General features: G+C 48.7%; 398 protein-coding genes, 4 tRNA genes, 3 rRNA genes, 19 pseudogenes and 3 riboswitches (1 of these 427 cut by a window edge). Of the genes and pseudogenes, 187 read left to right on the top strand and 237 right to left on the bottom strand.

Features of this window, described 5'->3' with window-relative positions:
- Positions 1-284 precede the first annotated feature (284 nt).
- Positions 285-599, bottom strand: a complete 315-nt coding sequence (gene yqfB, locus EA26_RS10765; protein ID WP_039427378.1) for a N(4)-acetylcytidine aminohydrolase — start codon at positions 597-599, stop codon at positions 285-287.
- Positions 600-727: 128 nt separating this feature from the next.
- Here yqfB and EA26_RS10760 point away from each other — a divergent pair, with 128 nt between their 5' ends.
- Entirely contained in the window at positions 728-1,369 is a 642-nt protein-coding gene (locus EA26_RS10760) for an START domain-containing protein (RefSeq protein ID WP_039429011.1), read from the top strand.
- Positions 1,370-1,380: 11 nt separating this feature from the next.
- Here EA26_RS10760 and EA26_RS10755 read toward each other — a convergent pair whose 3' ends face one another.
- The 4 genes and pseudogenes from EA26_RS10755 to EA26_RS10740 all read right to left on the bottom strand — a co-directional run bounded on the left by EA26_RS10755 (position 1,381) and on the right by EA26_RS10740 (position 6,454).
- On the bottom strand, positions 1,381-1,767 hold the full coding sequence (locus EA26_RS10755) for an MAPEG family protein (protein WP_039427377.1): 387 nt from the start codon (positions 1,765-1,767) through the stop codon (positions 1,381-1,383).
- A gap of 124 nt (positions 1,768-1,891) precedes the next feature.
- Positions 1,892-3,565 carry a pyridoxal phosphate-dependent decarboxylase family protein gene (locus EA26_RS10750; RefSeq protein ID WP_039427375.1) on the bottom strand — a complete coding sequence of 558 codons (1,674 nt, stop codon included), beginning with the start codon at positions 3,563-3,565 and terminating at the stop codon, positions 1,892-1,894.
- 50 nt (positions 3,566-3,615) lie between these two features.
- A pseudogene (locus EA26_RS10745) lies at positions 3,616-5,542 on the bottom strand (methyl-accepting chemotaxis protein).
- A 189-nt stretch (positions 5,543-5,731) separates the two neighbouring features.
- Positions 5,732-6,454 (bottom strand): sulfite exporter TauE/SafE family protein, encoded by a 723-nt coding sequence (locus EA26_RS10740; RefSeq protein ID WP_039427374.1) that lies wholly within the window; start codon positions 6,452-6,454, stop codon positions 5,732-5,734.
- Positions 6,455-6,577: 123 nt separating this feature from the next.
- Between EA26_RS10740 and EA26_RS10735 the strand changes: the two genes are divergently transcribed.
- Both EA26_RS10735 and dcuC read left to right on the top strand, forming a co-directional pair.
- Positions 6,578-7,438, top strand: coding sequence for a substrate-binding periplasmic protein (locus tag EA26_RS10735; RefSeq protein WP_160173456.1), 861 nt, complete (start codon positions 6,578-6,580; stop codon positions 7,436-7,438).
- 250 nt (positions 7,439-7,688) lie between these two features.
- Positions 7,689-9,056 carry an anaerobic C4-dicarboxylate transporter DcuC gene (gene dcuC / locus EA26_RS10730; protein WP_039427371.1) on the top strand — a complete coding sequence of 456 codons (1,368 nt, stop codon included), beginning with the start codon at positions 7,689-7,691 and terminating at the stop codon, positions 9,054-9,056.
- Between the two features lie 70 nt (positions 9,057-9,126).
- Here the strand turns inward: dcuC and EA26_RS20455 are convergent, their stop codons facing one another.
- Complete coding sequence (locus tag EA26_RS20455) at positions 9,127-9,483, bottom strand: hypothetical protein (protein WP_039436959.1); 357 nt, start codon at positions 9,481-9,483, stop codon at positions 9,127-9,129.
- A 577-nt stretch (positions 9,484-10,060) separates the two neighbouring features.
- Here EA26_RS20455 and EA26_RS10725 point away from each other — a divergent pair.
- Both EA26_RS10725 and EA26_RS10720 read left to right on the top strand, forming a co-directional pair.
- Positions 10,061-11,296 (top strand): L-lactate MFS transporter, encoded by a 1,236-nt coding sequence (locus EA26_RS10725; RefSeq protein ID WP_039427370.1) that lies wholly within the window; start codon positions 10,061-10,063, stop codon positions 11,294-11,296.
- 66 nt (positions 11,297-11,362) lie between these two features.
- Positions 11,363-12,973, top strand: a complete 1,611-nt coding sequence (locus tag EA26_RS10720) for a VRR-NUC domain-containing protein (RefSeq protein WP_039427369.1) — start codon at positions 11,363-11,365, stop codon at positions 12,971-12,973.
- Positions 12,974-13,025: 52 nt separating this feature from the next.
- Here the strand turns inward: EA26_RS10720 and EA26_RS10715 are convergent.
- Both EA26_RS10715 and EA26_RS10710 read right to left on the bottom strand, forming a co-directional pair.
- Positions 13,026-14,843, bottom strand: a pseudogene (locus EA26_RS10715) (SUMF1/EgtB/PvdO family nonheme iron enzyme).
- Between the two features lie 79 nt (positions 14,844-14,922).
- Entirely contained in the window at positions 14,923-16,020 is a 1,098-nt protein-coding gene (locus tag EA26_RS10710; protein ID WP_039427368.1) for a PEGA domain-containing protein, read from the bottom strand.
- 562 nt (positions 16,021-16,582) lie between these two features.
- Between EA26_RS10710 and EA26_RS10705 the strand changes: the two genes are divergently transcribed.
- Together EA26_RS10705 and EA26_RS10700 are read left to right on the top strand one after the other, a co-directional pair.
- Positions 16,583-18,937 carry a fatty acid cis/trans isomerase gene (locus EA26_RS10705; RefSeq protein WP_039427367.1) on the top strand — a complete coding sequence of 785 codons (2,355 nt, stop codon included), beginning with the start codon at positions 16,583-16,585 and terminating at the stop codon, positions 18,935-18,937.
- A gap of 24 nt (positions 18,938-18,961) precedes the next feature.
- Positions 18,962-19,150 (top strand): hypothetical protein, encoded by a 189-nt coding sequence (locus tag EA26_RS10700; RefSeq protein ID WP_039427366.1) that lies wholly within the window; start codon positions 18,962-18,964, stop codon positions 19,148-19,150.
- 49 nt (positions 19,151-19,199) lie between these two features.
- Here the strand turns inward: EA26_RS10700 and torS are convergent, their stop codons facing one another.
- Positions 19,200-22,100: a TMAO reductase system sensor histidine kinase/response regulator TorS gene (torS, locus tag EA26_RS10695; protein ID WP_039427365.1), complete on the bottom strand. Its 2,901-nt coding sequence runs from the start codon at positions 22,098-22,100 to the stop codon at positions 19,200-19,202.
- A 135-nt stretch (positions 22,101-22,235) separates the two neighbouring features.
- Between torS and torT the strand changes: the two genes are divergently transcribed.
- The 3 genes from torT (at position 22,236) to EA26_RS10680 (ending at position 24,394) form a co-directional block, all read left to right on the top strand.
- Positions 22,236-23,210 (top strand): TMAO reductase system periplasmic protein TorT, encoded by a 975-nt coding sequence (gene torT, locus EA26_RS10690; RefSeq protein WP_226978333.1) that lies wholly within the window; start codon positions 22,236-22,238, stop codon positions 23,208-23,210.
- Positions 23,211-23,262: 52 nt separating this feature from the next.
- Entirely contained in the window at positions 23,263-23,718 is a 456-nt protein-coding gene (locus tag EA26_RS10685) for a methylglyoxal synthase (protein ID WP_039427363.1), read from the top strand.
- Between the two features lie 220 nt (positions 23,719-23,938).
- Positions 23,939-24,394, top strand: coding sequence for a methylglyoxal synthase (locus EA26_RS10680; protein ID WP_039427362.1), 456 nt, complete (start codon positions 23,939-23,941; stop codon positions 24,392-24,394).
- 9 nt (positions 24,395-24,403) lie between these two features.
- Here the strand turns inward: EA26_RS10680 and helD are convergent, their stop codons facing one another.
- Positions 24,404-26,473, bottom strand: a complete 2,070-nt coding sequence (gene helD / locus EA26_RS10675; protein WP_039427361.1) for a DNA helicase IV — start codon at positions 26,471-26,473, stop codon at positions 24,404-24,406.
- Between the two features lie 215 nt (positions 26,474-26,688).
- Between helD and yccS the strand changes: the two genes are divergently transcribed.
- The 4 genes from yccS (at position 26,689) to EA26_RS10655 (ending at position 30,435) form a co-directional block, all read left to right on the top strand.
- Positions 26,689-28,845, top strand: a complete 2,157-nt coding sequence (yccS, locus tag EA26_RS10670; protein ID WP_152593679.1) for a YccS family putative transporter — start codon at positions 26,689-26,691, stop codon at positions 28,843-28,845.
- A 155-nt stretch (positions 28,846-29,000) separates the two neighbouring features.
- Positions 29,001-29,162, top strand: a complete 162-nt coding sequence (locus EA26_RS21975) for a hypothetical protein (protein WP_167772725.1) — start codon at positions 29,001-29,003, stop codon at positions 29,160-29,162.
- A 94-nt stretch (positions 29,163-29,256) separates the two neighbouring features.
- Positions 29,257-29,571 (top strand): hypothetical protein, encoded by a 315-nt coding sequence (locus tag EA26_RS10665; RefSeq protein ID WP_039427360.1) that lies wholly within the window; start codon positions 29,257-29,259, stop codon positions 29,569-29,571.
- A 615-nt stretch (positions 29,572-30,186) separates the two neighbouring features.
- Complete coding sequence (locus tag EA26_RS10655) at positions 30,187-30,435, top strand: YgjV family protein (protein ID WP_039427357.1); 249 nt, start codon at positions 30,187-30,189, stop codon at positions 30,433-30,435.
- Between the two features lie 104 nt (positions 30,436-30,539).
- Here the strand turns inward: EA26_RS10655 and EA26_RS10650 are convergent, their stop codons facing one another.
- Together EA26_RS10650 and EA26_RS10645 are read right to left on the bottom strand one after the other, a co-directional pair.
- The gene (locus EA26_RS10650; RefSeq protein WP_039427356.1) at positions 30,540-30,830 is read right to left on the bottom strand and encodes a DUF2218 domain-containing protein; all 291 of its coding nucleotides are present in this window, start codon (positions 30,828-30,830) and stop codon (positions 30,540-30,542) included.
- Between the two features lie 59 nt (positions 30,831-30,889).
- Positions 30,890-32,893 (bottom strand): TonB-dependent siderophore receptor, encoded by a 2,004-nt coding sequence (locus tag EA26_RS10645; protein ID WP_039427354.1) that lies wholly within the window; start codon positions 32,891-32,893, stop codon positions 30,890-30,892.
- A 128-nt stretch (positions 32,894-33,021) separates the two neighbouring features.
- On the opposite strand from EA26_RS10645, the gene EA26_RS10640 reads away from it, so the two are divergent.
- Together EA26_RS10640 and cueR are read left to right on the top strand one after the other, a co-directional pair.
- Complete coding sequence (locus EA26_RS10640) at positions 33,022-34,026, top strand: helix-turn-helix domain-containing protein (protein ID WP_052079267.1); 1,005 nt, start codon at positions 33,022-33,024, stop codon at positions 34,024-34,026.
- A 7-nt stretch (positions 34,027-34,033) separates the two neighbouring features.
- Positions 34,034-34,420, top strand: a complete 387-nt coding sequence (gene cueR / locus EA26_RS10635) for a Cu(I)-responsive transcriptional regulator (protein WP_039427353.1) — start codon at positions 34,034-34,036, stop codon at positions 34,418-34,420.
- Between the two features lie 52 nt (positions 34,421-34,472).
- Here the strand turns inward: cueR and vctC are convergent, their stop codons facing one another.
- The 6 genes from vctC to EA26_RS10605 all read right to left on the bottom strand — a co-directional run bounded on the left by vctC (position 34,473) and on the right by EA26_RS10605 (position 40,345).
- Positions 34,473-35,228, bottom strand: a complete 756-nt coding sequence (gene vctC / locus EA26_RS10630; protein WP_039427351.1) for an iron chelate ABC transporter ATP-binding protein VctC — start codon at positions 35,226-35,228, stop codon at positions 34,473-34,475.
- An 8-nt stretch (positions 35,229-35,236) separates the two neighbouring features.
- A complete protein-coding gene (locus tag EA26_RS10625; protein ID WP_039427350.1) occupies positions 35,237-36,187 on the bottom strand; it encodes an iron chelate uptake ABC transporter family permease subunit in 951 nt (316 codons plus the stop codon).
- A complete protein-coding gene (gene vctD, locus EA26_RS10620) occupies positions 36,180-37,115 on the bottom strand; it encodes an iron chelate uptake ABC transporter permease subunit VctD (protein ID WP_039427349.1) in 936 nt (311 codons plus the stop codon). Before vctD ends, EA26_RS10625 begins: the two co-directional genes overlap by 8 nt.
- A 22-nt stretch (positions 37,116-37,137) precedes the next feature.
- Positions 37,138-38,046, bottom strand: coding sequence for a siderophore ABC transporter substrate-binding protein (locus EA26_RS10615; protein WP_039427348.1), 909 nt, complete (start codon positions 38,044-38,046; stop codon positions 37,138-37,140).
- A 193-nt stretch (positions 38,047-38,239) separates the two neighbouring features.
- Positions 38,240-38,626, bottom strand: a complete 387-nt coding sequence (locus EA26_RS10610) for a hypothetical protein (protein WP_152593678.1) — start codon at positions 38,624-38,626, stop codon at positions 38,240-38,242.
- Between the two features lie 595 nt (positions 38,627-39,221).
- Positions 39,222-40,345, bottom strand: a protein-coding gene (locus tag EA26_RS10605) for an IS3-like element ISVpa4 family transposase (protein WP_100269006.1) whose coding sequence is annotated in 2 segments (ribosomal slippage) — positions 39,222-40,093 and positions 40,093-40,345 — 1,125 coding nt in all. Because the reading frame shifts where the segments join, the coding sequence is not laid out codon by codon here.
- Between the two features lie 245 nt (positions 40,346-40,590).
- Between EA26_RS10605 and EA26_RS10595 the strand changes: the two genes are divergently transcribed.
- The 7 genes from EA26_RS10595 to EA26_RS10565 all read left to right on the top strand — a co-directional run bounded on the left by EA26_RS10595 (position 40,591) and on the right by EA26_RS10565 (position 47,374).
- Positions 40,591-42,081 carry a SulP family inorganic anion transporter gene (locus tag EA26_RS10595; protein ID WP_039427345.1) on the top strand — a complete coding sequence of 497 codons (1,491 nt, stop codon included), beginning with the start codon at positions 40,591-40,593 and terminating at the stop codon, positions 42,079-42,081.
- A gap of 10 nt (positions 42,082-42,091) precedes the next feature.
- Positions 42,092-42,940 (top strand): universal stress protein, encoded by an 849-nt coding sequence (locus EA26_RS10590; protein WP_039427344.1) that lies wholly within the window; start codon positions 42,092-42,094, stop codon positions 42,938-42,940.
- A 162-nt stretch (positions 42,941-43,102) separates the two neighbouring features.
- Positions 43,103-44,479: an ATP-dependent RNA helicase DbpA gene (gene dbpA / locus EA26_RS10585; protein WP_039427343.1), complete on the top strand. Its 1,377-nt coding sequence runs from the start codon at positions 43,103-43,105 to the stop codon at positions 44,477-44,479.
- Positions 44,480-44,624: 145 nt separating this feature from the next.
- Positions 44,625-45,215 carry a TetR/AcrR family transcriptional regulator gene (locus EA26_RS10580; protein WP_039427342.1) on the top strand — a complete coding sequence of 197 codons (591 nt, stop codon included), beginning with the start codon at positions 44,625-44,627 and terminating at the stop codon, positions 45,213-45,215.
- Between the two features lie 84 nt (positions 45,216-45,299).
- The gene (gene curA / locus EA26_RS10575; RefSeq protein WP_039427341.1) at positions 45,300-46,331 is read left to right on the top strand and encodes an NADPH-dependent curcumin/dihydrocurcumin reductase; all 1,032 of its coding nucleotides are present in this window, start codon (positions 45,300-45,302) and stop codon (positions 46,329-46,331) included.
- 9 nt (positions 46,332-46,340) lie between these two features.
- Entirely contained in the window at positions 46,341-46,958 is a 618-nt protein-coding gene (locus EA26_RS10570; protein WP_039427340.1) for a glutathione S-transferase family protein, read from the top strand.
- Between the two features lie 155 nt (positions 46,959-47,113).
- Positions 47,114-47,374 carry a DUF3012 domain-containing protein gene (locus EA26_RS10565; RefSeq protein ID WP_039427339.1) on the top strand — a complete coding sequence of 87 codons (261 nt, stop codon included), beginning with the start codon at positions 47,114-47,116 and terminating at the stop codon, positions 47,372-47,374.
- 46 nt (positions 47,375-47,420) lie between these two features.
- Here EA26_RS10565 and EA26_RS10560 read toward each other — a convergent pair whose 3' ends face one another.
- Both EA26_RS10560 and EA26_RS10555 read right to left on the bottom strand, forming a co-directional pair.
- The gene (locus EA26_RS10560) at positions 47,421-48,200 is read right to left on the bottom strand and encodes an ABC transporter ATP-binding protein (protein ID WP_039427337.1); all 780 of its coding nucleotides are present in this window, start codon (positions 48,198-48,200) and stop codon (positions 47,421-47,423) included.
- A gap of 1 nt (position 48,201) precedes the next feature.
- Positions 48,202-49,254 carry a FecCD family ABC transporter permease gene (locus EA26_RS10555; protein ID WP_039427336.1) on the bottom strand — a complete coding sequence of 351 codons (1,053 nt, stop codon included), beginning with the start codon at positions 49,252-49,254 and terminating at the stop codon, positions 48,202-48,204.
- Between the two features lie 369 nt (positions 49,255-49,623).
- Between EA26_RS10555 and EA26_RS10550 the strand changes: the two genes are divergently transcribed.
- Positions 49,624-50,709 carry an ABC transporter substrate-binding protein gene (locus EA26_RS10550; RefSeq protein ID WP_039427335.1) on the top strand — a complete coding sequence of 362 codons (1,086 nt, stop codon included), beginning with the start codon at positions 49,624-49,626 and terminating at the stop codon, positions 50,707-50,709.
- 121 nt (positions 50,710-50,830) lie between these two features.
- Here EA26_RS10550 and EA26_RS10545 read toward each other — a convergent pair whose 3' ends face one another.
- The 4 genes from EA26_RS10545 to EA26_RS20100 all read right to left on the bottom strand — a co-directional run bounded on the left by EA26_RS10545 (position 50,831) and on the right by EA26_RS20100 (position 56,215).
- The gene (locus EA26_RS10545) at positions 50,831-52,819 is read right to left on the bottom strand and encodes a methyl-accepting chemotaxis protein (protein ID WP_052079719.1); all 1,989 of its coding nucleotides are present in this window, start codon (positions 52,817-52,819) and stop codon (positions 50,831-50,833) included.
- 82 nt (positions 52,820-52,901) lie between these two features.
- Complete coding sequence (locus tag EA26_RS10540; protein ID WP_039427334.1) at positions 52,902-54,092, bottom strand: carbohydrate porin; 1,191 nt, start codon at positions 54,090-54,092, stop codon at positions 52,902-52,904.
- 168 nt (positions 54,093-54,260) lie between these two features.
- Positions 54,261-55,481 carry a putative glycoside hydrolase gene (locus EA26_RS10535; RefSeq protein ID WP_039427332.1) on the bottom strand — a complete coding sequence of 407 codons (1,221 nt, stop codon included), beginning with the start codon at positions 55,479-55,481 and terminating at the stop codon, positions 54,261-54,263.
- Positions 55,482-55,522: 41 nt separating this feature from the next.
- Positions 55,523-56,215: a family 16 glycosylhydrolase gene (locus EA26_RS20100; RefSeq protein ID WP_052079717.1), complete on the bottom strand. Its 693-nt coding sequence runs from the start codon at positions 56,213-56,215 to the stop codon at positions 55,523-55,525.
- A gap of 406 nt (positions 56,216-56,621) precedes the next feature.
- Here EA26_RS20100 and EA26_RS10525 point away from each other — a divergent pair, with 406 nt between their 5' ends.
- Positions 56,622-58,952, top strand: coding sequence for a glycoside hydrolase family 9 protein (locus tag EA26_RS10525; RefSeq protein ID WP_039427331.1), 2,331 nt, complete (start codon positions 56,622-56,624; stop codon positions 58,950-58,952).
- A gap of 90 nt (positions 58,953-59,042) precedes the next feature.
- Here EA26_RS10525 and EA26_RS10520 read toward each other — a convergent pair whose 3' ends face one another.
- Together EA26_RS10520 and EA26_RS10515 are read right to left on the bottom strand one after the other, a co-directional pair.
- Entirely contained in the window at positions 59,043-60,062 is a 1,020-nt protein-coding gene (locus EA26_RS10520; RefSeq protein WP_039427329.1) for a LacI family DNA-binding transcriptional regulator, read from the bottom strand.
- Positions 60,063-60,179: 117 nt separating this feature from the next.
- Positions 60,180-63,260 (bottom strand): GH116 family glycosyl hydrolase, encoded by a 3,081-nt coding sequence (locus EA26_RS10515; protein ID WP_039427328.1) that lies wholly within the window; start codon positions 63,258-63,260, stop codon positions 60,180-60,182.
- Between the two features lie 67 nt (positions 63,261-63,327).
- Between EA26_RS10515 and EA26_RS10510 the strand changes: the two genes are divergently transcribed.
- Positions 63,328-64,275: an aldose 1-epimerase gene (locus tag EA26_RS10510; RefSeq protein ID WP_039427326.1), complete on the top strand. Its 948-nt coding sequence runs from the start codon at positions 63,328-63,330 to the stop codon at positions 64,273-64,275.
- 41 nt (positions 64,276-64,316) lie between these two features.
- Here the strand turns inward: EA26_RS10510 and EA26_RS10505 are convergent, their stop codons facing one another.
- The 9 genes from EA26_RS10505 to EA26_RS10465 form a co-directional block, all read right to left on the bottom strand.
- On the bottom strand, positions 64,317-66,728 hold the full coding sequence (locus EA26_RS10505; protein ID WP_039427324.1) for a glycoside hydrolase family 94 protein: 2,412 nt from the start codon (positions 66,726-66,728) through the stop codon (positions 64,317-64,319).
- A gap of 78 nt (positions 66,729-66,806) precedes the next feature.
- Positions 66,807-67,898, bottom strand: coding sequence for an ABC transporter ATP-binding protein (locus tag EA26_RS10500; protein ID WP_039427323.1), 1,092 nt, complete (start codon positions 67,896-67,898; stop codon positions 66,807-66,809).
- Positions 67,898-69,247 carry a GH1 family beta-glucosidase gene (locus tag EA26_RS10495; RefSeq protein ID WP_039427322.1) on the bottom strand — a complete coding sequence of 450 codons (1,350 nt, stop codon included), beginning with the start codon at positions 69,245-69,247 and terminating at the stop codon, positions 67,898-67,900. The genes EA26_RS10500 and EA26_RS10495 overlap by 1 nt, the downstream gene beginning before the upstream one ends.
- 18 nt (positions 69,248-69,265) lie before the next feature.
- Positions 69,266-70,156: a carbohydrate ABC transporter permease gene (locus EA26_RS10490; protein WP_039427320.1), complete on the bottom strand. Its 891-nt coding sequence runs from the start codon at positions 70,154-70,156 to the stop codon at positions 69,266-69,268.
- A gap of 1 nt (position 70,157) precedes the next feature.
- The gene (locus tag EA26_RS10485) at positions 70,158-71,147 is read right to left on the bottom strand and encodes a carbohydrate ABC transporter permease (protein WP_039427319.1); all 990 of its coding nucleotides are present in this window, start codon (positions 71,145-71,147) and stop codon (positions 70,158-70,160) included.
- 62 nt (positions 71,148-71,209) lie between these two features.
- Positions 71,210-72,454, bottom strand: coding sequence for an ABC transporter substrate-binding protein (locus EA26_RS10480; RefSeq protein WP_039427318.1), 1,245 nt, complete (start codon positions 72,452-72,454; stop codon positions 71,210-71,212).
- Between the two features lie 15 nt (positions 72,455-72,469).
- A complete protein-coding gene (locus EA26_RS10475) occupies positions 72,470-73,477 on the bottom strand; it encodes a LacI family DNA-binding transcriptional regulator (RefSeq protein WP_039428999.1) in 1,008 nt (335 codons plus the stop codon).
- Between the two features lie 451 nt (positions 73,478-73,928).
- Positions 73,929-76,379, bottom strand: coding sequence for a YbcC family protein (locus EA26_RS10470; RefSeq protein WP_039427317.1), 2,451 nt, complete (start codon positions 76,377-76,379; stop codon positions 73,929-73,931).
- On the bottom strand, positions 76,376-77,911 hold the full coding sequence (locus EA26_RS10465; RefSeq protein ID WP_039427316.1) for an NADH-quinone oxidoreductase subunit L: 1,536 nt from the start codon (positions 77,909-77,911) through the stop codon (positions 76,376-76,378). The genes EA26_RS10470 and EA26_RS10465 overlap by 4 nt, the downstream gene beginning before the upstream one ends.
- Before the next feature lie 112 nt (positions 77,912-78,023).
- Here EA26_RS10465 and EA26_RS10460 point away from each other — a divergent pair, with 112 nt between their 5' ends.
- Complete coding sequence (locus EA26_RS10460) at positions 78,024-78,902, top strand: LysR family transcriptional regulator (RefSeq protein WP_039427314.1); 879 nt, start codon at positions 78,024-78,026, stop codon at positions 78,900-78,902.
- 50 nt (positions 78,903-78,952) lie between these two features.
- On the opposite strand, the gene EA26_RS10455 is transcribed toward EA26_RS10460, so the two are convergent.
- On the bottom strand, positions 78,953-80,293 hold the full coding sequence (locus tag EA26_RS10455; RefSeq protein WP_039427313.1) for an MATE family efflux transporter: 1,341 nt from the start codon (positions 80,291-80,293) through the stop codon (positions 78,953-78,955).
- Positions 80,294-80,876: 583 nt separating this feature from the next.
- Here EA26_RS10455 and EA26_RS21375 point away from each other — a divergent pair.
- The 3 genes from EA26_RS21375 (at position 80,877) to EA26_RS10440 (ending at position 82,770) form a co-directional block, all read left to right on the top strand.
- Positions 80,877-81,113 (top strand): hypothetical protein, encoded by a 237-nt coding sequence (locus tag EA26_RS21375; RefSeq protein WP_039427311.1) that lies wholly within the window; start codon positions 80,877-80,879, stop codon positions 81,111-81,113.
- Between the two features lie 125 nt (positions 81,114-81,238).
- Positions 81,239-81,724, top strand: a complete 486-nt coding sequence (locus EA26_RS10445) for a VOC family protein (protein WP_039427310.1) — start codon at positions 81,239-81,241, stop codon at positions 81,722-81,724.
- A gap of 158 nt (positions 81,725-81,882) precedes the next feature.
- Positions 81,883-82,770, top strand: coding sequence for a LysR family transcriptional regulator (locus EA26_RS10440; RefSeq protein WP_039427308.1), 888 nt, complete (start codon positions 81,883-81,885; stop codon positions 82,768-82,770).
- Between the two features lie 94 nt (positions 82,771-82,864).
- Here EA26_RS10440 and EA26_RS10435 read toward each other — a convergent pair.
- The 4 genes from EA26_RS10435 to EA26_RS10425 all read right to left on the bottom strand — a co-directional run bounded on the left by EA26_RS10435 (position 82,865) and on the right by EA26_RS10425 (position 86,148).
- Positions 82,865-82,939 (bottom strand) — tRNA-Gly (locus tag EA26_RS10435).
- Positions 82,940-83,037: 98 nt separating this feature from the next.
- Positions 83,038-83,439, bottom strand: coding sequence for a GGDEF domain-containing protein (locus EA26_RS22210; protein ID WP_235425321.1), 402 nt, complete (start codon positions 83,437-83,439; stop codon positions 83,038-83,040).
- Positions 83,440-83,471: 32 nt separating this feature from the next.
- Positions 83,472-84,053, bottom strand: a complete 582-nt coding sequence (locus EA26_RS22205) for a transporter substrate-binding domain-containing protein (protein WP_052079714.1) — start codon at positions 84,051-84,053, stop codon at positions 83,472-83,474.
- Positions 84,054-84,150: 97 nt separating this feature from the next.
- Positions 84,151-86,148: a HAMP domain-containing methyl-accepting chemotaxis protein gene (locus tag EA26_RS10425; protein ID WP_039427307.1), complete on the bottom strand. Its 1,998-nt coding sequence runs from the start codon at positions 86,146-86,148 to the stop codon at positions 84,151-84,153.
- A 496-nt stretch (positions 86,149-86,644) separates the two neighbouring features.
- Here EA26_RS10425 and EA26_RS10420 point away from each other — a divergent pair.
- Positions 86,645-87,112: pseudogene (locus EA26_RS10420) on the top strand (ISAs1 family transposase); the annotation flags it as partial.
- A gap of 58 nt (positions 87,113-87,170) precedes the next feature.
- Here the strand turns inward: EA26_RS10420 and EA26_RS10415 are convergent.
- Positions 87,171-88,294, bottom strand: a protein-coding gene (locus EA26_RS10415; RefSeq protein WP_100269006.1) for an IS3-like element ISVpa4 family transposase whose coding sequence is annotated in 2 segments (ribosomal slippage) — positions 87,171-88,042 and positions 88,042-88,294 — 1,125 coding nt in all. Because the reading frame shifts where the segments join, the coding sequence is not laid out codon by codon here.
- 80 nt (positions 88,295-88,374) lie between these two features.
- On the opposite strand from EA26_RS10415, the pseudogene EA26_RS10405 reads away from it, so the two are divergent.
- A pseudogene (locus EA26_RS10405) lies at positions 88,375-89,274 on the top strand (threonine/serine exporter family protein); the annotation flags it as partial.
- Here the strand turns inward: EA26_RS10405 and EA26_RS10400 are convergent.
- Entirely contained in the window at positions 89,271-89,528 is a 258-nt protein-coding gene (locus EA26_RS10400; protein ID WP_052079254.1) for an alternative ribosome-rescue factor A, read from the bottom strand. The pseudogene EA26_RS10405 and the gene EA26_RS10400 sit on opposite strands and share 4 nt — an antisense overlap.
- Before the next feature lie 387 nt (positions 89,529-89,915).
- Here EA26_RS10400 and EA26_RS10395 point away from each other — a divergent pair, with 387 nt between their 5' ends.
- From EA26_RS10395 to EA26_RS10380, 4 genes are all read left to right on the top strand, one after another.
- On the top strand, positions 89,916-90,125 hold the full coding sequence (locus EA26_RS10395; RefSeq protein ID WP_039427306.1) for a cold-shock protein: 210 nt from the start codon (positions 89,916-89,918) through the stop codon (positions 90,123-90,125).
- Between the two features lie 67 nt (positions 90,126-90,192).
- Entirely contained in the window at positions 90,193-90,732 is a 540-nt protein-coding gene (locus tag EA26_RS10390) for a YaeQ family protein (protein WP_039427304.1), read from the top strand.
- Positions 90,725-91,261, top strand: coding sequence for a hypothetical protein (locus tag EA26_RS10385; RefSeq protein ID WP_039427303.1), 537 nt, complete (start codon positions 90,725-90,727; stop codon positions 91,259-91,261). Before EA26_RS10390 ends, EA26_RS10385 begins: the two co-directional genes overlap by 8 nt.
- 73 nt (positions 91,262-91,334) lie before the next feature.
- Positions 91,335-91,694: a glutaredoxin family protein gene (locus EA26_RS10380; protein WP_039427302.1), complete on the top strand. Its 360-nt coding sequence runs from the start codon at positions 91,335-91,337 to the stop codon at positions 91,692-91,694.
- Between the two features lie 55 nt (positions 91,695-91,749).
- Here the strand turns inward: EA26_RS10380 and EA26_RS10375 are convergent, their stop codons facing one another.
- The gene (locus EA26_RS10375) at positions 91,750-92,352 is read right to left on the bottom strand and encodes an OmpA family protein (RefSeq protein ID WP_039427301.1); all 603 of its coding nucleotides are present in this window, start codon (positions 92,350-92,352) and stop codon (positions 91,750-91,752) included.
- Positions 92,353-92,635: 283 nt separating this feature from the next.
- On the opposite strand from EA26_RS10375, the gene EA26_RS10370 reads away from it, so the two are divergent.
- Positions 92,636-93,262: a thioredoxin domain-containing protein gene (locus EA26_RS10370; RefSeq protein ID WP_039427300.1), complete on the top strand. Its 627-nt coding sequence runs from the start codon at positions 92,636-92,638 to the stop codon at positions 93,260-93,262.
- A gap of 17 nt (positions 93,263-93,279) precedes the next feature.
- A complete protein-coding gene (bamJ, locus tag EA26_RS10365; RefSeq protein ID WP_039427298.1) occupies positions 93,280-93,753 on the top strand; it encodes a BamJ family beta-barrel-assembly machinery protein in 474 nt (157 codons plus the stop codon).
- A gap of 56 nt (positions 93,754-93,809) precedes the next feature.
- Here bamJ and EA26_RS10360 read toward each other — a convergent pair whose 3' ends face one another.
- Complete coding sequence (locus EA26_RS10360; RefSeq protein WP_039427297.1) at positions 93,810-94,430, bottom strand: beta-phosphoglucomutase family hydrolase; 621 nt, start codon at positions 94,428-94,430, stop codon at positions 93,810-93,812.
- Positions 94,431-94,496: 66 nt separating this feature from the next.
- Here EA26_RS10360 and arfB point away from each other — a divergent pair, with 66 nt between their 5' ends.
- From arfB to EA26_RS10345, 4 genes are all read left to right on the top strand, one after another.
- Positions 94,497-94,916 carry an alternative ribosome rescue aminoacyl-tRNA hydrolase ArfB gene (gene arfB, locus EA26_RS10355; protein WP_039427296.1) on the top strand — a complete coding sequence of 140 codons (420 nt, stop codon included), beginning with the start codon at positions 94,497-94,499 and terminating at the stop codon, positions 94,914-94,916.
- 134 nt (positions 94,917-95,050) lie between these two features.
- Complete coding sequence (locus tag EA26_RS22200; protein WP_226978369.1) at positions 95,051-95,248, top strand: hypothetical protein; 198 nt, start codon at positions 95,051-95,053, stop codon at positions 95,246-95,248.
- Positions 95,249-95,251: 3 nt separating this feature from the next.
- Positions 95,252-96,820, top strand: coding sequence for a methyl-accepting chemotaxis protein (locus tag EA26_RS10350; protein ID WP_226978368.1), 1,569 nt, complete (start codon positions 95,252-95,254; stop codon positions 96,818-96,820).
- A gap of 130 nt (positions 96,821-96,950) precedes the next feature.
- Positions 96,951-97,409, top strand: coding sequence for a dCMP deaminase family protein (locus EA26_RS10345; protein WP_039427294.1), 459 nt, complete (start codon positions 96,951-96,953; stop codon positions 97,407-97,409).
- 72 nt (positions 97,410-97,481) lie between these two features.
- Here EA26_RS10345 and pepT read toward each other — a convergent pair whose 3' ends face one another.
- From pepT to EA26_RS10330, 3 genes are all read right to left on the bottom strand, one after another.
- Positions 97,482-98,711: a peptidase T gene (pepT, locus tag EA26_RS10340; protein ID WP_039427293.1), complete on the bottom strand. Its 1,230-nt coding sequence runs from the start codon at positions 98,709-98,711 to the stop codon at positions 97,482-97,484.
- 226 nt (positions 98,712-98,937) lie between these two features.
- Positions 98,938-99,825 (bottom strand): DUF6279 family lipoprotein, encoded by an 888-nt coding sequence (locus EA26_RS10335; RefSeq protein WP_152593677.1) that lies wholly within the window; start codon positions 99,823-99,825, stop codon positions 98,938-98,940.
- Between the two features lie 130 nt (positions 99,826-99,955).
- Complete coding sequence (locus EA26_RS10330; RefSeq protein WP_039427291.1) at positions 99,956-100,864, bottom strand: aldo/keto reductase; 909 nt, start codon at positions 100,862-100,864, stop codon at positions 99,956-99,958.
- 96 nt (positions 100,865-100,960) lie between these two features.
- Here EA26_RS10330 and EA26_RS10325 point away from each other — a divergent pair, with 96 nt between their 5' ends.
- Complete coding sequence (locus tag EA26_RS10325; RefSeq protein ID WP_039427289.1) at positions 100,961-101,371, top strand: helix-turn-helix domain-containing protein; 411 nt, start codon at positions 100,961-100,963, stop codon at positions 101,369-101,371.
- Here EA26_RS10325 and EA26_RS10320 read toward each other — a convergent pair.
- Positions 101,337-101,912, bottom strand: coding sequence for a hypothetical protein (locus EA26_RS10320; protein ID WP_039427288.1), 576 nt, complete (start codon positions 101,910-101,912; stop codon positions 101,337-101,339). The genes EA26_RS10325 and EA26_RS10320 overlap by 35 nt on opposite strands.
- 454 nt (positions 101,913-102,366) lie before the next feature.
- On the opposite strand from EA26_RS10320, the gene clcA reads away from it, so the two are divergent.
- Positions 102,367-103,770 carry a H(+)/Cl(-) exchange transporter ClcA gene (clcA, locus tag EA26_RS10315; protein WP_039427287.1) on the top strand — a complete coding sequence of 468 codons (1,404 nt, stop codon included), beginning with the start codon at positions 102,367-102,369 and terminating at the stop codon, positions 103,768-103,770.
- A gap of 248 nt (positions 103,771-104,018) precedes the next feature.
- Positions 104,019-104,918: pseudogene (locus tag EA26_RS10305) on the top strand (TDT family transporter); the annotation flags it as partial.
- On the opposite strand, the pseudogene EA26_RS22585 reads toward EA26_RS10305, so the two are convergent.
- Both EA26_RS22585 and folE read right to left on the bottom strand, forming a co-directional pair.
- Positions 104,889-104,987, bottom strand: a pseudogene (locus EA26_RS22585) (hypothetical protein); the annotation flags it as partial. The pseudogenes EA26_RS10305 and EA26_RS22585 overlap by 30 nt on opposite strands.
- Before the next feature lie 59 nt (positions 104,988-105,046).
- A complete protein-coding gene (gene folE, locus EA26_RS10300) occupies positions 105,047-105,700 on the bottom strand; it encodes a GTP cyclohydrolase I FolE (protein WP_039427283.1) in 654 nt (217 codons plus the stop codon).
- A gap of 174 nt (positions 105,701-105,874) precedes the next feature.
- On the opposite strand from folE, the gene moeA reads away from it, so the two are divergent.
- From moeA to EA26_RS10280, 4 genes are all read left to right on the top strand, one after another.
- Positions 105,875-107,110, top strand: a complete 1,236-nt coding sequence (gene moeA / locus EA26_RS10295; RefSeq protein WP_039427282.1) for a molybdopterin molybdotransferase MoeA — start codon at positions 105,875-105,877, stop codon at positions 107,108-107,110.
- 9 nt (positions 107,111-107,119) lie between these two features.
- Complete coding sequence (gene moeB, locus EA26_RS10290) at positions 107,120-107,875, top strand: molybdopterin-synthase adenylyltransferase MoeB (protein WP_039427281.1); 756 nt, start codon at positions 107,120-107,122, stop codon at positions 107,873-107,875.
- A gap of 74 nt (positions 107,876-107,949) precedes the next feature.
- Positions 107,950-108,780 carry a sulfurtransferase gene (locus EA26_RS10285; RefSeq protein WP_039427279.1) on the top strand — a complete coding sequence of 277 codons (831 nt, stop codon included), beginning with the start codon at positions 107,950-107,952 and terminating at the stop codon, positions 108,778-108,780.
- Positions 108,781-108,809: 29 nt separating this feature from the next.
- Positions 108,810-111,095, top strand: a complete 2,286-nt coding sequence (locus EA26_RS10280; RefSeq protein WP_039427278.1) for a bifunctional diguanylate cyclase/phosphodiesterase — start codon at positions 108,810-108,812, stop codon at positions 111,093-111,095.
- A gap of 16 nt (positions 111,096-111,111) precedes the next feature.
- Here EA26_RS10280 and EA26_RS10275 read toward each other — a convergent pair whose 3' ends face one another.
- Together EA26_RS10275 and EA26_RS10270 are read right to left on the bottom strand one after the other, a co-directional pair.
- The gene (locus EA26_RS10275; RefSeq protein WP_039427277.1) at positions 111,112-112,410 is read right to left on the bottom strand and encodes a glycoside hydrolase family 18 protein; all 1,299 of its coding nucleotides are present in this window, start codon (positions 112,408-112,410) and stop codon (positions 111,112-111,114) included.
- Positions 112,411-112,555: 145 nt separating this feature from the next.
- Positions 112,556-113,548: a sugar-binding transcriptional regulator gene (locus tag EA26_RS10270; protein ID WP_039427275.1), complete on the bottom strand. Its 993-nt coding sequence runs from the start codon at positions 113,546-113,548 to the stop codon at positions 112,556-112,558.
- A 461-nt stretch (positions 113,549-114,009) separates the two neighbouring features.
- Here EA26_RS10270 and tal point away from each other — a divergent pair, with 461 nt between their 5' ends.
- The 3 genes from tal (at position 114,010) to EA26_RS10255 (ending at position 119,216) form a co-directional block, all read left to right on the top strand.
- Positions 114,010-114,960 carry a transaldolase gene (tal, locus tag EA26_RS10265; protein WP_039427274.1) on the top strand — a complete coding sequence of 317 codons (951 nt, stop codon included), beginning with the start codon at positions 114,010-114,012 and terminating at the stop codon, positions 114,958-114,960.
- An 81-nt stretch (positions 114,961-115,041) separates the two neighbouring features.
- A complete protein-coding gene (tkt, locus tag EA26_RS10260; protein ID WP_039427273.1) occupies positions 115,042-117,048 on the top strand; it encodes a transketolase in 2,007 nt (668 codons plus the stop codon).
- Positions 117,049-117,305: 257 nt separating this feature from the next.
- Positions 117,306-119,216: a putative bifunctional diguanylate cyclase/phosphodiesterase gene (locus EA26_RS10255; RefSeq protein WP_160173455.1), complete on the top strand. Its 1,911-nt coding sequence runs from the start codon at positions 117,306-117,308 to the stop codon at positions 119,214-119,216.
- A gap of 96 nt (positions 119,217-119,312) precedes the next feature.
- Here EA26_RS10255 and EA26_RS10250 read toward each other — a convergent pair whose 3' ends face one another.
- Together EA26_RS10250 and EA26_RS10245 are read right to left on the bottom strand one after the other, a co-directional pair.
- Positions 119,313-120,875, bottom strand: coding sequence for a methyl-accepting chemotaxis protein (locus tag EA26_RS10250; RefSeq protein WP_039427271.1), 1,563 nt, complete (start codon positions 120,873-120,875; stop codon positions 119,313-119,315).
- A 279-nt stretch (positions 120,876-121,154) separates the two neighbouring features.
- Positions 121,155-121,832 (bottom strand): MaoC family dehydratase, encoded by a 678-nt coding sequence (locus EA26_RS10245; protein ID WP_039427270.1) that lies wholly within the window; start codon positions 121,830-121,832, stop codon positions 121,155-121,157.
- A gap of 466 nt (positions 121,833-122,298) precedes the next feature.
- On the opposite strand from EA26_RS10245, the gene EA26_RS10240 reads away from it, so the two are divergent.
- From EA26_RS10240 to EA26_RS10215, 6 genes and pseudogenes are all read left to right on the top strand, one after another.
- Positions 122,299-126,396, top strand: coding sequence for a response regulator (locus EA26_RS10240; RefSeq protein WP_039427269.1), 4,098 nt, complete (start codon positions 122,299-122,301; stop codon positions 126,394-126,396).
- Position 126,397: 1 nt separating this feature from the next.
- On the top strand, positions 126,398-127,237 hold the full coding sequence (locus tag EA26_RS10235; RefSeq protein WP_039427268.1) for a CheR family methyltransferase: 840 nt from the start codon (positions 126,398-126,400) through the stop codon (positions 127,235-127,237).
- 3 nt (positions 127,238-127,240) lie between these two features.
- Entirely contained in the window at positions 127,241-127,822 is a 582-nt protein-coding gene (locus EA26_RS10230; RefSeq protein ID WP_039427266.1) for a chemotaxis protein CheB, read from the top strand.
- A gap of 2 nt (positions 127,823-127,824) precedes the next feature.
- Complete coding sequence (locus EA26_RS10225; RefSeq protein ID WP_039427264.1) at positions 127,825-128,835, top strand: GGDEF domain-containing response regulator; 1,011 nt, start codon at positions 127,825-127,827, stop codon at positions 128,833-128,835.
- Between the two features lie 225 nt (positions 128,836-129,060).
- Positions 129,061-129,796: pseudogene (locus EA26_RS10220) on the top strand (IclR family transcriptional regulator).
- Positions 129,797-129,803: 7 nt separating this feature from the next.
- Positions 129,804-130,640, top strand: a complete 837-nt coding sequence (locus EA26_RS10215) for an arginase (protein ID WP_039427263.1) — start codon at positions 129,804-129,806, stop codon at positions 130,638-130,640.
- A gap of 41 nt (positions 130,641-130,681) precedes the next feature.
- On the opposite strand, the gene EA26_RS10210 is transcribed toward EA26_RS10215, so the two are convergent.
- Positions 130,682-131,965: a DEAD/DEAH box helicase gene (locus tag EA26_RS10210; protein WP_039427261.1), complete on the bottom strand. Its 1,284-nt coding sequence runs from the start codon at positions 131,963-131,965 to the stop codon at positions 130,682-130,684.
- A gap of 127 nt (positions 131,966-132,092) precedes the next feature.
- A complete protein-coding gene (locus tag EA26_RS10205) occupies positions 132,093-133,082 on the bottom strand; it encodes a CobW family GTP-binding protein (protein WP_039427260.1) in 990 nt (329 codons plus the stop codon).
- Between the two features lie 147 nt (positions 133,083-133,229).
- Between EA26_RS10205 and EA26_RS10200 the strand changes: the two genes are divergently transcribed.
- Positions 133,230-133,895 carry a tRNA (adenine(22)-N(1))-methyltransferase gene (locus EA26_RS10200; RefSeq protein ID WP_039427259.1) on the top strand — a complete coding sequence of 222 codons (666 nt, stop codon included), beginning with the start codon at positions 133,230-133,232 and terminating at the stop codon, positions 133,893-133,895.
- 130 nt (positions 133,896-134,025) lie between these two features.
- Here EA26_RS10200 and EA26_RS10195 read toward each other — a convergent pair whose 3' ends face one another.
- Both EA26_RS10195 and grxB read right to left on the bottom strand, forming a co-directional pair.
- Positions 134,026-135,120, bottom strand: coding sequence for an alkene reductase (locus EA26_RS10195; RefSeq protein WP_039427258.1), 1,095 nt, complete (start codon positions 135,118-135,120; stop codon positions 134,026-134,028).
- A gap of 10 nt (positions 135,121-135,130) precedes the next feature.
- The gene (gene grxB / locus EA26_RS10190) at positions 135,131-135,748 is read right to left on the bottom strand and encodes a glutaredoxin 2 (protein WP_039427256.1); all 618 of its coding nucleotides are present in this window, start codon (positions 135,746-135,748) and stop codon (positions 135,131-135,133) included.
- Positions 135,749-135,920: 172 nt separating this feature from the next.
- On the opposite strand from grxB, the gene EA26_RS10185 reads away from it, so the two are divergent.
- On the top strand, positions 135,921-136,853 hold the full coding sequence (locus EA26_RS10185; protein ID WP_039427255.1) for a LysR family transcriptional regulator: 933 nt from the start codon (positions 135,921-135,923) through the stop codon (positions 136,851-136,853).
- A 2-nt stretch (positions 136,854-136,855) separates the two neighbouring features.
- On the opposite strand, the gene EA26_RS10180 is transcribed toward EA26_RS10185, so the two are convergent.
- Together EA26_RS10180 and EA26_RS10175 are read right to left on the bottom strand one after the other, a co-directional pair.
- Positions 136,856-137,740: an SDR family oxidoreductase gene (locus tag EA26_RS10180; RefSeq protein WP_039427253.1), complete on the bottom strand. Its 885-nt coding sequence runs from the start codon at positions 137,738-137,740 to the stop codon at positions 136,856-136,858.
- Positions 137,741-137,896: 156 nt separating this feature from the next.
- Entirely contained in the window at positions 137,897-138,124 is a 228-nt protein-coding gene (locus EA26_RS10175; protein ID WP_039428984.1) for a DUF3820 family protein, read from the bottom strand.
- A 75-nt stretch (positions 138,125-138,199) separates the two neighbouring features.
- On the opposite strand from EA26_RS10175, the gene EA26_RS10170 reads away from it, so the two are divergent.
- On the top strand, positions 138,200-138,508 hold the full coding sequence (locus tag EA26_RS10170; protein WP_039427252.1) for a cysteine-rich CWC family protein: 309 nt from the start codon (positions 138,200-138,202) through the stop codon (positions 138,506-138,508).
- Between the two features lie 44 nt (positions 138,509-138,552).
- On the opposite strand, the gene EA26_RS10165 is transcribed toward EA26_RS10170, so the two are convergent.
- The 6 genes from EA26_RS10165 to EA26_RS10140 form a co-directional block, all read right to left on the bottom strand.
- Positions 138,553-139,656: an insulinase family protein gene (locus EA26_RS10165; RefSeq protein WP_052079708.1), complete on the bottom strand. Its 1,104-nt coding sequence runs from the start codon at positions 139,654-139,656 to the stop codon at positions 138,553-138,555.
- A gap of 243 nt (positions 139,657-139,899) precedes the next feature.
- Positions 139,900-140,412, bottom strand: coding sequence for a hypothetical protein (locus EA26_RS10160; protein WP_039427250.1), 513 nt, complete (start codon positions 140,410-140,412; stop codon positions 139,900-139,902).
- 2 nt (positions 140,413-140,414) lie between these two features.
- A complete protein-coding gene (locus tag EA26_RS10155; protein ID WP_039427249.1) occupies positions 140,415-141,347 on the bottom strand; it encodes an SRPBCC family protein in 933 nt (310 codons plus the stop codon).
- Between the two features lie 168 nt (positions 141,348-141,515).
- Complete coding sequence (gene yegD, locus EA26_RS10150) at positions 141,516-142,868, bottom strand: molecular chaperone (protein ID WP_039427248.1); 1,353 nt, start codon at positions 142,866-142,868, stop codon at positions 141,516-141,518.
- Between the two features lie 83 nt (positions 142,869-142,951).
- Positions 142,952-143,596, bottom strand: a complete 645-nt coding sequence (locus EA26_RS10145) for a hypothetical protein (RefSeq protein ID WP_039427246.1) — start codon at positions 143,594-143,596, stop codon at positions 142,952-142,954.
- A complete protein-coding gene (locus EA26_RS10140; protein WP_039427245.1) occupies positions 143,593-144,567 on the bottom strand; it encodes an ABC transporter substrate-binding protein in 975 nt (324 codons plus the stop codon). Before EA26_RS10140 ends, EA26_RS10145 begins: the two co-directional genes overlap by 4 nt.
- A 138-nt stretch (positions 144,568-144,705) precedes the next feature.
- Here EA26_RS10140 and EA26_RS10135 point away from each other — a divergent pair, with 138 nt between their 5' ends.
- A complete protein-coding gene (locus EA26_RS10135) occupies positions 144,706-146,643 on the top strand; it encodes a PAS domain-containing sensor histidine kinase (RefSeq protein WP_039427243.1) in 1,938 nt (645 codons plus the stop codon).
- A gap of 29 nt (positions 146,644-146,672) precedes the next feature.
- On the opposite strand, the gene EA26_RS10130 is transcribed toward EA26_RS10135, so the two are convergent.
- Both EA26_RS10130 and EA26_RS10125 read right to left on the bottom strand, forming a co-directional pair.
- Positions 146,673-148,220 (bottom strand): DUF3369 domain-containing protein, encoded by a 1,548-nt coding sequence (locus EA26_RS10130; RefSeq protein ID WP_039427242.1) that lies wholly within the window; start codon positions 148,218-148,220, stop codon positions 146,673-146,675.
- Positions 148,221-148,319: 99 nt separating this feature from the next.
- Positions 148,320-148,634: a DOPA 4,5-dioxygenase family protein gene (locus EA26_RS10125; RefSeq protein WP_039427240.1), complete on the bottom strand. Its 315-nt coding sequence runs from the start codon at positions 148,632-148,634 to the stop codon at positions 148,320-148,322.
- Positions 148,635-148,785: 151 nt separating this feature from the next.
- A riboswitch (purine riboswitch) is annotated at positions 148,786-148,885 on the top strand.
- A gap of 26 nt (positions 148,886-148,911) precedes the next feature.
- Between EA26_RS10125 and add the strand changes: the two genes are divergently transcribed.
- The 4 genes from add to EA26_RS10105 all read left to right on the top strand — a co-directional run bounded on the left by add (position 148,912) and on the right by EA26_RS10105 (position 153,599).
- Positions 148,912-149,916 (top strand): adenosine deaminase, encoded by a 1,005-nt coding sequence (add, locus tag EA26_RS10120; protein WP_039427239.1) that lies wholly within the window; start codon positions 148,912-148,914, stop codon positions 149,914-149,916.
- Between the two features lie 473 nt (positions 149,917-150,389).
- Entirely contained in the window at positions 150,390-151,484 is a 1,095-nt protein-coding gene (gene pdhA, locus EA26_RS10115; protein WP_039427237.1) for a pyruvate dehydrogenase (acetyl-transferring) E1 component subunit alpha, read from the top strand.
- Complete coding sequence (locus EA26_RS10110) at positions 151,477-152,460, top strand: alpha-ketoacid dehydrogenase subunit beta (protein WP_039427236.1); 984 nt, start codon at positions 151,477-151,479, stop codon at positions 152,458-152,460. The genes pdhA and EA26_RS10110 overlap by 8 nt, the downstream gene beginning before the upstream one ends.
- The gene (locus tag EA26_RS10105) at positions 152,457-153,599 is read left to right on the top strand and encodes a dihydrolipoamide acetyltransferase family protein (protein WP_039427234.1); all 1,143 of its coding nucleotides are present in this window, start codon (positions 152,457-152,459) and stop codon (positions 153,597-153,599) included. The genes EA26_RS10110 and EA26_RS10105 overlap by 4 nt, the downstream gene beginning before the upstream one ends.
- 100 nt (positions 153,600-153,699) lie before the next feature.
- Here the strand turns inward: EA26_RS10105 and EA26_RS10100 are convergent, their stop codons facing one another.
- Together EA26_RS10100 and EA26_RS10095 are read right to left on the bottom strand one after the other, a co-directional pair.
- The gene (locus EA26_RS10100; protein ID WP_039427233.1) at positions 153,700-154,644 is read right to left on the bottom strand and encodes an electron transfer flavoprotein subunit alpha/FixB family protein; all 945 of its coding nucleotides are present in this window, start codon (positions 154,642-154,644) and stop codon (positions 153,700-153,702) included.
- A 23-nt stretch (positions 154,645-154,667) separates the two neighbouring features.
- The gene (locus EA26_RS10095) at positions 154,668-155,420 is read right to left on the bottom strand and encodes an electron transfer flavoprotein subunit beta/FixA family protein (RefSeq protein ID WP_039427232.1); all 753 of its coding nucleotides are present in this window, start codon (positions 155,418-155,420) and stop codon (positions 154,668-154,670) included.
- A 233-nt stretch (positions 155,421-155,653) separates the two neighbouring features.
- On the opposite strand from EA26_RS10095, the gene EA26_RS10090 reads away from it, so the two are divergent.
- Entirely contained in the window at positions 155,654-157,321 is a 1,668-nt protein-coding gene (locus EA26_RS10090) for an electron transfer flavoprotein-ubiquinone oxidoreductase (protein ID WP_039427230.1), read from the top strand.
- Positions 157,322-157,340: 19 nt separating this feature from the next.
- On the opposite strand, the gene EA26_RS10085 is transcribed toward EA26_RS10090, so the two are convergent.
- Complete coding sequence (locus tag EA26_RS10085; protein ID WP_039427229.1) at positions 157,341-157,568, bottom strand: hypothetical protein; 228 nt, start codon at positions 157,566-157,568, stop codon at positions 157,341-157,343.
- Positions 157,569-157,582: 14 nt separating this feature from the next.
- Here EA26_RS10085 and EA26_RS10080 point away from each other — a divergent pair, with 14 nt between their 5' ends.
- Positions 157,583-158,305 carry a glutamine amidotransferase gene (locus EA26_RS10080; protein ID WP_039427228.1) on the top strand — a complete coding sequence of 241 codons (723 nt, stop codon included), beginning with the start codon at positions 157,583-157,585 and terminating at the stop codon, positions 158,303-158,305.
- A gap of 159 nt (positions 158,306-158,464) precedes the next feature.
- On the opposite strand, the gene EA26_RS10075 is transcribed toward EA26_RS10080, so the two are convergent.
- The 3 genes from EA26_RS10075 to EA26_RS10065 form a co-directional block, all read right to left on the bottom strand.
- Complete coding sequence (locus EA26_RS10075; RefSeq protein ID WP_039427226.1) at positions 158,465-158,779, bottom strand: DMT family transporter; 315 nt, start codon at positions 158,777-158,779, stop codon at positions 158,465-158,467.
- 145 nt (positions 158,780-158,924) lie between these two features.
- The gene (locus EA26_RS10070) at positions 158,925-160,439 is read right to left on the bottom strand and encodes a cryptochrome/deoxyribodipyrimidine photo-lyase family protein (RefSeq protein ID WP_039427225.1); all 1,515 of its coding nucleotides are present in this window, start codon (positions 160,437-160,439) and stop codon (positions 158,925-158,927) included.
- Positions 160,440-160,529: 90 nt separating this feature from the next.
- On the bottom strand, positions 160,530-161,936 hold the full coding sequence (locus EA26_RS10065) for an MDR family MFS transporter (RefSeq protein ID WP_039427223.1): 1,407 nt from the start codon (positions 161,934-161,936) through the stop codon (positions 160,530-160,532).
- A gap of 86 nt (positions 161,937-162,022) precedes the next feature.
- Here EA26_RS10065 and EA26_RS10060 point away from each other — a divergent pair, with 86 nt between their 5' ends.
- Positions 162,023-162,973: a LysR family transcriptional regulator gene (locus tag EA26_RS10060; RefSeq protein WP_039427222.1), complete on the top strand. Its 951-nt coding sequence runs from the start codon at positions 162,023-162,025 to the stop codon at positions 162,971-162,973.
- Here EA26_RS10060 and EA26_RS20440 read toward each other — a convergent pair.
- Complete coding sequence (locus EA26_RS20440; protein WP_001889657.1) at positions 162,951-163,130, bottom strand: DUF2256 domain-containing protein; 180 nt, start codon at positions 163,128-163,130, stop codon at positions 162,951-162,953. The two genes, EA26_RS10060 and EA26_RS20440, sit on opposite strands and share 23 nt — an antisense overlap.
- A 154-nt stretch (positions 163,131-163,284) precedes the next feature.
- Here EA26_RS20440 and EA26_RS10055 point away from each other — a divergent pair, with 154 nt between their 5' ends.
- On the top strand, positions 163,285-163,566 hold the full coding sequence (locus EA26_RS10055; protein WP_039427220.1) for a PepSY domain-containing protein: 282 nt from the start codon (positions 163,285-163,287) through the stop codon (positions 163,564-163,566).
- Positions 163,559-164,059: a cytochrome b/b6 domain-containing protein gene (locus EA26_RS10050; protein ID WP_039427218.1), complete on the top strand. Its 501-nt coding sequence runs from the start codon at positions 163,559-163,561 to the stop codon at positions 164,057-164,059. Before EA26_RS10055 ends, EA26_RS10050 begins: the two co-directional genes overlap by 8 nt.
- Before the next feature lie 83 nt (positions 164,060-164,142).
- Here EA26_RS10050 and EA26_RS10045 read toward each other — a convergent pair whose 3' ends face one another.
- The 7 genes from EA26_RS10045 to EA26_RS10015 form a co-directional block, all read right to left on the bottom strand.
- Entirely contained in the window at positions 164,143-164,901 is a 759-nt protein-coding gene (locus EA26_RS10045) for an SDR family oxidoreductase (RefSeq protein ID WP_039427217.1), read from the bottom strand.
- Positions 164,902-164,930: 29 nt separating this feature from the next.
- The gene (mmsB, locus tag EA26_RS10040; RefSeq protein ID WP_039427215.1) at positions 164,931-165,836 is read right to left on the bottom strand and encodes a 3-hydroxyisobutyrate dehydrogenase; all 906 of its coding nucleotides are present in this window, start codon (positions 165,834-165,836) and stop codon (positions 164,931-164,933) included.
- Between the two features lie 40 nt (positions 165,837-165,876).
- A complete protein-coding gene (locus EA26_RS10035) occupies positions 165,877-167,010 on the bottom strand; it encodes an enoyl-CoA hydratase/isomerase family protein (protein WP_039427213.1) in 1,134 nt (377 codons plus the stop codon).
- A 36-nt stretch (positions 167,011-167,046) separates the two neighbouring features.
- Complete coding sequence (locus EA26_RS10030) at positions 167,047-167,871, bottom strand: enoyl-CoA hydratase (RefSeq protein ID WP_052079706.1); 825 nt, start codon at positions 167,869-167,871, stop codon at positions 167,047-167,049.
- A gap of 36 nt (positions 167,872-167,907) precedes the next feature.
- Positions 167,908-169,062: an acyl-CoA dehydrogenase family protein gene (locus EA26_RS10025; protein WP_039427212.1), complete on the bottom strand. Its 1,155-nt coding sequence runs from the start codon at positions 169,060-169,062 to the stop codon at positions 167,908-167,910.
- Positions 169,063-169,091: 29 nt separating this feature from the next.
- Positions 169,092-170,585: a CoA-acylating methylmalonate-semialdehyde dehydrogenase gene (locus tag EA26_RS10020; RefSeq protein ID WP_039427211.1), complete on the bottom strand. Its 1,494-nt coding sequence runs from the start codon at positions 170,583-170,585 to the stop codon at positions 169,092-169,094.
- 89 nt (positions 170,586-170,674) lie between these two features.
- Positions 170,675-171,889, bottom strand: coding sequence for a thiolase family protein (locus EA26_RS10015; protein ID WP_039428977.1), 1,215 nt, complete (start codon positions 171,887-171,889; stop codon positions 170,675-170,677).
- Between the two features lie 290 nt (positions 171,890-172,179).
- On the opposite strand from EA26_RS10015, the gene EA26_RS10010 reads away from it, so the two are divergent.
- From EA26_RS10010 to EA26_RS09990, 5 genes are all read left to right on the top strand, one after another.
- Positions 172,180-172,551 (top strand): MerR family transcriptional regulator, encoded by a 372-nt coding sequence (locus EA26_RS10010; protein ID WP_039427209.1) that lies wholly within the window; start codon positions 172,180-172,182, stop codon positions 172,549-172,551.
- Between the two features lie 62 nt (positions 172,552-172,613).
- On the top strand, positions 172,614-173,783 hold the full coding sequence (locus EA26_RS10005; RefSeq protein WP_039427207.1) for an isovaleryl-CoA dehydrogenase: 1,170 nt from the start codon (positions 172,614-172,616) through the stop codon (positions 173,781-173,783).
- Between the two features lie 14 nt (positions 173,784-173,797).
- On the top strand, positions 173,798-175,399 hold the full coding sequence (locus tag EA26_RS10000) for a carboxyl transferase domain-containing protein (RefSeq protein WP_039427206.1): 1,602 nt from the start codon (positions 173,798-173,800) through the stop codon (positions 175,397-175,399).
- Positions 175,400-175,431: 32 nt separating this feature from the next.
- Complete coding sequence (locus tag EA26_RS09995; protein ID WP_039427205.1) at positions 175,432-176,259, top strand: enoyl-CoA hydratase-related protein; 828 nt, start codon at positions 175,432-175,434, stop codon at positions 176,257-176,259.
- Positions 176,260-176,267: 8 nt separating this feature from the next.
- On the top strand, positions 176,268-177,200 hold the full coding sequence (locus tag EA26_RS09990; RefSeq protein ID WP_039427203.1) for a hydroxymethylglutaryl-CoA lyase: 933 nt from the start codon (positions 176,268-176,270) through the stop codon (positions 177,198-177,200).
- A 6-nt stretch (positions 177,201-177,206) separates the two neighbouring features.
- On the opposite strand, the gene EA26_RS09985 is transcribed toward EA26_RS09990, so the two are convergent.
- Positions 177,207-177,989 carry a hypothetical protein gene (locus EA26_RS09985; protein ID WP_039427201.1) on the bottom strand — a complete coding sequence of 261 codons (783 nt, stop codon included), beginning with the start codon at positions 177,987-177,989 and terminating at the stop codon, positions 177,207-177,209.
- Positions 177,990-178,226: 237 nt separating this feature from the next.
- Between EA26_RS09985 and ahpC the strand changes: the two genes are divergently transcribed.
- Both ahpC and ahpF read left to right on the top strand, forming a co-directional pair.
- Positions 178,227-178,784 (top strand): alkyl hydroperoxide reductase subunit C, encoded by a 558-nt coding sequence (gene ahpC, locus EA26_RS09980; protein WP_039427200.1) that lies wholly within the window; start codon positions 178,227-178,229, stop codon positions 178,782-178,784.
- Positions 178,785-178,943: 159 nt separating this feature from the next.
- Positions 178,944-180,512 (top strand): alkyl hydroperoxide reductase subunit F, encoded by a 1,569-nt coding sequence (ahpF, locus tag EA26_RS09975; protein ID WP_039427199.1) that lies wholly within the window; start codon positions 178,944-178,946, stop codon positions 180,510-180,512.
- Between the two features lie 92 nt (positions 180,513-180,604).
- On the opposite strand, the gene arsJ is transcribed toward ahpF, so the two are convergent.
- Genes arsJ through EA26_RS09955 form a run of 4 tightly spaced genes read right to left on the bottom strand, consistent with a single transcriptional unit; the run spans position 180,605 to position 183,738 of the window.
- Complete coding sequence (gene arsJ, locus EA26_RS09970) at positions 180,605-181,831, bottom strand: organoarsenical effux MFS transporter ArsJ (RefSeq protein ID WP_039428975.1); 1,227 nt, start codon at positions 181,829-181,831, stop codon at positions 180,605-180,607.
- A gap of 43 nt (positions 181,832-181,874) precedes the next feature.
- Positions 181,875-182,369, bottom strand: a complete 495-nt coding sequence (locus EA26_RS09965; RefSeq protein ID WP_039427198.1) for a cyclin-dependent kinase inhibitor 3 family protein — start codon at positions 182,367-182,369, stop codon at positions 181,875-181,877.
- Positions 182,370-182,380: 11 nt separating this feature from the next.
- Positions 182,381-183,382 (bottom strand): ArsJ-associated glyceraldehyde-3-phosphate dehydrogenase, encoded by a 1,002-nt coding sequence (locus EA26_RS09960; protein ID WP_039427196.1) that lies wholly within the window; start codon positions 183,380-183,382, stop codon positions 182,381-182,383.
- Positions 183,383-183,396: 14 nt separating this feature from the next.
- A complete protein-coding gene (locus EA26_RS09955; RefSeq protein WP_039427195.1) occupies positions 183,397-183,738 on the bottom strand; it encodes a metalloregulator ArsR/SmtB family transcription factor in 342 nt (113 codons plus the stop codon).
- 238 nt (positions 183,739-183,976) lie between these two features.
- On the opposite strand from EA26_RS09955, the gene EA26_RS09950 reads away from it, so the two are divergent.
- Both EA26_RS09950 and EA26_RS09945 read left to right on the top strand, forming a co-directional pair.
- Positions 183,977-184,510, top strand: a complete 534-nt coding sequence (locus EA26_RS09950) for a cytochrome b (RefSeq protein WP_039428973.1) — start codon at positions 183,977-183,979, stop codon at positions 184,508-184,510.
- 216 nt (positions 184,511-184,726) lie between these two features.
- Complete coding sequence (locus EA26_RS09945) at positions 184,727-187,216, top strand: leucine-rich repeat domain-containing protein (protein ID WP_152593673.1); 2,490 nt, start codon at positions 184,727-184,729, stop codon at positions 187,214-187,216.
- A 116-nt stretch (positions 187,217-187,332) separates the two neighbouring features.
- Here the strand turns inward: EA26_RS09945 and EA26_RS09940 are convergent, their stop codons facing one another.
- The 4 genes from EA26_RS09940 to ectA form a co-directional block, all read right to left on the bottom strand.
- Positions 187,333-188,760 (bottom strand): aspartate kinase, encoded by a 1,428-nt coding sequence (locus EA26_RS09940; protein WP_039427194.1) that lies wholly within the window; start codon positions 188,758-188,760, stop codon positions 187,333-187,335.
- 78 nt (positions 188,761-188,838) lie between these two features.
- Positions 188,839-189,225 (bottom strand): ectoine synthase, encoded by a 387-nt coding sequence (locus EA26_RS09935; RefSeq protein WP_039427192.1) that lies wholly within the window; start codon positions 189,223-189,225, stop codon positions 188,839-188,841.
- Positions 189,226-189,238: 13 nt separating this feature from the next.
- Entirely contained in the window at positions 189,239-190,504 is a 1,266-nt protein-coding gene (ectB, locus tag EA26_RS09930) for a diaminobutyrate--2-oxoglutarate transaminase (protein ID WP_039427191.1), read from the bottom strand.
- Between the two features lie 24 nt (positions 190,505-190,528).
- Positions 190,529-191,071, bottom strand: a complete 543-nt coding sequence (gene ectA, locus EA26_RS09925) for a diaminobutyrate acetyltransferase (RefSeq protein WP_081946421.1) — start codon at positions 191,069-191,071, stop codon at positions 190,529-190,531.
- A gap of 421 nt (positions 191,072-191,492) precedes the next feature.
- On the opposite strand from ectA, the pseudogene EA26_RS09920 reads away from it, so the two are divergent.
- Positions 191,493-192,336 (top strand): annotated as a pseudogene (locus tag EA26_RS09920) (tetratricopeptide repeat protein).
- A 48-nt stretch (positions 192,337-192,384) separates the two neighbouring features.
- On the opposite strand, the gene cyoE reads toward EA26_RS09920, so the two are convergent.
- Genes cyoE through cyoA form a run of 5 tightly spaced genes read right to left on the bottom strand, consistent with a single transcriptional unit; the run spans position 192,385 to position 197,089 of the window.
- A complete protein-coding gene (cyoE, locus tag EA26_RS09915) occupies positions 192,385-193,251 on the bottom strand; it encodes a heme o synthase (RefSeq protein WP_039427190.1) in 867 nt (288 codons plus the stop codon).
- 1 nt (position 193,252) lies between these two features.
- Positions 193,253-193,573 (bottom strand): cytochrome o ubiquinol oxidase subunit IV, encoded by a 321-nt coding sequence (gene cyoD / locus EA26_RS09910; protein ID WP_039427189.1) that lies wholly within the window; start codon positions 193,571-193,573, stop codon positions 193,253-193,255.
- Positions 193,573-194,163 carry a cytochrome o ubiquinol oxidase subunit III gene (gene cyoC, locus EA26_RS09905; protein WP_039427187.1) on the bottom strand — a complete coding sequence of 197 codons (591 nt, stop codon included), beginning with the start codon at positions 194,161-194,163 and terminating at the stop codon, positions 193,573-193,575. Before cyoC ends, cyoD begins: the two co-directional genes overlap by 1 nt.
- Positions 194,153-196,186 carry a cytochrome o ubiquinol oxidase subunit I gene (gene cyoB / locus EA26_RS09900; protein ID WP_039427185.1) on the bottom strand — a complete coding sequence of 678 codons (2,034 nt, stop codon included), beginning with the start codon at positions 196,184-196,186 and terminating at the stop codon, positions 194,153-194,155. The genes cyoC and cyoB overlap by 11 nt, the downstream gene beginning before the upstream one ends.
- Before the next feature lie 3 nt (positions 196,187-196,189).
- Positions 196,190-197,089: a ubiquinol oxidase subunit II gene (gene cyoA, locus EA26_RS09895; RefSeq protein ID WP_081947062.1), complete on the bottom strand. Its 900-nt coding sequence runs from the start codon at positions 197,087-197,089 to the stop codon at positions 196,190-196,192.
- Positions 197,090-197,852: 763 nt separating this feature from the next.
- Here cyoA and EA26_RS09885 point away from each other — a divergent pair.
- Positions 197,853-199,208, top strand: coding sequence for a sensor domain-containing diguanylate cyclase (locus EA26_RS09885; protein WP_052079702.1), 1,356 nt, complete (start codon positions 197,853-197,855; stop codon positions 199,206-199,208).
- Between the two features lie 96 nt (positions 199,209-199,304).
- Positions 199,305-200,039 carry a substrate-binding periplasmic protein gene (locus tag EA26_RS09880; protein WP_039427181.1) on the top strand — a complete coding sequence of 245 codons (735 nt, stop codon included), beginning with the start codon at positions 199,305-199,307 and terminating at the stop codon, positions 200,037-200,039.
- Between the two features lie 90 nt (positions 200,040-200,129).
- On the opposite strand, the gene EA26_RS09875 is transcribed toward EA26_RS09880, so the two are convergent.
- On the bottom strand, positions 200,130-201,047 hold the full coding sequence (locus tag EA26_RS09875; RefSeq protein WP_039427179.1) for an EamA family transporter: 918 nt from the start codon (positions 201,045-201,047) through the stop codon (positions 200,130-200,132).
- 273 nt (positions 201,048-201,320) lie between these two features.
- Between EA26_RS09875 and rnk the strand changes: the two genes are divergently transcribed.
- A complete protein-coding gene (gene rnk, locus EA26_RS09870) occupies positions 201,321-201,728 on the top strand; it encodes a nucleoside diphosphate kinase regulator (RefSeq protein WP_039427177.1) in 408 nt (135 codons plus the stop codon).
- Between the two features lie 147 nt (positions 201,729-201,875).
- Here the strand turns inward: rnk and EA26_RS09865 are convergent, their stop codons facing one another.
- A complete protein-coding gene (locus EA26_RS09865; protein ID WP_235425320.1) occupies positions 201,876-203,081 on the bottom strand; it encodes a methyl-accepting chemotaxis protein in 1,206 nt (401 codons plus the stop codon).
- A 476-nt stretch (positions 203,082-203,557) separates the two neighbouring features.
- Between EA26_RS09865 and EA26_RS09860 the strand changes: the two genes are divergently transcribed.
- Together EA26_RS09860 and EA26_RS09855 are read left to right on the top strand one after the other, a co-directional pair.
- Positions 203,558-204,397 (top strand): substrate-binding periplasmic protein, encoded by an 840-nt coding sequence (locus EA26_RS09860; RefSeq protein ID WP_052079699.1) that lies wholly within the window; start codon positions 203,558-203,560, stop codon positions 204,395-204,397.
- A gap of 112 nt (positions 204,398-204,509) precedes the next feature.
- On the top strand, positions 204,510-205,031 hold the full coding sequence (locus EA26_RS09855) for an RNA methyltransferase (protein WP_039427176.1): 522 nt from the start codon (positions 204,510-204,512) through the stop codon (positions 205,029-205,031).
- A 15-nt stretch (positions 205,032-205,046) separates the two neighbouring features.
- Here EA26_RS09855 and EA26_RS09850 read toward each other — a convergent pair whose 3' ends face one another.
- The gene (locus EA26_RS09850; RefSeq protein WP_039427175.1) at positions 205,047-205,553 is read right to left on the bottom strand and encodes a hypothetical protein; all 507 of its coding nucleotides are present in this window, start codon (positions 205,551-205,553) and stop codon (positions 205,047-205,049) included.
- A 451-nt stretch (positions 205,554-206,004) separates the two neighbouring features.
- On the opposite strand from EA26_RS09850, the gene EA26_RS20085 reads away from it, so the two are divergent.
- Genes EA26_RS20085 through EA26_RS09835 form a run of 3 tightly spaced genes read left to right on the top strand, consistent with a single transcriptional unit; the run spans position 206,005 to position 210,168 of the window.
- Positions 206,005-206,583, top strand: a complete 579-nt coding sequence (locus EA26_RS20085; RefSeq protein WP_052079697.1) for a GIY-YIG nuclease family protein — start codon at positions 206,005-206,007, stop codon at positions 206,581-206,583.
- A gap of 58 nt (positions 206,584-206,641) precedes the next feature.
- Entirely contained in the window at positions 206,642-208,795 is a 2,154-nt protein-coding gene (locus tag EA26_RS09840; protein ID WP_039427173.1) for an ATP-binding protein, read from the top strand.
- Positions 208,796-208,797: 2 nt separating this feature from the next.
- The gene (locus EA26_RS09835; RefSeq protein ID WP_039427171.1) at positions 208,798-210,168 is read left to right on the top strand and encodes a hypothetical protein; all 1,371 of its coding nucleotides are present in this window, start codon (positions 208,798-208,800) and stop codon (positions 210,166-210,168) included.
- Here the strand turns inward: EA26_RS09835 and EA26_RS09830 are convergent.
- Positions 210,152-211,687, bottom strand: coding sequence for a DNA cytosine methyltransferase (locus EA26_RS09830; protein ID WP_039427170.1), 1,536 nt, complete (start codon positions 211,685-211,687; stop codon positions 210,152-210,154). The genes EA26_RS09835 and EA26_RS09830 overlap by 17 nt on opposite strands.
- Positions 211,688-211,896: 209 nt before the next feature.
- Here EA26_RS09830 and EA26_RS22195 point away from each other — a divergent pair.
- Positions 211,897-212,048 (top strand): annotated as a pseudogene (locus EA26_RS22195) (site-specific integrase); the annotation flags it as partial.
- A 115-nt stretch (positions 212,049-212,163) separates the two neighbouring features.
- Here EA26_RS22195 and EA26_RS09825 read toward each other — a convergent pair.
- Positions 212,164-213,210, bottom strand: a complete 1,047-nt coding sequence (locus EA26_RS09825; RefSeq protein ID WP_039427169.1) for a GMP reductase — start codon at positions 213,208-213,210, stop codon at positions 212,164-212,166.
- A gap of 490 nt (positions 213,211-213,700) precedes the next feature.
- Between EA26_RS09825 and EA26_RS09820 the strand changes: the two genes are divergently transcribed.
- Complete coding sequence (locus tag EA26_RS09820) at positions 213,701-214,255, top strand: outer membrane protein (RefSeq protein ID WP_039427167.1); 555 nt, start codon at positions 213,701-213,703, stop codon at positions 214,253-214,255.
- Positions 214,256-214,286: 31 nt separating this feature from the next.
- Here the strand turns inward: EA26_RS09820 and EA26_RS09815 are convergent, their stop codons facing one another.
- The 6 genes from EA26_RS09815 to narQ all read right to left on the bottom strand — a co-directional run bounded on the left by EA26_RS09815 (position 214,287) and on the right by narQ (position 220,217).
- Entirely contained in the window at positions 214,287-215,768 is a 1,482-nt protein-coding gene (locus EA26_RS09815) for a bifunctional ADP-dependent NAD(P)H-hydrate dehydratase/NAD(P)H-hydrate epimerase (RefSeq protein ID WP_039427166.1), read from the bottom strand.
- 85 nt (positions 215,769-215,853) lie between these two features.
- On the bottom strand, positions 215,854-216,297 hold the full coding sequence (locus tag EA26_RS09810) for a PAS domain-containing protein (protein WP_039427165.1): 444 nt from the start codon (positions 216,295-216,297) through the stop codon (positions 215,854-215,856).
- Complete coding sequence (locus EA26_RS09805; RefSeq protein ID WP_039427163.1) at positions 216,297-217,301, bottom strand: response regulator; 1,005 nt, start codon at positions 217,299-217,301, stop codon at positions 216,297-216,299. The genes EA26_RS09810 and EA26_RS09805 overlap by 1 nt, the downstream gene beginning before the upstream one ends.
- Positions 217,302-217,550: 249 nt before the next feature.
- Positions 217,551-217,796: a membrane protein gene (locus EA26_RS09800; RefSeq protein ID WP_039427162.1), complete on the bottom strand. Its 246-nt coding sequence runs from the start codon at positions 217,794-217,796 to the stop codon at positions 217,551-217,553.
- Positions 217,797-217,872: 76 nt separating this feature from the next.
- On the bottom strand, positions 217,873-218,505 hold the full coding sequence (locus tag EA26_RS09795) for a response regulator (RefSeq protein WP_039427161.1): 633 nt from the start codon (positions 218,503-218,505) through the stop codon (positions 217,873-217,875).
- Positions 218,502-220,217, bottom strand: a complete 1,716-nt coding sequence (gene narQ, locus EA26_RS09790; protein ID WP_039428957.1) for a nitrate/nitrite two-component system sensor histidine kinase NarQ — start codon at positions 220,215-220,217, stop codon at positions 218,502-218,504. The genes EA26_RS09795 and narQ overlap by 4 nt, the downstream gene beginning before the upstream one ends.
- Positions 220,218-220,471: 254 nt before the next feature.
- Here narQ and napF point away from each other — a divergent pair, with 254 nt between their 5' ends.
- The 6 genes from napF to EA26_RS20435 all read left to right on the top strand — a co-directional run bounded on the left by napF (position 220,472) and on the right by EA26_RS20435 (position 225,059).
- On the top strand, positions 220,472-220,954 hold the full coding sequence (gene napF / locus EA26_RS09785; protein WP_039427159.1) for a ferredoxin-type protein NapF: 483 nt from the start codon (positions 220,472-220,474) through the stop codon (positions 220,952-220,954).
- A 14-nt stretch (positions 220,955-220,968) separates the two neighbouring features.
- Entirely contained in the window at positions 220,969-221,274 is a 306-nt protein-coding gene (locus tag EA26_RS09780) for a chaperone NapD (protein ID WP_039427157.1), read from the top strand.
- Positions 221,271-223,760 (top strand): periplasmic nitrate reductase subunit alpha, encoded by a 2,490-nt coding sequence (gene napA, locus EA26_RS09775; protein ID WP_039427156.1) that lies wholly within the window; start codon positions 221,271-221,273, stop codon positions 223,758-223,760. Before EA26_RS09780 ends, napA begins: the two co-directional genes overlap by 4 nt.
- 73 nt (positions 223,761-223,833) lie before the next feature.
- The gene (locus tag EA26_RS09770; protein WP_039427155.1) at positions 223,834-224,307 is read left to right on the top strand and encodes a nitrate reductase cytochrome c-type subunit; all 474 of its coding nucleotides are present in this window, start codon (positions 223,834-223,836) and stop codon (positions 224,305-224,307) included.
- A gap of 30 nt (positions 224,308-224,337) precedes the next feature.
- Positions 224,338-224,913 carry a NapC/NirT family cytochrome c gene (locus EA26_RS09765; RefSeq protein ID WP_039427153.1) on the top strand — a complete coding sequence of 192 codons (576 nt, stop codon included), beginning with the start codon at positions 224,338-224,340 and terminating at the stop codon, positions 224,911-224,913.
- A gap of 11 nt (positions 224,914-224,924) precedes the next feature.
- A complete protein-coding gene (locus EA26_RS20435) occupies positions 224,925-225,059 on the top strand; it encodes a TIGR02808 family protein (protein WP_081946416.1) in 135 nt (44 codons plus the stop codon).
- A gap of 64 nt (positions 225,060-225,123) precedes the next feature.
- Here EA26_RS20435 and EA26_RS09760 read toward each other — a convergent pair whose 3' ends face one another.
- The 3 genes from EA26_RS09760 to EA26_RS09750 form a co-directional block, all read right to left on the bottom strand.
- The gene (locus tag EA26_RS09760; protein ID WP_226978317.1) at positions 225,124-226,752 is read right to left on the bottom strand and encodes an ABC transporter substrate-binding protein; all 1,629 of its coding nucleotides are present in this window, start codon (positions 226,750-226,752) and stop codon (positions 225,124-225,126) included.
- Positions 226,753-226,867: 115 nt separating this feature from the next.
- Positions 226,868-227,422 (bottom strand): outer membrane beta-barrel protein, encoded by a 555-nt coding sequence (locus EA26_RS09755; RefSeq protein ID WP_039427150.1) that lies wholly within the window; start codon positions 227,420-227,422, stop codon positions 226,868-226,870.
- The gene (locus EA26_RS09750; RefSeq protein ID WP_039423633.1) at positions 227,423-228,547 is read right to left on the bottom strand and encodes an IS630 family transposase; all 1,125 of its coding nucleotides are present in this window, start codon (positions 228,545-228,547) and stop codon (positions 227,423-227,425) included.
- A 73-nt stretch (positions 228,548-228,620) separates the two neighbouring features.
- Between EA26_RS09750 and EA26_RS09745 the strand changes: the two genes are divergently transcribed.
- Entirely contained in the window at positions 228,621-228,860 is a 240-nt protein-coding gene (locus EA26_RS09745; protein WP_020432846.1) for a LexA family protein, read from the top strand.
- Positions 228,861-229,179: 319 nt separating this feature from the next.
- Here the strand turns inward: EA26_RS09745 and phaC are convergent, their stop codons facing one another.
- The 9 genes from phaC to EA26_RS09695 all read right to left on the bottom strand — a co-directional run bounded on the left by phaC (position 229,180) and on the right by EA26_RS09695 (position 239,039).
- Positions 229,180-230,952, bottom strand: coding sequence for a class I poly(R)-hydroxyalkanoic acid synthase (gene phaC / locus EA26_RS09740; RefSeq protein WP_039427149.1), 1,773 nt, complete (start codon positions 230,950-230,952; stop codon positions 229,180-229,182).
- Positions 230,953-231,013: 61 nt separating this feature from the next.
- Complete coding sequence (locus EA26_RS09735) at positions 231,014-231,361, bottom strand: phasin family protein (RefSeq protein ID WP_039427146.1); 348 nt, start codon at positions 231,359-231,361, stop codon at positions 231,014-231,016.
- Between the two features lie 39 nt (positions 231,362-231,400).
- Positions 231,401-232,609 carry an acetyl-CoA C-acetyltransferase gene (locus EA26_RS09730; RefSeq protein ID WP_039427144.1) on the bottom strand — a complete coding sequence of 403 codons (1,209 nt, stop codon included), beginning with the start codon at positions 232,607-232,609 and terminating at the stop codon, positions 231,401-231,403.
- 12 nt (positions 232,610-232,621) lie between these two features.
- Complete coding sequence (locus EA26_RS09725; RefSeq protein ID WP_039427143.1) at positions 232,622-233,362, bottom strand: SDR family oxidoreductase; 741 nt, start codon at positions 233,360-233,362, stop codon at positions 232,622-232,624.
- 558 nt (positions 233,363-233,920) lie between these two features.
- Entirely contained in the window at positions 233,921-234,823 is a 903-nt protein-coding gene (gene secF / locus EA26_RS09720; RefSeq protein ID WP_039427142.1) for a protein translocase subunit SecF, read from the bottom strand.
- A gap of 2 nt (positions 234,824-234,825) precedes the next feature.
- On the bottom strand, positions 234,826-236,655 hold the full coding sequence (gene secD, locus EA26_RS09715) for a protein translocase subunit SecD (RefSeq protein WP_039427140.1): 1,830 nt from the start codon (positions 236,653-236,655) through the stop codon (positions 234,826-234,828).
- 71 nt (positions 236,656-236,726) lie between these two features.
- Positions 236,727-237,242 carry a hypothetical protein gene (locus tag EA26_RS09710; protein WP_052079238.1) on the bottom strand — a complete coding sequence of 172 codons (516 nt, stop codon included), beginning with the start codon at positions 237,240-237,242 and terminating at the stop codon, positions 236,727-236,729.
- Positions 237,243-237,310: 68 nt separating this feature from the next.
- Positions 237,311-237,973, bottom strand: coding sequence for an SH3 domain-containing protein (locus EA26_RS09705; RefSeq protein WP_039428952.1), 663 nt, complete (start codon positions 237,971-237,973; stop codon positions 237,311-237,313).
- 610 nt (positions 237,974-238,583) lie between these two features.
- Positions 238,584-239,039 carry an Lrp/AsnC family transcriptional regulator gene (locus EA26_RS09695; RefSeq protein ID WP_039427136.1) on the bottom strand — a complete coding sequence of 152 codons (456 nt, stop codon included), beginning with the start codon at positions 239,037-239,039 and terminating at the stop codon, positions 238,584-238,586.
- Between the two features lie 140 nt (positions 239,040-239,179).
- Here EA26_RS09695 and EA26_RS09690 point away from each other — a divergent pair, with 140 nt between their 5' ends.
- Positions 239,180-240,118: a DMT family transporter gene (locus EA26_RS09690; RefSeq protein WP_039427134.1), complete on the top strand. Its 939-nt coding sequence runs from the start codon at positions 239,180-239,182 to the stop codon at positions 240,116-240,118.
- A gap of 139 nt (positions 240,119-240,257) precedes the next feature.
- Positions 240,258-240,920, top strand: coding sequence for a flagellar brake protein (locus EA26_RS09685; protein WP_039427133.1), 663 nt, complete (start codon positions 240,258-240,260; stop codon positions 240,918-240,920).
- A 34-nt stretch (positions 240,921-240,954) separates the two neighbouring features.
- On the opposite strand, the gene luxQ is transcribed toward EA26_RS09685, so the two are convergent.
- The 6 genes from luxQ to EA26_RS09655 all read right to left on the bottom strand — a co-directional run bounded on the left by luxQ (position 240,955) and on the right by EA26_RS09655 (position 247,337).
- The gene (luxQ, locus tag EA26_RS09680; RefSeq protein WP_039427132.1) at positions 240,955-243,522 is read right to left on the bottom strand and encodes a quorum-sensing autoinducer 2 sensor kinase/phosphatase LuxQ; all 2,568 of its coding nucleotides are present in this window, start codon (positions 243,520-243,522) and stop codon (positions 240,955-240,957) included.
- 3 nt (positions 243,523-243,525) lie between these two features.
- Positions 243,526-244,623 carry an autoinducer 2-binding periplasmic protein LuxP gene (locus EA26_RS09675; RefSeq protein ID WP_039427130.1) on the bottom strand — a complete coding sequence of 366 codons (1,098 nt, stop codon included), beginning with the start codon at positions 244,621-244,623 and terminating at the stop codon, positions 243,526-243,528.
- Between the two features lie 222 nt (positions 244,624-244,845).
- On the bottom strand, positions 244,846-246,006 hold the full coding sequence (locus EA26_RS09670; RefSeq protein ID WP_039427128.1) for a conjugal transfer protein TraF: 1,161 nt from the start codon (positions 246,004-246,006) through the stop codon (positions 244,846-244,848).
- Positions 246,007-246,078: 72 nt separating this feature from the next.
- Positions 246,079-246,375 carry a GIY-YIG nuclease family protein gene (locus tag EA26_RS09665; RefSeq protein WP_039427126.1) on the bottom strand — a complete coding sequence of 99 codons (297 nt, stop codon included), beginning with the start codon at positions 246,373-246,375 and terminating at the stop codon, positions 246,079-246,081.
- On the bottom strand, positions 246,375-247,034 hold the full coding sequence (locus tag EA26_RS09660; RefSeq protein WP_039427124.1) for a YceH family protein: 660 nt from the start codon (positions 247,032-247,034) through the stop codon (positions 246,375-246,377). Before EA26_RS09660 ends, EA26_RS09665 begins: the two co-directional genes overlap by 1 nt.
- Positions 247,035-247,133: 99 nt before the next feature.
- Entirely contained in the window at positions 247,134-247,337 is a 204-nt protein-coding gene (locus tag EA26_RS09655) for a hypothetical protein (RefSeq protein ID WP_039427123.1), read from the bottom strand.
- A 272-nt stretch (positions 247,338-247,609) separates the two neighbouring features.
- Between EA26_RS09655 and EA26_RS09650 the strand changes: the two genes are divergently transcribed.
- Positions 247,610-247,927, top strand: a complete 318-nt coding sequence (locus EA26_RS09650; RefSeq protein WP_039427122.1) for a DUF496 family protein — start codon at positions 247,610-247,612, stop codon at positions 247,925-247,927.
- A gap of 168 nt (positions 247,928-248,095) precedes the next feature.
- On the top strand, positions 248,096-249,436 hold the full coding sequence (locus EA26_RS09645) for an MATE family efflux transporter (protein ID WP_039427120.1): 1,341 nt from the start codon (positions 248,096-248,098) through the stop codon (positions 249,434-249,436).
- A gap of 48 nt (positions 249,437-249,484) precedes the next feature.
- Here EA26_RS09645 and EA26_RS22655 read toward each other — a convergent pair.
- A pseudogene (locus EA26_RS22655) lies at positions 249,485-250,709 on the bottom strand (ATP-binding protein); the annotation flags it as partial.
- A gap of 1,415 nt (positions 250,710-252,124) precedes the next feature.
- On the opposite strand from EA26_RS22655, the gene EA26_RS09630 reads away from it, so the two are divergent.
- Together EA26_RS09630 and EA26_RS09625 are read left to right on the top strand one after the other, a co-directional pair.
- Positions 252,125-253,561, top strand: a complete 1,437-nt coding sequence (locus EA26_RS09630) for a glyceraldehyde-3-phosphate dehydrogenase (RefSeq protein ID WP_039427116.1) — start codon at positions 252,125-252,127, stop codon at positions 253,559-253,561.
- 335 nt (positions 253,562-253,896) lie between these two features.
- Entirely contained in the window at positions 253,897-254,103 is a 207-nt protein-coding gene (locus EA26_RS09625; RefSeq protein ID WP_039427114.1) for a hypothetical protein, read from the top strand.
- Between the two features lie 6 nt (positions 254,104-254,109).
- On the opposite strand, the gene EA26_RS09620 is transcribed toward EA26_RS09625, so the two are convergent.
- On the bottom strand, positions 254,110-254,982 hold the full coding sequence (locus EA26_RS09620; RefSeq protein WP_039427112.1) for a LysR family transcriptional regulator: 873 nt from the start codon (positions 254,980-254,982) through the stop codon (positions 254,110-254,112).
- A 103-nt stretch (positions 254,983-255,085) separates the two neighbouring features.
- Here EA26_RS09620 and EA26_RS09615 point away from each other — a divergent pair, with 103 nt between their 5' ends.
- Both EA26_RS09615 and EA26_RS09610 read left to right on the top strand, forming a co-directional pair.
- On the top strand, positions 255,086-256,342 hold the full coding sequence (locus tag EA26_RS09615; RefSeq protein ID WP_039427110.1) for an adenylosuccinate synthetase: 1,257 nt from the start codon (positions 255,086-255,088) through the stop codon (positions 256,340-256,342).
- A 159-nt stretch (positions 256,343-256,501) separates the two neighbouring features.
- The gene (locus tag EA26_RS09610) at positions 256,502-256,975 is read left to right on the top strand and encodes a peroxiredoxin (RefSeq protein ID WP_039427108.1); all 474 of its coding nucleotides are present in this window, start codon (positions 256,502-256,504) and stop codon (positions 256,973-256,975) included.
- 98 nt (positions 256,976-257,073) lie between these two features.
- Here the strand turns inward: EA26_RS09610 and EA26_RS09605 are convergent, their stop codons facing one another.
- From EA26_RS09605 to EA26_RS09595, 3 genes are all read right to left on the bottom strand, one after another.
- The gene (locus EA26_RS09605) at positions 257,074-257,688 is read right to left on the bottom strand and encodes a LysE family translocator (RefSeq protein WP_039427106.1); all 615 of its coding nucleotides are present in this window, start codon (positions 257,686-257,688) and stop codon (positions 257,074-257,076) included.
- Between the two features lie 51 nt (positions 257,689-257,739).
- Positions 257,740-258,687 carry a LysR family transcriptional regulator gene (locus EA26_RS09600; protein WP_039427105.1) on the bottom strand — a complete coding sequence of 316 codons (948 nt, stop codon included), beginning with the start codon at positions 258,685-258,687 and terminating at the stop codon, positions 257,740-257,742.
- A 103-nt stretch (positions 258,688-258,790) separates the two neighbouring features.
- Entirely contained in the window at positions 258,791-259,243 is a 453-nt protein-coding gene (locus tag EA26_RS09595) for an Lrp/AsnC family transcriptional regulator (RefSeq protein WP_039427104.1), read from the bottom strand.
- Between the two features lie 238 nt (positions 259,244-259,481).
- Between EA26_RS09595 and yjeH the strand changes: the two genes are divergently transcribed.
- Positions 259,482-260,732 carry an L-methionine/branched-chain amino acid transporter gene (gene yjeH / locus EA26_RS09590; RefSeq protein ID WP_039427102.1) on the top strand — a complete coding sequence of 417 codons (1,251 nt, stop codon included), beginning with the start codon at positions 259,482-259,484 and terminating at the stop codon, positions 260,730-260,732.
- On the opposite strand, the gene EA26_RS09585 is transcribed toward yjeH, so the two are convergent.
- Together EA26_RS09585 and pdxR are read right to left on the bottom strand one after the other, a co-directional pair.
- Positions 260,729-261,490: a class II glutamine amidotransferase gene (locus tag EA26_RS09585; RefSeq protein WP_039427100.1), complete on the bottom strand. Its 762-nt coding sequence runs from the start codon at positions 261,488-261,490 to the stop codon at positions 260,729-260,731. The two genes, yjeH and EA26_RS09585, sit on opposite strands and share 4 nt — an antisense overlap.
- 12 nt (positions 261,491-261,502) lie before the next feature.
- The gene (gene pdxR, locus EA26_RS09580; RefSeq protein ID WP_039427098.1) at positions 261,503-262,978 is read right to left on the bottom strand and encodes a MocR-like pyridoxine biosynthesis transcription factor PdxR; all 1,476 of its coding nucleotides are present in this window, start codon (positions 262,976-262,978) and stop codon (positions 261,503-261,505) included.
- A 113-nt stretch (positions 262,979-263,091) separates the two neighbouring features.
- Here pdxR and EA26_RS09575 point away from each other — a divergent pair, with 113 nt between their 5' ends.
- Positions 263,092-263,763 (top strand): pyridoxamine 5'-phosphate oxidase family protein, encoded by a 672-nt coding sequence (locus EA26_RS09575; RefSeq protein ID WP_039427096.1) that lies wholly within the window; start codon positions 263,092-263,094, stop codon positions 263,761-263,763.
- Here EA26_RS09575 and EA26_RS20425 read toward each other — a convergent pair.
- Complete coding sequence (locus EA26_RS20425; RefSeq protein ID WP_265183019.1) at positions 263,755-263,985, bottom strand: helix-turn-helix domain-containing protein; 231 nt, start codon at positions 263,983-263,985, stop codon at positions 263,755-263,757. The two genes, EA26_RS09575 and EA26_RS20425, sit on opposite strands and share 9 nt — an antisense overlap.
- A gap of 164 nt (positions 263,986-264,149) precedes the next feature.
- Between EA26_RS20425 and EA26_RS09570 the strand changes: the two genes are divergently transcribed.
- The gene (locus EA26_RS09570) at positions 264,150-265,496 is read left to right on the top strand and encodes a magnesium transporter (RefSeq protein WP_039427094.1); all 1,347 of its coding nucleotides are present in this window, start codon (positions 264,150-264,152) and stop codon (positions 265,494-265,496) included.
- Positions 265,497-265,945: 449 nt separating this feature from the next.
- Entirely contained in the window at positions 265,946-266,848 is a 903-nt protein-coding gene (locus tag EA26_RS09565; protein ID WP_039427093.1) for an AraC family transcriptional regulator, read from the top strand.
- A gap of 325 nt (positions 266,849-267,173) precedes the next feature.
- Here EA26_RS09565 and EA26_RS09560 read toward each other — a convergent pair whose 3' ends face one another.
- The gene (locus tag EA26_RS09560) at positions 267,174-267,521 is read right to left on the bottom strand and encodes a hypothetical protein (RefSeq protein ID WP_039427092.1); all 348 of its coding nucleotides are present in this window, start codon (positions 267,519-267,521) and stop codon (positions 267,174-267,176) included.
- Positions 267,522-267,793: 272 nt separating this feature from the next.
- Here EA26_RS09560 and EA26_RS09555 point away from each other — a divergent pair, with 272 nt between their 5' ends.
- Positions 267,794-268,882 carry a mechanosensitive ion channel family protein gene (locus tag EA26_RS09555; RefSeq protein WP_039428949.1) on the top strand — a complete coding sequence of 363 codons (1,089 nt, stop codon included), beginning with the start codon at positions 267,794-267,796 and terminating at the stop codon, positions 268,880-268,882.
- Positions 268,883-268,915: 33 nt separating this feature from the next.
- On the opposite strand, the gene EA26_RS09550 is transcribed toward EA26_RS09555, so the two are convergent.
- The 8 genes from EA26_RS09550 to EA26_RS09515 form a co-directional block, all read right to left on the bottom strand.
- The gene (locus EA26_RS09550; RefSeq protein WP_039427090.1) at positions 268,916-269,635 is read right to left on the bottom strand and encodes a carbonic anhydrase; all 720 of its coding nucleotides are present in this window, start codon (positions 269,633-269,635) and stop codon (positions 268,916-268,918) included.
- A 169-nt stretch (positions 269,636-269,804) separates the two neighbouring features.
- A complete protein-coding gene (locus EA26_RS09545) occupies positions 269,805-270,722 on the bottom strand; it encodes a ParB/Srx family N-terminal domain-containing protein (RefSeq protein ID WP_039427088.1) in 918 nt (305 codons plus the stop codon).
- A gap of 245 nt (positions 270,723-270,967) precedes the next feature.
- A tRNA-Ser gene (locus EA26_RS09540) sits at positions 270,968-271,058 on the bottom strand.
- A gap of 102 nt (positions 271,059-271,160) precedes the next feature.
- A 5S ribosomal RNA gene (rrf, locus tag EA26_RS09535) occupies positions 271,161-271,276 on the bottom strand.
- A gap of 113 nt (positions 271,277-271,389) precedes the next feature.
- Positions 271,390-274,276 (bottom strand): 23S ribosomal RNA (locus EA26_RS09530).
- 290 nt (positions 274,277-274,566) lie between these two features.
- Positions 274,567-274,642 (bottom strand) — tRNA-Glu (locus tag EA26_RS09525).
- A gap of 67 nt (positions 274,643-274,709) precedes the next feature.
- A 16S ribosomal RNA gene (locus tag EA26_RS09520) occupies positions 274,710-276,268 on the bottom strand.
- The 16S, 23S and 5S rRNA genes sit together here with 2 tRNA genes alongside, the layout of an rRNA operon.
- Positions 276,269-276,714: 446 nt before the next feature.
- Positions 276,715-277,239 carry a DUF3087 domain-containing protein gene (locus EA26_RS09515; RefSeq protein ID WP_039427086.1) on the bottom strand — a complete coding sequence of 175 codons (525 nt, stop codon included), beginning with the start codon at positions 277,237-277,239 and terminating at the stop codon, positions 276,715-276,717.
- A gap of 197 nt (positions 277,240-277,436) precedes the next feature.
- Here EA26_RS09515 and trmY point away from each other — a divergent pair, with 197 nt between their 5' ends.
- From trmY to EA26_RS09500, 3 genes are all read left to right on the top strand, one after another.
- Entirely contained in the window at positions 277,437-278,039 is a 603-nt protein-coding gene (gene trmY, locus EA26_RS09510; RefSeq protein WP_039427085.1) for a tRNA (pseudouridine(54)-N(1))-methyltransferase TrmY, read from the top strand.
- A gap of 37 nt (positions 278,040-278,076) precedes the next feature.
- Positions 278,077-278,174: riboswitch (TPP riboswitch) on the top strand.
- A 94-nt stretch (positions 278,175-278,268) separates the two neighbouring features.
- A complete protein-coding gene (gene thiD, locus EA26_RS09505; RefSeq protein ID WP_039427083.1) occupies positions 278,269-279,108 on the top strand; it encodes a bifunctional hydroxymethylpyrimidine kinase/phosphomethylpyrimidine kinase in 840 nt (279 codons plus the stop codon).
- Between the two features lie 122 nt (positions 279,109-279,230).
- Complete coding sequence (locus EA26_RS09500; protein ID WP_039427082.1) at positions 279,231-279,968, top strand: phosphatase PAP2 family protein; 738 nt, start codon at positions 279,231-279,233, stop codon at positions 279,966-279,968.
- A gap of 351 nt (positions 279,969-280,319) precedes the next feature.
- Here EA26_RS09500 and EA26_RS09495 read toward each other — a convergent pair whose 3' ends face one another.
- From EA26_RS09495 to EA26_RS09475, 5 genes are all read right to left on the bottom strand, one after another.
- Positions 280,320-280,763 carry a TetR/AcrR family transcriptional regulator gene (locus EA26_RS09495; RefSeq protein ID WP_039427081.1) on the bottom strand — a complete coding sequence of 148 codons (444 nt, stop codon included), beginning with the start codon at positions 280,761-280,763 and terminating at the stop codon, positions 280,320-280,322.
- A 280-nt stretch (positions 280,764-281,043) separates the two neighbouring features.
- Positions 281,044-281,334 carry a hypothetical protein gene (locus tag EA26_RS09490; RefSeq protein WP_039427080.1) on the bottom strand — a complete coding sequence of 97 codons (291 nt, stop codon included), beginning with the start codon at positions 281,332-281,334 and terminating at the stop codon, positions 281,044-281,046.
- 221 nt (positions 281,335-281,555) lie between these two features.
- Positions 281,556-282,356 (bottom strand): Cof-type HAD-IIB family hydrolase, encoded by an 801-nt coding sequence (locus tag EA26_RS09485; RefSeq protein WP_039427079.1) that lies wholly within the window; start codon positions 282,354-282,356, stop codon positions 281,556-281,558.
- 114 nt (positions 282,357-282,470) lie between these two features.
- On the bottom strand, positions 282,471-283,010 hold the full coding sequence (locus EA26_RS09480) for an isochorismatase family protein (RefSeq protein WP_039427078.1): 540 nt from the start codon (positions 283,008-283,010) through the stop codon (positions 282,471-282,473).
- A gap of 45 nt (positions 283,011-283,055) precedes the next feature.
- On the bottom strand, positions 283,056-284,804 hold the full coding sequence (locus EA26_RS09475; RefSeq protein WP_039427076.1) for an SgrR family transcriptional regulator: 1,749 nt from the start codon (positions 284,802-284,804) through the stop codon (positions 283,056-283,058).
- A gap of 245 nt (positions 284,805-285,049) precedes the next feature.
- On the opposite strand from EA26_RS09475, the gene EA26_RS22460 reads away from it, so the two are divergent.
- Both EA26_RS22460 and ribB read left to right on the top strand, forming a co-directional pair.
- Entirely contained in the window at positions 285,050-285,172 is a 123-nt protein-coding gene (locus tag EA26_RS22460; protein WP_264299488.1) for a hypothetical protein, read from the top strand.
- 198 nt (positions 285,173-285,370) lie between these two features.
- A riboswitch (FMN riboswitch) is annotated at positions 285,371-285,510 on the top strand.
- A 100-nt stretch (positions 285,511-285,610) separates the two neighbouring features.
- A complete protein-coding gene (ribB, locus tag EA26_RS09470; protein ID WP_039427074.1) occupies positions 285,611-286,267 on the top strand; it encodes a 3,4-dihydroxy-2-butanone-4-phosphate synthase in 657 nt (218 codons plus the stop codon).
- Positions 286,268-286,324: 57 nt separating this feature from the next.
- Here ribB and EA26_RS09465 read toward each other — a convergent pair whose 3' ends face one another.
- Positions 286,325-288,211, bottom strand: a complete 1,887-nt coding sequence (locus tag EA26_RS09465; protein ID WP_039427072.1) for a PLP-dependent aminotransferase family protein — start codon at positions 288,209-288,211, stop codon at positions 286,325-286,327.
- 250 nt (positions 288,212-288,461) lie between these two features.
- Here EA26_RS09465 and EA26_RS09460 point away from each other — a divergent pair, with 250 nt between their 5' ends.
- On the top strand, positions 288,462-288,758 hold the full coding sequence (locus EA26_RS09460; RefSeq protein WP_039427071.1) for an isoamylase early set domain-containing protein: 297 nt from the start codon (positions 288,462-288,464) through the stop codon (positions 288,756-288,758).
- Between the two features lie 35 nt (positions 288,759-288,793).
- Here EA26_RS09460 and EA26_RS09455 read toward each other — a convergent pair whose 3' ends face one another.
- Positions 288,794-289,738 carry a LysR family transcriptional regulator gene (locus tag EA26_RS09455; protein ID WP_052079693.1) on the bottom strand — a complete coding sequence of 315 codons (945 nt, stop codon included), beginning with the start codon at positions 289,736-289,738 and terminating at the stop codon, positions 288,794-288,796.
- 124 nt (positions 289,739-289,862) lie between these two features.
- Here EA26_RS09455 and EA26_RS09450 point away from each other — a divergent pair, with 124 nt between their 5' ends.
- From EA26_RS09450 to EA26_RS09420, 7 genes are all read left to right on the top strand, one after another.
- Positions 289,863-290,498, top strand: coding sequence for an NAD(P)-dependent oxidoreductase (locus EA26_RS09450; RefSeq protein ID WP_039427070.1), 636 nt, complete (start codon positions 289,863-289,865; stop codon positions 290,496-290,498).
- Between the two features lie 247 nt (positions 290,499-290,745).
- Positions 290,746-291,444 carry a response regulator gene (locus EA26_RS09445; protein ID WP_039427068.1) on the top strand — a complete coding sequence of 233 codons (699 nt, stop codon included), beginning with the start codon at positions 290,746-290,748 and terminating at the stop codon, positions 291,442-291,444.
- Positions 291,445-291,453: 9 nt separating this feature from the next.
- Positions 291,454-292,761 carry an ATP-binding protein gene (locus EA26_RS09440; protein ID WP_052079143.1) on the top strand — a complete coding sequence of 436 codons (1,308 nt, stop codon included), beginning with the start codon at positions 291,454-291,456 and terminating at the stop codon, positions 292,759-292,761.
- A 298-nt stretch (positions 292,762-293,059) separates the two neighbouring features.
- A complete protein-coding gene (locus EA26_RS09435; protein WP_039427066.1) occupies positions 293,060-293,419 on the top strand; it encodes a diacylglycerol kinase in 360 nt (119 codons plus the stop codon).
- Positions 293,416-295,071 (top strand): phosphoethanolamine transferase, encoded by a 1,656-nt coding sequence (locus EA26_RS09430; protein WP_404976603.1) that lies wholly within the window; start codon positions 293,416-293,418, stop codon positions 295,069-295,071. Before EA26_RS09435 ends, EA26_RS09430 begins: the two co-directional genes overlap by 4 nt.
- Before the next feature lie 335 nt (positions 295,072-295,406).
- Positions 295,407-297,446, top strand: coding sequence for an alpha-amylase family glycosyl hydrolase (locus tag EA26_RS09425; protein WP_039427065.1), 2,040 nt, complete (start codon positions 295,407-295,409; stop codon positions 297,444-297,446).
- Between the two features lie 258 nt (positions 297,447-297,704).
- Entirely contained in the window at positions 297,705-299,345 is a 1,641-nt protein-coding gene (locus tag EA26_RS09420) for an endonuclease (RefSeq protein WP_039427064.1), read from the top strand.
- 44 nt (positions 299,346-299,389) lie between these two features.
- On the opposite strand, the pseudogene EA26_RS09415 reads toward EA26_RS09420, so the two are convergent.
- Positions 299,390-300,172, bottom strand: a pseudogene (locus EA26_RS09415) (substrate-binding periplasmic protein).
- Between the two features lie 102 nt (positions 300,173-300,274).
- Entirely contained in the window at positions 300,275-301,189 is a 915-nt protein-coding gene (locus EA26_RS09410; protein ID WP_039427063.1) for a DMT family transporter, read from the bottom strand.
- An 87-nt stretch (positions 301,190-301,276) separates the two neighbouring features.
- Here EA26_RS09410 and EA26_RS09405 point away from each other — a divergent pair, with 87 nt between their 5' ends.
- From EA26_RS09405 to EA26_RS09395, 3 genes are all read left to right on the top strand, one after another.
- Positions 301,277-302,728, top strand: a complete 1,452-nt coding sequence (locus tag EA26_RS09405; RefSeq protein ID WP_039427062.1) for an aminotransferase-like domain-containing protein — start codon at positions 301,277-301,279, stop codon at positions 302,726-302,728.
- Between the two features lie 119 nt (positions 302,729-302,847).
- Positions 302,848-304,695, top strand: coding sequence for a M3 family metallopeptidase (locus tag EA26_RS09400; RefSeq protein ID WP_039427061.1), 1,848 nt, complete (start codon positions 302,848-302,850; stop codon positions 304,693-304,695).
- A 325-nt stretch (positions 304,696-305,020) separates the two neighbouring features.
- On the top strand, positions 305,021-306,763 hold the full coding sequence (locus tag EA26_RS09395) for a hypothetical protein (RefSeq protein WP_039427060.1): 1,743 nt from the start codon (positions 305,021-305,023) through the stop codon (positions 306,761-306,763).
- 103 nt (positions 306,764-306,866) lie between these two features.
- Here EA26_RS09395 and EA26_RS09390 read toward each other — a convergent pair whose 3' ends face one another.
- Positions 306,867-307,076 carry a hypothetical protein gene (locus EA26_RS09390; protein ID WP_039427058.1) on the bottom strand — a complete coding sequence of 70 codons (210 nt, stop codon included), beginning with the start codon at positions 307,074-307,076 and terminating at the stop codon, positions 306,867-306,869.
- 143 nt (positions 307,077-307,219) lie between these two features.
- Positions 307,220-308,353, bottom strand: a complete 1,134-nt coding sequence (gene rlmC / locus EA26_RS09385; protein WP_039428939.1) for a 23S rRNA (uracil(747)-C(5))-methyltransferase RlmC — start codon at positions 308,351-308,353, stop codon at positions 307,220-307,222.
- A 164-nt stretch (positions 308,354-308,517) separates the two neighbouring features.
- Between rlmC and nfsA the strand changes: the two genes are divergently transcribed.
- The gene (gene nfsA / locus EA26_RS09380) at positions 308,518-309,240 is read left to right on the top strand and encodes an oxygen-insensitive NADPH nitroreductase (RefSeq protein WP_039427056.1); all 723 of its coding nucleotides are present in this window, start codon (positions 308,518-308,520) and stop codon (positions 309,238-309,240) included.
- Between the two features lie 434 nt (positions 309,241-309,674).
- Positions 309,675-310,979 (top strand): dicarboxylate/amino acid:cation symporter, encoded by a 1,305-nt coding sequence (locus tag EA26_RS09375; protein WP_039427055.1) that lies wholly within the window; start codon positions 309,675-309,677, stop codon positions 310,977-310,979.
- A 62-nt stretch (positions 310,980-311,041) separates the two neighbouring features.
- On the opposite strand, the gene EA26_RS09370 is transcribed toward EA26_RS09375, so the two are convergent.
- On the bottom strand, positions 311,042-311,950 hold the full coding sequence (locus tag EA26_RS09370) for a LysR family transcriptional regulator (RefSeq protein WP_039427052.1): 909 nt from the start codon (positions 311,948-311,950) through the stop codon (positions 311,042-311,044).
- An 87-nt stretch (positions 311,951-312,037) separates the two neighbouring features.
- On the opposite strand from EA26_RS09370, the gene EA26_RS09365 reads away from it, so the two are divergent.
- Positions 312,038-312,943 carry a DMT family transporter gene (locus EA26_RS09365; RefSeq protein ID WP_039427051.1) on the top strand — a complete coding sequence of 302 codons (906 nt, stop codon included), beginning with the start codon at positions 312,038-312,040 and terminating at the stop codon, positions 312,941-312,943.
- A 102-nt stretch (positions 312,944-313,045) separates the two neighbouring features.
- Here the strand turns inward: EA26_RS09365 and EA26_RS09360 are convergent, their stop codons facing one another.
- From EA26_RS09360 to EA26_RS09350, 3 genes are all read right to left on the bottom strand, one after another.
- Entirely contained in the window at positions 313,046-314,209 is a 1,164-nt protein-coding gene (locus tag EA26_RS09360) for a lipase family protein (protein ID WP_039427050.1), read from the bottom strand.
- On the bottom strand, positions 314,206-314,739 hold the full coding sequence (locus EA26_RS09355) for a DUF6795 domain-containing protein (RefSeq protein WP_226973739.1): 534 nt from the start codon (positions 314,737-314,739) through the stop codon (positions 314,206-314,208). Before EA26_RS09355 ends, EA26_RS09360 begins: the two co-directional genes overlap by 4 nt.
- Positions 314,740-314,949: 210 nt before the next feature.
- Positions 314,950-315,480, bottom strand: coding sequence for a cysteine hydrolase family protein (locus EA26_RS09350; protein ID WP_039427046.1), 531 nt, complete (start codon positions 315,478-315,480; stop codon positions 314,950-314,952).
- A 121-nt stretch (positions 315,481-315,601) separates the two neighbouring features.
- On the opposite strand from EA26_RS09350, the gene EA26_RS09345 reads away from it, so the two are divergent.
- Positions 315,602-316,516, top strand: coding sequence for a GlxA family transcriptional regulator (locus tag EA26_RS09345; RefSeq protein ID WP_039427044.1), 915 nt, complete (start codon positions 315,602-315,604; stop codon positions 316,514-316,516).
- Positions 316,517-316,557: 41 nt separating this feature from the next.
- Here EA26_RS09345 and EA26_RS09340 read toward each other — a convergent pair whose 3' ends face one another.
- From EA26_RS09340 to EA26_RS21365, 3 genes and pseudogenes are all read right to left on the bottom strand, one after another.
- Positions 316,558-317,601, bottom strand: a complete 1,044-nt coding sequence (locus tag EA26_RS09340; protein ID WP_039427042.1) for a methionine synthase — start codon at positions 317,599-317,601, stop codon at positions 316,558-316,560.
- A gap of 29 nt (positions 317,602-317,630) precedes the next feature.
- Complete coding sequence (locus EA26_RS09335) at positions 317,631-318,593, bottom strand: DUF1852 domain-containing protein (protein ID WP_039427041.1); 963 nt, start codon at positions 318,591-318,593, stop codon at positions 317,631-317,633.
- Positions 318,594-318,895: 302 nt separating this feature from the next.
- Positions 318,896-319,012: pseudogene (locus EA26_RS21365) on the bottom strand (Crp/Fnr family transcriptional regulator); the annotation flags it as partial.
- Positions 319,013-319,339: 327 nt separating this feature from the next.
- Between EA26_RS21365 and EA26_RS09325 the strand changes: the two are divergent.
- The 3 genes from EA26_RS09325 to EA26_RS09310 all read left to right on the top strand — a co-directional run bounded on the left by EA26_RS09325 (position 319,340) and on the right by EA26_RS09310 (position 321,952).
- Positions 319,340-319,756, top strand: a complete 417-nt coding sequence (locus tag EA26_RS09325; RefSeq protein ID WP_039427036.1) for a GFA family protein — start codon at positions 319,340-319,342, stop codon at positions 319,754-319,756.
- 22 nt (positions 319,757-319,778) lie between these two features.
- A complete protein-coding gene (locus tag EA26_RS09320) occupies positions 319,779-320,189 on the top strand; it encodes a GNAT family N-acetyltransferase (protein ID WP_039427035.1) in 411 nt (136 codons plus the stop codon).
- Between the two features lie 228 nt (positions 320,190-320,417).
- A protein-coding gene (locus tag EA26_RS09310) for an IS3 family transposase (RefSeq protein WP_404975831.1) occupies positions 320,418-321,952 on the top strand; the annotation gives its coding sequence in 2 pieces (ribosomal slippage) (positions 320,418-320,871 and positions 320,871-321,952; 1,536 coding nt in all).
- A gap of 53 nt (positions 321,953-322,005) precedes the next feature.
- Here EA26_RS09310 and EA26_RS09305 read toward each other — a convergent pair.
- The 6 genes and pseudogenes from EA26_RS09305 to murQ form a co-directional block, all read right to left on the bottom strand.
- Entirely contained in the window at positions 322,006-322,218 is a 213-nt protein-coding gene (locus EA26_RS09305) for a hypothetical protein (protein ID WP_039427034.1), read from the bottom strand.
- 144 nt (positions 322,219-322,362) lie between these two features.
- The gene (locus EA26_RS09300) at positions 322,363-322,740 is read right to left on the bottom strand and encodes a SirB2 family protein (protein ID WP_226978373.1); all 378 of its coding nucleotides are present in this window, start codon (positions 322,738-322,740) and stop codon (positions 322,363-322,365) included.
- 740 nt (positions 322,741-323,480) lie between these two features.
- Positions 323,481-324,041, bottom strand: a pseudogene (locus EA26_RS09295) (PPC domain-containing protein); the annotation flags it as partial.
- A gap of 169 nt (positions 324,042-324,210) precedes the next feature.
- Positions 324,211-324,570: pseudogene (gene murP / locus EA26_RS22650) on the bottom strand (PTS N-acetylmuramic acid transporter subunit IIBC); the annotation flags it as partial.
- A 96-nt stretch (positions 324,571-324,666) separates the two neighbouring features.
- A pseudogene (locus EA26_RS22645) lies at positions 324,667-324,759 on the bottom strand (PTS transporter subunit EIIB); the annotation flags it as partial.
- 46 nt (positions 324,760-324,805) lie between these two features.
- Entirely contained in the window at positions 324,806-325,708 is a 903-nt protein-coding gene (murQ, locus tag EA26_RS09285; protein ID WP_039427027.1) for an N-acetylmuramic acid 6-phosphate etherase, read from the bottom strand.
- Between the two features lie 246 nt (positions 325,709-325,954).
- Here murQ and EA26_RS09280 point away from each other — a divergent pair, with 246 nt between their 5' ends.
- Positions 325,955-326,803 (top strand): SIS domain-containing protein, encoded by an 849-nt coding sequence (locus tag EA26_RS09280; protein ID WP_039427026.1) that lies wholly within the window; start codon positions 325,955-325,957, stop codon positions 326,801-326,803.
- Positions 326,804-326,835: 32 nt separating this feature from the next.
- Here EA26_RS09280 and EA26_RS09275 read toward each other — a convergent pair whose 3' ends face one another.
- The 5 genes and pseudogenes from EA26_RS09275 to EA26_RS09255 all read right to left on the bottom strand — a co-directional run bounded on the left by EA26_RS09275 (position 326,836) and on the right by EA26_RS09255 (position 331,054).
- A complete protein-coding gene (locus EA26_RS09275) occupies positions 326,836-327,045 on the bottom strand; it encodes a hypothetical protein (RefSeq protein WP_039427023.1) in 210 nt (69 codons plus the stop codon).
- A gap of 72 nt (positions 327,046-327,117) precedes the next feature.
- A pseudogene (groL, locus tag EA26_RS09270) lies at positions 327,118-328,691 on the bottom strand (chaperonin GroEL).
- Between the two features lie 31 nt (positions 328,692-328,722).
- Complete coding sequence (locus EA26_RS09265; RefSeq protein WP_039427021.1) at positions 328,723-329,013, bottom strand: co-chaperone GroES; 291 nt, start codon at positions 329,011-329,013, stop codon at positions 328,723-328,725.
- Between the two features lie 259 nt (positions 329,014-329,272).
- Positions 329,273-330,295 (bottom strand): tryptophan--tRNA ligase, encoded by a 1,023-nt coding sequence (trpS, locus tag EA26_RS09260; RefSeq protein ID WP_039427018.1) that lies wholly within the window; start codon positions 330,293-330,295, stop codon positions 329,273-329,275.
- 264 nt (positions 330,296-330,559) lie between these two features.
- On the bottom strand, positions 330,560-331,054 hold the full coding sequence (locus tag EA26_RS09255; protein ID WP_039427016.1) for a DUF2938 domain-containing protein: 495 nt from the start codon (positions 331,052-331,054) through the stop codon (positions 330,560-330,562).
- 92 nt (positions 331,055-331,146) lie between these two features.
- Between EA26_RS09255 and EA26_RS09250 the strand changes: the two genes are divergently transcribed.
- A complete protein-coding gene (locus EA26_RS09250; protein ID WP_039428935.1) occupies positions 331,147-331,551 on the top strand; it encodes a helix-turn-helix domain-containing protein in 405 nt (134 codons plus the stop codon).
- A 57-nt stretch (positions 331,552-331,608) separates the two neighbouring features.
- Here the strand turns inward: EA26_RS09250 and EA26_RS09245 are convergent, their stop codons facing one another.
- Positions 331,609-333,177 carry a methyl-accepting chemotaxis protein gene (locus EA26_RS09245; RefSeq protein ID WP_039427015.1) on the bottom strand — a complete coding sequence of 523 codons (1,569 nt, stop codon included), beginning with the start codon at positions 333,175-333,177 and terminating at the stop codon, positions 331,609-331,611.
- 385 nt (positions 333,178-333,562) lie between these two features.
- On the opposite strand from EA26_RS09245, the gene EA26_RS09240 reads away from it, so the two are divergent.
- Positions 333,563-334,024 (top strand): carboxymuconolactone decarboxylase family protein, encoded by a 462-nt coding sequence (locus EA26_RS09240; protein WP_039427013.1) that lies wholly within the window; start codon positions 333,563-333,565, stop codon positions 334,022-334,024.
- Positions 334,025-334,085: 61 nt separating this feature from the next.
- Positions 334,086-334,787, top strand: a complete 702-nt coding sequence (locus tag EA26_RS09235) for an AraC family transcriptional regulator (RefSeq protein ID WP_235425329.1) — start codon at positions 334,086-334,088, stop codon at positions 334,785-334,787.
- A 63-nt stretch (positions 334,788-334,850) separates the two neighbouring features.
- Here the strand turns inward: EA26_RS09235 and EA26_RS09230 are convergent, their stop codons facing one another.
- From EA26_RS09230 to EA26_RS21875, 3 genes are all read right to left on the bottom strand, one after another.
- Positions 334,851-335,054 carry a hypothetical protein gene (locus EA26_RS09230; RefSeq protein WP_039427011.1) on the bottom strand — a complete coding sequence of 68 codons (204 nt, stop codon included), beginning with the start codon at positions 335,052-335,054 and terminating at the stop codon, positions 334,851-334,853.
- Between the two features lie 457 nt (positions 335,055-335,511).
- Positions 335,512-335,724: a transcription antiterminator/RNA stability regulator CspE gene (cspE, locus tag EA26_RS09225; protein WP_039427009.1), complete on the bottom strand. Its 213-nt coding sequence runs from the start codon at positions 335,722-335,724 to the stop codon at positions 335,512-335,514.
- A gap of 288 nt (positions 335,725-336,012) precedes the next feature.
- Entirely contained in the window at positions 336,013-336,213 is a 201-nt protein-coding gene (locus EA26_RS21875) for a hypothetical protein (RefSeq protein ID WP_052079687.1), read from the bottom strand.
- A 10-nt stretch (positions 336,214-336,223) separates the two neighbouring features.
- Here EA26_RS21875 and EA26_RS09215 point away from each other — a divergent pair, with 10 nt between their 5' ends.
- The 3 genes from EA26_RS09215 to EA26_RS21355 all read left to right on the top strand — a co-directional run bounded on the left by EA26_RS09215 (position 336,224) and on the right by EA26_RS21355 (position 337,433).
- Complete coding sequence (locus EA26_RS09215) at positions 336,224-336,727, top strand: hypothetical protein (RefSeq protein ID WP_052079685.1); 504 nt, start codon at positions 336,224-336,226, stop codon at positions 336,725-336,727.
- Positions 336,728-336,822: 95 nt separating this feature from the next.
- Positions 336,823-336,951, top strand: a complete 129-nt coding sequence (locus EA26_RS22455; RefSeq protein ID WP_264299421.1) for a hypothetical protein — start codon at positions 336,823-336,825, stop codon at positions 336,949-336,951.
- Positions 336,952-337,199: 248 nt separating this feature from the next.
- Complete coding sequence (locus EA26_RS21355) at positions 337,200-337,433, top strand: hypothetical protein (RefSeq protein WP_152593672.1); 234 nt, start codon at positions 337,200-337,202, stop codon at positions 337,431-337,433.
- On the opposite strand, the gene EA26_RS09210 is transcribed toward EA26_RS21355, so the two are convergent.
- Complete coding sequence (locus EA26_RS09210) at positions 337,416-338,543, bottom strand: ISAs1 family transposase (protein ID WP_039426512.1); 1,128 nt, start codon at positions 338,541-338,543, stop codon at positions 337,416-337,418. The genes EA26_RS21355 and EA26_RS09210 overlap by 18 nt on opposite strands.
- 161 nt (positions 338,544-338,704) lie before the next feature.
- Between EA26_RS09210 and EA26_RS09205 the strand changes: the two genes are divergently transcribed.
- The gene (locus EA26_RS09205; RefSeq protein ID WP_039427003.1) at positions 338,705-339,496 is read left to right on the top strand and encodes a hypothetical protein; all 792 of its coding nucleotides are present in this window, start codon (positions 338,705-338,707) and stop codon (positions 339,494-339,496) included.
- Between the two features lie 88 nt (positions 339,497-339,584).
- Here EA26_RS09205 and EA26_RS22580 read toward each other — a convergent pair whose 3' ends face one another.
- The 4 genes from EA26_RS22580 to ltrA (EA26_RS09190) form a co-directional block, all read right to left on the bottom strand.
- Positions 339,585-339,842 (bottom strand): group II intron maturase-specific domain-containing protein, encoded by a 258-nt coding sequence (locus EA26_RS22580; protein WP_081947058.1) that lies wholly within the window; start codon positions 339,840-339,842, stop codon positions 339,585-339,587.
- A complete protein-coding gene (ltrA, locus tag EA26_RS09200; protein ID WP_052079683.1) occupies positions 339,839-340,879 on the bottom strand; it encodes a group II intron reverse transcriptase/maturase in 1,041 nt (346 codons plus the stop codon). Before ltrA (EA26_RS09200) ends, EA26_RS22580 begins: the two co-directional genes overlap by 4 nt.
- A 613-nt stretch (positions 340,880-341,492) precedes the next feature.
- A complete protein-coding gene (locus tag EA26_RS09195; protein WP_039427000.1) occupies positions 341,493-343,103 on the bottom strand; it encodes an IS1634 family transposase in 1,611 nt (536 codons plus the stop codon).
- A gap of 134 nt (positions 343,104-343,237) precedes the next feature.
- Positions 343,238-344,725, bottom strand: coding sequence for a group II intron reverse transcriptase/maturase (gene ltrA / locus EA26_RS09190; protein ID WP_052079615.1), 1,488 nt, complete (start codon positions 344,723-344,725; stop codon positions 343,238-343,240).
- Positions 344,726-345,201: 476 nt separating this feature from the next.
- Here ltrA (EA26_RS09190) and tnpA point away from each other — a divergent pair, with 476 nt between their 5' ends.
- The 4 genes and pseudogenes from tnpA to EA26_RS09165 all read left to right on the top strand — a co-directional run bounded on the left by tnpA (position 345,202) and on the right by EA26_RS09165 (position 348,311).
- On the top strand, positions 345,202-345,522 hold the full coding sequence (gene tnpA, locus EA26_RS09185; protein ID WP_039423672.1) for an IS66 family insertion sequence element accessory protein TnpA: 321 nt from the start codon (positions 345,202-345,204) through the stop codon (positions 345,520-345,522).
- Complete coding sequence (tnpB, locus tag EA26_RS09180; protein ID WP_039423669.1) at positions 345,519-345,872, top strand: IS66 family insertion sequence element accessory protein TnpB; 354 nt, start codon at positions 345,519-345,521, stop codon at positions 345,870-345,872. The genes tnpA and tnpB overlap by 4 nt, the downstream gene beginning before the upstream one ends.
- 59 nt (positions 345,873-345,931) lie before the next feature.
- Positions 345,932-347,110 (top strand): annotated as a pseudogene (gene tnpC, locus EA26_RS09175) (IS66 family transposase); the annotation flags it as partial.
- Positions 347,111-347,187: 77 nt separating this feature from the next.
- A protein-coding gene (locus EA26_RS09165; protein WP_100269006.1) for an IS3-like element ISVpa4 family transposase occupies positions 347,188-348,311 on the top strand; the annotation gives its coding sequence in 2 pieces (ribosomal slippage) (positions 347,188-347,440 and positions 347,440-348,311; 1,125 coding nt in all).
- A 485-nt stretch (positions 348,312-348,796) separates the two neighbouring features.
- Here EA26_RS09165 and tdh read toward each other — a convergent pair.
- The 3 genes from tdh to EA26_RS09150 form a co-directional block, all read right to left on the bottom strand.
- A complete protein-coding gene (tdh, locus tag EA26_RS09160) occupies positions 348,797-349,828 on the bottom strand; it encodes an L-threonine 3-dehydrogenase (protein ID WP_039426995.1) in 1,032 nt (343 codons plus the stop codon).
- Between the two features lie 41 nt (positions 349,829-349,869).
- Entirely contained in the window at positions 349,870-351,063 is a 1,194-nt protein-coding gene (locus EA26_RS09155; RefSeq protein ID WP_039426993.1) for a glycine C-acetyltransferase, read from the bottom strand.
- A 233-nt stretch (positions 351,064-351,296) separates the two neighbouring features.
- Positions 351,297-352,550, bottom strand: coding sequence for an SGNH/GDSL hydrolase family protein (locus tag EA26_RS09150; RefSeq protein WP_039426991.1), 1,254 nt, complete (start codon positions 352,548-352,550; stop codon positions 351,297-351,299).
- 440 nt (positions 352,551-352,990) lie between these two features.
- On the opposite strand from EA26_RS09150, the gene EA26_RS09145 reads away from it, so the two are divergent.
- Positions 352,991-355,363, top strand: a complete 2,373-nt coding sequence (locus tag EA26_RS09145; RefSeq protein WP_039426989.1) for a S8 family serine peptidase — start codon at positions 352,991-352,993, stop codon at positions 355,361-355,363.
- A gap of 9 nt (positions 355,364-355,372) precedes the next feature.
- On the top strand, positions 355,373-355,720 hold the full coding sequence (locus EA26_RS09140; RefSeq protein WP_039426986.1) for a hypothetical protein: 348 nt from the start codon (positions 355,373-355,375) through the stop codon (positions 355,718-355,720).
- Between the two features lie 29 nt (positions 355,721-355,749).
- On the opposite strand, the gene EA26_RS09135 is transcribed toward EA26_RS09140, so the two are convergent.
- Positions 355,750-356,994 carry an MDR family MFS transporter gene (locus tag EA26_RS09135; protein WP_039426983.1) on the bottom strand — a complete coding sequence of 415 codons (1,245 nt, stop codon included), beginning with the start codon at positions 356,992-356,994 and terminating at the stop codon, positions 355,750-355,752.
- 286 nt (positions 356,995-357,280) lie between these two features.
- Between EA26_RS09135 and EA26_RS09130 the strand changes: the two genes are divergently transcribed.
- Positions 357,281-358,192 carry a LysR family transcriptional regulator gene (locus tag EA26_RS09130; RefSeq protein ID WP_039426980.1) on the top strand — a complete coding sequence of 304 codons (912 nt, stop codon included), beginning with the start codon at positions 357,281-357,283 and terminating at the stop codon, positions 358,190-358,192.
- 54 nt (positions 358,193-358,246) lie between these two features.
- Here EA26_RS09130 and EA26_RS20410 read toward each other — a convergent pair whose 3' ends face one another.
- The 4 genes from EA26_RS20410 to EA26_RS09115 all read right to left on the bottom strand — a co-directional run bounded on the left by EA26_RS20410 (position 358,247) and on the right by EA26_RS09115 (position 360,519).
- On the bottom strand, positions 358,247-358,606 hold the full coding sequence (locus EA26_RS20410) for a hypothetical protein (protein WP_081946337.1): 360 nt from the start codon (positions 358,604-358,606) through the stop codon (positions 358,247-358,249).
- Between the two features lie 172 nt (positions 358,607-358,778).
- Positions 358,779-359,177, bottom strand: coding sequence for a cytochrome b562 (locus EA26_RS09125; RefSeq protein WP_039426977.1), 399 nt, complete (start codon positions 359,175-359,177; stop codon positions 358,779-358,781).
- An 82-nt stretch (positions 359,178-359,259) separates the two neighbouring features.
- A complete protein-coding gene (locus EA26_RS09120; RefSeq protein WP_039426974.1) occupies positions 359,260-360,009 on the bottom strand; it encodes a phosphatase in 750 nt (249 codons plus the stop codon).
- A 69-nt stretch (positions 360,010-360,078) separates the two neighbouring features.
- Complete coding sequence (locus tag EA26_RS09115; protein WP_039426971.1) at positions 360,079-360,519, bottom strand: SRPBCC family protein; 441 nt, start codon at positions 360,517-360,519, stop codon at positions 360,079-360,081.
- A gap of 218 nt (positions 360,520-360,737) precedes the next feature.
- On the opposite strand from EA26_RS09115, the gene EA26_RS09110 reads away from it, so the two are divergent.
- Positions 360,738-363,617: an HD domain-containing phosphohydrolase gene (locus tag EA26_RS09110; RefSeq protein ID WP_039426969.1), complete on the top strand. Its 2,880-nt coding sequence runs from the start codon at positions 360,738-360,740 to the stop codon at positions 363,615-363,617.
- Between the two features lie 120 nt (positions 363,618-363,737).
- Entirely contained in the window at positions 363,738-364,061 is a 324-nt protein-coding gene (locus EA26_RS09105; RefSeq protein WP_039428925.1) for a heavy metal-binding domain-containing protein, read from the top strand.
- 282 nt (positions 364,062-364,343) lie between these two features.
- Here EA26_RS09105 and EA26_RS09100 read toward each other — a convergent pair whose 3' ends face one another.
- From EA26_RS09100 to EA26_RS09075, 6 genes are all read right to left on the bottom strand, one after another.
- Entirely contained in the window at positions 364,344-365,531 is a 1,188-nt protein-coding gene (locus EA26_RS09100) for a DUF3103 domain-containing protein (RefSeq protein WP_039426966.1), read from the bottom strand.
- 323 nt (positions 365,532-365,854) lie between these two features.
- Positions 365,855-366,298 (bottom strand): GNAT family N-acetyltransferase, encoded by a 444-nt coding sequence (locus EA26_RS09095; RefSeq protein ID WP_039426960.1) that lies wholly within the window; start codon positions 366,296-366,298, stop codon positions 365,855-365,857.
- A gap of 213 nt (positions 366,299-366,511) precedes the next feature.
- Complete coding sequence (locus EA26_RS09090) at positions 366,512-367,546, bottom strand: ABC transporter substrate-binding protein (protein WP_039426959.1); 1,035 nt, start codon at positions 367,544-367,546, stop codon at positions 366,512-366,514.
- 363 nt (positions 367,547-367,909) lie between these two features.
- Positions 367,910-368,863: a lactate/malate family dehydrogenase gene (locus tag EA26_RS09085; RefSeq protein WP_039426956.1), complete on the bottom strand. Its 954-nt coding sequence runs from the start codon at positions 368,861-368,863 to the stop codon at positions 367,910-367,912.
- Positions 368,864-369,016: 153 nt separating this feature from the next.
- A complete protein-coding gene (locus EA26_RS09080) occupies positions 369,017-369,913 on the bottom strand; it encodes a DMT family transporter (RefSeq protein WP_039426953.1) in 897 nt (298 codons plus the stop codon).
- A gap of 174 nt (positions 369,914-370,087) precedes the next feature.
- Positions 370,088-370,546, bottom strand: a complete 459-nt coding sequence (locus EA26_RS09075; RefSeq protein ID WP_039426951.1) for a L,D-transpeptidase family protein — start codon at positions 370,544-370,546, stop codon at positions 370,088-370,090.
- Between the two features lie 179 nt (positions 370,547-370,725).
- Here EA26_RS09075 and EA26_RS09070 point away from each other — a divergent pair, with 179 nt between their 5' ends.
- On the top strand, positions 370,726-371,724 hold the full coding sequence (locus EA26_RS09070; protein ID WP_039426948.1) for a 2-hydroxyacid dehydrogenase: 999 nt from the start codon (positions 370,726-370,728) through the stop codon (positions 371,722-371,724).
- 80 nt (positions 371,725-371,804) lie between these two features.
- Positions 371,805-372,161, top strand: coding sequence for a YibL family ribosome-associated protein (locus EA26_RS09065; protein ID WP_039426946.1), 357 nt, complete (start codon positions 371,805-371,807; stop codon positions 372,159-372,161).
- 87 nt (positions 372,162-372,248) lie between these two features.
- Here the strand turns inward: EA26_RS09065 and EA26_RS09060 are convergent, their stop codons facing one another.
- A complete protein-coding gene (locus EA26_RS09060; protein WP_039426943.1) occupies positions 372,249-373,457 on the bottom strand; it encodes a NupC/NupG family nucleoside CNT transporter in 1,209 nt (402 codons plus the stop codon).
- Positions 373,458-374,006: 549 nt separating this feature from the next.
- On the opposite strand from EA26_RS09060, the gene EA26_RS09050 reads away from it, so the two are divergent.
- The 5 genes from EA26_RS09050 to EA26_RS09030 all read left to right on the top strand — a co-directional run bounded on the left by EA26_RS09050 (position 374,007) and on the right by EA26_RS09030 (position 377,130).
- A tRNA-Leu gene (locus EA26_RS09050) sits at positions 374,007-374,090 on the top strand.
- A 26-nt stretch (positions 374,091-374,116) separates the two neighbouring features.
- The gene (locus tag EA26_RS09045; RefSeq protein WP_039426937.1) at positions 374,117-374,728 is read left to right on the top strand and encodes a DUF2913 family protein; all 612 of its coding nucleotides are present in this window, start codon (positions 374,117-374,119) and stop codon (positions 374,726-374,728) included.
- Between the two features lie 736 nt (positions 374,729-375,464).
- On the top strand, positions 375,465-376,043 hold the full coding sequence (locus tag EA26_RS22185; protein ID WP_052079154.1) for a chemotaxis protein CheB: 579 nt from the start codon (positions 375,465-375,467) through the stop codon (positions 376,041-376,043).
- Positions 376,033-376,365 (top strand): CheB methylesterase domain-containing protein, encoded by a 333-nt coding sequence (locus EA26_RS22180; RefSeq protein WP_052079155.1) that lies wholly within the window; start codon positions 376,033-376,035, stop codon positions 376,363-376,365. Before EA26_RS22185 ends, EA26_RS22180 begins: the two co-directional genes overlap by 11 nt.
- A 225-nt stretch (positions 376,366-376,590) precedes the next feature.
- Positions 376,591-377,130: a GNAT family N-acetyltransferase gene (locus EA26_RS09030; protein ID WP_039426932.1), complete on the top strand. Its 540-nt coding sequence runs from the start codon at positions 376,591-376,593 to the stop codon at positions 377,128-377,130.
- Between the two features lie 42 nt (positions 377,131-377,172).
- Here EA26_RS09030 and EA26_RS09025 read toward each other — a convergent pair whose 3' ends face one another.
- Positions 377,173-378,048, bottom strand: coding sequence for an NAD(P)-dependent oxidoreductase (locus EA26_RS09025; protein WP_039426929.1), 876 nt, complete (start codon positions 378,046-378,048; stop codon positions 377,173-377,175).
- Between the two features lie 164 nt (positions 378,049-378,212).
- Here EA26_RS09025 and EA26_RS09020 point away from each other — a divergent pair, with 164 nt between their 5' ends.
- Positions 378,213-378,863 carry an HAD family hydrolase gene (locus tag EA26_RS09020; RefSeq protein WP_039426926.1) on the top strand — a complete coding sequence of 217 codons (651 nt, stop codon included), beginning with the start codon at positions 378,213-378,215 and terminating at the stop codon, positions 378,861-378,863.
- A gap of 69 nt (positions 378,864-378,932) precedes the next feature.
- On the opposite strand, the gene EA26_RS09015 is transcribed toward EA26_RS09020, so the two are convergent.
- The 6 genes from EA26_RS09015 to EA26_RS08990 form a co-directional block, all read right to left on the bottom strand.
- Entirely contained in the window at positions 378,933-379,295 is a 363-nt protein-coding gene (locus tag EA26_RS09015) for a RidA family protein (RefSeq protein WP_039426923.1), read from the bottom strand.
- A gap of 75 nt (positions 379,296-379,370) precedes the next feature.
- On the bottom strand, positions 379,371-380,408 hold the full coding sequence (locus tag EA26_RS09010; protein ID WP_039426920.1) for a lactonase family protein: 1,038 nt from the start codon (positions 380,406-380,408) through the stop codon (positions 379,371-379,373).
- A 79-nt stretch (positions 380,409-380,487) separates the two neighbouring features.
- On the bottom strand, positions 380,488-382,887 hold the full coding sequence (locus EA26_RS09005; protein ID WP_039426917.1) for a beta-N-acetylhexosaminidase: 2,400 nt from the start codon (positions 382,885-382,887) through the stop codon (positions 380,488-380,490).
- 43 nt (positions 382,888-382,930) lie between these two features.
- On the bottom strand, positions 382,931-383,887 hold the full coding sequence (locus tag EA26_RS09000) for a sugar kinase (RefSeq protein WP_039426913.1): 957 nt from the start codon (positions 383,885-383,887) through the stop codon (positions 382,931-382,933).
- Positions 383,884-384,276: a RidA family protein gene (locus tag EA26_RS08995; protein ID WP_039426911.1), complete on the bottom strand. Its 393-nt coding sequence runs from the start codon at positions 384,274-384,276 to the stop codon at positions 383,884-383,886. Before EA26_RS08995 ends, EA26_RS09000 begins: the two co-directional genes overlap by 4 nt.
- 48 nt (positions 384,277-384,324) lie before the next feature.
- Positions 384,325-385,779, bottom strand: a complete 1,455-nt coding sequence (locus EA26_RS08990) for an N-acyl-D-amino-acid deacylase family protein (protein WP_039426908.1) — start codon at positions 385,777-385,779, stop codon at positions 384,325-384,327.
- 178 nt (positions 385,780-385,957) lie between these two features.
- Between EA26_RS08990 and EA26_RS08985 the strand changes: the two genes are divergently transcribed.
- From EA26_RS08985 to EA26_RS08955, 7 genes are all read left to right on the top strand, one after another.
- Positions 385,958-387,223, top strand: coding sequence for an amino acid deaminase (locus tag EA26_RS08985; protein ID WP_039426905.1), 1,266 nt, complete (start codon positions 385,958-385,960; stop codon positions 387,221-387,223).
- 33 nt (positions 387,224-387,256) lie between these two features.
- Complete coding sequence (locus EA26_RS08980) at positions 387,257-388,120, top strand: MurR/RpiR family transcriptional regulator (protein ID WP_039426902.1); 864 nt, start codon at positions 387,257-387,259, stop codon at positions 388,118-388,120.
- A 292-nt stretch (positions 388,121-388,412) separates the two neighbouring features.
- Positions 388,413-389,360 (top strand): HlyD family secretion protein, encoded by a 948-nt coding sequence (locus tag EA26_RS08975; protein WP_039426899.1) that lies wholly within the window; start codon positions 388,413-388,415, stop codon positions 389,358-389,360.
- Positions 389,361-389,362: 2 nt separating this feature from the next.
- On the top strand, positions 389,363-390,304 hold the full coding sequence (locus tag EA26_RS08970; protein ID WP_039426897.1) for an ABC transporter ATP-binding protein: 942 nt from the start codon (positions 389,363-389,365) through the stop codon (positions 390,302-390,304).
- Positions 390,301-391,398 carry an ABC transporter permease gene (locus tag EA26_RS08965; protein ID WP_039426894.1) on the top strand — a complete coding sequence of 366 codons (1,098 nt, stop codon included), beginning with the start codon at positions 390,301-390,303 and terminating at the stop codon, positions 391,396-391,398. The genes EA26_RS08970 and EA26_RS08965 overlap by 4 nt, the downstream gene beginning before the upstream one ends.
- A gap of 165 nt (positions 391,399-391,563) precedes the next feature.
- Positions 391,564-392,652: an AarF/UbiB family protein gene (locus EA26_RS08960; protein ID WP_039426892.1), complete on the top strand. Its 1,089-nt coding sequence runs from the start codon at positions 391,564-391,566 to the stop codon at positions 392,650-392,652.
- Between the two features lie 123 nt (positions 392,653-392,775).
- Positions 392,776-393,702 carry a Gfo/Idh/MocA family protein gene (locus EA26_RS08955; protein WP_039426889.1) on the top strand — a complete coding sequence of 309 codons (927 nt, stop codon included), beginning with the start codon at positions 392,776-392,778 and terminating at the stop codon, positions 393,700-393,702.
- 8 nt (positions 393,703-393,710) lie between these two features.
- Here EA26_RS08955 and EA26_RS08950 read toward each other — a convergent pair whose 3' ends face one another.
- Positions 393,711-394,346 (bottom strand): TetR/AcrR family transcriptional regulator, encoded by a 636-nt coding sequence (locus tag EA26_RS08950; protein ID WP_039426888.1) that lies wholly within the window; start codon positions 394,344-394,346, stop codon positions 393,711-393,713.
- A 192-nt stretch (positions 394,347-394,538) separates the two neighbouring features.
- Here EA26_RS08950 and EA26_RS08945 point away from each other — a divergent pair, with 192 nt between their 5' ends.
- The gene (locus tag EA26_RS08945; RefSeq protein ID WP_039428923.1) at positions 394,539-395,564 is read left to right on the top strand and encodes an MBL fold metallo-hydrolase; all 1,026 of its coding nucleotides are present in this window, start codon (positions 394,539-394,541) and stop codon (positions 395,562-395,564) included.
- Positions 395,565-395,622: 58 nt separating this feature from the next.
- Here the strand turns inward: EA26_RS08945 and EA26_RS08940 are convergent, their stop codons facing one another.
- Positions 395,623-396,042, bottom strand: a complete 420-nt coding sequence (locus tag EA26_RS08940; RefSeq protein WP_039426886.1) for a VOC family protein — start codon at positions 396,040-396,042, stop codon at positions 395,623-395,625.
- Between the two features lie 12 nt (positions 396,043-396,054).
- Positions 396,055-396,384, bottom strand: coding sequence for a DUF6614 family protein (locus EA26_RS08935; RefSeq protein WP_039426884.1), 330 nt, complete (start codon positions 396,382-396,384; stop codon positions 396,055-396,057).
- Positions 396,385-396,835: 451 nt separating this feature from the next.
- On the opposite strand from EA26_RS08935, the gene EA26_RS08930 reads away from it, so the two are divergent.
- From EA26_RS08930 to EA26_RS08920, 3 genes are all read left to right on the top strand, one after another.
- Positions 396,836-398,305 carry a DEAD/DEAH box helicase gene (locus EA26_RS08930; protein WP_039426882.1) on the top strand — a complete coding sequence of 490 codons (1,470 nt, stop codon included), beginning with the start codon at positions 396,836-396,838 and terminating at the stop codon, positions 398,303-398,305.
- A gap of 225 nt (positions 398,306-398,530) precedes the next feature.
- Entirely contained in the window at positions 398,531-400,045 is a 1,515-nt protein-coding gene (locus tag EA26_RS08925; RefSeq protein WP_039426881.1) for a M28 family metallopeptidase, read from the top strand.
- 141 nt (positions 400,046-400,186) lie between these two features.
- Positions 400,187-400,636 (top strand): GNAT family N-acetyltransferase, encoded by a 450-nt coding sequence (locus EA26_RS08920; protein WP_039428921.1) that lies wholly within the window; start codon positions 400,187-400,189, stop codon positions 400,634-400,636.
- A gap of 139 nt (positions 400,637-400,775) precedes the next feature.
- Here EA26_RS08920 and EA26_RS08915 read toward each other — a convergent pair whose 3' ends face one another.
- Both EA26_RS08915 and exaC read right to left on the bottom strand, forming a co-directional pair.
- Positions 400,776-402,899, bottom strand: a complete 2,124-nt coding sequence (locus EA26_RS08915) for a methyl-accepting chemotaxis protein (RefSeq protein WP_039426878.1) — start codon at positions 402,897-402,899, stop codon at positions 400,776-400,778.
- A 328-nt stretch (positions 402,900-403,227) separates the two neighbouring features.
- On the bottom strand, positions 403,228-404,748 hold the full coding sequence (gene exaC, locus EA26_RS08910) for an acetaldehyde dehydrogenase ExaC (RefSeq protein ID WP_039426875.1): 1,521 nt from the start codon (positions 404,746-404,748) through the stop codon (positions 403,228-403,230).
- A 235-nt stretch (positions 404,749-404,983) separates the two neighbouring features.
- On the opposite strand from exaC, the gene EA26_RS08905 reads away from it, so the two are divergent.
- Complete coding sequence (locus EA26_RS08905; RefSeq protein ID WP_039426873.1) at positions 404,984-406,744, top strand: sigma-54-dependent Fis family transcriptional regulator; 1,761 nt, start codon at positions 404,984-404,986, stop codon at positions 406,742-406,744.
- A 60-nt stretch (positions 406,745-406,804) separates the two neighbouring features.
- On the opposite strand, the gene EA26_RS08900 is transcribed toward EA26_RS08905, so the two are convergent.
- A complete protein-coding gene (locus tag EA26_RS08900) occupies positions 406,805-408,820 on the bottom strand; it encodes a sensor domain-containing diguanylate cyclase (RefSeq protein WP_039426871.1) in 2,016 nt (671 codons plus the stop codon).
- Positions 408,821-409,059: 239 nt separating this feature from the next.
- Entirely contained in the window at positions 409,060-409,713 is a 654-nt protein-coding gene (locus EA26_RS08895; protein ID WP_193153806.1) for a glutathione S-transferase family protein, read from the bottom strand.
- 110 nt (positions 409,714-409,823) lie between these two features.
- Between EA26_RS08895 and EA26_RS08890 the strand changes: the two genes are divergently transcribed.
- The 4 genes from EA26_RS08890 (at position 409,824) to tyrS (ending at position 413,363) form a co-directional block, all read left to right on the top strand.
- Complete coding sequence (locus EA26_RS08890; RefSeq protein WP_039426864.1) at positions 409,824-410,657, top strand: LysR family transcriptional regulator; 834 nt, start codon at positions 409,824-409,826, stop codon at positions 410,655-410,657.
- Positions 410,658-410,708: 51 nt separating this feature from the next.
- Entirely contained in the window at positions 410,709-411,083 is a 375-nt protein-coding gene (locus tag EA26_RS08885) for a rhodanese-like domain-containing protein (RefSeq protein ID WP_039426862.1), read from the top strand.
- 88 nt (positions 411,084-411,171) lie between these two features.
- Positions 411,172-412,014: a helix-turn-helix transcriptional regulator gene (locus EA26_RS08880; RefSeq protein WP_039426861.1), complete on the top strand. Its 843-nt coding sequence runs from the start codon at positions 411,172-411,174 to the stop codon at positions 412,012-412,014.
- 86 nt (positions 412,015-412,100) lie between these two features.
- Positions 412,101-413,363 carry a tyrosine--tRNA ligase gene (gene tyrS / locus EA26_RS08875; RefSeq protein WP_039426857.1) on the top strand — a complete coding sequence of 421 codons (1,263 nt, stop codon included), beginning with the start codon at positions 412,101-412,103 and terminating at the stop codon, positions 413,361-413,363.
- Between the two features lie 74 nt (positions 413,364-413,437).
- On the opposite strand, the gene EA26_RS08870 is transcribed toward tyrS, so the two are convergent.
- The 5 genes from EA26_RS08870 to EA26_RS08850 all read right to left on the bottom strand — a co-directional run bounded on the left by EA26_RS08870 (position 413,438) and on the right by EA26_RS08850 (position 418,970).
- A complete protein-coding gene (locus EA26_RS08870; protein ID WP_039426856.1) occupies positions 413,438-413,908 on the bottom strand; it encodes a heme-degrading domain-containing protein in 471 nt (156 codons plus the stop codon).
- A complete protein-coding gene (locus tag EA26_RS08865) occupies positions 413,905-414,945 on the bottom strand; it encodes an oxidoreductase (RefSeq protein ID WP_039426854.1) in 1,041 nt (346 codons plus the stop codon). The genes EA26_RS08870 and EA26_RS08865 overlap by 4 nt, the downstream gene beginning before the upstream one ends.
- Position 414,946: 1 nt before the next feature.
- A complete protein-coding gene (locus EA26_RS08860; protein ID WP_039426853.1) occupies positions 414,947-415,714 on the bottom strand; it encodes a DeoR/GlpR family DNA-binding transcription regulator in 768 nt (255 codons plus the stop codon).
- A 213-nt stretch (positions 415,715-415,927) separates the two neighbouring features.
- A complete protein-coding gene (locus EA26_RS08855; RefSeq protein WP_039426852.1) occupies positions 415,928-417,991 on the bottom strand; it encodes an alpha-amylase in 2,064 nt (687 codons plus the stop codon).
- Between the two features lie 145 nt (positions 417,992-418,136).
- Positions 418,137-418,970 (bottom strand): pyridoxamine 5'-phosphate oxidase family protein, encoded by an 834-nt coding sequence (locus EA26_RS08850; RefSeq protein WP_039426849.1) that lies wholly within the window; start codon positions 418,968-418,970, stop codon positions 418,137-418,139.
- Between the two features lie 296 nt (positions 418,971-419,266).
- On the opposite strand from EA26_RS08850, the gene EA26_RS08845 reads away from it, so the two are divergent.
- On the top strand, positions 419,267-419,716 hold the full coding sequence (locus tag EA26_RS08845) for a DoxX family protein (protein WP_039426847.1): 450 nt from the start codon (positions 419,267-419,269) through the stop codon (positions 419,714-419,716).
- A gap of 29 nt (positions 419,717-419,745) precedes the next feature.
- Positions 419,746-420,441, top strand: coding sequence for a pirin family protein (locus tag EA26_RS08840; protein ID WP_039426845.1), 696 nt, complete (start codon positions 419,746-419,748; stop codon positions 420,439-420,441).
- 127 nt (positions 420,442-420,568) lie between these two features.
- Here the strand turns inward: EA26_RS08840 and EA26_RS08835 are convergent, their stop codons facing one another.
- Together EA26_RS08835 and EA26_RS08830 are read right to left on the bottom strand one after the other, a co-directional pair.
- On the bottom strand, positions 420,569-421,735 hold the full coding sequence (locus EA26_RS08835; protein ID WP_039426842.1) for an AAA family ATPase: 1,167 nt from the start codon (positions 421,733-421,735) through the stop codon (positions 420,569-420,571).
- A gap of 111 nt (positions 421,736-421,846) precedes the next feature.
- Positions 421,847-422,740, bottom strand: coding sequence for an EamA family transporter (locus EA26_RS08830; protein ID WP_039426839.1), 894 nt, complete (start codon positions 422,738-422,740; stop codon positions 421,847-421,849).
- 112 nt (positions 422,741-422,852) lie between these two features.
- On the opposite strand from EA26_RS08830, the gene EA26_RS08825 reads away from it, so the two are divergent.
- Both EA26_RS08825 and EA26_RS08820 read left to right on the top strand, forming a co-directional pair.
- Complete coding sequence (locus tag EA26_RS08825) at positions 422,853-424,244, top strand: aminotransferase-like domain-containing protein (protein ID WP_039426836.1); 1,392 nt, start codon at positions 422,853-422,855, stop codon at positions 424,242-424,244.
- Between the two features lie 90 nt (positions 424,245-424,334).
- Positions 424,335-424,730, top strand: coding sequence for an ACT domain-containing protein (locus EA26_RS08820; RefSeq protein WP_039426833.1), 396 nt, complete (start codon positions 424,335-424,337; stop codon positions 424,728-424,730).
- Between the two features lie 33 nt (positions 424,731-424,763).
- Here the strand turns inward: EA26_RS08820 and EA26_RS08815 are convergent, their stop codons facing one another.
- The 3 genes from EA26_RS08815 to EA26_RS08805 all read right to left on the bottom strand — a co-directional run bounded on the left by EA26_RS08815 (position 424,764) and on the right by EA26_RS08805 (position 431,461).
- Positions 424,764-425,771, bottom strand: coding sequence for an HD domain-containing phosphohydrolase (locus tag EA26_RS08815; RefSeq protein WP_039426832.1), 1,008 nt, complete (start codon positions 425,769-425,771; stop codon positions 424,764-424,766).
- A gap of 9 nt (positions 425,772-425,780) precedes the next feature.
- Complete coding sequence (locus EA26_RS08810) at positions 425,781-429,131, bottom strand: PAS domain S-box protein (protein ID WP_039426829.1); 3,351 nt, start codon at positions 429,129-429,131, stop codon at positions 425,781-425,783.
- A gap of 143 nt (positions 429,132-429,274) precedes the next feature.
- The gene (locus EA26_RS08805) at positions 429,275-431,461 is read right to left on the bottom strand and encodes an esterase-like activity of phytase family protein (RefSeq protein ID WP_039426826.1); all 2,187 of its coding nucleotides are present in this window, start codon (positions 431,459-431,461) and stop codon (positions 429,275-429,277) included.
- A gap of 322 nt (positions 431,462-431,783) precedes the next feature.
- Between EA26_RS08805 and EA26_RS08800 the strand changes: the two genes are divergently transcribed.
- Positions 431,784-432,464, top strand: coding sequence for a substrate-binding periplasmic protein (locus EA26_RS08800; RefSeq protein WP_404976189.1), 681 nt, complete (start codon positions 431,784-431,786; stop codon positions 432,462-432,464).
- Positions 432,465-432,539: 75 nt separating this feature from the next.
- On the opposite strand, the gene EA26_RS20065 is transcribed toward EA26_RS08800, so the two are convergent.
- The 3 genes from EA26_RS20065 to EA26_RS08785 form a co-directional block, all read right to left on the bottom strand.
- On the bottom strand, positions 432,540-433,400 hold the full coding sequence (locus EA26_RS20065; protein WP_052079678.1) for an HvfC/BufC N-terminal domain-containing protein: 861 nt from the start codon (positions 433,398-433,400) through the stop codon (positions 432,540-432,542).
- Complete coding sequence (gene bufB, locus EA26_RS08790; protein ID WP_200877690.1) at positions 433,397-434,422, bottom strand: MNIO family bufferin maturase; 1,026 nt, start codon at positions 434,420-434,422, stop codon at positions 433,397-433,399. Before bufB ends, EA26_RS20065 begins: the two co-directional genes overlap by 4 nt.
- Before the next feature lie 97 nt (positions 434,423-434,519).
- Positions 434,520-436,595, bottom strand: coding sequence for a ferritin-like domain-containing protein (locus EA26_RS08785; RefSeq protein WP_052079674.1), 2,076 nt, complete (start codon positions 436,593-436,595; stop codon positions 434,520-434,522).
- A gap of 230 nt (positions 436,596-436,825) precedes the next feature.
- Between EA26_RS08785 and EA26_RS08780 the strand changes: the two genes are divergently transcribed.
- Positions 436,826-438,523, top strand: a complete 1,698-nt coding sequence (locus EA26_RS08780) for an RluA family pseudouridine synthase (RefSeq protein ID WP_039426822.1) — start codon at positions 436,826-436,828, stop codon at positions 438,521-438,523.
- 67 nt (positions 438,524-438,590) lie between these two features.
- Here EA26_RS08780 and EA26_RS08775 read toward each other — a convergent pair whose 3' ends face one another.
- The 8 genes and pseudogenes from EA26_RS08775 to EA26_RS08745 all read right to left on the bottom strand — a co-directional run bounded on the left by EA26_RS08775 (position 438,591) and on the right by EA26_RS08745 (position 444,518).
- A complete protein-coding gene (locus EA26_RS08775) occupies positions 438,591-439,418 on the bottom strand; it encodes an AraC family transcriptional regulator (protein WP_039426821.1) in 828 nt (275 codons plus the stop codon).
- A gap of 4 nt (positions 439,419-439,422) precedes the next feature.
- On the bottom strand, positions 439,423-440,016 hold the full coding sequence (locus tag EA26_RS08770; protein WP_039426818.1) for a LysE family translocator: 594 nt from the start codon (positions 440,014-440,016) through the stop codon (positions 439,423-439,425).
- 89 nt (positions 440,017-440,105) lie between these two features.
- A pseudogene (locus tag EA26_RS22175) lies at positions 440,106-440,288 on the bottom strand (type II toxin-antitoxin system RelE/ParE family toxin); the annotation flags it as partial.
- 110 nt (positions 440,289-440,398) lie between these two features.
- Positions 440,399-441,739, bottom strand: a complete 1,341-nt coding sequence (locus EA26_RS08765; RefSeq protein WP_193244138.1) for an ATP-binding protein — start codon at positions 441,737-441,739, stop codon at positions 440,399-440,401.
- A 58-nt stretch (positions 441,740-441,797) separates the two neighbouring features.
- Entirely contained in the window at positions 441,798-442,457 is a 660-nt protein-coding gene (locus tag EA26_RS08760) for a response regulator (RefSeq protein WP_039426815.1), read from the bottom strand.
- A 165-nt stretch (positions 442,458-442,622) separates the two neighbouring features.
- Positions 442,623-442,982 (bottom strand): hypothetical protein, encoded by a 360-nt coding sequence (locus EA26_RS08755; RefSeq protein WP_039426813.1) that lies wholly within the window; start codon positions 442,980-442,982, stop codon positions 442,623-442,625.
- Between the two features lie 58 nt (positions 442,983-443,040).
- Entirely contained in the window at positions 443,041-443,667 is a 627-nt protein-coding gene (locus tag EA26_RS08750) for a DsbA family protein (protein ID WP_039426810.1), read from the bottom strand.
- On the bottom strand, positions 443,661-444,518 hold the full coding sequence (locus EA26_RS08745; RefSeq protein ID WP_039426808.1) for an MBL fold metallo-hydrolase: 858 nt from the start codon (positions 444,516-444,518) through the stop codon (positions 443,661-443,663). The genes EA26_RS08750 and EA26_RS08745 overlap by 7 nt, the downstream gene beginning before the upstream one ends.
- A 142-nt stretch (positions 444,519-444,660) precedes the next feature.
- Here EA26_RS08745 and EA26_RS08740 point away from each other — a divergent pair.
- Positions 444,661-445,562, top strand: a pseudogene (locus EA26_RS08740) (LysR family transcriptional regulator).
- Positions 445,563-445,649: 87 nt separating this feature from the next.
- On the top strand, positions 445,650-446,849 hold the full coding sequence (locus EA26_RS08735) for a DEAD/DEAH box helicase (protein ID WP_039426806.1): 1,200 nt from the start codon (positions 445,650-445,652) through the stop codon (positions 446,847-446,849).
- A gap of 69 nt (positions 446,850-446,918) precedes the next feature.
- Here EA26_RS08735 and EA26_RS08730 read toward each other — a convergent pair whose 3' ends face one another.
- A complete protein-coding gene (locus EA26_RS08730) occupies positions 446,919-447,104 on the bottom strand; it encodes a hypothetical protein (protein ID WP_039426805.1) in 186 nt (61 codons plus the stop codon).
- A gap of 88 nt (positions 447,105-447,192) precedes the next feature.
- On the opposite strand from EA26_RS08730, the gene EA26_RS08725 reads away from it, so the two are divergent.
- A complete protein-coding gene (locus tag EA26_RS08725) occupies positions 447,193-448,029 on the top strand; it encodes an alpha/beta fold hydrolase (protein ID WP_039426804.1) in 837 nt (278 codons plus the stop codon).
- A gap of 98 nt (positions 448,030-448,127) precedes the next feature.
- Here the strand turns inward: EA26_RS08725 and EA26_RS08720 are convergent, their stop codons facing one another.
- The 3 genes from EA26_RS08720 to EA26_RS08710 all read right to left on the bottom strand — a co-directional run bounded on the left by EA26_RS08720 (position 448,128) and on the right by EA26_RS08710 (position 454,086).
- A complete protein-coding gene (locus tag EA26_RS08720) occupies positions 448,128-449,012 on the bottom strand; it encodes a hypothetical protein (protein WP_039426801.1) in 885 nt (294 codons plus the stop codon).
- Positions 449,013-449,658: 646 nt separating this feature from the next.
- The gene (locus EA26_RS08715; protein WP_039426798.1) at positions 449,659-453,117 is read right to left on the bottom strand and encodes an ATP-binding protein; all 3,459 of its coding nucleotides are present in this window, start codon (positions 453,115-453,117) and stop codon (positions 449,659-449,661) included.
- 12 nt (positions 453,118-453,129) lie between these two features.
- On the bottom strand, positions 453,130-454,086 hold the full coding sequence (locus EA26_RS08710; protein WP_052079672.1) for a diguanylate cyclase: 957 nt from the start codon (positions 454,084-454,086) through the stop codon (positions 453,130-453,132).
- Positions 454,087-454,274: 188 nt separating this feature from the next.
- Here EA26_RS08710 and EA26_RS08705 point away from each other — a divergent pair, with 188 nt between their 5' ends.
- Positions 454,275-456,752, top strand: a complete 2,478-nt coding sequence (locus EA26_RS08705; protein WP_039426795.1) for an EAL domain-containing protein — start codon at positions 454,275-454,277, stop codon at positions 456,750-456,752.
- Positions 456,753-456,798: 46 nt separating this feature from the next.
- Here the strand turns inward: EA26_RS08705 and EA26_RS08700 are convergent, their stop codons facing one another.
- Positions 456,799-457,209, bottom strand: coding sequence for a hypothetical protein (locus EA26_RS08700; protein WP_226978313.1), 411 nt, complete (start codon positions 457,207-457,209; stop codon positions 456,799-456,801).
- 212 nt (positions 457,210-457,421) lie between these two features.
- Here EA26_RS08700 and EA26_RS08695 point away from each other — a divergent pair, with 212 nt between their 5' ends.
- Complete coding sequence (locus EA26_RS08695; protein ID WP_039426789.1) at positions 457,422-457,670, top strand: DUF3297 family protein; 249 nt, start codon at positions 457,422-457,424, stop codon at positions 457,668-457,670.
- A 180-nt stretch (positions 457,671-457,850) separates the two neighbouring features.
- Positions 457,851-458,108: a DUF2999 family protein gene (locus EA26_RS08690; protein ID WP_039426786.1), complete on the top strand. Its 258-nt coding sequence runs from the start codon at positions 457,851-457,853 to the stop codon at positions 458,106-458,108.
- A 125-nt stretch (positions 458,109-458,233) separates the two neighbouring features.
- Here the strand turns inward: EA26_RS08690 and EA26_RS08685 are convergent, their stop codons facing one another.
- Positions 458,234-459,601: an ABC transporter substrate-binding protein gene (locus tag EA26_RS08685; RefSeq protein ID WP_052079669.1), complete on the bottom strand. Its 1,368-nt coding sequence runs from the start codon at positions 459,599-459,601 to the stop codon at positions 458,234-458,236.
- An 8-nt stretch (positions 459,602-459,609) separates the two neighbouring features.
- Positions 459,610-461,373, bottom strand: the 3' portion of a protein-coding gene (locus tag EA26_RS08680) for a methyl-accepting chemotaxis protein (protein ID WP_039426783.1). The gene runs 213 nt beyond the window's last position; the window shows 1,764 of its 1,977 coding nt (coding positions 214-1,977); its start codon lies off the right edge, out of view; it ends in the stop codon at positions 459,610-459,612.

The raw sequence follows: 461,373 nt of genomic DNA, 5'->3' as shown, positions 1-461,373 counted from the left end.
AGCGAGTTGTTTAACAGGCAAAAAAATAGCCAATCACAATGAGGTGATTGGCTGTATATACTTGTGAACAATATCGGTTCACTAACAACGTCAGTTGGCTAGGTGACCCTCGGCTTAAAAGGGTCATTCTACTTAATGCAGTTAGTGTGCCAACTTTGAAATACTCGCTTACCCAATGTTTGTGAACATTTTTTATGCAAATGCAGACAAACTGAGCTCATATAATCATCACTAAAGCTTCTAGGATATTGCAATTTGCAAAACAAAATTTTTATTTTGCACTTTTAGACTAACTTATATGCAATTACATACAAACTTTCCAAGCCGGGATAGATTTCTGCGATCACCTCTTTTAACACGGGTAGCGTCATATTTTCTTGGCTAGCATGGTGGTCATTCAGTTCAGACAGCGAAATCGGCTCGATCGAAAGAATCTCAATACGACAAAACAGTCTATCATCCTCAAAAGTCGCCACGTCAACTTGGCTACCGGGAACGTAGTGACTCTCCGCCTCATCTCTAATGGTGATGGTCTTCTTCCCTGATAAGATGTCGCTTTCAAAGCATTCAAAGAACGTAATTTTATTGGGTGTGTTCATGGGTTACCTCCAATCACATTTTACCTTACTTATGATCATGCTTATGTGCAGCAAAACGATTGGCTAGTAATATGTCACTTGCTATCTTTAAGCACAACGTATTTAAGAAACCTTCAGCCCAACAAAGTATGAATATTCACCTAACTTTCACGTGCATTTGCTTCACACTTATCAGCATCCCAATCCTCGCTTCTCCTGAGCGAGGATGGACATTCGATTCTGCCGACAATGGTATTACCATCCATTTCCGAGAACACAGCGATGACTTGGTTGAGGTAAAAGCGCAGATGTTCACCCCAACGACATATGGTGGCTTTCTTCGTCTATTGCAAGATACCGATAAGGTCCCAGAGTGGGTTGATAACGTAAGCGGCAGCGTGGTGGTCAAGCAGATCAGCCCAAGCGAGAATATTGTCTATACGCAGTTCTCCGCACCTTGGCCAGCCAAAGATCGGGATATGCTTACTTACTCAAAGTTTCGTATTGATGCCGAAGGGTTTCGCTTAGAAATTAGCGATGCGCCGCAAGCCATCTTGCCACCACAAGCTGACTATATTCGTATCACATCCGTTCACGCAGTTTGGCAACTGAAAAAATTGACCGATGGCAATACGCATATTGAATACACGGTTTTTGCTGATCCTGCCGGCGCCCTCCCCAATTGGCTGATCAATAAACTTGCCAAAGAGAGCGCACGCACGACTTTTGAGAATCTCAGAGCCCAGCTACCGCACTTTCAAACAGACGAGCACCCCGAGGTTAATGAGTAATCTTTGGTTGACTACCATAAGCGCTCATATGGCAAATAGATCAGGTTTGTTATCGCCAGAGCTAAAATCACGCCAAAGGTCAACATCATTCCTCTGACACGCCAAGGCAGAGTGTCAGATAAAATCGCTCGGGCATGGGCAATACGTCCGACCACAAACAAGACGCCAAGCGCGTGAATCCATACCAACTGCGCGCCATTATACTCGGCCAATGCCATCAAAATTAGCGTGATTGGAATGTATTCCACCGCATTGCTTTGCGCACTTCGGGCAATAATGAGTGCTGGGTGGCCACCATCGGCATATTTGATTTGTCCCGCTTTGCGCTGAGCAATCACCTTAGTCGAGAGCCAAATCATGATGAGTGATAAAATCGCGGCGTAAAGTGCAGTTACCATGCAATATTTCCTTATGTGGTTTGGCACTTCCACCGATTGAAAGCGCCAAACCATTCTTAAGCAGATTCAGCATAAAAATCAACACCGATTCGATAACGGTTTAATATTACCCGCTACTTAACGCTTAACTAAACAGACCGTGTACAAAAGCTTCAATGTCGCTGCGCCGAGTGTTGGGATTGAGAAAAACGGCCTTCTCACCGGGCAGAAATAGACAACGGCCCTGTTCGTCGTAATTGGTTCTCGCCATCGATGTAATCCAGTTGGTTTTCAGTTCACGCCTTTGACGTGAGAGAAAGTGATTACGATGAAAGGTTGCACTGGAAACAATGTTTTCCATATACGCCTTCTGCTTGATCAAACGGCGTTCGCGGTAAAACTGCGCCCGAGCGCTCTCTTTCAGCTGTGGATTGTAAAGACGAAATGTGACACACGGCCCTTGGTTCTCCCCCGATACGACATAGCAGTTCGGCCATTGTGACAGCAAACAGCGCATATAATTGGCATTTTGTAGCCCATGTGCCACCAGCGTTTGGTAACCTTCAAACCCCATACTTGCCAAGGCGGAATAGGCGGAAAACACGCCCACCGCACTGCGCGAGCACTCGATGGTCGCCTGTAGATGAGTGTTATCTCGCTGCTGAGGCTCAAAATAAGAGAAGTAGTTCGGATCTTGTTTCAAAAACTCCATATCTTGGCGTTTTTTAACCAACAATAAGCTCGACGTGTAAGGCACATAGCCCCATTTTTGAAAATCAATGCTGATCGAATCAGCGAATCGCAATCCGTTAATCAATGACGCATGGCCTTCGATGCCATCCAAGGTTGCTGAATTGATGCCAAGTGGATTCTGTGCGAAATCGTAATCACGGAAAAAGAGCAGGCTCCAACCCACTGCCGCATCGACATGAATATGAGGTCGATAAGACAGCGCATATTGACGACAGATCCGCTCACGAGTCAAATAGACTTCTGCCACATCATCAATGGCAAAGGTATCGGTTGTACCAAAAGTCAGTAGAATCGTGGGAATGGCCTTCCCTTCCTGTAAACATTTATCCAGTTGCTTGGCCAAATCCTGAACATCGATTTGGTTATTTTCCCGCAAACGCACTCGAATCAATTGCTCTTCAATATTTACGCCAAGCAAGGAGAGATTAGTCATATTTGAGTAGTGTCCCGCTTGGGAGTTGATAAACGCAAATTGCTTGTCACGAAATCCATGCATGACTGACTCCGGGAAGCATTTACGCAGCCCAAGTAAATAACCATAAAGATTGCAAAACGTTCCTCCTTGAGTAAACAAACCAGTAGCATCTGCCGTATTGTATCCGACCAAATTGGCCATTTGCCGGACGACTACTTTTTCCAGTTCGGTCGCGTTACCAGCGTACTCACTGTAAACCAAGTTAGGATTCGCAATCGTTGCCAACATCGCTCCGTGAATCGCGGGATCACAAGGAGTGGAAATAACGTTTTCCACTGAGGCTGGATCATCCCAATTTTTGGTCGTTGCCGCCGCGTAAAGTGCTAGAGGATCAAAACGAACCAAGGGGTTCACCTGATGAGGAATGACACTCTCACTACTAATTCGGTGACGTAAAGCCAAGTTGTAAGGCGTGAACAAGTTCTTTTTGCTATTAACTAGCTCTTTGATTTCCTTGATTTTATACAATGGCCAAAGGTTGGGGTCGCGGGCAAAAAACTGCCTTAATACACTTTGGTGCCGTTCTGCAAAACGTGCAGACAGGCGATTATGTTTTTCGTCCAACCAAGAATGGGACGTGACTTTATCCATCAGCTTTTCCTCACTTCGAAAGCGTTAAACGGGCCAAACGGCCCGTTCGTTTATTGCAGCTTAAAGTTGGAAACCAGCTTATCGAGTTCATGGTTGGAGTCGGCTAACAGCTCGGTGGCGTTGACCGTCTGGCGACCACTGGCCACCAGCGTATCGACGATGTCGCGGATCGCCAGCATGTTGCGGCTCAACTCGGCAGCCACCGTGCTTTGCTCTTCCGTCGCCGAGGCAATTTGCGTGCTGACATCGTCGATTTCTTTGACCGAATTGCTCATCACATTCAAGCTATTTGAGACTTCTGAGGTTTTATCAGCGGTAGACTGACACTGCTCTTTGGTCTTTTCCATCGAATCGACAACACTGCTAGTACCATCAAGCAATTTCGCCAACATATCTGAAATTTCCGTGGTGCTGTTTTGCGTCCTTGCCGCCAGAGCGCGCACTTCGTCCGCCACCACCGCAAATCCACGACCTTGCTCTCCAGCGCGAGCCGCTTCAATCGCCGCATTCAGTGCCAGCAAATTAGTTTGTTCGGAGATTTCGCCGATCACGTTCAACACTTCACTGATCTTGTTGGCGTCTTTGTTCATGCTGACAATGTGTTTAGACATATCCTCCACATCGCTGACCAAAGCACTCACGGTTTGCACCGCGTTGTTGACAATCACCAGAGATTGCTCGGCTTCTTTGCTCGCACCATCGGTGATGCGGTTAGACTGAATGACATTTTCCGCCACCGAACGAGCACTTTCACTCATCTCGGTAATCGCCGTTACCACTTGATCCGTTTCCGCTGAATGGGTAAGCAAAATTTTCTCGTTGTCTTTCGCTGTCTGGTTCAACTGAACAATGCTGGAAGAGATCGTCTGACTCGCCGCGGAGACTTGCAGCATCATGGACTGCAAACTTTGCACAAAGCGGTTGAACCCTTCACCAATTTGGGCAAGATCGTCGCTTCCTTCAACCGCAAGGCGGGCGGTTAAATCCCCAGAACCTTTTGACAAGTCAAGCACCACTTTTTTAAGTTTCAACAGCGGCTTATACGCTTGCTCTAAGGTAAAGATAATCACGATGGCACTCACTAACAGTAGGATGATCCCCGTTACGAGTGCTTCGCGCTGCGCGTCTCTCACCCCCGCTAGTGCGGTGTCTTGATCAACGAACACCATCAGCGTCCAGTATTTATCCGCCGTCAAATTGACTCGTTGAAAGTAGCCATCAAATTCAATACCGAGATAGGGAAACTGCAAGTGCCCACGGCTTTGTGAGTAAAATGCGGCTCCATTTCCGCAAATACAGGGCTAACTTGTGAAGGTGTACGCCCAATATCACTGGGATCGTCACTGGCAAAGAAGACCGCATTTTGATCCGTCAACGTAGCAGCACCGCCCGCAAAGCGCATGTTGCTTACCATAGCAATAATGTCTGCCAGTGGAATATCGCCAAGCAAAACCCCTTGGAAAACCCCTTTGTCATACAGAGGCATCACCGCGCTGATCACTTTCTCGCCCGTTACTTTATCGGTATAGATTTCCGTCAATCGGACTTGGTCGCCGCTTTTCGCCAGTGAGTACCAGTCGCGACTGACAAAGTCTTGCTGGCCTGTCGTAACGCCATTGCCCTGAGGTAAAGACATGTATGAGCGACCATCATCATAAGCGATGACAACATTGGAAATGCCAGCACTTTCTGCAAGTAGCCGAGCTTGATTGACATTTTGCTCGTCACTTAAGCTTTTCTTGAAATGCTTTGCGCCCATAAATGCTTTGCGCCCATTTCTATCGCACGTAGCTTAGTCTTAACCGCCTGTTGCAGTTCGTCTACGTGGTAATTGAGTTTGTTCTGTGTTTCGCTAACAAGCGAAGAAACCATTTTTTCTTTAAGAGAAAAGATGTTGAGCGTACCGAGCACGGCCAAAGAGACGGCAACCAGTAGCGCAACACTCACGTAAATTCGAGATTTAAAACCTAAATTCATAGCGCCCCCCTGCTGAACAATCAGCAAAGAAAAGTGAAATTCGGGCGTGATCGGTTTTAAAAAGAGCGCGTCATACGACGCAAATTATGCCAAAAACACACCCAGCCAACGCTATAAAGATAGTTATAGATAGTGATAATATGAAAATTATTTTATAAAAAATTAATGCATATTTTTGTATTCTCAGCTCTAAGACAAGTCCATTCCTTGCCAAAGTGCTCCCAACCCACTGACAAAACAGAGCAAGAGTGCAACATAGCGGATCTTCTCTTTTGCCAATGAGTGAGTACTCCATAGAGCAAGACGATAGCCAAACCATGCAGCGGGTATTAGCGGCAAGGTAATTTTCAAGTGATACAGAGTAAAAAATCCCGCTGGGATCTGAATTGTGAGCGAGATAAGCGAGCTAAACACAAAGAAAGCAGACAAATTACCACGTAGTTGGTTGGCCTCTTGATGCTGTAGGAGCAAAGCCATTGGCGGCCCCCCTATACCAGAACTGGTGCCAAATAAGCCTGAAAAAAAACCAGCTACGCTCATTCTTAGCGGTGTTGGCTCTACTCGATAAGGCAATAAGCTCACCGCGACTGCAAACAGCACCAACAAGCCAATCCATAAAGCAAGTACATCAGTGGAAACCAAAACCAATAGAAAACCGCCAGCAACAGAGCCCGGAATACGGCCAATTAGGGCCATTTTCAGCCCGCCAATTTCAACGCTGCTCTTGTGTTTTAGCGCATTGAGGATGGAAATAAACAGAGCCACTAGACAGATTGGGGCAGGAACATATTCGGGAGCGATAATGATAAGTAGCGGCGCAGAAACAATAGCAAGACCAAAGCCAATCGCGGTCTGCACAAATGATCCGACGAAGATCAACAATACCGCCAACAACATCACTTGATCTGGCATAACGATTCCTATTTTTAATGAGACTTTTTATCGATTGTAATGTACACACATCCTCGGCTGAGCTCAAGAGAGGCATATCCCCGGGTATTCTTTACTACAAGAGCAAACGGCCCGAATGAGGATTTGTCACTCATTCTATCTCTTGGGTATATACTTAGCGCAAGTAAGTCATTAGAAGGGATTCGTTATGCAGAAAAGGAATGGTCCATCGCTTTGCCGTTTTGCCGTTTTGCTTTTTTTCTTACTCTTCTATGGCCATTTTTTAGCTTTGCAAATAATGAGACCATCACACGTTCTCTTAAGATATGCGGTGATGGCGTTGACTGGCCACCATACACTTACCTTATGGATGGCAAGGCGGCAGGATATGACGCAGACACGATCGCGGCCCTTTTTAGCCCTTTGGGCATAAAATACCAAATTGAGTTAACGTCTTGGACACGCTGTCTTAAAGCGACCAAAGAAGGCACCGTTGACATCGCTTTAAGCGCTTCGTACAACGCCATTCGAGCCCGGTATTATCACTACACACACGCTTATTATGCTATTACTCCCGTGTATATTTTCGCCCCGCAAAACCACGCCAAAGAACCGGAGATTATCCAAGCTAAAGACATCGACAAATTTCAGACCTGTGGCACCTATGGGTACAGCTATTCCACTTTCGGCATTGATACCGGCCTTATCAAACAAGTTGATGTGTCTCTTCACAAAGCTTTGCAAGCGCTACAACAAAAAGATTGCGATTTGGTGCTGATCTGGAAAGAAGTGTTGGCGGGCTTTAAACATGTCTGGGATATAGATTATCTCAACGATCGCTTTCAAACACGCGACGTACCCGGCGTTACACCTACTCCTATGCACTTTTTAGTGTCTAAGAAGCTTTCCGATGGAGAGATGATCAGAGACTTAATCAATCGACGACTGTATGAGCTTGATACGAACGGAAAGCTTGAACAACTGCGCCAAAAACATCGTTTCTAGTTTTTCCTAACGCAGAGCAACGCCACACCTCCCAAAACAATGACGCGCACTTCCATTGCTTACTAGTGCATAGCACTGCTCTATAAGATATAAATCAAAACATATGACTAGATAAATTTATCATCATAAAATTTGCCCCAGGTCATTCAAACCTCAAGTCGCTCTCGTGCTACAGAGTACTTTTCTGTACATTTCCCAACATAAACTGCAACACTTCCTTTCTATTTTTTATTATTTCGTGGAGATTTCTATGTTGGAACTCTTAATAGGCACTATGGTGACCATCGCCGTCGGTTACTTTATCGTCAAAGGCTACCGAGCATCCGGCGTCCTTTTGACAGCCGGTATTTTGCTACTGATCCTCACCGGCATTTTGGGCCACAAAGTACTCCCAGGCAAAATCGCCTCAACGGGGAACATGCTGACCGACGCTCTGGAATACGTTAAGTTCATGCTGCAAAACCGCGGTGGCGGCCTAGGCATGCAGATCATGCTGCTGTGTGGTTTTGCGTCTTACATGACGCATATTGGTGCAAACAACGTCGTGGTGAAGCAGTTTTCCAAACCACTTTCCGTGATCAAATCCCCTTACGTTCTTTTGGTTGCCGCCTACATTGTCGCGTGTTTGATGTCACTTGCGGTAAGTTCCGCAACGGGTCTGGGTGTGTTACTGATGGCGACTCTTTTCCCGATGATGACCGCAATGGGCATCTCTCGCCCTGCCGCGGCCGCCGTCTGCGCTTCACCAGCTGCTATCATTCTTTCTCCAACCTCAGGCGACGTGGTGATCGCCGCTGAAAAATCAGGCCTAGCGCTAGACGTTTTTGCCGTACAAACCGTTCTGCCAGTCTCAATCTGCGCCATCATTGTTATGGCTATTGCCACTTTCTTCTGGAACAAGTATCTGGATAAGAAAGACAACACACCAATGGAAAAAATTGATGTGTCAGATATTCAAGCTGACGCGCCCGCGTTCTATGCCCTGCTGCCTTTCTTACCGATCATCGGCGTATTTCTGTTTAACGGCCGTACCATTGAAGGACTTGAGCTGGACATCTACACCATCGTGGTGCTGTCGATTTTCATCGGTGCTTTGGTCCATTACGTGGTCAACAAGTTTGATGGCAAAAAGGCGCTAGAAGATATGGACGCGTGCTATGACGGCATGGCTGACGCGTTTAAAGGTGTGGTGATGCTTTTGGTCGCCGCTGGGGTGTTCGCCCAAGGTTTGATGTCCATCGGTGCGATTGACAATCTGCTCCATCTTGCAGAAACCGCAGGCGCAGGTGGTATTGCACTAATGTTCATCCTCACCGCATTAACCGTCGCTGCCGCCATTGCTACTGGCTCTGGCAATGCCCCTTTTTATGCATTCGTTGAACTTGCGCCATCATTGGCGGCCAAAATGGGCATCAACCCGGCGTTCTTGATCATCCCAATGCTTCAAGCCTCTAACTTGGGACGTACCATTTCACCAGTGTCTGGTGTCGTTGTTGCCACTTCTGGCATGGCGCACCTCAGCCCATTTGAAGTAGTAAAACGCACCTCTGTGCCCGTCTTAGCTGGCCTTATCACTGTGATTCTCGGAACCATGGTGCTGGTGCCAATGAGTGCCTAATGCACACTGTAAAAACCAATAAAAACGCCAGCGTGAATGCTGGCGTTCTTTTATCTAACTCATCACCCAGTTAAACCGCTGATGGTCTTCCTGGCGCTTTAGTTCTTTTCTGACGGTAACTGAACCACAGATAAGTAGTGACAATAGAGAAGAACAGATAGGAGAGCGAAAAAATAAATGGCGAGCTAATTATGTCTTGTGATATCCCCCAGCTTACTCCTGCAACCGTCACGACAATTTTCGACAACATGCCGCACAAAAGCAAAAAGACCGCCAGATGCGGGAAGCGCGAGCTTCTAAACGCGAACCAGTAGCAACTACCCACCGCTAAAGACGCAATGTACAGACCCAATAAGAAAGAGTGGATGTGATCAGCTGAAGCGTAACCGGCAGTCAAAGAAAACAGTAAAATTAGGAAAATCTTCATAAACACCTCGCTATAAACAGCTTAAAAAGCATCCTTTCATATTTGAAATCTCAGTTCTCTCTATATTTTGCCAAAGCAAAATAAGAGATCAAGAGGGGGATTCTGAGCAAAGTGTGTACAAAGGTTACTTACGGTGTTTGATTTTACAAGCAGTTAACAAGATGATTTTGCAAAATCCTTTCCCTCTCTTGCTCGGCACAAAAGTCGCGATTTTTGCAAGGTTTTGTTACGTATATTTAACATTGGAAATTATTTTTCTTTTTTCTCTACATGTGAAGTAAGTACCATATTAATTGGAATAGAGCACTCACGCCTTGCAGCAAAGGCCCCCTTCTCTCATGCGCTTACAGATCGAAAACATTTTTTCATCATTAACATAAACTCTGTAACAACACTTTTTTAACTTATAAAAATAATTTTATCTGTCAGCCTGAAAAGGGATTCCAATCACATTTGGATTGGTTATAATCCGCGCTCTTTGCGCGATGAGTTGAAAAACGCAAACTTATTTTTAACTTAAGCACCCTTTCATTTGTCCCCTCTTAGCGTTAGCTCGGAGGCAACACAGAGAACAAACATGAGCAAGATGGATAAAGCTAAGCGTATTCTGCTAGCGGGATTCTGTATCAACCTTTGTCTCGGCATCTTGTATGCCTGGAGCGTCTTCAACAAAGCCCTTGTCACCGATTTTGGTTGGAGCGCCGCAGACGCGTCTTCTCCTTATGCAATTGCAACCATCACCTTCTCTGTTTGTCTTTTGGTTGCTGGCATTCTGCAAGATCGCATGGGCCCACGTAAGATACTGATTTTAGGTACAACTTTGACCGGCCTTGGCATGATTGCTTCCGGTTTTGCTTCTTCCGTTTTGATGCTCAACATCACCTTTGGCATCATTACCGGTGCGGGTATCGGTTTTGGCTACGCGTGCCTTTCTCCATCGGCGATGAAATGGTTCCATGCATCGAAGAAAGGTCTGGTGAATGGCCTTATCGCGGCCGGTTTCGGTCTGGCAGCGATTTATCTAGCGCCGCTGACTTCTTACCTGATTGGCCAGCTCGGTATTCAAACCAGCTTTATGATTTTGGGAGCTGGCGTCTTAGCTATTGCGGTACCACTTGCCTGTACTATCAACAACCCACCAAGCGGTTATGTCCCTGAAGAACCCAAAGTAAAGCAAGGCCAAGCGCCAAAAACGGTGAAAACAGCGGCCAATATCAGTTGGAAAGGCATGCTTAAAACGCCACAGTTTTACGCTCTTTGGATCATGTATGCATTTGCGGCGTCTGTCGGTTTGATGATCATCGGTAACATCACCAATATCGCCAGTGTGCAAGCCAATCTGCCTAATGCCGTTTACCTTGCTTCGATTCTGGCGATTTTCAACTCAGGTGGTCGAGTGGCTGCGGGGATCTTATCCGACAAAATTGGTGGTGTTCGCACCCTATTACTCGCGTTTGTGCTGCAAGGCATCAACATGGTGCTCTTCGCTACGTTCGACTCAGAGCTCACACTGATCATCGGCACAGCCATTGCCGCGGTAGGCTATGGCACTTTGCTTGCTGTGTTCCCTTCCATCACGGCTGAGTATTATGGCCTGAAAAACTACGGCACCAACTATGGCGTGCTTTACACCTCGTGGGGCATTGGCGGCGCTATCGGCGCAGCGGTTGTCGGCTACTCAATGACTCATGGCGGCGGTTATGGCTTGGCTTACACTATTTCTTCCGTGATGATGGCCGTATGTATTGTTCTGGCTTTCATTACCAAGCCAGTGAGCGAAGCAAAAGCGGCAGAGTTACAGGCCAGCGCATAATTGCCCATTGATTGAATGCAGAAAAGGCTTACCCTATAAGGTAAGCCTTTTTTATTTAAATGAGTTATGGATAGCAGCATCGAACTTGCCCCAGATTACTATCTGGGAAACTTTTGTAAATTGACTCACCACGCCATTCACTGGTATTCCGATTTACTCACCAAAGAGGAGTTAGATTGGCATACGCGATTTGAGCAACTCAGCAAACCCGCTCAATGTCTACTTGTTCGTCTATACAGTCGCAAAGGCTGTTGGTTTCGTAGCGATAAACTGAACTACGCAGAAATTCCCGACCTTGCGCAAGCTTTAGATGAACTAAACCAAGCCACATTTATCGAGTTAAACCCCAAAGTTAGCCATCAAGAACTGGCTACCCACTTATTGACCAAACCGGAACTGTTCACTCTCTACCCTGCACTGCCACGAGCTTTGAGTAAACAAGCACTCGTGGAAAAGCTGGAAGATGGTGAGTTTCATGCGTTTAACTTACTGAGTTTTTCTATCATTAAACTCAATGCCGCTCAGATGATTGATGTTTTGCTTACGCTTTTCTTCGCCAACTTCCATCAAGATCTGACCCAATTTGTGCTGGATGATTTGGGATTGCATCAATTTGAACAGTATCAGCTCAGTGAACAGCGACGTTTTTTCGAACATCGAGAGCAAATCGATCGCTTAATTGAGCTTAACCAACTCGCCAATCTCTACTGGCAGAGCGATCGTAAACAGAAAACCAATCTGGATTTTTTGCTGGCAGCACTACCAGAGCCTGTTCAACATCACTACGTAGAGCGAAAACGGCAACACTTACTCAACGACATTGCCCGGGATTACGAGCGCTTGGGTGAACTTGATCTCGCGTTGTCACTGTTTAAGCAATCCTTATTACCACCAAGTAGAGAACGCCAGGCGAGGATTTACGACAAGCAAGAACAGAATGAGGCATTTAGTGACATTGTCACCAAGATGCTAGAGCAGCCCATTGATATCTCTGAGCTGGAAATTGCTGAAAAGTTAATGCAGCGAGTAAAACGTAAACAAGGTTTAAAAATCGCTAGGAAGGTGAAACCTACGTTTCAAGAACATCGCCTGGAACTAAACCTATCCCAGCAGCGGGTAGAATTGGCGGTCAAAAGTTATTTTGAAGATCAAGGTTGGACGGTATTTTACACGGAAAATGCTCTGCTTAACGGTCTGCTCGGTTTGACACTGTGGCCTGCGATTTTCGCCCCTATTGAGGGCGCATTTATCAATCCCTATCAACATCGCCCGCTGGATCTCTACCACGCTGATTTTGTCCGCAAGCGCCAAGTTCTGATTGATAAGGTGCTCGAACAGATAAAAAATGGCGATTTTTCGGCTCTTTTTACCACTTATGAGCACAAAGTGGGGATCGCTAATCCACTAGTCAACTGGAGTGTGTTCAGTCACGAGCTTCTACAACAGGCAACACAGAGCATTCCAGCAGCAATGCTGTACGAGCTTTTTTGTGTTCAACTGAGTGACTTAAAACTGTATCGCAATGGCATGCCCGACTTAGTGGCATTTAAAGATGGGCAGTTCGAGTGGATTGAAGTCAAAGGACCTGGGGATAAACTGCAAGACAATCAGTGGCGATGGATAAACGAGTTTCAACGTTTAAACGTGCCCTTTTCTGTTTGCTATGTGAATCAATAAAATATGTGAATAAAAAAGAAGCCCTGCTCAATTAGCAAGGCTTCTGTTGCTTTTAAAGCTGTCTCACCACTCGGAATCCAGCAAAGTTAGCGGCCGAAGAAGGAGCGATAAACAACTGAGATTCGGCTTTGGCCTTTTCTGGAGAGAAGCTCCACGCTCCGCCTTTCAAGAGTCCTTTCGTATCGGACGTCCATTCCCAAACGTTGCCAACCACATCGTAAAGACCAAAAGCGTTTGGCGCGAAGCTTTTCACTGGTGACGAACTATTGTTAGACCAAGGCGTGCCACCCCAACCAGTATTTGCTTGACCAACACCAAATGCTTCACCCCACCAGTACGCTTTTTCTGAACCTGCACGGGCGGCGATTTCCCATTCATCTTCGCTCGGTAAACGGTAGAAATAGCCGGTTTTATCCGACAACCAATTAACGTACGCTTGGGCATCATTTTGGCTCACACACACCACCGGAGAGTTATCCTGCTGACTAAAACCCGGGTCACGCCAATATTTATTGGCGACAGGAGTAATCGCAGCTTGCTCAATTCGCGTACAAACTTTTTGTAGCTCTGCATCGGTTTGGTAGTTGGTTTGATCTACAAAAGCGCGAAATTGCGCCACCGTGACTGGCGTTGTGCTGATCGAGAAACCTCGTGAGAGCTTGACTTGTTTGCCTGCTCGCTCACCGATCATATAAGTGCCCTGTGTCACCACCACCATCTCAGGTGCAGCCGAGTGCTTACCGATATTATCCGCAAAGGTTTCTCCCGGCTTCGCCACGTTTTGCTTTGCTACTAACTCAGCGCGCAATGTTTGATCGCCATTAATCACCACCAACTGATCAAAAGCAACATAGCCTTCTTTCTCGATTTGAATATGATGTTGGCCAACAGGCAGCATCACTTCAGCTGGCGTCGAACCGTAACGTACACCATCGATGATCAATTGATCATCGTATTGATTTGAGCGAATCACCACTGAATGCCAGGCGGTTTCCTTGATATTTTCTGGTTCAGACGCTTGGCTGGGCGCAAAACAGTATTTGGAGTCAATATCGAGCAGTTTGCACGGCGCATTTTCCGCTGGTCTGGCGTTTAACGTTACCTTAAGCACCGAACTATACTGGTTTTCACCAAGGAATTCTGCTTTCGACACCTGCTGTTGCAACACATGAATGTTCAACGTGGCTTGCGCTTGATTCTGTTTGGCCAACTTAGATTCCGTTGTTCCTTCAAGTAGCGCACTTTGATACTGTCTGACCGCTTTTTGGAGCGCTAATGTGTTGGTTTGCTTAGCACATTGTTCCAGCGTCATATCAGTTTTACAGCTGTTGACGTAAGCCACAGTCTGCTCGCCTTTTTGGCTAATTTCACTGCGAATGGTTGCAACACGAGCGCGCTGGCGATCTTCTTTCAAATTGGCAATTTTTTGCTCGATAGCGAGTTTTTCCGCTTTAAGTGCTTGTAGCTCGGCGGCAAAAGTCTCTTCCTGCTGCTGAGAGTCCAACCGCTACTGCTGGTTCTGTTTCACCTTGGCCCAAGCGGCTTGATACGCATTTTGCGACGGAGCCAGATCAAAATCCGGTTCATCACTAACTCGTGCATAATCTTTGGCAAGTTGCGCTTTCGCATTTTGCAAACGTGAGCTTAGCTCTTTGCCCTGCGCTTCGAGTCGGCTCGTTTGTTCTTGCTGATTATTCAGCTCATTTTGCTTAGAAAATATCTTCTTCTCTGCTTCATTAAGCAGCGTGTTTTGTGAGAACAGCGCATCTTCCACGGCAATAACAGAAACGGTTTCTTTCTGAGCCATTGCAGGAGTGCCAAAGACCACGGGAATGATCGCCAGAGTCAGTGCAGATAAAACTAAACGCATGATAAATACTTCAATAAGACCACAACAAAACGCTATTCCACCAGAAACAGCCGTGCAACAAAAAAAGCAAAAGCAGGGGTTAACCCTGCTTATCTTCTACCAGCTTAACCCAAACCGTATCGGTTCCACCAATATAGATTTCGCGGTTATAGGTTTGGTATCCAGGTTTAGATACGGTGAAGCGATGTTTACCTTTAGGTAGCAATAACTCGACAGGTGTACTGCCGTAACTTACCCCGTTGATGGTCACCGCATCATTATACTGATCGGAGCGAACCGTCACCGTTACCCAGTCTTTCTTCTCTTGTTTGGTAGAGGTGCTACTGTTTGATAAGCAGTAACGGCTCGACACTGCCAATAACTGACAAGCAGCGGATGGATCTGGCTTGGCCTGCAACTGCGCCTGAATGTGCGTGGTGTAAGCACCATTGCCGGAAAAACCACTTTCTATTGTTTGACTTTCCTGCACATGAATATTCAGTTGTACACCTTGCAGGTTCTGTTTGGCTAACGCTGACTCAGTTAAGCGGTCTAAAAGTTTGTCTTTAAACGTGTTTACCGCTTTCTGTTTAGTCAGATACTTACTTTGGCCGATACACTCACCAATCGTCATGGTTGAAGAACAGGTTGCGGTGTAGCGCGTTTCCAGCACTGAACTTTCACGCAATTCGGCCTCCAGACGTTTAACGCGGGCTTCAACTCTGGCTTCCTGCAAATTGGTGTATTCGCTATTTAAACGAGCAAGTTTTTGCTTTTGTTGAGAAAGGCGTGATTCGCTCTCAACAATGTTCTGCTCACTTTTTAACTTCTCAGATTGGTTCTGTTTCACCGCTTCCCAAGATTCTTGATATTTCTTTTGGAAAGAGACCAAATCTGTATCAGGGTCTTCAAGCAGGCGAGCATACTGTTTGTCTAGGGCCGCTTTGGCGCGATTGCGCTTCGCTTCTAGCTCTTCCCCTTCTCTTTGAATGCGAACATTGTCATTCTTCAGCCCCTTTAGTTGGCTGCTCTCGACAGCGTATTGCTCTTCAAGAGCTTTGATTTCCTGCTGTTTGATATCCAGTTTTTCATCAACCGCTGAAACAGGATCGGCCTGAATCACATCTTCTGCCATCGCCGAAGATGTCCAGGAAAAACTTAGCGCAAGCAAAAGCGCTGGGATTGGACGTTTGATCATAGTTCCCTGCTCAAATAACGTTACATTCTGTACGCACAAAACGAGGAGATTACCCCTCGTTAAACTAAAACACCTCAACTCGTACACAGACCCGCATCTGCATGGAGAAGAGATCCAGGCGACCTAATTTTTTATTTGAAACGGTCATCTGAAAAATCATTGTATATCAATCCTGTTGAGAATATTGTTTCCAAAGTCCTAACTGAATCACACTTTTGAGCTAATTGCATAATTTTCGCCCATTTTTCTCTACTAGTTCGACACACAGAGGGCGTACCCACTTGTTTACAATAAGAAAACAAGTGAATAGTAAATAAGTTAACTTGCTCGAACTTAAGTAAAAAGTCTCATAGCTGCCGGGATTTAACCGCAATTTTTATCTCAGTCGATGACTAAAATGAACCTGACTAACCCCTGCTGTTGAGCTGATTATTAAAATCCAATATGTCTTCTGTTTTGTCAATCCATCCCTCAACGTGATGTGATTATCCATGGGTTTAATTTGTTGTCAGGCGCGGCATCTGCTTTAATTGTGGTTATGTGATTTTTCCAGAATAAACAAATGAAATTACGGACATTTCTCCTACTATTTTTCACCACCCTGTTTGCAGGTTGTGCCACTTATGCTGGTCTTAACTATGACCAGTTATTTGGCAAAGCCGAGGTCAGAGAGCGCATCTCCCCGAACGCCTCCGTGCCAGCCGATTTTTTCCTCCAGCAAGTCAAACCGATCTTGGATAATCGCTGCGTCGTTTGTCACGCCTGCTACGATGCCCCTTGTCAGCTAAAACTTTCTTCTGTTGAAGGCATCGATAGAGGGGCTAGCAAGGCACTGGTTTATCAAGGAACTCGATTAACTGCCTCGGCGCCGACTCGCTTATTTGAGGATGCCGAAACCACGCAGCAGTGGCGCGAAGCCAGCTTCCATCCGGTGTTGAATGAACGTGAGCAAACGGGCGTCGCCAACCTTGAAGCGGGCTTGGTTGCCCGTCTATTGCAGCAAAAAGAACGCCACCCTTTGCCGCAGCAAGACCAGTTAACCGGGTTTGATTTTTCGATTGATCGAGAACAAACCTGCCCGACGATCGAAGAATACGCTCAGTACGAAAGAGATCACCCCACTTGGGGGATGCCCTTTGGCATGCCAAACCTGTCAGCGGATGAGTACCAGACTTTGATGGTATGGCTTGAAAATGGCGCCATCATGAACGAACCGCTCCCTCTTAGTAACGCGCAGGCTGGCGAGATCACGCGTTATGAGCAGTTGCTCAACCAAAATTCACCTAAGAATCAACTCGCCGCACGATACATTTACGAACATCTGTTTCTCTCGCACCTCTATTTCTCTGAGCTTGAGGGCGCGCCACGTTTCTTTACCTTAGTGCGTTCGTCCACCCCTCCCGGAGAGCCAGTGAAACGCATCGCGACACGACGTCCATACGACGATCCTGGCGTAGAGCGCGTCTACTATCGCATCATCCCAGAGCAAGGGTCGATTGTAGATAAAACCCACATGCCATTTGCGTTAAACAGCAAGCGAATTTCAGACTGGAAAGCGTGGTTTATTGACGCCGATTACCACGTCGCACAATTGCCTAGCTATGATCCCGATGTGGCCGCCAATCCCATGACCGCATTTATCGATCTGCCGGTAAAATCGCGCTTTAAGTTCATGTTAGACAACGCGCAAAATACCATTATGGCCTACATCAAAGGCCCTGTGTGCCGTGGTCAGTTAGCCCTGAATGTCATCAATGACCGCTTTTGGGTATTCTTCCTCGATCCTGATAAAGCGGACATGCCACAAGTTAATGAGTTCTATCGCTCGCAGGCAGACAACCTAAAACTGCCCGCAGAGCTAGAAAGTAATGCGCTTCCCGTAACGAACTGGGTCAAGTACTCGGTGCAGCAAGCTCGTTATTTAGAAGCAAAATCAGAGTTCATCAATCATTGGTTCAAAAATGGCACTCACTTGACCACCGATATCATTTGGGACGGCAATGGAGAAAACGCCAACGCTGCTTTAACGGTATTTCGCCATTTCGACAGTGCATCCGTGGTACAGGGATTAGTCGGTGAAAAGCCGAAAACTGCTTGGGTGCTCGATTACGCGCTACTGGAGCGCATCCACTACCTTTTAGTCGCAGGGTTCGATGTGTATGGCAACTTCGGTCACCAACTGATAACTCGAATGTTTATGGACTTCTTGCGTTTGGAAGGCGAAAGCAACTTTATTGCTTTGTTACCTGCACAGATGCGTCACGTTGAGCACTCAAGTTGGTATCAACAACAAAGCCCACAACTGAGTGATTTCCTACAACGAAACATCACGCCTTTCAACCAACCGACGAGCGTGGTCTACCATACCGACGATCCTAAGTCCGAACTGTGCGATATTTTGCGCCATCAAGTGAGTGCGGTACTCAATGACCGCTATGAGATCGTTGATACTGGGCTTAGCAAGAGTAACGAAGCTTTACTGAACTCGCTCAATCAGGTCAAAGGCGAAGCGCTAGGGCCAGCTGCACAAATCAGTATGTTGATGGTGACATCGCACTCAGGCAAAGAGCAACTGTTTACCTTGCTGAAAAATAACGCTCACGTGAACATCTCTAGCTTATTTAGCGAAGATAAAAACCGCGATCCTGCGAATGACGATCTCACTATCGTGCGTGGCGTGCTAGGCAGTTATCCTGCGGCGTTTTTTGTCATCAATGAAGCACAGGTCATCGATTTCGTTCAATCATTGAAATCGATACGCAGCGAAGAGGATTACCTTAAGTTATTGGATAAATTCGCTATTCGCCGTAGTTCGACGCAATTTTGGCCGACCAGTGACAAAGTGCATCAATGGTATCGCAACGATCAACCGATCGAATTTGGTTTACTCGACTATAATCGTTTTGAAAACCGATGAAGCAATCGAGTCAGGGAGGTTCCCATGAGTATCCGGGATCGTATCGAAGCTCTGGAACAGCGAATTTACGTCGCCTGTTCCGAAGGAGATTATGAAACCGTCAATATGCTGGAAAACCAGTTGGATGCATTACGGGGCCGCATCGAACACCCATTCGACGACGACCCAAATGCGCTGGAAAGTAGCGTAAACCGTGATGACGATTGGCGTTAAACTCTGCCCGATAACGCTAAAAACCTCCGCTTTGTGCGGAGGTTTTTTTTTAAAGGCCAAGCTGTGCTTTTAGCGCCCTTATGCTGTCAGTAAGCACTGTGTCCAATGTCTGCTGCTCTGTTCGGTAGGCTTGCAAAGGCGAAATATCAGTTTCAATTTGTTGGCAAAGCATCATCAGGCTGGTGAGACCTAAACTGCCTGCGCTGCCTTTGAGCTTGTGGGCTAAATTCTTTATCTGTTCGCCATCGCCTGCGACAGATGCCTGTGCCATTTGAGCCGCGATTTCTTGGCTACTTTGGGTAAATAGGGTGACAATTTGCACCATCTTTTCTTGGCCAAGAATATGCAGATCCGCGTTAAGCAGCTCGACGTTCAGCAATTCACTTTCTCTATCAAGCAAAGAGATTACATCGCTAGCTGACTGGTTTTTCGGCTCATTGGGCTGGCAAAGCCAATGTTGTACTTCTTCAGCCAACGCTTCTTTTTGCAACGGTTTTGCCAGATAGCCATCAAAGCCAGCCGCGAGATACTGCGCGACTTCCTCATCAAAAACATGCGCAGAAACGGCCACCATCGGCGTGTTGCAATTCAAGCCGCCTTCTTGTCTTTTGAGGCGCAGCATTAGATCACAGCCGTTGCAATCTGGGAGGTTAATGTCAATCAGGGCAAGATCAAAAGCGTGCTGCAGCGCAAGCTCTTCTGCCTCTGATCCATTTTCCGCCACCAGCACCTGATGGCCCAAACTGTGCAGAAAACCCTCCGCTACCAAGCGATTCACAGGATTGTCTTCAACCAGAAGAATTGTCGCCGAAACATTGCTCGCGCATGGCTGGGCACGAGTTTCACTTTCTTCCGGCACCTCTGTGCTTTCGAGCGGCACACTGAACCAGAATCGACTGCCAACGTTTAGCTGAGATTCCACCCCGATCTCGCCACCCATTGCTTCGACCAATCGCTTACTGATCGCCAGTCCTAATCCGGTTCCGCCTGCATGAGCAAGCCCTTCCCCAACCTGCGTAAAAGCATCAAACAGTTTCGCTAGTGCCGCTGGAGCGATCCCAATACCGCTATCGCTTACTTCAAACAGCACTCGCGTTTCATCTTCAGGATCACGGCAGACGTAAATATCCACTTCACCGTCGGTGGTAAATTTGATCGCATTGCCCACTAAGTTATTTAACACTTGCCCCAAGCGGGTCGCATCACCGATCCAGTGCCGCCCTAAATCAGATTCAAGGTGGTAATCAAACGCCAGTTGCTTCTCTTTCGCCCGGCTTTTCATCAATTGAAAACTATCTTGCACCAGTTGCGGCAAATCGAAAGGCGCAAGACGGATTTGTAAATGCCCCGCCTCAATTTTCGAATAGTCGAGCACGTCATTGAGAATGGTGAGCAAATTATGCCCACTACGGTCAATGATATCTGCGTAATACCGCTGAGTAGCATTGAGCCCCGAATCGATGAGCAGTCGCGTTGTGCCTAACACGCCGTTCATCGGTGTACGTATCTCATGGCTCATGGTGGCCAAAAAAGCCGACTTAGCGCGATTTGCCTGTTCGGCTTCTATCCGTGCTTTCGCGTGATTGAGTACCTCACTATTGAGTTTTTCATTGGTGAGCTGCAACTGACTGGTGCGCTCCGCAACCACTTTTTCGAGATGCTCTTTGTGCTCTTGCAGTTCGCGCTTGGCCTGCGCTTCACCTTGCGCCACGATTTTCAATGCTTGGGCGGTATCACGCGCTTTGATGATCGCGCGTCCCATTTGCGCCAATTCATCCTGCCCTTGAACTTGCAGTGAGACATTCAGATCCCCTTGAGCGACGGCAAGCAGCGCAGCAGAGTACTCGGTTAAACGTTTGACGACTGACACATACACCACACGCCACACGATCAACACAACAATCGCGAAACCCAACAACGAAATGAGCGTCAGTAAAGTACGGGCAAAATCCAACGTTTGCGTGAGTGCTTGCGCCGCTTCGCTTGTGGCCTGATTGGACACATCGACCAAGTGACTAACGGTACCGTTTAGCTGGGTAAACAGATCCACCGTTGCTAGCATCAGTACTTGAGACTGCTGATTGTTTTCCTCTTGCTGGGAAAGGAGAGAAAAGACATGTTTCCGCTTGGCAAGTTGCTGTAATAGCTGCGCCATCTGCGCTAAACGTGTGGGGTCTTCCACCGCCGAGACTCGTCTCTGCATCAGCTTGAGATTGGCGGCAAACTCACGGCTCACCTCATCAATACGCTGTGCGTTGCTCAAGGTGCGCGCTTCTTCAATCTGATTGAGCATGCGAAACGCCAATAAATGCAACTCATGCAGACGCTCGCTAAGATCGAGATCCACCTCAACAAACGCATCCAGCGCTTGGATGATTGCTTCACGCTCCCCCACAGAGAGCAGAGCGTACAGATGGGTAATGTTGGCCACGGCCGTCGTACTGGTATTGAGCACTTGCGTGCGCGTCAGTTGCTCCAGCTCGTTACTGAGTAGACGCATTTGTGCGGTTTGCGCTGCGATCTCCGAGGCCAGTTTGAGCCTTGTCTCAACCGAGAGTCCGAGCTGCGCCAAGTTATCAATAACCTGCTGCACGTTCACTTCCAGACGCAAAAGCAGGTCAGGGTCAAACGAGCCACTACTGCCGAGCGTCTTGATATGTGAAAACAACTTATCTAACTGGGTAAACACGACTTTGCCTGCCGCTTGACGCTCGGGCTCATTTTTGGCGTTCGACAAGGTTTGTACCGAGGCAATAATGCGTGAGCTGAGTTCGGAGACTTGACGCGCCTCTATCATTGCAGGAATCGCGGTATCGACAACATTACGCTCAGTTTTCGCCACCAAAGAGAACCCCAATACGCCAATCAATGCAGAGATCATCACTAACATCGCCAAAGCAATAAACGAGAGCAGCAATTTGCGGCCAATGCTGGCTGTGGCAAGTAACATACTTAAGAGACCTATAGCTGAATCGACTGGGTAAGCGCTAAAGAATACGCTATATTCTGCAAAGTTACCGCAATCCACTGACATTGACCTTGCTGCATGTTAAAAACCAACCCACTTTGTTCGACATTAAGCTCTATGGGCTTACTTTTCTTCGCCACTCTCACTTCCTCCACTGCCATTGCCAGCGAGAAGCTATGCGCCATCTATCCGCACCTGAAAGATTCCTATTGGCTATCGGTTAACTACGGCATGGTTTTGGCGGCGCAAAGACTGAATGTAGAGCTGCGCGTTTTGGAAGCCGGCGGCTACCCAAATGTCACTAAACAGCAGCAACAACTTCAGCAGTGTCGTCAATGGGGCGCACAGGCTATTTTACTCGGCACGGTCGACTCGCACGCATTCTACGATGATTTGCAACGCTGGAGTGGCGAGGTGCCTGTTTTCGCCACCGTCAATCAACTGGTGCTCGATGAGCATCAGCGACCCCAGCTAAAAGGCAGCGTTGGTGTTGATTGGTATTGGATGGGATATCAGGCTGGGCGCTATTTGGCAACAAAACATCCTGCCGGCAGTGGCGTAGTTCAAGCCGCGCTGCTACTTGGTCCAAGCAACCGCGGCGGAACCAAACCCGTCGAGCAAGGCTTCAACGCCGCTGTTCAAGACAGTGATGTTAAGGTGATGGTTCATCTTTCTGCCGACAATGACAAAGAATTACAGCGTAACTTAGTGCAACAAGTGATTGAGACACAAACGGTTGATTACATAGTCGGTAGCGCAGTTGCGATTGAAGCGGCCATCAGTGAACTGCGCAGCAGCGGGAAGTCACAACAGATAGGACTGGTGTCGACTTATTTGAGTCACGGCGTCTATCGCGGCTTACTGCGCCACAAAGTGGAGTTCGCCCCGACCGACCAAATGGTCAAACAAGGTCGCTTATCCGTTGAACAAGCGGTGCAATTTTTGCGCAGCGCCCCTTATAAGCAAACGTTAAGCCCTGATATTCAACCGTTAACACCCGACACGCTTGAGGTCTCAACTATTGAAGACTCTTTATCACCATCCGCATACAGGCCGACTTTTCACGTTAAAGCAGTTGAATCCCAACCTTAAGTTATGCTTAATAAGGACAAACCGAATAGGGTAATTCAAACGGAAAACTTTGATGCAAAAAACGACTCGTACCATGCCTGCGCACAAACATATCGCATTGGTTGCGCATGATAACTGCAAACCAGAGCTGCTGCGCTGGGTAAAAGAAAACAAAGAAAAGCTGCAACGCCACTTTCTTTATGCCACTGGAACCACAGGTTTTATGCTGAGCAAAGAGACAGGATTGGCGATCAAGAGCATGATCAGTGGACCTATGGGCGGCGACCAACAACTTGGCGCGCTGATTTCTGAAGGGAAAATTGACGTGCTAATATTCTTCTGGGACCCGCTTAACGCCGTCCCCCATGATCCCGATGTAAAAGCGCTACTGCGCATTGCCAGCGTGTGGAACATTCCCGTCGCAACTAATCGTGCAACGGCCAAGTTTCTCTTCGCTTCGCCTTTGCTAGAGCAAGAAGTGGATATTGAGATCCCTGATTATCAGGCTTACCTTGCCGAACGAACCTGAGCAAAGAGACTGTCACTCCAAGCTGCCGCAACGGCAGCTTTTTTGTTTGTCCCTTGATAGATTGGAGCACTAGGTCAACATATTGACCAAATAAACGTACTTACATCAAACATATTCAATAAACTGTTTTCATTTGGTTAACAAGTCTATCAATGAGGCTTTATGATGAGCATTAAGCGATTATTTTCATATTATCGCTTTGGCTAGGAAAGGACCAATAATGAAAAAGATAACCAGAACACTTCCATCAAAGAAACGTATTGCGCTTGTCGCTCATGATGGAATGAAGCACGACCTGCTAATCTGGGTTCAGCGAAATCTCAGTGCATTGCAAAATCATCAACTTGTTGCCACCTCAACCACCGCGCAATATTTATCGATGAACACACCACTACACCTTGAGAGATTAAGCAGTGGCCCGATGGGCGGCGACCAACAAATCGGCGCGAGAATTACCGAAGGAGAGATTGACGTCTTAGTGTTCTTCTGGGATCCGCTCGACGCGCATCCGCATCAATTTGACGTCATTGCCCTACTCAGATTGGCAACGGTATGGAACATTCCAGTGGCCACTAATCCGTCATCGGCCGATCTCCTGTTTGGCAACCATCAACTTGGCGAAGTGATGCCCATCACCATTCCAGACACGCCAACCTGTGTCTATCAACAAAGGTAAGTGCAAAAATCAGGACTGTTTGACCACAGGGTAAGCCTCCTCGACCAGTTCCTGAACAAAGCCCGAACCTGAACCATTGTGTGTAATCCACACTTTCTCCCGAGCGCGGGTCAACGCGACATAGAACAACCTGCGCTCGTCAGCATAGGCAAAATCATCACTAGACAGCGTAAGCGCATTGTTGAGGTGCAACTGCTTTTTCTTGGCTGGAAATTGCCCTTCATCGACGCACAGTATTATCACGTAGTCTGCCTCTTTGCCTTTGCTGGCATGACAGGTCATAAAACGAATATCAAGCTGCGTGAAGCGCTTAATCCAATCGTCACACAGATCGGGCTTGTGGTAATGGTTACGCCCAAGCAACAAAACCGATTTGTTGCCTTTACTTTGACGATTCAACTGATCAAGGATCTTTTCTACTGAGTTACTTGGCGCCGTATAAACGGCTTTCTGCTTTTGTTGCTTAAAGCTGTTCAACTGCTTTTTCAGTTGGACAGGATTTTGCTGAATAAAACGGTTAGCCACTTCGCCAATCATATTGTTGAATCGATAAGTGGTGTCGAGCTGGTGCACTGTCGAGTGAGTAAAGCGCGCTTGAAAACCCGTTGTCAGGTCCACACTCGCGCCAGCAAATTGATAGATGGCCTGCCAGTCGTCCCCGACCGCAAACAAGGATGCTCCCGGCTGTTTATTGGTTCGTTGACTCAACGCCTCCACCAGAGCAAGACGATCTGGCGAGATATCTTGATACTCATCCACCATAATAAAGCGCCAAGGAGAAACAAATTTTCCTTGTTCCACATAGCGGGTTGCGCGGCTGATCATGGTCGGAAAATCGATTTGGTTGCTCTCTTTAAGCATTTTCTGCCAAGCAGTGTAACAGGGCCAGCACAGCGCCAACTCACTGTTTAAGCGCGTATAGTCTGCCAGCTCCACCAACCGCTCTTGTACCTCTTTTTTGCCAATACCGAGCGCGGCAAGTTGTGAAACTTGATTTTCCAACCATGAGAGCAACTTAGGGTTTTCAGCATGACTCCCCAGCTCATCATCACCAGTTAAATAAGCGATAGGCCATTTCGAGAGATGTTTCTGCCAACGTTTGAAGTTGGTCGGCGTCATCCAGTGCTTCTTCAACCAGTCGACACACCAAGCCATGCGCAATTTGTCATCCAACGCCATCGGGGAGATTTCCACTGGCGTCTCTTCAACTTGATTGACAATCGACAGCCCCAGTTGATGAAAGGTTGATACGTTGGTTTTCTCCGCTGCCAAGCCGATTTTATCCCGCAGGCGTTGGCGCAGCTCGTCTGCCGCCTCACGGCCAAAAGCCAGCATCAAGATCTCTTCATCCCTCGCCTGATGACTTTGCAATAAATACGCAACCCGAGCGGTCAACACGCTGGTCTTGCCCGACCCCGCTCCCGCGAGCACTAGGTTGTGATCATCGTTAAGCAAGACTGCATACTGCTGTGAGATGTTTAATGGCGAGGATTCAATTTGATTGAACAGCACTTCCCAGTTGGGTCTCTCACGCTCAAGCCATGCTTGATTGCGTTCGAACAATTTTTCAGAGCCGTGACGCAGCCACTGTTCTAGCCGAGCGACGCGTTCAGGAAGACGCAATTTCGCTTCCTCAAGCGACATTTTCATTTCTGTCAGTTGCTCGGTAACCTGATTTGCCCATGCCTCTAATGCCGAATGAGGCAGATAAGCCGGAAGATGTTCAAGCCGGTGTAACTCGTCTTCCCAGTGCGGCAGATACTGGCTCAACTGGCGACATTGCTGATTATGCCACTCTTGATAACAATTCACCGCTTGACGCGCAAAAAGCCGACACTCTGGCCAAGGCAAGCCTTGCACCAGCCAGCTCTGTTGACGACCATCCACTTCGTGGGCAAAAAATTGCAACGCTCCCCAAAATAGGCCACGTTGAACCCTTACCTGACCGTTCCATACGGTGAAAGGAATATGTTCCTCACTGCCAACCGACGCGAGCAGCAGATGGTTATCGCTCAATTCAACATGATGATACTCATTCTGGATAAAAAACTGCGCTGTCTGATTGGCGGTTAGTAACATGGACAAATTGCTCTCGGTCTCATTTTTGCTTTGCTCGGGTTATACCATGATGACACTAGAAAATGTAGCCAATCATCCCCACACTGGCAGCCAAAGCACTGATTGGTGGATTCTCCAGCAACTGCAACTTTTTCTGTGTCTAAGTCATAATTCGTGACCTTTGTTCTGTTACACTGACAACCACTTCGTTTTAGTCAATGATGCACAGGATACGTGTGAAATTCAGATCCCGGCTTCGCCATTTTTGGGCAAACAAAACCATTAATTACAGTGTGCTGATCCTACTGACGCTGCTGGGGGTGGTGATTCCCGCTTGGTATTATCAACAACATACCTTGATAACCCCGTTAATTCTTGGCGTTATTGCTGCTGCGCTGGCAGAAAGCGATGACAGCTTTAGCGGGCGGATCAAAGCTCTCATCCTCACCTTTGTCTGTTTTGCCATCGCGGCCTTTTCCATCGAACTGCTTTTTGCCACTCCTTGGCTGTTCGCTATCGGGCTGTTTATCTCTACCTTTGCTTTCATCATGCTTGGTGTGCTGGGGCCCAAATACGCCAGCATCGCTTTTGGTTCACTCCTGCTGGCGATTTACACCATGCTGGGCGCGCATGAGAGCACCAATATCTGGTTTCAACCCCTGTTATTGCTGTCAGGAGCCGCTTGGTACTACCTGATGTCGATGATTTGGCAGATCCTCTGGCCAATGCAGCCCGTGCAGCAGAGTTTGGCTATGGTCTTTAGCCAACTCGCCAATTATCTGGATGCCAAGGCCAAGCTGTTTCATCCGGTCACTAATCTCACTCCGCAGCCGATGCGAATTGAAGCGGCGAGACTCAATGCCCTGACAGTAACTGCGTTGAATAACTGCAAAACCACTCTGCTTAGCCGTTCAAAACGCGGACACATTGACGGGCCGAGCGATCGCTTCCTTAACATCTACTTTATTGCTCAGGATATCCACGAGCGGGTAAGTTCAAGCCACTATCGCTATCAAGATCTGGCGCTGCAGTTTGAGCGCTCTGACGTTCTCTTCCGCTTCAAATATCTACTCGAAAGCCAAGCCAATGCATGCCGAGAGATCGCCGAATCGCTGCGCCTTGGCAACGAATACTCTCACAGCCAGGTGTCGATTTTAGCCTTGGCTGAATTGCAAAACGCATTAGGCTATTTACAAGAGCAGAAAAATCCTGCTTGGAACAGGTTACTGGCCCAACTTAACTATCTGTTTAATAACTTGGCGACAGTGGAAAAGCAGTTCAACAACATCAATAACCCCGACGCAGAAAGACCAGAAGAAGGGGTATTAGATGACACCAATCCGCACACGCTCAAAGCCATGTGGCAACGGATTCAGGCCAACATGCACCGCGATTCGATGCTGTTTCGCCACGCCATTCGCATGGCAATTGCTCTGACTGCGGGCTACGGCATCATCCAAGGAATGGGGATTGAGCGCGGCTACTGGATTTTGCTGACCACCTTATTTGTCTGCCAGCCCAACTACAGTGCCACTAAACAGAAGCTGACAGCTCGTGTAGCAGGCACGTTTGCTGGTTTGCTCATTGGCGTACCCCTGCTTACTTTTTTCCCTTCGCAAGAGAGCCAACTGGTATTTATCGTGGTATCTGGAGTGCTGTTTTTTGCATTTCGCATCAACAACTATGGGTTTGCCACCGGTTTTATCACCCTATTGGTTCTTTTTTGCTTCAACCAACTCGGCGAGGGTTATGCCGTGGTTCTGCCACGTCTTGTTGATACCTTGATTGGTTGCGCACTTGCGGTTGCGGCAGTGGTTTGGATCCTACCCGATTGGCAGTCACGTCGCTTACACAAAGTAATGGCGGATGCTGTGGAAGCAAATAAGCAGTATCTGCTGCAGATTATTGGTCAATACCGAATAGGCAAAAAAGATAGCTTGGCCTATCGAATAGCAAGACGCAACGCGCACAACAGCGATGCCAACTTATCTTCAGCAATCAGTAATATGCTGGTCGAGCCGGGCAAGTACCAAACGTCGGTCGATGAGAGTTTTCGTTTTCTCACCCTTAATCACGCCATGCTTAACTACATTTCAGCGTTGGGAGCACATCGCACGCGTTTAGATGATGAAACCACACATCAACTGGTTTTAGATGCGCATCGTGTCATTCATCAACATTTGGATGCACTGCAAGCACAACTTTACCACCATAGCGAATCTTGCGAATTAGACATCAATAATGAAGCAGAGCTCGATAGACGTCTGAGCGAATGGCGTGAGGATGATGAGAGCAGTGCGCGTATGGTTTTGCAGCAACTTCATCTTATTTATCGAATGATGTCAGAGCTGCACTCTTTGGCGAATAAATTTGCCGTCCGAGTCGATAAGTGAGGCGAAAATCAAGGCAAAAAATTTCACTCTCGCCTAAACGCTTTCTGACATTTTTCGGACAATAAAACATCGTTCAATAATTATAGTGCTATTCATACCTTTAGCTTAAACCGCAATTACCCGAAAAGGACGTTGAAAAACGGAGGGTTAACAACATGAGTAGCACTGATTTTGAAAAACTTCGCGATGCGTTGAAAAAACTGTCTCCTTTGCAACTGAAACGCTTGCAAGGAGAGATTCAGCAGGCATTAGTAAAACGCAATGCTGATATTCTAAGCCGAGAAGAGCGTGATGCGCTGGCTAGGCTTTTTGCATAAAGAGACCTACGCTAAAGAGACCAAAGCATAGTTGCCAGATTTGTCAAATCGCACTACCCTTGTACTAACAGGTTGGTTTTTATTCAGGTGCATAATGGCGATTTCAGGGATTCACTCAGGATATCAAATGATTCAGCAATCCAACCGGATGGCTGAAGATGCTGCTGTTGATCTCAACAAAAATAGCCTACCTTCTTCTGCTTCCTCTTCTTCGGATCCCCTTGCTTTCAACCGGGTGGATACAGAAAGCAAACCCGCCGAGAGAAAAATAGAAAGAGCAAATTTTTCTGCTGATCACACGGATGCGTTGATGAAGCTCAACCAAGCTGCACGTTATAATCGTATCGGCGCGACGGTTATCGAACGCAACAACGACGTCATCGGCTCTTTGCTTGATATCCAAGTTTAGTATTTTTTATTCCACTCCCCCCATCAGATACTCCACAAAACGCAAGCAAACAGCATAGGTACAAAGGTGTATAGCTGTTGTGTACCCCTCCATTTTCGTTGCAGTGAAATCAGCATAGGACTGGTGAAGAACATGAAAAGTAGATAGAAGATTGCGTAGCGCTCTCCCAGCCAAAACAGAAAGAAAACGTTAAGCAAAAAATGGATCAATATATTCTTCTTACTAATCTTGAGCTTCAAAGCCAATAAGATCGAAAATAAAGCAGCTATCAGCAAAAACATAACACACCAAATGAGAATAATTATCGTTATATGAATTATACGCTCCACTTGTACTCTGTCTAGCTATCGATTTAATAGGCGTCGGCTTATACATTCCCTCAAATTATGACCAAACGGATTTAACCCTGTTATTGAGTATCTTCTTTCTAAACGTTTGCGTAATCGCTAACCTTCTCTTAACCTTGATTTGAGGCTTTCATCACGGAATTTCCATTGATATAGTCAATGTAGACAAAACAAGATTAGACCATTCGAGGCACGGAGCTTCCTCACTTATCTCAAGAAGAGAAGAATTGGTACCGACATATTCGGCAAGATTTAAGAGGGTCAAATTATGGAAATGAATATGGTTGAAATTCTAGGCTACGCGGCTTCAATCATGGTGGCGATTTCGCTAACGATGAAAGACATTGTGCGTCTTCGCGTACTTAACTTTATCGGCTGTGGACTGTTTACTGCCTACGGTCTGATGATCGATGCATGGCCAGTGGTTGTCACCAACGGCTTTATTGCATGTGTCAACGTGTACTTCCTTGCGAAGATGCAACAGGAAAAAAAAACTCTGACGCCTGAGAAAGCCTAACTGCCACGGCAAGCGAATTAGAAAAGCCCCTGACACAAGTTCAGGGGCTTTTGTTTCCAGCCATGGTTGTTAGTGATATCGCTATTGTTGGATAACTGGTTAATTTAGCAATCTTGCCAGATAAGCTCTATCTCTTCGCGGCGAGAAAACATCTGTACGTGCGAGGCGATCGTCGCTTTTTGCCTCTCCAGTTTTTCTTCATCTTCCGCACAACAAATAATGGTTAAGCTCGATGTCCCTTCATCCACTTGCATCAACGAGGTCCCTACAGGGAAATTCACTTCACCTTGACATTCATCCCATTGGGCGGGGACTTTTCGCGCAAAATGACGACAAAGAGTCACCAGATATTTGCCCGCGTGCTTAGAGAAAATACGCGTTTGTTGTTTTAGCATGCTTTGCTCACTGGCTGGGACAAAACGAATTGTCCCAGCTGCGTTGGTTATTTAGGTTGTTAGAATTGGTAGGCCGCAGAAAGTTTGATGTTTCGGCCCGGTTCGTAGTCGTCTAAGGTAAATCCTCTGGCAACCCCAGAGCGAGACGCGTGCGAGGTGTAGGTCTCATCAAACAAATTGTCGATACCAAAGGTCACGGTCAAACCATCGACTTTCTGTGGGATCCACTGCGCGTAGAGATTGTGAGTGTTGTACCCCTCTTTCACTGGTGCGCCAGCCAAGACATTATCTTCCTCAAGTACCAACATTGAGCTCCAACCCAATAGCACATCCCATGACGCTGCATAGTAATCTAGGTTAAGTGCGATACTATCACCCACATCCATACTGCGGCCATTTGCCGCCGCAACCGCACCGCCAGTCTGCTTATTTTTGATGTCCGATTTAGCGTAGGAAAGCTTACCGTTGAAAGCGTCATAACCGTATGAAACGGCCGCTTCGAATCCTTTGATCTCCACATCAGCCATGTTGTAGTAAAGATATGACGTTGTCGCCTCATCGTATGCTTCGGCTATATAGTCATCAATATCGGTTTTAAACAGCGTCAGATTGGCGCCAAACGCGTGTTTATCGACACGCTGACTAAATTTCACACCACCTTGCGTGTTTTGCCCGGTTTCCGCTTTAATATCATCGGCGAGGTAAGCAACGTCTTGATAGGCAACAAAGGTTTCCATCAGTTCAGGGCCTTTGAACAAGGAGCGAGTGCTGGCAAATACGCTCCAAGCGTCGCTTGCTTGCCACTCGGTGGCTAGAGCCCAAGTCACATCATCAAACTTATGAGTTCCCGTTGTTGCTTCACGTTTATAGTCGTCTGAGCGCAGACCTGCAGTGATGGAGAAACGTTCCGTCAACCAAACTTGATCCTCCACAAACAGGGCAAAGGACTTGGCACTTTCTTTCATAAATCGCTTTTCGCCATAAGACGATGACGAGGTTTTATCCATGTAGTCAAAGCCGTATGTCAGCGCATTTCTGCGCCCAGCTAGGTCAAAATTCGACACAAACTTCGCATTTAAGCCATCGTTTTGGTTTTCCGCCGAGTTTTTGCTGACTCGGTTACCTGGCCATCTTGGGGCCATACCGGATTCGTCACGTTTGATCTTGGTTTTAGTGGTGTAGAGCGTCACTTTGCCTTGATGTTTGTCACCGCGCAGTTCATAACCCAACGTCACCGTATCACGGTTGTACTCCGTCGGGATCAACTTATCCTGAGACAAGCCTTGGTTTGCACCGCCCGACATATCAGGTCTTGGGCTGTAGTCGCCCTCATCACGATACAAATCGTAGCTCAGTTCCAAGCGATGCAGATTGCTGATCTCATAGCCTAACTTACCGAGAATATTGTAAACATCACCCGCGCTGCCAAACGTGGTGTCGCCATTTCCGTCTTTGAAATCATCTCGGGTCACATAATTGGCATAGAGCATGTAATCAAGCGGCTCACCAAGCAGGCCGTAAAGTGTCACTGATCTCTGCTGGCTGTCATTGCTGGCATAGCCGCCATACACACGAACGCCAAACGACTCGTCATAGCGCAGCAAATCGCGAGCATCTTTGGTTTCAAAATAGACTGAGCCACCTAGCCCGTTTTGGGCAACAGAGTTGTTCCCCACTTGAATCTCCGCCGCTTTTAAGATGTCTGGGTTGAGCGTTAAGTTACCAACGTGGTGAAACATGTTGGCATGTTGTGACGCACCGTCCAAACGAATATCCAGATCCGTTTCCCCAAGACCACGAATTGTGATGCGCTGGTTCACGGAGTGCGTTCCACCAACATCCACGCCCGGGATCTCGCGCAGCAGATCCGACATATGATCCGCTTGCTTTAGTGAGATGTCGTCCGACACCATCGATTCTGTGTTGCTGGAAACGTGCGTTCCCCAAACGACAACGCGTTCATCACTTGCATTTTCTTGAGCAAAACTGTGCCCTGACATAATCAGACCGATTGCCAGACAAAGAGCAGAAGGTCGAAATTGACGATTATGACGTTTTTCCATTTAAAAGATTCCAATTTAAAATAGTGTGATAATGATAATAATTCGCAGTTATGATAAGTTTCATTTCTATGAACAGGAAGCGGATTTGCTTATGCAAAATCGCCTTTGAGTTATGAGGAAAGGTCAAAATGGCGCGAGTGGTAAGAAATCGAGAAAGAAGAAGAAAAATTGCCCTAACCGAGCAAATTGGAGAACCAGGTCAACAACAAATTATTACCAAGGGGAACTCTGCCAATACGGTACTGGTTGAAGGCCAGTTTCTCAACTACCGCTATGCAGATGCGATCGCCTTGCAAGGCAGTATCAGCACCGAACTCAAAGAGAGCGAAATCGTCTCAACCGCGCAGCCGTGCCTGAACTTGGTGTTTTTGCTCAGCGGCAAAGTAAAATTTGGTTTTGATAACCGCGAGTTTGAGCTCTGTGCTGCTGAACAGCCAAAAGCGATAGTGATCAATCTAGCCCAACCGACCACGTTCAGACGCACTCTGCTCGCCAACAATCAGATCAAAAAGCTCAATATTGCTATTCATCCCGATTGGTTAAAGCACCGTTTAAGCGGCGACGAACCGATTGCTCACTTTCTTTCGCATCATTTGGCCTGCTGCGAACTGCCTTTTGCAGAAAACATGGCAAAAGCCATCAGCACCATCCTCGCCATGTCGGTCTGCGGCTCTTTACAGCAAAAGCTACAACTGGAGTGCCAGTCTCATTTGTTGATCGCACAGTGCTTAAATTTACTGAATGAGCAAAACTTCGAGCGCCCTACTTCAGAGCCACATCATGACTATCACAAAATCGAACAGATCCTCTCTTACATTGATGCAAATTTGCACCAGCCGCTCGACCTGACTCACTTGGCCAAGCGCTTTTCCATGAGCGTGTCCAATTTACAACGCCACTTTAAACAGGCGCTCAACTTGACCATCAGCGGCTATATTCGTCATCGCCGTTTGAACATTGCCAAAATTCAGCTTGAACGTGGATTGATCAGCGTCACCGAAGCAGCGTATGAGGCGGGCTACCATCATCCATCCAATTTCACCAATGCCTTTAAGCGTACATTCGGCATCACTCCCAATGAGATTGCACAAAAGCCACTACTCAGTACAATCAAGGGAAACAGCGCAGCCTGAGGTAACGATGAATATTGGTGCAATTGCAAAGTTAACCGGATTATCAAGCAAATCGATCCGCATGTATGAAGAGAAGGGGCTGATATCGCCGCCGCTGCGCAGCGATTCAGGCTATCGCGAATATGGGGCAAAACACATTCAGGAACTCAACCTCATTTCTCGTGCTAAACAGGCAGGGTTTTCGCTGCAAGAGTGCAAGGAGTTTGTGCAATTGGCCGAGAATCCTGAGCGAAAGAGCAGCGAAGTCAAAGCAAGAACCAAAGAAAAACTGGCTGAAGTGGAACAGAAAATCGCCCATTTACAGGAAATCAAGCAGCAACTGGAAAGTTGGATCACCGCTTGTCCAGGAAATACCGACAGCCACTGCCCGATTTTAGACGATTTGACGCGCTAAGCTAGGCGTTCAATTCGAGTGGGTTCAAACGCGTTGAACCCACGGACAGAGATCAGTAGTAGGTGCACATCCGTTTGCCTTGCTGCTCAATGACGTGAAAGGGCGTTTCGTAAATCTGTTCGAGAACCTGCGCTTGGATCACCTCATCAACCGGACCATTTGCCACAATCTTGCCCTGTTTGAGCGCGATGATGTTGTCTGAATAACAGGAAGCAAAGTTAATATCATGGATAACCACCACCACCGCTTTGTTCATCTCTCTAGCTAACTGACCAATCGTTCGCATGATTTGCAGCGAATGCCGAATATCGAGGTTGTTGAGTGGCTCATCGAGAAACACATAGTCGGTATCTTGCGCAATTACCATGGCGATAAACGCGAGCTGACGCTGGCCACCGCTGAGCTCATCCAAATACTTGTGCTGGATCTCTTGCAAATCAAGGTAGGCTATTGCTTGATCGATCTCCTGTTCATCTTGGGCGGTTAAACGCCCGCCACAGTGGGGAAAACGGCCAAAGGCGACCATTTCGCGAATGGTAAAACGCATGGTAATGCTGTTGGCCTGACGTAACACCGCCAATTTTTTCGCCAGCGCTTTGGTGTCCCAGTCACTCAACTCTTTGCAATCAATGAACACTGAACCGCCATCGCGCTGTGTCAGCCTAGAAGCCATTGAAAGCAATGTACTTTTACCTGCGCCATTCGGGCCAATAATCGAGGTAACTTTGCCTTTTTCAAACTGCGCACTGGCCTTATCCACAACGGTTTGTTTACCAAAATGTTTGGTGATTTTTTCTAAAGTAATCATAAGCTTTCTTAAACAATACGGTTACGCAGCAGCATGGAAATAAAGTACACGCCACCGATAAAATTGATGATCACGCTCAAGGTGGTTTGAAACGCCAGTACATTCTCCACCATCCATTGACCAACGAGCAGCGCACACACCGCGAATAGCGCGCACCCTGGAAGCAAAATCGTATGGCGATAGGTACGGAAAATCTCCCTCGCTAAGTTCGTCACCAACAAACCAAAGAACATGATTGGACCAACCAGCGCAGTGGAGATAGCAACCAACAGCGCACTGTAGAGCAGCACGCGCTTGGTTACACGGTCTACATCAATGCCTAGACTCACCGCGTTGTCTCTATCGAGCCAAAAGACATCTAACACGCGGCTCATTCTCAACAGCAAGAAGGTCGCAAGCAACAACATCGGCGTGACAAACAATACCAAACCACCATCAACATGGTTAAAGCTGGCAAACATGCTTGCTTGCACAGTGGCAAAATCGTTCGGGTCCATGATCATCATGAAAAAGGCGGCCACGTTAAAAAACAGCTGTCCAAGGATTAAGCCGACCAGCAATAACGTGATCAAGTTGCGTTCACCGCGTTGAAAATAAAAGCCAAACAAAGCGATGGAAAACAGCACCATCACCACGGCGGACAGCGTGAAGTTCAAATACACATTGAGAACGAGATGGCTAACGGTGCCAAAACCGACCACAATCAGCGTTTGAGTGAGCAAATACAGATTATCGAAGCCTAAAATGCTCGGCGTTAAGATGCGGTTGTGTGTGACGGTTTGAAATACCAAGGAAGCTTGCGCAACCGCAATCCCCGCTAAGATCATCGCCAGCACTTTAGGGAAACGGCGTGAAAGGAAATAGTGATAATTATCCACCGTTAACCCTTTACCAAGAAACAGCACAGCGAAAACCAGTGCGATGAATAGCATCACCAAAAGCTTACTGCGATCAGACACGCTGCTTACCTCCGAGTAACAGATAAATAAACACACCGCCACCAAGAATGGCAATCACCATCGAAATTGGTATTTCATATGGGAAGATAATCAGACGTCCAAGAATATCGCAGCACAAGACGATCAAAGCGCCATACAAGGCGGTAAGCGGAATGTTGCGGCGCAGATTGTCGCCATAAAAATGGCTGACTAGATTTGGTACGATCAAGCCCAAAAACGGCAGCTGTCCGACAATCATCACCACGCTTGCGGTCATCACCGACACCAACAGCACACCAATCACCACCACTTGCTGATAGTTGAGTCCAAGATTGATGGCAAACTCTTTTCCAAGGCCAACGGCAGAAATACGCGTGGCATAGAGATAACTGAAAATGGCAACAGGCACAGCGATATACAGCAACTCGTAGTCGCCCTGTAACAGGTTGGCAAAGTTTGCGACCGACCAACCAGAGAGATTCTGCATCGCGTCATATTTGTAGGCGATAAAGTGGGCTGCCGATTCCATGACGTTACCGAAAATGATGCCCACCAGCGGGACGAACACGGCGTTCTTAAACTGAATGTGCTGGATGACAGAAACAAACATCAAGGTGCCAACCATGGCGCTACCAAACACCATCAGCCAACTGTTGCCATGGCCAAAAAGAACCAAACTGAGCACATATCCGAACATAGTGCATTCAATCGTGCCAGAGGTGGATGGCGCAGCAAAACGGTTTTGACTTATCTGCTGCATGATTAGGCCAGCGATGCTCAGCCCTGCACCAGAAAGCAGAATGGCGAGCAAACGAGGGATTCGACTGGTAAACAATAAGTTGAGGGCTTCTTCATCGCCAGCGAGCAGCTTTTGGAGTGAGACATCGCCCACTCCAACAAACATTGACGCTAAGGCGCAAAAAAACACAACAAGCAATAACTTTTTCAAAGTTAACCTCTGCCTGTGTGGATTAAAGATTCACGGATTTCTTGATGTCAGCGATCATTTGTTCGGTCGCCGTCACACCAGCAATCGAAAGGTACCAGGCATCGAGATCCAAATAGGTCATACGTTTGTCCTGAAACGCTTTAGTCGACTTGATGAGGGCGTTGTTAAACTCCTGAGCTGTTTTGCTTTCACCTTTGTTGACTAACTTGTCGCGGTCAATGATGAACAGCGTGCTCGGGTTCGCTTTACTGATAAATTCATAGGAAACCAGATCACCGTGACTGCCCGTTTTTAGCCCCGCCACCGTCTCTTTGAAACCAAAATCTTTGTAAATCGCTTCAAAGCGTGACTCAGAACCGAATGCCGTGATATTGCCACCAGAGCTCATCACCGTCAGTGCATCGCTCTGATGCTGCTCGTTATAGGCATGCAGCGCTTTAAACTGCTGGTCAAGTTGCTCAATTTTTTGCTCAACTTTATCGCTAATAGCAAATACTTGGCCGAGATTACGCCACTGCTGCTGCGTACTTTTCCAGTAACCTTGTTGTTGGTCGACTGCAAATACCACCGTAGGCGCAATTTCCGACAACTCTTTGTACTTAGTCGCCGCGCGAGGTCCAACAATAATCAGATCCGGCTTTTGCATGTAGATGGTTTCAAAATCCGGTTCAAAAAAACTGCCTGCAGAAACAAATTTCGCTTGCTGATATTTACTCAAGTAATTCGGAATGACCGACGCTTTCGCCACGGCAATTGGTTCAATGCCGAAGTAGTCGACCGCGTCCAATGCACCGTTGCCGATCACCACAACCCGCTGTGGCACTTTGGACAAAGTAGTTTTGCCCATTTGATGTTCAATGGTAACTTCATTTGCTAAAGCCGTTGTAGAAAAGAGCCCAGTGACTAAAACCATACCTAAGTAGTTTTTCATATCATAAACCTTAATGAGACCGATTATCATGCGCGTTGGCAATATACAGATTGTCACACGGATATTCAACTCATCTCTTGCCATTCAGGAAAACGGTGCGGTTTCCTACTCTGCAAAGTAAACAAAAGGAGCGACTGTCGCGCAGCTACGCTCCTTGATTGTACCTTGATGTTGCTATTCGCCTTTTTGTCGTTTAGCTATAGGGAATTAAGGTGTAACGTAAACATTGTGGTATCAGTACTGTCAACCAATAAACCAACCCCGCAGAGATCCAAAAGATATTGATCCAACTTAGACGAGAGTTCGAGATGCCTTTGGTATCGCCCATAATGTCATTGATCATCTTCTGCAAAAGATAGAGTGCCCGACAGGCAAACGGCAGGCTTATCACACTAAGATAAAATGAAGAAGGTAGCCCGATACTTTGCTGAGAGAGTCGATCGCCGATTCGCCCGAGCAACACAAAAGCGATGTATTGGCTGGCTAGCCACCCCATCTCTTTGAGGTAGTTTACTCTCAGTTCCGGCTCAAGAGATGCCACCATACGCTTGATCAGCGAGGGAAAAAACAGAATATCCAAAAGTGCACGTGGAAATAACCATATGCTTACCTGATTATTTTTTTTAAACCCCCACCAATTCTTGTAACACCAATAAAAGCCATAAAGACCAAATGTCGCAAGATAGAGTGTGATAAACTTCCCCTTAGAGACTATGTAAAAAGAGCGAATAAACGATTGTTGATGATTTGTTGTAGACATTTTATATTTCATAGTGATTATAGTTATATTAGGCTCAATATTTCCTCAACTATTATAAGCAATGCAATTACATTACAACCGCCCATAAAATGTTAAGTTTCATGAAGATAACTTCATAACTTTCATTATATCCACTCTTATGATCAAGTCAGCAATATAATTGTCATTCGTCAATTAATTAGTATAGTTTATGTAATATCAACACATCTTGCAGTAGAGTCACCTTATATAATAAGAAAAGTTAACATTATTTTCTAATTGTTTTATCCGTAATAGATATGACATTATCCCCATATCGTAAACGGTAAAAATCCGTAATAACAAAATAGCGCATTAATTAAACTTCATCGCTGACTCCAGAAGTGGACCCCGCTGGTTGGACACATAAGCTCATTTGTTAAGTGGTTGACCCAGCTCATGCTGCGTATCTTTGCCTACCGAAGTAGGCCTCATCAGGAGTGAGGTTATTCAGTCCTTGATGGTTACGCTCTTCATTATAAAACACCATGTAGTTGCCGATTTCAAGCTCGGCTTCACGGGGCGTGGTATAAGCCTTTAAGTAAACCTCCTCATATTTCAGGCTTCGCCATAATCGCTCAATGAAAACATTGTCAACCCAGCGGCCTTTCCCGTCCATGCTTATACGTATGTCATGTTCAATTAACTTCTGTGTGAACTCTGTGCTGGTAAACTGGCTGCCTTGATCTGAGTTAAAGATATCAGGTGGCCCATAATGCTTCAGCGCTTCCTCAAGCGCTTCGATACAAAAACTCGTGTCCATGGTGTTGGATAGTCGCCAAGCCAGCACTTTGCGGCTATACCAGTCGATAATCGCAACGAGGTACAGGAACCCCTTCGCCATCGGGATGTACGTGATATCAATCGCCCAAGCTTGGTTTGGGTAAGTGACTTCGATATCACGCAACAGGTAGGGATACACCTTGTGTGCTTTGTTAGCCAGCGTCGTTTTGGGCTTGGGATAAATCGCCCCAATCCCCATATCGCGCATGAGTCGAACAACACGCTTACGATTAACGCTATGGCCCTTTTTAGCCAGCTCAGTTCGAATGCGCCGACTGCCCATAAACGGATACTGCAGATGAATTTCGTCAATCATACGTCGTAACGTGATCTCCTCAGCAGAGAGTCCGATGGGCTGATAGTAAGCGGTAGAGCGAGCAATATTGAGCAGCTCACATTGGCGCTTTATCGGCAATGGGGTGGATTTAACCAGCGAACTCTTTCGCTGGGCTCGGTCTAACGACCGAGCACTTTGGCCAAAAAATCATTTTCCATGGTCAATTGACCGATCTTGGCGTGAAGTTTGTCCACATCTTCGGAACTCTCTTTTCCTGAGTGATTTTCGGTGGCAAAAATCATGGCTGCGTTTTCAAGCAGCTCCTTTTTCCATGTTGAGATCTGGTTAGCGTGCAGGTTATATTTCTGAGCTAGCTCAGCGACGGTTTTATCGCCTTTAGCGGCATCGAGAGCCACCTTAGCTTTAAACTCAGGAGAGTGGTTTCTACGTTTTCTAGTCATAATCTGTCCCTGTATTGTTGGGTACTATCAAAACAGATCGACCACTTAAAGTCATGTCCGAAAATTGGGGGCCACTTCTTCCATTCTGACATTGGGTTGACCTATGGGTGAGCAATGATTAAGATCACACTTTTAACAAAGTGCAGCAAAAGAGAAGCCGTAAACTCAGCGATCAACTCTGCTTTATCCTTTTTGCAAAGACTTTGTTCCCCACTTTTTATTGCAACCTTTTATAGAGAATGAACATGTTACATACCATCAAGCGCGATTGGTTTTCCAATGTGCGAGGAGATTTGCTGGCAGGCCTCGTGGTGGCCCTAGCACTCGTGCCGGAAGCCATTGCGTTTTCGATCATTGCAGGCGTCGACCCGAAAGTCGGCCTTTATGCCTCTTTTAGTATTGCGGTGATCATCGCGTTTGTTGGCGGACGTCCGGGTATGATCTCAGCGGCGACCGGAGCCATGGCACTCGTTATGGTGACCTTAGTCAAAGAACACGGCTTGCAATATTTGCTCGCAGCCACCGTCTTGACGGGAGTGATTCAGATCATCGCTGGCTACCTGCGACTGGGTGATCTGATGCGTTTTGTTTCCCGTTCCGTCGTCACGGGTTTTGTTAACGCGCTGGCTATTTTGATTTTTATGGCGCAATTGCCGGAATTGACCAACGTCACTTGGCACGTTTACGCCATGACCGCCGCTGGCCTCGGAATTATTTATCTGTTCCCGTACGTGCCTTATGTCGGCAAACTGCTCCCTTCGCCTTTGGTATGCATCATCTCCTTAACGGCAGTGGCCATCACGTTTGGTATTGATGTGCGCACCGTTGGCGATATGGGTGAACTGCCCGACACCCTGCCGATTTTCCTTTGGCCAGATGTGCCGATGACACTCGAAACGCTGATGATCATTTTGCCTTATTCCTTTGCATTGGCGATTGTTGGCCTGCTTGAATCGATGATGACCGCAACGATTGTCGATGACTTGACCGACACCAGCAGCGACAAGAACCGCGAGTGCAAGGGCCAAGGTATCGCCAACATTGCAACCGGTTTTATCGGCGGTATGGGCGGCTGTGCCATGATCGGCCAATCCATTATTAACGTGAAATCGGGGGGCCGTGGCCGTCTGTCGACCTTCTGCGCGGGCCTGTTCCTCATCATCTTTGTGGTGTTTTTGAGTGATTGGCTCAAACAGATCCCAATGGCTGCGCTGGTTGCCGTGATGATCATGGTTTCGATTGGTACCTTCTCATGGAGCTCAGTCAAAGAGCTGAAAACCCACCCGCTGTCGACCAATATTGTGATGATCGCTACCGTCGCTGTCGTAGTCGTGACTCACAACCTAGCCATCGGTGTGTTTGTCGGCGTACTACTAGCCTCTCTGTTCTTTGCCAATAAAATTGGCCGTTTCATGGTGGTGAAAAGCCAACTGGCTGAAAATGGCGAAGAACGTACTTATCAGATTGTTGGACAAGTCTTTTTTGCCTCTTCAGATCAATTTTTGCAATCGTTCGACTTCAAAGAGGCTCTGGAGCGTGTCACTATCGATCTCTCTGCGGCGCATTTCTGGGACATTACGTCGGTTTCGTCTTTAGATCGCGTGGTGATTAAGTTCCGCCGCGAAGGCACCCAAGTGAATCTCATCGGCATGAACGAAGCCACCGCGACCATCGTGGATAAATTTGGCATTCACGATAAACCAGAAGAAGTAGAAAAACTCATGGGCGGACATTAAGGAGCACATCATGACCCATATTATCGCCTGTATCGATGGTTCAACTTACTCGCAGTCTGTCGCTGAGCTCGGCGCTTGGACGGCGAAAAGCCTTAACGCCCCGCTCACCCTGCTGCATGTGCTCGACAAATCAGAGCAAGAAACGACGAGTGAGCTGTCGGGCAACATCGGCCTTGGCAGCCGTGAGTACCTGCTGCAAGAGCTGATGGAACTGGATGAAAAGCGCGCCAAAGTCGCCCTACAGCATGGCAAAGCGCTGCTAAATGATCTGCAAGAGCAACTGCACAGCTCGGGTTTGCACGATGTGACTAAGCTGCAAAAACATGGTCGTTTGTTGGAAACCTTATTGGATTTGGAAGCTGAGACTCGCGTTTTGGTGGTGGGCAAGTCAGGCGATTTGCATAAAAACGACACCTTAGCGATCGGTTCACAACTCGAAAGCGTGGTTCGTTCAATCAAAGCTCATATCCTAGTGGCAACAGGCCAGTTTGTGCAGCCAACCAGCTACTTGCTGGCGTTTGACGGCAGCGAAGTCAGCCAGAAATTAGTCGAAAAGGCGCTTAAGACTCCGCTCCTTGCAGGAATGGCTTGCCACTTGATCATGGTGGAAGATGCCAACGATAAAGCGCAAGCGTTTAACCAAGCCGCGGCGACATTGCGTGAAAGCGGCATTGAGGTCACGCAAGCCACTTTGCAAGGCGACGTTCATCGCGCCATCTTAGATTATCAGCAACAGCATCAACTGGGCATGATTGTGATGGGCGCATACGGCCACTCTAAATTGCGCCAGTTTTTCTTAGGCAGCAATACCACTCGGCTGCTGGCCGAATCTCACGTGCCAATGTTACTGATTCGTTGATGCTCCAAAGCCTTGTCCTCTGACAGGGCTTTGTTCTTTTTCTCGTACGCTTTTCTCCAAATAACTAAAATGCGTTCTGTAACGCGTTTTTTGTTTTTATTTCATCAGAACTCGGTATAGTACGCGCCCCAAGACGCACTTTTTCCACGCGAGGTTTGCAACGTGACGACTCCTTTTTCTACCTTACCGCTCAAAGATGAACTGCTAGTAACGCTCGATTCTTTAGGCTACACCGAGATGACGCCAATTCAAGCGCAAAGCCTGCCGTCGGTCTTGGCGGGAGAAGATGTGATCGGTCAGGGCAAAACTGGCTCGGGCAAAACCGCAACATTTGCCTTGGGCTTATTGAGCAACCTCAATGTGCAGCGCTTTCGCGTGCAATCCTTGGTACTGTGCCCAACACGAGAACTCGCCGACCAAGTCGCCAGTGAAATTCGCACGCTGGCGCGTGGCATTCACAACATTAAAGTGCTAACACTGTGCGGTGGTATGCCAATGGGGCCGCAAATCGGTTCACTCGAACATGGTGCCCATATTCTGGTTGGCACACCGGGACGCATTTTGGATCACATGTCCAAAGGACGCATCAACTTAGACGAGCTCAATACGCTGGTATTGGACGAAGCTGACCGCATGCTGGAAATGGGCTTCCAAGATGCCATCGACGCCATCATAGATGCCGCGCCCAGCCAGCGCCAAACCTTGCTGTTCAGCGCCACTTTCCCGAGCGAGATCGAAACCATCGCCGCCAAAGTGATGAAACAGCCGAAATGGGTCAAAGTCGAATCGACTCATCAGCAATCAACCATCGAGCAACGTTTCTATCAACTAGAAAGCACAGAAGAGCGTGACGATGCACTGGAAGCATTGCTTCTCACCCATCGTCCAGAATCTTGTGTGGTCTTTTGCAACACCAAGAAAGAAGTGCAAAACGTGACGGATGAGTTGCACAATCGCAAATTCAGCGTGATCGAGCTACACGGTGATATGGAGCAGCGCGAACGCGAACGTGCACTAACCATGTTCGCCAATAAGAGCATTTCAATTCTGGTCGCTACCGATGTGGCGGCGCGTGGACTGGACGTTGATAACCTCGATGCGGTGATCAACTTCGAGCTGTCACGCGATCCAGAAGTGCATGTGCACCGTATCGGCCGTACAGGTCGCGCCGGTTCGAAAGGGATTGCCATCAGCTTTTACAGTGAGAAAGAGCTGTATCGCATTGAACGCATTGAAGAATATATGGGTATTGACGTGCACCCGGCTAAGTTGCCGCAACCTGAAAATCACAAACCCTATTATCCAGCGATGCGCACCATTCAGATCCTTGGTGGCAAAAAAGAGAAAGTACGCGCTGGGGATATTCTCGGTTCATTGACCAAAGAAGCGGGCATCGATGGAAAATTGATCGGAAAGATCAATATCCTGCCGATGGTCTCTTATGTGGCGGTCGACAATTCTGTGGTTAAGCAGGCCGAACAACAACTGCAAAATGGCAAAATGAAAGGGCGTAATTTTAAAGCCCGCATCATGAAGTAGTGGTCTGAACGACTTCTTGCGCCATGTCTTGATTTTCATCACCGCCGAACCTTTCGGCGGTGTTTGTTTTTTGCTTGTGGCTTTGGCCTTTTTTGTTTAAACGCCAAATTAGACGACTGGTCTAATTTCATCTATAGTGCTCAACATGAACAGTAAAACTTCCGATACTCGCCAGCAAATCCTCAATGTTGGCTACCAACTCGTCGTTAACCAAGGCTTCACCGCCGTTGGCCTTTCCCTGTTGCTCAAAGAAGCGGGCGTACCCAAAGGCTCGTTTTATCACTATTTCAAATCGAAAGAACAGTTTGGTCAGGCTCTAATTGAAAGCTACTTCCAACATTATCTTGCGCAGTTAGAAGCAATTGTCGGCAACCGCGCGCAATCAGGCTACCAGAGTTTGCTTGATTACTTTTCTCGCTGGTTAACGGTTGAACAAGGGGTTTGCAACGCCAACCGTTGTCTGGTGGTAAAACTCAGTGCAGAAGTGTCCGATCTCTCAGACAGCATGCGCCATGCGTTGTCTGTTGGCGCACAGCGTGTGATCGCCACCTTGGCCGAGGCCATCCAGCGTGGTATCGAGGATGGCTCCATTGAGGTTGCGGATGCCACAGCCACCGCGCAGCAGCTCTATCAGCAATGGCTTGGAGCAAGCTTGCTCAATAAATTAATGCAAGATCAACACCATTTAGAACACTGTTTGGCCTCCACCAAACAGATACTGCGCGTTCAGGCGTAACCAATCCGTATTAACCCGTCCCACTGTGGACGGGATTTTTTGCAACCAACACTAGACGACTGGTCTAATAAAAAAGGAAAAGACATGGCTCTCTCTACAAATCGTCAAATCGTCCTCGCTTCACGCCCAGTGGGCGCACCGAGCGCGGAAAACTTTCGCTTAGTTCAAAGTAATATCCCCTCGCCCGCGGTCGGAGAAATCTTGCTTCGATCGGTTTATCTGTCTCTTGATCCTTACATGCGCGGCCGCATGAGCGACGCTAAGTCGTACGCCGAGCCAGTGGCGATTGATCAAGTGATGGTCGGTGGTACCGTCTGCCAAGTCGAGGCCTCACAGCATCCAGAATTTGAAGTCGGTGAATGGGTGTTGGCGTACACCGGTTGGCAAGATTACGCCCTTTCCAACGGTGAAGGCTTAATTAAACTCGGCAAAACACCAGCCCATCCCTCTTACGCGCTGGGCGTTATGGGTATGCCGGGCTTTACTGCCTACATGGGTTTATTAGATATCGGCCTGCCCAAAGCGGGCGACACACTGGTGGTGGCTGCTGCAACAGGCGCGGTTGGCTCTATGGTTGGGCAGATTGGCAAACTCAAAGGCTGCCGCGTGATTGGTATTGCAGGCGGCGAGGAGAAATGCCAGTTTGCCAAGCAAACCTTAGGGTTTGACGAGTGTTTGGACCACAAAGCCGCAGATTTTGCCGAGCAGCTCGCTCGCGTGTGTGATAAAGGCATTGATATCTATTTTGAAAATGTCGGCGGTAAAGTGTTTGATGCCGTCTTGCCGCTGCTCAATAGCGGTGCGCGCGTGCCTCTGTGTGGACTCATTTCACAATATAATGCAACCTCACTGCCTGAAGGCCCGGATCGCATGTCGATGTTGATGGCGCAACTACTGATCAAGCGCATAAAGATGCAAGGCTTTATCATTTTTGATGATTACGCCCATCGCTACGGCGAATTTGCTGCGGATATGTCACGGTGGTTGGCCGAAGGTAAGATTCATTATCGTGAGCATTTAGTGCAAGGTTTAGAAAATGCCGCCGACGCCTTTATTGGCCTGCTTGAAGGGAAGAACTTCGGCAAGCTGGTTGTGCAAACCAATCAACCACGCTAGGAGACGATGATGATCACCTTGCATCACCTGAATAAATCCCGCTCTAAACGTATTATTTGGCTGCTGGAAGAGCTGGGCGTTGAGTATCAAATCGTCCCGTATCAACGTGATAGTGTCACTTTTTTAGCACCGCCCGAGCTGAAAGCGATCCACCCACTGGGTAAATCGCCGGTGCTTGAAGAGGATGGTCAAGTGATCGCCGAGTCCGGCGCCATCACAGAATATCTGATTGGTAAACACGCCGCCGAGCGTTTAGCACCAGCCAAAGAGAGCAAGGAATACATTGAGTATCTGCAATGGTTACACTTTGCCGAAAGCTCCGGTATGTTGCCCTTGCTACTGAAAGTGTTTCTCCTCAAGGACGGGGCAGAAACCAAGTTCTTAGCACCGTATGCAGACAGTGAGATCAGCAAGATACTGAGCTACGTAGAGCAAAGCCTCCAAGGCAAAACCTACCTTGTGGCCGAGAAGCTGACTGGCGCCGACATCATGATGTCGTTCATTGTTGAGATCACCGCACAGTTTGGTTTGCTGACGCACTACCCGAATCTGGCGCGCTACAGCGAAACGCTCGCCGCCCATCCTTGCTTTCAAAAAGCGCAAGCGCTTGAGCTGCAATACCAGTAGCCAAGCACATACTGCCTTTGCCAGCTGCACTACGGCTGGCTTTTTTATGCCTCTCGCTCAAGCAGAGCAACGGATCTTTTCGCGTTGATTTAACACAGTTCTCAAAGCATTCGGTATAGTAGCGTCGGTAAATATGAACTCCAGAAGAGGAAGCAATGAAAACAACACTATTGGCCCTTTTAAGCCTACTAACCCTTTCTGCCTGTACGGAAGTCGGTAGCAAAAGTTGGTGTGATGAGATGCGCGAAAAACCCAAAAGCGAGTGGAATACGCAAAACACCTTGGATTTCGCCAAGCACTGCTTACTCAACAATGAGGTTGGCAGCCAAAGCTGGTGCGAAGATATGGACGAAAAATCCAAAGGTGACTGGACAGCGAAAGAAGCGACCTCTTACGCCAAGTATTGTGTGCTCTAAGATTATCGCGCTCAGCACCATCTCGGCACTGAGCGCTCAGCCACCGTCAATGTGCAGTCTCGGCTGGTCGCCGTGTGCGGATAAATGGAACACCTTGTTCATCAAAGAGAACATCCGATTCAACCTGATACAACTGATGGATAAGTTCAGATGTTAACAGCTTGCTCGGGTGGCCTTGAGCGACCAACTCACCTTGCTTCATCACCAATAAGTTGTCTGCATACTGTGCTGCCAAGTTTAAATCATGTAATACCATGATACTGATGTAGTTTTTAAGTTTTGTCTGCTTGACCAAATGTTGAAGTAAAACATGCTGGTGATGCAGGTCTAAAGCGCTAACAGGTTCATCGAGCATAACAATTTCGGGCTGACGCATTAACGCCTGGGCAAACAGCACCATCTGACACTGTCCTCCACTCAAGGTTCTTACATCTCGGTGAGCTAAATGCTCAATGCCTAAACTGCCCAAAATGGCAATGCCATCATGAAGCATAGCATCATCAATACGCATGCTTAACGCATCAAGACGTCCTAACAAGATCACTTCAATGACCGTTAAATTGACATCCAGATGAATATCTTGTGGCATGTAACCAAATCGAGCGCGCCAACTGCTAAGTTGCTTCTTGCATAACGAATGCTGATTAAAGAGGATTTCGCCTTGATCTACGTTGACATCACCAAAGAGTGTTTTTAGCAAGGTACTTTTTCCCGTGCCATTCGGGCCGAGTATCGCCGTCACTTGACCCGGTTTGAGAGTGAAACTGACTTCTTTTGCTAACGTTAACTCGCCAAAGCGCACGTGGAGATTCTTGACTTCAATCATCTTAGCGCTGCCTCCCAATGATCAACCAGAAAAAGAAAGGAACACCAATAATCGCCGTAACTATGCCGATCGGAAAAAGTGCACCCGGGACGATGACTTTGGACAATACCGACGCGCTTGAGAGTAGAAATGCCCCTACGAGAAAGGAGAGCGGCAGATAGAAACGTTGGTCCTCTCCAACCAATATTTTGGCGATATTCGGCGCAACAATTCCGACAAAACCAATAATACCAACAAAACTTGTTACAGTAGCGGTCATGACAGCGACGATGAAAAGCGTTTTTAGGCGTAAGTGAGTGATATTCACGCCTAAACTTTTGGCTCGTTCTTCACCTAAACGAAGCGCCGTCAGCTTCCATGCATCCTTTAGCAATATTAAAAAGCTTATGCTGACGACCAAAGCCGTGATGGTCAAATTTTGCCAAGTTGCTTTGGATAAGCTGCCAAATAGCCAAAATAAAATTTGCTGACTTAACTCTGGCGAAGAGATGAACTGTACCAGCGAAAGCAATGACTGAAATAAAAACAGTAAAGCTATTCCCGCTAATATCAACTGTCCAGTCCCTACATGGCGAACGGAGGCTAAAGCAAAAAGAAAACAAGCCGAAATCATACAAAAAATAAAAGCCCCAAGCGGCACCGCAAAATGGCTATTGATGCCTAATGGCCCCAAATAGAGCACTAATGCCGCTCCAAAACCAGCAGCTGCGGCCATCCCTAAGGTATAAGGACTAGCCATAGAGTTGTTCAGCAGCGTCTGCATCTCTGCCCCACCCACACCAAGCGAACCACCAACAAAAATGGCCATGAGGGCGATGGGCAAACGCAAGTTTTTTACAATAACTTGCGTAGAAGGTTCGACTTGGAATGGCAGCCCAACCCACTCTAAAAGCGTATGTAACACTGAAGTGACATCAATAAGCGAAGGGCCTGTCATCAAATCAAGCACAAAAGAGCTCAACAGTAAGAGACCAAAGGCGATCAGCATAACGCTGCGACGGCGCTCGCTTTTACGTTGTGCCAGTACGATTTGCTGGACCATTTCTAAAGACATGTTTACAACCTACCAATCCAAACAAACCGCGCTTTACTCAAAAGAAGCGGGGCAAAACACTGTCACGTAGCTCATTTTTCACGCCCCAATCGGCCATTAGGGCTGAACGGATGCCGAGTTGACGGACCAAGAAGAGATTGTGGCTTTTACTTTCACTTACCATTTATTCAATAACTTATTGGTTTGAAAAACATCCAATCAAACTTATCTGTGCCGAGAAAATTGTAACATCAGGTTTATCAATAATCATTAAAAACGTGAATCAAAATGAGAATGGTTTGCATATTAATTGAACATATTCCTATAATGCCAAGCCTTCACCACAGGCCTGTTAAAAAAAAACGAACTAATAAATGAATAGGATTGTATATGCATCAAAAACTATTGATGATCGCTTCGCTTGTGTTTAGCTCCGCAGCGTTCTCTGCTGTGACCACTGTGACTGATATTCTGGGGCGCGAAGTCACTTTCGACGCGCCAGCGCAACGCGTGATCGTTGGATTTTACCCTGAGGATTACATGGCGATTGGTACAGAAGCGGCATTTGATAAGGTCGTTGGAATGTCAAAGTACATTTGGCAAGCTCGGCCAACAAATTGGGAGATGTACGTTAAACACCGCCCTTCTTTAGACAAAATTCCTGAGATTGGCCGAGTAGACACCAACGCCTTTTCACTAGAAAAAGTGATCAGTTTAAGCCCTGATTTGATTATGCTCGCTGATTGGCAATATAAGGCACTCTCTAACGAAGTGACTCGATTGGAAGAAATGGGGATTCCAGTGCTTGTGGTTGACTATAATGCTCAGACCATTGAGCGACATGTAAAAAGTACCCAATTAATTGGTGTTATTACTGGGCAAACAGAAAGAGCCGAAAAAATTGCTCAAGACTATGCGCAAAATGCAGCCATGATCACTGAGCGCCTAGAGAAAGCCAACCTGCCAAAACCCAAGATCTACACAGAGTTCGGCGCAAGCGGCATCAATGACATCGGCTATACATTCGGTAAGAACATGTGGGGAGCTATCGCAACCACTGCGGGGGGAGACAACATCGCCACCCCTTATGTTGAATGGTGGGGCCAAATGAACCCGGAACAAATAATTGCCAGCAATCCAGACGTCATCGTCATCACTGGTTACGAATCTGGAAGCTCTGATAGTTCAATGATTATTGGTCAAGGCGTTGCTGAAGAAAAAGCGCAAGCAGCGTTGCAAGGCTTCAAACAACGTCTTGGCTGGTCCACGCTCTCTGCGGTGAAAAACAACCGCATGTATGCCGCTTATCACGGTGCCTGTCGCACCATCATGGATGGCGCCATGATTCAATTTTATACCAAGGCGCTCTATCCAGAGCTGTTTGCCGATCTCAATCCTAGCCGGGCTTATCACGAGTTTTACCAGAAGTATCTTCCCGTCTTGCCGGAGGGAACCTTTGTCACTCAGCTTCGCTAACTTGCCATGTCTCGATAAAGCGAAGCTTTCCGGATAGAAAATATTCTTTTCACCTCATACTGCATCCATGCCGTATGAGGTTTTTCTCTTTTGAGCTCACTCAGATACGGCTAGAGAAAAACTATAATGAAAAACTGGAGGTTAATTTTGATTGGCCATCAGCCATAGCTTCCAGATTAACTGCCGATTCAGCCAATTTTCTTGAGAACTGAGCGTTTTTACTGGACAAGCTTTGTATACTTTCAATATTACCTGCGACAAGAGAAGTTAATTGATTATGAACATCGGTTTTGATAACAACCTGATGACTATTGGCTTCTACAACGCCCAACATGTGATGGATCTTTGATAACACATTCCCTACCTCTAACGTTTGATTTTTACAGCTCTCCATTGCAGCATTAGAGTGATTAATAAGTGCCACCGCTTGTTGGGATTTAGATTGAAACTGCCTAACTATCTTTTGAATGTAGTTTGCTGACTCTGCAGACTGAGAAGCCAACAAGCGAACTTCATCTGCAACAACAGAAAAGCCTCTTCCTTGTTCACCAGCACGAGCTGCTTCAATCGCTGCATTTAGTGCAAGCAAGTTCGTTTGTTCTGAGATACTGGTTATCGAATGCAAAATGGTTTCTATATTTCGGCTTTCAGAATCAAGTTGAACAATAGTCTCGATAAATAAGAGCATATTGTCAGATAACTCCTGCAAAAATTGGAGATTTTTCGCCATCGTGTCCTGACCAGAATGCGAACTCTCAACGGCATCTTGAATGGTTAACAGAGTTTGCCTAGCGAAAGTGGTAATCTCTTCTACAGAGTGTTCAATTTCTGTCATTACATCCGCGACGACTTGCGTCTGCTTTGTTTGCTCCAGCACGGAATAATTCAGTGATTTACTGATGTCTTGATTTTCAACCGATGCGAGATTCAAATCGTTTGCTGATTCTCGTATCTGGGCAATCATAATAGCGAGATGATCGATAACAGAATTAATTTTATTAGATATGGCACCAAATTCATCGTTCTGTGAGTAACTTACCCGAACTGATAGATCTTTTTCTTCTATGTTACTAAGTGTGGAGTTAACGGCTTTACTGGCTTTGGATATCATACGAGCAATGCTTACACCAATTAAAGTAGAAATAACCACAGAAAAGATCGTAATAAGTATGATATAAGTAAGCGAATATTGATAACTACTGAGTGACTTATCATAATGAACGCGTGAAAGATCTTGGGAATATTCCAAAAGAGAATTGATGATAGTAACTTGCTTATCAAGCATTACTTCTATCATATTTCTCGATTCAAAAAGATCTTCACTCTGCCTGACTAACCTCATGTGCTCTTTGACAACACCAGTATCATCAAAAAGTTGCTCTTCAAGTGTTGATAATAGCTTTTCATTATCCTTATAGTGTGAAATTTCACCTAACTTTAACTTATCAATCGCTTCAGCTAATAGCCTTTTTCTATTATTTAATCTATGCTCGATCGAACTGAACTCTAGCGAATCACGTAAATAAAAAAGGTAATCAACCTCACTGGATATAAATCTGACTTGATGAAGTAAGCCAGATATGGACTCTTTGACATTTATTTTTGAAGATGAATTATAACTTTCATTTAAATTGTTATAAAGCTCTGACAAAAAAACTCTGAAATCTATCTGTTGAGCAATATTATCATTTTTATCTGTCAGATATATTTTAAACGAACTTAGTAAAGCTCGCAGTTTGTCAATCAATAGTTCGCTGTAAATAACACCTTCTTCTATTCTATCTCTGAACTGTTCATCATCTGAGGATAATGTTTCTACCTTTTTCAATTGATCTCTATAGTAATCTATTTTTCCCTCAATTTTAGATTCAAACTCGGGAAGTTCATCAACATATTGTGAAGAAAAGAAAGGGGTAAGTGCACGATTAATGTCTAGCAGTTTGATATTTAAATTTGACGATTCCATCATAAGTGGAGTTGACGTCCTAGTTAGAAATTCAAAGTTGGAAATTAGTCTCTCATTACTGACTATAGAAATAGCAGAAGACACTATCATAAATAGTATAATAAAGAAGAATCCAGCATAAATTTTTGAAACAAGAGAAGACATCATTCGCAACCTAAACGTTTTATAATGGGTATTCTAGATACCCATTATTTTTGAGAAAAATCACTGATTGGTTAAAAGCCTCTTACCACCAAGCTTCGAACATTGCACCAAAAGTCGCGGTATCTAAATTGCTTGATTTCATTTGGCCTGTCGATGAGTCAAAGCCGATGTACTCATTGTCTGCTTTGCCGATTGTCGCATAGAAACGCAACATAGGACGTGCACCAGTCTTTGAGCTAATAGCAATATTCTGTGAAAGTGTTACTTTCCAAGAGCTATTTTTTGCATCAACATGCTTGTAATCAACTAAACTGAAGCCAGTATCCAACCATGTTGAGTTCATATTATCCCAAGCATAAGTGGGGCGAACAATTACGTTGTAGTTTACTCTGTCATTAAAGTCAGCGACGTCTAGGGACTGATAGGCTGCCAAGTATTGAACACCAAAGTCATTGGAGATTTCCTGCTCACCGTTAAAGCTGAATAATAATGCTTTCTGGTCTTCGGTCATATCGAAAACACTGTCTTTGGCATTGTCAGAATAACGTACAATCAACTTGTGCTTTCCGGCAGAAATCTCCCCACCTACTTGGTAAGAATCAATATCGTAATAAGGTTGTTCCTTCGCTTTTTCCGAAGCAAAACCGTAGTTTGCGTACAGAGCAAGATCCGCTAGACCAAATATTTTCATATCATGCAGTTTCGTGGTGAGTGCATATTTTCCGCTATCACCAACCATGTCGCCTTCTACCTGACCGACAATACTCATATCGAGCTTCACTCCGGCTAAGTTTAGGTTGTAGAAGCCTCCACCCTGTCCGTCGTGCATCATCCAAAAATAATCGTTAAGATCGGTCTGCGCTCGTTGATGAAAATCGCGGCCAGCCCACACTCTTAACTCCGGCTGTGAAGAGACGAAGTTGGTAACACTAGCGTAGGTTTTCTTGAGTTTAACCCCACCCGTAGTGGCCCATGAAGAGTCAGAGTAGTGATCGAACATTACAACAATATCCCATCTCGCGCCTTGTTCTCCGGTGAATGTTCTGCTTAGGCTAAACTCGCCGCCGTTGTTTTCATTCCCGAGCCTGCCTGTTGCATTGCCATTCAATGCCCCGGCTGTGTTCACAGTTTTTTCATCGCTACCTTGAAATGCTGCACCATAGCGGGCGTAGCCAGAAAAATTAAACCCCTCGACATCGGCAGCATAAATAGACGCTGAAAAAAGAGGAAGAGTCACAGCAATACAAGTAGGAAGGAATTTCATTGCTTTCATTTCATTATCCTTAATATTTTACTTAAACTAATCGCGCAAATTTTTACCTTTATTAGGTAATAAGATATTTTGAATTCTGGGTATAGTTAGATAACAATGCTATTTAATACATTGTTTTATCCATAGATAGATAAATAAACCAATCTGCAATAAATAACTCCGACAGAGTTATTTTATTTCTTCACAAGCCCGAGAGGCGTCAAAATCACTAGGGATTTTCTTTATGGCAACATTAGTAAAACTAAAGTCTAACCCATTCATACTATCCCAAACACCCGATAGGTATATGGCTTTATTAACAGAAGATAGATTCTCAATCGGTATTAATGATGAAATCGGAAAATGGCATCGATGCCATGCCGAGCCCTCTGGGATAAGAGATTTGTCGATAGTCATAAATCGGCCAAAATCGACACTACTGCCATCTATACGAAGTTGGATGTTATCTGAGTCACCGTAGCTTGAGATATTTAGATCAATGGCTAAGAGATTCTCTGAATAGTTCGATAGGTCGCTATTTGCATCATCTTTACCTAAGAAAACGCCTCCATTTTGCGAAAATGCAGCATGAACAATCTGATTGGTGTTTTCTACATTTGCTCCGAAACTGTTTACGGGATACATTTCGCTCAAATCTTGTGCCCCGTTCTTATTTCCGAAGTAATACAAAGCAACTTCATCTGTTTGTAAACTCGGAATAACCTCAGCAGGAGTATCACTATCTTTAGCAACGTCACACGAAACAGGATCAATGGTCGGTTTTTCCTCTTTCAACTTATAGATTATGTCAGTAATTTCATAATCAAATTTCTCTTTCACATCGAGGTGAAAAGGCGTAGCGACGCTTTTTAGATCTATCTCTGTCGCTCCATCGACTGGTTTCATGCAGTTTACCGGAATGGTTACGCTTGCCCACTTGCCTGACTCCGTAAGAATATTTGACAGTTGCAAGCTACTTCTATTGGGCCATTCATTATCGATTGAGACTGAAAATGACGACGGAAACGCACTTTTCGGGCGGATTTTAAACGCTATGTAACCTGAACTGTATTTCTCCAAATTAAGTGGGCTGTCTGATTTGATCATATACATGCCACTGCCATTTCCGGAAACTTGGACATCAGCGGTGTCTCTTTCACCATTGTTGTTAATCAGCACAGCACCGATACTGTTCATTGAAACCTGTGCACCATTGACCTGTGTAAGATTCCAATTATCTTTTTCAGATTGTATCCAGGAAGTAAAGCTCACATTTGCTTGCGTTCCCAATAAGATCAGTTCTTCACTTTGTTTTACTTCTAGACTTTTAATTTCTTTATCAAAGTCACAACCAACCATTGAGGTAGACAAAATAGATAAAATAATAACTTTGCCATTACATGATTTCATAATTTCTACTCTATAAAAAATATAATTTAAAACAACTTGAATTATTCCCAGGGTGTAACCTTAACATTGCGATACTTTGCATAAACTGGAAGCCAATTATAAGAGCTAGGTGGAAAATGACGATTGGCACTGATCCAGTTGTTTATAAATAGCTGCATATAACTGCTCACCTTGGCATTTGCACGCCGAACTTGAATCCAGCTATTGCTATTTCGGTTGAAAACTTCCCAAGTCACACCATATTCATCAATTGAAAATGCGTATTTCTCCATATTCCAAATAGATAGTCCATAACGTCCTAAATCAATATCAACAGGAGATTGCTGCCCCTTAATCCATATATTGGTATGCAATAGGTTGGTTCCTCCCATCAGTTCGATATCAACTTCGTAATGGCTTTCCCTTCCTGATTCGCCAACATACGTGAAGAACGAACTGATCGTTCCTGGAACTGAACCCGCTTGCATTTCAACTTCATAACGACCCTTGCGCATATATGCGTATGTACGCATCTCTGCACAGGTTTTAAACCCGTTGTCGTGTTTCGCATGAAGTATGAGAAGATCGTTTTCCTTCCAGATATTTCCAGAGCTCCAAGTACAGTCGAATTCGCTTCCTTGGTTCTTCCAACCATCAGAAACAGACCACTGAAAACCACTCCAGTCCATTGCAAACGCACTGTTAAAAAAAGCAGTGCTGGTCAAAACAGTAAAAATAAACAGTCTAATCAGCATAATCCTCGTCTCCAATAATTTTAAGTTAAAGCATTTTTATCACTACCACTCTTTGAAATGATTTCTTGTATTACAGTGTTTTCAACTTTAGTGGTTATGAATTTTTTTTGTCTAGATTTGAGACTGGTATTTGTCAGGCACAATAATATCTTTGATCTCAAGTTTGGTCTTGATCACGTTCAACCGATATCCATGAAAAACTTTCTTGGAGTGATTTGAAATAAATCGATGTGCTTTCATCAGAGGTATTAAAAAGATAGCAACACTCACATATTATTGATTATACGATTGAGTTCTCATCGAAAAGGTTGTTATAAGATAGATACCAAATTGCTCTGTCTACTTGTTTATTTATATAAGCACGGCGCTTTTTGCTTTCTATCTTCTTAATTTTAAAGAGGTTAAAATGATTAAAAAACGGTTACTTGTGCTAAATTTATTTAGCTGCAGTTTAATTGCGCTTACAGGTTGTACTGCCGAAACATCCACATCTAGTTTTAATAACACAAAGACTATCAACCTTCTGGCCAACAGCGATTTCTCTCAAGGCGTTGACGGATGGTGGGCGGCGGGAGGCTCGCTAAAAGCGGTAGATAATATCGGTTGCATATCTTTCACAGAGAGTGGAAGTAACCCGTGGGATGTTATTTTAGGTCAATCTGGTCTAGCTCTTAAACAAGGTGAAAATTACACCCTCCGCTTCGATGCCATGGCACAAAAGGCCATTAATGTAAAAACCATTGTCCAACATGATGGCGCGCCCTACACCAGCTATCTTGTCCAAGACATTCCACTTGCCAACGAGTTCAAATCGTTTCATTTTTCTTTTAAACCTTCGGATAACGATGACAAAGTGCAACTGCATTTTCAGATCGGTACTCAGGCACCAACCACCGTTTGCGTTAAGCAGCTTTCGCTAACTGGCCCTGTTTACGAAAAGAAAGTCGATCTGGCCAAAGTGCGAGTGAATCAAGTTGGCTATTTTACCAGCGCGCAAAAGTATGCAACGGTAGCTACCGAAGAAAAGTCCCCCTTAACGTGGGCACTATTGGATGCGAAAAAAGCGGTGATTGCCGAAGGAAAAACGCTACCATTTGGACTCAATAGTGCTTCTGGTGAGCAGGTTCAGCTTGTTGATTTCAGCCATGTCAAATCCTCGGCAAAAGGCGTAGTACTCGAAGTCAACGGTGAGCGAAGCCACCCATTTGATCTTGATGACAGTATTTACCGTGACATGAAGTACGATGCGCTTTCCTTCTTTTATCAGCAGCGAAGCGGCATTGATATTGAGGAGCAATATGTACAACGTGCCGACTTAGCTCGACCAGCAGGTCACAAACCGGAAATTGCCACGTGTTTCAACAAAAAAGATGCAAAAGGCAATAACTGGCCCGGTTGCGATCTATCGCTCGATGTTTCAGGGGGTTGGTACGATGCTGGCGACCATGGAAAGTATGTGGTTAACGGCGGAATTTCGCTCTGGACTCTGATGAATTTTTACGAAAGAGAGAAACTTGCCAAGAAAAATGGCCAAAGCGCGTTCGCTGATGGCAAAGTCAAGATTCCAGAGAACAGCAATCAATTCAATGATCTGTTGGATGAGTCTCGTTGGATGATGGATTTTATGCTTGCCATGCAAGTGCAAGACAATCGTCAAATTTGGGTACCGGTCGGCGATCAATCTGAGCAGCTAACCAACCTTAAACTCACAGCCATAAATGCGAATGGCATGGTTTTCCATAAGATAGCAGATGATTCTTGGACTGGAATGCCTTTGCCTCCTCACAAAGATCCCAAAGAGCGTTATTTGAGTTATCCAACGACTGCAGCGACGCTGAACCTAGCAGCAACAGCGGCACAATGTGCACGTGTATGGCGAGATCTGGATGATAAATACGCGGAGCGTTGCCTGTCGGCCGCCGAAAAAGCCTGGCAAGCCGCCAAAGTGAACAGCCATGTTTATGCATATGACAACTTTGTCGGTTCTGGCCCCTACGATGATACCAAGGTAGACGATGAGTTCTATTGGGCAGCGGCAGAGCTTTTTGCCACCACAGGTAAGACGGAATATAAAGAAGCCATTCAGCGTTCTCCGTACTACTTAACCACTCCGACTGGAGATAGTGAGGCGACCGGAGATCTATATTGGCAAGGGGTGAGCGGTGCTGGGACTCTCACACTGGCTATTGTTCCGAATCGCCTCTCAGATGACGCAGTGCGTAAAGCACGTGCGAACATCGTTGCAACAGCAGATGCTTATCAGCAGGCGATAGCGAAAGAAGGCTATCGTATCCCCTATCAAGCAAGCGAGTATCCATGGGGTTCAAACTCTAACCTGATGAACAGAAGCATTTTCTTAGGTATTGCCTATGACTTCACCAAGGATACAAAGTACGCCCAAGCGATAATGGATGCAATGGATTACATTCTCGGTCGAAACCCGCTCGATCAATCTTATGTCTCGGGTTACGGAAGCCGTCAATTGATGAATCCACACCACCGTTTTTGGGCGCATGCGGCTGACTCTTCTTCACCTATGGTTCCACCAGGTGTGATGTCTGGTGGACCAAACTCGATCAGCTTCAGTGATCCTGTTGCCTCGTCAATGAAAGGAAAATGCATAGGACAAACATGCTGGAAAGATGATATTGGCGCCTGGACTTTAAATGAAATCACAATTAACTGGAATGCCCCTTTTTTCTGGGCAGTGAGTTTCCTTGATGAATATATTCAATAAAGCAATATCATTTTAAATGGCAGACAAGTAGTTGAGAAAATATTCTCGGCTACTTGTTTTTCTATAGGCTGTTTTGTATGGATAAGCTTTTTATCGGTAGCGAGATTTTGTTGATTCTCGCGCAATTAAACTAATAGGCGGCAAGCGGATAGTTTCCGATTCACCACTAAGCAAATTCAATGCACACTTCGCACTAAGCGCTCCAATTTCCTCAAGAGGCTGACGCAGAGTGGTTAAAGAAGGAGTAAAGTACGGTGACGTGGGTAAATCATCAAACCCAATCACAGAAACGTCTTCTGGCACCTTGAATCCATTGTCGTACAATGCTTTTATCGCACCATAAGCACTTAGATCATTTGCAGCGAATATAGCAGAAAAATAGACCTTCGATTTGATCAACTCGACCGTTTTTTCGTAACCACTCTTAATACTAAAGTCACCCTCAAGTATTAGCTTTTCTTTGATATGGATTCCTGCTTCGTTTAGCGCTCGAACATAACCATTATATCGATATATGGCATCATCATGATTTGGCAAACCTTTTATATGAGCTATATTTACATGACCGAGCTGTATTAAATGCAGTGTCGCTAAATATCCACCTAGATTATTATCTAGTGATATTGAACGTATCTTATCTGCAACAATGTTGTAACCTACAGCAACAACGGGAATCGTTTCAGAAATTTTTACTATTAATTTTTTATCAACATTTCCAGAAATAATAATAATCGCATCAACATCACTCTTCATTAAATATTCGAGTGAATACGCCACCAAGCTTTCCTGCCAACTGTTGACTGAAATTAGCAAAGAGTAGCCATGTTTCGCTAGAAGCTTTTCCATGTCAATGAGAATGCTACTCGTATACGGACTATCAGGATTCTGCACGAGGACACCAATCGTCATTGAGCGTGTTTTGACCAACTTATCCGCATACTTTGGCGGCTTATAGCCCAGTTCTCTTATCGCCTGCTCAATTTTTTCTGTTTTATCATTCGACACATAAGAGGTTCGATTGAAATAGCGTGACACTGTACTTTGAGAAACGTTGGCAAGCCTCGCCACCTCATAAGCCGTCGGCATTTTTACTTTATCTGTTCTTTTCATAAAACCACTGAAGCTCACAACCAAGTTAGTATCTTTTTTTTAACATACCACTCTACACTCGCCCAAAACAACAAAAAAGAGGTTAATCATAAAAATCAACCCCTTGTAGTATTGAACTTAACAATATAGATAGGAAAAAATCATGCCCGGCCTAAAATATCGACCCGCAGTGTACTTCATGCCGCAACTGAGCAACCAATGATATAGCCGTTCCAGCGTTTCCTCATCCACACCTAAAATCGCGAGATTCTGCAAAAACGCCGCTTTGCTCGACAGCAAATCATGGCTGACCCGCAGATCTGGCCGAAGTGCCCGATAGGAGATTAAGTGATCTAACCAGTGTGCCGCTACCTCTTTACTCAATAAAAACTGTTTTTGTAACTGCTCACTCGTGACTTGGAACGAGCAGTTAAAGCCTTCAGGAGCGGCAAATGGAATTTTCGCCGAACGGTAAAGGGTGTGATACACGGTATCTAATAGTCTCTCCGCATACTGTTTCTTTCCTGCATACTTAAGCGCCGTGGCCACACTAAACTGGATCCCGCCCCAAACATCTTGAGCTTGAAAAGCATCATGCGGAGAACCATCAGAAAGTGTCATGTTTGCCACCCCCAAGTTAGGGCTATTGCGAAGGAAATTACGTTCATAGATAAATTCCAACGTTCTTTCGATTCGGTCCGCGTGAAATAGACCATCTAGGCCAACAAGTTTCAAATAGGTATCGGCAACCAAAGCATCACCAAAACTGTTGTCTGAGTCCAGAATCATCACTTGATACTGTCGCGTAAACGCCAACGGAGCCGTTGCAAGAAGATTCTGCTTCTTGCGTAATCTTTGCTCAATTCTCGGTACATCACTTTGTTCATCGACTCGATCAAGATAGGTATTCAGTATCGACTTGTCGGTGACTAAATCCCCTGTCAGTACTATCCCTAACTCTTCCAGTGGCTGATAATCTTTTCCGGTTAAATGCTTAGTTTGAATAGGCGTGGCATAAAAATGGTAGTAACCATTTTTTTCATCCCATAAGCTACTTTCAATCGTACTCAATGCGCGCTGAGATTGCTGCTTGTACTCTTCTGCTAAACTAGGTTCTTGCATAATATGCGCAAGCTCTCCCGCCGCTTTGAGGCCAGCAGCCCATAAACTCGCACAATAGATCGAGATGCCATGAGAGGAAAGATTATCGAAGGTGTCATCCGTACCATGAACCAAAGGTAGCGAATCGCCCTCTTCTATAAGGCTCGATAAATAGTGGATGCTCTCTTTGACCGCGAGCCAACAATACTCCACAAGTTGTTTATTTTTGGTTTGTTGATAGTGGCGGTACACCATCAAAATAAATTTAGGCGCTAGATCTTTCCATTCTTTTACATTATGCCAACTGTACGCATCTGGCTTAATATCAAACGGGCTACCTAGATCATGAATAACGGCACCATACAATGCCCGTGGGCCTTCATATTTTGCGTCATTCAGCTCAGCAAACGGCTTGTCTTCGTATTCCCAATATCTCCGTTTCGTGTCGTCGGTTGATAATATCGCGTCAGCAAAAGCTTGCATCACGCTACCATCAAGTTCAGGGAGCAGATACAAAATTGAAAATGAGCCGTAGAAATAGACATCTAATGAGTTGAAAAATGGGTAATCCACACACTCCTTGACCAGAAATCTATTTTCGCAATCCCACACGGTTGACTCGGAGAGAAATGACAAGGTATTCATCGCCATGGTTGAATAACGCTTTGCCGTCTCTTTATCCTGCATGTTCTGATTGGCTAGAGATAAAAAATCATTTTGCTGCTTAACAATTTTTTCTTCTATTTTGTCAAGCTGTGACAGCACCTCTTTTATCATCCAAGTGGCTCTTTGATGTTTAGGAAAGAAATTGGTGTATGCTTTCTCTGTTCTCAAATCATCAAGCCATATCTTGCTATGATCCATCACCTGTAAATAGCGCAGGTCTACCGTTTCACCCGGCTGCAGTTCCACTTGCACACATACCAAGGCAGTCACACTCTCGCGTCCACTATAAATACCGCGATCAAAATGGCTACTAGTGCGTCCTGTTTTTAATGCATTTATAAGCTGGGTTTCGACTTTACTACTGTAGACAGAGGGCTTTACCGTTACCGTTATCTTCCCGGACTCAAGATCGGCTTTTCTAGCGACAACGCCATACTGTACTTCTCCTTCTATATCCGATGAGTAAGGTGAATCGCTGCGTAAACTGGCGCCAATAAACTCGACATCGTCATCCTCAATGTTGCTCTGGCTATGCTTATGTGAAATCGCATTTCTGATCAGATAACATGCCGAATCCTGCACGCCGTGACGGGCTTTTTCATAGGTAGAACCGAGCAAGTTTTCCAGTGGTTGTGCCAGCGTGATCAATTTGGTGCAATCTGATAGGTTGGTGAGTTCAAATTGATTCCAGTGCAGCGGTAATGAGCACAATTTCTGCTCATTTTTCACTATCGGTGAAACCACTTTGCGGGTCACTTTGAGCGTGTCGATGCCTGCATACTGATACTGAGCAATCGGGTACAAGGCTTGGTAGTGAATATTTTCGCTATTCATTGAGCGAACTTGATCGACACTTTTACCGGTAAGAGAGAGACAATCAGCCGAAGCGTTGATGAGCAAACCGTCAAAAAAATCCATCGCAACCAAAAGTTGTGTCATCAGCGAGGTGGCATCTTGCTCAATGTGCTTTTGGGTTTTTTCAGTAAACTCCACCTTCCAACGCAAAAAATTGGACTGATTGTCACTGTAGAAATTCGAACTAATTAGGCTCTTTTTTATTGTTTCGATGGCACGTTCTTCACTCACACAGTCGAGCTTTTGGCCATTAAATAGTGCTGGATAGAAATGCAAAAATCGCTTTAACTCTTCGAGATCTCTTATTGCTATATTTTCGATATTTATCGGTTCCATTACTGAAATGTAAAAATCATTAAAGTTAATGGAACATTCCGAACAGTCAACATAAACACCAGGAATAAAGCTAAAGTTTGGTGTTTCACCTTTGGGGGTAAGGGTAAACGTCGAGCCGATTCCCCCTACTGCCATTCCCGTATTTTCCGGTGTTGTAGATACCGGAGTATACCAAGGTTGAATAAATTCAACTGCGTCACCTTTCGCACACAAATCACGTGCTATTCCATGATAAGTTGTGTATGGAATTTTATTCTTCATAGTTTAAATCCAATATTGAATATTTCATTTCAACTGTTAATATCAATAAAAAATGGAGATATTAACAATGTTCAAAATTAGTAAAGAAAAATTCGGCATGTTCGATAGCATAGTAATTAACAATCCAGAGATAGGTATTGAAATTGAGTTAATTACAGAATTTGGTGCTGTTATAAATAAATTTATATTCAACCACAGCCCCTTCTCTTTTATATCAGGTTATCAAACCAGTGATGAGCTTATAAATGAACATCCCTATTTTTCACGTAGTGCAAAACTCTTTCCTTTTCCAAATCGCCTTAAACATGGTCGTTATTGCTACAAAGGCCATCATTATCAGTTGCCAGCTAATTTTCCTTGGTCGGAACATGCGGTTCACGGACTACTCTATAACCAGCCGTTTCAACTCATTCACAACCAAGCAAGTGAACTATCAGCCGAAGTGGGTCTGCGCTTTACAACCTCCTGTTTGCATCCCGGCTATCCATTTGCTTTTCAAATCGATATTCGATTTTCAATCACCATCGACGGTTTGTTGAGTTGCACCACCACAGTGAAAAACCAAGGAGTCACAGCCATGCCTTTTGGTGATGCTTGGCACCCCTATTTCTCTTTAGGAGCCCCACTTTCAAAATGTTCTTTGACTATGCCTTTTTGTCACGAGCTTGAGCATATTGATTACATGCCAACTGGTCTCACTTATCCAAACGAACAATTCTTACAGGCAACCTCTCTGGATGGCGTTACGCTAAACCATTGTTTTTATTTCGATAATAGTAACCCTATTCAACTGTCCTTACAGCGACAAGACCACGTTGCCTCACTGAATTACCAACAAGATCCCAGCTACCCATATCTTCAGCTTTACACGCCTAACTCCGAAGCATCTATTGCCATTGAACCCATGAGTTGCCCAGCAGATGCCTTCAACCACCATATTGGCTTACTGGAGTTGGCCCCTAAACAGCGCCAGACCTTTCGCTGGCAATGTCAAGCAAATTACCAACCGCGATAACAAGTTGGGAACAAAGGGCATGCAGCATGCCCTTTGGTTTATTAACCCAATCGCACCTCGACCATATGTTCACCCGAGTTGAAAATCGGCGCCTTATTTCCAAGCACTAGCTCGCCGTCGACACGCATTTCGATCACACCTTTACTCACATTCTGAGGATTGCTGACATGAATATGGTAAGTCGCACCGCGAAACTGCCGAGTGAGTTTGAACTCTGGCCAATGACGCGGGATACAGGGATCAATGAGTAATCCATCCATTTCAGGACGAACACCTAATATCCACTGAGTACCAGCTACATACGTCCATGACGAGGTCCCCGATAACCAGGCGTTCCGTGCTAGGCCAAACTGCGGGTGCTCATCGCCAAGGATGTTTTGCGGATAGCAGTAGGGCTCCGACTCGAACTGATCAAGCTGGTTATTTTTCGAAGCAGGGTTAATTTGCCGATAGTATTCGTAGGCACGATCTCCGTTGCCCATCTTCGCTTCAGCAATCATTACCCAAGGATTGGAATGAAGAAAAATGCCGCCATTCTCCTTTGCACCGGGTGGATAGGTGGAAACGCCGCCAAGCTCCGGGTCGAAGCCGTTGTAACCTGGAGTAGATAGCTTAATGCCGTTCACCGTATTCAACTTGTAATATACGGAGTTCAAAGCTTGGGTTGCGCGCTCTTGGGGCGCAAAACCTGAAATAACAGGCCAGCTTTGACCATTGGTATAAATCTGTCCCTGCTGATTTCGCTTTGAGCCGATTGGCTTACCTCGTTCGTCGAAGTAGCGGACATACCATTCGCCATCCCAGCCAAACGAGTTGACGATGCTCTTCATCTGCTCATAGTGTGAGTGGTACTGCTCTGTCAATACTTGCTCGCCTCGTACCTTACAAAGGTCCAACATGTCGAGTAGCGCCTTGCCATACATGTTCGCAACCATCAACGATTCTGCCCCACGCGGCAGATTGACCGTATCGTTCCAATCGGCAAAACCCAGCAGAGGGAGGCCATGCTGCCCAGTGTTGCTTTGGGTAAAGTGAATTGCCCGGCACAAATGCTCCCACACTGGCGCCACTTCCAGCGGATTGCCGCGCTTATCTTTCTGGTAAAAGGGAATGACCTTATCTAGGAAGTCGATATCTCCCGTCTCTTTCACATACTGAGTCACCGCATAGATTATCCAGAGATGATCATCCCCATAATAGTCCGGGCGATCTTCCTCTTCCCTTGAGTCGCCTGCGTTGGCTTCCATCGTCGAAGGGAAAAACTGGTGCATCGCAGAGCCATTGGTATTCTGCACCGAAAGCAAGCGTTCGATGAATTCACGCGCTTCATCGGGCATATGTGCGATAACACCGAGGATATCCTGCGATGAATCACGAAAACCGATTCCACGAGCGCCATATCCTAACTGGTATAGCGATAGGTAACGCGACCAGTTTTTCGTGGTATGGCACTGACGAGGATTGTGCACGTTGAGCATGGAGTTCATAGCCGGATCAGGCGTTTCAACTTGGATGGTGGCCAGATAGCGTTGCCAGAAGCGCGCAAGCTCAGCAAAGGCGAAATCAACCTGCTGGTGATCTCGATACTTTTCCACCATCGCTTTCGCCGCATCCAAACTCGCCATTTGCGTCAATTGCACCACGGTTCGTTCTGTCTGGTTTGGCGCTAACCAGCCGAGTCTTAAGTTGAGAGCGCCGATATTGTCCCCTCGCAAGCACTCATCGTTGCCCAGCTCTTGTTGCTTGAGGGCTTCCGGTTCCGCCCAACTTCCATAGCCCATGTTCCCGATGAATTTCTGCCGATCACCAGAGAATGACGTGGCAGGACGATCAGCCGTCATAATGTTGACAGCGGCGTCTTTTTTCATGAAAGCATATTGCTCTAGCACTGTGTGACCGCTCGCTTGTTGATGCGCTTTTACCATCATGGTTTGAGGAACCCAATCGGCATTAAGCAGCTGTTTCAATGCATCGAAGTGAGAAAACTCAAAGACAGGAACAACATCAAGGTGCAACTCGCTATCCGAGATATTAGTAATTTTAATATCTTGCAGTAATACTTGATCGTCTTTCGGCACAAAAAAGGTGCATTCACAGCGGACGCCATAAGCTTGAGAAATAATTGTGGTGTAAGACAAACCAGTATGATTCTCGAAATGTTCCAGTGGTTTCAGCGCCGGCGTATAAAAAGGGGAGAAAATCACCTCATGCCCTTCTTTATTGCGCACTTTCAGATATATGGTTGAGCCTTTAAAGTCGGAGTTTGGTAGTTGAGCAATATATTTGGTGATGCGATTGAGCGCAGGATCGCCTTTACACAGCAAAACACCACCATTGCTATCCACCAGCCCTCCAAAATTTAAGGTGCCAACATAATTGCACCATTTAATAGGTGTACAAGGCGTTGTTGCCACATATTCTTTATTTTCATCATCAAAATACCCGAATTTCATCGTCACTATCCCTATCTCCTTCACAATGTGAAGGAGTTAAATTGAATGGTTTATAACTGTCTGCTGTATATATTCTAATTAACTGGCTAGTGAATTTTCACTCAACGCGTCAAACAGATGGATTGCATCGAGATCTAAGTACAAGGTTAATTCACTTGTTGTCACCTCGGCGGCTTGCGTTTCAACAATCAAAGATTGTTTAGCTATTTCTGTTTTCAATAAGATACTGGCTCCCAGCAACTCTTTATCTTTAATTTTTACTGAAAATGGTAATACACGCTCATGATCAATATGTTCAGCACGCAAATGAATATCCGTTGGACGAATACCAAGGTGCAACGCAAGATTCTTTGATGCCAACGCTTTAAATCGTTCAGGAAGCGGAATATGTGTTTCCCCAAGTTCGATATAAAATGCGTTGTCTTTACTGATCAATTTGGCATCAAGCATATTCATGGATGGACTACCAATGAACTGCGCCACAAACTTATTAGCTGGGCGCTGAAAAACATCCGTTGGCGTTCCTACCTGAGCCACATAGCCATCTTTGAGTATCACAATGCGATCCGCCAGCGTCATCGCTTCAATTTGATCATGCGTAACGTAAATTGTGGTCGTTTTCAGTTCACGGTGAAGCTGTTTGATCTCTTCGCGCATAACGCCACGCAATTTGGCATCCAGGTTTGAGAGCGGTTCATCGAATAGAAAGACTTTAGGCGTTCGCACCATGGCTCGTCCCATGGCAACACGTTGGCGTTGTCCACCGGAAAGTTCTTTTGGCTTTCTGTCAAGCAGAGGCTCAAGCTCCAACATTTTCGCCGCTTTACGTACTTCAGCATCAATATCCACTTTCGACATGCCTTTCAGCTTCAGTGCAAAGGCAATATTTTCGTAAACAGTCATATGTGGATACAGCGCATAGCTTTGAAAAACCATCGCTAAATCGCGATCTTTTGCGTCGACTTTATTCATCAGCTTATCGCCGACATAAATCTCCCCCGAGGTAATGGTTTCTAAACCAGCCAGCATGCGCAGCGTGGTCGATTTGCCACAACCCGATGGGCCTAAGAAAACCACAAACTCACCGTCATTTACGGTAAAGTCGAAATGCTTAACCACATCAACATCACCAAAGGATTTTTTAATATTTTTGAATTCAACTTTAGCCATTATTGGGTCTCCTTGGCACGCTCTAATAACATGTTTTTATAAGCAATCGCGCTCTGTTTTAATGTTCTTTTCTGAGTTGGATAATCAACGTATACCATGCCAAAGCGCTGTGAGTAGCCAAACGCCCATTCAAAGTTGTCCATCAAGCTCCAGGCGAAATAACCATCGACCTGTACACCTGCGTTAATTGCCTCATCTAACGCCTTTAGATGTTGTTGAAAATAGCGCACACGCTGTTCATCGTTTACTTCACCGTTGAGATAGTGATCGTCACCCGCCGCGCCGTTTTCAGTGATGTAAATAGGCGGAAGATTGGCATAACGCTCTTTTAAACTGAGCAGCAAGTCGGTTAATCCTTGCGGATAGATCTCCCAGCCGATATAGGTGTGTTCACTCTCTGACTGCGTCACCGTCTCAATATCACCACTTTCGTTATAACGTACAACGTTTCTGGTGTAGTAGTTGATTCCGATATAGTCGACTGGTGCTGAAATGATCTCAAGATCTCCTGCGAGTACCATCGGCATGTTCATCAAATGGCGTTCGGTGACAAGCGCTGGATACTCCCCTTTTAAAACGGGATCGATAAACCAGTGATAGTTTTCTGCTTCACTGTATTTTGCCGCTCCAATGTCTTTCTCCGAATGCGCATAGGCAGGTGAGGCATTGAATACCACTCCGTGTTTTGCCTCCGGTGCATTGCGGCGCAGAACCGGCATTGCTAGCCCATGGGCAAGCATAAGGTGATGGGACGCCAGAAAGCCTTCACGTTCCCCCAAAATGCCAGGCGCATGTACTCCCCAGCGGTAGCCTAAAAATGCGGCAACAAATGGCTCATTTAGTGTGGTGTACACATCTATCTTATTGCCAAAATGACGGCTCACTACCTCGGCATAATCAGCAAACTTGTAAGCCGTTTCTCGGTTGAGCCATCCCCCTTTATCTTGTAGATACTGAGGTAGATCCCAGTGATAGAGGGTGACAAACACCTTCATGCCATGAGCGTGACATTCATCGATAATCTGCTCATAGAATTTGAGTCCTTGCTGATTCACCACCCCATCTTGCGGGAGGATGCGCGGCCAGGCGATGGAAAGGCGGTAAGCATCAACACCCAGACTGCTGATCATTTCAACGTCTTGCTGCCACAGGTGGTAATGGTTGCAAGCGATGTCTCCATTTTCACCTTTATCCACTTTGCCCTCTTTTTGACAAAAGGTATCCCATATAGACGGTGTACGTCCCCCTTCTGCAACTCCACCTTCTATTTGATAAGACGAGGTGGCGACACCAAATATAAAATCGCTGCTACGCAATCGCGAGGAATGAGGAAGCTCATATTTATTCATTGTCATAACCTTATAAATCTAACCTTTTACTGCACCAGACGTTAACCCACTGATCATCTGCTTTGAGGCAAATAAATAGGTAACCACTAAGGGCAAAATAGAAATTGTAGTACCGAACATCACCGCTCCCCACGGGGTGTTTGGGATCCCTTGAACACTTCTTAACGCTTGGGTAATCACGTAGTTTTCTGGTGTGGTGAGCACAACAAGTGGCTGCATGAACATGTTCCAGAAAAAGACAAACTGGACGATGGCCAATGTGGCAAGAGCCGGCTTCATCAATGGCAACACCACACTCCAATAGGTTCTAAACTCACCGGCACCGTCTAACTTAGCGGCTTCCAACAACTCCTTAGGAATCGATGCCACCACATGTTGACGCACGAGGAATATTCCAAAAGGTGTGGTGGTAAATGGCAGCCACACCGCCACATGGTTATCCATCAAGCCGATAAATTTCACGATCATGAAGTAAGGGATTAGGCTCAGAACAGGTGGAATCATCATCGAGCCTACCAACATTCCAAATAGAATATTTCGCCCTTTAAACTTGAATACAGCGAATGCATATCCCCCCATACTGCAAAACAGTAGCGAGATGGTTGTACCGATGAAGGCGACATACACGGAGTTAAACATCGCCTGCCAAAAAGGCATGATCTCTTTCAATTTGGCATAGTTGATAGCGAGACTGTCACCAATGGCGAAACTAATGCCTGTTCCAAAAATCTCTGTACGATCCCGAGTGGAAAGCAAGGCTGACCAAACAAATGGGAAAACGGTCACGATGGCGGAGATAATCAGGATGATGGCCAGCAGTATCATCATCATTTTGGTGACCATTTCGACCGCGTTGTCTCTTGATTTATTTACACCAATTGAAACTGCCTTAACCGATTGTGTAGACATCTTAATGCTCCCCTAAGCCTTTTTTACCAAAAAAGAAGAATTGAACTAAGGTACATGTTGCGATAAGGGCAAACAGGAGCCATGAAATGGCCGATGCCGTCCCCATCTCTAACCATTCCCAACCCACTTTGTACAAGTACATAGAAATGGTTAAGCCGGCTTGTCCAGTACCACCGCCACCGCGAGTAAGTACAAACGGTTCTTCAAACAGTTGTAAGTTGCCGATGATGGTCATCGTGACGGCGAAGAAGATGAATGGGCGGATCATCGGCAATGAAATGTTCCAAAACCGACGAAACGCATTGGCACCATCCATTCTCGCCGCTTCCAAAATTTCCTTCGGAATGGTCATTAAACCCGTGGTGTAGAGCACGATGTTAAAACCGGTGTACTTCCAGAAAACCATAATCGCAATCGACGGCTTAATCATGGTGGCATCATCTAGCCAGCGGATAGGCTGAAAATCATTTACCCAGGAAAATGCCCACCCCAGTAAAGGGCTTTCCGCGAGAGCAATCAAAGTCTGGTTTATGATCCCGGAACTGGGCGAGTACATGTTAAAAAAGATCAGTGAAGCCGCGACCGTCGACGTGATATACGGCAGAAAGTAAGCCGAAGTTAGCCAGTGACGTAAGCGCCCCCCTAATGAAACGAGAATGTACGCGACTGGGATGGCGATAAGATGCTGCGCCACGCCAGAGGTAATCGCCAGCCAAAAGGTGTTTTCGAGTGAACGCCAAAGCCACGGATCGGTGAGTGCGACATGGTAATTTTCCAAGCCGACAAAGCTCATCGCTCCCAAGCCTTCCACCGGATTCCAAGAGTGAAAAGAGAGATAAATCGAAAACAGGAGTGGAAAAACCCCAAAAATAGAGAAAATAAGAAGAAACGGCAGAAGAAAAGCATAGGGTGTAAGCGCTTTCAAATTTAGATATGAAAAAATGCGCGCAGCCAATCCTGTTCCCATGACATTGCTTGTTGCTGATTTCATAGTAACGACCTCTTACAAAAGGAGACGCGAGATCACGTCTCCTAATTGAATATGTACTTTTGTTATAGATTGCGAGTTCGACGCTTGATGAGACGCTCTGCTTCTTTAAGCGCAGTTTTGATCTCTTTTCCTTCATCAAGCACTTCCATCAGCGCGTTTTCCAAAACGATGGAGCGAGCGACGTGATCCCCTTTTGCTGGCTGAACAGGTTTAATGTTTTTCGCAACATCGGCAAAAAGAAGCCGCGCTTTTTGTCCGCCTAAAAATGGAACTTCTTGTTGAAACAACTCATCGTCATAAGTGGTGACATTGGCAGGAAAGGCAGCGATCGTTTCAAAGTGCTTTAACTGAACATCACGATCTGTCGTCATGTATTCGATAAGTTTCCACGCTTCATCCTGATGCTTCGACTGCTTAGGAATAGAAAGGAAAGAGCCACCCCAGCTACCGTAGATGCCATCCGGCAGATGTGATACCGCCCATTTACCCGCTGTATCTGGTGCAATCCAGTTATTCAAGTGACCAAGTAACCAAGCTCCTGATAACTGGGTGGCAAAGGTCGCGTTACGAAAACCTTCATACCATTCGTTAGACCAAGCGAGAATTCGACCATCTAGCCCCTTATCACGAATTTTCTTCGCCACCTCAAATGCATGTACAAAACGCTCAGAGGTCACCACTGGATTGCCCTCTTTGTCAAAATACAATCCTTCACCTTCAGGCACTGTGGTAAAGATGATCGCTTGAGCCACATCGGCGGCTGATGGGATCAACTGAATGTTGAGTTTTTTGAGCTTTTCGCCTGCCGCAATGTAGCTGTCCCAATCCTGGATGGCCTGGTTGATATCGATACCTGCTTTCTCGAACAGGTCAGTACGGTAGTACATAACACCTGGTCCGAGATCAACAGGCATACCGTAGACATCGCCGTCTGCGCCTTTTCCTTGAGCCCACGCATACGGGGCAAAACGGTCTTCAAACTTGTTTGCGCCATACTGTTGCGATAGGTTCACTAAACCACCAGAGGCGACAAACGGACCAATTTTTTCCACATCGACAACAATCACATCACCAGCGCCAGACCCAGTGGCTAAGTTAGTGGTCAACTTAGTATGGTGATCACCGTGGTTGTTCATAAGGTAGTCAACTTTAATACCTGTTTTTTTCTCAAAATCAGGTAGCAGCACCTTTAGACTACTATCAAAATCTGGGAATCCGTCGAAGCGGATATTGTTTTCAGCGGCAGCAGATGTGTTAGCAAGTCCTAATAGAACCGCGCTTGTTAGCGCTAAGGTCTTAAAGTTCATGGTCTGTCCTTAGGGTTAGATAGAGTTGAGTAAGTTCTTAACGGAACTTCTTGTCACTAATGACGGCGACAAGATGAAGTTCACGTCGTTCTTCTGGTTATTAAGTTTTTTAATGGTTAACTGCACAGCTTCTGTGCTCATTTCCTCAATCGGAAAATGGATAGTGGTGAGGCGAGGTGTGAGGTAACGAGCAAAGAGAACGTTATCAAACCCCACCAATGATATTTCCTCAGGTACTGAGATCCCTTTATTTTTTAAAACCTCCAGTGCCCCAACCGCCATATGGTCGTTAGAGGCAAATACGGCGGTAAACTTCACATCGCGGTTTAGCAGTTGCTGCATCGCAAGCATTCCCGTCTCTTCGGTAAATCCAGCCGCACAAACCAGTGCTTCGTTGTACTCAAGCCCCGCTTCTTCTAGTGCTAGGCGATACCCCCGTAACCGCCCACTGGCATCTGATTTATCTAGAGGTCCGGTAATACAAGCAATGTTCTGGTGTCCCATATGCAGCAAGTATTGCGTCGCCAGTTTTCCACCAGCCTCATTATCGATATCGATACAGCTGGCCGACATATCAGCGATCACTCGGTTTATGACGACGAGAGGAATACCCTGTTGTTCCAGACTGAGTAAATAATCATCACAGAGATACTGAGTATGGAGAATCAGCGCATCCACTTGACGTCCCAAGAGGAACTCTACCGACTCACGTTGACCTTGTTCAGTATTCGATCCTGCCGTAACCACAGCGTGATAGCCTAAACGCCGCAGTTTGCTTTCAATGCAATTCAACAAACCCGAGTAAAAGGAACTGCCCAGCTCAGGCACCACAATACCAACGCTTCCAGTTCGACTCGACGCTAACGCTTTGGCGATTGAGTTCGGGCGATAGCCTAACTCTTTTATCGCCATCTCTACTTTCACTTTCTTGTCATAACTCACTGGAGTTGTACCATTGATAACCCGCGAGACTGTCGCTTGGGACACCCCTGCGCGCTCAGATACATGCTTTATCGTGATCACCGAGAACCCATCCTTGAAATCGCTTACAAATCGATTATTCAGGATCCATGACTGTGAGATCGTGAGCTTCATCACGAGAAACTGGGCGCTGTTTCAGTGGGTCAGTAATAATTGGAAGTTCTTTAAGTTTTATATCACACCGTGAAATTCTTTCATGAGTTGTCTCTTTTCTCGCTTTAGAGAGACTTGTGCGCTTTGTCTGCTTGTCACACGGTAAGACAATCGGTGTTTTCGAAGGACCAAGAGAGGATAGTTAACCGCAAGTTTATGCGTTTAACTTGATATCGCGGCGCAGGAAAAGGGGGCCACTTGCACCGAAGAGGAGTTTGCTCTGCTTGACAAGGCGCAAGGCGAGCTTGAAGCGGCCTAACTGAGTTTTTCCTCAAGCCAGAGCGAAAAGAGAGCGCGATTCTCACTCTCGCGATGAGAGTGAGAATCGTCGAAGCGTAGTCTAGTTAAGACTGCGCCGCTGCCATCTTCCCTGATCGAAAAAGGGCAAACCTTCTTGCTCAAAACACGCCAGATAGAGCCACTGGTTTTCCACCAGTTGTCTGACAATCGCATGTTGCTTGATGACCGATTCAATCGCTTTTTCCGGCGCATCGATCACCACCGTCAATCTCAACGGCTCATGCCGCCACCGCGAACCGTCATGCAGCGACTGAATAGAGAGACCGATGCGCAAATCACCACCATTGCCTTCAAACACACCCAAACGGCCACCCACCACATTGTGCAGTGTTTTGTTGCCCGAGCCGTAACGACGCGGGTCAACCGTGGACGCGTAATATTGCATATTGATCCAGTTGGTCACCACCATAGGCGCAGTCATGATTTGCGCCAGCAAAGTGGCATCGGGGTCGGCTTCACTGCAATACTCGTGCAAAAACGTGCGGCCATGCAATGGGATGCCGCGCGTGCGCTCTCTGGGCGCGATGATAAACGCGGCATTATTCGCCAGCCCCCATTCCGGGCGGGTTTGCGCCCAATCAACGCTGCGACGTTCCATCTCTTTGGCTACCTTGCTGGGCTGATTGGAATCCGCTTCGAGTCCGATTTGTGGCGCGCGCTCTGCCCTTGCACTGTTTGAGGCAGCATCCAGCGTCGCTTGCAAGTCGCTCAGCTGTTTTCTCGTCGGCTCGTATAGGCTATCGATATCAAACAAGCGCAGAGCCTCTGTAGTGGTATTGTGCAACGCTGCGACAAAATGTGTGCTGTCTGGTATCAACACACCGCGCTGACTCAAGCCTTCACGCACCGCTTGTTGATTGAGTATCTGCGCCAACGCGCGGGCGTTGACTTCACCAGTTTGGCCGCAGCAGGCACCGCAATCCAAGCCAGCGCGCTGCGGGTTGTTAGCGGTTTCACTGCCATGCCCAACTAACAGTACGATCGGCGCTAAGTACTCAGTCAAGCCCATCCCTTTCAAGGCACTTTCTGCCAGCGTAACTTGTTGCTCTGTATCAGCAAGCAAAGTCGGGCGCAGTTGTTTTGTGTTGGCAAGGGAGAGCCCCGGCATAGCCGCGTTTTTGCGCTTCGCTGTCAAAGGCAGCGCCCGTTTAACCAGTTTTCCCACATACCCCAAACCTAACGCTTCCACCAGCGTAAAGGTCGAGGCAGGCATACGATGAAACATCGACCAGCCCGTCTCCCGCTCTAGCGCTTGCTCCCTCTGCTTGGCGATCTTGGCGTCTTGCTCCGCACAGCCTGAGCTGTCACACACGGCAACACTCGGTGCTAACAGGCCCGGCAATTGCGGACGTTTGATTTGCGTGCCAAGCGGAGCGTAGCTGATGAGGAGGCCAAAAAAGCCAGCAAAACTCAAGGTGGCAATCTGATCCGACTGCGCTTCAAGGTGCCGACGAATCACCTCCGAGCGCACATCGATACAAAATGCCGCTTGCACGCTGGGCTGCGATGACACTTTTGTCACTGGAAGCGCCAACTGTTGGCACAACTGACGCTGATAGCTCAGCTCATGGGCACGCTGCCAAATCAGCCGCGCCTCGCTCTTGTGCGGATCATACTGCTGAAAGTGTTGCTGCCATTGCTGCTGCCAGCGCTGCCATACCGAACCAGAATGGCGCGCTTTGTCGTCCACCAAGCACTCCCAACTCAAGCGGATCGCCAGTAAATCAACCAGTGTGTTGTCCTCTTGCTGCGACAAGTTAGCCTGCCATTTGAGATAAGCGCACCACGCTCCCCAACCGCTGACACGATACATCACCGCTTGCAGATAATCGTGCCATTGCTCGGGCGCAATATTCAATTGGGTTAACGCTTGGCGAATTTGTTGTTGTGCGTCTTGCGCCATTTGATTGGCGAGCGCCGGAATGTGCGGCGCTTTCATCAATAGCGCGACACTGTGATCATGGCGCAGCGTCTCGCGCCAACTTTGATAAAGGCCAATGTCGCTGTGAGGATGCCAGTCAGCTTGATCTTGGTCGAAATAGGCAGCGCAAAACTGCGCGATCTGATGGGTGACGGTGTCACACCACGCCGGCTCTTTAAGCAAGTTTCGCTGGCCATCTAAGGTATCGCACAGCAAAGGAGCTGGCGAAGAAAATTCATCGTTGCCATGGAAGGCCGCTAGCGCGCGCTCCCTATTCCATTCTTGGGCAAAACAGGGCGATGCCAACGCGTGGGTAAGATCTTGCGCGCTAATCGCACCGCTCTCCCAAAGTTGACGATAGTAGGCCAGCGGCATTGCCAACGGCGAACCAGCCAGTTTCGCAAGGTGGTGAGCCACTTGGTTGAAGGGCTTGTCAACCCAAGACCAATAAGGGTTGACCGCAATCATTCGATCCAATGGCCAGTTTGGCGCGATACTGTTGCAGGCGGACGAAATCGCCGAGTGCAGCAGCGCGGTAAAGTCATGTTCATCACGAAGCTGGGCGGTCATATCAGTTCTCCATACGTTGTTTTTTGAGCTTTCACCTGCGTTTGCGCCTGTTCATGGCTGAAAGTGACTGGCCAGACTTTAAAGGTGAAGCGAGTGAAGAGTTCATCCAAATAAAATCCGTTGTAAGCCCACGGATAAAGGCGTTTGACCAGAGCATGATGCGCGTAATGGCGTATTGCCACCTGACCTGCGTAGAACAAGCAGAATACGGCGCAGACAAAGGCCAACAGCATCGGCTGGGTTTGAGCGTGGCTAGGGGCGATGTGGGCAAAGGCGCTGTGCCACAGCAGATAAAGGTGCAAGACGAAACTGCTTTGCAACACTCCCAATGTGATGGCAGGCAGCGATGTCGATGCGCGACGCCAAAACAGCGGCGAAAGGCCAACGATAAGAATCACGCTCACCGCCACAGGCAGGGAAACACTTGGCCACCAAAGTTGCCAAATAAACAAGGTGCCAGTAACCAAGACGGCGGAGAACAGCACTGCACTTATCATCCCTTGGATGGTCTGTGCCTGCGGCTGATAATCTTGACGTACAGTTTGCTCGACCGCGTCGCCCGCAGAGAGGAAGCTGTAGGCTTTATACAGCGAGTGGGCGAGCAAATGCAGCAGTGCCAACTCGTACAATCCAAGGCCAATTTCCATCAGCATAAAGCCCATTTGCGCGCAGGTTGACCATGCGAGGCGAACTTTAATGCTGATGCGCGTCATCATCACCCATCCGGCTAACAGCGCCGTCAAACTGCCGACCACCACCAGCAGGGTTTGCGCAGCGGGGGCCAAACTGATTAACGCCGCCAGCGATATCAAGACAAATCCCCCCATGTTGACCACCCCGGCGTGCAACAGTGCAGAGACCGGCGTCGGCGCTTCCATCACCTGAATTAACCAGCCATGCAGCGGCAATTGGGCGGTTTTTAAAATCGCGGCCAAAGCAAACAGCAGCGCGGCCAAGTTCAATGAAAGAGGAAGATGTTGCCACTGCGCCAGTTGTTGGCTGATGGCGGAAAGAGAGAATGTGCCCAAAGCATGGTAAAGCAAGCCAAGCGCGCCAAGCAGACAGAGATCAGCCAGTCGGCTAACGATAAACTTTTTGTGCGCGACGATTTTGGCCGCTTTGCGATCGCGATAGTGCGTGAGCAAAAAGTGCAAACCGAAACTGGTCGCGCTCCACGCGCCTGCCATCAGTAGCAAGTTGTCGCTCGTCACTAACACGGCAACCGCAAACAGGGTAAACAGCATGGCCCGAACAAACCGCGGTTGCCCTTTGTCGCCGTCAAGGTAGCGTGAAGCGTAACCAACAATCACCCAACCAAGCAGGGCGACTAAGATCACCATCAGCAGATTGAGCAGAGGCAGCGTCACATTGACCTGCGACACGACTAAAATGGGTAAACAAAACGCCACAAGTAGCGCGACTAAGGTGGTGATTCGTGCAATCAGCCAATGATGCTTTTTGCTCATCAGACTAAGCAAAAAGCCACTCCCGTAAACGGCGGCAAACAGTGAACCGCCCAATGTGAACAGCATAAACACTCCTGCTGGAAAAAATAAACGCTTAGGAGAGGTATGTTGCAGCGAGCGAATTGAGATGTAAAATAGATAGATATGCACAAACCATTCTTTAATTGTGAACGATAAAATGCGAACGCTGAATTTTCATCATCTGCACTACTTTTGGACAGTCGCCAAAGAGGGGCATTTAACCCGCGCGGCACAAAAGCTCAACGTTTCCCAATCCGCCTTGTCTTCTCAGATCAAACAGTTAGAAGGCCAACTGGGGCACGATCTGTTTCATCGCCAAGGGCGTGCGCTGCTGCTCACCGATGTGGGCCACTTGGTGCTTGAGTATGCCGAGAGTATTTTTAACTTAGGCAGTGAACTGCTTTCCGTGATGGAAAGTGGTGAGCAGCATCGAGTGCAGCAACTGCGTGTTGGCGCCGTCGCGACGCTATCTCGTAACTTTCAGGAAAACTTTCTGCGCCCGGTGATTGGGCAAAATAACGTCACGCTGGCGCTCAAGTCGTCAAATTTCGACGATTTGCTGGAGCAGCTTCGTGTGCATAAATTGGATTTGGTTCTGTCTAATCGCCCGGTTCCCTTGGACTCCACTACCCCTTGGCGCTGCAAACGAATCGCCCAGCAAGGTGTCTGCCTTGTCGGCCCCAATACCAGCGCGTTGAACGCCCTGCGTTTCCCACAAGATTTGGGCAAAACCAAAGTGATCTTGCCCGGCCCAGAGAGCGAGATCCGCACTCAATTTGATCTCTATTGCGAACAACACGCACTCACTGTCAGCCCTTATGCCGAGGTTGATGACATGGCCATGCTGCGACTTCTGGCGCGGGACTCAGGAGCCGTCGCCGTGATCCCAGAAGTGGTAGTACAAGATGAGATTCAAGCGGGTCTTTTGAAAAACTACGCAACGTTAGAGACCGTCACGGAAAGCTTTTACGCGATTACCGCGAAAAGGCACGTTGAACTCCCCATCTTAAAGACACTTTTTAACCTTCTGGGATGAGCGGTGCCAGTTAACCACAGCGCATCTCGCCCATCGACATCGCTCTGGCGTCAGACCAGTTTGTATTTCAGCCAAACCTGCGAGCGCCAACGGACCGCCATAATGATGCCGCGAAACCATTCGTCGAGGGCTATCGCCATCCATGCGCCAAACACGCCATAGCCCCAATGAATGCCAAGTAAATAGGAGAAGACCACACCCAAACCCCACATGCTAAAAATACCCATCTGCACTGGGAACTTGATGTCCCCCGCCCCTTTCAGCGCCGAGATGAAAATCAGGTTAAATACTCGCCCTGCTTCCAATAAAATGGAGCCCATCATCAGCGACCCTGCCAGCGCGAGAATTTCCGGTTGCTGAGTAAACAGCGTTAAGATCGCATCGCGCATAAAGTAGATGGTGCTCGCCACCGTGACCGAAGAAGCAAAGCCAACCAAGAAATAGAGTTGTACCCGCTTAGTGATGCTCTCTGCCCAACCTTTGCCGATGTAGTAACCGGTTTGAATTTGCGTCGCTTGGCCAATCGCTAAGGCAAACGCAAAAGAAAAGCGCGCGATATTTTGCGCATAGGTAAACGCCGCCAGAGACGAGGTACCCATCTGCACCACAAAATAGACGATGGTGATTTGCGCCATATTGTATGAAAGCACTTCGCCTGCGTTCATGCCGCCGATTTTGAGAATTTTCTTGTAGACCACTTTTGGCACTTGCGCGAGCGAACGCATCGGTAAGACGATGGTGCTGCGCCATAGCAGCACGCCCAAAATCGTCGTGCCGATCACTTGGCTGATCACCGTAGCAATCGCTACCCCTTGCACGCCATACACGGGCAAACCAAACGGCTGATAGAGCGCAATGTAGTTGCCGATGATGTTGAGCACACCGCTGATGAGGTTAACCGTCATGGGCGAGCGCGAATAACCGTGGCTGCGCAAAATAGTGGTAAACACAATACCAATGGTGACGTTAAAGGTCATCGCACCACTGATGAGCAGATACTCTTGAGCGTACTGTTCCACCTGCGCTTCTAAGCCGTAGTAAGGCAGCAAATGCATCGCGCCAAGCACCGCCAACACGCTAAGCATCACGCCAATAACGCTGGAAAGCGCGATACTCGCTACCCCAACATGAGAGGAATCTTGTTCTCGCCCTGCGCCATTGTACTGAGCAATGAGAATCCCGGTACCGCTGCTGACAAAAGTCGAGACAATGATGAGGAAAAACGTTAGCTGGGTGATCACCCCCACCGCCGACACCGCTTTGTCTGAATAACCAGAGAGCATGAACACATCACTGGTGCCGAGCGCTGTCCGTAGCAAAATTTCCACGAGTATCGGCCAAGCGAGCGTTACGATAGACATGCGCTGATTGATATTTTGCGGTTTCGTCATTTTGTTGGCCTTGAATATGAAATAAACAAAACTGCACCACAGATGTTTGTGGTGCAGCAGAATTTTTGATACGCATGAGTGCCTGATTGTATCGAAATTTGCTTCAAAGACACACTAGTTATGAGGTTAAATCCTTGCTCTTCAAAATGTTCGCCGCTGCCGCACCTTTGGGCTGCACATGCCTTCACCGGGTAAGAGAATGGCCAGTTGTTCTACTGTGCGTTGGGCAACAAACGCTTCTAGGCTCGCATGACCTTGGGCGACATCAGCCAATTCAATACCGTGAGCGCATAGGTTGGCGGTAAGTTAGTTTGAATTCACTGTGCCAGATCCACCGTACACTGTGGCATAAACTGATAGCGAGTTTGATAGACGCCACTGGCAGGCACAAGGCGGTCAAACTCACGTCGTGTGGGCACGCAGGCTTAACTTACAGTTTCAAGTGATGTGCTTTGCTGAACCCATGGCGTCGATTTTCTTTACTTGCCGCACACTGTCGCCAAGGTAAATGGTATTACCATGCTTCAAGCAAATAACTGTTTGGGTAACCACTCGTACCGCTATCGTCATTGAGCCCAGTCTGATGCTCTTCTACCCTTTGCCTATCGTCTTTTATCTGCATCTGCGCCAAACCAAACTGCAAAAAGACCTCGATCAAGGGCTACAAACGCTCGAGCAACGCGGAGTGTTAGAGCACATCTACCGAAAGCATTACGGCGCTGCGGTTCAGCATCTTTCGCCAAAAGCACGAAAAGTATTTCACTTAGTTAACTCTCAGTTACCAGAAGAGTGGCATGATTTCACGCCACTTTATCTTTGAGCGGTTGAAATGATAATTTTTCATTATTATTTTCAGAATATTTGATAATTTAACATTTCAGTCATGCTCACATAGACTTTCTCTATCGGTCGTAACCATTAAGAAAATAGCATTTGGAGAAAGTCATGAAAATGAATCACGTCGGCATCATGCTAGGCGATATGAACCAAGCGGTGGAGTTCTATACTCAAGCTTTGGGGCTAAAAATAGTCATGAACAATACAAAAGTGATTGAAGAGCGAGAAACAGCGATCGGTCGTATGTGTATCGCGGTTTTTGGTGAGGGTTTTAAAGGCTTTAACATTGCGCACCTCATCACGACAGATGGTATTGGTGTCGAACTGTTTGAAATGAGAGAACGCCAAGAGCGCCATAACGTAGACTTCTCTCGGCTAGGTATTTTCCATTTCTGCCTGCAAACCGACGATTTTTCAGGTGTGATGGAGAAAGTGATAAAATTTGGCGGGAAAGTACGTATGGACGTGATGCGTTACCATCCAGAAGACGATGCAAGGCCCGCTAAGATGGTCTATTTGGAAGACCCGTTTGGTAATCTCTTTGAGCTTTATTCCCACTCTTATGAAGAAACCTACGCTTCCGATTACGAGTAGCCCACCAAGTACACTTGGCATTACCACTTCAGAGGATTAGCCATTAGCTAATCCTTACTTGTTTCTGCACAGTGCTTCTTTTATGTTGCTTTTTTATGCAGAGCCTTAAAACAAATATGACACCCCCATCCAATTTTGGTTGTATGAAGGACACGTCTATGCTCAATCCAATCTGGCTGAACACGTTCAAAACCTTAGTTGATGTGGGGCACTTTACTCACACGGCAGAAAAACTGCATATGACCCAGCCCGGTGTCAGCCAGCACATTCGAAAACTTGAAGAGCTCTGCGGTCATGCGCTCATAAAGCGAATCAATAAAACCTTTGAACTCACAGAGCAAGGAAAATTGGTCTATGAGTACGCCGCAAAGAGCGCCGACGCTGAAGCACGTTTGTTTGCTAGCCTAGAGTTTGATAATCCATTTGCTGGTGTGTGTAAGTTGTCCTGTTCAGGTTCACTGGCATTGAAACTCTATCCACAGTTGCTGTCGTTGCAACAAGCGCACCTTGATTTAAAGATCCATCTTGAAGCCGCCCCCAACCAGAAAATCTTCAATGATCTACAGACAGATATGATTGACTTAGGGATTGTCACCCAAAAGCCCGACGAAAGGCTATTTCAAAGCACTGTTCTCGGCAGCGAGACTTTATGTTTGGTCTTACCAAAGCTTTATAAAGAGAGTGAAATTAACACCGACTTGCTATGCGATATTGGGGTGATTGATCATCCTGATGCCCAACATTACTTATCCATTTATTTCAATGCGTGTGAGCTAGAGTCGCTGTCGAAGATCAACCTAGATAAGCTGCCAAAATCGGGCTACGTCAACCAACTGAGCCAAATCTTACTCCCGGTTTCTCGAGGTTTGGGATTTACTGTTCTGCCAAAAAGTGCCATCACAAACTTTGTCGATAGCGAAAGCCTATTCGTTGTCCGCCCAAAAACGGAAGTGAGAGAAACCTTATATTTGGTGCAAAAAAGAAACCGCGACCTAGCGCAACGCTACCATACCGTGAACAGCTATTTAGCGCGTATCTTCTCTTAGTGTGGTACACAGACAAACCAAGGAAACAGCACAAGCATAGATTCGAACGAGATGTTCAACAAAAGTTAGCTTTGGGTAAAACAAGAAGGAAACTTGGAGCGGGCAGCGGGAATCGAACCCGCATCATCAGCTTGGAAGGCTGAGGTAATAGCCATTATACGATGCCCGCGCATCGTGAGGACGGGAGTTACTATGCCACATCTAATAAAAAAGAAAAGCCCTTTTTAGTTCAAACGGTTAAATCATGCTCAAACGCATTTCAAGTGCTCAGATATTACGCTCTTGTAGTTCAATCTGAGCGACTGTGGCACAATGCTTTCCTCGCCTTTTTGCTTGATACATCAGTTTATCGGCCGCATTTAAGTCCACTTTCTGACGAACGTAAGGGTAATACGCACAGCCAAGGCTGATCGTCACCTTGTTGGGCATTTGGATAAAAGTGATTTCAGACACCACGTGGCACAGTTGGTGTGACAACGATTCAGCCTCTACATACGATACGCCGCACAATACAATCGCAAATTCTTCGCCACCGATTCTGGCATATAGCGCGTTGTCCGGTAGCTCATGTTCCACACATCTTGCGACTCGCTGAATCACCACATCGCCTGTAGCGTGACCAAACTCATCGTTAATTTTCTTGAAATCATCAATGTCAAACATCAGCACCGCAACGGAAGTATTCTTTGCGGGTAACGCCTCTAACTGCTCGATAAAAAAGCGTCGATGTCGTGGCGAAAAGCCGCTTCTATCATCAAACGATTATTTGGGTACTTGACCAACTTCGCCGCCGGGTAGGTTTTCGCCATAAAATATTCTTCATAACCACCCTCAACCACACCAATCCCTTCGGCATCCTGACCCGTCAGCATCTCGTTAAGATCAGAGGTGATGATTCTTTGGCTGAGATACAACTGAGTGTTGATGGTCATGATCGCATCGGCAAAATCGAAAAAGGTATCGCGCTTATCTGACCACAACAATCCAGCATGGACATCGGCTCTTCCTTGCCGAACCGCGAGAATAGAGTCATTCCAATCCGACAAGACAAACTCGATCTCTACCCCGTTTTTCTCGCCGTAACGTTGCCAGAGATCGATCAAAATACCGCGCTTGGAGCCATCTTCAGCCACATAAGAGAACGGCTTCCAAGAGGTCGAATTCGCTACTCTGAGCTTCTTTTTTACTGAATCTTCCTCAGCAGCAAACGTGTTAAAGCACAACACCACTTGAGCAAATAAGACAAATTTCAATAAAACACGTATCAAAAACGTGACATGCATTGAGCAAGTCCTTCATCGTTTAAATATTTTTGGAATTTAACGCTAAGTGTCGTTCAATTTTTTGCTTTTTCAACAACAAAACTTAGGCAAAAGGTCATTAAACTTTGAATTGTGAAACCTCTCGATTTAATTCATTCACTTTCTCTTTGGCCTGTTTTGCACAAAGGTTGGAGGCGTCGCTATTTTCTGCTACACCAGACACCGACTCCTGCACACCAGTCATCAACTGAGTAATGGATTGGGTCGCATCCGATTGTGTTTGCGCAGCATTCGCCAGTTCACTAAAGTGCTGATTGAGCTTATTAATTTGTCCAATACTCTCTTTCAATTCTGCCACCGCTTGTTCAATATGCTCTTCACCGCTGACTGCCAGCGACTGACTGGCTTCAATTTCCCTCACGACTAAGCTCGTGGAACTTTGAATTGCATTAACAATGGTATTAATCTCGCTGGTCGATTCCGTAGTCCGACTAGCAAGCAAACGCACTTCGTCAGCCACCACCGCGAATCCTCGCCCATACTCTCCAGCGCGAGCCGCTTCAATCGCGGCATTAAGCGCCAGCAAATTGGTTTGCTCGGCTAGCCCTTCAATTACCTCTGTCACTTTGCCGATTTGCTCGCTCGCTTGGCTTAACTCTGCCACCATTTTTGCGGCGCTTTGAATAGTTTGATTGAGTGCTTGCATCGTCTGCTGATTTCGATCTAAGGCTTGATGTCCCTGAGAAATCTTCTCTTTTGAATGCGCCAGACTTTGCGCCGACGATTCTACTTGAAGCAAAGTATTGGTTGCGGCATCAGCCACACCATTAACTTCATGTCCCACTTCAACCATATCCGATTGCTGTCTTTTTATTTGCAGGAGGGTTCTCTCACTCGAATGCAATAACTCACTCATACTAGCGTCGACCGAAGCGGCTTTGTCTGTCACGCCTTGGACAATTGAAGACAAAGAGTGATTCATTCGGTTTACCGAATCGGTGAGTTTTGCCAATTCGTCCGTTCCTTCGACGGTCAGAGGCGCTTGCGAGATGTCACCCGAAGCGATACGGCTGGCGCGCTCTGATACCAGCACGACACGCCGAGCAATGTTCCGACCTAAGTATCCCGACAATACAACAGCAGCGAGTACAGTCAGAACGACGGCAATCACCAGCGAAATCACCACCTGTTGAATCGACTGACTGATACCCACTCCGCTGCGATCGGCTTTTTGCTGTTGACTCAGCACCACTTGCTCTAACAGTTGATTGAGTTTGTTCGTTGTTGGCACCAGCTCTGAGGCCATGATCTGATTGCTTTGGTTCCAATTAGGAGCATTGCGCAGGGCAATAACTTGCTCAGCGAGCGGGAAGTAGAGTTGTTGCATCTCCTTAAACAGTGACCATAAATCGCGATCACTTTCCGACATCAGCTCACTTTTTCCCTCAATTTCGGCGACGGATTGATTGTGAAACGTAATAAAATCTTGATATTTCTCTAGGTGCTCTGGCTTTCCGTATTGCAGATAATCGCGCATTGCGGAGAGCGCATTAGCGAGTGAGGTGTAGCTGTTCGCATACACTTTGAACAGCCGCTTGCGCTCACCGCCTTCTCGGTTGCCCGCTTCATCGTTGATCAGGCCTTGGATCTGGTCTAAAGCCACTTCGGCGATTGGCGCGGCTTCGTTGAGGAATAAGCTGTGCGCTGGCAAGTTTTCATCAGTGTGACTCAACTCAACCACACGATTAACCAAAGTGACCACCGTTTGCCACTGCTGCGACAACGCCTCAAAGTCTTCGGGCGCGATAAGAGACTGCAAGCGTGGTAGCGCTTCTTCCGTGCGAGACAGGACACTGTTCAAGGCTTGATGGAGAGTTTCTCGCTTATTTTCGTCCCCACCCAACAACATATATGCGCGTAGAGTAGAGATAACTTCTTGAATGGACTGCTGAATCGCTCGGCTGCTATCGACGGTCGGCAAATCGCGCACTAGTAACGACGTTGCATGCTGCTCCACTACATTGGTAGTGCGATAAGTAAAAACCGACGAAGCAATAAACAGCACAGCAAGTAACATAAAACTCAGCTGCAACTTCCCTGATATTGAAAAACTCATCCAACAACTCCTGAGTACACTAAGATATCCCTCTAACAATTTTGACACACTTAGCATACATGTCACTAACTTATCTCAACAGCAGCTTAAAAACTCGCCACTTTCCCTAAATCAGTAGATAACACGTCATTTGCTCAGCCAAATAAAGCCAATATTCAGGAGGCATGGAGCACTTTCAAGCAACCATGGCTGCATTTTTATTCGTTAAAAAATCCCTTGTTTCACACATATGTGACGCTAGCGATAAAATTGTTAAAAAATATCTATTGGCTATCTCGCTAATTTTCAAACGCTCTGATAACTTTACGCCACTTTAAAATTGGCTCAGATTGTCACCATGCCGTCGCACTACCGAATCAAAAAAATCGTAGAAATTGGCGATACCCAAGGGCGGGATCGAACTTTAACCACTGAAAATAAAAGACTTTATGTTATTGGGAACTTTTCAAGGTAATCACGATCTGATCATGAAGTTAAAAATATGAGAAACTCGTACATGATTATCATTGAGCAGCTAAAAAAAGTGAAAGATACCCGTTCGCATATCAACCAAGTGTATCCTGTTATGGAAGTGGCTTTCTTGGTCATAACCGCCATGATTTGTGGTCAAAATAAGTGGACTGATATTAAGGATTTCGGCGAAGGAAATATCGAGTGGTTGCGTGAGTATCTCCCCTACGACAATGGTCTCCCCACTCGGCATAATATTGCCGCGATAATGAGAACTGTTGTACCAGAGACGCTCTTGGAAGCGATGGTAGGCTGGGTCAATTTGCACAGAGAAAAGCATGCTCAGCCTATAATCAGCGTTGATGGGAAGGTTCTAAAAGGAGCGAAAGCAAGCAAACAAGAACACCCTCTCTATATGGTTTCGGCATTTGACGTAGATGAAGGTTTGACTCTCACACATCAACCTTGTGACGGTAAAGGTATGGAGCTAATAGCGATAAAAAACATGCTCGACGAGAAGTGGACCCCGCTGGTTGGACACATAAGCTCATTTGTTAAGTGGTTGACCCAGCTCATGCTGCGTATCTTTGCCTACCGAAGTAGGCCTCATCAGGAGTGAGGTTATTCAGTCCTTGATGGTTACGCTCTTCATTATAAAACACCATGTAGTTGCCGATTTCAAGCTCGGCTTCACGGGGCGTGGTATAAGCCTTTAAGTAAACCTCCTCATATTTCAGGCTTCGCCATAATCGCTCAATGAAAACATTGTCAACCCAGCGGCCTTTCCCGTCCATGCTTATACGTATGTCATGTTCAATTAACTTCTGTGTGAACTCTGTGCTGGTAAACTGGCTGCCTTGATCTGAGTTAAAGATATCAGGTGGCCCATAATGCTTCAGCGCTTCCTCAAGCGCTTCGATACAAAAACTCGTGTCCATGGTGTTGGATAGTCGCCAAGCCAGCACTTTGCGGCTATACCAGTCGATAATCGCAACGAGGTACAGGAACCCCTTCGCCATCGGGATGTACGTGATATCAATCGCCCAAGCTTGGTTTGGGTAAGTGACTTCGATATCACGCAACAGGTAGGGATACACCTTGTGTGCTTTGTTAGCCAGCGTCGTTTTGGGCTTGGGATAAATCGCCCCAATCCCCATATCGCGCATGAGTCGAACAACACGCTTACGATTAACGCTATGGCCCTTTTTAGCCAGCTCAGTTCGAATGCGCCGACTGCCCATAAACGGATACTGCAGATGAATTTCGTCAATCATACGTCGTAACGTGATCTCCTCAGCAGAGAGTCCGATGGGCTGATAGTAAGCGGTAGAGCGAGCAATATTGAGCAGCTCACATTGGCGCTTTATCGGCAATGGGGTGGATTTAACCAGCGAACTCTTTCGCTGGGCTCGGTCTAACGACCGAGCACTTTGGCCAAAAAATCATTTTCCATGGTCAATTGACCGATCTTGGCGTGAAGTTTGTCCACATCTTCGGAACTCTCTTTTCCTGAGTGATTTTCGGTGGCAAAAATCATGGCTGCGTTTTCAAGCAGCTCCTTTTTCCATGTTGAGATCTGGTTAGCGTGCAGGTTATATTTCTGAGCTAGCTCAGCGACGGTTTTATCGCCTTTAGCGGCATCGAGAGCCACCTTAGCTTTAAACTCAGGAGAGTGGTTTCTACGTTTTCTAGTCATAATCTGTCCCTGTATTGTTGGGTACTATCAAAACAGATCGACCACTTAAAGTCATGTCCGAAAATTGGGGGCCACTTCTCAGTGAACCGGTCCCCGAACCCGTTGGCTATTCCAAATGGGTGATTGCCATGGCCAACATGGGCATTCCGCCTGCGTATCTGATGTTGGTCGGCAGCACTTTAGAAGCCGTCGGCTTCGCCTTTTTACTTGGACTGATGATTTGGCTCTGCCAACAAGTTTTTCATTCACGCCGTGCTATTGCGGTGGAGTTCTTCTCTGCCTTGGTGACAGGCATTTTCGTCGCGTTTCTTGCCAACACAGGATTACCCATCCCCGTCTGGGCACTGTGTATTGCCGCGGTCATTTTGTTTGTACCGGGGCTTTCCATCGCCAACTCATTGGAATGTCTCGCCTTTAACGATCTGATTTCCGGTACCAGCCTCTTTGGTCAGAGCGTGTTGACGTTGATAAAACTCTTTGTGGGCATCGTTATGGGGCTCAATATCGGCGAAGCGATCTGGGGGCAAGCAACCTCCATTTCATACACCAATCAGGTGCCGATCTGGATGCACATTTTCGGCTTGTTCTTACTTTCCGTTTCATTAGGTATTTTGTTTAATGCCAGGCCCTTGGACATTGTTCTCGGCTTGCCTGTGGCAATGCTTGGCATGTGGGGGCCGCTATATTTGGGCTTTGAGAGTGGCTGGGTGGTTGGCACTTGGATCACAACGGTACTGATCACCTTGTACGGCACGTGGCTAGCGAAAAAAATGGAGCTGACGGGCTCAATATATATTGTGCAAGGCATCATCATTTTAGTTCCGGGAAGCCGCGTGTTAGTGAGCGCAGGTCAGTCGGTATTTGAGCAGTCCATTTTGCCGATCCCCAGTATTGGACTTTCCGCTCTGTTCATGTTTTCGGCGATTGTCGCTGGCCAAATTACCGCGTACGCCATCTATTCACCGAAAATAGAGCATTAACGCAAAACTGGTATTAAACCATCTATAACGAAAGAGCCCGGTGCAAAATGGATTTTCTTCATCCCCTTTGCACCGGGCTCTTTGCCTCTGTGTTTCATTTTACGGCTGAAACTGCCTTTACCTTTTTTCGCTTTCACCACCCGAGTCTTAAACAACTGGCTGGTTACCAACGCCTTAAGCGCGTTATCTTGTATCACTCCTCTGCCCAACTCGTGTTCATGAGTGTCAGAGTGAGTCTTATTTTTGCATTTCATTCCTTTTCCCTCCCGGGGTGTCTCATTTCAGCGACTATTTGAGATCAAAGCGCGTTGGCTGTCAATTCTTATATCAGTTGACAGATTATGTATATCTTGTCCATCAGCAAAATTTATTTGACGCATCATTAATTTGTAAGATCGATTAATAGTCGAAAAGAAAATAGTGATTGGCGACAAATAATCTCAATTTACCGAGGTTTATCCATTGACTCTTGCGTAAGTTGACCTAGACTTTGGGTCGAACAGAAAGGAAGTCTTTTGTTTTACACATTTCACCGAATTTTACAAAATTCCAGAACTGTGGGTTACAAATGTATTTTTTTCTTTATGCAATACCAGTCGTCAATTCGGCTAAATAAATTTTGATATAGATAGGATTTACACATGTCTAACACAGTAACCGGCACCGTAAAATGGTTTAACGAAACTAAAGGCTTTGGTTTTATCAAGCAAGAAAACGGCCCGGACGTTTTTGCACACTTCTCTGCAATCAAAGGTGATGGCTTCCGTTCACTCGCTGAAGGCCAAAAAGTGTCTTTCGTCATCTCTCAAGGCCAAAAAGGTCCTCAAGCAGAAGAAATCACAGTGCTTTAATTAGACTGGACATTTTTACGGTAGCCAGCCATAGTGCTGGCTATTTTTATGCTTGAAATTCAATCTTATGGCACTCAAACCGACGATCTACAAGTTCCGTATCAACCTAACCGATATGAATCGCGACTATTTTGATACGATTTCCATTACCACCGCACTGCACCCCTCTGAAAAACTTGAGCGCTTGGCGGCGCGCTTGATTGCATTCTGTTTACATGCCCAGCCCGACCTAGCCTTCACCAAAGGACTATCGAGTACGGAAGAGCCTGACATCTGGAAGAAAGAGTACGACGGCTCCATCAGCGTTTGGATAGATGTCGGCGAACTCGAAGCCGAGCGAATCAAAAAAGCTTCTCGGCAAGCCAAACAAGTCGCCGTTTACAGCTTCAATAGCAAAAGCGCCGTATGGTGGGAAAAGAATAAGGGAAAATTTCAATCACTGCCTGTTAACGTTTATCAATTGGATGCGGCGGCGGTGGACGCTTTCGCCACTCAGATCGAACGAGGCACCACATTGTCGGTGATGATCTCCGGAAACTCAATTTTTGTCGATGGTGACCACTTCCACCAGCAAATCGACTGGCAAGGTTTACAAACCCATGAATGAACTTGAGCAACAGCTAAGTGACATCGGTGTCCATACACTTGAATTTGTAGAAAACCACCCACAAGCTCTCACCCGCTTTTGCACTGGGCAAAACGATTTATATCTGCGAGTGGTTGAAAATAAGCCGCAAACACCCAAGCAGTTGCTCCTACTCGGCTTGTTGACCAAAGCCCACAGTGAAACACTCGCCGATTTCATGCAACATGCGAAAAGTCGCCAAGTGATGCATTCAGTGTTCGAGAGTGAACTGGGAGAAGAGTTCGCCGAACGTTTTAACGACGTTACGCTACAAGATCTCAGCTTGGTGACAACCTTATGGTTATTTGTGCAAGGTCGCCTCAACATGGATTTTAGTTTAGCGAATGATCACGCCCACGAAACCGCACAGCACCTCAGCCCGTTTCTAAAAATGCAACCTGATGCCATTCGCAGCGAGTTTATGCAAAGTTTTTATCAAGGCAAAATGCTGTATCAACGCGATAATCCGCCCAATAGCTTCTGGCAACGAATACGCAATCTATTTGCTTGATAAATTTCATGGTTTTGTAACAAGCGTAACACTGGTACACTCCGACGCGATTTATTAAACGTGGAGATCCGCTATGCGCTTTATTCGTTGGTTTTTAGGCAAATTGATCCTACTGGCAAATGCTATTTTTGCTCCCAAAGGCATACAACGTAGCCCAGAAGCACAAGCTTTGGTCGATGCAAAAGCCAAAAACCTATCGCTGTATCAATTTGAGGCGTGTCCGTTTTGCGTGAAAGTGCGCAGAGCAATGAAAAGGCAATCGGTTCACTTTGAACTGCGCGACGCGAAAAACAACGCGGAACATCGACAAGCCTTGCAGCAAGGTGGTGGTAAAGTCAAAGTGCCCTGTTTACGCATTGAAGAAGATGGTCAAACTCGCTGGTTGTACGAATCCTCAGATATTGTTGCCTATCTTGAAAAAGAATTTGCCTAAAAACAGCACAAAGGCACCGGTGGGTGCCTTTGTGCTTGAATACCTCTTTTGCTCATTATCGGGTAACGATTAACATCAACTCAACCCTACGATTGCATTTGCGTCCGTTAATAGAACGATTAGAGCATGCGGGCAGATACTCACCGTAACCACGCGTGTACACCCTATGTTCAGGCACTTGCGACATCAACAGTTGCTTTTTCACTTCTTCAGCTCGTCGCTCTGAGAGCGAGTTATTAAAACCACTTGCCCCTGTACTGTCAGCGTGACCATCAATCACGATATCAATATCCTCTCGCGAAGAGAGATAATCTCCGAGCAAGCCAATCCACCTAGTCGAATCGGCAGACACTTCGGCTGAAGCCGTTTTAAAGTGAATGATTTCGGTCAAATGAATCATCATGTGATTCCCGGGCAAAAGTTGATATTCGATCCGATTACGTTGCAAAAACGCTTGCAGCGACTCCCTAGTCTCGCTTCTTTTCGGTGTCACTTCACGGGTGACTGGTAGTTCTGCTTGTGTTATGACTTCCCCGCCCCAATCAGGATAAATCAAAGCTTCCTCATTTTTGGGCGCCGTATCGAGCATATTTGGAGGCGCAATCAGGCTACTGCACCCAGACAGTAAAATGCACAAAAGCGATAGACTCGTTCTCATCGACACCCCAAACGCATAAATGGTTATTTCTCAATATCATATCGACCCAATTTGAAAATCTTTAGCAAATTGTGTCCGTTTCTGCAAAATAGCGTGCTCACATGCGGTTCAGCGCTTGAACCAAGTCATATCGTGTAGAGTGCTGCGAGTTGCTTAGCCACTGTGGCTCACCGCTTTAAAGAATAGCTTATTGTTTCAAATTGCGATTTATGCCAAACATTCGGTTTTCCTATAAGTGGTTAGTGGGTAAAATCGCTACTCTTTTTCTCTTGTTGTCATAACTATGTATAAACGATTCGTTTCACTGCTGATGGCCGCAGCCGCCATCTTCACTCTTGTTGCCTGTAGCGACACCTCACAGCCCAAAGAAGGCGCGCAATATAAAACTTTGCCCACCTCTCTTGAGGCTTTTGATCTGCCTGCGGTTACCGAAGTTTTTTCCCTGACCTGTGGTCACTGCCTAACCATGGAAGAGGTGATTCCTCAACTGGAAGAGCAGACCAAGCAAAAATTTGGCAAGATGCATGTTACCTTCAGCGAAAGCGCACAAATCAGCGCATTTATTTTTTATACCGCAGTGATGCAGCTAAAACAGACGCCAGATCACGCCTTCATGCAAGAGCTGTTTGCGGCTGTACAAATGGGCCCTGATGTGGCGGGCATAGAGAAACAACAAGCGCTTGAAAAAGCGTTTGAGAAACGTCACCTCATCAGCCCATATCAGTTGGAAAAAGAGCAGCAGCAAGCGATGTTTGCCTTGTTTCAGCAAGCGGACGCGGCATCTCAAGCAGTACAAATTAACGCGGTACCCACTTTTATCGTCAAAGGCAAATATCAAGTCTTGACTGGTGGTCATAAAAGTACAGATGAGATCGCCCAAACCATCACTTATCTACTTAATCAACCTTAACTTTGCAGAGGTCATTTGTGCCTAAATTCGTTTTCCCTATTATTATTTTTCTGCTCGCGGCTTTTTTTATCTACCGTACTTGGACAAGCCACAAAGCATCTGAGGCCAACTTTGCTATCGGCCAAGCCTTTCTAGAAGAAAACGGCAAAAAGGAAGGGGTAATCACCACAGAGAGCGGCTTGCAGTATCAGGTGCTGGAAAAAGGCCATGGTGATAAACACCCAAGCGCATCAAGCAAAGTGAAAGTCCATTATCATGGCACTTTAATTGATGGCAGCGTGTTTGACAGTTCCGTTCAGCGCGGTGAGCCCATTAGCTTTGGCTTAAATCAAGTGATTAAAGGCTGGCAAGAGGGCCTGCAATATATGGTTGAAGGTGAGAAAGTAAGGCTGTTTATCCCAAGCTCACTCGGCTATGGCAAAAGCGGTTCTGGTCCGATCCCACCAGCTAGCGTGCTCATTTTTGACGTCGAACTGATTGAAATTCAGTAAAACTTCTACCAAGTGCCGCTTATTGGCGGCACTTGGTACTCGCAACGTGTACATCTCTAACGGTGAATTAATGGTGAGGCCACTGGATAAAAGACCAACTCCTCACCTTCAACCATAAAGCAGTCCATACCCGCTGCATGTGCTGCCTGCATTCCAAGTTTGGTATCTTCAAACACGGCACACTGTTGCGCACTAAGTCCTAAAAGCTCTGCGGCGCGCAAGAAAGTTTCCGGTTCCGGTTTATGTCGCGTGACATCACTCGCAGTCACCACCACATCAAAAAAACTGCGCAGCCCGCTGTTTTTTAACAGGCGTTCGGCGCTCTGGCGCTGACTACCCGTCCCAACCGCCAGTTTTTTCTTGCCGAGGAACGCTTGTACCACACGATGAGTGACATCAATGATATCACCATGGTTTTTCAGTGAGACAAAAGCATCCATCTTAAACGCAGACACTTCACTGGGAATAAGTTGTAGGCCAAAGCGGCGGTTGAGCTCGCTGGCGATTTTAAAGCTCGGCATACCACCCAGCCCATGCAGCCACTCCCTCTCAAAAGGAAAGTCAAAAAATTCAGCCGTTTGCCGCCAAGCTTCTAAATGTGCGGGCATGGTATCGATCAAGGTTCCGTCCATATCAAAGATCAAACCCTGATAACGTGAATAGTCATTTTTGTTCATAGATATCATTTTCTAGTATATTCAGTGTCAGTTTGCTCATTAGGGGCTGGTATTAAGGAGTCAAGGTTGCAGGAGTTAAAAATCTCTCACTCGGTTGTTCTTGCCAGCCACGAATGGGAAATCATTCCTATTCGAGCGCAAGGTTGCGGTGGGCAGAACGTTAATAAGGTATCGAGTGCGGTTCATTTGCGTTTTGATATTAAGCAATCGACCCTACCAGATTTTCATAAGCAATGCTTATTAAATCTCGGAGATAGTCGCATCAATAAAGAGGGCGTTTTGGTGTTAAAAGCTCAGCAACACCGCAGTTTTGAAAAAAATCGGCTTGATGCTGTGGAACGCTTGGCACAAATCATTCGCAATGCGATAAAAAAAGATAAGAAAAGAGTGGCAACAAAACCAACCAAAGGTTCGGTTAAAAGGCGACTTGAACAAAAAACGCACCAAGGAGCCAAAAAAGGCTTACGTGGAAAAGTTACTTTTTAAACAATTAGTTACAACTCAGTAGTGAAATGCGAGCTAGGTAGGGTTATAAGATTTTATAATTTTATTACCATTCGTTATAAACGTATAATTAGTACGAATGACTATAAAACTGCTTACACATCTAAGGATACCGTATGACTATCAAGCAGAAGCTCTACTCTTTGGGTGTTGTCGCTATTTTAGGGATTGTTGCCCTACTGTTCTCCACCACTCACTTTGTTTCTAAATCGGAACAACTTCAGCAAGCCATCAAACTCGTCGCAGATTTAGAAATTCGACTGCTTAACCTTCGTCGCAATGAAAAGGATTTTTTACTCCGCAGCGATGTTTAGTACTTGTCTACCTTTGATAAAAACGTTGATATTTTTCTTTCAACGGAAAAACAGCTCGCCGCCATTCTCACTAGCAACCAACTGCCATCAAGCGCTCAGTTGCGACAAGATTTACTTACCTACCAAAAAGTCTTTCAAACCTTGGTCGCGGCCTATCAAACTCTGGGGCTGAACGAGCAACAGGGGATGTTGGGCAGCTACCTAAAAGAGCTCAAACGAGCAAAAGAGGCATCTAGCGCAGAACAAGTTTTACGCTTGATGGAGTTCAATCAAAATGTACTACAAGGCGAAGTGAAGAAAGAGCTGCTCAGCGGCATAGAAAGTAGCACCCTGCTTAGCCAAGCTGCGCAGGTGGCCAATCAGCATGTCACTATTGGCGTGCAGTACAACAAGGGACTGTTGGGGGAAGTGCGTAATCTCTCCCACACCGTAGAAGAACAGTTCAAAACATTTGCTAACGCTCTCAACGAAGCGTACAACGAGCAAACCCAGCAAATGGACCTTATTAAGCAATTTGTCACCGCTGTCGTCCTTTTACTTCTGGTGGGAATCATTTGGCAGATTTCCCGCTCAATCAATCATCAAGTTCAAGTGCTGTCTGATACGATTCACCGAATCTGTGAAACCAATAACGTGGGTTTACGCTGTCAGATGAAAGGCAATGACGAATTGGTTGAAATAGGCAATTATTTCAATACCTTGCTAGAGAAAATTGAGCAACTCATTTTCCACTCTCAGGAGAAATCGACCCAGCTCACTTCCAGCACCAACAGTATGCACGATGAACTGGAGGGCGTGATTGAGCAGTTCCATGTTCAGGCAGATCACACGTCGACCATGACTATCTCAGTGCAGGAAATGGTGTCCACCATCAGCGAGATCTCGGAAAGCACTTCTGTGGCGGTTGAAGGGGTGCAACAAGCAGCGAAAAACGCCGAAGCTGGGCGTAACGTGGTGGTATCGACAGTGAAGAACGTCGATCAACTGACCAGCATTTTAGCCAACAGCCAAACGTCTATTCACTCCCTCAACGACCATGTGGACAAAATCGGCGGCGCAGTGGTCATCATCCAAGGGATCGCAGAGCAGACCAACCTACTGGCACTTAACGCAGCGATTGAAGCAGCGCGTGCAGGTGAACAAGGCCGAGGCTTTGCCGTGGTGGCCGATGAAGTTCGCGCCCTTGCCAGCCGAACTCACCAGTCAACCGAAGAGATCACCAAAGTGGTGGCGGCAATTCAGTCACAAATGGCGAAAGTCGTCAGTGACATTGAGCAGTGCAATCAGCAAGGGCAAGAGACGTTACATGCCTCAGAGCAGCTAGATGCCAGTTTGGCGCGTATTATTACCGACATGTCGAATATTCAAGCGAACTCAGAACGTATCGCTTCAGCCATTGAGGAACAAGGTATTGTGATGGGACAAGTGAGTGATTCGATTACCGAGCTCAACACCATCTCTGAAAACAACATGCACTCAGCCCAAGAGTGTTTGGCGGAGGTAAACACTGTCTCTTCTCAAGCCAAGGACATGGATAAAGCGGTTGCGCAGTTCAAGACCCGCAATCGCTGAGGAGATAAACGCACGGTTTGCAGTAAGAGCGCAATGGTCCAAGGGACTACTTTAAATAACGCACGACTATTTTTTTAAAGAAAATGCGTTATCATGCAAACAATTACAGCCTTCGGTAGAGAGGACAAAGATGATATCTAAATGGGCTAAGCGTTTTTACCAAATGGCAGAACTGGTGGCGTCATGGAGTAAAGACCCCTCCACGCAAGTCGGCGCGGTGATTACCAAACAAAATCGTATTGTCTCAGTGGGTTTTAATGGTTATCCACATGGTGTTTCCGACAGCGTCGACACTGATGAACGAGAGCTGAAATATCTCAAAACCTTACACGCTGAAGAGAACGCTATCCTATTTTCTAAACGGGATCTCGATGGTTGTGACATTTGGGTGACGCATTTTCCTTGCCCAAACTGTGCGGCGAAAATCATCCAAACAGGAATTGCGCGAGTACATTGCCCTGAGCAATCAGCCGATTTTCTCTCTCGCTGGGGAGATAAGATCCAAGTCAGCCAAGATATGTTTAATCAAGCGGGGGTTGAAGTGGACTGGTTACCGCTGGCCGACCTAAACAGCGATGACGTTCGTTAGTCTCTTGTTACCTGCCAAAACAAAAACATCGGCCCGGTTATATTACCGGGCCGACTGTTTTGAACACAACGATTAGGCGTAGCGTTTGGCGGTCATTTCTGCAATTTTCACGATCACTTCGACGGATTTTTCCATCTGCTCGATAGAAATAAATTCATGAATGCCGTGGAAGTTATATCCGCCAGTAAATAAGTTCGGGCAAGGAAGTCCCATAAAGGATAATCTCGCGCCATCTGTACCACCGCGAATCGGCTTAATCACTGGCTCAACATCACACTGCTCCATCGCTTGTTTGGCAATGTCAATAATATGGGGGAAAGGCTCGACTTTCTCCCTCATATTGAAGTAACTATCAGTAAAACAGATTTCCACTGAGCCGTGTTTCAATTGCGCGTTCATTTCATCAACCCGTTGCTGCATAAAAGCTTTGCGCTGTTGTATGCCTTCGCGTGAAAAATCTCGTAGGATATAACCCAGCTCAGAACGCGCAACACCCATCTCCGCCGATTTCAAATGATAGAAACCTTGATACCCTTCGGTGCCTTCAGGGGTCTCATCTTCTGGCATCATGCAGTGAAAACGGCTGGCCAACGTCATCGCATTGACCATTTTGCCCTTGGCGGTTCCCGGATGAACACTGACGCCATGGAAAATCACGTCGGCACTGGACGCATTGAAGTTCTCGTACTCCAACTCACCTTGCGGGCCACCATCAACCGTATACGCCCACTCAGCGCCAAAACGGGCCACGTCAAAATGGTCCGCACCACGACCAATCTCTTCATCCGGGGTAAAACCGATGCAGATATCTCCGTGTGGGATGTACGGGTTTTCCATCAGAAGCTCAATGGCAGATAAAATTTCTGCGATTCCCGCTTTATTGTCTGCGCCTAGTAGCGTGGTGCCATCGGTTGCAATCAGGTTGTGACCATGCAGAGCGTGCAAATCGGGATATTGGACTGGAGAGAGCACCTCGTCGCCGATACCAAGTGCAATATCGCCACCTTGATAATCTTCGATAATTTGTGGCTTAACGTGTTTGCCAGATGCATCCGGCGCGGTATCCATATGGGCGATGAATCCGATGGCAGGCACAGGATAGCTGACGTTTGACGGCAGTTTTGCCATCAAATATCCATTGTCGTCGAGGTGTACGTCACTCAAGCCGAGTTCGATGAGCTCTTGCTTTAAGTGCTGGGCAAATTTTAACTGCCCAGGGGTACTTGGGCAGCATTTTTTCTTGGCGTTCGACTGAGTGTCAAACGTCACGTAGCGAATAAATCTTTGTACTAGATGTTTCATAGCAATTCTCATCATTGTAGCCAACAGGAGGAGCGGATTTTTGCTTTTGGGTCATGCTCTCTACTTCTAATGCCGAATAGAACAAGGAGATTTAAGCTGCAAGGCGATATCCGGCCGAACTATCTTACGCCCTTGAAAGGATGAGAAATTGCTTTGAATCAGTTTTTACTGCATTGCCTGTACTTAACGTAAATAAGGTGACTATTTTGCTGCTACCTGTTTGCCGCTACCGGTTTGCGGATACCTGCGCGTGCAGTTCGCTGGCAAGCTCCTGCCAATCGCTAATCTCACGATGAAAATGGCGCCATTGTGCAGCGTTCATGGAACGCGCAATTTGCAGAATGTAACCGTCCGCCAGATCGACGTTCGACTGCAACTTTTGCTTAAATGCATCGCCATGGTAGCTTTCAGGGTCAAGCAGCAAACGAGTCAGGTGCTGCTGGAAATCGTGTGGATCTTGCTTGTGTTTAAACAGCTCTTCGACCGCTTGACGCAAGGCTGCCCGATATGCGCGCCAATCGGCTGTCGTGATGGTGACTTCTTGCGACCACTGTTTTATCAGCGCTTGTTGCGCAGGCGTGAGCTCTCCTAACCACTCTTCCGCACCTTCGACAAAAAACTCTTGATAACGCTCTCGGATCTCTTTCTCATTTAAATCCGCATATTTTTCATCACGTTTGCGATGAGCCTTAGCCATATTTTTCAGTAGCTCATCTTGCTGCGCCTGACTTAGTGAGAGCGCCAAAGCGTAAAGATCAGGAGCCAGTTTCTGCGCGATACGATAGCGGTGCTGTGTTAATGCTTCTCTTTGCGCGACGAGAAAGGGTTTGGAGAGCTGAGTTTCAGTCAAGGTGGATAGCAATTGCAACTGGGATAGATAGATAGGCAATTCGCTTTCTCTGTGCCATTGCAGCAGCACATCCAAGCGCTCTTCCACCAGCTCTTCTTGCTCATCCGTCAACGTTACATAGTCATCGATGTACTCCAACACCACCCAGTCTAGGTGGTTATACACCATTTTGTTCGAGCATCCTGTCAGCAGCAATAGCATGCCAAGTAGCCCTAGGATAAAACGCCCACTCGTCGTCATCCGAACATAGATGCGTGACAACATTCCACCGTCCCTGTGTCTGTTTTTCACATTAGTGTTATCTTAGCCAGCTTGGCCAAGTTATTCCAAACTCCAAAGCACAACGGGTGAAGAACACTCTTCACCCGTTTAGGCTAACCTTGAAAAGCGTTTTCTATGGCACACCATGGCCTTTCGATGCCACCCAAACGCGATACCATTGCTCGCGACTCAATTCCAACTTAAGCGCATTCACCGCACTCTGCACGCGTTCAATTTTACCTGAGCCAATGATAGGCAGTGGCTTGGAAGGCAAACGTCTCACCCAAGCATACACCACTTCGTCGATGCTACCCGCCCCCAGCTCTTCTTTGATTGCATGCAGCTCGTTTCGTACTCTTAATGCTTGCTCACTGTCACCGTGAAACAGAGCGCCACCGCCCAAACATGACCAAGCCATCGGCCGTGTGCGGAGTGTCTGCATCTGATCAAGTGTGCCATCGTGGACCACGTCAAAATTGAGCGGATTAATTTCCACTTGATTGGTCACTAAAGGTTTACTCAAACGCGACTGCAAAAGATCAAACTGACGTGGCGAAAAGTTTGACACGCCAAAATGTTTCACTTTGCCCACTTTGTGCAATTCGTTAAACGCCTCAGCGACTTCGTCGGCCTCCATTAAGGCGTCAGGGCGATGAATAAGCAAGACATCCAGCTCATCCACACCTAATCTCTCTAGCGAATTATTCACCGATTGATAGATGTGCGCCGCGCTGGTGTCATAATGGTTGACTTTACGAAGTGGGTTTTTCTCACCACATAAGTTGATATCGCACTTGCTCACAATTTGGATGTCGCGGCGTACGCTCTTATCTAACGCCAGCGCTTCGCCAAACAGGCGTTCACACTCGTACTGACCATAAATGTCGGCGTGATCAACCGTCGTCACGCCCATTTCAATATGTTGCTTGAGGAAAGTTAAGCGCTGCTGAGGGGTCATGTTCCACTCCCCCAGACGCCAGTATCCTTGGATCAGCTCTGAAAACTCAGGCCCTTGAGGTGCAATCACTACTTTTGCCACCATGGTGTTCTCCTTTTCTTTAACTGCCGACAATCCTAGACTTGTTTTGCCATTGGCTCAACGCGTAAACTGGATTAGTTCGAACTGGAGTACGAAGTAATGAGTTTTGCGCAGCGTTTAAACACCTTAATTGGCGAAGAGAGCATCAGCGGTTTTGCCCGCCGTGTTGGCCTTTCAGAAGCTTTGATCCGTAAGTATCTCAATGGTAGCGAGCTAAGCCTCTCCAAAGCCAATCAAATTGCCGTGCGGGCAAACTGCTCTTTGGAATGGCTGGCCACAGGCTGTGGTTACTTGTACCGCCAAGCCGAGGTCGTGGACGCCCCCGCTTATCGCATGGCTTATCAACACGTGACCGGACGCCATTTGACAGACGAGGAAATGGCGGAGCATCAAAGCATTGTCGCCGGGTACCAATATCTTCGTGCACATAAAAAAGCAGATGGGTATTTGGACAAAGAGGCGATGGTCGCCTTTCTTACTCGCTCGGCGAAAGAGTTAAGCGACGAGTGATGCGCAGTTCTATCGACTGAGTATCATGGCTAAACTCCACACTCAGCTCTGGGGTATCACTCAAATATTGCGCTTTCGGCAGCCATATTTGCTGTTGAGGCTTAGCGTTGATTTGATTGAGAAAAAGTATCAAGGATTTATCAAGTGCAGACAAACCCGTCTCATCGCCGACATTTCGCCACTGCGCTTTGACGTCAAACGTCTGTTCGGCGGCGGTCACCTTTGCCAGTTGCAAGCGATCTTTCGCAAAACCTAATTGGATTTGCGTCCAGAGAAAATCACTGTAGGGGGCAAAGATAAACATCTGGTAAGCACGCTTTTCGAAAGTCACTTCTGCATAAAAATGGCTCTGATAATAAACAAGATCATCAATACAGTAGCGCACACTTTCATCGTCACCGCACTGGTAAAAATCACCCTTCTCTAAAATTGATGCTGCCGACAGAGCCAATTGTTGACCAGTTAGTTGTCCGGAGAGGAGCGCTGGGTTAGCGAATACCGAGAAGCTGCAAAAGAGAATAAGAAACAAATAACGAGACATAAATTCGGCATCTATTCTGAAGAAGAATCGTTTTTCAACGACTTAGCAAGCTAGCATAAACGAAAAATTACCAAACAGAAAGGCGCACTAGCGTGCGCCTTAACCTCGTACTCAATCGTGAGTTTGCGAATCGGGATGTCTATAGCTGCATCCCAAACAATATACGAGGCACTACAGTAGGGTTTTGAATCCATCCAAATTGTATGTAAAACCTCACATCCCTCCTTCTTAGAGCAGCATGTTGCTTTACGATCTAAGTGTGGCTCATAAACGCAACTTTGCAAGGAATCTGAGAGAAAAATTCTATCTTTTTTATTCGTTGCAGAACCTTAAACATGTAAACATTTGTAGCACCTATTAATTTTGCAAAGCTAATTTGCATCTTTGTTGATTAAGACACATAGCCGGCCCCGTTTATAATCGGCATCCCTATCATACAAGGCGGAGAATGGTAATGACCAAACGTGAGAGAATAGTGCAATCTGTGTTAGTGCGAGTCCCTAAAGATGCCATTAACCAGTTTCTCTCTCGAGGTTCTACACCGATTTCTGTGCTTTTTCTTTCGGCGTTGGTCGGCATTGTTGCTGGGTTAGTCGGTACCTACTTTGAGATTGCGGTGCACTTCGTTTCCGAAACTCGCACCGAGTGGCTGCGCGATGAAATTGGCCACGTAGTGCCACTGTGGTTAGCTGCGATTCTGATTAGTGCCGCACTCGCCTTTGTCGGGTATTTTTTGGTCCACCGTTTCGCCCCGGAAGCCGCTGGCTCCGGCATCCCAGAAATCGAAGGGGCAATGGATAACATTCGTCCGGTGCGCTGGTGGCGTGTTTTGCCCGTGAAGTTTTTTGGTGGTATGGGCGCACTGGGCTCTGGCATGGTGCTTGGCCGAGAAGGTCCGACAGTGCAGATGGGTGGCGCGGTTGGTCGTATGGTTACCGATATTTTCCGCGTCAAAGATGACGATACTCGCCACTCACTGCTCGCTTCTGGCGCCGCGGGCGGTTTAGCGGCGGCTTTCAATGCCCCTCTCGCGGGAATCATGTTTGTCGTGGAAGAGATGCGCCCGCAATTTCGTTACTCATTGATCTCCATTCGCGCTGTGATCATCTCTGCCGTGATGGCCAATATTGTGTTTCGCACCATCAATGGACAAAGTGCGGTCATCACCATGCCACAATATCAGCCGCCGGAGCTGCAGGCGCTGTGGTTGTTTCTTCTGCTCGGCGGGTTATTTGGTGTGTTTGGCGTACTGTTCAACAAGCTGGTTACCGTCGCGCAAGATACGTTTGTCGCCATTCATAAGAATGACCGGAAACGCTATCTGCTCACTGGTACCTGCCTTGGCGGGGTATTTGGTTTATTACTGCTCTACATTCCGGAGTTGACTGGTGGCGGCATTCACCTGATCCCCGAGATCACCACTGGCAACTACAGCATCTCTGTCTTGGTGTGGCTGTTTGTCGGGCGTATTGCCACTACCTTAATCTGCTTCGGTTCTGGCGCACCTGGCGGTATTTTTGCACCAATGCTCGCGCTCGGCACCTTGTTTGGTTACGCCTTCGGCGCGACGGCGAAACTGCTACTGCCAGATCTGCCGATTGAACCCGGTATGTTCGCCATCGCGGGCATGGGCGCTCTGTTTGCTGCAACCGTACGTGCTCCCATTACTGGCATTTTGCTGGTGATCGAGATGACCAACAACTACTACCTGATTCTGCCGCTGATTATCACCAGCCTTGGCGCCGTGATCTGCGCGCAGGCGTGTGGCGGTAAACCGATTTACAGCCAACTTTTGCATCGTACGATCAAAAACGAAAAACTTCGCCAGCAAGATCTGCCCGAACAACCCGCGGCGTGACGTCTCATATTCTCAGCCGGGAATAACACTTCCCGGCATTTTTGTGCCATGTGCTAAATTTTTCGCGCAACTTCTCATTAAGCTTGTTAACATTCCTGCGCCTTCTGGTAAGAGTCGAAACGAACATCAGCCTGTCTGTTATAACCTTGTACAGACGTACAAAGACATTAACAATTTGGTGTGTCATCACCAACTTCGCCATCAACACACTCCAGACGGCACCTTTCCCAAAAATCAAAACGAGATAAATGGAGTTATCGTTGAACTGGAAAAGACTTGTTCAAGTGCAAAGCGTTCCCCCGTCACAAGCGGCCCTTGCACTAGGCATGATTGGTTTAGGACAGGCTTGGGCCTTGTATCTCCCGCAGATTGGCGTGCCGATTCGCCCATTTTTGGCCACTCTCGGCGCATTGCTGCTTTTGCCTGTGTTAGCTCGTTATGCCACCAGCGCAAGAACGTTTCTCAACGATATCCGTCACCCGCTGAGTGGCAGTTTGATGGCGCCGATGAGCATGGCGCTTTTGGTGTTGTGTGACTATCTGGCGGCGGTTTCACCAGCTATTGCTTATCCATTGTGGTTTATGGCTATTTTGCTGCATTTCACCATGATGGTGCTGTTTTTCAGCTTCCAGATCATGAACTTTAAAATGTCCAATATCGTGCCGAGTTGGTTTTTGTATCCGGTGGGGCTCATTAGTGGTTCGTTGGCGGGATCGCAATTTGGCCACAACGTGTTTTCCGAAACCTTGGCGCTGGTTTGCATCGGCATCTATTTCTTCTTGCTGCCGTTAGTGCTCTATCGCTTGGTGTTTTTTGGTTCTTTACCCAGAAGAGCAAGGCCAACACTCGCCATCATGGCCGCCCCGGTGAACTTGTCACTGGCCGCTTATTTGGTCAATTTCAAACAGCCTGATCCCATTTTAACCGGCGCTCTGGCTGGCATCGCTATCACCATGACCTTGCTGATTTATCTCTGTTACATTCGTCTGCTGCGTCTCAAATTTCAGCCATCAATTGCCGCCGTCACCTTCCCTTCGGTGATCAGCGCAATTGCCATGCATCGACTGACACAGTTTTTTGCCGAATCCCACCCTCATTGGCACTGGCTGCACAATTTTGGCTTTTTTGAATTGAGCATCGCGACTTTGTTGGTTGTTTGGGTCTCGGTGGGTTACTTCAAAATGTACTGGCCAGAGATCGCGGCAACGAATGCCCAACAATAAGAGACATAAAAAAACGCCAACCTAGGTTGACGCTTTTTTATCTGTGGCTCTCGTTATCTCAAGCCATGTAAGAATTCTGCGCGAGTTGCGGGATTGCTTTTGAAAATCCCACCCAATGCGGTGGTGGTGGTTTCACTGGTGGCGTCCATCACCCCACGTGATTTCACGCAGTAGTGAGTAGCATCAATTGTCACCGCCACATCATCGGATTCCAGCAAGGTTTGCAACGCGACTAAAATCTGCTGTGTCATGCGCTCTTGTACCTGTGGACGCTGAGCAAAAAAACGAACAATGCGGTTAATTTTTGATAAACCAATGATTTTGCCACGCGGGATATAAGCCACTGCCGCTTTACCATCAATCGTCACCAAGTGATGTTCGCACGTGCTGGTGAGGGTAATGTCTTTGACACGCACCATCTCACTGACATTCATTTTGTTTTCAATCACGGTGATTTTGGGGAAGTTCTGATAATCCAGCCCGGAGAAGATTTCATCAACGTACATTTTGGCGATGCGGCGAGGTGTTTCTTCTAAACTGTCATCGGTCAGATCCAGTTCAAGCAGAGCCAGGATCTCTCGCATATGATGCTCGATCTTCTCTTTCTTCTCTTCACGACTGAATTGGTTTGGCACCATGGGTGTCTCTAAACCACGTTTTTCTAGCGCATCTTTGACTAATTTAGCGGATTCGCTCAAACCTGACATTGTACTTCCTCTTACTGCTACAGCATCACCCAACCGAAGATTACCCCTTTTGGATGGCTGACAAGGATACTCGTATTTTTGAATAATTACATCCATATTTTACCGAGGGACATTCTTCCCTCCCTTTGTTCTGTGCTACAGTGCGCTAATATCTTAATTCAACAGGAATTCACTATGGGCTGTTGTGATGCACCAGGCTTAATGCCTATTGAAGATGCGCTGGAAAAAATGCTTTCCGGTATTAAACCAATTCAAACAACGTTGAAACTTCCTCTCGCTGAAGCGCTGGGTTTTGTGCTCGCCGAAGACGTTCTTTCCCCAATTCATGTTCCACCATTTGCCAATTCCGCCATGGATGGCTACGCGATTCGTCTCGCCGATCTTAAACCAAACAAGCCGCTTCCTCTTGCAGGCAAATCCTTTGCTGGTCAACCATTTGAAGGTGAATGGCAGGAGAATAGTTGTATTCGCATTATGACTGGCGCGAAGATCCCTGAAGGCTGCGACGCGGTGATCATGCAAGAAAACACTCAAGTGAGTGAGACGGGTATTATTATTCAGCAGTGTCAGATTAAACCCAACGAGAACATCCGCCCTATCGGTGATGACATCCGCTGTGGCGATCTCGTGCTCGCAAAAGGCACTCGACTCACCCCGCGTGATATTCCGATGATCGCTTCGCTTGGTATCAGCCATGTCACTGTGGTGCGCAAACCGAAAGTGGCGTTTTTCTCTACCGGAGATGAGCTGAAATCATTAGGTGAGCCTTTGTTGGAAGGCGAGATTTACGACAGCAATCGCTACGGCATTAAGCCGCTGATTGAAAATTTCGGTTGCGAAGCCATCGATCTTGGCATTATTCCCGATTGCCCCGAAACCCTGAGAAAAACCTTTGACACGGCGCAATCTTTGGCTGATGTCGTGGTGACATCAGGTGGGGTGAGCGTCGGTGAAGCGGACTATACCAAAGACATTTTGCAAGAGTTGGGCGAGATCGGTTTTTGGAAGCTGGCGATTAAGCCGGGCAAACCGTTCGCTTTTGGCAAACTGCGCACCGCTTGGTTTTGCGGCCTGCCCGGCAATCCGGTGTCTGCCATCGTCACCTTGTACGTGCTGGTGCAGCCAATGCTCGCCAAACTGGCTGGCCACTCACAATGGAAAGCGCCAGAATCCATTCACGCCATCACTCAAAGCGCCTTCAAAAAGTCACCGGGTCGAACCGACTATCAACGTGGCGTCTATCGCATCGAAAACGGCCAATTTGTGGTGGAAAGTACCGGAAATCAAAGTTCAGGTGCGTTTCGTTCTATGAGCTTGGCCAACTGTTTTGTCGTCTTAGAGAGTGAGCGTGGCCGCGTCGAAGCGGGAGAGACTGTCACCATTCAACCGTTTAATTCGACAATGTACTAGGAGCACGCAGTGGAGATCTTATCCGACCAAGAAATGCTGCGTTATAACCGTCAAATTGTCTTGCGCCAGTTTGATTTTGCAGGTCAAGAGGCACTCAAACAGAGCTCAGTGCTGATACTGGGTGCGGGTGGTTTAGGTTGTGCGTCCAGTCAATATCTCGCCACCGCTGGCGTTGGAAAGCTCACCTTGATCGACGATGACGTGGTAGAGCTGTCTAACCTACAGCGCCAGGTATTGCATCATGATGTCGATATAGGCCGCAAGAAAGTCGAATCGGCAGCTCAATCGTTGCGTGAACTTAACCCATATCTTAACGTATCAACTATAGATGGTCGTTTAGACGACAAGGCGTTGGCCGAACTTATCGCCCAACACGATCTGGTGCTTGATGCCAGCGACAATATCGAGACACGCAATCAGCTCAATCGCCTGTGCTTTGTGGCAAAAACGCCGCTGGTTTCCGGTGCGGCAATCCGTATGGAAGGACAAATCAGCGTGTTCTTGTATCAAGATGCCAAACAACCTTGCTACCAGTGTTTAAGTGCACTGTTTGGCAGTAGCGCCTTAAGCTGTGTCGAAGCGGGTGTGATGGCACCCGTAGTAGGAATTATTGGTGCGATGCAAGCCTTGGAAGCGGTCAAAGTGCTGGCGAATTTCGGTCAGCCCATGGTGGGCAAGGTATTGATTTTTGATGCCATGACACTTTCTTGGCGAGAAATGAAACTGACGAAACTAGCCAATTGCCCTGTCTGCCAAGGCCAGTAAAATCTTCGTGGATAACTCTCTAACTTAGCCGTCTGTTGGCAATGGACTGAGATCAACAATAAGGAACAGTTGTAATGACCCCTCTGATTACCGCGCAGGAACTACACAATATCAAACATCAAGATAACGTGATCATTCTTGATGCCAGCATTGATTTCACCATTCCCAATGCCGAACAGAAAATTTTGCACAAAGTGATTGCCGGAGCGAGACGTTTTGATTATGACCACGAGTTTTGCGATACCAGCAGCTCATTGCCACATATGATGCCCGACGAAAGTACATTCAACCAAAAAGCGCAGCAGCTTGGTCTGAACCAAGATAGTCATATTGTGGTGTATGACAATGCCGGTACCTATGCCTCGCCACGCGCTTGGTGGATGCTCAAAGCGATGGGACATCACAATGTGCAGATTTTAAATGGTGGTCTACGTGCCTGGGTTGAAGCGGGTTATCCGACCCAGTCTGATTTTGAAGCAGTATCACAGAAAGGAAACTTTCACGGCACACTCGATAAAACTTACTTTCTCAGTGCCGATAACGTATTGATTCATAGTAATGCGCGCAGTGCCAACATTGTTGATGCCCGTTCAAAAGAACGCTTTCATGCCCAAGTGGCTGAACCTCGCGAAGGCATTCGTAGCGGCCATATCCCAGGTTCGGTTTGTTTGCCATTTTCTCATCTGATGGAACGTGGTTTTATTAAACCTTTGTCTGGGTTGCAAGCTGCGTTCGAACCATTACCATTAGTAAATGATAAGCCCATCATTTTCAGTTGTGGTTCCGGTGTCACTGCCTGTATTTTGTTGCTGGGAGCCTACCTACTGAATCACCGTAATCTTTCAGTGTATGACGGTTCATGGACTGAATGGGGTAGCAACTCTGCACTTCCGATTGAAGTTTAGGAGTTTGCCTAACGACTAGAAGGCTAAAAATGGCAGGATTTAAACGGAATATCTGGATGGTGTATTTGGTGGTCGTCACGCTGACCTTCATCCTTTTTGCCCTTTTTAGCCGCTCTCTCTATCAATCAAATATACAAAAGTATCAGGATAAGCAACTGCTCCAGTTGGAACTGTTTTCCTCCTCGGTAGACTCTTTGCTGAAAAGTCAGGAGTCGCTGCTAGAAGTGGTTGGTCGCCAACTGATTTTGAAAAACGATTTTACCCTCACCGCTGCGATGCAGATCCGGCCCATCTTGGATGATTTGATGAACATCCATTCCGCCATAGGTGGATTCGGTCTGACCGATGCCGAAGGTAACTTCCTCGCCGTAAGTTCTAATATTCACCTTTCGGACATGACCAACCTAAAACTCAATCCGGTTACTCGAGAAAGCTTTTTACAAACGTTAAATTCCAACCGAATGGTGCTCGGACGGACCTACTTCATGCCTGCGTTACAAACGCTGGTGATCCCTATCCGTAAAGCGATTCGAGATCGCAAAGGGAATGTGATTGCGGTTATGACCGCAGGGCTGAAAGTGGACTCAACACTGGTCTTTCGTAACGACATCCACGACAACCCATTCAACCGCGTTAGTCTGATCCGCGAAGATCTCTACCGCACCTTTATTTCAGCCGAAGATATGGGTATTGACCCCTATGCGACTCCTGTTGAAGATGTCCGCTATCGGCAAGCGATCACAGCCGCAGCGGCCAATATATCTCTCACAGAGGCCGAATTAAAAAGGCAGCAGAAACCCGTCACTTTTATCACCAACAGCCTTAACCACTCCGAAATAATGACGGTGAAATACTTAGCGGATTATCAACTCTGGGCGGTGTCTACCACCGACATGCGTTTCCTCAATCAAACATTTCACCAACAGTTTGGCCTCTATCTGCTGATTTTCTTCGCCGTTCAATTGGCCTTTTATGGATTAGTTCGATCGATCGCTGAAAATGAGAAAGAGACATTAGAACGGCTCAACTACCAAGCGACACACGATGCCCTGACAGACCTGCCGAATCGACTTTATTTGCGCAACACCATTCCTCTTTGGACCAAGAACAAAACGGCCCCTTTCGCGCTCTTATTCATCGATATCGACAACTTCAAGAGTGTCAATGACACTCATGGGCATGACTTTGGCGACCAAGTCTTAAAGCAGATTGCTCAACGGCTCAGCAGTTTTCTGACCCCTGAACGTTTAATCGTCCGTGAAGCCAGTGACGAGTTCATCATGTTAGTCAGAGAAACGGATCCAAGTTTGTTGCGCATTCTTGCCAAAGAGATGATCACCAGCATGTCGCAAACCTACTTAGTCAACGACGTGCATTTTTTACTCAGTTGTAGCATTGGCATCGCGGTATACCCAACCCATGGAGCCGATCTTGATGCACTGCTGCGCGCAGCAGACATCTCAATGTACCAGGCCAAGCAAGATCGCAACTCCTTTCGCCTGTTTACCACCGAGATGCAGGCTGATCACTTGTACAAAATGCGGGTGGAGCAGCGCCTACGTTTGGCGATTGAGAACAAAAGTCTCTCGATGGTTTATCAACCTCAGGTGGATGTGCATGGTCATTTTCATGGTGTGGAAGCCTTGGTGCGTTGGCAAGATGATGAGCTAGGATTCATTCCACCAGACGTTTTTATCCCGGTCGCCGAAAGCTCTGGCTTAATGGTCACATTAGGCAAATTTATTATTGAGCGCAGCGTCAATGAGATGGCTATTTACGTTAAGCCTCAGCGACGTAAGCTCAACCTTTCGATCAATATTTCAGTTAAACAGTTCATGCAGAAAGACTTCTCCTATCACCTGCTCAAAGTGATCGAAGAAGCCAATTTTGATCGAGAGTCCGTCACCCTTGAGATCACCGAAAATCTGTTTATCGAAGATCTGCAGCAGTTCAAGCCGATCTGCCAAGAAATCCACCAATTAGGTCTGAAGATTTCACTGGATGACTTTGGTACAGGCTACTCTTCACTGAGTATGCTCAAAGCACTGCCGATTGATGAACTGAAAATAGATAAGAGTTTTGTCGATCACATCGAACATGATGCAAAATCCTACAATATGGTGAGAAATATCATCGCAATCGGTAAAAACTTCGGTATGGCGGTGCTGGCAGAAGGGGTAGAGACGCAGGCACAGGCTGACCTGCTGGCAAAATGTCATTGCGATCTCTTGCAAGGTTATTACTACTCAAAACCTCTGGATATTAAAGCTTTGACTGAATATCTCGATAAAAATACCCCGCACAAGGCGGGGTAGTCTAAGATGCGATACGCTATTTTTGTTGCATTTCGGAGTACATCGCATCGACCAACTTACCACTTGGATCGCCCGAAAGTTCCCAAGTAAAAATGCCCGCTAAGTTGGCTTGTTTCGCCCATTGCGCTTTCGCTTTGATGGAGCGTTGGTCCTCAAAAGAGATAAACACTTTTTTCTCAGGATTCCACAGATACGGCGCTTGAGATTGCTCATCGTAGTTATATTGATAACCTTGTTTTTCACCGTAGTTTTTCACCAGATCCCAGAACATAAAGTAACCATTTTCTCCAGTGCCGAACTGCGCCCCTTGCTCAGAAAGTAAGTCTGCTTTTGGCGCTTGGCCGTCGTAATTCTTAGTGCCCTGCCAGCCACGGCCATAAAACGCAGCGCCAATCACCAGTTTGTCACTCGGGATCCCCTGCTCTATCATTTGATTGATAAAGACGTCAGCGCCCATGCCCCACCAACTGCGTTCTGTGGCATGCAAGTTGGTGGTATGTCCGGTCTGCTGGCCCCAACCACCGAGGAAATCGTAGGTCATGGCAAACATGTTGGTCAGGTAAGGTGAGGCTGATTTCCAGTCGATTTGCGCGGCTTTTGCGCCGACACCCACTGCGGTTGACAACTCATACTCACGCTTTGTCTGTTTTTCCAACGCATCTAGGTCAGCACGCATGGTTTTGACCAAATACGTGAAGGCTTCACGCTCAGCTGCTTTTTGCTCGTCAGACAGCTTGGTTGCTGGGTCCCACGGAGAGGTGGTTAAACCGCCGCCGCCGGGATATTCCCAGTCAAGATCAATCCCATCAAAGAAATCATATTGATGAATCAGTTCAACGGCAGTTTTCGAGAATTGCGCCATCGCTTTGGGATCTTTGACCATCGCATGAAACGGCTCAGACATGGTCCATCCACCAAAAGAAGGCAAAATTTTGAGTTGTGGATGTTGCTGCTTCAACTGAGCGAGCTGCGCAAAATGGCCCTTATAAGGCACTTTTACTGACACTTTGCCAAAATCTTTTTCTAGCGCAGCTTCCGTATCCACCACAATGGCACTGAAAGGCGCTTTGCCTTGACACTGTTTGGCAACCAGCTTTTGCACGGTGTCAGAGGCCCCAGTATGCGGTCCACACATGCTTAAAAAGGCATAAATAACGTGAGTCAGCTTTTCAGCGGGGATATCTTGCACTGTGTACGGATTCGATGGATTGGCGTATTGCCAATCGGCAAAGTAACCCGCAACCACTTTGTCGCCCGCGAAGGATGCAGCGCTAAAACAGGTTAAAAGTGCAACAGAGATAAGCGTTTTTTTCATAGTTCCCTCCAGAGTTAACCTCACTAAGCTACTCTCAGGAACCGTTTTCATCCCGACAATCTCATCAAGCTGCGAGTCATTTAAGAATTCTCGCCGTTAGGTTGCACCCGTTGCACATTTTTTGTGCCAGAAACAAAGGTTCAACTCAAGCTTGCCGACCTTGCATCTGCTCATCTAAGTTCAGCACAGTGAGGGCATTACTAACACTGGTGGCAAGCACATCGATAGCGCCAGTACGCAGTGCACCAAGCAGCGCTAATGGCTTACTGTTTTCAGCTGCGATGGCAATCACTTCAGAGATGGGACGAAACTCTTCAATACCTAGACCAATCACGCGGTCACTCATAACGGTGTTGGCAACGTTGCCATGAATATCAAAGAAATCGTAGCCAGCAAAATCTCCCACCACACCTTGCTGCAAACGAGATTGCACCACTTCATCAGGCGTGAACCATCCCAAATCAACCATATAGCTGTTTTCGCTCATATCACCAATACCAACCAGAGCAATATCCGCTTTTCTCGCCAGATCAAGCGTCTGTTTTACTGTCGCATTTTGCATAAAAGCACGTTTCTGCTCACGATTCTCTGCGTAAGCGGGAGCATATAAGGTTTCTGAAGTCCCACCGTATTTTTTCGCCAGTTGACGGCAAATATGGTCTGCATTGAACATGCCTCCGCGTGGGTGAATTCCGCCAATGCCACAGACAAACTTACAGTCTCTTGGTGTAATAACGCCAACATGATGGGCGACAGCCGACACATTTCGTCCTTGGCCGACCGACACCACCATGCCATTTTTCAACGTGCTGGTGAGGTAATTCGACACTAAGCCAGCCACCTGCTGACGCTGTGCTTCCTCGCTGGGTTGATCCAACGCCACCAACGCCCGCTTTACGCCAAAACGTTCGATCAAACGTTGCTCAATTTTGGCACTAAACACTGGGTGATATTTGACGGTAATTTCAACAATCCCCTCGTCTCGCGCTTGCTTGAGCATCCGACCCACTTTTGCGCGCGACACTGAGAATTTCTTGGAGATCTCTTCCTGAGTCGCCCCATCTTGATAGTAGGCAACGGAAATTTCAGTCAATAAATCTGTATTTTCAATCGATATCTCTTGGTTTGAACCGCTCATCTACATTCCACCGTTATCAAGGAGCGCTATTATCGTCTTGTCTGAGCAAATGCTCATTGACTTAGCATATGTTATAGCTGAGTTTAGCTGCAACTTTTGCTCATGGAAATGACATTTTCTCAGTAACGAAAATGTTAATGCTTGTTCGACGCTAATCCACACCAGATAAGGGCAAACGTTTATTTACTTTTTCTTCGATTACCCACAAAGAAAAACGTTGATAGAGGTCACCTTCCCCCCCATTCAGCCATTGACTTTCTAGGCTGATAGGATAAATATGAACACATCATTTACTCAGCCATCGAGCAAATGTTCAAAACAAATGTTCGGTCGCTAAATTTTTTCTGACCAGTAGAGAATGGGGTGCTCAATTCGCACTAAACTATTCGCTAGTCAGTTTACAAATGTATTCGCTCAGGTGTTCACACCGAGCGATAGCCCGTTATATAGGATGATCGATTATGAGCAACAAGTTAGAGCAACTTCGCAAACTAACCACTGTGGTTGCAGACACTGGTGAGATTGATGCAATCAAGAAATACCAACCAGAAGATGCCACCACCAACCCTTCTCTGATTCTAAAAGCGGCTCAAATCGCTGAGTATGCACCTCTGATCGATGCTTCTATCGAGTACGCAAAAGCGCAAAGCGATGACAAAGCGCAGCAGATCCAAGACACTTGCGACATGCTTGCCGTCAACATCGGTAAAGAAATCCTAAAAACAATCCCAGGTCGTATCTCTACAGAGGTGGACGCTCGTCTATCTTACGATATGGAAGGCAGCGTCGCGAAAGCACGTCAACTGGTGAAAATGTACAACGATGCTGGCATCACAAACGACCGCATCCTAATCAAACTCGCTTCTACTTGGGAAGGTATCCGCGCAGCTGAAATCCTAGAGAAAGAAGGCATCAACTGTAATCTGACTCTACTATTCTCTTTCGCTCAAGCGCGTGCTTGTGCAGAAGCGGGCGTATTCCTAATCTCTCCATTCGTTGGTCGTATCATGGACTGGTACAAGGCGAAAGAAGGCCGTGATTTCGAAGCATCAGAAGATCCAGGCGTATTGTCTGTGACTAAGATCTACAACTACTACAAAGAGTACGGCTACAAAACCGTTGTTATGGGCGCAAGCTTCCGTAACATCGGTGAGATCCTAGAACTGGCTGGTTGTGACCGTCTGACTATCGCACCTGCTCTACTTGCAGAACTTGAAGCGGCTGAAGGTGAAGTGGTTGAGAAACTGGTTGACTCTAAAGGTGCAGCAGAGCGCCCTGCACCAATGACTCACGCGGAATTCCTATGGGATCACAACCAAGATCCAATGGCGGTTGAGAAACTGGCAGAAGGCATCCGCAACTTCGCCGTTGACCAAGGCAAACTCGAAGCGATGATTGCAGCTAAACTGTAATCACACAGAATCCAACTAGGGGAACGCAAACGTTCCCCTACTTATTTCTTCTTTAGACTCAAATAATATTCGGTATTTATTATGGATCACGCTCCTTTATCAAGAAAGCAATTAGCTAATGCAATCCGCGCACTCAGCATGGACGGCGTACAAAAAGCAAACTCAGGCCACCCTGGTGCACCTATGGGTATGGCGGATATCGCTGAAGTTCTTTGGCGCGACCACCTAAACCACAATCCATCAAACCCTGAATGGGCAGACCGCGACCGCTTCGTGCTGTCTAACGGCCACGGCTCGATGCTGATTTACTCGCTACTGCACCTAAGCGGTTACGAGCTATCTATCGACGACCTAAAGAACTTCCGTCAATTGCACTCTAAGACTCCAGGTCACCCAGAATACGGCTATGCACCAGGCATCGAAACAACAACGGGCCCACTAGGCCAAGGCATCACCAACGCGGTTGGTATGGCAATGGCTGAGAAAGCGCTCGCAGCGCAATTCAACAAAGAAGGCCACGACATCGTTGACCACTTCACTTACGTGTTCATGGGTGATGGCTGTCTGATGGAAGGTATTTCGCACGAAGCTTGTTCTCTTGCTGGTACGCTAGGTCTAGGCAAACTGATCGCATTCTGGGATGACAACGGCATTTCGATCGACGGTCACGTTGAAGGTTGGTTCTCTGACGATACGCCTAAACGTTTCGAAGCTTACGGCTGGCACGTCATCCCAGCCGTTGACGGTCACGATGCGAACGCCATCAATGCAGCTATCATCGCGGCAAAAGCAGACCCACGCCCGACGCTTATCTGTACTAAGACCATCATCGGTTTTGGTTCACCAAACAAATCGGGTTCGCACGACTGTCATGGTGCACCGCTAGGCGCAGAAGAAATTGCCGCGACACGTAAAGAACTCGGTTGGGAGCACGGTCCTTTTGAAATTCCGCAAGAAGTGTACGCAGAATGGTCAGCGAAGGAAGCAGGCGCAGCTAAGGAAGCAGCGTGGAACGAGAAATTTGCAGCTTATGAAGCAGCGTACCCTGAGCTGGCAGCTGAATTTAAACGCCGCGTAAATGGAGAGCTTCCAGCGCAGTGGGAAGAGAAAGCCAACCAAATCATTGCCGATCTTCAAGCCAACCCAGCCAACATTGCTTCACGTAAAGCATCGCAAAACGCGCTCGAAGCGTTTGGTAAAATGCTGCCAGAATTCATGGGCGGCTCTGCGGACCTAGCGCCTTCTAACCTCACCATGTGGTCGGGTTCCAAGTCACTAGAAGCAAACGACTTCGCTGGTAACTACATCCACTACGGTGTGCGTGAATTCGGTATGACCGCGATCATGAACGGTATCGCGTTGCACGGTGGTTTCGTACCTTACGGCGCAACCTTCCTGATGTTCATGGAATACGCACGTAACGCCATGCGCATGGCGGCTCTGATGAAGATTCAGAACATCCAAGTGTACACGCACGATTCTATCGGCTTGGGTGAAGATGGCCCAACTCACCAACCAGTTGAGCAAATCGCATCACTGCGTCTAACGCCAAACATGAGCACATGGCGTCCATGCGACCAAGTGGAATCAGCGGTAGCTTGGAAACTGGCAATTGAGCGTAAAGATGGCCCATCGGCGCTGATTTTCTCTCGTCAAAACCTAGCGCAGCAAGCGCGCAGCGCTGAGCAAGTGGCAGACATCGCCAAGGGTGGTTACATCCTGAAAGATTGCGATGGTAAGCCTGAGCTTATCCTAACCGCAACAGGCTCTGAAGTTGAGCTAGCAGTGAAAGCGGCTGAGCAACTAACCGCAGAAGGTAAGAAAGTGCGCGTTGTATCAATGCCATCAACAGATGCATTCGACAAGCAAGACGCGGCTTACCGCGAAGCAGTTCTGCCATCAGACGTGACAGCGCGCATCGCTATCGAAGCGGGCATTGCAGACTTCTGGTACAAGTACGTTGGCTTTGGCGGTCGCATTATCGGTATGACGACGTTTGGTGAATCAGCACCAGCAGATCAACTGTTCAAAATGTTTGGTTTCACAGTAGAAAACGTGGTCAACACAGCGAAAGAAATCATCGCTTAATCTTTCAAACTAAGTTCAATTAATACTAAGCCCTGCAAAATTATGTAGGGCTTTTTATATCCTCCACATCAATGCTTTACTTTTTTCTCTATAACTCTTCTATAGTTAGAGGTGCAACGAAGAACGACAAACAAGGAAAGCTCAACTATGCACAGCACAAAAGCCTGTCTTATCACTCTCTGTCTATCATTCGGTTTTCCCCTTCGATATATAAAGAGATTATCCAACGTTTTGACAAGCAAAAGCCCTTTCAACTGATGATGTACAACGGCAAACCTACCCAGTTTGTACTGGCTCCGGTACGTGCTCCGCGAGTGATCGGCTACGTTTTGTTGGGCTTCGATATTGACCAAGAACGCATCTTACAAGCTAGCCAACTGGCGGGGATTGAAATTGCCCTTCTCTCTTCATCAACAGGTGCGCAAACCATCAATGTCGTCGCCAGTTCAGAGGCCATTGCTGGCTATTTTCTCTCAACAAACAACTCGATGGCAGAAAACTCGTCCTTACTTCAAGACATTGTGATCAATCAAGAGATTTTCGTCAGTGGGGTAATCAGCGAACAAACCTCGACGCAACATTGGGTCCACGTGGTTTTCCTTGAATCTTTGCCAAAAGCCAGCGAGAAATTTGACCAACTTGCCACACAATATCTGACGGTGAGCGGCGTTGGCATTATTATCTTCACATTGGCCATTTTCGCCTTATCTCACCGAACCATAAAGCCGCTAATTACCCTCACAGAAGCCACGGCTGAACTAGAGAAAGGTAATTTCTCCTCTGAGATTGAGGGAACAGATCGCCCTGATGAGATCGGCCAACTCGCGCGTAGTTTTGACAAAATGCGCAGTAGTATTGAGGAGCAGAGAGAGACCATCACCCAACTGGCTTACTTCGATCCCCTGACCAGATTACCAAACCGTCTCAATTTTAAACAAAAGCTCAGAGAGGCAATGGCGTCTAATACGTTTAGGCAAATTTCCGTTATTACGCTAAACCTTGATCGCTTTAAGCAAGTGAATGATGTGCTCGGCTATGAAGTGGGCGATCGGGTACTCAAAACCGTTGCCGAGCGTTTAAGTAACACGGTACACACACGCCCAGCCATGACGGCTCATGTTAGTGGTGATGAGTTTTCCGTGATGCTGGATACCTCCCACCTGCCGCCTCTTGAAGCCGCGCAGCAACTTAAACACTGTTTGGACGATGCGTTTGAAATCGAAGGAACACAGATTGATCTCAGTGTCTCAATTGGCATTGCTTCTTGGCCAACAGACGCTGCCGATCCCGACTCGCTGATCCACGCCTCACAAATTGCCATGTACGCAGCGAAATCAAAAAAAGAGCAGATCGTGGTTTACAACCAATCCTTGGTGATGTCGGCTCCGCAAAACTTATCACTCTTGTCTGAGCTGCGCCGCGCGGTACGAGAAAATGAACTGCGCGTTTTCTTGCAAGCTAAAGTGGACACAAGATCCTCGCTGGTTTCTGCTGCTGAAGCTTTGATCCGTTGGCAGCATCCCAGCAAAGGTATGATCGCACCCTATCAGTTTGTTCCCTTTGCAGAACAGACCGGTTTCGTGCGTGAAATTACTAAATGGGTGATTAGAGAGGTCGTCAGCCAGTGGCACAACGTGCAACCACTGCAAGGGCACATGATCATCTCGATTAACTTGTCGACTTGGGATCTCATGACAGGTCAGTTACCAGCGTTCCTTGATTCCCTTCTGAGCGAGTTTAAGGTGCCAGCCGAGGGCATCTGTTTAGAAATTACCGAAAGCGCCATCATGGAAGATCCGAAGGTTGCCCAACAAACCTTAAATGAGCTTGCCAAAATGGGTTTTCACCTTTCCATCGACGATTTTGGTACAGGATATTCGTCACTCGGCTATCTGAAACAGCTACCGGTCAATGAACTTAAAGTCGATAAATCTTTTGTCCTCAATATGATAGAGAACAACAACGACAGAATTATCGTCAGCTCCACCATTGAACTGGCGCACAATTTAGGGTTGCGTGTTGTCGCAGAAGGGGTGGAAACCCGCGAACTGCTTGATGCGCTAGCGGCGCTGCAATGCGATGAAGCACAAGGTTACTACATTAATAAACCGATGCCGATCAATGAGTTTGTCGCTTGGCGTGACCAGTGGTGCTCTCGGCATACTTAACCTAACGATATGCACCGATGTCAGGCTTTGTCATACGGCCCTAAAAACAAAACCCAGCCTGCGCTGGGTTTTATTGTGTTCAGCCATTCAGAACCACTATCGCTCTTGAAAACGCTCAGCCAGTTGATAAAACTCGTTTACTTGATCTTTGAGTTTCAGACTATTTTCTTCCACGGTGCGCGTGGCTGCCAAGTTTTGCTCGGCTGCGGATGCGATAGAGTGAATATGCTGATTAACATCGCTCGACAGCGTGAGTTGCTTATTGGCCGAATCGGCCACATCTTCCATCAAACTGTTCATGCTTTGCATCATCTGTTCAACTTCCGCCAGCCGCACTGCGCTTTGCGAGGCACTTTGAGAGCACGCTTCGGTCTGCTCGCGGTTGCTAATAATATCGCTTTGCCAGCCCTGGATCGTGCCCAGCATGTCATCAATGCTGGATTTGATCTGCAATGTCGCTTTCGACGTACGCCCCGACAGTGCTCGCACTTCGTCAGCCACAACAGCAAAACCGCGTCCCTGCTCGCCCGCCCGCGCCGCTTCAATCGCCGCGTTTAAAGCCAACAAGTTGGTCTGCTCTGCAATTCCCCCGATCTCTTCCATCAGTTTGCTCACTCTTTCCGCTTGCTCGCTGAGTTGGTAAGTGGTCTGGGTCGCTTTTTCTGCTTGGCTGCTCAAGCGATTCAAATTTTGCTGCGTGTGCTCAATGGTTGCTTTGGTTTGCGCACAACTTTGCACTGTTTCATCTATCAAGCCGTGCGCATTGCGAGTGCTGTCGAACACCGCATTGGCAGCTTGCTCCATCGAATCCGCAGCATCACGCACTTGACGAATGTCCGTCGCTTGCTGGCCAAGCGCTTGAGAAACTTCTTCCGTAGTCGCGCTCAGTTCGTCGGCCAAGTTTTGCAGCGGGCGAGCGGAGTCGGTCATTCGCCCTAAAATGGTTCGAATGCGCGCAGAGGCCATCTTTAGGTGGAAATCGGCGACAGAAAACGGCGTATTACCGGAATAGATCAAGCGGCTAACACTATCAAACTTAGATTGTAACTTTTTCAGTTGGCTCGGCGTGTCGATCAACTCTTGACGAAACAGTAGTCCCAGCGCCGCCGCCGGAAGCAGGTTCGCCAACCAAGCCAATAGGCCTTCAGCATGCAATACCTGAGCGAGCATCGGCGCGGACACTGACCCTAAAAGAATCGCGTAGCGCAGGCTGTCACTCAGTTGCAAAGACCAAGTCCGGCCATTTTTTTCCGCATTGAGCAACGACTGATACGCTTTGGCGGCAATATTTACCCATTCGCGTTTTGGCTTGGCACGCACCGATTGATAGCCAGACATAACGCCATTGTCGTAGATTGGGGTGACATAGGCATCAACCCAGTAGTAACCGCCTGATTTAGTGCGATTTTTAACGATGCCACGCCAAGCTTTACCCTGCTTGAGATTTTTCCACATATCACCGAACGCGGCCTTCGGCATGTCCGCATGACGAACGATGTTGTGGTTTTGCCCTAGCAATTCATGTTGCTGATATTCCGCAATGCGGCAGAATGCCTCATTGCTGTAGGTAATGACCCCTTTAAGATCGGTAGTAGAAACAAGCTGATCTTGTTCACTTAGCACGGTCTCATGAGCTGATTTCGAAAGACTGACTGACATAGTGGCACATCTTTTTTGTTGGAATAGTTGAACGCCGCAATTTATACACAAATATGAATAATATTACAAAGAGGGATTCGCATTGCTTATCAACAGCATGATAGCCGTCATTATTTTGTGGATTTTATTGATGAGAACTGTCTTACAAGCAGAAAAAATGAGCTTTACAACAAAGTTTGCCCTTGAAGCTTGTGGCAACAGAGTTGGGGGCTTATGGCAATAGAAAAGGCCAGCTCAACAAGCTGGCCTTTTAGCAGTGCTTAGACAAAGATCTCTAAATTAGAAATGCAATTGAATAACCGAAACCACCACCGCTGCGGGCCGGCGCACCCCTTCGATCTCGACTTTGATTTCGCGTTCAATTTCAAGACCTTTTTTGACCGGTGTCACTTTAGTCAACACGCTTGAAGCACGTAAATTGTTACCCGCTTTGACTGGATAAGGAAAACGCACTTGGTTAAGACCAATGTTCACCACCATTTTCGCCGTTGGAAACAGCGGTTTATCCGCATCCACAGAATCGGTCAACTTGGGCAATAGCGCCAACGTCAGAAATCCGTGTGCAATGGTGGTTTTGAATGGCGATTCAGTGGCCGCGCGCTGAGGATCGGTATGGATCCATTGCATGTCTTCAGTCACCAAACCAAATTGGTTGATACGCTGTTGATCAACATGAATCCAGTCGCCAACGTGGATCACCTGACCAATTTTTTCTTGCAATTCATCGTAGAGTTTTTGCGCTTCTGCATTTAAAACAATCGGTTCCGGTATAGAAACTTCCTCGTTTACCGCAGGCTGCTGATGGTCGCGCACTTTTGAAAAAAGAAAGCTTCCTTGTGCTTTTTCCAAAAAGTCACCCCAATAATCGCGTAGCGTCGGGGACATCCAATTCATAAACTCAGTATGATGTGCAGACCATGCATCAACTTTGTCTCTAAAAAGATTTGTGACTTTCATAAAAAAACCTTGGTTAATGATTTGCCCAACTGGCTCAACCAGTTAATTTTGAAACACTTCACATATTGTTGCAAATACTTTCGGGCGAACAACTGTAATCCAAAAAGGATAAAAGCATTAAATATCAACATATTAACAATAAAACATCATTTTATTTATTTTGCCGAGATAGAGCTAATACTCCATAAAATAGCCCTTTTCTCGCTCTCTTACCCTAAAGGTAGAGAAGTCGCCATTTGCACATATCTTCTTCCTCTATCCTTGCAAGATAAGCGCCAAATAGTCATTGATAGCAAGTGACACACCACTAAAAATCCAAATCACATATTGACTCATCTATCAATCAATATGTGATTTAGCGATGTTAAAATCAGATCCTAGTCAACAGTCTGCTTAAGCCCATTTGAACAAGAATCGAATATAAGAGAAACTGGTTTAATAAAAACAACTGATTAGTGATACCTTGATGATAAAGTTCGCGGACATTCGTATTCGTCCTAAGTTAATTGCCCTTTTAATCACGTTTGGCATTTTGCCTATGGCATGCGTAACGATTTTCAGTGGACGCATGGCAGGTGATGCGTTAATCGACAAATCGTTTGAAGAGCTACAGGCCATTCAATCGCTACGTTCTACCGCCATTGATACCTTTTTTAGCAAGCGATTGCTTGATATCAGTATGTTTGCTTCTACGTCGGAAATGCTCGATTTTGGCCAAAAACTCAGTGAGTCCATGACCACTGCATCGCAAAGTCAACTCGAAGAAACATTGCGCCACTTCGTCGAATCTTATGGCTATCGCGATCTTTTTATTCTTTCGCCGCAAAACGGGAAAATCCTCTACGCTTTGCGAGACAAGAGCCGTATCCGTACCATCAATCTCAGCTATGAGTCGAGCGATCCGGCCCTCGCCCGCCTTTGGGCCAAAGAGCTGAGCCACCCGCGTGCACTTTTTACCGACTTTGCCAAAAGCAAGGCCGCGGATAATCAGTACGTCGCTTACTTTTCTGCGCCGATTTTGGACCAAGAAGGCAAGTTGATTGCTATTGTCGCCGTGCAAGTGATGCCGGAATTGGTAACCGAAATCGTCAATTCCCGTGTCGGTATGGGAGAAACAGGCGAGTCCTATATTATTGGTCTTGAAAACGCGACGGATACATTCTCGCTGCGCTCAGATCTGGTTACGATGGGCAACGGCCTATATGTGGTTGGCTACACGCTCAACAGTGGTGAGCCCGATTACTGGCGCGATGCGCAATCGGCGGGCGAGCGCGGCGGGCAAGGCATTTATATCGATAGCCTTGGCCTTCCGGTTCTGGTTACCTTCGATAAGTTGAATATCCCTGGACACGACTGGTATTTGATCTCCAAAATCAACCAAGGCGAGGTCACCACTTCGGTTTATCACGTGTACCAGATCCTGCTGGCAGTCGGCTTGGCTTTGTTTGTTATCGTCTGCTTTATTGCTATCAAGTTTTCCTCGTCGGTTACTCAGCCGTTGCTCGAAAGCATGGGGTTTGCCCAGCGCATTGCCGAGGGCGACTTAGAGTCCGCGTTAACCATTGACCGCAAAGACGAGCTCGGCGAATTAAGCCGTTCACTCAACAATATGGCTTCGCAACTGCGCGACTTAGACTGGCTGAAATCTGGCAAAGAGATGTTGGACAATGAAATCCGTGGCGATATCAGCCTCGATCTGTTGTCAGACAAGTTTATTGCCTTTTTTACCAAACACATGAATGCCCAGTTGGGCGCGCTCTATCTGTTTGAAAACGACCGATTGGAGCTGCGCGCCTCCTATGCGTTTTCCGATCGCCATGGTAATTTCAACCAACTCAAACTCGGCGAAGGCATGGTCGGTCAAGCGGCACTCGAGCGCCAAGTGATCGCCTTTAACCATCTGCAACACAATGTGCCGAGCTACAATTTTGCCGCTGGGGAAACGATTCCAAGTCATTTTCTCGCCATCCCATTAGCGGTTGATGAACAGTTAATTGGCGTCGTGATGCTCGGTTCAAACCAAGCCTACAGCTCGATTCAACGCCGCTTTGTCGATGAGATCGTCAGCAATCTCGCCATTGTGTTTAACGCCACCAAAGCGCGTCTGGTGATTAACTCACTGCTACTGGAAACGCAGCAGCAGAAAGAGAGCCTAAGCAAAGCGAACGAAGAGTTAGAACAGCAAACTCAGGCGCTGCGTGCCTCGGAAGAGGAGTTGCAGGCGCAGCAGGAAGAGCTGCGCGTCACCAACGAAGAGCTGCAAGAGCAAACCAAAGTACTCAAAGAATCGGAAGCCGAGCTGCAAGCCCAGCAAGAAGAGCTACGCGTCACCAACGAAGAGTTGGAAGAGCGTACCAAAGCGCTTGAGCAGCAGCAAAACGAGATGAAAGAGAAAAATGAGGCGCTGCGAGAGGCGCAGCAAGTGGTGGAAGAAAAAGCCAAAGAGTTGGAAATCGCCAGCAAGTACAAGTCTGAGTTCTTGGCGAACATGTCGCACGAACTGCGCACACCGCTCAACAGTATTTTGATCCTCTCGCAGTTGTTCGCCAACAACAAAGACGGCAACTTAACCGACAAACAGATCGAATCAGCCAAGGCGATCAACTCATCGGGTTCAGATCTGCTCTCTTTGATCAACGAAATTCTCGATCTGTCCAAAGTCGAAGCTGGGAAAATCGACTTGCATATTGAAGATGTATCGCTTGCCAGCATAGAGCAGGATTTGTTGCGCCTGTACAAAGAGATCGCCGACGACAAAGGGCTCGATTTCCAAGTCATCTGTGCCGGCAACTTGCCCGCGAGCCTTGAGAGTGACTCGCAGCGACTGCAGCAAATTCTGCGCAATCTACTCACCAACGCATTCAAATTCACCCATGAAGGTGCCGTGACGCTGAACATGGCTCATCCGTCGCAAGAGCTGGCAAAGCTGCTCAACAAGCCGCGTGAAGAGTTGATCGCCTTTTCGGTTCGTGATGACGGCATCGGCATTAAGCAAGATCAGCAAGTGGCGATTTTCCAAGCCTTCCAGCAAGCCGATGGCAGCACCAGCCGCAAATATGGCGGCACAGGGCTCGGCTTGTCTATCTCCAAAGAGCTAGCTCATTTGCTCGGCGGTCGTATTCATCTTAAGAGTGAAGAAGGAAAAGGCAGCACGTTTACCGTGGTGTTCCCGCTGAAATACACTGAGAAAGCACGTAACGAGATGGAAAGCTTGCCGCAGATTAGCCTCGCGCCACTGGAAATCACCGAACGCGAAGCGCCAGCGGAAACGCAAGAACATGCGGTAGCCTCCACACCCGCGCCGCAAGCGCCTATTCGTGCCGAGAAAACAGAACCCGTTCTCAGCGCCAGTGACAGTTATGTGGAAGACGACCGACAATCAATTGTCGCCGAAGATCGCACCTTGTTGATCATTGAAGACGATCGCGCGTTTGCTGGTGTCATGCGTGATTTTGGCCGCGAGCGAGGTTTTAAATGCATTGTCGCTGAAACAGGTGAAAGCGGCTTGCACTTTGCTCAATACTACAACCCGAGCGCCATCATTTTGGACATTGGCTTGCCCGGCATCGACGGTTGGACGGTGATGGAGCGCCTTAAAGAGAACCCAGAAACGCGCCACATTCCAGTACATTTTATGTCGGCCAACGACGCCAATTTGGATGCGCTACGTATGGGCGCGATTGGCTACCTCACCAAACCGGTCGATATGAAAAAGCTTGAAAAAGCGTTTGGCAATATTGAAGAGATCATCTCCAAACCCGTGAAACGCCTGCTGGTGGTAGAAGACGATGCCATTCAACAAGAGAGCATTCGCCAGCTGATTGGCGAAGATGACGTGCATATTGTTACCGTACCAACGGGCGAGAAAGCCTTGAGCGAGTTGGAGTCAGCACGTTATGACTGCATGGTGCTGGATTTGGGCCTTGAGGATATGACCGGGTTTGAGCTACTGGAACGCATTCGCCGCAGCGAAACGGCAGCGCGCGTGCCCATCATTGTGTATACCGGACGGGAGTTGAGCAAAGAAGAAGAGAAAGAGTTAAACCGCTACGCCGAGAGCATCATCATCAAGGGGGTCAAATCTCCTGAGCGCTTGCTGGATGAATCCGCGCTCTTCCTTCACCGCGTGGAAGCCAACCTGCCGAGAGAACAGCAAGGTATGCTGCGCGCAGTGCACAATAAGGAATCGGTTCTGATCGGCAAAAAAGTTTTGCTGGTTGACGACGATATGCGTAATGTGTTCGCTCTCTCGAGCATTTTGGAAGACAAAGGCATGGATATTGTCATTGCCCGAGATGGTTTGGAGAGCCTAGATAAGTTAAAAGAAAACCCGGATATTGATGTCGTACTAATGGACATCATGATGCCAAGGATGGATGGTTACGAAGCCATGGAAGAGATTCGTAAACAAAAAGTTTACGAAAAGCTGCCAGTGATCGCGCTGACGGCAAAGGCGATGAAGGGCGATAGAAGTAAGTGTATTGAAGCGGGCGCGAGTGATTACCTCGCCAAGCCAGTCAATACCGATAAGTTATTGTCAATGTTGCGAGTATGGTTGTACTGAAATGGAAAGCGTGACTGATCTTTCAAACGAACAATTAGAAATTCAACTGCTGTTGGAAGCGATCTATCGCAAATATGGTTATGACTTTCGCGAATATTCGCTCGCTCATACCAAGCGACGACTCGAATATCGACGTGCGATTGAAGGCATGTCGAACTATTCGCAAATGCAGCACAAAGTGATCAACGACGCGCGTTTTTTTGATCAAATGCTGCTCGATCTCTCCATCAACGTCACGGAAATGTTCCGCGACCCTTGGTTCTACAAAAAGGTTCGTGAGCTGATTATTCCTCATTTGCAGACCTACCCATTTGTCAAAATTTGGCATGCGGGCTGCTCAGCGGGTCAAGAAGTCTACTCGATGGGCATCATGCTTGAAGAAGAAGGGATGAAAGATCGCGCGCAAATTTACGCGACCGATTTCAACGAAGCCATTTTGGAAAAGGCCAAAAAAGGCATCTATCCGATGGACTTGGTCCGCCAATACACTGCTAACTACCAAGCGGCGGGGGGCAGCGCATCTTTCTCTGATTACTACATTGCTGACTACGACAGCGTGATCATGAAACTCGCGCTGCGCGATAAAATGTTGTTCACCCCACACAACTTAGCCACCGACGGTGTGTTTGGTGAAATGAATGTCATTTTTTGTCGTAACGTATTGATTTATTTCAATAGAGAGCTGCAAAACCGCGTGTTTAAACTTTTCTACGACAGCTTAGTACCGGGCGGTTTTCTCTGCCTCGGCTCAAAAGAATCGCTGCGTTTTTCTGATATCGCGGACAAGTTTGATTTGGTCTCAGAAAAAGAAAAGATTTATCGCAAGAAACGGATTAGGTGATACATGAGTTGTCGTGGCCACACATACAGCGCAGTTGTAATTGGCGCATCCGCAGGCGGCCTTGCAGCCGTTGGGGCGGTACTACGTGAGTTGAAGGATTCATTTTGCTTACCAATTTTGCTGGTGCAGCACATTAGTCCCTCGCCGGAAAGTTACATGGCCACGCACTTTGACAGCAAAAGCCATTTGAGCGTGCAAGAAGCCGAAGACAAACTGCCCATCCGCCGCGGTAATATGTATATCGCTCCGCCCAACTACCACATGATGGTAGAAGTCGATGGCTGTATTGCACTTTCGGTCGATCCACCAGTGAATTATTCACGGCCATCGATTGATGTGTTGTTTGAAACCGCCGCCGATTATTATGGCCCATCGTTGGTTGGCGTGGTGTTGACGGGCGCAAATTCCGACGGCGCGCTTGGGCTGAAAAAAATCAAACAAATGGGCGGACTGGCAGTGGTTCAATCCGTCGAAAGTGCCGAGGCGCAGGCCATGCCAGCCGCCGCGATTGAAACGGCCAATGTCGATCATATCCTCCCTTTGGACGAAATTGGTCATTTCTTAAATTCTCTATGTGACTGTTAACCATGCAAGATAAAGCAACCATACTCATCGTTGATGACAAAATCGAAAACCTGCTCACGCTAGAAGGCCTACTGGACGCTTTTTCGGTAAACGTAGTCCGTGCCACTTCCGGCGAAGAGGCCCTTGCCCTAACGTTAGACTACGATTTCGCGCTGGTGCTACTAGACGTACAGATGCCAACCATGAATGGTTACGAAGTGGCAGAGTTAATGCGTGGTAACCGCAAGACCCGCCATATTCCGATTATTTTTGTCACTGCGGCCTCGAAATCCGAAGAGCACATCTTCCGTGGTTACGAACACGGGGCGGTAGACTATCTGTTTAAACCGTTGCATCCACTGGTGTTTCACAGCAAAGTGCGCGTTTTTATTGAACTGTTTGAACAGCGCCATGCCCTGAAAAAGAAGACCATGGAGTTTGACCAAAAGCTCTCTGAGCTAGAGGAGTTGCAGCAACAATTGGAAGAGACCAACGAACAACTGTTGCTGCTCTCGACCACCGACAGTCTCACTGGCCTGCACAATCGCCGCCGCTTTGAAGAGATCTACAGCGACGAATGGAATCGAGCTCTGCGGTCAAACACCTCAGTATCAATGATCATCTTCGACATCGATCACTTCAAAATGTACAACGACACTTTCGGCCACCAGCAAGGCGATGAATGCTTGCGTATGGTCGCAGAAGCGATTCGCAATATGAAGTTACGTTGTCTCGATAAGGTCGCGCGCATTGGCGGAGAAGAGTTTGCCGCGATTTTGCCTGAAACCGATCTTGAAGGTGCGAAACACGTGGCGGATCGCATTCGCACCACGATAGAAGCGCTGCGCATCAAACACAGTGAGAATGCCAGTTACCCTCATGTTACTGCCAGCCTCGGGATTTGCTCTATGGTGCCACAAGCCGACGGCAATATCCGCCTACTACTGAAAAAGGCAGACGAAGCGTTGTACAAAGCCAAACGCACTGGGCGTAACCGCATTGCCGAAGCTTGTCACACGGAACTCGTTTCGTAGCGCCTCGCCACCTGCTTGGTGCTTATCACACTTAACATTTAGGGGAACATTCGTTCCCTTTTTTGATCTTTGGTGAATACCTTTTACTCGCCTAACGCTCTTGCCTTCTGAACACGGCTTAAATTAAATTCTCACATAACGAGAAATAGTAAATTAAATTTCATTCCTTTTCTTAACCAATAAGAATTATAGTTGTGTTATGAATTTGTACACGTTAAAAATTGCATGAAAGAAAACAAGATGAACGCCAATCAGGTTAACGAAAAAAACGTTACAACTGCTGATGCAGGTTGCGGTGAACGACGAGCCGGTTTCAGCCAAAACTCTAAGTGAACAATTAAACGTTCCGCTCAGCAGCTTGTATCGCCATTTGAAATTACTCAAAGAGTGGAACCTGATTGAAGAAAGCGCCCATGAAAAAACGCTGATCGTTGGCCCCGCTGCACTGCTGTTGATGCGCAGCTATCAAACCAGCCAGCACAGTCTTGAATCGGTGGAAACGATATTAGCGCGTTTACAGCATCAGACTGGAGAGATCGCCGCTTACATGGTGCCTGTTGGGTATCGCGCTTTGTGCGTTCGTCAGAAAGAGAGTATGCAGGCGCTACGATGTAGCTACGTCCAGGGTCAAAGTCAACCACTACTTCGTGGCGCCTCATCCAAAGTGATGCTCGCTTTCATGCCGCAACAACGATGCGAACGGATTCTGCGCTATTTCGGCCAAGAACAGCGACTAGAGAAATGGCAGGAAGAACTCGACACCATTCGCCGTAACGGCTACGCAGTGAGCACGTCGGAGATTGATCCCGGGGTTTCTGGTATCAGTGCTCCGGTAATGAAAGGAAGTAAACTGATCGGTGCGGTCACGGTCATGGCTCCTGCTCACCGGGTGGATGCCGACAAGCAACGAATCATTTTACATGTTTTACAGGCAGCGAGAGCGCTCCCACCAGAAAGGTAATGCCGCCATGTTAAGCTTTTTCAAACGTCATCAAAAAGCCAGTGTGATTGAACATCATCACTCCCCTTTTACCTATCTCACCTTAAGTGAGTTCGTGAAACCTATGACAATCGTCGAGTTTGAAACAGCGCAACAGAGCCTTGAAAACGCCAGTGAATGGTTATATCAGCTCAACGAACGTAAAACGGGTAGTGACTGTGACAATTTTTCGCGCAAAGACGTGGAAAACGGCAACTATCAGGAAGCGTTAAGCCGCGCGCTTTCACGTCATGCGATTCCGATTGTTCTTACCAATTGTGCAGAAAGCGTACTCTCTTCAATGCCGGTGCTATTTAGCGGCGGTGAAGAAGTTGGGTTGGTCAATTTGAGCCACAGCATGGGGCTCAAAGCGACCTTGGACGTGAAACTCGGCACCGCTTTTCACTTTGCCCTCACTCGCTATCACAACACCCGGGCCTTTTTCGTTGGCGTGAACGAGAGCCATACCAGCAGCGCAGTTTGGGAACACGCCGAAGATCTCGGTTGCAATTGGCTGACAGAGAAAGAGTTCACGTTCCGTCATCGCAACGATTGCAAGGAGCACTTGGGCAGTTTTATCGATCACTGTGACCGACTGGTGATCTCGATTGATTTGGCGTCAATTGTTGCCAAAGCCAGCATTGAAGATTGCCAAGCACTCGACATGCAGATGGTGATGCGCACTTTACGCCAATGTTTACTCTCCGGCAAAACCACCTTTATCCAAATTGTGGGCGATCGCGATAAGCTCATCTACTCGCGCGAATGCAAAAACATGCTGGAAGAGTTAGATCAGCTCACCGATTTGCTCCACCACGCGGCATAAAAAAATCACCCGCTTGGGTGATTTTTTTATCGAGAATTAAATTAACCGCGACGCGCTTTCAAGCGTTTAACCATCGCTAAGCGACGTTCTGCCGCAGCCTGATCGGTCGGCTCGTTGGCGTTATTACGTCGACCTTGACGATTTTTAAACGACGGCTTGCTATTGAGTTTGTCAATGTACGCGGTACGGCTTTTCGGCTCATATCCGGCCAGTTCAATGCGGCGGATCTGCTGCTTAATTAAGTTTTCCACCTGAATCACCGTCAGCTCTTCTTCGCGATTGACGAAAGAGACCGCATGACCTTGTTTGCCCGCACGGCCGGTACGGCCAATACGGTGCACATAGTCTTCCGCCAAGAACGGCATGTCGTAGTTGACCACGTGTGGCAAATCTTCGATATCTAACCCACGCGCGGCGACATCGGTCGCGACCATCACGCGCACTTTGCCCGTTTTGAACTCTTCAAGCGCGCGACGACGTGCACTTTGCGCTTTGTCGCCGTGGCAAACCGTGGCTTTGATGCCGTCCAGCTTGAGCTCTTGCACAATCTCGTTGGCGGTCTCTTTGTAGTTAACAAACACCAGCACCTGCTGCCAGTTTTTACGGCCAATCAGTTCCGACAACAACTCTGTTTTGCGCTCTTGATCAACCGGATACAGCACGTGTGCAATCGTATGTGCGGTGGTATTTTCACGCTCAACGGCGATGCGCTTTGGCTTGCGTAGAATGTCTTTCGACAGCTCGTTAAGCTGGCTTGAGGTCGTGGCAGAAAACATCATGATCTGCGGATTGGTGTCCACATCGAGAAGAATCTTACGTACCGCACTGATAAAGCCCATATCCAAAATGCGGTCCGCTTCATCAAACACCAGAAATTCGATATTGGCGACCGTCACATTGCCGGCTTCGATGTGCTCTTCCAAACGTCCTGGCGTCGCCACTAAAATATCGACGCCATTTTCTAAAGCACGTTCTTGACTCGACATTTTACGACCACCAAAGACCGCTGCCACCGTGAGGTTGGTGTATTTGGTGTAGGCTTTGATGTTGTCGGCAATCTGCTCGGCCAGTTCACGCGTCGGCGCAAAAATCAGCGCTCTGGCTGATTTACGCGATGCCGTTTTACCGCTGTCGAGCAATTGCTGGATCAAAGGCAGAGAAAAAGCGGCGGTTTTGCCAGTTCCAGTTTGCGCAGTGGCAAAAATATCATGGCCACGGCGGGCAACAGGAATGGCTTTTTGCTGAATTGGGGTTAGCTTTTCATAGCCACACTCTTCGAGCGCTTTCACGACTTCGGGAGCAAAACCTTGAGATGCAAATGACATGGAGCGTTTCCTTAAACAGACAAAAAGTTAATCGCGTAAACAAATGGCCGAGCATTCTACCTGAAAGCGAGTGATATATCTCACGATATTCGACAATTCAATGAAAAAACTTCAGTGTCAACTCTGCTTACTCGGCGTGGGCGCCGCATAAACGTAGCAAAATCGCCTCAAGTTCGTCCCAAGGCATCCGTTGTGAGTCAATCACCTCGATACGCGATTCAAATCCTTCCAACGACATCTGGTTGACCGACAGCACGCCATTGGCGCGATTAAAGGCGTAACAGCCTTGATCGGTGTTGATAACCGCTTTAACACGCTCTGCGGTTAAGTCAGTCAACATGGAAAAAAGTTGGTCAAAATTAAAACGATACTCCGCGCCAATCAGCCAGCCGCAGCTGAAGTAGCCTTGCCCTTGATTCTCTTTACGAGCATACGCCTGCCCCGGCTGCAACTGGAACTGCGGCTCCATATCGGCATGATGGTGATGATGCGCTTCAATATGCGTTGATGCGCTGCCATGCACGCGCTCAATGTCGAGCACTTCCAGCGGCAACTGTCCATCGTGAATTAACTTGCTAAACACTTTGGCTGGCGTTTGATCGGTCAGCCAATCATTAAATACGTCAATATCGTGGGCATGGCACAAATCCACCTTGCTACCAATCACCACATCGGCGCAGGCAAGCTGATCATTAAAGTTCTGATTACTAGTGTATTTTTCATCGCTGAGATTGCGAGGATCCACCAACGCAATCGTCGCTTTAAGATCAACATATTCTTGATACTGCGCCGAGGTGAGCGTTGCAATCACTTGTTTTGGATGGCCCAGTCCGGTCGGTTCAATCAACAGGCGATCGGGATTCTGCCTTAACAACGCGGTGATCCCAACACTCATCGGCACCCCAGCGGTACAACACATGCATCCACCGGGGACCTCTTTAATCACAGCGCCGCTTTCTGTCATCATCGCGCCATCAATGCCGATTTCACCGAACTCATTCACCAACACCGCCCACTTTTCATTGGCCGGTTTATTTTCGAGCAGATTGAGAATCGTGGTCGTTTTGCCGACACCGAGAAAGCCAGTAATGATGTTAGTTGGAACCCGCTTGGCCATAGTCTTCTCCAGAAAATACAAGGTTTAGGCGGCTATTTTACTTTTCATCCAAGAAGTTGCACCTCTTTTCCTCGCATTTCACTTCTCAACCGATGGCAAAAACCACTACAATCGCCCGCTTTGAGTCCCCCCTTTATCGGAGCGAAAGTGAAACTGAGTCAACGTATGCAAACTCTGCAATCCATGGTGAGCGACGAGTATGACCATATTTGGGATTGTTGCTGCGATCACGGCTATCTGGGGCTTGCGTTGCTGCAACAGACTCAAAATGCAAAGGTGCATTTTGTCGACATCGTGCCGCAGCTAACGGAAAAAGTGAGGCAAACGCTGGAAGCAAACCACACGGCTCAGCGTCATCGCTGGCATGTCGAGTGCGTTGACGTTGCGCAGTTGCCTTTGGAAGGTTTTTCAGGCCGACATTTGGTGATCATTGCCGGTGTTGGTGGCGACTTAACACTGGCACTGGTTGAGCAAATTTGTCAGCGGCACCCGCAAGCCGAGTTGGAGTTTCTGCTCTGCCCTGTGCATCATCTGTACATGTTGCGCCAAGCCCTGCGTCGCCTTAAGTTTGGCCTGATTGACGAAAAGCTCATTGAAGAGAATCGCCGCTTTTACGAAGTGTTGCACCTATCTCGCCAGCAAGATACGCATCGAGAGCTTTCTGTCGTTGGAGATTCAATGTGGTCCTGCGCGCCGCTGGATATCGCCAAACGCTATCAGGCAACGACCATTGCCCATTATCAACGCTTGCAGCGCGGCCATGGTGAGGCCATGTCGGCGATTATTGAAAACTATCAAAACGTAATTCTTTGACGCGTCATTGACCTCTCCAGCGAATTGCACCATAAGTGGCTCAAAAACTCACATCCCCCTTAATTAACACTGGTTTTTCCAGCTCAAATAAGGGGGGAAAAGAGGTCAAATCACTGATTCACCAACCTGACTAATCTGTAAAATTCGGATAGTCGGTGTAACTCTTCTGATTACCACCAAACAGCGTCGCACCATCGAGTTCGGCCAGTGGATGCCCGTTCTCTAAACGGCTAACCAGATCTGGGTTAGCGACAAAAGGACGACCAAACGCGACCAGATCGGCGTAACCTTTTTCCAGCACCTCCTGCGCACGCGCTGGAGAGTAACGTCCAGCAACGATAATGGTATTACGGAAAGACTCGCGCAGTGCGATACGAAACGCTTCAGGGATAGTCGGCGCATCGTCCCAGTCGGCTTCCGACAGATGCAAATAAGCGATATCGCGTGCTTGTAGTTGCTGCGAGGCTTGCAAAATGGTCGGCACAATATAAGGGCAGTTCATGTCTTTGAAAGTGATAAATGGCGCTAAACGTACACCGACTTTATCGGCGCCAATCGCTTCGATCACCGCATCAACAACCTCAAGTAAAAAGCGCATCCGATTATCACGGCTGCCACCATAGCGATCGGTGCGTTTATTCGAGTTAGTGCGTAAAAATTGGTCAATCAAATAACCATTGCCACCATGGATTTCTACCCCGTCAAATCCCGCTTCGATAGCCCGCTTTGCCGCGAAAGCAAAATCATTTACCACACGATCAATATCGGCTTGAGTCATCGCACGCGGCTCAACGCAGTCCACCATCTGCCCGTTGCCGTTTTCATCAGCAATCCATACTTTGGTTTCCACTGACGCCAAAGCAGACGGCGCAATGGGCAAGTCACCTTTTTGAAACACAGGATGAGAGACACGGCCGACATGCCAGAGCTGACAAAACATCAGCGCTCCTTTGGCATGCACCGCGGAAGTCACTTGCTGCCAGCCTTGCACTTGCGCATCGGTATACACGCCCGGCGTAAAAGAATAGCCTTGCGAGTCGTCTGAAATTTGCGTCGCTTCGGAAATGATCAGCCCCGCACTGGCACGTTGCTGATAGTACTGGGCCATCATGGCGTTTGCGATATTGCCGGGTTGAGTGCTGCGCGCACGCGTCATCGGTGCCATAACCACTCGATTGGCTAGCGCGTGGCCTTTCATTTCTGTCGGTTGAAACAGTTTGCTCATTACTCTCTCCTTATTTCAGCAGTGACACGCTGGTTTCTTCACTGGCAAACTGCATCCACGCCAGTACCGAGTTTTCCCATTGGATCTGCGGCGCGCTGAAAAAGCCGCGCAAAATCGAGAAAATCACCGCCTGATCCACTACCGTCAGCGGCTGTTTCAACAATTCGCTGGCATTTTGGATCACCACCTCCACCTGCTTGGCAATCTCGGCAGTATCGGCCAGCAAGGCTGCAAAATTCAGCGCTTCGGTCTCCTTTTTTGCTCGCCAAGCACGTTTGGCCGAGTCGGTGCGAAACTCGCGCAGATCCATTGCTGACCAGCGCGGATAGCCGATTTTTTGCAGCGGTAAAAAGGCGCTGCTTTGCCATTCTAAAACCGCATTCGCTGGTTGGTTCGTTTCTGCTGAACCAGCCAAATTGAGCAGATATTGAATAATGTCTAAACTCTCTGCGATGGCGACCCCATTGTCTTTAACCAGCACAGGCACTTGTTTGCTGCCCACCAATTCGGTTGTGGTTTCATCGTCATCATAATCGATGGTTTCGACTTCAAGCTTAAGGCCGAGCATGCCTGCAACAAAGCGGACGCGGGCACTAAATGGGCAATGTTCATAGATGTATAATTTCATGTTTCTTTCCTAACTCTTTTGGGGCGATTCACGCACAGAGCCACTGGCCTAGCGTTTGGTCCAATGATGTCGATGCGCCATAGTTGAGCCAGTATATTCATTCGAAATAATTTGATAATTTACCGTTTATTAAATTCATTATTTAGAATTTTCAAACAATCAGGGGATACCATTGGATAAATTTGCCGACATGACGATGTTTGCCAGCATAGTCAAAAACCAAGGGCTTGCCGCCGCAGGCAGAGAACTCGGGCTCTCCCCCGCCACTGTGACTGCGCGCTTACAAGCGCTGGAAGAGCGTTATGGCGTGAAGCTGCTCAATCGCAGTACCCGCCATCTCTCGCTCACCGACTCTGGCGCGACGTATTACCAAGCATGTTTAGAGATCCTTGAGGCGGTCAAAGCGACAGAAGACCTGCTGCAAACTGGCAGTAAAGAGGTGCGTGGCACGTTGAAAGTCGCCGCGCCGAAAGACATTGGCAAGCAGTACATCTACCCGATTTTATCGGCCTTTTGCCAGCGCTATCCTCAAGTCGTGCCCTATCTCTATCTCAATGATAACTTGGTGAATATTGCCGAATCAGGTATCGATGTGGTGGTAAGGTATGGCTCACTGGCCGATAGCAATTTGATCTCCCGCCGCTTAGCGGCCAGTCAGCGCGTACTGTGCGCCTCACCGGAGTACTTAGCCAAAAAAGGGACGCCGAAAACGCCACACGATCTCGCTCATCATGATTGCTTGGCGATGCTACGCAGTAATGAGGAGCTAAAAACTTGGCACTTTCAAGCAAGCGAACAGCGCGATGCCATTACCATAGTGCCAAAGCGATTTTCTGACGATGGGGAAGTGATTCGGCTCTGGGCACTGGATGGCGCAGGTATTGCGCTCAAATCGATTTTGGATGTGCAGGAAGATATTCAGCAAAAGCGCCTTGTCACCGTATTGGATGGCTACATGAAAAACTTCAACACGTCTGCAGCCAGTTTGAACGCCGATCTCAACGTGATTTATATGAGCCGCCAGTACCAACCCAAGCGCATTCGCTTGTTTCTCGATTTTCTCTTTGAGCACTTTGCACAGCAGATACCGCCCAACCCAGAGTGAAACTACTGTGAGCGAGCGGCATGGTGGGTTTGCTTTGCCAGCAAGCGATAATGGTCCTTTAGATGGTAGCAGCCATAGCACGGTGCAATGGCATCTTTGCCCATCGCGGCAAGAAAAAACTCGAACGGGCCAGCCCATTTTTCGGGCAGATGTTGCGCAATCACCAAACTCGTGCGGCGCATCCAATCAGGCAAATGAGTCAGCTTGGCTTCGCGCTCTAAGGCGTCAAAAGCCAGTTGCGCAATCTGCTTGGCGCTCAGCACATCAGGGCCACCGACATCTAGCTCTTGCTCAGTGCGCGATATGGCCTCTAGGCAAAAGCGCGCCAGATCCGCTCCATGGATCGGGTTGAGTTTCAACTCACCCTGACCAAAAAGATAGGCGCGTCCGTTTTTTGCCATATGGTAAATCTCCTCCAGATCAGAAAAAAATCCGTTGGGACGAATCACGCAAGGCGTAACGGTGGTCGAACTTAGAAGCAGTCGAGCAAAACGCTCTTTGGCATTGAGCAAGCGCACCTTGGGAAACTGCGCGGCATTAAATGCCGAGATATAGATGAACTTTTTCACGCCAGCGCGCTCAGCTTCCAGCAGCAAGTTGAGATTCGCGCCGTAATCGACGTCTGCATAACTCAGCCCATCACGCTGACGGGTGATACCCAAACAAGAAATCACCACCTCCACGCCATCGCAGATACCTTGCAATTGCTGCGCGTCGGTTACCTGCGCTTGGACAATCTGCGCGTCGTCCACCCCCAACTGCTGCAATTTGCTTCGACTCCTAGCCAGCGCTTTGAAATCCATCTGTTGTTCAAGCAGTTGCTTTACGATGTGTGAACCTAAATAGCCCGTTGAACCAGCAACGAGAATACGTGGGGAATTGTTCATTCATTTTCTCCTGACGAAAGTTCTTCCTCTGGGCGGTATGGCACCTCTTTTAATATATGGCTGACCAGCAATTTGAGGTAAAACCTTAGAAAACCATTATATAACCAAGTTGGTTAGCAACATCTTAAGACAAGATTAGTAAACTTGAGGGCACTGCTATCGTGCTCGGTTATCACGCTTCAACGGCTTTACCACCGAGTCTAGCCCTTCGATTTTTAACGCCAAGCAAAGCTGTAACAGTTGGCCTAGTTCCCCGTCTGGAAATCCTTTGTTCGCAAACCACAGCAAATAAGCTTCTGGTAGATCGATCAGCATTCGCCCGGCATATTTGCCATAGGGCATCGGCATACGTGCCAATTTTAGTAGGTTCTCTTTTTCCAGCATCGCGTTTTTATCCTGTCTTTGCCAAACAACAAAGACTATCATTGTGCCCCTTTGTAACCAAGGTGAAAACAGAAGATGAAATCAGCGTGTATCGGCGCATGCAAAAATAATGGTGGGATTTGCCAAGGCTGCCATCGCACCATGGCGGAGATTGTCAATTGGGCATCCAGCAGCGATCAGCAAAGAGAGCACGTTTTGTTACAACTTGCAGGCCAAGAGGCCACCCATCAATGCTCAAGTTGCCGCCAACCAAGCCATTGTGACATCAGCGCGGGCAAATCGACCTGTTGGTGTTTCGATTTAGAAGAAAGAGAGATCGCCACAGAGTTACAAGGCAAGAGCTGTTTGTGTCGCCGCTGCCTTGAAAAAACACCGCTCGTCTAAAGCCAGAGAGCGGTGTTTGATGTTGGATGAGCGAAGGTGATCAATCAGTTGCTTGTGGCAGGTTGCACCATGGTTGCGATATCGGAAGACCAAATTTGAATCGCTGACTGGTTGAGATCCGCTTCGCTCATGTGGGCAACGTGAAATTCAAACAGACGTAGCTCATCCGAAGGCTGGAGATAAACCTGTTTACGATGCACCGCAAGCGCGATCTCATCCGCTTGCTCGCTGATATCCTGCTGCAAGTTTGCTTTTAAACGCTGATGCATTTGCTGCACTTGGTCACTGAATTCCTGCGCACTGATGGTGCCATTTTTCGTGTAATCAATCACTTTCGCGATGATATCTTTGGCTTGCATCCAATCCGGTTGCTGAGCAAACTCAATTAACGCTTTAGTTGATAAACGCCCCGCCGCTTTTTCTTCCTCGACTGACACCGCAACCTTTTCTTGCTCGGCATCGGTCACGAGCGCATTTTCAATCCGTTTGGCCAGTACCTGATTTGCCAATTGGCGCGACAGCGATTCCTTACGGCTCATTTTGCTGTCTTCATCCAAATCAAACAGTGCGTCGGTCGATGTACGCGTTGCAACCAAAATGCGCGGAGTTTGCTCCACACTCTCTGGCTGCTCGGCGGCAAGCTGCGTGGCCAAAGGCTGAGATTTCTTCACCAGCTTGACGTCGGCAAAAACTCCATTAATGGCATCTTCGGCGTCACGCGTTGTAAAATCGCCAACCAGAATCAGCGTAACCTCTTCCTGATCACCAGTGATTAGGGTTTGATTACTGCCCGCTTGTTCTAGTACTTCACGCAGCGCGTCCGCCAGCGGTTGCTCACTCAATAGCGCTTGCTTACGGTACAAACGTTGCGCGCGGCGCTCTTTTCCCATCTCAAGGCGAATAGCAACCGCATCTTTATTGCGACGTGACGGCATCAGTACGTAACGAATATGGTTTTCCAGCGTACCGATTTTCATCTGTCTTGGCAGGCTGAGGTCGGTGGTTGGCATCCAGTTCTGCTCTGGCGTCAGCGAGAGTGTTTCAATCGCTGCGTGGGCAGCAGGAAGAGCACAAGTCATCGACAATAAGCCAAACAAAACCGATGACTTCACTTTTTTAATAAACGGATTAGATACTGCGAATAGCACGAAAAACCTCAATCAAGGCAAATATACCAAACAAGCAAACTTGTTATATCTTTTGATCAAGACGTCTGAAAATGGCTTCCTTGTTCGCACCTGTGCAAGTGGCCTTAGGGTAGGCATGGGAGTCAAAGTGGAACTGATTTTTGCGACATCTTATAAAAATCAGCCGGGATTATAGTGCATTTTTTCAGCACCACAATCGCTAATAAAATAAAGTCTCGAAATTAAGACACGAGATCGCCCAACTTACTGTTCAGAAGCTGAAATACCCCTGTCTTGCTCGTTATCTGGTGTCTGCGCCAAGATCAGCTGACACAGCCATACACAAGCAGCACAGTAAAAATGGGCTGAAATCGCATGACAGAGATGCTTAGGTTGCTTGCTCATCTGCTGTGCTAAATGCTGCAATTGCTGAGCACTCTGTTCAACAATCGCTTGATCCTTTGGGCTGTTCAACGAAATGGGATGGTTTTGCGTGACCTCAGTAAAAAGCTGCGTTGCGGCAAGGATTTTCTGCCTTTGCGCTAAATTGGGCTGCATGAGTTCACCAAGCTGCGCGGCGTACTCTGCGCGGATCTCACCCCTTGGTTTGACCTGATTAAGCGTCGCCAGCAGATTACGCACTGTAAAACGAAAGTCGGCTGGCAGCAGCAGATCATAAAGATAGGGCCGAAGCCAAAACCACAATTGCAGCGCAACCAGCACGACAAACATCGCGAGCAAAATCAGCAGTACGGTTTCAATCACAAAGGTATTCATGGTTAGCCATTTTTAAATAGCATCACTTCCGTACGCAATTGGTCTGGAGCGACTTCACTTGGATTATCGAGATACTTTTCAATGCCCAGCGGACGAGATTTGACTTTAAATTTCTTGGCACGCGTTAGTGATGCAGCAAAGGCCCAAGCGTTGCCAAGAAATTGATATTCGCCTTGGTGTTCCACCGCAAAAATGACGCCTGCGGGAATCGTACCGGCGACAAACTTCTCCGCTACAGGCATTGGTTCAGAAACGGGCAAACAGGTAATGAAATCGAAACGCCGCTTACGCATTGACATGGATTGGTAGAGCGTAAACTGCTCGCCACATGCTTTGATATTGTGTAGCGCCGCGTAATCATTGAGGTTATCCGTATGGCGCTGTGCCAGCGTGGCAATTTCGTCCAACGTTGCCGAACCCCAAACGCCAATATAGTGGGTTTCGGGCAGAATTCGTTCGCCCAGCTCTCGAACTTTACTGTCAACATGTCCGGTTTCTAGCGCACTTTTTAGCATGCGCAAGCCTCGGTCATAGTCCATACGCAGCATGTTACGAATAAAGCTTTTGAGAAAAAACAGATACCACGGCAGGTGGCCGCGATACTGCCATTCCACTTTACAACCTGAGCCCGAGGGCGTGACATTAAAACGCACTTCAGCATGGCTTTTAAAAGGTTTGAGAAAGTGGAGACGGTACACCAATTGGTTGTCGTAAAGATGCGCCAGCTCCATTCGCCCTTGACCAATACGTTTACCTTTCCAAGTGTAGTAAGCACCCGGTTGCTGCTGAAAAGTGCTGAACACCACTTCGCTGTTTGGCTCCAATATCAGCCACGGTGACCATTTCGTCCATGTAGTAAAATCGCTGATGTAGTCGATGGTTTTCTCGACACTTTTTTCGACGTGGATACTGCGGCTAACGCGACATTCAGGCATTTTATCTCTCCAATGAAACGGTACCAAACCCGTACGATGTGCTCAGACAACTCAATGAGATAACGATTGTACGCCTTCGTAGCAAACTCGCCAACTGCGCCGCCAAGGCTTCAGAGGCGATCCTTTACACTATTTACTCAGCAGCCTGTTAGGCAAAGCGCTCGCTGGTTAAGCAAAACACACCTGCGCCCAGCGCGCGAGGCCCGCCGTGACTGAGCCGAAATAGTTGCCGCTGACCAAAGGAATATTCGGCAGCTCACTTTCGATTGCCTCTCGCAGCACTGGAGAGCGTGCAGAGCCGCCCGTCATAAAGATAACGTCTGGTTGTTTGCCACCTTGCGCGACCGCCTCACGCACCAACTCAACCATTTTGAGTTTCGGTACTTCAATCGCGGCGATCATCTCTTGATGCTCAATCTCCACTTCAAGCGTTTCCGATAGCAGATTGAGCGACAGGCGACATCTGTCTTGTTCCGACAACACAATTTTCGCCTCTTCGGCGCGACGCGTTATTTGATAACCCAGCGTTTCATGGTAAACCTGCAGCAGTCTCGCCAGCTTTTCTGGCTCTTGTGCTTCTTTATGTAATGTTTTTAACGCAGCTAAGTTCTGTCGCGAGTAAAACTCGTTTTGCGCTTGCACATTGTTAATCGCGATCGGATTCCAGAACTGCGTTCTCGGCATATCAATGCCACTGAGCGCTTTACTGCCAAAGCCGAATGGCGTCATCAACTGACGAAATGCCAGATGAATATCGAGATCGTTTCCGCCCACTCGCTGCCCGGTGTGGGCAAGCAAACTGGCGCTACGATCTTTCTGGCCCCGCCATGTCGGCCCCATTTCAAGCAATGAGCAGTCGGTGGTCCCGCCGCCGATGTCCACCACCAACACCGTTTGATTTTGCGTCAAAGTCGCTTCGTATTCCAACCCGGCGGCAACAGGCTCGAACTGGAATTCTATCTGTTTAAACCCAGCCCGCAGCGCAGCGCGGCGCAAGATGTTTTCTGCCTGACGATTCGCCACTTCACCGCCACGGCCATGAAAGTTAACCGGACGGCCAATGACTGCACTTTCAATCGCCGTTTGCGTACTTTTCTCGCCATTTTGGCGAATATTGGCCATCATGGCGCACACCAAATCTTCGAAAAAACTCAATTGGATATCATGCAAACCGGAAGCACCCAAAAACGATTTCGGTGACTTTACGTAATAGAGATCACGCGGATCGGCCAAATAGCGATCCAGCGCTGCTTGACCAAAGGAGACATCTTGCGCATGAAGCTCGATACTCTCTTCGCGGTTTTCCTTGATTGAACGACGCAGCAGTTGTTCGCCGATGGCATCAAACGGTTTAATGTTGCGATGGCGAAATAGATGCTCGGATACCGATTCTCTACTGGGTGCCGATAGCGTTGACGGGATGTAGTAGCTTTGTCCTTCAAGCGGGAGCAGTTGTGGCTCGCCCTCTTGCATCACTGCAATCGAGCAATTTGCCGTACCATAATCAAAGCCAATAAACATAGTGCCTCCCGTCGCTGATAAAAAAGGTCGGCAATGCTAACTCAGGGAAGCAGAAATAGCCAGTCGCGTTAATCGAAGCGAGATTATTGGCGTGAGAAACGTGATGTCGGCAAACAAAGCACCAAAGCAAAGAGTAAAATAAACCCAGGCATCAATAACATTCCGTAACTGATAGAATAATAGTGATTCAGCAAGTAAAACAGAATCACCGTCAACGCATAATTCACTAAAGCCAAGAAACAGAAAGTAACCAAGGTAAATTTGAGCTTGCTAAATGAGAGACGCTTTATTAATAGTGAAGAAAGATAATAAGCTGCCAATAATGACACTTTCCAAAATGGCTGCATTAATAACAAGGAAAATAGCGCGGAAATAATGATAATCTGATTCACCTCATACAAGTTGATGTCTTGCGAGAAGAGATAAATAATGGGTAAACCATTTTCCCATGAAACCGACCACGAAATGCTGTTGTGCCAACTGATAAACAGCGCAAAACAGCTCACCGCATAAAAAGTTTTCTGTTCGAGAAAAGGTTGCAATACCTGCGCATAATAGGCGCGCCACGCTTTATTAGCGCTTTTTTTCCAAGGCTTAGTGAGAAGAAAGCGTGGGCCTTTAAAGTCAAACGGATGATTATCAGGGATTTGACTAGGCAACAAGAATAAGAACGTCAGCAAATAAGCGATCGCCAACAATGCCACTTCAAAGATCGTTGCCAAACTCATTCCACCCACTCCGCATGCGACGGCGCTTGCAAGCCCCAACGTTTCATTTCACTCTCACTAAAAAGAGCTCTACCCTGATTGCCGATTTGGATAGGGATAGTATTGGCGGGTATGCCGGATAGAATCTGATTGATGATTTGTCCTACCTGCTTGCCTTGCACATCGCCAAATAGAACCACACCACCCGACGTTTTACCTTTGCCGACAGAAAAATCCCAAAAGCCAAATAAGGGTACGCGGGTGTGTTGATTGGTCCAGGCCAGTACCTCTTCGGATGGCGTGTTTCTGCCAGTTGTCGCATCGGTGATGGTTTGATACAAACCGACAATAATGGCATCTACCCCCTCGCTTTGCGCAGATCCCACTGTCCTCTGCCAATCTTGAAAATCGCTAATCAGATGAATTTTCACATCGACCGCTAAACTTTTTTTCATTAATTGATACTGGCTGTCGATATAACTTGCAGCGATTTCAGAGGTCACACCGGAGTCAAATAATATCCACACTTTCAGATCGCGCTTACCAATAATTCGCTTAATCTCACCAATATTTTTGACAAACAATGGCAGCTCAAGCAAACCGGTCACTTCAGCCTTACCATGGTAAGTCGCAAGTAATTTCCGCGGATTGATATTAATACCAAGAAAGATGAGCGAAATAGGTTCATTGTAGAGTTTTGGCAGCATATAACTTAATGCGTTGTCGTCAGCCAACACGACGATCTTGGGCTGCAATTGTTGATATGTGGCAAACGCTTTCTCCGCCATCAACGGATATTGCTCTCTCGGCAAACGTTTAGTGTCCATTTCAAACGTGACGATCTCTGCTTTATCCGCTACTTCACTGCGTAGCCCCTGTAAATAGCTTTTATCCCACTCATATTGGTTGTGATAACTTTCAATTACCAACACATCTGCTGCTCGCAGTGAAATTGAAAACAGCATAATGAGTAGTAACGAAATCGTTTTCATAGTGCTCGCCTTAAATGGTCTTTTCCATTGCAGTGTAGTTGAAAATATCAATAACGAGGAATTCTGCTGGCCAGACAACATTAGCCTCGCGTATTTGCATCTATACTGAGATGAAAGTGCCAGGAGCCACCTACCAGTATGAGCAAAGTCCAGCAGTACGAAGAGAGCATTCATAACCCACTGTTCAGCCGCATTGGTCGGCGGATTGTGCTGATCATGATCATCATCAGCGGCGTGATCACCTTGTTTACCACCTTGTTGCAGCTCTATTGGGATTACGACAAAGAGTTCAACGATGTTGAGCAGCGACACTACGAAATACAGAATGTGCACGCAGGTTTGTTGTCGGCTTCGCTGTGGTCGTTTGATATGGTGTTGCTGCAAGAGCGATTGGATGGTCTGGTCAACTTGCCCAAAATCGATTTCTTAGAAGTCCGCTCGGACGATTATGTGTTCAATGCCGGGCGCAAGGTCAAAGAGCGAGCGATCGGCAGCCGCTTTCCCCTTATTTATCAAAACCCGCTGGATGACACGTCACAAACCATTGGCACCATTTACGTCGAATCAGACGCTGGGCAAATTTATCAGCAACTGATCCGGCAGTTTTTAATCACACTGACCATGAACGCGATTAAAACTACCTTGGTTTGTACCATCATCTTGATGGTGTTCCACACCAGTGTGAATCGGCGTATTTTTGAAATCGCCAAGTACCTGCGCAACTACAATCCGCGCCATCCCGCAGAACCCTTGGCATTAGCGCACTCCGATTGGGCGATGGAGAGTGAAGATGAACTCGATTGGCTGGGGGATGAGACCAACCGCATCACCACCAGCGTGACTACGCTTTATCGCAACATCAAACGTGAGCAAGAGCGCTTTATTGATTTTACTCATGTGTCGTCGGATTGGCTGTGGGAAACCGATCACCTCGGCCGTTTAACTTTTTGCTCTGAAGCGATGCTCAATGCACTCAACCTAAACGAAAATCACAAGCCGCTGCTGAGTGAGCTGGAAGCGTTCTCTCACGCCAATCAATTGAAGCGTTACTTGCTCAAAAAGCAGGATTTTTCTCGCTGCGAAGAGTGCATCACGCTCAACAGCATGGCGTTATACTTCCACTTTCAAGCGATCGCTCTTTACGAGGAAGATCAATTTGTCGGATTTCGTGGCACTGCGCTGAATATCACCGACCTTAAGCGCACACAAGTTGAGCTACAAACGCTCAACCAGAATCTCGAACATCAGGTCGCGCTGCGCACCTTAGATCTCAAACAGAGCATGGAGCAGCTACAACAAACTCAAGAACACTTAGTGGAATCGGAAAAGCTGGCCGCTTTGGGCGGTTTGGTCGCTGGCGTGGCTCACGAAGTCAACACCCCTTTGGGGATCGCGGTGACGGCTTCGTCCATCATTCGTGATGCGACGCGTCAACTGAATCAAGCCTTCTCTGATCAGTCGCTGACCAGCACCCAGTTTGCCCAATTGATGCAGCAAATGACCGACAGCAGCGAGATGCTGGAAAACAATCTGCACCGCGCTGCCAAGTTAGTTCGCGATTTCAAACAGACGGCGGTGGATCAAATTTCAGAGAGCCGCAGCGAGTTCAACGTCAAGCAAGTGTTATCTGCGTTGATTGCCAGCTTGCACCCGGAAACACGCAAGGTCCCAGTAACGCCGCTCCTCGAAGGCGATGAAAGATTGGAAATGAATAGCCTACCGGGCGTGTTAACCCAAATCGTCTCAAATCTGATTTTAAACAGCGTCAATCACGCCTTTGCCGAGCAAGCGCAACCCAGCATTGTGATCAGACTGGACCAGCAAGATGAAAACATCATTCTGCATTACAGCGACAACGGCTGTGGCGTGGATGAATCGTTGCATCAAAAGATTTTCGAGCCCTTTTTCACCAGTAAACGGGGCAAAGGCGGCTCGGGTTTGGGGCTAAACTTGGCGTTTAACTTGATCAAGCAGAAGTTAAAAGGCGACCTTCATTTGGCGTCAGCCCCCGGCGAAGGGGTGCAGTTCACCATCACTTTGCCTAAGGAGCTGCCGCTCAACATCGCCCAAGAGTAGAGTTCCATGATTGACTGATTAGTCGCTTTTTAGTCGGGGTTACTTTCACGTATTGCAATAAAGTCGCTAATGTTATCGAGAAAAAGCTCAACCAGTTTGGGGTCAAAGTGTTTGCCTTTTTGCGCGATGATCTCGCGTAAGATGTCGTCGTCACTCCACGGCTCTTTATAACTTCGTTTCGAACCTAGAGCATCAAACACATCCGCCAAAGCGACGATACGACCACTAATCGGAATGGCTTCTCCGCTCAAACGATTGGGATAACCCGAGCCATCCCATTTTTCATGGTGTGAAGCGGCAATTTCTCTGCCGACAGAAATCAAACGTCGCTTAGATTTGCTCAATATCTCTACGCCGTACTCGACATGACGCTGCATCTCACTCCATTCTTCCGCATCCAACTTACCCGGTTTATGCAAAATCGCGTCGGGAATGGCCACTTTGCCAATGTCATGCAGCGGCGAGGCGTGTTTGATCATGCTACTATCGTATTCACTTAAGCCGTAAAGCTGAGCTAGTTTCTCCGCAAATAGCGAAACACGCTGCACGTGCGCACCCGTTTCACGGCTTCTCGCCTCGACCGCATTGGCCAAGTTGTACACCAACTCTTTGGAGGTTTCGCGAATATCGAGCATCAGGTTGAGATTTTCGAAAGTCAGGCCGATGTTCTGCATGTACAGTTCCAGTAACTGTAAGTCAAACTCATCTAAGTTCTTGTTGAGATTGACATACAACAGGCTATCGACGCCCTGTTCATCATGGCTGTAGAGCACAAATGCATCGCCGTAGTTCATGGTTTGCTTGCTGAGCAAAGCTTGTTGGCAACGCTCGGCCACCACGTCTGGCAGCATATCAAACGCGCATTTGGCGCAGAAATCGACGTAGGATCCCGTCGCAGCGAGAGTTAAAGCACGCGACTCTTCCCCTTGAGGACCGGGTTTGACAATGCAATAGAGCGCCGATTTTTCTAGCTTTAGCAATGAAGTAAGCTGCGCTAAAACCGACGAGGCATAAGTTTGTAAGGTGGTGGTATTTTGCACAAAAGCGGAAGCCTGAATTACACGGCTAAGCCCTTGTTTTTGCTCCTCAATTAAACACAGATCGCGATAAGAACGCAGCATTGAATAGAGCACTGTCTTTAATTTTTGCGTAGTTAGCTCGGTTTTTTCCTTGTAGTCATCAATTTCATACTCTTTGATCACCACATCTTCCGGTGCTTGCCCAGCTTGCCCAGTTCGCAACACCAAACGGATCAAGCGGTTTTCCAAGGTTTCTCGGATAAACCTCACCAACTCTAAGCCCGCGTGCTCAGTTTCCATGACCACGTCAACGAACGCCACCGCGATATCTTGCTGTTCTTGCAAAATTCGCCGAGCTTCGACGCCAGAATAAGCCGAAATGAGTTCTAAACTGCGCTCCTGAAAATGAAAACCAGATAAAGCAAGACGCGTTATCTGGTGCATCTGCTGGTCGTCATCGACGAGCAACACTTTCCAAGGTTGATGGCTGCGTTGTAAATCAATCGTCTCACTGACAGCTTTACCATTTTCTGCACGATGGTCAGCAAATAAATCCATTTACTAAGCCTCTGTTTTATCCACTACTTATTAAGTTTTAGCACAAAAGCTCAAGTTAGAAAGGGGTTAGACAGAAAGATGTGCATTTTGCGATCACACTTAGAATATCTCTTCAAAAATGCCAAGGTTAGTACCGAGCCACTGTGCGCGCTCGGTATGATCGAGCAACTCCTCTTCACTTACCGGGTGAATAAGGACCGAAAAACCACCGCGCTGAGTGTCCAGCCACTCAATCAGCCCCTTTTGGTTGTCACGAAAGTGCAGCTCAAACATGGGCATCTTGTGTGGTCCGACTAAGCGATCCACCAGAGGAAATATTTGTAAAACGTCTTTACGCTCGCGGCGAATTTTCTCGTGCAACTCAGCCGCATCAGAACGACGATTTAACGGATAGTAAACGTGTGCGTGGAACATGATTGGTCACCTATGCAAATTTTTCGTCACATTCTACTTTTCGGCAAACAAAATCCAAGAGATAAGCGCTGAATAAATCCTTCAAAAAATTAGAACTTTGCATACAAAATCGGCCAAGTTGCCGATTGCTGATAGAAGTATCCAGTGCTAGACTTTGCCTCGATCAATGCTTCATATAATCCTAATGATATGGTTTGGGAGTTTCTACCAAGAGCCTTAAACTCTTGATTATGAAGTCTGTAACTTTATACCCGGGATTTTTATAAAGAGAAGACTCATGAATTACTTTGACCTGCCTAAGATCGATTTGCACTGTCACTTGGACGGAAGCGTACGCCCGCAGACGATCATCGACTTGGCCGATGAGCAAAACCTCACCCTGCCAACTCGCGACATCGCGCAAATTCAGCAGATGATGATTGCCCCAGAAACCTGCCCTAACCTAGACGAATATCTGAAACGTTTTGAACTACCCGGCATGGTAATGCAAACCGCACAAGCCTTGGAACGTATCTCGTTCGAATTGTTTGAAGATGCCGCGAAAGAAAACGTCAAATACATGGAAGTGCGATTTGGCCCCTTGCTGCATCAAGTGAAAGGTTTGTCGCTGGACGAAATCATGCAAAGTGTGGTTCGTGGCATGAAACGCGCCGAAGCGCAATATGATATTCACGGCAACTACATTCTCTCTATCTTACGTACCATGCCGAAAGATCAAATCAAGGCTGTGCTTGAGGCTGGCGCGAAACACATTAATAAAGAAGAGAGCGGTATTGTGGCATTTGACTTAGCTGGCAGTGAACTGCCGGGCTTCTGCCACGAGTTTATCCCCTACGCACAATACGCCCAATCTCTTGGTTACCACGTCACTATTCACGCGGGTGAACAAGGTGCAGGGCAAAACGTTCATGACGCGATCGCGCTGTTGGGTGCCGAGCGCGTTGGCCACGGCATTTTCATTCATAATCATCCACAAGCCTATCAATTAGTGAAAGATGAAGCGGTGGCACTGGAAACTTGCCCAAGCAGCAACGTGCAAACCAAAGCAGTGAACAGTTTGAGTGAGCACCCGATCAAAGCATTCCATAAAGATGGCATTGCCGTGACGATCAACACCGACAACCGCACGGTTTCCAACACCACCATGACCGATGAAGTGCGCAAAGTGATGGAAACGTTCGACCTCACTGAGCAAGAGTATTTCGAGATTTACCGAGTCAGTGTAGAGAGTGCGTTCAGCTCTGATTCGGTTAAAGCACACCTGATGAGCTTTGCCAAATAATCGAGCCTTTTGATTCAGCCAGCGCCCTTTCGCTTAGAAGGGCGCTTTGTTTTTCTCCCTTTTCCTTTCGCTTGTTGTCACTTCTTCACGCTTTTTTACACAAAGATTGTCACTTATTTACCGTCAAACCTAGTGAATAGATTCAACTTCTTCGCCTCTCTTGGTTAAAAATTGGAACTTTCCTCTAAAAACCCAGGGTGTAACGCTGGGTTTACTGTTTAATCTAAAACAATCGCCTGCAAGATTTAACATTTTTATTACACTTACAATAAATCAGCAACATCAAGATTCATCACTACAGAATGTGTTAATTGCAGGGAAATGAATTAACGCATCGAGTATTAGCAGGACACAATATCAGGCTTTGCCATTTTGTCAGCGAATCAACTCTAGATGAAACTTAGCGGTGGCGTTGCTTGTTATGGGACTCTGTTGGTTGTTTCTGTGGAAACGACGCATTAAAGGAACGTGAGATGAATGTTCAGGCATTACCCATGCGCAGATTTATCGACCATGCCGGTGAGCTGGTTGCGCCATTGCCCTCTTGGGCTGATATTCCACTTTTGACACAGTTCTACCGCGACATGCTGGTGACACGCGCTTATGACAACAAAGCCGTGGCCTTGCAAAGAACCGGAAAGTTGGGGACGTATCCGTCCCACTTGGGCTCGGAAGCGTTCGGGGTCGCCGTCGGCCATGCCTTACTGCCTTCTGATGTTTTTATTCCTTACTATCGCGACATGCCTGCCATGTGGGTGCGCGGCATCGGTATGGAAAAAAACCTGCAATATTGGGGCGGTGATGAGCGCGGCAGCGACTATGCTCCCACCGAGGGCCAACTGCGCAACCATGATCTGCCATTTTGCGTGCCGATCGCCACGCAATGTACCCATGCGGTCGGCGTTGCGTCTGCGTTGAAAATTGCAGGAGACCACCACGCCGCTCTGGTGACTTGTGGCGACGGTGCGACCTCAAAAGGCGATTTTCTTGAGTCGATCAACTGCGCGGGGGTTTGGCACTTGCCACTGGTTTTTGTGGTCAACAACAACCAGTGGGCAATCTCTGTCCCCCGCCATTTACAGTGCGCGGCAGGGCAGTTATCCGATAAAGCGATTGGTGCTGGCATTCCCGGTATAACCGTTGACGGTAATGATGTGATCGCTGTTTACGATGCCGTTAAAACAGCTCTGGATAGAGCTCGCAAAGGCAAAGGAGCCACCTTGATCGAAGCCGTCAGCTATCGCTTGAGTGATCACACCACCGCCGATGATGCCAGCCGCTACCGCAATGCCGATGACTTGCAGCAAGCTTGGCAGTATGAGCCAGTTAAACGCTTGAAAACCTTTTTGCTCGCCCAAGGCGCTTGGAACGAAGAGGAAGATGCCGCTTGGCTCGAAGAGAGCAAAGCGATTGTCGAACAGGCGGTGGAGCGCTACCTCAGCCTAACGCCGCAAGCACCGGAAAGTGCCTTTGACTACCTCTACGAGTCTCTACCGACCGAGCTGACTGCGCAGCGAGATCAGTTAATCAATAAAGCAATGCGTATGCAGGGAGGCAAACATGGCTGAAATGACCTTAGTCGAAGCGGTCAACCTCGCGTTGCACCATGAAATGGAGCACGACCCATCGGTAGTGATACTGGGGGAAGATGTCGGCGACAACGGCGGCGTGTTTCGCGCGACCGTTGGCCTTAAACAGAAGTTTGGCTTAAAGCGCGTGATTGACACGCCTCTCGCGGAAGCTCTGATTGGCGGCGTGGCGGTTGGCATGGCAACCCAAGGACTACGCCCGGTTGCCGAATTCCAGTTTCAAGGATTTGTCTTTCCGGCACTGGAGCACCTGATGTGTCACGCAGCAAGAATGCGCAATCGCACCCGGGGTCGCCTTGCTTGCCCTGCAGTTTTTCGCGCTCCATTTGGTGGCGGTATTCATGCGCCAGAACATCATTCTGAAAGTATCGAAGCGCTGTTTGCGCACATTCCCGGCTTTAAAGTGGTGATTCCCTCTTCGCCGCAACGCGCCTACGGCCTGCTGCTTGCGGCGATCAGAAGCAACGATCCGGTGATGTTCTTCGAACCCAAACGCATCTACCGCACCGTGAAATCCGAGGTGGTGGACAACGGCGAAGCGCTGCCACTGGATACCTGTTTCACCCTGCGCAAAGGGCGAGACTTAACGCTGGTGACGTGGGGCGCTTGCGTAGTGGAGTCGCTACAAGCAGCAAGAAGCTTATCGGCTCAAGGCATTGAGGCGGAAGTGATCGATCTGGCCTCCATCAAACCAATCGACATGAACACCATCTTGCGCTCGTTGGAAAAAACCGGACGACTACTGGTGGTGCATGAAGCGTGTCGCAGTGGCGGTGTGGGCGCAGAGCTCATCGCCCGAGTCGCCGAAAGCGCCATGTGTATGCTCAAAGCGCCGCCGATGCGCGTCACCGGATTAGATACGGTGATGCCGTATTACCGCAACGAAGAGTACTTTATGACCCAAGAAGCCGACATCGTGCAAGCCGCGCGTGAGCTAGTGGAGGGGTGGAAATGAAATCCTTTATTTTACCAGACCTTGGCGAAGGCCTCGCCGAATCCGAAATCATCAAATGGCACGTTCGCCCCGGCGATGTAGTGAAAGTCGATCAGATAGTGCTCACGGTGGAAACCGCTAAAGCCACGGTCGATGTGCCCGCCCCTTGGGGAGGCACCATCGTCAGTCGCCACGGCGAAGAGGGGGAAATCGTCAATATCGGCAGCTTGCTGCTGGAAATTGATGAAACCAACTCCACGGCAGTGGCGCAAAATGAACGCCAAAAGCAAGACGCCGCCACGGTCGTCGGCCATGTTTCCCACACCACCCATCAAGTCAACGTCGATGACTTTTGGATCGGTGGTGAACAAGAGGCATCGCCAGAGCCTCGAGTCAGTGCCCTGCCCTCTGCGCGTCTGCTGGCGCAAAAATTGGGCGTAGAAATCAACCAAGTGCAAGGCAGCGGCCCGGCGGGTTTGATTGTCGATGCTGATGTTTACGATGAGGCGGGCAAACAGCGCCCTGGTACTGAAGTGCTCAAAGGGGCGCGGCGCACTATGGTGGGCACCATGACGGAATCGCACCACAACGTTGCTGCCGTCACCATTACTGAAGAAGCGGTGCTTGCCGATTGGGGACCGAATGAAGACATCACCACGCGCCTCATCCAAGCGGTGGTATACGCTTGCCAGCAAGAGCCGGCGCTCAATGCTTGGTTTGACGCCTCAACCATGACGCGCTGCGTGCACCACACCGTCAATGTGGGCATCGCGGTGGACAGCGCTCATGGACTGTACGTTCCGGTGCTGCGCAATGCTGACGATATTGAACCTAGTGAGATCCGCACTTGGCTAAACGACACCGTCAAAGGAATTCGTGAGCGCAAAATTGGCCGTGAACAGTTGCAACACGCCACGATCACCTTGTCAAACTTCGGTGCCATCGCGGGGATCTACGCCACGCCCGTCGTCTCCTTGCCACAAGTAGCGATCGTCGGCGCAGGGCGTATCATTGAAAAAGTGGTGATTAAGGAAGATAAAGCGGTGGCGGTCAAAGCGATGCCATTGTCGATCACCTTCGACCACCGTGCGTGTACTGGTGGTGAGGCGGCACGCTTTACCAAAGCGTTAGCGCAGCACTTACAGCGCCCAAGCGTATAAAGCGCTGATATTGCCCAGCAAAGCAGCAACAAAAAGCCCGGTTGAATCATTCAACCGGGCTTTCTTTTTGGCTATTCAGTGATGAGCAGCACTGGACGCACTACAACTGCTCAATAAGCTCGGGCACTAGGGTAAACAGATCCCCAACTAAGCCATAGTCGGCCACTTGGAAAATGGGCGCATCGGCATCGCTGTTGATCGCCACAATCACTTTGGAATCTTTCATCCCCGCCAAATGTTGGATGGCCCCTGAAATGCCCACCGCGATATAGAGCTGCGGCGCAACAATTTTGCCCGTTTGCCCGACTTGTAAGTCATTCGACACAAAGCCGGCATCCACCGCCGCGCGTGAAGCGCCAACCGCTGCGCCCAGTTTATCGGCCAGTTGTTCGACCAACGCAAACTGCGCTTTGCTGCCTAAACCGCGTCCACCGGAAACCACCACCTTAGCCGCGGCCAGCTCAGGGCGAACACTCTCGGCTTTCTCCTGCCGCACAAATTCAGAGGTCTCGGAGGGGATAACCTGATTGATTTCAACCACAGGCGCGTCGCCACCACAGTCGGAGACGGCATCGAACGCTGAGCTGCGAATGGTCATCACTTTGATGGCATCGAGCGACTGCACTTTTGCCAGCACATTGCCCGCATAGACAGGGCGGATCACCGTATCACTCGATTCAATGGCGATGACGTCAGAAAGCTGTCCGACATCCAGCAGCGCCGCTACGCGTGGCAGCAGGTTTTTGCCAAAGGTGGTCGCGGGAGCCAGGATATGAGAATAATCTGCGGCCAATTTAGCAATCAGCTCGGCACCATTTTCAGCCAATGCATGTTGATAAGCACTGTGCTGCGCGAGCAAAACTTGCGTCACCCCATCACACTGCCGCAGCGTGTTCGCTACGGCTTCACATTCGTGCCCCATAACCAGCACACTCACCTCACCGCCAAGCGATTGTGCCGCCTTTAGTGTGCGCAACGTATCGCCCGCCAAGGTATGCTGGTTGTGCTCTGCAATCACTAATGTCGATACTGGTTTGTCGTTCATTTTTTCCTCCTTGAATGCAGGGCTTAACTCAGCACTTTAGCTTCATTTTTGAGCTTATCCACCAGCTCAGTGACGCTGGACAGGATCACTCCCGCTTGCCGCTGTGGTGGCGGTTGCAGTTGCAACGTTTGGTGATGTGTTTTGAGCGATACGCCAAGTGCTTGCGGCGTGGTGACATCCAGCGGTTTACGTTTGGCTTTCATAATATTGGGCAAAGAGGCATATCGCGGCTCGTTCAAACGTAAATCGGTGCTGATAATCGCAGGCAATTGCAGCTTCAAAGTTTCCAAACCGCCATCGATTTCCCGTGTCACCAACACGCTCTCACCTTGCATTTCGATCTTCGAGGCAAACGTTCCTTGAGGTCGGCGCGCAAGCGCAGCCAGCATCTGCGCAACTTGGTTGTTATCGCTGTCAATCGATTGTTTGCCAAGCAGCACCAGCCCCGGCGCTTCATTTTTCATCACGGCATGCAGTAACTTCGCCACATTGAGCGGTTCAAGTTCAGAGGCAGTTTCAACGTGGAGCGCGCGATCTGCCCCCAGCGCTAAGGCTGCACGTAACTGCTCTTGGCAACTGGCATCACCCAACGAAACCACCACCACTTCTTCTGCCACACCCGCTTCGCGCAGGCGTATCGCCTCTTCCACGGCGATTTCGCAAAAAGGGTTCATCGACATTTTGACGTTGTTCGTTTCTACGCCCGAACCATCACTTTTAATTCTGACCTTTACGTAAGCGTCAATAACACGTTTTACCGCGACTAAGACTTTCACATTGCCTCCTTACCAAATGGGGATGCGGTAGAATCAAAATCGACTGCCTGCACGTTAGTGTGTTCAACTCAAGCGCTTTGGGGAGCTTGATAAGTAGCTTACTGTTTATTCACACATTCCATGCCGTTTTGATCACCTAGTTTCTATTACCTTTTGAGCTTAGTTTAGTTTACGTTTACGTCAACTGGACTATATTTAAAGCACGACTGAAAACGTAACGATGAGTTGACGACATGGAAAGAGAAACAATGGGATTTGATGTAGTGATTGTCGGTGCTGGCCCCGCCGGGCTCTCGGCTGCGTGCAAGTTGGCACAGCTTAGCCAACAACATCAAACCAATATGAGTATCTGCGTCGTGGAGAAAGGATCGCAAGTGGGCGCGCATATTCTCTCTGGCGCGCTGTTTGAAACCACCGCTTTGGACGAGTTGTTTCCGCACTGGCAGAAGATGGATGCCCCGCTGAAAACGACGGTGAAAAGCGACGATTTCCTCTACCTGGCAACCGAACACAATCACATTCGCCTACCTCATTTTCTCACGCCAAAAACCATGCATAACGCCAGTAGCAATTATGTAATTAGTTTGGCCGAGCTCTGCCGTTGGCTAGCTAGCCAAGCCGAACAGTTGGGGGTGGAAATCTTCCCCGGGTTTGCCGCCGCCTCGGTCAACTACGATGACAACGGTGCTGTCATCGGCGTCATCACGTCTGACATGGGGCGAGACAAGCAAGGCGAGCCAAAAGCCAATTTTGAATCCGGCATCGCACTAAACGCCAAGTACACTCTGTTTGCCGAAGGCGCACGCGGCCATCTCGGCAAAGATTTAATTCAGCACTTTGAACTCGATAAAGACAAACAGCCACAGCACTACGCGCTCGGCATCAAAGAGATCTGGCAACTGGCGGACGATCATCCCCATTATCAAGCCGGTAATGTCCTGCACGGGCTTGGCTGGCCGCTGAATGAAACCCATACCACTGGCGGCAGCTTTTTGTACCACTTGGATAACCACCAGATTGCGGTGGGCCTTATCACCGACCTCTCTTATCACAACCCGTACCTAAGCCCGTTTGATGAATTTCAGCGCCTCAAACATCATCCGGCGATCAGCAAATATCTGCGTGGCGGACAGCGCATTGCGTATGGTGCGCGGGCCATCGCCAAAGGAGGACTCTACTCGCTGCCGAAACAGCAGTTCCCCGGTGGGCTCCTGATTGGTTGCGATGCCGGCACACTTAATTTTGCCAAGATCAAAGGTTGCCACAGCGCCATGAAATCAGGCCTGTTGGCAGCTCAAGCGGTATTTGACTGTGTGCAAGCGGGCAAACGCCACAGCGAACCGGACTACGACAGCCTGTTTCGCGCCTCTTGGCTGTATCGCGAGCTGGAAAATGCGCAAAACTTCTGCGCCACTATCCACCGCTACGGCAATGTGGCTGGCGGGGTCATCAACAGCTTTGAGCAAAATGTTTGGGTTCCGCTCTTCAAACGCCCTGCTCCGTGGGAGATGGAAGCGCCTCATCATGATCACCTGCGTTTGCTCGATATCAGCCATTGTGAGCCCATCGCCTACCCGAAACCCGATGGCGTGCTGAGTTTTGACAAACCTTCTTCAGTTTACCTTTCCGGTGCCCGACATGAAGAGAATCAACCGTGCCATTTGCGCTTGGCCGACGCATCGATTCCTATCCAAATACATTTGGAAAAATTTGCCGAGCCTGCCCAACGCTACTGCCCTGCCGGGGTGTATGAAGTGGTCCAAGTGGATGGAGAAAGCCGATTTCAGATCAACGCCGCGAACTGCGTGCACTGTAAAACCTGCGACATTAAAGACCCATCGCAAAATATTACTTGGGTTCCACCCGAAGGTGGCGGCGGGCCAAACTACAGCAATATGTAGCCGCCCTTCACATAGAAAGTCAGCGAACCACGCTTCGCTGGTTTTCTACTTGCTTTGGCTTTCTATTTGCTTTGTTGTTGCTTGATTTTTTCAGGCTTAAAACGCCAGCCATAACTGGTAAGTCGTCACGATTGAGTAAGCCAATTGCCAGCAAATAGCCGTTGCACAGCTTAGGGGATTTATCTAGATTAAGACTCCATGCAGCAGGCTCAACCGCACTGATACGGTCAGCTCTCACAAATCTCATTCGTAAGGAAACGTATGAAAACACTACTCATTGTTAATGTTGGTCAGGCACCACAAGATCAATTGGAAAAATTCGGAGATTTTGAAGAGTGGGCACTGCGCGCTATTCGCGAGCAAGGTGTACATCAGCGCGACATCCACATTGAGTTTCATGACGGAGTTTCTTGCCCTCTACCAGATTTCCACTCACTGGCGGGAGTGATCATCATGGGTTCGCTGGCGATGGCTTCCGAGAAAAAACCATGGATGCTGCGTTTGTCTGACGAAATTGTCCAGTTGGTTGAGCGAAAGATTCCGCTGCTCGGGATCTGTTTTGGACATCAGTTGATCGCGCAAGCGCTCGGTGGCGCAGTCGGCTATCATCCACACGGTTTGGAGATAGGCACCGTACCAATCACCAAGCAGCCTGCGGCGGACGACGACGCCATTTTCGCCCACCTGCCAGCGCAGTTTGACGCGCACGCAGTCCATTACCAATCGGTGATAAAGCTGCCTGAAAACGCCGTTCTTTTAGCTCGCAGCGACTTTGAACCCCATCACGCTTACCGTGTTAGCAGCGCCTGTTGGGGCGTGCAGTTTCATCCTGAGTTCACGCCGCAAATCATGCAGATGTCACTGGATAACCTCAAGCACGAGTTTGAAGAGGAGTACTCGGTGAAAAGCGCTCAAGTCCGCGAAACCGAGCACGCCAAACAGGTTCTGCTGCAATTTGCTCAGATCTGTTGTCAGGCGCAGTAAACATCACTTTTTATGACGAAGCGAGTCAGGCTAGATAGATCCATCAAACACAAAAGGGGCTCTTTGCCCCTTTGCTAAAACACTAAATAGCACGGTTATGGACGTAACCGTGCTATTACTCAGACTGAATTGCGCTTGCTCATCGTTACATCACGCATGCTAGGAAGCGAGTTTTAAGCCTGCAATGCCGATAACAATCAGCGCCAAGCTAGCGAGTTTAAACAAGCTCAACGTTTCACCAAATAGCACTATGCTCATCACGGCGGTACCAACCGCGCCAATCCCAACCCAAATGCCGTAAGCCACGCCAAGAGGCAGAGTGCGCAACGCGATCCCAAGTAACACAAAACTAATGACCAGCGCCGATAAGGTAGCGACAGAAGCCAGCGGTTTGCTAAAACCTTCACTGTATTTGAGGCCAATAGCCCAAGCGATTTCACAAATACCGGCGAGAAAGAGGATTAACCACGCCATATATACACCTCATATATGGGGTCGTCCCCGAAGAAAAGATGGAGCGGTGAGGTCGTCCTCACTTCCTGATGTGCCGCTAAGACTAGCAAAGCTTACGGGTCTTGGCTAGCTTGGCTTGGCGCGATGCAAAACTCGCAAAGCCGTGTTAATCCATCTCCGGTTGACGCTTGTTGGGTTGTCGCGGCGAAGTTCTCGGTTTAGCTTGCCGCACATGGCGCGCGAGGATACGCATCGCTTCGGCTTGTACCGCAGGCAGTTTCTGCCACTGCCATAAGCGATCCCGTGCTTGCTTGGCACTGGCTTCCAAATCCATCACCGGCTTGAGGTAAGGGCTCTCAAGCGGTACTTGATACATCTGCGCTTCAAGCGGTGTCATCAGCCAGGGTTCAAAGAGCAGCGGTACAGGCACTTGCGCCAACTCTGGCACCCATTTGTGAATAAACTGCCCTTCACTGTCATGCTCTTGTGCTTGCTTAGTCGGGTTATAAATGCGGATAGTATTGGTACCCGTGACCCCTGCTTGCATTTGAAACTGCGGATAATGAATGCCCGGTTCAAAATCGAGGAACAGTTGCGCCAAATAAGTCACGCCCGCTCGCCAATCGACATTCATATGATGAGTTAACACGCTCACCAACATCGCGCGCATGCGAAAATTGAGGTACCCGGTTTGAATTAAGCAGCGCATACAGGCATCCACCAGTGGAATGCCGGTGTGCCCAGTTTGCCAAGCGGCTAACTGCGCGGTGGGGGCTTGGCTTGATTGCTGTAAGAGTGAGTCATAAGCGCGGTTGACGCAGCGAAACTCCATCTCACATTCTGATTCAAATTTTTGGATAAAGTGACAGTGCCAATGCAGACGTGATGAAAGCGCAATCAGGCTGCGGCGAAATCCCGCTACCGACCAGTGTTTGAGCAAGGTTTGATACATCTCCCGCAGTGAGATATTTCCCCACGCAAGATAAGGCGACATCCGCGAGCATGCGTGGCGCGCTAAGCTCGGACTTGAGATGGAGCGGTAATAATCTCGCCCTCGACGCGCGAAAAAATCCTCCAGCGTCGCCCACGCCATATCACTGCCGCCAGTTTGCATGCCCGCTTGTTTACTCTGCCATGTGGCAGGGATATCGCTGCGCAAACCAAGCGTTGCGGCATCCAGCTTCAGCCAATTGGCGCGTGTTAAATCAGGATCGCAGCAAGGGGAGCGCATTACTTGCTGCCAATGTTCATCCCAATTTTTTCGGGTTTGCGCCCTGCGGATCACGGCAGCATAAGGAAATTCATGCCAGACGATGTCGTGTTGCTGGCACCACTGTGCCAGCGCAAGATCGCGCTGAAAAGTGCAGGCTAAACCGACTTCTTGATGAGAATAAATCGCCTCAATGGCGTAGCGCTCAGCAATACGTGCAAAGCAGGTTTGCCAATCGGATGTGACGATCAACACCTCCCCTTTGCTCTGCGCCAAATCACGATTGATGGCTTGCAATGATTGCCACACAAAGCGCCAGTGTCGTTCGCTGTAATGCGCATCGCCAAGCAGCATTGGCTCAAACAGATAGAGTAGTAACGTCGGTCGCCCCGAAGTTAACGCCGCTTGTAGTGGCGCGTGGTCGGTCAGCCTTAGGTCACGTTTGAGCCATACCAGATTGATCTTTTCCATACTCTTTCCTTGTTTTTGATGTCGCTTTTACGCAAGGAAAGAAGCAAAAGATCGCTGCTGTGTTCCACTTAAGCCCGCAGTCGGCTGATTTTAGTCTCCTTTCAGCGCATCTTTACGTAGACGCCAAGCGGTCAGTACCATCGCCACAACCGCCAGCACGCTCATGCCGATGTACACCAAACTAAAACCTTGAGCGAGCACGTCAGGCGCTACCGATGAAGCTTGGCTGCCGTGCTCACTCACGGTAACACTTTGCGGCACACGCAGATAAAATAGCGCCGAACAAAAAGCGACTCCAAGCGCGCCGCCAAGCTCACGGCCAAAGTTAAACAGCGACATACCAATGCCGCGATCGCATGCGGGCAATACACTCTGTACCACCACGCTCAAGGAAGGCAAGGTAAGACCGATGCCAAATCCCGCGATACCAAGTGATAGCTGAACCCAAAGATCGTAATGAATTTGCCAAACGGCTAAAGCCGCGAGTAGAAAACCGCTCACCACCAGAGCTTTGTATCGCCCTGAGCGAGCCACCCATTTGCCACCAAGATAAGCCCCGGTGGTGATACTGAACATGAAGATCACCATCACAGTGCCACTTTGCGACGGTGAAAAGCCTTTCTGCCACTGCAATTGCAGCGGTATATAAACCAAAAGCGCGAACATCAACATTTGTGAGGCCATGATTAGGCCAATCGCGGTCAGATAACTGGGTAAACGCGCCAAGCGCGCAGGCAAAATTGGGTCACTCACCCGTCTTTCGACAAGGATTAACAGCACCAAGCAGAGTAACAGAGCAAAAGCTCCCCACCCCGCAGGCAAAAAGGAGTGTGAGGAAAGCTGAAGCAGCAGCAAAGTTGTGGTGAGCATTAAAAGCCCAGCGCCCAGCCAGTCAAATCGACTGTGACGTTTTTGGTTAAGGTGTTTGAGATGGCGGTTAACCATATACAGAGCCACCATTCCCAGCGGTAAATTAATGCCAAACACCCAGCGCCAACTGAGATGGTCGGCAAAATAGCCGCCCAATAAAGGACCAGCGACACTGGAAACGGCATACACCGCCGAGATATAGCCTTGGTACTTGCCCACTTCACGCGCCGGAATAGAATCGGCAATCACGGTAAACGCCAAAGCAATCAAACCGCCACCGCCAATTCCCTGCACCACTCGCGCGCCAATCAGGGTTGGCAAGTCAAAGGCAAAAGTACACAGGGCTGAGCCAACAATAAAAATGCCGATGCTGATATTAAGCATGCGCACACGGCCAAACAGATCGCTCAATTTGCCATACACAGGCAATACGGCGGTGGCGGCGAGTAAGTAGGCGGTGATCACCCAAGTTAAGGCGCTTCCCGCCGAGAGATCTTGCCCAATCAAGGCCAGCGGTGTGGTCACTATGCTTTTTTCTAGTGAACCAAGGGCAATCACTAGCGCAACGCTAGCAAAAATAATTCGCGGATGAGGGGCATCGGCAGCGGGAATAGGATCGGAATGCATGAGCTCTCTTTCAAGATAAAGTCAAAGGGAATGGATTTGCTGTGGCACAAGATAACCAAATCACAGCCATCCGAAAATAGGATAGAATGGGACGCGAAATTGCAAAAATGGGATTAACCATGAAACTTGATGATCTGGCGCTGTTTTTAACCGTGGTGCGCTGCGGCAGTTTTACGTTAGCGGCGAAACAGAAATCGATGTCCACCAGCACGCTGAGCCGCCGTATTCAGCAACTTGAACAAGATACGGGTAGCATTTTGCTGATCCGCAACAGTAAAGAGTTGGTACTGACCAAAGAAGGTGAACAGCTGTTTCACAGCTACGCTGAGCTGTTTGCGCAAATAGAGCGTAAACAGGAAGAGGTCGAGCAAGCGAAGCGAGATTACCGCGGTGAGATCGCCATCAGTGCGCCCGTGCTACCTCTGCGCCACCAGTTAACCCCTTTAGCGCTGGAGTTTGCCGAGCTGCATCCGAATGTCACACTGCGCATGCAAGTTGGCTCTGGGCTCGACTATTTCAGCCAGCGGGATCTGGATATCGCGCTGCGTTTTGGCCCACAGCCGGAGTCCGACTGGGTAGCGCGTAAACTGGCGCGTAACCCTTCCGTGCTCTGTGCCAGTGCTGAGCTTGCCGCCCAGCTAAGCTCAACCACGCCTGCCTTAACGCATCCCGAGCAGTTAAAAGAGCATCCCCTACTCAGTCTCAACCATAAGCTGCCGTGGATTTTTCATCACCACAGCGTCGCGCAAAAAGTGCAATTTATTCCGACGGCGCGTTTGTGCTCCGACGAACTGGACACGATAGTGCAAGCCACCTTGCAAGGCATGGGCATCGCCCGCTTACCCAGAGGATTAATGGAGCCACTCCTGCGTAGCGGTCAGCTCATCGAGCTGCTCCCCGAGTGGGAAATTGAAGGCGCAGATGTGTATCTGCTCCATCCGCAGCGCCGTTTTTTACCTGAGCGCACTCAAGCCTTGATTGATTACATCATGACGCACTGGTCACGAGTCGCATTCAGTTATTGGCATCAGCCTTAACAGCACCAAGCGACTGTGATGAACGATGACGCCGACAGCGCTCCGAACAATATTTGACCTCATCCCAACACTGCTGCCATTTTTTACGCCAAGCAAAAGGCCGCTGACAGACAGGACAGATTTTCTGCGCCAAATAGGCTTTTTTATGCGAAGTCACTTTATACCTTTTCATTTAAACGGATAAATCATCAAGGTATACGTGATTTGGTAGGGATGGGTTTAAAGATTTTTCCGCCACCCTAACTCTTAAGTGACTCTTAAGCTTTCATCGATACGATTCATCCTGTAGACACCCAAACAAGGACTGAATCATGAAAAAAACACTTCTACTGACAACGACAGCTCTTCTTTCACTCGGCAGCGCATTCAGCGCTTTGGCGGATCCACAGTGTACAAAAGAGCCGGAATCTCAATGGATTAACTTTGAGCAAGCCAAAACTCAGGTTGAAGAAATGGGTTACAAAATCAAAGTCTTTAAGAAAACCAAGACCAGTTGCTACGAGCTTTATGGCTATAACAAAGACAACAAGCGTGTAGAGATCTACTTTAACCCAACCGACATGAGCAAAGTGAAGGAGGAAATGGATGACTAACACGTTCAAATGGGACTGGGTTGTGCGAGCAACCCATTGGATGGTCGCGCTGCTTTTCTTTGCCAATTTCTTTGCTTTAGAAGAGGGGAGCGATCTGCATAAGTGGGCGGGATACCTAATCCTGCTCAGTGTTGGTATCCGGCTGCTTTGGGGGCTAGTGGTGCAATCACCAGCGCGATTGAGCCGTTTTCTCCCTTCCCCATTAGCAGCAGTGTCACACCTGAAAGAGGTACTGAGCGAACGGCAAGATAGACATCTCGGTCACAATCCTGCGGGCGCGGTGATGATCTGGCTATTGTGGGGATTGATCATCGCAACGGCAGTGAGCGGCTGGTTAATGGGTAGTGATATGTTTTGGGGGGAAGAGTGGCTGGAAGAGACGCATGAAGTGTTCGCCAATCTCACTTTCATCGCCGTTGCCGTACATCTCTCCGCGGTAATTCTAATGAGTAAATGGAACCGGAAAAATTATATTCAGTCCATGTTGCCCTAGGAGCAAAAAGTCAGTGCACTGGCGTGAAACAAGATCAAGCAAAGCCCAAACTCGGCAGGCTTTGCTGATCAACTGTGAGAGCGCTACATGCGGATGCCACCATCAACCTCCAGCACTCGGCCAGTGATGTAGTCGTTTTCTAAAATGAACTTGACCGTGTGCGCGATTTCGCTCGCTTCGCCCATACGCCCGACGGGGATCATTTTTTCCAAACGGGCGATGGCTTCCGGCTTCATTTGATCTGCCATGGCGGTATGAATCACTCCGGGCGCGATCGCCGCTGCGCGGATGCCATAGCGCGCCAACTCTTTTGCCCAAGTGGTGGCCAGCGTCGCAACGGCGGCTTTTGACGCCGAATAGTTGCTTTGGCCGATATTTCCTGCGCGCGAAACACTGGAAATATTAATAATCACCCCTTTGCGATCGGTTTCGATCATCTTCACCGCCGCTTCTCGACCACAGAGAAAAGTGCCGGTCAAATTGACGTTGATCACCGAATTAAACTGCTCAAGCGACATTTTACTGACTTGCCCGTCACTCACTTTGACCAACATGCCATCACGCAAAATGCCTGCGTTGTTCACTAAGCCATCTAGCTGACCAAAATCACGTACAATGTCGTCAAACGCTTGCTCAACTTCGGCTTCATCGGTCACATTCATCTTGTAGATCAAAGCCTTGGTACCAAGCATATGGCACTGCTCTTGGGTGTGGCGCAGCCCTTCTTCATTGAGATCAAGCAGCGCCAATTCCGCCCCTGCATGCGCTAGCGTCACCGCCATCATCTGCCCAAGCCCCTGCCCTGCGCCCGTTATCGCAATCACACTCTCTTTTAAGTTCATCTTTCCTCTCCTGTGTTGATTGAGGCGCATCAGCGCGTTTGTTTGGCGTAAAACTGAAACAGACTGGAGAAATCCAACTCGCTGTTACCAGCAGCATTATGAAAAGCGAACAGGTTGCGCGCCAAAGCGCCCATTGGCACGGAGGAGTGACTTTGAGAGGCGGCATCCAGTCCCAAACCGAGATCTTTCACCATCAAGCGACTGGTAAAGCCGGGTTGGTACTGCTTGCTCGCGGGCGCGTTTTCCATCACGCCGGGGCATGGATTGTAGAGCTCTAACGCCCAGTTGCGCCCGGAGCTTTGCAGCATGATGTTGGACAGCACCTTAGGATCGAGGCCGTTATCTATTCCCAAACTCAGCGCTTCACAAGTTCCAGACATCAAAATACCCAGCATCAGGTTGTTACAGATTTTCGCCATTTGCCCGTCGCCTGCACCGCCAGCGTGAAAGATGTTTTTGCCCATGTACTGAAGAATGATTTGCGCCTTGTCAAACGCCGCTTGCGTGCCACCAACGATGAAGGTGAGCGTCCCCGCCTGCGCGCCTGCCACGCCGCCGGAAACTGGCGCGTCGACAAATTCCAGCCCCTGCTTTTGCGCCTCGGCGGCCACCGTTTTTGCCGATTGGGGATCGATGGTGGAGGAGTCAATCAGCAGCGTTTTTGGCGCAAGCAAAGTGAGCAGCCCAGCATTGCCTTGATGGTCACCCAGATAAACCGAGCGAACGTGCTCGCCAGCAGGCAACATGGTGATCACCGTGTCTACGCCCTGCACTGCTTGCTCGATAGACTCGCACGCGGTTGCGCCCAGTTTAGCCAGTGTTGCCATCGCCACTTGATTGAGGTCGAACACGCGCAGCGTGCAACCCGCTTTGATTAAGTTCGCCGCCATCGGCGAGCCCATATTGCCAAGACCAATAAATGCCACTTGGTTCATGTGACTCCTCCTAACTCTTTATGGTTGATTTTTCACAGGCTCAAAGGCCGTGTTTGCCTAAATTGACCAACGGGTGTGCCTGATCAGGCCACAGTGAAGTAAACAAAGCGTCAATCACGCTGCTGTCGACATCGGCGACATTGTTGAACAGCCAGTTTGGCTGACCGTCTTTATCGATTAGCCTCGCTCGCACCCCTTCCCGAAATTCACCAAGCAAGCCACATTGCACTGAGACGCCAAGCTCCAAACGGAAACAGCCGGCTAGAGACAGCTCGCTGTAGTGCGTCATCTGTCGGTGACAAATGTGCGCGCTAATGGCGCTGCCCTCTGCCAAGTTCTGCTTGGCGCGATCAAGCCATGGGCTGGAAGGTAACGCCATGACAGCTTGCACCACGCTTTGCAGCTCGTCTTGTAGGCAGGCCTGTTGAATTGCATCAAAATGCGGCATCAATTGTTGCACTGGTCGCTGGTCATCAGCCTGCTGAGCAAGATTTTCCAGTAGCTCGGTGACCACATCGTAATGATCTTCGGCGGTAGACCAAGAGGCATGCTGCAACTGTTCCAGCAAGCCATCGCGCTCTTTGGCGAGCAGCAGATGATCGGCAAAGTGGATAGACAACGCGTCACTGGCATTGACCATCACTCCAGTCAAACCAAGAAACAGCCCGATGCCCGGCTCAAGACGGTTGAGAAACCATGTCGCGCCGACATCCGGGTAAAGCCCAATACTGATTTCCGGCATCGCCAAGCGCGACTCTGGCGTCACCACTTTGTGGCTGGTGCCCATGAAAAGCCCCATGCCACCACCCATGACAATGCCTCGTCCCCAACCGATGATCGGCTTAGTGTAGGTGTGAATCAGATAGTTGCAGCGATACTCCAAGGTGAAATAGTCTGTGAGAAAGCGTGAAATGGATGCCTTCGGCTCACTTTCCATCACTTGGTACATGGCGCGCACATCGCCGCCTGCACAAAACGCTTTCTCGCCCGCGCCTTCGAGAAACACGCACACGATGCTGTCGTCTTCATGCCAGCGTTCTAGCTGTTGGTTCAGTTGCTCCAACATAGGGTAAGTCAGGGCATTGAGCGATGCGGTATTGTCGAGCGTTGCGATGGCGATTTTGCACTCACCTTCACTGCAAGGTCGCTCGGTAAAAATAACTTGGCCTGTCATAGTGCCTCCTTGGGTTTACACACTCCCCGGCGCAGCTCAGCGGTTTTTCCATACAGGTGGACGCTTTTGCAAAAATGCCTGCACGCCTTCGGTCTGATCTTCAGTATCGAACAGATCAAGAAAGTATTCGCGCTCTTTAATCAGCCCCTGAGCCAGCGGTGCAAAACGCGTTTGCTGGATGAGTTTTTTGCACGCGGCCACGGCAGAGGGCGACTGATTGGCGACCGATTCAGCCATGGCAATCGCACGATTGAGCGCTTCGCCTTTAGCAACCACCTCTTCGACTAAACCAATCTGCTGCGCTTTGGCGGCGCTGAGCTGTTCGCCGCACAAAATCACCCGCTTGGCCCACCCTTCGCCCACCAAAGCGGTCAGATTTTGCGTCCCGCCCGCACAGGGCAGCAGTCCCACTTTGGCTTCAGGCAGTGCCATCACCGCTTGCTCTTCAGCAATACGAATGTCACAGGCGAGCGCCGCTTCAAGGCCACCGCCCATGGCGTATCCGTTGATGGCCGCAATCGACACACCACGAAATGCCGACAAGGTTTCAAACGCCTGCCCAAACAGGCGCGCCATTTTCAGCGCGCGCGCTTTATCGCCATCGGCAAACAGCTTGAGATCCGCACCGGCCGAGAAAAACTTCTCCCCTTTTCCCGTTAGCACTAAGGCATACACTTCATTATTGAGGTTGAGTGACTGCACAAGGGTTTTGAGCTGCTGCAAACTTTGTTCGGTCCAAGTATTGGCAGGCGGATTGTTCATCGTCACCACCGCCACATGGTGATGGAGATGAAAACCAATCGCCGCTTCTGTCGCGGCCTCCGGTGCAGCCGATTGAGGTGAATATTGATCTGAAGTCATCACAATTCCTTAGCAAAATGCGTTGAGGTTAATCGCTTACAGAAGCTCCGCACCTTCATGCAAAAGCCGACGGGCAATAATTAACCGCATGATTTCATTGGTTCCTTCGAGAATTTGGTGCACCCGAACATCGCGAAATTGGCGCTCCAACGGATACTCTTTGATGTAACCGTAGCCACCGTAGAGTTGCAGCGCTGCGTCGCACACCTGAAAACCGACATCCGTCGCAAAGCGTTTCGCCATCGCGCAGTAAGCCGTGGCCTCTGCATCGCGGCGATCAAGTTTACTTGCCGCATAGCGCACCAGTTGGCGCGCTGCAACCAGCTCAGTTGCCATGTCCGCGAGCTTAAATTGCAGCCCCTGAAATTGCGCCAGATTTTTGCCAAACTGCTTGCGCTCTTGCAGGTATTGCGTCGCTTGATTGAGCGCTTGCTGCGCCGTACCCAGTGAACAGGTGGCGATGTTGATGCGACCACCATCTAGCCCTTTCATCGCAAAAGTAAAACCTTGCCCTTCTTCGCCAAGCAGCGCGGTGAGCGGCACTTTGACCCTATCAAAAGTGACTGAGCGGGTCGGCTGGCTGTTCCAGCCCATTTTCGGCTCTTTGCGCCCGTAGCTGATCCCTTCTGCGTTGGCTGGAATGACAAACGCAGAGATGCCTTTGGCACCCGCTTCGCCTGTGCGCGCCATCACCACCAACACATCGGTGTCGCCAGCGCCCGAGATAAACGCTTTGCTCCCGCTCAACAGATAGTGATCGCCGTGCTTTTGCGCGCTCGTGGTGAGCGATGCCGCATCCGATCCGGCATTCGGTTCGGTGAGACAGTAAGAGCCCAGCCATTCCCCCGTGACCAACTTGGGGCAAAACTGCGTTTTGGCTTCATCACTGGCAAAACTGGCCACCATCCAAGTCACCATGTTGTGGATGGTCATAAAGGCAGTGGTCGAGGTGCACCCCATAGCCAACTGCTCGAAAATGATCGAAGCATCAAGGCGACTCAAACCGAGCCCGCCCTGTTCTTCAGGGGTATACAGTGACAAAAAGCCAAGTTCCCCCGCCTCGCGCAGCACCTCTTTAGGGAAGATGTGTTCTTCATCCCACTTAGCCGCCATCGGGGCTAAACGTGCTTTGGCAAATTCACTCGCCGTGTCGGCAAACGCGCGTTGTTCTTCATTCAGTTCAAAATCCATAGCGAACTCCTAGTTTGACAGGCTAAGGGTTATCTCAAGTTGATGGTCAGATTCGGACCACTTGGAATGTCGTCATCGAACCAACGCGCGGTGACGGTTTTGGTTTCGGTGAAAAAGCGCACCGCCTGTTTGCCGTAAGCGTGCAGATCGCCGTAGAAACTACCTCGCCAACCAGTAAAAGAGAAGAAGGGCAAAGGCACCGGGATTGGCACGTTGATCCCCACTTGCCCCACTTGAATCTCATGCTGGAATTTGCGCGCCGCCGCACCATTAGCGGTGAAAATCGAAGTGCCGTTGCCGTAAGGGTTGCGGTTGATAAGCTCGATCGCCTCTTCGAGCGAGTCGGCTTCAAGGCAGACCAATACGGGGCCGAAAATCTCTTCGCGATAAATGCTCATCTCGGTATTCACGCCGCTAAACAGCGTCGGGCCAACCCAGTTGCCATTTGGCAAACCGGCAACTTGGCAGTGACGCCCATCCAGCTCACACACGGCGCCTTGGTCGATGCCCTCTTGGATCAGGCGATGCACTCGCTCTTTCGCTTGGGGGCTGATCAGCGGTCCATAAGCAGCATTGCTGTCGTTCCACGCGCCGGGCTGAACGCGGCTCATCGCCGCTTTTAGCTCAGGAAGCCACGCTTTCGCCCCGCCCACCAGCACCGCGACCGAAATCGCCATGCAGCGCTGACCCGCCGCGCCGACCGAGGCTCCGACTAAGTTATTGATCACTTGATCTTTGTTGGCATCTGGCATCACCACCATATGGTTTTTCGCCCCAGCAAACGCTTGTACCCGTTTAAAATGCTGCGTACCTTGCTGATAAATGTACTGCGCTACCTTCACCGAACCGACAAAAGAGATGGTTTTGATCTCTGGATGTTGCAGCAGAAAATCGACCTGCGCTTTGCGCCCGTGTACGATTTGCAATACACCTTTCGGTGCGCCAGCCTGCGCAAACAGCTCGGCCAAACGCATGGAGGTGAGCGGCACTTGCTCGGAGGGTTTAAGGACAAACGTATTACCAGCGGCAATCGCCAGCGGGAACATCCACAGCGGGATCATGGCCGGAAAGTTAAACGGGGTAATGCCGCAACACACACCGAGCGGTTGGATCATCGAATAGGTATCGATGTCGGTCGCAACGTTTTCTACCATTTCGCCCATCATATTGCTGGCAATATTGGCCGCCTGCTCCACCACTTCGATGCCACGCCACACATCGCCTTTCGCGTCAGCCAACGTTTTGCCTGTCTCTTGAGACAGGGTCTGAGCCAGCGAATCATGATGTTCTTTGAGCAGATGTTGATAACGCAGCATCAGACGAGCGCGCTCAGGCAGTGCGACGTGTTTCCAAGTTTGAAAAGCCTCTGCAGCACTGGCAACCGCTTGTTGCATCTCTTCGTCTCTGGCGCAAGGCAGCGAGGCGATCACCTCATTGGTCGCAGGATTAGTGACCTCTAACCATTCGGTGGTGGCCGACTGACGAAATTCGCCATCAATCAATAAAGGAACCGGGTTTAGCATAACGTTGTCCTTGTCAGTGTTAGGCGCTGCACGCGAGTAATGGCTTTATCGTCCAGCGCATTCAGTTTCACGATGTGGGTGATTGGTCTTTAGGGTAATGGGATCTCAATGCCGATAGCGGTCGCTTCACCGCCGCCGATGCACAGTGAAGCGACACCACGCATCACTTTGGGCTGGGTGCGGTCACCATCGACGCCGAGCGCTTGCAACTGGCGCAAACTGTGGATCAGCGTGACCAGAATACGCGCCCCGCTGGCACCGATCGGATGGCCTAAGGCGCACGCTCCGCCTTTGACGTTGACTTTTTCCATCTCCAAGCCAAGTTGTTTGACGGCGATTTGCGTCACCACCGCGAACGCTTCGTTGACCTCCCACAAATCCACTTCGTCACTCGACCAATCGAGTTTAGAGAGCAGTTGCTCGATGGCGTAAACCGGCGCTAAAGTAAATTCGGCTGGTTTTCTTGCATGGGTGCTGTGGCCGCGAAGAATGGCGAGTGGCTCTAAGCCTTGTGAGCGGGCCGATTCTTCATCCATCAAAAGCAGCGCAGCGGCGCCATCAGCAATGGCGCTGGCGTTAGCGGCCGTAACACTGCCGCCTTCGGCAAAGGCGGGTTTGAGCAACGGGATCTTTTCAAGTGTGATCGAACGTGGATGCTCGTCGTAATCCAGCAGCTCGCCATTTTTGCCAAAGGCGAGCGGCGTCATCTCAGCGACAAACAGTTGTTGCTCTTGCGCTTCCCAAGCACGCTTGGCAGAGAGCACCGCCCATTCATCCATCTGCTGACGGGTAAACTGCAGCTTGTCTGCGATTTGCTGCGCATAAACACCCATCAGATGGCCTTCATAGGCATCTTGTAAACCATCATAAAACATGTGATCGAACGTGGTTTGATGGCCCATACGCATGCCGCTGCGCGCATTGCTCAGTAGGTACGGGGCATTGGTCATGCTCTCCATTCCGCCAGCAATGACCGATCGCGCACTGCCCGATTTGATCAGATCGTGTGCCAGCATCACCGCTTTCATGCCAGAACCGCACACTTTGTTGAGCGTAGTCGCGCCCACCGAAAGCGGCAGCCCGGCATTGAGCGCCGCTTGACGGGCAGGCGCTTGTCCGCAGCCTGCGGGCAGCACACAACCCATCAACACTTCATCGACTTTTTCAATTGCTTTGCTGGTGGCGCTCAGCGCTGCTTTGATCGCAAAGCCGCCCAGCTGAGGAGCAGAATACTCTTTGAGTGCGCCTTGGAACCGCCCTTGCGGGGTTCGTTTGGCCGACACTATCCATATGGCTTTTTCGATGTCTCGTTCTCTTGTGACGAAAGTGGTGACCACAAATTGATAGCGATGCGGGTACAACTGAATACGGCGACGGACGGGCAATACCCTGTCTGGTCATTTCAACCCGGCGATTTTCGCCCTGTGGTTTCTTGACGTTTACGTAAGCATAGCACTAACATTTACGTAAACGTAAAGAAACAAAATAACAACAACGATAAATTTTCACCTGAACTGTAACAGGTGATTGACAGTACCGTCGTTCCTCATCGCTGAAAGTCGGACAGCTACAACCAACCGTTGGAGGAGACCAGGTGGAAACTTTTAAGATCAGTGATCTCGCGAAAGAGTTCGAGATTACCACCAGAAGTATTCGCTTTTACGAAGATATGGGATTAATACAGCCAGAGCGCAGAGGCACTGTGCGCGTTTACTCACGCCGGGACAAGATTCGTTTGAAATTGATCTTGCGCGGCAAACGTTTGGGCTTCTCTCTGGCGGAGATTCGCGAATTGTTTGAGCTTTACGATGCTCAACAAGGCGAAACGCAGTTGGTGAAAATGCTCAACATCATCGATGAAAAGAAGGCGCTATTGCAGCGCCAACTTGACGACATCGGCGTGGTGATGGGTGAACTGGAGGCGGCAAAAGAGCGCTGTGAACTGGCGCTCAAAGGCGCTCGCTGACGCATTTTTACCTTTCGTTCCCCTCTCCTGCACCACTCAAAACAGGAGAACACGGAGGTGTTATGAACAGCCAGTATCAGATGCTCAACTTTGGGCTTGGTGAAACATTAGAACTACTGCGTGAGCAGGTCAGCGCATTTGCCAGCGAGCATATCGCGCCGATCGCCGCGCAAATTGATAAGGAAAACCAATTTCCTAATCACCTGTGGCCATTGTTTGGCGAGATGGGTTTGCTGGGCGTCACAGTGGATGAAAGCGATGGCGGCGCGCAAATGGGTTATCTCGCCCACGTGATCGCGATGGAAGAGATCAGCCGCGCCTCGGCCTCGGTTGCTTTGAGTTACGGCGCGCACTCCAATTTGTGCGTCAACCAGCTGTTTCGTAATGGCACAACCGAGCAGCGCAAAAAGTATCTGCCCAAATTGCTTGATGGCTCTTGGGTGGGCGCGCTGGCAATGAGTGAACCCAATGCCGGCTCGGATGTGGTCAGCATGCAGTTGAAAGCGGAGCGCCATGGCGACCATTTTGTGCTCAACGGCAGCAAAATGTGGATCACCAACGGCCCAGACGCCAACGTTGTCATCGTCTACGCCAAAACTGACCCCAGTGCCAAATCCCGTGGCATCACCGCGTTTATTGTCGAGCGTGATTTCCCCGGGTTTCACCATGCGCAAAAGCTCGACAAACTCGGCATGCGCGGCTCCAACACCTGCGAGCTGGTGTTTGAAAACTGCCGCGTTCCGGCTGAGAACGTGCTGGGCGAAATCAACCGCGGCGTTGAAGTGCTGATGAGCGGGCTTGACTATGAACGGGTGGTGCTCGCGGCTGGGCCGCTCGGCATTATGCAAGCCTGTCTCGATCTGGTTTTGCCCTACGTGCACGATCGCAAACAGTTTGGTCAGGCGATTGGCGAGTTTCAGTTGGTCCAAGCCAAAGTCGCCGACATGTACACCCGCTGCAACGCGGCGCGCGCTTATGTCTATACCGTGGCGGCGGCGTGCGATCGCGGAGAAGTGACACGCAAAGATTCCGCAGGCGCTATTTTGTACGCCGCCGAACTCGCCACGCAGATGGCACTGGACGCGATTCAACTGCTCGGAGGCAACGGCTACATCAACGAGTTCCCGGCAGGTCGTTTGCTGCGCGATGCCAAGCTCTACGAAATTGGCGCGGGAACCTCCGAGATCCGCCGTATTCTGATTGGCCGTGAGCTGTTTGCAGAATCGCGCTAAAGAGGCAAGAAACAATGGCAGTCATTACAAGCAAAACCAAACTCGAATCGGATTTGTACCAAGCGAACTTTGCCCGCATGAGCGAACTGGTGGACCAGCTACTCACTCACCGAGAAGCATTGAAACTCGGCGCGGGAGAAAAAGCCATCGAACGCCAGCGGCAAAAAGGCAAGCTTCCGGTCCGCGAACGCGTACAACGCCTACTCGATGCAGACTCAACTTTTCTCGAAATCGGCCAGTTTGCCGCGTGGCAAGTGTACGACGAGGCCATCCCTTGCGCAGGTGTTGTCGCTGGGATTGGCAAAATTCACGGCATCGATTGCATGGTGATCGCCAACGATCCGGCGGTCAAAGGCGGTACTTATTATCCTTTAACCGTGAAAAAGCACCTGCGCGCGCAGCAAATTGCCGAGCGCTGCCAGCTTCCTTGCGTCTATCTGGTCGACTCTGGCGGGGCAAATCTGCCCCATCAGGCGGAAGTGTTTCCTGATCGCGACCATTTTGGCCGCATTTTTTATCATCAGGCGCGCATGTCGGCAAAAGGCATCCCGCAGATAGCCGTGGTGATGGGACTGTGTACCGCAGGCGGCGCGTACATTCCGGCGATGGCGGATGTGGCGATCATCGTCAAACAGCAAGGAACCATTTTTCTCGCGGGCCCGCCGCTGGTGAAAGCCGCGACCGGAGAAATCGTCACTGATGAAGAGCTGGGCGGCGCGGATGTGCACTGTAAAAAGTCTGGCGTGGCCGATTACTATGCACAGGACGATGCGCACGCGCTGGAGCTGGCGCGTCAAGCAATTGCCAGCGCCAATCAGTCCCCTTCTCCGCTGAATCACGATTTCTTGCCGCCACGTTACGATGCCAAAGAGATGTACGGCATCGTTAACGCCGACCTGCGATTGTCATTCGATGTGCGCGAAATCATCGCTCGTTTGGTGGACGATTCAGCGTTTGATGAGTTTAAAGCGCTGTATGGCAGCTCACTGGTGTGCGGTTTTGCCCAACTTCACGGCCATCGCATTGGCATTGTTGCTAACAACGGCATTCTGTTTTCCGAATCGGCGCAAAAGGGGGCGCACTTTATTGAGCTCTGTGCCAAACGCAAGATCCCGTTGCTGTTTTTGCAAAACGTCACTGGATTTATGGTGGGGAAAAAAGTCGAAGCGGAAGGCATTGCCAAGCACGGCGCCAAGCTAGTAATGGCGGTTGCCTGTGCCGATGTACCGAAATTCACCGTGATCATTGGCGGCTCCTACGGCGCGGGCAACTACGGCATGTGTGGGCGAGCGTACGATCCGACCATGATGTGGATGTGGCCGAATGCGCGTATTTCCGTGATGGGCGGCGAACAGGCGGCGGGGGTACTGACGCAGGTGCGGCGCGAAGTCAAAGCACGTCAGCAGGAAACTTGGCCCGATGAGGAAGCCAAAGCGTTTCGCGATTCGATTGTCGAGCTGTACGACACCCAAGGCAGCCCCTACTACGCCAGCGCAAGATTATGGGACGACGGCATTTTGGATCCGGTCGAAACCCGCGATGTACTGGGCCATGCGCTGAGCGTTGCGCTGCGCGCGCCCATCCCTGAAAGTGAGTTTGGTATCTTTCGCATGTAAGCGAGCCATGGAGTTCGACCAAGGAGGCAAAGATGAACGAGCGCCAACACGATGTGCTGTGTAACTTATCCGCTCAAGGCGTGGCAACCCTCACGCTCAACCGAGTCGAGAAACACAACGCTTTCGATGGGGTGATGATCGCCCATTTGCTTGTCGAGCTTGAACGCTTAAGCGCTGATCCGTCGGTGCGCGTATTAGTTCTGCAAGCCAACGGTCAGCATTTTTCTGCAGGTGCCGATCTGTTGTGGATGCGTTCAATGGCTGGGCAGTCAAAAGAGCACAACTATCAAGACGCGTCCGAGCTCGCGCGGCTGATGCAAACGCTTGATAGCTTCCCCCATCCCACCATTGCGCTGGTGCATGGCAGCGCTTTTGGCGGCGCACTCGGGCTCATTTGCTGCTGCGATATCGCCATCGCCACCCAAGATGCACGCTTTTGCCTCAGCGAAGTCAAGCTTGGCCTGATCCCTGCCACCATTGGACCTTATGTATGCCGTACCATCGGCCAGCGTCAAGCAAGACGCTATATGCTGAGTGCGGAAACCCTTGACGCGGCCAATGCGCTGCGTTTGGGGCTGCTGCATCAGGTCGTGGGTTCGCAGCCACATGCGCTACGCGAGGTACTGGATGAGCTGTTGCATCGCTTGCTGCACAATGGACCAAACGCGTTGACTCAGGCCAAACGCTTGTGTCAGCAGTGCGATAACCAGCCCATCACTCCTGAACTGATTGAACACACCATCGCCTTGATAGCCCAGATCCGCGTATCGCCAGAAGGCCAAGAAGGACTTAACGCCTTTTTCAGCAAGCGCGCGCCTGCTTGGGTGCCGAAAGATTGGTCAGTGAAAGACACCCCGTGAGGTAGCCTATGAACCGTTTGTTAGCAAAATCGGTCAAGATTGTCGAAGTCGGCGCACGCGATGGCTTGCAAAATGAAGCTCGCATCAGTACCGAGAGTAAGATCGCGCTGATAGATCAACTGTCTCGCACCGGCCTTAAGCAGATCGAGGCGGGCGCGTTTGTCTCGGCCAAATGGGTACCGCAAATGGCCGACTCGGCACAAGTATTGGCCAAAATTGAACGCCGTACAGGAGTGGTTTATTCGGCGCTGACCCCCAACCTGCAAGGTTTTGAGCAGGCACTCGCCAGCGGCGCTGATCAAGTGGCGATTTTCACTTCCGCATCACAAGGTTTTTGCCAGCGCAACATCAACTGTTCCATTGCTGAAAGCCTCAAACGCTTCGAGCCTTTGATGCAGGCAGCAAAAGCGCATCATATACCGGTGCGAGGCTATCTCTCTTGCGTCGCTGACTGCCCTTATGACGGCGCGACGAAACCCGAGCAAGTCGCCAGTGTGGCCAGCGATCTGCTGGCACTGGGCTGTTATGAGATTTCCCTTGGCGATACCATTGGCACTGGCACGCCGCTGCGCATTGCGCGCATGTTAGACGCGGTAAAAAAAGAAGTCTCTGTGGCACAACTAGCGGTGCATTTTCACGATACGTGGGGACAGGCACTGGCTAACCTGTATCAGGCGCTCACCATGGGCGTTGCCACCATCGACAGCAGTGTGGCAGGCCTTGGCGGCTGCCCGTATGCCAAAGGGGCAGCAGGCAACGTGGCGACCGAAGATGTGCTTTACCTCTGTCAAGGGCTCGGCATCGAGACTGGCGTCGATCTACCCGCGGTTGCCGAAGCAGGTTGGAAAATCTGTCAAGCACTTGGACGCCTTCCGACCTCCAAAGTCGCGTTAGCGTTAGCCAGTCAACGCATAACCCGCCCAAACCTCAGCAATAAGTGACGCCTATCAAACCATCTTCGGCAACTTAAGATAGGCCAGCACGGCTTGGTCTCGAAACTGCAAGTCTTGAGAACGATCTCGATACTCGATGCACATTTGTTCGCTATCTCCCGAGTCCGTAAGCAAAGGGTCAAGCTCGGCATTGGCGTGGCTCAACCATTTTTGCGCAATCGACTGAGGCAACGTCGGCAGCTGTTGCAGTATCTGTTTGGAAGCAGAAAACTGGCTGTTCATCGCTACGGCAATCATGTCGTCGTTAGCGGCAGCGAGCCAACTGGCACCACTCTCTTTACTGACACACACTAAAGGAAAGAAGGGAGCCAACGCCGGAAAGAGAGTGTTCTTATACACATCAACCTGCCAGTATTTCTCTGCTACTTCGATAAATTTCTCAAACGAGCGGATGGGATGAAAATCGGCCTCACTGAGGCGCACAATCTCGACGCGAGGCTTGTTAGGGTTGACGGTATCGTTGGAAACATCAATGTACCACTCCCCGAGCACCATGGCATTTTGAAAGTACTCATCCCGCAGAGAGCCCCACACAGGCACTAACTTCTCGCCATTGTTCAACGCCTCACGCAGTGGCTGCAATACCTCATCGTGCTTGGTCTGCAAGTGCACTAAAAGCATCTGATAGACCAGATCGCGGATCTCTTTGCAACGCCCAAGCGGATAGGGTTTGCCCGCAAAGTGGGTGTATTTCGGCAAGAGGGTTAAATCGGCTTCAATTCTAATCTTGGCTAAGGCACTGCAAATTAGGGGAATTTGTTCGGCTTGCAACTGCATATTGATTTCCTTATCTCTCAAAAGCATATCGTTAGGCTTTATCCTAAAGCATCCGGGCCTATAAAGGTCATATTGATGCCCTTTGCCTATCAAACTGTGACAACCATTGGCTTTTTCCTATAGAAAGAGCCTATCAATAGAATAGCCACAAGCGATTTTCCAAAACAGCGTGCGGATGGGAATATACATCCCGAAGACAAAACATTCCAAACCAATAACTTAAAGGAAACTCGGACTATGATTAATACTAAAATCAAACCATTTAGCGCAACCGCATTCAAACAAGGTGAGTTCGTTGAGATCACTGAACAAGACGTTCTGGGCAAATGGGCAGTATTTTTCTTCTATCCAGCGGACTTCACTTTCGTATGTCCAACTGAACTTGGCGACCTTGCGGATCACTACGCAGAGCTTCAATCACGTGGCGTAGAAGTGTACTCAGTATCGACTGACACCCACTTCACTCACAAAGCATGGCACGACAGCTCTGAGACTATCGGCAAAATCAACTACTACATGGTAGGCGACCAAACTGGCAACATCACTAACAACTTCGGTGTGATGCGTGAAGGCCAAGGTCTGGCAGACCGTGCAACCTTCCTGATTGACCCACAAGGCGTGATTCAGGCAATGGAAATCACCGCAGAAGGTATCGGCCGTGACGCAGAAGACCTGATGCGTAAAGTGAAAGCAGCTCAGTACGTTGCTTCTCACCCGGGCGAAGTATGTCCAGCGAAATGGAAAGAAGGCGAGCAGACTCTAGCTCCTTCACTAGACCTCGTTGGCAAAATCTAACTAAGCCTGACCAGTAATCTTCTGATTAAGACAATCTTTTGATTACTAATGAGTTCGAGAGCGAACTGGGTATTTGACCTGACGACCTAAATGTCCGGTTCGCTCTCCCCCTTTTATCCAGAGTGACCACTCTCATAATTAATAAAAAAGGTATTTCGTATGCTAGACCAAGCGATCAAGCAACAACTCTCACAGTATCTAACCAACTTAAAAGAACAAGTCCGTTTAGTGGTCAGCCTAGATGAAAGCAAAGGCTCACAAGACATTTTGGCGCTGGCCAATGAAATCGCTGAACTTAGCCCACTTATCAGCGTAGAACGTGACGATGCCGCGAGCGAGCGCAAGCCCGTGATGACAGTGACCAACCCAACCAAAGGTACACATCTGCGTTTTGCGGGTGTGCCAATGGGCCACGAGTTTACCTCTCTGGTTCTAGCGCTGCTGCACTCTGGCGGTCACCCAATCAAACTGGAGCAAGATACCATTGAGCAAATCGCCAAACTCGGCAAAAAACTTGACGTCGAAGTGTTCATTTCTCTGTCTTGCCAAAACTGTCCTGACGTGGTGCAAGCGTTCAACATGATGGCAGCGATCAACCCGGACATTCGCGCAACTATGATTGACGGCGCGCTGTTCCAGGACGAAGTGAAAAATCGCGACATCATGGCCGTGCCAAGTGTGTTCATTAACGGTGAACTGTTTGGACAAGGCCGTATGACGCTGACTGAAATCCTCAACAAGCTGGATGACGGCGCGGCAGAAAAAGCAGCCGCCAGCCTCAACGAAAAAGACACGTACGATGTACTGGTTGTCGGCGGTGGTCCTGCAGGTGCAGCAGCAGCAATTTACGCCGCGCGTAAAGGCATTCGTACCGGTATCGTGGCGCAGCGTTTAGGTGGTCAGGTAATGGACACCATGGCGATCGAAAACTTCATCTCGGTGAAACACACGGAAGGTCCAAAGCTGGCGGCGAACTTGGGAGAACACCTGAAAGAGTACGGTGTAGACATCATCACAGAGCAACAAGCTGAGAAGCTGATGGGCGCTGAGTTCACGGCGGATGGCAAAATCCACGTCAGCCTGCAAAGCGGCGCGACACTGAAAAGTAACAGCGTCATCTTAAGCCCCGGCGCTCGCTGGCGTGAAATGAACGTTCCGGGTGAACAAGAATACCGTAACAAAGGCGTGGCGTACTGCCCGCACTGTGACGGCCCACTGTTCAAAGGTAAGAAAACTGCGGTTATCGGTGGTGGTAACTCAGGTATCGAAGCGGCGATTGACCTAGCGGGTATCGTCGAACACGTGACCGTACTGGAATTTGCTGACGTACTGCGCGCTGACCAAGTGCTGATCAACAAAGCGAATTCAATGCCAAACATCGACATCATTACCATGGCTCAAACCATCGAAGTGCTCGGTGATGGTACTCGTGTGACTGGCTTGAAATACAAAGACCGCCACACCGATGAAATTAAGCAGCTTGAACTGTCTGGTATCTTTGTGCAAATCGGCTTGGTGCCTAACACCGAATGGCTGAAAGATTCCGCGGTTGAACTCTCTGCCCGTGGCGAGATTGAAATCGGCAGCCGCGGTGAAACGAGCATGGATGGTGTGTTTGCTGCGGGGGATGCAACCACAGTCCCTTACAAACAGATCATCATTGCGATGGGTGAAGGTGCGAAAGCAAGTTTAGGCGCGTTTGACTACCTCATCCGTAAACAAAGCTAAATCGTTCTTTATTGAACACAGTCCTTTATGACCAAAAGGTGTCGAACGCTCGACACCTTTTTTATTTCTTTCAATAGTTTGCCTTTTGACGCTTATTGCATCACAGCGCGCTGGTGAGATTTCGGCAAGCCAAACGAAATGGCTGTGGTGAGCACTAAAAACGCCAGTGAAACCCATAAGCACGCCGCCATACCCCAGCTTTGAAACACCCAGCCAGAGAGTATGGTGCCAATCAAGCGCCCCATTGCGTTCGCCATGTAGTAAAAGCCCACATCCAGCGACACGCCGTCATCTTTGGCGTAGCTGACAATCAAGTAAGAGTGCAGCGCCGAGTTAATCGCAAACACCGCGCCAAACACCATCAAACCGACGACGATCACCAATTGCGGATGCCAGCTGCTCTGTACGCCCAAAGCCACGGCGAAGGTGACCAGTGATAGCAGCGCCGCCCAGCCAATGACAGAGTGTCCATCTGGCGCTTTGCCCGCCCCTTTTACACCTGTAATGCGCGGCGCGATGCCTTGAATGACGCCATAGCCAATCACCCATAACGCAAGAAAGCCACCGACTGCACTGTGATCCCAACCAAACACACTGCCAAGATAAATCGGCAAGGCAATGACAAACCACACGTCGCGAGCGCCAAACAGAAAGAGCCTTGCCGCAGAGAGAATATTGACGCTAGAGGATTTGGAGAAAATCTCGGAAAATTTTGGCTTATTTTTCGCTTTGCCCATCTCCGCTTTGAGGCTCAGCACGCTGCCGATAAACACCAGCGTCAATACGCTTGCCATCGCTAGCACTGCGTATTGAAAGCCAATCAGCGAGAGCAAAGCGCCGCCCAAGAAAAAGCCGCCGCCCTTGAGCGCATTTTTCGAGCCTGTCAGGATCGCAATCCACTTATACAAAGCCCCTTGGGCATTCTCTGGCACAAACGTCTTGATTGCACTTTTGGCGCTCATTTTGTTGAGATCTTTGGCGATCCCAGACAGCGCCTGCGCCGCCATGACCCAAGGAATGGTCAGCCACGCCGAAGGCACCGCGAGCATCAACAACGCGACTATTTGCAGCGCAAGTCCAATGTTCATGGTGCGATTGAGCCCGAGCCTAGCCCCTAACCAGCCGCCAACCAAGTTGGTCACCACGCCGAAAAATTCATAAAAAAGGAACAACGAGGCAATGGCCAGTGAGGAGTAACCGAGGTCGTAAAAATAGAGCACCACCAGCATGCGCAGTGCACCATCGGTGACGGTGAAATTCCAGTAGTTGAATGTCACCAACATGTATTGGCGAACATGATGATTTAACTGAGAAAACATGTTTTTCACTCTGAGAAAAAGAGCGGCCAATGCCGCTCATTCATTATGCTTTGGCGACGCTTGCGATGTACTCAACCTGCACCGCTTTGGTAAAGGCCCCCGGTCTGAGCGCCTGCACTTTGCTGATGATCGTTTCTAAGGGCCATCCTTGCTCTAGCAGCAGATGTGCGGCCAAAAGCCCGGTTCGCCCCGAACCACCCATGCAGTGCAAGGCCACTTTTTCGCCCTTTTTCAGCGCGCCATGCAGCTGCGGAGCGATACTTTGCCATTGCTGCTCAAACTCTGCTTCCGGCGCACAATCGTCCTCGATCGACGCGTGAAACCACTGCATGCCCGCTTGCTCTGCTTCACAAGGCAAAGCCTCAACGCCTTTTTCCGCCATTTCGTGCTGGTTAATCGCCGTGACAATGGTCGTCACGCCTTGTGCTTTGAGCTGAGAAAGGGAGTCCGCCAGCGAGGTCCCTTTGGTTCCCGGGCAAGGCGTTAAAATCAGCGCAGCTCCGCCTTCCAGCGGCAGTTCCCATGTTGGATGTGTCATTTCTGCTCTCTTTACACCAAACCGACTTTACGCACGAGCTCCGCAGTGCGAGTGGCGTAGCCCATTTCATTGTCGTACCACGCGTAGATTTTCACCATGCGCTTACCGACAACCATGGTCGATAACGCATCAACGATGGTTGAACGCTGGTCACCACGATAGTCAATCGAAACCAAAGGACGCTCTTCAAAACCCAAAATGCCCTGAAGTTCGTTTTGTGACGCTGCTTTAAGTAGTGCGTTGACCTCTTCAGCGGTGGTGTCACGTTTCACATCAAAAATGATGTCGGTCAGCGACGCATTCGCCAGCGGCACACGTACCGCGTGACCATTAATTTTGCCTTTTAGATCAGGAAAAATTTCCACAATCGCGGTCGCCGAACCCGTGGTGGTTGGGATCAGGCTCATACCACAGGCGCGAGCACGGCGCAGATCTTTGTGCGGCGCGTCCAAAATGGTTTGTGTGTTGGTTAAATCATGAATGGTGGTAAAAGAAGACTGCTCGATGCCCAAGCTTTCGTGAATCACCTTCACCACTGGCGCGATGCAGTTGGTGGTGCATGATGCTGCGGTGACAATGCGGTGCTTGTCTGGGTCGAAAATATGGTCGTTTACACCGACCACGATATTGGCGATACCCTCCTCTTTCACCGGAGCCGAAACCACCACTCGTTTCACGCCTTGCGCTAAATATTGGTTGAGGAATTCGCTCTTACGATGTTTGCCTGTCGCTTCAATCACAACATCACAGCCAGACCAATCGACCGCTTCAATCAATTTTTGCTGCGAGGTCTTGATCACTTTGCCATTAATGACGATCTGTTCACCTTCATGACTTACCGCATGGTGCCAGCGGCCCTGTACTGAATCAAACTCCAGCAGATGCGCTAAGGTTGCGGCGTCCCCCGCGACATCGTTGATCTGCACAAACTCAACTTCTGGCCAGTCAAACGCCGCGCGCAATGCCAAACGACCGATACGACCAAATCCATTAATTCCGACTTTTATAGACATGCTTTTTTCCTTAATTAAACACAGCACTGCGGGCGATCAACCATCGCCTTCAGTCGCTCAATATCTTGCTGGTATTCTTGCTTTAAGCACTTGGATTCCACCAAGCCTTGAATTTGCTTTCTCATCCAACCGGGCAGATCTTCCGCTAAACGGTAAAATACCCACTGCCCTTGGCGAATATCGGTCACAATGCCACTTGAACGCAGCAGTGCTAAGTGACGCGACACTTTGGGCTGACTTTCGCCGAGCGCTTGAGTCAGCTCAGCGACACACACTCGCTGCTCACGAGCGATCATCAGCAAGCAGCGCACGCGCGTTTCATCGGCCAACAGTTTAAAGAATTGATGAGGCAACATAATTATCTCCATATATGGATATGCGTATATATTATTTTTTATCGTCACTGGGTCAATAGCGATTGGCAATCGTCATAAATAATTCATATCCCAAGTTCGTTCGTGTGTTTAAAAACCGTCTTAACCTCAAACACTTGCTCAATCTTTGTGCTGGTGATCGCTTTTAAGGCACAACAAGATTCATATACTTGTTTTATCTTTACTTTTAACTACAAACAGCAACACAGGAAAATGGATGATGAGCAATAACAAGAGCTACTCAAAACTGTCGGTCGCACTGCACTGGATAATTGCTTTGGCGTTTATCACAGTGTTTGCCGTTGGCGCGTATATGTCTGACTTACCTCGTGGGCCGGAAAAAGGCGAAATTGTGGCGTTACACAAATCCTTTGGCGTGCTGGTGCTGATGTTGGCAATCGCTCGCATCGTGTGGCGCATCAAAGAAGGCGCGATTTCCCCTGTCGCACCGATGCCCGCATGGCAAGAGAAAGCCGCAAAAGCCATTCACGGTTTACTACTATTAGCCACTTTAGCCATGCCTGTTTCTGGTGTGGTGATGAATATTGGGGCAGGACGGGCGCTGGAGGTATTTGGTTTCACCTTAGTGGCCGCCAGTGAAAAAACGCCATGGATGCAGGAAGTTGGCTCAGCCATTCACCACACCGCGCCGCCGATTATCATCGCGATACTGCTGGTGCACATACTGGCGGTATTAAAACATCAATGGGTGGATAAAGACGCGACCATGGCTCGCATGCTTGGCCGAGGCTAACACCAAATACCTTCCTCAAGCGAGCTATCGGGCTCGCTTTTCTTTTGACTGATTTCAACGTCAACCGATACTTTGCACCGTGGAAAGTTAATGCTCATAACTTGGACTCACTTCACACAAACCAGCCAAAGCGATCGATTACATATTAACCCCATCAATATGGTGATGGTTTTATATACAAAAATTACTTTTATAAAAACATCAAGCGAGAAAGTCATGCTGAAAAAAACCTTACTGGCGGCAACCGTCAGCGTACTGAGCGCCTGTGGTGGTGACTCGGGCGGATCTGCCGATACACCCGCCACACCGCAAAACCGCCCACCGTCAGTTGAACTGGGCCAAGATATCGCCACCGAACCTTTACAACCGATCGAATTACTGGCTCAACACAGTGATCCTGATGGCGATGTACTGACATTCCAATGGCAACAAATTGCAGGCCCTGCTCTCAACCTTCAAGGCATCGATAGTGAACAACTTACCTTTGAGACACCTCAAGTGGTGGTTGATACCCGTTATGCCTTCCGATTAACCGTCACCGACCCGAAAGGACAACAAGCGACCGACACCGTTGCCGTCACGGTCAAATATCAACCCGATAACAGTCAAAACCAAGCGCCCGTTCTTTATCTCGAAAAACCTTTTGCGGTGCAAGAAGACACCCAAGAAGTACGCTTACACGCCAGTGCTACCGATAGCGATGGCAGCATCGCCAGTATCTATTGGCAGCAACTGAGCGGATCAACAGTCACACTTTCAGATCCAACCTCATTTAACCCCACCTTTACAGTTCCCGACGTCGATGAAGACGATCTCATTCAGTTTGATGTCAAAGTGACCGACAATCTTGGCGCCAGCGCCAAATCTGGTCAGGTGATTACGGTGCACGCCAACAACGGCAACCAAAGACCCGTCGTTTCACTTGGTGACAACCAAACGGTGCAAGAAGGTACCCTGTTGACAGTAACGGCCAACGCGAGTGACAGCGACGGTACAATCACAGAGTACAGTTGGGCGCAATTGTCAGGGCCAGAGGCAAGCCTGAGCAACGAAGATAGCGCTGAAGCTCAACTGACTGTCCCTGCGTATCAGCCCGGGGCCGCCAATAAAATCCGCATCTCAGTGCAGGTGGTCGACGATCAACACGGGCGCAGTGTGAGTTCGGTTGATCTCACCATTGTGCCCAAAGATGGCAGCTTCTCTTCGATCCGCTATCGTGACCCAGAAATGAAACGCTGCGTCGAAGACCTGCGAGATTTTCATCACTGGAGCGCAGTCACCGACGTGGTGACTCTTGAGTGCCCTATCAGGTATGAAATCAGTACCACAATGGATCTCGCCGCTTTTCCGAATCTGCGTAATATGATCATCCGCTCACCGAAACTCAGCGATTTCAATGCCAACTACACCCCTGATATTGAGCAGCTTACCCTGTATCTCAGTGCGTTGAGTCATGTCGACCTGAAACCACTGGCCGACTTACAAAGCTTGAGAATAGAAAGACTCGCACAGTTGCAAAGCCTTGATCTGTCTTACAGCAGCGCACTGACTGATTTAGATATTCGTGAATCAAAACTACCTGCGCTCGACTTGACCGCCACAACCGCATTGGAAGCAGTCGAGATTCGTTCCACGGAATTAGCCGCGCTGCAATTGGCTGACATGCCTTCTTTGCAGCGTTTAGTCTTGACGCAGAACCAGTTGTCTGAACTCAATTTGACTAAAATGCCTGCTCTGATTGCGTTGGCCGTCAATGGTAACCAGCTTACTGCACTCGATCTGTCAGAGCTCACCGCGCTGACCACCTTCTCCGCATCCGATAACCAACTCACTGCCCTTACTTTTGCTGAGGGGATTCCGCTGAAAATGCTCATCTTGGATAAAAACCCAATCAGCACGTTAAATCTGCGTCCTTTTGTAGAGCTGGAACAACTACGGGCCAGTGACACCAAGCTGAAAGCGCTCGATTTCAGCCACAACGAGAAACTGACAACCTTGCTAGTGGAAAAGGTGCCAAGTTTGACTCAGCTTACTGGCGATGTAACGCAGTTGCACAGTTTGGATATCAGTTACAGCGGCGTGACCAGTGTGGATTTTGCCGCGCTAAACAATCTAGAAATACTTGGAGCATCCGGCATGAGCCTTCAGCATTTTGATGCCAGGAAGCACCCTAAGTTGCAACAACTGATGTTGGCAGACAACCAATTGTCGACGCTGGATATCTCCGCTAATCCTGATCTGGTAGTGCTTGATGTACAAGGGAACCAGCTCAAAATGCTGGATCTGACTCACAACCCCGAAACCTTTGAGCTGACCGCAAACGACAACCAACTAGAAAACGTGATATTGCCAGAAGGCAGCCGACTCAGTTACCTCTCTTTAGCTAATAATCAGTTGAAGAGTGTGGATGTGGTTAAGGCGATTAACGTGTTTGACGTGGAACTAAACAATAATCCCTTGAGCAGCCTAGATATTGGCGAGCTACTTCAACTGCGAGCGCTGGATGTCTCCAACACGCCGATCAGCGATTTTGAGTTGGCAGTATTATCAAGCGGCTTCTGGTGCTTGGTGGCCGAAAATCATCAGTTCAGCACCGCGATGCAAGATAAGGTGGCAGAGTTTGCTGCGCAATCTGGACATCTATTTTCCACTCTGCCCCGCGGCGATCTAAACGTGGCCAATTTTTGCCATCAGCAGTCACAGTAAACGCGCTTTACGGCTGAAACACATTGACCATGCGCGATCAAATAAGGGAGGCTTGCGATAGGCAAGCCTCCCTTATTTTACCAGCACAATCTGGATGAACGTTGTGACTAGGCGGCTTATGCCACCTGTTCGGTTTTGATTGGCGCGGCCATTTGCGTTTCAAAAAACGTCTCATGCAGGGCACAGATCGCTTTGCGATACTCTTTGTCACTCACCACAAACTGCACATTGACATTGCGCATGGACGAGTGCAGTGCCGCTGGCGTCACGCCGTTATTCATTAAGCAGCTCACCCCTTTGGCCAGCGTTTTATTGGTATCCATTTGCGAACCTATGGCGGAAATTAACGCCACCATACGCCCTTTTGTCGACGCTTTGGGATAGCGTTTTTCTGCTTTGTACAGCACTTGGTTAAGATTCTCTGCACTGCCACCCAGATAATAGGTGATTGAGTTAGCGTTCATCTCTTTCCCAATCAAACTCACTCGTGCCTCGGAGATGATTTCCATCAACTCATAGCTGACATTATCCACCTGACCGACCATGGTTTGATCAAAAAGATGCAGAGCAAATACCTTCTCTTTGCCTGCAATGATCTCCACTTTCTCCGTTTGTGGTACGTAGCCTGCCGAGATTAGCGTGCCCGGATGTTCAGGTTCAAAAGTGTTTTTGATTTGCAGCTCAATGCCACTTTCACGCAGACCCGCCGCCGCATTGGGGTGGATCGCTTCCATCCCCAAATTCGCCAACTGATCGGCGACATCATAGTTGGTGTGGCCAATGGGTAACACTTTGCCCGGACCAACCACACGCGGATCGGCGGAGCTCAAATGGTACTCTTTGTGAATCACCGCCAGATCAGCATTGGTGAGTGAGGCAATACGGCTAAAAGTCATCTCGCTGTAACCGCGATCATAGGTGCTCATCAACCCTTCTTTGCAGTACGCGTAGCCCGTGACGATCGGCAGCTCTTGTGTCAGGTCGATGCTGGCAAACGCCGTGTTGATCGTCTCATCCAAAGATTTGGGTTCTTCGGTATTCCAGCCAGAGAGATCGACAAAACGCGCGTTGATGCCGACGCTTTTTAACTTGAGCGCGGTATTAAACGCGCTGTGCGCTTCACCAATTGAGGCGAGAAACTCGCGAATTTGCGGTAAATAGTGGCGCAAAGAAAACTGCCCATACTGACAGGTTTCCAAAATATTGGTAATGCAGTTACGCGCTTCAGCGATGCGCGAACGGATAAATTTATCAGCACGCAGTCGATTCATCGGATCGGCAAAGATGTTTTCATTCATCAGCAGCATGCGCTGCTCCACTTCACACAGCGACTCCTGCCACTCGTCGTTGCGCTTGGCAATGTGTTGGTAAACGCCCGGTTTGGCGGTTTTTTTGCCTTCGAGGAGCGCGTCAGTCATACCGCCGTAAGCCGAAACGACAAACACACGATGATAAGGATTGGCGGGGCGCAGGATGATGTTGTCTAACACAGCGTCAAACGCTGTCATTGAAGTACCGCCGATTTTTTCTACGGTATAAATCATGAGGATTCCTTGGTTAGTTACTAACGTGGGGAGAGGGAGAAGAAGTGGAACAGCAAGGCGCTCCACTTCAAGGTTGAATCAGTCAACCAGCGGGTAGACGCCGTGCTCGTCGTGCACCTCTGCGCCAGTGATTGGCGGATTAAACACACACGCCATCACCATCTCTTTGTCTTTATAGGCGCGCAGGAAATGTTCGTCATGCTGATCGAGGATGTACAAGGTGCCGGGTTTGATTGGGTAGGTCTCGCCACCCACCACTTCGATCTCACCTTCGCCGCTGATGCAGTACACCGATTCAAGGTGGTTTTTGTAGTGGATATGGGTTTCGCTATCTTGATAAATCGTGGTGATATGGAACGAAAAACCCATATTGTCGTCTTTAAGTAGCATGCGCACACTTTCCCAGTTTTGCGCGACCACACGACGTTCGCTGTTTTGGCACTCTTCTAGCGTTCTTACAATCATTGTTCTTCCTTAGTTAACCGACGTTTTTAAAATGGCTGGCTGCGACGGATTCGACCGCCTGTTCGAAGATCTCTAGCCCTTGCTTGAGCTCGCTTTCGGTGATGGTCAGAGGCGAGAAAAACTTCACCACTTCATCATTTGGCCCAGCGGTTTCAATCACCATTTTTTTCTCAAAGCAGCTGGCAGCAATGGCTCTGGCAACTTCACCGTTTTGGCACTCAATACCACTCATCATGCCTCGCCCTTTTTGGCGTACGAACAGTTCTGGAAAGCGCTGCACCGCCCTAGTGACAACGTCACTCACTTGCTGCGCACATTGCTGAATGTGACGGCTAAAGTCATCATTCGACCAGTAGATTTCCAGCGCGCTGGTCGCGGTGACGAAAGCGTGGTTATTACCGCGAAACGTGCCGTTGTGTTCACCGGGTTTCCAAACATCAAGCTCTGGTTTGAGCAGCACCACCGCCATCGGCAAACCATAACCGCTGAGCGATTTCGACAGCGTCACCATATCTGGCACGATGCCCGCTGGTTCAAAGCTGAAAAACGTGCCTGTGCGACCACAACCTGCTTGAATGTCATCGACAATCAACAAAATATCGTGGCGCTTACAGAGCGCACTAAGGCGTTTAAGCCAAGAGGTCGACGCGGCATTTAAGCCCCCTTCCCCCTGCACGGTTTCTAACAGCACTGCCGCTGGTTTATCCATACCCGCAGAGTTGTCACCGAGCATGGTTTCAAACAGCGCCAGCCCGTCGACACCCGCATAGCCTTCAAACGGAATACGAGTGATGTTAGGCAAAGTCATGCCCGCGCCTTGGCGATGGTGCTGGTTACCTGTCGCCGCCAGCGCTCCTGCGCTACAGCCGTGAAAACCGTTGGTGAAAGCCACCACATTGCTTCTGCCTTTCACTTTACGCGCCAGTTTTAGCGCCGCTTCCACCGCGTTGGTCCCTGTTGGACCTGTAAATTGCATTTTGTAGTTAAGCGATCTAGGTTGCAGAATTAAGCGTTGGAAGGTGTCCAAAAAGGTGGCTTTGGCACTGGAGTGCATATCCAACCCGTGGGTTAAACCGTCCATTTCAATGTATTCGAGTAGCGCTTGTTTTAGGACAGGGTTGTTGTGGCCGTAGTTGAGAGATCCTGCACCGGCAAGGAAATCTAAGTAGCGCTCTCCATTTTCCGTTTCCAGCCAACACCCTTTAGCTTTGTGAAAGACCACCGGAAAGTGGTTTGAATATGAACGAACGTTGGATTCTTGCTGAGTAAAAATATCCATGTTGAGACCGTTTTTGATTCCTATTTATTGAGGAGTGTCTAGCGGAATACGATAGAGGTATTCCGTATCGTGTTTGCCTTTGAAATGGGCGTCTTCATCGAGAAAAGTAGTCACTTTGCCTCGTTTGCCGTGCTGCTCATCCAGCTTTTCAAACAGCGCCCAAGAGGCTTGATTTTGTTCGGTAATGGTGGTTTCGACCGCTCGAACGTTTTTAAGCTGCTGACGATTGAGTAGCTTGTCGAGCATGCGAAATGCCAAGCCCTTACCGCGATAGCGAGGCGCCACCGCAACTTGCCAAACGAACAATACGTCAGGCTCTTCCGGTTTCTGATAGCCGGAGATAAAACCCGCGACATCGCCTTTGTGTTCGGCAACGATGCAGGTTTGGCGAAAGTGGGTCGATTGCAGAAAATTGCAGTAGGATGAGTTCATATCCAGTGGCGGACAATCGGCGATCAAACTGTAGATCGCATCGCCATCGGTCACTTTCGGTTGTCTAAAGGTCCATTTATTGGCTGAGTGTTGTGCAATTTCAGGGTACATCACCCAGGGAGCAGAAGTAATCATATGCAGATACATTTCCATCGAGCTCTAATTAAAATTCCTATTTATTATGGCCATTATCGGCGGCTAAAAAGCAAATAAATGGCCTTTTCATCGCCAAAAACGTGATAATTATCACACAAAACAACCCATAAACGCAAATTAAATAATTAGAACACAAAACTTTAATCTAACAACAAAACGCTCATTAAGAGATGAGGGAAGATTCTCTAAGTGTCTTGATTACTCAGAAAAATCCTTTACACCTTAACGTTAAATACCTCATTGTGTGACTTTGATCACACTTGGCGGGATGGTTGTCAGTTTTTAAAATAATTCGTACTCTAAATTTATTATCCTAATCAGAAGGGGCCTCTCTCAGAAAACAATCAAGACAAAACAATTGGATATCGATATGCGAATTTTACTCACTCTGATCGCGTTGATGAGCTTGCTCGTGCCAGCCATCGCAGAAGAGCAAAGCTATTCACAAAGCGAATTGCTCGACCGACCACTGATGGAAAGGTACATACTGGATGAACTCAAAGCGCTGCGCCAAGACCAGCAGGATTTGGAAAGACGCCTAACGGTACAGATCACCGATCGCGAGCTGTCGGTGGCGGATAAATCACTCAACTATGCCAACGTCACAGTCACCTACTTTTTCTACATCATCGCCGGGGGTTGCGTCGCTGATCGCTTTTGTCGGTTGGCAATCGCTGCGTGAGTTCAAGCACAACACCAAAGAGATGGCCGACAAGCGTTTGGAAACCATTGCAGAAAAATACGAGAAGAAGTTCATCGCGCTTGAACGAGATTTGAAGCGTAAAACTCGCATCATCAGCGAAAACAACCGAGAAATTGAGATCATCAACGAGATCCACAACTTGTGGCTGCGCGCACAAAGCATGCCTACCGCAGAGCAAAGAATCGATGTGTACGATGAAATTCTTGCCATTCGCCCGGGCGATTTGGAAGCGTTAACTTATAAAGCCGACGCTGCGATGGAGATCAGAGAATACAACTGGGCACTGAGCCTGTGTAATCGCGTGCTGGAAATGGACAACACCAACGGCCCTGCGCTCTACCAACGTGCTTGTGCCTATTCGCGATTGGGAGTGGAGGAGCAAGCGATTGAAGATCTGCAACGTGCGATTGACGCCAGCCCTTCCATCCGCGATTTGATCAACAATGAGCCCGATTTGGAAAGCTTGCAGGGCAATCCGCATTTTGACCGTCTGTTGAGTCGCAATAGTGAGAGAATGACGCAAGAAGGTAATTTGGAATAAAGCAATGGGCGCAGCGAAACACGCTGCGCCCCTGTAAAAGCAGAAAGTTTAGATCGAGAGCGGCAACAGCTCCATGCCTAACACACCGCTGATGCTCATCACCACCAGCAGCGAAATTTTAAACACCGAGCGCGCCCAGCTTTCGTAATTCTGCTGCGTCACAGGTTTAAACGTAACAAGCAGCCAATAGCCGCTCACCAACGACGCCACGGCCAAGTACTCATACCCCGCACTGCCAAGAGCAAACAAGGCGAACGCCACAACGGCAAACGCCACCACATACGCTTTCATGTGGCGCTGCGCTTTTTCAATCCCGTCAATCACAGGCAATACCGGAATGCCCGCTTGGCGATAGTCGTTTAAACGGAACATGGCGATAGCGTAGGAGTGCGGCATTTGCCACAGGCAGAACAAGACAAACAGCAGTACGGCTTCAATATCAATGTAGTTGGTCACGGCTAAATAGCCGACCAGCGGCGGCACGGCACCAGAGATGCTGCCCACCAGCGTGCCGTACACTGAGGTGCGTTTGTAGATCATGGTGTAGAAAAAGACGTAAAACACGTAGCCAAGCAGCACAATCACCGTCGAGAGAGGATTGACCAAGGTATACAAGGTGGCGGTCCCCGCCAGCAGCATCACCAAAGCGTAGACAAACGCGTGGTCGCTGTTGACTTTACCCAGCACTAAGTCGCGTTTCGCAGTACGCGCCATTTTGACATCGATATCGCGATCAAAAATATTGTTGATCACACAGCCAGAGGCAATCACCAGCGCCACGCCAAGTAAGGTTGGCCCCATCAGATCCCAGTTCGCCCCTTCCGTTTTTGCAGCGAGGAAAAACCCCGCTGCAACGGAAATCAGATTACCGAAAATGATGCCTGGCTTAGTAATAGACAGGTAGCTTTTCAGCATCTCACACCTTTAACATCATGTTTTGATGCAAGTGCCACATGATCCACAGAGAGCCCGCGACCAGAATGAGCACCACAATGGCACTGAACACTAAGGAGACCATGTTCCAGCGACCATCTTCACTTTTCACTTCCATATGTAGGAAGTAGGCAAAGTGAACGACGATCTGCACCACAGCGCAGCCAAGCAGCACAGCGTAGGTTACCGCTTGTGGCAGGCTTTGTGACCACGCAAAATAGAAAGGGATCACGGTTAGAACCAGTGCAAACACAAACCCTTTCACGTAATCACGCGCACCTGTCTCTGCATGTTGATTGCTCATTACATTACTCCTAACAGGTAAACGATAGTGAAGACACAGATCCAGACGATGTCGAGGAAGTGCCAGAACAAGCTCAAGCATTGGAAGCGCGTTTCCATCATGGCGTTGAGACCTTTAGTGCTCAGTTGGTGGTAACACACCGCCAGCCAGATCAAACCAAAGCTCACGTGCAGACCATGCGTGCCCACCAGCGTGAAGAAAGCAGAGAGGAACGCGCTACGCTGCGGACCAAATCCTTCTTCAATCAGGTGATGGAACTCGTAGATCTCCATGGCAATAAAGCCCAAGCCGAGCAAGAAAGTGATGGTGAGCCAACGCTTCATCGTCGTCACATCGCGACGTTTCATCGCGATCATGCCAAAACCAAAGGTGATACTGCTCAGCAGCAGTAACATGGTTTCGGTGAAGACGAACGGCAATTCAAAAATATCTTTGCCGATCGGCCCGCCCGCGTTGGCAGAAACCAACACGGCGTAAGTGGCAAACAGAGTGGCAAATAGAATGCAGTCACTCATCAGGTAGATCCAGAAACCGAATAGCTTGTTGCCACCGGTATCGTGGTGATCGTGAGCGTGAGCATCAGCGTGCATAGGTCACCTCCATCTCATCTTTCTTCTCTGACGCGTTGTGAGCCTGCTTCGCTTGTGCCCATTTTGCACGTCGCTCAGCTTCAATCGCTTTGATTTCGTCCACTTGCACGTAGTAATCCACGTCGTCGTTGTAGCTGTGTCTGATACAGGTGATCACAATACCGACCAAGCTTGCCGCCGCCAGCCACCAGATGTACCAGATCATCGCAAAGCCAAAGGCCATTGCCCACGCGGAAACATACATCCCCGTTGGGGTATTTTTCGGCATGTGGATTGGCTCATACTCGACCTCGTTCATTGGATCAAACTCACCACGCTGCTTCTGATACCAGAAAGCATCAATCTCGTCGCCTTTCGGCAAAATGGCGAAGTTATAGAATGGCGGTGGAGAAGAGGTTGACCACTCCAGCGTACGTGCATCCCACGGGTCGCCAGTCAGGTCAAGGTTCTGCTTACGATCGCGAATGCTGACAAAAATCTGCACGAACTGGCACAAAACGCCCAGCGCGATCACCGCCGTACCTGCTGCGGCAATCGCCAACAGAGGGAAGAACTCAGGGTTAAGATCTTGGCTGATACGACGCGTCATGCCCATAAAGCCAAGCGCATACAGCGGCAAGAAGGCCATACAGAAGCCGATAATCCAGCAGTAGAATGCACGCTTGCCCCACGCTTCGTTGAGCGTGAAACCAGTCGCTTTCGGGAACCAGTACGTTATCGCAGCGAAACAGCCAAACACCACCCCGCCGATGATCACGTTATGGAAATGAGCAATCAAAAATACCGAGTTGTGCAGCACGAAATCGGCGCCCGGTACAGACATCAACACGCCAGTCATACCACCAATGGTAAAGGTGATCAAAAAGCCCACGGTCCAAAGCATTGGCGTGGTGAACTTGATGCGGCCTTTGTACATGGTGAACAGCCAGTTGAAGATTTTCACCCCAGTCGGGATGGAAATGATCATGGTCGCGATACCAAAGAAGGCGTTCACGTTTGCACCAGAGCCCATGGTGAAGAAGTGATGCAACCAAACCACGAAAGCCAGCACAGTAATCACAATCGTTGCCCACACCAAAGAGGTGTAACCAAACAGTTTCTTACGCGCAAATGTCGCGGTCACTTCCGAGAACACACCGAATACTGGCAGCACAAGGATGTACACTTCTGGGTGGCCCCAAGCCCAAATCAGGTTGACATACATCATCATGTTGCCGCCCATGTCATTGGTGAAGAAGTGCATGCCGAGGTAGCGATCCAGCGTCAGCAGCGCGATCGTCACGGTCAGGATTGGGAACGAAATGATGATCAAAATGTTAGAGCAGAGAGAAGCCCAAGTGAACACAGGCATCTTCATCATCGGCATGGATGGCGCACGCATCCGCAAAATGGTGACAAAGAAGTTCACCCCAGAGAGCGTCGTTCCCACACCGGAAATTTGCAGCGCCCAAATCCAGTAGTCGACCCCGACGCCCGGGCTGGCATCAATACCAGACAGCGGCGGATACGCCAGCCAACCCGTACGGCCAAACTCACCGAGACCAAGCGACAAGTTCGTCAGCACCACACCGACCATGAACAACCAAAAGCTCAAGTTGTTCAGGTATGGGAAGGCAACGTCACGAGCACCGATCTGCAGCGGAACAATGATGTTCATCAGACCAATCACCAGCGGCATGGCAACAAAGAAAATCATAATCACACCGTGTGCGGTGAAGATTTGATCGTAGTGGTGCTGCGGTAAGTAGCCCGCCTCGCCTGCCGAGGAAAGCAGTTGTTGGCTACGCATCATTACCGCATCGGCAAAACCACGTAGTAGCATCACCATCGCAACGGCAATGTACATAAAGCCCAGTTTTTTGTGGTCTACCGAGGTAAACCATTCATTCCATAAATATTGCCATTTGCCTGCTTTGGTGACTAAAGCCACCACTGCAAGACCCGCAAGGGCAACCACGGCCAACGTAATCATGATGATAGGTTCATGATACGGAATCGATTCAAGCGTTAATCTACCAAACATGGGTTATCCTTCATCTTCGACCAGACAAGCCGCATCAAAGCTCGCGTTCATTGAGCCCGGATACTGAGTCACCACGTTGGCGAACAGTTCAGGGACGACGGTGGAGAAGTACTTCACTGGTGCATCAATGGTTGGCTGCGCCAACGCCTTGTATGCAGGCAGGTCAGGCAATTGATCAGGGCTTGATTTCACTTGGTTAACCCAAGCATCAAAGCTCGCCTGATCGGCCGTTGCGGTCGCGGTAAACTTCATGTGCGAGAACCCTTCACCGCTGTAGCTCGCGGCAACACCATCAAAATCGCCATCATGATTGGCAATCAAGTGCAGGCGCGTCACCATGCCTGGCATCGCGTAAATCTGGCTGCCCAAACTTGGAATGAAGAAGGAGTTCATGATGTTGTCTGAGGTGAGCTTAAACTCGATAGGCACATCTTTAGGAAAAACAACATGATTGGTGGTCGCGATATGCTGCTCTGGGTAGATGAACAGCCACTGCCAATCCAAGGAGACCACTTGGATGGTCATCGGTTTGACATCGCTGACCAGCGGTTTTGAGGGCTCCAGTTCATGGGTAGAACGCCAAGTGATGGTGGCAAGCACCGCGATGATGATGATAGGAATCGTCCATACCACCACCTCAATTTTGGTCGAGTGAGACCATTCAGGTGCGTACTCTTCTTCCGTATTCGCTGCGCGGTATTTGAAGGAGAAGTAGATAGTCATCAGGATCACGGGGATCACCACAATGAGCATCAACAATAGAGCTGTAATGATCAACTCTTTTTCCTGAACACCAATAGCGCCTTTCGGATTGAGCAAAGCATAATCGCATCCACAGAGCATGAGCGCGGCAATAGCAAGCCCAGCCCTCGACAAGATGCGTATATATCTTGAGGCTTTCATTTACTTTCTCGATGTCTTGATGACCTTGATTGGCCAAGCTTGTACGTTACAAGCTGGGTGCAATAAGGTCGTTATAGTCATTAGAATTTTATTTTTGTTGAGCATATGCAACATAGATAGTGAATCGTTCACAATTGGCGACATGGAAATAAAAACCTATATTTCATGTGGTTAAATTGTTACACGATGCAATACTTTGTTACATTCGCAATTATGCTTGTATCAAAAATGAAGCTCACCCTCTGATTGCGAAAACTTACATTTCATAAATAGTGTTTTAAACGATAAAAACATTACTTTTTAGAAGGAAATTCTTCATCACCGAACAGATTTGCTTGCAAACAAGAAATTCACCTGATGAATTTATTACTAGCGCGATATTGAAAATAAAAATCCCCTGTCGAAAATAAGATATTTCCCTCTTTTAGAAAAATAGGAAAACATTCTTCTTTCATTGCTAATAAAATAGAAACAACCAAAAATAAATAAGTTGAAACCTCATCAATACTATTTAAGAATTAATTTTCATGATTTTTAAATAGATTAATATTTTTATAATCAAATAGGATAAAGCCATTCGATTCGTTATCTTCTATGCATGGCTGATCTACCCAACTTTTACTATTAGTGATCATTGTCACTAACTTTAAATATCGATTGTTCTTTGACCTAAGATACCTTACTGAAATATTTACGCATTTTAGCAAACTAGACTATACTCAACACATTTGAATCATTGCGACGAGAGAAAGGACAAACAAGCATGATGAGACTGGTTGATCGTAGCTTTGTTTCCACAAGATCTTTGATATCCGTTATCTCTTGGCTATTTTTCATGCTCGCTGTCGCTATCATTGGCAGCCTCTATTACATCCTGATTTCTTTGGATGACATGTCTTCATCAGAGTTCAAACAACGCGTTTCACTAGCATTAAACGTAGAAAAAAAGCATCATCAAGATATATTGAGCGAGTATACTTATTGGGATGAAGCCTATTTTAAAATATTTCAAGAAAACGATGAAGAATGGATAAGAATCAATACTGGGAGCTTTTTAATTAATAGCTATGATCTAGCTTTTAGCTTGGCATTTGAAAAAAGGCTCAATAAGTTCCTACTAATAAACAATGAAAGTAGTAAAGTATTAACTGTTGATGAAATTATGAACGATGATTTTAATCAACTCAGTGATACAAACTATCCAAATGAAGAAGAAAAAAAGCTCACCAGCGGCTACATCACGATCAATAACGATCTCTATCTGATCGTTGTTGGCCCTTTTATTGATGGATCCAATTACCAACCACGGCAAAATGGTTTTCTGGCCATTGGAATTAAGATGGATAACGACTACATCTTACATTTAGCCAAGAAATACAATTTGGGTCATCTTCATGTTGTGCCAACCACGTACGTTGTCGGCAAAAATGAAGAAAGCATGACGCTGCTTTCACCAACGGGCACGCCAGTGGCGAAGATCCTTTGGGCACCGAATTTGCCCAGCACCACCGTACTGCCAAATATTACACTGGTCATTATTCTCTTTTCACTGGTGGCAGTTGTTGTGACCCGTTTCATCCTCTTGGCAGAAGAAAAAAACCGCAGCGCCTATGAGAATAAAATTTATCTCGAAGCCACACGAGACAGCCTGACCAATGTGAGTAATCGCCGTCATTTTATGGAGCAAGCTGGCAAAGAGTTTGCCTCCGCTCGTAAGAATAATGAACGCTTTTTCGTCCTAGTTTTAGACCTCGACCATTTTAAGGCCATCAACGACACCTTCGGCCACAAAATTGGCGACAAAGCGCTGATTCATTTTGTTCGCTTGTGCGATCAATACTTATCCGAAAGAGATATTTTTGGCCGCATAGGCGGCGAAGAGTTTGCTCTCGTACTCTCTCGTTATAATCGCAGCCACGCTATGTATAAAGCTTATGCTATCCGCAAAGCAGTAATGGAAAATCCTCTATTGGAAAAACATCACACGATTCAAATGACCGTCAGTATTGGCGTGGCTGAATGGTCCACGCAAACAACACTCGACGAACTGTTAGAAGCAGCAGATAAAGCCATGTATCAGGCCAAACGAGCTGGAAGAAACCAAGTCATCCAACTTTGACAACGAGCTTTTAAGAAATCGAAAAGCGGCCAGCAAGCGTTTGATTCTTGTGTCGCATTAACTATGTTCAAAGAAACCCCGACATAGGAAAATCGCATGACACTATTAAAACAGGCATTGATTTCACTGGCCCTTATTTTTTCTCCCTTGCTCAAAGCCGATGTACTGACTCTCACCTCACTTGACTGGCCGCCTTACTCCTCTCAGCAACTAAAACAGAAAGGTGCTTCGATTGCGGTCGTTAGCGCTGCGCTTAAAGAGATGGGGCATGAACTGAAAGTCGAATTCTATCCGTGGGAACGAGCGGTTCATTTGGCAAAAAACGACGCTCGCTACGCAGGCTATTTTCCTGAATATCTTTTTGAATCCAGCGACTTGCTTTTCTCTGATTCCATCGGCGTTGGCCCTCTAGGCTTTGCCGAAAATAAAGCCAAGCCAGTACAATGGTCTGCTTTGGCCGACCTTAAGTCGTATACCATCGGCGTGGTACGCGGCTATGTGAACACCGATGAACTCGATCAAATGATCGCCAACGGCACGTTGAAATCCGAAGCGGTAAACAGTGATAGCCAAAACCTAACTAAGTTAGGGCACAAGCGTATTCCACTGGCCGTCATCGACAGTAACGTTTTCCAATATTTGCTCGACAACACGCCTTCTTTACAACCGTTCAAAGCCGATTTACAGATGAACCCGAAACTGCTGGTCGAGAAATCTCTCCACGTTGCTTTTACTAATAACCAAGATGGCCAACGTTGGCAGGAAATTCGAAATCAAGGGCTAAAACGCATCGACGTCGACAAAATCATGGCGGATTATTTGGCTAACTAATCAGAATAAAGACAAAAAAATCAGCTCTTCAAATTTTCGCTTGAAGAGCTGAGAGCAAAACTGGATCGGAAAAGAACTTTTCTCTTTTGGCTATTTCTCCGCCGTCGCCGCTTTTTGCGTGGCTCTGGCGCAAAACCATTGTTGCCCGAACACATTAATCACCAGCCCAAGCGCAATCACCACAACGCCGAGTATTTGGAACACGCTGAGGTTTTCATCCAATAATACCCACGCACTAAGCAAACCAAATACCGGAACCAAGAGTGAAAGCGGAGCAACCATGGCGGTTGGATAGCGGCTTAACAAGTTGCTCCAGCCGCCATAACCAACGATGGTCGCGAGCAACGAAAGGTAAACAATCGACAGCACATTGTGCCACTCAATATGCACCAATGAATCGACGATCTGCGACGGCCCTTCCACCACAAAAGAAGCGATAAAAAATGCAACGGTTGGCACCAAAGCACTCCAAACGATCAGCGACATTGTCGGTACTGCGTAACGTTGCATGATCACCTTGTTGGTAATGTTGCCCAGCGCCCAGCACGTCGCGGCCCCCAAAATCAGCACCAAGGTAAACAGCGTGACAGAAGCACTGCCTTGCTCTTGAGCCGCCGCCAGTAAATAAATACCAATACCAGCAATGCTCACCGCAATAACATTGTGCATGCGAACGCGCTCTTTAAGCAGCAATACACCAAAAAGTAAGGTGATAAAAGCTTGTGCTTGTAATAGCAGCGATGCTAACCCCGCCGCAAGTCCCACATTCAACGCCCAGAAAAGCAGCGCAAATTGCCCAAAGCTGATGGTCAGCCCATAAGCACACAACCATTTAAGGGGCAGCTTAGGGCGTGGAATAAACAAGATCGCCGGGAAAACCACCAAAGCGAATCGTAAGCCCGCCAAGAGCAGCGGCGGCATACCTTGCAAACCCACTTTGATCACCACAAAATTCACGCCCCACACCATCACAATAGTTAAGGCCAATAATCGGTCACGAAAAGACATGTTTATCCTTATGTAAAGTGCGGTATCTGAAAGTAGAACGCGAATCTCACCAGTCGGTAAAAAACCTTGCGCTCAAGCAACTGATAGGACAGATTGCCCTATTTACAATTGGATAACAAGTCATCAAGCCGTTGTACAGAGATAGAAAACAAAATACATATCGATTACAATGGTACGGCTTGTTTGTGTTACTCACATGAAGTGACAAAATTACCTGTATTTCCTATGCCGCCCTAATTTTATTGGGGCGGCATTTCATTTAGGAGCAAATCAATGACAAACAAACCTTCGATCATCGTATCGACACTCGATATGGACCGTATTAGCACATTATTGGAAAAGGCAACCCAATGGTCTGCAGTGCTAGAGAAATTGGAAGATGAGCTCGACCGAGCAACTGTAATGGCTTCCAGTGACATGCCAAGCGACGTGGTTACCATGAATTCCACGGTCTGCTTTAAATTTGTTGGCAGCGATAACAGTATGGAAAAAACGCTGGTTTACCCCGATCAAGTTCGCAGTAGTGAAGACATCTCGATCTTTGCCCCTGTAGGAAGTGCCCTGCTTGGCTTGTCTGTCGGCCAACAGCTAACCTGGCCAATGCCGGGCGGACAAGAAAAAACCATCGAAATCATTGATGTCGTTTATCAGCCTGAGCGTGCCGGTGATTTTCACCTCTAAACGTTAGGCTGTCTGGTGCAAAGAACAACCGCTTTGCACCAGGAGAGCGTTGGCAATAGCCTCTTCTACTGCAATGAATTTTGCTATCGTTTTTTTGTTGTCGACAAATGCCTACGACTAAAAACAGGCTAACCCATCGCAACCCGCTTACAGTTTGAAACGTTTAACGATGCTGATGAGTTGATCATTCACATTAGCAATATCTTCAGCATTTCGGTTAACCAACTGGCCGTTGCTTTCTAGATTAGAAACAATCTCGCTGATCGCATTCATATTGCGGCTCACCTCTTGGGTGACACTACTCTGCTCCTCCGCTGCGGTGGCGATCTGTGAGCTCAAATCATTGATTTCATCAACAAAGTGCGTCAAAGACTCTAGACTGCTTTCTACATCCGCCGATCCAGTTGCAGTGTCTTGACAGCGCTCCTTGGTATATTTCATTGATTCAACCACATTTTGACAACCATCCAAAAGATCCTTGAGTGCGAACTCTATCTCACCTGTGCTGTCTTTTGTGCGGCTAGCGAGCTTACGCACTTCATCCGCCACAACTGCAAACTCTCGCCCCTGTTCACCCGCTCGGGCAGCTTCAATCGCCGCATTCAACGCCAATAAATTGGTTTGCTCTGCAATATCGCCAATGACGGTGAGCACTGTACTGATGCTTTGCGTTTGTGAATTCATTTTTTGCACATCCGATGAGGCTTTTTCCACATCATCAATCAACGCAGAAATGGTCAGTTTTGACTTATCAACAATTTTCTTCGATTCATCACTGACTTTGTTGGCCTGCTGGGTCAGGCTGGCTGTGTTGGCGGCGTCGGTGGCCATTGAGTTTGCAGTGGCATCCATTTCTTCTACCGCAGTAACAATCTGCTCTGTTTCCGTTACGTGGCTCTGCAAAATTTGTGTGTTGTGTTTCGATTGCTCTCTTAAGCGAGATACGTTGTCTTTCAGCGTTTCACTCATACTCTGAACTTCACGCATCATCTTTTGTAGCTCTTCAATAAAACGGTTTACGCCCGCTGAAATTTGTCCGATATCGTCGTTTGACGTCACGGCAAGGCGCTGAGTGAGATCGCCATTGCCACTCGATAGGTTGGCAATCATGTCGCGCAAAGAAATAATCGGGCGATAGAGAATATTGATCAGAATGAAGGCCAACATCACACTGATGACGGTGGCGATAACCGCACTCGCGACGTTCATGGCATTGGCGAGAAACTTGGTCTGCGCAATGATCTCCTCGGGCGTTCCGGTAATCATTTTATTCTTGTGTAAGCTTGCAACCTTCCTGATGCCGTTCACTTTTTCATTGATGTACCCTTCAATCATCTCCGCCTGATCTTTCACGAAGGAGCGATTCTGACCGAGAATCTTTTTGTTCGTGATATGAGGCAAAATTGGCCAGCGATACCGAAATCGCCACCAGTAAACTGACAGAAAGCAGGAGTGTTTTCTTTAATCCCAGATTGAGCATGTTGTTTCCCTCAGCATTACTCGAATGAGCCGTTATTGGTCTTTTTTACACGTTTTATCAATGGTTACACCATCTTTGTTCTTTCAAAAGATAGCACTCGCTAGCTCAAAATTCCCTAGCATCAGAAAATTTAAACTGAACACCGTAAAGCTATGAGCAAAAGGGGATTTTCTTCGCTGAGTTTTTCGAACTACGATAGAACAATAGCAGCGTGATTAGACCAGAGAGACAAGTAGCCTTTTTGCCTAGTGCCATCGCAATCAAGCCATTGTTCTTTCAGCAGTAAACAGGTGTTCACACGGCGTTTGATTGGGCTACAATTAACCCAAATTATGAGCAGGCGTAATCAATGAATTACAAATTAAAATCCAATGTGACTCTCGCTCTTGTTCTGAGTAGCTTGAGCAACACGTCAGTTTTAGCCGATCAACCCGTTGCGCTGGATCTCTACACTCAAGAGTTCCCACCACTGCAATTTATGCTAGACGGCAAGCCGCAAGGTTATGTGATCGAGTTTGTCACCGCACTCGTGCAAGACGCGTCTAAAACGATACCACTTGAGATCAAACAGATTCATTTCGCGCCTTGGAATCGCGCGATAAAAACCACCATAGAGACAGAGAATACGCTGTTTTTCTCGGTGTCACGCACTCCCGAGCGTGAAGACAAATTTCAATGGATTGGCCAAGTCTCGCCTTACAAAGTCGGCTTATATCGGCTGGCAAGCGGCCCTCAAGTCAGCGCAAAAAATTTAGAGGAATTGAAGGGCTATCGCTTCGGTTCGCAGGCTGGCAGCTCGTTTAGTGAACTGCTGGCAAAAAACGGCTTAGATCAGGTCATTCCGGTGGAAAAGGGCAAAGAAGCCATCAGGCTGCTGCACACTCACCGCGTCGATTTTGCTCCCATGGTTGAGGCCAGTTTCCACTATCGAATGCAAGAGTATGGCTACGATCCGCATGAGTTTGTCAAAGTCATGAACGTCACCCCTTTGTGTCAGGATCTATGGCTGGTTACGGGCAATCACACTTCCGCTTCCGTCGTTGAGGCTTTGAGAAACAGCTATAGCAAATTGCAGCAACAAGCCTATCTCGATAAACTCGTGGCAGAATTTACCCCGACCAGCGCTATCATGCTGCGCTACAGCGAGAGTAAGGCGAATCCGCGTAATGCCTTTACTGCTTCATCTTGAGTCTGCCCTGAAGTGAATTCATCACTGGCACTCCTGCCCCGTTAGAGCGATAATCCCGCCCTTTGTGAGCCACCTGCTCAACGATAAGCAATACAGAAGTAGAAAGAGAGCAATGACAACTGAGCCAACAGTGATAATTGGACTGCATAATCCCAAAAGCCCCACCAATGTCGGCGCGGTGATGCGCGCGGCGGGTTGCTATAACGCCACTCAGGTACGATACAACGGCAGCCGTTATAGCCGCGCGGCAAGATTTCAGACCGATACACAAAATAGTCATGAGCGGATTGCTTTGCTGGAGATGGACGACCTCACCGCCAGCCTCGACAGCGATGTAGCGATCGTCTGTGTCGAACTGGTGGTCGGTGCCACTGCCCTGCCGCATTTCGCCCATCCTGAAAAAGCCATTTATCTGTTTGGCCCGGAAGATGGTTCATTGCCGCAAGAGGTGGTCGACAGAGCACATCATGTTGTTTATGTACCCACTCACGGCTGCATGAATCTCGCCGCAACCGTTAACGTGGTGATGTACGATCGCTTAGCGAAAACACTTGGCGCGATAGACGATAACGCGCAAGTCATCGCCAACCGCGATAACAAAAACCGTTTGCGAGTCAAAGAAAGCGCTTATTAGGGTGGCTCTAATAAATCAAAGCCACGACATCTCTCTGATCCATTTTTGCATATAAGGGTAGCCTTTTTCTGAGTCCGCCATTTCCCAGGCAACCAGTAAAGGAAAACCGAACCCTTTCCCTTGTGAGAATGCATCAATTAAACTGTTGCTTCCACCTCGGTAACCTTCTTCATGGAAGACGAGATTCAGCGGTAGCTCTAAATGCGTTACGGCCGCGACCGCCCATGCTGTTGCGGCCATCTCTTCGCCATGCATACGTTGCGATTCACGCCCGTTAAGTAAACCATTTTTGTAGATGTCGCCATGTAGGAACTGACGCTCTTGTGGCTCACAAACGGCAATGTGCCCGGCTTCATGCAAAATATCCCCCGCAAACGCCAATTTATCGAGATCAATCTGCAAAACGCCATGGTGTAAATGTAAACCAGGTAAAAACGTTTTTTGCTCTATCGAAGCGCGCTCAAAAGGCACACCAATTTGAGTCAAAAAGTCCATGATTTTTTCTGCTATCACCCTATCCATCTGCCGTTCCTTTACCTTCACGCTGTTGTATTTCTGACCATTACCTTCGCGTATGAGCTGCGATTTTTCAATTCGACAGCGGTGTTGTCGTCAGATTCAGCCAGACACATCTCGTTTTTTGTTGCCTTTTGGCCTCGTTAATCCACAATGCCTTAAGCCAGAGAAAACAGCTCATAAGTCATAAAAGACGCATTAAGTGCTATTTGATATGAAAGCATGATGGTATCCTCCCAACTCATTGAATGTTTAAGAGTAGGCGTCGAGCTTCAACTCGCTCCACCGTTCTCATTAGGAATCATTGACTGTATATGGAAGTACACCTGCACCCAACTCGACCAGCGCAATACGTGGGAAGAAAGGCTATTCACCAAGCCACAAGTAGCACATATCTGGTTGATAACCTAGATGTAAAAGTTGTGGGACAGGTTGCTTTGGTGTTGGAGAAAGTTTGATGAGCAATACCTATTATGTTTACTCATTAAAAGATCCTCGAGAGAAACCAGCTCGAGTCTTCTATATTGGTAAAGGTACAGGTAGTAGAGCTACCGACCATTTAAAGAAAGTCGACGACACACGTAAAGGCAGGTTCATTCAAGAAATCCTCGATAGTGGCAACTCACCTATCATTTCCCGGGTCGTCGAAAATCTTACAGAAGAACAAGCCCTACAAATAGAACTCGAGCTAATCAGTAGCTTCGGCACCATCGATAATGGCGGCTCACTCTATAATTCAGTAATACCGAAATCTATAAAACGCAAAATAGATAAGAACATCGTAGTACCGAATGGTGCAGTTGAAAAAGCACAACTAGGTCTAAAATTAATCAAAGATTCAATAGCGTCGTTATCTGAAGAAAACCCAAATGGGATAACAAACTCAGACTGTGCGCATTACTTAGGCTTACAATCTGCACATCAGGGTAAGCAACAGGATTTTCTTACCTACAGTGTACTAGGTCTCCTTCTTAAGGAAGGAGTACTAGGGATTTATCCAGATGGGCGTCGTAGGAAATACAAAAAATTGCAATAGCGGAAATGTGTCTAATATAAACATTATTTCATTCGAATTAATTTAAGGTTCTGTATTAATGGCAAATGATAAACCTTTAGTAAAACCATTTAGAGCAAATGCGCACCTTCTAAAGTTACTAGGCGATGAATTAATTGGTGACGACCGTCTAGCCGTATTTGAGCTTGTTAAAAATGCTTACGATGCGAATGCTAGAAGCGTTGATGTCACACTTAACTTGGAAGATAAGTCACCTAATATAATTGTTTGGGACCATGAAGGCTTTGGAATGACTGAAGATGACATCCTAAATAAATGGATGGAAATCGGTACAGACAGCAAACGAAGCAAAAACAAAGTAAGAACTCATGGATTAAATCGCTTACCTCTTGGGGAGAAAGGCGTTGGGCGTCTTGCTGTGCATAAACTCGGTAACGAACTAATAATCAACACTAGGGCTGAGGGTTCTAACGAATACAAAATAACTATTGATTGGCCAAGTTTAATTAGCAAAGCAGAGTATATCGAAGACACTAAAGTAACAATTACTCCGCTAAGTTCTCCTGAATTCTTTGGCTCAGAAACGGGGACTAGAATCAAAATCGGGGCATTAAACAATACCAATTGGACAAGAGGTGAACTCAGAAGACTTAAACGCCTTTTAACTAGCCTTATCTCACCTTTTAAAACAGTTTCTGACTTCGAGGTAAATTTAAAGATACCAGGCAGAGAAAAAGAAGTTGCTGATTTGCTTGATGCAAAAGATATCCTAGACAAGGCACTTTGGACTTACGACTTTATTATTGATGAAGACGGAAAATTCTCGTCCACTTATACCTATAATCCTCCACAAACATTTAGAGAGCTAGCCAAGTCTAATATTGAGAATGTTGATACACGACTCGAATTGCTAAAACCTACTAAAGAAGAGGAACTGGCTCGTGAAGTAGAGATCAGGGAATCTTTACTCATGAATCCTGAGGATTTGAAGGATATAGGACCTATTTCAGGTACGTTCTATATTTTTATGAAGACTCCAGCAGTATTGAGCGCTACTGGTTCACCACAATTAATTAAGGATTACTTAAAAGAGCAATCTGGCGTTCGTGTCTACAGAGATGGTATCCGCGTATTTAACTACGGTGAAGGAAAGGATGATTGGCTTGGTTTAAACGCAGGTCGAATCAATATGCCAGGACAAAAAATTGATACAGGTATGGTGATTGGCGGCGTCGATCTAAACTTAGAAAAAAGTGCAGGTCTAAAAGAGAAAACGAACCGTGAAGGGTTCGACGAAAACAATACATATAGAAGATTTAGATGGATTATCGCTAGTGTAGTTGAAGACTTCCATCTAAAGCACCGAAAAGATCGTGAAGCACTAGATGATTACCTCAAAGGTGATGTAAAAGATGCATCTCCTGCTACAACTAGGTTTGCTGAAAGTATTCAAGACATTAAAGATGCAATTAAGAAACATGGTCTTGAAGAAGAAATGAGTAACAAAGTTGTTCAAATTGAATCTGATTACTTACAAATGCGAGAAGTAACGCTTAGCTCCGGTATCGCTGGAATAAACCTCGCGGTTATATTCCATGAAGTAGAACGTGGAGTAGACGATTTAAATGCTTCAATTAGAAACTCAGATGACTATGAAACTTTATTGAAGAGGGCTGAACATTTAGCTGAACTTCTTGAAGGATTTGCTCCACTACTACGCCGTAATGAACAAAAAACATTCGATATAAAAGCACTGACGCAAAAAATTGTAAGTCTCAATGAGCATCGATTCAGTCATCATAAAATAGCTATATCTTGCCCATTGAATAGTGGTGAATCAGAGTCATTTAAAGTTACGGCTCCATTTGGATTGCTTCAAGCAACACTTACTAACTTAATAGACAACGCTATCCACTGGACAAGCCTTAAAGCTGAAAAAGAAGATGAAAAATACATTCCAGCGATCAGAGTTGATAGTTTACCTAATTGGTTTAAAGAAGGTCCCGCACTTATCGTGATGGACAATGGTCCTGGCTTTAGTCTAACCCCCGAAGAAGCAATTCAACCATTTAAAACATCACGACCTGGTGGTATGGGAGTTGGTCTTTATTACGCAGATAAGGTCATGGAAAGTATTGGCGGCAGGCTACAAATATGCGAGCCAGAAGATTTAGACCTACCTGAAGCATATCAGGGCGCGGCTGTAGTAATGATATTTAATCAGGAAAAATAATAATGATAAGTTTGCCAGGAATTGTCTTAATCGATGATAAAAAAGAAGATTTGGATACCATTCAGAACAGTTTGACATCTGCTGGATACCCATGTTTTCCCATTCATTATGAAAACTCAGAACCGACTAACGTTTCAGGTATTGATCATATTAACTTAAACATGATTCACCCTCGTGTGATTATTACCGATCTAAATCTACAAGAACTACAAATTGACGCAAAAAATCTAGTTGGTCCTATAGCTAAAATTCTAAAAAAATTGGCTATTGATGGACCTTACTTACTATATTTTTGGTCGCGAAATACAAGCACTGTCGAAAATGTGATGAAGTTAATTTCAGAACGACATTCCGACATTCCAGCTCCTATACATTGGGGAGTGTTAGATAAAACACAATTTAAAAATCGTCCAGCAGAATTAGTCGATAAAGTGGCTAGCTTGTTTAAAGAAAATGCGATATTTCATGCTATGTTCGGTTGGGAAAATCGTATATGTAAAGCCGCTCAATCAACTACTGACTCTCTATTCAGGCTCGCAAGACCTGTGGAGTTCGAAAACATAGATCAGTTTCAAGCGGATACAACTAACAAACTTAAAACTATGCTAGCTGTAATAGGTAATGAAACTCTTGGTACAAAAAACGCAAGAGAAGAACCAGAAGTAGCTATAGAATTAGGATTAGAGCCTGTCTTGCATGATCATATCCAATCTATGCATGCGCATATCGATAGAGCTGTTTGGCTAGATGCTGCAAACGGAATAGGCACTAATTTAAGAGCTGCTGATGATGTGAAAGCTCATCTGAACTCGTTTTATCATATTGAAGAACTTGATGAAGAATCCCCAAAAAATAAACGAGGTACTTGGATCGAGTTTAATCCATCTTATCTAACTGATGCTGCAAACGAATCCAAAATACTACAAAACTTAGGGCGCAATATAAAAACATTACTAAATGATGAGTTTTTAGATGGCACTCAAGGAAGCAAGGGCGAAAGAAACGCAGCTCGTAAGGCAACTAAGGTTGGTTTTCTTGAACTATCCGCGGAATGTGATCAAGCTCAGAGGAAGACGAAAATGAATAGGTACTTCATATCTGCAATGATTCCTAAACAGTTTGAAAACTTCACTTTTTTTAGAAACAAATCTGATGATACCGCCCACTCTGGAATTTATCGCTTACCTAATGTAATTATCGGTGGTGAAGAATATATTGTAAAAATTAGCTTTTTGTACCAAGTTGGGGCAATACCAGGTTTTAATAAATGGCTAGGAACACCTGTATTTAGACTTAAAGACCAAATATTATCTGATATAAGCTTTAAGGCGTCACAGCACGCAGCAAGACCCGGTATTATTCGCTTTGACTAAGTAATTCCATCACCACTTTCCCTATCTGCTGTGCCAAATATGGTGGCACAGCATTTCCTACCTGCACATACTGTTGTGTTCTATTGCCTTCAAACAAGTAGTTGTCTGGAAATGTTTGTAAACGAGCTGCTTCACGCACAGTTAAGCTGCGGCATTGCTTTGGATCATAGTGAATGAAGTAATGGCCATCTTTCGAGATATGGCTGGTTACGGTTGTTGAACACTTGTTTGCTGCTTGCGTTCTGAAACGGTCGGCATGTGCGCCACTGTGCCAGTTTTCATGCGCAGGTGCTAAATCAGCAGGAAAATCACGAGCCTTTGGTGACACTCCTTCACTAAGAATGGTAAACGCAGCGCTGTATGCATAGCGAAGTAAATCGCTATCCATATGCCCGCGCGTTTCATGGTTTAGCACGCACGTTGGTGCATTATGTCTATACCACTCAACTAAATGATCAGGCATCAAAACAGGGTGATTAACTGGCAGAGAGGCGCTTCTTGGTAAGTTCTTTAGCGGTTTTAAGTCTAAACCTGCTGCATCAGCAAATTGCTTTGTAAGCAGCTTCTTCACACGCGTAGCATTCTTGGAGACTTCTTTCTCCCAGTCTTTTCCGTTGTCTTCACGCTTAGAAAAACCACTTCTTAATGCAGGTAAATCAGCGATTACTTGTTCGACTGTGGTTTGTTGTTCACGTGGTATCAACGTTCCTGGCACTCGTTCAATATCTTCACGAACACCAAGTAAAATAACACGGTGGCGAGCTTGAGGTACGCCATAGTCTTCTGACCTAATCAGATAGTCACTTGAGTCTTCATATGTTGGATCGTTCGGGTTTTCAGCTTCCACAACCAACGAAAACACCTTGTATCTAGGGCTAGCGATTTTTGTCACTCGACCAGGCGTTTTTAAGTCTTTCAAAATGCGAGGAAACATTATTTCGCCATCAACTTTCGCAGACAATATACCGCGTACGTTCTCCATTACGAAAACGTCAGGCTGGGCAATAGAAATAACCTTTAAATACTCTTTGTACAGGAAGTGGCGATCATCTTTTTCTGCTTTGTAATCCACAATGCCTGCGTTGCGAGAACGCCCTGCTAGTGAATATGCTTGGCAAGGAGGGCCACCAATAACAACTTTAGGACGGTTGCCATGAGCAGCGACAAGTTCACGAATGCGTTTGTGAATATCATTGTTGTGTTCACCTAATGCGTGTGGAGCAAATAAGGTTTCTTGTTTTGCTTCCTGCGCCTCGTTAGGGAAACGCTCAAACAATTCGTTTCGTGTAATTTCACCGTTTAAATAAGCGTTATAACTTTCTAGACCATTCTCTAGTTCGTTGATTTTTCGGTAAAAAGCTCGTGTTGTAAGCGTTCTATGAGCGGAAGGTTCTTTTTCTACAGACATGCCAATTTGAAAGGGCTTATTGCCATTTTCATGTACACAAGAAGACACACCTTCACCTAACCCACCAGGGCCAGCGAACAAGTCAATTACGAGGATTTCACCAGTTTCCATTATCACAATTACAGCTAGTTTCAATGCCAGGCAATAATACCAGGCCTGATCGCCCTGGCAATCAATTTCTCATGTTTATCTGCATTGATTTTAAACAAAATCAACCATTGTTTACTTATTAAACATGTTCTCAATCTTCGTTTTAAAACATTGATTAACGTTTTACCACCCTTGCGCTGTCTATTTATACAGCTATGGCGATTTTTATTATGTCTATCCGCAACTTAAAAGACTGTTCAGACTGTTCAACAAACCTTGGATTTGCGAATGCTATCCGACAGGACGCAGCGGTAAGCGCGTACGCAAGGGCTTTGCTACTACTAAAAGTGAAGCTGCGGCTTATGAAGCATTCATACTACGGCCACGTTTAGTGATGGCGACGGGTGATTTTCGCCATACGGTGCTTACAACTGCATCAAATAAAAAAGAGCCGCTTTAAGCGGCCCTAATCTATTCGTTATTTCCGAAGTGTTGACTTACTTCTCTTTGCCAAACACGTTGTTCTCTTGCTCTAGAACTCGGATAAACGTGGTGCGTTTAGTAAGCTCGCGAAGCTCCGCCGCGCCTACATAGGTACAGGTTGAACGCACGCCGCCAAGGATGTCTTGAATGGTGCCGTGGACACTGCCACGGTAAGGCAATAGTACGGTTTTTCCTTCCGCAGCGCGGTAGCCCGCAACGCCGCCAGAGTGCTTGTCCATCGCGCTCTTTGAAGACATGCCGTAAAATTTCATGTAGGTTTCGCCATCTTTCACCACCAGCTCACCGCCTGATTCCTCATGGCCTGCCAGCATGCCGCCAAGCATTACGAAATCTGCGCCGCCGCCGAAAGCTTTGGCTACATCGCCCGCGCAGGCACAGCCACCGTCACCGATGATGCGACCACCAAGGCCGTGCGCGGCATCCGCACACTCAATGATGGCAGAAAGCTGTGGATAGCCAACGCCTGTTTTCACGCGAGTGGTACATACTGAACCTGGGCCGATGCCCACTTTAACAATGTCGGCCCCCGCAAGGATCAGCTCTTCACACATATCGCCAGTGACGACGTTACCTGCTGAGATCACTTTGTCTGGGAATGCGGCACGCACTTGCTGAACGTACTCCACCAAATGCTCGGAGTAGCCGTTAGCGATATCGATACAGATGAAAATCAGCTCGTCAGAAAGCGCCATCACATCTTTGGTTTTTTGAAAATCCGCTTCTGATGTGCCAGTTGAAACCATTACTTTGTTGAGCGTTTCACGGTTCGCCCCTTTGACGAAATCGGCCCAATCTTGCACGGTATAGTGTTTGTGAACGGCGGTCATTACACCATGTTCAGCCAAGGCTTTCGCCATTTCGAAGCTACCCACCGAGTCCATATTGGCGGCAATCACAGGCACACCAGACCATTGACGACCACTATGTTTGAATGTAAACTCGCGGGTTAAATTTACTTGAGAACGGCTTTTCAGGGTAGAACGTTTCGGGCGAAACAGGACATCTTTAAAACCTAACTTAAGTTCTTGTTCGATACGCATTGTGTAATTCCTTGATTCATAACTGTATGTGTCATCGCAGAGTGCGTAGTAACCAAGTTGGCAGACGAGGTTACTGTTTTTCGGACACAAAAAAACCGGAGCGTTGGCAGACGCTCCGGTTTTCAGCATTATAGGTTGTGATTTTTTTTCGACAAGTCTGATTTTTCACTTTTTTTTGTGCTACCATTGCCGAGTTTTCATACCTTAAACACCCTCAGTTTTCTTTCTTCCATTTTCCTGTTTCATTTCAGTGCGTTATCGTTAAACGCCCGGGCAATCGCTTGCGCAATCCTTTCCCCGTTATCTCTAATCACTTGATGGTTTTTGTCAAAGTGCGCAGTAAGTCGACGCGGCTTCGATGTGCGTGGCAAGCTTCTCTCCGAGAAAAAATAGGCAATTTATAGGAAAAAAGGACTGATTCTTGCTAAGTATTATTTAACGTACCTATTTTTTGCCGCTCGGCAAACGGACAACGAAGGCTGTGTTGAATATGAAAAAGATGACTCTTGTAACGCTGGCATTGCTGGCTACCCTACCGACAGCGATGGCGCACGCCAAAGGACAACGAGGTGCTCTGTATACCAATGTCGGAGCGACCATGGTCACTAACAACTCTAATGATGAGCTCGCCTACTTTATTCAGGCGGGTTATAACCACCAACTAACCGACTTTCTCTCGGCCGATTTGAGCTACAAAAAAGTTGAAACCTTGAACAAAAGTGTCTCGGCGACTTCTAACGATTTCGCGCAAACATACAACTCTTACGGCCTCGGCCTGCGCGTTGACCAACACCTCGGCATTTTGAGCGTGTATGGTAAAGCGGGGGCGAGCTACATTGAGTCCGAACTGACGACGTGGGATGCAACCAATTCGGTGGAGAAAGTGGATAAAGACAGTAGCGTCAAGCCTTATGCCAGCGCCGGGGTCAGCTTAGCATCGCCGTTTGACCAGCGCTTAACGCTGGATGCGGCGGTCACATACCAAATGCTACCAAACGATGAGCATGCGACCTCGATCAGTGCGGGCGTTAACTTCTCGTTCTAATGTTATACCTTGTTGCCTGATCGCCGATTGATCAGGCTTTTCCATTCAGTAAGCGACGAATTTCATCCGGCAAATCCGAAGCGAGCAGCCCTATTTCACCGTGGCGCTGCGCGCAAAGATCGGCGGCGCAGCTATGCAGCAACACCCCAAGCCTAGCCGCCGACAACAGTGGTAATTTCTGCGCCAGCAGTGCGCCAATCACTCCAGCTAGCACATCTAGCATGCCGGGATTGCCCGCATCACACACGTAGGTTTTATTGCCATCACAAATCAGAGTTCCCGCCCCTTTCAACACCGCTACGCCGCCATATTGCGCTTGCAGCACTTGAACAGCAGCAAAACGATCCGCCTCGATTTCCGCTACACTGCAACCAAGTAAACGTGCCGCTTCGCCGGGATGGGGGGTAATGACGCGCAGATCGTTGTGATCCGGATGCCTTGCCAGCCAGTTGAGCCCGTCTGCATCCAGTACACATGGTCCATGGAACGCCTTTATCGACAACCAAAGACTCTTCGCCCACTCATCCAACCCCAATCCAGGCCCTGCGATCAACACATCAGCCCAACCGATGCGCTTTTCCAACTCCGCCGAGTTTTGCATCCAAGCGGCGGTCATGACTTCAGGACAGCTCACTTGCAGCGGCAAAGCGGATTCAGGGTGCGTCAACGCCACCAACAAACCAGCGCCGCTTCTTGCCGCCGCACTGGCGGCAAGGCGAATTGCCCCCGCCATGCTGCGATTTCCGCCCATCAAAAGCAGTTTGCCATGATCGCCTTTGTGCGCGACGGGCAAGCGTTTTGGCAGCCAATCAGCCAAGCTGTTTTTGTCTATCGCCTCAATGTGCGTCTTCACCTGCCGAGCAAAGTGCTCAGCGACCTCTAATCCAGCAAAATGGAGCTTGCCGCGGCATGCTCTCGCTTGCCCAGTCATGAGGCCTTGTTTGATACCAATAAATGTGATGGTGTGTGCTGCGTGCACCGCTGCGCCAAGCATTTGCCCGCTATCGGCACACAAACCCGACGGAATATCAATGGACAACAAAGGTTTACCACTGTGATTGAGCATGTCGATCAGCGTCACCAGCTCACTGCGAACCGAGCCACTTAACCCCGTACCAAGCAGCGCATCCACCACCACATCACATTGATTCAACAAAAGTGGTAACGCTTTTTCACTCATGATGGTCCCGCCGCCGCGCTGCCACGTCAGCATCGCCTCACGCGCGTCTCCTTGCAATCGTTCCGGCTCGCCAACTTGCACTAAATGCACCACCATTCCGTGCTCTTGCGCCAAACGAGCCACCACATAGCCGTCGCCACCGTTGTTGCCTTTGCCGCACACCACGCATAGCTCACGCAGTGATGGGTATTGCTCTATAAGCAGGGCAAAGGCCGCCGCTCCCGCGCGTTCCATCAACTGATATAAGCTGACGCCCTGCGCTTTGGCGACCACAACTTCTCCCTCTCTCACTTGACGAGCTTGATAAAGGTATTGAGTGTTTTGTGATGACATACCATCGCTCTCCCGGATCCGTGGCTGGTGATGAAGTAAAAAGCCAAGGAATTCCTTGGCTTATACTGACACTTAACGATCTTTACTATGAGTTCTGCTGCTGGGCCATGATCGCCTCGGCAGTCGCATCCTGAATTGATAGAAAGAGCGATTTCACTTGCCCCGTAGGGGTGCGCATTGGATTGAGCGTCACGTTCTGATACATGAAGTCGGCCTGCTGGGTAACAGGGCGCACGTTGCGGCAACGGAACAGATAAGGGCGCTGACGCCAAGTGATAAAACTGCGACAGCCTAAGTTATACACGGGCTTCGTTTTCAGCCTAAACCACTCTTGTGGGATCTCAGGAAACAGCTCAAAAATCGATTTACCAATCGCGTCGTGCGCTTGCTTGCCACTGTGGTGGGTCATAAAACCGTTCCATACCTGCACATTGTACTCGGTATCCAACACAATCAAGCCCATATCGACATTTTGTACCATGTCCACCATCCAGTGGAATTGTTCAAACTCTGCAGGAAGATTAAGCATTAAAAGTCCTCCATCAGGTAAGCGAGTTTATTGTCTAGAAGCGGTAAAGACTCATCAACGAACATAAACAGCAGATCGCAACGTATGCTTGTGCCTTCGATGGTGTAACTCACCTCAAAAGTCATGGTTTTGGTAAAAGAACCTGCGGTACTTTCGATAACGGAATCGATCGAAATATGTTGCCCCAACAGCACAGGAGAGCTTTGAAAGAAACACACTTCCGCCTGCTGGCCAAGGCCGTTGAGAAAAGAGCCAACCAGAATATTGGAGACATCCATCAGAAGCTCCAACTCCTCAAGCTCTTCACTGTCGGCGGGCACCTTTATCAGTTTTTTCAAGTCAGCCACACTGGAATCACTAAGCAGAACCAGCGCTTCGCCCGCAATCCCTTCACCGCTAAACCCTTGGCACACGCCCGAAACGTTAGCGCTTTCTGCCAAATCTCGCAGCGCCATGTGCAGTTCACTGAGCTCAAAAATATTCACATTGGGTAGCGGCAAATGGACAAACACGTCAAAATGTCGCGCCAGTGCATCAGCCGCACAACCAATCGAAACGTTTGCTACTTCCATGTAGATATCTCTTCGACGCAGAATGGGCAGTTCTAGCGTTTTCGGCGTGATCACTTGCGGCACTGAGGCAGGTTCAACCAACTCTCTCAGCGTCGCTTTAAGCTCGTCTGGCGCAATTGGCTTTTGAATAAACGCTTTCGCCCCAAGGGCAAACACCCTCTCTTTCGCTTTGGGCTGGATATCACCGGAAACAACAATCACCGGGGTGTCATCACCTCGGCTGCGCATGGCTTCAAGCGTTTCAAATCCATCGAGCTCTGGCATGGTGAGATCGAGGAACATAAATTTAAATTTTTGCTTGCCCAACTCCTCTAGCGCACTGAGTCCATGCACTGCAAAGGTTATGTCGGCATTGAGTGAAGCAGGCAGGGAGCGTGCCATCTGCTTTCTTGCAAGCGCTGAATCATCACAGATGAGAACAGGAAAAGACATTCAACCACCCTTTTTAATAATTATCGCCTGTCCTTAAGTGTAACAGACAACTCAAGAATGACGTGTGGAACTGACGTGATTGTAGTTATTGTTCGATTTTAAGTATGAACTGAATTGGCAAGAATACGAAATTAGATCCGGAGTGGAAATGAATTTATATGAAGGCGATAACAAAAATGTTTTAAATAAGAATTAGTTACATACTGAGATGTATCAAAATAAGCAAAACCCGCTCAAAAGCGGGTGAAGTTAGAGCGTGTAAACGGGAAAGATGACCATTAAACCAATGCGCATCACCACCGCAAACAGACACAAACCAATGCCAAGACGGTACCATTTATATTCACTCACCGACATCGGAATGCGTTTGTAAAACATGGTCACTACGCCTCGCCAATCTTGGCTGCGATTGCCATATTGGATGATACCAGTCAGAACAAACAGTATGCCCACCAGCAAAAAGCCTTTTTCGGCCCAGAATAAACCCACTTCCATGTTATCCCTCTTCTATCATTGCGCTGCTTTATTCATAGTAGCGGCAAGCGGGCAGCAGATCTGTTGGACTTAAGTCTTATCTCACCTCGCCGTAGCGCTCTAGATAGAGAATAGTCGCGGCGGTTCGAGAAGGCACATTGAGTTTTTTCAGCAAACTTTTCATATGTACTTTGACGGTCGATTCAGAAATAAAGAGACGATCGGCGATCTGCTTATTGCGAAACCCTTGCGCTACTTCTTGCAAAATTTGCGTCTCTCGGTCGGTGAGATCGTCAAACGCATCGTGGTTATCGTGACGAGCCTGTAAATAGCGAGCCACCGCCTGACTATACGCTTTATCGCCTAGTCGAGCCTGTTTAAGCAGTTCGACTAACTCATCCGGTTCGGTGTCTTTCAACAGATAACCGTCAGCGCCCGCTTTCACAATCGCTTCAATATCGGCCGGGCTGTCGGAAACGGTGAGAATAACGATCCTCGCTTCACAGCCATCAGCGCGCAGAGCTTTCAAGGTATCTAAACCCGACATGCCTTTCATATTGAGATCAAGCAGAATTAAGTCCAGCTCGGTTTCGTGCGCTTTGGCAACTGCGTCGGCTCCAGTTCCAACTTCGGCAATTACGGCAAATTCATCTTCGAAACTCAGCAACTGACTGATGCCACGACGCATCAATGGGTGGTCATCGACCAACATTACTTTGCACACTGTCACGCTTTTTCTTCCTTCATTCTCTGATACTTCAATACTACCTTACAACCTTGCCCCACTGCTGCGCTCACGGTCAAATCCCCATTAAGTCGTGCTGCACGCTCTTGCATAATCGACATGCCGTAATGGTGGAGCTTGCTGTTGTTGGGATCAAATCCAGCCCCATCATCGACAACCGACACCGTAACCCAATTGTTCGCTTCTTTACACTCAATATGAATCGTGCTCGCGTGGGCATGCTTTATGGCATTAAGCGTCGCCTCCCGAATGAGTTGCAACAAATGCACTTGCTGATGCGCATCCAACTCAACCGAGAGCAGTTCATTGTCTAAAGTGAGTTCAGCCTCCGTCTGTTCGCCTAACTGTTCGATCATTTGCTGCAGCGCCTGACCAAAGGTTCCCTCTTTAATCGCAAGGCGAAAGGTGGTGAGCAACTCACGCAGTTGGGTATAAGCGGCACTTAACCCGGTGTCCAGCTCGGCGATAACCAAATTGGTTTTCTCAACCTGTGCATCCACGCTGATCTTACTGATGCAGCGCTTCAGCAACGAAACCTGAATCTTCAGATAAGAGAGCGATTGTGCCAATGAATCATGCAGTTCCCGTGCGATAGTGGCACGCTCTTCCATCAACAGCAGTTGCTCTGCCTGTCGCTGGGCATGATTGTAATAAACCGCCCGCGAGAGGATCTGCACAAAGTTGTCGATCAGCGCTTGGTCCGGACAAGGAAGCCCCGCACACCAGTGCAAATAGCCAAGATGCTGGCCATCCAAGGTGAGCGCTTTTTTATTGCAGCGGTTGGAACACACTTTGCCTTCTTGTAACACAAGGCTACGTTCGCCCACCTCAACAATTTCGAGTTTAGCGGCGACAATGCCTTCGATGCTGACAAAATGTCGCAAAATGGCGTGAAAATTTTCCTGACTGATACGGGATGCCGTCAGTTCTTGTGAGGATTGGTACAACACCTGCAACGATTGATTGGCATGTTGCAAACGGTGTGTTTTCTCATTTACCGCCTTTTCCAAACCGTGATAGAGCTTACCGAGCTCCGCCGCCATGGTGTTAAAAGTGCGGGTTAAAATGCCCATTTCGTTATCACTGGAGACGTTCAAAACCACATCGAAGGAACGAGATTGAATCTGCTTGCTCGCCACCACCAGTGCATTGAGCGGATGAACCACTTCACGGCGCACAAAATGGACCACAAATACGCTTACCAGCAAGATTCCGCCAAGCCCCATACCCCCAACCCACGCCAGTTTGATCAGCTTTTGTTCAGAAAAATGCTGCAACTTAAAAACAAACGCGTCGATTTGCCCGACAAACCCAGCCACCAATAGCAAATAGCGTTCGCGCTCCTCGCTTTGCAGCACAGATTTCAACTCATGCCAGCGCATGATCAAGCGGTAATAATCGTCGGTGATGTCTTGAGGGACGGTCCAGTTCTGCAAGGCTTTCATTGACGGGGAATAGATGGAGCGTTCAAACAGAAAGATGTGCGAGGCGTAGTCGGCCGCATTCGTTTGGATGTCATGTGCCAATCGGTAACTTTGCATACGCATCGAGCCCGCGACGTTGACCGCTTCGGCGTCATTGAGGCTCGACGCTAAGGTCACGATAGCAAAGCCCGTGGTGACGACAGACAGCAGCAAAATCAACCCCATCGCCTTGGCAATCGTTCTAGTGACTGACTTCTTCACTTGTTTTTTCAACACGACCTCTGATCTGATTTGCCATTTGCCATTTGCCATTTGCCACCCCTGCGGGAGCACAATATGAGCCGGAAGTGTGAGGAATTTATTGATCCAAAACAAGCCTCACCAACAATTACCCCCTAAGAGGTATTTATACAAATATGTCAAAAACTACAATTTGTGTACGGTTAAATGACAATTTATGAACAAAACCGTGAAGTTGACTAACGATATGCATCATTGACGATTGTTGAACAGCCATAAGGTGAACCGTGACCGATCTTTCCCGCCGTCGTTTTTTTACCCGACACACCGCCAATCAAGAGGCGGTTGCTCTGCCTTGGTTGGCAAATCGGCAGCGCTTTAGCGATGAGTGTACTCGTTGCGGGAAATGTGTTTCGGCCTGTGAAACAGACATCATAGTGAAAGGCGATGGCGGCTTTCCGCGTGTCGATTTCACCCAAGGCGAATGCACGTTTTGCTATCAATGTGCGGCGGCGTGCCCTGAAGCCTTGTTTGTCAGCCAAGAAAATCCACCTTGGTCAGCCAAAGCCAGCATTGATGATGCCTGTCTGACCAAACGCAATATTGAATGTCGTAGCTGCGCGGAGGCGTGCGAACCTCAGGCGATCAGTTTTTCTCTGCAAATCGGCAAAGTCGCACAAGCGCAATTGAATCTGGATGAATGTAACGGCTGCGGCGCTTGCGTCTCCATCTGCCCGGCATCATCCATCCATGTGAGCACAACTAATTAGAACGAGAACAAATTATGGCGCTAAACGAAGTGCACATCTCAAGCTTAGTGGTCCATGTCGTCGCCGACTCTCTTGCTGTCGTCAAAGCGCAGATTGAAGCGATGGACAACACCGAGATTTATGGTGACAGCCCGGAAGGAAAAATTGTCGTGGTGCTTGAAACCGTCAATCAAGGTTTCATTACCGATACGATCGAAGCCATCAGCCACTTACCAAACGTTCTCAGCACCGTTCTGGTTTATCACCAGATTGAATCCTTAACGGATGACAAGGACGAAGACACTGGAACTCAACAATCCCAACTCGAGGGTGAAGTATGAAAATGACAAGACGTGCGTTTGTAAAAGCAAACGCAGCAGCCTCAGCCGCGGCAGTCGCCGGAATTACCCTGCCCGCATCGGCAGCTAACCTGATCGCCAGCTCTGATCAAACCGCTATCACTTGGGACAAAGCGCCTTGTCGTTTCTGTGGCACGGGTTGTTCTGTTTTGATCGGCACACAAAACGGTAAAGTCGTCGCGACACAGGGCGATCCTGAAGCGCCGGTGAACAAAGGCTTGAACTGTATCAAAGGCTACTTCCTCTCGAAAATCATGTACGGGCAAGATCGTCTCACGCAACCTTTACTGCGCATGAAAGATGGCAAATTTGCCAAAGATGGCGATTTCACGCCCGTTTCTTGGGATATGGCGTTTGATGTCATGGCGGAAAAGTGGAAAGCGTCGCTGGCGAAAAAAGGCCCAACCAGCGTTGGTATGTTTGGATCTGGCCAGTGGACCGTGATGGAAGGCTACGCCGCTGCAAAAATGATGAAAGCGGGTTTTCGCTCCAATAACATCGACCCGAACGCGCGCCACTGCATGGCTTCGGCGGTGGTCGGTTTTATGCGCACGTTTGGCATGGATGAGCCGATGGGCTGCTATGACGACTTTGAGCACGCTGATGCCTTTGTGCTTTGGGGCTCGAACATGGCCGAGATGCACCCTGTGCTTTGGACTCGCATCACCGACCGTCGCCTCAGCCATCCACACGTGAAAGTGAACGTGCTGTCGACTTACTACCACCGTTCTTTTGAGCTGGCGGATACCGGTTGTATTTTTAAACCGCAGACCGATTTAGTCATTGCCAACTACATCGCCAACTACATCATCCAAAACGACGCCATTAACTGGGATTTCGTTAATAAACACACTCACTTTAAACAAGCCACTACCGATATTGGTTATGGCCTGCGTGACGACCATCCGCTACAGAAAAAAGCCAAACACGCCAACTCAGGCGATATGCAGTCGATCAATTTTGAGCAGTACAAAGCGTCTGTCGCGCCATATACACTGGAAAAAGCCGCAGAGATGTCTGGGGTTCCTGCCGAAAAACTGCTTATTTTGGCTAAACAGTATGCCGACCCAAATACCAAAGTGATGTCGCTTTGGACTATGGGTATGAACCAACATACGCGTGGCGTGTGGATGCAAAGCTTGGTGTATAACCTGCACTTGCTGACGGGCAAAATCGCCACTCCGGGCAACAGCCCATTCTCACTGACTGGTCAACCGTCGGCGTGTGGCACCGCGCGCGAAGTCGGCACCTTCGCTCACCGCTTGCCTGCCGATATGGTGGTCGCGAATCCAAAACACCGTGCCATCGCGGAGAAAATCTGGAAACTGCCTGAAGGCACTATTCCACCTAAACCGGGCTTCCATGCGGTATTGCAAGATCGCATGCTGAACGACGGCGTACTCAACTGCTACTGGGTACAATGTAACAACAACATGCAAGCGGGCCCAAATATCAATGGTGAACGTTTACCGGGCTATCGTAATCCTGAAAACTTCATCGTGGTATCCGATCCCTACCCAACCGCAACAGCGCAAGCGGCGGATCTGATCCTGCCAACCGCTATGTGGATCGAAAAAGAGGGCGCTTACGGTAACGCCGAGCGTCGTACCCAAGTTTGGTATCAACAAGTCAAAAGCGTTGGTCAGGCTAAATCGGACTCTTGGCAGGTGATGGAGTTCTCCAAACGCTTCAAGATGGAAGAAGTATGGCCAGAAGAGCTTTTGGCTAAGATGCCTCAATACCGTGGCAAAACCATGTATGAGGTACTGTTTACCAACGGTCAGGTTGACCAATATCCGCTTTTTGAAGCGCGCGAACTCAATGACGATGCGCACCACTTTGGTTTCTACGTACAAAAAGGGCTGTTTGAGGAGTACGCCAGCTTTGGTCGCGGCCATGGCCACGATTTAGCGCCGTACGATGTGTATCACCAAGTGCGTGGCCTGCGTTGGCCAGTGGTTGACGGTAAAGAGACCAAGTGGCGTTACAAAGAAGGTAGCGATCCTTACGCGAAGAAAGGCTCAGGTTGGGATTTCTACGGAAAACCGGATGGCAAAGCGCTGATCATTTCTGCTCCTTACGAAGCGCCACCTGAATCGCCGGATGCGGAATTCGACATGTGGCTATGTACTGGCCGTGTGCTGGAACACTGGCATACGGGAACCATGACTCGCCGCGTGCCTGAACTGTACAAAGCAGTGCCTGATGCGCTTTGTTACATCCATCCCGATGATGCCAAAGCGCGTGGATTACGCCGTGGTGATGAAGTGCTGATAGCCAATAAGCGCGGGGAAGTACGTGCTCGCGTTGAGACGCGTGGACGCAACCGCCCGCCACAAGGCTTGGTGTTCGTGCCGTTCTTTGATGCTCGCATTCTGATCAACAAGCTGATCTTAGATGCCACTGACCCACTGTCGAAACAAACCGACTATAAGAAGTGTCCGGTCAAGATCACTAAGGTCGCGTAACAGGAACCGAATGCACAGGCTGCCTACAAGGGCAGCCTGACAAAGAATTTAGCCATTAGGCGGAGATGAAACGATGAAAAAATTAGTCATGACGCTGTTTTCCATCAGCGCACTTTCTTTAGTTGCCCTGCTCAGCAGTGTTGCGCAGGCCGAGTTAGAAAACCCGGGAGGCACGGGCGGTCTTGAGTCCCTTCGTGGCAACACACCTTTAGAGGATACTCGCCCTGCTGATGTGATGAAAAAATACCCGCGTGAGCAAGTGTTAGAGAGTGATTACGTTTATCAGCCACCCTTGATCCCTCATAACATTCGCAGCTACGAAGTGTCACTCAATGCCAACAAGTGCCTTGCATGCCACAGCTGGAAAAATGCCAAAGAGATGGGCGCAACCAAGATCAGCGTGACCCACTATATGAACCGTGAAGATGCGGTGCTGGCCGATGTATCGCCGCGTCGCTACTTCTGCCTTCAGTGCCACGTGCCTCAGGCAAGCGCTAAACCGCTGGTCGAGAATGAATTTGAACGCGTTGACTCACTGCGTAAGTAGTAGCCAATTATTGAAGCGAAGAGGCTATCTATGAAAATATTGAAAGCGTTTTGGAAGCGACTCAGCACTCCGAGCAAAGCGGCCGCTGGTGTGCTGCTGTTTATGGGATTTGCTGGCGGTCTGCTGTTTTGGGGCGCATTTAACACTGGGATGGAAGCGACCAACAGCGAAGCGTTCTGCTCGGGTTGCCACGCCCCGATTGTGGCGGAAATCCAAGAAACCATTCACTACTCGAACCGCTCTGGGGTGCGTGCGATCTGCTCTGACTGCCACGTACCGCACGAGTGGACAGACAAAATCGTGCGCAAAGTACAGGCGTCCAAAGAGCTGTTCGCCCACTTCATGGGTAACATTGATACACCGGAGAAGTTCCAAGCACGTCGCGCACATCTGGCTGAACGCGAGTGGGCACGGCTGAAAGGGAATGACTCGTTAGAGTGTCGCAACTGCCACCAGTTTGAATACATGGACTTTTCCGAGCAAAGCGAACGCAGTGCTAGCCAACACTCCACCGCGCTGGCTTCGGGTGAAAAAACCTGTGTTGATTGTCACAAAGGCATAGCCCACAAACTGCCTGACATGCATGGCGTTGAAGGCTGGCAGTAAGGAGAGCAAACATGAGTACATTAGAATCGGTTATTTGGCATGTTCTCGGCTACAGTGCCATGCCCGTAATTATTTTAGCTGGCTTTGCGGGTGTAGCCGCCATGTCACTATGGCTGCTATCACTTAGCAAAGACAAAGAGCTCTGAGCTCGTCTCGACTGAGTTCTTGTTCCAAAAAAACACCAAACGATCGCTCGTTTGGTGTTTTTATTTAATTCACTACCCTAGGGTCACCAATCCACAGTTGATAAAAATCACTGTAGCCCGTCTTTTTAACTTGAATCCCTTTTACTTGCCGCGCCTTGGTGATTGCTTCTTTACCTGCAAACAAAGGTAAAATACGTTTGTGCTGATACAACGCCTGTTCAATGTCCGCCAATCCCTCTACAGGGTTATCAGCAGCCACCGCAGCAGCGATTTTCTCATGATGCATTAGCCACTCGTGCTCGATAAAAATAAAGCGCAAACCGGATGCAATCAGCAACCACTCGTATACTCCATACTCAAGTGGAGATTCAATCACCTCTTCAATCAGCAGCAAATCGGCCTCTGCTCGAACCGATTCTGGGTGGCTGATTTCAGTGAGCTCCAGTACTTGCAGCGTCAAACCTGTCGCTCGGATTGCTTGGTGCAACCAATCTGCTGTGGCCTGCAAATACGGTAAGGTCCATTTCGGTTCGGCCAACACCAGTGTACCGCGAAGCTGAGGAGTAGAGAGCGAAGAAATCAGCGCCATTTCGCTTTGGCTGCACAAACCACTCACCGCACGTTTTGGCGCGTATTGCCCTTTAAAGTGCTGTAGATAGGCAAAGAGTTTATGCCAATCTTCCTGCGTGATGCCCGCCTGCGCTCGTTGATTGTAAGTCAGATAGGAGAAAGCACTGAGCATGGTCGTCTCGGTTTTTCCTTCTGGCCGATTAAAGCTCATCACATGAGTCAGAGTGTCATCGGCATGCGAGAGAGTAATCTGCCTTAGCAGCGCGCTTTCCGCAAAGTAGTGCTCATGGCGTTTTAGCACCAAATGCTCCTCATTCCAGTCATGAAGACGAAACGGGCCTGTGCCGAGATAATAACGATGTTTTGCATCAAATTGGATGATATCAGGACAAACAATCGACGCATGGGGCATGGCCAAGATATAAGGGAACAACGTATTTGCCCTTTTTAACACCACCTGAATCTGCGATAAACTAAGCGCTGTGATGCTTTCCACTTGTTCAAATAGGTGGGCAACCGGTCCGTCATCCAACAAACGCGTCAAGCTCCACACCACATCAGAAGCAGTCAGCCTTTTGCCGTCATGACGTTGAATGTCCGGGCGCAACCAAAGCGTGAGGGTTTTACCTTCCATTTGCCAAGCATGAGCAATAGAGGGTTTGAGCTTGCCTTCCACATTTTGCTTTAAGAGCGTGTCATAGATGCTGCGAACTATATGCAGCTCAGCATGGCGCACCGTATGCTGTGGATCGACCGAGTCAACCCAAGGGTAGTGGGTAATAAGTAACTCGCTGTTAGCTTCATTCCAGTCATTCTGTTCTTCCGTCGCTAACGCTAGCGCGTTTACCGTGGTAACACCGTAAAGCTCCAATAAGCGCGTGATCAGTTGAAAGCGCCCTTGTTTGAGCTCCTCTTTTAAAACTTGCAGTAGGGCATCACTTAGTGAATTGCGGATGATCAGTTGACTCGCTTTGCCACGTCCGACCGATGGGCGCCACTCGATCCACCCCAAATCGGATAAATTTTTCAGAATAATCGAGACGTTTCGTCGCGAAGTCGACAAAACGTGCTCCAGTTCATCCAGAATCACTTGATAACAATGATAGCGCTCATATCGATTCAAAAGCTGATTAAGTCTTCGTATATTTGCTTCGTTCACAACGGCTTACTGATTGTTATTATTACTTTTAAAAATAGCACAAAGGCCCACCGAAGTGGGCCCCTATCAAGCCGATGACTTAAAAGTGGTAACTTGCGCCCAATGAAAAAACACTGATGTCCGATTCAATGGTCACTTTTTCAGCGCCCACTTTAACAACGTCCAGTTCCGGACGCATGAAATCCCAAGAGGCGCGAATATGGAATTTTGGTGAAATTTTCAGCTCTGCACCCAAACCGTACATGCCTGTGACCGTACTGTCAGACAATGTGGTGTACCCCGGTTGATTGAGCAATGCGTTAGCAACCTTAAACTCAGCGTTAAAGTAGGCAAGGCCCGCCTTGGCATACAGATCAAAAGTATCCATTAGGGCAAATGACAACTTAGGTTGAATGGACAAAAAGTGCATATTGCCAACAGTGACATAAGTATCTTCTAGCGCATCGTAACCGCCGATCGCCCCCTCGATAGCCAAGAATGAGTTGAATTGATAACCACCATAGATGCTGCCTGCCACACTTTGGTCATCTTCCAGTTCCAGGTCCATTGAGCCAGAGCCATAGCTAGTGTTGGCGTTACCTGCTGCATTTTTGAACGTCGCCATACCCAGTGAGCCACCTAGTACCCTTTCCATTTAGTTTTGAATGGTTAGTTCATCATAAGCCCGGTGAAGTTTGTTCCGGGCTTTGTCTACATCAAACAACCATTCAATGGATGCTTTCTCTGTATTGCGCATAGTCTCCCAAGCTTTAAGTTCCCGATGTAATTCCTCCCAACTCCCGATACGTCGATTAAGGCATTGCTGATTCATAACGCCGATCTCAATCTCCACCATGTTGAGCCAACTGGCATGAGGAGGGGTATAGTGGAAAGTGATTTTCCTTAATATTCGACGAGCCTCTCCCGCAGGGAACGTGTGATAAAGTGCGCCAGCCTTGTGAGTGGTAAAATTGTCTAATACAACATGAATTTGCTCTGCATCCGGGTAATGTTCATCAACTAACTCTTTCATGCACCAAGCAAAGTCTTCGAACTTTTTGGTTTTTGTTGCTTTCGCATGTCGCCAACCATTATGTCGGTCATACATCAGGAAGATATTCGCTACCGCTTCCCTGCGATATTCATAATCGATGCGTTCTGGTTGTCCAGGTTTAGCTGAAATAGGCTCTCTTGTATGGGAAATCATCTGCTTCATGGCCTCATCGAAGTTAATGACCGGCTCTTTGGGGTTGGCAGGTTGAGCATACAACTCCAAAACTTCTTCCATCTGTGCAATGAAGTCCGCATTGAGTTGACCAATGCACCACATTTTCTTCTGCCATGGTTTGAGTTGATTTTCCTTAAGTCGTGAGCGGATTGTTTCCAGAGAAATACTTTCTAAGTCCGTCAAAGCAATCAGCCTGTCTGCAATTAAAGAAAGCGTCCAGCGAGCGACCCCTTCAGGTGGCTTGGTACAGGCGATAGTGATAAGCGTGGCTTCCTCGCTTGAGCTTAATGCCTTCGGCTGCCCACGACGTTTTCCTTCTTCCAGGGCAGATTGCAGGCCTTCTTCAACAAAACCGCGTTTGGTTCTATAGACCGTTGAAGTACTGGTGTTTAAGAGCTGACATATTTCAGCGTCTGTATGTTGCCTGTGATTTGCCAGTAAAAGGATTTGGGCACGTTTTAGCTTTCTGGCGTTGTGCTTACCTTTACTGGTGAGTTCGTTAAGTTCAGCAATTTCTTCACAAGTCAGTTCAACACGGTAGGAAATATTCATGGCATGATAGGCTTCATTCTTAAAACCAATAATTGATCATACTCCGGTAAAAATGTCGATCTAAGATGGGAAAATGTCTGGAAAATACACCAAAAAACAAGGGCAGTATCTGGCCTATATTTACTACTACACCAAAGTGAATGGACGAGCGCCAGCTCATGCAGATCTACAAGATTACTTTGAGGTATCACCACCAAGTGTTCATCAGATGTTATTGAAGCTTGAAGAGCGTGGATTGATAACGAAAGAAGCTGGTGTCAGCCGAAGTATCAAGGTGGCTATTGATGTAAAAGAGCTACCATTGGATTGGTAGCTCAATCGATCAGAATTAAATGGAAACGGTACTAGATAGGATTCTGCTTGCGCACCAAAAGAGAGTGCCCCTGCGATAACTAGAGTAAGAATGGATTGATTTGTCATGTTTGCTACTGCCTTCAATTAAAAAACATTGCGTTATCCAGTAACTTCCTAGTTTGTTGTGCTTCCTTACTGGCTAAGACAACTAATGAACAGTGTGCAATATTTCATTGATAGAAAACATGATTGAATTTGCGCTGTTTTTGCATGATTTAGATAAGTTTGATGGCGTGTTGAGAAAATGCGCTACGAAGAGCCGTAGCGCATTGAGCTGATTACTTTAAAATAGGTAGGACTTGCTTAACATACTCACCCGGTGCCTCTTTGAGGATGGGGTTGAGTTCAGAGCCTTGTCGATAAGGCGCGACTTTTTCTTGCGGATTGTACTGCTGCAACCATTGGTCCCAATGAGTCCACCAAGAGCCGTCTTTGCGCTGTGCATTGCTCAACCACTCTTCTGCCGATTCATCAAGATTATCATTCAGCCAATAACCATACTTGTTTTTCGCCGGATGATTAACAATACCTGCAATGTGCCCAGACTCACCAAGAACAAAGGTTTTGTTGCCGCCCATATTCAAAGCACCGCGATAGGTTCCTTGCCATAAGGCGATATGATCTTCCTTAGTGGAGATAAAGTAGCTTGGGATGCGGATCTTATTCAGATCGATCCACACGCCGCCAACCTTGACACCACGTTCCTCAACCAACTTGTTGTTGAGATATAGTTCACGCAACATAAAATTGTGCGTGGTTGCGGCAACGTTGGTGCTGTCGCTATTCCAGTACAGAAGATCGAAATCTACCGGACTACTGCCTTTGAGGTAGTTATCCACGTAGTAGTTCCAGTACAAGCTATTTTCCCGCAGCAAACTGAATGTCACACTGAGCGAACGACCATCCATATAACCCTTAGCGGTATTTTGCGCTTCAATTGCACTGATGATGGTGTCGTTAATGTAAGCACCTACTTCGCCAGGCTGAGAGAAATCCAAAAGCGTAGTGAAAAAGGTCGCCGACTTAATGCGTTTTTTCATCCGCTTCGCCGCGTAGTAACCCACCGTACACGCCAGTACCGTTCCACCAATACAATACCCTGCTGCGTTGATCTCTTCTTGACCTGTGATCTCTTCAATTGCGGTCACTGCTTTGACCACACCTTCGGTCACGTAGTCGCCAAACTCAACGTTCGCCTGCGCTGGACCAGGGTTACGCCAAGAGATCATAAATACACTGTGGCCTTGCTCTAAAAGCCAGCGAACCATCGAGTTCTTAGCGGTTAAATCAAGGATGTAGTATTTATTGATAAACGGCGGGACGATCAACAGCGGGGTGGCATTGACTTGCTCTGTCATGGGGCGATATTGAATCAACTCAAACAGTTCATTCTGATAGACCACATCACCCGGCGTGGTCGCGATATCGGCTCCGAGACGGAACGCGTTATTGTTGGTCATGCGAATTTTAAGGATATCCGCACTCGCAGCCACATCCTCTTTGAGTAGCTCCAATCCAGTGAGCAGATTTTCGCCATTTTTCTCAATCGTTAGCTTAAGCAACTCAGGGTTGGTTGCGATAAAATTCGACGGTGAAAGCGCGTTAATTGCTTGGCGAGAGAAGAAACTGATCCGTTCTTTGGTTTTCTCATCGAGCCCTTCAATGGCATCGATGGTATCCATGTACGTTTTGCTAAACAGCAGGTAGGACTGTTTGATGAAGCTGTACATCGCTTCTGCTTGCCAAGCTTCATTAGAGAAACGTTTGTCTCCCTGCTCAGCTTCAATAACACTTTGAGTGTTGCCGGAAAGCGCCACATTTTGCCAAATTTGCAGTTGTTGTTCCCACCACTGCGTCTGCAACTTCAGCAATGCTGCAGGCTGATTTGCCGCTTTTTCAACAAATCTTGCCGCATCCTCAAAGTTCACTTCTTGCATTGCCTTGTTCAAAGGAGAATTGACGGCTGCCTTGCTTGCTTCAAAGTCTTGCCACCATTTTTGATTGGTCTCTTGGAGCTTTACAAGATAGTCCGAAAAGAAGTGTTGCAACATAATGATACTCCCTTACTCGGAAAAAACGCCGCCTAGTTAGGCGGCGTGAACACAGAACAAATTACGCTGGTGTAACTGTTTTGATGTTTTCCGAAGTCAGCTTTTCAACATCGTCTTTGAACTCTTTGGCAATCGCTTGCAGCTTGTTGCTGTCGTCTAGCATTTGCTGAGATAGCTTAGTCAATACACCCAGTTGCTGACTGTTAAATGTGGCCAGTGAAGTAACATCTTTAATTTCAGATGCTGCTTTCATTTGCGCCAAACCCATTTCGCTGTAGGTGCGAATAGCGTTTAATTGCAGTTCAGTGAGCACTTCAACGTTCTTCGTTACCAGCTTGTTGAACTTGAAGTAAGGTTGTAGGTTTTTCTCTGTTTGATCAGTAAAAGTTTTGAAAAAATCCGTGTACATGGTTTGTCTCCTAACGAAATGTAGAGGTTGTTAATCGAATTACTTAACTGTTTTCACAATCACGGCAGTACCCATACCACCGCCGACGCACAACGAAGCCACACCAAACTGACCATCTTGTTTGTGCAGCTCGTGAATCAATGTAACCAAAATACGGTTACCAGACGCTCCTAGTGGATGCCCCAATGCAATCGCGCCACCGTTAAGATTTGCTTTATCTTGAATGGACGCAACCGATACCTGATGTTGCTCTGCCAACTTGTGAATAACGCCAAGCGCCTGAGCCGCAAAGGCTTCATTGAGCTCATACACATCAATGTCATCGGTTGACAGTTGCGCTTTCGCCAACGCTTTGGTTACCGCTTCAACGGGGCCAAGCCCCATAATTTCAGGCGCTAATCCAGACTGGGCGTAGCTCACAACTTCCGCTAAAGGCTGCAAGCCATAGGTTTTCACTGCGTGTTCTGAAGCCAAAATAATCGCGCTCGCGCCATCGTTAATGCCAGAAGCATTTCCCGCTGTCACACTACCTTCTTTGTCAAATGCGGGACGAAGACCTTTCAGTCCTTCCAACGTCGCATTGGCTTTGGGATATTCGTCGCTATCAAACAAAACTGTCTCGCGGCGTTGCTTGACTTCAACCGGAACAATTTCTTGCTTAAACTTGCCAGCTTCGATCGCGGCAACGGCTTTTTGCTGACTCGCAAGCGCGTATTGATCCTGCATTTCGCGGCTAATACCGACCTGTTTGGCGACATTTTCCGCCGTCACACCCATGTGATATTGATTGAACACATCGGTCAAGCCATCTGCGATGAGCAAATCTTGCATCGATAGATGACCCATCTTGTTGCCGTCACGCACACTACCCGGCATTGCAAATGGGATCTGCGACATCACTTCAACCCCAGCCGCAACGACGATCTCGGCATCACCGCTACGTATATGGGAAGCGGCATCCATTACGGTTTTCATCCCACTGCCACACACCATATTTAATGTATAGGCAGGGACACTGGCGGGAATACCTGCATAAACAGAGGCTTGGCGTCCAACCCCCATTCCTTGCCCGGCACTTACCACGTTGCCCACAATGACTTCGTCGATATGTTCTACATCAACCTGCGCTTGCGCCAACGCACCTTTGATCGCAACCGCCGCTAACTCGCCCGCTGAGGTATTTTTTAACGCCCCACCAAATGCACCGATTGGGGTACGTTTAGCGGCGACAATGTATACTTTTTCCATTAGGTTGATCCTTTAATGCATGTATAAGCCGCCGTTGACCGACAGCGTCTCACCCGTGATATACGCACCTGCGTCACTCATTAGAAAGGAGACCGCTTTAGCAATCTCATCTGGCGTAGCTAGGCGACGCATTGGGATCTGAGCTTTGATGTTTTCCAGCACTTCTGGGTTCATCTGCTCAACCATTGGCGTCAACGTGTATCCAGGAGCAATCACGTTGACAGTGACACCATTTCTTGCCCCTTCCAGCGCCAATGCTTTGGAGAATCCGATCATGCCGGCTTTTGCTGCAGAGTAGTTAGTCTGGCCAAATTGACCTTTTAACCCGTTTACGGAGGAGATGTTGATAACGCGACCATTACCTTTTTCACACATGGCGGAGAAAAGCGGTTGCGTCACATTAAACACACTGTTGAGGTTAGTATTAATGACATCATGCCACGCCTCTGCCCCCATCTTTTTGAACACGCCATCACGAGTGATACCCGCGTTATTGATGACGGCGTCAATGGTGCCTTCCTCTTCAAGAAGTTGGCTCAAACGCTCAGCACACTCTTGGGTATTCGTTACGTCAAGCTCAAACAAGCGCACTTGATCTTCGGTAAAGCCTTTTTCGTTAAACCAATCTAGCGCACATTGATAGTTACCTGTGAAATAGGTAGCCACTACGCGATAGCCATCTTGTACAAGTTGAGAAGAGATTGCAGAACCAATTCCGCCTTTTGAACCGGTGATCAAAGCGACCTTTTTCATCTAAGAACTCCATTCTTACACAGCAAAAAATCTAGCACATAGACCGATTGGCAAATATTTGCCAACTGACAATTCAAATATTATTTGTGACGTCTTCATCTAACGTTCACCTATTTAAATAAGCTAACTTAGAAATATTACATTTCAAATAAAATTTTAAAAATTACACCTAATATTGAGCTAGATCTCATAAGGAATGAAATGTTATAAAATGGTTAATGAAAATATAATTAATTGAATTTAAATGAATTTAAAGTCTTAATGTTCATGGGTAGATTAGTAAGTGCTTGTATTGAATAGAACTTGATGTTTTTTCTTGTTTCATCGTTGAAGTGTATAACTTGCAGACACTCTCAACGAATTACCGATATATTTCCTTCATCTATCTAAATTCTTATTTTATCAATAAATATCCAACTAAAATCCACACCAATTGATATATATGTTTAAAGATTAAATTGCTAAATAAAATAAAGCCACATTATTCTGTGGCTTTGTTTTATTTATTTACTATTTTATCGCGTAACGCTATTTACCGTTCGACTAATACTCTGTGAGCTAAGGAGCAGTGTCGATTTCTGGCGGTAAGTAATGGACTGGTTTAAGCTTCCACCATTCTGGTAAGACCGTGCCAATAGAAATTGACGACCATGTACCAGAAAGCACACCAATAAACATCGCGGTTGAGAAACCCAGTAAGGCGCTACCGCCCATTAACCAGAGTGCGGCGATAGTGATGAGCGTGGTCCCCGACGTGACCATGGTACGCGAAAACGTCCCTATCACGGCTTGATCGTTGATCTGCTCCGTGGCTTCGTCTTGTTTAGCGATCAGCAGTTCACGAATACGATCAGCAATAATGATCGAATCGTTCAGGGAGTAACCCAATATCGCTAAAATGGCAGCGAAGACCGTCAAATTAAATTCCATCTGCGTGATAGCAAAGAAACCCAGCACCAGTACTACATCGTGCAGTAGAGCCACTAAAGAGCCCCCCGCTAAACGCCATTCGAAACGCAGACAGAGGTAACCCAAAATCGCCAAGAGACAGACCAGCATGGCCATGCCGCCTTGTTCAAGTAGATCTTGCCCAACTTGTGCCCCAACCACACTATTGCTAATCACCGATACCTGCGAGGAGACGGATGCCAATCCACTGGCTAGATCTGGAAGGCTGGTTTGCTCCTCAGGCAATGAGTAGCGAATCACCCATCGCCCCTCTTCTCCCGCCTTAGTTACTGTAGCCGATTCACCCAAAATCGGTTGTACTGCATCGAGTAACTGATGATTGGTCACCGTGGGCGCTAACGCCACTTCAGTGACCATACCTCCGGTAAAATCTAACCCTAGATTTAAACCGCGTACCGCCAATGCTCCCAAAGAAACAAGCATCAGTGCGAGTGAAATGACGCTAGTCAAGTAACGGAGCGAACGGATGTGCTTTTTCATAGAATTGATCATAGTTAAACCCTCACACTGCGGCGACTATCTCGTCCCCAGATCAGATTGATCATGGCTCGAGAAGCAAAGACACCTGTGAACATACTGGTCAGCAGGCCCAATCCCAACGTTAATGCGAATCCTTGAATTGGCCCATTACCGATGGCATAGAGCACGACGGCGGTAATCATAGTGGTGATATTGGCATCGAGAATGGTTGAGAAAGCGCTGTCAAACCCAGCATCAATCGCTTGCGCGAAGCTGCGTCCTTCACGCATCTTGTCTTTAATTCTCTCAAAAATGATCACGTTTGTGTCGACGGCCATACCGACGGTCAGTACTAAGCCCGCAATGCCCGGCAATGTTAGTACAGCGCCCGGAAGCAAAGCGATGAGGCCAAGTAAACAAAGCATGTTGGCGACAAGTGCCACATTGGCCACCCAGCCTAGACGGCGATACCAGAGCGCCATAAAAGTTAGCGTCAGCCCCATGCCCAGTGCCAGAGCAGCAAAGCCGTTTTCGATGTTTTCCGCTCCGAGCGAAGCGCCAATGGTGCGCTCTTCAACAATCGAGACAGGCGCGGTCAACGATCCAGCTCGCAGTAGCAGAGCCAGTTGCTGCGCCTCATCCATGCTGCCAGCACCGGTGATGCGAAATTGGCTGCCCAGCTGAGACTGAATCGTTGCCACACTGATCACACGCTCACTGCGCGAGATCTCACCATTTTCTTGTGTAATGTATTCGCGATAAACCGTCGCCATCGGTTTACCCAAATGTTTAGCGGAGAAATCGCTCATCTTCTTGCCGCCACTATGGTCGAGTGAGATGTTCACTTCCGACATGCCCATCTTATCCACGCCCGCGCGGGCGTTGACAATGTGCTCTCCGGTTAGCACTGGGCGTTTATCCAGAATCACTTGGCGGCCATCATTGTCACTGAGGATAAGATCTTGCGACGAAGACACTGCGCCCGGATCTTTCACCTCATAGAAAGCCAGGCTGGCCGTTGCGCCAATCACATTTTTCGCTTGAGCAGGGTCTTGCACTCCCGGTAGCTCAATGCGAATACTGTGCGCTCCTTGACGCTGCACCAAGGCTTCCGTAATGCCAAGCTCTTCAATGCGATCGCGCATGATCTTAAGATTTTGCTTGAGCGTTGTGCTCTGGAACTCGCTCACGTAGGCCTCTGATGGCTTAATGACTAAGGCTCCAGCTTCTGTACGCGTTTGCCAATTGGCGTAATTGGTTTTGATAAACGACACCACTTTATCCTTGGCCTGCACACTCTCACTGAGCACTCGTAGCTCGGAAGTTTTGCTCGCCTGGATTTGCACGGAGCGCAGTTTCTCGCTGCGTAGCATCGCACGAATTTCATCCGCCAAGGCGTCCCGTTGCTCTTCGAACGCTTTGTCTACATCCACGTTGAGCAGAAACTGTACCCCGCCACGCAGATCTAACCCGAGTTTGATCGGATTGAAGCCTAAGTCGGTCAGCCATTGCGGCGCGATCGAGAGATAAGAAAACGTGAGAGTTGCATCATCATGTAAAATGCCATCTAGACGCTTTCTAGCGAGGCTTTGGGCGTTTTCGTCGGCAAAGACCAAGGTCGTTACGCCATTTTGTTCGGTGATCTTATCCACCGCGATCGCTTGTGAATCTAACCACTTTTTCAATTGCAGCAGGTCATGCTGAGGCGCGCTATCTTTCGCATAAGCGATCTGGATGGATGGTTGCTCACCATACCAAGTCGGAATCGCGCTTAAAGTGAGAATCACTAGGGTGGTAATCAACACCAAGTACTTCCAAACGGAATAGTGATTGAGCACCTTGGCCGATTTGTGTTTTTTTGTCATAGTTTTCCCCTCCGTCTGGTGAGACAGAGTCAATTCAGTTCAAATAAATGTTTTTTGATTAGAATATTGAGTCAGGAAAATTGACTGTTGAGCGCGACGTACATGGCATTGGTTTCTTTCCAACCCGCCAAACGATGGTTGGGAGAAAAATGGTAGGCTCGTAATAGCTCAAGTTGCCTTAAACGGCAGCAAAGGTGAGATAAGCTGACATGAATATTGGCTTGATCAAGGCCACTAAAGAAGAACGGATCGCTGTTCTGCGGTGAGTCTTCACGCTGCGCAACACTCCAACGATTCGCGTGCAAGATAGCGGCTGCGTCATGTCGTTGATACGATTGTGAAACGGGATAGGAAACACTGTCCTGCTCGCTACGGCTCTCACCAGCAAAGTGATTGGTCAGCTTGAGGTGCGCAGTAGCAAGACGTCCGCTTAATGAGTTGGAACGTTCTATGTTCTCGGCAATCGATGCAAAGGCTTCTACTGGTGTCATCACCAGTGTTAATAGCAAAGCCAATAGTCGTAAAAAGTTTGAATGCATCGCGGTACTCAAGATCAAAAAGCAAGCCACAGTGGCTTGCTTGGTCATACTATGCCTAAGGAGGGCCTGGCTCAACTAAAAAGATCTAAAATCTGCGCCGATGGGTAGCATCTAATCTATCGATAGAAAATATCTCCGCTATTGATATCGAGATAAATTTTATTCTCTTGATCCAAGCCGCCACAGTATATGAAATACACCTCTCTTGGCTGAAAAGTGACGGAGCGCACCCAACCACCGAGTTCCTCAAAATCTTGCGGCTTGCAAGTGCCATCATTCAGCAGTTGTTGAGTGTGTTTGCGGAAAATCTCCTGATGCTGTAGGAGATCATCTGAACGCGCGATGTATCCATCGAGAATTTCCAAGCGTTCCATCTCTTCTATCACGGGTTTCTCGTTAGACAACTGCGTCATATTGACCCACTCAGCCGTCTCTTCCCCCCCTTCCTCATAGACGAGATAATCGGTAATTCGCCCCCAGCCGAGTTGTTTTTCCAAAATGGTGAGCTTCTCTCCTTTATAAAGATGATCGACCACCAACGCATCTTCTTGAGGTTTATTGTGCACGCTAATACGTCGTTCCACGACGTAATATTCCGTAATTTCTGGGGCCGGCGCTTCAAGATCCAGAATGGGTTTCTTCTCGGTAGCGACTGCTGGTGGCGCTTGTTCGCTTTGCGGCTCTTTTACTTCCTCAGGCTGCATAAAGAAGACGTAATAACCTGCAGCAGCTCCAACCAGCAACAACAGGACAATTAACACCAGCAAAATTTTTTTCATCCACACATCCGTCTTCTGTTTTTCGGCTCTATTTTGCTCATGAGCATAACCAAAACATCGCGTTACGCCAACCAGCCAAAACAATCTCTCCTAGGTATAGCATACCGTTCGTGCCCACTGCTTAAATAGTCACCTTAACGTGAAGAGCGCGTATGCACTCGAAGAGCCGTAAAACCCTTTTCCTTACAGGACTTTTAGTATCAGCACAGGGGAAAATAGCGACACACGTCACAATAATGCTTTACTTTTGCTGCTTTTTTGGTTAATTTCGTATTCATAAGTTTTCATAAAACAAAATAGTTGGCTGGTGAACATGCAAAATGACATGCTTTTCAATCGCTTGAATCACATGGAAAGTCAAACCGTTGCTAGAGCGAAATTCTTATCCGTCGTCAGACACGTGAAAGAATTTGGATCGATCAACGACCTTGATTTGTGCAAAATCTTCGGAGAAACCATTTGGTGTGATGGCTCAGAATATCATTCTGCAGCATTCTCTTTTCGAATCGACCGAGATACTGGCAATTGTGAAATCTCTCAAATGCGCCATCAGTAGTCATCGTGAGTAAACGAATTTTATCAGCGGAGCAATTTCAGCTCCGCTTTTTTATTAGCGGTAGATCGGCAGTGCCGCTGAGTTTTTGACGTTGCGGATCGCTAAATGCGTATGAATATCCTTGACGTTTTGTAAACGCTGCAACTTTCGAGTAAAGGCTTCATATCCGGTTAAGTCTTTTGCCACTACCTCAAGCAAGTAGTCGTAGGCTCCAGAGACGACGTGACAACTGACGACTTCTTCCATTTCCACAATAGCTTGTTCAAAGTGGTCAATTGACGTCACTTGATGATTGTTGAGACTCACCTCGACAAACACCGTCATGGCAATACCCACTTTCTCCCGAACTAAATACGCATGATATCCAGCGATGATGCCATCTTGTTCTAAACGTTTAATCCGTCTTGCGCAGGGCGAGGCAGATAGACCAACTTTATCCGCGATCTCTGCGGTGGTCAGGCGAGCATCTTCTTGAATCAATCCGAGTATTTTCTTATCTATCCTATCCATCACACTGGCTTTTCTCTTCATTAAAAACGATTTAGTTAGTGAAAATCATCAATATTCATATTATCTATGATGATTTTTGCCAAAAATCACCCCGAACAATAAACGATAATTAACACTATGTTAACTTATTGATGCCCACTATGACGCTCGGCTACCTCGCGATATTCACCACCTTATTCATTTGGTCTGGCTTTTTTCTCTCACTGAAAGGCGGGGCGATTTCAGCGCTTCAACCGGCCGATATAGCCCTAACACGTTTTCTCATACCAGCGCTTGTACTTTCGCCACTGGTCCTCAGAGCAAAAATTCAGATTATTCAGGTCCCCAAACGCTATCTAGCGGGCATGTTCATTGGCAGCGGTTTGCCTTATCTGCTCATGGCGGGCACCGCGATGCACTATGTCCCGGTGGCCCATGGCAGCACACTGGTTCCGGGAACCTTGCCTTTGTTTGTCACAGGCATTGCTGTGCTGTTCTATCAACAGCCGCTGAGTCGGCACCGGATATTTGGCTTGTCGCTGGTTATCGTAGGCATCGGGTTATTTTTGGCTCCTCATTTGAATGGCTTGCAGTTAGGGCAAGAGACCAAAGGACATCTGCTGTTTCTTCTTTGTAGTCTGATGTGGGCGAGTTTTACCATCAGCGCTCGGGTCGCCAATCTCAATGCCTTGGTCAGTTCAGGTTTTGTTGCCTTACTCTCTTTGATTGCTCTCGTGCTGGCTATGTACAGCGGCCTATTGCCAAGTTATCTGGCTCAGGCTCCACTTGCTGAATGGCCTTGGCGTGAATTACTGGGCCATACTTTCATTCAAGGCATCGGCGCGGGCTTAATCGCGTCTGTCACCTATCTATACGCTGTACGTACGCTCGGTGCGGAAAGGAGTGCCGCCTTTGGCAGCGCTACGCCAGTACTTGCGACCTTGCTCGCGATACCTGCCTTTGGCGAATATCCTGATAGCATCACTTGGCTAGCACTGATTGTTGTCAGCAGCGGTAGCCTTATCGCCAGCAACATCTTCATGCGTCACGATACGTCGCTGGATTACCAGCCACCAGCGCACAGTGTCGAAAAACGTTAGGCATTTTCAACACCAGATTGCAGAGACGGACAACGTCACAAAACACGCATTAACCTCTTGTCTGCGCGGCATCCTTACTTTGATGCCGCTCGCTTCCAGTTTATAGTTCAGATACCTAAACGATAAAACAGAACGCTCTATGGCTCCCAGCAATAGCAAGGAAGAAATTCGCCGTTTCCTTACCCCCGGCATGAAACTGAATGTCAGCTTTGAGTTTGGCCCAGATGATAAAATGGCTCGCCCAGCAACTTTCATTGGTTTAAAAGACAAGCACTTTGTCATTATTGAAATCGCCGAAAAGGACAAAGAAGAGTTTGTCTTGCGCAAATTGGAGAACACCGATGTGGTGGTACGTGGTATTGCCGATACTGAGCTGGGTCATATCGTCGCGTTCAAAAGCAGTATTTTAACGACCATTGCCAAGCCCGCGTTTCTCCTTTTTCTCCGTATACCGAGCAATTTTGCCACTAAGCCTGTCCGCGAACACGTGCGCTACAAAGTGGCGCTCAGCGGTATGCTGACGCACAATGGGAATCAGTATCAAGGCAACTTGACCGACTTTTCTGTCTCTGGCTGCGGATTCACCACACTCGTCGAGCCCGAGTTTACCAAAGGCGCTTTTGTTAAAGTCGAGTCCACACTAAACCGCTTTATCTCTGCAGATAACGGCTGCCATATCGCAAGTGTGCGTAAAATGCCCAACGGCTGGTTTGTCGGCATCACTTTCGAACAAGAAGTGAGAATGACCAGCGAATTAAAAAGAGAGCTGCTTGAGCTCTCTTTTAAAGCAGGGCAGGCTTAGCCCTGTAGGGTTGACAAAAGATTTGCCAGATTCATTAGCAAAAATGCTGCTTAAAGTGCACAAAAGCACGGTATAAGGCCTCTTCTTTAATCGGCTTCACCAACACATAGTTCGCACCCGCGGATAGGAAAGCATGCTTGGTCTCTTCTTGGGTGTCCGCGGTACACGCGTAAACTGGGGTCGCTAACTTCAGGTCTTCACGGATCAGTTTGGTTGCCGTGATGCCCCCCATCTTCGGTAACTGATTGTCCATGATAACCAGATCAAACGTCTCGCTTGCTAGTTTTTCCAACGCCAACGTACCGTCTTGTACCCACTCAACTTGCATGCGATATTTTTGGCAAAACGCTTTTAATATGAACGCATTGGTGTGGTTATCTTCGACTAATAGTACTTTAAGCGGCTGTGCAAATAACTTTTCTGGTTTAACGGCAACGCCGCTGTTTGCTTCGACATGATCGCTGTCGCTGGTCGGTAAGAGGACGCAAAACTCAGAGCCTTGCCCAAGCTCACTCTTCATCTTGATCTCCCCGCCGAGCATCTCCACCAGATTCTTAACTATGGTTAAGCCAAGACCACTTCCATCGTATTCTCGCGTCGTAATAGATTCTGCCTGCACAAAGGGTTCAAAAATACTTTCCAACTTGTCTTGAGCGATACCAATACCCGTGTCTGCAACGCGGATCTCCAGCTTCTGAGCCGTTGGCTCGCTCGACGTCAAAGAGAAAGTCACATCAATGTGCCCGTGCGTGGTGAATTTCACCGCGTTGTTGATCAGATTGAACAAGATCTGATTGAGACGAACTTGATCCGTGCAGAGCTGATAGGTCTGTGGCAAAGCACTTTGAATGGAGAGCACCACTCCTTTGGCACGGCAAATTGGCCGATAGATGTTCTCCACGGTATACAAGGTATCGGCGAAACTGAACTGACGTTTCTTGATGTTGAACTTACCTTGTTCAATCTTGGAGAAGTCAAGAATGTCATTGAGTACCGCCAGCAGATGTTCGCCACTGTGACACAGAACATCCACCTGTTTAAGATTCTCTTCTCCTTGCACCGAACGTTTGAGTAGTTGCGCAATCCCAAGGATACCGTTGATCGGCGTGCGTATTTCATGGCTCATTTTTGCTAAAAAATCCGCGCGAGTCTTTGCAGACTGCTCAGCTTCACGTCGAGCAAGCTGGCTTTGCCTTTCGGCTTCAATCAAGGTGGTGATGTCCTGCCCCTGCACGATGATGCCGCTGATGCCGTGCTCCACCATAATTGGGGACAGGTTCCAGCGGAATATTTTGTCACCAATCGGCACGTTGACGCCCGTTAAGGTAGCCCCTTGACCCGCCATGGAGACGTGCGGCAACAATAGTTGCTTAAATGAATGAAACACCGGATGCATCATTTCAGGTTGATCAAGGCTATCAATCACCAGCTCTTTACGCGCGGCGGGATTCATCTTAATCAGCAGACCATTTTCTGACCACACCATCATAGGCGAGAGGGCAAAATTGAATAGATCCTGAAAAGAGCGACGCTGAGATTCAAGCTGCTCGAAGGTATCTTCCAATGTGTGCCCAATGTGGTCGAACTCAACAATGTCTGAACCCAAAAATCGCTGAAAGCGCTCACCCGCGGCGCCAAAGCGACTGTAGTTCATCAAGGTACTCAAGGCGTTGGCAACTCGGTTTTGGATCCACACCCGGATCGCCATTGAAAGCATGAGCATCAGTAAAATTGAGAAAATAATACCGAGATAATGTTGTCGCTGCAGAGAAGCCACATGGCTGTTGTCTTGTACCGCTAAGATGGATAACGGTGTATCGGACGAATTGATACGAATGGCGGTTTGGCTGACCAGTTTATCGTGCATCACCGCGTTATCCGCCGCATCTTTCAGTTCAACAACGGTATCCACGTCGTAAGTCTCGTTGCCATTCATTGAATGTGCGATGGTATTCTGCTCGGCCAATAAAAGAATGCTGTCGCTGTTACTGCCACTCTCTAGCATCTCGACCAGCGGGAAGTTGTTATCCAGCACCATAGTGACATAAAACTGCCCGCGCACTTCACCACTGTTTGGATCAATCACTGGCGAGCGCCTGACCAACAAGTGCCTTGGCCCCATCAGAGTGAGCATGGAAAGATAGTGCCAGTTGTTATTGAAAGCGACGCGGCGAGCAATCTTCGCTAAGATCACTTCATTGACGCCATAGAAATGACCATTGCCGTCATCCCAAATCACACTGGACGCATCAGTGAGAAAGCGAAATTCTGGCGTATGAGACGGATCCGCTTGATCAACACTGAGAAAAAAGAAATCAAGGTTTTCGCTATCTTTCTGTGAGAAAAAGTTAAACACTGCGCTGCTTTTCGCGCTGTTATCATGGTGGATCTGCAGCGATACCAAGTGATTTTCAAACAGATTTCTCACCAGTGCTGAGGTTTGTTGTTTGGTGCGCAGCACTTCCTGATTGATGATTTTATTACTGAAATAATAACTCTGGATAAAAATCCCGATAGTGATCATCCCAAGTACCAGTAAAAAGATACGGGTGATTAATGTGGCCAGAGATTGGCGTTTGATTGAAGCTGCGTCGTCTGTCATTCACTATTGGCCAGAATATCTGAAGGCTCTCTCTTTAAGCGTTTCAATGTGTTGCGGGCTATCTTCTTTGGTCACCACTTCAAAATCTCCTGAAAATACGGTCGGGACTTTCTTCCCTTCCAAATCCCACTTAATCGCTTCTGCCATCGCAATACCCGTATCATCATTCATTCGCATGACAGTGAGGTCGAGATCGCCAGCGCTGATAGCGTCCAACTCAGCCGATCCACCGCCCCAGCCGTTGAGCACAATGTCGTCTCGTTTGAGCTCTTTTAACGCATCAAGCGCGCCTAAGGCGACATCGGTCGAGCAGGCATAGATGAAGTTGACATCTGGATACTTTTCTAAGCTCATCATAGCAGTTTCATAGCCAGATTCTTTGGTCGCTTTGGTGTAGAACGACGAGCGCAATTGAAAATGGTTGTCTCTGTTTAGCTCACGAATAAATGTATCGCCTCTGGCATCACTAACATAACCTTCAGAGAAATAGAGCACGGAGTACTGACCACCTTGCGGATACATTTTTTCCAACTGCTTAGCCAGCGCAATACTGCCTTGCGCATGATCGAAGCCGACATATAAAAATGGTTGACGTTTTTCCCATGCCTGTACTGGTGTGGTGATGTTTTGCAAGATCAGCTTAGTGTCCGAGGAGTCAAGAACATGCTCAATGAATTTGCGGTGACGGGTGGTGTCTAGGGTAAAAATCAGATAATCCGACTTACTTTTTAGCGCTTCCATCAGTGATACGCTTTGCTGCTTAATATCGGCATTTGGACGGGTGAACACTTGATTGATCTGATAGCTTATCTGCAGCTTATCCATGCGTTTCTCAAACGCACTCAGATTCCTAACCCAGTAATCAGAAACTTGTTGGCCGGGAAACACCACCGAAATACGCACAGGCTTTGCCTGATACGCTTTGAGCGGCACAGGATGGTTACGTACTGTTTGCGCAAGCGCATTGGTTAAATCGGCTTGTTCTGGAAAGCGCTCTAAATATTCTTGATACGCCCAATATCCGTTCAAGACTTCTGAAGTTTGTGCATTGGCACTAAAATTTGCTAAACAAAGCAAAGACATCATTAATGCTTTTTTCATGTGACGCTCGATTTATTCTTGGAATTTATTATTGGCATGACCTAACCAGGTTGTACTAAAAGAGTAACGTGAAATCTGTTAAGACTCCAGTTCAGCGTCACAATTTGTCTATCCACTTTAGCATTGACTAAAAAGCCCCCAAGCGAGTAAAACTCTACGCTTGAGGGCTTTATTATTCCATACACGACATGGCGAGAGGAAAGAATCAGTGCTTTTCAGTTTTTAGAAGGTAAAGGCCAAATTCCCCGAAACGCCAAACTGGTTTTCGCCCGCGTAGCTGGCTGCCAAATCCAAGCTAACCACATCAAATGGACTGATACCAATACCGAATGTAAACGCATTTTCTACCGTGTCTTCGAGATCCATTTCATAACCCGCACGCAGTTGCGCCCATCCCCAAGCATTGCCTTCCACCCCAAAACGAACAAACTGCGTTTCATCGTTAAGTGACTTAAACCGCTCTTGCTTGGTAAGATCGAAATCAACTGCTGCCGTCAGTAGCTCACCTGAATAAGCCGCACCAAGGGTGATCTGAGTGTTCAGCTCATAGGTGTCCTTCTTCAATCCGGTTTTGTCCTTCAAATCGATGGTTTGACTTAATAGATCTTTCACCGCAAAGGCAACACGAAACTCGTCCTTGTACCAAACCGCACCTAAATCGAGGTTGAAAGCCGATTCTTCATGTTCACTTTCATCATAATCTTCGACATCAAAATCTTTGACCGACGGCTGAACAAAATAGGTGGTCATCTTTTGCAGTTTTGGCGTAACACCCAGTGAAACACGCTGTTCGGAGAAGGTAAGCTCTTTGGCCAGCGCCAAACCAAACTCCGTATAACCAAATGCCGCCATTTTCACACTGGAGTCGGTATAGCGATCTTCAACATCCGCCGCCGTATTACCGTTTGAATCGACGATGACTGGCAACGCGACGATCTCAACGTAACCTCTGGCAAACAAGTTCGTAGAAAGCGCTTTGGTCGGAATGGCTAGCGCCAACCCTAAACTGCTACTAACGGTAAGCGGAGCGTTCCCTTGTAAGTCATCCATATAACGGTTGAGTTGATCAATCTGATCCTGCCCTTTGGCCGAATTCTCATATCGGTCGATGGCATCTTGCAGATCGTCAATGGTTGTCAAACTGTCATCACTGTCCCGGACATTCACGCCAAACGAGGGCAACAGAAGGCCAAAATCATCCTGCTGCTTGAAATCAGCGACGAGGGCCGGATTGTAAAACGGTGCGGTCAGATAATCTGCCGATGCGACTCCAGTATTGCCCATGCCGTTGCCGCGTCCGTCCGCAACGTGGTTAGCCGCGAAGGAAGAAAGTGAAGCCAGTGCTAAGCCGATACCCACTGCGATTTTATTGTGCTGCTGCATATGCGCTCAATCCTTGTTGTTATTCATCAAGTCCAATAAAAGCGTATCAGTTTTATATTGAAAATAGTGATATCAATAAGGAAAATTATCGATAGGCAAACATAGATCACCTTTTATTAGGCGCTCTTTGTCTCTTTTGGGTAGCGATTTGATGTGACGTTCGATTTTCAACGCCGTGCTTTTATCACCAACAGGATAGGACCATTCAAGCACCAATGGCCCTTTACCGCGCAACGCTTTGGCACCTTTACCCAGTTGATGTTGGCTAAAGCGTCGCTCGAGATTATTGGTAATGCCGCAATACAGGGCATTGAGACGAGTTCGGATCAGATAGACCGACCACTCCGAACCCACAGAACATTGATGCATTACAGGAGCGACTGGACTAAAGCCTTAAGCTCATCAAGCTCTTCCCTGAGGACGCTCACTTGCTCTTCTAATTCAGCGATACGCTGATCGTCGCCGGTGTGACTGGCAACATGAGCAGGCATCGACAAGGCCACTTGGCTAGCATCTACTTCACCACAAAACTGATGCATATAGCGCGCTTCGCGTTTACCAGGCTCAATCGGCAGTTTTACCACCAACTGGCCACGTTCTTCACTCGCCAATCTGTCCAACACCGTCTCTACTTCTTTAACATCGGCAAAGTTTGCGAGACGATTGGTCCGGGTACGCAGTTCACCCGGTGTTTGTGCGCCGCGCAGGAGCATGCAACAGACAATGCCTTTCTCCTGAGCCGATAGCTTTAAATCACCGAACTCGGTATTGCAGAAACGGTGCTGGTATTTGCTCACACGGCTGTTAAAGCCACTTTCGTCACTGACCAAACGGCGAGCAATCAGTTGTTCGACGGCATCCAACACGTCAGACTCCGACAAATTCATCACTGGCTCACGGTTGCTTTTTTGATTGCAAGCGTTAGTCAGGGCATTTAAGCTCAGCGGATATTGGTCTGGCGTGGTCACTTCTTTTTCAATCAAACATCCAATGACGCGTGCTTCAACGGCGGTCAATTCAATCTTCATTTTGCTTATCCTTATTGTTATTTTGCGCATACAACCATCTGGCGTATATGGCTATTTTGCGTGACACCATAGCACGTTTTTCTTTTTTAACTCAAAACGTTAGTGCTCAGGTATCAATGAAATTTTACGCATTCTTCCCTTTTCATCCACCATCACGATCTTGGTGCGATTTAGCTCAACTTCGACGACTTCCAATCGGACTCTTTCATCAATATAGGCGCACCTTAACTTCTGACACACATCTTTTGCGTTTTCATCGCTGGATTGTTCGGCATTTTCAAGCGTGGAATTTACGTAGGTCATACGACTTTGTTTGGTTATCGATTGATTTGTTGCGCAGATAATATAGCGAACCATTGGTTAAACACAATTCGCAGGGCAAAATCTGTATTTTTCTTATCCAGACAGGCATTGGCTTGATCTAAAAGCTGTTATGACTTTGTATGATGTGCTTTAATCTGTGACGGGACGAATAGCCGAGAAGAGTGACCTCAAGATAGCGCTCAAAGCGATAATAAGAAGGGTATCTTGAAGTTATTTTGCTTTTTCACATTCACATTTGAGGTAAGGGACCTATGAATACGGTATTTGAAATTGTCGCGCAGGCACGCCGCAAGAACAAACTGAAACGTGAACTGTTGGACAATGAGAAAAAAGTTCGCGACAACAGCAAACGGGTTGAACTGCTCGAAAACCTATTGGATTACATTAAACCTAACATGACTTATGATGAAATTCTGACCATCATCAAGAACATGAAAGCCGACTACGAAGACCGCGTCGACGATCACATCATCAAGAGCGCAGAGATTTCGAAAGCACGCCGCGACATCAGCCGTCGTATTCGTGAGCTGACAGAAGCAGACAAACAAGCGACTGGTGCTAAGAAATAAGCCACAGTTGAATTTACATTGTATCTGTCAGCTAAACCTCGCTTCGGCGGGGTTTTTTATTGCCTGAACATTGGCGCTTAACCACATAAAAAAACGGGATGAATCTTTTTCCCACAAGTTGTCTGAGTCATGTAGACTTTGTGCCATGACAGCTCACACATCGAATTTATGACACAAAACACTCCTTCGTTATCACGTCAGCTTTTCGCCATGACGTGGCCAATGCTTTTCGGCGTACTCTCCATCATGAGTTTCCAATTGGTTGATAGCGCTTTCATCGGGCAGTTGGGCATTTTGCCGTTGGCCGCACAAGGGTTTACCCTACCACTGCAGATGGTGATCATCGGTATCCAAGTAGGCTTAGGCATAGCAACCACCTCGGTCATTTCCAAAGCACTAGGAGCGAACCAAGCGCAATACGCTCGCCAACTGGCAGGGCTAATTGTACTGATGGGCGCAGTGGGCATTGCTTTGGTGTGTGCACTGCTTTGGTTTACTCGCCACTGGATTTTACAACTTCTCGGTGCACCAGAAAGTGTGTACGCCATCATCGACAGCTACTGGCCCTACTGGCTTATCAGTGCCTGGACTGGAGCGATGCTCTATTTCCTCTACAGCATTTGCCGCTCGAACGGCAATACGATACTGCCAGGCACCATGATGATGGTGACCAGCGGTCTTAACTTGGCATTGGATCCGCTGTTTATCTTCACCTTGGATATGGGGATCGAAGGTGCCGCGATTGCAACCATCGTCGCTTTTGGTTTTGGCATTTTAGTCATCGCGCCACGACTACAGCGCAACTCATGGATCAGTTTTGCCAAAGACGATCTTAACGTCTCTGCAAGCGTTGCCGCTATAGGCCATATTATGGGCCCGGCGATGATTAGCCAGTTGTTACCGCCTGTCTCTTCGATGCTGGCAACCAAACTCATCGCAGGCTTCGGTACTGCAGCTGTCGCTTCTTGGGCTCTTGGGTCACGTTTCGAGTTTTTTACCTTGGTCGGCGTGCTTGCCCTGACCATGTCGATGCCGCCGATGGTCGGACGTCTTTTGGGAGCAAAAAAGTTCGCCGATATTCAATCACTGGTGAACATTGCCACTCGCTTTGTACTGCTGTTCCAATCCGCTCTGGCGATAGTCAGCATGCTATTGGCAGGTCAGCTGTCCGCGCTGATGACCAGCGATCACGGCGTAGAGTCGGTGCTCAACATGCACTTGCTCATCGTGCCGCTGAGCCTTGGCCCACTAGGCATCTGTATGCTAATGGTTTCGGTCTGTAATGCGCTGGGTAAGTCCTATACCGCTTTGACCATTTCCGCGCTACGCCTGTTCGCATTCTTCTTACCCTGCTTGTGGCTCGGCGCGCAGTTAGCGGGTTTGCAAGGGCTATTTATTGGCGCAGCACTGGGCAACCTACTGGCGGGCTTTGTCGCTTGGCTTAGCTATCGTTCTGCGCTGAACAAGTTGCTCAATCAAACGGATCCCGCGCAATCACCAACTCGCTAACCTCACTTGACGCAGTCGCCCTAGCTATTGGCGACTGCGCAGTCTTTACTAGGAGGCCATGAGTTCATCAAACAGTTCATACAGCTGATTGGATTTGTAAGGTTTAGGTAGATACGCATCCATTCCTGCATCAAAACAGCTCTGAATATCCTCCTCAAGCACACTCGCCGTCAGTGCAATAATCAAGGTTTTATCGCTCCCCTGCTCGTTTTCCCAGCGACGAATTTCACGGGCCGGAGTCGGCTATCAACAAACCTCGTTTTATCTCGTCAGGGCTCCAGTGACTTCCTTCCAAGACTTTGATCGGAATGGTAAATGAGAAGCAGCTTCCTAACCCTTTGGTGGACGTGGCGGTCAGTTCTCCGCCCATCATCGCCAACAGTTGGCGACAAATGGTGAGACCAAGGCCAGTTCCTCCAAACTGACGGGTAATGCTGTTATCTTCCTGCGTAAAAGGCTCAAAAATGGTGGCCAACTTGGCTTTATCAATACCTATCCCGGTGTCCGCCACTTTGATTGTCAAGATGCCTTGGCTTGCGGTTTCAGCGTTATATTCGACCGCAACCGAAACACGTCCTTTATCGGTGAATTTGACCGCATTGCCAATCAAGTTGGTCAAAACTTGCTGGATGCGATGTTCATCCGCCAACACTTTCGCAGGCAGATTTTCATCCATAGAGAGATACAGTTCTAAGTTTTTACTGCTCACTTTGGGCTGAAAAAGGGAAATAGACTGATAGAGCGTTTCACGCAGTGCGGTCTCTTCTAAGCATAAGTTGAGATTGCCGGACTCAATTTTCGACAAGTCCAAAATATCGTTGAGCAGTATCAAAAGCGATTGTGAAGAGGCGTCGATGTCGTTAAGTACTTCCTTCTGCGCTTGGTTCATGTCACTTTGCGTGAGAATTTCCGTCATACCGATAATGCCATTAAGCGGAGTGCGCAGCTCGTGCGACATATTGGCCAGGAAGGTGGATTTAGCACGATTGGCCGAGACCGCCGCTTCCCTCGCTTCAATCAGTTCCTTCGTTTGTTGTTGCTTAGCGTCTATGATCTGGTTAATGCGTCGGGCGAATTCGCTCAGCTCATCGTTGCCTTCCACGCCGACATGACAGTCAGAGCGACCCTGCTCGTCTTCGATTAAGCATTGCAACGCGCGAAGAATCGCATTGAGTTTGCCTTCTACTCGCTGCCAGATGGATTTAGCCAAGAAAAAGATCAATGTCAGCAGCGCTGCGAGTAAGCCTAGCATAGCGGCAAACTGCTGATGTTTATGCTCCATTTGCCATTGTAAATTGCGTTCAACGCTGACGAAAAAGTGGCTGACTAACTCAGACAAGGTATGCACTCGATAAATCAGCTCAGAGCGGTAGAGGCTTATTTCTGCAGGGCCCAGCGTTGGGTTGCCTGCCGAACTCGCGCTGAATCCATCGCGAAACTGCATAGCGCTGAGATAACGATCGGAGCTGAGAAAACTGACCAGCGCATCCACATTTGACTGTCCATTGCCCAACGCTAACAAGTTTTGTCGGCTCACTCGCTGATGTTCCAGCACACGATACCAAGCCGCCAAGTCCTGTCCTGTTTGCTTTGGAGCGTCCAACCTCGCTTCTTCAATAGTCCAAATTTGCAGCAAACTGAGCTCAAGCAAGATCTTCGTTTGACGTTCCAATGTGTCGTCATCAAGGTGAAAATGCGTGCTGCTGAGCGTAGGCAAAACATGATAAAGCGACGCATACAGCGGGTCTGCAATCTCTTTGGTCAAGGCTTTTTGCCCACTCACATACGCTAAAGCATCGTTTAGCTCCTGCTCCAAACCAGTGATTTGCAAAGTCGACTCAGCCACAGCTCCCCAAGAAGGGGGAACGCTGAACTCCAAATCGTCCAAGGTTTGACTTTGACCTTGTTGATAGTCAAATAGCGCCAAACTCGTTTTCGTCACCCCCTGCAAGATATCCATTCGCACCATCGCCTGTTCCAACGATGCTGACTGTTGCTGATTGTTCAGCAATTGTTGCACTACTAATCCTAAAATCACCAAAGCGGGCAGTAATGAAAGCAGCACAAGACGAGTTTTGATTAAAATGGTCGCCATCATCGCGAGAGTCCCTGAGTAGTTGCAGCCTAGCCCACTCTTAATACTAGACTAATTTCATAATCAGACGACATGGATTGGCGAATGTGCACTTTTAAGGCAGCTCAGGCACACGTCTCATTTTACAGGCGACTTTCTCTAAAAATGGCCCGCAACAAAAATGTGAGCAGCATCGATGCAAACGCAGCGATGCCGTTGGATCAGGAGCACCCCGTAAATAGCCACAATAAAATCAGGATTTTTTGTTTACTTTTTCCGTAGTTATATCGAGTGAAATCAACAATTAATGCAACAATTTAATTCTAATTTCATTCACTGAGCCAAAGTGATCGTTATATGCACAAAATAAGTTTGTGTTTTTGCAAATGTCAATAGTGATTTAGCCCTAGACATCTGCGGAAAATCGCCTAAATCATCGACATATCCAGTCATTTTCACTGGCTTTATTTTTTCTAGCAGAATAACCCATCGGACTGTAAAATCCCGCCACATAAATATTACAACACCATTACAAACCTTATACCTACTTTCTGTCCCCCTACATTCAGAGAGTAAGGTCAGCCCTTAAAAAACGTGAAAGGTCCAATAGAAACATGAGTCCAGAGAAATATCTCCAAGACTGGCAAATCAGCCAAACGATTGCGGAATCGATTACACCTCTTATCGGCAAACTTTATCGACAAAAAGGCGTCGAAGTGATTCTGTTTGGTAAGACACTGATCAACGCAACTACCATCGACATTCTCAAAACTCATCGCGTCGCCAGACGTTACACTGGCACTCCGCTCTCTTTAGAGCAAACTCTGCCAATTATTCAAGCTATCAGCGAGATGAGCATCGCGTCCTGCCGCGTAGATGTTGGCCAATTGGCGCACCAATACTGGGAAAGTCATGAAGATACTTCGGCACTTGAAGATTATCTGCAGACTGCACTGGTTGGCGCGTTGGATGCAGAGTCCTCACTCAAAAGCCGTGATGTGGTGTTGTACGGTTTTGGACGTATCGGTCGTCTGCTTACTCGTCTTCTGATAGAAAAAAGCGGCCCGGGTTACCCGCTCAAGTTACGCGGCATCGTTGTTCGCGGTGGCAAAGAGGGTGACTTACAAAAGCGCGCAAGCCTGCTGCGACGCGATTCCGTTCATGGACAGTTCAACGGCAGCATCATCATTGATGAAGAACGTAATGCGCTCATCATCAACGGTAACTACGTTCAGTTCATCTACGCAAACAAGCCCGAAGAAGTGGATTACACCGCTTATGGCATTAACAACGCGTTAGTCGTGGATAACACGGGTGTCTGGCGCGATGCAGAAGGCTTAGGCCAGCATCTTGAGTGCAAAGGCGCAGAGAAAGTGCTGCTGACCGCACCGGGTAAAGGCGACATCAAAAACATCGTGTTTGGGGTGAACGAGGATGTGATCAAAGCGGACGACAAAATTGTCTCTGCCGCAAGTTGCACCACCAACGCCATCACGCCAGTGCTAAAGGTGATCAACGACAAGTATGGGGTGATTTCTGGTCATATCGAAACCGTGCACTCTTACACCAACGATCAAAACCTGATCGACAACTTCCACAAAGGCGATCGCCGTGGTCGTGGCGCAGCGCTCAACATGGTATTGACGTCAACTGGCGCAGCCAAAGCCGTCGCCAAAGCGCTACCAGAGTTGGCAGGCCGTCTCACTGGTAACGCCATCCGTGTACCAACGCCGAACGTTTCTATGGCCGTGGCTAACCTCAATTTGGAAAAAGCCACCAGTAAAGAAGAACTTAACGAGTACCTGCGCGAAATGGCACTGGCTTCACCTCTCTCTGCACAGATCGATTTCACGGACTCAACTGAGATTGTTTCCAGCGACATCATCGGCTCTCGCCATGCGGGTGTGGTTGATGGTCAGGCGACCATCGCCCAAGACAACCGCTGTGTGCTGTACATTTGGTATGACAACGAGTTTGGCTACAGTTGCCAAGTCGTTCACTGTATGGAACAAATGATGGGCGTTCGCTATCAAACTTTCCCTCGTGTGTAATAGCTTGCTCCACAACTAGCACCGCATCGAAAGCGAACTGACTGACTCTCTTTGCTCCACCTACGGCAACGAGAGTCGGTGACATGATTTGTCCATTTGGGCTTAAAAGCGGTTGTAAACCGCGGTTGAGCCGGCATTATTACAACAACAAACCTAAATCAGTTAGCGTGCTAGCCAACAGCATGAACGCGCTAAGTGACAAAGGTAGAATCTCTCCCCCGTTTGTGCCTGTGACCCTGATGCAGGCACCTTTTCTGCTCGTTCATCCTTGATTCATCTCCCGCTGGTTATTGTGTTGTCTATCGCATTTTGTAGTGCAAACTGAGGAAACAACGATGCAACGAATCATCCTAGTGACTTTGACCGCAATCGCCGCGCTCTTTACCCTGATGTTTAGTTTGCTGCTGGCCATTCCATTGACCATCGCCGCTTTGATCACCGGTAAAAAGTTAGAAAAGCAGCTTCGCCGTCAATCGCCGCAGACCCAACAGGACCCACACGTGATTGAAGGAGAATGGGAAGAAGTCCCACGCCGTCACTAATCACCATTAATGCCAGTCTGTCGATTGCGCATACTCTTCCACCCAGCCAAGCAACTGCTTGGCCGCTTTCGATAACACTTGGTTTTGCCTCACAATATAACCAAAATCGGTGGCTGGGAACGCCTCCAAATGGGTCACCGTTCGCGTCAGTGCCGCTTTGGTGTGCAGTGAAAAATCCGGCACAATCGCGGTGCCAAAGCCTGCTTGCGCCCAGTCGATTTGCGCCTCAACACTGCCCACTTCCATCACGCGATATTTGGGCAAGGCTAACTTGGGTAAAGAAGCATCAATCAGCTCCCGCGTTCGTGTGTCATGACCAAGCAGAATCAGAGTCGGCTTATCTTGCTCTCCCCAATCACTCGCAAACAGATCATCACCAAACGCACACCACTGAATCTGGGTCAGCGCGGTAAAATGCAGTGGCTGGCTCTCTTTCTGCGCAATCACAAAGCCGATGTCGGCGCGGGCACTTTTCACCAACTCAACCGCTTGCGCAGAGGTGGTATTAAACAGCGCCAAGTCAATGCCGGGGTAATCGTTTTTAAAGCGCTGAAAAGGATGGATCAACAACAGACGCGACACAATGTCACTTGCCGCTATCGACAGCGTCCCTTGTGTGAGTTCGTTGATGGCATTGAGATCCGCTTGGCAAATTTGCAACTCCCCTAACATCATCTTGGCCGATTTCAGTAGCCGCTTACCTGCCGGGGTTAGCAGTACCGGATTTCGCTCAATCAACTTTGCTTTGGTGTTTTGCTCTAATTGCTTGATATGCAAGCTGACATTAGGCTGCGTCATATGCAGCTCCGCGGCGGTTTTACCAAAATGCTTAACCTCAGCCAAAGTGACAAAGGTTTTTAACCAGTTGAGATCCAGCATCACTTCCCCATATGAGTTTATTATTGGCTTGATGAGTATAATTAATTTCTCTTATTAAGACTATCCACCTAAGATGCTTCGGTCTTATTTCGGAGGAATTCTCATGTCGTCTATCGTTGTTGTTGGTGCCAACTGGGGTGATGAAGGCAAAGGTCGTATCGTTGACTTTTTGGCCGAACACGCCGCTGCAAGTATTCGTTTCCAAGGTGGCAATAATGCTGGCCATACCGTGGTAAACCACCTCGGTACGTTTAAGCTGCACCAGCTACCGAGTGGCGTATTTAACCCAGGTTGTTTGGCCGTGCTTGGGCCAGGCATGGTGATTAGCCCTGAAGCACTGAGCAAAGAGCTGGCAGAAGTGGAACAAGCAGGCGTAACTGTGAACCTGTGCATCTCTGATCGCGCGACATTCTGTCTACCGCTGCACGCACTGGAAGACACGCTAGAAGAACAGCGTTTAGGCGACAAAGCGTATGGCTCGACTCGTCAGGGCATCGCTCCGGCGTACGGCGATCGCGTGATGAAAAAAGGCATTCTGGTCGGCTGGTTGAAGCAACCTGAAGTGCTCGTGGAGCGCATTCAGTTCCTGCTCGATTGGAAATTGCCACAACTGCGCGCTCTATATCCAGATTTCAACTTTACTCAAAGCGCGCAAGAGATGGCGGATTGGCTGCTTGAGGTTTCTGCTCCTTGGCGTGATGCGATTTGCAACGTTTCAACCCCACTAAAAGCGCTGCAAGCTGAGCAATCCAACCTGCTGTTTGAAGCGCAGTTGGGCGCGGGTCGTGACTTGGTTTATGGCGAATACCCTTGGACGACCTCTTCCAACGTCGTCTCCGCTTACGCGGGTATTGGCAGCGGCTTGCCAGCTCTTCGCCCTGAACGCGTGATTGCGGTCGCTAAAGCATTCAGCTCCTCCGTAGGGACAGGCACCTTGATCACCGCGATGGAAGAGCAAGATGCGTTTCGTGAACTTGCCAACGAGTTCGGCGCAACCACGGGTCGCCCACGTGATATGGGTTACTTTGACGCGGTGGCGACCAAAAATGGCGTTGAACTGCAAGCCGCAACTGAGATTGCCCTGACCAAGCTTGACTGCCTAACTGGCCTTGCTGATCTAAAAATTTGCGTTGCCTATCAAGGCGAACACAGCGAAAACCCAATTTGGCCACAAACAGCGGCGCTCGCACCTGTTTATGAAAAGATGGACAGTTGGAGTGAAGACATCACGGGCTGCCGTCAATTCGACGAGCTACCTATCGCTGCGCAGCAATATGTACTGCGTATTGAAGAGCTGATGGGCGTGCCCGTGAGCATGGTTTCTGTTGGCCCTGGCCGCGAACAGATGATCATTCGCTAATCTTCCGCACCATCGAAAAATCCGGGCTCGCCCGGATTTTTTCTTTTTGTCATTCGCTGGTGGTTTTTGTTCAGTACCCCCGTTTTTTGTCTGTGTTTAATCGGCAAAATCCGTACTACACTGCTCAGGTATTCTTAGTCATTGAAAAAGGAAAAAACCATGATCGAACAAGGACAAACCCTGCCAAACGCGACACTGAGTCAATTGACCAAAGATGGTATGGTCAACCATTCTGTTCAAGAACTGTTTGCCGGTAAGAAAGTCGTCCTGTTTGCTGTTCCGGGCGCATTTACGCCAACCTGCTCTGAAGCGCATCTACCGGGTTACGTGGTACTTGCGGATCAACTCAAAGCCAAAGGCGTGGACATCATCGCTTGTGTTTCGGTTAACGACGCATTTGTGATGAAAGCGTGGGGCGAAGCGCAAAATGCTTCCGAGCTGATGATGTTGGCCGACGGTGATGCAAGCTTTACCAAAGCACTGGGGCTTGAGATGGATACCGCTGGCTTTGGCGGCGTACGTTCACAGCGCTACGCGATGATAATCGACAATGGTGTGGTAACCACACTGAATGTGGAAGCGCCGAAGTCATTCGAAGTGAGTAACGCCGAAACGATTCTTGCAGCGCTGTAAAGCACGCCAAAAACGGCAACAGCAAGAAGCGCAATAGCAAAATAGAGAGAAGAAAAAACGGAAGCCGCGCTTCCGTTTTTTATTGCAGTGAGTATTCGCTAAATCGTCACCACCACACGCAGCGCCAACAGAATCAGCACTACGCCTGACAGCCGATCAATCAACTGCGCTTTGGCGCGGATCTTATCCACCACTTTGGAACTCGATAACACTATGGTGATAAAGGTGTACCACAAGCCATCGACAATAAACGGCGTCGCAACGATGATGACTTGATTACTCAACTCATTGCCCAGCGCAACAAACTGGCTAAACAAAGCAATAAAGAACAGCGCAATTTTTGGGCTGAGAATCGAGATCAAAAAGCCCTCTTTTGCTGATTGCCATACGGATGTCTGCTCGCCCGATTCCAACTTGGCAGCCACGCCACCTTTTGAGCGCAGCGCGTTCACGCCCAAATACGCCAGATAGGCCGCCCCAGCGTAACTAATGGTTTTAAACAGCAGCGGGGATTGTTGCAGTACCACCGCCAAGCCGATCAGGGTAACAAAGGCGTAAATACCAATACCAAACGCGTGTGCCCAACTGGTCGCCAAACCGTTTTTTCGCCCGCCAGCAAGCGCATGTTTCGCCACAATCGCCAAACTCGGGCCGGGCGACATTGCGCCTAGAATACAAATCGTAAATAGTGATAGCCAAACCGTCAGTGTCATGTTCATCTCCAGTAAAACTGCACAGTAACCTGTGTTGAAAATGAAATGAAATCAAACTTCTTCATGATGATGATGATCTGAAATCATACCGATTGAGTACTGGCAACTGAGCATAATGGCTAACACCACTTCCCTTGCCCAGCGGTGCGCTAAATCGCTATCGTATTTGGGATGCCACATCAGCCAGTATTGATGCGGCTCGGTGGAAAGCGGCAGCGGAAGATCGACCAGAGGGTGGTTTTTTGCCAAATTCACTGCGATATGCTTTGGTACCACCATCAGGTGATCGCTTTGCAGCAGACAGTTGACCGCGGCGGTGAAAAAAGGTACTTGCAGCGCTATGCGGCGTGCTAGCCCTTTTTCACCCAGCGCGCGATCGGTGGCCGAGTCTTTATCGCCGCCACCGGTGACTTTAATGTGTGAGTAAGCGAGAAAAGCATCCAAGCTCAGTGATGATTGCTGCGCCAGCGGATGATCCGCGCGCATCAGACAGACCGAACTATCCTGCCCGATGTGCACACTGGAAAGATCGCGTGGCGCCTGAGGCAACATGGTCGAAGCGAGATGAATACCACTGTCGAGTAGCGCCGTCAGATAGCTCGGTTGCCACAAACGATAGCTGAGATTAAGTCTCGGCGCTTGCTGCATAAGCGCCTGCGCGGCCGCTGGGAAAATATATTGTGCGACGTAGTCACTTGAGGCGAAAACAAACTCCCCTTGCCACTGCTCGGGTACAAAAGAAGGTGCCGCAAATAGATGTTCAAACTCATCCAGCAGACCCAATAACTTGCTCTGTAACGCCAACGCGCGAGCGGTAGGGACAAGTCGATTGCCATCGCGAACCAAAAGCGGGTCGCCACACAATTCTCGCAGTTGTGCCAACTGACGGCTCATCGCCGATTGGGTGATGTGCAAACGCTCAGCCGCTCGGCTAACATGGCACTCGTCCAACAGAACATGCAGCGAACGCAGCAAATTGAGGTTGATGTTGCTTAGCATAAACGCTTCCTTAACCAGTATCCGATGTGCTGCGACTCACACAGCCAAAAGAGTCGGTTTGTTTGCAAGACACTGTTTGCCAGTAAGAAACGGCCTGTTTTCATTACTTGCTCACTTTGCAGATATTAAAAAATTCATTCAACACCATGTGAGTCATCACGTGTTTGAGATCCGGATAAGCCTGAATCTCTTCACGAATTTGATTTAAGCGTGTCATGCTGGCCACTTCGACATACAGCATCATGTCGGTTTCTCCGCTGATCGCATGGCACCACTTAACGCCATCAATCAGGTAAATTTGCTTGGCGTATGACTCGCAAAAATGGCTGGATGAGGAGGTATCAAATTTCAGTGCCAAGTACGCGCCGATTTTCTCCCCCGCTGCCGGGTCGGCAATGTCAGCATGGTAGCCTAAAATCACCCCATCACTTTCCAGCTTATTGATCCGTGCCGCGACCGCGGAACGCGACAGGTTCACCGCTTTGGCGATGTCGGTGACAGAACAACGCGCATCCTCTCGCAACATGGTGATGATTTTTTTATCAAACTTATCCATCTTTTCTCACTGCAACCTCTCCTTTTTGTCGTTGCATTCTACCCGTAAATCACGCAGATACCCATCTCCACCTAACTAGCGCCGTTTTGCCAAGAGAAAGCCCCTGATTCCGTCAATTCGTCGCTCAAACAAGGCAAATTGTCTGCTGTGTTTTCGTGCAGAACCCAGTATGCTGAGTCGGATTGATTTCACACTATTGATGATAAAAATAAGCGTTAAGGCACGCAGGGAGCGCTCCATGGGTCAACTCAAACAGGAAATTACTTTACTGTCCGGTATCGGACAGCTCTCCACTACCCTCATGGGCACCGGGCTATTTATGATCCCGGCGATCGCCGCCGGTATCGCGGGTCACTACTCGCTGTGGGCTTGGCTGATTCTGTTTGTGCTCATTTGCCCGGTGGCGCTGACGTTTGCGCAGTTAGGCAAGCGTTATCCCAATGCTGGCGGAACGGCTTATTTCGTTCGCCAAGCCTTTAACCCTCGCTTAGAAAGCGCAGTGGCTTGGCTGTTTGTTTCGGTCATTCCCGTTGGTGTACCTGCTGCGATTGCTTTAGCTGCGGGCTTTTTGCAACAACTCTTGCCAGCGCCACTGGATGGCAATCTCAGCGCACAATTGATCACCGTGGCGTTATTAGTCGGCGTTAATCTGCTTGGAGCAAAATCGTCTGGTCACCTACAAACCGCGATTGCACTGGCCATTTTCGCGCTGGTCGGCGCTTTTTTCTGGCAAGGCGATGTCGGCATGAGTGACCTGCACATGCCGGCCCTTGAAAGCAGCGCGCTCTATTCGATCACCACGGCATTGGCGGTGATGTTCTGGTGTTTTGTCGGCATTGAAGCATTTGCCCATATGGGGGAAGAGTTTAAAAATCCGCAGCGAGATTTCCCCATCGCCATCATTATTGGCTGTTTTGTTGCTGGGGCAACCTACTGGGCCTGTTCGGTGGTGATCCTCAAATTTGGCGCGTACGGCAGCGCACAGTTTGATAGTGCTTCTATCCCATGGTTGAGCGAGCAGCTCTTTGGCGCTAATGCCAAGGTGTTAATCAGCATCATTGGTTTTTCTGCTTGCTTTGCCAGCGTCAATCTCTACACGCAAAGCCTATCACGCATGATCTGGGCGCAAGCCAGAGCTCATAAGCCGCAAGGCAAGATGGCTCGACTTTCCTCACGTGGCGTACCATTTAACGCAACGTTAAGCGTCGGCATAGTCTTAGCCCTTGCCTGCTTGGTCGGTTATTTATCTGGCCTAGATTTGGAGTTCTTCCTTAAACTGGCCAACAGTGTGTTCGTTTTGGTTTACCTGCTTGCCATGCTGGCGGCTTATAAACTGCTAACTGGCAGCGCCAAATGGCTGGCAGCGTTATCTCTTGTGCTGTGTACCTTGGTTTTCGTCTGTTTAGGATGGTCAATGCTCTACGCGTTAACCATCTTCTCTCTGTTTCTTTTCCAAGGGCAAAAACAAGCTAAAAAAGCGCAGATTTAGTCTATGCTGTGGCTGTCGATCTGCTGATGATGAATGTGCGTCACGGTCTGTGGCGCTATTTTTTGCCAGTTACCTGCCGCATCCAGCGGCTCTGAGGCCAAGATGATCGCTTGTCCTTTTTGCTCGATAAATACCGTCGGCGGCTCACCTGCCGAGCTATAACGGACTACCCAAAACTGCTCGCCATCGGAAATGCAAATCGATGCTTTAAAAGGCTCACAGATGGTTTTATCACTCATGGCATGATTCACCTCAGCCAGCGTGCGGCGAATCGCGCTGAGCGCATCATCTTGCAAACCGTTTTTGAGCATCAGCAAAAACAGCAACTCGCTGTCAGTCGTGCCGCGCTTTTGCACGTAGAGACTCTCCGGCAGCAAGCGCTCAAGGGCAAATTTCACTTGCTCAAAACAGGCAATTTGCCCGTTGTGCAAAAACATCCAGTTTTCGAAGATAAATGGGTGGCAATTCGAACGGGAGACGGAAGCGCCCGTTGACGAACGCACATGCGCCATAAAACGGTGAGAGCGAATATGGTGCGCCAGCGAGCGTAAGTTTTCATCTCCCCAAGCAGGCAGCACTTCGTGAAACTGCCCTGGCGTTGAGCGTTCGGTATACCAACCCAAACCAAAGCCGTCGGCGTTGACGCGTGTTACCGCTTTTCTCGCCTCAAGGCTTTGATGCACAAGAGAATGCTCTGGCTTGTATACCAGTTCATCAAGATAAATCGGCTCTCCTTGATAGGCTAACCAACGACACATAATAGAGTTCCTTTAAGTCACGGCAGAATCGGCCTTGAACAAGCTTGCCAGCAGTGCCACTTTGTCGTCAATATCCTCAATACGAACATTGCCAAATCCCAGCACCGCACCATGCCAATCGCGTTGCTGTTCGGCGCTCTGTTCATAGGAGCTGTGTTCATAGGCGCTATGCTCATAATAGCTCAGCGGCCGCACGATAATACCGTTCTCCTTAGCGCGTCGTACCCACTCTTGCTCAGTGATGCCCTGCCACCAACGCACTGTGATGTGTAATCCGGCGGCTTGACTGATGATTTCGAGCTCTGAAGCGAAATGTCGCGCAATACTTTCCACCATCTGCTGATGTTTTTGCTTGTAGATGCGGCGCATCTTGCGAATGTGCCGCATCAAATCCCCTTCAGCAATAAACTGCGCCAACGCCAGTTGGGTGTGCGTAGGCGAATCACCGGTGAGGGCATCTTTAATCGTACACGCCTTCTCGACCAAAGCTTTGGGCAGCACCACATAGCCAAGGCGCAGTCCATTGAACATCACCTTGCTAAACGAACCGACATAGATGACCTGCTGCGCTTCGCCGACTTGCGCCGCCAGCCCTTGCAAACTGGTGTAAGGTCGATGCGCAAACTGAAACTCGCTGTCATAGTCATCTTCAATGATCCACCGCTGCTTTTCTCTTACCCAATCGATAATCTGCAACCGCTGTTCTGTGTTCAGTGTGGTTCCCATCGGATACTGGTTGCTTGGCGTCAGATAGACAGCACGGCACGTACTTTGGCAAACTTGCTGCACGTTAATGCCTTGCTTGACTTGCACAGGCAGCCTTTCAATTTCAATGCCGAAAAGCGTCGCGACCTTACGCATTTGCGTATAGCCCGGCTCTTCCATCAGCAAACGATCGCCACACCCCATGACGCATAACGTGGCGATCGTGAGCGCCTGCTGTGCGCCGGACGTGATGACAATCTGCTCTGCTGTACATTGCACTGAGCGACTGGTCGCTAAATAGTGGGCAATGGCGACACGCAGCTCTAAACAACCTTTGATCGATTGATTGCCGAGAGCGTTTTTACGCACTAACTGCCGCTGTAACTGTTTTTGCCACAGCACCAGCGGAAACTGCTGCAAATCCGGCACGCCGGGCGCAAACGCTTGATTGATTTTCTCTGGCTGTTCTTCATCGCTGACTTCCTGCAACGACGCGTCGGGTTTTCCACTAGCCAAATAGTGCTCGGGCAGTTCCACTGCAACGTAAAAACCGGCGCCGCGCCGACTCTCGATATAACCTTCGGCACAAAGCTGCTCGTAGGCAGCGGTAACCGTATTGCGACTCACCGCCAACTCTTCCGCTAATTTTCGGGTCGCCGGCAATCGCCCTTGGTTGCTCCAAAGCCCATGCATAATCTTGTCGCGAATCGCCAAATAGAGCGCCTGCTGTAAATGACTTCCCTGCCGCTCAACTCTTAGATCACCACTGTCTATCGGGATCATCAGCCACTCCTTGTGTTAATTGGATCTAACAATAATCCAAAATTGGCACTTTATGCCAGTCCAATTAATTCGTATTTATAACGCAAAGAATTCAACATGCAGTAGGAAAGGACATGTTATCAAACAGCAAAAGAACCCAAATCAACAAAGCCGCGCGTAAAGCGGTATTCGACACTGAGAAGCTGCATCAGATTATTGATGAGAGCCTGATTGCCCACATCGCGATCGAAGAAGAGTCCGGCCCCGTCGTGATTCCCATGCTGGCATGGCGAGTCGAGGATCATGTTTATATCCACGGCGCGCGCAACAGTCGGCTAATTAAATCACTCCAAGCGGGCACTGCAACCTGTCTCACCTTTACCTTGTTTGATGGTTGGGTACTGGCGCGTTCTGCCTTTCATCACAGCGCTCACTATCGCTGTGCTGTGGTGTTTGGCTGTTTTCACGTCATCGATGATGAACAAGAAAAAGATCGTTTGCTTAATCACTTCATTGAACAGATCGCCCCCGGCCGCACGCAGCAAGTGCGCCTTAGCAATCACAAAGAGTTAACCGCGACGCAGCTGTTGGCCATTCCCCTCAACGAAGCTTCGGTGAAAATCAGTGCTTTTGGCGTGAACGATGATGAAGCGGATCTCGACAGGCCCGTTTGGGCAGGCGTGTTACCCTACCGGACTGTGGTCGGCCCGCTCATCCCAGTGCCGGAGCATGCTGGCTATCCCGCGCCCGATTACTCATCTGCCTATGGCGAGCGTTGGCATCAGCCAGCCTCATCTTCAGAGTAAACGTTCCTGTAAACGCTGCTGGTACTGTTTGGGCGTCACACCGCGATGTTTCTTAAACATGCGGCTAAACCCCGTCAGGCTGCTATAGCCTAGCCGCTGGGCAATCTGTTCCAGCGGCACGCCGCAAATCAGTGTACTCACCACACAAAGCGAAATATTGATCATAAACGCAAAGAAATGTGCATCAGCTCGTTTAGGTTGAACCTTCTCTGCAAGCTGGATATTAAAAACACCGCTTAGCCGTTATCTCACTACCGTTGCTCTGCACAAAGAAAAAGCGTTGTTACAGCCTGTTTGATTATTTTTCCACACAACCATTGAATTTCATCGACTTTCAAGTACCTTAACTCTCGCAATTTTTCATTTTTTATTTCGGGGGATGCTTTGTGAGCGAATTCCAAGATCTGCCCCTGCTTATCGAACAGATAGCCAAAGCAGATGACTCAGAACAGATCGCCTTAATAAACGAATCCATCGAACACGGTCTTGAATCGGGTTCCGTGGCGCTGATTCTCGAAGCTTTCCCTGTCGATGACCGTGTGCGTTTATGGCGCGCATTGCCGCTAGAGATGCACATTGATGTGCTGACTGACATGCGCTCTGAGGTGCGCTACTCGATCATTACTGCGCTATCGGAAGTCGAACTCAAGCTGACGCTGGCCAAACTCGACAACCTTTCGCTGATCGAGTGGTCGGACTCTTTGCCAGAAGAGATCATCAATGAAGCACTTTCATTGATCGAAAAAGACGAACTGGAACTGTTCGATCTGGCCAACCAGTATGGGGATGATGAGCTTGGCCGCTGGGCAGAGCGAAAAATCATCACTCTTCCTTTCACCATTTCGGTTGATCGTGCGAAGCGTTTGATGGCGCGCTACAGCTATGACACGCCACAGCAGATTTATCTGATTAATAAGAAGAAGCAATTTCGCGGCGTGGTCAATTACTACAAGATTCTGCGCAGCGAAGGCACAACCACGCTAAAAAATCTCGCCATCGATCCGGTCAATTTACTCAGCAGTAAAATGGCACTGTCAGAAGCCGTTGAAGCGGTGGAACACAGCTCGTTACCCGCACTGCCTGTCGTGGATGAAGACCAAACCTTGGTCGGTGAAATTGACTGGCAATTTGCCCTAACCACGCAAAGAGAAATCTACGAAGCTCGACTCATGGCGGGTACCGGTATGGATGAAGGCGACGACTTGTTTGCTCCGGTGATGAAAAGCTCAAAGAAACGTGGCGTTTGGCTCGGCATTAATCTGCTGACGGCGATTCTGGCCTCCATCACAATTGGTCTGTTTGAAGAGGTGATCGCCCAAGTGGTCGCGCTCGCAGTACTGATGCCCATCGTCGCCTCGATGGGTGGCATTGCGGGCAGCCAAACATTGACCCTCATGGTACGTGCGATGGCCCTCAACCAGATTACTCCCGGTAACCGTTTCGCGCTGTTCAAAAACGAGTTTAGTATCGGCGCAATCAATGGGCTTCTTTGGGCGGTGATCATCGGCGGTTTGGCGGCGTTATGGTTTCAGTCTCCCGTCATTGGCGCGACGATTTCCTTAGCGATTGTGGTGAACATCATCACCGCTGCCATGTTTGGTGTTTTGATCCCGATTGTGCTCGACAAGTTTGAACTCGACCCCGCTCTGGCAGGTTCGGTGATCCTTACAACTGTAACCGATGTAGTTGGCTTTTTTGCTTTTTTAGGCACAGCGAGCTTGGTCATGCTCTAGTGCAATGCTCACTATCCAATTCTGACCGACGGGAGCAACTGGCTCCCGTCTTCTTTTCAGGCGAATAGATCGCCGGGAAAATATGCTATTTACCCATGCTATCAGTAGCATTTTAAATGCAAAGTGCAAAATGCAATTGCGTTTTGCAAAGAAAGGTCACACATTAAGCAATCAATATCACAGAAACCAGACAAAAATCGCCTAATTTCGCCCTTTTAAAAGTTGGCACGGATAGTGCTTTATACTAACTGACCCTTATTAAGCCGAGGGTCACCTAGCCAACTGACGTTGTTAGTGAACCAGATTGTTCACAAGTATATAAGCCAAGCGCAGCTTTTGCGGTTGGCTCTTTTTTTATCTGCGATTGCACAAAATGGTCTTCGCTCTCTTTCACTCAACGCAACTTTTCATTTACCCTTTTCATCAAGACAACTGCAAACGGCACTTTGATGAAAACCGACTACCATAAACGGCTGCTCCCCGTCATACGTCATCTCGAAACGCATTTTGATGAGCCACTAAACTTAGAAGAAGTCGCTGCACTTGCACACCTCTCCCCCTATCATTTTCACCGAATTTTCAAAGCCGTCACCGGAGAAACCTTAAATGAACATCTTCGAAGATTGCGCTTGGAGAAAGTCGCCAATCTCCTGTTTTACCGTAAACTGAGCGTCACCGAAACCGCATTAAGCTTTGGTTTTTCCAGTTCTCAGAGCTTGGCAAAAGCATTCAAACAGCATTTTGCATTGACTCCATCTCAAGTCAGGAAGTGTGAGAATATCAGCGAGTTTGCTGAATTACTCAGAAACAGCAAGATAGGACACACATTACGCAAGAATGGACACGTCGAGAAACGCAGTTCAGCCTACACTAGAATGAAATCTCACACAGGGAGTATAACCATGGACATGCAACATTTTCCGGCGAGCCATTTGGCGTTTGTACGTGTAACTGGCGAGTATGGGAAGAATTATGAACCAGCAACACAAAAACTTTATCAGTGGGCAGGCCCAAGAGGATTGGCGGGTAATACCTGTATTTTTATCTATCACGACAACCCGGAAATTACGCCAGCGGAGAAATGCCGCACCGACGTTTGTTTATTGCTTGATGAAGCGGTAGAAGGCAATAATGACGTTGAAATAAAGCCATTTCCCGGTGGCCACTATGCCTGTATGCGTAGAACGATTACGGATGTTAAGCAGTATCCTCTTGCTTGGGAAGAACTGATGGAACAACTGGTTGAGCAAGGATTAGATTCTGATGATCGGCCTTGTTTTGAGCTCTATCACTCCTACGATCCACAAACTCACCACGCCGATGTGAGCTTCTGCACAGCGATAAAAGCCTAGTAAAATTCGGCAACTGTTCGGCTGCCGCTTACTTCATTTCCACTCTGCTCGATAGTCAAAACTCATCGTTTCAACAATAATCCATAGTAATTATGGAATTAACATCACACAAAAATAGACTAAATGCACAAATAATCATTTGAGAATTTGCCTGTTGATAGAATCGGTACTAATGTTTACTCATCTCAGTGACCTGATATCGCATCTGCAGTATCGGATCTCACTAACAACGTCAATCACCTCACGCGTGCGTTTGGTATAAAAATAAAAAAAGAAAGCGGCTCCCATTCGGAGCCGCATTTCTTTTTATAAGCTTGCCTATGCATTAATTCAGTTGATGTTCGTATTCAATCACCACTTGGTTACCATCAACAAACACGTTCTTAATTACACCATCAACCGTCACGCGACTTTGCAGGAAAATAGACTGCGAATCGCTTAGATTACGCTGAGATAATGAGGGAATCACTTTCGCTGGCTGAACATGCAACTGCTCGCAAAGCTGATGGACGAATCCAAGCGTTAATGGTGCGTTTCCTCTCAGCAGAGAAGAAAACTCATGATGATTCAAGCCAAGGCGTTTCGTCATTTCCATCTGCGTAATGTGCATTTTCGCTTTCTGTGACATCCAGAGATCGTATAACGCGATACGATCCTGTTCAGTAAACTCCATGATTGATCCTCATTTATTCGCTATCGGCATGACACTCTCATACATTAATAACTAAAGTGTTAGTTGTAAGTCAAAAAAGCGCCGATTTTCTGCCACAGAAACGGAACAGATTGCACAAAATACAAGGAAGATCACATCATTATGAGCGTTGATGCGACGAAAAAACGGGATGAGGTGTTAAAAACAGTCGTTCACTACTTACCTACGTATGGCCTGTGATAAGCGCCGATTTTCTGTTACCTTTTGGCTTTTACTTGCAAAAACAAAAAATTATGAACGATTGGCTACTTGAACTACAACGCACTCTTTTTAGCAATCACCAAGATTGGTTCGGCAGTGTGCTGTTCATGACTATTGGCAGTGGTGTCGCGTGGTTGATTTGGCGTTTGGTTGTATCACGTCTACTGGCAAGCAAAACTCGTCTGCATTGGGACGATATCTTGGTGGAGTCACTCCAAACTCCGATCAGTACTTTGATCTGGTTGTGGCCCGCCACCTTCTCTCTGGCAATCGCCGTACAAAGTCAAACTGGTAAACAGCTGGCTTGGCTTGGGATGACTCAACGGCTGCTGCTTATCGCCCTGTTTGTTTGGATCGTTATGCGCTTGATCAGCCGGATAGAAGACTATGTTCTCGCTCAGGCAAATCATGATGAAACCACGGTTCAAGCGATTGCTAAAGTCTCTCGACTGTTTTTCTTAGCCATTGCAATGCTCACTATGATGCAAGCCTTCGGTCTTAGTTTATCAGGGTTACTGACCTTTGGTGGTGTAGGTGGTTTGATAGTCGGTCTCGCTGCCAAAGATCTCTTATCCAACTTCTTTGGCGGTTTGATGATCTATTTTGATCGCCCGTTTAAAGTCGGTGATTGGATCCGCTCTCCAGACCGTCAAATCGAAGGAACCGTTGAGCGCATTGGCTGGCGGATGACCAGCATCCGTACTTTTGAGAAACGGCCACTCTATGTACCCAATTCCGTGTTCAGTAACATCGTGGTTGAAAATCCATCGCGTATGCTCAATCGGCGCATTAATGAAACCATCGGCGTTCGCTATGATGACAACCAGAAATTGCCTTTAATCATTGAGCAAGTGCGCAAGATGCTGGAACAACATCCCGATATTGATGCCACACAAACGCTCATTGTTAACTTCAATACGTTTGGTCCATCGTCACTGAATTTCTTCATCTACACCTTCACAAAAACCGTTAACTGGGTCGAATACCACAGTGTGAAACAAGATGTGCTACTAAAAGTGATGGAGATCATTCAGCAAAATGGCGCCGACATCGCGTTCCCGACCCAAACCATCAAACTCGATCCATTCCAAGCGGGTATATCGTCTACTGAGAAGGCTTAAATGAACAGAGCCCGGTTTGGGCTCTGCTTGCTATTAGTCTTTGCTTAGCACAGTACGTGCATTTAGTGGCTGCAGCGGACGATTATTGTGCCCCATGACAGACATCAACTGTTCGGTTTGACTGCTCGAAAGCTCAGAAGCTTGTTTGAGAACAAACCAACGAACCCCCTCGCTACACGGTGGTGTGGTTAAAGAGCCATTAAAGCGATAGTAGTCTTGCTGCTTAGGCAGGAGCGCAGCGACATCAAAAGCGTGCGATAAGGTGACTTGTTCACCTACCGTCGGCATTTTTGCCGTCAGCTCACTGAGTAGCGGATTCTGACTCCCCGTATCAAACATCACCGCGACAACAGCCAGGTTTCCTTCGCTGTCAGCATGTACAAAATGCGCTTCCAAAGGATACTGTTTTCCCCTTATTACATTCTCGGACGGTGTGTGAAAATGAAACTGTTTAAGTTTAAAGCTTTTAGCGTCAACATGAAAAACGTTTTCCCCGCTCACTCCAGCCTGCAGAGTGTGACCATTATTGGTCAAAGAAACGACCTGACCAGCATAGTTCAGCTCAAGCGCTTTCATCTCTGCTTCGACGGGTTGCGCTATGTTGATAGGGCTTTGGTTTTTACCCATTGCACACTCTTTTGCAACGTTGCCCCAATGCTCCGGGCCATGATGCCCTTCATATCCCCATTCAGAGGCCAGCGCAGTATTAGACAACACCAGTGTTACAAAAAGGGCACTGATCTGTTTTTTCATACTATGTTTCCTTGCGAATAAAAATCTGATAATTAGCAAGGCAATATTAGCCACAAAATAGACCTGTAGAGTCTGTTGCAATCTTTGTTTACTGAAGCTGAGAGCGGAGTCTCACCGGAGGTTCATTGATTCTCTAGCTCAAATCTCTTGTGCTCTTCTTGCAAATTACTTAGTGAGACATCGCTTTGTAGTTAAGCGCGTCGGTGACTTTGCCTTTTTTATTCAGTAACTTCTCTAACGCTTTATTGTCGACCTTTTTCAACTGTCCAAGTTGCTTGCCACTCATGCCAGAACCGCCTACATCACGACTTTTAATCGCAATGATATTCCGACTGGTCACTTTTAGAGCGTCACGATAACCTTGCTGGGTAGACAAATCAAACTGGCTGCCCTCCATCAGCGAGCGTAGCTCTCTCGCCCAATAAAATTCGAGAAATGGAATTGCTTGCGTGGGCTTGTCCCAGGCAACGCCTTTGACAAAATAGACAAGCGAGCGATATTGATCGTCACTAAAATTTGAGATACCCAATTTGGTCGGAAGTTGGTTGTAATCAATCGGCCGATCTTGCTCGTCAAAAAGCCAAGCATCACCATGTGCGACCATTTTTCCCCAGAATGTTGGCCAATCTGGCAACTGGCGATAATCTTTGTCTATCAAAACGTTGACGCGTAACTGCTCTCCACCACTAGGCATCTGGTAAAAAACGTTAAACGTATGATGCCCATCAGTAAGGAAATACTGCCCATCTGGCCCAATAACCACTGTTTTCATTTTGTCTTTATGCGTGCCTATCTCGTCTTTGCATTGATAAGACAAGTTATCGTTTGGCAGAGAAGCGTCGGTATAATGTTTGATCCCTTTTTGCCCGTTCGATTCACATAACTCATCGAACATCGTTTTCGGATCACGGTGGTAACGTCCTAACTTGTAGAAAATCTGCTCGTAGCCAATAGATGACTGAGTCGGTTTCAATTGCCCTAGTCCTAGTTCAATGACATCGCCCACTTGGGGTTCCATCGCATAAACGGGTACTAGGCTACCCAAGCTGACACTGACTACAGCCAATAGCTCTATCATTCTCTTCATAACTCACTCCATATTGGCTATTTTTCCAACCAGATCTCCAAGTCAAAAACTCAGCGTAACCGACATAACTATCTAACAGAAAAGAGAATAGCTTATTACAGGCAATAACATGCATAAGTTTGATGCTAGGGAGAATACGAAAAATTCTGCTATACACTACTGCCAATTTTTATGAAGTTGATCAACGAGTGAAATTTTACCAATAGCAAAAAGCCCGCTGATTACTCAGCGGGCTTTATTAATAGTGGCGGAGAGATAGGGATTTGAACCCTAGGTACGCTATTAACGTACGCCGGTTTTCAAGACCGGTGCTTTCAACCACTCAGCCATCTCTCCACAAATTGTCACTAAAAATCGAGTCTTATACTTACGATGCTGGATGTTTAGCTTTGTATTCAGACTATTCACTTTAAATGGATATCTGAAAACGATATTAAAGCCTGGCGATGTTCTACTCTCACATGAGGAAGCCCCACACTACCATCGACGCTGTTTCGTTTCACTTCTGAGTTCGGGATGGAGTCAGGTGGGTCCAAAACGCTATGGTCGCCAAGCAAATTCTTTCTCTCTATTTCTAGAGAATAATCTGGAAAGCTGTTTACGTTCTTTTTAACACAATCAAGTTTTTGTTCTTGTTTTGAGTCTATCAAAACCCTTTGGGTGTTGTATGGTTAAGCCTCACGGGCAATTAGTACAGGTTAGCTCAACGCCTCACAGCGCTTATACACCCTGCCTATCAACGTTCTAGTCTCGAACAACCCTTTAGGACAGTTAAACTGTCAGGGAAGACTCATCTCAGGGCTCGCTTCCCGCTTAGATGCTTTCAGCGGTTATCGATTCCGAACTTAGCTACCGGGCAATGCGTCTGGCGACACAACCCGAACACCAGAGGTTCGTCCACTCCGGTCCTCTCGTACTAGGAGCAGTCCCCTTCAATCTTCCAACGCCCACGGCAGATAGGGACCGAACTGTCTCACGACGTTCTAAACCCAGCTCGCGTACCACTTTAAATGGCGAACAGCCATACCCTTGGGACCGACTTCAGCCCCAGGATGTGATGAGCCGACATCGAGGTGCCAAACACCGCCGTCGATATGAACTCTTGGGCGGTATCAGCCTGTTATCCCCGGAGTACCTTTTATCCGTTGAGCGATGGCCCTTCCATTCAGAACCACCGGATCACTATGACCTGCTTTCGCACCTGCTCGAACCGTCATTCTCGCAGTTAAGCGGGCTTATGCCATTGCACTAACCTCACGATGTCCAACCGTGATTAGCCCACCTTCGTGCTCCTCCGTTACTCTTTGGGAGGAGACCGCCCCAGTCAAACTACCCACCAGGCACTGTCCGCGACCCCGATGAGGGGCCAACGTTAGAACATCAAACATACAAGGGTGGTATTTCAAGGACGGCTCCAACGCAACTGGCGTCACGTCTTCAAAGCCTCCCACCTATCCTACACATGTAGGTTCAATGTTCAGTGCCAAGCTGTAGTAAAGGTTCACGGGGTCTTTCCGTCTAGCCGCGGGTACACTGCATCTTCACAGCGATTTCAATTTCACTGAGTCTCGGGTGGAGACAGCGTGGCCATCATTACGCCATTCGTGCAGGTCGGAACTTACCCGACAAGGAATTTCGCTACCTTAGGACCGTTATAGTTACGGCCGCCGTTTACCGGGGCTTCGATCAAGAGCTTCGCTTACGCTAACCCCATCAATTAACCTTCCGGCACCGGGCAGGCGTCACACCGTATACGTCATCTTGCGATTTTGCACAGTGCTGTGTTTTTAATAAACAGTTGCAGCCACCTGGTATCTGCGACTCTCGTCAGCTCCATCCGCGAGGGACTTCACCATCAAGAGCGTACCTTCTCCCGAAGTTACGGTACCATTTTGCCTAGTTCCTTCACCCGAGTTCTCTCAAGCGCCTTGGTATTCTCTACCCGACCACCTGTGTCGGTTTGGGGTACGATTCCTGACTATCTGAAGCTTAGAGGCTTTTCCTGGAAGCATGGCATCAATGACTTCACTGCCGTAGCAGCTCGACGTCGTGTCTCAGCCTTAGAGAGAGCCGGATTTACCTAACTCTCAAGCCTACGCACTTGAACCAGGACAACCGTCGCCTGGCCCACCTAGCCTTCTCCGTCCCCCCATCGCAATAGTCAGAAGTACGGGAATATTAACCCGTTTCCCATCGATTACGCCTTTCGGCCTCACCTTAGGGGTCGACTCACCCTGCCCCGATTAACGTTGGACAGGAACCCTTGGTCTTCCGGCGAGGAGGTTTTTCACCCCCTTTGTCGTTACTCATGTCAGCATTCGCACTTCTGATACCTCCAGCATGCTTTACAACACACCTTCAACGGCTTACAGAACGCTCCCCTACCCAATGTTCCAAGAACATTGCCGCAGCTTCGGTTTACAACTTAGCCCCGTTACATCTTCCGCGCAGGCCGACTCGACTAGTGAGCTATTACGCTTTCTTTAAATGATGGCTGCTTCTAAGCCAACATCCTAGCTGTCTAAGCCTTCCCACATCGTTTCCCACTTAGCTGTAATTTGGGACCTTAGCTGGCGGTCTGGGTTGTTTCCCTCTCCACGACGGACGTTAGCACCCGCCGTGTGTCTCCCGGATAGTACTTACTGGTATTCGGAGTTTGCAAAGGGTTGGTAAGTCGGGATGACCCCCTAGCCTTAACAGTGCTCTACCCCCAGTAGTATTCGTCCGAGGCGCTACCTAAATAGCTTTCGGGGAGAACCAGCTATCTCCGAGTTTGATTGGCCTTTCACCCCTAGCCACAAGTCATCCGCTAATTTTTCAACATTAGTCGGTTCGGTCCTCCAGTTGATGTTACTCAACCTTCAACCTGCCCATAGCTAGATCACTCGGTTTCGGGTCTAATGCTAGCAACTATACGCCCAGTTAAGACTCGGTTTCCCTACGGCTCCCCTATGCGGTTAACCTTGCTACTAACATTAAGTCGCTGACCCATTATACAAAAGGTACGCAGTCACACCACGAAGGTGCTCCTACTGCTTGTACGTACACGGTTTCAGGTTCTATTTCACTCCCCTCACAGGGGTTCTTTTCGCCTTTCCCTCACGGTACTGGTTCACTATCGGTCAGTCAGGAGTATTTAGCCTTGGAGGATGGTCCCCCCATATTCAGACAGGATAACACGTGTCCCGCCCTACTCGATTTCACTGAACATGCGCCTATGACTACGGGACTATCACCCGGTATCGTTGGCCTTTCCAGACCATTCGTCTAACGCATATAAAGCTTAAGGGCTAATCCAATTTCGCTCGCCGCTACTTTCGGAATCTCGGTTGATTTCTTTTCCTCGGGGTACTTAGATGTTTCAGTTCTCCCGGTTCGCTTCGCTGCACTATGTATTCATGCAGCGATACTTACTTATGTAAGTGGGTTTCCCCATTCGGAAATCGGTGACTCAAGTGGCTCTTACTGCCTCATCACCGCTTATCGCAAGTTAGTACGTCCTTCATCGCCTCTGACTGCCAAGGCATCCACCGTGTACGCTTAGTCACTTAACCATACAACCCCAAAGGGTCTTCTGTTTAAACAACCAAAGTTCGCTATCTCATTATTTGAATGAGCGAGATAGCATTGATTTGCCGGACTCAATTTTGAATTGTCACTATAAGTGACATTCCCAAGAACACTTGAATGTGTTTTGTTGGTGTTTGTCATCAAGACAAACATTGAGAACTTTACAAGTAATTTATCAATAAAGATAAATTACTTTGTCAGCTTTCCAAATTGTTAAAGAGCAGATTTTCTAATGAAAACCATGTTTAAACACACTCGCAAGAATGCTTAAAGATGGTATCCCGTAGGGGAGTCGAACCCCTGTTACCGCCGTGAAAGGGCGGTGTCCTAGGCCTCTAGACGAACGGGACACTAAGATACTCTAAACTGTCTAAACCATATCAATCTGTGTGAACACTCATCGCAACAATCATCGTATAAGGAGGTGATCCAGCGCCAGGTTCCCCTAGCGCTACCTTGTTACGACTTCACCCCAGTCATGAACCACACCGTGGTGATCGTCCTCCCCTAATCTCGAAAGAAAAGGGGTTAAACTAACCACTTCTGGTGCAGCCCACTCCCATGGTGTGACGGGCGGTGTGTACAAGGCCCGGGAACGTATTCACCGTGGCATTCTGATCCACGATTACTAGCGATTCCGACTTCATGGAGTCGAGTTGCAGACTCCAATCCGGACTACGACGCACTTTTTGGGATTCGCTCACTTTCGCAAGTTGGCCGCCCTCTGTATGCGCCATTGTAGCACGTGTGTAGCCCTACTCGTAAGGGCCATGATGACTTGACGTCGTCCCCACCTTCCTCCGGTTTATCACCGGCAGTCTCCCTGGAGTTCCCGACATTACTCGCTGGCAAACAAGGATAAGGGTTGCGCTCGTTGCGGGACTTAACCCAACATTTCACAACACGAGCTGACGACAGCCATGCAGCACCTGTCTCAGAGCTCCCGAAGGCACTCCAGCGTCTCCGCTAGATTCTCTGGATGTCAAGAGTAGGTAAGGTTCTTCGCGTTGCATCGAATTAAACCACATGCTCCACCGCTTGTGCGGGCCCCCGTCAATTCATTTGAGTTTTAATCTTGCGACCGTACTCCCCAGGCGGTCTACTTAACGCGTTAGCTCCGAAAGCCACGGCTCAAGGCCACAACCTCCAAGTAGACATCGTTTACGGCGTGGACTACCAGGGTATCTAATCCTGTTTGCTCCCCACGCTTTCGCATCTGAGTGTCAGTATCTGTCCAGGGGGCCGCCTTCGCCACCGGTATTCCTTCAGATCTCTACGCATTTCACCGCTACACCTGAAATTCTACCCCCCTCTACAGTACTCTAGTTTGCCAGTTTCAAATGCAATTCCCAGGTTGAGCCCGGGGCTTTCACATCTGACTTAACAAACCACCTGCATGCGCTTTACGCCCAGTAATTCCGATTAACGCTCGCACCCTCCGTATTACCGCGGCTGCTGGCACGGAGTTAGCCGGTGCTTCTTCTGTTGCTAACGTCAAATGATGCTGCTATTCACAACACCACCTTCCTCACAACTGAAAGTGCTTTACAACCCGAAGGCCTTCTTCACACACGCGGCATGGCTGCATCAGGCTTGCGCCCATTGTGCAATATTCCCCACTGCTGCCTCCCGTAGGAGTCTGGACCGTGTCTCAGTTCCAGTGTGGCTGATCATCCTCTCAGACCAGCTAGGGATCGTCGCCTTGGTGAGCCCTTACCTCACCAACTAGCTAATCCCACCTGGGCATATCCTGACGCGAGAGGCCCGAAGGTCCCCCTCTTTGGCCCGTAGGCATCATGCGGTATTAGCCATCGTTTCCAATGGTTATCCCCCACATCAGGGCAATTTCCCAGGCATTACTCACCCGTCCGCCGCTCGCCACCCGAGAAACAAGTTTCTCTGTGCTGCCGCTCGACTTGCATGTGTTAGGCCTGCCGCCAGCGTTCAATCTGAGCCATGATCAAACTCTTCAATTAAAAGTTTTTTGAAGCTTGCGCTTCGGCTCAATGAATACTGAATAAATTGACTGTGCCGAATCTTGCGATTCGTTTTGGTCACTCAGTTCATTGATAAATCTTTTGCGATTATCATCAACGAGTGCCCACACAGATTGATAGGTTTATATTGTTAAAGAGCTTGCTTTTCGAGAAGCTTTTCTCTCGAAGCGGAGGTGCATTCTAGCGAGTCAATTTAAAGAGTCAAACACTTTTTCAAATTTCTTTTCGGAGAAGTTTTTCACCTCGCTGATACCGCTGAAGCCTTGTGGCGTCTGCCGTGTCAGTGGATGCGCATTATAGGCAGAGAAATTTTATTGGCAACCCATTTTTTGCAAAAACCTGCAAAAATTGGTTTAGATGAACAAATATCACCCAACCGCTCGTTTTGCATACGCAGTTGTTAATAGTAAGTAGCTATATGTAGATTAAAACTGGTTTAACCACGTCTCGTCTATCTCCCCAGTCTTAAGCCTCGCCCCCTGTTTTCGCTCCCAATCCTCTAATTTCTCTAGCTCACGCGTGACGCTGTCCAAAGTCAGCGTATTGTTGTCTAACTCAAAGATCTGTACTTGGCTTTGATAATAGAATTTTAAAATCGTATATGCCTGCAGATCTTCTTGCTCTGCTGCCGACTTTATCTGTTTCAGTCTACGAAAAATGCGATTGTGCAATTGTTTCATTTGCCAAACGTAAACGACTTCTTTGAAGAAAGGATGCCCTTTCACTTGATTGAGTAACGAAACCGAGGTCAGAAGTCCAAGAAGGACACCGATCAAGTTCCAGTGGAAATTGCCCGTCGACTCTTGTTCGACGACTGTCTGGTTACCAAACAATGAAATCAGCAAGCTACCGAATGCCAGTGATAAGAGTGCGAAAAGCACCACAAAGCCAACAATGACAATATTGGTTTTTCTGCGGTAAAGCGATTTTTTGATAGATTCAATTTTCATGTTTCATTCTAATAAAGCAGTGAGTTTATCCTCTATGCTGCTCGATCACACTGGCTAACTCAATAAGGGTTTTATAATCAAATTCGCATTTTATTTATTTCTTCTTTAATAGAGGTTTTTTGTTTTGGCTCGCGCCTCAGTCTGACTTGGGTATATACTCCGCCCATTCAACTTACTGCTCATTAGAGGTTTTATTTATGCGCTCTTTTGTTTTACGCGCCCGTGCCGCCCCAACTAACAGTAAAGCCTTATTGGAAGGCGTTGGTCAGGAAGCGCACACTGAAATTTTGGCACATACTTTGATGAACACCATGTTTGTTGCTCAATCGCACCGCGAGGATGTGACGGTCCATTTAGTGCTGGAAAGTACTCAAGACTATTCTCGAACCATCACGATTCAGTCAAACGATGTCACGAATATCAACGGCTTTAATGAAGCCACTTTACTGAATGTGGTTGCTCGCTCGTTAGATGCTTCTCAAGGAATGGCCAAAGAAGAGTGCCGTAATGTGGAACCAGGTGTAACGGTTCGAACCATCAGTTTTGAGCGCCTTATTCAAGAGATTGCGGAAAACCACCAGCTTTATATGTTGGATAAAAAGGGCGAATTTGTTCGCGACGTTGATTTTGCGCCAAATCCCTGCTTTTTGCTCACCGATCACATTCCGATGCCGAAGAAGACTTTCAACAGCTTAAAACGCTTAGGTACGCAAAAGATCAGTCTTGGCCCTAAGATGCTGTTTGCTTCCCAGTGTGTCACCTTGATCCAGAACGAGTTGGATCTACGCGAGTCATTGTGAGTGACTTGCAGCAGGCCTTTTTGCTGCTATGATGTCGCAGATATAGTCGGGGAGCCTTTAGGCTGAGATCGCAAAGCGAGACCCGTTGAACCTGATGCAGTTAATACTGACGTAGGGAACTATATGCGTGTTCACCCGTTTGTTGCGGTTAAAGACAAATGTTTCCCCCATCGCACGGCGGCAGATTATTGAATACGCAGTTCCTGTACGTCTTGTTGTAGGAAGCAAGATGATACTTTCACAAGACTCTCAATCCCACATCCCTATTGTTCTCACTATCGCTGGCTCAGACTGCGGTGGCGGTGCGGGTATTCAAGCCGATATTAAGACCATCTCCGCCACTGGCAGTTACGCCTGCTCTGTGATTACCGCGATTACCTCGCAAAATACTCAAGGGGTATCCGCCGTTCTGCCCATTCCACTTGAACATATTGCATCGCAGCTAGATGCGGTGTTCAGCGATTTAGATGTCCGAGCAGTAAAAATCGGTATGTTGGCAGACGCCGATATTATCCGCCTTGTCGCCAGCAAAATCCGCCAATATCGTCCACCGTTTGTTGTGTTGGATCCAGTGATGGTGTCCACCAGTGGCCATCTGCTTCTTGCGCCGGAAGCCATCAACACGCTCAAGGAAAGCTTGATCCCTCTGGCCAGTATCATTACACCGAACCTTCCCGAATATGCCGCTTTAACCCAACAGCCTCAACCCGAGAACGAAAGCGGCCTAATGCAGACAATCCAAGAGTTACGTCTTCTACGCGCTAAAGCAGTATTGCTTAAAGGTGGCCATTTGGATCAGGAGCAATACAGCAGCGATCTACTGGTTGAAGGTGATAAAGCTGAGCTGATCCGTTCGGCGCGTCACCCGACACGCAATACACACGGTACGGGTTGTACCCTCTCTTCAGCGATCGCCTCTTACTTAGCGCAAGGCTACCGGATGCACAAAGCGGTTTTTCTCGCCAAACAGTACATCTCTCAGGCTATTAGTCATGCCGATGAGTTATCTGTCGGTCAAGGAAGAGGGCCCGTGAACCATTTCTTTGCCGGACATATGCACGTGCGCTGACACAAACTTTCGCCGAACGGTTAGCAGGCAGCAGAGTGACCAAGCAAATTAACTTTGCCCTGATATTTCTGCTGCTTGCCTTGGCATACAATGCCGCTTTTTATTAACGGCGGAAACTGTTCGTGAACCGTGCTCTCAATTTTAAACTGGCTGGGCTTATCACCCTTTTTTGCTACGCTCTTTGCCTTGGCGTCATCACTTGGTTTTGCTACCCAGCCTCTCTCTTTTCTCCAGTCACCTCGTTTGAAGGGCGCCTATTGACACTTTTAACTTACTCAGCGGGCAGTCAGGGCTTTTTCATCACGCTGATTATTCTGTGCAGTTGGGCACTCTCAATTCGTAAATTTAGGCAAGGCGTACTACAGAAATTTTTGCAGCTTGGCCTGTTACTCATCATAGGTTTTGCAAGTAAAAGCGGCTTAAAGCTGTCAACGGAGAGCCCCCGTCCTTATAGCGAGTTGCTGGCCGCTGAGCAGATCATTGACTCTCCAGCAGATTTTTATCGTCTTGATGATACGGAAAAAGCGCAGGCCATTTCAGCCGTATCACAAAATATCAGCCCATGGCGAAGCCAACATTGGCAAGGCGAGAAGGACTATTCATTTCCTTCCGGACATACCCTCTTCGCGGCGATTTGCGTGGCTTTTTTTGGGGCGGCCTTTTTATCTGCTAAGCGATACGGCGCGTTAGTATTGTTACTGGTATGGGCGAGCAGCGTGGCCTATAGCCGATTGTGGTTGGGGATGCATCGCCCTGTAGACCTGTTCGGTTCTTGGGCTTTTGTGGCAGTCGTATTTATCCTACTGCCCAATCATTTACCTTTTGTCAGCCAGTGGATATCGCGGTTAGCGAAACAATGAAGCGCGAATGAGAAACCGTCACGCCTTCCATTGCTGAAGGCGTTCTATATTCAATTTCATCTTAAGCGAAGTAGAAAATGAATGGTGTTCAAAATGAAGCCAAAAAGAAGGTCGTTTGGCAAAAGTAGGACAACCAAACGACCAAAAGCCATTTAAGCTAAGCTGGTTATACAACCAAAGCATAGAAAGTGTTGTCTGTGAGGACCAACTCACTTAGACGGCGCCATTATAACGTGAGTCAAAGGAAAAGAAAGAAATAAAACGTGCCATCCGTTATTTATTGATGGATTTATGACTATAAATTCGCACTTTTTCTTTTTCAGCGGTACTAAGATATGAGCTTCTGTTCAATCAACAAATTGAGCAGGAAATATTGACCACGGCATAGCCAATCGCCATGTACACCACTCTTTCAACCTCTTCTGCGTCACCTTGAATTAAGCGTGTGAGTCGGGTTCGGCCTTTCTCGGTACAAATGATCTCTCCAACGTTTTGGATAAGATTGCGAAACATTCTGTCTTCTCGCACAGCCTTCACCCAAGAGCGATAAAAATCCTCTGGAGAAGAGAACTCCAACGACTGAATCACCAGCTCAACAGCCTTTGGTTTCAGCTCTTCCAGCAGATCTTCTTTTCTTTTGAAGTGGCCATTCACCCCGGAACGACTGATACCCGTTTTCTCTGCGATATGGGTAAACGTCAGGTTTTCATAACCTTCCAGCAGGAGGATTTTAAATGAAGTATCGATAATGTTTTGTCGTGTTTGCTGTGCCACTGCACGACTCACTCTTGGCATAACGTCCTCCTACTACTCGGCTGTCTCGCCCAACTAAATATACAAACAACTACTTACGAAAAATCCGCTATTATTTTTATCAACAATACGTATGACGCACAATAAACATGCGAAATGTATCATTATACGAGCCTAAGTTTTGGATAAAATATCATAATTTAAACATTCAGAGGGAACAAATTTAAAGGATTTCGTCCTTTATTTTGACAAGCGAACAACCGAAATTGCACAAGAGAATAAACAGCCTCCCCTGTGCAAAATCCATTTATCCTTAGGCAAACTACAAATCGCGCATCAGGATTTCATATTCCTCTTCCGCCTCTTTGATTAGGCTGCGTAACTCCTGAGCATCTTGGTTATTGAGCAAGAGTTGCCAAGGTGATGCTTGATGACAGCAGACAACACTGACACCCTGTGGATTTACCTTGAAAGAGAGATTGTCGAAACTGCTGCTGTGGTGTTGGTACAACTCCAAAACTTCGATTTCGACTGTTCCTGTGGGGTTTACTTCAACACAGGCATGTAAATTTGGCTTTCCTGAAACGGTGTAATGACGTTGAACGGGAAGCATGATGTCCTCCTGAACCTGCCCATTAACAGACCAAGTTCAGTGTAGGACAGGAAAGTAAGACGCGAGGTTAAACCGATGTGAAGATTGATCTCTGTTAAAGGAAGACGCAATGGTCGCGCGCGCAGAAGCAAGCCTGCATGTTTTGTGCAAGCAGGCTTAGCGCTTTATGTACCGCAATGTCTGCTATGTTGCCCATGAGATTAGCCATTGCGGCAAGGAACTTAAGCTAATACTTGCTGTGTGATCACTTGAAATACGCCAGCTTCGCGATTACTCGGCGCACGAAAACGTGCAATCTGTTTGATGTGTTCATGGGCGTTTTCCATCGCGTAAGAATAGAAGCTTTCGTTGAGCATCTCCGTATCGTTGAGATAATCGCCAAAACTCATCGTTTGCTCAAAGCTAAAACCGAGCGTTTGCTGCAAATGTTTAATGGCAGCGCCTTTTGATGCCTGAGCATTCATCACATCAAGCCAAATTTTAGCGCTGACGACCACTTGATGAGTCTCACCGAACAAGGCTTTCATCCTTGGGTTGACTAAATCTTCTGCGCCACCAAAATGACAGATCGCCACCTTAATGAAGTCATCTTCCACCGCCAATAGATCGGTCACGTAGGCGCAGCGGTGGTAATATTTGGCAAACTCCTCCAACGCTTGTGCGTCTTGCGTTTCGATGTACGCCGATTTCTTACCACACAGCACAATATGCGCACCTTCTATCGAGCGAGCGGCGGTGACGATAGCGTCAATCTGCTCCTTGGCGATGGTGCAACTATAGAGTTCTTCCCCTTTGTGCATCACTAAAGTGCCGTTCTCCGCAATAAAGAGCATACGTTCTTTGACGGGTTCAAAGGTTTTGATCAAGCTGTAGTATTGACGCCCAGACGCTGCAGCAAACAGAATGCCTCTGGCTTGCAACTGTTCAAACATCGGGAAAAACGCCGGGTTAAGTTGGCTGTTTTCGTCCAGCAAAGTACCGTCCATATCGGCAGCAATAAATTTAAGATCGGATAACGACATACAGAAATTACCTAAAAATAATAAAGCAAAGTGGGCCCAATCTGAGCAGAAAAAGTCTCGCTTGTACAGCGATAAGGGTTGACGATCGGCACTTTGCTTAACGTGCCGACAGCATTACTTAAAAAGTGGCAGTAGCGCTTTGAACGCGGGATGTTTGGCGTCCTCCATCAATTCAAACAGGCACATTTCCAGCCCCGTCAAGCCAACACCGCTGGCGCAGAGCTTTTTCAGTGCCAGTTCTTTGTTGGCAACATCACGCGAGGAGACACAATCACTGACCACCTGAGGCTCATAACCCATTCGTTTCAGATCCATGGCCGTTTGGTAGACACAAATATGCGTTTCAATGCCACAGAGAAGCCATTGTTCAACCTGACATGCGCGGATAGCTTCTGCAACAGACTCGGTGCGGCACCCAGAAAAGGTGTGTTTGTGAAACGGAACAAATCCCGTCAGTGCATGCGCGATCGGCTCGGCTGTCTGACCTAAATTCTCGGGGATCTGTTCAAGCCAGATGATGGGCAGATCCAACGCTTTCGCTCCTTCAATAAGCTTGACAATATTAGCGATCATCTGCTCACTGCCATCCACCATTTGCGCCAGCTTTCCTTGGACGTCAACAACGATGAGTCCGGTGTTGTTACTCTCTAACATCTGCTTTTCCTTTTTGGCTGGATAATCAACCTCTTTAATATAGTCTTATTCTGCTGCCCACACATTACGAATATCTGGCCATCCCCAATTGGTGAGCGCAACATCTTGTAATACGCCATGGAAACGCAACGTCTGTAAGTGGTGGAACAGCGGCGAAATCCAATACTCATTGATCAATGCCGAAGCAATCGGTTCAAGCTTGTCGAGATAATCAACTAGGGGCACTTCAGCGCGCAGGGCGATCAGTTGTTGATCCAGCCATTCACTTGCCGTCTCACCAATACAGGCATGCAAGATGGGATTGCTAAAGAGATTGCAAAAGGCGGAAGCATGGCGGTTATCGTCTAAGCTGATGTTGGTCAAAATCAGCGCTTCGCTGAGCTCACCTTCTCTGGCTTTTTGATCCAGTCCACGATAGGAGTATGTTTGGATAGTCACTCGGCATCCTTGTTCGGCAAGTAGACTCTGTATGGCGCGCGCGCAATGCGACAACACTTTGTAGTTGTAAATCGCAAGGTCGATCTGCTTTGGTAGCTTCACTTTTTCCGCTTTTGGCCGCACGACAGCTTGCCACTGCGGCAGCAGATTGTGCGCCGTCACTGAACCAAACGAGCCGTTCATTTTCGCAATCTCGCTTTGCACCCGTTGCGGTGTCAATAGACCGCTGAGATAACGACGCTGCGCTGGACTAAAAGCGTTGCGTCCAGTTTGGTTATACATCAACAGCAAACAACCATCCTCTACTCGGCTCTGCTGCTGCGGGTGAGATTCCTGTGCAGATTTTCGAGAGTTGACATAATGGTTACAAGGCTCATGGCTCGCCTCAGGCTGGTTGGTCTCAATCTGTTTGCGCGCGGCCGTCTGCTCGTCAATCAGCCAGATAGTGACTTGATCGGTAATCGCACGACAAGCAAAGTAGTTTTCAAACGCACGCAACTTAAACTGCACCTCGGAATGTTCCACCAATTCAAACGGGCCGCTACCAATCACCAACGGACTTTGCGTTGCATTAACTTGGCTAACAGGCTGAATAGCGTAACGAACGCCAGCAATCAGGCCTGCAAATCCGCGATCCGACTGTTTTAAGGTGAACACCACTTTGAGTGGCGACTGGTCGACGATGTTATCGAGATGAGCCAACTCTTTGCGATACAAATCCAAGCTCGAGAGTTTGGCAAACAGACTGACAATCGTGCTGGCGTCAATCGCAGCGCCGTTGTGAAACGTCAGCCCCGGTCGGAGATAAAACGTCCACTTGCGATCATCGTCTTCACTGCGCCAATGATGGGCTAACTCCGGGTGCAACTGGCCATCTTTATCGCAAGAGAGCAAGCAACAGTAGAGCTGACGGATCAAAAAACGTTCACTACTGCGCTGCAAGTGGTGCGGCAGAATTTGTTCAAATGGCCGTTTATAGGTGAGTTGGATGTGCAAACGCCCAGCGCGCAGCGATGCGCCCGAGGTGTTTTTCAGCAGGCGACCGAAAGCATTTTGATCTTGGTCCAAAATGGCCAACGCTTTTTCATATTTTCCCGCCCGGATGCGCGTTGTGGCCAGTTGCTCTTTCAATGAGGCCAGCTCAATATTCAACATCAATTGCGATCGCTGGTTGCGTCCAGACTTGGGTTGCCACTGTAGCCAACCCGCCTGCTGCATTTGTGTTAACAAGCTGCGTGCGTGTCTCGGCGTGGTAAAGAGTAGATCGGCCACCTCCTGTAGCGTCGTTTTGACCGCGACGCCCACTCCCATAGGCTGTAAACGCACGTAGTAACGAAGAAGATTGAGTTCTGACAAAAGTGAGCCTCGCTAAATGAGAAGCCACTAGTATCGCGTAAACCGGGAGAGAAAAAATCAGAAAAAAATCGCTTTAATTGTTCCTCGTTTTACCACTTTCACTCCTAATCTCAGCCTTTTTTGCCCTTCACTCTGTTTATCCGGAACAAAACGGAAAAACTTACTCAGTTTTTCTATTCCCGATTTTGTCGGAGTATAGCTAGGCAGCAAGTCCACCACCTTTTCCGCACCGAAAGGAGCCTATTATGAGCAGTAACTCAAATCACAACACCAAACGGGTCATGCTTAGCTACTATGCCAATCGGCTTAGGGTTACTCGCAACCCACTAGAGCGTCAGGCTCTGCTCATTTTACTCGATTGGCTGTGATCCTGAGCCAAAGCGGCACTTTCCATTTATGCTCCTAACGAACCGGCGTTGCTGGTCCCCCCCACCAATAACTGGGTAAGTGCCGCTTTGACTAAGCATCCCGGGCGGCGGACAAAGTTCCGCCAAACGGTTTTATTCACCTTCCAATCGCTTGGCGAAGCGAGTAACATGCCCGAGCAATTAAGCAAACGTTAAACTTTTTATTCTCAGGGCGGGGCGAAATTCCCCACCGGCGGTATACCTTTTAGGTGAGCCCGCGAGCGCTCGATTCGTCGAGGTCAGCAGATCTGGTGAGAGGCCAGAGCCGACGGTTAGAGTCCGGATGAGAGAGAATGAAACCACACCAGAACACCCACGTTCTGGTGCATTTCGTTTTGGATTGAGCTTAGCTCATTCCCCTCATACAGCCCTGATTCTGGTGATTATTAGGAGTTAACCATGAATCAGTCATCACTACTTGCCGAATATGGCGATGCTATCACGCGTGTTGAAAAGGCGCTGCTTGCGTTACAACAAGGCCGTGGCGTGCTGCTCTTAGACGATGAAGATCGCGAAAATGAAGGTGACATTATCTATTCCGTCGATCATCTGACCACCGAACAGATGGCGCTGATGATCCGTGAATGCAGTGGCATCGTCTGTCTATGCCTGACCGAGGAACAAGCCAATAAGCTGGAACTGCCGCCTATGGTGGTCAACAACAACAGCGCCAATCAAACTGCGTTTACCGTCTCGATTGAAGCCAAACACGGCGTAACAACCGGCGTGTCGGCACAAGATCGTGTCACGACGATTAAAACCGCGGCCAATCCGCAGGCAAAGGCTGAGGATTTAGCTCGTCCTGGGCACGTTTTTCCTTTACGTGCCCGCCCTGGCGGCGTACTTGCGCGTCGCGGACACACGGAAGGGACGGTGGATCTGATGCAAATGGCGGGATTATCTCCGGCTGGTGTGCTGTGCGAGTTAACCAACCCCGATGGCAGCATGGCGAAAACGCCAGAGATCATCGCTTTTGGCAAACTGCACCATATGCCAGTACTGACGATTGAAGATATGGTTAGCTACCGTAAGCAGTACGATCTGAAACTGGCGTAAGCCACTTGAAATGCAACAAGGCCAGAATTTCTGGCCTTGTTTGTTATGGAAATGAGCTTAGCGGAATGAACGCCCTTTGATGGGCATTTTCACCAGTCGTCCTTTATTACGCGGCAGTTTGCGCGTGTGACAAACGTTTTTCAGCGGCACAAAATCGCATGGCGAGAAAGCATTGTCTGACATCAGATCACCGCAAAGTTTATCGATCAGCTCTTCATTAACATCCCACATGGTAAACATATGCACGTACTTACGGGTTTGTGTTGGATCGTTCGGATCGCGGATCTCCTCTTTTGCCAACGAGTACTTAAAGATAATGTCATCATTGGGCTGACAGAAAATCAGCGACAAAGAGAGCGGCGTACGTTGCAGCCAGAGGTCAGTCGGTAAATCAGCGTTCTTACTTGCCCAGTATTTCGCCACGTCGGACAATTTTTGATAAGCATATTCCGCCATGCGCTGTCCTCTCATCGCCAGTTCGATCTGCTTACGATAGTCGTTACGCGCAAAGTACTCCCAGAGGATCAAAGGGGAGATACCACTACGCGAACCAGCAAACGTGGTATCGGGCGAGCCAATGTACGTTGGATTATCCGGAGGCGTTACCATGAATTTATGCTTGGTCATGTAAACGCCGGTCGGCCAAGGTGCGCCCGGCCACTTATGCCCGCTGGTAACGATTGAGTGCACCATCTCGTTACGAAAATCAAAATCGGGCCCAGTTGAGCAATGGTTGTTTTCAAAAAATGCCTCATATTCCGGCATGCGGGCCGCCATTTTTACAAACGGCATATAGCTGGCTCCTAGAGCGCCATCAACATGAATCCAATAGCCGCTGCGCCACTCGGTTTTGCTCGGATCGTCAGGATCTATCGGTACTTGACGCTCATACAAGCCATACTTTTTCAATACTTCTTTAAGCCTTGCAGTCGCCTCGTCAATGTTGTCGTAAGCGCCTTTAAACGTCGTGCCATAGTTGAGCACCACAATAGGCGGGTAGCCTTTACTGGCGAAGAAATCAACATACGCCACCAGCTTATCAACATCAATGGCCCCCGAGCCGACTGGCAATCCCGCAGATGGGCCTTGCGAAGGCACTTCCGAAGGCCAAGGTTCGCCCAGCGCAAGCGGATTTTCATCGGGATAAAGACGATTACCAAGCTCACCGAACGTCTCGATTTTCTCCACTGACATCGCTTTGACTATCGAATAGTGGGTATCTTCGGAGAAAAACGCCACGGGCGTGTAGGCATTGGGCTTGTCATCCTCTGCCTCGGGATAATGGGCATAAAGCTGCGAATATTTGACGGTATTGCCTTGGGCATCCTCTCCGGTGATCTCATCATCTAACAATTTTTGCCCGGAGAGATAATCGCGTGCGTTGAGCATGGCGTACAAGTTTCCTTCTGTGCTGCCCATGGTGAGCACATAGCCCCAGTAACTTTCTGGATTGCCGGGCTCAACTGAGCCATCACTGCGCAAATAAGGCCCTTGCGAAGGCCAATTGGCGTTCCACAGCGAAGCAAAATAGTCGAGCACCATACGTTCAACAAATTTGCTGTTGACCGTGTAATTCCCATCGACAAATGGGTCTCCGACATTGTTCAAACTGACATCGAGAAACGGCGCGATATTCTGTTGATATTGAATCTTTTCCTCTGCCTGATAGCCAATGAAATTGGCTCGTTGAGTGGCGGCGTAGCGATAAACTTGCTCAAAAGCCGTTTGGCGTTGCAGCTCAGTTTGCCCGGTGGGCGGGATCTCCATCATGCGTTCATCAACGGCAGCTTCCTGCTGCGCAAAGGCATAATTGAGCCGACGATAGACGTCAATCGGATCGGCACTGGGCGCGGAGATCAATCCTTGCGCTTCCGGCGGTACCAAGGTTTCCCAAGGCTGTTGTTCTGGTCCATATTTGATTGAATTTTTGCAACGATCACTCATGAGGGTTCTCCCTATTATCTTCAGAAACGTCGTCGGCATGATCTAGCCAAACTGTATGAGCATAGTTGCTTATATTAAAGATGCCACTTGTGCAGAATCGTGTAACGTCACAGAGGAAAAGCCCGACATCAGCACCATGGCGCTGCCAGTCACTTGCAATGCCTATGAAACAGTAGTAATACTTATACCCAGGTTACTTTTGAAGCACCTTTTTTGGTGTGCGGTTGTTGTGAGATAAAAGGATATTGCTATGTTAAAGAAACGCTTTTTCAAGACAAAAGATGAAGTCGAGGTGACTTTTGAAGTCGAACAGGAACACTGGGAAAGCGCGCAGGTGGCCGGGGATTTCAATAATTGGCAACCTGAACCAATGACGTTGGTGAAGAAAAGCGGCCAATTTAAGTTCAAAACTCGTCTGCCCAAGGAACAGAAAATCGAATTCCGCTATCTGTTTAATGAAGAAAAATGGGAAAACGATCCTCAAGCCGATGGTTATGTCGCCAACGGTTTTGGTAGCGATAACAGCCTGGTTTTGACCAGCGAGTAAACCGCACACACGTAAAGGCGCTCATCGCGCCTTTTTTAATGCCCGCCATTTCTGCACTCTTCGCCGTGTCTTTGGCACTCACTTGGCACTTGCCATCGTTGCGCATCTTCTCCCCAGCGCTGAGCGATAAAATCAATAAACTGCCTGACCACGGGTGTCTGATAACTGCGAGACAGGTAAACCGCCCACAGCGATGAACCGGGCACATGATAATCTCGCAGCACCACCTGCAACTCCCCCTGTTGCAGTAACGGATTAGCCAAATCACAGGGCAAGCGAACAATCCCATGCCCTGCCTTCGCCGCGCCAAGCAAAGTGCCCATATCGTTGGCGCGAATGCTGCCTTTCACTTTCACTTCCGTCACTTGGTTATCCGCAACAAAACGCCACAGCACCGAACTCAGGTGCACCAAACAGTTGTGTTGGCGCAGATCTTGAGGCTGTTCTATCGGCGAGTGGCGTTGTAAATATTCCTCCGAGGCGCAAATCACCGTATCGATCGCCATCAGTTTTCTCGCAATTAAACTCTCGTCAGGCTGGTTGGTATAGCGCAGCGCCACATCGACGCGTTCGTCCACCAACTGGGAAAACTTATCCGAGGCGAGAATGTCTACCGTCACTTGCGGATGAAGCTGGGTGAACGCACACACCGCATCAATCAATAGATGCTGAGAAAAGCCAATTGGCGCTGACACACGGATCAAACCGCTCAATGCTTGAGCTCGGCTCAACGCTTCCACTTGCAACGCCGCCGCTTCATCGAGAATACGTTGGCAGCGCACATAAGCCTGTTCGCCCGCGTCGGTCAGGCTGACTTTTCTGGTTGTGCGGTGCAAAAGGCGCTGCTGCAACCACGCTTCCATCTCTTGAATATGCCGCGACACCTGTAATCGGCTAAGATTGAGCGCTTCCGCCGCTTGGGTAAAACTGCGACAGTTCGCCACTTCAATAAAGCTCTTTATCGCTTCCAACTTATCCATACGCCACCTATTAGATCTATTTACCGATACAATCTATATCAACAGCCAGCATTTATCACCAAATCATTAGCCAGTAGACTGCAATGGTTGTCGAGAAAGACGGGATAAATCACAGGAGATTGAAATGAAAGTAGCGGTATTAGGTGCATCTGGCTGGATTGGTAGCCAAATCGTAGAAGAAGCAGTAACTCGTGGCCATCAAGTCATCGCATTGGTGCGCAATCCAAGCGCCATCGAACGCCAAGACGTTGAAGTGCGCCAGTTGGATGTGCTCGCAGAGCAAGATTTCGCGCAAGCACTACAAGGGGTAGACACCGTTATCGCCTCCATCGGCGGTCGCGCGGCAGGCAATCACGATATGGTTGAACGCTCGGCAGCAAAACTGCTGGAGCAACTGCCAAACGCTGGCGTAAAACGCCTACTGTGGGTCGGCGGCGCAGGGTCACTGGAAGTTGCCCCTGGCGTTCAACTGGTCACTGTACCCGATTTTCCAGCGGAGTATAAAGATGAAGCATTAGCCCAGTCGCAAGCATTGCAAGTGTTTCGCAACAGTGACTCACCGCTCAATTGGACTTTTGTTAGCCCAGCGGCCGAAATTTTCCCGGGCGAAAAAGTGGGCCAGTTCCGAGTCGGCGGCGACCAATTGCTCACCGATGTACAAGGCCACAGCAAGATTTCTGTTGCGGACTTCGCCAGCGCCATGCTGGATGAGCTGGAGACAGCGAAACACGCCAAGCAACGTATTTCTGTTGCCTATTAAGCGCGGATCTCAGCGCAAACACTTCGCTTATCACATTGATAAAACTGACCAAAGCCATGCCGTTGCATGGCTTTTTGCTATGCTTTTCACAGATTCAACCACACTTTTTCATTATTGATACACAGTTCAGGACTGACCACTAAATAAACCGAACCATTTGAAACAACGCGGTGAAAGGTGTAATTTCACATCGCCCTGAGAGGCGAAGACCACAAATCATAACAAATACAAAGCATAGAAATAGACCATGGCAGAAAACCCTAAGTTGATCATTGTTGAAGACGACATCAAGTTACAACAAATGTTGGGTGACTATTTTCAGTCACAAGGATTTACCGTGATCACGACCGATAATGGCTTGGATGCCCCATCGCTGATTTTGCAAGAAAAACCGTGCATCGTTTTGCTTGATCTTATGCTGCCAGGCCAAGATGGCTTAAGCGTCTGTCGACAAATTCGTGATAGTTACTTTGGCAAAATTCTCATGCTTACCGCCAGTGATGACGATTTTGACCACGTCGCGGCACTGGAAATGGGCGCCGATGATTATGTCAATAAACCGATTAAACCGCGCGTATTATTGGCACGGATCAGAATGCTGCTCCGCCGCCCAGATGTTACGGTCCATGAAGAGAGCAACCACTGCCAATTTGGCGTACTCAAACTTAACCGAATCCGCAAAGAGTGTCAGATAGCCGGGCGTGTTGTCAGTCTCACCGACGGTGAATTTGACTTACTTTGGCTATTAGCCAGCTCTGCAGAGCAAGTGCTCTCCCGTGAATGGCTGACCAAAACCTTACGCGGTATCGAGTACGACGGCGTCGATCGCACCATAGATAACCGTATTGTCACTCTGCGTAAGAAGCTCGACGACACCACTCCAGCGAGAAAGATCCTCACCGTACGAGGTAAAGGCTATATGTTTATGCCAGATGTGTGGGAGTAACGACTCAAGATGAAACGCATCTACCTCGAAGCATTCTGTGGCTTAGTTATTCTGTTTTTTGCCACACTGTGGGGCTATGAAACCGTGGTTTATCAGTGGAATACGGACTACGACCAGATCCTCGAACAGTATCAGGCAGAGGCGTTTCATCAGTTGCTCGAACCCGCCTTCGCAGAAAAAGGCGATTTGTACGTAACGCAACAGATCCGTCAATACGCAGCATCAACACGCACCGTGCTGACGTTGTTTGACCCGATGGCACTGCCCGCGGAAGTGGACAACGCCTTTGCCGATAGCGCCTTGCAAGTCTACTTTGATCAAGATCGCAGCCTGTGGCTACGTTTTGACGACACCTCCATGGTCTATCATCTGACCGAGGATATTCACTCCCCACTTAGGCAAGCCATTGATTTTGCGGATAACCTCATTTGGGTTTTCTTTATGCTGGGGTTTGCAATCTACTGCGTGTTACTGATCTGGTTTTTGAGCCGCCGCGTGCGCGAGTTGGAACGAGTCACCTTAGCTTTTGCCTCCGGCGACCTTTCGGTACGCGCCAAAATCACCAGCCGTTATTCGGTCGGAAGCCTCAACAAAAGCTTTAATATCATGGCCGATAAAATTGCCAATTTGATCACCAGCAATCGCATGCTGACCAACGCGGTGGCCCATGAGCTTCGCACCCCCATCTTCCGTTTGCAATGGCAAGCCGATCTCTTGGCGGATTCTGAACTCAGTCAAACCCAACGCAAATCCGTATCGAGCATGGTGGAAGATATTGATGAAATGGAACACATGGTAGAAGAAATGCTCTACTACGCCAAAATGGAGCGCCCTCAGGCTAATATTCAAACTCAATCCATTATTCTTTCATCTTGGTTTACCACTTTGCAGCAAAGATGGCAGAGCGAAACGTCTCATTCGGTAGACATCGAGCTACAAACACCCCTTTCGTCGCTACACATCGATCCCCACCTTGTCAAACGAGCACTGGATAACTTGGTTCGTAACGCCATGCGCTACGCCAAATCACGCATCGTCTTGACCATCTTCACAGACGAAGATCAACTGACGGTCGAAGTTCACGATGATGGCCCAGGCATCAGCGAAAAAGACTGGCCCTACTTATTTGATGCCTTTTACAGCGTGGACAAATCACGTAACAAGTCGACCAGCGGTTATGGCCTTGGGTTAGCGATTGTCAAACAGATTGCCACCGTCCATCGCGGCGGTGTCGACATCGCTCACAGCCCTTTAGGCGGTGCTTGCTTTTCCTTGCACGTACGCCACAACGCGGTCACGCAAAATAAATTGCACTAATTATCACCACATCGCTTACGTCTTACATTTCATTACAGAGTCTGACGGACTCAAAATATAAAACACTGTACATTTTCGTTCCGCTATTGATGACAGTGTTAACAGCCATCTCCCTATCACGTCATTAATGTCGGACTTTCCGGCTCTGGGTTTCCAACTTGGCAGCATCTCTAAGCGCGGCGTCTTGAGACGCCCATTTGTAATTATTGCCTGCTCATCCAAGAGCACGCCGATTGCTAAGCCAATCTTAAGAAAGCAGCGCCATTCTAATCAAACACAACAAAGCAGGAACATTGTTTTGAAACCAGGAAAAACAGGCATTCGCCGTATCGTTGATGCAACCGGTTACTCCATACAAGGGCTTAAAGCCGCTTGGCTGCATGAAGCCGCATTTCGGCAAGAGATGATTCTCACCACACTCCTTTCTATCGTGGCGTTTCTCTTACCAGTGACTCATATCGAACGCATTTTGCTGATTTCCAGTCTCCTGCTGGTGGTGATTGTTGAACTGCTGAACTCTGCTGTAGAGGCAGTGGTTGACCGTATTGGCAGCGAGCATCATGAACTAAGTGGACGAGCCAAAGACATCGGCTCGGCGGCGGTTTTTGTTGCGCTGGCTCTGACACTGTTTGTTTGGTCTTCGGTATTACTGGCATGATGTTGAACAGAATTAAAACCGCCACAAAAGGCGAATTCTCCTATCTCTCCTTCACTTTTTTGATGGCGCTCTATTTTACACTGGTGGTTAACCTACCGGTTTATAAAGAGTTATTATCTATTTTCACTAAGCTGGACACGGTTAAAATTGGCTTTGCCATTTCCATTCCATTGTTCTTTCTGTCGGCGCTCAATCTGATCTTCAACCTATTGAGTTGGCCTTGGCTGAGTAAGCCGCTTTTTGTCCTGTTGCTGATTGTATCGAGCATGGTGAGCTACGCAGGGTACAACTACGGCACCTTGTTTGATTACAGCATGATTGCCAATATCTTCGAGACAGACAGCAGCGAAGCGGGTTCTTATCTCAGTAGTTACTCGCTTCTCTGGAGCCTATTTATGGGCATTTTGCCAGCCCTGTGGGTGTGTCGCATAAAGCTATCGCTTGATGGCTCCTTGCCAAAAATGGTGCTGCACAAATTGATCGGCATTCTGGCCTCTTTGGCGGTGATTGCCGTTATCGCTGGGCTCTACTATCAGGATTACGCCTCGGTCGGTCGCAATAACAGCTACCTGAAGAAAATGATCATCCCGACACAGTACGTCTACAGCGCGACTCAGTACATACGTGATACTTATTTCACCACGCCACAGCCGTATCAACAACTGGGACTAGATGCGAAACAGTCGGCCCAAGCGCTTGCTCTGGCGCAAAGCAAACCAACGTTGCTGGTGTTTGTGATGGGTGAGACGGCTCGCTCGCAAAACTACCAGTTGAATGGTTATGAGCGCGCGACCAATCCTTATACCAGCCAGTTTGATGTCATCTCATTCCAAGATGTCAGTTCTTGCGGCACCGCAACAGCCGTCTCTGTTCCTTGCTTGTTTTCGAACCTAACTCGTGCAAATTTCGAACGTTCAGTGGCGGATAATCAAGACAATGTACTGGATATTTTAAACCGTGCTGGCATTTCTCTGTTGTGGAAAGAAAACGATGGCGGCGACAAAGGCGTTGCACGGAACATTCCTTCCGTGACGGTCGATCGTTCGCGCAAAGATGCCATGTGTAATGGCAGTACCTGCTTTGATATGGCACTGCTGGAAAACTTTGATCAAGAAGTCGCCGGCATGCAAGGCAACCGCATGATTGCGCTGCACCTTATCGGTAGCCACGGTCCAACCTACTTCCAGCGCTACCCCAAAGAACACGCCGTGTTTATGCCAGATTGCCCACGTGCCGATATTGAAAACTGCAGCGTAGAGCAGATCACCAACAGCTATGACAACACCATACGCTATTCCGATTATGTGATTGCTCAGACGATTGAGAAATTGCAACGCCTTGAAGAGCAATTTAATACCGCGCTGATTTATGTTTCGGATCACGGTGAGTCGCTTGGGGAAAATGGGCTATTCCTGCACGGAATGCCCTATGGCTTAGCGCCAGAGTACCAAACTAAAGTGCCACTGATGCTCTGGATGTCTTCAGGTTTTAAAAAAGCCAAAAATGTGAACGAAAGCTGCCTCAGAGCCGCAGCTCAACAGACCGACACCTACTCGCACGACAACATTTTTCATTCATTGCTTGGACTGATGGATGTTCAAACCGAGCAGTATAACTCTCGGCTTGATCTCTTCTCTGCGTGCCGTTCATGAGGAAATCATCCATGCGCAAACTGAATTTGGGCCCATTACATCCTATTTTGGCATTTAGCGCCGTTGCTGTTCACTAACGCCAATCCAGTCATCTGACAGCCTGACAAAACAAATTTGCTCACCCTCACAAAAACGCCATCTACTTTCGATGGCGTTTTTACTTTTTACTCAACAATCTGTGATCCGCCACAATCTCGGTAGGGATAAATCGCTAAGTGGCTGTGATTACGATCTCTCATCCTCCCTCCTCCTCCCTGCTAACTGAGTAAAAAGGCTGATTTTATTGATGAATTATTCATCAATAATTTGCACAAAACTCTAATAAGGAAATTAACGTGAAACAGGTACTCACCACACTTTCATTGGCGGTTGCCACCGCCCTGCTGGCCGGGTGTAACTCATCCTCCAATGTCGAGAAACAGCCCAGCACCAACGCCTACCCCAGCACCAACGCCTACCAATGTGATGTCGCCGCGACGGATAAAGCGGACGACCTGCGTATCTACCAAGTCATGGTGGAGAGCTTTGTCAACGGCAACGAGCAAATTGGCCATGGCACTGGCTACGGCACCAGCCATCATATGGGCGATATTCAGGGCATCATTGACTCGCTTGATTACATCCAATCGTTAGGGATGAACGGCATTTGGCTCACGCCAATCTTTAACTCTGTACCGAAGGCGGGGCAAGATCACTGGGCAGATCGCCTTGACGCTACCGGTTATTTTGCCACCAACTATTTTGAAATAGACCCACGTTTTGGCACCATGGACGACGCACGCCGATTGGTCGAAGAAGCCCACGCACGCGGCTTATACGTCTTCTTTGATGGCGTGTTTGGTCACCACAAAGGCAACGTGGTCGCCTCACCGACAGGCAAGCTTCCGGCTGGAGGCAACAACCCAGTAGATTACCCTGAAAGTCTCGCGTTCTATCAGGAAGTGGCGCAATTTTGGGTTAAGGAACTCAAGATTGACGGTTGGCGCCTAGACCAAGCGTACCAAGTGCCGACAGAGGCTTGGGTAGAGATCCGCAAAGCCGTAGATGACGCCTCAAAAAGTGTCACTTATACCAATAGCAAAGGGGAAAACGTCAACCCACTGGGCTACATGGTGGCCGAGATTTGGGCGGGTGAAAACCGCATCACGGAAACCGGTTATGGCAGCGCAGAAAATCCTGCGCTCTGCTCCGCTTTTGACTTCCCGGTACGCTATCGCCTAGTCGAAACCTTCGCGGTCAATGAGGCGGGCGTAGGCGGTAAGTCGGGCGAATGGCTGGCAGAAGGTATGGACCTACATGCGCTGTATCCAAGCCATGCTCAGCCGAACCTGATGATCGGTAACCATGACTTAGTCCGCTTTGGCGATCTCTTGCAGCGCGGCAACATCGCCGAGCCACAAGATGCTGAATACTGGCTGCGCCACAAAGCGGTCTTCGCGTTCCAAGCGGCTTACACTGGGCCAATCACCCTCTACTACGGCGATGAGATTGGCGATCAGGTCGATAATTTCGCCGCGAAAGTGGAACAAGATTGCGCGGTTAAAGGTTTGTGTGACGATCACGTTGCTCGCTCCAGTGGCAAAGTGGAAGGCGTAACGGCGACGTTGAATGCCAACGAGCAAGACCTCAAACAGTACGTGCAAAAATTAATGACGCTGCGTAGCAACCATCCGGCCCTTGCCAAAGGCAAGCGAGTCAATGTTCTGGCTGACAACAAAGTCTACGCGGATCATAAAAGCACGGCTGACGAATCGATTCTCTACGTGGCGAATCTCGGCAAAGGGCTGCAATATTTGCAACTGAGCGATGAAAAAGTGGGATCAACGGGCAGCTTGACCGATCTCTTGACAGGTGAAGAGATCAAGCTGATCGACGGGCAATATCTGGTCTCGCTAAACCCACTTGAAGCACGCTTCCTCAAGATCAATCAACCTTCGGCAGCTGGCCCTAAAGTTGCCAAAGCGGCGATGGCCAGTGGCATCGGTGAAGGCTTCATGGCGCAGTGCGACAACCCAACGCTCGATGAGAGTGGACCTATCCGCAAAAAACTCTACGTGGTTGGTGATTTCAGCGATTCGGCTTGGCAGCACCAAGATCATCGCCAGTTTGAGTACAAAGGCGACGGCGTTTACCAAGTGGTGACCAACGAAAAACCGGGCAGCTACCGTATGCAGTATGCCGCTAAAACCTGGGCTCCTCAGTTCACCGCCAAAGGGCTGAGTCTGAAATTAGGCCAAGATAACCCATTGATTAAAGGCGGCTATGGTAAAGATACCGCGGTGACCATTATGGCGGAAGGCCGCTACGTCTGGAGTTTGCAATTTGACCAACAAGGTACGCCACTCAAAGTAATGGCGTCCAAATGTGCTGAGTAACGCCAGCTCAGCGACATAAGCTGGGTGTCTCACCCTGCTAGTTTGGGATGCTGTTATCAGCATCCCTTTTTTATATTTGGCTAACCTTTCACCACCCCTTGATTAACGAAATCGGTTTCCTGTTTGTTTCGTGACAAAATTCAAACATATTCATGAAAGTAATGGTTTTGTAATGCAAAATTGCGACCTTTGTTAACTTTCCTGTTGCGATGAAACTTTATCCTTAATTGATTTTTATATCATTAAACAGAAGGTTATATGCTAAATAGAATAATGACTCTAAGTGCACTGACTCTGCTCTCTACTAGCGCAGCGTACGCACAAGTCACCAATGGTGACTTTGAAAGTTGGACCAACAACACACCAAACGGATGGACAACCATTGATTCCGGTATTGCGCTGAGCCAAAGCAGTTCAGTGTTTAAAAGCGGAAAACTCGCTGCGGCCATCGCGGTCAACACCGGAACCCAATCGGAGACCGATTTCACTCAGCTTGTGCAGGTGGAACAGGGTAAAACTTACCAGTTTTCCGTGTCGCTTTATCACACTGAAGGCAAAGTGAAAGCGCGTTTAATTGTCGATGGTTATCAGGGCTATTCCAATAACGGCCTCGTGAACCAATGGCAAGATCTCACCTTTGCTTACACCGCGACCGCCACCAAAGAGATTGCTGTCGGTCTGCGTTTTTATGACATGACTGGTTTTGACGGCTCTGAAACCGTTTATATCGACAATTTTCAGCCGACAGAGACTACCACCACTCCGACAGAACCAACCAGTTGCGCCAATACTACCGCGACTCTGACCTTAATCACCGACCAATACGCCAGCGAAACCAGTTGGTTGCTTAAAGACAAATCAGGCAGCAGCTTGTTCTCTGGTTCTGGCTATGACAATTCTTCCAGCAATACGATAGAAATGTGTCTCGCCGATGGCGAATATACGTTTGAAATCAACGATACCTACGGAGACGGCATCTGCTGCAGCGTGGGGAACGGCTCTTACAGCCTGGTCGCCAACGGCAGCACGCTTGCCTCTGGCGCTGAGTTTGGCAAAAGTCAAGCAACCACCTTTACGTTAGGCAACAGTACGCCAACGGATCCAACCGATCCTACTGAGCCACCGGTGCTTGGCGAATATTACAAAGCCGCCGAGAGCAAGACTGGCTTTGCGCTCAAAACCGCGCTGTACAACATCATCGCCAATCACAACAGCCAAGGCTACAACGCAATTTGGAACCTAGCGAAAGTCGCCGATTTGGATCTCTACTATGAGCAGGACGGTTCCATCCTTGATATGTACTCGGAAAAACCTGCGAGTGCTGACGGTGCTCAGTTTACTAAAGTGACGGACCAGTGCGGCCAGTACAGCAAAGAAGGCGATTGCTACAACCGTGAACATTCTTTCCCGAAAAGCTGGTTTGGCGGCACCATTGAACCGATGAACTCCGATGGCCACCACATTTTTGCTACCGATGGTTACGTGAATGCTAAGCGCAGCAACTGGCCATTTGGTGAAGTAGGTAGCGCCAGTTATGTATCCGGCAATGGGTCGAAACTGGGCACGGCTTCAGCGACGTTAGGCTACAACGGCACCGTATTTGAGCCAATTGACGAGTTCAAAGGGGATTTTGCCCGCGCTTACTTCTACATGGCAACTCGCTACGAAAATGCCATCGCCAATTGGGAAGGCAATACCAGTAACTCTGATGCGATTCTTGACGGCACTAACAGCACCGTGTTTGAACCTTGGATGCTGAATATGCTCAAAAGTTGGCATAGCGCGGATCCGGTGAGTCAAAAGGAACGAGATCGCAATCAAGCAGTGTTTGAGTTCCAAGGCAACCGCAATCCATTTATCGATCATCCGGAGTTTGTCAGCGCGATTTGGGGCAACTAATCGGACGGTCTTCCCCATGCAGGCTACTTGCATGGGGAAGACGCTTAGCGGTAGCGATTCATAATCGCTTGATGCAAAGAAATACCCTCGCCATTTTTCTCGCTTTTCAGTCGATCGATGCCCATCTGTAATTGCTCAACCACCTTCTGAGGCACGTGCTTGTTGAAAGCAAAGTAGAGTTCGCCCTCTTTGAGGATGTAAACCACCTTAAACATTTTCGGATCGAGCCCAGCCTGACTGGTCCACCAAAGCGCGGCGTTTTCATCGTAGGCGAGCAGATCAATGCATTTTTTCATCAATTGCTCGGCTAATTGGGTGACGTAATTGGCTTCTTGCATCGCTTCACGCGGTACGCCCAGCTCAAGCAACATCTGCTCCCCGACATCGTCACGAATCACGCCAATACGGTATTTCGCCATATCAATCGGCTCTTTGATGACAATACCGGAATCGACTCGCGCCAACACCACCGCTTTAATATCGCTAATCGGTCCGACCCATTTAAACAGATCTTCACGATGCTCAGTGCGCGTGGTAGAAAACAGCACCGCATCATTGTTGGTCAAGGTCGCTCGATACGAACGAGCCCAAGGCTGAATGACTATCTTCTGAGGGGTGATTTGTACACCTTGTAATTTTGCCGCTTCAATAAGAATATCGACCGAGTAGCCAGCAGGAGCATCATCTTTAATGAAGTTCGCCGGCGGTTAGACTTCTGAATAGAAAGCAAGATCCTCAAGCGAGGTGACCTCAGCAACCGCAGACGCGGAAAGCAGCGCCGTGAGCACAAATCCTAAGAGACCAAAGCCGCGATGTAAGACGCCCATATTCCACCTGTTTTCTTGCCGAAATCTACCTAAAAAATAGTTTAAGATCCCAGCAACGTCTATCAGCGGTATTCGCTAAGTCAATAACGCCTCAGTTTGCCGTCACGATTTCACGGTAGAGGCAGCCACGGGGACGGTTTTGTCTAACGGCGCTATTTTAGGCTTGCGCACCACCAAGAACACCGCTACGGCGGCCAAAACAAAACCAGCTACGCCATTGATATCAAACGATTCACCGAACATCAGCCACGCTTGCAACGCCGTCATCGGTGGCACAAGGTAAAATACCGACGCCACACTCGACGCCGCGCCATTTTTCACCATATAAAGTAAAAGCAAAATCGCCACGCAAGAGAGCACCACCACTAGCCAAATGAGAGCGAAAATAAACTCGCCAGTCCACTGTACCTGCATCGTTTCAAACTGCAGCGCGTAAGGCAAAAATAGCAGCATCGCCGCCATATACTGCACCGTCGCACCGCCAATCATATCCACCCCATGGCAAAAGCGCTTTTGGTATAAGGTGCCAAGAGTAATACCCACCAATGACATCAAACACAGCGTCACCGCTTGCCATTTATATTGCTCCGATTGCCAGTCCATTTTGCCCGACAACACCAAACTGATAGCAATAAAGCCGAGTACTAACCCCAACCATTGAGAGCTGCGAAAGCGCTCTTGCAGGGTTAACAGCAATATTACCGCCGTCAAAATCGGCTGAATGCCCACCAAAAGCGAACTCAACCCGGCTGGCATCCCCAGTGAAATCGCCAGATAGGTGCCACCAAGATAAAAACCGTGGATCAAGATGCCAACCACACAAGAGTGCCAAAGCCCCGCTCCGGTAGGCATTCTGCGCCGAAGCAGTACAACCAGCAGCAAAAACAGTACGACGTTGGCCGCCATACGAATCGACAGTAGCGTTGCCGGCTCTGCGTACTGCAAGCCCAATCTCGCGCCAACAAAGCCAGAGGCCCACAACACCACAAACATAAATGGGATCAATCTCAGCAACATGGTTACTTTCTCTCGTCTTGTTTTACTATTTTGGGTTACTTTAGTCGGGTACAGATAAAGAGATAAGAGACAGACAAGGCCGTTTTTATGGGTACAGTTTCTCAAAGCAGTATGAATGAAAATAAATACTTGCAGGTCGAGCAGCATCTTAAGCAGCGAATCGCCACCGGGCAGTATCAAGCAGAAGACCGGCTTCCGTCGATACGCGAGCTGCAACAAACGCTTGGTGTGAGTAAGAATACCGTGATCCGCGCCTATCAGGAGCTGGAAGCACAAGGGCTGGTCTATGCGCAACATCGCTCCGGATTTCGCGTTAAAGAGCGACAAAATGAGCGCACACAAACATGCTGCGCTCCTGCCGACGTGGATCTGCTTTCGGTGTGCCGCGAGATCCTCAGCTATCCCGAACAGCGGGAGCGGCTACCGACAGGCTCCGCGCACCCTAATATCGAAGCGCCCGCGATCAAAAGCCTCTACGCCGAAATCGGCCGCCATAGCCGGATGCAAAACCACTTCCCCAGCCACTACCAATTACCGCCAGGCGATAAACTGCTGATTAAACAACTGGCAAAATTGACGGCGGATCTGGGCGTGCCCGCCTCCGTCGATGATTTAATTGTCACCCATGGCGCACAGCAAGCCATCAGTCTCGCACTGCGTGCCACCACCCAGCCCGGCGATATCGTCGCCGTGGAATCGCCTTGTTATTTTGGCACCTTGCTGCTGCTGGAATCACTAGGTCTCAAAGTGCTTGAAATCCCCAGTTGCCCGAGAAGCGGGATGGGGATCGATGCGCTCACTCTGGCACTGAGCCAATGGCCGATCAAGGTGATTTTAGTCACGCCCAATTTCGCTAATCCGACTGGCGCAACCATGACGCTGGAGAAAAGGCAGCAATTGCTGACGATTTCAGCCGACATACCCATTATTGAAGACGATGTGTTCGGTGCGCTGAGCTTCGAAGCGCCGCTGCCAACGCTCAAGTCACTGGATAGCCAAGATCGGGTGATTTACGTCAACTCGCTGTCGAAAACTTTGGACTCACGTTTACGCATTGGCTGGGTATTGTCTGGGCGCTATCGCCAAGCGATTGAAAAACATCTGCTGTGCGATAACATGGGCAGCCTGAATCTGATGCAAACCGCCGTGGCGAGCTTTCTTACCTCTGGCCGTTATCGCTCGCACACCGCACGCATGCGGCGGATCTATCAGCACAACAGCAAACTGTTCTGCCAGATGCTTATCAAGGCGTTAAACCAGTATCCCAGCATGCTGGGCAGGTTTACTCTTCATCCAGCGCAAGGTTCCTTTTTGCTGTGGTTGATCCTACCGCAAGGGTTTGACAGCTATCAGCTTTATCAACAATGCAAACAGCAGGGCATCAGCTTACTGCCCGGCACGGTGTTCGGCACCCAGCAGCAATATCGGCACTGTGTTCGTTTTTGTGTCGCGACCTTTAATCAAGATAAAAATTGGCAAGCGGCGATCGATTTACTCGCCAAGCTGATTGCTAAACAGATCCCCAAAGACCCGCTGTAAACTAAGGGTACATTACAGTTTACAAACTGCGACAAAATGAAACTTGTGGCACTTTAGGGCCGATTCGCGCGCCATGTCATAATGGCGCTTCTTCAAAGCAACCATTTTCAAGGACAAAAATGACTGCGACTTCCTACCTAAATCAGCTCAATCACCAATATCTGACCATTCATCGCCGCAAAGAAGATTTCTTCTGGGAAACCTACATGGGCATCAGCGATGATCACCAAGGCTCAACCCAAGCACAGACACAATGGACCAACTTTTTAGCCCAAGCCGACAAGATCGCTGAGATCAAACAACAACTTCAAGCGGCTGAGCAGATCACTGACCAACAAGAAAAAAGTGCGACCAAACAGGGGCTACAAGGCTGGCTGAACATGTTTGAATCGCATGCGATTGAAGCCGACACCGCCCGCGAGCAAAAAGCCGAGCTGATCCGTTTCGAAGCAGAGCTGTTTGAGAAAAAACAGAACCACGTCATGACCTACACCAACGAGCAGGGTCAAGAAGTCGAAGGCAGCCTGCCGGTACTTGGCGCAACGATTCGCAATAGCGATCAGGAAGCGGTGCGTCAATCGGCCCACCAAGCCCTGCTCAATCTCGAACAGTGGCTGCTGCAAAACGGTTTCTTAGAGCTGGTCAAAAAACGTAACGCTTTTGCGCGTTCGATGGGCTACCGAAATTTCTTTGACTATTCGGTGGTTAAAACCGAGCACATGACCACACAAGCGCTGTTCGCCATTTTGGATGATTTCGAACAACGTACTCGCCAATCGCAGCAAAATAGCTTGCAGCAACTGGCGCAAGAAAAAGGAGCTTCGGCTCTGCATGGGCACAACTTCATCTTCTCATTTGCAGGCGATGCGATGCGCGATCTCGATCCGTACGTGCCTTTTTCTAAATCGCTGCGCCGCTGGGTCGAATCGTTTGGCCGATTGAACATCGACTACTCCGCGGCCGAGTTAACTCTCGATTTGTTGGATCGCAAAGGCAAATACCCGAATGGTTTCTGTCACGGGCCAATCCCGTCATTTTACGATCAAGGCGAATGGATTGCGGCTAAGGTCAACTTCACTTCGAACGCCAAACCGGATCAAGTCGGCAGTGGTTACGATGGCATTAACACCTTATTCCATGAGGGCGGCCATGCCGCACATTTTGCCAACGTGAAGATGAACGCGCCATGTTTCTCGCAAGAGTTCGCGCCAACCTCAATGGCGTATGCAGAAACGCAATCCATGTTCTGCGACAGCTTACTCAACGATGCCGATTGGCTAAAATTGTACGCGCTCGATGCCAATGGCAATCCGGTACCGGATGAAGTGATTCAAGCGATGATCAACAGCCGTCAGCCATTTAAAGCCTACGAGGAACGCAGCATCTTGGTTGTGCCGTACTTTGAACGCGCCTTGTATGAACTGGAGGAAACCCAACTGACGCCAGAAGTGGTCACTCAGTTGGCGCGCGATACCGAACAGAAGATTTTAGGGCTGGCGTGCAGCCCAAGGCCGCTGATGGCGATCCCACATCTGCTGTCGGATGAAGCATCCTGCGCTTACCAAGGTTATCTGTTAGCGCACATGGCGGTGTATCAAACTCGCGCTTACTTCACCGAGAAGTTTGGTTACTTGACTGACAACCCAGAGATCGGTCCCTTGCTGGCAAAACATTACTGGCATGCAGGCAACAGTGTTTCTCACTCGGAATCGATCAAAAGCCTCACTGGCGAAGGGTTTAACGCCAAGTACCTCGCCGATGTATGCAACCTTTCCAGTGAACAAGCGTGGCAACGGGAGCTGAAGAAAATTGCGGCGCTGGGTGAGCGCACGCGTCCGCAGCCAGCGTCTCTCAATGCCCGCATCACTGTGGTCGATGGCGCGAAGGTTCTGGCGAGCAACGAGTTAAGTGATGCCGATATGTGCGATCAATTTGAGCGCTACATCGAAACCACTTACGGCCGTTAATCTTGCCGTCAAAGCATATTGCTCAAGGGCTGGGTCACTCCAGCCCTTTTTTGTTGTGTTCACTGCGCTCTCTGCGCTTCACTTTTACCTCATTTCGTACCCAATAAAATTCGCTGTAAAATTGAAACACATAACAAATCTTTATAAATAACTGATTGATAAAGAAAGCTATTTCTATATGATACAGGCGTCATTATTTAGCATAGTGCGGCTTGATTTTGTCGCATAACATGCGGCATGGCGTGCACTTTTTACTACTTTGTCTTCTTCTTTTCGAATCACACAACATCAGTGGAAGAAGCCTCTATAATCAACGGAGTTGGCTGTGAAAAAACTATTACTTGCTTCAGCGGTATCGGCTGCAGCGATTGGCGCTTATGTTTACCAAAGCGGCGTTCTGACCCAAGAAACCAATGATTTGCTCTCTTTAATTCCAGCAGAGTCAGCCATTGTTGCGGTGCAAACCGAAGCGTTTGACCACTATGCTTATCTAAAATCAGCGAGCTTCGGTCAACAGCAACTGGCCGATGAGTTTGATGGCGACCTCACCCCAGAGCAACATTTTCTCATTGCTTTATTTGATGGTTATGCGCAAAGCGCCTCTTCCCCTGAAGCGCTCAGAAAGTACCTTGGTACAGCAGAGAAAATTAACCCCTTGTTTTACACCATAGGTTTAATCCCTGTTTACAAGCTTACGCTGCAAGATCCGACGGCATTTTGGCACACCATCGACCAAAAAGAGCAGGAAACAGGCGCGACACACAAAGCAGAAAAATTGGGGAACGTCGATTTTCGTCGATATACCGTTGCTGACAAACAAGAGTTTGGCATCGGTCTCGATTTGATTATCGCCACTGAAGGCAAGGTGCTGACCATTACGCTAGATAGTCCCGAGTTGGGCAACGAAAGCCCGCTGAAAATGGCACTAGGTCAAGAGAAACCAACGCGCTCCTTAGCTGACACGGATATACTCAGTGCGCTTCAGGCCAAATATGGCAAAGAGAACAACAGCTACGCGTACTTTGATCATCAAGCGTTGATCAAAGGGTTGACCACGAAAGAGGGCAATCGCATCGCTAAGCAACTGAATGTCATCAAACAGCCTCAAGATGAAGAAGTGTTTTCCTTGCTACAAACGCCTGCATGTCAGCAAGAGCTCGCCACGATCGGCAGCAACTGGCCACGTACCGTCGCGACGGGTCAGTTTAAGTACCAAGAAGGTAAAGCAGTCCTAAATGGCGACGTGATCGTCGAAAGCAACAACAAGACCATTTTGAATGCATTGAACACCATTCGTGGTTTCTTGCCGAGCCTCAAAGCGGACGATGCCAGCATCTTCAGTTTAGGTTTTGGTCTGGAAATGGCGAAACTGGCTCCTGCTGTGGGAGAAATCTGGCAAGATCTACGCACACCAACATACTCTTGTGAACTACTGAGTAAATTCCAAAACGGGCTCGGTACACAAAATCCAGCAGCGATGATGAGCATGGCGTCGGGCATGGTCAATGGTCTAAAAGGGGTAAGCTTTAGTCTGTACGACCTCAAGCCAAACTTTGAAGGTGAATATGGCCCGACGCTCGATAAACTGGATTTCATTCTCAGTATGTCGGCCAGCGATCCGAAGATGCTGGTACAAAGCGCGCAAATGTTCATCCCTGAGCTTGCAGGCGTTGACATTCCTGCCAACGATCAACCTGTGGACCTCAGTGAACTGCTGCAAGATCAAACAGGGTTAGAGAATCCGCTGTTTGCACGTCTTAACGACAAGCACTTCACGCTTTATTCCGGTGAAAAAGCAACCTCAGCCAGTGGTGAGATTATGCCGCAAGCACTCAATGCCAATGGCTTAGTGAAATTTTTCATGGATTCACCTCGCTTGTTAGAGCTGATTGATCTCGGCATGCAAATGAGCGGCGAAGAACTGCCTCAAGAGGTGATAGACGCTTTTTATAGCGAGTCCGCTACCACGGTGACGCTGGATGTTAATCAACACGGTCTGGTCTTCGGTTATGGTTATCACAATGATCTCAACGAGATGAAAGTGGCCAACGAGAAAGCGAGCCAATAATCTCTTTAGGATACTTTTTGCTGGGCACGAAAGTGCCCATTTTTTATTGTCTAGCAAAAGAAAAGCGACCTGAATCGGTCGCTCACAGATTGGCTTATATTCCCTATTTCATCGGCGCTCCATCCGCCGGGTTGATGTCGGCAGCATGGTCCGAATCGTCAAATCGATACAAGGATGCTTGTCTGTTGTGGATCAACTGAGCCGCGAGAGAAGGGCTAACTGCACGGTGTTCGCCTCTCTCTACTCTGAATTCTCCGTCCCAAAAGTTATCTCTAAAGCGTCCTGATTCCAGGAACTCAACAACAACTTTCATGGCTCTCTCCTCTTCCTCACTTTCGCTCTTAATTATAGTTTTGCCATTAAAAAGAGTGATAATACCAAGCTGTTATAACAAACCGTTCCTTTACAACTCTATTGAGGAATAAAAACAGAGGCGACCGCTGCGCTTGCACCTACTCAGTCGCTGCGCTTAAGTAACATCATCACTTCAGCGTGATCGGTATGAGGGAACATATCAAACCATTGGGCGCGAACCACCTGATAGCTAGTCAAGTTTGCCAAATCCGCTTGCAGAGTATTCGGGTTACAACTCGAATAAATGAGGTGCTTAGCTGCCAAGCATTCCAACTGATCAGTCAGTGCTTTGCCAAGCCCGCGCCTCGGCGGGTTGACCAAGATCAGATCCGGTGATTGTGTTTGCGAGCGCGAGTATTCGCCAGAATCTAATGCAGCAAAGCTCAAGTTCTCAATACCTAGCTGGCTGGCGGACAGCTTGGCGCTGTTGATCGCCTCTTCTTCTATTTCAATACCCACGACCGCTTGCGCATGCTGCGCGCAGTGCAGGGCAAAACCGCCTACGCCACAAAACAGATCCCACATGGTTTGCGGTTGGATCTCTGCGACCCAGTCTCGCGCCGTCGCATACAGTTTTGCCGCGACATCGGGGTTGGTTTGAAAAAAACTTTTGGGCTTAATCACCATCGGCACGCCGTTAAACTCCTCCAACAGATATTGCGCGTCTGAGAGGAAAATCTCTTGCTCTCCCTCTAGCCGCGCCATGTGTACCGGTTGGATGTTGGCGGTAATCACGCGAATCGCTGGAAAATCTTGCTGTAAACGGGGCAAATTGTCACGAATGCGTTGCAGTGCATTTTCGCTACGCAGCACAAAACGCAACATAAACTCGCCACGTTTTTGGCTTTGCGTGAGCAAAATAAACTTCAGTTCGCCTTTTTTCTTCACTTTGTTGTAAGGCGGAATACCCGCGATGCGGATCCAGTTCTGCAAATAGCTCAGCAGCTCGCGCATCACGTCCTGATAAAGTGGACAAGTGGTGAGAGACACTGGCGAACCATCTTGCACGCTCTCGATGCCCAAAATCGGCTGATGTGCAGCGCCCAAAACGACCATTTTCGCTTTGTTGCGGCATTGGGTGGGCTGGCTTTGCACAGGCGCAAGCCACGCCGAAGTGGACACCTGAGGAAAGAGCTGGCGCAAATGGACGTCTTTCATTTCGATTTGTGCCAGATAAGGCATCTCGATGTAAGTGCAGGAAGTGCAGCGCTTCTGCTGGAAAAATTCACACGGCATGGCAATAGAGAACTGGAAAAAAGAAAACGCAAGTCTAGTCTGCCCAGCACACTTTACCATTCCGATTGCTACTCTTAACGACAAATTATGCTTATCGATAGCGGTTCGACATCCCCGGAAAATCGGGATAAAGTCTGCCAATGTTTGACGCTAAGGACTCTGCTATGAATAACGTTATCGAAACCATGCTCGCGCATCGTTCCATCCGTAAATTTACCCAACAGCCTATCAGCTCAGAGCAGCTCGAGACGATTCTGCGCGCAGGGCTTGCTGCTTCTTCTTCCAGCTTATTGCAAGTGGTGTCCGTGATCCGCGTGACTGACAACGACAAACGAGCCACCTTGGCCGAGCTGGCCGGGCAACAAGCCTACGTGCAAAGTGCCGCGGAGTTTTTGGTGTTCTGTATTGATTATCAACGCCATGTCGAGCTCAACCCAGAGGTGCAAGCCGACTTTACCGAACTGACACTAATTGGGGCCATCGACGCAGGGATCATGGCACAAAACTGTCTGCTCGCAGCCGAGTCGATGGGGCTTGGTGGGGTATATATCGGTGGACTGCGTAACCGCGCGGCAGAAGTTGACCAGTTGTTGCAGCTTCCTCAGTATTGCGCTGTGTTGTTTGGTATGTGCTTGGGCCATCCCGATCAAACGCCTGAAATTAAGCCGCGCTTGCCTCTGTCGGTGGTGTTGCATGAAAATCACTATCAACCATTGGATCGCGCACAAGTTGAAAAGTACGATCAAACCATGCTTGAGTACTACGGCAAACGTTCATCTAACCAAAAACAGGGGACGTGGTCTGAGCAAGTGACCAGCAAATTGGCTGGCGAATCACGCCCTCATATTTTGCCTTACCTACACAGCAAGGGGCTGGCAAAGCGCTAGCCGTGCCACTCATCGCATTGACATTTCTTCACGGCAGAGCGACACCCCGCTCTGCTGTTTACTTTGCATTTTTTCGCTATCACCGGCTTGTCACTGGTCACCTGGCGACGGCTCTTGCTCGCGCTTCCCTCGCTGGGAGTGCATAAACATCGCTTAGATATGCAAAATCAAGCCCGATATGCACAGTGATTATCATCTGGTAAGAATTTCACCATTTGTATATCGAGCGATAAAAAAGATAAATCCCATGGTTTAGCAGATAAATATTCTGGCAATCTTTGTTATCACATTGTGAATATCCATAAAATCTTGGTGAGATAGATCACATCTATTAATCCAACTGCTCAATTTACTTTTTTATTTTTAACGGACGCTGCTACCCTGCTGCTCACCTTGAAATGAACTCAAGGTGCATAACTATAAGGAGTGTTCATATGAATACCAAGAAACCGATGTCGCTAACCGGCCGTGTAATTCTTGGCATGGTTGCGGGTATCTTGACTGGATTCGCGATTCGCGCGCTATTTGCTGACAATGGATTTGTCGATGCATATATAGTTAATGGACTATTTGAAGTGGGCGGCAAGATCTTTATTGCCAGCCTGAAAATGCTCGTTGTACCACTCATTTTTGTTTCTCTCGTATGTGGTACCAGCTCATTGAAAGACCTTTCAACATTAGGTCGTATGGGTGGAAAAACCCTCGCGTTTTACATCACTACCACCGCCGTTGCTATCACACTCGCCTTGACCATGGGCAACTTGTTCCAACCTGGCGCAGGTGCCGATCTTACTGCGGCCAGCTCGTTCAAATCGGCTGAAGCACCGTCATTGGGTCAAGTGATCATCGATATGTTCCCGACCAACCCAATCAGTGCTATGGCAGAGGGAAAAACCCTTCAGGTCATCGTCTTTGCGCTGCTGTTTGGTATTGCCATCAGTGCAGCAGGTAAACCGGGTGAGCGTATTGCGGCGATCTTCTCTGATCTAAACGAAGTGATCATGAAGCTGGTTGCGCTACTGATGAACCTAGCCCCTTACGGCGTGTTCTTCCTGATGGCGAAACTTTTCACCGGTCTTGGTTTGGGCGCAATTATCAACCTAGGAGAATACTTCCTAGTCTTGACCGCAACGCTGCTTATCCACGGTTTGGTGACTTACAGCTTGATGCTAAAAGGCTTCACTGGCCTAAATCCATTGACTTTCTTAAAGAAAATGGAAGATGCCATCATGTTTGCCTTTTCAACCGCATCGTCTAATGCCACCATCCCAGCGACGATGGAAACGGTGAAAAACCGCCTTGGTGTGGACAATAAAATTGCCTCATTCACGGTTCCGCTTGGCGCAACAGTCAATATGGACGGTACTGCGATCATGCAAGGTGTGGCGACGGCGTTTATTGCTCAGGCGTTTAACATCGATCTCAGCATGGGTGACTATCTGATGGTTATCCTCACCGCCACTTTGGCCTCTATCGGTACCGCTGGCGTTCCGGGTGTTGGTCTGGTCATGCTAGCGATGGTACTCAACCAAGTGGGCCTGCCGCTGGAAGGTATCGCACTAATCATGGGTGTCGACCGTCTACTGGATATGATCCGCACCGCTGTCAACATCACCGGTGACGCGTGTGTGTCAGTGATTGTAGCGAAATCGGAAGGTGCGCTGGATATCGAACGATTTGCCGATCCCAAAGCGGGTGAGAAAGAAGAAGAAGTGCATTTAAAACGCGCCGACGCATAATTTCTCTCTTTGCATCGAAACCTCTGCCCTTGGCGGAGGTTTCTTTTTTCCTCTCTAGAGGCTCAGTGCATACGTTGCTGTAAATAGTCAACCAAGGCTTTGATCTGGTTTGGAATGTATTTTGATTGCGCGTATTGCGCCCAAATCGTCCCTTGGTATCTGCCGCCAAGCTGCCAATCCGCCAGCACTGGCACCAGTTGCCCGGAAGCCAGATTCTCACGAACCACAAACTCCGGAAACAGCGAAATGCCAAATCCTCTCAGCACCGCCTCACGGCGAATTTCACTGTGATTCACCGTCAGTGATCCTCGCACATTCACCGATACTTTTTGTTCTGCTTGATAAAAATCCCACACTCGATCTCGAGGGTTTTCCCCCAAACAGAGACAGTTGCGCTCACTCAGTTCTTGTGGCGCGGTAACTGTGCCATGGCGCTGCAGATACTCCGGGCTAGCACAAAGCAGCAAACGGCACTGCCCTAGCGAACGTGCCACCAACCCTTGGACTGGTTGTTCGGTGATGTGGATGATCACATCCACTTCATCGCCAATTGGATCGATATAGTGGTCAGCAACTTTCAATTGCAGTGAAATTTTTGGAAAGTCTTCAATAAAGTTCAGCAATACTGGCGTTAATACTTGACGCGACAAGGCTTTCGGCGCGGCGATACGCAACATGCCCGACACTTGATCTTTCTCGCTTTGTGCCGCTGACACCGCCAGTTTGGCGGCGCTCATCATGTCGCTGCAGAGCAGATAGACTTGCTGACCACTGGCAGTCAAACGCATTTGCCGCGTAGTTCGCTCAAGTAACTTCTCTTGCAATGCGTTTTCCAAACGCGTCACCGAACGGCTAATCGATGAAGGCGCCACACCGAGTTTCTGCGCTGCGGCGGAGAAACCGCCCGCTTCAACCACACTGGCGAATACTGCCATTTCAGACAGCAGTGGGATCAGTCTATTTGTATCCATTACGCAATTATCCTTTGCATTGGCAGTGCATTGTTTCACATAAGTTACTTATGGATACTGAACGGGTCAATTTATCAGGAGAAAACCATGACCAGTGCCGCGAGTTCGCTATCTAAACCATCGACCAAACTTCCTCTTACCGAAGGCCTGCTACTGCTGGTCGCATTGTTTTGGGGCACCAGCTATGGGTTGACTAAAAGCGCGCTTGTTTTTACCAGCGTACTGCTGTTTATCGCGATTCGCTTCTCAATAACTTTTCTCTGCTTGCTCCCCTTAGCGATACGAGATTTCCGCCGCGGGCTGAATCAAGATTGGTTGAGCGCCTTACCAACAGGTCTCATTCTTGCGGCCATTTTTCTTTGTGAAGTCCTTGGCGTATCACAAACCTCTGCTTCTAATGCGGCCTTTTTGATCAGTTTGAGCGTCATTATGACCGCCTTTGCTGAACTCACCATCAACAAAAAGCGCATTAGTTCGGCTCTGCTCGGGTTGACCTTATGCAGCGTAGTGGGGGTGCTATTGCTGACCAACAATGAAGGGCTTAGCCTCGCGTTAAACACCGGTGACTACTTGATTCTCGCCGCGGCTTTTCTGCGCGCCTTGATGGTAACCAGCACCAAACGCTTCACCGAAGGCAAGCAGATCACCACCACCACACTCACCGCGCTGCAATCGTTAGTTGTCGCGAGCTGCGCCATACTCGCCGCCATTTTCTATCTTCCGACCTCGGCGATAACGCTACCGAGCGAACTAGAATTCTGGCTCACCCTCGGCTATTTAGTGCTGTTTTGTACTTTGTTTGCCTTTTTTGTACAAAACTACGCGGTGCGCAAAACATCCCCCACTCGCGTTGCCCTTTTAATGGGGAGCGAACCGCTGTTTGGCGCTCTCTTCGCCATGGTGTGGTTACAAGAATCTCTCACAACGCTGCAATTTATCGGTGGCGGATTGATTTTGTTGAGTGTGATAACAACGTCGATGCGGAGAAGCTAATAGTTGGCTTTTGTTTAAAGAAGTAGCTGGAAGGTAAAAAGCGAGTGGCTACTCGCTTAAAATCAAGGCACTAAAATAGCTATAGCATTTCTTGTCTGATAATTAAAATATTGCATCAACAGCTCGTTTCGCCGTGCTATAAAGCTTTCCGACTGTTACTTTGAACACCCAACGAATAAAGTTCGCAGAGAGATCGGTGATTTTGCTCACTGATCGACCTGCAAACACCAACATATGCCCTAATAATCCTTTGGCTTGATCCGCTAATTTTTCTGATACTGCTACTATTCGTTCAATATTTTTCGCCAGATGATCATAAAATGTCATACCTACTGATATACGAGCTTGTATTTCGACAGCTTTCGCATATTGTGGGCCAGCATCATTTAGCAGTGTCACTAGAGCTGCACTTAACTTATTCGCCCAATACCCCGTGTAGGATACCCGAGTTCTATTATCAAATTTTAATCGCACGGGCTTATTTAAGAAATCTACAGATTTTACTTTCAAATCCCCCCAACTTTCACTATTAGCAGTATTCAGGTAGCCCGGAGTATCATTAGCTCCCATTCCATGAGCGGCAAAGTAGACCCCTATACCATCATCCAACCTATACTCTTTACCATTGTATGGTGCATGTACAAAGGGCCACAATGGGATTAGTGGCACAGGGTCTGCACCGTGAGTACAACGATAAATATTAGTATTTGTTTCCTCTGATTTTCGAGCATATGAAGCCTGCCCCACTCTTGGAGCACCAAATGTATAAAGCGTTGTAGACACTTTAAGCTCAGATTTGATCCAATCAGAAAAAAGAGAGGCGAGTGCGCCACCTAAACTATGTCCTACACAATGTATGTGCCGAGGAATTTTTTTCTGCGAAAGAATAAATTGACGAATCTGTGGACGCAATGAATGAAATACATTAACAAATCCAGCATGTGCAACTGCACTATTAGGAGCACCTTTCAATCCTAAGTTTAAATTGGTCATCCAATCATGGCCAGTTTTTGTACCTCGAACTGAAATAACCAACTCGCTCTCACGCTTTCCTTTTCCAACACCAATCAGTGCAAAACCTTCGGTTTTTCTTCCCATTCCAAATATTCCACCAGTTTTACCAGTGAATCCCTGCTTTTCTTTGCTCAAATCAAATTCTTTTGTCACAAATCGTTCTACAACTAACGTTTTTTTATCCCTGTGTGTAATAAACTGATAAGGAAGATATGCCAGCTCTGCTGCTAATTTTGGTGATAATGGATTCATAGATCCTCTCTAAGTACTTTCTCTTCATATCCTTTAAGTCGACATACACCAAAAACGGTATGAGAACGACCTTTTGGTACAACCCTGTTTTTAAAGTGATATTCAAAAGCCATTTCATCAATATCACACTCTAAATTATTTAAATTATCTAGAACATAATCATGTAAATCTAATCCAGTGTGAGAAGACCAAAGTAACACTTTATTTCCATTAAAATTGGCATTAATTTCAATTCCAATCAGGTTGGTATTAATTGAAGATGGTTTAAACCATTGTCGATGAATGATTTCATCAAAGTGGAAATACCCATTATTATCTGTAGCTGTTGTTCTATCATAGTAGTCGTTAAGGCCAGCCAACAGAGAAATTTCCATGTTTGCTACAGGTTCGCCTTGTTTCAGTACCACTCCAGATATTGAGGGACTCACCATTATCTTATAAGGCTTAAAAAAATTGAACATATTACTATAGCTCTGTAAAGGAAATAATAAAAATAATGCAAGAAATAAAATGCATTTATATCTACTCATTGAGCGACCTCTGTTTATGTCGCTGTAAGATAAAGGATGTTATTTCCTTTGGCACGATGAAGTATCAACTATTGTTCATTTTTTTGCTATCAGTTCAAAAAATTTGAAAATGACAAATAGCTTAATAAATAAATGGGTAAGCGACTAATATTCATCTTAGGCATATCTTATCCGCCTACCCGTTCATGTTTGGTTTTATTATGGGGCTTCTCAATTTCCAGAAAGCAACACTTGCTCCATTGTCACCAGTGGTACGCGCAGCGCAACGGCGTTGAGCGCGATGTTGTGGATCATTTCGTCCACCGTGGTGCAGCAGTCCGCCACAATGGCAACTTTGTATTTCTCCGCCGCTTTCGATATGGCGGTATGAGTGACGCAGTTTTGCGTCATCATTCCGCAAAGCAAAAGCTCACTAATACCCTGCTTTTGCAGCAGTTCATCGAGATTCGTTTGTTCGAAACTGTCTGCAAAGCGTTTAGTGACCACTGCTGCTTCTGGCGCGGCGGCGAGGATCTCAGCATGAATATCACTTCCTTGCGTACCCTGATTAAAAAACGGCGCGATCCCTTTCTCCGGATCAGCAATATGCTGAACATGAATCACCTCGATGTTCTGCGCTTTCGCCCTTGCTATCGCCGTTTTCACCTGATTTAACGTCTGCTCAGTGTTCCAAAGTGGGTACTTTCCGTGAGGGAAATAGTCATTCTGTAGGTCGATGACAAGCAGTGCTTTCTTGGTCATTAGCGTCTCCAAATGATGCGTTATTGCAATGAGATACACATTGTCGTCGATTCTTGGCCCTTGCATCAGCGTCGTTAATGACATAAAAAGAGTTAAAAACGACAATTCTCTGATAAGCACAATGAAACAAATTGCCATCGCTATCTGCCACTATCCGCATGCTTTAAAATCCGCCATTTATGGCTTGCAAGAGCTGTTTCTCATGGCCAACCGAATTTGCGACCAATCGGGGCTTGAAGTCGAGTTTCTTCCTGTCATTGTGGATGGGACCACTCAGCAATCAAGTCGTTTTAATGTCGTCCTGCTACCACCAAGCGCACAAAGTGATTTCTATCTCAACCCGGAAACGACGCTAATTGATTGGCTCAAAGCACAGCATAATCAAGGAGCGGTATTGGCATCAGCTTGTGCAGGCTCCTTCGTGCTGGCGGCAACCCAGATTTTGGCCGGCAGAACGGTGACCACGCATTGGGGTCTGTCAGATCTCTTCCAATTGAAATACCCTGATATTCCTTTAGATATCAACCAAATATTGATCGATCATGGTGATGTAATAACCGCTGGCGGCATGATGTCTTGGCTGGATCTCGGTTTTGAGCTAGTAACCAAGTACACTTCCGTAAAGGTGATGCGCCAGCTCGGAAAACAGTTGGTGGTTGACACTGCGCTAAGGGAACAGCGCTATTATCAGCAGTTCACTCCGTCTCTTCTGCATGGTGATCAGGTTGTCGTGGCGATTCAGCAGATGATGAATCTGGAATACGGCCAACCTTTGAGCATTCAAGCCATCGCCGCGCAGTTTCACCTCACTGAGCGAACCATGCAAAGGCGGTTTCTCAAGGCGACAGGTTACAATCCAAACCACTATTTGCAGCGCCTGAGAATACAAAAAGCGTGCGATCTGCTGGAAAGCTCACAACTCTCGTTTGAGGTCATTGCTCGGCAAGTAGGCTACGAAGACACCAGTGCATGCCGCAAGGTGTTTATCAAAACCATGGGCCTCACCCCAAAGGCGTTTCGTCACCGATTTATGTAGTGAAAGCGGCGTGATGCCGCTTTTAGGGGAAAACCTTGCAACTACAAGCAAGGATGCTCTTTCAGTAGCTCTTGTCGCACAATTTCAGCACCGGCGCGTAACGCATTGAGCTTGCCTCTGGCAACCTCGCGAGACAAGGGCGCCATACCACAGTTAGTACATGGGTAAAGTTTGTCGGCATCGACAAACTGCAACGCTTGGCGTAGCGTCTGCGCGACCTCTTCAGCACTTTCAATCGTATCGGTTGCCACATCGATCGCGCCAACCATCACTTTTTTCCCGCGCACCAGTTCAAGCAGTTCAATCGGCACGCGCGAGTTGTGGCATTCGAGTGAAATGATGTCGATGTTCGATTTCTGCAACTTAGGGAAAACCTCTTCATACTGTCGCCACTCTGTGCCCAGCGTCTTTTTCCAATCGGTATTGGCTTTTATTCCATAGCCATAGCAAATATGCACGGCTGTTTCGCATTTCAGCCCTTCAATCGCCCGCTCTAAACAGGCAATTCCCCAATCGTTAACCTCATCAAAAAACACATTAAATGCTGGTTCATCAAACTGGATAATGTCCACCCCTGCCGCTTCTAACTCTTTCGCTTCTTGATTGAGGATTTTGGCAAACTCCCAAGCCAGTTTTTCCCGGCTTTGATAGTGGTCATCATACAGCGTATCGATCATGGTCATCGGGCCGGGCAAAGCCCATTTAATCGGCTGAGTGGTTTGCTGACGTAAGAACTTCGCATCTTCGACAAACACTGGTTTGAGGCGTGCCACAGGGCCAGTTACTGTCGGTACGCTGGCATCATAGCGATTGCGGATCCTCACCGTTTTGCGATTCGCAAAATCAACGCCACTCAGGTGCTCAATGAAGGTTGTAACAAAATGCTGTCGAGTTTGCTCGCCATCGCTAACGATATCGATTCCAGCGTGTTGTTGCTCTTGCAAGGCAATGCGCAGCGCATCCTGCTTGCCATTGGCGAGTTCCTCTCCTTGCAGTTTCCATGGAGACCATAATTTTTCCGGTTCTGCTAGCCAAGAAGGTTTCGGTAAACTGCCCGCAGTTGACGTTGGTAATAATGTTTTCATATCAAAGGCTACTTATATTTTGTTATTTATTATGCGTATTGCGCAGACCACTGCTCTAGGAGAGCTTGGTAAGGTTTGATGAAATACTCTTGGGCAAATTTGCCTTGTTCAATCGCTAATCGGCTGCGCTCTTCTCGGTCATAGACAATTTGAGTTAGTGAGTGGTCGGTGTTTTTCAAATTGGGTTGATAAATTTTTCCTGCTACCGCGTTGGCATTATAAATTTCTGGTCGGTAGATTTTTTGAAACGTTTCCATGGTACTGATGGTGCTAATCAACTCAAGATTGGTGTAATCGTTGAGCAAATCACCAAAGAAATAGAAAGCAAACGGCGCAACACTATTCGGCGGCATAAAATAACGCACTTGTAGGCCCATCTTTCTGAAATATTGCTCCGTCAACGAAGATTCATTGGGCTGATATTCATATCCCAACACCGGGTGTTGGTTTTCAATGCGGTGATAGATTTTATTATCCGATACACTTAAGCAGATGACCGGACGCTTTTTAAAGCAGTTTTTATAAGCATCGGAGTGGACAAAGCACTTAAAGAGCTTGCCGTGCAACTCACCAAAGTTCTCCGGAATGCTAAACTTCGTCTGTTGCTTGTTGTGATCTAGTAACAACACACTAAAATCATAGTCTCGCACGTAAGAGGAGAAATTATTTCCGACGATACCTTCAATACGTTGATGGGTTTTATGATCAACAATATTGGTTTTTAGAATTTCAATCGATGGAAAGCTGTCGCCAGTGCTTTCAATATCGAGATCAACCGAGATAATTTCTAACTCAACCGAATAACGATCGCCTTTGGGGTTGTCCCAATGGGCTAATGCATTGAACCGACTATCAATCATTTTTAGTGCATTACGCAGATTTTCTTGGCGGTGCTCTCCCCGTGCTAAATTGGCAAAGTTGGTCGTAATACGTGTATTGTCTTTCGGATGATAATTTTCATCAAACCCGATGCTTCTAATTTTAAAAATCATATTCTGTTTTCCAATTCTCTCAAATAAAAATATTCTTCCTGATAAAGCTTTACTTTCTTATTTTTAAACTTCGCCGTTATTTTCTTTGCTAAGCAAGGATGACGTTCAATTTTTATATTTTTCCAGGTTGTACTCTAACTATTTTTATACTGGTGAATTGAGAATAAAAGAAATGGTTTTACTTCATGCTGAACATGAGAAATATTCATGTATATTGAAATGAGCGAAGAATCGGCCGCAATGTACACCGCTGGGGGATAGTAAAGAGCTGTCTGTGAACTTACTCGTTGGGATGCCTCCCATTCACTGCTCTCAAGAAAACGCCTGAGCTGCCCTTCATCAATAATCTCTAAACCATTGTCGCCTTTGCGAATAAGGCCTTTCTCTATTAGCTCTTTTACCGCGCGGCGATAAACACGGCCGATTGGCAGCACAAAAAGCGGTTCCAGCTTCTCCCCCAGACGGAGAATTTCCGTCACTGCATCCACAGCTCTGTAGTTTCCAGTCGAAAGGAATAGCCAATCAACATCACACTTTAATACTGTATTTATATACAGTTCACTCATATTTCCTTATCATCGTCGCCCTCAAACGATGCGGGAAAGTTCAGATGGTCAGCTATCTGAAAAGTCCTTGATATTAAAGAAAATGGTCACAGTTCCAGCGTAAGCACTAAGAGCGAATAACGTGTGTTGTCTGCTCCTTCGCAGGGAGTGATGTGCTTAATCCATTTAGGAGTTATCTCAATGTCTTATACCGAGACAAGTTGTCTTTGTGGCGCAGTAAAAATTACCGCTGAAAACGTCAATCCAAAGTTTACTGTGTGCCATTGTCAGTCATGCCGGACTTGGGGTGGCGCGCCATTCTTTGCCGTGAAATGTGGCACTCAAGTAAACATTGAAAGCGATGATAAAGTGAAAATGTATCAATCGTCATCTTGGGCATCTCGGGGCTTTTGCACTGAATGCGGAACTCATCTGTTCTATAAGTTTAAGGAAACGGGTGAATACAATATGCCAGTTGGCCTTTTCCCCAACTTGGAAGGCTTGGAAATGGACATGCAGTATTTTAGTGATATGCGCCCTAGTTACTACTGTTTTACTAATGAGACCAAAGAAATGACCACCGCAGAGATCATGGCTTACTTCGCGGACAAGTTGTAAACCATCAGAGGAGTTTGATGCAATGACAATAAAATATGAAGAGAAAGCCCCTAGCCCACAAGAGTTCTGTGAAATGCGAGTTAAAGCCGGATTGTCGCCTAAGTCCTTAAAGGCTGCGACTATCGCATTGCCCAATAGCTTGTACGCCATTTCAGTGCGAGATGGTGATTTGTTGGTCGCCATGGGACGCGTGGTAGGAGACGGTGCATGTAACTTTGAAATCGTCGATGTTGCTGTTGACCCCAAGTATCAAGGACAAGGCTTGGGACGAAAGGTGATGGAGCACATAGATAACTATTTGGCTTCTGTTGCCTTAGAAGGCTCGTATGTCTCAATGATTGCTGACGAGCCAGAGTTTTATGAAAAACTGGGCTACAAGCTCGTTTCCCCATCAAGCCAAGGTATGACGAAAAAGTTTAAACCTCACGCATAAAAAGGTTCAGTTTGGTCCTATACCACATAGAAAAGCGGCATCCGAAGACACCGTTTTGCGTTTAGGGTGATTGGCTACCTTCACTAATCCGCAAGCAGCGCTTCTAATGCCGCTAGTAATGCGCGCTTTTCGCCCGCCATCATGGCGTTAGCGATCATACTTCCCCCCCTCTGGCAGGATAGTTGTCACTGTTAAAATTTAACCAGTCTAGGGCGGTAAGAGTGAATTGTGTCTCGTATTCCAACAGAAAGAAAAGAAGCCATATTGAAGAAGCTGCTGCCTCCATACTCAATGTCAGTGAGCGAACTTTCAAAAGAGGAAGGCATTAGCACTGCAACCCTGTATCATTGGCGACAGCAACTCAGACGTTCAGGAGCCGCAGTGCCAAACAGCAACACTTCATCAGAGCAGTGGTCTGCTCAAACTAAACTCGCCATCGTCGCCGAGACTTACTCGATGACCGAGAATGAACTCAGCCAATATTGTCGTGAAAAAGGTCTGTTTCCAGAGCAAGTCCAACGCTGGCGCAGCGAATGTATGCAAGGCTTCATGTCGAGTAAAGAGCGGGAAGCACAAGCAAAGAAGCAGGCCAAAGCGGATAAGCTTGAAATCAAAGAGCTTAGGAAGGAGTTACGCCACAAAGAAAAGGCGCTCGCTGAAACGGCTGCCCTGTTGGTTCTACGAAAAAAGCTCATAGCCTTTTACGGGGAAGAGCCAGAGGACGACTAACCTCAACCGATGAAAGGCAGCACCTGATTGCTCTTATCCACGATGCCAAGCAAAGTGGTTGCCGCTTAGAGCGAGCTTGTTATGAGGTTCAAATTGACCTGAGAACGTATCGTCGATGGTATCGGCAAGGAGAGGTTCAAGCGGATAAAAGACCGACCTGTGCCAGACCTGAGCCAGCTAACAAGCTCTCTCAGCAAGAGCGTGATGCCATTATCGAGGTGTGTAACCGCCCAGAGTTCGCGAGCTTACCTCCAACTCAAATCGTACCGACACTGCTTGATAAAGGTGAGTATATCGCCTCAGAGTCGAGCTATTATCGGGTACTGAGTGCACAAGGGCAACTTCATCATCGAGGCCGTCAGAGGAGTAGACAAACACAAGCGAAGCCAACGAGTTATACGGCGACAGGCTCGAATCAAGTCTACACATGGGATATCACTTACTTGCCTTCAAAGGTTCGAGGCCAGCACTATTATCTGTACGTCATTGAGGACATCTACAGCCGAAAAATCGTGGGTTATGAGGTGTATGAACGTGAGTGCGGCGAGTTAGCCTCACAACTCCTGCAGCGGACGTTGATGCGAGAGCAGTGCTTCAGTCAACCGCTGGTTCTTCACTCAGATAACGGTGCGCCTATGAAGTCGCTGACGTTCAAAGCGAAGATGGATGAGTTAGGCATTACCTCATCGTATAGCCGTCCAAGAGTCAGTGATGATAATCCGTATGTAGAATCGTTGTTCCGCACGGTAAAGTACATGCCAAACTGGCCGACAAAGGGCTTTGAAAGTCTCGACAGCAGTCGACGTTGGGTTGAAGCCTTCGTGCGCTGGTACAACACCGAGCACAAACACAGTAAGCTAAATTATGTCACGCCTTCAGAGCGTCATAATGGAAAAGATGAAGAGATCTTGAAGCGCCGAGCTGAGGTATTGCTCGCAGCAAAACAGCGAAAACCTGAGCGCTGGCCTGGTGATATCAGGAACTGTGAACCAGTTGGTGAAGTCCACCTAAATCCAGAAAGAGAAGCTGCTTAATAAGCAAGCAAATGATGGCAACTATCTTGAAAAACACCGTTCCGGCGAAATTACTAACTAGCCGCTCCACGGTTTGGCTTTGGCATGATCACCACTTGGCTAAAATCGATCCAACCATTGGTAAGCAGATCTGGCGCTGCAATATGCTCAGAGACGTTGAAATCCTGCTGGGTGTGGTAGAGCGGTTGGTACAAACCCCGTTCCACCAGCTCACGCTCTAAACTTTCAAAGCGCGCTAAGCGACATTCTGCTGTTTCTTGCTTCATTATCTCCACGGCTTGCCGCTTCAACCAATGTTTGTTATCAGCGCTTAAGCATGCGTTAACTGAGGAAGTACAGAGCAACCAGCCAAGCCACGACATGTCACTGTCATCACTAAAAACTGTGAGAAGCCTCGCGTAGCGGCGCACTCAACTTAACACAATCGGTGCATGCGTTTTCGCTATGTAGAAAATCATCACAAACAGTATGCAGGTGACCGAGGTAAACACGGTTCGCAGTTGGCGGTTGAGTTTCGGCTTAAACGCCAACATGGCACACGCCACATACGCCACCAACAGCAGCAGCTTTTCTGTCAGCCACGCATCGGTAAACGGATACTGATTGATGGTTACACACAACACCAATGCCGAGAGCAGCATGGTTAGAGTAATTACTTTGTGCGCTTTGAATGCCAGCTCGCTCTCCAGCCATGCCGAGCCACGGTATCCCCAATAGGTGCGCAGAGCAAAACTGAAAAAACTGAGTAAAATCAAGCCAACATGGGCTTTTAGCAGTAGTAAGTACATAGTCATCCTTAACATGAAGCACATTCAAACGATTGTTTAAAGTAATTACTCTTTTCGTCAGTCACCTTGATGTAAATCAAGTGTTATTAAAATGATTTATTTATGTTTATCAAAAGCCAATTTGATCACAAATTAGCCACAAAGATAGAGCCATTGCGCTGTTGTAATGCACTTTGAGCATGCTCGGCATTAAAGCCAGACAGAATCATTCCCGCTGACAATGCCGCTAACGACCAAGAGTAGCAGCGTGGGATTAAGCCGAAGCGGAGTGCAGGTTAATGAAGTGGCAAGCAAGTTAGACAAGTGGGAGCTAGCTCATTTGGACACAGCCACGGTATTGAGACCATTTTAAAGCTTAATTTAGGAATGAGTTAAAGTGAGGCAAGGTGTTTACGTTCCGTGATGCTAAGAGCCCCAAAAATTCCTTGTCAATTCTTATAGTTCTAAGCATTTAGATCCTAGTATCTAAAATGCAACATTTAGACTTTAAAATCTAAATTTAATTATTTAGACGTATAAATCTAAAATGTCCATATTGACCTGAAATCTGGTTAAGTAAGAAGAAAAGGATTGGTTGACACTAAGGATTTGCTCTCTGTTAATGGCACGGTCCAGTTTTTAAAAAATGCCAAAAACGAACGAAAAAACGAACGAATTGTTCAGCAAAATCCTTCTTCCTTAAAACCTCAAACGCCACCTTGTGGTGGCGTTTGTTTTTCGTTTTTCTTTCCAACTAATGATCAGTGGAAGTAAACCACCATCTCGACATCATCGCCTTGTTGTGGGGCGTTGAGTGCGAAATGCAGGTAGCCCGCTTGCTCAACAGGTATCGCGAGGTATTGATTGCTGCCAGCGTAGCGAGATGCAAACTGGTGCTGCTCTGGGGTTGGCCAATGTTCACGGCTGGCGTACAGGTTCACGTTGCCTTGGCTGTCCGAGGGGGTGAGATCGGTTAGCCAAATGCGCACTTCGCTCACGCCCTCTGGCACATACACTGCGGCGTAGCGCTGCTGGTGAACGGTCAAATGCTGTGCCTGACCTGATTGCAGCATGACAGGCGCAAGGTCATCTTGCTCTTGGGTTGGTGGTGTGGGCGGTGCGCTGTCTACTGTTGCGGTTAGGTTCACGGCTTGGTAACGACCACGACCAGTGACGCTCAGATAGTAGCGGCCCGGTTTCACGTAGCCAGAAGCGTCGGCGGCAAACTGAATTTCCTCATTGCTGCCATCGACAAATTCGCTCACTTCAAAATCGTAATAGTGGGCCACTTGGTTGTAACTCATGTAGAGATCCGCATCGCCATTGGCAAATGGAATGAAATAACCTTTATACAGAGTCAAATCTGCCCCAAAAACACGCTTTCGCGGTGGAAAAAGTTGGTGGTAACACATGTACCCCTTGAGAGTTAAGGAGTGCGCCCTTGAGTGCTCAAAGGCGCGGCCAGTTCATTCCTATAGGGGGAAGAATGAATCAGCTTAAATCGACGTCTTTGCTGCCAAAGAAGTAAGTGGCGAGGAAGCCGACCACGTAGGAGATAAGCAGGCCAACCAGAAATACCGCCATGCCTGCGAAGATGCCGCTGTGCGATGTCATCAGTGGGATCGCCACGATACCAGACGGGCCAAACACGGTATTCAAACCGACAGGTAAGCCAAGGTAGGAGACCAAGCCGATGAAGAAGCCACCCGCCGCACCACCAATACAGGCCGTCACAAACGGTTTGACGCGTGGCAGGGTGACGCCGTAAATCAGTGGCTCACCGATGCCGAGAATGCCCGGGATGATCGCCCCTTTCACTTGCGTGCGCAGCACCGCGTCTTTCTTTGCTTTGCCGGGACCAAGGATGATTTGAAATTGCTCATCGCTTTCCACCACGCCCATGACGCCGGGGATCTGCTTAATCACAGCCTGATCTGCCACGCCATTGTTGGCCAGCGTCAAGCGAAGTCGGGTCATGCAGTTGCCACATTTGCTGACATTACTGCTGCCACCCACCGCAGCCAGCAGCTGCGAGATCATTGTTTGGGTTATCTTTGCCATAACGGTCTCCTTGAAACCTCAATGGTTACTTGTCGTTCAGCGCAGCGCGGATAAAACCGTTGTGCTGTTGTAATTTTGTTTTGGCTTGCTCGGCATCCAGGCCAGAAAGAATCATTAAAATTGCGGTTTTACAGTGGCGATCGCAGGCCTTCAGGGCTTGTTCTGCTTCTTCTGCGCACACGCCAGTGGCTTCCACCACGATGTTGGTTTGGCGTTGGATCAGCTTGGCGTTGGTCGCTTCCACATCCACCATCAAGTTGCCAAACACTTTGCCACTGCGGATCATCGCGCCAGAGGTGAGCATGTTGAGCACCAGTTTTTGCGCCGTGCCCGCTTTCATGCGAGAAGAGCCTGTGACCACTTCTGGGCCCACCACGGGCAAAATGGCGATTTGCGCCGCGTCTACCATCGGGCAAACCGGATTACAGGCGATCGACACCGTCGTCGCGCCAATCAAGGTGGCGTATTCCAAACCGCCCAACACATAAGGTGTGCGTCCGCTTGCGGCAATGCCAACCACCACATCGTTGGCCGTTAGGTTGAGTGATTTGAGATCGTTTTGCGCCAGCTCTCGGTTGTCCTCGGCATTTTCCACCGCTTTTAGAATGGCGGTGTGGCCACCTGCAATCAGGCCAACCACGAGCTCTGCCGGAGTGCCGTAAGTTGGTGGGCACTCACTGGCATCAAGAATGCCTAAGCGGCCCGAGGTACCTGCGCCCATGTAAATTAAACGACCGCCGTGGGCAAACGCATGCGTGATGGCATCCACCGCTTGGGCGATGTGCGGCAAAACAGCTTCCACCGCCAGCGCCACTTTCTGATCTTCTTGATTGATGACTCTGAGCATCTCGATGGTGGACAGGGTATCAATCTCTGCACTGGCTGGGTTGCGGCTTTCTGTAACCAAACGGCTTAAATCAATTTTCATGACGGACATTTCTCGATAGTGGGTTTTGAACTGAGGGCGATTCTATGGAATAAAATATTCGACTTTGGTGATAAAAATCACACTTAAGGTTATTCTTTAGGCCGATAAACTCTGGAATAATGAGTCTAAGCAAAGCGCTAAAATAACCGAAATTGAAAGAAAAGTTGCTTTTAATTAGTGGGTTGCTGTTTTCGGTTTTTATTTCTCGTTTGGAATAATTTATTTAAAATTTTTTGAGGTTTTACTGTGTCTGTCATCAATAAAATTGTCGCAAGACGAACTCAGCTGTCACAAAGTGGCCGAGTGATTGGCGATTGGATTGTAGAAAATGCAGAGAAAGCGGCACAATTGACCAGTCAAGAGCTGGCAGAGCAGGCACAAGTGAGCCAATCGAGTATCGTCAAGTTTACTCAGCGACTCGGCTTTAAAGGTTACAGCGCGTTTAAGCTCGCCCTGACTGAGGAAATTGGCCGCAAACAAGCAATGCAGACCACGCCGTTGCACAGCGATATTCTGGCCGATGATCCGCTGGCGGTGATTGCGCAAAAGCTGATTAAAGCCAAAACCGACGCAATGTTTCAAACCACCAATGCGCTTTCTTATGAAGCGTGTCATCAGGCGGTGCAGTGGTTAAGTGAGGCAAGGCGCGTGCAGATCGTCGGCATTGGGGGTTCGGCGCTAACGGCGAAAGACCTCAGTTACAAGCTGCTTAAACTCGGCATCACTACCTTGGCCGAGCAAGATAGCCATGTGCAGATCGCGGTGGCGCGCACCTTGAGCGAGCAAGATGTGCAGATAGTGATTTCGTTCTCTGGGGAGCGCAAGGAGATCTTGGTGGCGGCCGAAGCAGCCAAAGAGCAGAGAGCGAAAGTGATCGCGCTCAGCTCACCGAAAAAAAGTCGTCTGCGCCAAATCGCCGACATGACTTTTGATACCATCGCCGATGAAACCGAACATCGCAGCTCGGCGATTGCCTCACGCAGCGCGCAAAACGTGATTACTGACCTGCTGTTTATCTCGCTGGTGCAATTTCTCGATGAGAGCGCAAGGCAGATGATCAGCGACATCTCCTCCGATATTCGCCAGATATGGTAATAGCCGCATAAACGGCTTCAAACGCATGCCGCTTAGTGCACTACTGGAGGCTGCTTTTGCGAAGTTACAGGCAGTTCCAGCACAAACACCAACCGTGGCCAAGCTCTTGGCAAGTAGCTGGCAATGGAGAAGATCGGATGGGCCGTCACTTGAGGAAAATTCAGCGTATCGGGCCAATGGCTGGCGCCGCCACGCAGGCCAGATTCACTCACCGAGAAAGAAAAGGCTGGTAAACGAGTCATAACATTCACCTCACATCGTTAGTCAGACGGGCTCACGCGAGCCCGTCTGGTTTTCATGTTGAGCTCAAGCGATTATTTTTCGCTCTCCGCTTCGACGTGATCGCTTACCATCGCTTCGGTCGTGATCATCAAACCGGCGATGGAGGCAGCGAACTGCAACGCCGAACGGGTCACTTTGGCCGGATCCAGAATGCCCATTTCGATCATGTTGCCAAATTCTCCCGTCGCCGCGTTGTAACCGTAGTCGGCGTCGCCCGATTTAACCGCGTTCGCCACCACGGAACCTTCGTCACCCGCGTTGATCGCAATTTGACGTAGCGGCTCTTCCATCGCACGCAGCGCGACACGAATACCGACGTTTTGATCGTCGTTGTCACCTTTGAGATCCGCCAGTTCTTTAGCGATCTTGGTCAGCGCCACGCCACCACCAGCAACAATGCCCTCTTCCACTGCCGCGCGAGTAGCATGCAGCGCGTCATCCACCCTGTCTTTCTTCTCTTTCATCTCCACTTCGGTGGCCGCGCCGATCTTGATCAGCGCAATGCCGCCAGAGAGCTTAGCAATGCGTTGTTGCAGCTTCTCTTTGTCGTATGATGACGTGGTGGTCTCGATCTGTTTTTGCAGCGTCGCCACGCGATCTTCGATCGCCTGCGCCTGTGCACTACCGCCCACAATGGTGGTGGTATCTTTGGTGATTGTCACCTTCTTCGCGCTACCCAACTGTTCTAGCGTCACTTTTTCAAGCTCTAGACCAATCTCTTCCGAGATGAGTGTACCTGCGGTCAGCACCGCAATGTCTTCCATCATCGCTTTGCGATTGTCGCCAAAGCCCGGCGCTTTCACCGCTGTCGCACGTACGATGCCACGCATGTTGTTCACCACTAGCGTCGCCAACGCTTCGCCTTCGATATCTTCGGCAATGATCAACAGCGAGCGGGAAGATTGCGCAATGGCTTCCAGTACCGGCAAGAGCTCACGGATGGTGCTGATTTTTTTGTCCACCAGCAGAATGTAAGGGTTATCGAGCTCAACACAGCCTTTTTCTTGGTTGGTGATGAAGTAAGGCGACAGGTAGCCGCGATCAAACTGCATGCCCTCAACGACAGGCCCTCCTCCACGGTAATCACACCGTTACGACCCACTTTCTCCATCGCTTCGGCAATGATTTCACCAATCGCGCGATCGCTGTTGGCGGAAATGCTACCTACTTGGGTGATCGACTCTTTATCGCTGCAAGGTTTCGACATTTCACGCAACTTCGCTACCGCTGCCTCGGTGGCTTTATCGATACCGCGTTTCAGATCCATCGGGTTCATTCCAGAAGCGACCGCTTTAAGCCCTTCATTGATGAAAGATTGTGCCAGCACCGTTGCGGTGGTGGTGCCATCACCCGCTTCGTCGTTAGCTTTGGACGCCACTTGTTTCACCATCTGCGCGCCCATGTTTTCAAACTTGTCTTTTAGCTCAATCGCTTTTGCCACAGAAACGCCATCTTTAGTGATGGTGGGTGCGCCGTAAGATTTATCCAGCACCACATTGCGCCCTTTTGGCCCGAGCGTTACCTTGACAGCGTCCGCCAGCAAGTTCACCCCTTTCAGCATTTTTTGACGCGCATCATTGGCAAATAAAACATCTTTTGCAGCCATAGTAATCTCCTCAAAAACGACTCAAAAATCATTACTCAACAATTGCCAACACATCCGATTCAGAGAGAATCAGATACTCTGTGCCGTCAATTTTTTCGCTTTTCACGCCATAACCGTCGTTGAAAATAATTTGGTCACCCACTTTGACATCCATCGCCGCGCGCTCACCATTTTCCAGACGTTTACCTGCGCCCACCGCAATCACCTTGCCGCGGTTTGACTTTTTCACCGATTGAGCAGTGAGAACGATTCCCCCTTCAGATTTGTTTTCCACCTCTTGTCTCTCAACAATCAGCTTGTCATTTAAAGGACGAATATTCATTTGCTAGTGCCTCCTACTTAGCATAAAAAATAAAAGACAGAGTTGCTTAGATTGATAAAGCAAGCCATTGCTATCTCGCTTCAGTGCAATAAATAGGGCCGGAAAAATCGCTTTCAAGACCATTTTTTAATAAAATAATTTTATCGGATTCATAAAACGTCTTTGCCAAAGAGCGCGTGTTCAAACCGATTTTCGGCAAACTTTGGCTAAAACAGCCACGATTCATCAGCGGCTGTTTTTCATTCTGCCTATCGCAAGTTCAGAACAGATTCAAACCAAACACACCGCGGACATCGATAAGCACTTGCTCAGTTTTGTCTTGCGCAATCTGGCTGCCCAAGCGCAGTATCTCAATCAATTGCGCTTTGTCATCCAAGTAACGCTGGCGGCGCTCACGGATCGGTTTGAGCAGCTCTTGTAAACACTCTTCCAGTATTTTCTTGGTCGTGCCATCGCCCAGACCACCGCGCTGATACTGCTCTTTCAACTGAGCCACATAGGCATGATCGGGATGAAAGGCGTCCAGATAGGTAAACACCACGTTGCCTTCGATTTGCCCCAGATCGTCAACGCGTAAGTGGTTAGGATCGGTGTACATCGATTTGACCGCTGCGCGGAGCTCTTGCTCACTGGCGCCAAGATTGATGGCATTACCCATGGATTTAGACATCTTGTTTTTGCCATCAGTGCTGGGTAAACGCGGTGCATTGCTCAGCAGCGCACGACACTCAAGCAGCACCTCACCTCCTGCCAGGCTGTTGATCTTACGTACAATTTCATTGGTTTGTTCCAGCATGGGCAGTTGATCGTCTCCCACAGGAACCAGCGTAGCGCGAAACGCGCTGATGTCAGCCGCCTGTGAGATCGGATAGGTCAAAAAGCCCGCTGGAATGGACCGGCCAAAGCCTTTGCTATGGATCTCATTCTTCACCGTCGGGTTTCTTTCCAAGCGGGCGATGGAAACGAGATTGCTGTAATACATGGTCAGCTCTGCCAACGCGGGCAATTGCGACTGCAAACAGATGGTGGTTTGCTGAGGATCAATACCCACCGCCAAGTAGTCGGCGACCACATTCAAAATATTGCTCGACACCTTCTCCGGTTGATGGGCGTTATCGGTCAGCCCCTGCATATCAGCCACTAAAATGGTCTGCTGATGAATGCTTTGCAGCGCGACGCGCTGTTGCAACGAGCCGACATAGTGACCAAGGTGCAGCGGCCCTGTGGCTCTATCGCCGGTTAAAATGGTTTCGCTTTGGGTTTCAGTTTGTGTTGTTTGCATGAGTTATCTCCAAGTTACAAGGACGCTACTGGAGATAAAAAGAGTGTGATCTTTAGCTACCTTCCAGCAGCTAAAGAATGTAAGAATTCCGCGCCGCTCTAGAGAGAGCGCCACCAGAAGAAAATAGACGTTGAGGTATTAATCATATTCATAGCCAACGACACTAACAAGAATCGGCTGATGCAGCAAGTGCTTGTTTTTCGCATGTATACCGCATTCAAACCACAACAGGCGATTGGTTGGAGATGATTACCGTTTACGCCGTTATCCAGCGCACCAGCGCAGTACTTCAGCACTGATAAACAGCCCGGTGCCATAAACCAGATGGGTGATAAAGCTTAAAACGCGTGTTCGCCAAGGCATTGGTGTTTTACTGGCGGCCACGCCAAATCCCAAGCAAGGCTGAATCAACAAAAATGGCACACACAAGGTCGCCATACCAATGACAACGGCATCGTTTAAAGACGGGTCAGCAAGCCAGTGTTTACCTGCCCAGCAAATGAGAAGAAAGGCGAAGGCGATGCCAATCGCGTAATGCAGTAACCATCCGAGCAGTTGTTCACCCGCCACTTTAGGCGTTTGTAAAATGGTGCGATGCATCCATTTTCCCTTTGGGATCCACAGAATCCAGCGCGCAACTAAAGCATAATTGAGCGAGGCGATGCCAAATACGTTGCGTTGAATCCACGACCAGCCGTCCATTAGCAATGTCGCTCCAAGACCAATAAGAATCGCTTGCAGCCCGATCATCGTATCCATTCCATTCTCCTTCTTTAGGCTAAAAATTGGCTTGTTGTTTATCAACTTGCATGGTACGACTTGAAGCTCACTTTAAGTCAATGGTCAATTTTATGGATATTGCCGAGGTTACCAAGCAGTCTGGTCTTCCCCCCTCGACACTGCGCTACTACGAAAAATTGGGGCTGATTACTTCGATTGGACGAAGTGGACTGAGACGTCAATACGCTCCCAATGTGCTGGAGAAACTGAATCTGATTTCTCTGGGAAGGTTGGCCGGATTGTCACTCGACGATATTGCCCCCATGCTAGCGACATCATCGCAAGATACGCTGGTCATTGATCGAGAGCTGCTCAGTAACAAGGCTAAAGAGATCGATGCACAGATCAAACGGCTCAAAGCGGTGCGAGACAGCTTGAATCACGTCGTAAACTGCCCTCACCCTTCTCATTTAACCTGCCCTTCATTTCAAAAACTGATGAAATCGGTAAAGCGTCATTTGCCCGATTTTAGGTAAGAAAAAGCCCTGATCTTTACGCATCAGGGCTTTATTTTGGTCCGTTCAAACCACAACTTACACCTTGCCGACTTTAAACGAGCCCGCATACTTATCCAGCGTTTGCGACAGCACAGTTAAGGTTTTACTGGTTTCTTCCAGTTGCTGGCTAGCGCTCAGCCCTTCTCTCACCGACTCATTGAGCGAGTCCATATTCAAGTTGATCTCTTTCGTTACGCTCGACTGCTGCTCGGTGGCGGTTGCGACTTGGGTATTGAGATCCAAAATGGCAGAAACTTGCTCGGCAATCGCTTTGATCGCTTGCTGCGCTTCGAGCGTGGCTTCTGCACCTTTAATGGTCAGCTCACGGCTGGCATTCATTGCCGTCACCGCACTTTTCGCTTCGGCTTGTAAATGGTCAATCATGGTTTGGATTTCGCCGGTCGATTGCGCCGATTTAGTCGCCAGATTTCTCACTTCGTCGGCCACCACCGCAAAGCCTCGCCCAGCTTCGCCAGCCCTCGCCGCTTCAATCGCCGCGTTAAGTGCCAGAAGGTTAGTCTGTTCGGAAATACCACGAATCACATCCAAAATCGACTCAATAGATTGTGTTCTGTCCGCCAGCGCCGTCACCACATTAGCGGTATTGTTCATTTCATCGGTTAAGTTGCTGATGGTTTCAGTAGCAAACTGCAATACCGCACTGCTGTTGGCCGTCTCTTTATTCACATTGCCCGCCGCCTGAGCTGCACCGGCCGCGTTGGTTGAAATTTCATTGATGGTCGATACCATCTCATTCATCGATGTGACCACCAGTGTAGACTGTTCGTTCTGCAAATCACCGCGAGTCAGCGCTCGTACCGACTGCTCACGCACCACATTGGCCGACTGATTGAGTTCGCTGCCAGTACGCACGACTTGCTGAATAATGTCATTGATTTTTGAAACAAATGTGTTGAATGCGGTTGAAATATGGGCGATTTCGTCATTGCCCTTAACGGGCAAGCGCATCGTTAAGTCGCCATCCCCCTTAGAAATATCTTCAAGCGCGGTTTGCAAGCGAGTCAGAGGCTGGAACAGTTTGGTCATCAAGCCCGCCAATACCACAATACACAACACGAACATACCGCAAGTGGTCGCCAATTGGGTAACGATGATGCCCATTGCTGCTGAGTCGACTTCAGTGATTGGCACACCGATGTCTAACGTGCCATAGAGTTTGCCGTCAACATAAATCGGCGACATGATGTCGTAAGTCCACACCTTCTGCACATCGGCATACCATTTCGAGTGCTGCACCACACCTTGTGTCGCGCCAAGCACCGTGTACTCATCTTTGTAAACTCTATTGATTTTTTGCTTGTCACTGTGCGCGACCGCGGCCACATTTTTGTCGATCACTATCGCGTAAGCGATATCCGCACGCTGGCTGAGCGTCGTCACCATCTCTTGCAAATCGTCAATCGGCTGCTTGGAATTTTCTAAAATGTACTCAGCGTGCAGAGCCATTTGCGACCCTTTCGCTTTCGAGTTAATCAGAATGACGTTATTGATCTCTTGATACGAGACATAAGACGTCGAAATGGCACTGGCAATCGCAGCCAAGGCGAACATGGCCACGACTACCGCTAAGATGAGTCTCTTCATATTTCCTCCTGCCTCACTCACTTCACTGTGCAGAGATAGCAAGGCAAACAACATTATTTGAAAGAATTGCGTGCTCGACGATAAATTCAGTACCAACAGAGCAAAACAGTCATCCCGACTATCGGCAGCAAATTGTTGATAAAAACTGAGTTAACGCACTAAATTTTAACATATAAAGTCTTACAAATTAGACATCAATCTTGTCGAATGAGGGACTTGGATCTCATTATTACAAAACAATATCAATAAGCCAAGTGGGGTCATCTGGGTATCCCGCTAAACGCAACGTTTGGCGCACTCCAGATCGGTTACATGTCGAAATTATTCAATACTGGCTCGGCACGAAAAGCTATTGTGTATTTCACAACCACAGAGGAGAAATACAATGACTTTACGTGCCAATTACTTCGGGCTTGCCGCCAAAGGAATGCAGATTCTGCTCGAGCAGGAAAACTATTTGCGAGAGCAGTTTCGTGCTTCCGAAACCGTGACGGTAAAAATTTGGGAGCTGGTCAAACTGCGCGTATCGCAGATCAACCAGTGCGCTTTTTGTATTGATATGCACAGCAAAGACGCGATGGCGGCTGGCGAAAGTGTGGAACGTATATTAGGGTTAAACGCTTGGCGTGACATGCCTTTATATACGGATAGCGAAATCGCCGCACTAGAGTGGGCTGAACATTTAACGGCGGGAAAAACGGTCGACGCTGAGTGTTATGATAAAGTGGTCAGTGCGTTCGGTGAAAAAACCTTGGTTGATTTGACCATCGCCATCAACGCCATTAACAGTTGGAATCGTATTGTGAAAGTGTTTAAACCCGAGGTAGGCAGCTATAAACCACAGTAAATCCCCCCAGTCCGCGTTCAACTTTCAACTGTCCCAGCCCTCGGGGCAGTTGTCTGCGTTGGTGCAAGGCATTTGGTCGGCTTCTGTCTGCGAACGGCACAGCGAACCTGTCATAAAGCCCCTGTACACCGATGCAGGCAGCGGCATTGTGTTCCACCTCGGCGGCGAAGTAAAACTGGGAGAAAAGCGGCTCACTCACGGCGTGCTGCTTTCACCCGTAGAAAAAGAATCTCAGCAGATCACGCTCTTTCCCGGCGCGACACTAGCCGGCATCCGCTTTCATCCAGCCATCGGCTATGGCATGTTAGGCCAGCATTTTTGCCATTTAACCTTACTCGAAAGGCAAGAGGATCAGCGCTATCGCCTGTATGACTTGTACGACAAACTGCAATCACACAGCGACAACGCAAGCCGGATTGACACACTTTACACGTGGCTTAGCGACAATGTTCAACGCACGGATCTCATCCCAAACTCACTGGGGCAGGCCCTCGAGTGCATTCAGCTTGATGTCTCCCCCGGAGACTTAGGCGAACAAATGGCTTTAAGCCAACGGCAAATCGAACGCCTGTTTAAACACTGGATGGAAATGACACCCAAGCAGTATCAGCGCATTTTAAGAGTGAAAAAGGCTATCGACTATCTACGCCAACATAAGGAGGCCAGCCTCGTGGAAGTTTCACAACAGTTTGGTTTTAGTGATCAAGCCCATATGACGCGTGAATTTCGCGCAATCGCGAGGATAACACCCGGAAAACTTTGAACGCAGCGCGATTTGCTTTATGGGTGAATCATTGGGTAGAAATTGCTGAAAGAAAAATCTAGGCTATTGATTTGTATTGATAAAGCGTTCTGCGGCGGCAAACAGGCTATCACACTTTTTTTTCTGCTTTGCATAATCAGGTGAGCCTTCTGGGAGAGCATCGAGCACTTCTTTCGCACTGTTATATTCTCCAACCATCGTCGCGAATCGAACTTCAAAATCCGCTTTACGCATTTTCTTTGCTGTTTTCTTCACTGGTTTTTTCATATTAGTTCCCCTAATTATAGTTCCCAAAGTTTTCGCTTTAGCGCTGCGATATCCGTTCTTCGATCTCTTTTTCAACCATCAGCCATTGTGCTAATCAGAGATATAAAAACTTCCCAAGACTAAGCCCTGTGGATCTCTTATCTCACCCTGATTGGTTAGCTCGCAAAATGAAAAATCTAAATCAAAAGAGTCGGTAGTGACTTTGGGCAAAATATGACGCTTTAACACATCACTATTGAGTTGATTGATGGTCGATGACCAAGAAGTCTTATTGTGGTGTAGGTAATACTTAATTTTGAACAATAACTTTTCGTCCGGTTGGTATTTTTTGCTCACGTAAAACGTAATACCAATATGTTTTACGGTTAGATCTTCGAGTCATTTAACTCCTTACTTGAATTGAGAAAATTGGAGATCCCGCCATCACTAGGCAACAGGCGAGATCTCACAAAAACGCTTATAGAACAGTAACGTTAGCCGCTTGTGGGCCTTTGTTGCCTTGTTCGATACTGAAAGATACTTTTTGACCTTCAGCTAGAGTTTTGAAACCATTGCTTGTGATAGAACGGAAGTGAACAAACAGATCAGCACCGCCGTTATCTGGAGTGATAAAGCCAAAACCTTTAGTTTCGTTAAACCATTTAACTAGGCCAGTTGTATTATTTGACATATGAATCTCGATAAATTAATTAAATTAAAAAATGAAGCTACTAAGGGAGGAATGAAGAAAAAGGTATCGCAGGATGAATATGACAAATGAAATCAATAAAACTGAGAAGATCTTGAACTATGTATTCTTTTTAATAGCTCGCTACTTGAGCTGACGCCACTATACACTAAGTACGTACAATAGATATCTATTTCTTACTTTATTTTTAAATCTCAACATAATCAATAAGTTAAATTTAAGCCCTGCGGCGCTGGCAAACATTGAACGAATACCTTAGGGCCAATTGACTCATTTGAGATATTTATCTTTCTGCTTTGCATAGACGTCATCTCTGACTTGTTCAATCTCTCGCCATATCTTTTCAGCAAGCCCTGCATTGGCTTCCATAAACTGGTGGCTAAACACCAAGTAGTAATCTTTCGTCGTGATGGCTGGCTCCACCTGCTTTACATTTTTTATGTTATGAATGGCAATATACTGCTCGGCCATCGTATCTTGGATGCTACTGCTTTTTGCCGTGTTAGCGGGTTGCAATGACAGCAGTGTCGCGAATTCAAATGGGGAGAGAGAGGCCAATCAAAACACTGGTGAAGAGAAAAAAATCACCTTTGAAGCGTTTCAAGCAAGCGTATTGGACTCATTGGCAAGCGGGGATTCGTATCACGATTGTGGTGTGTCTGAACTCGATCAGGATGTGACCGACGTCTATCAATGCATTGAGGCATCGTTCAACAGCTCAACGCCCTACTACGGTTTCGACAGGCACACTGGCGTGGATACCAAGCTCGCCTCAGCTTCCGTGATGGATGCAACTGGCATCGTCACCAACTGGTATTACGACGAGCACTGTTTGCCTGTGGGCGGTAGCTCAAGCTTAAAATGTGAAAGCTTCGTCAAATCGGCCGTTTGTGACAACCCAGCGCTGCGCACAATAGATGAGATTAAAACGCGAGAAGCGAATCATCAGTTTGAGGATCGCTTCTTCTCTTGCAGCAATCGGTAATATGCCGAGCAAACGGTGCAAGTTGACTCGGGATGCGTAGCATTTGGGGCTTACAATACGTTGAATCATAGGCACGCAGCACCGATGAAATGATCATGAACCGTTACCAGTACATCAACTATTTCAAAGAGCCCGATGTCGGCTTTAGCGATCTAGAACAACTCGCCGAACTCTCACGCGTTGTCAGTGAAAGGCTATGCAAGCAAGTTAACAAGCACCGATAAACGCATTCAGGCCGCCTTTTCAGCGGCCTTTATTCTGCTCCAAAACTTCCCCTTCCGCCTTTGTTTCCCATCGCAATGCTCAATAATGTGAGTAAAAGAAACAACCTGACGCTTATATCATTAGTTTTTGTGATACAAGTTGCTCACTGTGCGATAGAAGTCGTTGTACAGTATCAGTTGCTTGGGGAAAGGGTTAGAACGTTAGTGTGTTGGTTAGTGGTAGTTATGCATAAGGAAATATCGAGAGTATGCCAGAATTAAATGAAGTATTTGGGGTAAACCCAAATCAAGTACTTTCCTATATAGAGAGGGATCAAATTGACACTAAGTTTAGTGATTCACTAAGTACTGGAAATCACATTGTCGTATATGGAGCATCGAAACAGGGTAAAACAGCCTTGGTGTCGAGACATCTTCCCTATGAAGAAAATATCGTTGTTAGACCAGGGCGTCCGCATGAGTGGTTAGAATTTAGTCATTGACTTAAATCCAGCGACTAAGACTTGCTCCAAGAAGCCGGGGTTCATCATGCAACGTTTCTGCTTCATTGGCACACTAATTTTGCTTGGCTCAGCTCTTAGCATGTTAAGCGCCATGTGTCTTAAACCTGCCAAATTTTCAGCCGCGTTTTGTCGGTAAATCTGACAAGCATCTTCTCGCATGCTCACATCTAAAATCCAGTGCATTGACTCTATGCCCCAGTGGGCTCGAATGGCATTTCCTGCCTGCTCCGCGGTCAGGTCTGCTGAACTTATGTAGTAGCGGTACTCCAGCTTTGGCGCTTTACCTTTGGCAACTCGGTAATTTTCAACCATGACAATACTGGCGAGTCCGCTCCACGTTGAGAAGTCACCCTCTAACTCACTAGCCTTGAGTACATGGCAAGTACGTGCTTCAACGCGGCCTTTTTGTTTCTCGATTTGATAAGTGGTTTTGTCAATCGGGGCACGGCGGTGTGGGGCGAAGGCTGTCTGTATGGCTGCCGACAACTTGCCTTGATTCCCCTTTACTGCCAACAAGTAATCACCGCCCTTGCTAGTGATCGCCTTGGCAATCTTGGTCTGGCAGGCCATCGCATCAATCGTCACGATAGCTCCTCGCAAGTCGAGCATCTTAATAAGCTCTGGAATCGCGGTAATTTCATTGCTCTTATCGTCAGTTTTGAGTTGGCCCAATACCAGTTGGTTGGCACTTGCATAGGCGCTCACCATATGGATGGTGCTTTTCCTGTCGTCTCTATCGTAGGAGCCGCGCAAAGTCTTGCCATCAATGGCAACCACCTCACCAAACGTCATGGTATGTACCGCATTCATCCAACCCAGGAAGCAGTCGCGAAACTCGGCAGGATCAATATTTGCAATCAAACGAGCAAAGGTATCGTCGACAGGCACACCGTTTTCAAACAGTCCCTGTTTAAGAAACCACTCATGGTGGCCAAGAACATATTCACGAATGTCAGTCCAGCCTTGACCTCCGGCTATCACGGCACAGATAGACCCAAACAAAATATCAAACAGAGGATAATCAACTTTTGCACTTTGTCGTTTGTCACGGATGATACTGAAATGCGCTTTGATGGTATTAATATTCATGGTCGCTCCCCAAAAGAAGAGCATAAGATCACAGACCGTGCTTCAGGTCAAATTTAACCTTGCGTTGTACAAGAAATGTTCATGATCTTGCCCTGGTTGTTAGACTCACTCCAAATACAAATATATCCGATATTTATTCGAGTATTTTAAGACAAGTAGGAGTGGAAATTGAGACTGCCAATCAAAGTGAAGAAACGTCGACCTCTTCCGCTAGTGTTGGCATAAAGGCTAAAGCAAAAATATGGCTGTTTGGAGAAGGTGAGGCAAGCGCATCAGGTACTATTAGCGCGGGCGGCAAACAGTCAAAAACATATCAAACAGTTCCATTTAATTTAGCTGTCGCGCAGGATATATCAGAGCTTCTACATAAGATTAACTTTAGCAAAAAGATCATCTTAGAAAATTTCCACTATTTGGATGAAGAGAAGCAAAGGGAGCTTTCATTCGATCTAAGAACTTTTCAAGAAACGGGCATAATATTTGTAGTCCTTGGAGTTTGGCGCAAGAAAGATAGGCTGAGAACATTCTGTCCTGACTTAACGGATAGAGTAAATGACATACCTGTTGAACCTTGGGTTGAAGGTGATTTTAGGGAGGTGGTACAAAAAGGGTGTGAAGAACTGAATATTACTATTAGCGAAAGCATTATTGCCAAATTTTTGGCAAATTCGTTCGGAAGCATCGGTGTGCTTCAGGAATTATTAAAGGCTTGTTGCAATTTTGCGGGCATTAATCGAACCCATGAAGGCGAAAGCCTTCATTTAGCAAATGATTCTTATGCAGATCAAGCCTTAGAAGAAAAGTGCAATGAGTATCGAGAAAACCACCAGCAGGCGTTAGAATTATTGGCGGCTGGAAACGTAACGCACTCGAAGGGTAAGGAAAAAGCGCCTCTTCACCTTCCTTACTATCTAGTTAAAGTTATTGTCCAAAAAGGATATGACGTAGAGTAGGTCACTGGCTTCAGCACAACCCTTATCCAGCAACCCCTCTTCAATTCCGTGCATGAGGTTTTCCCTCACACGGCTTTCACATAAATGTTCACCTGCTCACCTTCGCAGTTTTCATCTTCGTCGGTTGTAGATACACAAGACCTGCCTTGTGTAACTTATCCCATGCATCTTGCGCAAGATACAGGCTCCGACGTTGACTTCGGCTTCTTGACCATCGATAAAAGCGTGCCACCAAAAACCAATCCATCTTGAAGAAGACCTGTCGAGGATAACCTACTTTGCCAAAGTAATTCTTCCAGCCTCTTACTACTCTATTAACCCGCTCAACGAGCTGATCTAGGGTCAGAGACGTTCTATGCTTCGCAACTTATCCTTATACTTCTTTTGGCTCTTCTTCGATGGATAGATCTTTACGTAGTTGGTGTGCTGGATGAAACCCACTATGTACTTGAAAGTGAACCCTAAGAAGTCAAATTCATTTCCTACTTGGGTCATATCTACGATGTGAGTTTTATCTTCATTGAGCTTTAGTCCTTCCTGCTCCAGCTTATTCTTTATCCAGTCCTGTTGGGCTGAATTGAATGGCGTTTTCGACAGGATAACAAAGTCATCTGCATAAGAAATTATCTTGCATGGTGTCTTTGTCGCAATCTTCCGACAAAAGTCATTTAGGTAAATGTTTGCCAATAGTGGCGAAATCACCCCGCCTTGAGGCGTACCGATAGGGTTTCCCACTATTCGGCTCTTTCCTTTTGCTGTTGGCTCACTTATCGGCGCTTTGAGGAATAGCTTAATCAGTCTTAGTACTGCCCTATCCGTCACTTTAGACCTTACCTTATCCAGTAATCGTGAATGCGGTATAGTGTCGAAAAACTTTGATAGGTCAGCATCATAGACTTGCTGATACCCTTGTTTTAGATAGCCATTAATGCATATCACTGCGTCTTGTGCACTGCGCTTAGGTCTGTAACCGTAGCTATTACAGTGGAAGTGAGGCTCGAAGACTGGACTTAGCACAAGCGTGCATGCCATTTGTACAATGCGATCTCTGATACTTGGTATGCCCAAATTTCGAGTCTTACCATTGTCTTTTGGTATTTGCACTCTCTTGACCGGCAGAGGTCTGTACCTGCCTTCTACCAGCTCCGCTCTTAATGTTTTGATCAACTTACCAGACGTTTCAATGCTATTTAAGTCCTCAAATCTGACACCATCGACTCCCGCCGCCCCTTTGTTTGCTTTACACAAATAGAAGGCATCCCACAGGATGTCGAAACGACAAATTTTGTCATACAGACTATAAAATGCTTGGTCTGGCTCCTGCTTTGAGCGCAGGTAAAGTTTTCGCTGAAATTCTCGAACTTTATTTGAAGTGCTAGCCATTCGGCAATCTCCTGCTGAAATTTCTTTAAAAACGTCATTTATGTCTGGGCCCCTTCCCTAGATGAGGTTATGTTGTCCTCATCATCTTCGGTACTATGGGCTCATCCGACTGCCTATTGTGTATACACTGAGAATTTCGAGGTCCCCTCTTATATCTCTGCGCTGGGGCGCGACTCCCACAGCAATAGGCTCTCCCACGTTTACTCAACATCCTTCAATGCATGCCATCTTGTATTACACCGGGAAACCACACAGTTGCCTTCGCTAGTTGCTTCACTGTATATGGCAGGGTTCGTATAGACGGAGCGACTCCCCATTTCCACTTGCATGACGATGCTTAACCAAGTTCGCTTAATGCTACGGCCTACATTGCGTCTCAACGATTTCTCGTCTTTGTCACTGGGCTTCATATCATGTTGTTGCCATCATGTATGCCAGTCAGACTTCTAGGTGAACTAGCAATTTCCTATGTAGGGACTTTGCACCCTACTGGACTTAACCCATTGTTTAGGTTAACGTTCTGGGCTTATTATGCCATTTAATCGCTTGGCTGCGTCTCTTGCCCAGAGCAGTGTTGAGCACCTCGTGGCGCTCCCGACATTCCGCAGCTAATTTAGGAATAAACTGCCTCATAGAATCTACCGAGTAATTTGAGTAGTTGTGTTTGGTGATCTTGAAGTCCAGTGATGAACCGTTGGCCGTTGATCTCTAACGTATCAATGCCTTCGAACTGCAAGAAGACCCAACGTGCCGTCGGTTTTGCTGTCGTCTTGTTCTTTACCATACTTGGGAAGAACGCTTCGGTTTGTGCGAGTTGCTCTCTGATTTTGTGTTCTAAACTGGCGTAAACAAGCAAACTCAACGTCATTATCATTAGCAACGCTTCAATGCGCTCAGGCTTTTTCAAGAAGATGGAAGAGGTTAAAAACTCAGGGCTTTTTAGAAAGCGGAAGCCGCGCTCGACTTTTTGTTGCGATTTGTAATGTGCTAGAAGAGCCGTCATGGTGAGTTCTTCATTGTCGGTGTCATTTGTCGCGAGGATAAACATGCCTACTTTGAGCTTAGCCAGTTTTACTTTTTCCAGGTCGGTGAAGGGGGCGGCTTCGATAAAGTATTGGTATCCTGTCGGCGCTTCATCTGTCTTTGGGCGGCCCGAATGAGAGTAAGTCGGCAGTTTGATGAGAGTGCCTTGTTCAAACCCTAGTAAGTCACATTGTTTCTTGAACTCGTTAAACGCTAATTCTGCGTCAACTTCACAAGCGAATGGTTTTTTACTTAGCTTTCCCAGCGCTTTGATTTCTTTTGCTATATTTGCCTCTAAGTTCTTGAAGAAAGTGATTTCTTCCCGCTTGGTGGCTTGTTCACTGTGAACGAGCAACCAACGTTGATTGACCTTTCCGTAATCCGAGTTTATCCAACACCCTGAGTAGCCATGACCGATAGCGCTCAATTGCTCTGGCTCTAGCGCAAGCAGTGCTTGTTTTGCGAGCTTGATGGTCATGGGTACACGGGTAATGAACTTTTGATTTTGCTCATCTAGCGAGGAGATGCTTTCTTCGGTGTACAAGGCAGCATCAGCGATAAAGTAACGACTATTTTGCGCGGCTTTTAGGCAATGTATGTGTCTTTTAGTGACTTCAGCGAATGCCTTGGCATCATTGGTGTTACCACTCAGTGCTTGCATGTAAACAGGAATACCTGCTTGGTTTTCACAGATGAGTTCAAGCACGACTTGGTTAAGCTCTGGCCTATGATCCCGACTATAACCTCTTACAAGCTTAATCACGTTGGTGTTTTCATCTTGTGCATACTCACCATCGACGTGGAAGCTAGTGATATCAAGATGAACAGAATTCGTCGTCAAGCCCAGTTTATCAACAACACGCTCAGCAATAACCTGATAGAGCGCTGAGACATCGGCTTTGTATAGAGCATCTAAGGTGCGGCCTAGTACATCATCAGTAAGGTGGTGCGCTTCAATGTCTTTGGCGAGTAACTTAGACACAGGCTTGGTCTTAAAAAAGTCCGAGAACATGTGCAATGTTCTGCTATGAAAGCCAAGTCCATTTAGGAGCATGGCCAATACCGCGTCACCATGAGAAACATTGTGGTCAGAATATTTTGGGATAACGGCATCTATCATCCGTGGCAGGCCAATTTCGTGACAAAAGGCGGCAATGAGACCAAGGTGATCTAAGCGTTTAATAACAGGATGGGTAGACATATTTTGAGACCGTCAAATAGCAGTAATAGATCAAAACTGTCGATCGCGGTCAAGATGGTGTCGTGGTTTTTATGAAAAACTGATCGCCAGAACACACTATTTAAATTGGTCGCGGTAGGAATAGCGGTCACCCGCTACCCCCCGCACAGATCCGTACGTGCGCTACTAACGCATACGGCTCCTACCTTGGGTCTAACGTCAAATCGCTGCTCAGGATAAGGGTGGACAATTCTTGCTTTGGGGATCCAGTAATCAACTAATTTCCTAAAACGTGACCATGTCATTTTATGACGCTGGCTACGCCTTCGCAGTTGCTTTAGCCATGCATTAGTGATCTCTGTAATAAACAGATTTAGGGAGCTACCATTCATTGGGACACCATAATAGTTGATGTGCCCTCGAATAATCTGATTCAGCCACTTTCCAACCTTCCACGGCGGTAAGTGAAGCCTTTTCTTTAGCTCCTGTCTGACCCATTTTATCTTACTGATAAGTCGCTTTTTGATTGTCTTCCGCTTGATCATTATGGCCTTTTGGCTCTTAGTCAGGTCACAGTAATGTGTGAATCCAAGGAAATCAAAGGTTCCTGGTCTTTGAACTTTCCCTCTTTTAAAGTCTTCAAAAGCGAATCGTCCAAAATGTATCAACTTGGTTTTGTCCGGATGAACGGATAAGCCAAATTGAGAGAGGCGTCTTTTCAACCCCTCTAAACACGCATTTGCATCATTTTTATGCTGAAAACCGATAACAGCATCGTCAGCGTACCTAACCATGATGACATCGCCAGTTGCACTTCGATGCCGTTCTCGGTTCAGCCAAAGATCAAAAGTATAATGAAGATAAACATTTGCCAACAATGGTGAGATCACCGATCCTTGAGGAGTCCCGAGGAGCGATTTAACTCGCTGGTTATGTTCATCAACGTACCCTACTTTTAACCATTTGGTAATAATTTTGAGCAATGGTTTATCTGCGACTCTGTGCTCTAAGAACTGGATCAACCAATCATGTTCTACAGTATCAAAGAACTTGGTTATATCTAAATCAAGCACCCAGTTTATCTTTCTCCGGTTGAGAGCAACATACAGTGCATCAAGAGCTTGATGCTGATTCCGCTCTGGTCGAAAACCATATGAAAAGCCCATAAAGTCGCTCTCATAGATCGATTCTAGAACTTTACTGACTGCTTGTTGAACAATTTTGTCCCTAATGCATAGGATATTCAGCGGTCGCTGACTACCGTCTTGTTTAGGGATATAAATTCTTCTGGCAGGTTTTGGCTTATATCGTCCTGATTGAATATCTTCACATAGCTGCTTGATGAGCTGTTTTGAGAATAATTGATATTTATCCCATGTTACCCCATCGATCCCTGCGGCAGAATCACGCTTGAGAGTGTAAAAGCACTCCATGAGCAATTCTTCCGTTATAAGATGAAGAAGGTTGTTAAACTTCAGTGTCTTATTTTGAGCTGCGAGTTTGCGTATGGCCACCAACTTTGACATCACGGGGATCCAGCTCTGTGTCTGGCCGTGGTTAGACTGTTGACCATTCCCCTTGGTCAGGATACTTCCCTCCGCAGACTCCGCGTCTGTTTTACGAGTTTTGTTCGTCTGTTTCATCAGTACTATTATCCTGTCCGACTTCCTATACCATATTTATCTTGCCTGAGAGGGTTCAATAATTATGCCCGGTTGATACTTACCGGGACTGTATAGGATCTCCTAGGTTCCGGCGTATAAATTTCTCTGTATGCATAAGGTCTCCGACCCCGGGAAGTGTGCCCAAGAACTCACCAAATTACGCTCTTGTCACTATTGGATTCTGCTTCGCTTAACAACATCTCCACTTCCAAACTGAATTTCGTGGCTCAATACTTAGCCTACAGATGCCTCTACTAACACTTCACTAATGCAGTTACCCACACTCAGCGCATAGCTCGAGGACCCAGCGGATGGTTAGTCCTTACTGAGATGGGACTTCCACCCATTATTTATTCGCCAGCTTTGCCTAGCGTTCTAAGCGCATCATAAACCCCGCATTCTAATCGTCTAGCCCGAATAATAAGATCAAACCTCCAACCCAAAGGAGATTTGAAATGGCCAAACGACGCACTAACCAAGAATGGCGAACCCTGTTCGAACACTATGAATCCAGCCAGTTATCACAACGATTATTCTGTGAACGTAACGGACTGAGTCTCTCCACTTTTTACGCTAAGCGCCAACAGTTAAAGCACTGCGAAAAACCGAACACGGTTGGCTTTGTTAAAACAGAAGTCGTTGAAAAGACCACAAAGTATCAAGCCACTCACGTTGCCGTTGCCAATATGACCCTGCTCGTCAATGATGTTGAACTGAGCATCCCACAAGGCACGCCAGCGACCTATCTCGCAGAGCTTATCGGTGCGCTGTCATGAAACGTATGCTCAGTGCTCCCGAAATCTATCTCTATCGCGAAAGCGTCGATTTTAGAAAGTCCATCAACGGCCTCGCGGCGATTATCGAAAGTGACACCGACTTACCCTTGGGCAGTGGTGCGCTGTTCCTATTCACCAACAAACAGCGCGATAAAGTCAAAGTGTTGTACTGGGATAAAACAGGCTTCGCTCTTTGGTACAAGCGCCTCGAAAAAGCCAAGTACAAGTGGCCTTCCAAAGAGCAAAATGAGGTGTTTACCCTAACTCAATTCGAGCTTGATAGACTGCTTTCTGGCTTCACGATTATCGGCCATAAACCCATTGAAATAAACGATTTTACAATGACTTAAGCGATAATAAACTCTTATCCACCAAGCGTTAACGTCATGATTTTAGTATAATCAACGCCATGAAAAAGACGCTAAATATCAACCCAGAAAGCCAAGATGTTGCCGAGCTACAAGCGATGGTGAAAGTGCTGATGTCGGAGAAAAATGAGTGGCAACAAGAGCGTCAATCCCTACTTGAACAGCTCAAGCTTGCCTTCGACCGTCAGTTCGCTAAACGCTCAGAGGCGTTAAAGCCTTACAATGAATCCCAAGGTGACCTCTTCAACGAAGCGGAGTGTGAAGCTGCTAAGGAAGAAGAGGTTGATGTTGTCACAACGACCACCACAATGAAGAAACGCGGTAAACGTCAGCCCCTGCCAAAGAGCTTGCCTCGTGAGGTTATCGAACTTGATTTAGACGACGATGAAAAGCAGTGCACTTGCTGCCAACATCACCTGCATAAAATCGGTGAAGACCGTAGCGAGAAACTTGAGTTCACGCCAGCGGTACTCAAAGTGTTGGAATATGTTCGTCCTAAATATGCTTGCCGCCAATGCGAGCAAACTCAGGACAACAGCCGCATCGTTCAAAAGCCAGCGCCGCAAAGTATTATCCCTAAAAGCTTCGCTACAGAAAGCTTGTTGGCCAATATCATCCTCGGCAAATACCAATACGCGATGCCACTTTATCGACAAGAGTCGTTGTTTACCCAGTCGGGTATCGAACTCTCGCGCACCACCATGGCAAGGTGGATTATCCAAGTCAGTGAGAAGTTCGCTCCACTTTATGCGGCCTTGAAAGCGCACCTACTTGAGCAAATGGTGATTCAGGCGGATGAAACGCCGCTCAATGTCCTCAAAGAAGATAAACAGTGTTACATGTGGCTCTACTGCTCGGGCGCGGACTCGCCAGATGCCGCACTGCCCAATGTAAAAAATATCGTCTTGTATGACTATCAAAACAGTCGCGCGAGGTCGTGCCCTGTTGCCTTCTTGGGCGACTATGATGGGTATCTGCAAACCGATGGCTATGGTGTTTATGATGGGCTTCATCGAGTCACCAATGTCGGTTGCTTTGCGCATGCTCGGCGCAAGTTCATGGACGCGAAAAAGCTTCAAGGCAAAGGTAAGTCAGGCAAAGCGGATAAAGCGCTGGCCAAAATCCAGAAACTCTATGGGATAGAATCCCGCTTAAAAGGTGCCAGTGCCGAAAAACGGAAAGCAGAGCGCCAAGAGCATGCTAAGCCGATACTGGATGAGAAGTGGCCCCCAATTTTCGGACATGACTTTAAGTGGTCGATCTGTTTTGATAGTACCCAACAATACAGGGACAGATTATGACTAGAAAACGTAGAAACCACTCTCCTGAGTTTAAAGCTAAGGTGGCTCTCGATGCCGCTAAAGGCGATAAAACCGTCGCTGAGCTAGCTCAGAAATATAACCTGCACGCTAACCAGATCTCAACATGGAAAAAGGAGCTGCTTGAAAACGCAGCCATGATTTTTGCCACCGAAAATCACTCAGGAAAAGAGAGTTCCGAAGATGTGGACAAACTTCACGCCAAGATCGGTCAATTGACCATGGAAAATGATTTTTTGGCCAAAGTGCTCGGTCGTTAGACCGAGCCCAGCGAAAGAGTTCGCTGGTTAAATCCACCCCATTGCCGATAAAGCGCCAATGTGAGCTGCTCAATATTGCTCGCTCTACCGCTTACTATCAGCCCATCGGACTCTCTGCTGAGGAGATCACGTTACGACGTATGATTGACGAAATTCATCTGCAGTATCCGTTTATGGGCAGTCGGCGCATTCGAACTGAGCTGGCTAAAAAGGGCCATAGCGTTAATCGTAAGCGTGTTGTTCGACTCATGCGCGATATGGGGATTGGGGCGATTTATCCCAAGCCCAAAACGACGCTGGCTAACAAAGCACACAAGGTGTATCCCTACCTGTTGCGTGATATCGAAGTCACTTACCCAAACCAAGCTTGGGCGATTGATATCACGTACATCCCGATGGCGAAGGGGTTCCTGTACCTCGTTGCGATTATCGACTGGTATAGCCGCAAAGTGCTGGCTTGGCGACTATCCAACACCATGGACACGAGTTTTTGTATCGAAGCGCTTGAGGAAGCGCTGAAGCATTATGGGCCACCTGATATCTTTAACTCAGATCAAGGCAGCCAGTTTACCAGCACAGAGTTCACACAGAAGTTAATTGAACATGACATACGTATAAGCATGGACGGGAAAGGCCGCTGGGTTGACAATGTTTTCATTGAGCGATTATGGCGAAGCCTGAAATATGAGGAGGTTTACTTAAAGGCTTATACCACGCCCCGTGAAGCCGAGCTTGAAATCGGCAACTACATGGTGTTTTATAATGAAGAGCGTAACCATCAAGGACTGAATAACCTCACTCCTGATGAGGCCTACTTCGGTAGGCAAAGATACGCAGCATGAGCTGGGTCAACCACTTAACAAATGAGCTTATGTGTCCAACCAGCGGGGTCCACTTCTAACTGAATGTCTCTTTCCATACCAAAGACTCCCGACGTATCTAAAATGAGTATAAGAATTCTATTAATCTAATTGAGCAATGTTATATCAGAAATGGCTATTAATAGTTAGCACTAGTAAACTAAATGTAGATCTCCCTAACTATCCATTTTTTAGTTGCCACTTTATTCGTAAACCCATTACCAAATTTGGCTAATCGTTGTCCTAAAGAGATTTCACTGAACTGTTGAGATTTGCCGTATTTCTAGTACTCGTTCTCAAGATATATCATGGGACCAAAACAGGCTGAGTTTGGGGCTAGTGAAAAGCGTCATGGGACCAAAATGGGACCATTCGTGGGGCTAAATGGGGCTTTATTTTCCATTTCACTGTTTATGCTTACAGTAGTCGCCAATGCAAAAAGCGCTCCTTTCGGAGCGCTTTGTTTTTTATTCCCAATCGAGGATGACTTTGCCGGAAGCCCCGCTACGCATAGCGTCGAAGCCTTTTTGGAAGTCGTCCACTTTGAAGTGATGGGTGATAATTGGCGTTAAATCGAGGCCAGATTGGATCAGGCTCGCCATCTTATACCAAGTTTCGAACATCTCACGGCCGTAGATCCCTTTGATCACTAAGCCTTTGAAGATCACTTGGTTCCAGTCGATACCCATATCTGAGGGTGGAATACCCAACAGAGCAATGCGGCCGCCGTGGTTCATGGTTTTTAACATTGAGTTAAACGCCGATGGGTTGCCCGACATCTCTAGGCCCACATCGAAGCCTTCTGTCATGCCCAGCTCGGCCATCACATCATCCAGCTTTTGCTCTGCCACGTTAACCGCGCGAGTCACGCCCATTTTACGCGCAAGATCCAAGCGGTATTCGTTCACATCGGTAATCACTACATGGCGCGCACCAACGTGCTTAGCCACAGCGGCGGCCATAATGCCGATTGGGCCTGCGCCGGTGATCAGCACATCTTCACCCACGAGATCAAACGACAGCGCGGTGTGCACTGCGTTACCGAATGGGTCGAAGATGGACGCGAGATCGTCAGAAATGCCATCTGGGATTTTGAATGCGTTGAACGCTGGAATCACCAAGTATTCAGCAAACGCGCCAGTGCGGTTAACGCCAACGCCGATGGTGTTGCGGCACAAATGCGTGCGGCCACCACGGCAGTTACGGCAGTGACCACACGTGATGTGGCCTTCGCCAGAAACGCGGTCACCGATGGCAAAACCACGCACTTCTTGGCCGATACCGACCACTTCGCCCACGTATTCATGGCCGACGACCATAGGCACTGGAATGGTTTTTTGCGACCATTCGTCCCAGTTGTAAATGTGCACGTCTGTGCCACAAATAGCGGTTTTCTTAATGCGGATCAGCAGATCGTTGTGGCCAAGTTCAGGCTTGTCCACTTCGGTCATCCAGATGCCTTCTTCAGGCTTAAGCTTTGATAATGCTTTGATTTTCATATTGTTCACCAAATATGCCCCGCGCAATGCGAGGCAAAAAATTAGATAATACCCATCTCTTTGCCGACTTCGATAAACGCATCAATGGCTTTATCAAGCTGCTCGCGAGAGTGTGCGGCCGACATCTGGGTGCGGATACGCGCTTGGCCTTTGGGTACCACTGGGAATGAAAAACCGATCACGTAGATGCCTTTGGCTAGTGCGCGCTCTGCAAACTCCGCCGCCACTTTGGCATCACCTAGCATGATGGGGATGATGGCGTGATCGGCACCGGCCATTGTGAAGCCAGCCTCAGTCATGCGAGTGCGAAAGTGCGCCGCGTTTTCCCACAGGCGAGCGCGCAGATCGCCGCTCTCTTGCAGTAGATCCAACACGCGAATGGAGGCAGCAACGATCGCCGGTGCTACCGAGTTAGAAAATAGGTACGGACGAGAGCGCTGACGCAACCAATCGATCACCTCTTTTTTACCCGCTGTGTAACCGCCCGATGCGCCGCCCATCGCTTTGCCAAGCGTACCTGTGATGATGTCGATGCGATCCACCACGTTGTGATATTCGTGCGTGCCTGCACCTGTTGGGCCCATAAAGCCGACTGCGTGCGAGTCATCGACCATGGTCAATGCGCCATATTTTTCCGCTAGGTCACAAATGGCTGGTAGGTTGGCAACCACACCGTCCATTGAGAACACGCCATCGGTCACGACCAGAATGTTGCGCGCGCCCGCTGCTTTTGCCGCGATCAACTGCTCTTCCAGCTCTTGCATGTTGTTGTTGCTGTAGCGAAAACGCATGGCTTTACACAGACGCACGCCGTCGATGATCGACGCGTGGTTCAGCGCATCAGAGATGATGGCGTCTTCTTTATCCAGCAGGGTTTCAAACAGGCCAGCGTTGGCATCAAAGCAGGAGGTGTAAAGAATGGTGTCTTCTTTACCCAGGAATTGCGAAAGCTTCTGCTCAAGCTGTTTGTGAATGTCTTGCGTACCACAGATAAAGCGTACCGACGCCATACCAAAACCGTGGCTGTCCATACCCTCTTTGGCCGCTTCAATCAGCGCCGGGTGATTGGCTAGGCCGAGATAGTTGTTGGCGCAGAAGTTCAGCACTTCTTCGCCGCTGGCGATTTTCACCGCCGCTTGCTGATCAGAGGTAATGATGCGCTCAGATTTGTACAGGCCTTCCGCTTTCACTTCTTCAAGTTGATTGCGGATCTGTTGGTAAAATGCTGAAGACATGGAGTATTCCTTCCAGATGGTTTGGGGGCGGCTTGAGAGCCGACTCATTGTAGGGCAGCCTTTATGTGACAAGGGTCACGGGCGAATGGCCGTTATTACTTTCAAGTGTAATCTATGGCTTGGAAAACGATTATCCCTGACATTGGAAAAGCATTAGTGAATCAGAGGCAAGAATCACAATGAAAAACGGAAGCCGTTTGGCTTCCGTTTTGATTAGGTGCTAAGAGCGGGTTTTAAAAGGCAAAACGCTGCATGCCTGCGCCCGGTTCGAGCATCTTGTCGGCGATGTATTTGTGCACTGCGGTGGTTGGGTGAGTCACCCCCCAGAAGACGTATTTGTCTGAGCTGTGCGCCGCGCACTCGTTGGTCAAGCTGTGGCTGTAGAGATAATCCGCCGCCGACGAACGGTTGATGTTCAAACACGCGTCGCTGGCGTTGACAAAGCCATGTTGCTGCGGGTTGGTGGTCAGCTGTTCAAACAGGGTGTAAGTATCGTACAAGGTGATGTTGTAGCCTTGCAGGATGTACAGCGCCGCTTGCGCTTTGATGAACTCGTTGAACTCTAGGATCTTCGCGCGCACTTTGGCGATTTCATCAGCAGTCGAGTATTTGAACTGCGGCGCTTTGGTCGCGTCTGGCAACGTCATCAACATGATATTTTGCGCACCAGCATCGGTAAGGCGAGCTAACGCGCTGGCGAAGTCCGCTTGCACGTCGGCCACTTCACGGTTGTAGTTCATGAAATCATTCAAGCCAAACTCAAGCGTAAACAAGGTATTGGCTGGCTTGTAGTTTTTCGCCATTTTGGCGTACGTCAGATAAGAAGAGACCTGATCCCCTACCCCAGTTAACGCAATGTATTGATTCGAGCCTGCCGCGCCGCCCACGGCCCAGTTATATAGCGGCAGTTTTTTCTCTTGGGCGATGTATTCCGTCCAGACAAAACCGTTGGAGAAGTGGCCGAGGAACCAAGTATTAGGGTTGGGGAAGCGCCACATCGCAGCATTGAAGATGTTGCCGGTATCCGACAAGCTGTCGCCAAATGCGACCATCTTGTTGATTTGATCAGCTTGCATCACCGGATCATTGGTCCAAATCGTGTGGTTGTACGACCAACGATTGTCGGCAGCAAAGAAGGTGATGTCGGCGTTTTCATGGCTCACACCGAGCGTCTCTTCACAACGCTGCTTAATCACGTTTTGCGAGGTATTGGTGTAAAACATGTTTTTAAAAGAGACCGAACTCCACCAATAGCCATTGAGGGTGTAGTAGCTCCCATCGGGATTTTGTGCCCATTGCCAATCCGTTGCCGAATCGTTATGAGAGTTTCCGGTGCGATACCAGCAACGAACATAGGTATAAGTTTCTTTGTTTTGGGTACTGACCACTTGCGCAGTCGTTATGGATTCAGGAGAGAGCGCTGGCTCAGCAGCCACTGCAGAAGCGAGGGGTAACAGAGCCCCCAGCAGTATTGTCATCTTTTTCATAGAATTATCTTCTTGTTTTATGATTGTAAACTGGCAAATGAGAAAATTTCTCACTGACAGTTTTGTCATTTTGAGTAGATACTCTATCGAGTCAACCACCTAAATATGCAATTTTCCAAATCTGGCATCAAAGTCAAAAAAGATTCATTCTATCAATTGAGGATTATTTTATAAAAATAGAATAATTACTCACTAACAATAATTTAACATGCGGTTTTTATCAATTAACTATTTGCTTTATAAGCACTTTAAATGAACAAGCGATGTTCACCTCCGCTGTTTATTGGGTGACATTTTGTACAATTCTTATCATTCAAGATACGATTATCTTGGCATTTTATAACCATAAGCTATAGCTAGACAGCTCATGAATCGCACATAAAAGTGACTTTTCATGAAGATAAAGTGAATAAAAAACAGCTCAAAAAGGAATAGAGCAAATGCACTACACAACAACAAAAACCAAAGGGATCTTTTCCCTGTCTGCTATCGCTGTGGCGATCACCGCATCAGCATCAGCGCTCGCTGCACCCGGTATTGGCTTCAACGAGGCAGACCTTCCAACCAAATACATAGTAAAGTTCAAAGACGACCTTCAAACACGTTCGACCATGGCAAGCAACCCGTTTTTCGGCCCGAATTTGGTTCGAGAAGCGGTGCTTAACCAAGTCAACGCGCGCCAAGTGGAAAAACTCGGCCGTCAGGCACTGTACAGCGTTGAAATCGACAGCAACGAGCTTGCTGCACTGCAAAACAACGCCGAAGTGGAATACGTGGAAATTGACCCTCCGCGCTATCTGCTGAGTGAAACCACCCCATGGGGCTACGGCACGGTCAACGCGCAGCGACTGGATGACGGCAGCGCAGGCAACCGCACTGTGTGTATCATCGACTCCGGCTACGACCTCAATCACAACGATTTGAGTGGTAACCGCGTCAATGGCAGCAACGACAGTGGCACTGGCGCATGGAGCGATCCGGGCAACAATAACGCCCACGGCACTCACGTGGCAGGCACCATTGCGGCAATTGCTAACGGCGAAGGGGTGAAAGGGATCATGCCGAATCAGAACGTCAATCTGCACATCGTTAAAGTGTTTAACGAGTCGGGTTGGGGTTACTCTTCCAGCTTGGTCAAAGCGATTCAAACCTGTGCCGATAACGGCGCTAATGTCGTTAACATGAGCTTAGGTGGTAGCCAGTCCAGCCGCACGGAAGAGACCGCACTGAAAGCGATTTACGATCAAGGCGTGTTGCTGATTGCCGCCGCTGGTAACTCGGGCAACACCGCGCACAGCTATCCGGCCTCTTACGACTCTGTAGTTTCAGTGGCGGCGGTGGACAACCACAACGATCACGCGGCATTTTCTCAGGCGACAAACCAAGTTGAAGTTGCCGCGCCGGGCATGGCCATTTTGTCGACCGTGACGGTAGGCGAAGGGATTTTGTCGGACATTTCACTCTCTGGTAACAGCTACTTTGATCGTGGTGTCGTACCGCACAACCGTTTGATCGTCAGCGGCAGCAATTACGCGCCAGTACCAGTTGCAGGCAGTGTCACCGCGCCACTGGCAAGTTGTGATGTCTCATCAGGCAGCTACAACTGTGGCGATATGAGCAATAAAGTCTGTCTCACCGAACGTATTGACAACCAAACCGCGACGCTCGATCCGGAAATCGATGCTGTCAAAGCCTGTTACAACGCTGGCGCGAAAGCGGCGATTGTCTACAGTAACCAAGCGCTACCGGGCCTGCAAAACCCGTTTGTGCTGGATGACAACAACCGCTACCGCATGGTGTCGGTGACTGTCGACCGTCAGCTTGGTTTGGAACTGGCTAACCAAGTGGGGAGCAGCGTCACTGTGTCCACTGAAACAGGCAAAGATTACGAGTACTACAACGGTACTTCCATGGCGACCCCACACGTCACCGGTGTTGCCGCGCTGGTGTGGAGTTACCATCCAACTTGCAGCGCGCAGCAAGTGCGTAAAGCGCTTCGCGCTACCGCCACCGACATCGACGTTGCTGGCCGCGATAACCGGACTGGCTATGGCTTGATCAACGCCGATGCGGCGAAAGCGTATCTGGATGCTAGCTGTGACGGCCCAACAGGGCCTGTCGATCCTGATGGAAGCGCGCTGGAAAACGGCGTAGCCAAAGGCCCACTCTCTGGCGACGAGAAAACCAGTGCCGTGTTTACTTTTGACGTTCCAGCCGATGCCACTCAAGCCACCTTTAATTTAAGCGGCGGCACGGGCGATGCGGATATGTATGTGCGCTTTAACGGCACGCCGACCACCAGCAGCTACGATTGTCGCTCTTGGCAAAGTGGCAACGGTGAAAGCTGTAATCTTAATGTCACCCAAGCGGGTACCTATGAAGTGCTGATCTATGGTTACGCGGCTTATTCCGGCGCTTCGTTAACCGCTACGCATAACGGCAGCGATCAACCGACGGACGGCCAAACGCCTTCGAGCTACACCAATGCCAACGCAGTGGCGATCCCTGACAACTCATCGGCAGGCGCGGTGAGTGAGATCAATGTGCTGCGCAGCGGCGATGCGGGTAATGTCAGCGTCGATCTGAACATCAGCCATACTTATATCGGCGATCTCAAGGTCACTTTGATCTCCCCAACGGGCGGCCAAGTGGTTCTGCACAATAACAGCGGCGGTTCTGCCAACGACATTCGCACCACGCTATCGGCCGATTTTACTGGCTATGAGGCGAAGGGAACTTGGCAACTTAAAGTGGTCGATAGTGCCAAACAAGACACGGGCACCATCAACAGCTGGACCCTGTCATTTCAATAAGGAGAGAGTATGAAGAAGCGCATTCTATGGTCAGTTGGCAGTGTGGTGCTTACCACGATCACTGCGCTAACGTTTATGCCACCGTCACACGCCAACAACGCAGGCTTTCCGGTGGTCGATAAACGTGTGCAACAAGCCGCGGCTGCCCCTGCCCGTTATTTCGTTAAATATCAGGCAGGTAAAGAGCAGCAAGTGCGTGAGCTTCTTCGCTCCTACGAGATTGAAATCGTGGATGCCCTCGTCAAACAACAAGTGTTGGTGGTGACTGGTGAGAAACAGCAGATCGAACAGCTTAGCCACAGCGATTTGATTGATTACACCGAGCCAGAACCAACGAGGATGCTCTACGCGCAATAAGCATAACGCCCCATCACGGGGCGTTATTTTTACCTTTCAGCACTGACCGCTTGCGGCACATCACGCTGTAAATGATGCTCCGCCAACCAGTAGAGCCAGATCATCGCAAGACACAACACAAAACAGAGACCGAACAACCAGTTGGAACTCAACGAATCAAGCATCATCCCGCCAATCAGCGGAGACACAGCAAAACCGAGCGAATAAAGCGCCGCTGCACCGAAGTAGGATCCGCGCAAGTGCGCAGGTGCCAAACGGTCAATCTGCACGTTGAGAGTAGGAAAGGCGATCACTTCTCCAAGGCTCATAACAAAGCAGGCCAGCCCCCAGCCGAGCGGCATATCTGCTGGCGTGAGCATAAAGCCAACCTGCGCCAACGCCATGAGGATCATGCCGATGCGGGTGCGCGCAAACAGCGGCACATGCTCCAGCCATTTCAACATCGGAAACTGAAAAACAATGATCGTCATGGTATTGACCAAAACCAAGCCGGCGACAATCTTCGCCGCGTCGATGATGTCAGAGCGAACAATCACTTGCGGAATAGACGAATCCAACTGCGCGTACACAAACATCATCAGGAAGTTGGCGATCATCAACTTTACGAAAATCGCATCACGGCTGATGACCTTGAGAGTGGCGCGAAAATTCGGCAGTTGGGAGGGATCGGGCTTGCTAAACGCCTGTTTGCGCTCAATACCAAAAAACAGCCAGCAGGTGTAGAGCAGATACGTGACACCCGTGATGTAAAACAGATGCTGCGGTGAGCTCAACCCAATCGTCACCCCGAGCAGTGGCCCAATCGCGCCGCCCAAATTGAGTAAGAAATAACGGATATTCATCGCCAGTTCGCGATCTTTCACATCGGCTAAGTTATCGCCAAGCACCGCTTTGGCAGGCGCTTCAATCATTGGCCGCATTAAGCCCGCCAGTAAAATAAGGAAATAGAAGTGCCACAATTCGCTCGCCAGTGCGATGCCAGAATACGCCGCCGCGGCAACCAAACTGCCGCACACCATCACCCATTTTCGGCCAAATTTGTCTGACAAATAGCCCGAATAAAGACCAGTCAAGGCGCCTACAATTGCCGAACCTGCTAGCATGCCGCCAATTTGCGCCGCGCTCGCGCCGTAATCTTGATACAAGAACACAATCAGAAATGGCCACGCCATAAAGTAACTGGTTCGCGCCAGCAAAGTGCCGCTGAGCACTGTCCAAACCGAAAAATTGAACCGCCTGACACGCTCTCTTTGAAACAAACTCTCTTCTTGCATTGTGGCTCCTTGCTCTGACTGACGTGAACGACCTGGTGGCAGGCTTAAATAGGTGATTGGATGAATAATTCGCCCAGTATAGGGGCACAATGCAGGATATGTAACCCGTTGTTAACAAAAGTTGTTAACAAAAATAATAGTCACAAATTTTATTGGCGATTATTCATTCATCACTCCTCTCAGAGAGGCAAAATTCGCGCTCATTTCCCTTCCCCTTGCAGTGATTTGTGCCCTTTCTGTTACAATGCTCGCCCGATCTGCGCTTTGCTAAAAGAGATAGCACCCTATGGTTAATCCGAAACTCATCGCTTTACTGCCTGATCTCGCCAGCTTTATTTTGGTCGTCAACGAAGGAAGCTTCACCGCAGCGGCCAAAAAACTCGGCGTCACGCCTTCGGCGCTGAGCAAACTCATTACCCGTCTTGAACAGGCCTTAAAGGTTAAGCTCTTTGAACGCACCACGCGCAAATTGATCATCACGCAAGCTGGGCAAAAGGTTTATGACCAAAGCATCGCGATGGTGAATGCGGCGCAGCAGGCGATTGAAGTCTCGGAAGCTGAACACGGCGAACCTTCCGGCGCGTTGACGGTCGCCGCACCCGAAGCGTTTCTTAATTCGGTATTACAGCCGTTTGTTGTGCCATTTTTGACTCGCTATCCGCACATCCAACTTAAGCTGCGCGCCGCAGACGGAGAGATTGATCTGTTCCGCGATGGTATCGATCTGGCGTTTAAACTCACCGATAAACCCGATGAAAACTTGGTGCTCAAAGAGATCAGCAAAACCCGTTTAGTGCTGTGCGCCTCGCCAGATTACCTTGGGCGCAGAGGCACACCGCATCACCCGACCGAACTGGTGCAGCACGATTGCCTGTATCTGGCGGAAAACGACAAAGACAACCTGTGGTCGTTCTCCAAAGAGGAAGAGTTGCACTCCGTCGCGGTGTCTGGCTGCTATGCCGTCAACCACTCGCAGATGCGCCTTAACGGCGTCAAGCAAGGGCTTGGCATTGGTATCTTCCATGATTTTGTTATCCGCGAAGCGCGGGAGCGTGGCGAAGTAGTGGAAGTGCTGTCTGATTGGATGATCAAAAGTAATTATCACGGCGCGATCGCCATGCAATACCCACAAAGCAAGTACATGCCCGCGAGGCTGAGGGTGTTTATTGATTTTGTGAATGAAAGTTTGGTGTTTTAACGCGCTTAAGAAAAGACAAAGTGATGTAAACAAGGAGAGGTGAACTGCAAGGGTTTAAGCGACAAAAGGATCTGACGGCGGCCCTCTCGGAACTTGTCTTTCAAATCGTACACTTAGAGCCAAAAAAGTGTAGCTGTCTGAAATAACGAAGCTCAGTCGGGAAAGTAATGGTGTAGTTGGAAGTGAATCTTGATGGAAAGTAGAAAAATGGCTGAACGGACAGGGCTTACCGCTGTGTGTTGGCCTTTGCTCGCCCTCTTCGATCTGTACTAGTTCAAACCCGTTCAGTGTACAAAGTGTCGCCCACACGCCAGCGCTGCTACCATGTGCATTGATAACAGGCATCAGTGATACCAGCGTCCAGCTCAAGGCGGTTGCCAGCAACATAGCGCGATTGAATCGGGAGAAACGCATTGCCATTACGGGTTGAAGGTTTGCAAAAAGCTTATAGTAAAGCGGCATGGCTTGCAAAAATGGCAACAAATAACTGATTTGTTCATCACATCAATCCAGTAACCGCATGAAAAACGGCAAAACAAAACCCGCTAAAAAAGCGGGTTGATCGTTAATGTGACCGGAGAGAGCGTTAGCCAAACAGCTTGCTCCAGATGCTCGGGTTACGCTTGTCGTGATACTCTTCGCGCAACTGGTCAATCTCACGCAGTGCTTGTTTTGCTTGTTGCAGATCGCCCTGCTTTAGCTCTTGATCGATTTTACTCAGCGCTACCGACAGCTTGTTAAAACCTTCTTGGTAAATGCCATCTTTCTCGGCAGGGTAAATGCCTCGCTTAGAGCTTTCAACCAGTGCTTGCAGTTGCGTCACCGCCGCCTGCATGCTGCTAATATCTTGCGCCTCTGCTGCATGACGAAACTCCAGTTTCATCTGTTGCATATTTTGTTTTAAGTCCACTCCTGCCGCATTCGCTGCGCCGTGGAAGGAAGACAAAATCAGTGCTGAGCCGAGCAAAATTGAACCAAACTTCATTACTTCTCCGTTGTTCTTATCATTTTTTCGCCGCTAGTGTACTGCATAGCCCGCAAAAAATAAGCAAAGAAAATGTAAAAAGTCACAGACTCAAATGGGCAAATTCGGCAATCTCTCCTCGACCGCGCAGCGCAAGAAAGGCGAGAAACTGCTTGGCTGAATGCGTGATCACCTGAGTGGATTCAATGCCAACCGTATCCAGCAGCTCACTAGCCAGATCGAGTTTCCCGACATCTTGACAAAAATGGGCATCGCTTCCGGTCGTGAAATAGACGCCAATGGCTTTGCCGATCCGGGCGATTTCGTAACAGCGCTCGACACTGCCCACTCGGCTGTGGCCACGTAAGGTGGAGTTGTTGATCTCAATTGCCACGTCATACTCTTTGGCGCATTGCAGCACAGCCGTGAAATCGAAATCAAAGTGCGGATTACCCAGATGACCAAGCGCATCGACGCGGCCACTTTTGATCACATTAATCAAAGCTTGGGTATGGGCTTCTTTGCTTGAAGGGGCAAACACGGGCTCGTGAAAACTGGCGATCACCCAATCCAGGTTGGGGTCCACGCTGAGCGGAATATCTATTTCGCCCTCGGTGTTTAAGATGTTCGCTTCAACACCCCGAAGAATCGCAACGTCGTGGATAAAACGCGGCAACACACGCTGGTTGGAGAAAAACCAATAGTGCGGCGCTCCCGGCATCGATTCCGCATGGTCGGTGCTGCAAAACATGGCCAAGCCGTTTTCTTTGGCACGTTGTGCGTTTTCAATCAGTGTGCTGTAAGCATGGCCACTGGCGTAAGTGTGGGTGTGCGTATCAATCTTCAGTTTCATCATCACTCTCTGCATCGCGCTATCAGTACGGTTAGTTTACCCCGTTAGGCAAACGAGAGCCCGTAAAAACTAGCGTTCACTGAGCACTTTAATCAGCGGCAACGCCCTTTCCCAACCGTGATTGAACATGGCGACAAAGTCACTGTGGGTAGTGATGGTCACCATCAGCAGTAGTTTGCCCTCTTTGGGGCGCAGTTGATAACGCTCTTTGGAGCCAATCCATTTGCAGGCAACATCACTGTCGATATCTTGCACATGATCTGGATTGAAAATCGCCACATGATGAAGCTCGATATTGCGGCTAGGTTCAATGGCATCGATGACGGCGCGGGTCCCGCCCATTTCGGGGTCAAAAAATTTGATGTCTTCACCTTCGCGCCAATCACCAGAGAACTGCGATTGCGGTGAGAAAGCGGTTGCCCACTGTTTGTACAGTTCCAGATCCGTCAACACCTGCCACACCTTTTCCGGTGTTGCGTCTATCTCAATATGATAATTCAAGGTCAACATGGCTTTTCCTCCCTGAAGCATGCCAGTAACACGCTAGCGCATACAGACTAAAAATCAACCAGTTATTTTTTGGCAAGGCGGCTAATTTCGACAATACTTAAACAGACGTAGAAAAAGCGCGCGCAAATTAAACACTAAGGCGCTAATACAACATCAGCCCTCTGTTTGAGCAGCAAGTTGTGTATTTCCCCCTAACGTTAGAGAGCACGGAGCACTGAATGAAAAAACAACGCTACCCGCTGAGCATACATATTACGAGTCTGTTTCTCGTTTTAACCACTATCATCGGTATTGTGTTGATTTCCATCAGTTATAACCATTCGCAAGCGTTACTCAGCAAAAGCGCCGAAGGCCTAAGCCTTGAACACGCACACAAACTGGAATCGTCCTATCAAACGTCGGTGAGCCCAGTGCTGACCACGCTCAATTTCATGGCAGAAAGCGCATTTTTGGATGAGCAAAACGATGCAGTTAGATTGGCGCCTTGGCTTAAATCACTGGCATTGATCTTTAACCAAAACCCTAATTTGGTCGCGCTTTATCATGCTTCACAAAGTGGCGTCTTCACCCAGTATCGAATGCTCACTTCCGAGATGATGAAAACCCGCTTTGACGCGCCCGAAGGGGCTTATTTCTTAATCAACACCACGCACGTCGATGGTCGCAACGAGTTTGTTTACCTTGATAAAGATTTTCAACAAGTCGACTATCGGTTACAAAACGACAATCAATTTGACCCAAGAGTTCGACCTTGGTTTGTCAATGCAGAGCCCGATGGGCAGATTCGGCTGACTCAGCCATATTTTTTTTACTTTTTGCAGACTAATGGCGTGACATTGTCGCGTAAATCAGCGGACGGACAACATGTAATCGGCGCCGATTTTACCCTATCCAAACTCTCTAGTCAGATGGAAGCGCTCGCCTTTGCGCCACGCACAAAATTAGCCTTGCTTGATGCGGAAGGTCGCTTGTTGGCGCAGCATCAGTTAGAAACGGAAGACAAGACTGGACAAGATTTACAGCAGAGTAAGGTGTTTTCAACGCTATTTTCCCCGTTGATTGAAAGGATTGGTACGGGCGAAACCCTGTTTCAAACTCAGCACTATCAGGGAGATGAGTGGTCACTCACCATGACACCTGTCTACCTGACTGACAGAGTGCAATTGACGCTCGCCGAGGCGACGCCAACCAACGAACTGCTCAGCGATTTGATTTCCATGCGTGATAAGCAGGTCGTCACCGCTGTTTTGATGCTGTTTATCTGCTTTGCCATTGTCTGGGTGGTGGCGAATCGTCTCTCTAGGCCACTGCAAAACTTAATCTTACTTACCGACAACATCGCTCGTTTTGATTTCAAACGCACACGCTACCCACAAAGCGTGATTAAAGAAGTGGTAAACCTAACCAATTCGATAGAGTTAATGGAACATACTCTGCACGATCTACTGCGTTTATTGCGAGATACCGCCAGCAATCAAGATTTTGACCTGCTAGCGAAAACCATCGCCCATCAAGCCTATTTGGTGACCAAAGCAGAAACCATCATGCTTTACATCCAATCGGACGAAGAGAAGAAACTGATCACAGCGGCGAATCACGCCATCATTCCGCTCAAAATCGATATCAATGAGTTTATCAACGAAACGCCTTGGATGATGGCGCAGTTGAAAGAGGGCGAAACCATCCACCTTGACCGTACCTCAAACGCGTTAAAACGCCATCAAGATACCATTTTCAATACGGATATCTTCTTCTTCCCGCTACTCAACCGTGAAAAGTCACTGGTCGGCATTGTCACTATCGGTTATGAGCGCGCGCCCACCGATGCGCAAATGGATAAACATGCTTTTTTACGTGAGCTGCTCAGTTTCGCGCAAATTGCCAAAGACAATATCGACCAAATGCAGCAGCAAAAAGAGATGCTCAATGCTTTTATCGAGCTGATTGCCTCTGCGATTGATACCAAATCCCCATACACAGGCGGGCATTGTCAGCGCGTACCACAACTGGTCACTTGGCTGACGGAAGAAATTCACCGAGACAAAAAATACTTCCCCAACTTTTCTGTCAATAACAAGCAGTGGGAAGAGATCAAACTGGCCGCTTGGCTACATGACTGCGGCAAAGTGACCACTCCTGAATATGTGGTCGATAAAGCGACTAAGCTTGAGACGATTTACGATCGCATCCACGAAATCCGCATGCGCTTTGAAGTGCTGAAACTGCAAGAAGAAGTCACCTACTGGCAAGCGCTCTACAATGGCACAGACGCGACACAAGCCAAACAGGCACTAGACGAGATGCATCGCCAGTTGGATGACGAGTTTGCCTTCGTTGCCCGCTGTAACGTGGGCAGCGAGGATATGGCGCAGCAAGATGTCGAACGCCTGCACACTATCGCTCAACGCGAGTGGAAACGCACGCTAGATGATCAACTTGGCGTCTCGTGGGTAGAGCAAAAACGCCACACCAGCAAACCATCACTACCCGTCATGGAGCCGTTGCTGGCCGACAAACCCGTGCATATGATTGCGTGGGAACAAGGTGGCCATCCGAGCCAGAACTGGCAACAGCCTTATGTGCTTAAACCCGGCAACTGTAAATACAATCGTGGTGAGTTACACAACCTCACCATACGTTATGGCACCTTGAATGATGAAGAGCGCTTTATCATCAACGATCACATCATTCAGACCCAAGTGATGCTCAATCGCCTGCCTTATCCCGAGCATTTGAAGAATATTCCGGAAATTGCCGGCGGTCACCACGAGCGTATGGATGGCAAAGGCTATCCGCTTGGCTTAGGTGAGGAGCAGTTGTCGATTCCCGCTCGGATAATGGCGGTTGCGGATGTGTTTGAAGCATTAACCTCAAACGATCGCCCGTACAAGAAAGGCAAATCCTTAGCAGAGTCACTAGAAATTATGACCAATATGGCAACCTCCGGGCATATTGACCCCAAAATTTATCTGCTTTTCTTACTGCGCGAAGTGGATCAGAAATACGCGAAAACGTTTGTTAATCCCAAACAGTTCTCAGAGGTGGATCGAAATACTCATATTGAGCGAGTGAAGCATTATCTAAGAAATCAATTCTAAGCCCAAGGATTTGATTTTTAATAAATGCTAACTTGCTATCTGCTTGGATAAAATATAAATTGTTCCTGCCCTTTTCTGAATGAATTTAATTGCAACTTTTAACCAAAACGAGGGCAAATGATGATAGTAACAACCACTCCGCAAATTGAAGGCAAGCGAATTATCGCCTACAAAGGCGTTATTGCAGGCGAAGCCATTCTTGGCGCAAACTTATTTAAAGATCTTTTTGCGGGAATAAGAGATATGGTTGGTGGACGTTCTGGTACTTACGAAAAAGAATTAGAGCGAGCAAGAACCATTGCGTTTGAAGAGTTAGAGCAAAAAGCGCGCACTTTAGGCGCCAATGCTATTGTTGGCGTGGATATCGATTATGAAGTCTTAGGCCAGAGTAACGGCATGTTGATGGTTTCGGCCAGCGGGACTGCTGTAGTGGTCGAGCAATAATCATTGCCAGCAAAGCCTCAGTTCAATCGGATAAACGACGCAATGTATGATCCTTCTTCAAGGAATATGATTTTTTTGTGAATGTGCGTATTAACTGTTTACACGTCAGCGAGAAAGTCATTACATTAGCGACAGACAAACGAATTGACGCTTTCGCTTGCGCGTCTGGAATAGGTCGAGTTCTTCGGAACTCGACCTTTTTATTTCGCCCTATCAGGCTTGGGACTAATGCCTATAGACGAATAGTGCTTATAGACGAATAGTGCCTTGGACGAATAGCGCTTATGGACGGGTTGGATTGATTGTCAGCGGCTCCAAGGTCACCACCGCATTCACGCCAGCACCCGGATGGTCGACATACGACGTGTCTTGCATCAAGGTGTAGTAGACATCAACAAAGTCATCATCATTGGTTAGCGCACCATCCGGAATGGCATCAATGATCTTGTTCGTCAGCTGCGGGATTATCGCGTAGGCTTGCACTTCTGGATCGGGAATGGCTTTGAGCACCTCTTCCGCCACCTGTACCAACAGTTTGGCAAGCTGCTTGTAATCCGTACCATCGTCTTGCTCCATCAACACCATATCAGCGGCGCCCCAACGGTAGCGAGACCAGTGAATCACAATTTGATTTGGGTAGTAATCTTTGTTGTCGTAATCGAGATAAGGCATTTCGACCAGATCCAGCGCAGGCTCATCACGACTCGGGTTTACCCCGGTGACAATGGCGTAGATTTCTGCTTTTCCTGAGATCCATGGTTCTTGGTCATCGGCTAAACGAATTTTCTTCAGCTGCGTGGTATGGATTGGCTGTGCCTCTCCTGCAGCAAAAGCCTTCACAGGCGCCGCAGCGCGATCACGTTCACTTTGATAAGGCAGAACGACGGTCGATTGGCCAAGACGCTGCATTTCCGCTTTCATCGCTTGTAAGCCCGCTTTCAACTCGACCGAGCTGTTGTTATCAATCACGATAACGGGCACATCCGGCATTTCACTGACACTCAGCTGATGTATTTGCCCATTGATATCAAAGGCTTCAATGTACTGCCACTGCTCATCATCACCCGTTGGCTCAAAGGCGAACAGCGGACTTTGCTCACCATTTTGCCAAGCGGCTAACATCGCTTCATTGGCTAAGCGCACTTCTAAGATCTCGTCTGTGTATTCAGAGATGCCTTTCCATGTACGAATCTGGCTATCCGCTTGGATGAATTGGCGACTAAATTGCGCTTTCGGTTGCTGCTCAACCAGAGTGGAGAGTGAAACGTTAAGTTGCTCAGCAGTAATGTTGATGCGCAGTGTACTTTCTAACTCAGTAAAATGTTCACTCAGTTGTTTCGCCAAATCACGTTTTGTATTGGTAATTTCCCCCGCTTTGTCGTTAGAAATGGTGGTCACTGGCGTCTCTTCAGACTGGCAACCCACAAGCACTAATGCACAAAGAGCAGAGAGGGAGATGATTTTTTTCATGTAATACCCCTTAATATTTTTATTATGAGTAGAGCTTAAACTCTATTCACAAACAAAATACCACTCCACTCTATCCATTCAACGCCGTTTTATAAATTTGTTTAAACTCTGCCCAGAGGATCATGTTTTTATTAAGTGTTGTTTAAAGTAGCAGATTCTGAAATAAATCGATGTCATCGGAAAATGTATCTGTGCTCTAAGAAAGCCAAATAACACAGTATGTTTTAAAATAGGAAAAACTGACATGGAGGAAATAAAAAATCCCGTGACCATCGCTTAGTCACAGGATTATCGATATGGACGAAAATTGGTATAAGGTGCTGTTATTTGTCGACTAGCATGCTGGCAGAGAGAATATTGCTTTCACTTTGCCCCTCTTCCACTTCAAAACCGACCGCTGTAAAAAATGCTTTCGCGGCACGGTTGTTACGTGGATATTCAACCTGTAATTTTTTCACTGCGGGTAGACTCACCATTTCGGCTAGCAATAGGTCGATGGCACAGCGACCAATACCATGACGCTGATGGGCGTAATCCACCATAATACGACGCAGTGTCACCAAAGAATCCGAGCACGTTTCCCACATGATAAAGCCGACAGCTTTGCCTTCTAAGCAGATTGCTCGCGCTTGAGTGTTCTCGTGATAAAAAGATTCAATCAGTGACCAAGTATTGCTGATCACCAACTCTTCCTGATACTTGGCTAACTCCAATTGGCATACGGCTTGGTAGTTGTTTTTATCGATGTGGCTTAAGGTAACGTCCATATCCTTTCTCTCGAAAATTTCCGCAAATATGTGCTTTTAGTGCCATTAAGAGTGAAAAAAAGCAAGCGTTTCCTAACGATGTTTTTACACCGATTCAAAAAGCACAGCACGAAATGGATGTAGGCAAAGCACCGAGTGGCGCCGCTTGCGTATTCAGTAACGGCAAAACAAAAGGAGCGCCTTTGCGCTCCTTGGGATAATCTCATTCTTACCTTATTGCGTTCTTAGGCGCTGCCAGTATTTCTCATAAATCGCAAGCGTTTCTGGGCCGACATCGTTAATAAACTCACCCTTCTTCATATCTTCTTCAGATGGGAAGATGGTTGGGTTGTTTTTCAACTCAGCAGGTAGCAAAGCACGACCAGATTTGGTTGCTGAAGCGTAACCTAGGCTGTTGACAATCTCAGCTTGGTTTTCTGGCTGGTACATGAAATTAACAAACTTGTGTGCCAATTCTTTGTTTTTACTGCCTGAAGGAATGGTAAAGTTATCCATCCACAGAACTGCACCTTCTTCAGGCATCACGAACTTCAGTTCTGGCATTTCCACTTGGCCTTGGTAAGCGTTCCCGTTCCACTGCATGCCGACAGACGCTTCACCCGATACGTAAGGGACTTGCGGCGCATCTGAGTTATACAGCAGCACGTTGCTCTTCAATGCGACCAAAGATTCATACGCTTTCTTGATTTCCTCTTCGTTTTTAGTATTGATACTAAAGCCGTTAAGTTTTAACGCCATACCGAAAACGTCACGGATATCGTCAATCAGCATTACTTGCTGAGCGTACTTCTTATCCCACAGGTCAGCCCAACGGGTCACCGGGGCATCGACCATGGTTTCGTTGTAGCTAATGCCAGTAATGCCCCAAATATAAGGCAGTGAGTAGTCGTTTTTCGGATCGTGCGCTTGACCAAGCAGACCATCCATCGTGTCTTTCATGTTAGGGATTTTGCTGTGATCCAGTTTGGTCAACAGCCCTTCCCGACCCATTTTTTCGATGAAGTACGCAGAGGCAAACACCACATCGTAACCACCGCCTTTCAGCAGTTTGAGTTTGGTGTACATCGATTCATTATTTTCAAATGTTGAATAGTTAATCGTGACGCCTTCTTGTTTCTCAAACGCCTTTAGAGAAGCTTCTGGTAGGTAACTCCCCCAAGCATAAACGTTTAGCACTCCTTTATCTGCCTGAGAGGCAGAGCTAAAAGAGAGCGCACTCAAAACCAGTCCTTTGATTAATAATTTCATAGTTGCTATCCAGACTTGACCAGCACCGCGCTGGGGGTCACGCGCATAATTAGGCAATTGTTAATGATTTGAAAGAAAATTTAATTAATCGTTATGGATAAAATTCGTTGTTATACATAACATGGTTTATGCTCAAGGGCTGAGTGCGAACTGACTGGAAAACCACGGGTTTTCCGTGCTAAAAAACACACGACAGGTTCACCAATTGTTGATAAGTGGATCATGAAGGCACAAGCCATCATTCTCATCAAACGCTTTCGACAAAATCCGCCGCCGGATCAAGTGCGTGACCTAAATCAACCCAGCGAATAAACAAAAAAACAGCGCCCGCAAGTAAGCGGGCGCTGTTTCATTTCTGACTTTTTAAGCGTTTAGCCCCGTAGCCTTGGCGACTTGCGCCACAACCACATTCACCGCTTTGGCAATCTCACTTAACGTCTCAAGCTCTTCTTGGCTAAACGGGTGATGCAAAATCTTTTCTGCACCTTGTTTGCCAATCACCGTCGGTAAGCTGAGCACCACGTCTTTTAGCCCATATTGCCCGGACAATAGCGTGCCTACCGGCAAGACCGATTTTTCATTGATCATGATCGCCTGAATGATGCGAAACACGCTGGCCGAGATGCCATGGGTGGTATTGTGCTTACGTTTGAAAATCTCGTAACCCGCCTGCTTTACCGACTCCAACAGTTCATCGGCGTCAATGCGTTTGATATGGTTGGTATCACAGTAGTAATCCGCAGGCTGCCCGGCGATCGAAATCAGGCTTTTGGGGGTAAAACAGTGGCTACCGTGTTCACCGAGCACATAGCCAAAGACATTTTTCGGATCCAGCTGCACGCGATTTGCCACAATGGTCATCAAACGCGCCGTATCAATCACACAACCACTGCTGATGATTTTCGATGGTTTGAACGAGCTGTTTTTGGCGATAAAGTGGGTGACGATATCGCAAGGATTCGACACCACAATCAAAGTGGCATTCGGTGCAACACGCTCAACCTGATGAGCGATTTCAACACCTATCTTGGCATTGATTTCAGCGATATCCAGACGCGTTTGCCCTTGTTTAATCTGCGCACCTGCAGTAATCACCACAATGTCGGCACCAAGCAAATCAAGATAATTTTGCGTCGGTAAGATATGGGTATTTTTCGAGAAGGTGAGCGCTGCAGTATGGCGAAAGTCATACACTTCCCCTTCAGCTCTGGCTAAGTTTTGGTCCAATAACACCAATTCGCTGACGCTGCCTAAGGTGAGCAGATAATTGCACACTCCCACGCCAACAGCTCCCGCGCCAATTACACCAATCTTCATTTTCGCTTCCCTGACAAAACACTAACTAATGTTTAATTTTAACTGCGATCATTGATCTCTATCTAATTTAATTTGGTATTGAGCAATGAATTTGGTGTAAATGGCGATGATGAACACAAAAGTTAGTACATGGCACTGCGACTTGGCCAAGCGTTAATCACCTGCCGCAGATTTTGTACGCCGCAGTAAGGAGAGCAGTTTACCGTCGGTGCGATACAAGATCAGTGAAAACAAAATCAGGCTACAGCCGACTAACTTACTGAACGTTAATACCTCGCCATACCAGCCAATACTGAGAAATACCGTCCAAACCGGCTCTAAAATCATGATTAACGCCGCGTTACCCGGGTTGATCTGCTTTTGCGCCATGGTTTGCATCACATAGCGCAGTGCGGTCGCCAGTATGGTACTGGCGGTAAACCAGCCCCAAATACTCGGCTCAACGTGGAGCGGCACACTTTCAAACAGCGCACTGGCGGTTAAACCAATCAATCCGGTCACAAACAGCTGAATACAGGTGAGAAGCAAAATGGGTAAGGTCTGCGAATACTTGCTGTTGATATTGAAATGCAGCGCCAGCACCACGGCATTAAACAAAAACCACAGCTGGCTGGACGAGCTTTGCCAGCCATCTTTGAGTGACAAAAACGCCAGCCCCGACATGGCAATCGGCAGTGAGAGCCAAAAAATGCGTTTGGGCTGTTGGCGAAATAAGATCCATGCAACAAACGGAACCATCAACATCGACAGACTGAGAATAAACGCCCCTTCACCTAGGGTGTCGCTAATTGAAATAGCGTGAATCCAACTGATCAGCGCCGTTGCAAGCAGGCAACCGACCAAAGCTGCTGAGCGGATATCTTGCCAACTCGCGCGGCGCAGCGAGTGAAAGCAAAACGGCAGTAAACACAGCGAGGCGATAAGAAAGCGCAAACCGACGAAGCCAAACGGCGGTAACCCTTGGATCGTCTCTTTGGAAAAAATCCAGCCAAAAGCGGACAGTATGGTGGCCATGATCAAGATGGCGGCAGCTTTGCGTTCAGAAGTCAATATGATTACTCGTGCTGGTAGGAAGGCGGTCTTAGCCTCCTTCTCTTGGTTATAAGCTATTGTTGCAGATACGCAAAAATAGATTGAGCAAGCGACATGATGCCAAAACGTACCGATGCTATCGAGACAAAGGTCGGTTAAATTCTCACTCAGTGAGAAAGGAAAACGATTAAACTACCATTCGATGTGAATCGGCGTGCCCATTTTCACTAAACGGATAAACTCATCCATCTCAGCATTGGTTAGCGCTATGCAGCCGTTGGTCCAATCGAAACTCTGAATAAATTGAGGTGGGCGCTGCTCGCCGTCACGCAGGCCATGAATTTTGATATCACCACCGGGCGAGACGCCCCGTTCGCGCGCTTGCGCTAAATCGGTTTCATTGGGGTAGCTGATGTGCACTGAGCGATAAAACGCGGATTCTTCAGAGACGTAATCCAGCGTGTACTCACCTTCCGGTGTACGCTGATCGCCCTCTTGCTGTTTATGTCCCTGTGGATTTTTGCCTAGCGCGATGCGGTATTCGCGAATGACTGTCTCTCCTTGCAAAAGGTAGAGGCGGCGTTTGGATTTATCGACTTTAACCAGGTCCACCTGCGCCAGCGCCGGTAAACTCAAAAAGAGCGATAACATCCATATTGCTTTGCTTTTCAACGCGCACCTTACATCGCCATCCACGCTATTTGCATATTAATGAAGCAAACCGTATTGGGCAAACTTATTCCACGCAATTTATCCTACCCAACCCCACCGCATTCAAGTAATTTATAAACAGAAAACTTTATAAAAACATTAAATTCTGTGAGGTTACTATGGTAAATGTGCTTTTCTATAGTGCAAAAAACTACGACGAAGTCTCTTTTAATAAAGCCAAAGGCGGCCACCCGGTTGACTATCATTTCCACGATTTTCGCTTAACCAGCAAAACCGCTTCCTTGGCTAAAAACCACGAGGTGGTGTGCGCATTCGTCAACGACGATCTTTCTGCGCCAGTCCTGAAGTTACTGGCAGAAGGTGGAACCAAACTGATCGCCATGCGCTGCGCGGGCTTTGACAAAGTAGACTTAGCAGCAGCCAAAGCGTTCGGCCTGCAAGTGGTACGGGTACCTGCCTATTCACCAGAAGCAGTCGCCGAGCACGCGGTCGGCATGATGATGTGCTTAAACCGCCGCTTGCACAAAGCGTATCAGCGCACCCGGGATGCGAACTTTTCGCTTGATGGCTTAGTAGGGTTCAACTTCTACGGCAAAACTGTCGGCGTGATTGGCTCGGGCAAAATTGGCGTAGCCGCAATGCGTATTTTCAAAGGATTGGGGATGGATATCCTCTGCTACGATCCGTACCCCAACCCTCTCGCACTGGAGTTGGGTGCACAATACGTCTCCTTGGATGAGTTGTATGCCAAGTCAGACATCATCAGCCTGCACTGCCCAATGAGCAAAGAGAACTACCATCTGCTCAACCAAACCTCGTTTGCCAAAATGAAACGCGGTGTCATGATCATTAACACCAGCCGTGGCGAACTGCTCGATTCTCTGGCTGCCATTGAAGCGCTCAAACAGGGGCAAATTGGCGCGCTCGGTTTGGATGTGTATGACAATGAGAAAGATCTCTTTTTCCAAGACAAATCCAACGATGTGATTGTTGACGATGTTTTCCGCCGCCTCTCCGCTTGCCACAACGTGTTGTTCACGGGCCATCAAGCCTTTTTAACGCATGAAGCGCTCAATAACATCGCCTCGGTGACGCTAAACAACATCGACGCCTATTTTTCTGGCACAACCAGCGGCAACGAGTTAATCAGCGCATGATAAAATGTCGGGCAGTTTAGTAAAGTGCTACGCTTAGCTATGCTATACTTCCCGACCATTTCTACCAGAGCCCAGTGTTCATGAGCATAAAAAACGACATCCAGAAGCTGCACAACCGTTTAGACACCTGTCAGCATAAACTTGAAACCGCACGTACACGCGGTGATCAGGAAATGATCACCAAGTTCACCAATGAAGTGGATGAACTGACTAAGTCACTGTCCCAACTCAAGCACAAGCAAAATTACGAGCTGAATAAAGAGCGTAAGAGTTTGCTTGACATGCCCTTCTCACGTGAAATCACCAAAGAAGAGCAAGCTGACATTGGCAAGCTGAAAAAACGCGTCAAAGGCTTGGTTATCGTCCATCCAATGACAAAAATCGGCAAGGAACTGCGTCTGGATGTGATGACAGGCTTTGCGCCAAAAGCGTTTTAAGCGCGAAGAATGAAAAGCCTGAGCGACGATCACTCAGGCTTTTTGCTTTTCCTGCCCTGCTAACGAAGACCTGTTGTTATCGCTCTCTTACAAGGCGATAAAAATGCCCGCCAGACACGCACTCATCAAATTTGCCAACGTGCCCGCCGCAACGGCTTTCAAGCCCATGTTTGCCACATCGCCACGACGCTCTGGCGCCATTACGCCAATTGATCCCAACTGGATGGCGATAGAACCGATATTGGCAAAGCCACACAGAGCAAAGGTGACAATCACTTGGCTGTGTTCAGACAAGAGCGCTTTGTGCTCAACAAAATCGATGAAGGCAACAAACTCATTCATTACGATTTTCTGCCCGATGTAAGAGCCCGCCGCCAACACTTCGTGCGCAGGTACACCAATCAGCCATGCTAAAGGAGAGAAGAGATAACCAAAGATCGCTTGCAATGTGATGCCGCTGAAGCCAAGCAGTTCACCCAGATTTTCCAGCCCAGTGTTGACCATCGCGATCACGCTGACAAACGCAATCAACATGGTGCCGACCGCAACCGCAACCTTCATCCCGCCCATCGCGCCGCTGGCTAGCGCATCAATCACATTGCTTTGATCCGATTTGTCCAGCGCAATATCGTTGTAATCGCACGGCGTTGCGCGCTCAGGAATGATGATTTTCGCCATCAATAGGCTACCGGGTGCCGCCATGAAGCTGGCCGCAATCAGGTACTTAAGCTCAACACCCAAGCCCGCGTAACCGCCAAGCACACTGCCCGCCACCGATGCCATGCCACCGACCATTACTGCAAACAACTCCGAACGGGTCATTTTCGGCAAGAAAGGACGGATCAATAAAGGCGACTCCCCCTGTGAGAGGAAGATGTTACCGGTCGCAACCAAAGACTCGGCTTTGCTGGTACCAAGAAACTTTTGAATGCCGCCGCCGAGAAACTGAATCACCTTTTGCATAATGCCAAGGTAATAAAGTGCCGAAATCAGTGCGCTGAAAAAGATGATGATAGGTAATACCCGCACGGCAAAAATAAAGCCCGAAGACGCCAAATCGCCAAATAAGAACGCAATACCTTCATCGGCAAAGCCCAACAAACCGGACACCGCACCACTCAGTGACGCCAGCGCAACTTGCCCCCAAGGAAAATACAGCACCAGCGCAGCAAAACCAACTTGCAGCAGTAAAGCGCGGGACACCGTACGCCAGTTAATCGAACGGCGACTTTCAGACAACAAAACCGCGCAGCCAAGAAGGGCCAACACACCCAGAAGACCAAATAGAATACTCATGTGAAATGACCTGCTTAGCGTTTGAAAAAGAGTGGAACGCTGACGAAATCAGCAAAAGAGGGAGCAGCATGAAATGGTGAAGTGTGACACCAAGAGGAGTGAATCACTGAGAACGTATAGTTCGACATCTTTGTTACCTTATACAAGCTTTGATAAGAAGCTGGTCCGGTCCTTGGGGTCATTCACTCAGGCGGGCGCCTAATTCCGTGTGACGGCTTGTATGGGTAAGAGCAGCGAACCTCGCTACCCTGAATCCCGTTTAAACGGGTCGCTAGTATAGGGATATGAATGAGATATTCATCACATTTATTCACGCAAACGTTCAAGCGTTTATAAAACAGACAAAACGGTGTTTCACCATCCTCATAACAATAAAAAAGATATGGTTAATGCTGAATTTTGCCGCCCTTTGCGCAACAAATGTCCAAACGAACCAAAATCATCAATTTCTCTTCAATAAACACTCGCCTAACGAAAATTTTGGATATACAATTCGCTCCGGTTTGAAATGAACCACATCAATATTGAAGCAATGCTTCAACATCCTATGCCGAGATGGTGAAATTGGTAGACACACTAGCATGAGGTGCTAGCGCCTATGGTGTGAGGGTTCGAGTCCCTCTCTCGGCACCATTCCCCTATTAGATAATTTCGATGTGATGCAAGGTATTAAGCAGGCCAGACAGGCTGCAGATGCAAATCAACTTCTCAGTGAGCTTGCTGTTCACGCTTTGTTGCATCTTGAATTTCGTCGCCTTGCTACTGCCGATAAATCTCTCTCTGTTAAAGACAGTAACGATTTGCTGCAAAAATGGCTAAAACCTAAGCTGAAAAGCAATCGCTACAAACTGATCAAAAAACCGCTTAAAACCCTGACCCAGCAAGCCAAAGGCGAGCAAGGTAACTTGGCAAAACTGCTGGAAAAATGTGTCGGTGCTGAAACGCCACCTGCGCAGCCGCATTTAGACAGTTACCTGCTGCTGATTAATGAGATCGAGAAAAAACTCGGGACCACAGTGCTGCTGTCACGCGCTGAAGATGTTGACCTCTCTCATGATGAAAATGGTTGCCTGCTGTGTGTATTGACGCAAAATCTGAACGATAATTTTGATAGTCAAAACACCTTGATCAAACCCATTTCGATGCTGTTTCGCGGCCCAATGAGCCAACGTTCACTGTTCCTTGGCGCAATCTACGCCAACAATACCTACGGCTACTCGGTTCAGTACCAAGATGAGCAATTTGTGCGTATTACGCTTGAATTGGTGTAAATCCGTTTCTACCCCGTCTTTTTAGCGGCATTGCTCCATATCGTCGCCATTATTCCTGCGCTCTTTCACTGATTTGTCCATTCAAGCCATTTGATTGATAAAAATTATTTGAATCCATAAAAAATCACTCATGGATAAGAAACCAATTCAGTGTGCCACAAATTGCCTAAAGTTTAGTTTTCCGATCCAAATCACGCTGTCTCGCCTGATTGCTACCTAGTCTAAAGAAGAGAATCAAATTACCGGATTGCCTACGCTAATGATTGTGAATTTGAAAACCTACTCTTGGCTGTTGTTCCTTTTTTCCGTCGGACTGGCGGTAGCTTTCTTTGTATTTCCAGACCTTGCGCTCTACTTTGTCGTGCTTTGGCTGATGTGCAGTGCGAGCTTTATTGCTCTCATCCACATTGCCGCCAACGAGATATGGACAGAGAAATAGGCAGTGTTAAGCAGCAAATCGCGTCCGAGCAGTCACAATCCCATAAACAGCACGAGCTTACCGAGCAAGAACATCATATCTGGCATAAGGTGATCCCCATTTGGCAGCGACACATCACCAGTTGCAAAGACATCTCGGAAAATGCCATCAATGAGTTGTCGAACCGCTTTTCAAATCTGGTCGCCCTGATGGTTCAAACCCAAGGTGAATCCAGTGCCATTAATGGGTCTCAAAGCCATCACAACATTGAGCAAGATAGAGATAAATTAACTACTATCTTTTCGCAGTTAAAGGCATATGACGACGTCACCGACCAGCTATTCGAGCAAATCGAATCATTGGTTAGCTGGCGTTGGCGCACAAGTGACCATGGAGGCGATGGCAGCCGGTGCGGTCGATATCATCACCAAGCCGAAAGCGGGTTTAAAGTCCTTTTTGCAAGAAAGTAAAATCGCCATGATTCAAGCCATCAGAGGAGCGGCCGCCGCCAACCTCAACAAACTGCAAATTCAGTCCACCTCGAAAAAACCGCACTCTCCACAACCTCTCGCACCATTTAAAAGCGCGCCGAAACTGAGTGCCAATGTCATCCTGTCCAGCAACAAAACCAAACCCATGGCAGAGACGACCGACCGAGTCATCGCCATCGGCACCTCAACGGGGGGCACTCAGGCATTAGAGGTGGTGCTCAAACAGCTTGACCCCAGCGCACCGGGCATCGTTGTCGTGCAACATATGCCAGAACAGTTCACCGCCTCTTTTGCTCAAAGGCTCAATCAATTGTGCAGAGTGAACGTGAAAGAAGCGGAAAATAATGATCGCGTGTTGCCGGGGGTTGGTGCTGATCGCCAATGGCGGCAAACACATGCTGCTTAGGCGCAGTGGCGCTCAGTATCGGGTGGAACTCAAAGACGGCCCTCTCGTCAGCCGTCATCGCCCTTCGGTCAATGTGCTGTTTCGCTCGGTGGCCAACGCGGCCGGAGCCAATGCAACGGGCATCATCATGACGGGCATGGGCGACGATGGCGCGCAGGGAATGAAAGAGATGCACGAGGCAGGCGCGCTCACTATAGCGCAAGATGAGAGCAGTTGTGTGGTCTATGGCATGCCCAAAGAAGCGGTCAAATTGGGTGCGGTCGACCACATTGTGACGCTGGACGCTATCCCAAAATTAATCATGTCACTCAAAGGAGAATAGCGAATACGACATAAGTACGCAGCACAAAAGGTAAGCCCATTAGCCAGCTGTATCTATTTCTTTCCTGACTATTTCTGCTCAACTTAGGCAGGAAGAGTGGACGAACAGTGTGAAATAGCGTTTCATGGCTTTGGGTGGTCTTAGTGATCAAACAAAAAATAACTTATTGATAAAATCAAATAATAGATATCTATTATAGAAATACACCTACCTGATGGACCTGCTATGTTTACTTTAAACGTCGATAACGAGATTGAGTTGGCTTTGGTGCAAGAATCTTTTGCCCCTTTGTACGCGGAGTTGGTGGCAGAGCATAAAGCCTACCTCTCTCAATGGCTCACTTGGCCTGACTTCTGCTCCTCAGAGCAAGATTTTCGCCTGTTTGTGCACCGTTCGCTGCACGATTACGCCGATGGAAGATCACTCACTTGCGCGATTTTTTACCATGGCGATCTGGTCGGTAATATTGGCCTGCATGAAATTAATCTGGAACTTGGCCGCACTTGTATCGGCTATTGGCTGGCTGAATCGCATAAAGGCAGAGGCATCGTCACGCGTGCGGCGCAGACGCTGATTAAGCATGCGTTTGACACGCTAGGTTTAGAGAAAGTGCAATTGCAAGCAGCGAAAGAGAACCTTGCTAGCCGGGCGGTGGCAGAGCGCCTTGGTATGACGCTCGAAGGCATCATCACTCGCAATGAGAAGGTGCAAGATAGAGTGCTGGATCATGCCATTTATGGCCTACACAAACACGCCTGCCAATAAGAAACTCAGCCGAAAATCAAGGTTTTCGGCTGAGGACTATTTTTACTCTTTTGCTACCGCTTTAATCAGCACTGAGGTATCCATTCGTCCTAACCCTTGCTGCTGCAGCTTGGCGTACTGAGCGTCGACTTGCTCAGTCAGTGGCAGCGTTAAACCAACGCGTTCCGCTTCTTGCAGACAAAAGCCGAGATCTTTGCGCATCCAATCGATGGCAAAACCAAAATCAAACTTGCCTTGTGCCATGGTCTGGGCGCGATTTTCCATCTGCCAAGAACCAGCCGCGCCGTGTTTTAGCGTGTTGACAACCTGCTCGATATCTAGGCCCGATTTTTGTGCCAGCAGCAGCGCTTCACTCAGCCCTTGCAGCACGCCAGCGATACAAATCTGGTTCACCATTTTGCAGCGTTGTCCTTGGCCATTTTCACCCAGCAAAGTGATCTGTTTGGCGTAGACATCCATCACTGGCGAGACGTTAGCAAACACGTCGGCATCACCACCACACATGATGGTTAGCACGCCATTTTCAGCGCCAGCTTGACCGCCAGAGACAGGTGCATCAATGAAATTCACCGCCACTTTTTGACATGCGCCGGCCAGCTCAATCGCCAGCTCAGCGGAGGTCGTGGTGTGATCAACCAAGGTCGCGCCCGCTTTTAGCCCAGCCAGTACGCCATTTTCACCGTATACCACGCTGCGTACATCGTCATCATTGCCGACACAAACAAACACCACATCACAACCAAGCGCGGCCTCACGTGGGGTTTCAAACGCTTGCCCTTGATGCTGCTGGGCCCATTTTTCTGCTTTCGCAAAGGTACGGTTGTAAACCCGTGTTTGGTAGCCCGCTTTGCTCAAATAACCTGCCATTGGGTAGCCCATGACTCCCAATCCAATAAAGGCAACTGTTTTGACTTCCATTCTTTCTCCCCAATGACGTTGTTATCAGTTTCAATCAACTTGTTATCGATTTCGCGCCGCACATGATAACTGAAAAACCGCGCTCGCGACCATATCCCTTCCCCAATTGCGCCGCTTTATGTCAGAATGGCGCCAACCTATTGAGACAAAAACAAGCTGTAACTATGAACTTTGCTGCCGCCATCTTCGATATGGATGGACTTCTACTCGACACCGAACGTGTCTGTATGCAGGTTTTCGAACAAGCCTGTCATGCACAAAACCTACCTTTTTACAAAGAGACTTACCTCTCGGTGATTGGCCGTAATGCCGCGGGCATTGAAGCGGTGCTGCGCGAAGCGTATGGGGATGACCTCGACCGCCTGCACGCCGAGTGGCGCCAGCGTTACAACCAAGTGGTATTTCATGAGGCTATTCCGGTCAAAGCTGGCGTGATCGAGCTGTTACAGTGGCTAAAAGCTCAGCAAATCCCAACGGCGGTGGCCACCTCGACGCAAAAAGAGGTCGCGTCAGTCAAACTCAAGCTCGCAGGGCTGGATCACTACTTCGACAGCATCACCACTGGGTGCGAAGTAAGCCACGGCAAGCCCGACCCAGAAATCTACTTACTCGCCGCCAGCCGACTCAAGATCGCACCAGAGCACTGTCTGGCTTTTGAAGATTCAAACAACGGCGTACGCGCCGCGGTGGCAGCGCAGATGATCACCTACCAAATCCCCGATTTGGTTGAACCTTGCACCGAAGTGAAAGGCTTTGGCCACCACATCTGCCCTTCGCTGACTGACGTATTGGCGCAGCTCAGTGAGCAACATTAGCAACAAACACGAACAACAAAGGGGCGAACTGCCCCTTTGTGAATGATGACGTCTACATACTGTCTACGGCTATTGAAACTCTGCGCCCGCAGCGGCGACAAACGCCATCTCAACCAAATAATTCGGATCGGCCAGTTCAGCTTTGACACACGCACGGCTCGGCGCACAACCTTGCGGGAACCAGTTGTCCCACACTTGGTTTAATGCATCGAAATGGGCGAAATCGGTCACGTAGATGGTCACCGAAAGAACGCGAGAGCGATCGCTACCAATCTTCGCCAACTGCACTTCTGCCTGAGACAAAATCTGTTCCACTTGGCCTTTCATATCTGCCGAAGTATCACTGTCCGCCACTTCAACAAAATGGGCGATGCCGTTAAAAACGGTAATATCTGACCAGCGATTGCCGGGGTTAATGCGATGAATTGTCATGCTTATTTTCTCTTTGACTTCAAACCAAGCGCAGAAGTATCTCAAGTTATCATCAGGCTTTCCAGCCAAGAGACGTTAACACGCCCCTTGATGTTCTAGTAAACAGACCGGGCTACCCACTTGGCAACTAAACCCACTTGGGCTCAGTAACCCCGTTTGCCTGTCGCGGCGAAAACTGACCACATTGTGCGAGTGCTGATTGGCAACCAGCAACCATTTACCATCACGCGACAGCACAAAATCACGCGGAAACTGACCGCCAGTATCAACAGCGCCAATCCATTCAGGCTGGGCGTGGCTGAGTGCAAAAATGGCAATTTTATTCTGCCTGCGACACGAGACGTAAAGAAATCGCTCATCTGGGGACAAGCGAATCGCCGAGGCGGCTTCGCCGTTACTTTCGCCCGGGAGCAAAGGTTGCTGCGAGCAGAGATGCCACTGCTCTCCGCGGCGCTCAATCACCATCAAGGTTTCAAAAAGCTCGGCGACCAGATAAATGCGATCTTCCGCTTGCGTCAATACCAGATGGCGTGGGCCGCAGCCCGGCGGTAATGCAAGAGATTGATACAGGCGGAAGGTCTCATTTTGTCTATCGATAGCAAAAATATTGAGACGATCCGTGCCCAGATCGACCACCAGCAAATACGGACTGTGGCGCAAGAAGGTAGCCTGATGAGCATGCGGCGCGGTTTGTCTTGCCTGATTTGGCCCACTTCCATCAACAAACAGCTCTGTCAATTTGCCAATCGGCTTACCGGTGTCATCCAATTTAAAGATCGAGGTGTTGCCGGAGCCATAATTGGCCACCGCGCAAAACCGCTGCTCGCGGTCAATATCGAGATGACACGGATAATCGCCTGTGATCTCAATTTGCGCCGTATCGTGACAGCCAAGCCACACCAGTTGAGGTGCTTGCGACTGCACCACTTCATTGAACGTGTATAAACCGCGTGCAGTTTGGGTGAGATAAGAGGGATTGGCTAACACCGCCAACTCATTGAACGGGATCAACTCACCCGTTTCGCTATTTAATTCCAGTTGTGCGACGCCTTCGCTGATGCTGGGTTGATCGGTATAAGTGCCAAGATAAAAATGTAAATTGCCTGTCGTCATTAGGATTTATGCTTCCATCGCTTCTCGTTATCTCTCTACCTTGCCGCCTGTCGGCGCAGGCGGCAACGGCTTTTGCTAATCAGTGCGCAAATTTGTGAAGCAGTTGCTCCGTCGGCCTGACAAGCGCCACAATCGCCTCATCAAATAGCACAGCTTTTTCGTCCAACACGGTTTGGTAAGCGTGGCATTGCTCTGCACTTATTGTGACGTTCTCGGAAAATTTCTCCAATAAGATCAAGGCCAAATCAGCCACCTCAATGGTCGCTTGCGCCAGTGGTACACTCTGCGCCCCAGAGGCGCTTCGTGCCAGCAGTTCAAGCGACTGCATAGCGGCCCATTTCGCCGTCTGATAATGGCTGGTTAATGAGGCGAGAATCACTTGGCACTCTGCTCTCTGGCCAAAATCCATGTCGCGGAGCAGTTGTTCCATCTGATAGACGGCAAGGCTTTCTACCGCCAACGCATCAACAAAACGGTTAAGCCGCTCATATTGATTGTAACGTTCGCCACAAGTCGGCGTTGCCTGCCACTTTTGCCAGTGCCTTGCGTAGTATTGCCCAGGCTCTGTGTACTGGGCGAGCACCGCCAGCGGCGTACTGTCAGAGCCCATCGCCAGCCGCATTAAGCCCAGTTGCGCGTCGGCCTGATGGCGTAAACCGAGTGAAAGCTGCGACCAAGTATCGACAACCTGCATACGGCGATACATGCTCTGCTCATCGCGCTGCTCAACACTCGACCAAAAACGTTCTGCGATAGCGAAACTGCGCGGCCACAAGCGCGATTCGATCGTCATTGAGTCAACCAGTTCTCCCCAGATGGTAATTTCACCGCCGAGGATCAACGCGCGCTCTTTTTCACTAAGTTCAGCGGGGTAGCCGCCCTTTGCCTCTGGCAGTGTGTTTTGCGGCCAATCGCTGCTGGCACTTAACACGCCAGTAACGGGATAACGCACATTACCAATCCGTTGATAACTGCCGTTAGCAAGCTGCTCGCCAGCAAACTGGTAGTGGAATTCCGTGTAGGACATGAAGGTGTCGAGATGACCGCGAAAACGCACCCCGGGAAGGTATTCCAACACGGTGACAGCCTGACGAGAGCGGCCATGGTAATCGCTAAAAGCGCGTACCTGCCCTTGCGCACTTTCAATGATGATCAGATTGCCACGTAGCGCCTCACCTTTAGGCCGCGGCTTTTGCCATGTGTAACAGACAAACTTGTCGTTTGCCGTCAACTGATCATCCACTGCTAAACCTTGCGGCATGGGATCATTGCGATAGTGGTAACTGGTAGGCTGCGGCTGATCAAGATAGTAGCCGGTGGATAAAATCCCTTGATAACCCTGCTTAGCAGCGCGGCCAATGCTGTCGTGCCCTTGCCAGCTTTGGATGACCACCGACGTCGGCAGATCTCGGTGCCACACTTCGTCCCAACCGATGATTTTACGTCCATGCACCGTCAGCATGCTCTCGACTTGGGTATTGAGGTAGGACTGCAAACCGCGTTCACCATCGAGCTGATGCTCTTGGATAAAACGCTGAATGCGTGGATTATCGCGCCACTGTTGGTAGTCGGGTTCGTCCCCACCAATATGTACGTACTGGTCGGGGAAAAGCGCCACCACTTCGTGAAAAATACTCGCCAGAAAGCTCAACAGCTCGGGGTTGGTTGGGTCCATCAGCGGCGCAAACACGCCCCACCCACGTTGCTGCGGGTAGGTTTGCCCGCTGGGGCCAGACATCAGATGCGGATAGGCATGCGCTACCGCAGAGGCGTGGCCGGGCAAGGAGATTTCCGGAATCACCCGTATCCCCAGCGCGCGAGCATATTCGATCACCTGCGACACCTCGGCTTTGCTGTACGCATCGCCATCAGCACTTTGCTGCCACAATTTGGGGTAGCTTTCGAACTGAATGCGAATGCCTTGATCGTCCCAAAAGTGCCAGTGGAATACGTTGAGTTTGGCGGCGGCCATCGCATCAAGTTGGCGTAAAATAACGGGCAGCTCAATGTAGCGGCGGGCCGTGTCGTAGGAAACGCCGCGCCAGCCAAATCTCGGCGCATCCGTGATAGACAGCGCTGGGAGGTAGTAGCCCTGAGCATCGCATTCAATCAGTTGCAAGAAGGTTTCCAGCGCATGCAAGGCCCCCACTGGCTGCGGCGCGCGAATCACCACTTGCCCCTCTGTGGCGTGCAAATGATAAGACTCGTCCCAACCCAGATTCGGCACGCCGCTTGGCGGCGCACTAGCAATATCCACCACTAACGTCGCGCTTTGCTGCGACGAGGCTTGCCAGTGCAACATCGGTACGCCCGTTTGCCGATAGAGACGCTCCAATGTACCTTTGAGCTTTTTCATCACCGTTTTGCATCGGTAACCTTTAAGCAGCATGCTGAAGTTGGCATCGATAGCAATTCGCCCAGAAAGGAGCTGCACTTGCTGCGGATAGGGCATTAGATTAAGTTCACGGTTGGCCGCCATGCTGCCTCCTTAGATAAGAAATGGAACTCTGCGTGAGCAGCGCCTAAACCTCGCCAGACTCAAGCTGTAGATGACGCATGCTCTGAGCCGGAATGATCGCGCCTGAATGCTGAATAACCAGCGCAGCCAAACGGTGAGCAAGCTCAGCCGATGCCTGTGGACCACTCCCAGAGAGTCGCCCAGCCAGATATCCAGCAGCGAATGCATCGCCCGCGGCGCACGTATCAACTACCTGAGCGACTTTTTCAGCCTCAACACTCAGCGATTGCACTTCTCCCTGCTGACGCAAAAGCAACTGGCAGGGCTGCGCGCCACGTTTGACAACCACTTCAGCGCAGCTCCACTGTTGGTATCGCTCATCCAAAGGCCGCTCTTGCCCCCATATTTGCTCGTCATCCTCTTGCGTGATGAAAGCGAGATCGGCCCAAGGCAGCAATTCGCCATACCAGTGCCGCGCCTGCTGCGCCGACCAAAGCTGAGGGCGAAAATTGTTGTCAAACGCCACTTTGCCTCCCGCTAGCGAGAAAGCGCGCAACTTGTCAATCAGCCGCGCTTTGTCAGCGTCAGGCAAAATCGCAAGGCTGATACCACTCAAGTAAAGCCAATCGAGTTCCCCTGCTTGCAATGCACGCTCCAGCGGGCTCAGCTGCGCGTCGGAAAAATAAAATTTCGCTGCGGCGCTATCACGCCAATAGTGGAAGCGGCGCTCACCAGAGGCATCATTGCTCACCAGATACAACCCGGGCAGCCGCCCTGCATGGCGCGTCACCAGCGAGGTGTCAATACCTTCAGCTTGCCAAGCCAAGAGCAGTTGTTGCGACAGGTCATCGTCTCCCAACCCTGTCGCGTAATAAACCGCTATCGGGCTATCTTGGCAAAGTCGAGCGAGATAGAGCGCGCTGTTGAGCGTGTCGCCACCAAAAGCTTGTTTGAGCGGCTGGCCGCTCAGTTCAATCATGCATTCACCGAAAAAGGCAACCTTAAGCTTGCTGACGCTCATACGCGATCCGCACGGTAGCAGGTGACGTCCACTTCCACTTTTACATCCACCACCAAATCACACACCATACAGATGCGCGCCGGTGGATGAGCGGCGAAAAATTCGCTAAACACTTTATTGAACGACTGAAAATAGCGCGCATCGGTGAGGATCACTTTCACATGCACCACATCTTCCAGCGTGTAACCAGCCTCGTGCATGATATCGACACAGTTTTGCAGCGCGAGACGCGATTGCTCGACGATCCCGCCTTCGACGACTTCACCCTCTCTCATCGGGGTTTGCCCCGAGACATACAAAAAGCCGCCTGCTTCGGTGGCACGGGCAAAGGGCAAATGCTGCCCACCCGTTCCTACGCCACCTTCCACGCCGTATCGTTTTATCGTCATTGTTATTGTCCTTTTGTTAGAGAAACCCGTTGTCTGCCCAGCAGCGATTCACACGGTTTCTGGTTTAAATTGACTTCGATAGAGAAACCTACCCGTTCGAGTCGGCGATACTTCGCCAGCGTGATAAGAGAGCTGCCCGTTGACAAACACCGCTTCAATGCCTTGCGCGGCTGAAATTGGGTTGGCAAAGGTCGCGGTATCTTTGATGGTGCGCGGGTTAAACAGCACCAAGTCGGCAAAAGCGCCCAGCCGAATCACGCCGCGATCCGCCAGTTTGAAACGCTGCGCCGACATCCCGGTCATCTTAAAAATCGCATCGGCAAGGGAGAAGAGTTTCTCCTCGCGGCAGTAGTGTCCAAGCACTCGGGGAAAAGCGCCCCACAAACGCGGGTGGGGATGCGGATCGTTGGGCAAACCATCGGACCCCACCATAGTTAACGGGTATTTCAGCACTCGTTTAACATCTTGCTCTGCCATGCAGTGGTAGACAGCGCCCGCAGGCAGCAGTGCTTTTGCGGCCTGCATCAGCGGTAACTGTAAATCGGCGGCTATCTGCTTGAGGGTTTTGCCCGCCTGCTGTGGCAATCCTTTTGACCAGGTAATAAAAATATCAATTTCGTCATTCACTTGCGCTAAATCTAGGGTTGAGGAGCTGGCCGAATATGGGTAGCAATCGCAACTGACCTCTTGCTGGGCTGCTGCGCTCTCCATCCGCTCCAGTACTTGCACACTACGTCCCCAGTTTCCCGCGCCCGCACATTTCAAATGAGAGATCACCACAGGCACCCGAGCTTGTCTGCCCGTCGCAAACGCTTCTTCCATCGCGGTGAGGATCTCGGCAAACTCGCTGCGCATATGCGTGGTGTAAATGCCTTGATACCCGGCCAACACCTTAGCCAGTTGCACCACCTCTGCGGCGGTGGCTTGTTTGGCACTGGCGTACGCCAGACCCGAGCTGAGCCCCAGTGCACCCTGCTCCATCGCTTCTGCCAGTGCCGCGCGCATCTGCTCGATTTCCGCTTGCGTGGCCGGGCGCTGCAAATGGTCCATCAGGTTATTGCGCAGCGTGGTATGGCCAACCAGCGCTGCAACATTCACTGCTGGCTTGGCCTGCTCGACCGCCGCGGCATAGTGAGCAAATGTGGGATAGACGAAATCACTCTGCTCGCCAAGCAAATTCATCGGATCCGGCGGTTCCCCACTCAGCACCGCAGGGCTGGCGCTGATGCCGCAGTTGCCCACAATCACAGTGGTGACGCCTTGGCTAATTTTGGCCAAACAGTGCGGAAAACGGATCACGTTGGTGTCGTCATGAGTGTGCACATCAATAAATCCGGGCGCTAGTGCTAGACCTTGTCCGTCAATCACTTGCTGCGCCGAAGCGTTTGCGAGCTGTCCAAGCTGAACTATGCGATCTTGCTTTATCGCGACATCGGCAATAAATGGCGTCGCGCCTGTGCCGTCGTAAATCTCGGCCTGTTTGATGAGGGTGTCGAACTGCATGCGGGTTTGCGTCCATGCCAAAATAAGAGGAAGTGATCTTAAAGCTTGGCTATTTCGAATCAGTGATGTCTCCCGCAAAGCATCGAGCAAAGTTTGATAGTTTCTATCACGACGCTTAGCATTATCAAAAATAAGTATTACTTATCAATCAATTAAATCATGTTAGGAGCGGGAGATTATGAGCAAAATAAAGGACTTATCTGATAAAAACTATCAGAAGCACGCAGACAATTTCCCTGCCGAAGGTGAAAAAGGGCAAGCGCTTCATACTCATCTCCCTTCTCTTGCTCATGACGAAATCAGCCTGCCAGCCGCCGTGTTAAACCACAGCGCGCTGGAAAACAACTTACGTTGGATGCAAGACTTTGCCGATCGGCATCAGGTCAAACTCGCTCCCCATGGTAAAACCTCGATGACGCCAGAACTGTTTCGCCAGCAACTGCAGCATGGCGCTTGGGGCATCACCGTGGCCAGCCCTGCTCAAGCACAAGTGGCGGTTATGGCGGGTGCCAAGCGGGTCATCATGGCGAATCAACTGGTGGGCAAAGGCAATATGGCGATCATCGCCAAGCTGCTTAGTGCACAACCGATTGAGTTTTACTGCTGCGTGGATTCAACACGCAACGTCGATGCGTTGGCGGAGTTTTTCGCAGCGCAGCAACTGACGCTCAACGTCTTGATCGAATACGGCGTGGCGGGCTGTCGCTGCGGGTGCCGCACGCCGCAACAAGTGCACGCCTTAGCGACACACATTGCTAAGCAGCCGAACCTGAAACTGGCGGGCATTGAAGTCTATGAAGGGGTGATCCACGGCGACAATGCCGAAAGCGAGATCCGCACATTCATCCACACCGCCTGTGAGCTAACGCGCCAGTTGCAAACCGCCGGGCTGCTGCCAGCTAAACCCCTGCTCACAGGCGCAGGCTCGGCGTGGTATGACGTGGTAGCAAAAACCTTCGCCGAACAGGGCGGCATTGAGACGGTGATCCGCCCCGGCTGCTACGTTACCCATGACACCGGAATTTACCAAATGGCGCAGCAACAAGTGATGGCGCGCGCCAAACAGCATCAGGGCGCGGCGTGTGAGTTGAACGGCGATCTCATCTCCGCGCTGGAAATCTGGGCGCACGTGATTTCTCGCCCTGAGCCGACGCGCCTTCTGGTCGGTATGGGCAAACGTGACGTGGCTTTCGACGCAGGACTACCGATTTTGCAGCAGGCATTTCGCGATGGTGAGCCGCTCGCGCTACCACAGCACAGCCAAGCGGTAGCGATTATGGACCAGCACACCTTTGTCGAAATTCCCGCTGACTGCTCGCTGGATGTGGGGGACATTTTGGTGTTTTCCACCTCACACCCATGCCTGACGTTCGATAAATGGCGCGCTCTGGCCCTGCGAGATGAGCAATATCACGTAACCCAGTGGCTAGAAACCCGATTCTAGTTTCTCCCACAACCCGCAGTACAGGATCTTCTTGTGAACTTAGATGTCGACATCCTCTCGCAAATCAACGAGCGTTTCAGCGCTCTGCGTGACGCGGAGAAAAAAGTCGCCCAGTGGGTGATGGATGAGGTCAGCGCCGCCGCCAATGCCAGCATTAGCGAAATTGCCCAAAGCGCTCAAGTGAGTGAGGCGAGCGTGACCCGTTTTGCCAAGGCGATTGGCTGCAAGAATGTGCGTGAGATGAAAATCAAACTGGCCCAGTCTTTAACCATCGGCCAGCGATTTATTCTCGAATCTCCCGAGCCGAGCAGTTATCAGATGGTTTACCAATCGATCAAACAGACGTTGGAACAAAACCGTCGCTTGATCGACGAGCAAGCGATCGACCAAGCGGTAGAGTGGCTCAATAGCGCGCGGCAGATCATCAGTGTCGGCATGGGCGGCGGCTCAACCATCGCCGCGCAAGAGCTGCAACATCGGTTATTTCGCCTCGGTTTTGCCGTGGTGGCCTATCACGATGGTTTGCTAACGCGCATGGTCGCGGCAACAGCAGAGCGCAGCGATGTGATGCTGATGCTTTCGGCGTCTGGCTACACACCGGATCTGCTGGAAAGTGCGCAACTGGCACGCGAGTATGGGCTAAAAGTCATCGTCATTTGTCCGCCGCAAACCCCTTTGGCAAAAAAGGCCGATTTGCTGCTGCCCATCCAGCACCATGAGACGGATTTTATTTACAAACCCTCCGCGTCCCGCTACGCAATGCTGGCGCTTATTGATGTACTCGCCATGGCGCTGGCGGTAAAAAACAAACGCCGCTCACGGGATAAATTGCGTCGCTTGAAAGTAGCGTTAGATTCCCACCGAGGCGGTGAAGAGAGGCAGCCGCTCGGGGATTAGTGATCGCCGCCACTGCACCCGCCAGCAGAAGCGCCTTGGTCAAAAGCGTGGGCGTTTATTCATTGTTACTCCTTTACTTTCTCTGCCATCCACACAGAGTACTTTGCGCGATCTTGATCCCGTTCCATGTGCAAGAAATAACGCTTAATCAGTGAGTTACTATACTCAAAGTGTTAGTCACGCAAATTCATCACTTGCGTAATATTTGCAGAATTATGCCGCTACCGCTCTTTCACTCGGCGAGGCTACACTGTGAATAAATCATCACTGCTGAATTAACCAGGACGAAACAATGAGACATCTGCTATTTGCAACACTGGTTTTAACCGCCCTGATCGCTTGCACCAGCGATTCCAAACCCCAAGCACTCGGCACGCTTGAGCGCGATAGGGTGACCTTTACCGCCACCGCCAATGAAATCATTCGAGAGTTGCCCGTTAAAGAGGGCAGCGCAGTGGCGCAAGGCGATGTTCTGGTTCGTTTGGACAGCAAAAATCAGCAAGCCATGCTAGCGCGTGCGCTGGCCGAAAAAGCCAAAGCGCAGGCTTCTTTACTCAAGCTGACTAACGGCGAGCGCCCTGAAGACATCGCTGCGGCGCAAGCGCGAGTGGCACGAGCCGAAGCGCAGTTGATCGAAGCGCAGAAAACCTACAAACGCAAATCTGAGCTAGTGGCGAAAAAACTCATCAGTCAATCCGAGAAAGACACCGCTCTCGCCGCGCGTGATTCCGCTAGGGCTGAGCTCGACTCGGCCAACGAAGAGTTCAGCAAATTGACCTCGGGTGCACGTCCGGAAGACATTGAGCAAGCCAAAGCGCAACTGGCGGTTGCCGATGCCGATGTCGCGCTGCAAGAGCAAAAATTGGCCGAGTTGACCATAGTCGCTACCCGTGACGGCATTCTCGATAATCTTCCGTATAACTTGGGTGAGCGCGTTCCTGTCAATGGTATGGTCGCGGTGATTCAGGCCAATCGCATTCCTTATGCGCGTGTCTACGTACCCGCCAAATATCGCGTCGATTTTGTGCCCGGTAAGCAGGTCACGGTGCACGTCGATGGTGTGGACAACCCACTCAGTGGCAACGTGCGTTGGGTCTCTGACGAGCCATCATTCACCCCCTACTTTGCTCTGACAGAAGAGGAGCGTTCACGTTTGATGTATCTCTCCGAGGTGGATCTCGACGCGGCTGCCCAATCGCTCCCTTCCGGCGTGCCCGCGCAGATCGATTTGGGAGACTGAGCATGAATCAAAGCAACCGCGGCGATTACGCGATTCAAGCCGAAAATGTGGTGAAGAAATTTGGCGAGTTTACCGCCATTGATAACATCACGCTTAACGTTCCCAAGGGCAGCATTTACGGTTTTCTCGGGCCAAACGGCTGTGGTAAATCGACCACCATCCGCGTACTGACTGGGCTACTGAGCCCAACCAAAGGTAAAGTGGATGTGCTCGGATTGCAGATACCGCGTCAATCGGAACAATTGCGACTTAAAATTGGCTACATGACGCAGAAGTTCTCCCTGTACGACGACTTAACCGTGCAAGAGAACCTGCAATTTATCGGGCAGATTTTCGGAATGGATCGTAAAGCGCTCAAGCAGCGCGTGGACGAGCAGCTCACCACCTATGGGCTGGATCAGCGCCGCAAACAGCGGGTTTCTGGTATGAGCGGCGGACAAAAACAGCGTCTTTCTTTGGCAGCAGCCACCATGCACAAACCTGAGCTGTTGTTTTTGGATGAACCGACCTCGGCGGTTGACCCAGAAAATCGCCGTGATTTTTGGGAACAGTTGTTCGATCTTTCCGATCAAGGCACCACCATTTTGGTGACCACTCACTACATGGACGAAGCCGAACGCTGCCACCGTTTAGCCATTATGGAGGCGGGCCTGATCCGCGCCGATGGTGCGCCTGAAGAGCTGATGGCGCAAATGGGGGTCAAGATTGTTGAGGTAAAAGCAAACCAGTTACGCGCCCTAAAAGAAGCCCTGTTGCCACTGCCGCAAGTGCGCTCCGCCGCTCAGCTCGGTATTCGTTTGAGGGTGCTGATTGACCAAAGCGTGCCCGATCCAATCGCGTGGTTGAAAAGCCAATTTCCTCATCTGCAACAAGCGGAAATGAATCTGGCTCGACCCAGTTTGGAAGATGTGTTTGTTTCTGTCACTGGGGAGGGTCGCCAATGAACGCGCTATTTCGCATGAAAGCGATTGTGGTTAAAGAGCTGCGTCAGTTATCGCGTGATCGCATCACCTTTGGCATGGTGGTGATGATCCCGCTTATCCAGTTGCTGCTCTTTGGTTATGCGATCAACACCGATATTCGCGATATTCCCGTGGCGGTGGTCGATCAAAGCGAAAGTACCGCAGGACGCCTCTTGACCCAATCGGTCAGGGTGACACAAGTGGTGAGCGTTACCCAGCACTACGCCACCGCAGAGCAAGCCGAGCAGGCGATTCAAGACGGTATTGTACGCGCGGCGCTGATTTTGCCGCCCGATCTGACGCAACGTATGGCGCAGGGGCGCGAGCTCGGGCAGTGGATTGTCGATGGCTCCGATACCATGATCAGCTCGGCGATCCTTGGTTTGCAAAATATGCCGTTGACCGACTTTGATTTTGAACTCAGGCCCAAAGTGCAGAAAACCTTTGAAGTGGCGCTTTATTACAACCCGAGCCGCCGCTCTGCGGTCAATATCGTGCCGGGTTTGCTTGGGGTGATCCTGACCATGACGATGATTTTGTTCACCAGCGCGGCGATTGTGCGTGAGCGCGAACGAGGCAATTTAGAGCTGCTCATAACCACACCCGTGCGCTCATTTGAGCTAATGGTGGCGAAAATTGTGCCGTATATTTTTGTCGGCCTGATTCAGGTATTTATCATTTTGGGTTTGGGTCACTTTATTTTCGGCGTGCCCATTAATGGCGCGATCAGCCAGATCTTGCTCGGGACACTGCTGTTTATTTCCGCCAGTTTGACGCTCGGTTTGGTGATCTCCACCATCGCCACCACTCAGTTACAAGCCATGCAGATGACGGTGTTTATCCTGTTGCCCTCGATTTTGCTCTCAGGCTTTATGTTCCCCTATGAGGGGATGCCCGTCGCGGCGCAATGGATTGCTGAAGTGCTGCCCGCTACCCACTTTATGCGCATGATCCGCGGCATTGTGCTGCGCGGCGCGGATTTACTCGACCTGTGGCGCGACACCATATGGATGATTGGTTTCACCCTATTTGGCCTGATTCTCGCGTCTTTCAGGTTTAAAAAATCCCTCGACTGAACCTATCCAGCCCCGCTTTGGGGCTGGTTTTTCTCATTTTTCACCCTTCTACGCCCTTATTTACCCGTCTCAACATTCCCCCTCCACCTTGATGCGCCGCGCTCGGTAGGATGTTTTTCAGCCAGAGTTGCCGTTTAATTGGTCATTCATCAATGAGGAGACAGCATGAACTTAAGACAGCAGCAGCAACTTACATTCGAGAGCAGCGGCAAAAACCTCATCGTCGGTTCAGCGCAGCACTGCCCGCTATCGCCACAAACGCTTGCCACACTCACCAGCGACTCCCCGTATGTGGTCGAGGTGATTCGCTCTGGTCTCACGGCAGAAATTTTTCGTTTGCGCATTGATGGGCTGGAGTACAACCTGAAAAAGCGCCGCTCCCAAGCCAAAGTGGCCAACCTCGATGGTCAGTACTCCTTTCTTAATGAAGTGCAGCGCAGAGCGGATTTTACCCAGCTGAAAAATGACGCTCAGCAAGCAACACGCTTTGAGCACATCGTGCCGACGCTTTACGCCGACTATCGTCTGGGCATCATTGTCTCCCCTTGGATTGAGGGCGGGCACATTACGTCTCTCAACCAAGATCTGCTCGCCCAGCTTTTTGCTACCCTCAATGCCTGCGAAGAGCAAGGTTTGATGGAGTGGGACCTGTGCAGTGGCAACCTACTGGTTGATAAGCAAGGTAAATTGTGGCTGTTTGATTTTGGCTATATGTACCGTTTCGATCCGCGAAGCGAGTTCAACAGTAACGGCCTTGCCGACCCTTTGTTCCATGCTGTCGAGCGTTTTGAAACGCGCTTCTTTTTTGGCTGGCTGCTTAAGCAAGGCGTAGGAAAATCGGCAGCGCTGGCCCTTTACCGCCAAGTGAAAAGCGAGGGGCTACGCAGCTACACCCACAAACTGCAATGGCTGAAAGACCAGCAAGCCGACACGTTGGTATGCCAACATTTTGCCGAGATCATCAACACTTGGCAGCGTGCCCTTGGCGACGAAATGCATTTACAAACACAGTTTCAACTTGATGCGTTTCGCTCACATGTTCTCGACATCGAGGACGATTTGCATGGGCAATCCTGCACCGCGCTCACCCTAAAAAGAATTGAGTTTGTCCTTGCCGAGCTGCAAACAAACTATGCCCTGCTCAGAAAGCAAGGCGGGCTGTTTTACCAAAACGCAGGCCGTTCACAAGCCGAATTGTTGGCTGACTACCGTGAGAAAAAACGCTTGGCAGAGCGCTATCAAATTCAACCTTAGCGATAAACAAAGCGACTCGCTGCACAAGCTTGGTAGAGAACAGTTGACCGAATGCCAGCCCATTCATTACGTTGCTCACCTTACCGATAGAAGCATCAATCGCTGAATAGCGCAGGGGAAAATATGAAAATAGCCATCATTGGGCTGGGCGACATCGCGCAGAAAGCTTACCTACCTGTGATTTGCCAAAGATCTGGGATTGAACTGGTGTTTTGCACCCGCAACGCGCAAACCTTAGCGCAGTTAGCACAGCAGTATCGCGTGACTGAAGTGTGTCAGGATTATCGCCAACTGCTGGAGATGAAGGTGGATGCGGTGATGATCCACGCAGCCACGCAGATTCACTACGAAATTGCCGCGTTTTTCCTTCAGCACGGCATTGCCACATTTGTGGATAAACCCTTGGCTGATAATGCCAAAGAGGTCGAAGCGCTCTACGAGTTAGCTATTCGTCAGCAACAGCCCTTGTACGTCGGATTCAATCGCCGCCATATCCCACTGTTTAACCAGCATGTACCAGAATTAGCGCGTGGCGAGAGTGGCGAGCTGCGCTCTCTACGCTGGGAAAAGCATCGCCTCAACTTAACCGGTGATGTTCGCACTTTCCTTTTTGACGATTTCATTCACCCGCTCGATAGCGTTAACCTCAACGCCAAAGCGGATTTGCGTGATGTCTACCTCACCCACCAAATGGCCGATGGCAAGCTCGCCAGAGTCGATGTGCAGTGGCAAAGTGGCGAAACGCTGCTGCACGCCTCAATGAACCGCCAGTTTGGCATCACTTGCGAACGAGTCAGCGCGAGCTATCAAAACCGCGCCGTGGAATTTGACTCTTTTGTTCAAGGTACCCTGTGGCAACAAGGGCAACAAAGTAAGCTTAACCTCGCAGACTGGACGCCGATGCTTGCCAGCAAAGGCTTTGCTAACATGATCGAGGATTGGATTGGCGTGATTGAACAAGGCCGAGTGCCGGATCCGGTCATTGAGCGCAATATCGCCAGCCACCAACTGGCAGAGGCGATCTGCCAGAAAATCGGCAACGCTAATTAGACGTTGCTTTAAGCGCTAGCGTGATGACTGGAAGCGGTAGCGTAATGGCTTAGAAACAGTTCGGCCGTTTGCCGCGCCAATGTTTCGCCCTGCTCTTGGGTCAGTGGCTCTGCGCTACCGAGCAACTGCGGCCAAAAGGCGCTGCCTTTAATCAGGCTGTGCAGTTGGGTACGTGCCAGTGCCACACTCTCCAGTTTCAAGCGCCCTTTTTTATGTTGATCTTCCAGCCAAGTGTAGAGCGCGGTATCTTGCTTCGACATCCCCTTGGTTTGCGCTTGCAACTCCTCTGGCTTAAACAAAAAATGGCCTAACGCGACTTTCGCCATGTCCAAATAACCGGGCTGCGCAATCACGTTGATCTCTTGGCACAGTAACATCACCAGTTGCTGCTGCAATGGCAGCTTATTGAGCTCCACCAGCTCATCTTCACTGATTGCGCTTTTCCACAACACAGACAGCAGCTCCATCACCAGCGCTTCTTTTGAAGCAAAGTGATTGTAAACGGTTCTTTTCGACACTCCCGCCAGAGCGGCCAACTTGTCCATGCTGGTGTTTTGCACACCAAATTCGAGAAACGCCTGTTTCGCCGCGCACATAATTGCATCACGTTTCTCTTCACTACGTGTTTTTTTCTTATCTATCATTGCGTTGCAACCTGAAGATCAAAATCTTCCGACTATTTTACACTAAGCAGTTTACTTTTCACCTTAGAATTGTAAACTACACCGACTAGTTTACATTAAATTACTCGCTTGGGCTGTGAGAAGGATGATGAAAAAACCATGCACAAACGACTTTTCAAAAACACTTTTTTGACCGTGTTAGGAGCCATCGCTATGAGTTCTCTCTTCACCGCCTGTACCACTGCTGAGGCAGAAAAAGCGGCCTACCCAAAAACGTTTCGTAACAGCGACCCAAACTTTGATGGGGGCTCTGATTTATTTGAAATCATTAAAGCCTATTTCACCAGCAAACGCGCTGATCCAACTCCGAGCTTTGCTTTGCCTGTGCACGCCATCACCGCAGCGCAACTGGTTGAAGAGCGCGAAGATGTCTTCTACCGCTTAGGCCATTCAAGCCTAATCCTTAAACTGGATAACCAGTTAATCATGACCGATCCAGTATTCAGTGAACGTGCCTCTCCGGTGCAATTTTTCGGGCCCAAACGTTTCCACCCTACCCCCATCACACTAGATGGCTTGCCTGAGATCGATGTGGTACTGATCAGCCATGATCACTACGATCACCTCGACAAAGCATCCGTCAAACAACTTGCCGATAAAGTGGCGCTGTTTCTCGTTCCACTCAAAGTGGGTGTGCTTTTACAAGAGTGGGGGATCGCCAAAGAGAAAATCGTCGAGTTCAATTGGTGGGAGAGCAAAGTGGTGAATGGCATAGAGTATGTTTTTACCCCCACCCAGCATTTTTCTGGACGTGGTTTGGGTGATGGTAACTCAACCTTGTGGGGCAGTTGGGTGATCCGTTCCCGTTCACAAAGCCTGTATTTTAGCGGCGACTCGGGTTACTTCGACGGTTTTAAAGCGATTGGTGAAAAATATGGCCCATTTGATCTCACCATGATTGAAACCGGAGCCTACAACTCGCTTTGGTCGAAGATTCACATGTTCCCCGAGCAAAGCGTGCAGGCGCACTTGGATCTCAAAGGCAAAGTGATGCTACCAATCCATAACAGCACGTTTGATCTGTCAATGCATGACTGGTATGAGCCGATGGAGCAAGCGTGGCAGATTAGCCAAGAGAAAGGGGTTAGCATGATCAGCCCGGAAATTGGCCAGAGAAATGTGATCGGTGCGCCACAACCGGTCCACCCATGGTGGCGAGCACCAAGCCAAGCCGACTAAAGTGCCGCCTTTGCGAAACAGAGAGCAGCCCACACGCTGCTCTTTTTGTTTTGGTGCTTTAACGCACCTGCGGTTTAAGCTCGACCGTATTGCCTTCTGGATCGCGAATATACACAGAGCGGCCAAAGCCTTGTGCGCCGTAACGTTCAACAAACTCGTCCACGGGCACTTGATGTGAAGCAAAGTACTCCAGCAGTTGCTCTTCATCCGCTGGGGTAATTTGCAAACAGAAATGCTCCATATTGCGCCCTTCTTTGCCCGGCGCACGGCCACCTTGTTGACCAAGTTTGCCCTCGATAGTCACCAGATCAATCAAGGCACTGCCAGCACGAAGTTGCGTTAAACCAAACTCTGCCAATTCGCGTTCCACTTGGCAGCCCAACACCTCGCAGTAAAAGTGCAGCATGCGCGGCAAATCGCTCACGCGCAGCACAAGGTGATCGAGCGCTTGCAGTTCAATTGGGTTTTGCTTTTGCATAACATCCTCATTTTAAGCCACGGGTAAATCGCTCAGCGACTCGCTAAACGTCACTTTAAAGTCCGCTACTGAACGCATCAAGTCGGCATGCGGGTAAGTTGTCATTAAAGATAGCCGAATGGTGTGAAATGACGCATCCATCTGCGCTTGATCTTTAAAGTTCACCGCCAAATGAAAGTCCGGCATTTCTGGAAAATTGCCTTTGTTGACGATGCGAGAACTCGCAGCCGATTCAACCAACTCATGAGTGCGTAACTGGGCGATAAATTCATCAGTCAGTTTACTCACCTGCTCACTACTCACGCCTTGCTTGACCGAATAGAACACATTGTAGGTTTTCATTACTCGCCTCTTTTTTCCTTGCCTTGTAACCTAGCCTTCTGCTGGTGCGCACTCAGTCACAGAGCTGAGCTGAGTTGCGCCGTGAGATGGGCAGCCTAATGTTATTGCGTATAATCATTGCGTAAGTGCGCGTCAGCACTGATCAAAAAATGAATGGTTTTTTGGGCATCCACCACCGACATGTTGGCGTGTTCAACATAACTTCTCATCATCATCTCCTTGTTTTTTAAACCCTAGATGCAGGCTAAAACCCCAAGTTAAGTTGAGGTAAAGAGGAAATAGACCTTGATGAGCGAAAGCGAGAAGTGCTTCACAAAAGCCACGACTCTGTCTCTGAATTGAAAAGAGACAATTATCGGTTGAAGTAGACGGGTAAAAGCCTCAGAATGTCGCACTTTTCGCCGCCTGAAAAATGGGCGACGCTTCCTACTATTTATATTGAGAATCACATATGGGTTTTACCTCGTTAGGTCTGTCTGCACCAATCCTTAAAGCTATTCAGGAGAAAGGCTACGACACGCCATCGCCAATTCAAATGCAGGCAATTCCTGCGATTTTACAAGGCAAGGACGTGATGGCCGCCGCGCAGACAGGTACGGGGAAAACCGCAGGCTTTACTCTGCCTATCCTTGAAAGATTGTCCAATGGTCCGCGAGTGCGTAGTAACCAAGTTCGCGCCTTGATCCTAACGCCAACGCGTGAACTCGCGGCGCAAGTGCAAGAGAACGTGTTTATGTACAGCCGTCACTTGCCACTGAGCAGTGCGGTGGTATTTGGTGGGGTAAAAATCAACCCGCAAATGCTGCGTCTGCGTAAAGGCGCCGACGTGTTGGTCGCGACTCCAGGGCGTCTGATGGATCTTTACCAGCAGAACGCGGTGAAGTTTGATCAGTTAGAAGTGCTGGTACTGGATGAAGCGGACCGCATGCTCGACATGGGTTTTATCCGCGATATTCGCAAAATTCTAGAGATTTTGCCGGCAAAACGTCAGAACTTGCTGTTTTCAGCCACCTTCTCAGAAGAGATCCGCGCACTGGCCAAAGGGCTGGTAAACAATCCGGTGGAGATCTCGGTTAGCCCGGCAAACTCGACCGCTCGCACTGTTGAGCAGTGTATTTACCCATCCGATGTAAAGAAAAAGCCAGCCATGTTGGCGAAACTGATCCAAGACGGTAACTGGCAGCAAGTGCTGGTATTTACCCGCACCAAACACGGCGCAAACCGTCTTGCTGCTTTCCTCAATGACAACCGCATTTCAGCGGCAGCAATTCACGGCAATAAGAGCCAAGGTGCGAGAACCAAAGCGCTGGCGGATTTTAAATCGGGTGACATTCGTGTGCTGGTAGCGACGGATATCGCTGCTCGTGGTATCGACATTCCTCAGTTGCCACAAGTGGTTAACTTTGAGCTACCGAAAGTGGCAGAAGACTATGTGCACCGCATTGGCCGTACAGGCCGAGCTGGAGAAACCGGCAAAGCCATCTCACTGGTCTGCGCCTTGGAAGCACCTGAACTGTTCGCAATTGAGCGTTTGATCCAAGAGCTCTTGCCTCGCCATGAGCTAGAAGGCTTCAAACCGAGCAACGAAGTGCCAGAGTCCAAACTCGATACTCGCCCAATCAAAGCGAAAAAGCCGAAAAAACCGAAGAAGCCACAAACAAACGCTGAAGGCGGTGAGCGTCGCCCAGCAAATTCTGCCGATAACGGGCAGAAAAAGCCGAAACGTCAGTTTAGCCAACCCAAATCTGGCCAAGAAAACAAAGGGAATCCTCGCGCAAAACAAAACGGTAAAGCCGCCACAAACAATCAGCAAGGAAAGCCTAAAGCAAACGCTGGCAAACCAAGCAATGGCAAGCCAAATAATGGTAATCCTTCCTCAACGCGTCGAAGAGCGAAACCACAACAAGCAGCCAAAGCGTAAAACCTAGCTTATTCAGTACCTTATCAGCAGAGAAGCCGTTTCTCTGCTGAGCCTTTAGCAGAGAATCTTCCCACCTAAGCTGTTCAAGCGCTGCTACTCATTCCCGCCGTTATTGATAATTTTCTGCCAATAAATCATGACAAGCATAGCAATAACAAATAATTAACATAAAACGAATTTCTGTTCTAAATTTTGTTGATTTTATAAATATCTCAGGAGGAGATAATGAAATACAACAAAACGTTATTGGCTATGGTCTTGGCAGGCAGCGTTGCACATGCATACGCCGAGGAAGAGAAAGTCTGGATTTCGATCGGCTCGGATGCAGTACAGACCGTCACTCGCTCTGGGGCAATGCCCATTTTACCCAATACGCTGGCAAGCAGCAGCGAGGTTTGGGTCGGGCAAGTCGACAGCAGCCAGCTCGCGGCACTCTCCCATGACATGCACGAAGAGCATCATCGCTGTGGGGGATATATGGTGCACGCATCAGCGCAAAGTGCCATGGCAGCAAGCGTCATGCCGCAAACCCTTGCCAGTTTCGCTATTCCTGATATTTCTCAGCAGGCCACCGTCAACGCCTGGTTACCGCAAGTCGATGCCAGTCAAATCACCACCGTCATCAGCTCACTCGCCAGTTTTAACAACCGTTTTTACACCACAACCTCTGGCGCACAAGCGTCTGACTGGATCGCGAGCCAATGGCGCTCACTCTCATCAGGTCTACCCGGTGCGAATGTCGAGCAAATTGCCCATAGTGGCTACAACCAAAAATCGGTGGTGTTGACCATTACTGGTAGTGAAAAGCCGGACGAGTGGATCGTCATCGGTGGTCATCTCGACTCCACCATCGGCTCACGCACTAACGAGCAGAGCATTGCTCCGGGCGCGGACGATGACGCCTCCGGTATCGCCTCCGTGACCGAGGTGATCCGCGTGCTGACACAAAACAACTTCCAGCCCAAACGCTCTATCGCCTTTATGGCGTATGCCGCCGAAGAGGTTGGACTGCGCGGTTCACAAGAGATCGCGAACCGTTATCAAGCGCAAGGTAAGAAAGTCGTCTCGGCATTGCAACTGGATATGACCAATTATCAAGGATCTGCGCAAGACATTGTGTTTATCACCGATTACACCGACAGTAACCTCACGCAGTTTCTCGCCAACTTGATTGATGAATATTTACCATCACTCACTTACGGCTATGATCGCTGTGGCTACGCCTGTTCGGATCACGCTTCGTGGCACAATGCGGGCTTTTCCGCCGCGATGCCATTTGAATCTAAGTTCAATGACTCAAACCCCAATATTCATACGGGCCGGGACACGTTGCAAAACTCCGATGCTGAAGGCGCACACGCGGAGAAATTTACTAAACTGGGCTTAGCCTACGCGATTGAGATGGCCAATGCAGACTCAACCCCACAACCCGGCAACGTGCTGAAAAATGGCGTGCCGGTCAACAATATCGCTGGCTCGCGCAGCACTCAGCTTCGCTATACCTTTGAACTGACGCAGTCACAGAATCTGCAGATAACTAGCTGGGGTGGGAGCGGCGATGCGGATCTGTACGTCAAATTTGGCTCAGAGCCGACACTGCAAAACTGGGATTGTCGCCCGTATCGCAATGGGAATAGCGAGACATGCACATTCCCTAGCGCCACACCGGGAACCTACCACATCATGCTCAACGGCTATTCCGCTTTTAGCGGCTTAAGCTTGCAAGCCAACGCCAAATAACTGCGGACGGACAAGATGGCTCAGTGGGAGCCATCTTGTCCAGTGGCAAACAATTGCTGCTTGTCTTTATGAGTGAATTGGCCGCATGATATCGGCGAAAAGCGCATTAAAACAAATGCTGCCGAAGGCAATGGAGAAGATGTGATTACAATTCGTCAAATGGACATTTCAGACTACGACTCAGTGATGACGCTGTGGGGACAAACAGAAAACTTATCGCTCAAAGACGCCGACTCCCGTACGAGCATCGCCGCCTATTTGACCAAAAACCCCGGGCTAAGCTTCGTTGCGATTGACGGGCAACCGATTGGCGGGAAAGACATAGTTGGCGCCGTGCTGGTTGGCACCGATGGCCGCCGTGGTTACTTACAACATTTGGCAGTCGATCTGCACTACCGCGGGCAGAAAATTGCTCAGCGTTTGGTGCAAAGCGCAACCGAAGCCCTCGCGCAGCAAGGCATCGCCAAAACCCACCTTTTCGTTCTGAGTAACAACCTCTCAGCGCAGGATTTCTACCTAAAATTGGGGTGGCAAGCGCGAGATGAAATCCGCATGTTCTCGTTTAATAGCTCAGATAATCAATATGTATAGACCTAGTGGTCACTTACCAACCACTCAGCTACCAACCACTCAGCTACTAACCACTCGGCAATGCGCTAACAAAAGGGAGGCACACTGCGTGCCTCCCTTTTTTAAGACATTTGTTAAGACACTTTGCTTGGGCACTTGGTTAAGACGCTTTGCCAACATCAAAGCGACCGACCAACTGATCCAAACGTTGCAATGAGTTTTGCATCAACGCCGTTCGACGCGCTAACTGGCCAGAAGCTTCTTGCAACGCCGCCACGGTGTGTGAGGTTGCGTCGGCGGTTTGGCGGTGTTCTTCACTGTTGCGAGCGATCTCTTGGATCCGTTTAAAAAGACCACTAACTGAGGTTTGCAAGCGCTCACTTTGCGCCGATTGGTCGACCACCTGCGTGTTGCTTTCTACATTGGCAATGCCCTCTTGCATGTAGCTGACCGCCAGTTCCGACTGGCTGTGTAGCGCCTTCATCAGCTCGCCGATATTATTGGCCGCCTGCGAGGTTTTGTTGGCTAAGACGCGCACCTCGTCGGCAACTACCGAGAAACCTCGCCCATGCTCGCCCGCGCGTGCTGCCTCAATCGCCGCATTCAGAGCTAAGAGGTTGGTTTGCGAAGTGATCTCAGTGATGAGAGCGACAATGCCACCGATTTTTTGCATTTCTCGGTTTACTTCTTCCACCGTCTGCGCTGAGGACTGGACAATGGTTTTTATCTGCTCGGCACTTTGCGCAGCATTGTGATACTCCTGCTGCGCGGCGTGCACCGCGTCCTGCATCAAGCCATTCATCTCGATGGCCGTATCGTTGGCCCCCGCAATCTCTTGGCTTTGGATCCCCGCTAACGTCAGCATGTCGGTGAGCGATGTGGCGGTAGAGTCGCTACTGGACAGCAAGATCTGGCTGCGACGAAACATCGACTGCGATACGCTCTGCACCTCTTTGCTGGCAAACACCAGCTCTTTGACCATCCCCTGCAAACTGTCGATAAAACTGTTGGTCCAACGGCCAAGATCGCCCGTTTCATCGGCTTTAAAGCGACTGGCATCGAGACGCCGTGTCAAGTTGCCATCCCCCTCGGCCAAAACTTGCATCACCTGCGTCATGCTGCCAAGATGCGTCGCCAGTGGCTTCGCGGTGAGAAGATGAAACAGCGTTACCGCCACAGCGCCCATCAACAGTGAAAACAGCAGCAGTTGCCACTCGCTCAGCGGGTAAAGAGAGCTGACTGCAAATGGCAGCAGCATCGGAGCAAAAATACTCAATGCAAACTGCTGATTCAGTTTTTGCGCCACCGAGCGATGGCGATACACCTCTTCCAGATCCGCTTCACACATCATGCCCCATTTATCCAAAGAGCCAGGCATGGTGAAAGTCACCCCTTTACCAATCACCGGGATGTGCCGGTAATCCGAATAGCCGGGGTATTGCACATACAAATTGGCGCCGTTTTTGATGGTTTCACGCACACCGGGATGCAGCTTGCCCGTTTTCGGATCATTAAACACAATCTCAAATTCAGTATGATGCTGCACTTTGACCACACCCCACTTGGTATGCACGCCAGATTTTAAATTTTCCCCATGCGAAAAACGGTTATCTTCAAAACGCGAGCGCGAGAGCGCTACGCCAGGAGCTATCGCAGGGTCAAAATTTGACTGCACCATAAACAGGTAGTTATCGCCCGATTCACTGTAAATGTGCCCGGCTTCGCGCTGAATTAGATCGCCAATCACATCGTTCGGCACTCGCCCGCAGAGACAGCCAAGCAACTTGCCCTCTTGGCGCAGCGGTTGATAAAACATCAGGGTCACTTGGTCGTGAAAAGTGGAACTTGAAGCGCCTATCGCCAGAGTGATTTTGTCGACATACGGACCGTGCAGAAACGGTTGTTGCAAACCGTTTTTTAGCGCCGCTTTTGCGGCCACTTGACGCGTTTTCTGCCCAGAGTAAGTCGATTCCACAATGGTGCCACTGGGCTCTACGATAAACAGCTCGGAAAAATCCGTGCCCCGTTTGAGCAACCTTTGCAGCGTTTCGTGATATTCATTGGGCGCTTTGGAGGAGAGGTAGAGCGCGGCATCTTGCAAAAATGACCATTGATTGTTCGCCCAAGTGGTTAAAATTTGCACCCGCGTATTGGCAATATTTTCAAAAGTTTGCTCCAAAGCGTGCTTGCGGTTGCGATTAATAAAGCACGCTTTACCCATCGCCAATTTGCCTGTTTTCCCCAGCCAAGGCAGCCAGCGTTGTTCTTCCGACGTTAAATGCATAGACAAACCACCATTTCTCATTTTTATTCACAACAGCTGTGCAACCCTTATTCCACAACTGTTGCAGAAATAAGAAAACCAGACGATATGCTGAAATTTGAACTCGCTCCCAAAAACCCAACTGGCATTTTGGCTAAAGGTCAGTGAATGCAACTTAAGCTTTTGATTTGATAAATTTATTTTTTTGCACTATTTGCGTGCGAATGCGCCTTTAAGTTGCAATGTTTGCACCAGATAGGTGAGAAAACCCAGTGAAGCCATGAAAAAAGCCCTGAGATTTCAGGGCATAAAGTGAGATTCAACCTGTCGGCTTATTTAACCTGTCGGCCTAGAAGAAGCCAAGTGGATTGACATCGTAACTGATCAGCAAATTTTTGGTGTTTTGATAGTGATTGAGCATCATTTTGTGCGTTTCGCGGCCAATGCCCGATTTCTTGTAGCCGCCAAATGCCGCATGGGCAGGATAAGCGTGATAGCAGTTGATCCAGATCCGCCCCGCTTCGATATTGCGTCCCATGCGATAAGCGAGGTTCTGGTCACGCGTCCACAATCCAGCGCCGAGACCATATTCGGTGTCGTTGGCGATCGCCAAGGCCTCTGCTTCATCTTTAAATGTGGTCACCGCGATCACCGGGCCAAAGATCTCCTCTTGGAATACGCGCATTTTATTGTGGCCTTGCAGTAGGGTTGGCTGAATGTAGTAGCCTTGCGACAAGGCATCTTCTTGCTGGGCGATTTCACCGCCGAAGATCACTTTTGCGCCTTCCTGACGACCGATTTCAAGATAGCTGAGGATCTTGTCAAACTGCTCTTGCGAGGCCTGCGCGCCCACTTGGCAATCGGTATCCAGCGGATTGCCTTGCTTGATGGTTTTCGCCCGCTCGGCCACTTTGGCAATAAACTTGTCGTAGATGGATTCATGCACCAGCACACGTGACGGACAGGTACACACTTCACCTTGGTTGAAAAACGCCAGCAAGGTGCCTTCAATACACTTGTTCAGATACTCATCTTCATGGTCAAACACATCTGGGAAATAGATGTTCGGTGACTTACCGCCCAACTCCACGGTAGATGGAATTAAGTTATCAGCCGCACAGCGCAAAATGTGGTTGCCCACTTGCGTTGAACCAGTAAAGGCTAATTTGGCGATGCGGTTGCTGGTCGCGAGCGCTTGACCTGCTTCAGCGCCGAAACCGTTGACCACATTGATAACACCCGCCGGTATCAAATCGCCGATTTTTTCCATCAGAACTAAGATCGACGTTGGCGTCTGCTCTGCCGGTTTCAAAACCACACAACAGCCTGCCGCCAACGCGGGTGCCAGTTTCCACGCCGCCATCAGCATAGGGAAGTTCCAAGGAATGATCTGTCCGACCACACCAATCGGTTCAGGGAAGTGATAGCTTGCGGTGTTGGCATCAAGCTCCGCCGCGCTGCCTTCCTGCGCGCGGATACAACCAGCAAAATAGCGGAAGTGGTCAACCACCAGCGGTAAATCCGCCGCCAATGTTTCGCGCACAGGCTTACCATTTTCCCACGTTTCGGCCACCGCCAGCTCTTCCAGATGCGCTTCAATGCGATCGGCGATTTTCAGCAAGATATTGGAGCGCTCCGTGACACTGGTTTTCGCCCACTGCGCTCTGACATTGTGCGCGGCATCCAGCGCGAGATTGATGTCCGCTTCTCCTGAGCGAGCGACTTTGCAATACGCCTGACCGTTGACCGGAGAAATGTTGTCAAAATAGTCACCGCCGACCGGTTTCACCCACTCTCCGCCAATGTAATTGTCATAGTGAGATTTGAAGCTAACGATGGCATTTTCACTGCCTGGTTGTGCATAGATCATAACTCGTCCTTTTGTTTCTCGTTCAGTGTTGACAGTGTCGAAACGCACTGTTGTCCAACTTAACAACGCAAGTCACAGGCCAACAATAATCGGCTTGTTGTTAAACAAATGTAAAACTATGATTACCAAACGATAACAACTTGGGTGAGTTCAGATTGAGCAGAAGTATGGTGTGTTCACCAGTGTTCAAGTGCTACAAAATGGCACACTCTCACTGTGACAAAATGGTACAGTCATGCAACTTCAACAGGTTACTAACCCCAATTGGCTTTCCAGTTCTTGGAATCGCAGTGAACAGGCCGGCCTAAAGCAGCGCCGACGCCCAGAAGATGTGCGTTTAACTGCTGCACTGCTCAAAGATCGTCGCCAGCAAAACAGCGTACTGATTGACAGCGTTAGTCAGTATGCGTTGCCCTTGTTTAACCAGTTGTTTGCGCACAGTGACAGCCGTTTGATTCTCACCGATGCAGAAGGGGTGATTATCGGCAGTTGGGGACAACCGAAATTTCGTGAAAGACTGACCGAAATCGCCCTAAGTTCCGGAGCCTGCTGGCAGGAAAAACTCAAAGGCACCAACGCGATTGGCACTGCCTTAATCGAAGCCAAACCCATCTCGGTGATTGGTGATCAACATTTTATACAGCATCACCGCTTTATCAGTTGTTCTGCCAGCCCTGTTTTTGATCACAATGGGCAATTGATAGGTATTTTGGACATCACCAGCGAAGAGCAAAAGCATGATTTTTCCACCCAAGTGCTAGTGCAAAACATGGTGCAGCAGGTAGAAAATCAACTGCTAAACCAGATCCCAGATAGTCATATTCGGGTCGACTTGGCCTGTGAAACCTCCCTGCTGCACAGTGGCTGGCAAGGCGTGATCATCGCCGATGAAGCAGGAACAATTTTGGCGCACAACCAAGTGGCCAAGCAGTTGTTAGCGCGAGACAAGGTGATCGGCCAGCCGCTGGAGAGCGTCTTACAGCAGCGTTCATCCCAGCATCCGCTGGTGTTTGCAACCCAAACCTTGGGCGAGAAAAAGCGCCGCAGCCGCGCGATTTGCGCCTCAAACGATCTTCACTTTGGCGACAGCAGAGTCGAGCATTGCTGGCAACAAGCGAATCGCGTCATCGACAAAGATATCCGTTTGCTGATCCTCGGAGAAACCGGGGTAGGCAAAAATGAGTTTGTAAAAGCACTACACAAAAACAGCGCGCGCAAAAACGGGCCATTGGTCGCGGTTAACTGCGGCGCACTACCAAAAGATCTGATTGAATCGGAGCTGTTTGGCTATCAGGCGGGCGCTTTTACTGGTGCGAGTAACAAGGGCTATCTGGGTAAAGTGCGCCAAGCCGACAAAGGGATTTTGTTTTTAGATGAGATTGCCGATCTGCCTTTGGCGGCGCAAAGCCGACTACTGCACGTATTGCAAGATAAAACTGTTCTGCCGATTGGCTCAAACCAAAGCGTGCAAGTGGATACACAAATCATTGCCGCTACGCACAAAAATCTTGAGCAGTTGGTCGCGCAGGGCGAGTTTCGTCAAGATCTCTACTACCGCCTCAATGGCCTTATCATCGAACTGCCGCGCTTACAACAGCGCAGCGACAAACAAACTCTGATAGAGCAAATTCACCACCGTTATGCCGAGAGCGATCAATCGATTTGCCCTCACCTAATGGCGCTGTTGCTCGATTACCACTGGCCGGGCAATTTACGCGAGCTCGATAGCCTGCTTAAAGTGTCCGCACTGATGGCACAAGGTGAAACTGTGCTGACCCTCAGCCATCTGCCGAATCACCTTGCTGGCAAGCTGGGCCAACCGCAACCTCATTATGAGGAAGAAGCGGCGGTCAAAGACATCAAATCGACCGTCGATGAATCTTTGCTGAAAACCTACCAAGCGACACAAGGCAACATCAGCAAAACCTCGCGTTTGCTTGGCATAAGCCGCAACACCATTTATCGCAAACTTAAGAGTTTAGGGATGCTGCGCTAATAAGTATCGACAAAACAATGACAACACTTAAGATGCCCCCCAGCGCCACTATTGATGCAGTTAAGCTTGGTAAAAATAGTAACCATTTTTCCCCGCCAGTTTAGCTTGATACATGGCTTGATCGGCTTGCTGTATGAGTGTGTCTGCGCTGATATCACGATTTTCTGGATAGAGACTGATACCAATACTGGCCGACAAGCTCATTTCATACCCTGAGACATGCAGCGGCTTCGCGATAGAGCTGAGTAAACGGGTTACAATCTGAGTCGTGCGGTGTTTATCATCAATATCCGACAGAATCACAATAAACTCATCGCCACCAAAGCGCGCTAAAGTATCTTCTTCTCGAGTAATGGTTTTCATCCGCTGCGCCATCACGCACAGCACTTCATCACCCGCTGTATGCCCATATTGATCGTTCACATCTTTAAAGCCATCTAAATCAATGAACAGCAGAGCAATGGCACGGCCATATTTTTTCGCATTCAGCATCGATGTATTCAGACGCTCTTGCAGCAAAAGACGATTAGGAAGTTTGGTTAAGGCGTCGTAATGGGCAATCTTCTCTAAGTGGTACTCGTGTTCTTTGAGCGCGGAAATGTCGGAAAACAGCGCGACATAGCGAACTTCTTCTACCGCATCACTGACCCGACTAATGGTCAGCAGTTCAGGATAGATTTCGCCGTTTTTACGTTTGTTCCAAATTTCGCCGCGCCAGCACCCTTCAAGATGTAAGTCCTTCCAAATATTGTGATAAAACGCCCGGTCGTGAATACCGGATTTAAGCATTTTCGGCGACTGACCAATCACCTCTTCTCGGCTATAACCCGTGATTTGGCTAAACGCCCGGTTGACATCGACAATCAAACCACGGCTATTGGCAATCAAAATCCCCTCGCGTACATATTTGTACACATCGGCGGCGAGTGCGAGCTGCTGTTCTCGCGCTCTATCTTCACTGATATCAATGTGAGTGCCAAACATCTCTAGCGGTTTACCACTTTCATCCCACAGCGCCACTTTGCCCCTATCCATTACCCACACCCAATGTCCATCGCGGTGACGCATCCGCACCTCACATTGGTAGTACTCATGCTCACCAGCAAAGTGCGCTTGCAGTTTTTCCTCTGATTTTTTGACATCCTCGGGGTGGAGATGATCAAGCCAAGTTTGGATAGAAATAGGCTCTAGTTCATGCAACTGATAACCAATAATTTCCGCCCAGCGTGGGTTAAACTCGGTCTTACCCGTTTGAATATTCCAATACCAAGTGCCTGCATCGGTCCCTTCAATCACGTTTTCTAACCGCTCACGTTGCGAGCGCAATGTGTCTCGCGTTTTGCAGATCACTTTTAGCATCTCGTTGACGGTGTCGGTTAATACGGAGAGTTCGGTATAAGAAGAGGAGTGAACTTTTGCGGTGGGTAAACCATCGGCATCTCGCTTAACTAAGGTGTTGGTAATTCTTTGTAGCGGACGGGTCAAAATCCATTGTATCAGGGTTGCCGAGATCACGGTTTGCATCAGCAGCAGGCCAAGGGCCGTGAGTAACGAGTTCAACAATAGGCTTCTTTTTTCCTGCCCTAGTTCTTCACCACTGCCATACACTTTGACATGGCCGAGCAAAGCACCCTCTGCGCTTCTAATGTCTCGCTGCTGGAAAAACTGTGAAGAAGCAAGCAAGTGATCATCTTGGCTAGATATAAACTCACGCACTTCACCCGTTGGCATTTTAACCAAACCGAAGGTTGAGAAAGGCGGTTCAAAGGCGGATTCTAACTGAGAAGCTTCCAGCAAGATGGCGAGCAGCGCTTTATGATTCGCGGTACTCATTTCTGTTTGCAAAAAGAGCGAATAATCAGCAAGATGACCGGTTTGCAAATCGCTAGCAATCGCACGGCTTAGCCGCTCTGCACTCTCCAGAGCTTGACTCAAAATCTCCTCTTCAAGCATCTCAGTGCGATGTTGATAGGTATAAAAAGCGTAACTGGCGATGACCAATGATGTGGTCAAGATCACCATGACCACCAAACTCAACGCTAAAGAACGCCCCCGTTGCACAGCCCATTTATCCATACGATCCTCCAGCCTTTGAGACACGCTCAAACAGGACAAGACAGATTCGCAAAGATTGTGCCACCATTGTCTCGCCCCTCTGGATGGATTACCGTACGACCACGATCACTGATAAATTAACTATAAGCGATACGATACTGGCTTCAGGGCTTTTTGGTTACTTTTTGACAGAAATCATAATAAAGGTGAGAAACCTTGTCGCTAAGGTATACCAATCTCAACGACAAGATGAGAACCGGTTAGATCGCGACCTCTTCACCCGCTTCGTCTTCGCTAACAATATCGCTCTCTTGAGCGGCTTCCGCCAACCAACGCTGCATCGCGGCGCTTTGCAGTACTTTGTCTCGATAGAGCGCGGCTTGCTCTGACAGCGGGATCTGGTAAGTGATAAAACGCAAAACCACAGGAGCGTACATAGCATCGGCAATCGACCAGGCGCCAAACAGCCATTGCTGCGGGTACTGCGTCATCTGTTCACTCCAAATCGCATCAATACGGGCGACATCGAGACGTGCTTGCTCAGAAAGTACCACTTTACGCCTCGCGCGGCAGTTCATTGGTAACTCATTACGTAATGCGCTAAACCCTGAGTGCATTTCACAAGCGATAGCGCGCGCTTTGGCTCTTTCTCGCCCATCGCTAGGCCACGCTTTTCCGCCTAATTTCACTTCGTTGAGGTACTCCAAAATCGCCAAGGAATCCCACACCACCAGCTCACCATCAACTAAAGCAGGCACTTTCCCTGTAGGCGTAACTCCCTGTAATGTTTGGTAAAACTCAGGTGTAAATAACTTGAGCTTTTCAATTTCAACCTCTAGTCCGTTTTGAGCAAACCCCAACCATGCGCGTAGTGACCAACTAGAGTAGTTTTGATTTCCTATGTAGAGCTTCATTGTCATTCCTTTTTCGGTTGATATAGCAAAACAATAGGGCAAGTTTTTCTGCGCGACTAACGGATAGTTTTTATATAACCTATTCAAAATTACGATGGATGAGGCAAACAATGGACATTGAAGCTTTACGCAGTTTTCTTGCTTTTGTCGAAACGGGCAGTTTTACCCGGGCGGCAAAACAGATCAGCCGTACACAGTCGGCTTTCAGTGCGCAAATGCGCAAATTGGAGGAAGAGATTGGCGCTTCGCTGTTTATCAAAGAGGGGCGCTATTTGGTCCTTAGCGATGCCGGTGTGCGCCTCACCACTCACGCGCGCAATCTGGTGACGCAGCATGATGAATCCTTGTCTCAACTGCAGCATTTTCAGGATAAACGACCGCTGCGCCTCGGCTGCCCGGAAGATTACAATCAAACCGTGCTGCCGACGTTAGTGGCCAAGCTGCAACAGTTGCAACCCACCTGCTCGATACAGATTTACAGCTTGCCCAGTGTCGATTTGCGTCGCCAATTAGACGTGGGCGAGCTGGACTGCGCGATTCTTACCCGCGCGCCCGATAGTGAGGAAGGCTACTGGCTTACTTCCGATCAGGGCGTGTGGATCGCATCGCCGCACTATCAAGCCGATCTGCACACGCCGCTTACTCTGGCGCTGTTTCAAACCGACTGCAAATATCATGCGGCTGCGATTGATGGCTTGACCAAGCGCGGTATCGCTTTTCACCTTTTGGCATGTTGCAATACCGCCTCGGCGCAGCGCGCTTTGGTCGAGCAGGGTTTAGCGATTGGCGCCATGGGGCGTCTCAGCGCTGGTAATAGAGTGCAAATATTGGCCGATATGCCACCCCTACCTAAGGTGGATATTGTGTTAGCAGTCGCCGCTAAACCACACCCTTTGCTCAGCCAACAACTGCTGACAAAGCTCGAAAGTGAGTTTGTTTGTTAGCCTTGAACCTTCATCTATTCGTTACGATGACAACGCGAATTGGAGAACAGCATGTCAAAACTTAACTGGAAATCGGCTTGCCTAACGTTATTGCTTCTCGCACCTTGCGGGCCGCTTATCGCCTCTGAGCGCGCAGAAACTGCATGGGAAATGGTAGAAAGCGGCGCGCTGCTGATCGATGTGCGCACTGCCGAAGAGTTCGCCAGTGGGCATCTCGAACAGGCGCGTAATATCCCTCTTAGCGAGGTTGCCAGCGGCTTTCGCGCGATTGATAAAAGCCAGCCGATCGTGGTCTATTGCCGCAGCGGCAACCGCTCGTCCATCGCCATGCAAGCGCTGATAAAACAAGGCTTTACCAATGTGCACAATGGTGGTGGCCTAAGTGAAATGCAGCAAACTCAACTGGAAATGCCGCCACTTAATTGAGCTTCCATGCCAGTAAAGCCAACGGAAGCTCGACCAAACCCAGCAGAGTCGGCATACTGCCGGCTGTGCTTTTCGCTCGGTTAAGATTATGCAAGTCAGTCTCTTAGAATATCACGCCTTAGGTGATGCGATTATCGCGCTCAATACGCCCGCCTTTACGTCGCGCTATGTGGCGCTGCTGCGCGAGATTGTCGATTTTGACTGCGCGGTGATGCTTGGCTATCGCCACAACAAACACCCGATTTATCTCTACGATTCGATTCCGGATAACCGCGAACTGCTGTTTCAACGCTACCTGACGGAGTCATATCAGCACGATCCGTTCTATCGTTTGGTGGCCGATACGCAGCAAGAAGGCGTGTTTCATCTCAGCGAGATGACCGATGCGCCGCACAGTTATCAGCAACACCATTACCAGCAGCAGTTTTATCCGCAAACCGGCTGGCAAGATGAAATGAGCCTGGCGGTGCAACTCGACCATGAGCGCTGGATTTTGCTCTACCTTGGCCACCTTGCTGCCGGACGCCGTTTTTCCGCGCAGGACCGACAAGCGCTCAAAAGCCGATTCCACACGCTGGCGCCGCTCTGCCGCCAACATTGGAGCGCCAATGCGCTGCTGCTGGCCCATAGCGATGACACTGCGCCGGAGAGCGAGACCAACCACACACCCGACATGCGCCGCTGGGTGGAACGCGCACTAGCAAGCTTTGGCACCCAACTACTGAGCCCACGTGAGCAGCAAATTACCGCGCTGCTGGTACAAGGGTTGGATTCGCAAGAGATCGCGACGCAATTGGGCATCACACACGGCACGGTCAAAAATCATCGCAAGCGCATCTACGCGCAGCTCCATGTCGCCTCGCTCAGTGAACTGTTTCAGCTGTTTTTAAATCACCTGATTGGCGCGCCAAACCGCTCGCCACGCGCTTGAGAAAATCGCCGCGATTATCCCTTTAGGGACATCGCCGACACAAAGCCCTTTCCGTTACTCTGCCTGCAAGACATCTTGGAGGCTGTATGAATTCCCAAACCCTATTTCATGATTTAACCGCGCGCGGCCTGATCGCGCAAAGCACATCGCTCGATGAACTCACCGCCCTATTCTCTGAACCGCAAACCCTGTACTGCGGCTTTGATCCAACCGCAGGCAGCCTGCACATTGGTCACTTGGTGCCGCTGTTGATGCTCAAACGTTTTCAGGATGCGGGGCACCAGGCCATTGCGCTGATTGGCGGCGCAACAGGCATGATTGGCGACCCAAGCTTTAAAGCCACCGAACGCACACTCAACTCAGCGCAGACCGTGCAGCAATGGGTGGACGATTTACGCCAGCAGATCACACGCACCATGACGCCGCATCTCACCCAGCCACTGCGGTGTGTCAATAACGCCGACTGGACAGGCCAAGTGAATGTGATCGACTTCTTCCGCGACATCGGCAAACACTTTTCAGTCAATGCAATGATCAACCGCGAATCAGTGAAACAGCGTCTGGCTCGCCCGGACCAAGGCATTTCGTTCACCGAATTCAGCTACTCGCTGCTGCAATCGTTCGACTTTGCCCATTTGAACCGCGAACATCATTGTCGCCTGCAAATTGGCGGTAACGATCAATGGGGCAACATCGTCAGTGGCATCGACCTCACCCGTCGCCTGAATAACGAAACCGTGCATGGTTTAACGCTGCCACTCGTCACCAAATCCGACGGCAGCAAATTTGGCAAAACCGAAGGGGGCGCCGTTTGGCTGGACGCGAGTAAAACCTCGCCCTACGCGTTCTACCAGTTCTGGTTGAACAGCGACGATGCCGATGTATACCGTTTTCTGCGTTACTACACCTTCCTGTCGGTGGACGAGATTGCACGCATTGAAGCCGAAGATGCCGTGCGAAGCGGCAAACCACAAGCGCAGCAAATTCTGGCCGAGAACATCACTGCATTTGTGCATGGTGAAGCGGGTTTAGCGAGCGCGCAGCGCATCAGTGACGCGCTGTTCAGTGGCGCAGTTGCACAGCTCAGCCTGGATGAACTGGCACAGCTTGAGTTGGATGGGCTGCCGTGCACCACCGTCAGCACCGCCGATGATGTGGTTGAACTGCTGATCGCATCGCAACTCGCCAGCTCCAAACGTCAGGCGCGCGAATGGTTGGCCAATGGCGCCATTCGCGTCAACGGGGAAAAAATGGCCGACGCCGATTTAAACCAGAGTTTTGCGCTGTTCGATCGCTACTACCTGCTGCAACGCGGTAAGAAACAGTTTGCGCTGGTCAAACTGAGCTAAATTTACACTGTAAACAAAGCATCAAAGGACTTGTGAATGACGTCAAACTAAGAAAAGCCCAGCACGGGCTTTTCTCATTTTTTGCTCTCAGCCATTACCTGAGCAAGTGCCTGCGTGACCAAATTGTGATCGTGCAAAGAAGGCAAACCAGAAACCGTCACTGCCCCCACCAATCCAGATCCGGCAATACGAATCGGAAACGAGCCGCCATGAGCGCAATATTCCGCAGCATCAATGTGCGGCTGCGTCTCAAATTCGCGCTGTTTTTGCGCGTTGTACAGCGACAGATAGTAAGAACTGCGGCCATAACGCAGCACCGAATTGCGTTTGCGACGCATCCAATCGAGATGATCCGCGCACGTGCCCGGCATGGCGTATTGAAACAGCGTCTGGCCAAAACCATACACTTCAATCGCCACCACAGCTTGCTGGCTTTCTGCCATCTGTTTGAGCGCGCAGCCCAGTTGCCACGCGACATCGTGGTTAAAATGGCTCAGCTGCAGCGTCTCTTCTTGCTGCGCAATCTCGGATAATGTCAGGCTCATAACTTCACCTGCAACGTTTGACCTGTTTTGCTGCTCTCCAGCGCCATTTCAATCAGCGCAATGTTTTGCAACGCCTGCTCTGGCGGCACCGGGTTGGCCATGCCGAGACGAATCGCATCCGCCACGCCTTTGAAATAGAGCTGGTAGCCGCCCAGTTCAGTTGGAATAATTTCTGATCCCGTTTCGCTGTGCAGCTGACCATACAGCGACGCATCTTCCTGCGACCACTGCGGACTGTCCGGCTGCTTGCCTTCTTTGAGGTAGGTTTCCTGCGGATCGAGGCCGTATTTCTCGTACTTCGCCAGGCTACCCAGCACTTTGTAGCGCAGATTCGGCTCTGGGCTGTAGAGGTTTGAATGCAGGTGCACCAAATGATTTGGGTAGTGCAGGATCAAGTTGTAGTAATCGATGGTGGTCGCGCCCGGGCGCATCATGCGGCACTGCGCATTGATCGCTTGTGGCAAGCCAAACAGCGCCAGCGCTTGGTCCAGCAGGTGCGGCGCCAAATCGAACAAAATACCGCCGCCATCTTGCGCCAGTTCACGCCAGCGCTGACGAATTTGTGGACGGTAGCGGTCGAAGTGGGATTCAAACAGTTTGATGTCGCCCAAACGCCCTTCCGCCATCAGCTTTTGCAGAGTGAGGAAATCGCCATCCCAACGACGGTTATGAAACACGCTCAGCGTGAGGCCTTTTTCCGCCGCCAACGCAATCAGCTCTTCGCCATCTTCAATGCGGGTCACGAACGGCTTTTCAACGATCACGTGTTTGCCATTTTGCAACGCGCGTTTGGCCAGCGGGTAATGCACATCGTTCGGCGCGGTGATGATCACCAGCTCCGCATCGCTGTTATCCAGCAGATCATTCGCATCGACAAACCATTGCGCGCTCGGCCAATCGGCCGCGACCGCGGCTTGCTGGCTGGAACTGATCGCACTCAGCGTCAGCTCAGGCAGCGCGTTGATGAAAGGCAAGTGAAAGGTTTTCGCCGAATAGCCGTAGCCGATCACGGCGGTTTTTACCGGAGCGTAAGTCATATCAAAACTGTCCTTCTGGTGTGGTCGCCACAACACACTGAATGTCGTGACGGTCAAATAATTCTTGCAGTGCTGGCGCGGGTGGCGCGTCGGTGATCACCATGTCGATCGCCGCCACATCACACACGTGATGAAAATTCTCGGTGCCCATTTTGCGCTGCTCACACACCAAAATGATCTGCTGCGCTTGCGCCATCATCGCACGTTTCATCGACGCTTCTTGTTCATAGTTAGTGGTCAAACCGCGCTCAGACAGGGCGCACACGCCAATAAATGCTTTGTTGACATGATAGCCTGCCATTTGCTGCTCGGCCTGCGGACCCAAAATGGCGCGGCTGTACGGGTCGAAATGACCGCCCAACAAATGGACCGTATACGAAGCCCCCTCTTCAACCTGAGCCAGCGTGTTGACTGAGTTGGTGACGATAGTCGCGGGTGCCGCCAGATAACCGGGGACCAGCGCCAACGTGGTGCTGGTATCGAGCACAATGTAATCCTGCGCATCCACCATCGATGCCGCGCACTGCGCCAACGCGTGCTTGCTCGCGCTGACGGCTTTGGCCGAGAACGGCTCGCTTTTCGGCGATACCGGCGCCAACATAGCACCGCCTCGAATGCGCTGAATGCCAGGCAACTGGGTGAGCTTCACCAGATCGCGCCGCGCGGAATCACGCGACACACCAAACTGGTCACAGATGTCGGTCAGGGTCATTTTCCCCTGCTGCTTGATCAGCATTTGTAAGTGAATCAGGCGCTCTTCTTGGGTCATAAACTTAAAATCACGTAAGTATTTTTAATGCATTATGCCGAGTTAAACGCTGACGGTCGAGATCTTTTTCGCTGTGATCTCGACCCGTTTTTGCTGTTTTTATTTGTCTCGGTTGCAATCAAGCTCATCTGCTTGCGACGGGTAATACAGGAGAAAGGTCAAAAAAATCCCTCGAACTTCGTCGAGGGATGGTATGGGTGAGGTCGATGCTGACTATTTCTCCGTTCGGCCGACAAAAGCGACCACCACCTTGTCATCGCCTTTGGTGCGAGAAAAAACATACGCACCCTCTTGCTCTATCACCTGATGTACGCCAGCGCCAATCGCCGGGTGAGCTTGTCTGAATTTGGCGACGGTCTGCCAGTGTTTCAACAAGCCTTGTTGCTCGTCATTGAGCGTCCAGACCATATCTGAGCGCGTTCCCTGATGGAAATCGTCGGCGTACGGGCCAATGTTGCGGCCGATCTCATCGCCGTAATAAACCTGCACCGCGCCGGGGCTCAGCAGCAATGCATTGGCGGCGTTACGCTGCATCGCATAGTCTTTGAAGCGGCTGAAAAACAGCTCAGTGTCGTGAGAAGACATGTAACTGACCGGATTAAAATCTTTCTCTTTGGCGATGGTATTAGCGTAATCCTGATAGGTGTCGGCCATTTGACTAAAACAGGCCGCGCCTTTATCCAGTTTTTTCTGCATGTCGAAGTTGATCAAAGCATCAAAGCCATCATCAAAATAAGGGCTGCGATACGCCGAATGCCCCCAAACTTCACCCATCATCCAGAAGGGTTCACCGGTTTTTCCGTTGGCTTTACGCCACTCTTCAAGGCGTTCGCTGCCGGCTTTTTTCAACCGTTGCCACACCTCGCCTTCAACGTGCTTCACTGTATCAACGCGATAACCGTCGATACCGAAACGTTTCACCCAATCGCTTTGCCATTCAATCAGATAATCGGCCACGCTGTAGTTTTCTCTTGCCACCACACGCGTACCGGGATTGTTGAGCAGCCAAGCGGGCGGCGTCACAGATTTGGTCGATTCAGTGATGAAATCGGGTAGACCGGCCAACGACATGGTGATATCGCTGCTGCCCGGAGCCTGATAGCCGGGCAGCCCTGTTCTCACCCAATCTGGCCCCCACCATTGTCGCCAGTTTTGGCTTTGGTAATCAATCGCTTGATGGTAGCTGTGCCAGTTCTGGCCTGCTTGTGGCTGCCAATCTGCCCATTTGGTCGGCAGTTGCCCCTCGGGTTTGATGACGTTCAAGCCATCAAACTGTAAGTCAGCCAAGGTCGAATAGCCGGAATGGTTGATCACCGCATCAAGCAAGACTTTGATGCCGCGTTTGTGCGCTTCATCGACCAAGGTTTTTAGGTCGGCGTCGTTGCCAAAGTTTTGGTCAATTTTGGTGAAATCCCGCGTCCAGTAGCCGTGATACGCGTAAAAAGGAAACGAACCGCTGTCACCGCCGCCAACAAAGCCATGCACTTGTTCGACAATTGGCGAAAGCCAAATCGCATCCGTGCCAAGGCTTTGAATGTAGTCAAGCTTTGCAATTACACCTTTTAAATCGCCGCCATGAAACGTCCCCACTTCCTCTTTGCCATCTTTTTTGCGCCCGTAGCTGTTGTCGTTACTCGGATCGGCGTTGTGGAAACGATCGACCATAACAAAGTAGATATTGGCGTTGCGGTAATCAAAACCAGCATCTGACTTAGCCGGGGTCACTGGCTCAAGCAGCAGCAGACCGCCAGAGCTCGCCGCAGGGGTGAGTGACACAGCGCCGTTTTTTACCGTCACAATTTGGCCGCTGTACGCGTCGCGCAGTTCAGTGCCGTCGGCAAAGGTGTCGCCAAGGTTCACACTCACTTCCCCGCCAGCGTACACTTCACATTCAACTTGCGGCACGGGGCGCTTAAACTCGCTTTTGGCGACCTTTTTCGGTTCACGCTTAAAGGTCAAGGTGTTCGCGCTTGCATCAAAAGCAAAAGAGTAATCGCCGCTAAAGAGGATTTTCAGCGGTAATTCGGTGGCTTTGCCGCAGTTTAGCGAAATCGGTTGGTTAAACTTGATGCGCTGGTCGTCCTGCGCTTGGCAGTTCCCCTCAAGCCCGGTCACTTTCAAGGTGTAGGTATCTTTGACAAGCGGTACCACTAACGGCTGCTCGGCGCTGAGTGGGAAATCGCGGCTGTTGGTGGTGGTTGAAATGGTCAGATTGGGCTCAGCGACCGCGGCGGCCGAGCTGAGCAATAAAGTCAGGGTAATGGCATTGAGTTTCATCGTTCAGTCCGTTGTTAGAATAGGTTTGTTCACCGTGTATGGTAAAAAACTCTGTGGCAACGGACATCATTCACCGCCACTACGCCCTAAAACTTAACCCCTATCACAAGTTTGCCAATCAAGGGCGTAGGCGATGAATATTCGCTCAACCGCACTGTGTGGCACGTTTGGGGCACACTACGCTTTGCGCTTTGAGATGGTACATCTGGATCTCTGGCAAACTGAAAAAGCCCATCTCCCAAGGGTTTTTGGCAATAAATAGCTCTTGGATTTGCGTAAACACCTCAGAGCCCTTTTCAATTTCGTACACCTCGCCACGAATGATGCTGTAGTTCCACTCAATCACCTGCTCGAAGGTAAACGTGGCACGGCTATCAATCGCAAAGTAACAGCGATTATCACGCCCTAATAACTGGCCTTTGAAAGTGCTGGGTAAAGTAATGAAAAAGATGTCGTCGTCAACCGAAGAGAGAAACGCCATCACTGTGGTGTGTGGCTGCTGCTCGGCAAATGTCAGCAGTACGCCGATTTTGTTGTCGTGCTCTTCATTGTCAATCGGCGGCACATGCTCAAGCGGCGAGCGTGGCAGCGGGCGCGATGCACGCGTATCAACGGGAAACTCATACCCTTTTGCACGGTACTCTTTGATGGCAGAAATACCGTAATAGACTTGATATTCGAGTGCGTCAACGATCACTTCGTAGTCGGCAATTTGTTTGACGCATCCTTTGAAGGAGAGACGATAAACCTGTAACTCGGCATCGTACTCACCAACGCCAGTGCGATTATCCAAATGCAGCGTAACCCACTGCTCATTTTGCAGCGTATGCCCGTTTGGCAACATCACTTTGAGCCGGGTATCCGAGAGTACTTGTACGCCGCAGATATAAACATCCATCTTGGCAGCCTCTTCGCCATAGCCGCCCAAAACGGCCAGCACTCGCTGACCAATAAGTTCGCTTAACGGTTGATTTTCCATCGGTTACTTTGCCTGTCTGTCGCTGTTAAATTGATGAAGAGTATAGCCTATCTAACCACACGCCATATCGCGCGCTATCACGTTCTTTCTCCGAGCTGGCTTTACTAATCCGAGCTGCGAAGACGCGGCACCAGCGTACTCTTAAAACCCACCAAACTCATTCGAAATAATTGAATGTCTTAATCGCTAACTAGTGATTATCGCAAGCAACGTTTCCCTCTAAACTTGCTTCAACGCTTGAGAGATAAAGCCTCTCTCAAAACAAAAAGACATTAAAAATTATTGAGGATATGAAGATGAAATCATTAATCAAAAGTTTAGCGGAATCGAAGGCAGGTTACGGCGCGCTGGCACTTCGTTTGCCAATCGGCATCATTTTTATGGCTCACGGCGCGCAGAAACTGTTTGGTTGGTTTGGCGGCTATGGCCTTGCAGGAACCGGACAATGGATGGATTCCATCGGCCTTGGCCCTGGCATGTTGATGGCTGGCCTAGCAGGCAGTGCCGAGTTTTTCGGCGGATTGGCCATTTTGCTTGGCTTGCTGACTCGCCCAGCCGCATTTGCGCTTGCCTTTACCATGGTTGTGGCGATTGTCTCTGTACACCTTGAGAATGGCTTGTTTATGGCCAACAACGGTTACGAATTTGGTTTGGCTCTGCTGGCTGCAAGCGTATCACTGGCTTTTTCGGGCGCTGGTAAACTGGGCCTAGATAGCATTCTTAGCCAGAAACTGACTGGGAAATAATCCACTCTCACAGAGATCGAGGAGACATCATGATCAGCGTAAGACAAGCACAAGAGCGCGGGCGCGCCAACTTTGGCTGGCTCGACAGTAAACACACTTTCTCGTTTGGTAGTTACTACGATCCACAGCATATGGGCTTTTCTGCACTGCGTGTGATCAACGATGACAAGGTGATCCCCGGCGCAGGGTTTGAGACTCACGGTCATCGCGACATGGAAATCATCAGCTACGTGCTCAGCGGCACCATTGCGCACAAAGACAGCGAGGGCAACGTACAAACATTGCCAGCGGGTGAATTCCAGCTGATGTCGGCAGGCAAAGGCATCTACCACAGTGAGTTCAACGCTTCCAAAGCAGATGATTTGCGTTTTCTGCAAATCTGGATTGAGCCCAACAGCCTCGGCGGCCAGCCCGGCTATCAGCAGAAAGATTTTGGTCGTGAGCCGGGACTGACGCCCATCGCCACGCCTGATGGCCGAGAAGGCACACTGCACATTAAGCAAGACGCAACCTTATCACAGCTGATCTTAGCATCCGGCGAGTCATTGAACTTAGCAGTGCAAGCCGGACGCAAGGTGTATGTGCATCTGGTTAGTGGCACGCTATCGCTTGATAGCACCAAACTTCAGCCGGGGGATGGCGCCAAAGTGGTGGATCAAACCGTGCTTGAACTGCGCAGTTCAGGCAGTGAAACCGTCACCGCATTGGTGTTTGATTTACCCTAGACCAGACAAACTTAGGCGATAGCGCAGAAATGCGGTGTCGCCTTTTTATGTGACCTTGTGTTATCGAAACAAACAAGCACAACACCCACGGCGGTATAATGACACGTTGCCGATACCGAATTTCTGCCTACCCCATATCCGGCCAGCGCCAATTGGGGGTGGAAAGCATATCCATGCCCGGTACCACAGTCTGAGCAAAATCTTTATCTAACTCGATAGTGTTGCATTCAGGGTGGGCTTGCAGCGCGGCGATTAATCGAGGCGCGTGCGACACGACCCACACTTGAGTATGGGCACTGGCGTGAAGGATCAGCCGTGCTAAAGCAGGCAGCAGATCAGGATGCAGGCTAGTTTCTGGCTCATTGAGCACCATCAGGCTCGGTGGACGGGGCGTCAATAGCGCAGCAACCCACAGCAAGTAGCGCAAAGTACCATCAGACAGTTCTGCTCCGCTTAGTGGTCGCAAAAGCCCATGCTGCTTAAACTCCAACGAAAAGCGGCCATCACTGTGGTTGAGAATGCGAATGGTCGCACCGGGAAAAGCGTAATCAATCGCTTTAAACAGCGTCTCTTTATCACCAACTTCAATGATGGTCTGCAATGCGGCAGCGAGATCTCGCCCATCATGATGCAGCACCGGCGTTCTTGTGCCTAATTGAGGCTGGCGTGCTGGCGCGTCCTTATCAGTGCGAAAGTGGTCGTAAAAACGCCACCCTCGAATGATTTCACGCAAAGTAAACGCTTCAGGGGTAACCATGGGATCGGCGATTTGATCGAACATGCTGTGGTAAGTCGCAATATGCTGTGAAACGACCTGCCAGCTTCGACCCTCACGTGACTTGATCATCGCACCTGTGCGGTCAATCAAAGCGCTCGCCGGACGATAGACAGGCCCGTTCCAGATACACTCGCGCTTTACCTCAGGATCGCGACCAAACATGGAGATCGTCGGCGTTGGCAACCCAAGCGAGATGGCGTAGCTAAAGTGCTCGGTCGAAAAACCGAGCCTGAGACGCTTCACCTCCTGCCGCACGTTTTGTTCAACGGGTTGATCGCCGCGTCGCATGGCCGCTGTGATTTTTTCCGGGCCTGCCCAAAAGGTGGAGTCTAAGCCGCCCTCGGCTGCCAAGGCAGAAACAACACCACCTTGCGCCGTTTCAGCCAGCAAACGCAGCGCTTTGTAGAGGTTAGACTTGCCCGTCCCATTCGCCCCTTTGATCACATTCAGCGGCCCAAGCGGGATGACCAGATCAAGAATGGAACGGTAATTGTTAATCGCTAAAGCGGTCAGCATAGGATTCTCTGATGATGGATGCGAAGAAATCCTCGCATAAGAATCCTTTAGACAAAAACCATCCTGCCTCGACGCTCGTACCGCTATTTTATCCACTACTTTTCGAGGTAACTAGCGTACCAGCACCTCTGCTTGAGCAAGCGACGGCTTGGGTTTGGCTGGTTTAACAATCAAACCAATACCGAGCAAAAACAGCGCGCAAGCGATGATCTGTGCCAGTGTCAGGGTTTCTGCAAACATAAAGAAACCACTAACTAACGCAAAGATCGGCACTAATAGCGTCAGGGGTGCAGCGGTACTTAACGGATACTTAATCAGCATTTTGTTCCACACCCAATAGCCGAACAACGTCGTAGGATAGGCCTGAAACACCACCGCTATGGTAGTGAACGTGCTCCATTTTTCCGCCGCTTGCCACAGAATATTTGGCCCGTGTAGCGCCAGCGCAAACAGCACCAATGGCAACGGAGCAAACAACATTCCCCACACGTTAAATGCAAATGCTTGGGTAGTTTTTGATGCTTTGACGATCACGCCCATCACGGTCCAACTCATCGCAGCGGTTAAAATCAGCACCAAGCCGCTGAGCGTAATATTGCCTTGGGTGGCAAACACCAAAATCAGTAGCGCCACCAGTGCGCAGCCCGCGCCGAGTAATTTGCGACGCGACAAACGCTCTTTGAACACCACCAGCCCCATCAGCATGCCAAACAGCACGTTGGTCGAGAGCAAGATCGAGGACATTCCCGACGACAAGCCAGCGGTGATCGACCAAGAGGCCATGCCCCAGATGCCCACACCAAACACCATTCCATACGCCGCCAAATAGCGCCAAGCGACTTTGGGCCGCGCAATAAAAAATATCGCCGGAAACACGGCCAAGGTAAAACGGGCCGCCGTCGCCAGCAGCGGATGCACTTCGCTCACCCCCAACTTGATCATGGAGAAGTTAAAACCCCATATCGCCATCACCGCAACCGCCAGCAGCAGATCTTCTCTTTTCATACTCTCTCCCTTCTACGCCAATCATCGACAGACGGAGTATGGCTTGAGCAAGCAAAGGGATACAGATACAATTTTTACAATTAAAACCAGTACAATTTTAAGGGGGCGCAAGATGAGCCGTTATCAAGAACTGGCACAGCAGTTTGTTAGCGACATTGAACAAGGCCGACGCAAACCCGGCAGCCGCCTACCGTCACTGCGCCAACTTGCCAAACAGCAAGCGGTGAGTCTGTCGACCGCTATCAGCTGTTATCAGGAGCTGGAATCCCAAGGGCGAATTCACGCCCGGCCGCAAGCGGGCTATTTTGTTTCAGCCAGTGCGGTTTCTCACGCCACCCCAGAATGGACGCAGTTTGTCAGCCAAATCTCTGCGGCGAAACCCAATCACCAGTTGCCTGTCGCCTTTAATGGACCGCTTGGGGTTTCCAGCACGCACAGTGAAGCGGCGGATGTGATTGAACTGGAACGCAGTTTTCGCCGTGCGGTCAAGCGCATGGGGGACAGACTCAATCGCTATCCAGACAGCCGTGGCGAGCTTTCACTACGCACCGCGCTGAGCGATCACTTTACGCCGCTCGGGCTGAATTTTTCTCCTGACGAGGTTGTGGTGACATCAGGATGCATGTCGGCAATCAAAACCGCGTTGGAAGCTTGCACACAGCCGGGGGATGCCATCGCCATCAGTTCCCCCTGTTTTAACGGCATTTTGCAGCTCCTTGGCGAGATGTCACGCAACATCGTCGAAATTCCCTCACTGGATGACGGAATTGATCTCGCTCAGTTGGAGAGCCATTTCCAGCAAGGCGTGGTCACCGCAGCGATCTTCTGCACCTCGCACATGAATCCGCAGGGCATCACTATGTCGGTCAAACAGAAACAGGCCTTGGCAAAGTTGGCCAACCAATACCAGATCCCAGTGATTGAAGACGACGTGTATCTGGAGTTGAGCCACGAAGAAACAACGCCGCTACCGGCAAAATGTTACGACACTGATGGCTATGTGCTGTGGTGCGGCTCGGTGTCAAAAAGCCTCTCTCCCGGTTATCGGTTGGGGTGGTGCCTGCCCGGGCGCTATCTTGAGACCTATCAACGCCGCTTTTCGGTCAGCAGCTACGGCGTAGCAACCCCCATGCAGCTTGCCGTTGCCGACTATATCGCCTCGGGGCACTACGCTCGTCAGGTCAAAAAGCGGCGGCAGAAATTGGCGCAGCTGAAGCGAGAATACCTTCAGTATCTCAGCGCCCATCTACCCGCTGAGGTGAAAATCAGCCAACCGCAAGGCGGCATGGTTATCTGGCTTCAGATACCCGGCATTGATGCAGATAGCTTTGCGAAACAGGCACAAGAGCAGCGGTTGGATATACGTTTAGGGCAACTCTTCACCACGTTGGATTTGTATCAAGACTGTCTGCGCATCAACGCGGGCTATCCCTTGCAGGATGACGCCAAAGCGCAGCTCGACACCTTGATAACACTGATTCACCAGTGCCGGCAAAGCGTATAAGCGCAGCTAATCATGGATTAATATCATGCGGTGTACTTCAGCCAAATCGCCGCGTAAGCTTGCGGCCAAGCTACTTCACAAGGAGTTGTTATGAGCGCGATTACCGATTTAGACCTACTGCTAAAATCCATGTCACCCAAACTGCTCGACGGTGAGTACGTTTTCTGCTGCGTCGATGGCCCATTAGCCAACCATTTGCACCTAGAGCCGATAGCGACTTTTCGTGAGCAAGAAGGGCTGACCTTGGTTGTGCCACGCGACAAAGCCGATCTTGGCGGCCTGACATTTGATGGCATCTTTCGCCTGATTACGTTAACGGTGCATTCCAGTTTGCAAGCGGTTGGCTTAACGGCGGCGTTTGCGAGCCAGCTCGCCAAACATGGCATCAGCGCCAATGTGATCGCCGGTTATTACCATGATCATATTTTTGTCCCACAAGAGAAAGCGCACGCGGCGCTCCAAGCACTGGAATCATTGGCAGAGTGAGACAAGCAGCCCTGTTGGGCTGCCATTTTGATATTAGCGTTGAAAGCTCTCTTCTTTAAATTTCTCTTTAATCTCAAGAATTTTAGGCAGTTGCTCGATAAACAACCTCACTAGCTGCGGGTCAAAATGTTTGCCCGATTGCGCCTGAACAAACTCGATCGCCTCTTCAATCGGCCACGCTTTTTTGTAAGGTCGCTCGCTGGTTAAAGCATCAAACACATCCGTTATCGCCGCAATACGCCCTTCCAGTGGAATAGCTTCACCCGCCAATCCATTCGGGTAACCTGAGCCGTCCCATTTTTCATGGTGAGTAATGGCGATACTGCGCGCCAGCGCCACCAACGCGGAGCGTGGCTCGGCTAAAATGCTCGCGCCAATTTCCGCGTGCTTTTTCATGTGGCTAAACTCTCGCTCATCCAACTTTCCGGGTTTAAGTAAGATATTGTCGGGAATAGCAATTTTTCCGATGTCATGCATGGTTGCCGCCATACGCAACTCGTCAGCACGTTCTTCATCGATGCCGGCCGCCATGGCAAGGATTTTCGAGTAGTGGCTCATGCGCTGCACGTGCATCCCTGTTTCGTTGTCCTTGTATTCAGCCGCGCGACCAAGACGTTGGATCAAATCAATTTGTACCTCACGTAAAGCGTCAATGTTGACCAGCGAAAGGTGAGTTTTCACGCGCGCACGCACAATCGCGGGCACAATCGGTTTGGTAATGTAATCGACCCCGCCAAGGGCAAAACCCGTTTCTTCATCAATGGAATCACGCAGCGCAGTGACAAAAATGACCGGAATCGCTGCGGTTTTGGGGTTGGATTTCAGCCGCTGGCATACGTCAAATCCGGTCATTTCCGGCATCATGATATCGAGCAGAATCAGATCGACTTTTTCTTGCTCCAGCAGCGCCAGCGCATCTTGTCCTGAGCGGGCAAACGACAAGCGGTAGTTTTCCTGCAACACCTGACGCATAACCTTAAGGTTTGCTGGCTCATCATCAACGATAAGGATGCGTGGTGTAGGTTTAGCAAGCAAAGACATAACGTTTCCTTAAGATTGCAGAGCGTCAATCGCCGACTGAATGAACCCAGCCGCCGCTTTAAAATCAAATTCGTCCATCGCGTTAAGCGCATCGACGATCATTTTTTTAATCTGATCGGGCGCCACTTGCGGCACATGAGCAGCCAGATCATCACGCAGTTCACCCGCGCGGGTCGCTTTCAGCCATTGATTCAACAAAGCCAGTATCTCTTCTTCGCTGACATCAAGCGCTAGTGATTGGCTAACGTGACGAGTAGCGCGCTGTTGCAGCATGTCGAGCTCGACCATCAACTGCGCCCAATATTGAGAGATCTCCGCCAGCGATTTTTCTGCTTGTGCAGGCCGATGACCATCGGCGGATTTTTCCAGTTGGGTAAAGGCGTAAAACAGTGGCATCAACGCCAAGTTGCCTGTGATCCCTTTCATCGCATGGGCACGCTCAGCCAGTTCATTCCAGTGATTTCTATCGAGCAATTGCGCCAACTGGCTTGAAATATCACGGTTTTTCGCCACCAACTTGCCGAGCTCCTGCGCGTACAATTGCTCATCGCCCCACAACTTGATCGCTTTACCATAATGGATAACCTGATAGTCGGGCGAATTTGCCAACACATCGCCCTCGTTGAGCGATGTGTTGTACACCTCTGGATCAAGCTTTAACACTCGGGCAATTTCTCGTGTCAGTTGGCCCATCTCCACTGGCTTGTTGGCAAAACCATCCATGCCCGCCTGTTTAGCTTCAAGGCGATCTTCCACTAATACGCTAGCAGTCAAGGCAACGATCGGTACCCGTGTTCTAGGTAAGGTTTCACTCAGACGGCGTATCTCGCGGCTGGCGGCCAAACCATCCAGATTGGGCATTTGAATATCCATCAGAATCACGTCAAGCTCTTGAGTTTGATACTGCTCGACCGCTTGCAAACCATCGCGAGCGATGAAGATCGTATGCCCTTGACGTTCAAGCAAAATCTTCAACAAATTGACGTTTTGTTCAATGTCGTCACACACCAGTATCCGCAATGGCGGCAGCATAACTACTTCCATCACACCGCCTGCCACACTCAGTTCACTGGCGGGCAGCGGTAAATCGAGATAAAAACAGCTGCCGACACCCACTTCGCTGTTGGCGTGGATCTCACCGCCCATCAACTCCACCAACTGTTTGGAAATCGAGGTACCCAGTCCGGTACCACCAAAGCGGCGACTCATCGACGCATCGGCTTGAGTGAAAGGCTCAAAAATTGCGCTTAGCCGATCCGCTTCAATGCCGATGCCAGTATCTTGCACACTAAAGCGCACCCAATCGGGTTTGGCACTTAGCGCCTCGACAAGCAACGAGACTTTGCCTTTTTCGGTAAATTTGATGCCATTGCCAACCAGATTCATCAGCACCTGCCGGATACGATCTTCCGCACCAAACACCACATCCGGCAGTTGCACATCCAGCTGCAAATCCAGCTCTATCCCTTTACTTTTAGCGCTGAGCCACAGGGTGGAGATCACCGTATCGACGCAAGAAGAGAGCTTGAACGGGATGGGTTCTATCTCCAGTTTGTTTTTCTCTAGCTTGGCGCTGTCTAAAATGTCGTTGAGCAGATGCAGCAAAGAGCGCGACGACTGGCTGATGGTTTGCAAATGACGGCGGCTTTCACCGCTGATTTCCGAGTCGAGCAGAATATCGGTAAAACCAATAATCGCGTTCATCGGCGTGCGGATTTCATGGCTCATGTTTGCCAAGAACGAGGCTTTACTTTCCGCCGCTTGTTCGGCTCGTTGCCGCGCCTCGACCAGTTCTTCCTCCATCGCTTTGCGGCTGGAAATATCCACCGTCACACCATCGCTCCACAAAATTTGGCCGTTTTCGTCGCGCACGATCATGCCATTTTCCAACACCCATACGGTATGACCATCACGGTGAATGAGGCGATATTCCACCTCGTAGGTTTCGCGATCATCAAGAGAGGCGGCTATCGAGGAGCAGACCTTATCTCTGTCTTCGGCAACGATACAATCGGCAAAACGTTGTTTGCCTGAGAGAAAATCTTGCGCAGTGTAACCGCACAGATCCACGATGCCATCGCTGAGGAAAATCGGTGTGCATTGGCTATCAAGCAGGCGACGAAACGACGCGCCGGGAATGTTTTGCATCAGCGATCTGAGGCGCGCTTCACTCTCGCGCAGCTTCTCTTCCATCGCTTTGCGCTCGGAAATATCGGCTACAAAACCAACAAACAGGGTTTCCCCACTTTCCAAATTGACCTGCCCGACACCTAAACGTACGGGAATGAGACCACCATCGCGATGTTTGGCCTCCACTTCGCGTGGCGCGCCAATGACCTTGGTTTCACCGGTTTGCAAATAGCGCGCGAGATAGGAATCGTGCTGCGCTTGATGTGGGGCAGGCATCAGCATTGACACATTGCGCCCAATTAGCTCAGGCTCTTGCCAGCCAAAAATCTGACTCACGGCATCATTTACTGCCTGAATTTCACCTTTGGCGTTAATTGTGATCACGCCATCGGTGGCGGTATCTAGGATCGCTTGCAGCCGCGCTTCTCCCGCTGTTTTTTCGCTGAGTAACTGGCGATAGCGCAACTGCGAGCTGACATTGACCGCCAACGTGGAGATAAGCAAAGTGAAAATCGCCACCACCAGCGCCAGTTGCTGGTTATCTTGCTCGGTGATGGTCGGCACGACGCATTGCATATCTTGAATAAAACGCGCTGCCTCCATTCCTGTATAGTGCATGCCGGAAATCGCCCCGCCCATGATGACTGAGCTAACGAGGCTAATATGTAACGAGCGCATTGTCGGGAATTTTTTCTTCAGCGTACTGCGAGTTGAGAGAGCAATAAACGCCAACCCCACCGCCACCAGAATCGACAAGGCAAACCAGTAAGGGTCGTAGCGCAAAATCACGTCCATGCGCATGGCGGCCATACCGACGTAGTGCATAGTGCCAATCCCCGCGCCTACGATGATGCCATTACGCAGCGTTACCGATACGCTGGCCACTTCGGTACTTAACGAATGCAGCACAATGTAGCTGGCGATCACAGCCGGCAAAAAAGAGAGCGCGGTGATCCACGGGTCGTAAGCCATCGGGTGCGACATTTCAAACGCCAGCATGCCGACAAAGTGCATACTCCAAATCCCGCCCGCCATAATAAAAGCGCCGGAAGAGAGCGCCAACCAGCGGTATTTTTTAATCACAATATGCCGCGCTGCCGCCGCCAAACGCAGTGCAAAAAAGGAGGCCATGCAGGACAGAAAGACGGAAAGCAGCACCAAAGCGGGATCATAAGTGCCTGTGATGAGCGTGTGCGGGTCAACTTGGAAAACGAAAAACTGCGCCAGCATGGAACAAACTCGATAGGGAACGATGTCTTGATGGTAGAGAATTGGTTACAAAAGCGCTACAAATTACTGTGGGATTGTTTAAAACACGCGTAACTTAAGCGAAACACCCCCGGCTTTCACGCCGAAAACCGGGGGAAACAGCACTAACGATCAAGAAAATCCAGTTTGAGTTTGAAGAACAAGGTTTCGCCGCTGCTGTCATCTACGCCGTCGTTATCGGTCACCGCGTAGCCACGGCCTTGCGGGTCGATGGTGAAACCTTCAATTTTATCGACCACATACCCATTGCCTGCCTTAAGTTCTGGCAAGAAATCATACGCCAGCTCTTTTTGCACCACTGGCAAGGTTTGCCCAAGCGCGACAGGCGAGATTTGCTTAAGCGAGACTTTGTACAAGCGTTTGATTTTGGCTGATTTGCCCAGTTGATTGTCGCGCTCCAACAGGTAGAGATTGCCTTGGAATGCGGTGATCTCCGACAAACCGACCCAACCTTTTTCTGTCTGTTCAAGCGGGTAGTGCACCGCGCGCCACGTATCCGACGGAATGTGGTATGCGAGCAATTTGACCCGATCACTTGGGTCATCTTTCCACGGTCTTTGCACCGCAACCCACAAAGTATCATCGACTAACGTCACCCCTTCTGCGCCAAAGCGAGTTTCGTATTGCAACAACTCTTGTGGAAATTCAACCGTTTGTTGGATTTCGCCTTTGGCGTTGACATGATAAAGCGCGTGCGGCACCTCTTTGGCGGCGTTGCCTTCCGAGGCAAGCCAAAAGCCACCTTTGCCATCGGTCGTAATACCTTCCAGATCCAGCTTTTTCGCCGCTTTGCCGTCGCGGGTGACCGTAAGAGCGCCCTTAATTACCGCAGGCGCTTTGCTTGCGTCGATAGTGAAAATCGTCGGCTGTGAAGAATAAAAGCTGTCATTCACTGCATACAATTTGCCGGGCCTTTTGCCGTCGCTAGCAAGGCCGGAAAGCGCCCCCCAACCAATCGGCGCGCCGCGTTTGTCATTCTCCGAGACGATTTGCGGATAGGTCGGCTCACCTGAGCCAAGCTGATAAATCATCACATGAGAACGTGCACCGCCTTCAGCAATGAGATCGGCTTCGTTGGCGGTTGCCAGCAAATTACGCTGGGGAATGGCAACCGCCGATTCTGGCGCAATGCCCGAGGGCAGCAGTTGCATCCAGCGCGGATTCGCCCGTTCGTCTTGATACACGCCGACCGCAGAGCCTCGCTCCGACAAAACAAAAATGTACTGCTGACCGTTGAAAGTCGCGACTTCCAGCCCTTCCGGTTCTGCTCCTTTTTTGCCCGAGCGTTTTTCTGGATAGTGCCCGGCGCGCACGATCTGATGCTCAAATGACGCGCCGCTTTCAAACAGCACCTCACCCTGCTTACTGAAAATGGTAAAACCCCGTGCGCCGCCGTGATAATCACCTTCATTGGCGATCACCAGACGTTCATTATCGAGCCATTTCACCGCATCCGGTTCGCGCAAAACGCCTTTCTGCTCGCCAGTAAACAGCAGCGCGCCATCTTTTTTCACATCGATCTGCTGCAAGTCCACACGACCTGCCGAGAAGTGATTGACCACTTTCGCACTGGCGGCATCGACAATCACAATGTGGTTGTTTTCCTGTAAAGTCAGCGCAATTTGATTGGCGGTATTGAATGCGACGAACTCGGGTTCAGGATCGTCGGGGGCGATCTGCGCCAATCCAGTCAAGGTCACGCGTCTGGCTGTGGAACAGTCGGCTTTGCCTTTTTGCGCTGCAATGATCACCAGAAAACCCGCTGGCAACTGCGGCAGTTCGCCGTCATTAAGGCTCTCGTCGCGCTCGTTTTCTATCGCCACCGCAATGTAGCGACCATCTTTAGAGACGGCCACCGAGTCAGGTTGGCCGCCCAGTTCGCATTTATCGACAATTTTGCGCCCAGTCGCCGACACAATCGCCAGATATCCCGAAGGTTGGGTATAGTTTTTCGATGTGTTCACCGCCGCCAACACCCATTTATCATACGCGGCGACCGAGGTGGGTTCGCCATGCAACGAGAGAAACCCGGCGGCTTGCGGCATATGGGGCTGTTTGATGTCAATAAAACCGATCCCGCCGAGCGGGCTGTCGGAATAAATCAGTGTGTTGCCATCTTCTGTGGCGGTGATGATCTCTGCCGAAGTCGGCTTTTTGCTGTCCATACCATGGGGCACATTGTCAGCCACCGGGAAACTGGCGATACGTTTGAACGAGTCGGCGGAACTGGCAAAAGAAGAACTGGCCAAGATGAGCGCCAGCGCACCCAGACGAAAATGGGAGATAAACATTTAATACTTCCTTATTGTTCACAGATCCGAACAAGCTAGTGACCGATTGTGACAAAGCGATGAGAAACGGGTGTTACTTGTATGACATGCAGCACCCGTCACAAGTTGCGCCTTTGTGGATGGCCAAGGCGCGACTCTTCTCATGGATAATGGTTCGATAAATTGACAGTCGGTATCGTCTGCGCCCATCATCAAGTCATGACGCAATGACGACAAAGGAGTTCCGCTGTTGAAATCTGCCTTTTTTAAACACGTTCAGTGGGGCCTATGCTTACTTGCTCTGTGCAGTTGGGGAGTCAAGGTTTACGCTACAGAAAAGCGTATCGAAAAAAGCAGCACCAGCGCAGATAACGTCATCCATATCGCTTCGGGTGAATGGCCCCCTTTTATCGGCAGTGATTTAAAAAATTATGGTTTTGTTGCCGAAATCATCTCAACCGCCTTCGCGGCTGAAGGCTATCAAGTTCAGTTCCATTTTCTCCCTTGGGCAAGAGCGTACGCCGAAACACAGAGGGGGCTTTACCATGCGACGGCGATTTGGATGCACAGCGTGGAGCGGGAGAACGATTTTTACTATAGCCAGCCAGTGAGCCAAGAAGAGTTTGTCTTTTTCTACCCCAGTGCAAAGCCTTTTGAGTGGCAATCCCTTAGCGATCTGGCCCCGTACAAACTGGGTGGTGTGATTGCATACAGCTATGGGCAGGAGATGGATGCGCTGATTGAGAGTGGCGTTCTCTACATGGAACGTGATGGCTTGGCAGCCAAAAACCTAGAAAAGTTAGCCAAAGGGCGCGTTGAAATTGTCCCCGAAGAGAAACACATAGGCTACTATCTGATTAATAAAGAGATCCCTCATTTGAGACAACGGATCACCCACCATCCGGTGCCATTTCTCACCAACAGCAACTACTTACTCTTCCCGAAACAGCGCCAAGATAGCCCTGCCTTGCTCAGCATTTTTAATCGAAACCTCCCCAAGGCAAACTCGCCTCAGTCGGATTAATCCCTTGGGACGCGCTGCGCACGTTTTTCACCGTTACAAACCGAAGAAGCACCTTGCCTGCGCTTTCAAACAGCGTTATTCGGCAAGCGTAAGCTGATTTTCTTTTAAAGCCTGTGGCAGCCACAGGTTAAGTTTCATCAGTAGTTCGCTTTCAGCGAGTCGGTTGTGCACAAGCAAGGTTTGCCAATCCGCTTGCATGGCTTTGCCCTTTTGCGCTCTGTGCGTCGTGGCACTTAATACGCGCAGCACATCGGCCTGCCAAGCTTCAAGTTTGACCACTTTGACGCGAAATTGATGGCGATAGATCAACAGAGACTCTGGCTGTGCTGCGGGCATGGCGGGCTTTTCCACGCACTGACCTTTTTCAAGCGCCAGTGCGTGGCGATCAGCGGCGAGTACATAGTCATGCAGCGCAAAATCGTGCTCGACTAATGTGCTGCTTTGAGGCAAGGCCAGCACTGGAAAGTGAAACAGACAACCTAACTCCGGCGTGCTATGCGGCTGCGCCCCCGCAGCGCGGAGTGCATTTGCCCGCGCCCTCTCGAATCTCGCGAGTTGCTCTGGAATCTTAAGTCCTGCTGCCCATTGTGGCTGCACGCTCTTCTCACTCGGGCGCGTTGCGGCGAGAAAATCAGCAAATCCCTCACCCAATTGATACAAACTGTAGTGACGGGAAGGCTGCTGTTGCAGATAACCTAAGCTGAATAGACGAAACAGCGGTTCACCGAGGTAGTGCTGCAATGCCGGAAACTCCGCCGTCATGCATTCAAGCAGACGCAGCCGATAGCCGTCCTGATATATGGCCAGACGTGCTGCCGCTGACATTTGCGCCGAGCCGACAATAAACTCGCTGGCCATTTGGCTGGCTTGGGGGCCTTGTAGAATCAACTCAAGCAACCACTGCTGACGCGCGGCTAACTGATTGGATGAGCTCATTCGACCTCCTGCGCAGAGACGAACTGCTTGCGGCCAAGCGCATCGGCAATCGGCGTCGAGAGTGGTGCATTCTCGCTCTGTCTTAACGGCTCGCGTTGTGGAATTTGCCCTTGTAATACCGCTTTGGCAAGGTTCAGTTCGCCGACGAGTTCGGGAAAATCCGGAATATTGGCATCCCACTCGAGCAATGTGGAAATCGGCCTGCCAGCCTGTTCGATCATCTGTTGGTAAAGCTGCCACACAGCGGTTGGTACTGGCTTGTCGTGGGTGTCGATCAAATGGGTTCCGCAATCGGTCGGACCGGCTAAATGACACTGCACCACTGCATCGAGCGGAATACCCGCCAAGTAGTCATAAGCGGAGAAACCGAGGTTTTTCGCGCTCACATAGACGTTGTTAACGTCCAACAGCAAGCGGCAGCCACTGCGCTTAACCAACTGCGCAAGGAAATCCCACTCGTGGAACTGATTCTCCTGAAAAGCAAAATAGGTGCTGGGGTTTTCTATCACCAGCGGCCGTTGCAGAAACTCTTGTACCTGCTGCACCCGCGCGCAGACATGCGTCAGGCTCTCTTCGGTAAGCGGCATCGGCAACAGATCGTGGCTGTTAATCCCTTGAATCCCTGTCCAACAAAGGTGGTCGGAGACCAGCTTCGGCTCCAGTTCTTGGCACAAAAGCCGCAGTTTACCAAGGTACTCTTTATCCAGCGGATCGCTCGAGCCGATCGACATCGAAACGCCATGCAGGGCTATCGGATAGTGTTCGCGCAGCTTAAAGAGTAAGTGGCGCGCATAGCCATGGTGGTCGAGGTAGTTTTCGCTGATCGCTTCAAACCAATCAACGCCGCTTTGCTCTGGTAGCAGGTGTTGCTCAAGCCAAGCAAAATGGCAAGAGCGAAGCCCGACGCCAAACCCCATGGAAGCACTAAGCTCGGCATCAGAGTCCTGTGCATGAGAGTCCTCTGCATGAGAATGGGGCGGTGTCGATGCTGGGAAATTAGGCAGATCTGACGTGGAACGCATTGGCATCCTTTCAACTGAATGTGTAGTCATAACAACTCTGTCTGCCAAAGGGCAGACAGAGCGACGTGCCTTGCAAATAGGCAAGCTGTTGTTTTTCTTACGTTGATGGTGGGAAGGCCAAACGTAGGTCTAAAGGTTGCGGCTTATCCCCCGCCGTTTTTCCTTCAGCAGCCAACGCTTTGCTGTACGCCTGCCAAGCGATGTCATACACCGCATCACCGGTGGCAAACTGCACACCTTCACCGGAAACCTGTTCTGGATGCTGTCCAGCGCGCAATTGGTAAATGGGCATCAGGCCGCCATCGGGATAGAGCTGTGAGGCGGAGATGGGCACTGCGCAGCCGCCCAAGCCACCGCAAGCGTTATCGGCGGGCGGAGAGTAGAGCTCCGGCGCGCCGCAACCCGCTTGCACCGCATTCTCATTGCTCGGTGTGGCACTTAAACTGCGACATCCCGAGCCGCCGCCTGAGGTTTTTTGCACAAAACCACAGCCCCCTTCCGCTTTACAGCTGTTCGAGCCACGACAGGTGTGGAAAATCTCTTTCGACGCGCAGCTATTGCCCGTTTCATTTGGGTTTGGCTCCAGCGCCATCCCTTGGCAAGCGTGATAAAGATAATCACGCTGCGATTCAGGAATGCGCTGGTACTCTCCTAGCGACAGATCCGGAGCTTGGCCAAACACCGCCCAGCAGATGGAGACACGATCGCCAGAACCTGACATTGACGGGAACGGGAAGTCGACGCCTTTGTCTGTCCAGTATTTATTTAGCACAGTGGTAATGCCTGCAATCGCACCAGCAGCCACATGACTCATCTCTTGCCAGCTGGCGTCGCCACCTGCTTTGAGATTATTGAGTGCCGTGGAAACGGCCTGAGCAGAAGGCAACACACCTGCATATTGGTTGTTTTGGTACTCTGCTGTTTGCAGATCGTCTGGCTGCCATTTATTGGCTGGGTTGGCATGCCAATCGGCCCAAGTGGTGATCTCGCCCGACTCCAACAACCCCTTCATTTGCTGGAAACGGTCGTAGTGATCCACTACGCCACCAAAGAAGCGAGCGTGCGCTGCGCCAGACATCGGCAGTTCGTCACCCTTTTCGTCATACTGCTTGTAATCGGCTTGAAGTGCTTGGAAGTTAGGCTGGTAGCTTGGGTCAACCGGCGCCCCCACCAAACCAGCCGGCAAGACGGTTTGCGCTTCCACTTTCATGGTCGCGCCTTCGCCCTGATCGGTAATCGCGTTCATCAACTGGAAGATCTGGCTTTTCGCTTGGGTTGCCTCTTTGGCGTCCACCACCGTTTTCATACGTGGGAACTCTGCCAGCGGGTGGCCACTCTCTTCGGTATTGAACAAGTCACGCTGAATCGAGTCCGGATTAAACATTTTGCTAAACAGGCTGCTGCCGTCACTGTAAGTGACATTCAAATACGCGGCCAAACATTCATACATGGTCGCAATGGTGCCAAACTGCGGCATGTCGGCTTCGGTAGATTGCGCGCTCCAATGGTCAAACGGCACACAGCCCTCAACGCCTTTGCCGTTAGTCGCAATATACTTGTCACGCTTGCTAGCTTGGATGCGGCTAGCGAGTACATCCGACGGCTCTTCAATCAACAAAAATAGGTTGATGCTGTTTTCATCCAAGCCACCCAGCGCAACTTTCACCGCGTTATAGGGCGCTTCAGAGAGATCGGTGAGATCCAAAATGTGCGGAATGGCGGTTTTGTCCGGGCCGTAGCAGATCCAGCCATTGTTCTCATTTACCAGCAGTGGTGAGTTGAAATCGGCCGCGGCCGCTTGGCTACCTGCCACAGTCGCACTGAGCGCATTGTGAATATTGGCCGCCATTTGCAAATGCAGCATCTCTTGGATAAAGACACTGAAAATCAAGTTACACGCTTGCTGATTGGCGGTTTGCGGGTTGGGCGTCGGCGTGATGCCGGGCCAACGACGGCCAAGATAGAGCGCATTGCCCTTCCCTGTAATCGAGTGCATGCCTTCTATCGAGTACATGGTGGTCATGTACAATGGAATAGTAAACAGCTCGACGTTGATCGCGGCCTGAGTCAGACAACGCACAGCGTTGACATCGGCCGCTAAATGGCTGATGTCTCGGTTCGATAAGCGCGGATTTCGTTCTAACTGCAACCCGGCCAAACGTTGAAAATCCATATTTGCTTCCTTTACTTTATCTACTTTTTTTATGTGATGCCCGATACCGCATGGGCTTATTGCTCAGATATGCACTAATGCACATAAAGTATATTCATGGATTTTTGATTGCGCCAAAAAATTGCCTAATCCATTGCAACGAGTGACAACAGGGTACCTTTGCACCGTGCAATCCTGCGTAAAATAGGTACAATCCTCGCTCGATTTTTTTGACTTGCTCGGACACTCTCATGCACACGCCGGACCTTTGCTTTACTCGATTCACTGCGACTATCGACGGCTATTCCCTGCCAGAGCGCTTCACTTTTCCGTTTTACTACACGCCCCATCCGCTGTGTGTGTTAGCGGCAGAGCAGTTGCAACACCATTTGCTCACTCAGCAAGATTGGCAACACAACTTTGGTTTACTAAACGGGCAGCTCAACCGCGACGATGAAAGCGCGATTGGCAAAATGTTTGGCGTGCTACTGGTACAAAATCCACAAGGTGAAATCGGCTTTTTGAGCGCATTTTCGGGCAAAGTAGCTGAGCAAAATCTGTTGCCGGGATTTGTCCCTCCGGTGTTTGACATGTTGACCAAAGAGAGCTTTTTCCACCGCGAGTTTGCCGAAATCACCGACATCAACCATCAAGTAAAGCAGTTATCGCAAAGCTCTGAACTGATCCAGCTTCGCCAGCAAATTGAAACAGACCGCCAAACCTACCAAGCGCAAGAACAGGCGCAGCGCCAAACGATGATTGAAGGGCGCGCTAAGCGTAAACAGCAGCGCGAGCAGGCTGAATCCATGCTCAGCGGTGAAGCACTTAAAGCGGTGTTGGATGATCTTGCCAAACAGAGCGTGGCCGAGAAAAACGTGCTCAAATACCTCAAACTGGAATGGGATGAAAAGCTCGCTAGTGAAGAGGCGCGTTTGAACTCACTTCTTGCTCAACTTGACACGCTCAAAGAGCAGCGCAAAACCTTATCGAACGCCTTGCAACACAAACTGTTTGCTCAGTATCGCTTCCTCAATGTGCACGGCGAGCAGAGCGATCTCAACGCGATTTTCGCACCGACCACCAGCCCTGTGCCACCTGCAGGCTCTGGCGAATGTGCCGCGCCAAAACTGCTGCAATACGCTTTTACCCACGGCTTGAAGCCACTGGCAATGGCGGAATTTTGGTGGGGCGTGTCGCCGAAATCGGAAGTGCGCCAACACAAAAAGTTTTACCCCTCATGCCACAGTAAATGCCAGCCTATTTTGGGCCATATGCTGCAAGGGCTGAACATGGATCCGAACCCGCTGGAAGAAAACTGGGCAGAAGACAAAGCGCTGGAAATCGTCTATCAAGACGAAGCGATGGTCATTGTCAACAAACCGTCTGGGCTGTTATCGGTGCCGGGCAAAACCATTAGCGATTCCGCTTATACCCGTTTGCAAGCGCTATTTCCTGACATGGAAGGGCCGTTTGTGATTCACCGCTTAGACATGGCGACCTCAGGACTGTTGGTGTTTGCCCTAACTCGCCGCGCCAACAAGAGCCTGCAAAAGCAGTTTATTTCTCGCGGCGTGCAAAAGCGTTATGTGGCGCTATTGGAAGGTAAAGTGTCGCAAAGCCAAGGGGAAATCACCCTGCCCATGCGAGGCGACCCAAACGACAGACCGCGTCAACTGGTCTGTTTTGAACACGGAAAACCCGCGCATACTGATTGGCAGTTGATTGAGACTCGCGATGGCCGCAGCAAGCTTTACCTCTACCCAAGAACAGGGCGCACTCACCAACTTCGCGTTCATTGTGCTCATCACCTTGGTTTGAACATGCCGATGGTGGGCGATGGGTTGTATGGTGAGAAGGCCAAGCGACTGCACTTGCACTCCGAGTCGCTTGAACTTGACCACCCTTACAGCAAAGAGCGCATGCATTTTCAAGTGGATGCCGAATTCTAGTTCGTGCCTTTCAGCGTGTGGCGTTGGCCGCACAAGCGCCACGCTGTAAGCTGCGCAAGAAAACCACTCATTCGACAAAATGGGATTGGTAGTACTTTGGCGTCACTGCCAATTTCTTTTTGAAGTGGCGCTGAAAATGGGCTTGATCAGCAAAGCCCAGCGTCATCGCCACATCGACTATCTCTTTGCCTTCTCGTAATAACACCTTCGCCCGTTTGATCTTCTCATCCATTAAATAGGCATGCGGTGGTAAACCAAAGCGTTGGCGAAAAGCGCGAATCAACTGATAGCGGCTCATGCCTGCTTCGTCAGCCAAATCATCAAGCTGATGCACAACGGTAAGCTCATCCATCATTTTCTCGCGTACTCGATGCAGATTTTCTGAACGCGGGCCATGCGTCACTTGCAAGCTGGGTTGCCAGAAGCAGGCTTCGATAAACTCATAGAAAGCGACCTGAGCTTGCAGCGAGCTTTCTTCTTCCAACAAAGCGTGGAAAAGCGTTAGAAAACGCGACTGAACCTGTGGGCTACGCTCTAAATCGTGCTTGAACGGGGTGTAGTCATCGCAGTGGCGAGGGCGAGAGAGCTGCGGCACCTCTCGTTGGATCTCTCCCATTTTGATGGGGTCGACAAACAACATGCTGTAAGACCAAGTGTTGCCTTTAGGATTGCAGGAATGAACGTCGGCAGGATTAATAGTGACAATATCGCCCACTCGCACATCGTTAACGCGATGGCGGTTTTTGTAGTCGGAATAGCCTTGCTCAATCATGCCAAAAGAGAACTCATCGTGAGAATGCGCCTCGTAGCAAGCTCGGCTTTGCGTCGCGACACGCATCTCCACCCACGGTAAAAGCGTGCTTTGTTGAAAATGCGTGGTGGTGTCTTTCTTCATCCGTTTATATCCATATTGCTGCCACGGAAACGGCCAGCACTATCGCCATCGTTCTATTAAACTGACGTTGTTTTCTCGGGTTTTCAAGCTTGTTGGCCAAAATATGTCCGATGAGCGCCCAAACGCCAATACCGACCAAACACACCAGCAAAGAGACCAAGGTATAAAACCCCAGCCACAATGCTTGATTTTGTTGGCCGACGACATAAATGCTCACTCCAGAAAGGGCATACAACCACGCTTTGGGATTAAGCAGTTGCGTCACAGACCCCGTCCACCAGCCCGATTTCAACTGAGCGCTTCGCTCAGTGGCGGAAACTGGCGCCGTAAAAATTTGGTACGCCAAGTAGAGCAAAAACACGCTACCAATTAACTGCATCACGGTTTCCAACGAAGGAAGGAGTGCCAGTAAACTTTGCATCACCGCCCCGCACACCACCACCACAAGGGAATAGGCCAGAGAAGCGGCAACAACGTGTTTAATTGCTTCTCGTATACCCTGCGTAACGGCGGTGCTGGTGGCAAGAATGTTCACCGGCCCCGGCGTCACTGCGCCAACAAAAGCGAAGGTTGTCATGGCTAACATTAGGCTGTTCATTGCTTTCTCCTCATTTTGAGGATCACCATACACAAGAACAACCTGGTGTTATTGAACGTTATTGCGAAGAGAGGTTGGGAAGATATGTATCAAACGCCAAATAACGGATTAACATCCATGCTTTTATGATGTGCTGGCTGCCTATTTACTGATAAAAAATTACATGGCTACCTTGAGGGAATTTTCGGTATCCCCCTCGGATTTCATCACATGATTTACCAATATCATGCTTTTCCAGTCAGCAGCCAAAACGACTCATCATCGAATTGCTTCGAATCAATAGGTGAGTAGACCATCGGAGCCTCCCCCGATAGCCTCTCGCAGAACCGTACGTGAACCTCTCAGTTCATAATCAGCATCACTACTTTGCTCAACTTCGTCATCATGAGGATGAAAAACGCACACAAAAAACATTACGCTCACCTTCTCTAGGTAAAAGCTCTACGCTAGCCTCATGACGCTGGGCAATATCACGACAAATCGACATTCCTAAGCCAGCGCCATCGCCTTTTTCCGTGTTGGCGCGATAAAAGTTGTCGAACATTTTCTCGCGCACCTCTTCTTTGATCGCTTGCCCACTGTCTGCCACCGTCACTTGCGCGCCATGGGTATCTATCGTGAGTTGCACTTCAATCTCACTCCCCGTGCCAGAATAGCGAATCGCATTATCGATCAAATTCTTAAACAGCACCCCCAGCAGAATCTCGTCCCCTTCCAGCCAATATTTATCCCCCTCAAAGCTCAACTGTTGCTGCTGCTTGATGGCCAATGGCGCGAGATTGGCGATGACATGCCGAATCAAAGCCGATAGCTCAACTTGCTGAGTTGTGAGCTCGGCTAGGCTTTCGACTTTGGCTAAAGTAAGCAGTTGGTGAATCAAACGGTCGGTACGGTCAATCCCTTTGAGGATCATGCCCAAGTCATGTTTTAACTCTTCTGGGTTTTGGCTGTGCAGGGCGTTCTCCGCATTTAAACGCAGCACCGTCAGCGGTGTTTTGAGTTCATGCGCCGCCATACGCGTAAAACGTTTTTCCCGCTGCCACGCTTGCTCAAGTTGTTCGAGCAGTTCATTTAAGGTATCCACCAATGGGGTTAATTCGGCGGTTTGTTCACGCACATAGATGCGATCGAGTTTATGCACGCTGCGCACCGCGATGGCCGATTTTAGCTCGTGAATCGGACGGAAATTGCGATCGATGAGAACAATCATCAGCAACACTAAACAAGGGATGAGCACCAGCTGTGGCAGCGCCGTAGAGAGCGCAATTTCATTGATCGCTTCATCACGTATGTGCTGCTTTTCCGCCACTAAGACGTATTCATAGCCACGCTGACTGTGCGGTTGAGCGAGCTGAAAAATGCGCCAGAAATGTCCTTCGGTCTGTACATCACCAAAGCCTTGATGATCACGACCAAGGCTCAGCGCAGCTTGTTGCGAGTCAGAACTGAATATCAGCTCATCGTCACGATAGAATTGGAAGAGAATATTCTGTTCATATGGGTGACCGAAAGCGGTGGCGATATCATCCCGAGCGTGAGAAAGGCGCTGAATATTCTCCATCCACTCATCAAAATGTTCACGCTGCTCTTTTCGTGCTAGATGTTCCGCCGACAGCGCAGTGGCCATCAAAAGCTGTTTCGCTGCTTGACCCAAACGCGCGTCATACACTTCTTCAACCTCATCTTGTGCGGCAGAAAAGCTGAAGTAGAGCGAGACGAGGATCAGGGCGCAGCTCAGCAGGACCACCGATAGGGTTAAACGGTGTTTAATCGAGAAAACTTTATGCTTTTTCAATTAGATACCCCACACCGCGGACATTCTTGATTACGTTATCCGGTAGCTTTTTGCGTAAATTATGAATGTGCACTTCGATGGCATTGTCGCTGCTGCCTTCGTCCCAACCATGTAGCGCCTGCTGCAACTGCTCTTTGCTCAATACTCGCCCGGTCTGGGTCATCATGGTGGCCAAAATCTTATACTCATTGCGCGTCAGTTTCAGTGGGGTTTGCTGACAACAAATCTCTTGTTTTGAGAGAGATAACGTCAGTTCGCCGACCTGAATCTGCTCTTCCGCACTACCACTGCTGCGGCGAATGATGAGGCGAAGGCGCGCCAACAACTCTTCTAATGCGAATGGTTTACCGATGTACTCATCCGCGCCGCCATCAAGCCCTTTGACTCGATCGCTGATGTCATCGCGTGCGGTAAGGATCATCACGGGCAAAGTGTAACCAGCGCGGCGAATTTGTCGCAGCACTTCTAGGCCATCAATGTCTGGCAAAGTGAGATCGAGGATCACCGCGGTGAACTGCTCGGTTTTCAGCGCGGTAGTGACACCACTACCACGCTCAAGCCAGTCCACCGTGTATCCATGCCGACTGAGCGCCGCGAGCATGGATTCGCCTAATTGTGTATCGTCTTCAACCAGTAATAAGCGCATAGATTATTTTAATTTCTCCAGTAAACGGGTGATCTGCTCTAGCGAGTACTTGCTCAATCTATCAGCAAAATTAGCTTGGGTAACTTAAGAAACGCTTAATCCAATAAGAGGAACACCATTTAAATGGCAATAAGGGAAATGTAGGGAGAGCCTGTCTCCCTAAGGTTACTCTGTGGGTTCACAATGCAGGCGGTGAAACAGGCGATGAATAGCCGGAGCAAATAAGGTGGCTAAAGCGGCAAAAAATACCCCTTCAATGAACAGGCTATAAAGCGCCAAAAAAAGGTGCGTGGCCGTGGATTCCAGCAAATCAGCCACCGGATAAGGCAGTTCCAAACCACTGACCATGGACAGAGCGTTGAGCAGCGCTTGCTCGACAGACAGGCCAGTGATCCAGACGAAGCCACCGATGCCCGGCATAAGGCCGATGAACAGTACCAACAGCGCGATCAAAGCATAACGAATGCAGCGCCAAACAAAACGTTCAAAAGAAATCACATCCTGATGGACCGATTCAAAACGCATGGAAGTTACCCTCTAAGCAATATGAAGTGCCTGAGGATAACCTGTTGCGCTTGAATTGTCAGTGATTAACCACTTGTTGCCAAAAGGATTTCCAACGCTGACTTTGCCCGTAGAAATCGCTCGGGCGCACGCTGCGCATTTGGCCTTGCTGTTCAACCAATAAGGAAGGAAAACCGCCCTGACCATACTGTTCCATCAGGCGGCGGGTGTTAGCGACTTGGCTATCCACCTTAGTGCTCGCAGCTTGCATCGCCTGTTGCCACGCATCTTGATCTGCGCCTAACTGCAGCGCAAGCTCGCTCAGCGTCTCTTCACTGGCGACCAGTTTGCCATCAATGTAGTGCGCTTTTTGAATCGCTTTAAGCATCTCAAAAGCGGCAATCCCCACTTGCTCAGCAGCGATGATCGCTTGCGCAGTTTGGTAAGAGTCGAGAATCAGCGGCGCGCCACTCGATACGCGCTTTAAGTATGCCTCGCCAAATGCTTGCCCCGTTTGCGCTGTGATGCGCTGATCGGCCTGCAAAATGTGCTGGCGAAAATCGACGCTGATCGGCGCACGCTGCATCATACCGCCGGGGTGCAGAAGCAGTTCAATCTCCGGGTGGTGTGCCAGCTCAGCCATCAATGAGGTGGCGCCGAAGCACCACCCACACATGGGGTCAAAAATATAGTGAACTTTTACCATTTCATCTCTCCTGTGTGCACTTTCGCACCAATTTCCAGCGCCATTGGCAAACCTGCATCTGGGTAGTTCGCCAGCATGGTTTTGATTAGCGCAGCACTGTCTTTGCTGTTACTTTTCGCCTGGTCAAACGCAGTTAAATAGCTTTGTGAAAAACGAATCGCGCTGCTGTCGGTCGCCGTGTTGGCCGTCATGTGACCCGGGATCACCACTTGTGGTTTCAACTCTACCATCTGCTGCAACTGCTCAGCCCAAGCGTGACGCTCTTGATTCGACTGCGCGTCTGCCATCCACAGGTGTACATTGCCATACACCGCAACGTTACCAAGAATCGCGCGATTCGCCGGGATCCATAGATAAGGACGGTGCGCCAACTCTCCTTCGCTGTCGCGAATTTCAATCGTTTCGCCATCTAATCTCAATGTTTTGCCTTGATAAGCGGTCGGCAATAGCGGATTCACTGGCGCATTCGCGCCCATTTTTGGCCCCCAGAAGGCCAGTTTCCCTTGCAGTTTTTCAGCAATTTTTGCTCGCACAGCGGGAGTGGCGACCACTTCCGCTTGTGGGAAGAGCTGCTTAAGCACCTCGGCACCAAAGTAGTAGTCCGGGTCCGCTTGGCTGATAAAAATGGTTTTCAGCGTTTTGCCAGAGTCCAGCACCTTAGCCGCAATGCGCAGCGCATCGGCTTTGGTGAAACCTGTGTCAACCACCATGGCTTCGGTGTCGCCATAAACCAGTGTTGAGTTAACGTGGAAGCTGTTACCGTCGGCGTTGTACACCTCTAAGGTGAGCGGTTTGGCCATAACGCCTGCAGACATCAGTAAAGTTGCGGTTAAAGTCATAACTGTTTTCATATTCTCTATTCCCGTATTGGTTGGCTCAATCTTGTTTCACTCACTTGGCGGTGAGCTAAGTGGATGAGCGCAGTTTACGGGCTGTACTTGTTCAGATATATAGCCAATAATTAACATCATTATTTCGTAATAAGAGCAAATCATGGATAGACTGACTGCTGCGCGCGTCCTGCTGGACGTTGCCGTGACGCAAAGTTTTACCGCCAGCGCCGAACGGTTGGATATGTCGCGACCTATGGTGACACGCCACGTCGATCTGGTTGAAGAGTGGTTAAGTGTGCGTCTTTTGCACCGCACGACTCGTAAAGTTGCCCTGACCTCAGCGGGTGAGCAGTGCCTGCCATTATTGCAAGCGTGGGTCGAGCAAGCGGCGGCGCTGCAGGATGAACTCAGCAACGATGGCGCGCTCGGTGGACGCATTCGCATCGCCACCAGTATGTCGTTTGGCTTTGCACAGCTGATCCCCGCGGTGAAAGAGTTTATGGCACAGCATCCGATGGTGAGATTGATATCGATGTGCAAGATCGTGCCAGCGACTTGATTGCCGAGCGGATCGATTTGGCGATCCGCATCGCGGCCAATCCCGATCCGTCTCTGATTGGCCGCCCTATCGCCCGCTGCGATTCCATTTTAGTCGCCTCACCCGACTATTTGGCCAGTAGCAGCCCGATTCAACATCCGACCGATTTGGCTCATCATCGCTGTCTTGGCTACAAGAACTTCGAGCGCCATATCTGGCATCTTAGCCAAGGTGATCATCATCAGTCGGTGGAAGTCTCCTGCGCGCTCACGGCGAACGAGGCAACCACACTGCTGAGCGCGGCGCGCCACGGTATGGGGATTGCGATGCAGCCGACCTATTTGGCGCAAAGTGCCGTGGAAAAAGGCGAACTTGAGGTGATACTCCCCTCGTGGCAGCCTAAGGTGATGGAGATCTACGCACTGTATCCTTCGCGCAAGCACCTCTCGCCTGCGGTGCGGGGCTTAATCGATCATCTGCTGCGCTATTTTGCTCAAACAAAATGGCAGGATATCCGTCTGTAGTTTTGCCAAGGCTATGATAGAATGCCGCGCTTTGCGTCCCACCAGTAGAAGTGACGCGATTTTGATACCCATTCAGTGAGGATTCGCATGTCATTTACTCAACTCGGCCTATGCCAACCATTGGCACAAGCGGTCAGCGCGCTCGGTTACGAGAAGCCGACCCATATCCAAAGTCAAGCTATCCCTGTGATTTTGCAAGGACGAGATGTCATTGCCGCGGCGCAAACGGGCACGGGGAAAACCGCCAGTTTTGTATTGCCGATTTTGCACAAACTGCAGGGCGCGCAAACGCAAAAGAAAAAACGCATCCGCGCGCTGATTTTAGTGCCTACCCGTGAGCTCGCCATTCAGGTCGATGACAAAATTCAGCAGTACGGCCAACCATTGGCGTTACGCTCACTGGCTATCTATGGCGGTGTGGATGAGAAAGCGCAAAAGCAAGCACTGATTGATGGCGTAGATATTCTGGTAGCCACGCCCGGACGATTGCTCGATCTCTACGGCCAACGCGCGGTTTACTTTGAAGAAGTAGAGATTTTAGTTCTCGATGAAGCGGACCGCATGCTGGATATGGGCTTTATCGACGACATCAACAAGATCCTCGATCGTTTGCCGGAGACGATGCAGCATCTGCTGTTTTCTGCCACTTTGTCGAACAAAGTGCGCGATCTGGCGAAAAGCGTAATCCACAACCCGTTTGAGATCAGCATCGCGGCGAAGCAGGCCTCCAAAGCCAACATTGAGCAGTGGATTATTACTGTCGACAAAGATCAAAAATCGGCACTTTTGAGCCATCTAATCCAGCAAAATCAGTGGGATCAAACACTGATTTTCATTGAAACCAAGCATGGGGCAGCTAAGTTGGTTTCTCAGCTGGAAAAACGCGGCATTCACGCAGAAGCGTTCCATAGTGGCCGCAGCCAAGCAAGTCGTGCTCAACTGCTGGAAGATTTCAAAGCAGGTAAAATCAAATACTTGGTGGCAACCGGTGTGGCGGCACGCGGGATTGACATTGAAGCGCTACCGCGAGTGGTCAACTACGATCTGCCGTTCCCGGCCGACGAATACGTGCATCGCATTGGGCGAACCGGGCGGGCCAACGCACAGGGTGAAGCGATCTCCTTCGTTTCTAAAGATAACTTCAAGAATCTATGCATGATTGAAAGCCGCTTAGGCCATCTACTTGAGCGCCGCGAAATAGACGGTTTTACGCCGAAAAAGCCGGTGCCGATTTCAATCTTAAATTATGTGCCTAAACACAAACGCCCACCCAATGACAACAAATAATAAAAATGCCAGCAATTGCTGGCATTTTTATTATATACATCTCGGTAATAGCATTTCATTATTAATAGATTAATCATAAACACCATCAAAGGAGAGCAGTTTAATTTCCAGTTTGGCACCAAAATATTGCAAACTGATCAACGGCTCTTCTTCTTCACTAATTTTTTTTCCCAATGTTTCTAGCACTTCAGCCATAAAATCTTTAACTGACTGATCTGCCTGAGAAAGGTATTGCTCCAGATCTTCATTTTTCATTAATGCACCTAACCTAACTTTAACGTTAATTCTTATATATTTTTCAATCATTTATATTGTGTTCTTCTTTAACCTAAAGGAGAACAACATGGAAATCCAAAAAATTGTATTGAACGGCCGCCAATACCGCTACCGCGCTTATCCAAGCAAACATTCCGACCAATTTGCGATCTTTTTGCTTGGTGCTCTGCAAGATATCGAAAGCGTACATGCCTTTTCGACCCGCTTCGCCACGCAACTGAACTGCATCACCATTGAAGTCCCGGGCACAGGGCGCACCACGCCGTTGGACTCGACCATCAGCATTCGCGATCAAGCAAAAATGCTCAAAGATCTCATTCACTATTTAGGCATAGACAAAGCCCACGTGATGGGATTCTCATACGCCACAGCGGTTGCGGTGGAGCTGTGCGACCTTTGGCCGAACGTGCTCAGCCTCTCCATTTGTGGCGGCGTTCCCGGTATTCCCTCTTCTGGCCGTTTTGCCACCAAGAAAATGATTGCGGCCGCCATGGAAAGCCCAGTGGCATTCGCCAAAAGTTTTACCCATTCATTGACGATCACGCATCCAGATATTCCCAGAAACAGCGCCATCATTCGTGCCACAGAGCGAGAAGTCGGCAAAATGGAGCAAGAACGCATTGATGTATTCTTTGAGAACTCCGTTCGCTTATTAGTTCATACGCCAGCAAATATTGAAAATATCAATATCCCCTGCACTATTTGTGTCGGTGAATTTGACCCTTATGTCACCAAAGAAGTGGCGCAAGAATTTTCTGCCAAACTCAATCGAAGTCACTTTATTGTGATAAAAAATGCGGACCATTTAGTCCATTTACAACATCCAGACAAAGTCGCGGACATATTAATCGCCCAAGCCGCTTCATCTGTTGCGTTGCAAAAAACATTCGCCAGCCTAACGTAAAAATTTAGGCTATTTTCATTTTTCATGCATTTATAATCAACTCAAGTCGCTGTGCAATTTGGGTTGATTATTTCCACTCACCTTATCAATGTCACATTTTATATGTATATCTTTGATAAACTCATCAGTATATCGATAGCGCTATTTTTCCGTGACTTTTCAACCTTGGTCAAAGCTTCCACAATCAACGCATCGCGCACATGCTGCACCTGACGCAACTGATGGAACTCAGGGAATTGGCGCATCTCGCTGGTAAAGTTAACGTGCGAACTTAGATGGAAACCCAACTTGACACGAAAACCAATCGCCACCGGGAAATCGCGTACCTTGTTCACGTCTTCCAAAATTTGGTACTGATATTCTGAAATGCCCAGTACACGCGCAATGGTTTCCAGTGGAATGTTGTGCTGCAAACGAAAACGTTTCACAGTAATCGCCACAGAGCGGTAGTAGTCAATCGCGAATTCGTGGATATCCAGCACAGGAGGAGGAAGTAGCTCGTTGTAGTTACTCAGCAAACCCGTTTGCGATTCAAGCTCACTTTTGAAGCGAAGAAACGCCACGCGGTCGTCTTCATTCATTAAGTTCGCCACTAATTCCAAATATAGCTTGAACTGATCGCTGGGCAGTCGGCCTATACAGAGCAGAGCCTCAATGGCTTTGTCGTCCATGCCACGAAACTGCTCTTTCATTTTCAGGCCATAGTAAAAGCTGGTCATCGGCACCATCATGACCCAAGTTAGCGCGGCCACCACATGGATGGGGCGCATCGACGGATAACTTTGCTGCATGTAACGCTTGAGCGTCGAACCATTGATGCCCGAGAAACGTTGCTCGAGCTGCTTGAAAGAGATACCTTGAGCGCGGCGTACGTAAGACATAGAGACCGCCATATCCGTGTCAATGTTTTGCAGCAGCGTATCCATTTTGCGGATTTCTTGCTCAGACACGGCGACATTGAAGCTTTCCTTGCTGTTTTGCATAAGGCCTGTTTACAACTCATTCAACAGTCACTCTCCAATGCAAATTCATTAGAGCCCGAACGCTTGCCAGTCCACAGCCTACGCTGCTTTAAGCAAACTTCCACCCTGCAAAGGTCAACACAAAAATGACACCCAATTGTAACATTTTGTGAAGCGCAGAGCAGCTCGACGAAAATACCAGATGTCAACGCCTAGGTCTACTCAAGCAACTGATAACAAAAACGTTATAACCATGCATTTGTCCACAATATAAGAACTTAGTACAGCTCTTCTGCTGCACGATCGAACAGTTGCGCTATGGTCGGCGCTTGGCTCCACTGCCATTCTTTGGGCAAGCGCAGGGATGTAACGCAGCGAGAGATCTTGAGGTTTGCCTCGCAACCTACAAACAAACTACTAATAGCTCACTTTTTACTCAAGGAAGCGACACCTACCATCAAGCAGATTGGAATTAAGAGACATAAATTAGCGGGAGGAAGCAAGTACGTTTATTCCTAAAATAGAGCCCACTTCATAAGAAGGCGTTGAACGGATTTTCGACTTGGGGAAAGAGCAGTTTTAGACCAAGACTTTGATATTTAAAACATTAAATATTTCCCAAATCGGATAATGAAAAACGCCGCAGATTCATGCGGCGTTTCCGTGTTTATGCAGGGCTGGCGATCGCTTCCATCAGTTTTGAATACTCTTGCTTAGCTTGGCGATAAGTGGTTTCGATCTGCGTGATGTCGCACTCTTCTTGTTTGCGTGCTTCTTTTTCCATCTCAGCCAACATTTCTCTAAGGTCTTGCGCGCCGATGTCACCGCACAAACCTTTCAGTTTATGGCTCCACTGCGTGACTTCATCAATGTTGCGAGCGGAGATTTCAGATTCCAATTTTTCCATATATTCAACAGAAGAGGCCTGAAACATGGTGACGATTTTATCCAACAGTGCTTGGTTTCCTGCCATGCGCTTTAGCGCCTGATCTTTTCTCCAGCCTTTATAGGTCGATTTCGCTGTCACCTGTTGCGTTTGTATCGCTTCAGCACCACGTTGATTCTGATATTTTTTCGTCCAGCGTGATACTTTCTCCACCAACCTCTCCGAGTCAACGGGCTTGGTGATGTAATCACTCATGCCGTGTGCCAAACATTTCTCTTTTTCGCCCGAGAAGGCGTTTGCCGTCATCGCAATGATCGGCACATTACTGTGTCCATATTTTTGTGAGTTGTAACGTAGCTGTCTGGCGCATTCGTAGCCGTCCATCACTGGCATCTGACAATCGAGCAGAATGCAGTGATACGCTTGTCCATCGATGTGTTTTTCCATCACCAGATTGAGCGCATCGAGGCCATTGGAGACACAATCAATCGAGGCATTCAGCGGTGCCAAAAATCCCTTAGCCACTTCCTGATTGATGTCGTTGTCATCGACAATCACCACTCTCACTCCATGTAAATCGACTTGAAAGGGCTTAGTCGAACGCTGAGCTGATTCCTCTTCTGTCACATCCTCTTCTGCGTCGTTCCCATTTAACACGGCTAACAAGTCTTCACTGAGGACAGGCTTAGAGATTATGGTAACGTCCAACTCTCCGCCCATTTGATAGGGCGGCAATGGTGTTGAGGCATTCAGTTCAATTAACTGCATTGGCAAAGTGGATTGAGCGGCCGTACGTGCTTTCAGTGCTTTCATCAGTGCATTGTAGTGACGCGATTCGGCTTCAAAGATGATGGCGTCGAATACCTGATGATTGAGCCACTGTTCAATTGACGCCTTTGGCTCAGACACTTGCCCGCCCCAACTAAGGATCATCTTCGCCACCACGTTACGCAACGAATCATTGTTGAGGCATAGCCCAATGCGCTTACCTTGCAACTCTGCGGCCAAAGAGTCGCTGTCGCATTCTGATTCCGGCATATCGAGGTAGAAATAGAAGTGGCTCCCCTTACCTTGAATCGACTCAAAGCCAATATCGCCATTCATTAACTGGCACAACTGACGACAGATAGACAACCCTAAACCTGTCCCGCCAAACTTAGTCGCTGTCTCAGAAGATTCCTGAGAAAAAGGCTGAAATAGCTTGTGCTGATTTTCCTGAGCAATGCCAATCCCAGTATCAAAAATATCAACACTCAACCGCACGCTACCTTGTTCCAGCGTGCTAGTGGAAGCAACAACGCGAATTTCCCCTTCATTGGTAAATTTGATCGCATTGTTGAGCAAATTATTGATCACCTGCTTAAGCCGATTAGGGTCGGAAATGACGCGAGAATGGTGAATATTGGTGGTATCAATGATCAGTTCTAGCCCTTTCTCTATCGCTTTCACCGACATGGACTGGACAATACTTTCTACTTCCTCACGTGGTGAAAACTCTTGATTATGCACTTCCAACTTGCCTGATTCGATTTTCGATAAATCGAGAATGTCATTGATCAGCACCGCTAACGTACTGACGCTACGCTCCGCCATGGTGAGGTATTTTTGCTGGCTTGACGTCAGGGGATCATTTTGAATCAAGTTGAGTGTTCCCATTATGCCGTTAAGCGGTGTTCTCATTTCATGGCTGATCGTGGAGATAAAATTACTTTTCGCCAAACTTGCCTCCATCGCCTGTTTGTGGGCAACTTCCAGCTCTTCGCTATGCCGCTTTAACTCTTCGGTGCGTTCCCTAACCTGCGCATTGCTCTGTTTGAGCAGCTCTTCGCTACGCACCTCTGAAGTAATATCTCTTAACCGCAGGGCAACGGATTCCATTTGCGATGAACGATGAACAATCGGCGATAGACTGATATCTAAATGTTTTAAATAGCCACTTTTATCATCAAAAGTATCTTTGAAGGCCAACACGGAACCTTTGCTTTTCGAGACGGTGAGCTGTTTGAGCAAATCAACATTATGCAGTTTGACAAATTCAGAGACAGGTTTATTGAGTACCGACGATTGCGGCACACCAAATAGCTGCGCCGCCGCATGATTCCACGTTTTGACTAAACCAGTCTCGTCGATGCAGATGAGAGCGTCCACTGAGCCATCGACAATCGCTTGGAAAGTTGAATTGGCGTTGTTCAGCTTATTACTTGCGCGATAGGAACGATAAAACACCAAGGTGATGATCGCGAGAATAGAGACGGAAATGCCGCCCATGGTGATGATCTCTCGGTGCCTTGCGTTGATCCTTTGGTCGATGACGGTTTGATTCAATAGGCTGTAAACAAACAGATGCTCATCTCGGCTCGTGCCGGTATACACCACTTCCCTATCCGCTAACCATTGCATTTTCCCTTCCGCTTTTTCAGCGATGGTTGCCAATCCTTCCGCACCGAAGGAGGTAACGTCGTAAAGACTCTGCAGAGTCCAAGACGGATTCAGTTGCGCGGAAAAGTTCAATTTGCTGTTGGTCGAAAAGACAAAATTGCCGGCTTGATCAACCAGCCAGAATTCATTGATGAACCCCGTTTCTGCGACAAAACGTTGAATAAGTTCAGTGGCATCAATGTTCATGATTAAGAAGCCAAAGCGATCGCCACTAGGGCCAAAAATCGCCATCGCGATGCGATAGACGGGCTGTGTCGGAAAAACAATTTTTCCATATTCACGGTTCAAGTTGATGGGTGAGACGTACACCTCACCAAACTCCAACTCTGCGGCGGCGGCGAAATAGGATTCATCACTTTTATCTTGTAGCCGCTGCTCAGGCACGGCAATCACTCGACCACCGTCTCGGTCTACACGCAAGAACTCTCGCCCGTCCGCCACGGTGATGATGCGCAGCTGCAAAAGTTCGCTGTTGTTTTCAATCAGAGCTTTAAAAATCACATCAAGGCGATTTTTCCATTGGGCTAGTGTGGTATTGTCCGCGGGATCGTTACCATTGTTCTCTAACGCTCGGCCAATGCCTGAGATAGGCGGAGTGGAATGAAGAAACTTTAACAAACCGATGTTTGAAGCAATGCTTTTCTCCAACAACGAGACTTTGTTTTTCGTCGCGGAGATCAGCGATTTTTGTGCATCTTGGGTGATCTGCGACGTCGCATATTGGCTGTACTGATAAGTCACAAACCCAGACAAGAGGATAAATACCAAAAATATTCCTAAGAAAAACTTTTTCATCCACATGATGCCGTTCCTTCAGCCGAGGACTTGCTTTGGCTTTGCCGCAGCCATTCTCACCACGACGTTGCCATTTTTCCCCAGTTCTTTTGCTTGATAGAGAGCATCATCGGCCACCGCTAAGGCCTGCGCAGGTTCTTGTGGTATCTCTTCTGCACGACAAGATACGCCGCCGATACTGATGGTAATGCATCCGATTGGGCTAGCTGCGTGCTCTATCCACTGCTGTTTTAGCGCTGCATTAAGTCGGCTCGCCACCAATTTTGCACCGTGAAAATCGGCGTTGGGCAAGATGATCACAAACTCTTCACCACCAAAACGATAAATCCTATCTGTGACGCGTTTTAAGGTGTCACTAAGTAATTTTGCTACCGTGCATAACGCTTCGTCTCCAGGAAGATGACCATAGGTATCGTTGTACAATTTGAAATCATCGATATCCGCAATTAGAACAGAACAAGGGGATCCATTACGCCTGCAATGTCCAGCAATCACCGGGTAATCTTCCTCTAGTGCGCGGCGGCTAAGCACTTTGGTCAATACATCACGCTTGGATAAGGTTTCCAAGTGCTCGGTTTGTAGTTTATGCGTGACATGTGTTTTCACTCGATGCTCTAGCGTAGCGAAGTTGATCGGTTTGGTAATGAAATCAACGCATCCTGCTTCCCAACAGCGGATCTGCGCGTCATCGTCATCGCATGAAGTGGCAAAAATAACCGGAATATGGCAGATGCGTGGCGAAGATTTCATGATGGAACAGGTGGTCCACCCATCAATCTTTTCCATCATGATGTCGAGTATGACTAAATCTGGCGACGCTTCAGTGGCAAGGGCAATTGCTTCTTCGCCACTGCTCGCGGTAATAACGTTAAATGCAGACGACAGGCACTCCTTGATGACTTCGCGATTGATCAATTCATCATCAACCACAAGCACGGTCGCCCTATCCTGCCGCTTTTGCAACTCACCTAGCACGTTGGTACTTATCCTTTTGTACTTTTTCGTTATACAGAACTATATTTCTTTTTGAAGCAGATCTATATCCATCAAGTTTCTAAGCAACAATGATAACAACTCTAACTTAGGCTAGTTCATACTGGCACAATGGACAAGGTGTCCAGAACGAAATGAATCATGACGAGTTCAGCTAAGGCAGGCGACGTATGTCATCTAGTAATGTTCCATTTGACGTCAGCATTTTAATTGTGGATGACGAGCAAACCAATTTGATCATTATGGAAGAGGCCTTACGAGGTTTAGGGCGAATCATCTCCACGACTGATCCGTTACAGGCTGTTGATCTTGCAGCAGTACATCAACCCAAAGTGACGATTCTTGATATTGAGATGCCAACGCTCAATGGCTTAAGCTTATGTAAGCAGTTACTGGAAAACCCAGACACCGCAAACACCGCCGTTATTTTTATCACCTCGCACAACGAAACCGACATGGAGTACCAATCGTTTGAATATGGGGCGGTAGATTTCATTGCCAAGCCAATTGACATGCGTCTCTGCCGTTTTCGGGTACTCAATCAACTGCAGCTGCGTATCCAATCCGATGCTCTCTCCGTTGCTAAAGGTGATCTGCAGGATCTGCTCAGCCAATTGCCGATTTTTGTTTCTTATTGGTCACCGCAGTGGGAACGACGCTTTTGTAATGATTACAGCAAAAATTGGTTTGGTCTCAGCACCGACAAAGAGCTGGATAGAGAGGCCAGTATCGATATGGTTTTGCCGGAAGCGCTCGCACAGCGCATTCGTAGGGAAGTCTGCTGTCAGCAAGATCAGAATAACCTGGTGTTTCGCTATGAGCTCAATACCTATGTGGCGGGAAGCAAACATTTAGATATCCATGTGAAGCGACGCATTACCGACGGCAAATTGATTGGCTACATCGTCACAGCGGTCGATATGACCAACATCGTCAATACTCAAGTCGCTTTAACCGAAGAGAAAGAGTGGCTTAACGTCACGTTAAACTCGATTGGCGATGCCGTCATTGCCACCGATGTTAACGCGCACATCACCTTCATGAACCCAATCGCCGAAAGCATGACAGGTTGGCGGCAGACGCAAGCCAAAGGCAAGCATATTGAAGAGGTAATGTTGCTGTGCGATGCCACCACCGAACAAAAGAGTTTTAATCCTATCTTATTGGCGCTAAAAGAACAGCGCACCGTCGCCATGGCGCTAAACTGCCAGCTCACGTCAAGAGATAACAAAGTGTATCGGGTCGAAGATTCTGCGGCACCGATCCGCAACAACCAAGGCAATATCATTGGTGCCATCATCGTTTTCCATGATGTGAGTGAAGCGATTGCCATGTCAGTGAAAATGAGCCATTTAGCCAACCATGATCAACTAACCGATCTGCCCAACAGAGTACTACTGCACGATAGGCTCCACAATGCGATGCGCATCGCGCAGATCCAAAAGAGGCGTCTCGCGATGCTGCTGATTGATATCGATAATTTCAAATACATCAACGATACGCAAGGGCACCACGTCGGAGATCTTCTGATCAAAAAACTCGCTACCCGCTTAGCGGAACACTGTCTGCCTGATTTCACCATCGCCCGAGCAGGCGGAGATGAGTTCATTATCATCGCCACCAATGTCTCCAATCTCGGCACGATTGACTCTTTTGCCACTGATTTGCAGCTTGCCATCAATCATCCGTTTTATATCAACGGTACGGCCCATCGAATCACCGCCAGCATTGGTATTAGCATCTACCCAGATGATGCCGATAGCGAAGAGAAACTGCTGCGATATGCCGACACCGCGATGTACCGGGCGAAGAAACAGGGTAAACAGCAGCACTGCTTCTTCTCGCAAGATTTAGAGTCCGAACTGCTCCACCGCCATCATGTTGAGATCCAACTTCGGCAGGCAGTTGAACACAACGCATTAGAGGTGCTGTTCCAGCCACAGTATAACCTGCAAAACCACGCTATTGTCGGCTGTGAGGCACTGGTTAGGTTAAGAGATACCAATGGCAGCCTGATTTCACCGCTCGATTTTATCCCAATCGCGGAAGAAACTGGCCTTATCAACCTACTTGGTTTGCAAGTGATGACGAAAAGTTGCCGAATAGCAAAGCAGATGCTCGACGATGGCATGCCCACACGCTTCTCTGTCAATGTCGCGGCGAAACAGTTCGCCAACCCCGACTTTGCTAACGAGGTCAGCGCTGTTCTTCAAGAAACTCAGTTACCTAGCCACTTATTGGAGTTGGAAGTCACCGAGAGCGCCTTAATGAATGACTTCGAAACCACGAGAAACATACTGTTGAGCATTAAAGCACTGGGTGTGTCCATTTCTATCGACGATTTCGGCACTGGCTACTCAAGTCTCTCTTATCTCAAAGCCTTCCCAATCGATGAGCTGAAAATCGATAGGGCATTTGTCCGTGACATGACCAAAGATGAGCAGAGCTTTAACATCGTAAAAACTGTCGTTCATCTGGCCAAATCATTAGGCTTAACCTTGGTTGCTGAAGGGATTGAAACCGCACAGGAAGAAAAGCTTCTGCGTGAATTAGAGTGCGAGTTGGGCCAAGGCTTTTTGTTCTCACGCCCTGTCACCTATGACACGCTGTATACTTTGCTGGAAAAAGCAAACTATGTGAAGGTATGAAGCAATCTTAAACTGCCTTTTTGAGTGCGTAAATAAGCGTTCACAATCAGTCCAACTCGCACTCAATACTGGCGATTGGTGTGGCATCTTCACTAAAACAGACATACGCCCAAACCGCTTGCTGCGGGCGAAAGGTAATGTAGCCCGCCTTAACGTCATCTTGTTTAAAGTTGAGTTGTGTAGCGGTCACTTCACGTCCATCAATCAAGGTCGCTTCAATGTGCTCACGCAACCAAATGGCGACTTTTTCTTTGCGAGACGTCGAAGTGATGGTGATTTCTGCGCAGCGAAGCGGTGGATTTGGTGCCACGAAGGAGCGATTTCCATCCGTTGTTCCTTTGATTCGGTAGCCCTGCTCCACATCATGAAATTGTTCAATCGTGACCTGACAATCATCGGCTGCCTGAACGCTTGAGGCGCAGAGTAAACACAATAACGCAACGTATTTTCTTAACATAATCTCAGATATTCATTGTTTGCCAGAAACTGAGCTTACCTGCTCAGCTCATCGATGACTGTCAAAAGTTGGTGAATTGAGGTTAAGCAAAACCAAACAAACCACGGTTGCCCAGCGGTTTTGGCTTGCGTGAACGATAACGACGCCACTTGAACAGCGCGCTGGCTCTGTCTACAATGGCGCACTTTTTTAGCGACTTTAGGTCAAAAAACATGAACGACACTACGGCAAAACCAGCCCTACCGGATCGCCTAGCGGGCAATCCACGCAGCCCATTCTTCATTAAAGAGTGTTTCGAACACCAAATCGGTATCCGTTTTAACGGCAAAGAGCGTACTGATGTTGAAGAGTACTGCATCAGCGAAGGCTGGATTAAAATTCCATCACCCAAAGCGAAAGATCGCTACGGCAATCCAATGCTGATTCAATTGAAAGGCACGGTTGAAGCTTACTACGTGTAATGTCATCTGCTTTCACTGACAACCTGAAAAGTCGATGCTTGCATCGGCTTTTCTTTTTCTGCTGTTTTCCCCCGAGCTCTTACTGGTCGCAGCGATAAAACGCGCCTTTGCCAGTTCACCCCTGTTTAACCAAGTGCTAAACTTTCTGTCTATTTCGTGTATCGATTAAAAGGAAATGTGATGAACCCAATTCTGGCGATGTTGAAAGAAAATAATATTGGTGACGAGCAGATTAACGAGCTTTTCCAAGCGCTAACACAAAACCCGCTCGCCGCTATGATGACCATCTCACAGCTCGGTTTACCTCAAGATCAGTTGCAAGCGCTGATGGCGCAAGTGATGCAAAACCCTACTCTGATCAAAGAAGCCGTGGAAGAACTCGGCCTTGATTTCTCTAAAGTGGAAGAAGCGAAAGCGAAAATGCAGCAGTCACAATAACCGGCTCTCCCCTAAATTGTTTACCTTCAGGAAACATAAAGCGGCTCAAGAAGGCCGCTTTAACTTTAATATGTCTGTGCATCTTGCTTCGCAAGTGCAAAACAACCCACGCCTATTTTGCGCCGTTATTCTGATATCTGCTCACTCTCTTCTGCGGCAAAGCCTTCTATGACGGTGGCTGACAACATCACCTCATTGCTGTTCGATATTGGCATGCTTGCCGCTTCAACACACTGACAACTTGGCTCTTTCTCTGGCATGTTTTGATGTGGTGCGTACCAACCTTGCAGCCCAGCTTCCAAACGCTCAGCAGCCGCTTTCGGTGCCATTTTGCCAAGCAACACCGCTTGGCTCACCTCGGCCAGCTCATCCCCCAACTTGGGCGTGCCGCGCGAGAGAATTTGCGTCGCCACACGAATGGTAGAGTCACACTGATCGCGCCACTCCATCATCTCCCTTGCCGCAGGGTTGGTAACATCAAAGAAATGGTTTGAAAGCGAGAAGAAACCGGGGAGCGAGTTGGTATAAAGCTCGGCAAACTGAGGCGTAGTGAGCCATTGCAAGAACGCTTTCGCCGCTTGCGGATTCTTGCTCGCCGGATTCATCCCCATGCCGATGTCGGTATGGTCAGTAAAAAAGCAGCCTTCGCCCGCTTTTGCCACTGGTGGGCGCATCACTCCAAAATCCACCTTGCCAGTGAAAGGGGCAATTTCCCACGAACCCGCGACATAAAACGCCGCTTTTCCTGAGGTGAAAAGCTCGTTACTGGTGCCATAATCGCGACTTTCGCCCCCCGAACCAAGATATTTGCGCCAACGGGCTAGTTCTTCAAATACCTCAACATATTGCGGATCGTCCAAACGTTCCTGACCATTAATCAGCGCCAAGCGGCCATCTTCTCCCTTCCAGTAGTTGGGGCCGATATTTTGAAAGCCGAGCTCAGAAGAAACCCAGCTTTCTGAACCGCTCATAGATAGCGGCACATAACGGCCATCGGCTTTCACTTTATCCAGCACCGCAAAGAACTGATCGCGTGTTTGTGGCACACTCAAACCCAGCTGGTTAAAGATGGTTTTGTTGTAAAAGAAACCATGAATCACCGATGCCATCGGCACACAGAAGGTCTGCGCACCGGAGTCGGTTTGCCATGGAGCTTGGGCAAAACTGGGGAAGTTTTCCATCCCTGCCATTTCGGTCAACTCAGCAAGATGCCCCGCTTTAAACAGCGCTAATGAGTCATCAAACGGGCGACAGGTGATTAAGTCACCCGCTTTACCTGCCTTGAGGTTTTGCCACAAGGTCGGCATGTAGTTGACGTTCTGCACCGGATGAAATTTAACCTTGATGTCAGGGTGAACAGCTTCAAAGGCCGGGATGATTTTTTGCTCCCACAACGCTTTATCATCACCACGCCAGCTTTCGATCACCAGTTCACTTGCCATCAGTTGGCTACAAAACAGGAGACTCAACGCTCCAATCCACTTGTTGGTCATAAGCCCTCCTAAACCTTGAAATGTGCAATGAGTTGTTGCTGTTTCGCCGCCAGATCGGCCAACACTTCACTGCTGGTAGCCGATTCTCTCGCTTCCCGTTCAGTTTCATGCGCCACTTCCGAGATGCCCGTCACGTGGTGGGCGACGCTCTGGCTAACCAAAATCTGCTCTTGCGCCGCGTGTGCGACTTGGTCGGCCATCTCTTTAATCGCACTCATGCGATCCGCAATCGACTGCAATGCGCTGTCCATTTCTCGCGTTTGCTCCACGCAGGTCCGCGTTTGCTCTTGGCTGCGGCCCATCACTTCCACCACTTCTTTGCTTGATTGCTGCAAATTCTCGATCATATTTTGGATCTCTTCGGTCGAGGTTTGCGTGCGCGTTGCCAGCGCGCGCACTTCATCAGCCACCACCGCAAAACCGCGTCCGGCATCGCCCGCGCGAGCAGCCTCAATCGCGGCGTTCAAGGCCAATAAATTGGTTTGCTCGGCGATACCGCGAATCACATCCAAGATACTGCCAATGTTGTTGCTAAACTCGCCCAGTTTGTGGGTAATGCCGACGGCAGACTCCATATCGGTTGCAAGCTGCTCGGTAATGCGCCGTGTAGTCGCGACTTTCTGGCGGCCATTCTTCGCTTCGGCATCAGCGCGATCCACCTCGTCTTTCGCGCCATCGGTCGAACGGGCAACCTCGGTAGCACTCACTTCAAGCTCAGTAATCGCTGCCGCGACCTGGTCAGTCTGGCTCTTTTGTTCTTGTACACGCGCCATCGCTCGTTCACTTATTTCAGCTGAGCGGCTCGCTTCTTCCACCAAGTGGCGTGATCCGGCGTTAATTTGCGACAGCAGTTCACCGGTTTTGTCGGCCAGAATGTCGATAGAACGGGACAGTTCGCCAAACTCACAGCGGGTCTGATAATTGATTCGGCGCGTCATGTCACCTTTGGCCATATAGGCCAACTCGCTGTTGATTTTTTGCAATGGTCTTTGAATGCTGCGCGCGGTGGTGTAGCCAATAACCAGCGCCACCGCCGCAGAAATGGCAGACACCGCCATGATCCAGAAATTGGCACTGCTCACCGCCGCATCTGCGAGCACGCGGCTTTGCTCTGCGATTCTGCCCGCCGATTGTGCCATTTCATCCAGCTTTGAGAGGCTGTTGGCTAGGCTGGCATCAACCTGTTGGTTCTGGCTCACTAGGTCGTTTTCAAGCTGCTGCGCTTTGCGCATAGTTGCCAGCAAACCTTGCTGCCCAAGCGCCAATTCTTGCAAGCGGTTCAGGTTCGCCACATAGCGCGCCTTGACATCATCCGCCACCAGCACCCGTTCGAGCCGTTTGCGCGCCATTTCGATATCTTTACTCAGCACTTTTTCCAGCTCATTGAGGTCGGTTTTGGCATCGGCGCGGCGGATGTTTTTCAGATCTCGGGCAATCCCCGAGGTAATTAACTCCGCTTTATTGCGCATTGAGCGTTGGCTAGCACTCTGTTGCAACAACAAATCCGCCGCCCATTGGTAGGTGTCTTCTAAACGAATAAAGGCGATTTCCAGCTCACGGCGTTGCAACAAGGCATTGACCCATTCACCATGTTTCGCCAACACTTGGTCCGCTTGTGCGTAGAATTGATCGGTCGCTTTGAGCACCTGCAGGAACTGGCTTTGGCTTTCTTCTGAGGCAAGTTTGTTCATTTCTTGGCTAAGTTGCCGAAAACGAGCTTGCTGGTCCTGAAAGCGACTCGAAAGTTGCGGTAATTCGTTGGCATCTTCGCT

Origin of the sequence: Vibrio navarrensis (assembly GCF_000764325.1) — a bacterium.
GTDB classification, from domain to species: Bacteria; Pseudomonadota; Gammaproteobacteria; order Enterobacterales; family Vibrionaceae; genus Vibrio; species Vibrio navarrensis.
This window is presented reverse-complemented; position numbering and strand designations above follow the sequence as displayed.

Coding starts and splice junctions, on each gene's coding strand:
- yqfB (WP_039427378.1), bottom strand. CDS start 599: ATGAACACACCCAATAAAATTACGTTCTTTGAATGCTTTGAAAGCGAC.
- EA26_RS10760 (WP_039429011.1), top strand. CDS start 728: ATGAATATTCACCTAACTTTCACGTGCATTTGCTTCACACTTATCAGC.
- EA26_RS10755 (WP_039427377.1), bottom strand. CDS start 1,767: ATGGTAACTGCACTTTACGCCGCGATTTTATCACTCATCATGATTTGG.
- EA26_RS10750 (WP_039427375.1), bottom strand. CDS start 3,565: ATGGATAAAGTCACGTCCCATTCTTGGTTGGACGAAAAACATAATCGC.
- EA26_RS10740 (WP_039427374.1), bottom strand. CDS start 6,454: ATGCCAGATCAAGTGATGTTGTTGGCGGTATTGTTGATCTTCGTCGGA.
- dcuC (WP_039427371.1), top strand. CDS start 7,689: ATGTTGGAACTCTTAATAGGCACTATGGTGACCATCGCCGTCGGTTAC.
- EA26_RS20455 (WP_039436959.1), bottom strand. CDS start 9,483: ATGAAGATTTTCCTAATTTTACTGTTTTCTTTGACTGCCGGTTACGCT.
- EA26_RS10725 (WP_039427370.1), top strand. CDS start 10,061: ATGAGCAAGATGGATAAAGCTAAGCGTATTCTGCTAGCGGGATTCTGT.
- EA26_RS10720 (WP_039427369.1), top strand. CDS start 11,363: ATGGATAGCAGCATCGAACTTGCCCCAGATTACTATCTGGGAAACTTT.
- EA26_RS10710 (WP_039427368.1), bottom strand. CDS start 16,020: ATGATCAAACGTCCAATCCCAGCGCTTTTGCTTGCGCTAAGTTTTTCC.
- EA26_RS10705 (WP_039427367.1), top strand. CDS start 16,583: ATGAAATTACGGACATTTCTCCTACTATTTTTCACCACCCTGTTTGCA.
- EA26_RS10700 (WP_039427366.1), top strand. CDS start 18,962: ATGAGTATCCGGGATCGTATCGAAGCTCTGGAACAGCGAATTTACGTC.
- torS (WP_039427365.1), bottom strand. CDS start 22,100: ATGTTACTTGCCACAGCCAGCATTGGCCGCAAATTGCTGCTCTCGTTT.
- torT (WP_226978333.1), top strand. CDS start 22,236: ATGGGCTTACTTTTCTTCGCCACTCTCACTTCCTCCACTGCCATTGCC.
- EA26_RS10685 (WP_039427363.1), top strand. CDS start 23,263: ATGCAAAAAACGACTCGTACCATGCCTGCGCACAAACATATCGCATTG.
- EA26_RS10680 (WP_039427362.1), top strand. CDS start 23,939: ATGAAAAAGATAACCAGAACACTTCCATCAAAGAAACGTATTGCGCTT.
- helD (WP_039427361.1), bottom strand. CDS start 26,473: ATGTTACTAACCGCCAATCAGACAGCGCAGTTTTTTATCCAGAATGAG.
- EA26_RS21975 (WP_167772725.1), top strand. CDS start 29,001: ATGAGTAGCACTGATTTTGAAAAACTTCGCGATGCGTTGAAAAAACTG.
- EA26_RS10665 (WP_039427360.1), top strand. CDS start 29,257: ATGGCGATTTCAGGGATTCACTCAGGATATCAAATGATTCAGCAATCC.
- EA26_RS10655 (WP_039427357.1), top strand. CDS start 30,187: ATGGAAATGAATATGGTTGAAATTCTAGGCTACGCGGCTTCAATCATG.
- EA26_RS10650 (WP_039427356.1), bottom strand. CDS start 30,830: ATGCTAAAACAACAAACGCGTATTTTCTCTAAGCACGCGGGCAAATAT.
- EA26_RS10645 (WP_039427354.1), bottom strand. CDS start 32,893: ATGGAAAAACGTCATAATCGTCAATTTCGACCTTCTGCTCTTTGTCTG.
- EA26_RS10640 (WP_052079267.1), top strand. CDS start 33,022: ATGGCGCGAGTGGTAAGAAATCGAGAAAGAAGAAGAAAAATTGCCCTA.
- cueR (WP_039427353.1), top strand. CDS start 34,034: ATGAATATTGGTGCAATTGCAAAGTTAACCGGATTATCAAGCAAATCG.
- vctC (WP_039427351.1), bottom strand. CDS start 35,228: ATGATTACTTTAGAAAAAATCACCAAACATTTTGGTAAACAAACCGTT.
- EA26_RS10615 (WP_039427348.1), bottom strand. CDS start 38,046: ATGAAAAACTACTTAGGTATGGTTTTAGTCACTGGGCTCTTTTCTACA.
- EA26_RS10595 (WP_039427345.1), top strand. CDS start 40,591: ATGTTACATACCATCAAGCGCGATTGGTTTTCCAATGTGCGAGGAGAT.
- EA26_RS10590 (WP_039427344.1), top strand. CDS start 42,092: ATGACCCATATTATCGCCTGTATCGATGGTTCAACTTACTCGCAGTCT.
- EA26_RS10580 (WP_039427342.1), top strand. CDS start 44,625: ATGAACAGTAAAACTTCCGATACTCGCCAGCAAATCCTCAATGTTGGC.
- curA (WP_039427341.1), top strand. CDS start 45,300: ATGGCTCTCTCTACAAATCGTCAAATCGTCCTCGCTTCACGCCCAGTG.
- EA26_RS10570 (WP_039427340.1), top strand. CDS start 46,341: ATGATCACCTTGCATCACCTGAATAAATCCCGCTCTAAACGTATTATT.
- EA26_RS10565 (WP_039427339.1), top strand. CDS start 47,114: ATGAAAACAACACTATTGGCCCTTTTAAGCCTACTAACCCTTTCTGCC.
- EA26_RS10560 (WP_039427337.1), bottom strand. CDS start 48,200: ATGATTGAAGTCAAGAATCTCCACGTGCGCTTTGGCGAGTTAACGTTA.
- EA26_RS10555 (WP_039427336.1), bottom strand. CDS start 49,254: ATGTCTTTAGAAATGGTCCAGCAAATCGTACTGGCACAACGTAAAAGC.
- EA26_RS10550 (WP_039427335.1), top strand. CDS start 49,624: ATGCATCAAAAACTATTGATGATCGCTTCGCTTGTGTTTAGCTCCGCA.
- EA26_RS10545 (WP_052079719.1), bottom strand. CDS start 52,819: ATGTCTTCTCTTGTTTCAAAAATTTATGCTGGATTCTTCTTTATTATA.
- EA26_RS10540 (WP_039427334.1), bottom strand. CDS start 54,092: ATGAAAGCAATGAAATTCCTTCCTACTTGTATTGCTGTGACTCTTCCT.
- EA26_RS10535 (WP_039427332.1), bottom strand. CDS start 55,481: ATGAAATCATGTAATGGCAAAGTTATTATTTTATCTATTTTGTCTACC.
- EA26_RS20100 (WP_052079717.1), bottom strand. CDS start 56,215: ATGCTGATTAGACTGTTTATTTTTACTGTTTTGACCAGCACTGCTTTT.
- EA26_RS10525 (WP_039427331.1), top strand. CDS start 56,622: ATGATTAAAAAACGGTTACTTGTGCTAAATTTATTTAGCTGCAGTTTA.
- EA26_RS10520 (WP_039427329.1), bottom strand. CDS start 60,062: ATGAAAAGAACAGATAAAGTAAAAATGCCGACGGCTTATGAGGTGGCG.
- EA26_RS10515 (WP_039427328.1), bottom strand. CDS start 63,260: ATGAAGAATAAAATTCCATACACAACTTATCATGGAATAGCACGTGAT.
- EA26_RS10510 (WP_039427326.1), top strand. CDS start 63,328: ATGTTCAAAATTAGTAAAGAAAAATTCGGCATGTTCGATAGCATAGTA.
- EA26_RS10505 (WP_039427324.1), bottom strand. CDS start 66,728: ATGAAATTCGGGTATTTTGATGATGAAAATAAAGAATATGTGGCAACA.
- EA26_RS10500 (WP_039427323.1), bottom strand. CDS start 67,898: ATGGCTAAAGTTGAATTCAAAAATATTAAAAAATCCTTTGGTGATGTT.
- EA26_RS10495 (WP_039427322.1), bottom strand. CDS start 69,247: ATGAATAAATATGAGCTTCCTCATTCCTCGCGATTGCGTAGCAGCGAT.
- EA26_RS10490 (WP_039427320.1), bottom strand. CDS start 70,156: ATGTCTACACAATCGGTTAAGGCAGTTTCAATTGGTGTAAATAAATCA.
- EA26_RS10485 (WP_039427319.1), bottom strand. CDS start 71,147: ATGAAATCAGCAACAAGCAATGTCATGGGAACAGGATTGGCTGCGCGC.
- EA26_RS10480 (WP_039427318.1), bottom strand. CDS start 72,454: ATGAACTTTAAGACCTTAGCGCTAACAAGCGCGGTTCTATTAGGACTT.
- EA26_RS10470 (WP_039427317.1), bottom strand. CDS start 76,379: ATGACCGCCCAGCTTCGTGATGAACATGACTTTACCGCGCTGCTGCAC.
- EA26_RS10465 (WP_039427316.1), bottom strand. CDS start 77,911: ATGCTGTTCACATTGGGCGGTTCACTGTTTGCCGCCGTTTACGGGAGT.
- EA26_RS10460 (WP_039427314.1), top strand. CDS start 78,024: ATGCGAACGCTGAATTTTCATCATCTGCACTACTTTTGGACAGTCGCC.
- EA26_RS10455 (WP_039427313.1), bottom strand. CDS start 80,293: ATGACGAAACCGCAAAATATCAATCAGCGCATGTCTATCGTAACGCTC.
- EA26_RS21375 (WP_039427311.1), top strand. CDS start 80,877: ATGCTCTTCTACCCTTTGCCTATCGTCTTTTATCTGCATCTGCGCCAA.
- EA26_RS10445 (WP_039427310.1), top strand. CDS start 81,239: ATGAAAATGAATCACGTCGGCATCATGCTAGGCGATATGAACCAAGCG.
- EA26_RS10440 (WP_039427308.1), top strand. CDS start 81,883: ATGCTCAATCCAATCTGGCTGAACACGTTCAAAACCTTAGTTGATGTG.
- EA26_RS22205 (WP_052079714.1), bottom strand. CDS start 84,053: ATGCATGTCACGTTTTTGATACGTGTTTTATTGAAATTTGTCTTATTT.
- EA26_RS10425 (WP_039427307.1), bottom strand. CDS start 86,148: ATGAGTTTTTCAATATCAGGGAAGTTGCAGCTGAGTTTTATGTTACTT.
- EA26_RS10400 (WP_052079254.1), bottom strand. CDS start 89,528: ATGAAATGCAAAAATAAGACTCACTCTGACACTCATGAACACGAGTTG.
- EA26_RS10395 (WP_039427306.1), top strand. CDS start 89,916: ATGTCTAACACAGTAACCGGCACCGTAAAATGGTTTAACGAAACTAAA.
- EA26_RS10390 (WP_039427304.1), top strand. CDS start 90,193: ATGGCACTCAAACCGACGATCTACAAGTTCCGTATCAACCTAACCGAT.
- EA26_RS10385 (WP_039427303.1), top strand. CDS start 90,725: ATGAATGAACTTGAGCAACAGCTAAGTGACATCGGTGTCCATACACTT.
- EA26_RS10380 (WP_039427302.1), top strand. CDS start 91,335: ATGCGCTTTATTCGTTGGTTTTTAGGCAAATTGATCCTACTGGCAAAT.
- EA26_RS10375 (WP_039427301.1), bottom strand. CDS start 92,352: ATGAGAACGAGTCTATCGCTTTTGTGCATTTTACTGTCTGGGTGCAGT.
- EA26_RS10370 (WP_039427300.1), top strand. CDS start 92,636: ATGTATAAACGATTCGTTTCACTGCTGATGGCCGCAGCCGCCATCTTC.
- EA26_RS10360 (WP_039427297.1), bottom strand. CDS start 94,430: ATGAACAAAAATGACTATTCACGTTATCAGGGTTTGATCTTTGATATG.
- EA26_RS22200 (WP_226978369.1), top strand. CDS start 95,051: ATGACTATCAAGCAGAAGCTCTACTCTTTGGGTGTTGTCGCTATTTTA.
- EA26_RS10345 (WP_039427294.1), top strand. CDS start 96,951: ATGATATCTAAATGGGCTAAGCGTTTTTACCAAATGGCAGAACTGGTG.
- pepT (WP_039427293.1), bottom strand. CDS start 98,711: ATGAAACATCTAGTACAAAGATTTATTCGCTACGTGACGTTTGACACT.
- EA26_RS10335 (WP_152593677.1), bottom strand. CDS start 99,825: ATGTTGTCACGCATCTATGTTCGGATGACGACGAGTGGGCGTTTTATC.
- EA26_RS10330 (WP_039427291.1), bottom strand. CDS start 100,864: ATGGTGGCAAAAGTAGTGATTGCACCTCAAGGGCCTGAGTTTTCAGAG.
- EA26_RS10325 (WP_039427289.1), top strand. CDS start 100,961: ATGAGTTTTGCGCAGCGTTTAAACACCTTAATTGGCGAAGAGAGCATC.
- EA26_RS10320 (WP_039427288.1), bottom strand. CDS start 101,912: ATGTCTCGTTATTTGTTTCTTATTCTCTTTTGCAGCTTCTCGGTATTC.
- clcA (WP_039427287.1), top strand. CDS start 102,367: ATGACCAAACGTGAGAGAATAGTGCAATCTGTGTTAGTGCGAGTCCCT.
- folE (WP_039427283.1), bottom strand. CDS start 105,700: ATGTCAGGTTTGAGCGAATCCGCTAAATTAGTCAAAGATGCGCTAGAA.
- moeA (WP_039427282.1), top strand. CDS start 105,875: ATGGGCTGTTGTGATGCACCAGGCTTAATGCCTATTGAAGATGCGCTG.
- EA26_RS10285 (WP_039427279.1), top strand. CDS start 107,950: ATGACCCCTCTGATTACCGCGCAGGAACTACACAATATCAAACATCAA.
- EA26_RS10280 (WP_039427278.1), top strand. CDS start 108,810: ATGGCAGGATTTAAACGGAATATCTGGATGGTGTATTTGGTGGTCGTC.
- EA26_RS10275 (WP_039427277.1), bottom strand. CDS start 112,410: ATGAAAAAAACGCTTATCTCTGTTGCACTTTTAACCTGTTTTAGCGCT.
- EA26_RS10270 (WP_039427275.1), bottom strand. CDS start 113,548: ATGAGCGGTTCAAACCAAGAGATATCGATTGAAAATACAGATTTATTG.
- tal (WP_039427274.1), top strand. CDS start 114,010: ATGAGCAACAAGTTAGAGCAACTTCGCAAACTAACCACTGTGGTTGCA.
- tkt (WP_039427273.1), top strand. CDS start 115,042: ATGGATCACGCTCCTTTATCAAGAAAGCAATTAGCTAATGCAATCCGC.
- EA26_RS10255 (WP_160173455.1), top strand. CDS start 117,306: ATGATGTACAACGGCAAACCTACCCAGTTTGTACTGGCTCCGGTACGT.
- EA26_RS10250 (WP_039427271.1), bottom strand. CDS start 120,875: ATGTCAGTCAGTCTTTCGAAATCAGCTCATGAGACCGTGCTAAGTGAA.
- EA26_RS10245 (WP_039427270.1), bottom strand. CDS start 121,832: ATGAAAGTCACAAATCTTTTTAGAGACAAAGTTGATGCATGGTCTGCA.
- EA26_RS10240 (WP_039427269.1), top strand. CDS start 122,299: ATGATAAAGTTCGCGGACATTCGTATTCGTCCTAAGTTAATTGCCCTT.
- EA26_RS10235 (WP_039427268.1), top strand. CDS start 126,398: ATGGAAAGCGTGACTGATCTTTCAAACGAACAATTAGAAATTCAACTG.
- EA26_RS10230 (WP_039427266.1), top strand. CDS start 127,241: ATGAGTTGTCGTGGCCACACATACAGCGCAGTTGTAATTGGCGCATCC.
- EA26_RS10225 (WP_039427264.1), top strand. CDS start 127,825: ATGCAAGATAAAGCAACCATACTCATCGTTGATGACAAAATCGAAAAC.
- EA26_RS10215 (WP_039427263.1), top strand. CDS start 129,804: ATGTTAAGCTTTTTCAAACGTCATCAAAAAGCCAGTGTGATTGAACAT.
- EA26_RS10210 (WP_039427261.1), bottom strand. CDS start 131,965: ATGTCATTTGCATCTCAAGGTTTTGCTCCCGAAGTCGTGAAAGCGCTC.
- EA26_RS10205 (WP_039427260.1), bottom strand. CDS start 133,082: ATGGCCAAGCGGGTTCCAACTAACATCATTACTGGCTTTCTCGGTGTC.
- EA26_RS10195 (WP_039427258.1), bottom strand. CDS start 135,120: ATGAGCAAACTGTTTCAACCGACAGAAATGAAAGGCCACGCGCTAGCC.
- grxB (WP_039427256.1), bottom strand. CDS start 135,748: ATGAAATTATACATCTATGAACATTGCCCATTTAGTGCCCGCGTCCGC.
- EA26_RS10180 (WP_039427253.1), bottom strand. CDS start 137,740: ATGAACAATTCCCCACGTATTCTCGTTGCTGGTTCAACGGGCTATTTA.
- EA26_RS10175 (WP_039428984.1), bottom strand. CDS start 138,124: ATGCTGGAAAAAGAGAACCTACTAAAATTGGCACGTATGCCGATGCCC.
- EA26_RS10170 (WP_039427252.1), top strand. CDS start 138,200: ATGAAATCAGCGTGTATCGGCGCATGCAAAAATAATGGTGGGATTTGC.
- EA26_RS10160 (WP_039427250.1), bottom strand. CDS start 140,412: ATGAATACCTTTGTGATTGAAACCGTACTGCTGATTTTGCTCGCGATG.
- EA26_RS10155 (WP_039427249.1), bottom strand. CDS start 141,347: ATGCCTGAATGTCGCGTTAGCCGCAGTATCCACGTCGAAAAAAGTGTC.
- yegD (WP_039427248.1), bottom strand. CDS start 142,868: ATGTTTATTGGCTTTGATTATGGTACGGCAAATTGCTCGATTGCAGTG.
- EA26_RS10145 (WP_039427246.1), bottom strand. CDS start 143,596: ATGAGTTTGGCAACGATCTTTGAAGTGGCATTGTTGGCGATCGCTTAT.
- EA26_RS10140 (WP_039427245.1), bottom strand. CDS start 144,567: ATGAAAACGATTTCGTTACTACTCATTATGCTGTTTTCAATTTCACTG.
- EA26_RS10135 (WP_039427243.1), top strand. CDS start 144,706: ATGAGCAAAGTCCAGCAGTACGAAGAGAGCATTCATAACCCACTGTTC.
- EA26_RS10130 (WP_039427242.1), bottom strand. CDS start 148,220: ATGGATTTATTTGCTGACCATCGTGCAGAAAATGGTAAAGCTGTCAGT.
- EA26_RS10125 (WP_039427240.1), bottom strand. CDS start 148,634: ATGTTCCACGCACACGTTTACTATCCGTTAAATCGTCGTTCTGATGCG.
- add (WP_039427239.1), top strand. CDS start 148,912: ATGAATTACTTTGACCTGCCTAAGATCGATTTGCACTGTCACTTGGAC.
- pdhA (WP_039427237.1), top strand. CDS start 150,390: ATGAATGTTCAGGCATTACCCATGCGCAGATTTATCGACCATGCCGGT.
- EA26_RS10110 (WP_039427236.1), top strand. CDS start 151,477: ATGGCTGAAATGACCTTAGTCGAAGCGGTCAACCTCGCGTTGCACCAT.
- EA26_RS10105 (WP_039427234.1), top strand. CDS start 152,457: ATGAAATCCTTTATTTTACCAGACCTTGGCGAAGGCCTCGCCGAATCC.
- EA26_RS10100 (WP_039427233.1), bottom strand. CDS start 154,644: ATGAACGACAAACCAGTATCGACATTAGTGATTGCAGAGCACAACCAG.
- EA26_RS10090 (WP_039427230.1), top strand. CDS start 155,654: ATGGAAAGAGAAACAATGGGATTTGATGTAGTGATTGTCGGTGCTGGC.
- EA26_RS10085 (WP_039427229.1), bottom strand. CDS start 157,568: ATGAGATTTGTGAGAGCTGACCGTATCAGTGCGGTTGAGCCTGCTGCA.
- EA26_RS10080 (WP_039427228.1), top strand. CDS start 157,583: ATGAAAACACTACTCATTGTTAATGTTGGTCAGGCACCACAAGATCAA.
- EA26_RS10075 (WP_039427226.1), bottom strand. CDS start 158,779: ATGGCGTGGTTAATCCTCTTTCTCGCCGGTATTTGTGAAATCGCTTGG.
- EA26_RS10070 (WP_039427225.1), bottom strand. CDS start 160,439: ATGGAAAAGATCAATCTGGTATGGCTCAAACGTGACCTAAGGCTGACC.
- EA26_RS10065 (WP_039427223.1), bottom strand. CDS start 161,936: ATGCATTCCGATCCTATTCCCGCTGCCGATGCCCCTCATCCGCGAATT.
- EA26_RS10060 (WP_039427222.1), top strand. CDS start 162,023: ATGGGACGCGAAATTGCAAAAATGGGATTAACCATGAAACTTGATGAT.
- EA26_RS10055 (WP_039427220.1), top strand. CDS start 163,285: ATGAAAAAAACACTTCTACTGACAACGACAGCTCTTCTTTCACTCGGC.
- EA26_RS10050 (WP_039427218.1), top strand. CDS start 163,559: ATGACTAACACGTTCAAATGGGACTGGGTTGTGCGAGCAACCCATTGG.
- EA26_RS10045 (WP_039427217.1), bottom strand. CDS start 164,901: ATGAACTTAAAAGAGAGTGTGATTGCGATAACGGGCGCAGGGCAGGGG.
- mmsB (WP_039427215.1), bottom strand. CDS start 165,836: ATGAACCAAGTGGCATTTATTGGTCTTGGCAATATGGGCTCGCCGATG.
- EA26_RS10035 (WP_039427213.1), bottom strand. CDS start 167,010: ATGACAGGCCAAGTTATTTTTACCGAGCGACCTTGCAGTGAAGGTGAG.
- EA26_RS10030 (WP_052079706.1), bottom strand. CDS start 167,871: ATGACTTCAGATCAATATTCACCTCAATCGGCTGCACCGGAGGCCGCG.
- EA26_RS10025 (WP_039427212.1), bottom strand. CDS start 169,062: ATGGATTTTGAACTGAATGAAGAACAACGCGCGTTTGCCGACACGGCG.
- EA26_RS10020 (WP_039427211.1), bottom strand. CDS start 170,585: ATGCTAAACCCGGTTCCTTTATTGATTGATGGCGAATTTCGTCAGTCG.
- EA26_RS10005 (WP_039427207.1), top strand. CDS start 172,614: ATGAACAGCCAGTATCAGATGCTCAACTTTGGGCTTGGTGAAACATTA.
- EA26_RS10000 (WP_039427206.1), top strand. CDS start 173,798: ATGGCAGTCATTACAAGCAAAACCAAACTCGAATCGGATTTGTACCAA.
- EA26_RS09995 (WP_039427205.1), top strand. CDS start 175,432: ATGAACGAGCGCCAACACGATGTGCTGTGTAACTTATCCGCTCAAGGC.
- EA26_RS09990 (WP_039427203.1), top strand. CDS start 176,268: ATGAACCGTTTGTTAGCAAAATCGGTCAAGATTGTCGAAGTCGGCGCA.
- EA26_RS09985 (WP_039427201.1), bottom strand. CDS start 177,989: ATGCAGTTGCAAGCCGAACAAATTCCCCTAATTTGCAGTGCCTTAGCC.
- ahpC (WP_039427200.1), top strand. CDS start 178,227: ATGATTAATACTAAAATCAAACCATTTAGCGCAACCGCATTCAAACAA.
- ahpF (WP_039427199.1), top strand. CDS start 178,944: ATGCTAGACCAAGCGATCAAGCAACAACTCTCACAGTATCTAACCAAC.
- arsJ (WP_039428975.1), bottom strand. CDS start 181,831: ATGTTTTCTCAGTTAAATCATCATGTTCGCCAATACATGTTGGTGACA.
- EA26_RS09965 (WP_039427198.1), bottom strand. CDS start 182,369: ATGACACATCCAACATGGGAACTGCCGCTGGAAGGCGGAGCTGCGCTG.
- EA26_RS09960 (WP_039427196.1), bottom strand. CDS start 183,382: ATGTCTATAAAAGTCGGAATTAATGGATTTGGTCGTATCGGTCGTTTG.
- EA26_RS09955 (WP_039427195.1), bottom strand. CDS start 183,738: ATGTTGCCTCATCAATTCTTTAAACTGTTGGCCGATGAAACGCGCGTG.
- EA26_RS09950 (WP_039428973.1), top strand. CDS start 183,977: ATGAGCAATAACAAGAGCTACTCAAAACTGTCGGTCGCACTGCACTGG.
- EA26_RS09945 (WP_152593673.1), top strand. CDS start 184,727: ATGCTGAAAAAAACCTTACTGGCGGCAACCGTCAGCGTACTGAGCGCC.
- EA26_RS09940 (WP_039427194.1), bottom strand. CDS start 188,760: ATGATTTATACCGTAGAAAAAATCGGCGGTACTTCAATGACAGCGTTT.
- EA26_RS09935 (WP_039427192.1), bottom strand. CDS start 189,225: ATGATTGTAAGAACGCTAGAAGAGTGCCAAAACAGCGAACGTCGTGTG.
- ectB (WP_039427191.1), bottom strand. CDS start 190,504: ATGGATATTTTTACTCAGCAAGAATCCAACGTTCGTTCATATTCAAAC.
- ectA (WP_081946421.1), bottom strand. CDS start 191,071: ATGATTACTTCTGCTCCCTGGGTGATGTACCCTGAAATTGCACAACAC.
- cyoE (WP_039427190.1), bottom strand. CDS start 193,251: ATGCTGAAAAGCTACCTGTCTATTACTAAGCCAGGCATCATTTTCGGT.
- cyoD (WP_039427189.1), bottom strand. CDS start 193,573: ATGAGCAATCAACATGCAGAGACAGGTGCGCGTGATTACGTGAAAGGG.
- cyoC (WP_039427187.1), bottom strand. CDS start 194,163: ATGCACGCTGATGCTCACGCTCACGATCACCACGATACCGGTGGCAAC.
- cyoB (WP_039427185.1), bottom strand. CDS start 196,186: ATGTTTGGTAGATTAACGCTTGAATCGATTCCGTATCATGAACCTATC.
- cyoA (WP_081947062.1), bottom strand. CDS start 197,089: ATGAAAGCCTCAAGATATATACGCATCTTGTCGAGGGCTGGGCTTGCT.
- EA26_RS09885 (WP_052079702.1), top strand. CDS start 197,853: ATGATGAGACTGGTTGATCGTAGCTTTGTTTCCACAAGATCTTTGATA.
- EA26_RS09880 (WP_039427181.1), top strand. CDS start 199,305: ATGACACTATTAAAACAGGCATTGATTTCACTGGCCCTTATTTTTTCT.
- EA26_RS09875 (WP_039427179.1), bottom strand. CDS start 201,047: ATGTCTTTTCGTGACCGATTATTGGCCTTAACTATTGTGATGGTGTGG.
- rnk (WP_039427177.1), top strand. CDS start 201,321: ATGACAAACAAACCTTCGATCATCGTATCGACACTCGATATGGACCGT.
- EA26_RS09860 (WP_052079699.1), top strand. CDS start 203,558: ATGAATTACAAATTAAAATCCAATGTGACTCTCGCTCTTGTTCTGAGT.
- EA26_RS09855 (WP_039427176.1), top strand. CDS start 204,510: ATGACAACTGAGCCAACAGTGATAATTGGACTGCATAATCCCAAAAGC.
- EA26_RS09850 (WP_039427175.1), bottom strand. CDS start 205,553: ATGGATAGGGTGATAGCAGAAAAAATCATGGACTTTTTGACTCAAATT.
- EA26_RS20085 (WP_052079697.1), top strand. CDS start 206,005: ATGAGCAATACCTATTATGTTTACTCATTAAAAGATCCTCGAGAGAAA.
- EA26_RS09840 (WP_039427173.1), top strand. CDS start 206,642: ATGGCAAATGATAAACCTTTAGTAAAACCATTTAGAGCAAATGCGCAC.
- EA26_RS09835 (WP_039427171.1), top strand. CDS start 208,798: ATGATAAGTTTGCCAGGAATTGTCTTAATCGATGATAAAAAAGAAGAT.
- EA26_RS09830 (WP_039427170.1), bottom strand. CDS start 211,687: ATGGAAACTGGTGAAATCCTCGTAATTGACTTGTTCGCTGGCCCTGGT.
- EA26_RS09825 (WP_039427169.1), bottom strand. CDS start 213,210: ATGCGTATCGAACAAGAACTTAAGTTAGGTTTTAAAGATGTCCTGTTT.
- EA26_RS09820 (WP_039427167.1), top strand. CDS start 213,701: ATGAAAAAGATGACTCTTGTAACGCTGGCATTGCTGGCTACCCTACCG.
- EA26_RS09815 (WP_039427166.1), bottom strand. CDS start 215,768: ATGTCATCACAAAACACTCAATACCTTTATCAAGCTCGTCAAGTGAGA.
- EA26_RS09810 (WP_039427165.1), bottom strand. CDS start 216,297: ATGCTTAATCTTCCTGCAGAGTTTGAACAATTCCACTGGATGGTGGAC.
- EA26_RS09805 (WP_039427163.1), bottom strand. CDS start 217,301: ATGTCTTTTCCTGTTCTCATCTGTGATGATTCAGCGCTTGCAAGAAAG.
- EA26_RS09800 (WP_039427162.1), bottom strand. CDS start 217,796: ATGGAAGTGGGTTTATTCTGGGCCGAAAAAGGCTTTTTGCTGGTGGGC.
- EA26_RS09780 (WP_039427157.1), top strand. CDS start 220,969: ATGGCGCTAAACGAAGTGCACATCTCAAGCTTAGTGGTCCATGTCGTC.
- napA (WP_039427156.1), top strand. CDS start 221,271: ATGAAAATGACAAGACGTGCGTTTGTAAAAGCAAACGCAGCAGCCTCA.
- EA26_RS09770 (WP_039427155.1), top strand. CDS start 223,834: ATGAAAAAATTAGTCATGACGCTGTTTTCCATCAGCGCACTTTCTTTA.
- EA26_RS09765 (WP_039427153.1), top strand. CDS start 224,338: ATGAAAATATTGAAAGCGTTTTGGAAGCGACTCAGCACTCCGAGCAAA.
- EA26_RS20435 (WP_081946416.1), top strand. CDS start 224,925: ATGAGTACATTAGAATCGGTTATTTGGCATGTTCTCGGCTACAGTGCC.
- EA26_RS09755 (WP_039427150.1), bottom strand. CDS start 227,422: ATGGAAAGGGTACTAGGTGGCTCACTGGGTATGGCGACGTTCAAAAAT.
- EA26_RS09750 (WP_039423633.1), bottom strand. CDS start 228,547: ATGAATATTTCCTACCGTGTTGAACTGACTTGTGAAGAAATTGCTGAA.
- EA26_RS09745 (WP_020432846.1), top strand. CDS start 228,621: ATGTCTGGAAAATACACCAAAAAACAAGGGCAGTATCTGGCCTATATT.
- phaC (WP_039427149.1), bottom strand. CDS start 230,952: ATGTTGCAACACTTCTTTTCGGACTATCTTGTAAAGCTCCAAGAGACC.
- EA26_RS09735 (WP_039427146.1), bottom strand. CDS start 231,361: ATGTACACGGATTTTTTCAAAACTTTTACTGATCAAACAGAGAAAAAC.
- EA26_RS09730 (WP_039427144.1), bottom strand. CDS start 232,609: ATGGAAAAAGTATACATTGTCGCCGCTAAACGTACCCCAATCGGTGCA.
- EA26_RS09725 (WP_039427143.1), bottom strand. CDS start 233,362: ATGAAAAAGGTCGCTTTGATCACCGGTTCAAAAGGCGGAATTGGTTCT.
- secF (WP_039427142.1), bottom strand. CDS start 234,823: ATGATCAATTCTATGAAAAAGCACATCCGTTCGCTCCGTTACTTGACT.
- secD (WP_039427140.1), bottom strand. CDS start 236,655: ATGACAAAAAAACACAAATCGGCCAAGGTGCTCAATCACTATTCCGTT.
- EA26_RS09710 (WP_052079238.1), bottom strand. CDS start 237,242: ATGACCAAGCAAGCCACTGTGGCTTGCTTTTTGATCTTGAGTACCGCG.
- EA26_RS09705 (WP_039428952.1), bottom strand. CDS start 237,973: ATGAAAAAAATTTTGCTGGTGTTAATTGTCCTGTTGTTGCTGGTTGGA.
- EA26_RS09695 (WP_039427136.1), bottom strand. CDS start 239,039: ATGGATAGGATAGATAAGAAAATACTCGGATTGATTCAAGAAGATGCT.
- EA26_RS09690 (WP_039427134.1), top strand. CDS start 239,180: ATGACGCTCGGCTACCTCGCGATATTCACCACCTTATTCATTTGGTCT.
- EA26_RS09685 (WP_039427133.1), top strand. CDS start 240,258: ATGGCTCCCAGCAATAGCAAGGAAGAAATTCGCCGTTTCCTTACCCCC.
- luxQ (WP_039427132.1), bottom strand. CDS start 243,522: ATGACAGACGACGCAGCTTCAATCAAACGCCAATCTCTGGCCACATTA.
- EA26_RS09675 (WP_039427130.1), bottom strand. CDS start 244,623: ATGAAAAAAGCATTAATGATGTCTTTGCTTTGTTTAGCAAATTTTAGT.
- EA26_RS09670 (WP_039427128.1), bottom strand. CDS start 246,006: ATGCAGCAGCACAATAAAATCGCAGTGGGTATCGGCTTAGCACTGGCT.
- EA26_RS09665 (WP_039427126.1), bottom strand. CDS start 246,375: ATGCATCAATGTTCTGTGGGTTCGGAGTGGTCGGTCTATCTGATCCGA.
- EA26_RS09660 (WP_039427124.1), bottom strand. CDS start 247,034: ATGAAGATTGAATTGACCGCCGTTGAAGCACGCGTCATTGGATGTTTG.
- EA26_RS09655 (WP_039427123.1), bottom strand. CDS start 247,337: ATGACCTACGTAAATTCCACGCTTGAAAATGCCGAACAATCCAGCGAT.
- EA26_RS09650 (WP_039427122.1), top strand. CDS start 247,610: ATGAATACGGTATTTGAAATTGTCGCGCAGGCACGCCGCAAGAACAAA.
- EA26_RS09645 (WP_039427120.1), top strand. CDS start 248,096: ATGACACAAAACACTCCTTCGTTATCACGTCAGCTTTTCGCCATGACG.
- EA26_RS09630 (WP_039427116.1), top strand. CDS start 252,125: ATGAGTCCAGAGAAATATCTCCAAGACTGGCAAATCAGCCAAACGATT.
- EA26_RS09625 (WP_039427114.1), top strand. CDS start 253,897: ATGCAACGAATCATCCTAGTGACTTTGACCGCAATCGCCGCGCTCTTT.
- EA26_RS09620 (WP_039427112.1), bottom strand. CDS start 254,982: ATGCTGGATCTCAACTGGTTAAAAACCTTTGTCACTTTGGCTGAGGTT.
- EA26_RS09615 (WP_039427110.1), top strand. CDS start 255,086: ATGTCGTCTATCGTTGTTGTTGGTGCCAACTGGGGTGATGAAGGCAAA.
- EA26_RS09610 (WP_039427108.1), top strand. CDS start 256,502: ATGATCGAACAAGGACAAACCCTGCCAAACGCGACACTGAGTCAATTG.
- EA26_RS09605 (WP_039427106.1), bottom strand. CDS start 257,688: ATGACACTGACGGTTTGGCTATCACTATTTACGATTTGTATTCTAGGC.
- EA26_RS09600 (WP_039427105.1), bottom strand. CDS start 258,687: ATGCTAAGCAACATCAACCTCAATTTGCTGCGTTCGCTGCATGTTCTG.
- EA26_RS09595 (WP_039427104.1), bottom strand. CDS start 259,243: ATGGATAAGTTTGATAAAAAAATCATCACCATGTTGCGAGAGGATGCG.
- yjeH (WP_039427102.1), top strand. CDS start 259,482: ATGGGTCAACTCAAACAGGAAATTACTTTACTGTCCGGTATCGGACAG.
- EA26_RS09585 (WP_039427100.1), bottom strand. CDS start 261,490: ATGTGTCGTTGGTTAGCCTATCAAGGAGAGCCGATTTATCTTGATGAA.
- pdxR (WP_039427098.1), bottom strand. CDS start 262,978: ATGATCCCGATAGACAGTGGTGATCTAAGAGTTGAGCGGCAGGGAAGT.
- EA26_RS09575 (WP_039427096.1), top strand. CDS start 263,092: ATGTTATCAAACAGCAAAAGAACCCAAATCAACAAAGCCGCGCGTAAA.
- EA26_RS09565 (WP_039427093.1), top strand. CDS start 265,946: ATGAAAACCGACTACCATAAACGGCTGCTCCCCGTCATACGTCATCTC.
- EA26_RS09560 (WP_039427092.1), bottom strand. CDS start 267,521: ATGGAGTTTACTGAACAGGATCGTATCGCGTTATACGATCTCTGGATG.
- EA26_RS09555 (WP_039428949.1), top strand. CDS start 267,794: ATGAACGATTGGCTACTTGAACTACAACGCACTCTTTTTAGCAATCAC.
- EA26_RS09550 (WP_039427090.1), bottom strand. CDS start 269,635: ATGAAAAAACAGATCAGTGCCCTTTTTGTAACACTGGTGTTGTCTAAT.
- EA26_RS09545 (WP_039427088.1), bottom strand. CDS start 270,722: ATGAAGAGAATGATAGAGCTATTGGCTGTAGTCAGTGTCAGCTTGGGT.
- EA26_RS09515 (WP_039427086.1), bottom strand. CDS start 277,239: ATGAAAATTGAATCTATCAAAAAATCGCTTTACCGCAGAAAAACCAAT.
- trmY (WP_039427085.1), top strand. CDS start 277,437: ATGCGCTCTTTTGTTTTACGCGCCCGTGCCGCCCCAACTAACAGTAAA.
- thiD (WP_039427083.1), top strand. CDS start 278,269: ATGATACTTTCACAAGACTCTCAATCCCACATCCCTATTGTTCTCACT.
- EA26_RS09495 (WP_039427081.1), bottom strand. CDS start 280,763: ATGCCAAGAGTGAGTCGTGCAGTGGCACAGCAAACACGACAAAACATT.
- EA26_RS09490 (WP_039427080.1), bottom strand. CDS start 281,334: ATGCTTCCCGTTCAACGTCATTACACCGTTTCAGGAAAGCCAAATTTA.
- EA26_RS09485 (WP_039427079.1), bottom strand. CDS start 282,356: ATGTCGTTATCCGATCTTAAATTTATTGCTGCCGATATGGACGGTACT.
- EA26_RS09480 (WP_039427078.1), bottom strand. CDS start 283,010: ATGTTAGAGAGTAACAACACCGGACTCATCGTTGTTGACGTCCAAGGA.
- EA26_RS22460 (WP_264299488.1), top strand. CDS start 285,050: ATGAGCAGTAACTCAAATCACAACACCAAACGGGTCATGCTTAGCTAC.
- ribB (WP_039427074.1), top strand. CDS start 285,611: ATGAATCAGTCATCACTACTTGCCGAATATGGCGATGCTATCACGCGT.
- EA26_RS09465 (WP_039427072.1), bottom strand. CDS start 288,211: ATGAGTGATCGTTGCAAAAATTCAATCAAATATGGACCAGAACAACAG.
- EA26_RS09460 (WP_039427071.1), top strand. CDS start 288,462: ATGTTAAAGAAACGCTTTTTCAAGACAAAAGATGAAGTCGAGGTGACT.
- EA26_RS09455 (WP_052079693.1), bottom strand. CDS start 289,738: ATGGATAAGTTGGAAGCGATAAAGAGCTTTATTGAAGTGGCGAACTGT.
- EA26_RS09450 (WP_039427070.1), top strand. CDS start 289,863: ATGAAAGTAGCGGTATTAGGTGCATCTGGCTGGATTGGTAGCCAAATC.
- EA26_RS09445 (WP_039427068.1), top strand. CDS start 290,746: ATGGCAGAAAACCCTAAGTTGATCATTGTTGAAGACGACATCAAGTTA.
- EA26_RS09440 (WP_052079143.1), top strand. CDS start 291,454: ATGAAACGCATCTACCTCGAAGCATTCTGTGGCTTAGTTATTCTGTTT.
- EA26_RS09430 (WP_404976603.1), top strand. CDS start 293,416: ATGATGTTGAACAGAATTAAAACCGCCACAAAAGGCGAATTCTCCTAT.
- EA26_RS09420 (WP_039427064.1), top strand. CDS start 297,705: ATGCTAAATAGAATAATGACTCTAAGTGCACTGACTCTGCTCTCTACT.
- EA26_RS09410 (WP_039427063.1), bottom strand. CDS start 301,189: ATGTTGCTGAGATTGATCCCATTTATGTTTGTGGTGTTGTGGGCCTCT.
- EA26_RS09405 (WP_039427062.1), top strand. CDS start 301,277: ATGGGTACAGTTTCTCAAAGCAGTATGAATGAAAATAAATACTTGCAG.
- EA26_RS09400 (WP_039427061.1), top strand. CDS start 302,848: ATGACTGCGACTTCCTACCTAAATCAGCTCAATCACCAATATCTGACC.
- EA26_RS09390 (WP_039427058.1), bottom strand. CDS start 307,076: ATGAAAGTTGTTGTTGAGTTCCTGGAATCAGGACGCTTTAGAGATAAC.
- rlmC (WP_039428939.1), bottom strand. CDS start 308,353: ATGCCGTGTGAATTTTTCCAGCAGAAGCGCTGCACTTCCTGCACTTAC.
- nfsA (WP_039427056.1), top strand. CDS start 308,518: ATGAATAACGTTATCGAAACCATGCTCGCGCATCGTTCCATCCGTAAA.
- EA26_RS09375 (WP_039427055.1), top strand. CDS start 309,675: ATGAATACCAAGAAACCGATGTCGCTAACCGGCCGTGTAATTCTTGGC.
- EA26_RS09370 (WP_039427052.1), bottom strand. CDS start 311,950: ATGGATACAAATAGACTGATCCCACTGCTGTCTGAAATGGCAGTATTC.
- EA26_RS09365 (WP_039427051.1), top strand. CDS start 312,038: ATGACCAGTGCCGCGAGTTCGCTATCTAAACCATCGACCAAACTTCCT.
- EA26_RS09360 (WP_039427050.1), bottom strand. CDS start 314,209: ATGAATCCATTATCACCAAAATTAGCAGCAGAGCTGGCATATCTTCCT.
- EA26_RS09355 (WP_226973739.1), bottom strand. CDS start 314,739: ATGAGTAGATATAAATGCATTTTATTTCTTGCATTATTTTTATTATTT.
- EA26_RS09350 (WP_039427046.1), bottom strand. CDS start 315,480: ATGACCAAGAAAGCACTGCTTGTCATCGACCTACAGAATGACTATTTC.
- EA26_RS09345 (WP_039427044.1), top strand. CDS start 315,602: ATGAAACAAATTGCCATCGCTATCTGCCACTATCCGCATGCTTTAAAA.
- EA26_RS09340 (WP_039427042.1), bottom strand. CDS start 317,601: ATGAAAACATTATTACCAACGTCAACTGCGGGCAGTTTACCGAAACCT.
- EA26_RS09335 (WP_039427041.1), bottom strand. CDS start 318,593: ATGATTTTTAAAATTAGAAGCATCGGGTTTGATGAAAATTATCATCCG.
- EA26_RS09325 (WP_039427036.1), top strand. CDS start 319,340: ATGTCTTATACCGAGACAAGTTGTCTTTGTGGCGCAGTAAAAATTACC.
- EA26_RS09320 (WP_039427035.1), top strand. CDS start 319,779: ATGACAATAAAATATGAAGAGAAAGCCCCTAGCCCACAAGAGTTCTGT.
- EA26_RS09305 (WP_039427034.1), bottom strand. CDS start 322,218: ATGAAGCAAGAAACAGCAGAATGTCGCTTAGCGCGCTTTGAAAGTTTA.
- EA26_RS09300 (WP_226978373.1), bottom strand. CDS start 322,740: ATGTACTTACTACTGCTAAAAGCCCATGTTGGCTTGATTTTACTCAGT.
- murQ (WP_039427027.1), bottom strand. CDS start 325,708: ATGAAAATTGATTTAAGCCGTTTGGTTACAGAAAGCCGCAACCCAGCC.
- EA26_RS09275 (WP_039427023.1), bottom strand. CDS start 327,045: ATGACTCGTTTACCAGCCTTTTCTTTCTCGGTGAGTGAATCTGGCCTG.
- EA26_RS09265 (WP_039427021.1), bottom strand. CDS start 329,013: ATGAATATTCGTCCTTTAAATGACAAGCTGATTGTTGAGAGACAAGAG.
- trpS (WP_039427018.1), bottom strand. CDS start 330,295: ATGCAAACAACACAAACTGAAACCCAAAGCGAAACCATTTTAACCGGC.
- EA26_RS09255 (WP_039427016.1), bottom strand. CDS start 331,054: ATGGATACGATGATCGGGCTGCAAGCGATTCTTATTGGTCTTGGAGCG.
- EA26_RS09250 (WP_039428935.1), top strand. CDS start 331,147: ATGGATATTGCCGAGGTTACCAAGCAGTCTGGTCTTCCCCCCTCGACA.
- EA26_RS09245 (WP_039427015.1), bottom strand. CDS start 333,177: ATGAAGAGACTCATCTTAGCGGTAGTCGTGGCCATGTTCGCCTTGGCT.
- EA26_RS09240 (WP_039427013.1), top strand. CDS start 333,563: ATGACTTTACGTGCCAATTACTTCGGGCTTGCCGCCAAAGGAATGCAG.
- EA26_RS09230 (WP_039427011.1), bottom strand. CDS start 335,054: ATGAAAAAACCAGTGAAGAAAACAGCAAAGAAAATGCGTAAAGCGGAT.
- cspE (WP_039427009.1), bottom strand. CDS start 335,724: ATGTCAAATAATACAACTGGCCTAGTTAAATGGTTTAACGAAACTAAA.
- EA26_RS21875 (WP_052079687.1), bottom strand. CDS start 336,213: ATGGCCGAGCAGTATATTGCCATTCATAACATAAAAAATGTAAAGCAG.
- EA26_RS09215 (WP_052079685.1), top strand. CDS start 336,224: ATGCTACTGCTTTTTGCCGTGTTAGCGGGTTGCAATGACAGCAGTGTC.
- EA26_RS22455 (WP_264299421.1), top strand. CDS start 336,823: ATGAACCGTTACCAGTACATCAACTATTTCAAAGAGCCCGATGTCGGC.
- EA26_RS21355 (WP_152593672.1), top strand. CDS start 337,200: ATGCCAGAATTAAATGAAGTATTTGGGGTAAACCCAAATCAAGTACTT.
- EA26_RS09210 (WP_039426512.1), bottom strand. CDS start 338,543: ATGAATATTAATACCATCAAAGCGCATTTCAGTATCATCCGTGACAAA.
- ltrA (WP_052079683.1), bottom strand. CDS start 340,879: ATGGCTAGCACTTCAAATAAAGTTCGAGAATTTCAGCGAAAACTTTAC.
- EA26_RS09195 (WP_039427000.1), bottom strand. CDS start 343,103: ATGTCTACCCATCCTGTTATTAAACGCTTAGATCACCTTGGTCTCATT.
- ltrA (WP_052079615.1), bottom strand. CDS start 344,725: ATGAAACAGACGAACAAAACTCGTAAAACAGACGCGGAGTCTGCGGAG.
- tnpA (WP_039423672.1), top strand. CDS start 345,202: ATGGCCAAACGACGCACTAACCAAGAATGGCGAACCCTGTTCGAACAC.
- tnpB (WP_039423669.1), top strand. CDS start 345,519: ATGAAACGTATGCTCAGTGCTCCCGAAATCTATCTCTATCGCGAAAGC.
- tdh (WP_039426995.1), bottom strand. CDS start 349,828: ATGAAAATCAAAGCATTATCAAAGCTTAAGCCTGAAGAAGGCATCTGG.
- EA26_RS09155 (WP_039426993.1), bottom strand. CDS start 351,063: ATGTCTTCAGCATTTTACCAACAGATCCGCAATCAACTTGAAGAAGTG.
- EA26_RS09150 (WP_039426991.1), bottom strand. CDS start 352,550: ATGAAAAAGATGACAATACTGCTGGGGGCTCTGTTACCCCTCGCTTCT.
- EA26_RS09145 (WP_039426989.1), top strand. CDS start 352,991: ATGCACTACACAACAACAAAAACCAAAGGGATCTTTTCCCTGTCTGCT.
- EA26_RS09140 (WP_039426986.1), top strand. CDS start 355,373: ATGAAGAAGCGCATTCTATGGTCAGTTGGCAGTGTGGTGCTTACCACG.
- EA26_RS09135 (WP_039426983.1), bottom strand. CDS start 356,994: ATGCAAGAAGAGAGTTTGTTTCAAAGAGAGCGTGTCAGGCGGTTCAAT.
- EA26_RS09130 (WP_039426980.1), top strand. CDS start 357,281: ATGGTTAATCCGAAACTCATCGCTTTACTGCCTGATCTCGCCAGCTTT.
- EA26_RS20410 (WP_081946337.1), bottom strand. CDS start 358,606: ATGCGTTTCTCCCGATTCAATCGCGCTATGTTGCTGGCAACCGCCTTG.
- EA26_RS09125 (WP_039426977.1), bottom strand. CDS start 359,177: ATGAAGTTTGGTTCAATTTTGCTCGGCTCAGCACTGATTTTGTCTTCC.
- EA26_RS09120 (WP_039426974.1), bottom strand. CDS start 360,009: ATGAAACTGAAGATTGATACGCACACCCACACTTACGCCAGTGGCCAT.
- EA26_RS09115 (WP_039426971.1), bottom strand. CDS start 360,519: ATGTTGACCTTGAATTATCATATTGAGATAGACGCAACACCGGAAAAG.
- EA26_RS09110 (WP_039426969.1), top strand. CDS start 360,738: ATGAAAAAACAACGCTACCCGCTGAGCATACATATTACGAGTCTGTTT.
- EA26_RS09105 (WP_039428925.1), top strand. CDS start 363,738: ATGATAGTAACAACCACTCCGCAAATTGAAGGCAAGCGAATTATCGCC.
- EA26_RS09100 (WP_039426966.1), bottom strand. CDS start 365,531: ATGAAAAAAATCATCTCCCTCTCTGCTCTTTGTGCATTAGTGCTTGTG.
- EA26_RS09095 (WP_039426960.1), bottom strand. CDS start 366,298: ATGGACGTTACCTTAAGCCACATCGATAAAAACAACTACCAAGCCGTA.
- EA26_RS09090 (WP_039426959.1), bottom strand. CDS start 367,546: ATGAAATTATTAATCAAAGGACTGGTTTTGAGTGCGCTCTCTTTTAGC.
- EA26_RS09085 (WP_039426956.1), bottom strand. CDS start 368,863: ATGAAGATTGGTGTAATTGGCGCGGGAGCTGTTGGCGTGGGAGTGTGC.
- EA26_RS09075 (WP_039426951.1), bottom strand. CDS start 370,546: ATGTTATCGCTCTTTTTGAGTTTACCGGCGCTGGCGCAGGTGGACCTG.
- EA26_RS09070 (WP_039426948.1), top strand. CDS start 370,726: ATGGTAAATGTGCTTTTCTATAGTGCAAAAAACTACGACGAAGTCTCT.
- EA26_RS09065 (WP_039426946.1), top strand. CDS start 371,805: ATGAGCATAAAAAACGACATCCAGAAGCTGCACAACCGTTTAGACACC.
- EA26_RS09060 (WP_039426943.1), bottom strand. CDS start 373,457: ATGAGTATTCTATTTGGTCTTCTGGGTGTGTTGGCCCTTCTTGGCTGC.
- EA26_RS09045 (WP_039426937.1), top strand. CDS start 374,117: ATGCAAGGTATTAAGCAGGCCAGACAGGCTGCAGATGCAAATCAACTT.
- EA26_RS22185 (WP_052079154.1), top strand. CDS start 375,465: ATGACGACGTCACCGACCAGCTATTCGAGCAAATCGAATCATTGGTTA.
- EA26_RS22180 (WP_052079155.1), top strand. CDS start 376,033: ATGCTGCTTAGGCGCAGTGGCGCTCAGTATCGGGTGGAACTCAAAGAC.
- EA26_RS09030 (WP_039426932.1), top strand. CDS start 376,591: ATGTTTACTTTAAACGTCGATAACGAGATTGAGTTGGCTTTGGTGCAA.
- EA26_RS09025 (WP_039426929.1), bottom strand. CDS start 378,048: ATGGAAGTCAAAACAGTTGCCTTTATTGGATTGGGAGTCATGGGCTAC.
- EA26_RS09020 (WP_039426926.1), top strand. CDS start 378,213: ATGAACTTTGCTGCCGCCATCTTCGATATGGATGGACTTCTACTCGAC.
- EA26_RS09015 (WP_039426923.1), bottom strand. CDS start 379,295: ATGACAATTCATCGCATTAACCCCGGCAATCGCTGGTCAGATATTACC.
- EA26_RS09010 (WP_039426920.1), bottom strand. CDS start 380,408: ATGACGACAGGCAATTTACATTTTTATCTTGGCACTTATACCGATCAA.
- EA26_RS09005 (WP_039426917.1), bottom strand. CDS start 382,887: ATGGCGGCCAACCGTGAACTTAATCTAATGCCCTATCCGCAGCAAGTG.
- EA26_RS09000 (WP_039426913.1), bottom strand. CDS start 383,887: ATGAGCGTCAGCAAGCTTAAGGTTGCCTTTTTCGGTGAATGCATGATT.
- EA26_RS08995 (WP_039426911.1), bottom strand. CDS start 384,276: ATGACGATAAAACGATACGGCGTGGAAGGTGGCGTAGGAACGGGTGGG.
- EA26_RS08990 (WP_039426908.1), bottom strand. CDS start 385,779: ATGCAGTTCGACACCCTCATCAAACAGGCCGAGATTTACGACGGCACA.
- EA26_RS08985 (WP_039426905.1), top strand. CDS start 385,958: ATGAGCAAAATAAAGGACTTATCTGATAAAAACTATCAGAAGCACGCA.
- EA26_RS08975 (WP_039426899.1), top strand. CDS start 388,413: ATGAGACATCTGCTATTTGCAACACTGGTTTTAACCGCCCTGATCGCT.
- EA26_RS08970 (WP_039426897.1), top strand. CDS start 389,363: ATGAATCAAAGCAACCGCGGCGATTACGCGATTCAAGCCGAAAATGTG.
- EA26_RS08965 (WP_039426894.1), top strand. CDS start 390,301: ATGAACGCGCTATTTCGCATGAAAGCGATTGTGGTTAAAGAGCTGCGT.
- EA26_RS08960 (WP_039426892.1), top strand. CDS start 391,564: ATGAACTTAAGACAGCAGCAGCAACTTACATTCGAGAGCAGCGGCAAA.
- EA26_RS08955 (WP_039426889.1), top strand. CDS start 392,776: ATGAAAATAGCCATCATTGGGCTGGGCGACATCGCGCAGAAAGCTTAC.
- EA26_RS08950 (WP_039426888.1), bottom strand. CDS start 394,346: ATGATAGATAAGAAAAAAACACGTAGTGAAGAGAAACGTGATGCAATT.
- EA26_RS08945 (WP_039428923.1), top strand. CDS start 394,539: ATGAGTTCTCTCTTCACCGCCTGTACCACTGCTGAGGCAGAAAAAGCG.
- EA26_RS08940 (WP_039426886.1), bottom strand. CDS start 396,042: ATGCAAAAGCAAAACCCAATTGAACTGCAAGCGCTCGATCACCTTGTG.
- EA26_RS08935 (WP_039426884.1), bottom strand. CDS start 396,384: ATGAAAACCTACAATGTGTTCTATTCGGTCAAGCAAGGCGTGAGTAGT.
- EA26_RS08930 (WP_039426882.1), top strand. CDS start 396,836: ATGGGTTTTACCTCGTTAGGTCTGTCTGCACCAATCCTTAAAGCTATT.
- EA26_RS08925 (WP_039426881.1), top strand. CDS start 398,531: ATGAAATACAACAAAACGTTATTGGCTATGGTCTTGGCAGGCAGCGTT.
- EA26_RS08915 (WP_039426878.1), bottom strand. CDS start 402,899: ATGCATTTAACGTCGGAAGAACAACGCTGGCTGCCTTGGCTGGGGAAA.
- exaC (WP_039426875.1), bottom strand. CDS start 404,748: ATGATCTATGCACAACCAGGCAGTGAAAATGCCATCGTTAGCTTCAAA.
- EA26_RS08905 (WP_039426873.1), top strand. CDS start 404,984: ATGCAACTTCAACAGGTTACTAACCCCAATTGGCTTTCCAGTTCTTGG.
- EA26_RS08900 (WP_039426871.1), bottom strand. CDS start 408,820: ATGGATAAATGGGCTGTGCAACGGGGGCGTTCTTTAGCGTTGAGTTTG.
- EA26_RS08895 (WP_193153806.1), bottom strand. CDS start 409,713: ATGAAGCTCTACATAGGAAATCAAAACTACTCTAGTTGGTCACTACGC.
- EA26_RS08890 (WP_039426864.1), top strand. CDS start 409,824: ATGGACATTGAAGCTTTACGCAGTTTTCTTGCTTTTGTCGAAACGGGC.
- EA26_RS08885 (WP_039426862.1), top strand. CDS start 410,709: ATGTCAAAACTTAACTGGAAATCGGCTTGCCTAACGTTATTGCTTCTC.
- EA26_RS08880 (WP_039426861.1), top strand. CDS start 411,172: ATGCAAGTCAGTCTCTTAGAATATCACGCCTTAGGTGATGCGATTATC.
- tyrS (WP_039426857.1), top strand. CDS start 412,101: ATGAATTCCCAAACCCTATTTCATGATTTAACCGCGCGCGGCCTGATC.
- EA26_RS08870 (WP_039426856.1), bottom strand. CDS start 413,908: ATGAGCCTGACATTATCCGAGATTGCGCAGCAAGAAGAGACGCTGCAG.
- EA26_RS08865 (WP_039426854.1), bottom strand. CDS start 414,945: ATGACTTACGCTCCGGTAAAAACCGCCGTGATCGGCTACGGCTATTCG.
- EA26_RS08860 (WP_039426853.1), bottom strand. CDS start 415,714: ATGACCCAAGAAGAGCGCCTGATTCACTTACAAATGCTGATCAAGCAG.
- EA26_RS08855 (WP_039426852.1), bottom strand. CDS start 417,991: ATGAAACTCAATGCCATTACCCTGACTTTATTGCTCAGCTCGGCCGCC.
- EA26_RS08850 (WP_039426849.1), bottom strand. CDS start 418,970: ATGGAAAATCAACCGTTAAGCGAACTTATTGGTCAGCGAGTGCTGGCC.
- EA26_RS08845 (WP_039426847.1), top strand. CDS start 419,267: ATGAAATCATTAATCAAAAGTTTAGCGGAATCGAAGGCAGGTTACGGC.
- EA26_RS08840 (WP_039426845.1), top strand. CDS start 419,746: ATGATCAGCGTAAGACAAGCACAAGAGCGCGGGCGCGCCAACTTTGGC.
- EA26_RS08835 (WP_039426842.1), bottom strand. CDS start 421,735: ATGCTGACCGCTTTAGCGATTAACAATTACCGTTCCATTCTTGATCTG.
- EA26_RS08830 (WP_039426839.1), bottom strand. CDS start 422,740: ATGAAAAGAGAAGATCTGCTGCTGGCGGTTGCGGTGATGGCGATATGG.
- EA26_RS08825 (WP_039426836.1), top strand. CDS start 422,853: ATGAGCCGTTATCAAGAACTGGCACAGCAGTTTGTTAGCGACATTGAA.
- EA26_RS08820 (WP_039426833.1), top strand. CDS start 424,335: ATGAGCGCGATTACCGATTTAGACCTACTGCTAAAATCCATGTCACCC.
- EA26_RS08815 (WP_039426832.1), bottom strand. CDS start 425,771: ATGTCTTTGCTTGCTAAACCTACACCACGCATCCTTATCGTTGATGAT.
- EA26_RS08810 (WP_039426829.1), bottom strand. CDS start 429,131: ATGCTGGCGCAGTTTTTCGTTTTCCAAGTTGACCCGCACACGCTCATC.
- EA26_RS08805 (WP_039426826.1), bottom strand. CDS start 431,461: ATGTTTATCTCCCATTTTCGTCTGGGTGCGCTGGCGCTCATCTTGGCC.
- EA26_RS20065 (WP_052079678.1), bottom strand. CDS start 433,400: ATGAGCTCATCCAATCAGTTAGCCGCGCGTCAGCAGTGGTTGCTTGAG.
- bufB (WP_200877690.1), bottom strand. CDS start 434,422: ATGCGTTCCACGTCAGATCTGCCTAATTTCCCAGCATCGACACCGCCC.
- EA26_RS08785 (WP_052079674.1), bottom strand. CDS start 436,595: ATGGATTTTCAACGTTTGGCCGGGTTGCAGTTAGAACGAAATCCGCGC.
- EA26_RS08780 (WP_039426822.1), top strand. CDS start 436,826: ATGCACACGCCGGACCTTTGCTTTACTCGATTCACTGCGACTATCGAC.
- EA26_RS08775 (WP_039426821.1), bottom strand. CDS start 439,418: ATGAAGAAAGACACCACCACGCATTTTCAACAAAGCACGCTTTTACCG.
- EA26_RS08770 (WP_039426818.1), bottom strand. CDS start 440,016: ATGAACAGCCTAATGTTAGCCATGACAACCTTCGCTTTTGTTGGCGCA.
- EA26_RS08760 (WP_039426815.1), bottom strand. CDS start 442,457: ATGCGCTTATTACTGGTTGAAGACGATACACAATTAGGCGAATCCATG.
- EA26_RS08755 (WP_039426813.1), bottom strand. CDS start 442,982: ATGCGTTTTGAATCGGTCCATCAGGATGTGATTTCTTTTGAACGTTTT.
- EA26_RS08750 (WP_039426810.1), bottom strand. CDS start 443,667: ATGGTAAAAGTTCACTATATTTTTGACCCCATGTGTGGGTGGTGCTTC.
- EA26_RS08745 (WP_039426808.1), bottom strand. CDS start 444,518: ATGAAAACAGTTATGACTTTAACCGCAACTTTACTGATGTCTGCAGGC.
- EA26_RS08735 (WP_039426806.1), top strand. CDS start 445,650: ATGTCATTTACTCAACTCGGCCTATGCCAACCATTGGCACAAGCGGTC.
- EA26_RS08730 (WP_039426805.1), bottom strand. CDS start 447,104: ATGAAAAATGAAGATCTGGAGCAATACCTTTCTCAGGCAGATCAGTCA.
- EA26_RS08725 (WP_039426804.1), top strand. CDS start 447,193: ATGGAAATCCAAAAAATTGTATTGAACGGCCGCCAATACCGCTACCGC.
- EA26_RS08720 (WP_039426801.1), bottom strand. CDS start 449,012: ATGCAAAACAGCAAGGAAAGCTTCAATGTCGCCGTGTCTGAGCAAGAA.
- EA26_RS08715 (WP_039426798.1), bottom strand. CDS start 453,117: ATGTGGATGAAAAAGTTTTTCTTAGGAATATTTTTGGTATTTATCCTC.
- EA26_RS08705 (WP_039426795.1), top strand. CDS start 454,275: ATGTCATCTAGTAATGTTCCATTTGACGTCAGCATTTTAATTGTGGAT.
- EA26_RS08700 (WP_226978313.1), bottom strand. CDS start 457,209: ATGTTAAGAAAATACGTTGCGTTATTGTGTTTACTCTGCGCCTCAAGC.
- EA26_RS08695 (WP_039426789.1), top strand. CDS start 457,422: ATGAACGACACTACGGCAAAACCAGCCCTACCGGATCGCCTAGCGGGC.
- EA26_RS08690 (WP_039426786.1), top strand. CDS start 457,851: ATGAACCCAATTCTGGCGATGTTGAAAGAAAATAATATTGGTGACGAG.
- EA26_RS08685 (WP_052079669.1), bottom strand. CDS start 459,601: ATGACCAACAAGTGGATTGGAGCGTTGAGTCTCCTGTTTTGTAGCCAA.